Raw genomic sequence first — 461,373 nt, forward strand, 5'->3', positions numbered from 1 at the left:
CACCCCCGCCGGCAGCGACAACGCGCGCTGTTCGCAGACCGTCACCGTGCAGCCCTCCTCGGACTACGTGATCTCCGGCTGGATGCGCGGCAGTTACGTCTACCTCGGGGCGACCGGCACCGGAACCACCGACCCGTCCACGTGGACCGGCTCCGCACCGGACTGGACCCGCCTGACCACGAACTTCCGCACCGGGCCGAGCACCACCTCGGTCACCCTGTACACGCACGGCTGGTACGGCACCGGTGCCTACTACGCCGACGACCTCTCCCTGGTCGGCCCCGGCGGCACCACCCAAATCCCCGCCACCCCCACCGGATTGGCCGCCGGCGCGCCGACCGCGACCAGCGTCCCGCTGTCCTGGACCGCGGTACCCGGCGCGACGAGCTACAAGGTCTACCGCGACGGGGCGTTGGCGCAGACCGTCACCGGCACGAGCACCACGGTGACCGGACTGACCCAGGCCACGGCGTACAGCTTCCAGGTCAGCGCGGCCAACTCGGCCGGGGAGTCGGCCAAGTCGGCCCCCGTCACCGCGACCACCACCGGAGGAGGCACCCAGATTCCCGCCACCCCGACCGGCCTCGCGGCCGGCGCGCCGACCACGACCACCGTGCCGCTGTCGTGGACGGCGGTGTCCGGCGCGAGCGGCTACAACGTCTACCGCGACGGGGTGTTGGCGCAGTCCGTGACCGGCACCGGCGCGACCGTGACCGGACTGACCGCCGCCACCGCGTACGGCTTCCAGGTGAGCGCGACCAACGCGGCCGGCGAATCGGCCAAGTCGGCGGTGCTCACCGTCACCACCGCGACCGACGGCGGCGGTGGCCAACTGCCCCCGCACGCGCTGATCGGCTACCTGCACGCGAGCTTCGCCAACGGCGCGGGCTACACCAAGATGGCCGACGTACCCGCGAGTTGGGACGTGATCAACCTGGCCTTCGGCGAGCCGACGTCGGTCACCTCCGGCGACATCCGGTTCAACCGCTGCCCGGTGACCGAATGCCCCGGCGTGGAGAGCGACGCCGACTTCAAGGCCGCCATCCGGGCCAAGCAGGCGGCCGGCAAGAAGGTACTGATCTCGATCGGCGGCCAGAACGGCCAGGTGCAACTGTCCACGACGGCCGCGCGCGACAAGTTCGTCCAGTCCGTCGGCGCGATCATCGACACCTACGGACTCGACGGCCTGGACATCGACTTCGAGGGCCACTCGTTGTCCCTGAACACCGGCGACACCGACTTCAAGAACCCGACCACCCCGGTGATCGTCAACCTGATCTCGGCGGTCAAGACGCTCAAGGCCAAGTACGGCAGCCGGTTCGTGCTGACCATGGCGCCGGAGACGTTCTTCGTGCAACTGGGCTACCAGTACTACGGGGCCGGGCAGTGGGGCGGCCAGGACCCGCGCTGCGGCGCCTACCTGCCGGTGATCTACGCCCTGCGTGACGACCTGACCCTGCTGCACGTGCAGGACTACAACTCCGGCTCGATCATGGGCCTGGACAACCAGTACCACAGCATGGGCGGCGCCGACTTCCACATCGCGATGACGGACATGCTGCTCACCGGCTTCCCGGTCGCGGGCAAGACCGAGAACATGTTCCCGGCGCTGCGCCCGGAGCAGGTCGCGATCGGCATGCCGGCCTCGACCCAGGCGGGCAACGGCTGGGTGTCCACCACCGAGGTCAACAAGGCCCTGGACTGCCTGACCAAGGGCAGCAATTGCGGGAGCTACCAGACCCACGGTGTGCGTCCGAACCTGCGGGGCCTGATGACCTGGTCGATCAACTGGGACCGGTTCAACAACCTCGAGTTCTCGCGCAACTTCGACACGTACTTCCGCAGGTAGGCACCGCCCGGGAAGCCCCCCGGGCGGCCATCCCCGATACGACCCCCGCCGCCGGTACCCACGCGAGACCGGCGGCGGGCCGGTCCATGTTCGGCGACCCGCCCGATCCTGTCACGGGTGCAGCCAGTTCCCGTCCCGCAGGAGGGTGCGGCCCTTCAGCTCATTGGCTTCGCGCCAGGCCTGGAGGAGCCGCGGACGCAGGTGGAAGTAGTGGTACGGGGCGGCGGTTTCGCGCGGATCGAAGCCGCAGGCGGCGGCGAACGCGTCCGCCGTGGCGGCCGCCATGTCGGCGACCGCCACGGGTTCGGCGTCGGCCTCGATCATGATCACGTCGCGGGTCGGCCCGATGCCGAGCCGGGCCGTACCGCCTGCCAGCAGGTTGCGCGCGGTAGGGCTCGTGGAGACGGTCGCGATCAGGATCGTCTCCCCGTCCCAGCGAAACGACAGCGGTACCAGATACGGCGTTCCGGTCTTCGCGTCGGCGGTGGCCACCCAGGCGTCCACGTCGTGTTCGAGGCGGTGCAGGGTGTCCAGGCGGCGCTGTTCGGCGCTGCGGGCGGGCGGTCGCGGCGTGCTCATGGTGCGGGTGCCTCCGGATTCGGTACGTTCGGCGCGTCGTCGTCGGACACGCCCTAGTCTCGCGGACGGGCCGGGCGCCAGAAGCGGGGGCCGATCTCCAGGGCGAGCGCCGGCAGCAGCAGGCTGCGCACCAGGAGGGTGTCCAGGAGCACGCCGACCGCGACCAGCACGCCCTGTTGCAGCGCGTTGACCGTGGGAATCACGGTGAGCGCGGCGAACGTGGCCGCGAGCACCAGGCCGGCCGAGGTGATCACGCCGCCGGTGACGGCCAGTCCGGTCAGGATGCCCTCGCGGTGCCCGCGTTCGCGGACCTCCTCCTTGGCACGGGTCATCAGGAAGATCGTGTAGTCCACGCCGAGTGCCACCAAAAACAGGAAGCCGAACAGCAGCAATCCCCGGTCGATCCGCGGATATCCCAGCGCGTGGTAGAGCAGCCCGGCCGCGCCCACCGCCGACCCGAACGACAACACCACGGACAGCAGCAACACGATCGGCGCGACCACCGAGCGCAGCAGTACGATCAGCATTCCCAGGACGACCACCAGGATCAGCGGGATCAGCAGCCTCTCCTCCTCGCCCTGCGCGTCGGAGGTGTCGAGCGTGACCGCGGTCTGACCGGCGACCAGGGCGGACCGGGTCTCGGGCGACGAGTGGCGCATCGTGTGCCGGATGCGCTCGATGGTCTGTCGGGCGGCGTGCGTGTCGGGACTGTCCCGCAACACCGCGGCGATGTGCGTCCAGCCGCCCGAACTCGCCACCTGCGTGGCCGAGTCCACCCCCGGCACGCCGGGCAACGCGCGCAACGCCGCGGCGGCGCCGGCGTCGCGCACGTACACGTCGGCGGGTGCCGAGGAGCCGGCCGCGAAGTGTTCGGCGAGTCGCTCCTGCCCGATCACCGAGTCGACCTTCCTGGTGAACTGCTCGCCCTGGGTCTGCCCGCTGCTCAGGGTGAACGAGCCGCACGCGAGCGCCGCGAGGACCACGACGCTGCCGATCCAGACCGGCCGGGGCCGCCGGCCGACGCCGCGCGCGATCCGGTTCCAGGTGCCGTGCTCGCGCGCCGCGCTCGCGGCCGCGTGGCCGCCCGCGCCGTCATCCGCGTAGTCGCCCGTGTGACGCGGGATCAGCGGCCAGAACACCCACCGGCCCAGAATGACCAGGAACGCGGGCAGCAGCGAGGTCATCGCGCAGAACACGATCAGCACGCCGATCGCCACCACCGGCCCCAGGCCGCGGGTGGAGTTCATGCTGCCGAACACCAGACACAACGTGGCGACGCCGACCGTGGCGGCGGACGCGGCGATCGCCGGCATCGAACGGGTCACCGCCAGCGCCATCGCCTCGTGCCGGTCCTCGTGCCGACGCAACTCCTCGCGATAGCGCGCGATCAGCAGCAGGGCGTAGTCGGTGCCGACACCCAGGACCAGGACCACCAGGACGTACGAACTCTGCCCGTTGACGGTCAGACCGGCGTACTCGGCCAGCAGGTAGACCACGCCGGACGCGACCTGGCCGGCCAGTGCCACCGAGATCAGCGGGATCAGCCACAACACCGGACTGCGGTACGTGATCAGCAGCAGCAGCGCCACGATCGCCAGCGTGGTGGCCAGGAGCGCGGCGTCCATCCCGGAGTAGACGTCGATGAAGTCGGCGATGTTGCCCGCCTGACCGGCGATGCGCACGTCGAGTCCGGCGACGGCGTGGTCCTCGGTGAGCTTGCGGACACTTTTCACGGCGTCGCCGAGCACCGCGTTGTCGCTCTTGTCGGTCCTCAGCGGCACCGTCAGGTACGCGGCGCGGTGGTCCTGCGACACGACGGCCGGGGCGATGTCGGCGGCGGCGATCCGCCGCTCCAGCAGTTGCCGCCGGTCCTCGCCGACCCGGGCCAGGTCGGTGCCGCTCAGGCCCTCGTCGCGGGTGTAGACGACGACCGCCGTCATGACGTCCTTGGCGGTGAAGTACCTGTTCGCGACGTCGATCGCGTGGGTGGACTGGGAATCGGCCGGCAGCCACGTCTGCTGCTCGTTGTTCTGGACCGAACCGAGCTTGGCGGCCAAGGAGCCGCCGACGCCGATCAGCAGCAGCCAGAACACCAGCACCACCCACTTCGAGCGCCGCCCGGAGACGAACGAGGCGTAGCGCCGAAACGGGGACGGTGGTTGCGGTGGCGGCGTGCCGGCGCCGGCCGGTTCGGTCATGGAGGTCTGCGTGGTCATGGGTGCTCACCAAGGGTCGAGTGGGCCGCGCCTGCGTCGGTCGAACCGCTGACCCGACGGGGACGGCGAATGTGACACTCGACCGGGAGGTGTGGCCCTGCCCGATGCGTGGGCGGATCCGAGCCGGTCCGCGCGGCCCGCGGAGCCTCAGTCGACGCGGTGGCCGAACTCGGCGGCGAGCGTGTCGAGTTCGGGGGTGCCGAACTCGTCCGTCAGGGCCTCGAACGTGACCACCTTGTCGTCGCCGAAGCGGCGGATCTTGGCGGCGAACGTGTCCGGGCGCAGGAAGCGGGGCGGGTTCGACTTGCTGTGGAACTTGTCCGCGTACATCACCAGGCGCTCCTCGACCGACTCCGCGACGTAGTCGTCGACCGGGATCGGCAGCTGCTGGTTCACCACGTCGGCCCGGGTCACGCCGACGCCGGTGTGACAGGAGCAGAACCGGTGCAGCACCTCGGGCAGGCCCTCCTTGCGCAGGATCTCCGCGCCGAGCAGGCCGTGCCGTACGTAGTTGGCACCGTCGAGCCGACCGGTCTCGTCGTAGAGCCGGTACACGCCGATGTCGTGCAACAGGCACCCGGCCCGCACCAGGTCGTGGTCCACGCCCGCGCCGGCGGGGCCGGCCAGGAGCTGCTCCGCGACGCGCCAGACGATTCCGCAGTGGGTGTGCACCTTCTCGAAAACCGCTCGGGTGGGTGCGTACGCCTGGTGCAACGCGGTGATCTCGGCGACCGTCGGAAGTTGTGCCATCCGGGGAGCCTAGCCGAGCGGACGCCGGGTTTGTCCGCACGGGCGGCGAGTCCGCGTGGCGGTGGCGCTGGGGTCGCCCGCGCCCGGCCGCCGGCTCGGTCGGGGCCCGGACCGGAGTCGGTAAGGTCCGGGATCGGGTGGTGTGCGGGGGTGAACCGGCCTGTGTCGTGCGTGAGTTCGATCTCCAGTCGCCCCGACGGGTATCCTCGTGGTCGCCTGATGTTCGCCCGGTCGATCCTGCGGGGGCATCCCGGGATCGGGCACCGTGGAGGGGCGACGGCCGGCGACGTGCGCGCGCACGCTCGGGCGAGTCCGTCCGCGACCGACGGCCATCCCAGCGAACCAGGACACGCGATGACCCCGACCACGCTCGCAGGGCCCGCTCCCGCCGGGCGCACCGACCACCACGCGTTCATCGCGATCGAGGGACCGCCCGGCGCGGGTGCCGCCGCGCTCGCGGACACGCTCGGCGCGGCCCTGGGCTGCACCCCGATTGCCGGACGCGCCGCCTCGATCCGGCTGGACACCCGTCCCGGACACGGCCTGGGCCTGGCCGGCCTGCTGCGGGCCGACGCACTGGTCAAGCGCCACCGGCCGAGCGGGCCGGTGGTCGTACACACGTGGGCGGCCGGCGTCGCCGCCGACGGGGCGGCGATCTACCGGGCCGAGGGAACGCGGCTCAGCGCCCAGGTCGCGGAGTACCGGGCGGTGCTGGAGGAGCCCACCGTCACGGTGCACCTGACCGGCTCGGCCCGCACCCTCCGCGACCGCCTCTCCGGCCAGCGCGTCCTGTCCGCCGACGACCGCGGCTGGCTCACCCGCCGAGGCGCCCTCGAACGCGTGGCCGAGGCCCACCTGACCCTGGCCCACGAGGCCGACCCCCGACACGCGATCGTGATCGACATCGACGGCCACGACGCAAGCGCGGTAGCCGACGTGGTCATCACCACCCTCCAATCCCGCAAGATCACCACCCCCAACGCGGCATAGCCACCACCGGCCCGGTCGCCGCCACCCCGCCCCGCCGCCGTCCCGCCACCCCCGCCACCCCCGCTGCCCGTGCCGCCCTGCTGCGTGCGTTGGGATCGTGGCGGTTTTTCGGTGGGTTTGGGGTTCTCCGGTTGGGTGTTGGGGGTGCGTATCGTGACGGGGATGGGTGGTGGTGTCGTGGGGCTTCGGGAGATGAAGCGGGCTCGGCTGGTGGGGGCGATTTCGGATGCCGCCATCGGGCTGTTCGTGGCTCGGGGATTCGACGCGGTGTCGGTGGCCGAGGTCGCGGCCGCGGTGGAGGTGTCCAAGCCGACGCTCTTTCGGTATTTCCCGACCAAGGAAGACCTTGTGCTGCATCGGTTCGCCGATCATCAGGACGAGGCCGGGCGGGTGGTGGCGGGGCGTCCGGAGGGCGTTTCCCCGCTGACCGCGCTGCGCCGACACTTCGTCGCCGGGCTGGAGCGGTTCGATCCGGTGACCGGGCTCAGTGACGCGCCGGAGGTGTTGGCGTTTCATCGGCTGTTGTACGGGACGCCGAGTCTGGTGGCCCGGCTGCTCGCGTACACCGATCGGGCCGAACACGCGCTGGCCGACGCGCTGGGCGGGCCGGATCCGCTCGAGGCGCTGTTGGCGGCCGGGCAGATCGTCACCGTCCAGCGCATCCTGGCACGGGAGAACTGGCGCCGAATCGCCGAGGGGGAGCGGGCGGCGGTGTTGCTCCCGGAGGCCCGTGCGGCGGCCGAGGGGGCGTTCGATCGGCTGGCCGGGGGGCTGGGCCGGCTCGTGAATGTTACCGAGTAACGTATTTAACCGGGTTGCATTATCCTGGGTGCATGACGTCCCTCGATGCCGAACTCGTCAGCGAGCGCTCCCACCACGAGACCTGCCGCGCCGTGCTGGCCGCGATGGTCGAGGGCGCGGCCGAACACGTCGTCACCGGCGAGGACGTCTCGGCGTCCGGCGCCGACGCCGAGGCGCTGGGTTACACCTTGCGCAGCCGGGCCCGGGAGATGGCCGAACTCCCGGAGACGCCACTGTTCTTCGGTCGACTCGACTTCGCCGAGACCGGCGCGGCCGGCGAGCACCGGGGCGGCCGGTATCACATCGGTCGGCGCCGAATCGGCATCGATCCGACCGTCCCGCCCCTGGTCGTCGACTGGCGCGCGCCGATCTCCCGGGCCTTCTACCGCGCGAGTGCCCGCGACCCCCAGGGCGTCGCGGTCCGGCGCCGCTTCGGCTGGGCGCCGCGCAGCGCCGGCGCTGCCGAGGACCTGACCAGCTTCGAGGACGAACACCTGGATGCCGGCCCCGACCCGGACGACCGCGATCCCGCGAGTGCCCCCGGGGCGATCCTGGCCGGTGAGCTCAACCGCCCCCGCGTCGGGCCGATGCGCGACATCGTCGCCACCATCCAGCCCGAACAGGACGACCTGGTCCGCCGGGCCCTGAGCGCGTCCCTCTGCGTCCAGGGCGCACCCGGCACCGGCAAGACCGCCGTCGGCCTGCACCGTGCGGCCTACCTCCTGTACACCCACCCCCGGCGCATCCAACGCGGCGGCCTGCTGATCGTCGGACCCAACCGGGCCTTCCTGCACTACATCGCCGAGGTGCTGCCCGCTCTCGGCGAGACCGGGATCCGCCAGGCCACGATCGACGACGAGGTCGGCCGGCATGCGATCCGGGCCCGGGACGAACCGGCCGCCGAGGTGGTCAAGCACGACGCGCGCATGGCGACGGTGCTGCGCCGCGCGCTGTACGCCCGGATCACCGCGCCGACCGAGCCGGTGGTCATCCCGGACGGCTCCTACCGACGCCGTATCCCGCTGGACGAACTGGCCCGCATCGTCGACCGGGTGCGTGCCGAGGACGCCCCCTACGAGGTCGGCCGGGAGCGGGTCCGGGCCCGCGCGGTGCGGATGCTGCAACTCCAGGCCGAGCGCAACTCCGGGCCGCCGACGGGAGAATGGCTGCGCCGAATGGGCCGGGCCAGGGGGCTCGTCGCCTTCGTCGACGGTTCCTGGCCCAAGGCCGGGCCCGAACAGGTGCTGGCCGAACTGCTGGCCGACCCGGACGCCTTGGCGCAGGCCGCCGACGGCGTGCTGACCCCCGCCGAGCAGCGCGCCATCCACTGGCACAGGCCGCCCCGCTCGCCCAGGAGCGCCCGCTGGTCGGCCGCCGACCTGGTGCTGCTCGACGAGATCGCCGGACTGATCGAGCGGCCCGGTACCTACGGCCACGTCGTCGTCGACGAGGCCCAGGACCTGTCCCCGATGCAGTGCCGCGCCCTCGCCCGGCGAATCGGCTCCGGCTCGGTGACCGTGCTCGGCGACCTGGCCCAGGGCACCACCCCCTGGGCCGCGCGCACCTGGCCCGACCTGCTCGCCCACCTGGGTCGCCCCGACGCCGAGGTGGCCCCGCTGACCGTCGGCTTCCGCGTCCCGGCGGTGATCGTGGACCTGGCCAACCGACTCCTGGCCGCCTTGGACGTGGACGTGCCGGCGGCCCGATCGTTGCGCCGGGACGGTGAGTTGACCATCCGCGAGGTCGCCGACCCGGAGCCCGCCACGGTCGCGGCCGTACGCGCCGCACTCGCCCGCGAGGGCTCGATCGGGGTGATCGCCGCCGACACCGGAACCGAGTCGCTGCGCGCGGCCCTGACCGCCGCCGGCATCGCCACGACCACCGCCGACGCACCGGACCCGACCGGCGTCGTCCGGGTGACGGTGTTGCCCGCGACGCTGGCCAAGGGCCTGGAGTACGACCACGTCGTGGTGGTCGAGCCGGCCGCGATCGTGGCCGCCGAGGCACGCGGCGCGGGCCGCCTGTACGTCGTGCTGACCCGGGCGGTGTCCCGACTGGACATCGTGCACGCCCAACCGCTGCCCCGGGTGCTGCGGGCCGCCCTGGAGTGACGCACGCCGGCCGCCTGCTCGCCACCCGTTCGCGGTAGCCGGGCGGGCGGCGGGCGGGAGGCCGACCTACCGTGTGGGAGGGAACCGTCCCCGGACACGGCCGGTGATCGACCCGGGAGGCCACGATGTCGGGCGCGACGCACGAGGTGCCGGTGATGATCGCCGGCGACGCGATCGGACACGTCGGCGGCGGCGCCCGGACCTGGCGATATCGGCTCTGGCGGCATCTGCGCGCCCACGATGTGCGGCTCGACCTGGTCGGCTCCGACGACCCCCTCGACGACATCCGGACCGAGGTCGCCGAGTATCGGCCGGACTACCTGCTGGTCCTGCTCGGCGTCGACGAACTGCGCCGGCCGGCCATCGACCCGGGTCGCTTCGAGGCCGACCTGCGCGCCTCGATCGCCGACGCCCGCCGCGCCAATCCGAACCTGCGGATCGTGCTCGGCCACGTCCTGCCCACGCATCACGCGGGCCCCGACCCGGAGTTCGCCGCCCGCGCGGCCGGCTACAACACGCGCATCGACGCGATCGCCGCCGACCTGGACACCGCCGACTCGCCGATCGTGGTGGCCGGCACCGACGCCGAGTTCGACGCGGGCGACCACACCGCCGACGGCCTGCACCCCAACCCGGCGGGCGAGGTCCGTATCGCGGCGGCCTTCGCCGACGCCCTCGCCGACCGGTTCCACCTGGGCGCCCACTACCCGCGCCCCTTGCCCAAAGCGGCCGGCGGCGCCACGGCCCCGCGTCCCCACCGCGACCGGGCCGACTTCGACCCGGAGTAGCGCTCCACGAGGTCGCCTTCGCGGTGCGCTGCTCGCCCTCGCGCTCGCGGCGCTCGTGGTCGGCGTGGTGTTGCCGGCCGCGAACCCGGACGGCGGTCATCCGTACCGGGATTCGTTCGCCGGCGGGCCGGCGGACACCCCGGGCCCGGGCGCCCGGGTCGAGCGGCAACTGCACACGGTATGGCTGCTGTCCGGGTTTCCGGCGACCATGGCGGAACAGAACACCTGCCTGGGCCGGTTGCGGGCCGCCGGATGCGAACAGGTCGGCGCGGAACGGGGCTTCGTGGTGCCGCGCTGCGATCCACCGGGGTCCGGCGCCGGCGGTGGGCATCGGGGGTGTACGCGCCTACCGGGGCGGCACGAGGGTGAAGTAGCGGTCGAGTACGGCCCGGTCGCCGGTCGCGGTCAGGTGGTCCGCCGGGATGCGCTGCCACAGGAACAACATCAGGTCCGAGGCGGTACCGGCCAGTTCGACGTCGGCGGCGCCCGGGGCGTCGAGGTGCACCACATCCCCGTCGAAGCGCACGGACCACGCCTCGGGGCCGTCCGTACGCCGGAAGCGCAGGTGTTCCCCGGCTCCCGGTGCGGCCTCCCTCCACTCCCGTCGGGCCGGCGCCATCACCTCGAAATTCTGCCGGATGGCGTCGACGGCCACCTCGGCCGCGATCGGCGCGGCGGGCCCGAGGGCGTTCTCGGCGTCCCAGCGGTGCACCGCCGCCTCGATGGTCTGCATGCGCAGCCAGAAGTCGACGGTCTGCTCCTCGGACCAGGTCCAGACCGCGGTTTCGCCGGGGGTGTCCGCGAACGCCGCGACCAGCGCGCTCGCGCCGTCGGCGAACCAGTCGACCAGGCCGACCGGCAGCGGTCCCGGGGTGGGCCCCTCGCCGGGGACCGGCCAGCCGTCGCGCTCGTCGGGCAGGTGGTACACCGACGCGTCGGCGTGGTCCGGGATCGCGGTGAGCCGGTCCGCCACCACGGCCGTCACGAGGCGGTGCACGGCACCGAGGTGGCCGACCAGGTCGGTGACGGTCCACTCGGGACAGGACGGCACGCACGGGGCCTCCCCCGCACCGAGAACCCGACGCACGGCGACCTCGAAGGCCCGGACCTCATGCCGAAAACACGCGAGACGATCCATCCCGCCATTATCGATCGGCCCCCACGCGCGCCGGCCAATTTCCCCATTTCCGACCAACCCACAGCCCCCGACCAAACCACACGACACCTCCCGCGCCCGCCCCCGGCCGGACACCCCGCGCCGGGCACGCCCCGCCTCCGGGCGGCGTCGGTCCGTGCGCCCCGTCGCCAAGGCGCACCCCGTCGCCCGGGTGTGGCCCGGCGCCACGGCGGGGCCCGGTGTCGGGGTGTTGCGCTGTATGGGTGTGCGGTCTCGCGGGGGGTCCGGTTGTTGGCGAGGCTGGTGAGGTGGGTGGTCGGCGGCTGTTCGCGGGTCGTCGGAAGAAGTTCGGGGTGCCGCGTGTTGGCGCGGTGGCGGATCGGGAAACGGCCCGGTCCGGAGCCTCGTCCACCACCCCCACCCATCACCCCCCGAGCACGTCGAGGAGCAGCCATGAAGCAGGACAAGCACCCCGCCTACGGCCCGGTGGTCTTCCGGGACCGCTCGGCCGGATACGCCTTCCTGACCAAGTCCACCGCGGTCAGCGAGCAGACCATCGAGTGGGATGACGGGAACACCTATCCGGTCATCGACGTGGAGATCTCCTCGGAGAGCCATCCCTTCTACACCGGCAACGCCCGCCCGGTGGACCCCGAGGGCGAGATCGCCAAGTTCGAGCGCCGGTACGGCGATCGCTCCGCCGGTGGCGACGGCGGGAGCGGTACCGGGTGACCCGTTCCGGATGAGCGCCGGCCGGGACTGCGCGCCGACCGAAGGGGGTTCGCGGGCCCGACGTAGCGACTCCCGCTCACCGCACGTGAGTTGGTCGGCCGCGTCGGGACCGCGCGACTCCCGGGTTGGTCCTTGTCCGTGGCAACGAAACGGGAAGATCACCAATAGGCTTACCGCCAACGGGAACCCCTCATTTCTCTCCCGATGGACGGAGCCCCCATGACAGACGACGCGCAGGTGACCGACGTGCCCTCGGCCGACGGTGCGGACAGGTCCGACGACGGCTGGCGGCCGGTCGGCATCGACATCTCGACGCCCAGCATCGCCCGGGTCTACGACGCGGTGCTCGGCGGCAAGGACAACTATCCGGTCGACCGCGCGATAGCCGAGGCGTCGTTGGCGATCGTCGCGGAGATCGGCGACGTCGCCCGATACAACCGGGCGATACTCGGGCGCGCGGTGCGGTTCATGGCCGAACAGGGCATCCGCCAGTTCCTCGACCTCGGGTCCGGCCTGCCGACCGTGCAGAACACCCACCAGGTGGCCCAGGCGCACTCGCCCGAGGCCCGTGTGGTCTACGTGGACAAGGACCCGATCGTGCTGGCGCACGGCCGGGCCCTGCTCGCCGAGAACGAGTACACCACGGTGGTCACCGCCGACCTGCGCGAGCCGGCCGACATCCTGAACCACCCGGACGTGCGCGCGCTGATCGACTTCGACCAGCCGGTCGGCCTGATGCTGGTCGGCGTGGTGCACCACCTCAACGACGACGAGGGCCCGGAGCGCATCGTCGAGGAGTACAAGGCGGCGCTCCCGGCCGGCAGCTTCCTGTTCCTCACCCACTTCTGCGCCTCCAGCCCGGATGCGCTGGCTCTGGAGAAGGCGCTGCTCACCGACCTCGGTTCGGGCCGGTTCCGCACCCTGGAGGAGATCGCCGCCTACTTCGACGGCTTCGAGTCGATCGATCCGGGTGTGGTCTTCCTGCCGCAGTGGCGTCCCGAGGAGCCGGTCCAGGAGCCGCTGACGGTCGGTCAGCGACTGATGGCCGGCGGCATCGCCCGCAAGCCGACGTCCTGATCCCGTACGCCCCCGCCGAAGCCGGCCCGAAGCGGGGCGGCCCCGATCGGGGTCGACCGAGCACGTCGCGGCGCGCGTACGTCAGCGTGCCGCGGCGAGTTGTTCCTCGGCGCGGGCGATGATCTCCTGGAGATACAGCCCGCGACGTACATCGCACACGTGTTCGCCGCCGTCGCGAACCAGCGCCGCGAACTCGGCCCGCAGCACCGCGAAGGCGGATGCCCCGATCGCCTCGCCCAGGTCGAGCGCGACGGCCTCGGCCGAGCCGAACACCTCCAGGTCGTACCGGTGGCCGCCGCTCGCGGTGCAACACAGCACCAGCTGGGACACCGCGCCGCCGGCGTGCCGCAGTTGCAGTGCGGACCAGCCGGCACCGGGCGACTCGGCGCGTACGTCCACGATCTCGCCGAGCGCCACGCTCATCAGGTCGAAGGCGTGCGGACCGACGTCGAGAATCGCCCCGCGGGCCTGCCGCCACGGCGAGGCCGCGAACGGGCCGTCGAGGAACGCGCCCGTGACACACGCGAGGCGGCCGCCCCGCCAGGGGGTCTCGACGCTCTCCAGGTGGGCCAGGAACTCCCGGACGCGCGGCGCGTAGCGGGCGCTCAGCGTGACCATCGAGCCGACCCCCGCCTCGCCGATCACGTCGGCCAGTCGGCGTGCGGTGTCGAGGTCGGCCGCGATCGGCTTCTCCAGGAGCACCGCCTTGCCCGCCCGCGCCGCCCGCTCGGCCAACGCGGGCTGCGCCTCGGGGGCGATCGCGAAGACCACCGCCTCGCACCGGTCCAACAACTCGTCGAACTCCACGCACGCCGCGGCCCCGTGCGCTTGGGCCAGCGTCTCGGCCGCCTCGGGCCGGCGTGCCCACACCGCGGCGAGCCGGGTCTCCGGACCGTCCGCGAACACCGGCGCGTGCACCGAACTCGCCCACGGCCCGGCCCCGACCAGTCCCACCGCGACCTGCTCGACCATCGTCATCGCCTCCGATACGCACCCTGCCCACCCCGCCGGGCGAGCGTACCGGCGCGCGGCACGCCTCGCCGCGACCGGCGCGACGGTGGTGGAGTCGGTGTCGGCTCCGGGCCGGTCCGGCGGATCCCGGCGGCGCCGCGCCGCCCGACACCGCGCCGAATCCGCCGGACGGGGCCTACTCGCGCGGCCAGTCGGGTGAGCGGCCGAGCAGGCGCAGCACCCGGTCCAGGCCGACCCGCGGGGGGCCGGGGTCCTCGATCGCGGGCCGGAAGGCGGCGCCCGGGAGGGTACGGGCCGCGCCGCCGGGCACCGCCTCGGCGATCGGCAGCACCGCGGCCAACAGGTCGGTATCGAACTCGACCGTCACCCCGATGGACACCGCGACGTCCCAGGCGTGCACGACGTAGTCGACGAAGTGGAACCCCATCGCCACCCGGCCCGGGAACGACTGCCCGCGCCGGACCTCCGGCAGCCACCACTCCCGCTCCACCGCCCCGTCCTCGGCGAACGCGGCGGCGACCTCGGCGACCGACGCGGCGAACACCTTCCCGGGCTCGTCGCCCACCGGTCGGTCGGCCCAGGCGGCGACATCGGTTCGCACTCCCCGGGCCGCCGCCGCGAAGCCGTGGTTCTGACCGGTCATGTGGGCGAGCAGTCGGGCCAGATCCCACCCCGCGCAGGGGGTCGGCGCGGCGAGCCGATCGACCGTGACCTGCCCGACGACCCCCTCGGCGATCCGCAGTGCCCGCAGGTCGAACAAACGTATGTCGCTCATCCCGCGACCGTAACCCGCCGCCCCGGCTCCGGCATCCGATCACTCGCCGACTCCGGTCGGCCGGTCAGGCGTTCGTGCGGGTCACGCCGAACATGTAGCAGCCGTAGCCGATGTTGCGGCTGTGGATCAGGACCACCTCGGGGTCGGCGAACATCTCGGCCAGGACCGGTTCCGGCGCGTCGCCCTCGTACACGCGCGTGGCGGGGTGGATCCGGCCGTGCTCGTCGTAGGCGCGGAAGACCTGGGGGCGCGAGCGCCATTGGGCCGGATAGCCGGTGTCGGCCGGGCCGGCACAGGGTGCGGCGTGCGCGAAGACGGCGCCGATCTCGCGGTACGGGCTCGTCGGCAGCGGAGGCTCGTAGCCGAACAGGATCAACGCCTCGCCCGGCTCGGCCTCGCGCAGGCAACAGCGCAGCGGATGCCCGCTCTTCGCGACGTGGTTCTCGATCGGATTGCCCGAGACGTCGAGCCCGGTGGCGCGCACGTCGGCGAGGAAGTCGGCGGGAATCGGCTGGACGACGAAGGTCGGCGCGGGGTCCGTGGTGGTGGTCATGCCGCCAAGCCTGCGCCGCCGGCACGGGCGACGCCGGCGGCATTCGGACACCGCGTTTCGGCGGTCGTCGGGTCCACGGGCGGCGGGTCTACAGGCGGCGGGTTCACAGGCGCCGGGTTCACGGGCGGCGGCGGTCGCGGAAGCGGGCCAGGCCGTTCGCGACGCCCTCCGTCGGCACGGTCACCGCGAACCAGGAGGCCTCGACCGCCAAACCCTCGTCGATCGGCAGGCCGATTCCCCGGGTGACCGCCGCCAGGCACGCGTGTACCGCGCTTGCCGAGTGGCGGATGATCCGCTCGGCCAGGGCGTTCGCCTCGTCGAGCAGGTCGGCGGCCGGCACCACCCGGTTGACCAGGCCGAGTTGAGCGGCACGGGTCGCGCCGATCGGGTCGCCGGTCAGGATCATCTCCAAGCCGCGCTTGCGGCCGATGTGTCGGGGCAGCCGCTGCGAACCGCCGAACGGCGGCGGGAAACCGAGGCCGATCTCCGGCTTGGCGAAGGTGGCGTGCGCCGCCGCCAGGGCCAGTGGCGCGGCCTCGGCGACCTCGCAACCTCCGCCGTAGGCAAGGCCGTTGACCGCCGCGATGATCGGCTTGGGGAACTCCTCGATGCGCCGGGTCAGCCCCTGACCCCGGCGGACGATCTCGCGCAGCGCCCGATCTCCGCCGCCGGCGATGCTGCCCGCGAGGTCGGTGATGTCGGCGCCGGCGCTGAACGCCCGCTCGCCGGCGCCGGTCAGGACGACGGCCCGCTGCGTGTCGTCGGCCTCCACCGCGTCCAGGGCGGCGGCGAGCGCGTCGATGGTGGCGTAGTCGAGCGCGTTGAGCTTGCCCGGGCGGTCGATGGTCAACGTGGTGATCGCGCCGTCGCGGGCCACGCGCAGGGTCGGCTCGATGACGCCGGCGCTCATGGGCGGGGTGCTCCGATCGGGTTGGGTACGGGGATCACGCCGCGGTCCACCAGGTGTCGGGCCAGCGGCGTGGCCAGTCGGATCGCCTCCTCGACGCCGGCCGCGCCGAGCCGGGTGACCGGGTCGGCGGCCAGGCGGTCGGTGGCGTGTTCGAGGTCGCGGCGCAGGGTGCCGCCGCTTCGGGTGAGTCGGGAGTCGCGGTCGAGCAGGCCCTTGGCGACCAGGCGCCGCCGGGCCGTCTCCCATTGCGCGTCGGTCCAGCCCCGGGTGCTCTGCAGCAGTTCGCGCGGGACGTTGCCGGTGGCGGCGTGGGTGAGGCCGGCTTCGAGGCCGGTGAGGCCGGCGTGCGCGACCGCGATCACGTGGCCGTCGCCGCGGTGTTCGCGCAGCACGGTGCTCGCCAGCCACAACCGGCCGAGCACGCCGTCGGGACGCGGTACGCCCGACCACGCGGCGGCCAGCGCCCGACCCTCGTGGCCGCAGTCCTCGACGGCGGTCTCCAGGAGGTCGGTCAGCTGTTCCAGGTGCCGCGTGCCCACCGGCGGCAACACCCGGGACAGTGCCGTCTCCACCGCGCCGAGCCGGGTGTCCAGCACCTTCTCGGGCGTCGTGTACGCCCACGCGTCGGGCAGTGCGCGGGCCACGCGGGCGGGCGCGAACGCGAAGCACAGCGCGCTCGCCTCGGGGGCGCGGACCGGGCCGAGCGGGGCCAGGCGACCCGCGAAGTAGCCCATCCACCAGCCGATCAGGCCGAGCGCACGGGCCGCCTCCGCCGGTTCGGGTGCGAAGTAGGCGACCGCGTGCACGGGTTCGATCGCCTCCCAGAACCGCCGGGCAAGGGTGGGGGTGGGGGACAACGGCGGGGCCTTTCGTCGAATGCCGGAGGGCAGAGCCGGCAGGCAGAGGCAGCGGGCACGGGTCGGCCTGCACGGGTCGCATGACCCCGGGTCGCCCGCCGTGCCCACCAGCGTGCCCGTTGTCGCGTCACCGAGACAGTGCCAATCTGACCGAATGGACCAGGATTCCGAATGGTGGGTACGGATCGCCCTCGACGACTGGCGCTCCCGTGCCGGACCACGCCACCGGCGGATCACCGAGGCGCTGGCGGAGGCGATCGAGCGCGGCGTCGCCGGCACCGGCGCCCGGTTGCCCGCCGAACGCCCGCTCGCGGACGCCCTCGGGGTCGGCCGCGGCACCGTGGTGCGTGCCTACGAGACGCTGGCCGACGCGGGCCTGGTGTCCCGTCGCCAGGGCGCCGGCACCTTCGTCGAGCGCCGGCCCGGATGGAGCCGGCCCGCCGTCGCCGCGCCGGTCCGCCGCCTGGTGGCCGGCGACGAGGTGGTGGATCTGTCCCGGTCAGTGCCGGCCGGTACCGGCCACCTGCCGCCGGTGGACGACACGATCGCGCTGTCGGGTCGGAACGGTCACGGACGGCACCCCGGCGGCCTGCCCGAGTTGCGCGAGGCCCTGGCCGCGCACGTGACCGCGCACCTGGACCTGCCGACCACCGCCGAGCAGGTGATCGTGACCGCCGGCGCCCGGCACGCGCAGTCCCTGACGATCGCGGCGCTGGTCTCGCCCGGCCGCCCCGTGCTCACCGGCTGCCCGACCACGCCCGGCCTCGCGGCCTCCGTCACCACCGCCGGGGGCCGCCCGATCGGCATCGGCGTGGACTCGTTCGGCCTGGACGTGTCCGCCGTCGAACGAGCCGCCGCGCGCCTGCACGCACCGCTGATCCTGGTCGCCTCCGCCGCCCACGACCCGACCGGCGCCCCGCTGTCCGCGCCCCGCCGCCGAGCCCTGCTCGCGGTGGCCCGCACGAGGAACGCGATCCTGCTCGAAAACCTCTCCGAAGCCGCCCTGGACCTCCCCGAGCCGTCCGACGGCCTCCCCACACACCCCGACGGCCTCCCCACATCCCGCGACGACCGCCTCGCGCCCCTTGCCGCCGCCGATGACGCGGTGATCGCCGTCGGGTCGATGTCGAAGATGTTCTGGGCCGGGTTGGGGGTCGGGTGGCTTCGGGTGCCGGACGCGCTTCGGGGCTACCTCGCGCAGACCGCCGCGGCCGCCGCCGCGGCGCCGAGTGTGCCCGCGCAGGTGGTGGCCGCCCGGCTTTTGCGCGCCGCCGATGCCGGCTGGCAGGAGGGGCTGCGCCGGACCCTGGCCGAGCGCCGCGACCTGCTGCTCGCCCTGCTGGCCGAGCAGTTGCCCGCCTGGCGGGTGACCGCGCCGCGCGCCGGCCTGTCGATGTGGGCCGAGTTGCCGGTCGCCGACAGTACGACCTTCGTCCATCTGGCCGCGCGCTACGGCGTCCTGGTCGCCCCCGGCGCCGCCGCGTGTGTGGACGGTCGCCATCACCACGGCGTACGGCTGTCCTTCGCCGAGTCGGCCGACACCCTGCGAACCGCCGTCGACCGGCTGACCGCCGCGTGGGAGGAACACACCCGCCGACTGGCGGCCGGCCGCTGACCGCTCCGCGTCGTCCCGTCCGACTTCGCCGGCCGGCACCCCACGCGCCCTTTCGCCTGGTAGGAGGCCGATGGGGGAGTGATCCCCGACCCGATCGGAGTGGTGTGACGCGGGTCACAGAGCCTTTCGAAATATCCGGGGACTTCCTGTCCGTTTAACCGAGCGGATCAACAATCGGGGAATTCCTCCCCGGTTACCCATCGGGTATCGGAAGACAAGGGAAGGAGCCGGATCATGGGCAGCACGCTCACCGACCGCGTCACCGTCGTCGACGTCGTCGAGGATCGGGGTCCGAAGCTTCGTGCCGATGCCCGACGCAATCGCGAGCGGATCATCGCCGCGGCCCGCGAGATGTACGTCGAACACGGCGCCGAGGTGCCCTTCGACGAGGTCGCGCGGCGCGCGGGTGTCGGCAACGCGACCCTGTACCGCCACTTCGCCGACCGCGGCGAACTCGCCCACCGGGTGATCCTCTCCGTCCTGGAGCGCATCACCGAGCACGGCGAGCGCGCCGCGGCCGAGGAGCCGCAGGCCTTCACGGCCCTGCGACGCTTCGCGCACGCCGCGACGGAGGAGCGGATCGGGGCGCTGTGCACGCTGATGTCCGACACCGTGGACAAGGCGCACCCCGAGCTGATCGCGGCCCGGAACCGCATGGAGGACCTGGTCGAGTCGTTGATGGCACGCTCTCGCGCCGAGGGCCTGCTGCGCGGCGACATCGGCTCGGGTGACCTGCTGGTCGCGATCACCCAACTCACCCGACCGCTGCCCGGGATGGGCGGCTGCGGGGCGAACGACGCCTTCGCACACCGGCACCTCGACGTGCTGCTCGACGGCCTGCGCGTGGCGGATCCCACTCCGCTGTCCGGCGCCGTCGTGACGATCCGAGACCTGGAACACCTGAAGAAGGAGGGCGAGGCCCGGCCGACCCGGTCCTGACGTGCCCCAGCAACTCCCGCGTGTCCCCGACCGCCTCGTGTCCGCCCCGCGGCCGCGTACCCAACGCCCTTACCGCACGAACCGCTAACGAACGTCGCACCTGCCGCTCGCCTCCTCCGCGCGAGCGAGGGCGCGCACCGTCCATTCCGCGACGCCCACCGTCGCGTCACACCCCCCAAGAGTGAGTACCTCCATGTCTCAAACCGCTCCGGCCGTGTCCGCCGCCCCCGATTCCAGGCGCTGGAAAGCGCTCATCTTCATCGCCATCGCCCAGCTGATGGTCGTCCTCGACGGCACCATCGTGAACATCGCGCTGCCGTCCGCCCAGACCGATCTGGGCATCTCCGACGGCAACAAGCAATGGGTGATCACCGCGTACGCCCTCGCCTTCGGCGGTCTGCTGCTGTTCGGCGGCCGGATCGCCGACCTGTGGGGTCGGCGTCGCACCTTCATCGTCGGCCTGATCGGGTTCGCCGCGGCCTCCGCGCTGGGCGGCATAGCCCAGAACACCGGTCTGCTCCTCGGCGCCCGCGCGCTCCAGGGTGTCTTCGGCGCGCTGCTCGCCCCGTCCGCACTGTCCCTGCTCGCGGTGATGTTCACCGACGCCAAGGAACGTGCCAAGGCGTTCGGCATCTTCGGCGCGATCGCCGGTGGTGGCGGCGCGGTCGGCCTGATCCTGGGCGGCGTGCTCACCGAGTACATGAACTGGCGCTGGACGTTCTTCGTCAACATCCCGTTCGCCGTGATCGCCGCGACCGGTGCGGTCATGGTCGTCCGCGAGCCCGCCGGCGCCCGCAACCGTTCGCCGCTGGACATCCCCGGCGTGCTGCTGTCCTCGCTCGGACTGGGCACCCTGGTGTACGCCTTCACCCGGGCCGAAAGCCACGGCTGGGCCGCGGGCAGCACGATCGGCCTGTTCGTCGCCGCCGCGGTGCTGCTCCTGGCGTTCGTCGCGGTGGAGGCGCGGGTCAAGGCCCCGCTGCTGCCGCTGCGGGTGCTCGCCGAGCGCAACCGGGCCGGCATCTACCTCTCGCTCGGCCTCGCGATCATCGCGATGTTCGGCATGTTCCTGTTCCTCACCTACTACCTCCAGATCGTCAAGGGCTTCTCGCCGGTCAAGACCGGCCTGGCGTTCCTGCCGATGATCGCGGGCATGATCACCGGCTCCACCCAGATCGGCGCGCGGCTGATGACCCGGGTGCCGGCCCGATTCCTGATGGGTCCGGGCTTCCTGACGGCGGGCGTCGGCATGCTGATGCTGACGCAGATCGAGGTCGGCAGCTCCTACGCGGGGCTGATCCTGCCCGCGCAGATCCTGCTCGGCCTGGGCATGGGCACCGCGTTCATGCCGGCGATGAGCCTGGCCACCTACGGTGTGCAGCCTCGGGACGCGGGCGTCGCCTCGGCGATGGTCAACACCTCGCAGCAGGTCGGCGGCGCGATCGGCACGGCGCTGCTGAACACCATCGCGGCGAGCGCGACCACGTCCTACGTGGCCTCGCACGCGGTCGGCTCCGGCGGCCTGGACCAGCTGAAGATGCAGGCCATGGTGCACGGCTACGCCACCGCCATCTGGTGGGCGGTCGGAATCCTGGCGCTGGCGTCGACGATCGCGTTCACGTTCATCACCGTCGGGCACGGCGACAGCAAGCCGGTCGCGTCGGGCGGCAAGGACGGGGAAGCGGACGCGGACGTCGACGAACTCGCGGTGCCGGTGCTGGTGCACTGATCCCGCGCGGTACGTGAGCCGCGGTACGCAGCAGAGGGCCCCATCGCCGAATCGGCGGTGGGGCCCTCGTCGTTCATGGTCGGGGCGGTCGCCGTTCGGAGGTGGGCGTGGTCGCGGATGTGGCGGGTCGGTACAGCTCACGGCCCCCTGGGGGTGGGGGCAGGCCCACCCCCGTTCGGGCCGCCTTCCCCATGTTCCGGGGCGTCTCGGCTCCGTAGCGTTTCGGACATCGAATCCGATGCTCATTTCTTTGCGGGAGGCACCATGTTCGGGCGAGGCAAGCGAGGCGACCGGCGGGCGCGGACGGGACCCGTCGTACCTCCCCGCCCGGATCACGACACGTTCGGCGCGCCGTCGAACCCGTTGCACACCCCCCGCACCCACCACACCTCCGCCGTCCGGCTCGAAGGGGTCGCCAAGGCCTACGGGCGCGGTGCCGAAGCGGTGCACGCACTGCGCGGGGTCGACCTCGACATCCCCCGGGGCACCTTCACCGCGGTCATGGGCCCCTCCGGATCCGGCAAGAGCACCTTCCTGCACTGCGCCGCCGGCCTCGACAAGCCCGACGCGGGGCGGGTCCTGCTGGGGGCCGACGACCTCACCGCGATGAACGAGAACCAGCTCACCCGGCTGCGCCGGACCCGGCTCGGCTTCGTGTTCCAGGCGTTCAACCTGCTGCCCTCGCTGACCGTGGAGAAGAACGTCCTGCTCCCGCTGCGGCTCGCGGGGCAGCGGCCGGAACGCGGCCGGGCCGCCGAGGTGTTGGGCATGGTCGGACTGCACGAGCACGCCGGCCGCCGGCCCGCGCAGTTGTCCGGTGGTCAGCAGCAGCGGGTGGCGATCGCCCGTGCCCTGGTCACCCGGCCCGACGTGCTGTTCGCGGACGAGCCGACCGGCGCGCTGGACACCACCACCGCCGCCGAGGTGCTGGCGCTGCTGCGCCGGGCCGTCGACGACACCGGGGCCACCGTCGTGATGGTCACCCACGACCCGGTCGCCGCCTCCTACGCGGACCGGGTGGTCTTCCTGGCCGAGGGCAACCTCGCCGGCCACCTCCACGCGCCCACCCCCGAGGCGGTCGCGGCCCGGATGGTCGGCCTGTCCCAGCCCGCCCGCGCCCAGGGGCGGGCCGCCTGATGGGCCGCCCCAACGGGCTCGCCCGCACCTCCGTACGCTTTCGGCCCGCCTCGTTCGCCGGTTCGTTCGTCGCCCTGCTGTTCGCCGCCATGCTCGTCACGATGTGCGGGATCTTCCTGGAGAGCGGAATCCGCGCCCACGTGCCGGCCGGCCGCTACGCCGACACCCCCATCGTGGTCGCCGGGCCGAACAGCACGAGCAAGACCTTCGGCAGCGGCGAGGACAAGGAGAACGTGAAGGTCGCGCTGCCCGAGCGGGCCCGCGTCGACGCCGGGCTCGCCGCCCGGATCGCGGCCGTGCCCGGTGTCGCCACGGTCCTGCCCGACCTGACCTTCCCCGCCCAGACCCCCACCGCCGTACTCGACGCGCACCCCTGGTCCGCCGCGCGCCTGGCCGGCACCCCGCACGACGGTGCCGCGCCGCGGCCCGGCGAAGTCGTACTGACCACCGACGCCGCGCACCGGATCGGCGCGGGCGCGAGCGCCGGCGGCACGGTCCGGGTGACCACGCCCGCCGGCGAGGTCCCGCTGCGCGTGTCGGCCGTACTCCCCGGCTCCGGCGCCCGGCTCTACGTCGCCGACACCGAGGCCGCGCGCCTGGCGGGCAACCCCGACAAGGTGACCGCGTTCGGTGTACTGCTCAAGGACCACACCTCGACCGGCAAGGTCGCCGGCGAGTTGCGCAAGGCGCTGAAGGGCACCGGCGCCGAGGTCCGCACCGGCGACGGGCGCGGCGAGGTGGAACACCCCGGCCTGGGCACCACCAAGGAACTGCTCATCGCCGTCGGCGCGTCCTTCGGCGGCATCGTCGCCGCGGTCGCCGTGTTCGTCGTGGCCGGCTCCACCTCGCTGTCCGTGGCCCAGCGGCGCCGCGACTTCGCCCTGCTGCGCGCGGTCGGCGCCACCCCCTGGCAGATCCGCCGGATGATCGCCACCGAGACCGCGATGGTCTCCCTGCTCGCCGGCCTGATCGGCGTGTTCCCCGGGACGCTGCTCGCCCACTGGTGGTTCGACACCATGGTCGGCCGCGGCATGATCGAGGACGGCGTCACCCTCGCCGTCGGCCCGGTCCCGATGCTGGTCGCGGTCGGCGCGGGCCTGCTCTCCGCGCTGCTCGCCGGCCTGATGGCGGCGCGTGCCAGTGCGCGGACCAAGCCGACCGAGGCGCTGGGCGAGGCGGGCGTGGAGCGGGCCCGGGTCGGCTGGGTCCGGCTGGTCCTGGGCCTCGTCGCGCTGGCCGGCGGCGGGGTGCTCTCCGCCATCGCCATGAAGGCCACCGGCGACCAGGCCGTCGGCGCCGCGGGCGGCGTGATCATGCTGTTCATGCTCGGCGTCGGACTCCTCGGCCCGCTGCTCGCCCACCTGTTCGTCCACGCGAGCGGATTCCTGCTGCGCCTGTTCGGCGCCCCCGGGCGGCTCGCCTTCGACAACGCCCGCAGCAACTCGCGCCGACTCGCCTCGGCGATCACCCCGATCACCCTCACCGTCGCCTTCGCGACCACGCTGATGTTCATGTTCGCCGCGCAGGACCATCACAGCGAGAAGCAGTCCAAGGCCGCGCTGACCGCCGACCGGGTGATCGGCGGACCCGGATTCCCGGCCGGCACCACCACCGAGATCGCCCGCGTGCCCGGAGTCGCCGCGGTGACCTCCGTACTGACCACCAACGTGGTCATGGCCGGCTCCGACGATTTGCAGAAGTACGCGACCCAGGCCGTCGGCGGCACCGACACCGACCTGGCCCGCGTGCTCGACCTGGGTGTCCGCTCGGGCAGCACCGACGCACTGCGCCCCGGCGCCGCGCAGCCGCCCGGCGGCGCGGTGGCGATGGACCGGTTCACCGCCGACACGGTCAAGGCCCGGCTCGGCAAGCCGATCGAGATCCGCCTCGGCGACGGCACCCGGATCAAGCCGACCCTGGTCGCCACCTACGACCGCGGCCTCGGTACCGCCGCCGTCACCCTCCCGCGCGCCACCGTGGAACACCACGTCGACGCCGCCCTGGACACCCGCCTGCTGGTACGCCTCGCCGACCGGGCCGACCCGGCCGCCGTGGATGCCGCACTCGCCAAGGTCGCGCAGGCCCACCCCGACACCCGGGTCTCCGACCGGGCCGGCTACGCCGCGGAACGCAACCAGGACCTCGAGACCAACAAGTGGACCAACCAGGTGATGCTGGTCGTCCTCGCGGGCTTCGCGACCATCGCCGCGGTCAACACGATGATCGTGTCCACCGCCGCCCGGCGCCGCGAACTCGGCCTGATGCGGATGATCGGCAGCACCCGCTCCCAGGTCCGCGCGGTCGTCCGCGGCGAAGCCGCCCTGGTCGGGGTGATCGGGCTCGCCCTCGGCCTGACCATCGCGATGATCACCCTCGTCCCGTTCGGCAAGGGCGCGTTCGGCGAGAGCACCCCCTACGTCCCGATCCCGCCGCTCCTCGGGATCAGCGCCGCCGCGCTGCTCCTGGCGCCGCTGTCGGTCGCCCCGATCACCCGACGGCTCCTGCGCGTCGAACCCATCGACGCGGTGGGCGCGAAGGAATAGCCGGGAAACCACACACAGGCCGAGGGGAGCACCGCACCCGGTGCTCCCCTCGGCCGTGATCGGCGCCCCTCGTCACCTCTGCCGGACCACCCGGGATTGCCCCCGGGTGGTCAGCGGAAGACGCCGGTGTGGCCGAGCGAGTAGCGGCCCGGCTGCGGGTAGACGCACAGGCCGTGCGGGCCCACGCCGACCGGGATGCGGGCGAGCAGTTTGCCGTCGGTGGTGTCGATCGCGTACACCTCCGCGTTGTAGCGCCCGCTGAGCCACAACACCTTGCCGTCGGCGGACACCCCGCCCATGTCCGGGCTGCCGCCGCCGGGGAGTTTCCACTTGGCGGTCAGCGCGCCGGTGGCGAAGTCGAGCACCGAGATCGAGCCCTCGCCCCGGTTGGAGATGTACAGGCTCTTCGAATCGCGGCTGGGGTACAGGCCGTGCGCGCCCTTGCCGGTGCGCAGCCGGGTCGGGGTGCCGAAGGTGTCGCCGTCGAGCACCCACACGCCGTCGGCCATCATGTCGGCGATGTACCAGGTCTTGCCGTCGGGGGAGATCTTGACGTCCTGCGGCATCGAGCCCGACAGCGGGATCTTCTGCTTGGCCACCACCTTCATCTCGGCGGTGTCGACCTTGAGCAGTTCGCCGGAGAACTCGCAGGAGACGATGAAGTACTTGCCGTCGGGGGAGAAGTCCGCGTGGTTGACGCCCGCGCACTGGCTCGGCTCCGCCTTGACCACGGCCATCGTGTGCGCGTCGCGGAAGACCAACTGGCGGTCCATCGACGCCATCACGACCGCGTACTTGCCGTCCGGGGTGAAGTAGAGGTTGTACGGGTCGTCCACCGGCACCGGCGTGCCGGCCTTGCCGGTGGCCGGGTCGAGCGGGGTGAGCGTGTCGCCGAGGTCGTTGTTGACCCACAACGTCTTCAAGTCCCAGGACGGCACCACGTGTTGCGGTTGGTGGCCGACCTTGATCGTCTCGATCACCTTGTAGGTGGCCGGGTCGATCACACTCACCGTGTTCGACTCGGTGTTGGGGACGTACACCCGCGACGGGAATCCCTTGACCGCGTCGGCGAGCATGCCGGGGCGGTCGGCGGCGTACAGGTCGTGCGGATCCAGCGGCGGCGGCATGCCGGGCAGCAGGTTGGCGAGTTCGGGGGCCGGCTGCGCGGGGACCGGGGCGGCCTCCACCGGCGCGGCCGAGGTCTTGACCGGGGCGGGCTTCGCCGTGGTGTCCGTCGACGACGCGCAGGCGGCGGAGGCGACCAGACAGCAGCCGGCCAGGAACAGCGCGGTGCGGCCGGGGCGGCGGCGGGTGGGGGAGAGGTGAGTGGTCATCAGGTGACGAGCTCCGACATCGTGACCGCCCGCAGTCCGCGGGTGCGTAGGCCGTCGAGGATGGCGGGCATCGCGGCTACGGTGCCCGGGTGTCCGAAGTGCAGGCTGACCACCGAGCCGGGTCGCACCCCGTCGAGCACGGTGCGGGTGACGGCGGTGGGGCCGGGGTCGGTGAAATCCAGTGAGTCCAGGTTGTAGCCCAGGCAGTGGGCGTATCCGGCGCGCCGGGCCTGGGCGGTGACGACGGGGGTGCAGTCCTCGGCCCGGGAGGGCCGGAACCAGCGTCCGATCGAGCCGGTGAGCCGCCTGAGCCGGTCGGCGCAGTCGGTGATCTCGGCGTAGGCGCGTTCGGCGGACATCGCGGAGATGTCGCCGTGGTTCATCGTGTGGTTGCCCAGTTCGTGCCCACCGGCCAACACCCGCCCGGCCATGCGCGGTTGTTCGTCCAGCCACGACCCCACGGCCAGGACCGTCCCGCGTGCCCCGGCCGCCTCCAGGAGGCCGAGCAGCGAATCGGCGCTCTCCGCGCTGCCCTGACCGTGGAAGGTCAGCGCCACGCCGGGCCGATCGGCCGGGCCGGAGGCGACGTGGAACGGCAGGCCGGCGGGCAGTGGCGGTGGTTCGGCGATCGCGCCGGCGGTCGGGCCGGAAGGCCCGGTCGGGGTGGTGGTGCCGCCGGGCACGGCGGCGGGGGTGCGGGCCGCCGAGGGGTGGGAGTCGTCGCCGCAGCCGCTCACGGCCGCACCGAGCACGGCCGCTCCGGCGAGACGTCGAAGCACGCTTCGGCGATCCAGGGGCATCACCCTCGCGACCTTACGGGCCGAAACCGGGAACAAACGGTATGTACACGTTCGATTACGGTGCGTGTCGCGGGGTGAACGTGCGGTGGGTGGCGCGTGCGGCGGAGATGGAGTGGGGATGGAGTGGGGCGGCGCCCGGCCGGGGCGCTCCGTGCGGTGCCGCCGGCCGGGCCGCGTACCGGACCCGGACCCGAGGTGGACGGCCTCGGGCGGGTGGGGTCCGGCGGACGATCAGTCGTGCTGCTTGTGCAGCCGGACGCCGACACCCACGCCGTCGCCGGTCGGCACGCACACGTGGTTGTCGAACTTGCCGCGGTCGGCGTTCACCCGGTCGGTGCCCGTCCTGTTGCCGCTGTCGTAGGTCCGGTACCAGGTCTCGTCTTCATGGTCGGGTCCTCTTCCCTCGGTGCGGGCCGCACACCCCACGCGGCGGCGCCGCTGTCGCTCACGGAGGGCGGGCAGGCCCTCCGAGGCCGGGCCTACCCAGGTGAACGCCCGGGACGACTTCGGAGCGGGAATGCCACTCCGATGGCGTAACGGTTTCGTTGGGCGGTCGGGAACGGGGAGTTCGAGTGCGGGTTCGCGTTCGGGTTCGAGTGCGGGGGCGGATGCGCGCGAAGACACGCGCTAGGGTCCGGCGAATGCGCATGTATCTCTCGTCGTTTCGGCTCGGTGAACACCCGGACCGGCTGGTCGCGTTGCTGGGTGGGGTGGGTGGCGCCGGTGCGGGGGGCGTGCCGATCGCGGTGATCGCCAACGCGATCGACGACCGGCCGGCCGAGGTACGGGCCGCCTGCGTCGGCTCCGAGTTCGTGGCGCTGCGCGAGTTGGGGCTGCGCCCGACGGAGGTCGACCTGCGGACGTTCTTCGATCGACCGCACGGCGAAGTCGCCGCCGTGCTGGCTCGGTTCCCGGCCGTCTGGGTGCGCGGCGGCAATGTGTTCCTGCTGCGCGACGCGCTGGCCCGCAGTGGTGCGGACGGGGTCCTGGTAGACCGCCTGCGGCGGGACGCGGTGGTCTACGGCGGGTACAGCGCGGGCGCCTGTGTGCTCGCGCCCGACCTGCGCGGCCTGGAGCGGTGCGACGACGCGGACGCGGTGACCGAGGTGTACGGGCGGCCGGTGCGGTGGGACGGGCTGGGCGTGCTGGACCACGCGGTCGTCCCGCACGTGGACTCCCCGGACCACCCCGAGTCGGCGCTGCTCGCGGAGGTCGTGGCCGATTACCGGGCCCGCGGTGTACCGCATCGCACGTTGCGGGACGGGCAGGTGCTGCTGGTCGACGGGGAGCGGACGACCGTCGTGTGAGGCGGGAGGCGGGAGGTGGCGTCCGGCCGACGGCTTCACCAGCCTCGCGCCGCGACCCGTGCCCCTGCTACGCCCCGCCCGAGAGCGCCCCGTCGTACGCGCGCAGCACGTTCAGTGCGTCGATGGTGATCGCCGGGCGGGCCTCGGCACGGACCGTGGGCGACCACTCCGCCCAGCGCAGCGGCCAGCCGCCGTCCTCCTCCTGCGCGGCGGCCAGTGCGCGCAGGCCCCGGCGCAGTTCGGCGTCGGTGAACCACGCGCGGGCCGCGCTGTCGGGGTGCGGCGCGAAGTCGTGCGGCAGGTGGTACTCGCCGACGGCGTAGCCCGGGGCGAGCCGGGCCTGCTCCGGATGGGCCGGGTCGAGCAGCACCAACCGCTGCTCGCGCACCAGTTCGCCCAGTCGGCGCGCCTGCGTCCGGGCCCACCGCCGGTCCGGGACGCCGTCGAGGAAGGTCACCGCGGCCTCGACCTCGTACGGGTGGGTGGTCTGCACCTGCTCGACGGCGGTACGGCAGAACTCGGTCGCGGCCGGCAGCCACGGGTGTTCGACGCCGGCGCGCAGCAGGGGACCGACGATCCAGCCGGTCGGGATCAGCCCCGGGACCGGCGGATCCGGCACGATCAGCCACGGCGGGTGCGGGTAGTCGCGCAGTCCGGGCAGGGCCGGCGGCACCCCGCCCGCGTCGCCGGCCACGCCCGCCAACCAGTCGCACAGGCGGGCCGCGTCCGGGCCGTGCAGCGCGTCCGCCTCGGCCAGGACCGGCATGGCGGTGCGCAGCGTGGCCGGTTGCGGCTCGGGCCCGCGCACGTCGGGCTCCAGCCCGTACGCGTAGGCACCGTCGGGGGTGCGATATCCGGCCAGGGCGGCGAGCAGTCCGGCCCGATCGGGCTCGGCCCGCGTCGTGCGCCCGCCGCCGGCTCCCGGTCCGGCCGATCTGCCGGTGCCGAACAGGTAGGCGAATCGGCGCTGTTCCAGTACTCGGCCCGAGGCCCACAGGAAACGTTCGGCCCGGTCGATCGTGTCCTTCGTGATCCACTCCATGGTTCGACGCTAGGCGTCCGGATGCGTCGGGTATTGAACGAATCGGACATCGGCGTGCCGCCGGCCCGCTGCGTGGCCGGAGCGTGTCGGGACGTGGGCCCGGGAATGACGGTTGGTGGAATTTGCCCGTGCGGGGGTTGGCCCGCGCCCCGTCCGCCGGCCACGGTGGGCAGGTCGGACTCACCCATCTCGTTCGGGGGATTGCTCGTGTTCGCTCGATCTCGTACCCATCGTCTGCGTCGATTCGTGTTGACCGGGGCGGTCCTCGCCGCCGCGGCGGGGCTGGCGGGACCGGCCTCGGCGGCGCACGCGGCCGAGTCCGCCGACGCGGCCGCGGCGACCACGGGAGCGCACGGCACCTTCTCGGTACACCGCGACGGCCGCCCCGCGGTGGTCCCGTTCCGGACCGGGCGCGACGGCGAGGCGCTGGTGACGCTGACCGTGGCGGCGCCGGGTGTGGACTGGGGCAAGGCGGGCGCGGAGTCGGCGGTGGTACAGCTGTTCGTGGACGGCCGGCCCGCCGGTGACGTGGTGGTCTTCGGTGCCACGCCCACCGAGCGCGGCTTCGCGCTGGGCGCGCTGCGCAAGGGGCGACACGAGTTGAGCATCCGCTTCGCGGCCGACCGGTCCTCGCCGGCCGGGTCGGTGGTGCACATCTCCCGGCTGCGGACGCGGACGATCGCGACCGGGGACCGGGAGCACGCGGTCGCCGCGAACGCGCCGGTCCTGTACGGCCGGAACATCCCGGGCGCGCCGGGCGGCGCGACCGGCCCGTTCCAGAACGCGGTCACCGACACTCCGGTGCTGGCCTGGTACCAGGAGGCCCCGGCGGCGACCGCCGGGAACCGGGTGTTGACCTACACGATCGTGTGGAGCAACGAGGACGGCGGCACCTCGACGCCGGCGCTGATGGCCCGCTGGGGCCGGACCACCGACATCGAGTGGGCGTACCGGGTCGAGGTGGACCGGCGCGGCCGGGCGGTGCCGGGCACGGCCTTCTTCCAGTCGCCGAACCACGGCACGACGCCGTTCGCCGGACGCTACGAGGACGGCCATCCGCTGTTGCAGACCTGCACCTTGAACAACAACCTGTGCGACGTGGTGGACGACCCGATGCGGTTCGCGCCGGCGGCGGTGGAGCGGTTGGCGGACCCGACCCGGACCGCGCGCGAGGAGATGGTGGACCGGCACCCGTGGGTGTATCCGGTGATGGTCCGGGAGATGCGGCGCGAGGGCCGGGTGGTGGCCGACCCGCCGGCCGACACCACCACGCTGATCGCCGACCCGACGGACTACCTGTACGCGGTGATCCGCAAGACCACGTCGGAGCCGCCGGCGGGCGCGGCCGGGTGGAACGGGGTCGCGCTGGGCGTGCGGGTCAAGGGCGACCCGACGCTGTACCGCTCGGACCGCGGGCGGGTGGACTGGTCGCTGCAGCGCGACGATCCGGCGGCGACGACGGTACGGCTGCCGCACGGGACGCAGGCGTCGGACATCGTCGAGGTGGTGGTGATCCGTACCGTCGCGGGCGTCGACCCGGGCGGCACCATCACGGTGCACGGGATCAATCGGGCGTTCCTGCTCGGTCGGGACGATCGACCCGGGCGGGCAGTGCCGGTCCACCCGGAGTCGGTGACGCTGACCGCGGCGGCGCCGCAGGCGGTGTTGTACCGCCGGTGATCCCGATCCCCGGGGAGACCGGGCCGGCGGCGCCGTATCGCCGGGTCCCGGAACACCGGGTTCCGGCCGGGCTTGATGAGGTGTTCTCAAGCCGCGGCCGGACGCCGGTGCCGCGCTCCGCGAGGGGCGCGGCACCGGGAACCCCCGGGCGCGGGACGGGATTCGATCCCGTCCCGCGCCCGGCGCCTGCCCGGCGCGTCGGGCGGGTCGGTGCGTCGGCGGTCGAGTGTCGTCGAACGGAGCGAGAAGGAGATGTCCATGTCCGGATGGAAGACCGTCACGGCCGCGATCCTGGCCGGGGCGGCGGTCGTTGCCGCGCCGGGAGTGGCCGCCGCGGCGGACCGCCACGGAAACGCGCACAGGACCTTCGACCTGCAGGCGCACCGCGGCGGGCTGGGCCTGACCGTGGAGAGCACCCTCGCGTCCTTCGCCAAGGGCCTGGACCTGGGGGTCACCACCCTCGAACTGGACGTCCAGATCACCGAGGACGGCCGGGCCGTGGTCACCCACGACCGCAAGGTGGACGGCCGCAAGTGTGCCGACACCGGGCCGGTGCGGGCCGGTGACCCGGAGTTCCCCTACGTCGGGAAGTACGTCAACACGCTCACCCTCGCCCAGGTCCGCACCCTCGACTGCGGGTCGCGGCAGTTCCCGGGCTTCCCCGGCCAGACCACCTCGCCCGGCGCCCGAATGCCGCTGCTCGGCGAGGTGTTCGACCTGGTCGACCGGCGGCACGCGCACGGTGTGAAGCTCAACGTGGAGACCAAGGTCGAGGCGGGCGCGCCGAACGAGACGGCGCCGCGCGAGCAGTTCGTCCGGACCGTGGCCCGCGAGGTGCGCCGGGCGGGGCTGTTGCGCCAGGTCACCATTCAAAGCTTCGACTGGGGCTCGCTGATGAGGATGCGTCAGATCGAACCCCGGTTGCCGCTGGTCGCGTTGACCAACTACGACTTCCTCCAGGTCGGCAAGCCCGGCGCCTCGCCCTGGCTGGGCGGCCTGGACATCGACGACTTCGGCGGCGACCCGCTGCGGGCGATCGAGTCGTTCGGCGCGACCTCGTTCTCTCCGGTGCACGGCTTCCCGCAGGACGGCAGGGTCGGCGACCCGAACTACCGCCCCTATGTGACCCGGGCGATGGTCGACCAGGCGCACCGGCTGGGCATCAAGGTGGTGCCGTGGACGATCGACGACCCGGCCACCATGGCGAAGCTGATGGACGACGGCGTGGACGGCCTGATCACCGATTACCCGGACCGGTTGCGGGAGTTGCTGGCGGCGCGGGGCCTGCCGCTGCCGAAGCGCTACCCCGCGCGGGGCTGACGTCGGGGAAGCCCTGCTCGCCCGGGTGCGTGGCGGACACGCCCGCTCGGCGGACAGTGCCCGCTCGGCCGATACCGCGCGCTCGGCGGACACGGAACAGGGCCGGGCCCGTCGACGCGTGGTCGACGGGCCCGGCCCTGGAACTTCCCGGTTGTGCTCGGATCAGAGGTTGACGCCGTGCGCGCGCAGGTAGGTGACGGGGTTGATGCCGCTGCCGTAGTTCGGGGTGGTGCGGATCTCGAAGTGCAGGTGCGGGCCGGTCACGTTGCCGGTCGCGCCCGAGAGGCCGATCTGCTGGCCGGTGCTCACCGTCTGGCCGGCGCGGACGCCGATGCTGGACAGGTGGGCGTACTGCGAGTACTTGCCGTCCGCGTGCTTGATGACGACCTCGTTGCCGTAGGCACCACCGTTGCCGGCGCTGACCACGGTGCCCGAGGTGATGGCCTTGACCGAGGTGCCGGTGCCGACCACGAAGTCTTGGCCGGTGTGGCTGCCGCTGGACCACATGGAGCCACCGGTGCCGAACGCGGTACCCAGCGAGCCGTTCACCGGAGCGACGTAGCCCGAGGAGTTGACCGCGGTGCTGCCGGCCTTGGCCGAGGAGTCCTTGGCCACGACGGGGGCCTTCTCCTTGGTCACGGGCTTCGGCGCGACCTTGACCGACGCGGTGGGCTTGGTCTCGGTCTTGGTCTCGACCTTGGCCTCGGCCTTCGGCGCGGCCTCGGTCTTCGTGGTGGCCGCGGCCTTGCCCGAGAGCGAGAGCTTCTGGCCGACCAGGATCAGGTTCGGGTTGCCGCCGATGACGGACTTGTTGTCGGCGTACAGCTTGTGCCAGCCGCCGGCGACGTCCTTGGCCGCGGCGATCTTGGACAGGGTGTCGCCCTTGACCACGGAGTAGGTGGTGGTCGTGGCCTTGGTCTCGGCGGCCGGGACGACCTCGATCTTCGGGGCCTTCGGGGCCGGCGCGGACTCGGCCGGCTTCTCGGCGACCTTCGGGGCGACCTTGACGGTGCTCTTGGTCGAGCCCGACTTGGCGTTGGGGGAGACGGCCGGAGCGGCGCCGCCACGGGTCAGGCCCGCGGGGCCCGAGGTGTTCGGCCACGCGCCGGGGCCCTGTACGGCGAGGACCTTCTCCGCGATGGCGATCTGCTGGTCCTTGGTGGCCAGGTCCGCACGCGGGGCGTACTGCTGACCGCCGAACTCGTTCCAGGTGCTCTGGGTGAACTGCAGGCCGCCGTAGAAACCGTTGCCGGTGTTGATGTGCCAGTTGCCGGAGCTCTCGCCCATGGCGACCTTGTCCCAGACGGAGACCGGGGCGGCGGTGGCGGAGGTGGCGAAGCCGGTGATCAGCGGGGCGGCGACGATGGCGCCGGCCATGCCGAGGGTGAGCGCGAGACGCGCGTTCTTGGGCTTGCGGGCAGGGGTGATGAACGACTGCACGAAGATTTTTCCTTCTCCCACGCCTACGAAGTGAGCTGTCGGATTCGGGCTGGAGAGTCTCGCCCGGCCGGCGTCGACTCCTCGGGTATCGAGGAGGCGGGCACGGCTTCACCCCAAGCCGTCGTTATCGGATGTCCGCGACATGCGGACGCCCGGGACGGCATTCCACTTGGTTCCCCCGCTCCTGCCTTTCGGGTTTCGTAACCGTGGCCTCTCCGGCGGCAGGATTCGGCGAACCGGGAGACACATTCCGCCGAACACCGGACCGGTGCGGCGAAGCCCCAAGCTACGCATACACCCGACCCGGATCCAAACATCATGTTTCGCCGAAACCGAAGATTCGGGTCGGAAGGGTGGAATTTCGGGACCGAAAGTCCCGAAGCGTCCACGCATTGTGTCCGGGACCTTCAGCGGGGAGTGATATCGGAATCGCGTGGAGTGAGAATCGCGGAAACTCGGTTCACGGTGCGTGTGAGTTCCTGACCTTGGGTGCGGGGAATGTGACGTGCGCCACGGGATGTGGGAAAAACGGTGGTCCCGAACCTGTGGAAAACGGGTCGAAACCCCGTCCGACCTGCCCGTTCGTGGGGTGTGAGGGCGAGGGCGCGGGCGCTCGCGGTGTCGGCATTCGACGGGACGGCGCGGTTCGAACCGGGTGTCGTGGCGGAGACCCTCGGTTTGATTCGCCTTACATAAAGTGATTTCGCCACGATTTGGCGTCTTCGTGTCGACCGCGACCGGGCCGCCGGACGGTTTCGTGTCGGCTGCGTGTGCCGGGACGGGTGGATGTGGGTGTCTCGGGCCGGGTACGGCGTACGCGGCTCCCCCCGTGTGGAGTCGCATACGCCGAACTCGGCCCGAGACGGTCAGGGCGTGCGGGCGCCGCCGTGGGGTGTGGTGAGGAATTCGGCGAGGTGTACCGCGCGGACGCGCGACTTGCGCCGCCGCAGGCCGGTGCGGAGTTGGCGCAGGCAGCCCGGGTTGACCGCCACCACGACGTCGGCGCCACTGGCCTCGATCGCGTCCAGCTTGCGGTCGAGGATGCGGCGGGATTCGATCGGGCGCAGGAGGGAGTAGGTGCCGGCCGCGCCGCAGCAGTCGCTCGCGCCCGGGGTTTCCACGAAGTCGGCCACCGCGGACAGGGCCTCGCGCGGTTCGCGCCATACGCCGAGGCCGTTGCGCAGGTGGCAGGAGTCCTGGAGGGTGACCCTGACCCGGCGGCCGGCCACCCGGCGTTCGGGGAGGGCCGAGACGTCGACCACCTCGGACAGTTCGGCGACCCGGTCGCGGCCGATGACGTCGGCCAGGTGCGCGGCGCATCCGCCGGAGGTGGTGACGATCCGGCCGGGGAGCCGTTCGCCGAGGCGGCGGGCGAGGGCGCGGCCCTTGGTCAACTCGCCGTTGTGCGCGTGCAGCGCTCCGCAGCAGCCCTGGTCGTCGGGCACCTTCAGGCCGGGCAGCAGGGTGCGGGCCGCGCGGGAGACCCCGGGGAACATGGCGCGTTCGAAGCAGCCGAGCATGAGGGAGGCACCGGTGCCGGCGGGCGGCTCGGGTGGTCCGGGCTGTGTCGGCGGCTTCGGTGTCCCGGTCGGGGCCGGTCGGGTCGCCTTGTCGGGGCCGCGCCCGGACGGCAGGACGAAGCGGCCCCAGCCCATCGCGCGGACCACCGGCGGCAGGCTGACCACCATCGTCAACAGCCGGGCCAGTGGTGGCCGGTGTTTGCCGCGCCACTGGTGTTCGCGCCACTGTTCCAACAGGGAGCCGTACGGGACGCCCGCCGGGCAGACCGGTTCGCAGGCGCGGCAGCCCAGGCACGCCGAGGACTGTTCCAGCAGGGTCGGGTCGTCGGCGTCCAGGCGGCCGGTCTCCAGCGCGCGCATCAGGTTGATCCGGCCGCGCGGCGAGGACGCCTCGTCGCCGGTGGCGGCGTAGGTCGGACACGCCGGCAGGCAGAAGCCGCAGGAGATGCAGCGGGAGAGTTCCTCGGGGTCGAACACACCGGTCATGAGCCGAGCTTTCCGGGATTGAGGATGCGGGCGGGATCGAAGGCGGTCTTGATCCGGCTCAGCAATTGCAGCTGGTCGTCACCGAGTTGAGCGCGCAGGTGCGGCAACTTGGCTGCGCCGACGCCGTGTTCGCCGGTGATCGTGCCGCCGAGTTCGATCGCGGTGCGGAAGATGTCGTCGAAGGCGGCGTGCGCGCGTTCGATCGATTCGGTGTCGTTCGGGTCGGCCACCACGCAGGTGGGGTGGAGGTTGCCGTCGCCGGCGTGGCCGAAGGTGGCGATGGTGACGGTGTGCCTGTCCGCGATGGCGTCGATCCGGTCGACCATCTCGGCGATCCTGGGACGCGGCACGGTGGCGTCCTCCAGGATGGTCAGCGAGCCGAGGCGGGACAGCGCGGGCAGCGAACACCGGCGAGCGGTCAGCAGTGCCTCGGCGCCGGCCACGTCCTCGGCCAGGGTCCATTCCGTGGCGCCGGCCGCGTCGCACAGCTCGGCCATGCGGGTCAGGTCGCGGCGGACCGCGTCGGACGTACCGTCGTCGCCGAACAGGAGCAGCGCGCCGGCGTCCCGGCGCAGGCCGAGGGCGGCGAAGTCCTCGACCGCGTTGACGCAGCTCCGGTCCAGGAATTCCAGGGTGGCCGGGACGATGCCGGCGGAGAGGATGTCGGCGACCGCGCGGCCGGCGTGGGCCAGGTCGGGGAAGTAGGCGATCCCGGTGCCCGTGTCGGCGGGGGCGGGCAGCAGGGCCATGGTGATCTCGGTGATCACGGCGAGGGTGCCCTCGGAGCCGGTGAGCAGGCGGGTCAGGTCGTAGCCGGCCACGTCCTTCCAGAGCCGGCCGCCGGTGCGGATCACCTCGCCGGTGGGCAGTACCGCTTCCAGGCCGAGCACGTAATTGCGGGTCACGCCGTATTTGAGGCCGCGCAGTCCGCCCGCGCACGTGGCCACGTTGCCGCCGACGGTGGAGACCGTGCGGCTGCCGGGGTCGGGCGGGAAGAGCAGTCCGTGTGCGGTCGCGGCGTCGGCCAGGGCGGCGGTGGTCACGCCGGGTTCGACCACGGCGAGCAGTTCGTCGGGGCTGATCTCGCGGATGCGGTTCATCCGCGTGGTGACCAGGACGATGCCGCCGTTCAGGGCCACGGTGGCCGCGCACAGGTTGGAGCCGGCGCCCCGGGGGACGACCGGGACGCGGTGCTCGGTCGCCAGGCGCAGTACGGCGGCGACCTCGGCGGTGTCGGCCGGGAAGACCACGGCGTCCGGGAGCCGGTCGAACAGGGGGGTGGCGTCGCGGGCGTACGGCACCAGGTCGCCGGTGGTGTGGCGGACGTGTTCGGCGCCGACGATCGCGCTCAGGCGGTCGATCAGGTCCGTGGACAGGGGCATGTTCCGTACGTCTCCCTCGGGCGGGGGGCCGTCGTGATGGGTGGGTTCGCCGTTGGCTGTGGTCGCGTCGTTGGCGGGGGTCGGCAGGGCGGCCTGCGGCCCGCTTGTCCTCAAACGCCGGACGGGCTGAAAAGGGCTGCGGACCTGGCCGAGATGGGCTGCGGACCTGGTTGAGATGTGTTGCGGACTTGGGCGAGATGGGCTGCGGACCTGGTTGAGATGTGTTGCGGACTTGGGCGAGATGGGCTGCGGATCTGATTGGGATGTGTTGCGGACTTGGGCGAGATGGGCTGCGGATCTGATTGGGATGTGTTGCGGACTTGGGCGAGATGGGCTGCGGGTCTGGTTGGGATGGGCTGCGGGTTTGGTTGCTTTGGGCTGCGGGGCGGCCTGGTTGCGGGTTCGGCCTGGTGGGCTGGGGGCTACATGACTGCCAGTTGGCCGCCGTCTATGACCAGTTCGGTGCCGTGGATGAAGGCTGCGTCTTCCGAGGCCAGGAAGGCGTAGGCGGCGGCTACGTCTTCGGGGCGGCCGGCGCGGGACAGGGGGATTCGGGTGGTGATGTAGGTGGATTCGAAGTCGGGGTCTGTCATTGCGCCTGCGATCGAGGCGTTGAGTGGTGTACGGATGTATCCGGGGCACAGGGTGTTCACCCGGATCCCGTACCGGCCCAGTTCCACCGCCATCGTTTTGCCGAGCAGGAGGACACCTCCCTTGGAGGCGTTGTAGTGCGCGTAGTCCTCCTCGCCCGCGATCCCGTTCGTGGACGACATGTTGACGATCACCCCGCCGCCGCCGCGTTCGACCATGTGCCGGCCGACCGCCTGGCCGACCAGGAACATGCCGCGCAGGTTGACCGCGAGCATGCGGTCGAAATGCTCGGGGGTGATCTCCAGGAAGGGTTCGCGCCAGGCGATGCCGGCGTTGTTCGCGAGTACGTCGATGCCGCCGAGTTCGCGGACGGCGGCCTCGACGAGGGCGGTCGCGTCCGGTTCGTGGCCGACGTCGACGGCGAAGCCGGTGACCTCGCCGAGCGGGCGCAGTTCCGCGACGGCCTCGTCCACCTCGGCCGGATCCAGGCCGCCCACCAGGACGCGACACCCCTCCTCGAGGAAGCGCCGGGCGGCCGCGAGGCCGATACCGCTGCTGCCGCCGCTGACGAGTACCCGCTTGCCGATGAGCCCGCGCATCGCTTCTCCTCCGTGACCGGTCGACGAGCCGGGACGTTATCAGCGATGCGCGGTACGGTCTATCATTCCATCAGACGGAATGCCATCCCATTAATGCCTCGTTCCCTAGGGGGGCCCTTGACCGGCAACAGCGATTCGCCCGTGATCAGCGTGGATCGAGCACTGCGGATCCTGATGCGTATGGGCGAAATGCCCCGAGGCATCGCCCTGGAGGAACTTGCGAGCGACCTGGACATCCCGAAGAGCACCCTCCATCGGCTGCTCGGGGCGCTCAAGCACCGCGGATTCGCCGCCCAGCCCGAGGTGAACGGCCCCTACTTCATCGGGAGCCAGCTGCTTGCCACCGCGTTCCGCTTCCACGACGACATCGACCTGCGCTCGATGGTGCATCCGCTGCTCGCCGACCTGCGCCGGGTGACCGACGAAACGGTGCACGTGGCGATCCTGGACGCGGGTGAGGTGGTCTATCTGGACAAGGTCGAGGCGTCCGGCGCGATCAAGCTCTCGTCGGTGATCGGCGGGCGAAATCCGGCGCACAGCACGGGGGTCGGCAAAGCGCTGCTGGCCTGGACGTATCCCACCGACGAGGCGTTGCGGGCCTGGGCGACGCCCCGGTTGCCGCTGCGGCCGGCGACTCGACACACGCTCACCTCGGTGCCGAAGCTGGCCGCCGAGCTGGACGAGGTGCGCCGTCGTGGCTGGGCCACGGACCTGGAGGAGAACGAGTTGGGGCTGCGGTGTGTGGCGGTGCCGCTGTTCCTGGGGCGGTCGGCGCCGGCGGCGGCGATCAGCGTGACCGGGCTGAAGTCGCGGATGACGTCGGCGCGGATGACGGAGCTGGCCGAGGCGCTTCGCTCGCGCGTGGCCGAGTGGGCGGGCTCGGCGACCTAGACCGCACCCCGGGTTTGCCCCGGCCCCGGGTGCGCCCGCCGATACGCGGGCGCCCTGGTGTCGGGCAACTCTCCCGCTCGGTGCCGGCATTGGGCTGGGCCCGGGCGCGAGCGGGGGGCTCTTGACAGTTTTGGCGGGGCGTTGTTTTACTCGCTTCGCCACTTGGAATTGCGTTCCGCTAGACGGAATGCCGAACTACGGGGAGCGGCATGAGGTTGGCGACAGTCGACTGTGAGGGTCGGGCGGTGGCCGTGGTCGAGCGGGACGGCGGGTTGTACCGGCTCGACGGGCCCGGCGACGGGACGCTTGGGGCGCTGGTCGCGGCTGGGCCCGAAGCGGTGCGGGCGGTGGCCGATGCCGCCGTCGAGCCCGTTCGGGCGACCCGGCACCTGGCGCCGTTGCGGCCGGGGAAGATCGTTGCGATCGGACTGAACTACCTGGACCACATCCGCGAGGCCGGGGTGGAGCCGCCGAGCAACCCGCTGGTGTTCGCCAAGTTCCCGTCCAGCGTGATCGGCAGCGGCGATGCCGTCGTCGTCGACACCGAACTGACCAAGGACGTGGACTGGGAGGTCGAACTCGGCGTGGTGCTCGGCCGTCCGCTGCGCAACGCGGACAAGGACGAGGCGATGGCCGCGATCGCCGGCTACACCGTCGCCAACGACGTCTCCGCCCGCGACCTCCAGTTCGGCGACGGGCAGTGGGTGCGCGGGAAGAGTCTGGACACGTTCTGCCCGCTGGGTCCGGTCCTGGTCACCCCCGACGAGGTGGCCGACCCGCAGGCGCTCGCGCTGCGCACCCGGGTCAACGGACAACTCGTGCAGGACTCCTCGACCGCCGAAATGCTCTTCGGCATCGCCGAGTTGTTGTCGTACTGCTCGCGCGCCTTCACCCTCGAACCCGGCGACCTGGTGCTCACCGGCACCCCCTGGGGCTGCGGCGCGTTCATGGACCCGCCGCGCCGGCTGGCACCGGGCGACGTACTGGAGACCGAGATCGAGGGCATCGGCGTACTGGTCAACCCGGTCGTCGGCGCCGAGGCCAGACCGGGACGCCCGTGATCCTCGGCGGTTCCGTCCCCGGTGCGGGGGAGGGGCCGGTCCCGCTGCCGCCGCCGGCGGCCACACTCGGTGAAAGCCCGTGCTGGGACGCGCGCAGCGGCCGGCTCCTGTGGGTGGACATCCCGGCGGGCCGGGTCCACTACCTGGTCCCCGACACCGACCGGTACGGCTGGTACGACATCGGCCGCCCGGTGAGCGCGATCGTCCCGCGCGCGGTCGGCGGCTTCGGCCTCGCCGTGCGCGAGGGATTCGCTGTCCTGGAGCCGGACGGCACGGTCCGGATCGTCGCCCACGTGGAGGCCGACCGACCCGGCAACCGGATGAACGACGGGGCCTGCGACCGGGCCGGCCGCTTCTTCGCCGGCACCAAGGCGGAGGACGACACCCCCGGCGCCGGCGCGCTCTACCGGCTCGACCCGCCCGACACCGCCCATCCGAGCCAACTCCCGCGACTCGTACGGGTGTTCGCCGAGGTGACCAACTCCAACGGGATCGCCTGGAGCCCGGACGAGCGATCGGTCTACTACGTGGACACCGGCACCGGCCGGATCGACGTCTGCGCCTACGACCCGGCCGACGCCACCGTCTCGGACCGCCGACCCTTCACCGAGATCCCGCCGGAGGCGGGCCTGCCCGACGGCCTGACCGTCGACGCCGACGGCGGCGTGTGGGTCGCGCTGTGGGAGGGCGGGGCGCTGCGCCGCTACACACCCGACGGCCGGCTCGACCGCACCCTGCCCGTGCCGGTACGGCGGGTGACGAACTGCGCGTTCGGCGGCCCCGACCTGGACGTGCTCTACGTGACCACGGCCGCGACCGACGACCGGGAACCGCTGGGCGGCCGGTTGTTCGCGTTCCGACCCGGGATCCGCGGCCTGGCCGCGCACCCCTACCGGGGCTGACCACCCCTCGCGGTTGCCGACCACGCCGCGACCGCGGCCCACCACACCGCGACCCGCGGCCGACACCACCGCCGCGACCCCACGATCGACCCACACCCGCCCCACGGCGAGATGGAGAGTGCACGTGAAGGCCAACCAGTACACCGGCGACGGGGCGACCCAGGGGGCACGACGATGAGGGCGCTCGTGTTCACAGGGCCCGCCACCGTCGAGATGGACGACGTGGCCGAACCCGAACCGGCCGAGGACGAGGTACTGGTCCACGTCCGCAGCGCCGGCATCTGCGGCAGCGAACTGCACGGCGTACGCACCCCCGGCTTTCGGATCCCGCCGCTGGTGATGGGACACGAGTTCGCGGGCGTGACCGACGACGGAACCTCCGTCACCGTCAACCCGATCCTGTCCTGCGGCACCTGCGACCTGTGCCGGGGCGGCCTGCGCCAGGTCTGCCGCGACCGCCGGATCATCGGCGTACACCTGCCCGGCGGCTTCGCCGAGCGTGTCGCGGTACCGCGCTCCGCGCTGCACAAGCTCCCCGACGACATGTCGTGGGAGGCCGCCGCGGTGATCGAGCCCGCCGCCAACGCGGTACACGCCTGGCGGCTCGCCGACGTCGCGCCCGGCGCCCGGGTCGGCGTGATCGGCGCCGGCGCGATCGGCCTGGTCTGCGTCCTGGCCGCCGCCGGCGAGGAGACCGCGAGCATCGCGGTAGCCGACCGCTCACCCGAACGCCGCCGGATCGCCGCCAAGTTGGGCGCCACCACCGTGGCCGGCGAACTCACCGGCGAGTTCGACGTGGTCTTCGACGCGGTCGGCAGCAGCGACACCCACGAGCAGTCCGTGCGGCTGCTGCGTCCGGGCGGGGTGGCCATCTGGCTCGGCCTGGCCGGCGCCGAGGCCGGTTTCGACGCGACCGTGCTGGTCCGTACCGAAAAGCGGGTACTGGGCTCGTTCGCCTACACCAACGCGGAGTTCGAGCGCGCCGTCGACCTCGTCGGCGGCTGGGGCCTGGGCTGGACCGCGAGTTACCCCCTGGAGTCGGGCGCGGAGATCTTCACCGACCTCATGCGCGGTGGCAGCCACCCGGTCAAGGCGATCCTGCGCCCCTGACCCGCCCACCCGCGCGACCGGCCGCCTACTCGAGCGCCCGGCCCCACCCCGAAGCCCCACAGCGAGGTGACCGCACCATGGCAAGGATCGTGCTCATCGGAGCCGGCAGCATCACGTTCGCCAAGAACCTGCTCTCCGACCTGCTGACCTACCCCGAACTCGCCGACGACATGACCGTCGTCCTGCACGACATCGACGTCGAACGGCTCGACACCGCCGAGCAGATGACCCGATGGATGATCGACAAGCTCGGCGTCGGCGCCAAGGTGGAGGCCCACATCGGCCGCCGCCGCGCCCTGGCCGGCGCCGACTACGTGATCAACGAGATCGCGGTCGGCGGCGTCAAGGCCGCGCACATCGACTTCGAGATCCCCGCCCGCTACGGGCTGCGCCAGACCATCGGCGACACCCTCGGCATTGGTGGCATCTTCCGCGCGCTGCGCACCATCCCGGTCATGGTCGGCATCGGCAGGGACATGGCCGAACTGTGCCCCGACGCGATCCTGATCAACTACACCAACCCGATGTCGATGATCCCGCGCGCGGTCTACGAGGGCACCGGCCTGAAGAAGGTCGTCGGCGTGTGCCACTCGGTCCGCGACACCGAGGCCACGCTGGCGCGCCTGGTCGGCATCCCGAAGGAGGAGATCTCCTTCCGCACGGCCGGCGTCAACCACCAGGCGTTCGTCCTGCGCTTCGAACACCGCGGCGAGAACCTCTACCGGCGCCTGGACGAAGTGATCGAGGCGAACCCGGAAATGCGGCGCCGGGTACGGGTCGAGGTCTACCGCCGCTTCGGCTACTTCCCCACCGAGTCCAGCGAGCACGGCTCGGAGTACCTGCCCTGGTTCCTGCCGCACCAGGACCAGGTGGACCACTTCCGACTGCCGATCGGCACCTACCTGGACTGGCTCCAGGACAACCTGGACACCTACGAGGCGCTGGTCGCCGGGCTGCGCGCGGGCAACGGCGTGGAGATCGCGCCCGGCAACGAACTCGCGTCGCTGATCATCCACTCCACCGAGACCGGCACCCCGCGCGTGCTGCACGGCAACGTGGTCAACGACGGGCTGATCGGCAACCTGCCCTCCGACGCGTTCGTCGAAGTCCCGTGCCTGGTCGACAAGGCGGGCGTACAGCCCACCGCGATCGGCGCGCTGCCGCCGCAACTGGCCGCGCTCAACCGGAATTACCTCAACGTCGGCGACCTGACCCTGCACGCCGCCCTGGAGGGCCGCCGCGAGCACGTCTATCACGCCGCGATGCTCGACCCGAACGCGTCCGCGACCCTGACGCTGCAACAGATCCAGGATCTGGTCGACGAGTTGATCGTCGCGCACGGTGCCTCGCTGCCCGACGGCATCCGCAACTGATCCGCCCGACCCAGACAGGGAGCGAGTAGATGATCCCGCACTTCCCCCACGAAACCGTCGTGCCGGCGCACCTGAAGGACCTGCCGCTGGCGCGGTACACGCCGCGCTCGCGGCTCGTCGTCGGGGCGCACGAGGTCGAGCGGGCCTCGCTCCCGGTCGTCGACGCGCACATCCACCTCGGCCGCTGGCTCAGCGAGGACGGTGGCTGGGTGGTGCCCGACGTCGGCGCGCTGCTCGCGATGATGGACGAGTTGGGCATCCGCGGCATGGTCAACCTCGACGGCCGTTGGGGTGCCGAACTGGACGAGAACCTGGCACGCTACGACCACGCCCACCCCGGCCGGTTCGCCACCTTCTGCCACGTCGACTGGCGCGAGTTGGCCGGCCCCGGATTCGAGGAGCGGATCGCGGCCGGGATCCGCCGGGCCGCCGAGACCGGCGCGGTCGGGCTCAAGGTCTGGAAGGACCTCGGCCTGCAACTGCGGGATCACGCCGACACGTTGGTCATGGTCGACGACCCGCGCCTGGACACCCTGTGGGCCACCGCCGGCGAGGTCGGCCTGCCGATCTGGATCCACACCGCGGACCCGGTCGCCTTCTTCGACCCCATCGACGAGCACAACGAACGCCTCGAACTGCTCCTGGCCCGCCCGGACTGGTCGTTCGCCGACGAACGTTTCCCCAGCTTCGAACGACTGGTCCAGGCGCTGGAGAACACGGTCGCCCGGCACCCCGGCACCACCTTCGTCGGCGTGCACATGGGCTGCTACCCGGAAAACCTGCAATGGGTGGGCCGCATGCTGGACACCTACGCCAACTTCCACGTCGACATCGCGGCCCGCATCGCCGAACTCGGCCGCCAGCCCAGGGCCACGACCGAGTTGATCCTGCGCCACCCCGACCGGGTGCTCTTCGGCACCGACGAGATCCCGCCGGACCGCGCCTCCTACCAGCGGCACTTCCGCTTCCTGGAGACCGCCGACGAGGGTTTCCCGCACTCCGACCAGGACCCGCCCCTGATGGGCCGCTGGGCGATCAGCGGACTCGACCTGCCGCAGGACGTGCTGGCCAAGGTCTACGCCGACAACGCGCTGCGACTCGTCCCCAGGCTGGCCTCATGAGCATGACCCTCGGCCGGCGCAAGGGCCGCCCCGTCCGCTCGAAGACCGCCAACCGCGCGCGGTCGAAGGAGAATCGGGCCGCCGGCCTGTTCCTGCTCCCCGCGTTCATCGGCTTCGCCGTCTTCTACCTCTACCCCACCGGCCGCGGCATCTGGATCTCGCTCACCGACTGGAACCTGCTCTCCGACCCGAAGTACGTCGGCGCCGACAACTACGTCGAGGTGGCCACGGACCCGCTGTTCTGGAACGCCCTCAAGGTCACCGCCTACTTCGTCTTCATCACCCTCGGCGTACAGGTCGGCGTGGCCCTGCTGCTCGCCGCGATCATGGTCCGGCTCACCGGATCCGTCGTGGTCCGCGCCCTGCTCCTGGTGCCCTGGCTGGTGCCGAACGTGACCATCGGGCTGATCTGGCTGTGGATGCTCGACGCCAACCTCGGCTTCGTCAACCACCTGATGGGCAAGGCCGGGAGCGACACGCACGGCTTCTTCGCCTCGCCGGACGAGGCCCTGCTCAGCGTGTCCGCGGTCAACGTCTGGGCGGGCACCGGATACGTGGCGTTGCTCCTGTACGCCGGAATGTTGCAGATCCCGGGCGAGCTGTACGAATCCGCGTCCCTGGACGGCGCGGGCGAGATCCGGATGTTCTTCACCATTACCCTGCCGCTGCTCCGGCCGATCCTCGCCCTCGTGATGGTGGTCTCGGTGATCGGTTCGTTCCAGATCTTCGACACGATCGCGGTCACCACCAAGGGCGGCCCGGTCGACGCCACCCGCGTCGCCTACTACTACATCTACCAGGAGGCGTTCACCCACTTCCGCATGGGCTACGCCGCCGCGATGGCGCTGTGCCTGGTGGTCGTGCTGGGCGGACTGACCTACCTCCAGATGCGCCTGCTGCGCGCCTCCACGTCCGACCTGGCCTGAGAGGGGTTGCCCAATGTCCACATCCATCCAGGCCCGACCGAGCGCCCAGGCCGCATCCGCGAAGCCGGCGGCCGGCGAGACCGGGCACCGCTCGCCGCGCCGGAGGTTCGGCCTCGGACGCGCACTGGCCTGGCTGGTGCTCGGCGTCTCACTGCTGATCACCCTCTTCCCGTTCTATTGGATGTTGCGCACCGCGCTGACCGACGGCAACCACCTCTACTCCGACAGCACCTCGCTGTGGCCCGAACACTTCACCTTCGCCAACTTCAAGCGGGTGCTCGGTCTTGCGTCGGACGAGGAGAGCCGCGCGGCCGGCGGATCGGGCGCCGACCTGGACTTCCTGCTGTACACCCGCAACTCGATCATCTACACCACGGCGATCGTGGTCGGGCAGACCCTCTCCTGCGCGATGGCCGGCTACGCGCTCGCCCGACTGCGATTCCGGGGCCGTGAGTTCGCCTTCGCCGTGGTCGTGGGCGCGCTGATGGTGCCGCCGATCTTCACGCTGTTGCCCAACTTCGTGATGGTCAAGGACCTGGGCATGCTGAACAGCTTCGCCGGCATGGTCGCGCCGACGCTGCTGATGACCCCGTTCACGGTGTTCTTCCTGCGCCAGTTCTTCATGTCGATCCCGCGCGAGATCGAGGAGGCGGCGATGCTCGACGGCGCCGGCCACTGGCGGATCTTCTGGCGGGTGGTGCTGCCGATGAGCAAGGGCCCGATCCTGACCATCGCGCTGACCACCGCGGTGTGGGCCTGGAAGGACTACCTGTGGCCGCTGTTGGTCGGCAACGAGCCGGACAACCGGGTACTGACCACCGGCATCGGCGTGTTCCTCCAGCAGTCGCCCAACGCCCGTCCCGACTGGACCGGCCTGATGGCCGCGTCCACGCTCTCGGTCGTTCCGATGTTGATCCTGCTGGTGGTCTTCGGTCGACGGATCGTCAACGGCCTCAACTTCACCGGCCTCAAGTGAACCCCCCGAGTTCTTCCCCGAGGAGATCGCCATGTCCCGTTCCGGAATTCGCCGATCGCTGAGATCGCCCGCCGTCCGCACATCCGCAGTGGTCGCCAGTGTGGTGCTCGTCGCCGCCGGGTGCGGCTCCAGTGGCTCCTCGGGCGGTGGCGGTGGGGGCTCGGTCAAGCTGAAGTATTCGCTGTGGGACGACAACCAGCTTCCGCAGTACAAGAAGTGCGCGGAGGCCTTCCACGCCAAGAACCCGAAGATCACCGTCGAGGTCACCCAGACCGCGTGGGCGCAGTACTGGCAGAACCTGACCACGCAGGTCGTCTCCGGGACCGCGCCGGACGTGTTCACCGACTCCGTCCTGTACTTCCCGCAGTTCCAGAAGAACAACCAGATCCTGGACCTCACGCCCTACATCCAGCGCGACGCCGTGGACCTGCAGCAGTACCAGGCCAACCTGGCCGACGTGTGGACACGTGACGGAAAGCGCTACGGCCTGCCCAAGGACTGGGGCACCATGGGCGTGGCGTACAACAAGGAGATGGCGCAGCGCGCCCAACTCACCCCGCAGGCGCTGGACGCCTGGACCTGGAACCCGGTCGACGGCGGCGACTTCGGCCGCGCGGTGGCCGCGATGACCGTAGACGAGAACGGCCGCACGGGCCTGGAGCCGGGCTTCGACAAGAACAAGGTCAAGACCTACGGGCTGGCCATCGCCTACGAGGGCGGCGCCGTCGGCCAGGACTCCTGGGGCTCGTTCGCGGTCTCCAACGGCTTCCAGTACGTGGACAAGAACCCGTTCGGCACCAAGTACAACTACACCGACCCCAAACTCACGCAGACCCTCGACTGGTTCGCGGGGCTGATCAAGAAGGGGTACATGCCGGCGTACGACAAGCAGTCGACGGTCGGCGCCGACGGACTGCTCCAGTCCGGCAAGGCCGCGATGACCATCGCCGGTTCGTGGATGGCCAAGACCTACACCGCCGACGGCAAGGTCGCCTTCGCCGGCATGCCGACCGGTCCCACCGGGCGCAAGACGCCGATCAACGGCCTGTCCGACGCCGTGTACGCCAACGGCAAGCACAAGGAAGAGGCCTGGCAGTGGGTGAAGTTCCTGGCCTCCACCGAGTGTCAGGACATCGTCGCCGCCGAGGCCGTCGTCTTCCCGGCGATCACCACGTCCTCGGCCAAGGCCGAGGCCGCACAACTGGCCGCGGGCCGCGACATGCGGGTCTTCACCCAGCCGGTGGCAACCCCCGGCCAAACCTTCGTACTTCCGGTCACCGACCAGGGCGACCGGATCCTGGACATCGTGCAGAGCGCCGTCGACCGGGTCTGGCTCGGCCAGTCCGACGCCAAGTCCGCGCTCGGGCAGGCGAACAGCGATGTCAACGCCCTACTGAAGAAGTGAGCCACCGTCCCATCCGGAAGGCCATTCCAGAAGGAGTACGCATGCGCACGGATTCTCGTGCCCGCTCGTGGAGAGCGCGCACTGCCGCGGCGGGAACCGCCGCCGCCGCACTGCTCGGCGGGTCGCTGATCGCGACCGCGCCGGCCGCCCACGCCGACCCCGGCCCGGGCATCAACCAACAGGTCGGTGTACCGGCCTACTTCCACCCGGGCGTCCCGTCCGGCGGGACGGCCTGGGCCACCCTCGCCAGTGGCCCCGGCACCCCGGGGCTGACCGTCGTCAACATCGCCAACGGGCCGAACTTCGAGGAGAACGCGCCCAACGAGACGTTCAAGACCGCGATCCGACAGGTGCGCCAGGCGGGCGGCAAGGTGATCGCCTACGTGGACACCGGCTACTTCGGCACCAACACGATCGGCGCCCCGAAGACCACCCGGCTCGGCGACACGAGCATCGCGGCGTGGCGGATCCAGATCCAGCACGACGTGGACAAGTGGTACCGCCTCTACGGTCCCGAGATCGACGGCATCTTCTTCGACCAGGGCCAGAACAGCTGCGGCCCCAACGGGACGAACGCGTACGCCGACGAGTATCGGGCGCTGACCGCGTACACCAAGCGCAACCACCCGGGCGCGCTGGTGGTGGACAACCCCGGCATCGACATCCCGCAGTGCTACGAGAACGCGGCCGACATCCAGGTCACCTTCGAGGGCAGCTACGCCGACTACCAGGCGTTCACCCCGCCGCAGTGGGAACTCGACGCCGACCCGGCCAAGTTCTGGCACCTGATCTACGAGACCACCGAGGCGCAGATGCCGTCGGCGGTGGCGCAGAGCAAGCAGAAGAACGCCGGCACGGTCTATGTCACCCCGGACCAGCTCGACCCCAACCCGTGGGACAGCCTTCCGGGCTCCTCCTACTGGTCGAGCGAACTGGCCGCGGCCAAGGTCGCCCCGACCACCGCTCCGGCGACGCCGGCGCAGCCCACGGCCGGCACCACCTCGGCCACGTCGGTACAGCTGAGCTGGCCGAACGCGGGCCCGAGCACGGTGGCCGGCTACGACGTCTACCGCGACGGCGTCCGGATCGGTTCGGTGCCGCACCGCACCACCGGCACCTCGCAGTTCACCGCGACGGACCTGAACCCGTCCACGGCGTACGCGTTCACGGTTCGCGCCCGCAACGACGCGGGGGTGTTGTCGGCCGCGAGCCCGGCGCGCAACGTCACCACCTCGGCACCGGGCGCCAACGCGCCGGGCGTGCCCGGGTCCTTCACCGGTGCCACCGCCGGCCCCACCTCGGTGCAGCTGTCCTGGACCGCGTCGACGCCGGGTTCGGCCGCCGTCGAGGCGTACGACATCTACCAGGACAACGCCCGGATGGCGACGGTGCCGGCGAGCCAGACCTCGGCGCGGCTCGGTGACATGACCCCGGTACCACCCACACGTTCGACGTGGTCGCCCGCGATGCCACCGGTCGGGTGTCGGCGCACACCGCGCAGGTCTCGCTGACTCCGCCGCCGCCGGTGGGCGGGCCGATCGTGAACGTCTCGGCGACCCTGACCGCCGTCCAGGCCGAGTACAAGGCGACCTACCAACTGCCGTTCTCCACGCACCGGGTCTTCATCGACGCGGACAACAACCCGAACACCGGCTATGTCACGGGCCCGGTGTGGCCGGGTGTCGGGGCCGATTTCATGCTCGAGAACGGTTTCCTGTACAGGGCCATCAAGAACGGCGCGGACTGGACCGGGATGTGGCAGACCGTGTCGCTGACGCCGTCGCCGCTGGTCTCCAGCACCAACGACCAGTTCGTGTGGCGGATTCCGACCTCGGTGTTCGGCGCGCTGAACGGGGGCACGCAAAAACTGGCCTTCCAGGGCGGTGAGCCGAGCACCTGGGCGGCCGCCTACGTGACCATCGTCCAGCAGTAGTCCCATGAACGGGTATCCCGGCCGCCGTCCTCGGTCGGGATGCCCTCCACCGAACGGCGTGGCGATCGGGTTCCCACGCCGCGAACCGCCCGTCCCGCCCCCGCCCCGATTCGGGGGCGGGGCGGGCGTCGTGCGTCACAGGCCGATGGCGAACCGTCACAGGCCGATGGCGGACAGCGTCTCGAAGTCGTCGTCGGTGAGCCGGATCCGGGCCGCCTCGGTGTTCTCCTCCAGGTGGGCCACGCTGGAGGTGCCGGGGATCGGGAGCATCACCGGCGAGCGACGCAGCAGCCAGGCCAGCGCCAGTTGTGCGGGGGCCGCGCCCCGTTCCTTCGCGAGGGTGTCCAACGGGCCGCCCGGCCGCGCGAGTTGCCCGGTGGCGATGGGGAACCACGGGATGAAGGCGATGCCCTCCGCCGTGGCGTAGTCGAGTACGGCCTCGGCCTTGCGGTTGACCAGGTTGTACAGGTTCTGCACGGAGACGATCTCGACGATCTCGCGTGCCTCGCGCAGCTGCTCGACGGTGACCTCGGACAGGCCGATGTGCCGGATCTTGCCCTCCTCGCGCAGCCGGGCCAGCTCGCCCAGTTGGTCCGCGAGCGGGACCTGCGGGTCGATCCGGTGCAGCTGGTAGAGGTCGATCCGCTCCAGGCCCAGGTGACGCAGGCTCAGTTCGGTCTGCTGGCGCAGGTATTCGGGGCGGCCCAACTCGTGCCACTCGCCCGGGCCGGTGCGGGCGAAGCCGCCCTTGGTGGCGATCACCACGTCGTCGGCGTACGGGTGCAGGGCCTCGCGGATCAGTTGTTCGCTGACGAACGGGCCGTAGGAGTCGGCGGTGTCGATGAGGTTGACCCCCAGTTCGACGGCGCGTCGCAACACCCGGATCGCCTCCGGACGGTCCTTCGGCTCGCCCCAGACACCGGTCCCGGTGAGCTGCATGGCTCCGAATCCGAGCCGATGCACCGGCAGGTCGCCGCCGATCGGGAAGACACCGGACGCCTGGGCGGGGCCGGACGCGGACGAGACGGTCATGGGTTCTCCGAAGGGGTCGGGCGGCCCGACGGGCCGGACGGCGCGGACGAGGTCGAAGCCCATTCTGCCCCCACGGACCCCCCGGACGGCGATGACCTGCGCTCACGGCTGCCCGGTCGCGGCTTCGATGTCCATTCACGAGGTGACCAAGTCGGGGCACGCACTTGTACACAACGACACATTCGCCCCGGGCCGGCGCTGCCTAGTGTGTGGCACTCGTCGAGGTCCCGGATCCACGGATGGAGCGATTCATGGTCTGGCTGGTACAGGACTATCGCGAGGAGGACCTCGCGGCGGTGGTGCACCTGATCGACACCACGACCGGGCTCGGCCAGGAGTCGGTGTTCTCGTTGTCGGAGTGCATCCACGCGCTGGCCTCACGTCAGCCGGCGGTGGTCGCCCGGCGCGACGGCGCGGTGGTCGGCGCGGCGCTGGCCACGGTGTCCGAGGGACGGGCCTGGGTGATGCGGATCGCCATCTCGCCCGGCGCGCGCGGCCTGGGCTTGACCAGCACGCTGCTGCTCGCCCTGGAGCGCCGACTGGTCGAGGAGCGGGTGCGGCGGATCGCGTACGTGCTGCCGGAGGAGGACTCGCGCGAGTTGGGCCTGCGCAACGCCGGTTACGAACGACGGCCCGCGGTGGCCTACTTCGAGAAGGTCGAGCCCGTCGACGACCACGCCGCGGAGACCCTGGACCGGCTCGGCGGGCGCATGTTGCCGGGCGATCTGTGGTCGAAGGTGGCCGGCATGGAGGTGGAGAAGAACCTGATCGAGCGGCGTGTGGTGCTCCCGCTCGCCGATCCGGGGCGGGCGCTGCGACACGGGGTCGAACCGCCGCGCGCCATCGCGCTGTTCGGGCCGCCGGGGACCGGCAAGACCACGTTCGCCCGGGCCATCGCCTCCCGGCTCGGCTGGCCGTTCGTGGAACTGCTGCCCTCACGCCTGGCCGACGGCGGCAACCTCGCCGCGGCGCTGCGCGAGGCGTTCGGGCGGCTGGCCCGACTGGAGCGGATCGTGGTGTTCATCGACGAGGTCGAGGAGATCGCGCCGATCCGGCACGCCCGACCCGGCGCCGGACACGCGGTGACCAACGAACTGCTCAAGCTGATCCCGGCGTTTCGCGAACACGGTGATCGGCTCCTGGTCTGCGCGACCAACTCGGTGCGCTCGCTCGACCCGGCGTTCCTGCGGCCCGGCCGGTTCGACTACATCATCCCGGTGGGCACTCCGGACGCGGACGCCCGCCGGGCGATGTGGGCCCACCACGCCTCGGCCCGACCGGATGTGGACCTGGACGCACTGGTGGCGGCGAGTGACCTGCTCACCCCGGCCGACATCGGGCACGCGGCGCGGATCGCCGCCCAGGCGTCGTTCGAGCGCGACCTGTTCGACGGCGACGACACCGTCGGCGCGGACGGCCCGGGCGCGCAGACCCGCGACTACCTGGACGCACTCGCCCAGTCCCGCCCCACGGTGACCGCGAGCATGGTCGAACTCTTCGAGGAGGACATCACCACCCACGCGCGCGTGTGACCCCAGCGGCACCAACCCCCGCCGCCGCCCGCTCGTGGACACGAACGGGCGGCGGCGCGCCGTGTGCCGGCGCGTCGGAGAACGAGGGTCGTCGCGGACCACGCCCAGGATGGCTTGACGTGCTATCGGTGGTGGACGTACGTTCGCTTCCAGCGATTGAAACGTTTCATTTTTGACTGTCGGGAGCCCCATGCAGGACATCGAGGCGGTGCGGGCAGCCCTGCGCGCCCAGCGGATCGAGACGCCCTCGTGGGCCTACGGCAATTCCGGTACGCGCTTCAAGGTGTTCGCCCAGGAGGGCGTCCCGCGCGATCCGTACGAGAAGATCGCGGACGCGGCCCGGGTGCACGCCCTCACCGGAGTGGCGCCGCTCGTGTCCCTGCACATCCCCTGGGACCGGGTCGACGACTACGCGCACCTGGCCGCCCACGCCCGCGACTACGGGGTGCGGATCGGCGCGATCAACGCCAACGTGTTCCAGGACGACGCCTACCGCCTGGGCAGCGTGACCAACCCCGACGCCCGCGTGCGCCGCAAGGCCGTGCACCACCTGCTCGCCTGTGTGGACGTGCTGGACGCCACCGGATCGCGCGACCTCAAGCTCTGGTTCGCCGACGGTACCAACTACCCGGGCCAGGGCGACATCGCCACCCGGCAGGCGTACCTCGCCGAGGCGCTGGCCGAGGTGTACGCGCGCCTCTCCGCCGACCAGCGCATCCTGCTCGAATACAAGCTCTTCGAACCCGCCTTCTACATGACCGACGTCCCGGACTGGGGCACCGCCTACGCGCACTGCCTCGAACTCGGGCCCCAGGCCGTGGTCTGCGTGGACACCGGGCACCACGCGCCCGGCACCAACATCGAGTTCATCGTCGCGTTCCTGCTGAGTCGGGGCCGGCTCGGCGCGTTCGACTTCAACTCGCGCTTCTACGCCGACGACGACCTGATGGTGGGCGCCGCCGACCCGTTCCAGCTCTTCCGGATCATGCACGAAGTGGTGCGCGGCGGCGGCCTCGACCCGGCGGCGGGGGTGAACTTCATGCTCGACCAGTGCCACAACATCGAGCCGAAGATCCCCGCCCAGATCCGCTCGGTCGCCAACGTCCAGGAAGCCACCGCCAAGGCACTGCTCGTGGACGCCGAGGAGTTGGCCGCCGCCCAGCAGGCGGGCGACGTACTGGCCGCCAACGCGGTGCTGATGGACGCCTACGCCACCGATGTCCGGCCGCTGCTCCGGGAGTTGCGCGAGGAGCAGGGCCTCGCGCCCGACCCGGTGGCCGCCTACCACGCCTCCGGCTACGCGGAGCGCATCCGTGCCGAGCGCGTCGGCGGCACACAGGCCGGCTGGGGCGCCTGACCCCCTCGGAGCCCGCCGACCCGCCCGCTCGGCAGTCCGGTCCAGCCAGTCCCCGCCCACCCCGCCGTCACCCCCGCTCTGTCTCGACCCTGTCAGGCCCCGCCCCCGACCCCCCCCAGGCACGAGGAGACCCGCCGATGTCCGGCACCCCACCCGAGGTCGAGCACCTGCTCCGTCGCTCGCACGCGCTCGGCGCGGATCCGCGCAACACCAACTACGCCGGGGGCAACACCTCAGCCAAGGGCGTCGGCACCGATCCGGTCACCGGCGCCCCGGTGGACCTGCTCTGGGTCAAGGGCTCCGGCGGCGACCTGGGCACACTCACCGAGGACGGGCTCGCGGTGTTGCGCCTGGATCGGCTGCGCGCCTTGGCGGGGGTGTACCCGGGAGACGACCGCGAGGACGAGATGGTCGCCGCGTTCGACTTCTGCGGGCACGGCCGGGGCGGCGCCGCGCCGTCCATCGACACCGCGATGCACGGCCTGCTCGACGCCGCGCACGTGGACCACCTGCACCCCGACTCGGGCATCGCGCTCGCCACCTCCGCCGACGGCGAGAAGCTGACCGCCGAGTGCTTCGGCGACACCGTGCCCTGGGTGCCGTGGCGCCGTCCCGGCTTTCGGCTCGGCCTGGACATCGCGGCGATCCGGGCGGCGAACCCGCAGGCGATCGGGTGCGTCCTCGGCGGGCACGGGATCACCGCGTGGGGGCGCACCAGCGCCGAGTGCGAGCGCAATTCGCTGCACATCATCCGCACCGCCGAGGAGTTCATCGCGGCCCGATTCGACCCCGCCCGCCACCCGTTCGGGGAGCCGATCGCCGAACCGCTGCCCGAACCCGAACGCCGGGCCAGAGCCGCCGCGTTGGCCCCACTGCTGCGCGGCCTGGCCTCGACCGACGGCGCCCGGGTCGGGCATTTCACCGACGCGGCACCGGTGTTGGAGTTCCTGTCCCGCCGCGAGCACCCCCGCCTCGCCGCACTCGGCACCTCGTGCCCGGACCACTTCCTGCGCACCAAGGTCCGCCCGCTGGTCCTGGACCTGCCGGCCGACGCGCCGCTCGACGCGGTCGCGGCCCGTTTGCGCGAACTGCACGCCGACTATCGGGCCGACTACGCCGCCTACTACGCGCGCCACGCCGAATCCGACTCGCCGGCCATGCGCGGCGCCGACCCGGCGATCGTCCTGGTGCCCGGCGTGGGCATGTTCTCGTTCGGCGCGGACAAGCGCACCGCCCGGGTGGCGGGCGAGTTCTACCTCAACGCGATCAACGTGATGCGCGGCGCCGAGACCGTCTCCACCTACGCGCCGATCGACGAGCGGGAGAAGTTCCGGATCGAGTACTGGGCCCTCGAAGAGGCCAAGTTGGCCCGCCTGCCCCGGCCGCGCCCGCTGGCCGCCCGGGTGGCCCTGGTCACCGGCGCCGGTTCGGGCATCGGGCGGGCCATCGCGGAACGCCTGGTCGCGGAGGGCGCGTGCGTGGTGGTCGCGGACCGGGACGCGGCGAGCGCGACGGCGGTGGCCGCCTCCCTCGGCGGCGCGGACCGGGCCGTGCCGGTGACCGTGGACGTCACCTCCGAGGCGGGCGTGACGGCCGCGTTCGCCGCCGCCGCGCTGGCGTTCGGCGGCGTGGACCTGGTGGTCAACAACGCCGGACTGTCCATCTCCAAGCCGCTGTTGGAAACCACGGCACAGGACTGGGACGTGCAGCACGACGTGATGGCTCGCGGCTCGTTCCTGGTCGCGCGCGAGGCGGCCCGGACCATGATCGAGCAGGGCCTGGGCGGCGACATCGTCTACATCGTCTCCAAGAACGGCGTCTTCGCCGGCCCGAACAACATCGCCTACGGCGCCACCAAGGCCGATCAGGCCCACCAGGTCCGGCTGTTGGCGGCCGAACTCGGCCCGCACGGGATCCGGGTCAACGGCGTCAACCCCGACGGCGTGGTGCGCGGATCCGGCATCTTCGCGGCCGGATGGGGCGCGCAGCGGGCCGCCGTGTACGGGGTCGAGGAGGAGAAGTTGGGCGAGTACTACGCGCAACGCACCCTGCTCAAGCGGGAGGTGTTGCCCGAGCACGTGGCCAACGCGGTGTTCGCGCTGACCGCCGGCGACCTGGCGCACACCACGGGCCTGCACATCCCCGTCGACGCGGGCGTCGCCGCGGCGTTCCTGCGATGAACACACGCAACCGACGGGGGAGTTCCCCGGACGTCTTCGCCGCCGTCGATCTCGGCGCCTCCAGCGGCCGGGTGCTGGCCGGGCGGGTGGGCCCCGAGATGTTGAGCGTCACCGAGGCGCACCGGTTCGTCAACCGCCCGGTGCGCGTCGGCGGCACGCTGTACTGGGACGTCCTGGCCCTGTACGGCGGCGTCCTGGACGGCCTGCGCGCCGCCGGCCGTACCGCGGGCACCCCGACGAGCATCGGAATCGACGCGTGGGCGGTCGACTTCGCCCTGCTCGACGCGAGCGGCACACTCCTCGGCAACCCGGTGCACTACCGCGACGAGCGCACCACCGGCATCCCCGAACGGGTACACGCCCGCGTATCCGCCGCTCGGCTGTACACCGTCACCGGAATCCAACACGCGAGCTTCACCACCATCCACCAACTCGTCGCGGCCGCCGACACCCCGCAGTTCGGGCCGGCCCGGCGGGCGCTGCTGATTCCGGACCTGATCTCGTACTGGCTCACCGGCGAGGCCGGCACCGAGCTGACCAACGCCTCCACCACCGGACTCCTCGACCCGGACACCCGGCGCTGGTCCACCGGGATCATGGCCGAACTCGACCTCGACCCGGACCTGTTCGCCCCCCTGCGCGCACCCGGCGCGGCAGCCGGCATGCTCATCGACGACGTGACGGCGGAGACCGGACTGCCCGCCGGGGTCCGGGTCACCGCCGTCGGCTCGCACGACACCGCCTCGGCCGTGGTCGCCGTCCCCGCCCACGACGAGCGCTTCGCCTACATCTCCAGCGGGACCTGGTCCCTGGTCGGCGTCGAACTCGACGCGCCGGTGCGCACCGAGGAGAGCCGCCGGGCGAACTTCACCAACGAACTGGGCGTCGACGGCACGGTGCGCTACCTGCGCAACGTGATGGGCCTGTGGCTGCTCCAGGAATGTATGCGGCACTGGGACCGGCTCGGCCGGCCGCAGTCGCTGGACCGGCTGCTCGACGACGCGGCGCGGGTGCCGCCGCTGCGCTTCGTCGTCGACGCGGGCGATCCCGTCTTCCTGCCGCCCGGCGACATGCCCGAGCGCATCGCCGCGGCCTGCCGCCGGGCGGGCGAGCCGGTCCCGGCCACGCCGGGGGAGACGGTGCGCTGCATCCTGGACAGCCTCGCGCTCGCCTACCGCCGGGCGGTACGGGACGCGCAACGCCTGTCCGGGCGCGCCGTCGACGTGGTGCACGTGGTCGGCGGCGGCGCGCTGAACACGCTGCTGTGCCAGGCGACCGCCGACGCGTGCGGCCTGCCGGTGGTGGCCGGCCCGACCGAGGCCGCGGCGCTGGGCAACCTGCTCGTCCAGGCCCGGACCGCCGGGGCCGTACCGGGCTCGCTCGCGGATCTGCGCACACTGGTCCGGACCACTCAGCCGCTGCGCCGCCACGAACCCCGCCCCGACGCGGGCGAGTGGGCCCGAGCCGCCGATCGCCTGCCGAAGCGCGCCGGATCGCCGGCCTGACGCCCCTGCCGATCGCGGTTCGGGGATCCGCCCCGGCACCGCATAGGCTGCCGGGGTCGGACCCGCCGGCCCGACCCCGGACCGGCCTGGAGAAGCGGATCGATCCCGGATGACGACGTCGAGCATCAAAGAGGTGGCCCACCGGGCCGGAGTGTCGGTGGGTACGGTGTCCAACGTGCTCAACCACCCCGAGCGGGTGGCCGAGTCCACCCGCAACCGGGTGCTCGAGGCGGTGGAACTGCTCGGCTTCGTGCGCAACGACTCGGCTCGCTCGCTGCGTTCGGGCGTGGTCAACACGGTCGGCCTGATCGTCCTCGACGTGGCCAACCCGTTCTTCACCGACGTCGCGCGCGGCGTCGAGGACGTCTGCAACGAGTCCGGTTCGGTGGTCATCCTGTGCAACTCGGACGACTCCGGAACCAAGCAGGAGCGATACCTGCGCGTGCTCCAGGAACAGCGGGTGCGCGGCGTGCTGGTCACCCCCGCGCGTGACGCGGAGCTGCCGGTGTCCGATCTGCGTGCCCGAGGCCTGGCGGTGGTGCTGCTCGATCGCGGCGGCGACCGCGCGGACCTGTGCTCGGTGGCGGTGGACGACGTGCTGGGCGGCCGGTTGGCCGCCGAGCACCTGGTGGCGGCCGGCCACCGCGCGTTCGCGTTCGTGTCCGGTCCGCTGTCCATCCGCCAGTGCGAGGACCGCCGCCGCGGCATGCGCGCCGCGCTGCGCGACGCGGGCCTGCGGCTCGGTACCTCCACCCGCGACGTCACGGTCCCCGCGATGAACGCGAGATCCGGCGCCGAGGCGGCCCGGCGTCTGCTCGACGCGGGCACCGTGCCCTCGGCGATCTTCTGCGCCAACGACCTGCTGGCCCTGGGCCTGATGCGCGAGTTGCTGCGCGCCGGCGTGCGGATCCCGCGGGACGTCGCGGTGGTGGGCTACGACGACATCGAGTTCGCCGCGGCCTCGGCGGTCCCGCTGACCTCGGTGGGCCGGCCCACCTACCGCCTCGGCCGCACCGCCGCCGAACTCCTCCTCGAAGAGAGCGAACACCCCGACACCCACACCCACCGCCAGGTGGTCTTCCGCCCCGAGCTGGTGATCCGCGAATCCACGAGCGACGGCGGCGAGGCCCGGTAGGACCCCGCCGCCGCGGTCCGCCCGGCGCGCGTCGTGGGCGCGCCGGGCGGGGTTCGGTCAGTAGCTCGTCGTCACCGTGGTGCCGGCGAACGCCTGCTTTCCGTAGAGGGAGATGTAGTGGTAGCCCTCGTGCGGTGCGGTGATGGTCAGGGTCTCCGCGTTGCCCGTCCGGGTGGACTTGGCGGTGTAGGCCGTGGTCGTGGCCCAGTTGTCACTGTTGTAGTAGAGGTCGGCGTTGCCGGTGCCGCCGGCGGTGACGATGTTCAGGCGCGCGGTCCCCGCCGGGATGTAGACGTAGAACCAGGCGGTTCCGTTCGCGCCGGCCGAGACCGAGCCGCGGCTGCAGTTCTTGCCCAGGACTCGGGTGTCGGGGTCGGTGCACTCGGTGGTGCCTCCGCCGCCGGTGACCGTGACGTTGTGGCTGACGGTCGCGGTGGCGCCGCCGTTGTCGGTGACGGTCAGCTTCACCGTGTAGGTGCCGGCCGCGTACGTCTTGGTCGGGTTGGCCGCGGTCGAGGTGGTGCCGTCGCCGAAGTCCCAGGCGCGGGAGGCGATGGTGCCGTCCGAGTCGGTGGAGGTGTCGGTGAAGGCGACCGACGTACCGCTGACCGCGCTGGTGAACTCGGCCGTCGGCGGGCGGTTGGTGGGCGTGCCGCCGCCGCACTCGCCCGCGGCGCAGGCGGCCAGCCAGGTGTACCAGTCGCTGTCGTAGCGGGTGCCGATGGTGGAGGTCAGGAAGGTGCGCGCGCCGGCCCAGTCGCCGGTGCGGTAGTAGCCGAGCAGGCGGGTGATGTCCGCCGGGTGCTTTTGCAGCATGTAGCGCACGCCGAGGTAGCCCCAGCGGTAGATGCGGGTCGTGTCGTGGGAGTAGGTGGTGTCGAAGACGGTACTCAGCGCGTAGGTGTGCTTGCCCGCCTCGGTGATCGCGGCGTCGTAGGGCAGATTGCGGTAGGAGTAGGAGACGTACTCCGCGAAGCCCTCGATCCACCAGATGGTCGGGGTGGTCACGCCCGCGTCGAAGTCGCCGAACATGTCGAACCGGCCGTCGAGGTAGTGCGTGTACTCGTGGTTGAGGTTCCAGATCTCGAACGCGGGCCGGGTCCACTCGGCCTCGTAGGCGATGAACCGGGGCTGGTTGCCGGCCGCGCTCGGGTCGCCCTCCAGGTACATGCCGCCGTTGTTGGTGTCGATGCCGAAGATGGCGCCGGCGTAGGTCTGGTAGTCGGCGCTGGAGTGGAAGACCACCACCTCGATCGTGGTGTTGCGGTCGTTGGCCACCGCGCCGCTGTCCTTGACCACACCGTGGAAGTACGAGTCCTGGTTGCGCAGGCTCGTGCAGGCGGTGGCCAGGTTGGCCTGGCTGATCTCCTGGGCCCGGATGTGGATGCTCGGGCTACAGGTGTAGTCGATGGTCAGCACCGCGGCGATCAGCCGCGCCTGGAGGTCGCAGGTGTCGTAATAGGCGCACTGTGCCCTGTCGTAGTAGTCGGTGCCCTCGGCCAGCGCGACCCACATCGCGGCGGTCGGCCCGGTGATCGAGGTGGCGCTCAGGTGCGCGCGCACCATCGGGCGCACCCGGGACTGCAGGCTCGCGTACTGGAGGAAGCGGGCCAGTTCGCGGCCCGCGTTGACGGTCAGATAGGCCCGGTCGGTGCCGAGCAGGTCCCGGTGTGCCCGCGCGAAGGCGTCGACCGCGTCGACGGTGCTCGGGTCGGACTGCACGGCGGTGACGAACTCGGGTACCTGGTGGCCGCGGAAGAGCACGGTGAAGACGTTGTTGACCGAGGCCTTCATCCACCACGACGCGTCGTACGAGCTGTTGTAGCCCGCCAACAGCCGCTTGACCACGTAGAGATAGCGGGCGTTCTCCTGGGCGCTGTCGATCAGGGTGACCGCCTCGGCCAGCGTCTCGCCGTTGGCGTCGGTGACGTCCGAGGAGTGCGAGTTGGCGAAGAAGGCGTCCAGACCGGAGCGGATCGCGGTCTTCAGCGCGGGACCGTAAGTGCCCACCGTGGTGGGGTCGTACCACTGCACGTAGTAGCCCGCCCGCAGGAAGAGCACCACCTGCGGCGCGCCCGTGCCGGCGTTGCCCGGGTAGGAGCCGGCGAGGTCGCGCAGCGCGTAGGCGACCGTGGTCATCTGCTCTTCGCGGAAGATCGAGCGGGCGTTGGTCCCGGAGACGGTGAACAGTGTGTTCACGCACTCCGTCGTCGACGCCTTGATCTGCGTGACCAGCGCGGCGCCGGTACGGCTCGCGAAGTCGGCGACCGAGCAACCCGCCGCGACGGCACGCTGGTTCGCCGCGGCCATCGACGGCCGGGCCGGCCGGGCGGCCGACGCCGGATCGTCGTAGTCGCGCCGGGCGTTGTCGGACGCGTTCGCGGCCAGCGGCGGCCGGTCGGGGACCGGCAGCGGCGTGCCCCGGGTGTGTGGGGACCGGTCGGCCGAGGCGCTGGGGGGCGCGCCGGGCGGTGCGGCCACGGGGATCGGGGTCGCCGCCGCGCCGGGATCGGCGGGGGCGGCCGATCCGGGCTGGGTGAACAACCCGAAGCCCATGGCGAGCGATACGGCAACCACCGCGACGCGGCGGAGTCTTCCCTGTCGTGCGGGATCGGTTGATCGATTGGTTCGCAAAGACCGTCTCCTTGCGGAACAGAGGGCACGCGCCCGCGCGCCTCCGATGAGGGGTGGTGCAACGGCATGAGCGGTTTCGTCGCCGGCCCCGTTTCGGGGAGAGAGGCGGAGCCGGCGCGTGCGTGGTACTGCTCGCTGTCTCGCCGAAGAGCCAACGGTGGCAAGGCAGTTGGTGCCGCCGTGGACCGGAAGGGGAGCGTCCGGACCGCTGCGTGACATGTACCATGTCACAAATCACATTTTGCGTGAAGGGGTATCGAACACCGAGTGCGGCCAACGAAACGGCAGCGGGCCCGGGGGAGTTCGGGCGGGCCGATTTTGCCGGGACTTGCCGGCACCTCACTGCTACTGGTCTAGACCTTGATTATTGGTCCAGACCTTCATTACGCTCGCCCTACTGTGTGAGCCGGACAACCCGGCTCATTGTGGGGCACAGGTTCTCCGTCGGATCCCGAAATCCAGGAGCACCCATGGCCATCGGAACCGTGAGGCGCACCAAACGCACCAAGCCAGGCAAGAGATTCATCGCCATCTGTGCGAGCCTGCTCCTCCCGCTCGCCGCGATGGTCGGCCTGTCCGCCGCACCCGCGCAAGCCGCCGCAGGCGCCACCGCGACCTTCGCCAAAACCTCCGACTGGGGGGGCGGTTTCCAGGGGGAGTGGACGATCAAGAACACCGGTACCACCGCCGTCACGGCCTGGACCGTCGAGTGGGACTTCCCCGCCGGCACCTCCGTGGGCGCGTACTGGGACGCCTTGATCACCTCGTCCGGAACGCACTACACCGCCAAGAACCGTACCTACAACGGCTCGGTCGCGCCCGGGGCGAGCGTCAAGTTCGGCTTCGTCGGCTCCGGCCCCGGAAGTCCCAGTGGCTGCAAGATCAACGGCGGCCCCTGTGACGGCGTACCGCCGACCGACAACCCGCCGAGCGCGCCCGGCCAGCCGAGCGCGACCGCGACCACCTCGACCTCCATCTCGCTGAGCTGGGGCGCGGCCACCGACGACCACGGCGTCAAGAACTACGACGTCTACCGCGGCACTTCCGTGGTCGCCACGGTCACCGGCACCGCGTACACCGACACCGGTCTGAGCGCCGACACCGCGTACACGTACAAGATCGTGGCGCGGGACAGCATCGACCAGACCGGACCCGCGTCGCCGACGGCCACGCTGCGCACGGCCCCCGGCGGCGGTACCGACACACCCCCGACCGCCCCCGGCACACCGACGGCGAGCAGCGTGAACGACACGTCGCTCACCCTCAACTGGACGGCGGCCACCGACGACCACGGCGTCAAGAACTACGACGTCCTGCGCGGCGGCAGCAAGATCGCCACCGTCACCGGGACCACGTACAACGACACCGGCCTGACCGCGAACACCACCTACACGTACACCGTGGTGGCTCGCGACACCATCGACCAGACCGGTCCGGCCAGTGCGCCGCTCACCGTCAAGACCACCGGCGGCGGCACCCCGGGCGGCGAGTACTTCCGCGTGGGCTACTTCGTGCAGTGGGGCATCTACGGCCGCGCCTACACGATGAAGTCGCTGGACACCACCGGTGCCGCGGCCAAGCTCACGCACATCAACTACTCCTTCTCCAACATCGACCCGGTCAACCTGACCTGCCTCAACGGCGTCACCAAGGCCACCACCCCGGGTCCGCAGGACCCGAACCAGGGTGACGGCGCGGGCGACTCGTGGGCGGACTACGAAAAGGGCTTCAGCGCCGGGGAATCCGTCAACGGCACCACCGACACGTGGGACCAGCCGTTGGCCGGAAACTTCAACCAGCTCAAGCAACTCAAGGCGAAGTACCCGAAGTTGAAGGCGCTGATCTCGGTCGGCGGCTGGACGTACAGCCGGTACTTCTCCGACGTCGCCAAGACCGACGCGTCGCGGCAGAAGTTCGCCAAGTCCTGCGTGGACATGTACCTCAAGGGCAACCTGCCGGTGACCGGCGGACGCGGCGGCAACGGTGTCGCGGCCGGGATCTTCGACGGCTTCGACCTCGACTGGGAGTGGCCGGGCGCCGAGGGTCACGCGGGCAACCACATCTCCGCGGACGACAAGAACAACCTGACCCTGCTGATGGCCGAGTTCCGCAAGCAGATGGACGCGTACGGCCAGACCACGGGCAAGCACTACCTGCTCACCGCGTTCACCCCCGCCGACCCCGGCAAGCTGGACGTGGGCTGGGACATCACCACGCGCGACGGCACGCCCAGCGTGTTCGACTACATGGACTACGCCAACGTGCAGGGCTACGACTTCCACGGCTCCGGCAGCGACAACAGCTGGGAACCGAACCGCACCGGGGACCAGGGCAACCTGTACCAGGACGCGGGGGACCCGTACCCGACCAAGTTCAGCGTGGAGACCACCGTCAACTACTACCTGAACCAGGGCGTGGACCCGCGCAAGCTCGCCCTCGGCCTCGCCTTCTACGGACGCGGCTGGCAGGGAGTGACCGACGGCGGGGCGCACGGCGAATGGCAGGACGCCCACGGCGCCGCACCGGGCCAGTTCCCGGAGGAATCCGGCACCAGGGGCTACTCCAACCTGATGTCGTCGGTACCGAACCTGACCGTCTACCACGACGAGCAGTCGGTCTCGACCTACGGCTTCACCGGCAACAACGGCCAGTGGTGGACCTTCGACGACGCGTGGTCCATCGGGAAGAAGACGGCCTGGCTCCGTTCGAAGAATCTCCTGGGCGCGATGATCTGGGAGATGAGCGGGGACACCGGGGTGTTGATGACCGCGGTCGACAACGGGCTGAAGTAACGGCCCCCTGAACGGAAGGCCGGGAGGCGGTGAGTGGCCGCCTTCCGGCCTTCCTCGTCGTCCGCGCCTCGTCCCGGGCGACTCCTCCGGCAACCCCGCCGTCGCCCCGTCAGGCGCCGTGCGGGACGTCGGCGGTCGGGAGTTCGGGTGCGGTCCAGTCGGCGAGGATCCGCAGCGCCTCGGCCGTGGGGGAGGCCGGCTCGACGTTGTAGACGCACAACGTCTGCTCCGTATCGCCCGGGACCTGGAAGGACTCGTAGGCGAAGTGGAGGTCGCCGACGAGGGGATGGCGGTAGTGCTTGGCGCCGTGGGTGCGGCGCAGCACCCGGTGGTCGTTCCACCAGCCGCTGAACTCGGGGGATGCGAGCGTCAGTTCGCCCACCAGATCGGCGAGCCGGCGATCGTTGGGGTAGCGGCCCGCCTCGAACCGGAGCATGGCGACCGTCTCGGCGGCGAGGCGTTCCCAGTCGCCGACGCGCTCGCGTGCCTCGGGGTCGAGGAGGTAGTACCGGGCCAGGTTGCGCCGGGTGGCGGGCAGCGCGTCGAAGTCGGTGAGCACGGCCCTGGCGAGCCGGTTGCCGGCCAACACGTCGGTCCGCCGGCCCAGGATGAACGCCGGCACCCGGTCGAGGGTCTCCAGCATCAGATACAGGCCCGGGCGCACCCGCTGGGCGGCCCCGGCCGGTGCGCGCCGTACGTCGCGGGCGTCGGCACCCAGCAGGTCGGTGAAGTGTTCGCGCTCGGTGTCGTCGAGCCGCAGCACGCGGGCGATCGCCGCCACGACCTCGGTGGAGGGGTTGTGCGCGCGTCCCTGCTCCAGGCGCGTGTAGTACTCCGTACTGACGCCGGCCAGGCGGGCCACCTCGTCGCGGCGCAGGCCGGGTACGCGGCGGACCCGGCCGTCGGCGGGCAGCCCGGCCTCCGCGGCCGTGATTCCGGCGCGGCGTGAGCGCAGGAACCCGGAGATCTCCTTGGTGCGGTCCATGGGACCAGTGTGCGCGAGTCGGCGCTGCCGTATCCGCGCGGGGCCGGCCCTGTCGGTACCTGTTTCGGCAGGGCCATTTCCGGCGTCCGCACGGGCTCCTCGAGGTGGTGTGCTGGATGAGCGGTCGAGAGGAACCGGCCGCGACCCCGCTTCGCTCGCCCGTGGAGGGTACGCACCATGTCCATGAACACCATCTCCCGCCCGTTGGCCCGCCGCGTCGCCGTCGTCACCGGCGCCTCCAGCGGTATCGGTGCGGCCTCCGCCGAGAAACTGGCCGCGCTCGGTGCCCGGGTCGTCGTCCTGGCCCGGCGGGCCGATCGGCTGGCGGATCTGGTCGCCCGCATCGAGCGCGACGGCGGCAGCGCGCTGGCGATCGCCGCCGACGTGACCGACGCGGCGGCCCTGGCGGACGCCGCGGCCCGGGTGGCGGCCGAGTTCGGCGGCGCCGACCTGCTCCTGAACAACGCCGGCGTCATGCTTCCCGCCCCGATCGAGGAGTTGGCGGTCGACCAATGGAAGCAGCAGATCGATCTGAACGTCACCGGGCTGATGAACACGATCGGCGCGTTCACTCCGCAACTGGTCGAGGCCGCCGCCGAGCGCGGGGTCGCCGACCTGATCAACACCTCGTCGATCGCGGCGCAGAACATCTTTCCGAATTTCGCCGTCTACTCCGGGACCAAGGCGTACGTCACCCACCTGTCCCGGCACCTGCGGGCCGAATTGGGCGCGCGGAACGTGCGGGTCTCGGCCCTGGAACCGGGCATCGTCGGCACCGAGTTGCAGAGCCACGTCACCGACCCGGGAGCGCGGGAGTGGCTGGCGGGCGCCAAGGAGAGCATGGAGTGGCTCACGGCGGAGGACGTCGCGGAGACCGTCGGCTTCATCGCCGCGATGCCGCCGCGGGTGAACTTCCAGCAGGTCACCATCATGCCCACCGGGCAGGCGGCCTGACCTGTCGTGCCGCGGCGGTGACACACCGCCGCGGCACGAACGGGAGTACTAGCCGGCGACGATGTTCTCCGCCTGCGGGCCCTTCTGGCCCTGGGTGACGTCGAACGTCACCTTCTGGCCCTCCTGCAGCTCGCGGTAACCGCTGCCGGAGATGTTCGAGTAGTGGGCGAAGACGTCGGGGCCGCCACCGTCCTGCTCGATGAAGCCGAAGCCCTTCTCACTGTTGAACCACTTCACGGTGCCACTGGCCACGCCGAACTCCTCGTTCAGAAAATGGAACCGTGCCGCGCACGATGCGGGCCCGGAGGTGCTCACCGGACCCGAAGCGGCTGTGCACAGCAAAATCGCCCGTGATCGCGATCACGGGCGAACGAACTTCGGGCCACGACTACTTGGGAACCGAAGGTACCCGAGCCCGCCCTCCCGCGCCACGCACCCACCCGAACTCGCCCCCGACTACCGGGCGGCGGCCCCCGATGGCGGCGGTGTGGCGTCGCGCAGTGCCCGCTTGAGGATCTTGCCCGTCGGGCCCAGCGGGAGGGCCGACATCGGGTGGAAGACACGGGGATACTTGTGCCGGCCGAGGTGTTCGCGGGACCAGGCGATCAGGTCGTCGGGGGTGGGCGGCTCGGTGCCGGGCGCGGCGGGGCGCAGTACGACGGCCGCGTGGATCTCCTCGCCGAGCGCCTCGTGCGCCGCGCCGTAGACGGCGACCTGGGCGATCGCGGGGTGCCGGGCCAGGACCTCCTCGACCTCGCGCGGGTAGACGTTGTATCCGCCGCGGATGACCAGGTCCTTCTTCCGGTCCACGATGCTCAGGAAGCCCTCGTCGTCGACCGCGCCGAGGTCGCCGGTGCGGAACCAGCCGTCCACGATCGCGGCGGCGGTGGCGGCCGGGTCGTCGAGGTAGCCGGCGAACACGTTGTGGCCCCGGACCACCACCTCGCCGACCGCCCCGGCGGGCAGCAGTTCGATGCGCTCGTCCACCTCGGCGGCGGCGATCGCGACCTCCACCCCGCGGATCGCATGGCCGACCGTGCCGGGCCGGCGGCCGAGCAGGCGCTGGTTGAACGTGGCCGCCGGAGACGTCTCGGTCAGCCCGTACCCCTCGAAGACGCGCGTTTCGAACGCGGCCTCGAAGCGCTCCAGGCCGGCGACGGGCAGCGCGGCGCCGCCGGACACGGCCAACCGCAGCGTCGGCGCGGTCGCGCCGGAGGCCCGCGCCGCCTCGGTGAGCGCGTGGAACATCGTCGGTACGCCCATGAACACGCTCACCCCCTCCGCGGCCATCAGTTCGAGCGCGGCGGCGGCGTCGAAGCGGGGCATCAGCACCAGGGTCGCGCCGGCCCGCAGCGCGGCGTTCATCGCGCACGTCTGGCCGTAGCTGTGGAACAGCGGCAGGCAGCCCAACACCACGTCCCCGGGCCCCAGTTCGTGCAGGTCCTGGGCGCAGACCGTGGCGTTGAGCACGATGTTGAGGTGGGTCAGCCGGGCACCCTTGGGCCGGCCGGTGGTGCCGGAGGTGTACAGGATGGCCGCGATGTCGTCGGCCGTGGTCGGGTGTGCGGCGGTCAGCGGCGCGCCGGGGTGTTCGTGGTCGGCGGCCAGCATCGGTATCCCGGCCGCGTCGGCGGCGGCCCGCGCGGTCGGCCACAGCGCGCCGCCGCTGATCGTGAGTACCGACCCGCTGTGCCGCAGGACGAATTCGACCTCCTCGGCCACCAGCAGCCCGTGGACCGGCACGACAGTGGCGCCGGCCGCGATCACCGCGTGGTAGACGCGGGGGAACGCCGCGACGTTGGGCAGCATCACCGCGACCCGATTCCCGGGCCGCACCCCCCGTTCGCGCAGCGCCGCGGCGTAGCGCAGCACGTCGGCCCACAGGTCGCGGTAGGTGATCCGGCTGTCGCCCTCGACCACGGCGGTGCGGTCGGGGAAGCGCAGCGCGGTGTCGCTCAGCAGGGCGGACACGCCGAGGTGTTGGCGCACGAAGACTCCAAGGGCAGGCGGCGGGGTGGGCCGAAGGGCGGGCCGGGCGAGGCCGCCGCTCGGCTGGGCGCGGACGGACACGGGCATCGTGTCCGCTTTTTCGTTACGCGTATTGTTAAGTTGGCGCGATGGAATCGTCAATGCCCGCGCGTCGAGATCCGGCCGGCCTCGACGCGCGGAGCGGGCCGCCTACGCGTCCGCCGGCAGCGCGGACAGGTCCGCGTCGAACGCGCCGGCGGGCCGCTCGGCGACGGTGCCGTCCGGGGCCACGAGTCGGACCGGGACCGGGGATTCGACATGCACGCGGGTGCCCTCCACCGCGACGTGGACGAGGCCGTACGGGGTGGGGACCGCGCCCTCGGCCCAGTCCAGGTCGCCCAGGCGCGGGGCGATCCGGACCCTCGTGCAGCCGGGCTCGGCGGGGGTGATCCCGAGCGTGTACACCAGCAGGTCGCGGGTGGGCGTGGACGACCAGCCGTGGCAGTAGCTGCCGCCCTCCCAGGTCTCCCGCCACGCGGTGGGGCCGGAGGCGAGCAGGCGCCGCCAGTCGCGGCACAGGTCGGCGATCGTGTCCGCGGCGCCGAGCAGGGCCAGCGCGTCGTGCACCACGTAGCGGAAGAAGGGCTGTGCGCCGACCACCCGGCGCCGCGCGTCCCACGTCACGGCGGGCGGGGTGAAGCGGGCCACCTCGTGCCCGGTGGGCGCGCCGTCCGCGTCCGCGCCGTGCGCGGCGACCGGTGCCCGGGTGAACATCACGTCCCGCGCGAGCAGGAACGTGCGCACCCGATCCGCGCGTTCGGCGGGCACCAGGCCGGCGCAGACCGCCGCCGCGGTGGTGTGCTCGCTCATCGCGGGCCGCACCACGTCCTCCACCGCGTGATCCCGGTACCCACCCCGCTCCTCGTCCCAGAACACCTCGAAGCCGACCCGCACCGCGTCGTGCAACTCCCGAGCCCAGGCGGCCCGGTTGGCGTCGCCCAACCACTGCGCCATCTCCGCGAAGTCGCCCAGCGCCCGCGCCCAGAGCGCGTTCAGCGCCGCGCTGGTGCCCTCGACCTGCACCGGCGACCAGTCGATCAGCACCCAGCCGGTCACGTCGTGCACCAGGCCGTCGGCGCCGAGGAAGGCGGTGAACCAGTCGAGCACCGTTTCGGCGGCGGGCAACAGCCGGGCGATCAGCGCCCGATCGCCGGTGTAGCGGTGGAGGTTGTACACCGAACGCACCCAGTGCAGCGCCCAGTCGGGAATGCCGACCAACTCCGGATCACCACCGTCACCGGCGGCCACCATCGGCAACAGGCCGTCACCGCGCGGGTTCGCGGTGAGCACGGGTTGGTGCCGGGCCAGGCTCCAGTCCGGGTTGGTGACCAGGTCGACCGACTGGTGCACGACCGCGTCGCCGGTCCAGGCCCGCTGCTCTCGGCTGGGGCAGTCGATGTAGGCGTCGTGCGCGGTCAGGTCCACGGTGCGCAGGCCCACCCGGTGGATACGTTCCAACAGCGGGTCTGAGCAGGCGAAGTACGGTCCGGCCGGGCGCGGCCGCAGCCGTTCGAGCACGGCGGGCGCGAGCCGTACCGGTCCGGCGGCGTCCACCACGAGGACCAGGTAGCGGCCGCCGGCCGGGTCGCCGAGCCGGAACCGCTCGCCCGCGTCGTCCCCGCGCGCTGTGTAGGCGAAGCACGCGGCACCGGCGAGCGCGGCCGGGGTCGGCGACTCGGCGAGCGCGCCGAACACCACGGTCCCCGGGGCCGCTTCGAGGTCGAGGCGCACCGTGCCGCTGACCATGCGCCCCAGATCGGCGATCACCAGCCGGCGACCGGCGGGCAGCGCGAGGGTGGGCGAGGGGGCGCCGGCGGCCGGGTCGGGAACGGCGTCCGGGCGGGCCTCGGGTCGGATCGCGGTGAGCGCGCCGAGCAGCGCGGCCCGTACGTCGGCGAACGTCAACGGGCCCTCGGGGCGCGGCGCGACGGGCAGCGACGCGGAGTCGAACGCGGCCGGAGTGCGGGTGGCGCCGCCGAGCGCCGGCAGCGGATTGGGCAGCAGCGCGCCGTACGGTTCGGCCGGCGGCCGGGTGCTGCCGGTGCTGCCGACATGGGCGGCGGGCACCACCGTCGCGGTGTCCCAGAGCGCGTCGTCGAAATCCGGCCCGGTCCACGCCGGGTCCAGCCGGCGGGCGTCCAGGATCTCCGGGATCTGCGGGGACACCGTGGACTGCGGGGCACACGGCGTCCAGGCGTCGGCGACCCGGCAGCGCCAGGCGGCGTCGGTACCGATCCAACGCTCCGCGCCGAGGTCGAACTCGGCGACCAGCGCACCGCCGCCGAGGCTGTACGTGGTCGGCGAGGGCACCCACCACGCGGTGCGGTGGCCGTAGAACCGGGCCAGTACGGCGATCACGTTGCGCCCGGGGCGCAGCGCCGCCGCCGCGTCGCCGACGTCGAAGTACAGCCGCCGGCCGCCGTGCCGGATCGGACCGTGCGCGAGTTCGACGCCGTTGACGTAGAGCACGTGTCGCGAATCCGAGCTGATCCGGAACGGCGCGTGGTCGGGCACCTCGGCCAGTTCGAACGTGCGCCGGAACAGCACGCGGCAATCGAACCGCTCGGGATCGAGCGAGCCGTTCATCGGATTCTCCCGGGACGGCGCCCCCACCGCGGAGCGCTCCGTCCAGACCCAGTGGCCCCGCCATCGGCGGTTCGCGAACGTCTCTCGCATGGTGCGTGTCCTTCCGCTCGGCGGCACACACCATAACCACGTTTTTTACTGACCACTAGATAAAAATGCTAGCCTGCGTTCCGTGACCCCGAGAACACGCGAAGACGACGACGAGCCAAGGCGGTCCCCCCGCCCGACCCGGCAACCCCGCAGAGGCCCGGGTCGCAGCGAGCGCGGCGCCCGTCGGCGCGAGGAACTGGTCACCATCGCCAGTGAGTTGTTCGCCCGCAGCGGCTTCCGGGGTACGGGCCTCGCGGAGGTGGCGGCCCGCGCCGGAATCACCCAACCGGCGCTGCTCTACTACTTCGGCAGCAAGGAGGGCCTGCTCCAGGCGGTGATCGAGCACCGCGGCGCGCAGAGCATCGAGTTCGCGCGGGAGTCGGTGGCCATCGGTGGGCTGCGGGCGATCCGGGAGATGCCCGCCTCCGCGCACCGCAACGCGCGCGAACCGGGCCTCGCGCGCCTGCTCGCGGTGCTGATCATGGAGAACCTGGACCCGCAGGACCCCGCCCACGACTACTTCGTGCAGCGCTACCGGCGGCTGCGCGAGTTGATCGCGCGGATCATCACCGACGCCCAGGCGACCGGCGAGATCCGCGCCGAGGTGGACCCGGGCCTGAAGGCCGCCGAACTGCTCGCCACCATGGACGGCCTGCAGATGCAGTGGCTCCTCGACCCGGGCGAGGTCGACCTGGTCACCGCCATCGAGTCCTACGCCCTGACCCTGATCCGCGACCTGGCCGCCGACCCGGCGGCCTACGCGACCACCGTCACGGGCGAGACCGCCGGCCACGAGTGAGGTCGCGCCGGCGGGGCCGGGGGCACGACCGGCCCGGCCCCGCCGCGAGCCGTGTCGTTACGGGCACTTCACCCCGATCGCCTTGGCGGCCAGGTCCAATGGGCCGTTGGCCCGCGTGAGTTCGGTGTTCTCCTCGACCGTCGTGGACGCCCCCTCCGCGTCGCCGTTGTTGAACTGCTCGGTCATCGTGGCGACATACCCGGCCTGCCGCTTGTACAGGTCCCACCACGCCGTGACGTCGGCGTCGACACGACCGGGTCTGGGCAGCCCGTCGAGCTTGTCCATCAGCGCCCCGAGCGACAGGTCCAAGGCGCGGAAGCGCTGCTGCAGGGCGGCGACGTCGGTGGTCTCGGTGGAGGCGGCCACGTCGACGTCGTTGAGCTTGTCGGCGATGTTGTCGTACGACTCCGCGCAGGTGCGGTTGATGTCCTGGAGATACGACGCCCGGCTGACCGCGGTGCCCTTGTCGGAGAAGTCGAAGGGACCGACGCCCATGGCGATCAGCACGCTGACGACCGTCGCCACCGTGCCGACCAGGGTCAGGACCATCATCCACCTGCCGCCGCCCCCGCCTGCGCGGGGCGGTGGGGCCGACGGGTGGAGGGGCATCGGTGGATACGGCGCACCGGAGTTCGGCGGTCCGTACGGGCTGTGCGATGCCGGTGGTGTCCGGCGCACGTGGAAATCCATCTCGGTGGGTGTCTTCGTTCCGTCGTCCGTCTCCTCGGTGCCGGCTCAGCGGGTGATGGTGCTCTTGCCGAAGGTCAGCCCAAGGCCCGCGACCACCAGCCAGAACGGCATTGTCAGCGCGGGCATCCCGGGTACCGACATCACCGCCATGGCGACGGTCGGCGCACCCGCGGCAAGCACCGAGATCCAGCCGATCCACCGCGAGACGGTCCGCTCGCGCAGCGCCATCCAGGCGATCGCGAACGCGGCCACCAGCACACCCAGCCAGCCGATCCACGCCCCGAAGTCGTTGAGCACGTAGTACACATAGCGGGCGGTACGATCGAACTCCTCGTCCTCCGGGCCGCCTTCGCCATAGATGCCCATCGCGCCGCGCCACCCGTAGCCGAGGGTCAACGCCGCCGCCGAGGCACCCAGGCCCGCCGACACCACCCGCGCCGCCGTGCTCCCGGGCACCCGCGGCTCCACATGCCGCCGCCAGGCCGCGGCGAGCACGATCAGCAGGGCGACCACGACATACCCGACGGCGAAGCCGACCCGGGCCTTGACCACGCTCACGTCGTCGACCCGATCGAGCGTCATGCCGCCGTCGGCCTCGGCCACATGCACGTCCATCACGATCGTCGCGAACGCGCCCAGCACACCGGCCGCCACCGCGAGCAGCGGCCAGCGGGTTCGATGGCGCGCCGGGGCCTCCCCGACCTCGACGCGCCCGCCGACCGGGCTCACATCCGGATACCTCATGTCTCCCCCTCCACATGTCCGCCGCCCCGCGTCGCCGTCCCCCGGCGGCTGCACGTCCCCCGTCGGGTGGCGCGTACCGGACTCCCTGCCCGTGCGGCACCGCCAGACTGGCGGGCCCGGAGTCCCGGGCTCCAGGGACATCGACACCCTCTCTGCGGGATCCCCGCGGCGGGACGGGGTACGCCGCCACGGGGTAGGGCAGCATGGGCGCGGTGACGACCCAGCCCGTTCCGCCACCGCTCGGCGCGTGTCCGCCGGACCGGCCCCCGCCCGCGCGTGTGCCCGCCTGGATCCGCGCGCTGCTGCTGCGCATTCCCGAGTCCCGACTGATCGTGTTCGCGGGCGTGTCGGCTACCGTCGGCATCGCGACGACCGCGGCGTACGTACCCGCCTACCACTGGGTCGCGGAGCGCACCGAGCTGCGTCCGATGTCGTGGGGCGACGTGGTGCTCGGATCGGCGTGGCCGCTGATCGGCGCGCTGATCGTGCGCGGGCGACCGCGGAACCCGGTGGGCTGGCTGCTCCTGGTGCCCGCGACGCTGGGCCCGTATCTGCTGCTGTCGCTGTACGCGGTCGGCTCCGCGCGGATCAGCGCCGAGCCGCTGCCGGGCGCGAATTTCGCGGCGTGGGTCGGCGCGTGGGGATTCGCCCAGTACTTCGTGGTGGTGCCGCTGCTGCTGATGGTGTTCCCCGACGGATACCTCACCGGCCCCCGATGGCGGTTCCCGGCATACGGGATCTGCGTCGTGGCGGCGATCGCGCTGTTCGGCGCGATGTTTCGGGACGGGTCGATCGACGTCAGCGAGGACGTGCACAATCCGTGGGCCGTTCCCGGCGCGTGGTGGCTGGGATACCTCACCATCGTCGGCGCGTTCGCGACCCTGGGCCCGGGACTGCTGACCGGGGTGGCGTCGCTGGTGGTGCGGACGCGCCGGGCGGTCGGCGTACAGCGCGTCCAGCTCCAGTGGTTGCTGCTCGGCGGCCTGATGCTCGGCGCGAACATGCTGCTCGCGCTCGTGGTACCCGACCCCGGGCAGGACCTGTTCTTCGCCGTCGGGTTGCTCAGCCCGCCGGTCGGGATCGCCGTCGCGATGTTGCGGCACCGCCTGTTCGACGTGGTCCTCGTGCTCAACCGCACGATCGTCTACGTCGTGCTGACGGCGATCCTGGTCGGCGTCTACACGGCGCTGGTGCTGGGCGTGGGGCGCGTCGCGCCGACCTCCACGAGCGGGATCCTCGCGGTGGCGGTGGTCGCCCTGCTCGCCGCGACGGGGCGCAGCGCCGTGCAGGTGGCGGTGGACCGCTGGTTGTTCGGACACCGGCACGACCCGTACGCCGTGCCGGCGCGGGTCGGCCGGCAGGTGGCGCCGGCGTCGGAGCCCGACGAGGCGCTGCACCGTCTGGTGGACGCGCTGCGCCGCGCCCTGCGGCTGCCGTACGCGGCGTTCCACAGCCATCTCCCGCAACACGGCGCCGCGTTGCCGGTGGAGAGCGGCAGTCCGGTCGCCGGCTGGCGGGCCGTTCCGGCGACTTCGTTGGGCCGCGACATGGGTGAACTGCGCGTCGGCCTGCGGCCCGGCGGCGAACGCTGGACGCCCGAGGAGTACGCCGCGATCGAGGAGGTCGCCGCCCGGGCCGCGACGTTGGCGTACGCGGCGGGGCTGGTCACCGACGTGGCCCGCAGCCGCGCCCGGATCGTCGTCGCGCGCGAGGAGGAGCGCCGCCGGCTGCGGGCGGACCTGCACGACGGCGTGGGTCCGGCGCTCGCCGGCGCCGCGCACCAACTCGACGCGCTGGCCCGGCGGATCGCCGCCGCGGGACAGCCGGACCTGGCCGATCGGGCCCGAGGGGTGCGTGATCGGCTGCGCCAGACGGTGACCGACCTGCGCTCGGTGGTCCACGGGCTGCGTCCGCCCATCCTCGACCAACTCGGCCTCGCGGGAGCCCTGCGCGACGTGGTCGCCGGCTACGAGACACCGCACTGTACGGTCGAACTCGGTTCGGGACTCGACGAGTTGCCTGCCGCGGTGGAGGTCGCGGCCTACGCGATAGCCGCCGAGGCCGTCTCGAACGCGGTGCGGCACAGCGCCGCGAGCGAACTGCGCCTTTCGGCCGCGGTGGTGGACGCGAGGCTCCGGTTGGAGATACGCGACAATGGCCGCGGCCTGCCCGCGCACCCGGCCGCCGGGGTGGGCCTGCGCGGCATGGGGGAACGCGCGGACGAGGTCGGCGGCCGCATGGAGATCCTGCCCGCGCCGGGCGGCGGGGTCGTCGTACGGGCGAGCCTGCCCGGCGGGTCGGAGAGGTCGTAGTGGACACATCGGTAAGCGTGCTCGTCGTCGACGACCACCCGGTCTTCCGGGCCGGCATGGTCGCGGTGCTGGAGGACCTGGCCGACCTCGACGTCGTCGGTCAGGCCGGCGACGGGGCCGAGGCGCTGGCCGAGGTGGCGGCGCTGCGGCCGGACGTGGTGCTGATGGACCTGCGGATGCCGGGCGTCGGCGGATTGGAGGCGACGGCGCGGATCACCACGACCCATCCGGACACGGCGGTGATCGTGCTGACCATGGACGAGGACGAGGACACCGTCTTCGCGGCGCTGCGGGCCGGCGCGCGCGGCTACCTCCTCAAAGAGGCGGACGGGGACGACATCCGCCGCGCGATCCTGGGCGTGGCGCGCGGCGAGGCCGTCTTCGGCCCGCGTGTGGCCCGGCGGGTGTTGTCGTTCTTCGCCTCGGCACCCGCACACGCGCGCGGCGCGGTGCCGTTCCCGCAGCTGACCGACCGCGAGCGCGAGGTCCTCGACCTGCTCGCGCAGGGGTTGGACAACGCGTCGATCGCGCGGCGGTTGATCCTGTCGGAGAAGACCGTACGCAATCGGGTGAGCGACGTGCTGACCAAGCTGCGCGCCCGCAGCCGCGCGGAGGCGGTGGCCATCGCCCGGGACGCGGGGCTGGGCGGTTGAGGGCGGACAGCGCGCACGGGTCGGGCCGCCCCCTGGTGAGGGGGCGACCCGACCCGTGTCGGCACGCGGTGGGACACCGGGCGGCTCGCCCGACTACGCGCCGTCGTACGCCTTGCGGATCGCGGCGATGTCCAGGCGCTTCATGGTGTACATGGCGTTGGTGGCCCGGGTCGCCTTCGCGCCGTCCGGGTCGCCGATCATGTCGATCACCTCGGTCGGCACGACCTGCCAGGACAGGCCGAACCTGTCCTTGAGCCAGCCGCAGGGCCCCTCCTCGCCGCCGTCTGCGGTGAGCAGGCCCCAGTAGTGGTCGACCTCGTCCTGGTCGGCGCAGTGGATCTGGAACGAGACGGCCTCGTTGAACGTGAACTGGGGCCCGCCGTTGAGCGCGACGAACTTTTGTCCGTTGATCTCGAACTCGACCACGAGCACCTGGCCGGCCTGGTCCGGGTTGGCCTCGTTGTAGTAGCCGACGCGGCCCTGCTTGCCGTCCTTGAACACGGACAGGTAGAAGTTCGCGGCCTCCTCGGCCTGGCCGTCGAACCACAGGCAGGTGGTGAATCCCTGGGCGGGCATGGAAACCTCCGGTATTCCGCAGTGGACGCTCTCACCAGTACCGACTTGCCCCGGCGCACAAACTCATCGGTGTCGGGCCAAGGATTTCCCGCTCGGGTCCGAGGGCGCCCGATCAGCCCTTGCGCGCGGCGTCCAGCACGTCGCGGATGCCGTCGGCGGAGGTCACCCGGCGGGCGTACTCCGGCTGACGCAGCGCGCCGCCCATGTACGGGTTCGGGTTGCGGTGCGTGGCGGGGCTCTCCAGGATCGCGCCCGCCGCGAAGTGCACCTCGCGCGCGCCGGTGGCGGCCAGTACGCGGTCGATGTTGCGCGCGGTGATGCCGCCGCCGGGCATCACCACGATCCGGCCGGCCGCCTGGGTGATCAGGCGGGCGATCAGCGGCGCGCCCTCGAGCACGCTGCTGTCCTGCCCCGAGGTCAGCACCCGGTCGACGCCCAGCTCGATCAGCTCCTCCAGGGCCGCGTGCGGGTCGCGGGTCATGTCGAAGGCGCGGTGGAAGGTGACCGACAGGTCGCCGGCCGCGGCCAGCAACGCCTCGATCACCGGACGGTCCAGGTCGCCCTCGGGGGTCAGCGCGCCGATCACCACACCCTGCGCACCGGCCGCCCGGATCGCCTCCACGTCCCGACGCATCGCGGCGGCCTCGTACTCGTCGTAGACGAAGTCGCCTCCGCGCGGACGCACGATGACGTGGACCCGGATCGCCTCGACGGCGGCCAGGGTGGTCTCGATCAGGCCCAGGCTCGGCGTGATGCCGCCCTCGAACAGGTCCGCACACAGCTCGACGCGGTGCGCACCCACACGCTCCGCGGCGAGCGCCCCCGGCACGTCGTCGATGCAGATCTCGAAGGTGGGCGCGGGGGTGGGGCCGGCGTTGACGGTCATGACGCGAACTCCTGATGGTGCGAAGGGTTGTTCGAAGGGGGTGGCGGCGGGGATCGGTGCCGCACCGGGTGGGACGTGCGGTGCCTGGCGGGGTGGGACGTGCGGTGCCGGGCCGGCCGGGACGTGCGGTGCTGCCTCGGGTGGGACGGCCCGTGTTACCCCAGGTGGGACGTCACGCGGACCTCGCCGACCGGCAGGCCGCCGCCCAGGACCGGTACGGTCGTCCATTCGGAGGCCGCCGAGACGTCCACGCCGAGCCTGTGCAGCGCGGCCAGGGCGAGTGCGGTGGTGGCCCGGGGGCTGCCGTCGATCACCTTGACCGCGACCGCGTGTCCGGCGGTGGTCGCCGCCACGAACACGCCCTCCGCGCCGCCCTTGACCAGCACGCCCGGAAGCAGCCGCATCACCTCGGTGTTGGCCTGCCCGTCCCCGCCCACGTACGCCGGGTGCTCGCGCATCGCCTTGGCCACCACGCGCTCGGGCCCGGTGGTGGCGGTGGCCAACGCGCGTACGCCCCGGGCGAGTCCGGTCAGGGTCATCGCGAACACCGGTGCGCCGCAGCCGTCCACGGCGGTGTGCGCGACCGACTCGCCGGCCAGTTCCTCGATGCCCTCACGGACCAGCACCTGCAGCGGATGCCCCGGGTCGAGGTAGCCCTCGGTCGGCCACCCCGACGCGACGCAGGCCGCCAGCATCGCGGCGTGTTTGCCCGAGCAGTTCATCCGCTCGCGGGTGTTCTCCTCGCCGCGCGCGATCATCTCCTGATACGTGTCCTCGTCCTCCGGACGGCTGGGCGGACATCCCAGCGCGTCGAAGGTCAGCCCCGAACGGGTCAGGATGTCCTCGACCGCGTCCACGTGGAAGTCCTGCCCGGTGTGGCTGCCCGCCGCGATCGCCACGTGCGCCCCGGACAGCGGCGCGCCCGCCCGCAGGCAGGCCAGCGCCTGGAACGGCTTGGCCGAGGAGCGCGGTACCACGGGCTCGTTCGGAACGCCCAGTTCGAGCGCCGGCCGGCCGTCCGGCGCGAGTGCGACCAGGCTGCCGAAGTGCCGGCTCTCCACGAACCCGGACCGCACCACCTCGGCGAGTTCGGCGTAGCGGGTGGTCGATTCGTGGGGCACGGTGTCCTCCGGTCGCATGGGGTCCTCCGGGATGGGCCGATCGGTACGGCCGCCGAACAGGGAATTCGTCACAGGGGTCGGCGCGTCGCCGTCACAGTGGCTGGTCCGCCGCCGCCTTGGCCCGGACCAGTGTGCGCAGCCGGCGTCGGCCGACCGAGCGGAAGCCCTGCCGGGCCTCCAGGGTGCGGGCCAGCTTGGACAGCGACGCGTTGAGCACGATGTAGACCAGCGCGATGATGATGTAGGTCTGGATCAGCAGCCGGTTGTAGGTGGCCAATACCCGGCCGCTGTACAGCAGTTCGGAGTAGCTCACGATGAAGCCGAGCGAGGTGTCCTTGAGCAGCCCGACGGACTGGCTGACCAGCGACGGCAACAACCGGCGGACCGCCTGCGGCAGCACGATCAGCCGCATCGTCTGACCGTCGGTCAGCCCGACGGCGAGCCCCGCCTCGCGCTGCCCACGATCCAGGGACAGGATGCCCGCCCGGAAGATCTCCGCGAACACCGCCGACGCGGACACCGAGAGCGGCAGTACCAACTTCCAGAACAGCGGCAAATCCACGCCGTAGTGCGGCAGTCCGAACAGCACCAGGTAGACCAGGAGCAGCACCGGAACCGTGCGCATCACCTCGATGTACACGGTGGCCGACCAGCGCAGCGCCCGCTGCCGGGACAACCGGCCCAGGGCGAGCACGATGCCGCCGACCACGGACAGCGCGGTGGCCACGGCGGCGGCCCGGACGGTGGCCCACAACCCTTCCAGCAGATACCGCCACATCGGCCAGGTGGTGTACGGCCGCCACTTGTCCGCGTCCAACTGGCCGTGATCGGCGAACCGCTTCACGGCCACGGCCAGCAGCGCGGCCACCGCGACGCCGACCACGATCGTGGCGATCCGCATCCGGCGCCGCGCGATCGGGCCGGGCTCGTCGAACAACACTCGGGACGCGCTCATCGAACGATCGCCACCTTCCGCTCGATCATGCCCGTGACGATCCCCGCCGTGGCGCAGATGAGCATGTAGCCGATGCCCGCGCCGACGAACACGGGGATGGGTTGTGCCTCCATGAGGTTGACCCGGTTGGCGGCGGAGGTCAGTTCGACCACGCCGACGGCGGCGGCGAGCGAGGTGTTCATGGTCAGCGCGATGAAGATGTTGCCGATCGGCTGCACCACGCCGCGCAGCGCCTGCGGCAGGATCACCAGGCGCAACGACTGACCGAACGTCAGCCCCAGGGCCCGCGCCGCCTCGGCCTGGCCGATCGAGACGGTGTTGATCCCCGAGCGCACCGCCTCGGCGATGTAGGCCGCCTCGTAGAGCGCGATCACGATCACCGCCGTGGTGAACAGCGGGAAGATCACCCCGACTTCGGGCAGGCCGAAGACGAACAGCACGAGCAGGACCAGAAGCGGGGTGTTCTGGAAGGTCTCCACGTACACGGTGCCCACGCCGCGCAGGGCGGCGACGGGGGACACCCGCATGGCGGCCACCACGACGCCGATCAGCAGCGCGCCGAGGAACGAGAGCGCGGTGAGTTCGAGGGTGGTGACGATGCCGTCGGTGAAGGCGGAGAGATGTCGCAGCACGACATCCATCGGCGAGGACCTTTCGCGAGGGGGTGGGCGGGGGCGAATCCGGGCGAAGCGGCGAGCGGAGGGCTCGGCGGGGGTGTGCGGCCGGCCCGGGCCCAGGGCTCCGGCGCGAGGGCCGCGAGGGCGGGGAGGGCTGCGAGGGCCACGAGGTTCGGGAGGGCACGTGGCGCCCTCCCGAACCGGGGGGCTCAGGAGCCGGGGACGCCGCCGATCGCGGGCGGCGTCGGCGGGTTGCCCTCGACGACCGTGCCGAGCGTCTGCTTCCAGACCGTCTGCCACGAGCCGTCCTGGCCGATCTTGCGCAGCCAGTCGTTGACGAACGTCTTGAACGCGGCGTCGTCCTTCTTGAGGCCGATGCCGTACGGGTCGGAGGTGAACGGCTCGCCCACGACGGTGGTGTCCGGGTTCTGCTTCACATCGGCCACCAGCAACGCCTGGTCCTGCACATACGCGTCGCCTCGGCCCTGACGCAGCGCCGTCACGCACTCGGGGTCGCTGCCGAAGGTGACCACCTTCGCGTCCGGCGCGACCTGCTTGATCGCGGCGATCGCGGGCGTGTTGGCGCCGGCGATCACGGTCTTGCCGTTCAGGTCGGCGGGCGTCTTGATCCCGCTCGCGCCCTTCTTGGTCAGGATGGCCTGGCCGGAGGAGTAGTACGGGCCCGCGAAGGCGACCTGCTCGGCGCGCTTCGGGGTGATCGTGTACGTCTGGAAGACCACGTCGACGGTGCCGTTCTGCAGCAGCGCCTCACGGGTCTCGGTGGCCGAACTGACGATCTTCACCTCGGGCTTGCCGATGATGTACTTGGCCAGCAACCGGCCCATCTCGGCGTCGAACCCGTCGGTCTTGCCGGATATCGGGTTGAGCTGCGACCACAGGGGCGCGTCCTGGGAGCCGCCGACGATCAGGTAGCCGCGCTCCTTGATCTTGGCCATCGTGGAGCCGGGCAGGATCGCGGCGTCGGGCGCGCCCTCGGCCTTCTTGGCGACGTCCTCGCCGGCCGGCTTGCCGCCGGGCACGGCGTCGGACGAGGAGTCGCTGGAACAGGCGGCCAGCACGCTCAGGGACAACGCGGCCAAAACGGCCGGAACGGCGGTACGCAGCCGACGCGATGACGCGCCGGAGCGCGGGCGACGCAGGGGGAAGCCGGACATCGGGGCCTTCCTTTGCAGCTAGGCAGGGGTACAGAGGGGACGGGACGGACGGGCCCGAAGGAGCGCGGGCATCAGTGGCTGAGCACCTTCGACAGGAAGTCGCGGGCGCGATCGGTGGTGGGGGCGGTGAAGAAGGTGTCGGGCGTGCCGACCTCGACGATCTGACCGTCCGCCATGAACACGACGCGGTCGGCGGCCCGGCGGGCGAAGCCCATCTCGTGCGTGACCACGACCATGGTCATGCCCTCGCGGGCCAGGTCGACCATGACGTCCAGGACCTCGTTGACCATCTCCGGGTCGAGCGCGCTGGTCGGTTCGTCGAACAACATCACCTTGGGCTGCATGGCCAGGGCCCGGGCGATGGCGGCCCGCTGCTGCTGACCGCCGGAGAGCTGGGCCGGGTAATGGTCGGCCTTGTCGGCGATGCCGACCCGGTCCAGCAACTCCCGGGCCCGGCGCTCCGCGTCGGCGGCCGACAGGCCCTTGACCCGGGTCGGGCCGAGGGTGACGTTCTGTAGCACGGTCTTGTGGGCGAACAGGTTGAACGACTGGAAGACCATGCCCACTTCGGTGCGCAGCCGGGCCAAGGCCCGACCCTCGGCGGGCAGTTCCTCGCCGTCCAGCAGGACCACGCCCGAGTCGACGTTCTCCAGCCGGTTCAGGCAGCGGCACAGCGTCGACTTGCCGGCGCCCGAGGGGCCGATCAGTACGACGACTTCGCCGGCCGCGACGGTCAGGTCCACGTCGGTCAGCACGCGGACCGCGCCGAACGACTTGTTGATGGCCCGCGCCTCGACCATGGGCGTCACTACGGCGGAAGAAGGCGACGCGGGCTTCATCAACGCTCCATCTTTGTTCGGAATCGAAGTTTCAGGTGACAGTAGAAGCGAAATTCGAATAAAGTCAATGCCTTGCTGGTTATTACGGGGTGTGCTATTCCTGTCACTGCCGTACCGCAGCAGGTGTGCCTCGAACGGGAGTGGGACGTTGGGTGGAAGCGCGGGTGACCTGGTGCGACTGGTGGCCAAGGGGCACGGTCGATCCCGGGCGGAACTCGCCCGGTTGAGCGGCATGGCACCGTCGAGCGTGTCGCTGCGCGTCGAGGAGTTGATAGAGGCCGGCCTGCTCCGCGAGGACGGCGAGGGCGCCTCGCGAGGCGGGCGCCGGCCCCGACAGCTGCGCCTGCACGAGAACGCGGGCGTCGTGGTCGCCGTCGACGTCGGCACCCACCACGTGCGCATGGCGGTGCTCGATCTGGCCGGCCGGGTGCTCCTGGAGCACGAACTCCCGGGTGAGATCGCCGAAGGCCCCGAGCGGGTGATCGAACGGCTCCTGGACAACCTGCGCATGACGCTGCGTCAGGCCGAGGTGGCGCACCTGCCGCTGCTCGGCGTCGGCATCGGCATGCCCGGACCCGTGGACCCCGGCGATGCCAAGGTGGTCGCCCCGTCCCGGATGCCCGGCTGGAACGACTTCCCGATCGGCCGCCGGATGAGCGAACTGCTCGGCGTACGCGTGGTGGTGGAGAACGACGCCAATCTGATGGCGGTCGGCGAACACCGCTACGGCTGGCCCGACCGGGACAACCTGATGGCGGTCAAAGCCGGCACCGGCATCGGCTGCGGCATCATCGTCTCCGGCCGACTGCATCGCGGACGCGGCGCCGCCGGCGACATAAGCCACGTCCCCGTGCACGTGCCCGAACCGGTCACCTGCTCGTGCGGCCACTCCGACTGCCTGGAGGCGCACGCCAGCGGCGCGGCACTGCGCCGCATACTGCGCGGGCAGGGGATCGACGTCACTTCCTCGCGCCACCTGGTCGAACTGGTCAACGACGGCGTGCCGGAGGCGACCACGCTGGTCCGCAACGCGGGCCGGCTGGCCGGGCAGGTGCTCGTCCCGCTGGTGAACTTCTTCAACCCCGACGTGCTCGTCCTGGGCGGCGGCCTGTCCGCCGCCGAGCCGTTCGTGGCCGCCGTACGCGGGGCGATCTACGAGCGCTGCCTCCCGCTGGCCACCCGTGACCTGGAGATCGCCACGGCGGTCACCGGCCGGGACGCGTGCATGCTCGGCGCCGGCAGTCTGGTCCTGGACGAGGTACTCGCGAGCGAGTGGGTGGACGACACGCTGGCCGCGCGCTGACCCGGGAATGGATCTTCTCAACCTCTGCATATAGAGCTACTGTGGCGTCCGTCAAATCCACGCCATATAGAGACGGTGTCGAGGAGGTCCGCGTCATGGGCTACCAGGTGAGTACCGTCGATCCGGCGCGCACCGCGCTGATCGTCGTCGACGTCCAGCACGACTTCATCTCTCCCGGCGCGCCGCTCGAATCGCCCGCCGGGCGCGCCATGTTGCCCACCCTCGCCGGCCTGCTCGACCTCTGTCGCAAGGCGGGGATCATGGTCGTCTACACCGCGCACGTGCACCGCGCCGACGGCTCCGACCGGGGGCGCTACGGCGACCTGTACCCGCCGATCGCGTCGGGCGAGGCGCTGGTCGACGGCACGCCCGGGAGCGAGATCCACCCCGATGTGGCGCCGGCCGAGGGCGAGGTGGTGGTCAAGAAGCACCGCTACAGCGGATTCCACGGCACCGACCTGGACATGCTGCTGCGCGGTCGGGGCATCACCACGGTCGCGGTGACCGGCGTGACCACCGAGGACTGCGTGCACGCCACCGCCCGGGACGCGATGTTCCGCGACTACTGGACGCTGGTGATCGCCGACGCCTGCGCCACCTACGACCACCCCGACCTGGGCTGGGGCGCGATGTCGGCCGAGGAGGTGCACCGCGCGGCGCTGGTGGTGCTGGCGCAGTCCACGGCCGACGTGGTCACCTCGGAGCAGTTCGCCGGACGGGTGCGCGAGGCGGGCGCCTAGGTCCGTTCGGAGAGGAACCCGCCGGGGTCGGGTCACCCTCGTCGGCGGCAGCCGCCCGGCCGTGATCGGCGGCGTGACGTTGTCCCCGGTCCTGTCGACCGCCGCCGGCGTCGGGCGCGGCGCCGGCACGGGCGACGGCTCCACGCCGTTCGCCGGCGCCGTGGTGAGCGGCCCGCTGCGGCCGGCCGCGCGGGAGGAGCGGGAGTTGCCGTTCTCGTTCCCGGTGCCCCGGCCGGCGCCGTTCACCACCATCGCGGGGCAACGTCTGGCGAACCCTGGGCCAGGAGGTCGCGTTCCACGCCGCGCTACGCCGACAGGTGCGCGGAGGTGGCGTTTTCCTTCCGCTCCACCCCGAACGCCACCTCCGTCTCGGTGCGGGTGGGCCCGCGCGGCGAAACGTTCGGCCTCGGCGACCGGCGCGGGGGGGCTTTCTCGTTGCCCCGAAGCCGCCGATTTATCGCGTTTGGTACGCATGCGCGGCCGGGTGGCTCTACGGTCTGAGCGGGAGCTGGTGCGCGAAAGTCGATCAGGGGACCGACGATCGCATGCCGGGGTGGGGCGGAAGACGGCCATGGGCCGGGGGTCGGGGTGCCGGACGGTTGTGCGGCAGAGGGAGCGGGCGATGGGTCGACACGTTGCGTGCCGGCGCCGGTTCCCGGTCCGCGTCCCCGCTCGGTGGTGTACGCGACGTCCCCCTCGGTGTCCGAAGTTCTTCGAACCCTCGGTCGATAGCGGCCCGGTTCGATCATGGTTCGACAGGAGACGAGAACCCGGGATCCGAATGTCGCATAAAAGAATCATCCGATTACGGGTAGTGCTGAGACTCTCGGGACGGGGTACCTATCGACGTGCTTGGCGGGCATCCCAGGCGCGTCGGCACAGACTGGGGGCGGACATGATCAGGGTTCTCTTGGTGCACGACACGGAGTTGATGAGATCGGCGCTGACCGCGCTGCTCGATCGGGAGGAGGACATCGACGTCGTCGCCGAGAGTTGGGAGAGCGCTCCCGACCGGGCTCGAGCCCAACGTCCGCACGTATGCGTGGTGGACGTGGACTGTCCCGGCGCCTCCCGTTTACCGAGTCGACCCGTCGATCGGGACTGCGCGCTGTTGGTACTGGCCACCACCGCGCGGCCGGGCAGCCTGCGCCGGGCGGCGGAGGCCAGGGCGCTGGGCTTCGTGGACAAGGACGCCCAACCGTCGCAACTGCCGCGCGCGATAAGACTCATGGCCACCGGCCGCCGCTACGTGGACGGTACGCTCGCGCTCGACCTGCTGCGTGCCGCGACCGCGCCGTTGACCCCTCGCGAACTGGGTGTGCTCTCGCTCGCCGCGAAGGGCGCCTCGGCCCCGGAGATCGCCCGCAGTCTGCGGCTGAGCATCGGGACGGTACGGAACTACATGTGCGCGATCACCCGCAAGACCGGTGCCCGCAACCGGATCGACGCGATCCGCATCTCGCGCGACGCCGGGTGGGTCTAGCAACCTGCCCGTCCGGCGGATCCGGCGGGGCCACGCCTCCTGGCCCCGCACTCCGCCGCCGCACTCGGGGCCCGTACGGCCGGTCGGACGCCTTCCGCGGTTCAGATGCGTTCCGCGTGCCAGTGGCCGACCAGGTCGCGGTACAGCGGTGACCGGTCCAGGAGTTCCCGATGTGTCCCGCACACGGCGTGCACCCCGTCCAGCACCAGGATCCGGTCCGCCCGCTGCGCCGAACTGATCCGGTGGGCCACCACGATGAGTGTCCCGGGCCGTTCGGCGAAGGCCCGTTCGGCCCGATCCTCCGCCGCCGGATCGAGATGGCAGGTGGCCTCGTCCAGCATCACCAGGGGCGCGGGTGACAGGTGCGCCCGGCCGAGCGCGATCAACTGGCGCTCGCCCTGGGACAGGGCGGCGGGGTCCACCGGCGCGTCGAAGCCGCCCAGTCGGTGGACCAGGGGCAGCAGACCGACCTCGGCCGCGGTCGCGGTCAGCGCGGCGGGCGACGCGCCGTCCGGGCACAGGTACAGCAGGTTCTCCCGGACGCTGCCGCTGAACACGTACGCCTGCTGCGGGATGAGCACCCGTCGGCGGGAGGGTTCGCCGGCGATCGGCGCGACCGGTCGCCCCGCCACCCGGATCGCGCCCCGGTCGGGTTCGAGCAGGCCGGCGACCAGCGCGGTCAGCGTCGACTTGCCGATCCCGCTGGGGCCGACCACCACGAGGTGCTCGCCGGGTTCGACGGTCAGATCCAGATCGCGCAGGACCGGTTGGGCGTTGGGGCCGTACGCGAAGGTCAGCCCGCGTATCTCGACCCCGGCGGGGGCGCCGCGCTCGGCCGAGGGGCCGCCGTGCTCGGCAACCGACGGACCGGGCAGGGTACTTCGCGACTGGGACGTCAGTCGATCGAGCACCACCAGCAGCCGCGTCCCCGCCGCGCCGAGCGCGTTCATCAGGGTGTGCAGGGCCGGCAGCAGGGCCTGGGTCAGGTAGGTCAGCGCGCCCAGCAGGGCGCCGGCGGTCAGTCCCCTCCGCACCAACCAGGGCGCGCTGACCAGGAGCAGCAACACCGGCAACTGCCCGGCCACGCCCAGCGCGACGGTACGCGCCGCGGCCCACCGGGCCAGCACGCGCGCCGCGCGGGCCTCGGCCTCGATCAGGGCGTGCGTCCGAGCCGCGACCGACTGCCCCGCCCCCGCCGCCAGTACGTCGCGCAGACCCTCGGCGACCGCGCCGAGCTGCGTCGACAACGCCTCGTCGGCATCGAGGAACACCCGCTGCCGGGCCGCCATCGGCGCCAGCGTGGCCAGGAACAACGCCAGGCCGAGCACCAGCGGCGGCAGCACCACGATCAGCAACTCCGGAGCCAGCGCGCCGAGTCCGAGCAGCACGCCGAGCATGGTGAAGACGAACGAGCGGGCCACCAGGACCAGTCCGGCGAAGCTGTCCCGGGCGAGTTCGGTCTGATTGGTCAACCGCGACACCACCGCGCCGTCCGCCGCGCGCGACGGGGCCTCGATCGCCTCGGTCAGGGCCCGGTCGGCCACCCGGCGGATCAGCCCGTCGCGCAACGGCTCGACCAGGTCGGCCAGTCCGCGAAACACCCCGCCGGTGGCCGCCCCGCCGCAGATCACCGCCAGTGCCGCGACCGCCAGCCAGGCGAGGCCGACGCCGGTGCGGCCGGCCAGGAAACCGGAGTCGAGCGCCATCGCCACGCCGTAGCCGCCGAGGAAGGTCTGCGCCGATTCCAGAAGGGACCACGCGCCGAGCCGGACCAGCACTCGCTTGCGCCGGGCCAGGAAACGCCGACCCAGGGCGGGCACCCCGGAACGCTCCTCGGTCATCTGCCCTCCCGGGCCGAATCCCCGGCCGGGCCATACTTCGACGTCCCGGACGAGCCCCGGGGCGAACCGGGCCCCGGCGTCTCGTGGCCCGCTTCGGCGGCGACGAACACCGCCCGGTAGTCCGCCTCTTCCCACAACCGTTCGTGGGTGCCGACCGCGCGCACCCGGCCCGCCTCCAGCCACGCGACCAGATCGGCCCGAGCCGCCGAGGACACCCGGTGGGCGATCAGCAGCCGGGTACCCGCGCGGACATCGTGGACCAGGGCCCGATCCACCCGCAGTTCGGTGACGCTGTCCAGGCTGGAGGTCGCGTCGTCCAGTATGAGCAAGCGGCCCGCGTGCGCGAACGCTCGCGCCAGGCCCAGGCGTTGCAGTTCGCCGCCGGACAGCGGCGCGGTCGCACGCGGTGCTGCGTACCCGCCGGGCAGCAGTCGGATGAAGGTGTCCGCGCCGGCCGCCGCGGCGGCGGCCTCGATCGCGGCGGGCTGCGGTCGGTAGGGCCCGAAGGCGATGCCGTCGGCGATCGTCTCGCCGAACAGGGCGGGTCGTTCGAAGGCGTAGCCGACCTCGCGGCGCAACCGCGCCGGATCGATCTCGGTCAGCGGCACGCCGTCGAGCAGCACCACGCCCGCGTCCACGTCGCACAACCGCCCGGCGACCGCGGCGAGCGTCGACTTACCCGCGCCGGAGCGGCCGACCACGGCCATCGTGGCGCCGCCGGGAACGACCAGATCCACGCCGCGCAACACCGGCTCGCCGCCCCGGAACACGGTGACCCCGCACAGTTCGAGCCGACCCGGACCGTACGCCGGCAACGCCCGGTCGCCGTGCCGCATCGGCGGGATCGCCAGCAGTTCGGCGGTGCGCCGCGCGGCCGAACGGCTGCGCACCAGCGCGTCGAGGCCGCCGACCGCCACGCCGAGACCGGCCGCGAGCGCGGTGTAGCGCGAGGCGGCGAGCAGTTCGCCCACGGTCAGGTGCCCGCCGGCCAGCCGTACGCCGCCGACCGCGAGCACCGCCGTGCTCAACAGCGGGACCAGGATGCCCGCACCCGCCATGGCCCGCCCGTACACCTGCCACATCCGCCGCCCCTGCGCGTTCAGTCGCGGCAACGGGTCCAGGATCCGGCCGAGTTCGCGGGTCGCACCGCCGGCCGCGGCGATGCTCCGGGCGCCGCCCAGCGCCTCCACCAGTCGGGTGGCGATCTCGCCCTGCACCCGCTGGTAGCCGGAGACGCTCTCCGAGGAACCGCGGGCGAAGGCGCGCAACAGCCAGATCAGCAGCGGTACACCGGCCAGGAACACCGCGAGCAGCCACGGGTCGATCACGCCCAGCGCGACCAGACCGCCGATCGGGACGAACAGCGAGGCCAGGCCGGCGGCCGCGGTGGTCGGCGCGGTACTCGCCTCCGCCACGTTGCCGGTCAGCCGGGTGACCAGATCGCCCGGCGCGTGTTCACCGGCCCGGTGCGGGGCGAGCGAGAGCAGGTGGTCCACGCCGAGTCGGCGCAACCAGGCGGCACTTCGGGCGGTGACGACCCCGCCGAGCAGGGCCTCCAGGGCGGTGCAGACGATCTCGGCGACGATCAGCACCGCGCACAGGACGACCGCGCCGTGCAGACCGTCGGCGTCGTCGAGCAGCAGGTCGAGGGTGTGGCCCAGGACGGCCGGGAGCACGATCGCCACGCCGGCGGCGACCGCGCTGCACAGGAACACGGCCGCGGTGCGGCCCGGGCTATGGCGCACGGCGCCGGCCAGCAGATGGGCGGTTCCGGGGGGCGCGGCCGATGCGCGATCGGGGGTGCGGTCCGTGGCGGCCATGCCGGCGCGGTTCCTCGCTTTCGTCGCGGGGGTACTGCACGAATAGCGGTCCCGGGCGGAATGCCGCCGCCCGGGACCGCCGTCGACTCGTCCTGACTACTCAGGGGTGCTCAGAGGCGTGCTCGGAGCCTCCCGAGGAGGGGCAGGGGTCAGCGGCACTGAAGCAGGCTCAGGCTGCTGTTGCCGCAGAGCAGGAGGCTCACGTTGCTGCCGCCGCCGTGGCCGCCGCCGCCGAGCTCGGTCTCCTCCGCCGCCATCGTCTGCAGGTCGAGAAGTGCCATGGTGATCATTCCTCTCGGTAGTGGAACAGGATGGTGCCGCGGCCCGCCCGAAGGGTGGGCCGGTTCTGCCTCGGTCCGCGAATGAACGGGACCGGCTTCAGGGCCGCCGAGGCGGCGGGAGGAAGGGCAGGTGCACGGGATGGTCGTGCAGGGAGCTGCCCAGTGCGAGCAGGCAACCGGCGGTGCCGGTGCCCAGGTCCATGGAGAGCCGCATCATCTGGTCTCCGGCGAAAGCGAGTTCGCCCCGGTAGGGAATCGCGCCCCAGGACAGCGTGTCGGTCAGCCGGCGCAGGTCGGCGGCACGTGTGTCGGGTTCGTCGGCGGGGGTGCGGCTCAGGTGCAGGATCATCCCCGCGGTGCCCCGGAACAGGCCGGGGTGGGCGTAGAACCGGGCCCGGGCGGCACGGGCGATCTCCAGCCGGGCGGCGGCGAATTGCTCGTCGGGCCGGTGCGCGAGGTAGTCGTCGAGGACCATGGCGATGCCGACACTGCCGGCGCCGACGTAGGGCATCGTACGGCGGCCCTCGCTCACGTGCAGGGCGCCGCCGATGGCGACCACACAGCGGGCCAGGTCGCTGCGCAGCGCGTCCGCGGCGGCATCCAACAGGCCCGGGTCACGCAGCCGTTCGTACAGGCGCAGGAAGAGGAGGGCGCCGCCGGTGGCGCCGTACAGGAGGCCGGCTCGGGTCGACGGGGGACCGGTGCGGATGCGGTCGGCGACCTGCTCGGCCCAGGCCAACGTCCGGTCGTGCAGGGCGTTCTCGCCGGTGGTACGGGCGAGGTCGTCCAGCGCGAGGCCGAGCCCGGCCAGTCCGCTGTGCAGGTCCACGCCGAGGCCGTGCCGGTTCTGACCGAGGATCAGGTCGACCAGGTCCAGGGCGCGGTCGCGGTGTCCCAGGCGCTCCATCACCCACGCCACGCCGGACAGGCCGTCGTAGAAGCCGGGCGGGTTGCCGGCGGGCGGGTTCTTGGTCGCGCGCAACAGCCATTCCTCGCCCGCCGGGTGGCGTTCGGCGCCGGTCTCGGCCAGCGCGTACAGCACGCCGGCGGCCCCGGAGCCGAGGCACGCGCCGCCGCCCGGGACGGCGAACTGGGCGATGTCGCCTGGGTAGCAGCGGTCCTCGCGGTCGGGGTGGCGGACAGGGTGATCGCCCGGGCCATCGAGTCGCGGCTGCGCGGCCAGTCGGTGAGGGATACGGGGAGGTAGCCGGCGGAAGGGTCGGCGGAAGGGGCGGCGGTGGGCGGGTGCGAACGGCGCGACTGGGCGGACCGGTTCGGCTCGGGGCTCGGGGCGTTGGCGCGGGCGTGTTCGGGCTTGGGGACGTCGGCCCGGGCGTGCTCGGGGGGCGTACCGGATTCGTGCTCGGGCGCCGGGTCGTACCCGCGCAGGATCTCCTCGACCGCCGGGTCCAGCCAGCCGGCCGGGATCGGGAACTCCGCGAGCGCGACGCGGGCCAGGTGCCGGGCCTTGTTCCGGTCCACCACGAACAGGCTGGTGAGCGGCAGGAACAGGGCGATCCGCAGGCAGGCGAGCGCGTAGCGGTCGATGTCGAAGCCGCGCCGGTCGGCGGGTGCCACGAAGCCGGGGCTGGCGACCACCTGACGTCGCGTGTCGTCGTCGATCGCGGCGGCCTCGAAGTCGAGGAGCGTCACCGACTGTTCGTCCTCGGGGATCATGATGTTGAACAGGTGCAGGTCGTTGAAGACCACGCCCCGCGCGTGGATCGCCTCGACGGCGTCGGCCACGAGGCCGTAGATCCGCATGGCCCACACGGTGTAGTCGGCCAGGGACTCCGGTGTGGGGTCCGTCTCGATCAGCGGGTGGCGGAGCGCGAAGAGGGTGTTCAGCGGGCGGCCCTCGACGAACTCCAGGACCAGGAAACGGTGATCACCGAGGGTGAACCAGTCGCGCACCTCGGGCGTGCAGGCCAGTCCGCTCAACCGGCGCAGCGCGTCGCGCTCGCGTTCGAGGCGGGTGACCGCGTCCGCGCCGTCGGCGCCCAGTCCGGCGTGCGGGCGGGCCTCCTTGAGCACGACCTGCTCGTCGGTGCGCGGATCCCGACCCAGGTAGACCCCGCCGCCGTTGGAGAAGTGCAGCGCGCGCTCGATCCGGTACGGGAGTTCGCCGACCGTGGTCGCGGTGCGGGCGGCCAGATGGGGTTCCAGGAACGCGGGCAGGTCCAGCCACGGCGGTACCTGGAACGTGGGTTCGCGCCGATCCGGGACGAGCGTGCCGGTGTCGTCCTCGATCGCCGGACACAACTCGCCGCGCGCGTCATGGCAGTTGCGCTCGGTGAAGCTGCCGTAGCGCAGGAACACCGGCCCCTCGCCCCAGCGCAGGTCGCTCAGGATGTACGGCCCCGGCTCACCGGCCAGCAGGGCGGACAGCTCCTCCGCGACCACCCGACACTGCTCGTCGTCGGCGGGGTAGACGGTGACGAACTTGCCGCTGGCGGCGCGGTCGGCGTACTTGCCGTTGCGGTTGTGCAGCAGATACGGGCTCGGCATGCACTTGAACGCGATGCCGCGCGGGACGCAGTAGTCCCAGACGACGGTCAACACCCGCTCGGCGTTGGCGTGTACGGCGGAGACGTGGATCTTCCAGCCCTGCTCCGGCAGTTCGCACGGCTCGGGCCGGAACGCGAGCCAGTCACCGGAGGTGTTGCGCAGCCAGCCTTCGGGGAGTTCGCGACTCAGCGTGGCGTAGTGCGTGGCCAGGTCGGCGTCGTCCGCGCGGAGTCGATACGGCGCGTCGTAGAACAGCCGATCGGCGTCGCAGAAGACCGCGTATCCCTGATTCATCGCACTCCCATTCCGGAAGACCTGGTGCCAACCGGAACACTGCCGGCCTCCCGAGATCGCCGAAAGTCGCATTCGTCATCAATGCGGAGTGAGGAATTCATGGCCGAGGGTGTGATGAACTCACAGACAAAACGGGCGAGTCGCTGGCCGAGTGGGGGTGATGTGCAAGCGGCTGGGCGAGGCCGGGCAAGCACCCCCGGGGCTGCTACCGGCGAGTAGGCGCCCGGGAGGGGGATGCCGTGACGCGGTGAGGGAGGGGCCGCGAGGGCGATGGTGCCGCGGTGCGGGTGTCGGCGGCGGCGGTTGCGTCTCGCTCGGGTGGCGCCGGTGCGGGGCCGGTCGCAGTCGCCGGGTGGGTGCGGCGGCGCCGGCGTTTGGGGCTGCGTGGCCTGGGGTGCGTGGTGAGACGCGCGCTTTGCTTGGCAGATAGCCGGGCGGCAGCGCGGGACGGCGGGCCGGCGATGCGGTTGGGCCCGCCGGGGGGCTTTCCCGAGTGGGTCGGGCGTCCCGGCGGGGGTTGCGCCTTGGTCGGGTGGTGCCTGTGCCGGGACCGGTGCCGGTGTGGTGCCGGTGCGGGGCCGGTCGGAGTTGTCGGGTGGGTGCGGCGGCGCCGGCGTTTGGGGCTCTGTGGCCTGGGGCGTGTGGTGGGGCGTGGGCTTTGCTTGGCGGAAGGCCGGGCGGCGGCGGTGGTGTCTTGGCCGGGGGCATTCGGGCGGCCCGTTCGCGGGGAACGGGCCGTGTGGGGTGGGGGGTTCAGTGGCCGGTGGGGGTGAATCTGACCGGGGTGCCCGGGGTTGCCTGGGCGGCGGCGGCCAGGTGGTCTTCGGGGACGACGCCGATCACCGGGTAGCCGCCGGTGACCGGGTGGTCGGCCAGGAAGAGCACCGGGCGGCCGTCTGGGGGCACCTGTACCGCGCCCAGCACCATGCCCTCGCTGGGGAGTTCGTCGGTGCGTGCCCAGGTCAGGGCGGGGCCGTCGGTGCGGAGTCCGATGCGGTTGCTTGCCGAGGCCACGGTGTAGTGGGCGGCGCCGAGGGAGTTTCGGGCGGCGGCGGTGAACCAGTCCTGCCGGGGGCCGAGCACCAGGGGGAGCACCAGTTCGGTGGGCGGACCCGATCGGCGGTGGACGTCCGCGCCCGGCGGGGTGGGTCCGGTGGGCTCGCCCAGCGGGAGCAGGTCGCCATCGGCGAGTGGGGGCGGCCCGAGTCCGGACAGGAGGTCGGTGGATCGGCTGCCCAGGACCGGTTCGACCGCCACGCCGCCGGCGAGTGCCACGTAGGTGCGCAGGCCGGCGGTGGCCGGGCCGATCTCGAGGACGGCGCCGGCCGGTACGCGGATCGCCGCCCCCCAGGCGACGGGGCGACCGGCGACGCGGACCGGGCAGGGTGCACCGACCACCGCGGCCACGGTGGTTCGGCGCACCCGCACGGCGGTGCCGGTCAGAGTGGTCTCCAGGGTTGCCGCCTCGGGGGGATTGCCGACCAGGCGATTGGCGAGGCGGTGGGCCGGCTGATCGAGTGCGCCCGAGCGGGGTACGCCCAGGTGGGCGAAGCCGATGCGGCCCAGGTCCTGGACGGTGGTGAGCGCGCCGGCCCGAATCACCTCGACCGTGCGCGATGCGTCACTCGCGTGGGTGACCCGAGACCCCTCCGCCCCCGAATCGCGCCGCACCGCCTCACCCCGACCGGCCTCCCGCCGGCGATCCTCGCCCCGCTCCGCCTTGACCCGACCCGGCTCGCTCCGCTCCGCCCGAACCCGCCTGGCCTCGGCTCCGCCCACGCCGCCGCGTCCCGCGCTCACGGCCCCACCGCCACGAAGCGGACCCGGACCCCGGGAGCGAACAGGGCGGCCGGTTCGCGGTCGGCGTCCCACAGGACCGCGTCGGTGCTGCCGACCAGTTGCCAGCCGCCGGGCGACGAGCGCGGATACACACCCGCGTACTCGCCGGCGAACCCCACCGAGCCGACCGGGACCGCGGTGCGCGGGGTGGCCCGGCGAGCCAGGTGATATCGCTCGGGCAGGCCGGTCAGATAGCCGAAACCGGGCGCGAAGCCGCAGAACGCCACCCGGAAAGTGATCGCTCCGACGATCTCGGGGACACGCTCGACCGGCTCCCGCCACAGTTCGGCGATCTCGGCCAGGTCGGGCCCGTCGTAGCGGACCGCGATCTCGATGTGTTCGCCCGCCTCCGGCGACAGCGGCGGGATGCGCCAGCCCGTGACGTCCGCGGCCAGCGCGGCGGGGTCGGCGAGCCCGTCGAGCAGGACGGTGCGGGCCGCCGGGACGATCTCCCGGACGGCCGGCAGCGTACCCGCCGCCCGCCGGCGCAGCAGTTCGGCGTGCAGCGCCTCGGCCCGGTCGGCCGTGTCCACCTCCAGGAGCAGTGCGTGTCGGCCCACCGGCAAGGTCCTCACGCGAACGGCTCCAGGGACACATCGGCGGCCAGCAGCGCGCGGCGAACCCGCAGCGCCAACTCGGCCGCGCCCGGGGTGTCGCCGTGCAGGCACAGCGACCGGGCCGAGACGGCGACCCGCTCTCCAGTGATGGCGACGACGGCGCCCTCACGCGCCATCGTCAACGAGCGGGACACGACCCGGTCGCCGTCGTGAACGACGGCACCGGGCTCCGCGCGCGGCACCAGGGTGCCCCGCGCGGTGTATGCGCGATCCGCGAACGCCTCGGGTACACAAGGAAGTTCGGCGGATTCGGCGGCTTCGAGCAGGCGCGAGCCCGGCAGTCCCAGGACCGGCAAAGCGCCGCCGGCCAGGAGGACGCCGGCCACCACCGCGCCGGCTTGGTCGGCATCCCACACGGTGCGGTTGTACAGCGCGCCGTGCGGCTTGACATAGGACACGCGCGAACCGGCGGCGCGCGCGAAGACCTCCAACGCGCCGATCTGGTACGCGACTTCGGCGGCCAGTTCGGCGGCCGGCACGTCCATCGCCCGGCGCCCGAAGCCGGCCAGGTCGCGGTAGGAGACCTGCGCGCCGATCCGCACGCCGCGCTCGGCGGCCAGCTCGCACACCCGGCGCATGGTGACCGGATCCCCGGCGTGGAAGCCGCATGCGACGTTGGCGCTGGTGACCACCGAGAGCAGCGCCGCGTCGTCGGTGAGCTGCCACCGCCCGAAGCCCTCACCGAGATCGGCGTTGAGGTCGATCACGACGGAGTCCGAGCCCGAGTTGGAGCCCGAGTTGGAGCCCGAGCGGGAGCCCGAGTCCGAGCCCGAGTTGGAGCTCGAATCCGAGCCCTCGCCCGTCGCGGCCACATCGGCGTTCACGTTCATGCGCCGTCCATTCGCATCGCGGCGCAGATCATCTCGCACGCGTCGTCGAGATACCGGTCCAGAACCACCCTCGCGCCGTCGAAGTCGCCGCCCGCGAGCAGGTCCACGATCTCCCGGTTGCGCCGCAGAAACGGTTCGTGCAGCGCTCTGGCCGAGGGCATGGCCAGGAAGGCCAGGCGCAGTTCGGCGATCAGGCGGGTCATGTACTCGTCGAGCCGCGGACTGCCCGCGAGCGCCACCAGGGCCCGGTGGAAACGCAGGTCGGCGGTGCCCACCTCGGCCCAGTCGCCCACCTCGGCCGCCGCCTCGCCGCCCGCGACCGCGGCGTGCAGGGCCGCGATCCGCTCCGGCGCCGCCGTACAGACCGCCCGCAGGCCGGTGCCCTCGAGGGCGCGCCGGACGGCGTAGATGTCGGTCACGTCGTCGGGGTCGAGCATCCGGACGAAGACGCCCCGATTCATCTCGTGCACCACCAGGCGATTGTCGACCAGCGTGCGGAACGCCTCGCGCAGCGTGTTGCGGGAGACGCCGAGGGCGGCGCCCAGGGCCTGTTCGGAGAGTCGGGTGCCGGGTGGCAGGGCGCCCTCGGCGATCCGATCCCGCAACACCTCCGCGACGCGCTGCGCGGTGCCGGCGCGACCGAGGAGGTCGCGGTCGGCGGCCAGACGGCTGAGTGTATCGTCGCCGGAAGTCCGGGCAAGGTCGACATCTTGGGTCATACGGTGGAGTCCCCCAGAGTGCGACGAGCGGTGCGGGAGGAGTACACCAATTTCCCGCGCCGTTCACAAGGTCTTGTGGGATTGTTCAACAATAGCCTAGCCTCCTCGGCACCTCCTCGTCCCCCTGTTCGAGGACCCGAGCGTGGAAGGCTGCGCAATGATTGTGCTCCTCGGCGTCCTACTGGTGATCGTAGGGTTCGCCACCCGACGCAACCCCCTGTTGGTGGTCGGTGTCTCCGGTGTGGCCACCGGCCTGCTGGGCGACCTGTCGCCGCGTGAAGTGCTGGCCGCCTTCGGCAACGGCTTCGCGTCCAGTCGCGGCGTGACGATCTTCGCGATCACCCTGCCCGTCATCGGGCTCCTGGAACGCAACGGCCTCCAGGAACAGGCCCGTACGCTGATCGCGCGCTTCGGCAAGCTGACCACCGGCCGCTTCCTGGTGCTGTACCTGGGACTGCGCCAAATCACCGCCGCCGTGGGCCTGGTCAGCCTGGGCGGCCCGGCCCAGACGGTGCGCCCGCTCGTGGTGCCCATGGCCGAGGGCGCCGCCGAGCGCAGCCACGGCCCGCTGCCCGAGAAGACGCGCGAGAAGATCCGCTCGCACTCGGCGGGCGCGGACAACGTCGGCCTGTTCTTCGGTGAGGACTGCTTCCTGGCGGTCGGCTCCATCCTGCTGATCACGGGCTTCGTGAACACCACGTACCACCAGCACATCGAGCCGCTGCACGTGGCGCTGTGGGCGATCCCCACCGCCGTCTTCGCGTTCCTCATCCACGGCGCCCGACTGCTGCGCCTGGACCGCACGTTGGCCCGCGACTTCGCCGCGGCGCCGGCCGGTGCGGGGGCCGTCCCCGCCATGGCGTCCGCCGTCGACTCCGCCGCCGAGGAGAAGCTCAAGTGATCAAGGTCGAATGGTTCTTCTGGCTGGTAGGCGCCGTCTTCCTGGTGATGGCCGCGCAGATGTTGGTGGATCGCAGCAATCCCAAGCGCTTCGGCAGCGCCGCGTTCTGGGGCCTGCTCGGTGCGGGCTTCATCTACAGCACCCGGGTCGTGGAGAAGACCTCCCCGGCCGAACCGCTGGGCGTGGCCGTGCTGGTGATGGTGTGTCTGGCCGGCTTCGGCTTCACCGGCAAGGGCACCGTGCCCACCACCAGCCGTGAGCAGCGGGTCGCCATCGCGTCCCGGCTCGGCAGCCGCATCTTCATCCCGGCACTGACCATCCCGGTGGTGGCGATGGTGTGCGCGGTGTTCGTGAAGAAGTGGCACATCGGCACCGAACCGGTGCTGCAGAAGGGCAGCGAGACCATCCTCGGGCTCGGCGTCGGCGCGATCGTCGCGCTCGTGGTGGGCATGCTGGTGGTCCGGGAGAAGCGGATCAGCGTCCCCGTGCACGAGGGCCGGTCGATGCTGGAGGCGATGGGCTGGGCGCTGCTGCTGCCCCAACTGCTGGCCACACTCGGCTCGATCTTCCAGGTGTCGGGGGTGGGCAAGCAGGTCGGCGTGATCACCTCGAAGGTGCTGCCGGACGGCAAGATCTACGTCGCGGTGATCGTGTACTGCCTGGGCATGTTCCTGTTCACCATGATCATGGGCAACGCCTTCGCGGCCTTCCCGGTGATGACCGCGGCGATCGGCTGGCCGGTGCTCGTGGTCGAGGGCGGCGGCGACCCGGCCGTGGTGCTCGCGCTCGGTATGCTCGCCGGCTTCTGCGGCACGCTGTGCACCCCCATGGCCGCCAACTTCAACATCGTGCCCGCGGCGTTGCTCGGGCTGAAGGACCAATACGGGCCGATCAAGGCGCAGTTGCCGACGGCGGGTGCGCTGCTTGTGGTCAACATCGGCATCATGTCGGCCTTCGCGTTCTGATCTCGCGTTCCGGCTTCGCTTACGTCCTCGCGTTCCGGCTTCGCCTTCCGTCCTCGCGTTCCGATCGAGGGCTCCCGTTACTCGCTTTGCTCCGCCGCTCCAGGAGGCATCACCGATGACCCGCGTACTCCTCACCGGATTCGACACTTTCGCCGGCGAGGCGAGCAATCCCTCGTGGGAGGCGGTCCGACTGGTGGCGGCGGAACCCGGGGGGACGGACCTGGAGGTGACGGCGGTGCGGTTGTCCTGTGTATATGGGATCGCGCTCGACGAACTGCGGTCCGCCGTGGAGCGGGTCGACCCGGACCTGGTGGTGTGCGTGGGTCAGGCCGGGGGCCGGCCTGACGTCACCGTGGAGCGGATCGCGATCAACGTCGACGACGCCCGCATCCCGGACAACGCCGGCCGGCAACCGATCGACGTGCCCATCGTCGAGGCCGGGCCCGCCGCCTACTTCGCCGGCCTGCCGGTCAAGGCGTGCGTCGCGGCGGCGCGCGCGGCGGGCGTACCGGCGTCGGTGTCCTCGACGGCGGGCACGTTCGTCTGCAACCACGTCTTCTACGGCCTGATGCACCTGATCGCCACCGAACGCCCCACCACCCGGGGCGGCTTCGTACACGTCCCCTTCGCCTCCGAGCAGGTGGCCGACCGCGCTGTCGCCTCGCTCCCGCTGCCCGCCATCGCCGACGCGCTGCGGGCGATCGTGACCACCGCCGCCACCCGTACCACCGACATCAGCGCCGAGGGCGGAAGCACCCACTGACGCCTCCGGATGCGAGCCGTCGCGGCGTCATCCCACACACGGGGGTGGGATGACGCCGCGACGGCTCGGGCCCGGCCACGCACCCGGGTCACCCGTTCGGGTAGGCGGGAGCGGAAATGTGTGACCGGTTCGTCGGGGCGGTGTGGGCGGGGAAAACCGAGAATCCCGTGCTCACGGAGCGTGGCCAGGCGACTCCGTTTCGGGTGATTTCGGCATGCGCGGCGGTGTCCGCCCGGCTTTCCTGGAAGTCGCGAGCCCGGCTGTCCCAGCGGTAGGTCGCTACCGCGCCCGCGCTCGCCGGAGGTCCCATCATGCGTTCGATCCACAGGCTCCTCGGTCCGCCGCTGCTCGGCGCGAGTCTCGCCCTGGCCGCCCCGGCGCTCGCCTACGCCGCCCCCGCCGCGCCCCAGGGCAACCCGGCGGACTGCGCAAAGGCGGTCGCCGCCGCCGCGAAGGCGCAATTGGCGTACGACGCGGCCGTCGCCGACTACGCCAAGGACGCCGCCGCGGCCGCCGGCCGACCCGACAAGTCCCGACAGGAGCAACTCGAACGCGCCAAGAACGAAATGACGACCTCCGCCTCGACGGCCGCCAAACAATGCCCGGACGTCAAGGCCGCTGACGACAAGGGCGCGGATGCCAAGGCCGCCGACGCCAAGGGTGAGTCGGCACACGGCAACGCCCCCGGCCACGAGGACGCCCACGCCGCCGCCCCCTCGGGCAGCATGCACACCGGCACGGGCGGTACGTCCGACGGATCCGGCGACACCGATACCGACACCGACGTCGCCCTCGGCGCCGGCCTGTTCGCCGCCGGCGCGGGCCTGATCGTGCTGCACCGCCGCCGCAACACAGGCAACCTTTGACCGCCCAGCACCAGGCGCCCGCGCCGCCGACCGCCATCGGCGACGCGGGCACTCGGACAGCGGCGAACGCGGAGGGGGCGACAGGTGCGGCAGCAGATCGGCGAGCTGGTGGGCGCATCGGTCGGCGGGGGCGGGGCCGGGCGGCGGCGTGGCACGCGTTTGCACGGGTGGGGCTGCGCCCGCCGATGGCACGTCACCCGCTTGCGTCACCGCAGGAGCTATCAAGGGCGTGGCTGCGGCCGTGGCTGCGACCCTTGCTCGGGTCGACAGAAGGTTGCCATCGATGGTGCTTCGCGCGCCCCGTCGCCGAGTGCCCGCGCCACCGGCGCTACTTTGCCCATTCGACTCGGCTGGAGTGCGCCGCCGACAGCGCCCTACCACCCGGGTCGCTGGGTCGGTGCCACGGAGAGTGTGCAGCCCACCTTGTGGGGCCTGCACCAGGGACGGTGCGTTACGCGTGCATCGTGGCGGGGCGGCATGCCGGCAGGGGTGCGTCACCCACCTACGTGGCCAAGCCTCCGTCATCACCGACGGCGTGGCACGTGTCTGCGGCGGGGAGTCCTGCACGGCTGATGGCGCGGCACCCACCTCAATCGGCGGCGGCCGACGCACCCCGCCGACCGTGCGTCGCCCACTCGCGCGGCGCGTGACGGCTTGCATCACCAGAAACCCCGGGTCGGTGTCGACCCACCTCGATCGCGGTGGCGGGAGGTTTTGTGGAGCCAGAGGTCGTGGCCGAGGAGCGTGTGGCGAAGCGGAGGATCGGGCCGGTCGGTGTGGGGGTGGCGGCGATGTGTCTGGGTGTCGCGTTGCTCGTCAACGGCACCGGGACTCCGGGGCCGCCACCGCAGCCCGGTGTCGCGGACGTGTACCCGGACGAGGCCCGACCCGCGCCGCACGATCCGCCGCCGCTCGCCCCGTTGCCCGCCGCCGCGCCGACCCGCGTGCGGATCCCGGCCATCGGCGTGGACGCCCCGCTGACCGGCCTGGACCTGGAAGGCGGCGGCAGGCTCGCGGCCCCACCCACCGACGAGTCCAACCTCGCAGGCTGGTACCGAAAAGGCACGCCGCCCGGCGCCGGCGGCACCGCGATCGTGGCCGGACATGTGGACACCGACCAGGGCCCGGCCGTCTTCTACCACCTCGGTGCGCTTCATCGCGGCAACACAGTCGAGGTCGATCGCGCCGACGGCGACACCGCGGTCTTCACGATCGACGCCATCGAGGTCTACCGCGCCGAGCACTTCCCCGACCGACGGGTCTACGGCGCCTCCAAGGCGGCGGAACTCCGCCTGATCACATGCGGCGGCGGCTTCGACCAAACCGCACAGCGCTACCTGGGCAACGTCGTCGCCTTTGCCCACCTCACCGCTCACCACACGTAACCACCAACGCGGCCTTCCAGCCTCCAGCCGCACAACACCGCCCCGAGGCCACCCGCAGCGGCGGCCTCGACCATTTGCCGGCACCCGCACGCCGCTCACGGTGCATCGCGGGACTACCCGGGGAGGGGCAGAGGATCACCCGTCGACGAGACGGCGCCCCGATGACCACCAGTGGCGGCGGGCGCGACCCGTCCACAACGCTGCTCGGCCAACGTGACAGCCTTCGCCCACAATCACCAACCGCGCCGAGCACAGCTGCCAGCGGGGGTGTGGAAGTCCCACCGGCGCAGCGACACCGCCCCGACAATCACCGGCCGGCGTGTGCGGTCACCGGTGGCAGGTGCGGGCTGCTCCCGTTGGCGGTGAAGCGCTCTGATATCCGCCGTCGACGGCGACCCGAACCTGGCCGATAGCACTGCCTACCGAGGCTTCCGCGTGTGGTTACGGGTGGCAGGTGCGGGGTTGGTCCGAGTCGATGGTGGGCCGCCGCCAGCGTTCGGGGCTCCAAGACGGGGGCTTCCGGCGAGGCGGCCGCGTTGCTTACCGAAAACCGGCTGGCAGCGGGGGCTGGGAGGGAGGTTGGGTCGAGTCGTCCGAGGGGCCTTTCCGAGTGGGTCGGGAGTTTCCGGCGGGCGTTGGGCTTGTGGTGGCGGAGTGCTGGCGCGGAGCCGGGGCGCGAAATCGGATTGCGATCGGTGGTTGTGGCCTTTGGGTTTCGGTGACCTGCGGTTTTGTGGGATCAGAGAGGAGAGATGGGCGTCGTGTACCGGTTTCGTCCGCTCCGACCCCCTCAATGCCGGAGCGGAGACAGAAATCGCCCGATCGGGTCGGCTTCGGGTCCTGCGACCCTTCAGATGCCGTCGGGGAGGCCAAAAGTGCCCACCAAGCGCCGAAACCGGATCCCGAGGCGTTCGAAACGGCTTCTTTTCCCGCTGACCTGCGGTTTTCTCTCGCATCGAGGCTGCGGTGCGTAACGCCGTCCGGTTTCCTGAACTCTCGCCACCCAGCCGCCGACCGTCTCTCGAAACGCCCTGCCCGACCCACTCGGAAAGGCCCCTCGGGCGACTCGACCGGGCTCCTCACCCGCTCCCCCGTTGCCGGCCGGTTTTCGCCGAGCAAGGCGCCTGTCTCGTCGGGGCCCTTGAGTCTTGGAGCCCCGAACGCCGGCGGCGGCCCATCATCGACTCGGACGGGCCCCGGACCGGCCACCCGCAACCGAAGGCGAACGCGCGCCGCAAGCGCCCGGCCCGCTCGGAAAGGCTCCCCGGACGACTCGACCCGAGCACCCTCCCCGCCCCCGTTGCCAGCCGGTTTCGGTGAGCAACGCGGCCATCTTGCCGGAAGCCCGGGTCTTGGAGCCCCGAACGCTGGCGGCGGCCCATCATCGACTCGGACGGGCCCCGGACCGGCCACCCGCAACCGAAGGCGAACGCGCGCCGCAAGCGCCCGGCCCGCTCGGAAAGGCTCCCCGGACGACTCGACCCGAGCACCCTCCCTGCCCCCGTTGCCAGCCGGTTTTCGCCGAGCAAGGCGCCTGTCTCGTCGGGGCCCTGGGTGCAACGTGCGGTGCACGCGCCCGGCCCGCTCGGGTCGGTTGCCTGCTTGTCGGCCGGGGCTGGGAGGACTTGTGGAGACATACGGCTCGGCCGGCGTTCGAGGCCGACCGGGTTGCCGGTGGCGAATGTGCGTTCGAGGCCAATTGGACCGACTGATGCGACGACGCCCCGACGGCGGGCGGGCCGTCGGGGCGTCGTGACGCGAGATCGTCCAGGTGCGGGAGGTCAGTGGGCCGCCGCAGTACGGACGCGGGCGCGCTCAGCCGACGCCGGTTCGGCCGATGCCGGCTGGGCTTCGCCGCCCGTTTGGCTCGCAGCGGCGCCCTCGGCTCCTGCGGCCACAGCCCCCGCCCCCGCGGCCTCGGCTCCCGAGTCCTTGCCCTCGGCCTCTGTCTCCGGGTCCGTGCCCTCCGTCTCCGCCCCAATACCCGCGGCCGCCGGGCTTCCCGCCGGGTTGCGGAGCAGGAGCAGCGCGAGTGCGGCGGCGGTCAGGATTCCGGCTGCGGCGGTCCAGAAGCCGGCCGACATTGCGGTGGTGAAGGCCTCGCGGGCAGCGGTCGCCAAGTGGTGGTCGCCTGTGGTGTCGGCCACGGCGAGTGCGTCCGAGATCGACTGCTTGGCCTGTTCGGGGGCCTCTTCGGGCATGGCGCCGGTGTAGGTGCCGGACAGGATGCTGCCGAGGACGGCCACCCCGAGCGCCGCGCCCGCCTGCTGCACCGTGTCGTTGAGCGCTGAGCCGACGCCGGCGTGCTCGGCCGGTACCGCGCCCATCAGAGCCGCCGTCGCCGCGGGCATCGCCAGCCCGCTGCCGATCCCGATCAGCACGGTCGCGGCGGAGAGCAGTCCGAAGCCGGCGTCCGACGGCAGGCTCGCCACGGTGCCGAAGCCGACCGCGATGACCACCAGGCCGACCGCCGTCATGGGCCGGTTGCCGATCCTGTTGCCGAGCGTGGCGCCGATGCCGTTGAAGAGCAGCGAGGCGATGGCCAGCGGGGCGAAGGCCAGGCCGGTCTTGCTCGGCGAGTAGCCCAGGACGAACTGGAGGTACTGGGTCAGGATCAGCATCAGCCCGCCGTTGGCGAACGTCAGCAGGACGAGCGAGAAACTGGCACCGCTGAACACCCGGTTCCGGAACAGCGCGAGCGGAACCATCGGGTGCGCGGTACGGATCTCCCAGAAGCCGAACGCCACCAGCGAGACGACCGCGACCACGAGCGAGATCTGCGTACCGGGGTGCGACAGACCGCCGTTGGCCGACTCGATGATCGTCCACACCAGCGCGGTCATGCCGACCATCGACAGCACCATGCCCAGCGGGTCGGACCTGCGCCACGGCCCCTTCGACTCCGGCATCAGCACGAGCGCGGCGATGATCGCGACGATCGCGATCGGCACGTTGATCAGGAACACCGCGCCCCACCAGAAGTGCGCGATCAGCACGCCGCCGACCACCGGCCCGCCGACCAGACCCACCATGGCCACCGCACTCCACGCGGTGATCGCCTTCCGCCGCTCCTCGTCGTCGAACACGGTGATCAGGATCGACAGCGTGCTCGGCATGATCAACGCCCCGCCGACACCCATCAGCACCCGACCGGCGATCAACTGCTCAGGGTTGGCGGCGAACGTCGCGGCCAGCGAGGCGCCGCCGAAGATCGCCAACCCGACGATCATGATCCGCCTTCGACCGAACCGGTCGGACAGGCTGCCTGCGGTCAGCAACAGGCCGGCGAACACCAGTACGTACGACTCGATGATCCATTGGATCTCCTGGGCGTCCGCCCCCAGGTCGGTCGCGATCGGCGGGACCGAAACGGTCAGCACCATGTTGTCCACGACCAGCACCAGCGTGCTCAGGCACAACACGATCAGGATCAGCCAGCGGCGCGGATTGTGGCGGTTCTCCATGGTGGACCCCTCGAGTTCTCGGCTTCGCGTGGTCGGGTCTTCACGTCTTCTTGGCGCGGAGGATGGTGCGTGACGCGTACGCCGTGCCCTCGCTGCGAACACTGTACGCATCACGGAACGGTGTGCGCAACTGGTGAACGATGTCCCCATGCACTCCTGGATCAGGCGTACGCAGAATGCGAACGCTGTGCGCTACGGTGGCCCAAAACAGTGATCAAGCGATACGCGCGGTTCACGCGGTACGGACAGAGAGGGGCGCCATGGCAGCCGACGACAAGCCGTTCGAATCCGTATGGACACGCCCGCGTCGCCAACGCGAGCAGCTGAGCCGGGAGCAGATCGTTGCCGAGGCGGTGCGGCTGCTCGACATCGAGGGGCTGGAGGCGCTGAGCATGCGGCGCCTGGGTACCCGCCTGGGCGCCGGGGCCACCTCGCTGTACCGGCACGTGGCCAACAAGGACGAGCTGATCGAGCTGGTCGTCGACGAGGTCTACGGCGAGTTGACCGTGCCGGAGCCGGGCGATCCGGCGAACTGGCGGGCCACAATCGAAAGTTGCGCGTACAGCGTGCGTGCGATGGTGCTGCGCCACCCCTGGGTGGCCGTGGTGCTCGGCCAGGTGGGTCTGGCCTACCTGGGGCCGAACGTGATCCGGCTGTCCGAGCGCATGCTCGCCGTGGTCGAGGGTGCGGGCTTCGCCGTCGAGGAGAGCGATCGGGTGATGAGTACGGTCCTGGCCTATGTGATCGGGATGGCCACCAGCGAGGCGGCCTACCTGTCCATGCTCGCGCGCAGCGGTCGGACCGAACAGGAGCTGATGGAGAGCCTGCAACCCAGTGCCGAGGAGGCGATGCGCGACCATCCCCGGGTCCGGGAGAGTCAGTCGGCGATGCGCGGCAGGGATCCCGAGCAACTGCGTGAGGCGAACTTCGACTATGGCCTCCAGCGGATGCTGGACGGCCTGGCGGTCCGCCTCGAACATCTCGCAACCGGCTGACTCCACGGGGGAGTTCGCGGCGGCTGTGAACCCGCCGTGCCGGAGGTGCCGGTGAGCGGAGGGTGGGGCTCGGGTTTCGGCGGCTATCCTGGCCGCTCCGGCCTCCGGTCGAGCGGGTCGGGAATCGAGCTCCTGGTCGCTCGGCCGGTCTGGGGAACCCCTTGTCGTCGTTACAGTCGTCGGCGGACATCAAGTCCGAGCAGATCGCGGCGGAGATCCGCGACGCGATCCGGCTCGGCACACTCCGGCGCGGGACGCTGTACTCCGCACGGGAGTTGGGCGAGCGGTTCGGTGCCTCCCGGACGCCGGTACGGGAGGCCCTGCTCAAACTGGCGGACCTGGGACTGGTCCGGATCGAACGCAATCGCGGCGCGCGCGTGCTCGGCCCGGACGGGCGCGGCGTGGTCGAACTGTGCAGTCTGCGCGTGTTGTTGGAGCCGCCGGCGTGCCGCAGCGCCGCGGCGGTGATGACCACCCGCGATGACGAGGAACTGGCCGCCCAACTGGCGATCATGGCCGCGCACCCCGACGCCGGCCCCGAGTACTTCGCCGCCGACGAGAAGCTGCACGACGTGATCCTGCGGGCCGGCGGGAACCGGCGACTGGCCAAGTTCGTCGGTGAGTTGCGTCAGACGCTGGCCCTGGACGGGCGACTCAGCGTACCGAGATACCAGTCGGTGGAGACCGCGCTCCGGGAACACACCGACATCGTCGAGGCGCTGCGCCGGCGCGACGGGGTGGCCGCCGAGAGCGCGATGCGCAAACACGTCGTGCGCTCGGGGGAGTTGCTGGTGTCCAACACCGGCGAGGACAGCTGGGGCCTGGTCGCGGAGTGGCGCCGCTGGGTGGGGATCGCGGAGACGACGGGCGAGCGCCCGCTTTCCTGATCGGAGGTGTGCAACCGGGTGTGCCGTTGGGGGATGCCGCTGGGCGGCACACCTCCGGCCGGGTTCCGGCCTCGACCCGATTCCCCAGACCTGGTTGCGCGGACAACCGTGCGCCACCCCGACCGGCGCCGTGCGACTGCTCGCCGGTAACCAGGACGGGGGCGATCGGACTGGCACCTGGATCACCCCGCCCGTCGTCGCGGCTGCCAACTCATGTGCTTCCGCGCCGAGTTACTAGCCGCGACCGCGACCCCGAACGCACGGTCCGGCTCGCCGATCGGATCGGGCACCCGCCGCGAACCGGGCCCTGCCGGCGGCGGGGTCGACGTCCGACAAGGGACGTCGACCCCACCCCCCCCACCAACCCCCCCGGGGTCAGTCCCCCCAGTGCGAAGACTTGACGTCGACGAAGATCGGGTTGCTGTAGAACCAGATGTCGCGCCACGGGTCGCCGTCGTTGTTCGGGTGCTGGATCGGGCCCGCCGGGTCGACGCGTGCGCCGAACGGGCCGACGCCGTGCCGGTTGCCGTCGCTGCCTCGGAGTCGGACGTAGTACGGCTTGTTCCGGCGCGGCAGTTGCACCTTCAGGGTGTAGGTGCCGGTACGGCCGGCCACGTCGATGCGCTTGGTCACCCGGGCGTCGGGGGCCTGCCAGGCGTCGGCGTCGCGGGACTTGCCGGTGACCGTGCCGGTGATCACGTCGACGTGCGCCAGGGTCGGCACCACACCGTGGTAGTTGGGCCGGCTCGCGGTGGTGACCCGGATGTAGAGCGTGGCGCCCCGGTTCGCCGACAGCGGCAATCGGCCGCCCAGGGTGACCGGTTCGCTGCGGCCGTTGTCCGCGACCATCCACACGTCGAGGCCGTCGAGCAACTGGCCGTGGTCGACCCACACGCGCCCGGCACGCAGGCCGTTCATCACGTCGCGGTAGCCGAACCGCTCCACGCCCACGTGGGTGCGGCTGAACTGCCCGGGCCAGAAGTCGCTGCCGGGCTGCGGGACACCGGTGTCCTTGGGCAGCGGCTTGGAGCCGAGGTCGTCGAAGCCCCTGCCGGGCGGGTAGTCGCCGTCGGCGTAGGTGTCGAACATGGTGCGGTGGTTGTCCGAGTTCGAGGTGACCGACCACAGCCGGCCCTCGGACAGCAGCGCGTCCCACATGCCGCCGACCGTCGCGGTCATCCAGTCGAAGCCGCCGAACGTGCGGTAGCTCTCGATCGGGTAGCGCGGCCAGCTCTGCGGCGACGGCGCGTTCTGGTATTCGCCGCGCTGGAAGGTGCCCGGACCCGACTGGCCCTCGCGATACTTCACCCACGCCGGGTCGGCGTTGGCCTGCGAGCCGGGAGCGCCCTCGAAGCCGAGGAAGATCGACGGGTCGGCGTCGTGCCAGGCGCGCAGCTCGTGCGGGGAGACGATGCCGAGCCGGCTGGGGTGGTTGGCCAGCACCAGGACGTCTTCGACGAAGCCCTCGCGGCGGCGCTGTCCGAGCCAGCGGATCGCCTCCACCGCCTTGGCCTCGTTGGCGGGGGTCTTCGGGTCGCCCACCGCGCCCACGTCGAACTTGTTCAGCTTGGCGTCGAACGTCAGCTCGAACTGCCGGAGCAGTTCCACCTCGTTGCGGCCCGGCGCGACCATGATGGTGGCGTGCTCGGCGGCGGGGACGTACCACTCCAGGCCCTGGAAGATCAGCACCCGCGGGTTTTCCTGACGGGCCTTGAGGATCTCCGCGTGTTCGCGCTCCGCGCCACCGGCGTTGGCGTGGCCGAAGTTGGCGTGCTCGGTGTAGACGATCCAGTCCAGGCCGAACTGCCGCCCCTGCGCCGCCGACTGGGCGAAGCCGTACTTGGCGTCGTGGCTGTAGACGGTGTGCACGTGGTGGTCGCCCACGAGGTAGACGTACTTGCTCGGCGGGCCGTCCTGGCCCGGGCGCGAACTCGCCTGCACCGCGTCGTCGGACTCGGCCGCCGCCGCCACGCCCGCGCCGGTCATACCGAGCGCCGAGGCACCCAGGAATCCGGCCCCGAACAGCCCGGCTCGACCGATCAGCCCTCGGCGCGACACGCCCTGCGCGTCGAGCCGGTCCTCGGCCACCTCCGGGTCGGCCCACTCGGGCAACTGCGGTAGGGGCCGATCGGCCGGAAGCGAGTGGTCCTCGGTCGCCATGTGGGTTCCTTGCGCTCGGGGGGAGGGGCGAATACCGGCCAGACGTTATGAGGCAAAGGTGGCGGGCGGGCGACGTGCAGACCTTGATCACATGACGGGCGGGATGATCTTTCGGGACGCGCGGGAGCGGAGGAGCCATTCGACCACGATCAGGTTGGGCACCCAGCACAGAAAGGGAACGAACGTGTACGCACGGTCGAAGTCGCCGGTCAGCGGGACCAGCAGGATCAGCCACAGCCGCAGCGTCACCGCCGCGTAGGTGAACGCGAAGGCCCGGTGCATCCAGCGGCGATGCAGGGTCGGATCGCCGCGCCGGATCGCCCGCAACCCGAAGCCGGCGCAGCCCACCCACAACACCGCGAGCATGCCGAAGCCGGCGGTGCCCACCGCGCCCGCGTGGTTCATCGGCGCGAGCACCAGGCCGGCGACCCCGCCCACGGCGATGCACAGCAGCACGAGCCGGCCGCAGGCCCGGTGCAGGCGGGGTGCGCGCAGCCGTATTCGGCTCGCGAGCTGGGCGGGGGACAGCAGCAGGGCGAGGCCGGCGGCCACGATGTGCGTGTAGAAGAAGGCCTGCTGCCACTTCGGCCGGTACGCGTAGTTGCTCGCTATGTCGGCGTCGTCGCGGGCGAGGGCGACCAGGGACTCGGTCAGGTAGGGCAGCGGGGCGAACACGGCGATCGCCAGAGCGCTCAGCGCGAGCCACCAGACGCCTACCGTGCGGCGTCGGGTGGAGTCGGGTCGGTGCGCGGTGGTGGTGGTCGTGGTCATGTCGGGGCGTCCTTTCGCGGCATGTCACCACGCTAGGAAGCGAAGGGGTGCGCCCTCGCCCCCCGGAACGGGGAAACCCCTCCCTCGTGCGAGGGAGATGGTTCTCCGCCGCGCGGGGGTGGACCGGGGCGGGGCTCGCCGGTGCAGGATGGGGCATGCGCACTTCCGACGTCTGGCTGACGCCTGCGTTCGTGGCGGGCGCGGTCGCGGTGACCGTGCTCGCCCCCGCCGACCCGCCCTACCGGGGGCTGGACGCGGTCGGTCTGAGCCTCGCCGTCGGGTCCACGCTGTGTCTGTTCCCGCGCCGGGTCGCGCCGATGTGGGTGGTGGTCGCCACGTCGCTGCTCGTGGTGGTCAATGCGGCGGCCGGCTATTCCACCACGGTGACCCAGTGGCCGGCGTGGATCTCGCTGTTCACCCTGTTCTCGTTGCGCGGGACCGGCGCCCGGGTGGTCGGCGCGGCCGTGATGGTCGCCGCGGTGGGCGGCTACTTCGCGGTCGACCGGGCGCCGGTGGGGCCCACCGACGTGTTCGGCGTGGCGGTGTGCTTCCTGCTCGCGATGGTCGCGGGCGACGCCGCGCGCAGCCGGCGGGCCGCGGCGCTCGCCGAGCACGCCCGGGTCCGGGCCGAGGAGCGCACCGAGCTGGCCCGCGAACTGCACGACTCGATCGGGCACGCGGTCAACGTGATGGTGATGCAGGCCGGGGTCGGACGCCGGGTGTTCGTCGACGACCCGACCTTCGCCCGGGAGGCGCTGGGCAACATCGAGAGCGTCGGCCGCGACGCGCTGGGGGAGTTGGACCGGCTGGTCCGGGTGATGCACACCGACCGGCCGACCACCGACCTGTCCGCGCTGGTCGACCGGGTCCGGGCCGCGGGCCGCGAACTGCGGCTGACCACGGAGGAGATACAGGTGGGTGCCACGGTCGCGCAGGCGCTGCACCGGATCGTCCAGGAAGCGCTGACCAATGCGCTGCGGCACACCGACAGCGGCCGGATCGACGTCGAATTGGCCCAGGTCGACGACACCGTGGTGCTCGAAGTGGTCAACGAGGGGCGCCAGTTGCGGGTGGGTCGGCCCGGGCGCGGGCTGGCCAACATGCGCGAGCGGGCCCGGTCGGTCGGCGGTGAGGTGGAGGCCGGCCCGGTCGCGGCGGGCTTTCGGGTACGGGCGACGCTGCCGGCGCAGGTGCGTTCGTGATCCGGGTGCTGCTGGCCGATGACGACGCGCTGGTCCGGAGCGGATTGAAGGCGCTGCTGCGGGCCGAGCCCGGGATCACTGTGGTGGGGGAGGCGGCCGATGGTGCCGAGGCGGTGCGTGCCGCGCTGGAACTTCGCCCCGACGTGGTGGTGATGGACATCCGGATGCCGGTCCGCGACGGCGTTTCCGCCACTCGGGACCTGATGGCGGTGCCGGACCGGCCGCGTGTCCTGGTGCTCACCACGTTCGACCTTGACGAGGTGGTCGACGACGCGATCGCGGCCGGCGCCGACGGCTTCCTGCTCAAGCGGGCCACGCCGGAGGAGCTGATCGCCGGGATCCACGCGGTCGCGGCCGGCGACGCGGTGGTCTCGCCGGCGGTCGCCCGCCGCCTCTTCGCCTCGCACGCCGCCCGAATCGGCCCCGACCACATGCGCGCGGGCCGCCTCACCGACCGCGAGGCCGACGTGCTGCGCGCGATGGCCCGCGGCCTGTCCAACACCGAAATCGCCCGCACACTGCACCTGTCGGTGGAAACGGTCAAAACCCACGTCAAACACATCCTGGCCAAACTCGAAGTCCGCGACCGCACCCAAGCCGTCGTCTGGTCCTACCGCACAGGCTTCGCCTACCGAAACGCCCCACCGCCCAGAGACTGAACGGCACGAGCGGCGGGCGCGCGTCGGGCGCCCCCGTCGAGCGCCGCGCTTGCGGCGGCGGGCCGGCCGGTGCGGGCTCTGTCCGAGTCGCCGGCGGGCCGCCTCCGGCGTTCGGAGCTCCAGGACTCCGGCTTCCGGCGAGGCAGGTGCGGGGTCGGGCCGAGCCCGCCGGAGAGCCTTCCCGACTGAGCCGAGCGCTTCCGGCGGGCTTTGCGCTTCTGGCTGGAGGTGACCGGTGCGGGGCCGGCCCGGGTCGGTGGTGGGCCGCCGCCGGCGTTCGGGGCTCTGAGACCCGGGCTTCCGGCGAGAGGGGAGCATTGGTCGGCGAAAACCGGCCGGCGGCGGGGAGTTGGAGAGCGCCCGGGTCGAGTTGCCCGAGGGGCCTTTCCGAATGGGTCGGGCGGTTTCGGCGGGCGTTGCGCTTGTGGTTGCGGGTGGCCGGTGCGGGGTTTGTCCGAGTCGGTGGTGGGCCGCCGCCGGCGTTCGGGGCTCCGAGACTGGGGAGTCTCGACGAGGCGGGGGCGTTGGTCGGCGAAAACCGGCTGGCAGCGGGGGGCGGGGAGGGCGGTCGGGTCGAGTCCGCCGGAGGGCCTTCCCGAGTGGGTCGGGCGTTCCCGGCGGGCGCTGCGCCTTGGGTTGCGTGAGCTGGGGCGGGGTTGGTCCGCGTCGGTGGTGGGCCGCCGTCGGCGAAAAAGCGGCCTGCAGCGGCGGGTCGGGAGGGGGCTCGGGTCGAGGCTGCCGGGCTTGCGTTCCTGAGTGGGTCGGCGCGCTTCGAGGGCGTTGGGGGAGGAGGTTGGGGCTCGAAGCCGGATCGCGATGGGCGATTTCGGGCTATGAGCTTCGGTGACCTGCGGTTTTGTGAGGTCGGGGTGAAAAGGCGGGGGTCGAGTGCCGGTGTCGTGTGTTCTGGCCTCTTCGGCGTGAGTGGGGAGGCCGAAACTGCCCGGTCGGGGTCGCCTTCGGGCGTTGCGACCTCGCTGAGGTCGTCGTCGGGAGACCGAGAGTGCCCACTAGAAGCCGAAACCGGATCCCGAGGCGCCCGGAACCGCCGTCCACTCGCGCCGACCTGGGGTTTTCTCTCACACCGAGACCACGACACCCCACGCCGTCCGGTTTCGTGAACTCTCGCCCCTCACACGTCCACCGCACCTCGAAATGCCCTGAGCCCGACCCACTCGGGAACGCAAGCCCGGCAGCCTCGACCCGAGCCCCCTCCCGACCCGCCGCTGCAGGCCGCTTTTTCGCCGACGGCGGCCCACCACCGACGCGGACCAACCCCGCCCCAGCTCACGCAACCCAAGGCGCAGCGCCCGCCGGGAACGCCCGACCCACTCGGGAAGGCCCTCCGGCGGACTCGACCCGACCGCCCTCCCCGCCCCCCGCTGCCAGCCGGTTTTCGCCGACCAACGCCCCCGCCTCGTCGAGACTCCCCAGTCTCGGAGCCCCGCACGCCGGCGGCGGCCCACCACCGACTCGGACAAACCCCGCACCAGCCACCCGCAACCACAAGCGCAACGCCCGCCGAAACCGCCCGACCCACACGGAAAGGCTCCCCAGCGAACTCGACCCAAGCACCCTCCCGCTGCCGGCCGGGTTTCGCCGAGCAGCGCACTCGTCTCGTCGAGGGCTTCGCGTCTTGGAGTTCCGAGCGTTGGCGGCGGCCCACTACCGACTTGGGCGGGCCTCGGACCGGCTACCTCGCAGCCATGGGCGCAACGCTCGCCGGAGCGTTCGGCCCAGTCGGGAGCATTCCTGGTGGACTCGACCCGACCGCCCTCCCGTTTCCCGCTGCCGGCCGGGCTCGCCGAGCAGCGCGCTCGTCTAGTCAAGGGCTTCGAGTCCTGGAGTTCTGAGCGTTGGCGGCGGCCCACCATCGACTCGGACGAGACTCGGATTGGGTGCCGGCCGCCAAGGGCGCAGCGCCCGCCGGAAGCCGGTCGATCCACTCGGGAAGGTTCCCTGGCGGACTTGACCCCGCGCCTCATCCTCGCCCGCCGCTGCCGGCCGGGTTTTGCCGAGCAATGCATCTGCACCCATCTCGCCGGAAGCCCCGGATCTTGGAGCCCTGAACGTCGGTGGCGGGCGGTCCACCATCGACTCGGGCCGGCGCCGGGGCGGCCGCTCCGCAGGCGAAAGCGCACGCGCGCCGGAAACGCCCCGATCCATCGGGAAGGCCCCGGCCCGGTCCGCGACCGCAAGGGCCCCGCCCGCCGCCCGGGACGGGTCCCGGGCGGCGGGCGGGGGTGGGAGCTATGCCGTGGTTGGGCCTGTGGGGATTTCGGGGGTCAGGTGGGGTGGGACCCTTGTGTAGGAGTGGAATTCCATTGTGTAGCTTGCTCGGCCGGAGGTTCGGCTGCGTAGGTCGCCTACGTAGCCGAACATTTCGGCGAGTGGGACCAGTGCGGTGATCACCTTTGCGCCGGAGCGGTCCGTCAGGGCCTCGACCTGGCCGCGTCTGGCGTTGAGGTTGCCGATGACGTCGCCCAAGTGGTCCTCGGGTGTGGTCACCTCCACCGCCATCACCGGTTCGAGCAGGGTGGGGCGGGCCAGTCGGGCGGCCTCCTTGAAGGCCAGCGAGCCGGCGATTCGGAAGGCCGTTTCGGATGAGTCGATCTCGTGGAACGCGCCGTCGAGCAGGGTCACCCGCAGACCCGTGAGCGGGTAGCCCGCGAGGACCCCGAGTTCCATCGCCGCTCGGCAGCCCGCGTCCACCGACGGGATGAACTCCTTCGGGATGCGGCCGCCCACGACCTTGTCGACGAACTCGTAGCCGTCTCCCTCCAGTGGTTCGATGGCGATGCGGACCTTGGCGAACTGGCCCTTGCCGCCGTTTTGTTTGCGGTAGGTGTAGTCGTGTCCGGGCACCGGCGCGCTCACCGTCTCGCGGTAGGCGACTCGCGGTCGACCCACCGAGGCGGCCACGTCGAACTCCAGTCGCATACGGTCGACCAGCACCTCCAAGTGCAGTTCGCCCATGCCGGAGACGATGGTCTGCCCGCTCTCGCGGTCGGTCTTGACCCGGAAGGACGGGTCCTCCTCGGCCAGTCGTTGGATCGCGACGCCCAGCCGCTCCTGGTCGGCCCGGGACGCGGGTTCGATGGCCACCTCGATCACCGGGACCGGGAAGTCCATCGACTCCAGCACCACCGGGTGCGCCGGATCGCACAGGGTTTCGCCGGTGGTGGTCCGGCGCAACCCCATCACCGCGACGATGTCGCCCGCGCCCACGGCGGCGATCTCCTCTCGCTTGTCGGCGTGCATGCGGTAGATCTTGCCCACACGTTCGGTGCGGCCCTTGATCGAGTTCTGCACCTGGTCGCCGGCGGTCAGGCTGCCCGAGTACAGCCGCAGGAACGTCAGCCTGCCCAGATGCGGATCACTCGCGATCTTGAACGCCAGTGCCGCGAGCGGCTGTTCGGGCGACGGTGTGCGTACGACGGCCGTCTCCGGCGCGCCGACCGCGTGCCCCTGGATCGCACCCACATCCAGAGGCGACGGCAGATAGCGCGCCACGGCGTCGAGCAGCGGCTGAACTCCCTTGTTTCGGAAGGCGGTTCCGCAAAGAACGGGCGTGACGGTGGGGCCGTCGCCGCGACCGGAGGCGATGGTGATCCGCCGGATCGCGGCGTGCAGTTGTGCCTCGGTGGGTTCGCTGCCCGCCAGGTACGCCTCCATCATCGCGTCGTCGTGCTCGGCGACCGTCTCGAGGAGCCGGTCGCGCCATCGGAGGGCGTCCGCGAGGTACGCGGCCGGGATGTCGACGTCGTCGTACGCCTCGCCGAGTCCGGTGTCCGCCGACCAGACCAGTGCGCGCATCCGGACCAGGTCGACCACCCCGCGAAAGTCCGCTTCGGCGCCGATCGGCACCTGTACGACCATGGCCACCGCGCCCAGTCGTTCGCCGATCATCTCGACGCAGCGATGGAACTCGGCTCCGGTGCGGTCGAGTTTGTTGACGAAGCAGATTCGGGGTACGCGATAGCGGTCGGCCTGGCGCCACACCGTCTCGGACTGCGGCTCGACGCCCGCGACGCCGTCGAACACGGTGACCGCGCCGTCGAGGACGCGCAGGCAACGTTCGACCTCGACGGTGAAGTCGACGTGTCCCGGCGTGTCGATGAGGTTGATCCGGTGTGCGACGCCGTCGAGCGTCCAGTCGCAGGAGATCGCGGCGGAGGTGATGGTGATGCCGCGATCGCGCTCCTGGGGCATCCAGTCGGTGGTCGCGGCGCCGTCGTGTACCTCGCCGATCTTGTACGAGACACCTGTGTAGAACAGGATCCGCTCGGTGGTGGTGGTCTTGCCCGCGTCGATGTGGGCCATGATCCCGATGTTGCGGACGGTGGCGAGGTCGAGGTGGCGTGCGGTTCTGGTCATGACGGCCTGAAGCCCTCTCTCATACAAAGGGATGGGACGGGTGGTGCCGAATCCGGGCAGCACACGGCGATCCGTCGACACCGCACGGGTGTTCGCACACCACGCACAGGGACAGCGGAGAGCACCGGTGGGTACACCAGGGATGGATGGCGAACGGCCGCCGGGACCGGTCGAGTTGCGACCGGGCACACCCCATCGACCCATGGGCGCACCGCGCGCAGGGTTTCGACGGCACCCGGCCCGCCGAGGAAGGGCGGCATGAAGGCGCGCCGAACCGCTGCGGCGCGAGGGCGCGGCATGGGCGGATCGGTGGGGGATCGGCGTGCGACGGGCGGAGCCGAACGGATCGGACTCGGCGCGCGTCGGCGGCCTTTGGGTCGGCTCGGGGGCGGCGGCGATACGGCCGCGCGTCGTCGGGTGGGTCGACGGTCGCCGACCCACCTACCTACGGCCGGGACCGTTTCCGGTCACGACACAACGACACACCGGCAACGCAACGGTGACGCGATGGCGACGCGACGACACGACGACGTACCGACGCGGCAGCACGAGAGCGCAGCCGTGCACCAACGCGACAGTGCGTCGAAGCGACGGTGCGGCACCTCGTCCATGCGTCGAACACGACGGTGCCCAACGGCGCAGGCGCGGCTCAGCCGCGAGGCGACCCGGAGCGATCGGGCCAACGGCCCTTCCACGGCTCCCGGTTCGACGTCGGATGGGCGCTCCGCGGTCGGGTGCCGAACGCGTGGCGCCGCGCACCGATTCGCTTGAACGTGACATCCATGCGCCCACCGTAGATCACGAACTCGCTCGCGGTCACCCGGATTTCCCGCACCCGGATCAGACCAGGTCGCGCATCCGCCGGATCGGGCTCGCACCCAACACCACCGGAGTCAGCAGCGCGATACCGAACATCGTGCCCAGCGCGCCCCGATTGCCCAGCCAGGTGGCGGCCAGCCCGGCGGTCAGCGCCCCGAACGGGATCGCACCCCAGGACACGAAGCGGACGGTTGCCATCACCCGAGGCAGCAACTCCGGCGGGGTCACGGTCTGCCGGTGGGTGCGGGTGACGATGCTCATCATCACGACGGCGGCGCCGAACGCGGCGTTGGCCGCGGCGAAGACGAGCAGCCCGAGCCCGCCCCCGGCGAACGGTACGCAGCCGACCGCGACGGGCGTCAGGAGCGCGGCCCCGAGCAGCGTCCGGGCGCTGCCGAAGCGGACGACCAGGCGCGTGGTCAACGCGGCGCCGATCAGGCTGCCGACGCCCTCGCTCGCGATCAGTACGCCCACCAGCGCGGTCGGCGCGTGCAACGTGCGCACGAGCAGGGCCGGGACGAGCGCCATCAACGCCCCGCAGACGAAGTTCACGGCCGTCACCGCCGCGACGCACGGCCGGATCGCCGGATGCCGGCGCACGTAGCGCAGGCCCTCGGCCATCCGCGCCCGCAACGAGGGCCCGCCGTCCGAGGGCGCCTGCCGGGCCGGGCGGGGCAGCGTGCGCAGCAGGACCGCGGAAAGCAGGTAGCTGACCGCGTCCACCAGCAAACCGCTCGCCGCGCCGCACAGTTGCACCAGTACACCGGCCAGTGAAGGGCCGCCGAGCTGCGTGGCGGCGACCGAGCCGGAGGCGAGGCTGTTGCGGGACGTCAGCTCCTCCTTGCCCACGATCGACGGCAGCAGCGTCGAGTTGCCCACGTCGAACACCACGCTCGCCAGGCCGACCACGAACGCGACCACCACCAGCTGCCACAGGCCCAGCACGTCCAGTGCCCAGGCGATCGGGACGGAGGCGATCGCGACCGCGCGCACCACGTCCATCGCGACCTGGGTCCCGCGCAGCGGCAGGCGCTGCACGATCACCCCGGCGGGCAGCCCGATCAGGATCCAGGCGGTGTACTGCGCGGCGGTGATCAGACTGACCTGGAGACTCGTCGCGTGCAGGCCGCGAAGCGCGATCAGCGGGAGGGCGACGGCGGTCACCGCGTCACCGGCATGACTGATCGTCAGCGCGGCCCAGTAGCGCCAGAACGCACCGCCCCCACCGCCCGGCCCACTCCCGCGACCCGAACCGACCGCCGCCACGCCGCTCACCGCGCCCGAGCCGCCGGCCCGCCTGTCGCCCGGCCCGCCACCTGCCCCGCCGCCCACCCCACCCGAACCCGAGCCCGCCCCCGCGCCGATCGCCGCACCCGCCAGCGCAGCGCCATCCGCCCCGGCGGCAACCACCGAGCCCGCCGTCGCCCCCATCGCCCCCGCCGAACCCGTCGCCTCCACGCCGCCCGACATCCGCACCCCCGTCCCCCGCAGCCACCAAGTGAGTAACCAATCGAAACTCACTATAGTGAGCGCATCGACGCAGGCAAGACGAGGTGACATGCGATATACCGATCTGGCGGACGCCGACTGCGCCATCACCCAGGCGCTCGGCGTCGTCGGCGACTGGTGGACCCTGCTGCTCGTGCGCGATGTGGCAGCGGGCGTACATCAGTTCGGCGCGCTCCACGAACAGGTCGGGATCAGCCGCAAGGTGCTGGCCCAGCGGCTCAAGGCCCTGGTCGAACACGGTGTGTTGGAGAAGCGGCTCTACCACCCGCACCCGCCGCGGTACGAATACCACCTCACCGACGCCGGGCGCGGCCTGCTCCCGGTCCTGGTCGCCCTGCAGAACTGGGGTACGCAGTTCGTGCTCGGCGACGGCACGCTCACCGCCACCGGCGAGGCCGATTCCGCCGAGGCCCGCCGGGCGCACGCCCTGGTCGGCACCAAACTGCCCGCGCTCACCCTGCGCCCCGCCGCCCAGGCCGGCGCCGCGACCGCCACCGCCGAGCGCGTCGACCCGATCGCCGACACTCCGTGGACGGTCCTGTACTGCTTCCCCGGCGCCTACGCCCCCGGCGTCCAGGGGCATCCCCCCGGCTGGGACCAAATCCCCGGCGCCCCCGGCTGCACCCTGGAATCCGCCACCTACCGCGACCGCCTCACCGAATTCACCGCCCGCGGCGCCACCGTGCTCGGCGTGAGCACCCAACGCCCCGACCAATTGGCCGCGTTCGCCGCGCACGCGAACATCCCGTTCCCACTCCTGTCCGACGCCGACCTCGAACTGGCCGCCGCACTACGCCTGCCCACCTTCCGAGCCGCGGGCGTCGACCGCCTCAAGCGGCTCACCCTGCTCCTCGACGACACCCGCACCGTGCGCGGCGTCCTGTACCCGCTCCCCGACCCGGCCGGCTCGGTCGCCGACGCCCTGGCCCTGATCGACACCCGAACCCGCCCCGCCTCCGCCACCGGGTAGGAGGCGCCGACTCCACCCCAGGGCCGATCCGCAATCGCCGCCGACACCTGCGGCCTAGTGCCCACGCAGGACGTATCGGCCGAACGATGCTCCTAGTCTCGCGGCATGCGACCACGATCTTCGCGAGCGCCCGCATGAGGGCGAACTCGCCGCGCAGGCAACGGTTCTGGCACCCACCGCGCGGACGCACACGCGGATCGAAAGCGCTCGCGATGGTCCTCGCCGCCGTGAGCGTCGCCGCCGCCGCGCCTTCGGCACGCCCCGCCCGGGCCGACCTCGCCGCCGCCCCGACCTCCCGCCCGATCGCCTGGCAACCGTGCGCCCAGGACCCCACCGCCGACTGCGGCACGCTCACCCTGCCCGTCGACTGGACCCGACCGCACGGCGCGACCTTCGAGATGGCCGTGGCCCGACGCAAGGCGACCGACCCCGCCCGCCGCATCGGCTCCCTCGTGCTGAACTACGGCGGCCCCGGCTCGCTCGGCGTCGACGACGTGGTCGGCACCTACAAGAACTTTTTCTCGGCGGAGATCGACGCCCGGTTCGACCGGGTCGGCTTCGATCCGCGTGGCTGGGGCCGCAGCGCCCCGCTCGACTGCCCGCAGGCCGGCCCCCGGCCCACCGTCGACCCCACCACCGCGGCCGGCTTCGCCGCGTTCGCCGCCGACAACCGCCGGTTGGCGGACGGTTGCCGGGTCGCCACCGGCCCGCTGTACGACCACCTCGACACACTCGCCGTGGTCCGCGACATCGACGCGCTGCGGGCCGCGCTCGGCGACGCGCGACTGAGCTTCTGGGGTGTGTCCTACGGCACGCTGATGGCACAGCAGTACGCCGAACTCTTCCCGCACCGCTTCCGCGCACTGGTGGCCGACAGCAACATGGACCACTCGATCGACGGCGCCGAATTCCTGGAATCCGAGGCCGCGAACGCCGAGGACTCCTTCACCGAATTCGTGAAGTGGTGCGCGGGCAGCGCCGATTGCTCCCTGCACGGCCGCGACGTCGAGGTCCTGTTCGAACGGCTCTACGCCCGCGCCCGGGCCGGCACCCTGTACGTGCCCGGCGACCCGACACACGGCCTCGGGCCGGACAACCTGCTGTCGGGCGTGCAGTTCCTGATGTCCTACCTGAAACACGATCCCGCCGAGACGCTCACCGCGGCCCGGAACCGGGTCGCCGACCTGCTCGCCGGCATGGACGCCGCCCCACCGCTGCCCGCGCCGCCCCCGCCGTACGTCCCCGATCTCGACGCCCGCACCTCGCAGGCCGTGCTCTGCTCCGACTGGAGCCTGGACATCCCCGACCCCGGCGCGCTCGCCGCCGTGGACCGCCGGTCGAAGGCGGTCGCGCCGCACATGCGCCGCAACATCCAGGCCTGGAACGCGATGACGTACTGCCTGGGCCGGCCCACCCCCGTGACCAACCCGCCGCGCCCCTACCGGGTGGCCGGCGCCGCACCGATCCTGCTGGTCAACAACCGGCACGACCCGCAGACACCGCTGTCCTGGGCCGTGCACGCGGCGCGGCGGATCCGCGGCGCGACCCTGGTCACCGCGGCCGGCTGGGGGCACATGAGCTACGACAAGAACCGCTGCGCGGCGGCACTCACCGACCGCTACCTGATCGACCCGCGCACACCCGTGCCGACCACCCACTGCGCACCCGATTGACCGGGGACGAGGCGAAGGTGAGCGCTCCGACTACAGTCCCATCCGACTCACCCGCGCGGACAGCTCCGCCGCCGAGGCGCGGACCGCCGTCACGTAGTGCGGCACCTGCTCGTCGGGGATGCGGTGGGACAGCGCGGCGATGCTGACCGCCGCGACGATCGTGCCGTCCTCGCGGTGTACCGGGGCGCCGATGCCGAGCAGGTCCGGGTCGAACTCGCCGCGGGCCACCGCGTAGCCCCGGGCCCGGATGCCGGCCAGGCGTACCCGCAGTTCGTCCGGGTGGGTGATGGTCGCGTCGGTGAAGCGCGGGAGCGGGCGGGCCAGTACCCGTTCGATGTCGGCGTCGGGCGCCCACGCCAGCAGCGTCAGCGCGGCGGCGCCGGCGTTGACGGGGAACACCTGGCCGCGCTCGTAGGACAGGCGCAACGTATGCAGCGCCTCCTCGCGCTCCAGACACACCACCGAATCGCCGGTGCGCCGGGTCAGCAACACCGGCTGGCCGACCGCGAGCGCCAGTTCGCGCATCACCGGGCGGGCCAGCTCCGACAGCCCGACCCCCTTGCGGGCCAGCCGGGCCAGATCGAGCACCCGCGGCCCGAGCCGAAAGCCGACACCGCCGTCGTTCTCCTCCAGGAACCCGCTGGTGGTCAGGCTCTGCAGATAGCGGTACGCGGTGGACCGGGCCACCCCCAGATGCCCGGCGACCTGCGACGCGGTCAGCGCGAGCCGGTCGTCGCGGAACAGCAGCAGGATGTCGAGGGCGCGGTCGGCCGTGGAGTTGCGCCCACGATGGCCCGACCCGTGGTCGGCGTCCCGGGGGGTGGTTCCTGGCATCCGGGAACGCTATCAGGGGCCGCCGACACGGGCCGGGGACGGCCGCCCGTACCCGATGCGGGCAGCACGGCGCGTGCTCATTCCGGTCCGGACAGCAGCAATTCCGCCCAGATCGTCTTGCCGTCGGTGGTGTAGCGGGTGCCCCAGCGCTGGGTGAACTGGGCGACCAGGAACAACCCGCGCCCGCCCTCGTCGGTGGTCCGCGCGTGCCGCAACCGAGGTGTGGTGCTGGTCGCGTCGGACACCTCGCAGATCAGCGTGGCGTCGCGGATCAGCCGCACCCGGATCGGCCCGGAGGCGTAGCGGATGGCGTTGGTGACCAGTTCGCTGACCACCAGTTCGGTGGTGAAGGCGATCTCGTCCAGCCCCCATTCGGCGAGCTGCCGGCCCGCCAGGGTGCGTGCCTCGGCGACGAAGGCGGGGTCGGCCGGGAGGTCCCAGGACACCACCTTCGAGGAGTCCAGTTTGCGGGTACGGGCGATCAGCAGCGCCACGTCGTCCTGCGGCGGGTTCTGCGGCAGGATGCCCAGCACCGACCGGCACAACTCGTCCAACGGCCGGTCGGGATCGGCCAGCGAGGCGCGCAGCCGGTCCATCCCCGACTCGACGTCGCGATCGCGCCCCTCGACCAGGCCGTCGGTGTAGAGCACGAGCAGGCTGCCCTCGGGCAGTTCCAGTTCGGCCGCCTCGAACGGCAGTCCGCCCAGCCCGAGCGGCGGCCCGGCGGGCAGGTCCGGGAACTCCACCGTGCCGTCGGGGTGGACCAGCGCGGGCGGCGGATGCCCGGCACGGGCCATCGTGCACAGCCGGCTCACCGGGTCGTAGACCGCGTACAGGCAGCTCGCGCCCAGCGCGGTGGTGTCCACGCCGCCCTCGCCGGTGCCCTCCTCGTCGACGAACCGGATGACCAAATCGTCCAGGTGGGCGAGCAGTTCGTCGGGGGACATGTCCAGGTCGGCCAGGGTGTGTACGGACGCGCGCAGCCGGCCCATCGTCGCCGCCGCGTGCGTGCCGTGCCCGGCCACGTCGCCGACCACGAGCGCGACGCGCGCGCCGGACAGCGGGATCACGTCGAACCAGTCGCCGCCCACCCCGGCCCGGTCGTCGGCGGGCAGATAGCGGCTGGCCACCTCGACCGCGGTCTGCCGGGGCAGCCCGTGCGGGAGCAGGCTGCGCTGCAGGGCCAGCGCGGCGGCGTGCTCATGGGTGAAGCGCCGCGCGTTGTCGATGCACACCGCGGCGCGGGAGACGAACTCCTCGGCCAGGATCAGGTCGTCGCTCTCGAACGGGTCGGGGGTGTCGCGGCGGAAGAAGTGCGTCACGCCGAGGATGGTGCCGCGGGCCCGAATCGGGACGACCATCATCGAGTGCAGGCCCACCCGGCGGGTGCGGTCGGTGGAGACGCGGTCCTCGGCGAGCCACGGCAGCAGGTCCGGATCCAAAAGCGGTTCGAGGACGGCCTTGCCGTCGACGAGGCAGCGGGCGCCGGGGGAGTTGCGGGCCACGGGGGCGCGTTCGCCGATCCGGGCGATCGATTCGACGAGGTCGTCGTCCGCGCCGCCGTGCCGGCCCTCGCGCACCGAGCGCTGGCCGACCCGGATCAGGTCGGGGTTGGCCCGGCGGACCGGGCCCGGTTCGGGCTCGACGCCGCCGAGCACCGGTTCGAGCAGGTCCACCGCGACGAAGTCGGCCAGGTCGGGGACGGCGACGTCGGCCAGTTCCTGGGCGGTGCGCGCCACGTCGAGGGTGGTGCCGATCCGGGCGCCGATGTCGCTCAGCAGGGCCAGCCGTTGCCTGGCCCGCCACCGGTCGGTGACGTCGATGACCAGGTAGCAGACCCCGGCCGGGCGTCCTTCGCCGTCCTCCAGGCGGAAGAAGGAGGTCGAATAGGCGTGCACGTGCTCCGGATCGCCGGCGGTGCGGCCCTGGTACTCGTGGTCGATCAGCGGCACCCCGGTGGTCAGGACCTCGCGCATCTGCGCCTCGATGTGGTCCGCCGGCAGCCCGGGCAGCACCTCGCTGAGCCGCCGGCCCAGGCGTTTGTCGCGCGGGATGCCGCCCCGCACCTCCAATTGGTCGTTGATCCACACGCAGCGCAGGTCGCGGTCGACCACCGCCATGCCGATGGGCGCCCGGTTGAGCAGATGGTCGAGGAGTGCCCGGTCCGCGCCCCAGGGCACGGCGGACGAGGGATCGCCGGCGTCGTCGGCACCGGCGGTGTGCGGTGTGCCCATCAAGCCCTCCTGTCCTCCTCATTCCATGGTCGCGCGTTTGCCGCTCAGCGCAGATCGGCGGGTCCCGGGCCCGCGGCGGGTGCGCCGTTCGGGGCGGACCCCATGCCCGGGATCGGCCGCAGCCGGCGGGTGAGCAGTACGGCCACGTCGTCGGCCCGCTCGGTCAGCCGGCCCGCGTCGCGCAACATGCGGTCGGCCAGGTCGGAGAGGTTGGTGTCGGCGGCGTGTGAGAGGGAGGCGCGCATGCGGTCGATGCCCCGATCCAGGTCCACGCCCACCTCCTCGACGAGGCCGTCGGTGTACAGCGCCAGGACCGAACCGGGCTCCAGGGCCATTCGGGTCACCGGGTATTCGGCGGCCCGGTCCACCCCGAGCAGCGGGCCGCCGGGCAGTTCGACCACGCGGGTACGGCCGTCGGCACCGCGCAGCAGCGGCGGTGGATGACCCGCCCGGACGGCCTCGGCCCGCCCGCTCTCCGGGTCGAGTTCGATGTAGCAGCAGCTGGCGAACAGGCCGGGGTCCAGATCGGCGAGCAGTCGATTGGTACAGCTCACCACCTCGTCGGGCCGCTGCCCCCCGGTGGCGAACGCCCGTACCGCGCTCCGCAGTTGGCCCATGGTGCCGGCCGCGGCCACGCTGTGCCCCTCGACGTCGCCGATCACCAGGGCGACGGCCCGCCCGGTGTCGATCACGTCGTACCAGTCGCCGCCGATCTCCATGCCCTGGGTGCCGGGCAGGTAGCGGGCCACCACCTCCAGGTTCGGCAGTGTCGGCAGCCGGTGCGGGAGCAGCGCGTGTTGCAGGCCGCGGGCGAGGGCGAATTCCGCGTCGTAGAGCCGGGCCCGTTCCAGGGCCTGGGCGATCAGGCCGCTCAGCGCGGTGAGTACCGAGCGCTCCTCGGGGGTGAACGCGTGCCGCCGGTCGAAGCCGAGGATGCAGCTGCCCACCGCCCGGTCGGAGGCGATCAGCGGCAGGAAGGCCCACGCGGACATCTCGTCCAGCGGGATCCCGGGGTACGCGGCGCTCAGCTCCTCCGCCGATTCGATGAAGATCGGCACGCCCCGGGTCAGCGCCTCCACACCGGGCAGCGCCGCGTCCAGCGCGACACCCTCGAAGTGGTCCAGGAACCCCTCGGGATAGCCGCTCTCCAGGGCCAGGAAGAAACGTTTGTCACGGACCACGTAGATGGCCAGCTCCCGGCCGCCGAAGGCGGGCAGGATCTGGTCGGCGACGACCTCGCACACCTCGCCGACGGACACCGCCTCGGTGAGCGCGCCGGCCATCTGGAGTACGTGGTAGATCGCGCCGAGCCGGGGCGGGGCGGCCTCGGTCTCCGGCGCGCCGGTCGGCCGGGCGGCCGCGGTGGCGTCCGCCGCGTCGCTCGCGCCGGGCGGCGGGGCGACCGGGACCACCTTGCCGGTCAGGCCGTACGGGTCGGGGTAGAGCGAGAACGCCAACCAGCGGTCGCGCGGGGTGCGGGCCAGGAACGAGCCGGGTTGTTGGGAGAGCATCGCGGCCCGGTAGCGGTCCTCGTACGCGGGATCGGCGAGCCAGGGCAGCGCGTCCCAGGGGGCGCGGCCGAGTACGTCCTCCAGGCGCACTCCGAGCAGGTCGGCCAGGTTGCGGCTGGCGTAGGTGACCCGGCCCTCGCCGTCGAGCGAGAAGACGCCGTCGCGCAGCCGCTCCACGGCCTCCGCGGCGGCTGCTCCGGTGCCGAGGTCCAGGACGGCGCCGACCAGGTGCCGCGCCCGGCCGCCGGTCTCGTCCTCGGGGATGCGGCCCCACACCTCCAGCGGTCGGCGCGTGCCGTCGGGGCCGGCCACCTGGAGGCGCCAGGCCAGCACCCGACCGGTCTCCACCGCCCGGTGCGCGGCCTCGCGGAACTCGCGCCCGCCGCCGGAGACCACCCGGGCGGCCAGCGTGGCCGCGCGGCGGTCGAAGTCGGCCGGGGCGACGCCGAACAACTCGCACAGTTCCTCGTCGGCGTCGAAGTCGCCGGTGGTCACGTTCCAGTCGAACAGGCCCACCCGGATCAGCGGGAAGGTGTCGGTGGGCAGCAGGGTCACCGTCGGCGGACCGTCGTAGGCGATGTCCGTGCCGGGTCCGCTGCGGGCCTCCAGGGCGTTGCCGAGCCGCTTGGCCGCCGCGCGCAGTCGGCGTCTTCGAGCGGCCGGCAGCCCGCGTCCGGGGGAGGCGGGCCACATCAGTGTGACCACGCCGAACGTCTCGCCGCCGCCGTTGCCGCCGTTGCCGCGGACCGGGGCCGAGGCGGACGCGTAGGCGTACGGCATGCCGAGCGCCAACTGCGGGAAGCGCCGCATGGTGTCGCCGTCGTCGGCGAGGAAGACGGTGCGGCCGGTGCGGTACGCCTCCGGCGCGGGCAGCGCGCCGTTGACCGGGACCCGGCTCCACGGGCCGAGCAGGGACACGGCCAGGCCCGCGACCTTGGCGAGAACCAGCGAGCGACGATCGGGCGAGCGCAGGTAGACCACCCCGGCGTAGGCCCCGGTGGCCCGGACCGCCGCGTCGAGGCAGTTGGAGCAGTCGGCCAGGATCCCGTCGACGTGGTCGTCACGATCGGCGCCGCTCCGGTGCACCGGGAGGGGGAGGGGACCGGTATCGGCCCCGGGACCGCTTCCGCTCATCGGCGCCTCCCTCGTCCCACGAATCCCGACAACACCCGACCCCGACCTCGTCGGATCCGGTGCATCGACCACTCCGCCGATCGCGCGCGCATAGTCTCGGAGTACGCCTGCCCGAGATCGATGTCAAACGGGCAAACACCCAACAAAGCAACCAAACCCCCAACCCCCAAGCGTCCAAGCCCCCGCCCCGCCCCGGCGCACGACCCGGCCCCGGCCTCGACCCGGTGCGCGGCCCGGCCCCCGCCCTCGACCCGATGCGCGGCCCGGCCCCGCCCCGGTGCGCGTCCAGGCCCCCGCCCTCGACCCGGTGCGCGGCCCGGCCCCGGCCTCGATTCGGTACGTGACCCGGCCCCCGACCCGGTGCCCGGTCATGACCTGGTGCGCGACACGGTCTCCAGCCTCGATTCGGTACGTGACCCGGCCCCCGACCGGCCTCGATCCGGTACGCGTCCCGGTCCCCGACCCGGTGCCCGGCCACGACCCGGTGCGCGGCCTGGTGCCCGGCCACGACCCGGTGCGCGACCCCGACCTGGCATCCGACCCGACCCTCGGCCCCGACCCGGCACCCGACCCCGATCCGGTACGCGCCCCGATCCCCGGCCCTGATCCGGGACGCGGCCCCGACCTGGCACCCGACCCGGCCCCCGGCCCCCGGCCCCGGCCTCGGCCCGGCTCTTGCTTGGCCTGTGTCCGGCTCCTGTCCAGGCATGTCCGGCCCCCGGGTGGCCCCATTCGGTCTCGTCCGACCCCCGCTCAACCCCCGCTTGGCTCTGGCTGTGCCCGGCCCTGTCCGCCTCGGCTCGGCTTCTTGTTCGGTCTCTGACCGGTTCCTGCCGGTCCCGGCCCGGCGCCTGTTCGGGCCGGCCCGATCCCCGATCAATCCTCACTTGGCCGCGCCCGGTGTCCGTTCGCGTTCGCCGGCCGGGTCCGTTCGGTCTCTGGGTGGCGTTGGGTTGTACGGGTGAAAACGGGGTGGGCCGTCGCGTGTTGGCGAGGGGTGGGTGGACGGGGGCGGCATCGTCGGAATGTCCCATTTTCAGGTGATGCGACCAACGTCGCTCGCCCTCATCGTGGAGCGCCCATCGTGATGCCATCCCTACGCAGTTCGACCACCCGTCTCCGGCGGCCGACCGTCGCGGCGATCGCGCTGGGCGCCGCCGTTCTCGCCGGCGCCGGCCCGGTGTCCGCGCTGCCGCTGGCGCCGGGTGACAACGGTGACGTCAAGGTGCACATGAGCACCACCTCGCCGACGAACCAGCGGGACGAGCCCAAGGTCTGCCAGTTCAATCTGGCGGCGTTCAACTTCGATTCGGTGCAGCAGGTCACCTACACGATCGCCGCGCAGCCGGCCAGGGTCGACGGCCCCATGCTCGGGGGTTCCATCACCCTCACCGACGGCACCGGGCACACCGGGACCCTCACCCTGCCCGACGGGCAGTACAAACTCGTGTGGACCTTCGCGGGCGAGAACGGGGCGGGCAAGCAGAAGGTCTTCAAGGTCGACTGCCCTCCGGGGACGACCGGCGGCGTCGCCACGGCCGGCAGCACCGGGGGACGTCCGGCCGGCAGCGTCAACGCCGGTGGCGGCGGCGGTGCCTCGACGTTCGACGCGGGCGAGGTGACCGTCGGCGCGGTGGTGGCCGGTGCCGCGCTCGCCGGCTTCGGGATCCACCTCGTCCGTCGTCGCCGGGCCACGGGCGATGGCACGTCCTGACACACGGCCGGCGCAGCGTACCCGTCGCTCCGGCCCGCTGGCGGCCGGAGCGACCGCGCTGGCGCTGATCGCCGGGCTGTGGCTGGTTCACCACGGTGTGGGAGACGGCAGCGTCGAACGGCCGCCGGCTCCCGTCGCGGACGTGGCCGCCGTCCCGCACGCCCGGGCGCCCGCCGACGGGCCGCGCCGCGTGGACGCCGCACCGCTGCCGACGTCGGTGCCGGTCAGGATGCGGATCCCGGCGATCGGCGTGAACGCGCCGATGGGTACCCTCGGCACCGGCCCGGACCGCCGGCTGGCCACCCCGCCGGTGGGCAACAGGAACCTGGTCGGCTGGTATCGCGACGGGGTCGCGCCGGGGGCTCGCGGCAACGCCGTCACGGTCGGCCACGCGGACACCCGCTCCGGCCCGGCCGTGTTCTTCAAACTCGGCCTGCTGCGCGTCGGCGACCGGATCGAGGTGCAGCGCCGGGACCGCAGGACGGCGGTGTTCAGCATCGACGCGGTCCGGTCCTTCCCGAAGGACGCTTTCCCGGACGACATCGTCTACGGCGCCACCGACGCCGCCGAACTACGCGTGATCACCTGCGGCGGCCACTACGACAAACACACCGGCTATGCCGCGAATGTGGTTGTTTTTGCCCACCTGACCGCCACTCGCTAGGCCCCGCCAACCCCCGATCGTCCTCCACACACCGACCCGTGACTGCGTGAGGTGAGCCCGCTCGGGCCGTGGGTCCTGATGGGCTCAGGCGGCTGTCTCGCGGAACCAGGACAGGGTTTCGGCGATTGCCGTTGGGTGGGGGGTCGGGGGAGGGGGCCGAAGGTGTCGGTGAAGCGGCCGGCGTCGACGGTGAAGGGGCGGTCGCGTTGGTACCAGGTTTCGCCCAGGGCGCGGACCATCGGGTTCACCAGGCCGAGTAGGCGTTGGGCGGTGTGGCTCACCGCTGCCGACTTGCCGGGCCGGCCCAGTTCGGTGAACAGCAGGTCGAGGAACTGTTTGCCCGTCAGCGGTTCGGCCGCGGGCACGTGCCAGGCCCGGCCGTCGGCCCGGGCGTCCTCGCCGAGCACCGCCAAGCCCTTGGCGACTCGGGCAGGTAGCTCAGCGAGTGCGGCTGGTCCGGCGACCCCACCCAGCGCACCACCTTGCCCCGTACCGCGGCGCCGAACACCGTGTCGCCCACCGTGCTGTTCACCCCGCGCGGCCCGAAGTAGTCGGAGGCCCGCCCGATCGCCACCCGCAGTTCGCCGGCCTCGTGCGCGGCCGGCAACGACCGCGCCATCGCGGCCCGCACCCGCCCCTTGGGGTTCGTTGCGGCGTAGGGCATGTCCTCTGCTATCGCGGTGCCCACCGGACCGTACATGTACAGGTTGTCGGCGAACACCAGCTTGGCCCCGGCCGCCGCCGCGCCCCGGCGGATCGCGTCGGTCAGCGGTGGGAACTCACTCACCCAGGCCGGGTAGGCCGGCGCCGCGCAGTGGTACACCACCGCGGCCCCGGCGCAGGCGGCGGTCGCGCCGTCGGGCGTGGTGACGTCGCCGCGCACCACCTCGACACCCTCGGGCACGGTGAGCCCGCCACTGCGGTTGACGGCCCGGATCCGCCGGCCGCGAGCGTGCAGTTCGTCGACGAGTGTGGCGCCGACGGCGCCGCCGGCGCCGAGGACCACGTGCAGTTCGGACGCGGTGGACATGCGGACTCCCGAGGGTGATTTTGATTACAGCGTTATGTAACAGCGTTGCGTTACAGTTGTCAACATGGGACGGCCACGTACGCGCGATTGGGATGAACTGCGCCGCGCACTGATCGACGCCGCCGGTCGACTGCTCGCTGCCGAGGGTCCACAGGCGCTCAGCACCCGGCGGGTCGCCCACGAGGTGGGCACTTCGACGACCGCCGTCTACAACCTCTTCCAGGACAAGGCGGGCCTGCTGCGGGCGATGTTCCTGGACGGCTTCGCGGCTCTGGAGGAGCGGTTCGCCCGGGTGCCGGTCGACGGCGACCCCGAGGCCGACCTGCTGGCCCTGGGCCACGCCTACCGCGCCGCGGCTCGGGCCAATCCGCACCGCTACGACCTGATGTTCGGCCGACCGATCGCCGAATTCCGTCCCGACGAGGCGGATCTGGCCCGGATCGGCGGCACCCACGACACGCTGCTGCGCGCCGTCGCCCGCTGTGTGGACGCCGGCCGGTTCGGGCCCGCCGACCCGGCGGACGTAGCCGCCCACATGAGCGCCCTCGTACACGGGCTGGCCAGTCTGGAACTGCGCGGCGCGCTGGGCGACGAGGAGTGCGCCGACCGCCGCTGGCGCCTGGCCCTGGAGGCCGCGTGTCGCGGCCACCACCCCGAGCCGGCCGGATAGGAGGGTCGACCCCGGGGCGGTTGCGTCCCACGTCTCGTTCCCGACGACCTCGGGTCGCACGGCGAAACCGAAGCCGAATAATCCGCTCGCCGTTGTCGGTGGGCTTGCCTACGCTCGTCCCATTACCACGCGACCTCACCTCGGGGGAACCCTCATGAGCATGCCGAATTACACCCAGGACCCGCTGGTGCGCCTCGACCGCCACCAAATCGAGTTCACCACCTACCCCGGCGACCACCACGCACTCGGTTTCGTCGCCACGCGCGCCAGGTGCTCGTGCGGTACCTGGGAGTCCAACCGCCCATGGGCACGCGCCGATCACCAGCGCGCGTTCGGTCGGCACATGGGCGACGTCCAAGTCATCGCGCACACCGTGCCCAGGGAGTACGAGCGCCTGGCCGTGGTGCCGTTGCGCTGCGTCGACGCCGAGCACGCCGCCGCCGTGGTCCGCGAGTGGCCGAAGCCACAGGACGCCGAACACGGCCTGTTCCGACGCGAGGAAACCCTCTACATCGCCTACCGGGACAGCGAGTTCCCCTGCTCCGTCGCGGTCTGGGCACACCTGCGCGGACACGTGAGCGACGTCTACGCCGGACGCATGTTGCGCGACGTGGCCTGAGCCGGCTTCCCACCGCGTTCCGTGACCGGCGGATAGGCTGCCCGACATGCGTTGACGCCTGCCCGTGCCCCGGGCACCTCCCGTGACTCCTTCGGACCCGCGTGTAACCGCATCTCACGAAGGAGACAACCGACATGACCACGTCGACACCCCTCGACGTCCCCGACACGTTCGCCGCGGCGCACGGCGGGACCGCCGCCGGTCGCGCCTGGATCGCCGCGCTGCCGACCCTGGCCGCCGATGTCATGGACCGCTGGTCCCTGCGTCCGGACGGCCCCGTCGCCCACGGCATGGCCGCCGTCGTGCTCCCGGTGACCCGCGCCGACGGTACGCCCGCCGTACTGCGGCTCCAGCAGGTCGCCGAGGACAACGCCGGCGTCGTGCCCGGCCTGCGGGCCTGGCGGGGCGAGGGCATCGTGCGCCTGCTCGACCACGACCCGGACACCGACGCCCAACTCCTCGAACGCCTCGACGCGACACGCACGTTGGCGGCGCTGCCCGACGACGCCGTCGCCATGCAGATCCTGGCCGAGTTGATGGCCCGCCTGGTCGCGGTGCCGGCGCCTCCCGGGATGCGCCGACTGGCCGACATCGCCGCGGCCATGCTCGACGAGACACCTCGCGCGGTGGCGGCGCTGGCCGACCCGGCCGAACGCCGACTCGTGCGCACCTGCGCGTCGGCCGTGGCCGAACTCGTCGACGAACCCGGCGATCGCCTGCTGCACTGGGACCTGCACTACGACAACGTCCTGGCCGGCGAGCGCGAGCCGTGGCTGGCCATCGACCCCGAACCGCTGGCCGGCGACCCCGGCTTCGACCTGTGGCCCGCGCTGGACAGCCGCCGGTCCGAGGCCCCGGCGACGGGTGACGAGGCCCGCGCGGTGTACCGCCGCTTCGACCGACTCACCGAGGTGGTCGGCCTGGACCGACAACGCGCCGTCGGCTGGACCCTCGGCCGGATCCTGCAGAACGCGCTGTGGGACGTCGAGGACGGCAACACCACCCTCGACCCCGCCCAGGTCGCGCTCGCCGAGACCCTGCTGCGCCGCTAGGACACCCCCTGCTCCCGTGCGCGGAACGGCCCGTCCAGGGCCGCCCATTGCAGCAGCATGATGGTCTTGGCGTCCGCGATCCGGCCGTCCCGGATCATCGCCAACGCCTCGGTGAACGGTAGTTCCAGGGTGTCGATGTCCTCACCCTCGGCGGCGATCCCGCCGCCGAGGCCGGCGGCCGTGCCGGGGCCGTACGGGGCGGCGAAGAAGTGCACCCGCTCGGTGACCGAACCCGGGCTCATGTAGACGTCGAAGACGTGTTCGGGCGTACCGACGACGTGTCCGGTCTCCTCGGCCGCCTCGCGGCGGATGGCCTCCTCGGGGGCGTCGCCGTCGAGGAGGCCGGCGGCGGTCTCGATCAGGAAGCCGTCCGGGTGCTCGTTGACGTAGGCGGGCAGCCGGAACTGGCGGGTCAGCAGCACCGTGCGCTGCTCCGCGTCGTAGAGCAGGATCGTGGCGCCGTCGCCCCGGTCGTAGTTCTCGCGCTGCTCGCGGCTCCAGTGGCCGTCGGCATGTCGGTAGTCGAAGGTGGTCTTGCGCAGCACATACCAGTCGCAGGACAACACCTCCACGTCGTGGATCCGCACCCTCGGGTTGCGGGTGAGGTCGCGGCCGTAGTGGTCGAGGCCGGTGCGACCGCGCCGGTCGGGGGTGTCGATGCCGTCGGTCATCGGGTGACCTTTCGTCTCGTGGAGGGGGACGGGCGTGGCGTCGCGGGTCCGGGAGCGGCGGGTCCGGGTGGGTCGGGTCGGGGCGGAGTGTCAGGATGCCGGCCGGGCTTCGCGAGGACTGCGGTGGCATTCGGGGGCAGGGGGTCGAGCGGACCACTCGTCGAGGCCGCCGTCGGCGACCACGACCGGTGGTCGCGGGAGTTGATCGCGGCACTGGCCGAACTGCCCACCCCGCGTCGGCGGTTGCGATCCGGAGATCATGGTCGTGCAGGGGGCGCGGGTGCTGGAGTGGATCGATGGGTTGGGCGGGGTGTAGGGGACGGCGAAGAAAGTTTTGTCGGTCGTGTCGATCCGGCCGCCTCTCGTTCGTCGTCTTGGTGTGCGGCGGGCAAAACGGCTGCCGGGCGGGACACCAGCGGACAAGAAACAGGAGTCGGACCATGAAATACATGTTGCTGATCCACAGCGGTGCGGTCGACGCGGAGGGTGGGGCCCCCGAGTGTGGCGTCGAGGAGTGGATGGCCTACGACAAGGAGGTCAAGGACGCGGGCATCTTCGTGTCCGGGGAGTCGTTGGCGGACCTGGTCACCGCGACCACCGTGCGGGTCGGCGAGGCCGGTGAGCGGACCGTGACCGACGGGCCGTTCGCGGAGTCCCGGGAGGTGCTGGGCGGGTTCTACGTGATCGACGTGCCGAATCTGGACGTCGCGCTGGACTGGGCCGCGCGCTGTCCCGGGGCGCGGGGCAGCGGCGCGATGGTGGTCCGGCCGATCGCCGACTTCTCGGTCTGAGCGCGATGGACGAGCGAGCCGCCGGCCCCGACGAACCCGGGAGAGCGGGCGTGGACGCCTCGGTGGAATCGGTGTTCCGCGAGGAACGGGGCCGGTTGCTTGCCTCCCTCGCGCGCCGCTTCGGGGATCTGGACCTGGCCGAGGAGGTCGCCTCGGAGGCGATCGAGGCCGCGTTGGTGCACTGGCCGGTCGACGGCGTACCGTCTCGCCCCGGCGCCTGGTTGTTGACCACCGCCCGGCGGCGGGCGGTGGACCGGCTGCGTCGGGACCGCACGTACGCCGCGCGGGTGGCCGTGTTGCAGGTGGAGGCGGACCGGGCCGATCCGGCGCCCGCGGCCGACGCCGACGGCGAGTTGCCCGACGAACGCCTCCAGCTGTTCTTCACCTGCGCGCATCCCGCCCTGCCCGCCGAGGACCGCGGGGCGCTCACGCTGCGCTGCCTGGCCGGGCTGACCACCCCCGAGGTGGCCCGCGCCTATCTGGTGCCGACCGCGACCATGGCCCAGCGGATCGTCCGGGCGAAGAAGAAGATCCGCGAGGCCCGCATCCCGTTCCGGGTGCCCGGCGTCGACGAGTTGCCGGGCCGGTTGCCGGGTGTGCTCCAGGTGCTCTACTCGATCTTCACCGAGGGGTACGCGGCCAGCTCGGGGCCGACGTTGCAGCGGTCGGACCTCGCCGAGGAGGCGATCCGGCTGGCCCGGATACTGCGCCGGCTGCTGCCCGCCGAACGGGAGCCGGCCGGGCTGCTCGGGCTGATGTTGCTGATCCACGCGCGCCGCGCGGCGCGGATCGACGCGGCGGGGGCGCTGGTGTTGTTGGCCGATCAGGACCGGGGGCGGTGGGACCGGGCGATGATCGAGGAGGGCCGGGAGCTGGTCCGGGTGGCGCTGACGGGTGGGCCGCCCGGGCGGTACGGGGTGCAGGCCGCGATCGCCGCGCTGCACGACGAGGCGGCGGATGTGACCACGACCGACTGGCCCCAGGTGGTGGCGCTGTACGACGTGTTGCTCGCGCTCACCCCGTCGCCGATCGTGGCACTGAACCGGGCGGTGGCCGTGGCGATGCGGGACGGGCCGGAAGCGGGGCTGGTGCTGCTGGACGCGCTGGCGGACGAGCCGAGGTTGCGCGGACATCATCCGTATCCGGCGGCGCGGGCGGAGTTGTTGTACCGGTGCGGGCGGTTCGCCGAGGCGGCGGTGGCCTATCGGGCGGCGTTGGAGCAGGTGGGTACGGATCCGGAACGAGCGCATTTGATGCGGGGGTTGGCGGCGGCCTCGGCGGCGGGGGCCGGGGCCGGGTCGGGCTCGGATCCCGGAGCGGGTTCCGCGTCGGGCTCGGGCTCGGGGTCGGGCTCCGCTTCGGAGGCCGGTCCGCGGGACGGGTGAGGTTCGTCGGCGCGGCTCGGGCGGGTGCCGGTGGGGCCGGCGGGATGATGGCGGCGCGGCCGGACTCGGCCGTCCCGGGCGGGTATCGCCCCGGGGGGTCGTGGCGAGGGGTGCGGACGTGGAGGATCGGGCCGAGCGGCTTGCGCGGGTGGCACGGGGCTGGGACGAGGCCGCGGAGGGGTACGAGGCCTACTTCGTGCCCCGATTCGCGCCGTGGGTACGGGCGGCGGTGACCGCGGTCGGGTCGTTGCCGGACGGGCCGATCCTGGTGCCGTGTTGCGGCACGTTTCCCGAACTCGAACTGCTGACCGAGGACTTCGGCGACCGGGAGATCGTCGGTATCGACCTCTCCCCGGGCATGGTGCGCCTGGCTCGGGAGCGGGTGGCCGGCCGGCCCGGGGTCACGGTCGTCGAAGGCGACGCCTCGACCCTGGACGCGCGGTGGTCGGGCCGGTGTGCGGCGATCGTGTCGGTGTTCGGGCTCCAGCAGTTGCCCGAGCCGGACCACGCGCTCGAATCGTGGGTCGGGGCGCTGCGTCCGGGCGGCCGGCTCGCGGTGGTCTTCTGGCCGGACGGGATCGAGGAGACCGACCCGTTCGCGCTGCTCGCCGAGGTGATCCGGACCCGGGGGCCGGCGTCCGACCGCTCCTGGGAGGAGCGCCTCTTGGCCGCGATCACCGGGCGGGGCGCGACGATCGAGCGGGACGCGGACCTGGTGTACCCGATGTCCCACCCGGACGCGGCGACCTTCTTCGACGCGTTCACCCGCTCCGGTCCGCTGCGCGCGCTGACCCTGGCCGTGGGCGAGGCGTTCATGGCCGAGCTGCGGGCGGAGTTCCTGCGCCGGGCCGCGGCGGGGGAGTGGCATCACGAGCCGCGAGCGCGGATGTTGGTGGCGCGCCGCTGAGCGGGCTTCGGGTCGGTGGAGCGACGGCGTTGCCGTCGAGGACCGTTACTGCCTGAAGGGTGTCGTCGTCGGGGCCGATCGGGGCGGGTTCGGGTGCGCGGCTCGGGTCAGGCTTCGGGTGCCTCGGGGTGGTGCGGGTGGCTGCGGCGGCGGTACTGCTGGACGCCCTTGCGGTCGCGGACGGCGACCCCTCGGGCGCGGAGATCGTCCAGGGCCTGCTCCGCCGCGCCGGGGTGTTTGTCGGCCAAGGCGCGCTTGCGGGTACGCAGCAGGGCGTGCGCGGCTTCGTCGAGGTCGGGGGTGCCGTCGACCCAGGGGGTGAAGTCCGCCTCACGCGGGTCGGTCGTACCGCGCCAGGGGTAGGCGAAGCGGTCGAAGGCGGCACGCAGGTGTTCGGCGGACAGGTCGCCGGCGCGGACCCGGATCAGTTCGGTCTCGGCGGCGTCGAGGGCGACCAGGTCCCGGCCGTCGGTGAACACGGCGTCGATCCGATCCCGACGCACCTGGAGGCCGGCGCCGTCCACGTGGATCGCGATGTGTCCGGCGGCCACCGTCACGACCGGGCTCTCCCGGTGCGCGACGGCCGCCATCCAGGCGCCGATTCCGGCGCCGAGCAGGGTCAGGGTCGGTACCGCCCACACCGTCGGCAGGCGCGCGGCCAGACGCAGCGGGGCGGGGGCCGAGCCGATCAGGTCCGACAGGGCGCGGACCAGCGGGCCCACCCCGAACCCCGCACCGAAACCGAGCAGGGCGGTGCCGACGCCGATCAGCCACAGCCACACCTGGGGCATCCGGATCGTGACGGCTTGTTTGTCGACCGCTGTCGCGTCCATGGTCCTACTTCGCCTCACTCTCTCGAGGGTTGCCTGTCGTGTCGGGATTCGGCCCCGGGGCCAGGTAGCGGGCCACGGTGCGGCGCAGGGCCGGTGTCGCGTCGCGGTCGGGGTGGGCGCCCAGGTAGACCGCGTCGACCAGGTTCCGGATCCAGGTCGCCGTCTCGACCGGGTCGAGCGCGGCGTCGATGGTGCCGTCGGCGATGCCCCGGGTGATCAGGCCGACCAGGCCCTCCTGGACCACGGCTTCGGTGCGGGCGACCACCTCGACCAGTTCGGGATCCCGGTCGACCTGGCGCAACAGTTCGACGAGGATCCCGGCCGCGTGCGGGTCCCGGGCGTCGGCGGCGAGGTCGGTGACCAGGTCGACGATCGCCCGCGCGGGGTGGGCGGTGCCGGCGTGGCGGTCCATCAGGCTGCGTGAGAGGGGCAGGTCGCGTTCGAAGACGGCCCGGAAGACGGCGCGTTTGTCGGGGAAGTAGTAGAAGACGCTCGCCGCGCTCATGCCGGCGGCCCGGGCGATGTCGGCCACGGTGGTCGCCTCGAACCCCTGTTCCGCGAAGCGCGCGGCGGCGGCGACGGCGATCGTTTCGCGGCGTTGGGCGACGCGTTCGGGGTCCGTGGTGCGGGCCACGGGATCGCCACCTTTCCATGACTGATCGGTCAGTCAGAGAATAGCACCGGGCTCGGGCTCGGGCTCGGATTCGGCGAGGTAGTCCTCGTAGACGCCGATCTTGTAGCCGATCAGGTCCATGCACTGGTGCAGTTGGGCGATCTGGCCGGCGATTCGGGTCTTGTGCTCGCGGAGGATGGCCAGGCGTTCGCGTTCGGTGCCCTCACCGGCGCGGGCCAGTTCGGTGTAATGGCGGATGGCCGGGATGGGCATGCCGGAGCCGCGCAGGACGATGCACATGTTCAGCCAGGCGATGTCGTGTTCGGCGTACCGGCGGCGTCCGCCCGGGCCGCGCCGGACCGGGTTGGCCAATATGCCCTCGCGTTCGTAGAAGCGCAGGGTGTCGATGGTCAGGCCGGTACGGGCGGCGACCTCGCCGATGCTCAGATCGCCTGCGGTGTCCCGCGCGTCGTTGCCGACGGGCTCGGCGGGCAGGTCGTCCGTGGGCTCGTTTCCGGGGTTCTTCGTCACGTGCGACAGGATGAGGCTTGACCTGGAGTCGGGTCCAGCTCATAGATTGCCGGGCACCGATCCAAGGAACAAGGAGCACGACCATGCGCTACCGCCCGCTCGGCCGCACCGGGATGCATGTCAGCGTGCAGGCGCTCGGCACGATGATGTTCGGCGCGGTGGGCAACCCCGATCACGACGACTGCGTCCGGATCGTGCACGCCGCGTTGGACCAGGGCATCAACTTCGTGGACACGGCCGACATGTACTCGGCCGGCGAAAGCGAGGAGATCGTCGGCAAGGCGCTGCGCGGTCGCCGGGACGACGTGGTGCTGGCCACCAAGGGGCACTTTCCGATGGGGGAAGGGGTCAATCGCGGCGGCAACTCGCGGCGTTGGATCCTGACCGCGGTCGAGGACAGCCTCCGTCGGCTCGGGACCGATCGCATCGACCTCTACCAGATCCACCGCCCCGACGACTCGACCGACATCGAGGAGACCCTGGCCGTCCTGACCGATCTGGTCCGGCAGGGCAAGATCCGGGCGTTCGGCTGCTCGACGTTCCCGGCCGAGGACGTGGTCGAGGCGCACCACGTGGCGGAGCGGCGTGGCCTGTACCGCTTCCGGACCGAGCAGCCGCCGTATTCGATCCTGGCCCGGGGCATCGAGGCGTCGCTGCTCCCGGTGTGCGAGCGCTTGGGCATGGGCGTACTGACCTGGGGCCCGCTCGCCTCGGGGTTCCTCACCGGCCGCTATCGCAAGGACGCGCCGATCGACCTGACCTCGGGTCGGGCCCGGCTCAATCCCGGGCGGTTCGATCCGACCCTGCCGGTGAACGCCACCAAGCTCGACATCGTCGAGCGACTGGTCGGCCTGGCCGAGGAGATCGGCTGCACGCTGCCGGAGTTGGCGGTCGCGTTCCCGACCGCGCACCCGGCGGTCACCTCGGTCGTCATCGGGCCGCGCACCATGGAGCAGGCGATGGCGGCGATCAAGGGCGCCTCGCTGGTCCTGGACGACGTGACGCTGGACCGGATCGACGAGATCGTGCCGCCGGGGACGAACGTGTACCACCCGGACGGCGCGTGGACCCATCCGGCGGTGGCCCGCAGCGTGCTGCGGCGGCGGGCGGTGGGGGAGCGGGCGGCGGGATGACGGAGCGCCGGTCCGGGCCGACCGTGTCGGCCCGGTTGCGGTGCGGGTCGGTGTGCGATCCGCCGGCCTCGTTCGTGGGTTTCGGTGCCGAAGCCGTCCTCTTCGGTGGCGAAGCCGCTCTCTGCGGGAACTTCCCGGTCGTCCCGCCCGACTGACTCCCCGGGTCCGCCTTCGCGGACCGCATGACGGTACTTCCGGGGAGCGAATCTGTGCGGGCGAGCAAGGTGTGCGGCGTGGCCGCGGTGGTGGCGTTGTTCGCGGCGGGGTGTGGCGGTGACTCCGACAAGACGGCCGAGGCGGGGTCGGGGGCGTCCGCCTCGGCGACACGGTCGGGCGACGCCGGGTCGGCCGGCTTCCCGGTGAAGGTGACCGACTGCGCCGGGGCCGAGACGACCTTCACCGCGGCGCCGAAGAAGGTGGTCACCAGCAACGCGTCGAGCCTGGAGATGTTGTTCTGGCTCGGCGCGGGGGATCGTGTGGTGGGTACCGGATTCCCGCCGGGCAGGGGCACCATGCCTGCGCCGTTCGCCGCGCAGGCCGAACGGGTCAAGGTGCTCGGCGACATGGTCATCCCGAAGGAGCAACTGCTCGCCTCGGGCGCCGACTTGTACATCGACACGTTCGCCGACATGAGCGGCATGGGGGCGATGGGCTCCGGGCCGTCGCCGAAGGAGTTCGCGGCGGCCGGGATCAAGCACATCTACCTCAAGTCCACCGCGTGTGCGAGCAAACGACCGGGTGCGCAGGAGGATCTGGCCGAGGTCGAGGCCGACATCAGGCAACTCGGCGCGGTCACCGGCACCTCGGCCCGGGCGGAGGAGTTGGTCGCGGGCATGCGGCAGACCGTCGGCACGGTTCGCGGCGCGCTCGCCGGCGTGCCGCGGGACCGACGGCCGACGTACTTCTTCTTCGACTTCGACGCCGGCACCAAGCAGCCGATCGCGGTCTGCGGCAAGCAGGTCGCCAACGCGGTGATCACCCAGGCGGGCGCGCGCAACGTGTTCGCCGACTGCGTCGGTGACTTCAAGCCGGTGTCCTGGGAGGACGTGGTCGGGAAGAACCCGGACTGGATCCAGCTCGGCGTGCGGGACAAGGGCAGCGCGGAGGCCAACACGAAGGCGTTCGACGAGGCGGAACGTTTCCTGCGCACGTTCGACGCGACGAAGGGGCTGCCGGCGGTCAGGGACGGGAAGTTCGTCCGGGTCGGGTCGGAGCGCACGACGATCGCCGGAGTGCGGAACGCGGATACGGTGCGGGAGATCGCGGGCCGGATTCATCCGGATCTGGTCAAGCCGGAGGCGGGGTCCGGGGCCGGGGCTTCGGCCTCCGCTTCCGCGCCGGCTGCGGGGTAGGCGCGGGTGCGCTCGAGGTCCGAGTCGGGCAGTCGTCGTCGTGCGGGTGAGGGTGTCGTTTCGGCGGGGCCCTCCGACTCGACCGGCTCCGGAGGTGCGGGTGGTTCGGCCGGCCCGACGCGTACCACCCGTACGGCGTGGGTCGTCGCGGTGCTGGCGGTGTTGCTGGTTGTCGCGTTGACGTCGGCGGTGTCGTTCGGGTCGGTGGACATCCCGATCGCGGAGGTGTGGTCGGTGGTCGGGCGGCGGTTGCGGGGCAAGCCGCCGGAGGCCGGTACGCGGGACCTGATCGTGTGGCAACTGCGGCTGCCGCGCGCCCTGTTGGCCGCCGTGGTGGGCGCGGGGCTGGGCCTGGTCGGCACCGCCGTGCAGGCCCTGGTGCGTAATCCGTTGGCCGATCCGTACCTGCTCGGCATCTCCTCCGGCGCCTCGCTGGGCGCGATCGCGGTGATCGTGCTGGGGGCGGGCACGGGCGGTGTGCTCGGCTGGGGCCTGTCCGCCTCGGCCTTCGCCGGTGCGCTGGCGGCCTTCGCGCTGGTGTGGGCGCTGGCCCGGCGCGGCGGCGGATTCTCCCCGCTGCGCCTGGTGTTGGCCGGGATCGGGGTGGGCCAGTTCCTGTCCGGGTTCACCAGCTTTCTGGTCCTGCAGGCGGGCGACGAACAGCAGACACGCGGCGTGCTGTTCTGGCTGATGGGCAGTCTGAGCGGAGCCCAGTGGGAGCAGTTGGCGCTGCCGACGGCCGCCGTCGGTCTCGGCCTGCTGGTGCTCCAGGCCCGTGCCCGTGCGCTGAACGCGCTCCTGATGGGCGACGAGACGGCCGCCGGGCTGGGTGTGGACGTGGCCCGGCTGCGGCGCGAACTGTTCGCGGTGACGAGTGTGTTGACCGGGGTGCTGGTCTCGGTGTCGGGGGCGATCGGCTTCGTCGGGCTGATGGTCCCGCATGTGTGCCGGTTGCTGATCGGCGGCGATCATCGTCGATTGTTGCCGGTGTCCGCGCTGTTCGGCGCCGTGTTGCTGGTTGCGGTCGACACCCTGGCCCGAACCGCGGTGAGCACTCAGGAGTTGCCGATCGGCGTGGTCACGGCCGTGATCGGTGCACCGGTGCTGCTGCTCCTGCTCGATCGACGGTTGGAGACCCGATGAGTGGTGAGGCGCCGGCGGCCGACGACGACGCGATGCGGATCACCGTCGAGGATCTGCGGGTCGTGCTGGCCGGGCGGGACATCCTGGCCGGTGTCGAACTGATCGCCGCCGCCGGGGAGATCACCGGCCTGGTCGGGCCCAACGGCAGTGGCAAGTCCACCCTGCTGCGCACGGTCTACCGCCATCTGAAGCCGCAGGGCGGCCGAGTCCTGCTGGGCGAGCGCGACCTGCGGTCGATGACCCCCGCCGCGGCGGCCCGGCACGTGGCGGCGCTGCCGCAGGAGCGGGAGAGCGACTTCGAGTTCACGGTGCGCGAGGTGGTCGCGATGGGACGCACCCCGTACCAGAAGGCATTCGCGGGCGACAGCGCCGCCGACCGTGCGGCGGTACTGATCGCGCTGGTGCAAACCGGCGTGGAGGAGCACCAGGGCCGCCGCTTCGCCACGCTGTCCGGCGGCGAACGCCAACGGGTGCTGTTGGCCCGGGCGTTGGCCCAGGAGCCGGATGTCCTGGTCCTGGACGAGCCGACCAACCACCTGGACGTACGCCATCAGGTCGAACTCCTCACCCTCCTCCGGGCCCAGGACCGCACGACACTGATCGCCCTGCACGACCTCAACGCGGCGTCCTCGGTCTGCGACCGCCTGCACGTGCTCCACGAGGGCCGGGTCCGCGCGTCGGGCACCCCGAGGGAGGTGCTGACCCCGGCCCTGCTGGCCGAGGTCTTCGGTATCAGGGCGGCCGTCCTGGATCACCCCTTGACGGGAGACCTCCTGATCGCCGTCGACCACTGGACCACGGCCCCGACGGCGGTGACGGCGGTCGCATCATCGAATCGGCGCGAAACCGGCGGGAGGGGTGGCGAGCGGGGGCGGCCGGGAATCAGGTGAGGGTCGGGATCGCGCCGCTGTCGGTGTGGGCGAGGGTGATGCCCGGGAGGGAACGGGACCAGCGATCGGTGCACTTGGTGAGGTCGGCGGCGGTGGGCGGGGTGGCGCCGAGGCCGATGGCGTAGCGGGTACCGGTGTCGAAGGGGCGGGGCCAGGCGTGGGCGTCCCGGACGCCGGCCTCCTCGAGGAATTTGAGCAACGAGCGTACGCGGCCGCGGAGTCGGCCGGTGGTCGCGGCGAACTCGTCGGGGGAGGAGGGAGGTACGGTCACGACGAGCCAGGCGGCGTGGCGGCGATGCAGCGGGGGAGGTTCGGTTGCCTCGGGCCAGGGGTCGGTGCCGTCGGACTCCGCGGCGGTCAGGATCTCCCAGGCGCGGTACAGCTCGTCGGTCAGGAGGTCGAGGCCGCCGGGGGCCACCTGTTCGGTGCAGGAGCGCACCGGGTGACTGGGTGTCAGGATCGACATCGGTGCTTCGGCGCCGGCGGTGCCGGCCGGTTCCGGGCGGGCGCCGCGGGGGGAGAGGGTCACCGGGGTGTGCCAGTCCCATGCGGCCCAGGTGGCGAAGAAGTCTCGGAGCAGTTCGTCCGAAGTGGCGTCGGGCGCGGCGTCGATGGTGGTGCGGGCGGCGAGTATCGACCAGGCCACGCCCGGGAGCCCGCCGAAGGGGGCCGAGTCCAGGCCGCGTGCGTGCGCCCAGGCTTTGACCTGCCGGGCCAGTACGGCGAACCTCGCGTGTGCCGCGCCGACCGCGCTCAGGATCGCGTCGGCGTCGGTGACCGCGCTCAGGGCGATGGCGGCCGGTTCGGCGAGTTCGGCACGGCGGTCCACCGCGTCGGCGGGCGGGATTCGTCCGGTGCCGACCAATACGAGGTCGGTGGTCATGTCGCCGAAGCTCAGGCGCAGTCCGGGCACCCGGGCGCCGACCACGGGACGGACGCTGCCGGCCTCGGGCAGGGCGGTGGTGACCCGGGCCGCCACCTCGCCGAGGTCGACCGTGCCGGGCAGGGCCAGGACGAGGTCCAGGTCTGCGTCGGGCGCGGCGCAGCCCATCCGCCGGGAGCCGACCACGGACACGACGCCCTCGTCCAACGTCCCCGCGATGCGGCGAGCGATCCGCCGTGCGCGCGCGTCCCGTTCCGGGTCGGTGGGCAGGGGCGGCCCGTGGGTGGCGGTGCTGTCGTCCGGGTGTTCCGGTAGCCATCTCAGGCTGCCCGTGCCCAGGGTCAGCACGGCCCTCGGTCGCATGGGCTCGTCGCCTCGGCGGGAGAGCAGGACCAGGGTGTCGACCCGGGCGGACGTCGGGCTCAGCCGGGCCGAGCACGTGGCCGCCGTTTGTTGGGGGTTGTCGCTGCGGCCCAGGGTCAGGTGTGGGGTGTAGGGCCTGCCGGGCGCGTGGCAGTTGGGGAAGTGGCGGGCGAAGGTTCGGTGCAGCTGCGCCCACGCGCCCTCGTCGGCCGCCGCCGGGTCCAGCCAGATGGTGGCGTCCTCGCGGTGGCCGAAGGTGTGTACACCGGACAACTCCGCCACGAAAGGCGCGATGTGCGCCGCCGCGGCGGTGAGCAGCGGGGCGGCGCGGGTGAAGGCGGCCTCCGGGACGAAGCCGAAGAGGACGTTGACGTGCGGCGGCCAGCGGTCCACCTGCGGGTCGTGGGCGCGGCGGAGGGCTTGGAGATCCGGCCACAGGTGCTTCGGGGGCAGCCAGGCCAGTGCGGTGCGTGCCGTCGGGGCCGCGTCGAGGACGGCGGTACGGGTGTCGGCGCCGGTCACCAGGTCGGCCTGGACGCCGAAGTGGTCGGAGATGTACAGGCCGTCGGGCTCGGGCTCGTCGCCGCGGAGCACCGCCGTCTCGGTGCGCCAGGTGCCGGTGCGGAGCAGGACGCGGTCCAGGCGTGCGGCGCGGCCGGTGCGGGAGCCGATGGCCGCGAGCGGGTTGACACCCGGGTCGAAGGTCGGCGTGTGGTCGTCGGGGCCGTGTACCTGCGTCCACGCGTCGGTCAGCCCGAGCGCGGCGGCGGGGCCGGTCGGGCCCGCGCTGCCGTCGTTGAAGTCGCCGACCACGACCAGGTCGTCCGGTACGCTCGCGAACCCGTCGGCGAGCGCGGCGAGTTCGACGCGGCGGCGGCCGGGCCCGTCCTGGGCGTGGTCGCTGGTCAGGTGGGTGACGGCGACGACCAGCGGCGTGGCGCCGGTGTCCACGGTGATCGCCGCCACGGCCTTGAACGGGCCCAGTACGTGCCGCCCGGCCTCGCGCACCGGCAGTCGGCTGAGCAGTACGAGTCCGCTGTCGGCGACGTCCCGGCCGGCGGGATCGGTGTCCATCGTGTACGCCGCGCGCAGCCACGGTTCGGCGGTGAGCAGCGCGATCAGGTCGGGTTCGACCTCCTGGAGCGCGATCACGTCCGCGTCGGCCGCCGCCAGCGCGGTGAGCAGGCGTGGTCGGCGGCGGGCGGTGTCGATGCGGTCGGCGTCGTAGCGGTCCCAGAGGGTGTTCCACGTCAGCACGCGGATTCGGGCCCGGGCACCGGAGTCGCCGGTTCGGGCGGTGGCGGACGCGGGGGCGGATGGTGTCGTGGGCGCGGGAGCGGGCAGCCAGCGTCCCGTGGCCGGGTCGAAGGCGTACGGTTCGCGTGCGGTGAAGAAGGGTGCGCGCAGCCGGCGCGGATCGTGTGCGCGGCCGACGGTGCAGGTGTCGATGCGGTCCACGCGTTCGGCCCGGTCCCACACCACCTCGCCGTCCGCCTCGATGCGCAACACCCGATGCCACGGGATGTCCCCGCCCGGGACGAACGCGGGCAGCGCGATGCGTTTCGGCTCGGCGCCGCGCCTGCTGACCGCCAGGACGAAGCGGGCCGGGTCGAATCGGGGATCCCAGCGCACCCGGTGGTAGATCTCCTCGCTGGTACGCATTACGCCTCCTCCGCATCCAGGGAGCCGGCGACGTCGTCGACGGTGCCGCCCGCACCGATGTACCGGGTCCGGCTCGCCTGTCCGGGGTAGGGCGGGGCGAACCGGCGTCCCTGCGCGGCGAGTACGGCCGGCGGGATCGGGTGTTCGCGCGTGGCGTTGCGAGCGGTCAGCTCGTCCTCGCCGACCAGCACGATCGTGTGTGTGGTCAGCGCGTTGCGGCGGTGCGCGATGGCGGACACCGCGGCCCGTTGTGGGCCGGTGAGCGAGGTGGCGTCCCAGACCACCGTACCGCCGGCGGCGAGCGCGGCGTCGAGGCGATCCAGGCCCTCGCGCAACACGTCGCCGTTGGCCCGCTGGTCGGCCCGGGCGCCGCGGGCCTCGCGCAGGTCGTCGAGGGCGATGTGGGCGGCGACGTCGGGGAGTCGGCGGGCGTAGGTGCTCTTGCCGCTGCCCGAGCGGCCGATCAGGTGTATCAGCCGGGGGAAGTCCCCGGACCAGTGCCGGCGGGTCGCCTCGGGCGGCATGGTCCAGCCCTTGGCGTGGGCGTCGCGCAGCTCGGCCCAGCAGCGGTCGGCCACGTCCGGCGGCAGGTCGGCGAAAGCGGCACGGGCCCGGGTACGCAGCGGCGCCAGAGGAGCCTCGTCGGTGAGGCCGGCGTCGGCGGCGAGCAGGGCCGACCACTCCACCCGCTCGGATTCCGCGGCGGCGTCCGAGCGGGTGGTGTCGGGGCCGGTGCGTGCGGTGGCCACGGCGCCGGCGACCGCGTGCAGTACGCCCAGGTCGGCGGCGGCCGCCAACCTGGCCAACCCGCGCGGGCGTTCGTCGTCCGGGAACGGGCGGCGCAGCAGGGCCTGGAGGCCGACCAGGTCGGCGATCCGGCGGGCCGCGGGCATGCCGAGCACCGATGCCGCCTCGGCGGCGAGCGCGGCGCGGGGTTCGGTGTGCAGGGCGGCGGCGAGTACGCCGGTCAGTCGGGCGTCGCCGGAGCGGCCCAGGCCGTCGATCCGGGCGCACGCGTCGGCCACCAACTCGACGGTCGCGGCATCGGGTTCGTCCCGTCCCAGCAGGCGGAGCAGGGCGGGCAGGTCGGGCGTGGCGCCGGAACGGACGTCCCAGAGCGCGGCGTTGGGGCCGAGGCCGTTGGGGGTCACGGCGGCGTGCATCCAGTGCGTATCGGTCTGCACGTGGCCGCGACGCACCCACTTGGCCACCCGGTGGCCGAACTCCGCGCGGGGGAAGCCCTCGACGGAGCGTACGACGAAGCCCTCCTGCCGCGCGGGGTCGAGCCGGATCGCGCGCAACGCGCGTTCGTCGAACACGCCGCGCCACAACACCGGCGGGGTGGGTACGCCCAGGCGGCGCAGGAAGCGCGTGCTCTCGTCCCAGCCGAGGCAGTCGTCGCCGGCCCAGACCGAGAAGCCGTAGAACCAACTCGCCAGCGTGTCGTAGCCGATCGAGTGGCGCGCGAACATGTTCTCGCCGCACACCCGCCACCCGGCCGGGATCCGTGCGCCGATCCGGCCCTGGAGTCCCTTGACCCAGGTGCGGGAGGGGTGGTGCTGCGAGTCGAGCGAGCGCGCGTGCAGCCCGTCGGCGTAGAGCGTGGTGTTCTCGCCGTCCAGCTTCTCGGTGACCACGACCTCGAGGCCGCGGAGCGCGGACAGGTCGCCCGAGCGGATGTCGTCGGCGCCGGCGCCCGGGGACCAGGGGACATGGGGGGTGCGGGGATAGTGCGTACGCATGTCCCCTCCGCTCTCGATTCCCCGCGCCCGATCCGGCCCCGAGCCTCGCGCGAGCCTCGGTCACTGTAGGAGGCGGGGCGGGGTGGGGCCATCGAATTTCGGCCGGATGCGGGCGTGGGGCGTGTGGTGCGTGGCGCCGGGTCGTGGGGCGGGGCCGTGGTGGGTGAGCGCGCGAAGGCGGGTGCTTCGCGCGCTGCCGGGCGCTGGTGTTGGCGGCTTTCGGCGGACGGCCGACGGCCGACGGCTTACGGCTTTCCGAGCGATGTGAGGAGCTTTTCGGATTCGGAGATCGCGGCGGCCGCGGTCTTGCCCCGGTGCTGGGACATGACCGCGCCGATGATCAGGTGCTTGCGGCCGTTGAGTTGGCGTTCGGCGGCGAAGACCAGGTTGGCGCCGGCGGGGGTGGTGAAGCCGGTTTTGCCGGCGACCACGCCGTCGCGGCCCAGGAGGGAGTTCCCGTTGGGCTTGGTGGCTCGGGCGGAGTCCGTGTAGGAGGGGACGCCGGCGATCGAGGCGAATCCCGGGTCGCGCATGGCCGCGCCGAACAGCTTGACCTGGTCGGCGGCGGTGCTCACGGTGGCCGGATCGAAGCCGCTGGGGTCGGTGTACGTGGTGTCCGTCATGCCCAACTCTCGTGCGGTGCGGTTCATTCGGGCCACGAACGCCGCATCGCCGCCGTCGACCCAGCGGGCGATCTCGTGGGCGATGTTGTTCGCCGACACCACCATCAGCGCCTCCAGGGCCCGGCGCTGGGTGAAGGACTCGCCCGCCGTGATCGGGGTCGTGCTCTCCGAGCGACGCAGCCGGTCGGCGGACCGGGCGGCCTCCTCGGCGGAGATGGTGAAGGACGGCCCCGAACTGCCGGCCGCGAGCGGCTTGACCTTGAGGAAGACGTAGGCCGTCATCACCTTGGCCACGCTCGCGGTCGGCGTCGGCTTGGCGGTGCCGGAGGTGAGCGGGGTGCGTACGCCGTCCACGGACAGCGCCGCCTGGCCGTCCTTGGGCCAATCGGGCTGGATCGTGAGGTCGCCGCCGGTGGCGGCGACGGTCGCGGTCACCGGCGCGGTACGCGTGGCCGGTCCGGCATCGTCCGCACAACCGGCGACCAGCGCGAGCAGTGCCCCGACGACCAGCGCGACGGGGCCGCGCAACAACCGTCGGCGGCCGGCGTGGGCGGCGCGGCGCTCGGCGCAGACGCGGAGGCCGGCGCCGGCGTCGGCGCCCGCGACGAGCGCGAGGGCGGTGGGCACGTGGGTCCCGGCCTGCGTTGGTTTCGGGGTGGCCGCCTGCGGTGTGGCGACGTCGTGAGGCTTCATGGGGTAGACCATGGCGACCTCGGATGACCGCGTTCGGCCGGGAACAAGACCGTTGTGTCACAACCCGCTCGATCGGCCGGTGGAGCGGGGTTCGGGGCGGGGGGCTGCTCGATACTGGCCCCATGGTTCGTGTGCTCTTGATCGAAGACGACCCCGCCGTGGCCGAGGGGTTGGCCCTCGGGCTGCGCCGGCAGGGCTACACCGCCCAGGTGCGGCACAGCGGCGAGGAGGGGCTGACCGGGGTGGCCGAATTCGATCCGGACCTCGTCGTGCTGGACGTGATGCTGCCCGGCATCGACGGCTTCGAGGTGTGCCGGCGGATTCGGCAGGCCGGCACACTGCCGGTGATCATGTTGACCGCGCGCGACGAGGACATGGACATCGTGGTGGGTCTGGAAGCCGGCGCCGACGACTATGTGGTCAAGCCGGTGCAGTCCCGGGTCCTGGAGGCGCGGATCCGCGCGGTACTGCGGCGCGCCGATTCGGCCACGCCCGCCGGTCGACGGGAGGTGTACGGCGACCTGACCCTGGACCGCACCGCGCTGACCGTGTCCAAGGCCGGCCGGTCCGTCCCCCTCGCCCCCTCCGAGCTGCGACTGCTGCTGGCGCTGTCCGCCGCCCCCGGCCGGGTGTTCAGCCGGGGCCAACTGCTCGAAGCGGTCTGGGAACACCCGTTCCTGGGTGACAGCCGACTGGTGGACGCGTGCGTCAAACGGCTGCGGATCAAGATCGAGGACGCGGAGCGGCCCGCCCGATACATCCAGACCGTGCGCGGCTTCGGATATCGGTTCGGCCCGCTGTGAGCGGATCAGATGCCGCGCCGCGCGGGCTGCGTGCCATGCCGCGTGCGGTACTGCGCGGGCTGCGCGGCCTGCGGGTGCGGCTGGCGGCGGCCTGTCTGCTGGTGGCCATGTTCGCCGCGCTGACGACGGCCGCGCTGACCTACCGCGAGGCGCGCGGCGCGATGTTGCAGCGGGCCCAGGACTCGACGGTGCACGCGGTACGCGACCGGGTACAGACCGTCGCGCCGTCGACGCCGTTCCCGCCCGACCAGGCCGCGCTGGAGCGGATCGCCGCGCTCGTGGACCCCCGCACCCGCAACGACCACTGGGCGGTGGCGGTGGTATTCCGGGACCTGTGGGCGACGACCAATCGCGACTTCGAGCCGAGCCGGATTCCCACCGAACTGCGGGACACCGTCACCGGGCGCACCGCGACCGCCTTCCAACGGGTGCACCGCAATGGACGCGTACTGCTCGCGGTCGGTGTGCCGATCGCGTTCAGCGGTCCGGGCCGGACCACCGCCTCCGGGGTGGAGGTCTACGTGATGACCCCCATGCAGACCCAGGTACAGGAGGAGGCCGCCCTGGTCCGCGCCGCGCGCAACGGCGCCATCCCCGCGGTGCTGGCCGCGCTGGTCCTGGCGCTGATCGTCGCGGGCGGCGTGCTGCGCCCGGTCCGGGCCCTGCAGCGGGCCACCCGGCGGCTGGCCCGGGGCCGCCTGGACACCCGGCTCCAGGTCAAGGGCGGGGACGAACTCGCGGAGCTGGCCCAGGACTTCAATCACACCGCGGCGGCGTTGGAGGAACACGACGCGCGGCTGCGCAGACTGGAGGCGCGGGCCCGGGCGTTCGCCGCCGACGTCTCGCACGAACTGCGCACCCCGTTGGCCGCGATGACCGCGGTGACCGACGTACTGGACGAGGACGCCGCGGCCGAACACCTGGACCCCGACACGGCCGCGGCGCTGCGGCTGATCTCCTCCGAGACCGGCAAGCTCACCCGGCTGGTCGACGACCTGATGGAGATCTCCCGCTTCGACGCGCGCGCCGCCGCGCTGCACGTGGACGAGTTGGACATGGCGGAGGCGGTCCGCCGCTGCCTGGCCGCGCGGGGATGGCGGGACGCGGTGGTGACCCGGCTGCCGGAGGGGATCCGAGCGGAGGTCGACCCGCGGCGGCTGGACGTGGTGGTGGCCAACCTGGTCGGCAACGCGTTGCGCCACGGTGCGCCGCCGGTGGAGGTGGCGCTGGCGGCCGAGCGGCGCGCCGACGGCGACTGGGTCGTACTCACCGTCGCCGACCGGGGCCCCGGACTCGCCGCGGAGACCCTGGATCGGGTCTTCGAGCGTTTCTTCAAGGCCGATGCGGCGCGCTCCCGTTCGTCCGGCAGTGGCCTGGGCATGGCGATCACGCTGGAGAACGTCCGGCTGCACGACGGACTCATCCGGGCGGCGAACCGGCCCGACGGAGGAGCGGAGTTCACGGTGGAACTGCCTCGCCATGCCCGCGTCGGCGCCGAAGGCCGGGAGGACGGATGAGTGTGCGGCGGATGCGGACGGGGAGCGGTCGCGGGGTCGGCCGGCTGCGGCTGCCGTTTTTGGCGGCGGTGTTGCTCGCGGTCGGGGCCGGCTGCGGGATTCCGGCCACCGGCGCGATCGAGGCGGGTCAGCCCGCCGACGGCATCATTCCGCCCGCCGACGCGAGCCATCCGAGTGGGGTGTACGTGTACATGGTCGACGCCCACCGGGTCGTTCCCGAGCTGCGCACCTCGTCCGGCGGCGACAGTCCGCAGGCCGCGATCGACCTGCTGCTCGCGGGGCCGACCCGTGAGGAGGCGCTGGTGGGTGTGAGTACGGCGATCCCGGCGGCGGCCGGCCCCGCGCGGGTGACGGTGGTCGAGGGCGGCACGCTCCGGGTCGAGTTGGCCGGCGCGAGTCCGCTCGGCGAGACGGCGCTGGAGCAGGTGATCTGTACCGCCGCGACGGCCGGCAGCCGCAACCTCCCCGGGGGCGGCTCGGGCGTGGTCTCGGTGGTCACCCCCGTCCAGCGCGCCGAGAACCGGGCGTGCCCGACGTCCCTCGTCGGGAGCTCCGGCGGCTCCGGGAGCGCACTCCCGCCTCGTCGGCCCGGCTCGGGGCCGGAGACCGCCGAGGAGGTGGCCCCCGGTCGCCTTCCGCCTGTCCCGCCGGCCGGCTGATCGAAGGGGCCGCGGCGGGCGGCGGGGATATCCGATGCTGAATCAACGCGCGTAGCTACTGTTGGGCTCGGAAAAAATAGGAGTAGGCTCCGAAATAGGAGCCCACTCTTGAAAGAGTGTCCGCTCTCATCGCGAGTCGAGCGTCGACGAGGGGGACACCGCATGGGCGCGACGGGAATGGTGGGCGCGGCGGGTACGGCGGCGGGGGCGGTCGAGGTCGGGCGGCGCAGGTGGTGGGCGTTGGCCGCGACGAGTCTGGCCATGTTGGCGGTCGGGCTGGATGGCACCGTGCTGAGTGTGGCCCTGCCGAGGTTGGCGGGGGATCTGGAGGCAACGGCCTCGGATCTGCAGTGGTTCTCGTCCTCGTACCTGCTGTTCCTGGCGGCGGCGATGTTGCCGATGGGCCTGCTCGGCGACCGTCTGGGACACAAGCGGGTGCTGGTCGCCTCGCTGTCGCTGTTCGCGCTGTCGTCGGCGGGGTGTGCGTACGCCACGACGCCCGGGTGGTTCATCGCGGCGCGGTCGGTCCTCGGGGTGGCCGGCGCGGGGATCGTGGTGATGGCGTTGTCGGCGTTGACGGTGTTGTTCCCGGTGGAGGAGCGGCCGAGGGCCGTGGGGGTGTGGTCGGCGGCGAACTTCCTTGCCCTGCCGCTGGGTCCGCTGCTCGGCGGGTGGATGCTGACGCATCTGTGGTGGGGATGGGTGTTCCTGATCAACGTGCCGGTCGCGTTGGTGGGCGTGATGGTGGTGTCGGTGTTGGTTCCGGGGGCGGGGTCGCGGGCGCGGCCGGCGTCCGAGGCCGCTGTGGGGGGCCGGTCGCGGCCGGATTCGGTCGGGGTGTTGTTGTCCACCGGTGGATTGGCGTGTGTGACGCTCGGGTTGATTCGGGCGGGGGAGTACGGCTGGGACGACGCGTGGGCCTGGGGCTCGATCGGCGGCGGCCTGGTGCTGCTCGCCGCGTTCGGGCGGTATGAGCATCGGCTCGGATGCCGGCCCGGCGCGCAACCCCTACTGGATCTGCGGGTGTTCGCGTCGAGGTCGTACACGTGGGGTGTGGTGCTGATCGGTATCGCGGTGTTCGCGAACATCGGGGTCTTGTTCACGATGCCGCAGTACTTCCAGGCGGTGCGGGGCACGGACGCGATGGGTTCGGGGGCGCGGTTGTTGCCGATCATCGGAGGGCTGGTGATCGGTGCGGTACCGGCGGATCGGGTGGCCCGGGTACTGGGGGCCAAGGTCGCGGTGGCGGTCGGGTTCGTGCTGATGGCGGCGGGGCTGCTGATGGGTGGGGCGACGGGCGCGGGGTCGAGCACGTGGTTCGTCGCGTCGTGGATGGGGCTGAGCGGGGCGGGGATGGGGTTGGCGATGGCGACGTCGACTTCCGCGGCGCTGTCGGAGGTGTCGGAGGGGCGCAGCGGGGTGGAGGCCGCGGTGTTGCAGGCGGCGAACAAGGTGGGTGCGCCGTTCGGTTCGGCGATCTTGGGCAGTGTGTCGTTGACCGGGTATCGGGATCGGCTGCGGGTGCCGGATCTGTCCGCCGCCGACCTGTACACCGCACGCTCCGGGGTGTTCGGCGGCGCCGAGGTCGCCGGCAGGGTCGGCTCGGCGCCGATGTCGGCCTCGGTGCGGGGGGCGTTCGTGCACGGGATGGATCTGGCCCTGCTCGTGTCGGGCGGCGTCGCGGTGCTCGGGTTGATCGTCGCGCTCGTGTTCATGCCGGGGGCGGGGCAGGGCCGGCGGGGGCGCCGCGGCGTGGGTGATCGGCTGTCGGGATCCCGACCGGTGGGTGTGGATGGGTGATCGGCGACCCCGGATCGGGTAGGGGGCGCTCGGACCCGGGGTAAGGGCCGGGTCAGGGGTTCCCCCGGTCGTGGTCGGGTTCATACGCTGGCCGAGCCAACCGGTTGACCGCCGGGTCGTCGTGCCCAGCGACGGCCCGGCAAGCTCCGACCGGAGCGCGGGGGGTCGCGTCGGTCACCGGAGGGGATCCGGGAGCGCCGTAGCGCCGGGTCATCGTACGCACCGGATCATCGTCCGCGAACTCCCGTCGAGTCGGCGGGGGTTCACGGGTGTGCGGTCCTGGGGCCAGCGCCGAGGGGAGCCGCGCCATGCATGTGTCGCACCGGGACGGGTTCGAGGGGTTTGCCGGGGACGAGGGGCCGGCGGGGGGTGGGGTGTTCGGCGAGGCCGAGGGCCATGCCGGGGACGAGGGGTTCGCCGAGGTCGCGGCGGGGCTGGTCGCCCGGTACTGGGGAGGGGCCGCCGCCGCGCCGACGGGGGATCTGGATCGGTTGTGGGAAATGGGCGCCGGGCACGGCTGGTTCGACCTCGGGCGCGAGGACGATCTCGCCGCCTCGATCACGCTGGCCCGGGTGCTCGGTCGGGCCGCGTGTCCGTTGCCGGTGACGGCGGGATTCGTCGCGGCACGGTTGTTCGCCGAACATGTCGGGCTGGCCACGGCGATCGGGGACGGCGGCATTCGGGTGGCGACGGCGTTGCCGGGTGATCCGGGGATGCCGGGGGCCGGTTGCCTGGTCGAGGCGGGCGACGTGGTCGGCCACGTTCTGCACCTGCCGCCCGGCGGGGGGCCGATGGGGCTGTATCGGATCGAGGCGGTCGACCCGGTCGAGGACGTGGCGGCGCCGGGGTGGACCCGGGCCCGCCTCGGCTCGGCGCTGGCCTGCCTCGAACTCTCCGCCGCCGACGCCGATCGCGCGGTGACGGTGCTGCGGCTCGGCTGGGCCGCCCGGGCGCTCGGCGCCGCGGAACGGGCGGCGGGGTCGGCGCTCGCGCACGCCAGGGTGCGTACGCGGGCCGGCGAGCCGGTGGGCGCGTTCGCCGCGATGCGGCAGCGGGCCGATCGGATGGAACTGGAGGCGGGCGATCTGCTGATCGCCGATGCGGTGCGGCGCTATGCGGAGGGGGCGGACGATTGGGCGATCGCGGCCGAACTGGCCGTCGCGCAGATCCGGCGGGTCGCGCCGCGTGTGCGGTTCGGCGCGCACCATGAGCCTGCCGTGGCCGGCTGCTCCGACGAACACGAGACGCCGTGGTTGTTCCATCGCGTACGGGCCGACCTGGCCTGCCTGCGCGCATTCGCGGCACCCGGCGGGGACGCGGCGGATCGGCTGCTGGAGGAGGCCCCGGACGCCGCCGCGCACGGGACCGGTGTGCGCCCGTCCGCCCTGCCCGACCCGTGGCTGGGCCCTGACGGCGAGGCCGTGCGAGAGGCGTGCCGAAAGGTGGCGGCGAGGCGGTGGGGAGCGACGACGCCGGATTCGGCGTCGGGGTCGGAGGGGTCGCCGGACGCCGAGCCGGAGCCGGAGCCGGAGCCGGAATCGGAGCGGGAGGATGGCCGTTTCCTCGCTGCCTCGGTGGGTGGTGACGGCGTCGATGATCCCGTGGTCGTGGCCGAGGCCGCCGGGCTCGGGTGGTTTGCGCTCGGGTGGTCGGGCGAGGGCAGCGGAACCGCCGCCGAGCGGTTCGCGCTTCGGCAGGAGGTCTGCCGGCACCGGTTGCCGATCCTGGACGCGCTGACCACCGCGACCGTGTTCGGCCCGGCGATCGCGCGGTACGGCTCGACGGAGCAGCGGGCGCGGCTGTTGCCCGCGTTGCGGGAGGGCACGATGCGGATCGCGTTGGGATACCGGTGGTCCGAGGCCGACTTCGATCCGGCCGCGGTGCGGGCGAGTGCGGTCCGTACCGGTGCCGGTGAGCGGGACGACTGGATCCTCACGGGTGCGCGGATCTGGACGGCCGACGCGCATCGCGCCGATCGGATGTGGCTGGTGGCCCGTACCGACGCCGATGTCGAGTCGGCGCGTGCCGGGCTCACCGTTTTCCTGGTGCCCACCGACGCGCCGGGCGTGGTGCTGCGACCGCATCGTACACCGGCGGGCGAGAGCGGATGCATTGTGCTGCTCGACGAGGTCCGGGTGTCGGACTCGGCCAGGATCGGTGCCGTGGGCGGTGGTTGGGCGCCGGTCGCCGAGACGTTCGCCGCCGAGCCGATCCTGCTCGGCGACGTGGCGGCCACGTTGCATCGTCGCCTGACGGACGTGATCGCACTGCTGCGTGCGGGTGCCGGGCCGCGGCCCGCGGCGGGAGCCCGTGGCTCGGCGGCCCGAGCCGCGTTGGCCGAACTGGCCGTGCGGACCCAGGCCGTGCGGCTCCTGGCCACCGCTGCGGCGGTACCCGCGCCGGGCGGCCCGGCGGAGCATCCGCGTCCGCACGCCTCGGCGGCTCGGGTGCTCGGTGCCGAACTGGCCGCCGACTTCGGCCCGATCGGCCTCGAACTCCTCGGGCCCGCGGCGGTCCTGGGCACCGGCGCCCCGGGCGCACCGGGAGCCGGAGGCTTCGAGCCGGAACTGTGGCCCGCCCCGTCCCACACCCCCGCGGGCGACACCGACGACCTGCGTCACGACCTGCACCACGACCGACCGGCCCACTCCTTCGGCCTACCGGCCCGCCTCTGACGTCGCGCGCGCCACGTCGTCGATCGGTTCGTTGCCCACGGCTCGGGCCGGGCCGGCGCGGTGGGCGGGCCGGACGACCCGCGCCGCCGGTGTCGGGTTCGGCGACCTCGACGACTGCCGACGATCAGACCCGGTGGAGGCCCGTCCGGAGGTGGGACGGGAGTTCTCGACGGTTTTTGATGTCGAGCTTTCGGTAGACCCTGGTGAGGTGTTGTTCGACGGTGCTGACCGTGATGAACAGTTCCTCCGAGATGCCCCGGTTGCTGTACCCGCAGGCGGCGAGTGCCGCCACGCGCTTCTCCGATTCGCTGAGGTTGGTGTCGCCGGTGGTGGGCGCGGCGGTCGAGGCGGTGAGCAGGTCGGCGTAGGCGTGCGCGACGGCGCGGTAGCGCGGACGGGCGCCGCAGTCGCGGGTGAGGTGCCAGACGCGGCTCTGGAGCGTCGCGGCGCGGGCCGGTTCGGCGCGGGCGCGGTACGACTCGGCCAGGGCCTCGAGGGTGCGGGCCAGTTCCAGGGGGTCCTCGGAGCGGCGCAGCGCCTCGACCGCCTGGGTGAGCAGTTCCGGGCGCTCGGCGACGTCCACCGTCATCGCCCGCAGCCGCAACGCCGTGCCGCGGACCCGGCCGCCCCCCGGACCGCACAGCCGCAACTGCTCGACCACCAATCGCCGGGCCCGCTCGGTCTCGTCCAGGCGCAGCAGCGCCTCGGCGACGTCGGTCCGCCACGGGATCAGGAACGGCTGGTCGACCCGCCAGGCGTGGGCCAGCCAGGCCACGTGCAGGAAGTCGGCGAGCGCCGCGCGGGCCCGGTCGGTGGCCAGGTGGAAGCGGCCCCGGGCGCGGAGGTAGGCGAGGCCGTGCAGGCTGGAGTACAGCGCCTTGGTGACCGGCCGGTTCACCTGACGGGCCGCGGCCTCGTAGTCGCCCATCGCGGTGTAGACCGAGACCAGCCCGGCCAGCGGGCCCCCGAGGTACAGGCTGCCGGTGTGTTCGGGCATCGCCTCCATCGCCTGGCGCGCGTAGCCTTCCGCGTCCGGCAACCGCCCCTGACCCAGCGCCGCTTCGGCACACGCGGAGGCGAACACCGCGGCCCAACCGGGGGCCGCACGCCGGATCGATTCGGCAAGGAAGTCCCGGCAGTGCGCCTCCGCGACGCTCGGCCGGTCGCGGGCGATCAACAACCGTGCGGCGGTGACGATCGGGAACAGCGTCACGTCCGTCAGCCCCGACACGCGCAGGAGCCGTTCGGCCGCCTCCAGTCGCTCGGCCGGATCGGCCGCCGGCGCGCGTGGACGGGGATCGTCGGACCACGGGAACGGCACGTCCGACTCGACGTGTTCGACCCACTCGGCTCGGGGGTCGGTACGCTTGCGGAGCCGGTCGAACACCTCGCGCGCCGCGTCGAGCCGGCCGTGGGCGCGCAGTTGCCGGCCCAGCGAGGCCATGCTCGACTCCGGCAGGTCGCCGACCGCGAGCGCGGCCAACGGCTCGCCCAGGCAATGCTGTTCGGCGGCGCTCGGATCAAGCCGCCAGGAGACCTCGGCCAGTCGTACCTGGACCTCGGCCCGAACCGCGGGGTCCCGGCACTGTTCGGCGGCCAACTCCAGGTAGGCGACGGCGCGTCGGGCCCGGTCCCGGGACAGCACCTCCTCGGCGGCCTCGCGCAACACGCCCACCGCCCACGGGTCCGACGCATTGCGCGCGGCGAGCAGGTGCCGGGCCGTCCGCGCCGCCGGGGCGCCCTCGTGCCGCAGGATCGTGGCCGCCCGGCGGTGCAGCGCGCCCTGCTCGGTCGCATCCAGGCAGTCCAGCAGCGCGGTCCGGGCCGCCCGGCGCAGGCGGTCGTCCTCGATCAGGCCGGCGGCGGCCAGTGCACCCAGACCCTGTGCGGTGGCCACCTGGGTGGTGCCGGCGAGCGCGCCCGACACCTCGGCGGAGGCGGGGGCGCCCAGGATCGCCAGCGCCTTGGCCACCCGCCACATGGCGCCGCCGCCGCGCCGCAGGCAGGCGCGTACCGCCTGGCTGAACGGGCCGTCGGGCGCGGGCCGCAGCACGGTCGTGGCGAGGCGGTCGGTCGCCGACCGCAACTCCTCGACCAGCGCACGAAGCAACAGCGGGTTTCCGCCGGTGATCTCGTGGAACTCGTGGGCCTGCTCGCGACCCGGCGGGTCGCCGCCCACGGCCGGCAACTCGGCCACGCCGGCCGGGCTGAGTGGCGCGAGTCGGATGCGGCGCAGTGTCGGTTGGCGCAGGAACTCCGTGTCCAAGTGCGGGTCTTGCGACGCCGGGCCGAGGGAGCGGGCGAACACCACCAGGATCCGGGCCCGGGAGGAGTGGCGGCCCAGGTGCAGCAGGCACTGGACGGACGCGGAGTCGGCGTGCTGGAGGTCGTCCACGCACACCACCACCGGGCGACGATGCGCGACGTCGTGCAGCGCGGTGGTGAGACGGCGGGCCGCGCGCGGCGCGTCGCCGTCGTCGAGCATCTCGGCCAGGGGCGCGGCGAGTTCGGCGGGCAGGGCCGGAGCGTCCAGGAACTGGCGGAGCAGGCCCAGCGGTTGCCCGCTCGTGGTGCGGGATCCGGTCGCGGTCAGCAGCAACGCGCCGATGTCGCCGACCCGTTCGCCGACCCAGGACAACGTCTCGGTCTTGCCGCAACCGACCCCCGCCTCGACCAGGACGATGCCGCCCTGTGCCTCGGCACACTCCTGGAGTGCGGTGCGTAACCTGCCGAACTCCGGACCTCGTTCGATGAACTCCATGGCCTCCGCGCGCCCCCAAATGTCGGCCTGCACACGTTCTCCCACCGGTGCATGAAACCCCGGTCACATGGAACAAGTCAACCATCGGTAACCGGCCACTGACCCGTAGTGACTGTAGGGGAGATCATCCATGGCGGGAAGGTCTGTGCCCGGAATGCCCGCGACGCTCCGCCGAGTTGTGGTGGGCGACGGCCGGCGGGATCTAGAGCGGAAGGCCCGCCTCCAGGCGGGCGAGGGCGTCGTCGAGGGTGGCGATCGGATCCAGGTCCGGTTCGTCCGCCCAGCGCACCATGGTGTCCAGCATGATGCCGAACGCGGCGCCCGTGAGCGTCCGGATCGCCGGATCGTCGGCGCCACGCCCGGCTCGCTCCGCGAGCAGCGCCGTGACCGTGCGCATGACCTCGACGAAGTTGGCGAAGCTCAGTCCGCGCAGTGTCGGCACCGACAACATCAGCACGGTTCGCCGCCGTGCCTCGGCCAATTCGTCGGCGGTCAGCGCGGCCATTGTCTCGCGCAGCGCCGCCCGCAGCGTCGGAATCGGCGGCAGTTCCGCCGGCCGGCTGCGCAACGACTCCAGGAACACCGGGTCGTAGGCGTCGGAGAGGACCAGATCCTCCTTGGTGGCGAAGTAGCGGAAGACCGTACTCGGCGCCACCTCCGCCGCCTCGGCGATCTGCTCGACCGTGGTCGCGTCGTACCCCCGCTCGTCGAACAACCGCAGCGCCGCGCCCTGGATGGCCGCGCGCGTCCGGGCCTTCTTGCGCTCCCGGATCCCGACCGTCGGCGCTGCGGGGGAGGACGACGTCATCGGACACCTCATGCTCGGATACTCGGCGTCCTGCCAGCGTACTGTCCGCGCCCCGGCCGGGCGTCGGGGCCGGGCGGCGTCGCCGGTCAGTCGCGGGTGGGGGCCGGGGCGGGGGCCACCGCGACGCAGAACTCGTTGCCCTCGGGATCGGCCATCACCACATGATGACCCGCGTCTTCGGTCAGCACCCGGCCGCCCGCCTCCACCAACCGCGCGGATTTCGCCAGGACGCGCGCCCACCGCTCCGCCGGGTCGGCGTGCCACGGGACCCGGATGTCCAGGTGCAGCCGATTCTTCACGGTCTTCGGCTCCGGAACGGCCAGGATGCTCAGCCGGGGCCCGACCCCGTCGGGGTCGCACAACCAGGCCGCGTCCGTGATCACGCCGCCGACGATCTCCTCGTCGGGCGCGACGTGGGCCATCCACTCCAGGCGCGTCTCGAAGGGGGCGGGCGGCGGCTCGTCGATGTAACCGAGCGCGGTCTTCCAGAAGCCGGCCAGGAGCAGGGCATCGGCACAGTCGAGCGTGAGATCGATACGGACAGCCATGCCCGGACGCTACCCGGCGCCCCCGACAACCGACGACCGCCACGACCACCCGTTCGGGTGGCAGCGCCTAGGGTGTGCTGTGTGGCGGGTGGCGTCGCGCGGGTGGGTCGGGTGGAGGAGCGACGCGATGGATGTCGGCCGGCGGGTGGTGTTGGCGGCTGCGCTCGGTGCGCTGACGGCGGGGTGTTCGGAAGCGGGGAAGAGCGCCACGCCGACGACGGCTCCGCCGGCGCCTGCCGCCGGCCGGCCCGCGCCGCCCGGCGATACGCCCCGGCCGACCGCGACCGCGCCGGCCGCCGCCGGTCCGACGCGCGCGGAGATCGTCGCCCGGTACGGGAAGCAGACGCCCACCGGCTGGGGCCTCGAGGTGCCCGGGTCGTTGTCCCGGCTGCCGGGCAACGCCAAGGTGGTCGCGCTGACGTTCGACGCCTGTGGCGGCAAGGGCGGCAGCGAATACGACCGGGCCCTGATCGACTTTCTGCACGAACGCTCCGTGCCCGCGACGCTGTTCGTCAACTCCCGGTGGATCGACGAGAATCCGGCCGTACTGCGGCAACTGGCCGCCGATCCGCTGTTCGAGATCGCCAACCATGGCACCCGGCACCTGCCGCTGTCCGTGTCCGGGCGCTCCGCGTACGGGATCCCCGGGACCCGGGACGCGGGCGAGGTCTACGACGAGGTCTCCGGGAACCGGGCCAGGCTCGCCGAACTCCTCGGCCACCCACCGAAGTTCTTCCGCTCCGGCACCGCGTATTGCGACGACGTGGCGGCGAGGATCGTCACCGATCTCGGTGAGCGGTTCGCGAGCTTCCACGTGAACGCCGACGGCGGGGCCACCTTCACCCCCGAACAGGTGCGCAGGGCCATGCGCGACGTACGCCCGGGTTCGGTCGTGATCGGCCACTTCAACCACCCACGCGGTGGTACGGCGGCCGGGATCCGTCTGGCCGTGCCCGAACTCCTCCAGCAGGGCTACGGGTTCGTCCGGCTCTCGGACGCTCCGCAGTCCTGAGCCGGGACCGACTCCGCGAGCCGTGGCGGTGTCGCGTCGATGATCTCCTCGGCTTGGTCTCGGCCGGTTCCGGCATCGGCGGCCGGGTGTCGTGGTCGACCGGCGGTCCGGGCTCGAACGGATTCGGTGATGGCGGCGGATCAGTACCGTTCCAGAGCCGGGGGCGGCGGCGCGGGAGTGCCGCCGATGCCGAGGGTGCGTTCGTAGGCGGACTTCCAGGCGCCGGTGGTGAAGGCGTCCTGGAGCGCGTCGTTGATCGCGCCACGCAGGGACGGGTCGGACAACGGCACGGCGATGCCGTACTTCTCGGCGGTGACGGCGACGCCGACGATGCGGAGTTGGCCGGGGTGGCTCGTCACGTAGCTTTGCAGTCGGACCTGGTCGGTGGTGACGGCGTCGACCCGGCGGGCGAGCAGGGCGTCCACGCACTGGTTGTAGGAGTCCAGGGCGAGTGCGCCGGCCTGGGGGAAGTCGTGGCGCAGTTTCTCGTATGTGGTGCTGCCGAGGACCGAGCACACGTTGGCGTGGGACAGCGAGGAGTCGAAACCGGTGAGGGTGCGATCGTCGGTCCGGGCCAGGACGCCCTGGCCGCCCGACAGGTACGGGCCGGCGAAGCCGATGTGCTTGCGGCGCTCGTCGGTGATGGTGAAGAGGTCCACGTAATAGTCCACCTGGCCCTGGAGCACGGCGTTCACGCGGGCGGCGGGGGCCACCGTTCGAAATTGGATGCGGTCCGGGCCGAAGCCCAGGTAGGCGGCGACGATCTTGGCCATTTCGATGTCGAACCCCGAATAGGTCCCGGTGGCTTGGTCCCGGGAGCCGATCTGCGGCACGTCCCCGGCGACGCCGACGACGAGCCGGCCGCGTGCGGTGGCGGCCCGGAACACCGGCGAGTCGGGGAGGGACACCCCGGAACGGACCGGCGGGACCTGGGGGGTCGGGCCGGCGTTGTTTTGCGCACCGGGGGAGGAACGGCCGCCGGGAGCCGGTCGGTCGGTCTCCGAACCGGTCGCCGCACCCCCCGGGGTCTCGCCGCCCGGTGTTCCGCCGCCTCCGGAGCCACGATCGTGCAGCGCCAGAATCAAACCGACGACGAGCGCGAGGACCACCACGACGGCAATGCCGGTCTTGGTCGCCGTACGCCGGATCCACGGCGGGACGGGAGCCTCCGGCGACCCACCCGGGACAGGCGCCTCGCCCGAGTCGGCGGCCGAGTTCCCCGAGTCCTCGGAACCGGCAACGACCGCGGCCTTCGACCCCCCAGCCGCCGCGGCGACCCCTACAGGCACAGGCGGCGATCCGGCCGACACCCCCGCCTCTTCCGGACCCGCCCCCTCGCCCCCGGATCGAACTCGGCCCGCCCCACCCGGAGTCCGCTGCCCGGAAGCCCCACCGGCGCCCCGAACCCCCACTGCCTCACCCGCGACCGGGACTTTCGGCGCCCGGCCGGTGGTCGGCGGCCCGGACGCCGTTCCCGTGGTTCGGGTGCCGGGCTTCTCGCCTGTTGTCCGCGGCTCCGCGGCCTCGTCGGTGTCCGGTACGTTTCTCGCCCCGTCCGTCGTGGGCAGCCCGCGCGCCTTTCCCGGGGCGCGCGGGTCCGGCGCCGGCCGGTCACCGGGAGACCCTCCCAGGTTCAGGACGGCGGCCAACATCGCGCCCGCGTCCGCATACCGGTCGGTGACCTGCTTCGCCATCGCCTTGGTCACCAACTCGGCCAGATCCCGGGACAGTTCCGGCTGGACGGCGGTCACCGACGGCACAGGTGCGTGGAGATGTCCGTACAGGATGGCGGCTGCGTTCGCGCCCGCGTAGGGCAATCGGCCCGTGAGCAGTTCGTACAGCACGCAGCCGACCGCGTAGACGTCGCTGTACGGGCCGGCCTCGCCGCCGCGGATGACCTCGGGGGCCATGTACGCGACCGTGCCGAGCAGGGTGCCGGTGGCGGTCAGTCGACTGGTGTCGGCGCCGGTGATTCGGGCGATGCCGAAGTCGGTGACCTTGAGCCCGCCGTCGGCGCGCACCATCACGTTGGCCGGTTTGATGTCGCGGTGCACCACGCCGTGCCTATGCGCGTGGTCGAGTGCGGCGAGCACGGCCCGTACCGTCGGCAGTGCCTCCTCGGCCGGCAACGAGCCGCGATGCACGAGCAGCTGGCCGAGGGTGTGGCCTTCGATGAGCTCCATCACCAGGTAGACGACCGGTTCGCCCGCGACGTCGACCTCGTCCTGGTCGTGCACGATCACGATGCCCGGATGGTTCAGCCCGGCCGCCGCCCGGGCCTCGGTGAGAAACCGCCGCCTGACGACGGGGTCGTGGGCGAGTTCGGGGGCGAGCAGCTTGACCGCGACGGACCGACCGAGCCGGGTGTCCCGGGCCCGGTACACCCGGGCCATCCCGCCTCGGCCCAGCAGGGGACCCAGGACGTAGCGCCCGACCTCCATCGCCTCTCCCCCGTCACGCACCCCAGCCGGAATGTCGCAGCGGCACCATGGTGTCACCCGAACCGGCAGCCCACACTCGACTTGCCCCAGGGCGTGGGCCTTGGGGAGCCGCCGGCCCGGACTAGCCGTTGGGCCCCGGCCGGTGCCAGCGGTAGATGTACTCCGGGCGGCCGGCGCCGCCGTAGCGGGGTTCGCGGGTGACCAGGCGGCGGGCGGACAGATGGTCCAGGTAGCGGCGCGCGGTCGGGCGGGAGATGCCGAGTGCGGTGGCGACGTCGGCGGCGGAGGTGGCTGCGCCGGTGCCGAGTTGGGCCACGATCGCTTCGAAGGTGGCAGCGGCCAGGCCCTTGGGAAGCGGGGGTGACTCGGAGGTGCCGCGCAGGGCGGCGAAGGCGCCGTCGACCGCGTGTTGTCCACCCGCCGCCGCCGGGGCGTCGACCTCGCCGATGCGGCGGCGGTACTCCGCGTAGCCGTCCAGGCGTTCGCGGAACGCGGCGAACGAGAACGGCTTGAGCAGATACTGCACCACGCCCAGGGACACCGCCGAGCGCACCAGCCGCAGATCACGCGCCGAGGTGACCGCGACCACGTCGGCCTCGTGGCCCTGCGCGCGCATGCTCCGGCACAGGTCGAGCCCGTGCAGGTCCGGCAGGTACAGGTCGAGCAGGACCAGGTCGACCCGGCGCGTGGACAACAACCGCAGCGCCTCGGTGCCGCTGCCGGTGACGCCGGCGATCTCGTAACCCGGGACGCGGCCGGTGAACACCGCGTGTGCGTCGGCGAGTACGGGGTCGTCCTCGACCACCAGGGTGCGGATCACGCGTCCTCCTCCGATCGCGGTCGGGGCACGGCGGCGGGCAGCCGGACGGTGAACACCGCGCCGCCGCCCGGGCCGCGGGCCACCTCCACGCTGCCCGCGTGCCGGGCCACCGTGGCACGGACCAGGGCCAGGCCGAGCCCGCGTCCCTGCGACCCGTACGCCTCCTTGGTGCTCCAGCCGCGCTCGAACACCCGGGCGGTGAGCGGTTCGTCGATCCCGGGTCCGCTGTCCGCCACCCGAAGCAGCAACGCGCCCTCGGCGTCCGGGTCGACGCCCACCGTGACCTGCACCGTGCGCGGCGGCGGCGCGGACACCGCGGCGTCGATCGCGTTGTCGACCAGGTTGCCGAGCACGGTGACCAGATCGCGCGGATCGAAGCGGGCGGCCAGCGCGTCCAACGGGTCGGCATCCGGGCCGTCGGTGCTCGGCCCACCCGTCACGGTCAACTGCACCCCGCGCTCGGCGGCCTGTGCGTGCTTCCCGAACAGCAGTGCGGCCAGCGCCGGTTCGGACACCGCGTTGGTGAGTTCGTCGGCCAGATCCTGGGCGGCGGCCAGTTCCCCGGTGGCGAACCGGATCGCCTCCTCGCCGCGCCCCAGTTCGACCAGCGCGACGACCGTGTGCAGCCGGTTGCCCGCCTCGTGGGCGGACGCCCGCAGCGCGTCGGCGAAGCCGCGTACCTGATCCAACTCGCCGACCAGCGCCCGAAGTTCGGTGTGGTCCCGGAAGGTGGCCACCATCCGCCCGTCGCGCCCGGTCGGACTGACGTTGACCGCGAGCGCACGGGTGCCGCACAGGTGGATCTGGTCCGCCACGGTGCGACCCGCGGCGAGGGTGGCGGCCAGCGACTCGTCCAGGTCGAGCGCGCCCACGTGCCGGCCCTCGAAGTCGGCCGGCAGCGCGAGCAGGCGGACCGCCTCGTCGTTGGCCAGCACCAGCCGACCCTCCGCGTCCACCACCGCCAGCCCCTCGCGCACCGCGTGCAACACCGCGTCGTGGTGCTCGTACACCCGCCGCAGCTCGACCGGCCCGAGACCGAGCGTCTGCCGGCGCAGCCGATGGTGCACCGCCATGCTCGCCGCGCAGGCCAGGGCCAGCGCGCCGGCCGCGACGGTGAGCACGAGCGGGATCTCCGCGCCGACCAGCGCGTCGACGCGGCGATTGGTCACGCCGACCGAGACCAGCGCCACCGGTCGCCCGTCGGGGCCGAGGACCGGGACCACCGCCCGCACCGACGGGCCCAGGGTGCCGGTGTACGTCTCCGTGGTGGTCCGCCCGTGCACGGCGCCGTCGATGTGGCCGAGGAAGGTCTTGCCGATCCGGGTCGGGTCCGGATGGGTGTACCGGATGCCCGCGACGCTCATCACCACCACGAAGTCGACCTTGTTCTCCCTGCGGACGGTCTCGGCCATCGGCTGGAGGCGGGCGGTCGGGTCCGCCGAGCCGGCCGCCTCGGCGAGACCGGGGGATCGGGCCAGGGTGCGCGCCACGTCGAGCGCGCGCTCCCGGGCGGTCTGCGCACCCGACCGATGCACGGCGTGCAGCGCCACGCCGGACCCGGCCGCGACGAGGAGCAGGACGAGGGCGAGCTGCCACAGCAGGACTTGCCGCGCGATGCTCTGGTTGGCCATGCCGGAGATTATCGACGGACGTCCCGGGTCCGGGGCAAGACGTCCATTACCGAGGTTTCATCCACTTCGGCGGCATTCGGCGGAATTCTCGCCATGCGCGTAATGCGCGTAAGCCCCGGCCGGCGCCGCGACCGCGCCACGCTACGACGCGTATCGCGCCGACACGCCGATGAGTCCGATCAGTCCGACGAATCCGAGGGTCACAACCCCGACCGGGCGCGAACCCGACCGCCGGCGGCGCAACCCGTTCCCGACCCGGAGGCCCCCGATGCCCCAGGCCACCCCGACCGACCACGACGCCGGCACGCCCGGCACGCCCCCGACCCCGCCGCCCGCGCGCCGCCCCTGGTACACCCTGCTCTACGTCTGGGTGCTCCTCGGCATCCTCGCCGGTGTCGGAGTCGGCGCCGCCTGGCCCGGTACCGGCGAGTCGCTGCGCCCGCTGGGCGACACGTTCGTCAACGCGATCAGGATGGTGATCACGCCGATCATCTTCGTCACCGTGGTCACCGGCATCGCGGGCGTGGACAGCCTGCGCGGCGCCGGCCGGATCGGCTGGAAGTCGCTCGTGTACTTCGAGGCGCTGACCACGATCGCGCTGCTCCTGGGGCTCGTGGTGATGAACGTGCTGCGCCCCGGCGACGGCGTACACGCCGACGTGGGCTCGGTGAAGGTCTCCGCGACCGCGCAGGAGTACATCGACAAGGGAGAGGCGCAGTCCTGGTGGCACTTCCTCACCGACCTGGTGCCGAGCAGCGTGGTGGGTGCCTTCGCCGAGGGCGACGTGCTCCGGGTGCTCTTCTTCGCGGTCCTGTTCGGCGTCGCGATCAAGCTGGTCGGCCCGGCGGCGACGGGCGTGGCAGTCGGGGTGGAGAAGACCGGCCACGTGTTGTTCGCGGTGCTGCGCGTGGTGATGTACGCGGCGCCGGTGGGCGCGTTCGGCGCGATGGCGTTCACCGTCGGCAGGTATGGCCTCGACACGCTGACCAGCCTGGGCAAGCTGGTGGCGATCTTCTACGGCACCAGCCTGTTCTTCGTGGTGGTGGTGCTCGGCGCGGTGCTGGCGGCGATCCGGCTGAACATCCTGCGGCTGCTGCGCTATATGAAGGACGAGTTGCTGATCGTGCTCGGCACCTCCTCCAGCGAGTCGGTGCTGCCGAGGGTGATCACCAAGATGGAGAACCTCGGCGTGCCGCGCCGGGTGGCCGGGTTGACGGTGCCCGGCGGCTACTCCTTCAACCTGGACGGGACCTGCATCTATCTGACCCTGGCCGCGCTCTACGTCGCCCAGGCGACCGACACACCGCTGTCCCTGGGGCAACAACTGAGCCTGATCGCCGTGCTGTTGCTGACCTCCAAGGGCGCGGCGGGGGTGACCGGTTCGGGGTTCGTCGTGCTGGCCGCGACGCTGTCCACGGTCGGGCACGTTCCGGTGGCGGGGATCATGCTGGTGTTCGGCATCGACCGGTTCATGAGCGAGTGCCGGGCGTTGACCAACGTGTGCGGGAACAGCGTGGCCTCGCTGGTGGTGGCCTCGTGGGAGGGCGTATTGGATCGGGAGCGGGCCCGGATGGTGCTCGCGGGGGCCACCCCGATCGAGCCGACCACGCCACCGGAGCCGGCGTCGACACCGGAGCCGGCCGCGTCGCCCCCGGCCCTGGTGTCGACGACGAAGCCGACTCCGGCCTGAGCGCCGGCGCCGCCGCACCGTGCGTCGTGGCGGTCGACCCCCGGGTTCCCCTCGGTGACGTGGTGCGACCCTAGACTGAGGTTCTTTCGCGGGACCCGGGCGCCGCGCGGCGGTGAGGACCCGATGGCCGCGCACGTGGACGGGAGTACGACTGTGGCCTCAGCGGTCCACGACTTCGAGGACCCGCCGGCCGAGGTGCTGGCCGAGGCAGCCGCGGCCTTCGGATTGCTGGCCTCGCCCGCGCGCCTGCACATCGTGTGGGCGCTGGCCGCCGGCGAGAGCGATGTCACCGCGCTGGCCGAGCGGGTCGGCGGCGCGCTGCCCGCCGTCAGCCAGCACCTGGCCAAGCTCAAACTGGCCGGCCTGGTGCGCTCCCGGCGCGAGGGTCGGCGCGTGGTGTACCTGGTCGACCACCCGGACGTGGTGACCATGGTGCGCTGGTTGATCGAGCGACTCGCCGAACGCACCGAGTCCGGGGCGGTGCCGGGACGGTCCCGTGGCCTGGGCGCCTGAGACCGTACCCGGATCCGGCACGGCGGGCCCGTCCGCCGACCTCGGCGACCGGGTCGGCGGGGTACCCGGCCCCCGGCGGCGTGAGGTCACCGCACCGGAGCTTGCCCGGGCCGCCGCCGACGCGCCCACGCTGGAGGTGCTGCGCCTGCTCGGCAGCGGCCCGCGCGGGTTGACCGAGGCGCAGGCCGACGCCCGACTGGTCCGGTACGGCGAGAACACCGTCGCCGGCCGACGTCCCCCCGGTCCGCTCCGCCGCTTCGCCCGCAGCGCCCGCGACCCGTTCACCGCCGTCCTGCTCGGCCTCGGCCTGGTGTCCGCCGCCGTCACCGCCTGGACCACGGCCTGCGTGATCGTCGTCCTGGTGGTGGTCAGTTGTGTCCTGCGCGTGACCGGTGAGCACCGGGCGGAGCGGGCCACCGCCGCACTGCGCGAACTCGTCGCCGGCACCGCGACCGTTCGCCGCCGGGAACATCCGGGCGGGCCGGCACGCGCGGACCCGGCGCCGCGCGAGGTGCCGGTGGAGCAGTTGGTCCCGGGCGACGTGATCCGGCTCGGTCCCGGCGACCTGGTCCCGGCCGATCTGCGGCTGCTGCGCGCGAGCGGCCTGACGGTGTATCAGTCGGCACTCACCGGGGCCTCCGCGCCGGTGGCCAAACATCCGGTGGACGTGCCGCGGGGCGGGCCCGGCGCCGACGAGCCGTTCGAGCGGCCCCACCTGTGTTTCCAGGGCGGCAGCGTGGCGGCCGGCAGCGGCACCGCGGTGGTCTACGCGACGGGCGCCGACACCCGATTCGCCGGCACCCGCGTTCCCCGGGCCGGCGGCACCCGAGTCGGTGTCACCCGAGCCCGCGTTCCCCGAGTCGGTGTCACCCGCACCCGACTCGCCCCGCCCCGCCGGGAGACCGCGTTCGACCGGTCGGTGCACGGGATTTCCTGGACGCTGATCCGCTTCATGCTGGTCACACCGGCGCTCGTACTGCTCGTCGACGCGGTGGTGCGCGGGCGGGGCCTGGCGACGCTGCCGTTCGCGGTGGCCGTGGCGGTCGGGCTGACCCCCGAGATGTTGCCGGTGATCGTGACCACCACACTCGCCCGCGGCTCGCGTCTGCTCGCCCGCGAGCACGAGGTGATCGTCAAGCGGCTGCCCGCGCTGCACGACCTCGGCGCGATGGACGTGCTGTGTACCGACAAGACCGGCACCCTCACCCGGGACCGGCCGATGGTGGACTGCCACGTCGACCCGGCCGGCCGGGTCGACCCCGACGTGTTGCACTGGGCCGCGCTGAACAGCTGGTGGACGCTGCAATTGGCCGATCCGCCGGTGCCGGACGCGCTGGACGAGGCGGTCCTGACCGGGTACGAGGAGGCCGGCGCGCGGGAGGCGGAGGCCGCCGAGCGCGGGCCGGACGCGCCGTGGACCGGGCTCGTCGCGTTGCCGGACCACCCGACCGTTCCGGACCACCCCGCCGACCACGACGGCCTCGCCGCGTCACCGTTCGACCCCGTCCGCCGCACCTCGTGTGCGGTGGTCCGGCGCCCGGGACGTCCGGGCCCGCTGATCGTGGTGGTCAAGGGCGCGGTGGACGACGTACTCGACCGCTGCGCGCGGGTCCGGCTCGACGGCCGGGACCGGCCCCTGGACGCCGCCGGCCGAGCGGCCGCGGAGCGCTCGGCCGCGGATCTGGCCGCCGACGGCCTGCGACTGCTCGCGGTCGCGCTGGCCGAGCGGCCCGCCGACACCGACCCCGAGGCCGCCCTCGACGCGAGCGCCCTGACGCTGATCGGCTTCGTCGGCCTGCGCGACGCGCTCGCCGACACCGCCGCCGACGCGCTCGCGGTCCTTGCCGATCGCGGCGTCGCGGTCAAGGTGCTCACGGGCGACCTGCCCGGCACCGCCGCCCGGGTCTGCCGCGACCTGGGCCTGCACCCCGGCGAGGTGGTCACCGCCGAGCGGATCGACGCGCTCGACGACGCCGAACTGGGCCGGCTCGCCGCCGCGCACACCGTGTTCGCCCGCTGTACGCCCGCGCACAAGGCCCGCATCGTCGGCGCGCTGCGGGCCGCCGGCCACACCACCGGATTCCTCGGCGACGGCGTCAACGACCTGCCCGCGCTGCACGCCTGCGACGTGGGAATCTGCCCCCGGGACGCGGTCGACGTGACGCGCGAGGCGGCAGACGTGGTGCTGGTGTCCAAGGACCTCGGCGCCATCGACGAGGCGATCGTGGCCGGTCGGCGCGGCACCGGCACGATCGCCGGCTATCTGCGGATCACCCTGTCCTGCAACCTCGGCAACGTGATCGCCATGCTGATGGCCGGACTGCTGCTGCCGTTCCTGCCGATGCTCCCCGCGCAGGTCCTTGTGCAGAACCTGTGCTTCGACGCCGCCCAGGCCGCGTTTGTGTTCGACCGCCCGGCCGCCGCCACGCTGCGCCGCCCCGGCGCGCTGCACCCGCGCGACCTGCTGCGCTTCATCGCCGGCTTCGGCCTGCTCAACGCGGTCGCCGACCTCGCCACCTTCACCGTTCTGGTGCTGATGGTGCGGCACGGCGGCGAGGTGGACCAGGAGGCGTTCCACGCGGGCTGGTTCACCGAGAACCTGCTCACCCAGGCCCTGGTGATCCTGCTCCTGTGCACCGGACGCGGCGTCGCCGTGCGCCGGGCGTCGAGGCCGATCCTGATCGCCTCCGCCGGACTGGCCGTGATCGGCGTGTTGTTGCCGCTGACCCCGGTGGCCCCGGCACTGGGCATGGCATCGCTGCCGATCGGCTACTACCCGGTGCTCGCCGGAGTGCTCGCGCTGTACGCGGGGGCGTTGACGCCGGTGCGCCGGTGCTACGACCGGCGGCGGGCGGAGCGCGGCTGACTCTCGACGATACGGAAGTTTTACACTTGCGCAAGCTGGCAAGTATGGTGTCCGCATCGGGCCACCCGACGTCGGGCGCGGCGGCGGGTCCGCGACGTGGAAGTAGGCGAGTGGCGATGTTGCGCAACGGGTTGGAGCCCGGACACCTGCTGGTCCTGGCGATCGTGGTGATCGTGCTCTTCGGCTCCCGGAAACTGCCGGACACCGCACGGGCGTTGGGCCGGTCCATGCGCATCCTCAAGAGCGAGACAAAGGCGATGCGCGAGGACGACACGGCACAGACGGCGCCGACGTCGGCCCGCGCGGTACGAAGCGCACCCGGCGCCGCCGACACGGCCCGCGCGACTCCCGAGCGCGAGCCGGCCAACCCGAACGTACGCTGAGGGCGCCGACTCCCACGTCCGAGCGGCGGCGGACACCCGGACGCCACCCGTGCCGCGTCGCACGACACCGCACGGGTGGCCGGTGCCGCGGAGGGCGTCGACCCGCCCGCTACAGCGAGCAGGTGTTGACGACGTCCGTACCCGCAGCCGGCTTCGGCACGGTCCGACTCGGCGGCGGGGGCGTGCCCCGCGTGGTCCAGGCGGACAAGGCGTCGAAGGCGGTCGCGAAGCACGGTGCCATCGGGCGGACCAGGTCCTCGTGCCCCCGGTACAGACCGTCGGCGTGGGTGCCGTCGGTGACCCGGTAGTAGCGATGCATCCGGCCACGCCCGGAATCGTCGATCATCCTCGTGTAGACGTCCCCGCTGCGGGTGATCGGCAACAGCGCGTCCAACGTGCCCTGAAGGGTGATCAGCGGGCGCTTGACGTTCCCGGTCAGGGACAGTCGGGCCACCGTCCTGTGCACGGAGGCGGGGCGGTCGGCATAGACGTAGTCGGTGTCGCAACCCTTGATGGTGTTCGCCGGGCAGAACGGCGTGCCGGCCTCCTTGGGGCCGTCGTAGCCGGGGTCGATCTCCTCGCGCATCGTGCGCTGGAGCGAGTCCCACAGGTTCTGGTAGTGGAACTCCCAGGTCGACTCGGAACCCTTCGGATAGCCCGCGGCCAGCATTTCCTCGTAGGCGCCCGGCACGTGGTCGCGGTAGCGGGGGTAGGCGCGCAGCGCCGCCGGCGCGGTGTCCAGGACGTTGGGCGAGTCGGGCGTGAGCAACAGGCCGTGCAACTCCACGCCGCCGGTGAACAGGCCCGGATTGTTTTCCAGTTGCCAGCGGACCAGATAGCCGCCCGCCGAGGCGCCGGCCATGTACGTGGTGGTGGGCCGCCTTCCGTAGTGCCGCGCGGCGACCTTCTCGGCGGCCACCGTCAACTCGGCCACCCGCTCGTGCCATTCCGCGATGGCGTCGCCGGGGCGGACGCCGTCCTGGTAGATCTTCGAACCGGTGTTGCCCTTGTCGGTGGCCGCGTAGGCGAAGCCCCGCGCGAGCGCCCGGTCGGAGATCATCGGGTCGTTGGCGTACTGCCTGCGCAGGCCGGGCGGGCCGGCCACGACCAGTCCGCCGTTCCACTTCTCCGGCAGCCGGATGACGAACTGGCTGTCGTGGTTCCAGTTGTGGTTGGTGTTGGAGGTGGAGGTGTCGGGAAAGTAGCCGTCGAGTTGCACCCCCTTGACGGCGGATGGGGCGACCGTGCCGGGCGCCTCTAGGCCGAGCCAGTCGATCGGTTCGGTGTGTCCGGTCAGCTTGGTGCCGGTCGTGGTCAGGTCGGCCAGACAGGCGCCGATGACGTGTTCCGCGCCGGGCACGCGTGCCGTACAGGACGACCGGGCGGGCCGGTCCGACCCGGGTGCCGCGCTCGCCGCGGTCGAGCCGAGCGTGGCGGCCAACAGCAGCGCGGCGCCGACGGCCAGTGGACGGATGGTGTGCAGCAGCAAGGGACTGCCTTTCGTGGGGTGGAGGGGACGCCGGATCCGGCACCGCCGGGATCGCAGGGATCCGGCATCGCCGAGACTAGGAACGGCGGAGCGCCTCGGCACAGATGCCGAGTGGCCGGTTACCGGGTGGCCCGCCTACGCCGCGCACGGCCGAACGGCACATGACCTTCGGCCAAGGTCGGCCTCCGGACCCGCCACGCCCCCTGCGCCCGCCCACCTGCGGGTATCGTTCGCCGCACCGCTCTCGGACAGGAGGTACCGGATGCCCATGTCGTCGACATCGGTCCGGACCGCCGGGGCTGCCCGTCCCATGCCGTGGTTGCCGCCCGCGGTGCACGCGGCCGTGCTGCTCGGCGGCTTGTACGGCGGCCTGGTCACCGACGGGCCGGTCCGGCCGCTGCGCCTGACCGGGTTCGCCGCGTGCCTGCTGGTATTGATCGCCCTGGATCGGATCGAACAGCGCCGGTATCCGCCGCGCACCCCGCCGCGCCCGGCCGCGCTGCTCCTGGCGGCCCGTCTGGTGTTGTTCGCCGCGGCCGTCGGCCTGGATCGCTCCGGGGTGTCCCGGGCGCTGTTCGTGCTCGTCCCGATCACCGCGTTCCTCGCGTTCGGCCGCCGGGTCGGCGTGGCGCTGACCGTGGCCTGCACGGGGGCGATCCTGCTCGGGAACGTGTTGTGGGTGCCCCGCTGGTACCTGCGTACCGACGTGGTCACGGACCTGCTGATGTCCGGCCTGGGTCTGGCGCTCGCGGTGGCGATGGCCGCGATCGCGGTGGGGGAGCAGGCCGGGCGGGCGCGGTTGGCCGAAACGCTCGACGAACTCCGGGATTCACACGCCCGGTTGGCCGACTACGCGGCCCGGGTCGAGCGGCTGTCCACCGCCCGCGAGCGCAACCGGCTGGCCCGCGAGTTCCACGACGGGCTGGGCCACCATCTCACCGCGATCGCCATCCAGTTGGAGAAGGCGTCGGCGTTTCGTGACCTGGACGTCCGGATCGCCGAGCGGGCGATCGCCGACGCGCGCTGGTCGGCAGGCCGGGCACTGGATGAAGTCCGGATGTCGGTGCGGGCGTTGCGCGACGAGGACGCACCCTTCTCGCTGTCCTCGGCGCTCGCCGACCTGGTCCGGCACGTCGACGGCGGGTCCGCCCGGGTCACCCTCGATGTGTCCGGGGAGGAACGTGGTTACCACATCGAATCGCTCACCGCGCTGTATCGCGCCGCCCAGGAGGGGCTGACCAATGCGCACCGGCATGCCGAGGCCCACCTGGTCAGCGTCTGCGCGCGGTACGGCGAGGAGGAGGCGCGCCTGGTGGTCGCCGACGACGGACGCGGGTTCGCGGTCGGACGGGAGGAGGACGGCGGGTTCGGGCTGCGCGGCATGCGCGAGCGGGTGGACCGGCTCGGCGGGCGGGTCGAGGTCGAGGCGGGACCGGGACGCGGGACCAGGATCACCGTGACGGTGCCGCGCGAACCGGTCGGCGCCGAGGCGGTACCCCGATGAGCGGGCCCGGGGCGGACCCCGTACGGGTGTTGGTGGTCGAGGATCAGGAACTGGTCCGGGAGGGGATCGCGTCGCTGCTCGGCATCCAGCCCGGGATCATCGTGATCGGCGCGGTCTCCGACGGCCGACAGGCGGTGGCGGTCGCGGTGGCCGAACACCCGGACGTGATCCTGATGGACGTCCGGATGCCCGTCCTCGACGGCGTCGCCGCGGTCGCGCGGATCCGCGAACGCGCGCCGCTGTGTCGGGTGATCATGCTGACCACGTTCGACGACGACGAGTACGTGACGGACGCGCTGCGCGCCGGCGCGGTGGGCTACCTGTTGAAGAACCTGCCCTCGGCGCAACTGGCCGCCGCGGTACGGCTGGCCCGGGCGGGGGTCGCCCAGCTCGACGCCTCGATCACCCGCCGGCTGGCGGCCAACCTGACCCGCGCGGAACCGCGACCGCTGTCGGAACCGCGACCGACGTCCCGACCGCAATCGCAGCAACCGCAACCACAACCACAACCGGAGCCGAAGACGGCCGATGCCGTGGTCTCACCGCCCGACACGCGACCGGCCCCCGGCCCCGCCCCCGGCGTGCTCACCGAGCGCGAGACCGAGGTGTTGCGGCTGATCGCCACCGGATCGACCAACCGCGAGATCGCCTCTCGGCTCTACCTCAGCGAGGGCACGGTCAAGAACCACATCTCCCGGATCCTGTCCCGCCTCGGCCTGCGCGACCGCACCCACGCGGCCATCTACGCCCACGACCACGGCCTGCTGTGACGGAGGCGGGCGTCAGTCGTCTCCGGGCCTTCGTGGCTTCGGCAGGAACAGCACCGAGTTGACGTAGCGGCGACTGAACGGGGCCAACGACCTGCGCAACAAACCGCGTTCGGCCACATGCGCGGTCCGGGACTGATGCCCGGACAGGTCGAACCCGGCCAGCGGCAGCCACTGCCGCCCCGGCAATACCCAACCCGCGTAGCCGAGTTCGGCGAGCAGGTCGAGCACGGGCGCCGGCGACCCGATGCGCGTCTCCACCTCGATGAACAGCGCCGGGTGATCGCGGCGCAGTACCTTCTCCGCCCCGCGCAGTACCGCCGATTCGCTGCCGTCCACGTCGATCTTGACGAAGACCACCTCGGTCAGCCCCAGATCGTCGAGCCGCACGCAAGGCACCTCCAGCGCCCGGTCGTGGATCTCCCGGCGGACCAGCGAGGACACGCCCCGATCGCCCCGATCGCCCGGCGGCAGCCACAACGCCACGGTCTCCGCGGCCCGATCGCCCGCGGCGGCGGCCACCACCCGCACGTTGGCGGGGGCGCCCTCGGCGAGCAGCCGGGCCAGGTGCGGCACCGGTTCGACGGTCACCACCCGGTCCGCGCGCCGCGCCAGCCGCCGCGACCACGGGCCGTACCAGCCGCCCACGTCCACGGCCGTGCCGCCGGCCGGGACGAAGTCGGCGAGCCGGCGCAACTCCGGTTCGAAGCGCGGATACAGCACGTCGACGGCGGTGGTGACCAGCTTCGGCGGCACCCGGGGACCGAGCCGGGCGGCGAGCGTCACGGCGCGCTCCGGCGAGTGATCCGCGCGTGCTCGTCGTCGGAGACCGGGACGCCGGAGGACGGCAGCAACTGCGGGATGCCCTCCAGGATCGGATAGCGCCGGCGCAACCTCGGGTTGTACAGCGCGTCCTCGAGGATCAGCAGGGTCAACGGCCCCTTGTCCAACGGGCAGGCCAGGATCCGCAGCAGCGGACTGTCGGGTTCCATCGGGCGACTCCTCTTCCGGGACGGGCACTCGGTCGTGCCGGGGCAGCACGAGCAGGACGGCGCCGACGAGCACCGCGCCGGCCACGCGCAGGGCCAGTCGTAGCGGATCGTGCGGCGGCGCCTCGGCGAAGGCGACACTTCCGAGCACGGCGGTGAACAGCGCGGACACCGTGGTGCACACCGGCACGATCAACGACGCCCGACACCGTTGCAACGCGGTCTGGGACGACACGAGGCCGGCCACGCCGGTGCCGACGAGCAGGTACGGGTAGGGCGAGCGGAGCAGTTCCGACACCGGACCGCCGGGGTCGTGTGCACCCACCCGGCCCGAGACGCCCTTGATCGCCAGCGAACTCACCCCGTACAGCAGGCCCAACGCCACGCCGTACTCGACGCCGGTGGCGGGCGGGCGACCCGGATCCCGGCCTCGGCGCCCCGCCGCCGCGTACAGCCACGCCGACCCGACCAGGGCCGGCAGGCACACGGCCAGGAGCCGGCCGACCGGGGCGTGGTCGCCGACGGTGTCCGAGGAGCGGAGCGAGCCGACCACCATCGCCAGTGCGACGAGGACGGCGAGCACCCCCGCGCGCTCCCGGGCGGAGGGCCGTTCACCCAGCACCACCGAGGACAATCCGAGCAGCAGCACCAGGCCGGCGACCAGGATGCCCTGCGCGGCGGCGAGCGGCAGGGCCCGGTAGACGGCGAGTTGGGCGGCGAATCCGGCGCCGAGGGCGAGCGCGCCGACCAGCCACGACGGACTGCGCAGGAGCAGCCCGATCGTGTGCAGCGGACGGCCGACGGTGAGCGCGGGCAGCCCGGTCAACGCCCGCTTCTCCAGCACGAATCCGCCGCTGTAGAGCACGTTGGCGAGCAGCGCCGCGGCCACGCCCCACCACACGGCTACCGCCGCCGCGCGTGCACGAGCAGGATCGAGGCGAGCGAGGGGGCGGCGCAGGCGATCCGGTCCAGCGGGCGCAGCGGGCGGGGCACCCCGTGGAAGGGCGCGCCGCCGACCCGGACCACCTCGAAGCCGGCCGCGACCAGGAACTCCCGGAGCGCCCGGGCGGTGTACAGCCGCAGGTGGCCCACCACCTCGGTGCCCGGGCGGCCGTGGATGCCGCGCAAACTGACCTCGGAGAAGACCGGCTGGACACCCGCGAGCAGCAGCGCCCGGTTGTACCAGGCGGCCAGATTCGGGGTGGACACCATCAGGTGGCCGCGCGGTTTCAGCACCCGGCGCAACTCGTCGAGTGCGACGTCGGGGTCGACCAGGTGCTCCAACACCTCGGCGAACACCACCGCGTCCACCGCGCCGTCCAGCAACGGCAGCCCGCCGTCGGTGAGTTCGCCGCGCACCACGTGGCCCATGCGCGTCGCGGCCCGGCGCAGCGCGTCCTGGGACCAGTCGAGGCCGACCAGCGTATGGCGGGCCAACAAAGGCCCGGCGATCGCCGCCGCCGAGCCGTCGCCGCAGCCGATGTCCACGATCAGCGCCGGTTCGGGGCCGAGCGCGCGGGCCAGCATGGCGGCCTGCCGGCGGCCGCGTTCCGGGCCCGAGGCGACCGGGACGGCGGGGTTCTCGTAGAACGCGCGCAGGCCGGCGGGGCGGGTGGCGGTCATTTCGAACCACCGCCGGGCGACGGCGGGTTCGGTGCGGCGGCGACGGCGGCCAGGTATGCCTCCAGGAGGCCGTACAACTGCCGGGCGGCCGCGTCGTCGAGCAGCGCTCGGGACCAGCGCAGGCCGACGTGCAGGCGGTCGGCGGTGCCGGTCGTGGTCAGGGTCAGGCCCCTGGGCATCCGGGTGGGTGCGGACACCCACACCGCGCTCGCCCGGCCCGCGTCGCCGAAGTCCAGCGGGTAGGGGATGCGGCCGAGGTTGCTCAGCAGGGTGGTCGAGGTCCACGGCCCGACCGCACGGCCCAGGCCCCGCGTGCACGCGGCCCGGACGCCGACGGGAAGTACCGGCGCGGTCAGCAGGGCGGCGCCGCGACCGAGCGGGGGTCGGCGTGCGGCGCGGAGTTCGCGGGTGCGGCGGGCGGTGCGGCGCAGCAGGTCGGCGATGCGGTCGGGACTCGGGTACCACGTGTGCTTGCCGTCGTGTTCCGGGGCGTACTCGCGCGGGCCGAAGCAGACGTCGACCAGGCGGGTGCCGTTGCCGATCGGCATGTCGGGGCCGCGCGGGCGGTCGTCCACGGGCATGGTGATCCGGATCGGCCGGGGCTGTGCGTCGTGCAGCCGGTTCCAATGCGCGATGGTCAGGCACGTGGCGACCAGGAGGCGGTCGTTGACGGTGTGGTCGGCGCCGGACGGGCGCGCGTGCAGCGGGAGTTCGCCGAGCAGGACGCCGTTGCCGAGGCGCCGGTTCGGGTCGGCCGAGGGAGCGGGTGCGACCCGGGCGGAGCGGGACAGCGGGCTTCCGGGGTCGAGGCCGGGTCCGCCGGTCGGCGCGCCGGCGGCGGCCCGATCCGTGGTGGGCGGCGCGGCGGGCGGGTCGTCGCCGGCGCCGGTGTAGAGTTCCGCCGCCGTTGCCAGCACGCGCAGGAAGGCGGGGCCGTCCAGGGCGGTGTGGTGGATCGTGCACAGCAGGACGCACCCGGCGGCCGTCGGCGAGGAGCGGATCACCTCGATCCGGATGGGCGGTGCCAGGGCCAGCGGCGGCGCCTCGGCCAGCGCCACCGCCCGGGCCCGGGCCGGCGCGTCGGGCCCGGGCGGCGGGAAGCGGATCGGCTCCACGTCCGGGGCGTCGGCGAGTTCCCACGCGTAGCGGCGCGCGTACCAGGGCGCGGGTGCCTCACGGACGAGTGCGCGGGCGTGCGTGCGCAGCGCGGCGCGGAACGCGGCACGCAGCCGGGCCGGATCCGGCTGCCCGGGCAGCCGGATCTCCATGTGCACCGAGATCGCTTCGCCCGGCCGTACACACTGCCGGGACACCTCGTCGACGACCGGGAACGGGATCCGGGCCGGGGCCGGTCCGGCCGGGTGCTCGGGCCGAGCCGGGCGCACCGCGCTCATGGTTGGTCGGTCTCCTCGGCGGGGGACTGGTCGGGGTGGGTCGCCCCGGGGTCGGTCTTCTGGTGCCGGGGTTTCGTGTCATCGCCCTCCCCGGGTTCGGCCCGCCGCGAGTCCGCTGCCACGGTGGGCAGTTCCGCCGTATCGGCCTCCCGATCGGGAGGAGGTCCGCTGGTGTCTTCACCGGTGTCCCCGCCGGTGGGCGTCGGGCCGGTGCCCCGGCGCGAGGAATCGACGGCGGGCTCCCACCGGGTCCGGGTCCGGTCACCGCCGGTATTGCGCCCCGGCGGCGGCGCCCCGGCCTTGGTCGCGGAGCCGGCCCCGGCACGGCCCGACGGGGGCTCGGCCGGCTCCTGCTCCGGCGGCGCGAAGAGCGCGGAACTCCCGTGCCCGCTCCCGGAGTCGCGAGCGGCCTCGCCTCCTGGCCCGCCGGCCTCCCGAGCGCCCCCGCCCCTCCCGCCGTCCCGACCCGCTCCGCCCATCGTCACCAGCGCCGCGATCAGTGCGATCAGCGCCAGGATCTGCGCAGCCGGGCCGAACGCGCCTTCGCCCGCGCCGACGGGCTCCCCCGCTCCGGTCGCCGCCGCGATGCCCGCTCCGGACATCGCCACCAACGCGACCGGAATCAGCAGGTGTTGCCATCGATACGCCACCACCGCCAGCGCGGGCACCATCAGCGCCAACGGCCCCGCGACCAGCGCGATCACCGCCGTCAGCGCGACCACGCCCAGGATCGGGCCGGGCGCCGGCGGCTCGATCCTCGACTCGCCCTCTCCGGCCGGGAGTTCGCCGCGTCGCCGAACGAACGCCAGGGCGAGCAGGGCGGCCAGGGCCACCGCGCCACCGATCAGTCCGCCCCGGTAGATGCCGCCCGGCTCGTAGTCGACCCGCACGGTGCCTGCCGCGCCCGCCGGCACCAGCCAGCCCTGCTGCCAGCCGTCGATGCGGACCGGGCGCAGCTTCTTGCCGCCGAGTGTGGCCTTCCAGCCGGAGTTGCGGTTCTCGTACATCTGGAGATAGGTGGCCTCGCCCGCCCCCACGCGTATCGTCCGGTGGTCGCCGCTCCAGTCGACGGCGGTGGCGACGCGCGCCGACCGCCGATCGGTGGGCGGCAGTTGCCCGCCCGTCAGCGTCACGTCGGTGATCTCGACGGGACCCCGGTTGTCCGCCTCGACCGTATGCGTGCCCCGGGACAGGGACAGCGTGGCCCCCGGAGCGTCGCCGTCACACAACCGCACGCGCACACTCCGACGTTCCGTCAGGTCGCGCACCGTGCCCGACACGCTCGTCGGGTGCGGCACGTTGTCCACCGTCAGCGTCGGGCCCTCGCCGCAGGGCAGTTGGAAGGTCTGCCCCGGGTCGGCCGGCCGCTGCCGCAGATCGGCCACGGCCGGGATGTGGATCTCGCTCAGTCCCACGGGCAGTTGCAGCCGCTGGTCGGCGAGCGGGTTGTGCAGGGTCAGCGGCGCGACCTTGTCGATGGTGATGGTCAACCGGTCGGTGAAGATCGAGGGGAACCGGGCCGTGCCGTTCTCGTCCACCGAGGCGGTGGCCGAGCCGAACGGCGTGGAGATCCGGATGCGTTCGGGTCGCGCCGACAACCCGCCGGCCGCGCCGAGCACGACCTGGTCCACGGATCTGGGCTGCCCCCAGTTCAGGTGCAGCACGGGCCGATCGCCCGCGATCCACGCGGTGGTCAGGTCCCCGTCCACGAGATTGCGCGCGTCGAGTCGACTGCCGGTGTATCCGGTCGACTCGGCGGTCACGGTGATGCCCGGCGGCCGGCCCGGTACCGCGTTCTGCACGAGCCGGTCCAACTCGGCGCCGGTGACCCCGGCGGCGCGCACGTCGACGGTGAACGAGCCGTCGGCGGCGGTGTCGAACCGGCGGTGCAGCCCGTTCTCGGCGTTCACCGGGGACAACCCGCCGGGATCCTCGTCGCGGTGCAGCGAGTAGACCCGGGTCGAGGCGTCGGCGCCGGCCGCGTCGGTGGGCAGACGCAGTACCCGCGAGACCTGTACCCCGGGGACGGACACCTCGGCGAACCCGGCGCCGGACAGGCCCGAACGCGGCGACTGTGCCCCCAGGATGGTGATCCTCAACCAGGTCGCCCGGCCCGCCGGTGCCCGTACGTTCTGTACGGTGCCGTCCGGTTGCAGCGAACTCTCCCGCGAACCCCGCTCGGTCTCCACCCGGACCCGGGTCGGCGCGGCGCGCGTGGCGTCGCCCGCCAGTGGCGTCAGGCGCAGCGTGTCGGGCAGTTCGATCGGCCCGGTGAAGGCCAGCCGCAACCACTGGCCGACCGGCCCGTCCGCGCTGCCCTCGGTCCAGGCGGTGTTCGGATCGCCGTCGAAGGCGTTCACCGGGTCGAACCGGGGCAGGTGGAAGAGCCAGTTGCCGCTGCTGGACGCGGTCACCGCCTTCGCGCCGGCGAACACCGCCGTGGTCTGGTGCGCGATGCCGGTCGTCGGCAGGATCTGCTTCGGCTTGTCGCCGGCGGCCTGCGCGCTGTCGGACGGATTCCGCTCGGTCGCGGTATAGGTGTACGACGTGTTGTTGTTCACCAGACCGAACCGGGTGTCCGCGCGCCGCAGTCCGTCCGCGACCACCCGCACCCCCGGCCGGTCGATACCGGGGTGGTCGTCGCCGGCGAGCACGGCGGGTCGGTCGCGCATGCCGGGGTCGGCGGACAGTTGCAGCAGCGCCTCGGAACCGCCGCTGAGGATCGCGGTGTCCGCGACGGCGCGGGTGCCGACCCGGCCGGGTCGCGGGGTGTCGGGGGGCGGCGCGTAGATCTCCACCGCCTGCCGGCGGCTGAACAGGCCCTGGACCTGGATCGGGGTGTTCTCGGGGATGCGCCCGCCGGTGATCTCCGGACCGAACGCGGCGACCCGGTGGTATCCGGAGGCGACCAGGGTGCGTTCGACCACGCTCGGCGGGACGTAGCCGATCTGGTCCGGATCGAGGTCGTTGCGCACCACCACGTTGTAGAGCCCGGCACGAATCAGGAAGTCGCGCAGACCCGGCACTTCGCCGCCGGTGAGCAGCGCCTGCTCGATCGCGTCCGTCGCCCGGCGCAGTCCCGGCGTGCCGAACGGGACGAAGTCCCGCTGCGCCCACGGGGAGTCGGCGAGCGGATCGAGCGGGTCGTCGATGGGCGACCCCCACGTGTACAGCCCGTGCGCGGTGGCGGGCACCACCAGGGCTCGACTGTCGGCGGAGTTGTGCTTCAGCCAGTCGGCGGTCCGGTGCCAGTGGCGTGGCAACTCCTCGAAGGCGCCCGGCTGAAGGATCGTGCCGTTGAGGTACGGCCAGGCCAGGCCGGGCAGCACGAGCAGCGCGGCGATCAGCGGCGCGTAGGGACGACCGGAGCGCAGCCCGTGTCGGGCCGGTGGGGCGGTGCCCCGGGAGGCGGTGCTCGTCGTGCCGACCAGGTGGGCCAGGCCGAGCACCAGGGCCAGGGCCAGTCCGGGTTGGAACTTGTAGATGTTGCGGAACGGCCGGATCGGGCCGTCGAGCAGGTCGCGGATCGTGCCGTGGAACGGCGCACCGAACGAACCGGCATACCCGGCAAGCGCGATCGCCGCCACGACCAGCACGGTCAGCGTCAACCAGCGCCGCTCGGGCAGGTCGCGGCGGGCCAGCCCGGCCAGGCCGAGGGCGGCGGCGAACGCGGAGCACACGATGGTGACCACGGCCGCGACCACCGTCCGGCCGGCGGGCAACCAGGGCTCTCCGAAGTCGAGATAGGCGACCCAGTTGCCCGCGCCGCGCAGCAGTTCGGTCGCCGACATGGTCGTCGTGGTGGTGTCGGCCTGTTCCACGTACGGCAGGAAGTTCTCGCCGTAGACCCCCAGCAGGATCAGCGGGACCACCCACCAGGCGGTGGCGAGCAGCACCCCGAGAGTCCACCAGGCGATCAGCCGCCACTTGCGCGGCCCGGCCGGCCGGCTGAGCAGGTACAGCCCCACCGGGAGCAGTGCGGCCAGGGTGGAGGCCGCGTTGACCCCGCCCATGAACGGGATCAACACCGCGGATCGGGCCGCCGTACGCCGAGGGCTCGACCGGTCGGACAGCAGCGGCAGCAGGACCCAGGGCAGGACCGCGCCGGGCAGTACGCCGGCCGAGGTGGAGCCGATCACGATGGTGAACGTCGGCCACAACGCGTAGGTCGCCGCGCCGAGCAGTCGGCTGCGCGCGGTGCCGATCCGCAGCGCCTCGGCCAGCCGCAGCGCACCCCAGAAGGCGGCGGTGACGATCAGCGACAGCCACAACCGCTCGGCGAGCCACACCGGCAGCCGGACCAGGTCGGCGAGCGCGTAGTAGGGCAGGATCGGGAAGGCGTAGCCGATGTACTGGTCGGCGAGGCCGCCGAAGCCGGCCCGGTCGTGCCACAGGCTGCCCAGGTCGCCGATGAAGTCCCACGGGTCGCCGGCCACGCCGAGTTTGGTCTCGAACGTGGTCTTGCCGGGGGACTCGGCCACGAACGCGACCAGGACGACCATCCAGAACGCCGGAACCCACAACCGATGCCGCACCCGCTCGGCCGGTGGTTCGGCCGCCGGCGTCGCGGCGGGCGGTCGACCGGGCCGGGCCGGAGGAAGGGACAGGGTCGTCTCAGCCACGGGTGCCTCCTGCGGGGCGCGCGCGATACCCGGCGGCGGGGAAGCCGGCGGCGGGACCCACGCATGCGTCGGGCGATGGCCGCGCCGTCACGGGCACCGCCGAAGAATGAGGAGCAGGTTCCACGTGATCACCTCGCGCAGGCCGGGGATCCGGGTGACCGTGCCGGCGAGGAAGGGCCAGTAGCGGGAGCGGGCGCTGACCACCACCACATCGGGCCGGGCCCGCACGTACCGCAGGGTGGGACCGACATGTACCGCGAACAGGTTCTCGCCCAGGACGTGCTTGGCGGCGCGGCCGGTGCGGCGCGCGTAGCGGGAGCGGGCGCGCTCGGCGCCCGCGTAGTGCCAGGGCGCCCACTCGTGGCCGCCCCACGGGGAGTACCAGTTCGTGAAGGACACGTAGATCAACCCGCCCGGGCGGGTGACCCGCACCAACTCGCTCAGGAACGTGCGCGGATCCGCGACGTGTTCGAGCACGTTGGACGAGAAGCACACGTCGGCCACCGCGTCCGCGAGCGGCAGCAGATAGCCGTCGGCCAGCACCGCGCCCTCGGGCGGAGTGCCGCGTGCGGCCAACTCCCGGGGATCGGGCTCGAAGAGGTACGCGCACGCGCCGCGCCGACGAAACTCGCGGGTGAAGTGCCCGCTGCCGCCGCCGACATCGACCACCACCCGCCCGCGCAGCCGCACGTGCCGCTCGACCTGGTCGGCGGCGTCCCGGGCGAGCAGCCCGTAGCAGCCGTCCGGGTCGCTCTGTTCGTGCCGGAAGGCGCGGAACAGCGCGAGGGACCGGCGCAGCGACGGGTCCTTCACACGATCACCACCGGCTGCTCCGTCCGGTCCCCGGCGCGGCCGCCTCGGCGGTCACCGCCCGGAACTGCCGGACGGTGGTGCTCCATCGGTAGCGGGCGGCGCGCAGTCTCGCGGCGCGGGCCATCGCCTCGCGGCGCCTCGGGGCCAGCGACAGCGCGCACCACGCGGCGGCGAACGAGCTCTCGCCGCGCGCCAGTACGCCGGTGACGCCGTCCTCGATGGAGTCGCGGAGCCCGGGGATGTCGAAGCCGACGGCCGGCGTACCGCGCGCCGCGGCCTCGGTGACCACCAGACCCCAGCCCTCGACCTGCGACGGGTGCAGCAACAGCCAGGCCGCGCACAGCAGTCGGTGCTTCTCCGCCTCGGACACCCGGCCGGTGAAGCGCACCCCCGGCCCGGCGACGGCGCGCAGCCGATCCCGTTCGGGACCGTCGCCGACGATCACCAGTCGGCCGCCGGTCACCGGCCGGACCTGCTCCCACAGACGCAGCAGCAGGTCGACGCGTTTGTAGTCGACCAGCCGGCCCACGGCCACGAACAGCGGCTCCGGCGAGGTGGGCGCCGGCGGGGCGGGCTCCTCGACGCCGTTGTGCACCACCCGGATGTGCTCCGGCGGTACGCCGATCTCCCGCAGCGCCGCGGCGGTCGAGCCGGACACCGCGACGATCAGGTTGCCCCGGTGGGTGTCGGCCAGTCCCCAGCGCTCCAGGCGCCGGCCGATCCGGGCGGCGGGGCCCGGGAAGCGCATGCCCCACTGGTCGGTGTGCACGTGGTTGACCAGGCACACGGTGGGGCCGCGATGCCACAGCGGGGTCAGGTACGGCATGCCGTTGCACACCTCGACCAGCAGGTCGCAGCCGCCGATCCGGCGATCGAGGGTCCGCCGGGCGCGCAGGTAGTGGTCGGTGTCGCCGCCCGCCGACACCACCCGGTAGTCCCGCTCGGCGGCGGGCCCGCCGCACAGCAGGGTCACCCGGTGGCCGTACGCGGTGAGCCCGTCGGCCAGCCGGTCGACCAGCAGTTCGGAGCCGCCGGCGGCGGGATTGGCCAGGTCGCGGCGGGCCAGGAAGACGATGCGACGAGGGTGCGGGGAACGGTCGCACGAGCGGATGGGCGGGACGGGTCGGCGTGGCGATACGGGCGTCGGCGCACGCAACACGGGCACGTGCCGGGGCATGTGAGCTCCAACTCGGTCTCGGTCTCGTTCTCGGTCCTGGAGCGAGCGAGCGTTCGGTGCGCGGGTCGGGCCGGATCCGGGGCAGGGATGGGCTGAACGGTTGCCGCGACGGGGACGGCGGTGCCGGTACTGCGGGACGGGCGGGATGTGCGGGGTGAGTTCGTAGTTTTCGCCACCGCGTGACCGGTCGGCTACTCACCGAGGTGACAACTTTGGTCCCGGATGAGGCCGGCGAACCGTCAATGTGGTGTCGGTTCCGCGTGCCGTTCGGGCAGCGGGCGGGTGTCGCCCCCGGGGTCGCGGTCGTCGCCCGGGTCGTCGCCCGGGGCGCCGCCGGAGGCACGGCGCGGGCCTCGGACCAGGAATACCACCCCGAGTGCCGCCGGCACGGCCCCGAGGCCGGCCGCCGAGAGCGGTACGATCCGCCCGATGGCGATCAGCTTGCGGTCGTCCCGCTTCGCCGAGTCGACCTGGTGACGCCGGGTTTGCGGGGTGAAGGCGATCCGCTCGCTGTTCAGCAGGACCACCGAGGCGGTCGTCGCGCCGGGCGCGCGCAGGGTCTTGCGCGGGGCGATCTTCGCGTCGATCACCCGGCCCGTGCGCTGATCCACGACCAATTCGACGCCCGCGTTGGCGTACCACTCCTCGGCGAGCACCTGCGGCTGCGCGTCCAGGCCGACCAGTGCGCCCGGGACCTGGCGTACGCCGATCCGGGTGTCCGGCACCGTGCCGGTGAAGCGATAGCCGCGATGCCCCAGGACCTTGGTGGTGCCGCCGTAGTCCAGCGGGATCGCCGCCCCCAACGTCTCGTCCCACCAGCGGTATTGGCGCTTCTCCAGGTCGAACGGGAACTTCAGGAACGCCTCGCCCTCGATCCGCGGCGTCTCGCCGCAGCAGTGCACGGGCGCGTTGGTGCGGCGGTCGCTCACCCAGCGGGCCACCGTCCACTGGTAGGACCGGCGCGGGTCCCCCCAGGCCAGCGTCTCGGGGGTGTCGATGGTCGTCGACACGTCCCACACCGCGCGGCCGCTGCGTTTCGCCTCCGCCACGTCGCCGAGCACGCGGCGGGTCACGGTGATCGTCTTTCCGTCCACCGGCTTCAGCGTGGTGGTGTCGAAGTAGCTTCCGCTCCCGGCGAAGACCACGGTGTCGTCGATGTCGACGGGGGTGCGCTCGGCCCGCGGTTCGACGTACCAGGCCAGCATCGCGGCCAGCACGAGCAGGAACACTCCCGCGCCGAGCAGGAGCAGGGACGGGATCGAGGGGCGGGACGGGGTGGGGCGGGGCGAAGTGGGGCGGCGCATCCGGCACTCCTGACGGCGTTCGGCCTCGGGCACGTGCACGTCTGTCTCGGGTCGGGCGCGGCTCCGGCATGGGTTCCGACGCAGGTCGGGCTCGGGTCCGTCCCAGGCCGGGAACCGTAGGCGCACCCTTGACGGAGTGTCAATACACCTCGCACACTGTGCTGATACCGAGCCGGTGCATGGGAATGGGCGGGGTGCCCTCCGATCGAGAGGCTCGTCGAAGCATGCACAGACTGCTCGCCGCCGGGTCGACCGTGATCCTCGCCGCCGCACTCGCCGTGGGTGCCGGGCTCGGGATCGTCGCCGCGTTGAACGCCACTCCCGAGCAACCCAATGCGCCGCTCGTCTCGTTCCGTACCGACCCGACGCCGACGCCGACCGCGCAGCCCTGATGCCGAGCCCGCATGCCGGGAGACGGGTCCGGCTCGGCCGCGGCCGGCGGTCCCCGAAGACGGCGCCGGCCGGCCGGCGCGAGGGAGGGGCGAGGTGATCGTGCGCACTGCCTGGCGGGACGTACCCCGGCCGCAATTGCGGCGATTCGCCGATCTGGCCATGGCCGAGGTGCCCGAACTCGCGCAGGGAATCCTGCGCGACATCCGGATCGAATACCCCGGGGTGCCGCTGGTGCCGGACGAATCGGGGGAGCCGATGGCGCTGGTCGCCATCCGGCGCGCCCTCGTCGACTTCGTCGAGCACCTCGCCGCGACCGGGAATCGGCGGCACGAACGTTTGGAGATCTTCGAGCTGTTCGGCCGCGCCGAGGTGCTTCAGGGGCGCAGCCTCGACTCGTTGCAGGCGATGTACCGGCTCGGCGTGCGACTGGCCTGGCGGCGGCTGGCCGAGATCGGCCAGCGGGTGGAGATCCCACCGCCCGCGATGTACGAACTCGCCGAGGCGGGATTCGAGTTCCTCGACGGCCTGGTCGCGCAGTCCGTACACGGCTACGCCGAGGCCGCGGCCCGCCAGGTCGGCGAACGGCTGTGGGCGCAGAAGCGGTTGATCAAACTGCTGCTCACCGAATACGGCACCGAACCCGCGAGCGCGCTGGCCGAACACGCCGCCCGCATCGGCTGGCCGGTGCCCGAACAGGTCGCCGTGGGCGTGTTGTTGCGGCCCGCGCCCGACGCGGTGGCACCGGCGGTGGGGCGGGACGTGCTCCTGGACATGGAGTGCGAGCGCCCCCGGATGATCCTGCCCGACCCGGACACCGCCGGGCGCCCCGAACTGGTGCGGCGCGCGATGGCGGGCTGGTCGGGCGCGATCGGCCCGTCGGTGCCGATCGCCGACGCCGCGAAGTCGCTGCACTGGGCCTGTACGGCGCTGCGCCTGGTGGAGCGCGGACACCTGCCCGAGGGGCGGCTGATCCGATGTACGGAGCACACCGAGGCGCTGGTGCTGCTGCCGCCCGAGGAATTGATCGAGGACCTGGCCCGCCGCTGCCTGGCCCCCCTGGACACCTGCTCCCCGGCGCATGCCCGCCGGCTGGAGGAGACCCTGCTGGCGTGGCTGGAAACCCGGGGCGGCGCACCGGAGATCGCGGCCCGATTGGGCGTGCATGCCCAGACGGTCCGCTACCGGCTGCGCCAGATCCGGGATCTGCTCGGCGACGAGATGAACGAGCCGGACCGCCGCTTCGAACTGGAACTGGTGCTGCGCGCCCGGCGGTTGCGGGAGGAGGGGGACTGATCGGGCTCAGGGGGCCGGCGTCGGCGCGTACGACCCGCTCCGCGGGAGCGTCGGCTCGGGCCGGGCGGGGGAGTCGGCGAAGAGCCCGGTGTGGGTGGCCATCAGGAGCATGAAGACGCCGGTGACGGTCGACGCGAGCACGGCCAGGACTCGGCCCACGGGGTTGTGGAGGTTGTAGACGTAGCGGCCTCCCCCGAGGCGACTGCGTCGGAATACCGGCTCGTATCCGTCGTCGTTCGGCATGTCCGACAGCGTAGATGGGCGCTGCCGTGCCCTCGATGCCGCCCGGGGAACTACCGTGCCGGGATGCGGATCGTGGGTGGTGGGGTGGAGGCGGTGACCGAGGTCGGGTATCGCCGGGCGCGGGTCGGGGGCGGGAGCGAGGCGGCGCGGTTGCCGGTGGGGCGGTTGCGGGTGGATCGGCTGCCGGCGGGATGTGACGCGGTGTTGGTCGCCGGTGACCTCCAGGGGGTCGCGCCCTCGCCCTGGGGTGGGCCGCCGGTGTTGTTGGGTGTCGCGCTCGCCGACTTCCTGACGGTGTGGGCGCAGGAGGGGTCGGTGCCGGTGCCGGAGCGGGTGGGTGTGGTGTTGGCGGGCGACCTGTACGCGGCGCCGGCGGCGGATCGGCGCGGCGCGACCGGGGCGGTCCGGGACGTGTGGTGGGCGTTCGCGGCGGCCGGCTGCCCGTTCGTGGTCGGCGTGGCCGGCAACCACGACGAGGTGTCGACGGCGGACCTGGCCGAGGCGGGCCCGCACGTCGCGCTGCTCGACGGCACACACGTCGACGTGGGCGGGGTCCGCTTCGCCGGCGTGGGCCGGATCATCGGCGATCCGAAGCGGCCGGGCCGCCGGGCCGAGGAGGCGCAGACCGCCCTCATCGACCGCGTCCTCGGCGCCGGCCCCGACGTGCTGATCCTGCACGAGGGCCCCTGCGGCCCCGCGCCCAGCCAACCGGGCCGCGCCGAGCCGGCCGCCCGCATCCGGGCCGCCCCGCCGGCCCTGACCGTCTGCGGCCACGTCCACTGGCCGGTCCCGGTCGCCACCGCCCCCGGCGGTCACACCCTCAACACCGACGCCCGCGCGATCCTGCTGACCGTCTGACCCCGACACGGTCCTGCGGGCCGTCGGGGATGGGCCGATCCCGCCGGTGCTTGCCCGCGACCGCGCGGCGGTGCGACGCTGCGAGCGACGAGAGGACGGCATCGATGGTGGATCTCGCGGCCATGCTGGACGATCTGCGCGCGGAGGGCGCCGAGTCGGACCGGCTCGTCGCTTCGCTGTCGGCGGCCGACTGGGCGCTGCCGACCCCCGCGCCCGGGTGGACCATCGCGCACCAGATCGCCCATCTGGCCTGGACCGACGACCAGGTCCGGCTCGCCGCGACCGACCCCACCGCCTTCGCGGGCGCACTCGCGGTGGCCGCCGCCGATCCCGACGGCTTCGTCGACCGAGGCGCGGAAGCCGGCGCGACGGCACCGCCCAGGGACCTCCTGGCCCGATGGCGGGACGGCCGGCACGCGGTCCCGGAACTGCTGTCGGCGCTCCCGGCGGGGGCCCGACTGCCGTGGTACGGGCCGCCGATGAGCGCCGCGTCGATGGCCGGCGCCCGGATCATGGAGACCTGGGCGCACACCCAGGACATCGCCGACACGCTGGGCGTGCTCCGTACCCCCACCACCCGCCTCCGCCACATCGCCCGACTCGGCGTCCGGGCCCGGGACTACGCCTACACCGTGCACGGACTGCGGCCACCCGAGGGGGAGTTCCGGGTGGAACTGATCGACCCTGACGAGCCGGGCGGCACCTGGACCCACGGCCCGGAGGGCGCCGCAGAGCGGGTGACCGGCCCCCTGCTCGACTTCTGCCTCCTGGTCACCCGCCGCCGGCATCCCGCCGACCTCGCGGTGCGCGCCGAGGGCGCCGAGGCGACCCGTTGGCTGACGATCACCCAGGCCTACGCCGGACCGCCCGGAGCGGGCCGTACGCCCGGCCGATCCGACTGATTCGCACGCGCCTTCGCCCCCGTATCCAGGCGTCCGCCCGATCCGAATTGGTCCAGACCTATTGACAGTTCCGCCGTCGCGGCGGTCAACTCGTCCTGCACACAGGCACCCCGGCACCTCCGGGTGCGCCCGGACGGCCTGCGCACGTCCCGCACCGAGGGAGCCTGACGTCCCATCAGGCGACGCGGTGTCGATCCGGGTTCACCTTCCACGCACACCCACGCCCGCAGGCAACCGCCCGGGCCGGTACGGGAGGCACACCACCATGGCACCACCACGTCCCCCCAACACTGCAGCCGATACCTCGACTTCGCGCCGACCCCGGCCCGGACCGCGCCGCTGGGCCGCGCTCCTCGCCGCGGCCGCCACGACGGCCGCGGCGAGCCTGCTCGTCCTCGCCCCGTCCGCGCCCGCCGCCGGCACCGCCGAACTCGTGGTGAACGGCGGCTTCGAGACCGGCCTGTCCGGCTGGACCTGTTCCGGCGGCAGCGGTCGCGCCACCACCACCCCCGTACACACCGGAACCGGCGCCCTCCAGGCCACCCCGGCCGGCGGCGACAACGCCCGCTGCAGCCAGACCGTGGCCGTGCAACCCGACTCCGACTACACCCAATCCGCCTGGGTCCAGGGCGCCTACGTCTACCTCGGCGCGAGCGGCACCGGCACCACCGACGTGTCCACCTGGACCTCCGCGGCCACCACCTGGCAAAAACTCACCACCACCTTCCACACCGGCGCGCGCACCACGAGCGTCACGATCCACCTCAACGGCTGGTACGGGCAGCCCGCCTACTACGCCGACGACGTCTCGCTCGTCGGCCCGGGCGGATCCACCACGATCCCGGGCGTACCCACCGGCCTGACCGTCGCCGGCACCACCGCACGCAGCGCCTCGCTGTCCTGGACCGCGGTGCCCGGCGCGACCTCGTACGACGTCTTCCGCGCCGACACCAAGGTGGCCACGGTCGCCGGAACCTCCGCCGAGATCCCGGGACTCACCCCGCAGACGAGCTACACCTTCTCCGTCGCGGCGACCAACAGCGCCGGATCGTCCGCGCGTTCCGCCCCCGTCACCGCCACCACCGCGCCGGACGGCCCCACCGGGCAGGACCCCACCGGACTGCCCAAGCGGGTGATGACCGGCTACTGGCACAACTTCGTCAACGGCTCCACGAACCTGCGCCTGCGGGACGTGCCCACGTCCTACAACCTGGTCGCGGTGGCCTTCGCCGAGGCCGACCGCACCCGCTGGGGCGCGATCACGTTCGGCGTGGACCCGGGCCTGTCCACCGCGCTCGGCGGCTACACCAACGCCGACCTCAAGGCGGACATCGTCGCGATGCATGCCCGAGGACAGAAGGTCATCCTGTCCGTCGGCGGCGAGTTGGGCGCGGTCTGGGTCGGCGACAACGCCTCCGCCGACATGTTCGCGAGCACCGCCACGGCGCTGCTGCGCGAATACGGCTTCGACGGCGTGGACATCGACCTGGAGAACGGGGTCAGTCCCACCTACATGGCCACGGCGCTGCGCGCCATCCGGGCCCAGGTCGGCACCTCGCTGATCATCACGATGGCCCCGCAGACCCTGGACATGCAGACCACCCAGACCGCCTACTTCCAACTCGCCCTGAGCATCAAGGACATCCTGACCATCGTCCACATGCAGTACTACAACTCCGGCACCATGTTCGGCTGCGACCAGAAGTTGTACGCCCAGGGCGGCGTCGACTTCCTCACCGCGCAGGCGTGCATCCAACTCCAGGGCGGCCTGCGCCCGGACCAGGTCGCCCTCGGCGTACCGGCCACCGGACGCGCGGCCGGCAGCGGATACGTCTCGCCCGGCGTGGTGAACAACGCGCTGGACTGCCTGGAGTCGGGCACCGGTTGCGGCGGCTACCGGCCCGCGACCACCTGGCGCGGCATCCGGGGCGCGATGACGTGGTCCGTCAACTGGGACGCGACCGCCGGGTACGCGCTGGCCAACACCATCTCGGCCCACCTGCGCACGATGCCCTGATCGTCGGGCACGGATGACGGATGACGGATGACGGGCGAGGGGCGCTACACCGGGCGGATGTCCGCCCACAGCGCCACCGAGCCGGGTTCGAGCGGCGCCGCGTGGTCGGCGGCGCCGCTCGTCCACCACCGGCCCCGCCCCGGTCGCAGCGCCGGGCCGGGGCCGGTGTTCGTTCCGCGCCCGGACAGCAGGTACAGCACACCGGCGTGCCCGGCGGGCAGCGGCACGGGAGCGTCGACGCGCCGGACGTCGGCGGTCCATCGGCCGCGCCGGGTCATGATGTTGAGCACCAGGACCGGGCCGCCGTCGCCGAGCAGGCGGGCGCGGAGCGCGTGATCGCCGGAGAAGGCGAACGGCACGGCGGGATGGTCGAGCCGATGATCGAGTGCCGCCGCGCCGGCCGTACCGGCGCCGTCCGCGATCAGGTGCACGCCCTCGCCCGCCAGGAGGGTGATGGTGCGGTCGACCCCCGGGAACGGCGAGAACGGCCCGTCGGCGGCGATCGTCGCGATGCTCGCCCGCCAGCCGAAGTCCGCCGAGCCGCCGTCCGGGCCCGCCGATCCCTCGCACGCGATCTCCCGCGTGTCACCGCCCCCGTTGCGCCACGGGCCGACGGGCAGCGTCTCGACGTCGAAGAGGTGCGTCAGCGTCACGTGCGGGCCTGCTTCCAGGGGAATCGGGGCGGTGGGCTCGGGGCGACCGGGCCCGCCATCATGCCGGCCGCCGCGCGGGCATGTACGGGCATGTCCGCGCCGTGATCCCGACGCCGTCGCTTCACCCGTGCTTGGCGACGGTGAGCAGGACCGCCGAGTCCTCCAGGGCGTCCAAGCTGTGCCGGGACTGCGGTACGACCAGGAAGTCGCCCGTCCGCCCCTCCCACGACGTCTCGCCGTCGATCAGAAGCACCCGCCCCCGCAACACGAGCAGGGTCGCCTCGCCGGGATTCTCGTGCTCGGACAGTGAGGTCCCCGCGTTCAGCGCGATCAGCGTCTGCCGCAACACATGTTCGTGGCCCCCGTACACGGTGTGCGCGCTGCGCCCCGTAGAGGCGGTGGCGGCCAGCTTGAGCAGTTCGCGGACCTGGGCTTCCAACGAGAGCTTTTCCATAGCCACAGTGTGCACACGAGCGCTCACAAAACCCCGGACGACCGCACCCGCGTCACACCGGAAGCCGCGCCGCCGCACCGGGCCGCACCCGGCCAGGCTCAGCCGCGGCACCGTCCATCGCGCGAAATGTCGGTAAATATTGGGGTTTGAGCGGGTTAGTCACAGACCGGAGGGCTATCAACCAGGGGACTGCGATTCTCGGAAAGAGGGTGGTGGACGTGTCCACGTCGACATCGACATCGACAGCGCCATCGATTGAAGAGCACCCCGACATAGTCACCATGCGGCTTCGTTCCGAACGCGCCACCACCGGCGCGGTCGCGCAGGCCGCGGAAGCGTTGGGCGTGCTGTGCGGTGTGTACCTGGCGGCCTCCCCCTGGATCGTCGGGTTCAACGGCTTCACGACCTTGACCACGAACAACCTGATCACCGGCGTGGCGCTTGCGCTGCTGATGATGGGCGCCTTCGGGTCCGCCTACGAGCGCACGCACGCGATGAGCTGGGCCGCGTTCGCCATCGGTGTGTGGACGATCATCGCCCCCTGGGCCGTGAGCGGCTCCTTCGACACCACGCGCACCATCACCAACAACGTGATCGTCGGTGGGGTGGCGTGCCTGATGGCGCTGGTTCTCGCGCTCAAGGGTGTCATCGGGATTCGCCGTTTGTGAGTGATCCCGTCTGTGAGTGATCCGAGTCCGAGACCGGGCCGCCGGCGGGTCCCGCCGGCGCACGGTTCGCCCCGGCGACCATCGCCCGGGCGTGCCCGCACCGGCAGGTCCCGCCCCGCAGCTCCGGCTGGGAGGTGGATGTGGTGAGCGGACCTTCGCTTTCGGGCCGGGAACGGCGCACGCTCGCGCGCATGGAGGAATCCCTGGCGCACGACGAGCGGTTGATCGAACTGCTGCGCGTCTTCGACGACCCGCCCTCCGTACCGGCTCCGCGCCGCCGTCGGAAAGGCATCGGTATGCGCATCGGCACGCCGAATCGGCCGACGATCCTGAAGTGGGCGGCGCTGCTGCTGTCCGGCACCTCGATCGGGTTGTTGATCGCCGCGATTCTCACGGGTGGGCCCGTGGGAGTCCTGGTGGCGGTGGCCGTGTCGATGGCGGCGTTGCTCCTGATCGGAGTCTTCGCCTACCTGAGACGGCACGCGGAGGCCCCGGCGGGCGTCCACGCGATACGGCGCGGCCGGCGTGCCCGTACGCACGGGTGGCTGCGGGCGCATGGCGCCGATCGTGTCGACGGCACCGGTGGTACGGACGGCCCGGAGCGTCGCGGCAGCGACGGCACGCGCCGCGAACCTTGACGGCTGCGGCGCCGATGCGTGCGGCGGTGTGACCCGGCGGGCGCGACCCCGGGGGGTTCGGTGCGCTCCCGTCGGTTCGGCGTGCCCGGTTTCGCGAGCGCGGTTCGCCCTGCGATCCGCGCTCTGTCGAGCTGTTCGGGCGCCACCTTGTCACATCCGGGTGGGGTGGGCCATGCGTCGGGGTCGAGCCGCGCGGCGCCCTGGGGCGTCCCCATATACGCCGCCGTATACGTGGGTCGTATGCTCGTGTACGGTGGCGTATATGGGGACGGCGCACGGCGTCCCGACGCCGGAAAGGTGGCAGCGGCCATGAGACTTCCCCGCACGGCATATACCGAACAGCCTTGGCGGCTGCACGAGTTCGCCCACGGCTTCCGCGTCGAGGACGTGTGGTCCTACCGCACTCCGGGCGCCGGGCCGGACGACTTTCCCGTGATGCTCGCGGCGATGCGGGCGAGCAAGGCGTACGCCCGGCAGGCGCCGCCGACGCGGTTCCTGCTCGCGGTGCGACGGAAGCTCGGCGCCCTGCTCGGCTGGGACCGGCCCGGGGCGGGGCTCGGAGAGCGCGTGGCGTCGCTGCGCGATCGCCTGCCGGACGAACTCCGCGACACCGTCGACCCCGCCGACTCCGGCGGCATGCCGCTCACTCCCGTGTACGAGCTCGACCGCGAGTTCGTCGGCGAACTGGGGAACAAGACCGCGCACGCGCTCATGCACCTGGGCTGGATGCCCACCGGGGACGGCGGCCACGAGCTGCGGATGGCGGTCCTGGTCAAGCCCAACGGCCGGTTCGGCCGGCTGTACATGGCCGGCATCGCACCGTTTCGCCACCGGATCGTCTACCCGGCGCTGACCCGCCAGTGGGAGGGCATCTGGCGGGACCGCGCGCAACTGCTCGCCGCGGCCGAGGCGAAGGGAGCCGGCGCGGCCGCCGGGCCCGCCACGCCCACCGGCCACACCGCTGCCGGGGCGCCCGTCACCTCATGACCCGGATCGGATCGCCGGTGAGGTAGGCGGCGATGTCCTCCACCGCATCGCGGTAGAAGGTCTCGTAGAGCTCGCGCGTGACGTAGCCGATGTGCGGGGTGAGCACGACGTTGTCCAGCGTGCGCAGCGGATGGTCGGCCGGCAGCGGTTCGACGTCGTACACGTCCAGCGCCGCAGCGGCGATGGCCCTGCGGCGCAGGACGTCCAGGAGGGCGGACTCCTCGACGATGGGGCCGCGCGAGGTGTTGACCAGGATCGCGGACGGCTTCATGCGGGCCAGTTGGGCGGCGCCGACCAGGCCCCGGGTGCGGGAGCCGAGGACGAGGTGGATGGACAGTACGTCGGACCGGGCGAACAACGTCTCCTCGGTCACCGCCCTCACGCCGTGCGCCGCGGCCCGCTCCGGGGTCAGGTGCGGGCTCCAGGCCACACACTCCATGCCGAACGCATGGCCGATCCGGGCCACTTCGCTGCCGAGCCGGCCCAGGCCCAGCACGCCGAGCACCTTGCCGCGCAGACCGACACCGAGCCCGACCTGCCAGCCGCCGGCCCGCATCGAGCGCTCCTCGGCCGGCAGGTTGCGGGCGGCGGCCAGGATCAACGCCCAGGTCAGCTCGGCGGTCGGATGGGCGACATAGCCCGTTCCGCAGACCACCACACCACGCGCACGCGCCGCCGCCACATCGATCGCCGCGTTCACCGGCCCGGTACTCACCAGCAGCCGCAGCCCGGTCAACCGGGCCAACACCTCCGCCGGGAACCGGGTGCGCTCGCGCATCGCGACGATCACCTCGAACCCGGCGAGCGCGGCGACCACCGCATCGCCATCGGCGAACGGCTCGGTGAACACGTGCAACTCGGCGTCGAGCGAGCCCCAGTCGGCCAGCCCCGAAGCCACGCCCTGATAGTCGTCGATGATGGCGATCCTCATGATCCCCGAGGCTAGTACCACCCCGATCCCCCGACCCGCCGACGCGCCCCGGCCGAATCCGCCGGCCGGCCCGTGCGGGTCCGAGGGTCAGTCCGGGAGGCGGCCGATTCCGCCCACGGACAGGTGGCCCTCGGGGGTGAGCGGGCGAGTCACCGGCTCGTCCGGGTGCCACAGGGGGAGCAGGACCACGCCGGGGTCGACGAGTTCGAGGCCGTCGAAGTAGCTCTCGATCTCCTTCAGGGGGCGGAAACGGCCGCTGCCCAACTGGGTCAGGAAGATCTTCTCCAGCGCGCGGCCCTCCGGCGTGGAGTCGCAGAAGTGCGTGATGAAGATGTAGCTGCCCGGCGGGAGTGCGTCGCGGTAGGCGCGGACCACGCCCGCCGGGTCCTCGTCGTCGGCGAGATGGTGCAGGACGGCCACCAGGAGCAGGCCGACCGGGCGGGTGAAGTCGATGAGTTCGCGCAGCTCGGGACGCGCCAGCACGTCGGCCGGATCGCGCAGGTCGGCGGTCACCACGCGGGTGCGGGAGTTGTCCGCGAGCAGCGCCCGCCCGTGCGCGAGCACGATCGGATCGTTGTCCACGTAGACGACGGCCGCGTCGGGGTTCACCTCCTGGGCGACCTCGTGCGTGTTCTGCACGGTCGGCAGGCCCGATCCCAGGTCGACGAACTGGTCGATGCCCCGGGCCGCCAGGTAGCGCACGCCCCGGGCCAGGATGTGCCGGTTGTGCCAGGCGCCTTCGTTGGACAGGTTCGCAAGCGCCTCGTCGGCGATCCTGCGGTCGACCGCGAAGTTGTTCTTGCCACCGAGAATGGCGTCGTAGACCCGCGCGACGCTGGGTATGGTGACGTCGATCCCGGTCGGCGCCCAGTCCTCGGGCGACTCCCCCTCCGGCAGGGCGTCGTAGCCCCACTCGTCCTGCTCCCGCTCGACCACGGTCTCTCCTCGTCGGTGTTGCGCATACTCACCCATGGCGTGGTACGGGCCTGTGGAGCCTATCCGAATCCCCGCCTTCGACCCGGCAACTTCCTTCACATGCCCGGGAATTGGAGCCCGGTGAGGTGGGTGCTCAGGGGCGGGTCGGTGTGCCGGTCAGCAGGGCCCGGGCCCGGTCGAAGGCGCTGTCACGATCGTTGGCGAATTCGTCGTCGGTGAACACCGGGGTGCGGATGTCGGGTGGGATGCCCGGGCCCTCGAAGGAGCGGCCGGTGCGGGTGAGAAATCGTTCGTTGGAGAGGCTGAACTGCCAGCCGTTGGGGAGCAGGCGGCCCAGCAGATCGGAGAAGATTCCCTGGGTGTTGTCGCCGATGCGGGTCGTCGTGGTGGGTCGACCGATCAGGGCCTGGGCGAAGGTCTCACCGGCGCTGACCGTGGAGCCGGCGGTGAGCAGGGCGACCGGCCCGGTGTAGCGCGGTACGTGTACGGCCGGCTCGACCCGGAACGGTTGCGGGCGGGTGAACGCGCGCGCATCGTCGGGGTCGTTGCGGGCCTGCTTGATGTAGGCGAGATACGGCCGGTCGGTGAGCCGGGCGGCGATTTGGAGGCCCAACGGGTCGGCGCCACCGCTGTTGACCCGGTCATCCACGATCAGGCCGCGCCAGGCGGTCGGGCCGGACACCCGCGCGGAGGTGATGATGTCGTCCAGGGCGCAGGCCAGTTCGGCCGCGTCCGCCGGGTAGCCGCCGGCGCCGGTCGTGTAGCCGTCGAAGCGGGTGATGCGCAGATAGCCGAGCCCACCGGGCAGGTCCGCGTATCCGATCGCGCCGTTGGCGAACATCCGCAACGGGACTCCGCCGAGGTCGCGGCGCTCGACCAACGCCTGCACCTTGGCGTCCAGTTCCGAACTCGGCCCCAGGGTGTCGGGCCGAAGCCAATGCGCGACGCGGTTGATCGTCGCGGTCTCGGCGCGCAGGCCGACGTGCGCGTCGTGGAGGGGTTCGATCATCGCGGCCAGGATGTCGAAGAGTTGGTTCTCGGTGGTGGCCGCCGTGATCTTGGGGCGCTGCTCGGCGCGCATCGCCTCCCAGTCGACACCCCGCGTGCCGAAGAACGCGTAGTTTTCCCGGAACGTTTCCCAGAACACGTCGAACGTGGTCAGCGGATCGGCCGCCGTCGGCACCCGGCAGGTCGCGGGCGGCGCACCGAGTCGGCGCAGCGCGTGGGTGCCCAACGAGCCCTCGAAACGCAGCGACGCGGCGCCGCCGTGTCGGACGGCCGGTCGGACCAGGTAGACGCCTCCGTCCATGTCCGCGAAGTGGATCGTGCCGTCCGGATCGGCCCCGCCGACCCGATGGGCGGGCGCGGATCTCAGGCAGCCGGCCTTCGTCGTCTCGTAGGGCTGGAGTTCGCCGCCGGCGATCCCGAGTACGAGTCCGTAGCCGTCCACGCGCCAGAAGCCGTCAAGGGAACGACGGTTGGCGTCGGCCGTCGCCTCGCGGTCGCCGGGGCCGGGTGGCCCGGACGACCCGGTGAGCGCGCCGGCCGGGGTGCCGGTCACCGTGAGAAGCACGCCTGCCAGCGCGAGCACGGCACTTACGGAAACTCGTCTGCCGAGCGTGCCGTTGCCACGGCGGGCTCGGAGACGGAACGGGAGGCCGGGATGGGGGAGTCGAACCGGGTGATCGCTGTGTGAGGTCATGCGATCACACTGTCAGCGGCGAGGGTTTATCGACAGCCCCCGAAAGTTGCGGATCGCTCCTCGAAAGACGTCGAAGTCCGACAATTTCCGCGGCATCCACGCGCCGACGGCCACCGCCCGGAACGGGGAGCGGTGGCCGTCGGTGTGTTGTGTCGCGAGCGCGGGCGGGTCAGTCCATCCGGACGATGGCCGCGACCGGGCCGCCGCCCGAGGGGCCCTGGTGCACGGCGGCGACCGAGACGAACACGGCCGGGTCGCCGGTGACGGCCGCGGTCACGCCGCCGACGGTGGCCTTGATCTGGCGGTGCCAGTGCACGTCCGAGTCGTCCAGCATGATGTTGCGCCGGCCGCGCACGCTGCCGCTCGGGTCGGCCTCGCACTTGAGGAACACGTTGACCAGGCGGTCGCCGAGGTCGGAGGTGTGCGGACGCTCCGGCAGGTCGATCCCGGCCGAGCGGATCGCCGACCAGATGCCGTCCGCGTCGAGCGCGTCCTTCATCACGCCGTGACCGACCCGGAACGGGCCGCCGACGCCGCGCACGTTGCCGACCACCACGATCTGCGCGCAGTCGAGTTCCACGCCGGAGGAGCAGGACGCCACCGACGAGTACAGCGACAGGTCGCGGTGGATCTGCTCGGCCGTGGGCAGCTCGATCTCGCCCAGCGCGACGGCGATGCCCAGCGCGGTGGTCGAGTTGGAGACGTCCATGGACTTGAGGGTGTCCTCGGTCCACACGTCGAACCCGCGCGACTTGGCGTCATTGATCGTGTCCAGGACCAGGAGCGGGGTCTTGGTCTGTACGTAGTGCACGTCGGCCGGGTCGGTGATGCCCGCGACGGCCATCGCCGCACGCACGCCGGCGGCGACCTTCTCCACCATCGGCACCCGGCCGATGTCCTCGGGCAGGATCGTCTCGCTCATCGCCACGCCGACCGACACGCGCGGCTCGTCGGTGGGCTCGTACCGGTTCTCCGGCGCGTAGGCGAAGACGGTCGCGTGGGGGGAGATCACGCCGTCGGTGCCGCCGGACCAGACCAGCGGTACCTTGCCGGCCTCCTCGACCGAACGCTTGCCCTTGGCGACCAGCACCTCGCGGAAGGCGCGGTCGGCCAGGATGCGGGTGTAGTCGTTGACCCCGCCGTTGCCCTCGGTCTTGCCGATGACGGCGAGCACGTCGTCCGCGGCGAACACGCCGTCGTCGATCAGCTTGGCCAATCCGGACGCGTCGGTGACGCTCTCGATGGCGACCTTGTGAACCTCGATCGGCCTGGGCACTCGTTCCACCTCGTTCATTGGAGTTCGCTGAATTACCGATACTGACCGATATTGCGACCGTTGCGACCGTTGCGGCTGGTTGCACCGCTTCGGCCGCGTCGGACGCCGTGGCCGATCCGGACGCGTCGACGGGGTCGCCCGCCCGCGTCGTACGCCCGCGCGTCGGGGCGCGCGGGCCGGCCGGACGCTACCCGGCGTCCGCTGCCGCCGCCGCCACCGCCGGTGCCGCTGCCGCGACCGCCGCCGCGTTCGCCTCCACCACCGTGCCCGCCTCGCCGGCGACCGCGGCGGTGATCCGGTCCAGGGACGTGATCACCGAGCGCCGGCCGCCCGCCTCGACGAAGCGCACCGCCGCCTCGACCTTGGGCCCCATGCTGCCGCCGGCGAACTGCCCGGCCGCGGCGTGCTCGCGCAGCTCTTGCGGAGAGACCCGGCCCAGCTCGCGCTGGTTCGCGGTGCCGTAGTCGAGCATCGCGTTGGGTACGTCGGTGGCGATCACCAGCACGTCCGCGCCGACCGACGCGGCGAGCAGGGCCGCGGTGAGGTCCTTGTCCAGGACCGCCTCCACGCCGCGCTCGGCGCCGTCCGCGTCGCGCACCACCGGGATGCCGCCGCCACCGGCCGCGACCGTGGTGAAGCCCGCCGCGACCAGGGTGCGGATGGCCGGCGCGTCGACCACCTCCAGTGGATCCGGCGACGGGACCACCCGACGCCAACCCTTGGCGCCCCGGTCCTCCCAGTGCTGGCCGAGCGCGATGAAGCGCTCCGCCTCGGCCCGCGGCAGATGCCGGCCGACCGGCTTGGTGGGGCGCTCGAACGCCGGGTCGGCGGCGTCCACCAGGGTCCGGGTGACCACGGCCGCCACCCGGGCCGGCTGCCCGCGGCGGCGCAGCGCGGCCTCCAGGGCGGAGACGACGGTGAAGCCGAGGGTGCCCTGCGTCTGCGCACCGCACCAGTCCAGCGTCACCGGGGGCACGACGTGCGCGGTCAACTCGTTCTTGACCAGCAGGTTGCCCACCTGGGGACCGTTGCCGTGGGTGAGTACGACGTCGACGCCGGAGACGATCAGGTCGGCCACCGCCTCCATCGCCACCGCGACGGCCGCCCGCTGGGCGTCGGGGGTGGCGCTCCCGTCCGGCCCCGTCATGGCGTTGCCGCCGAGGGCGATGAGCACTCTCCCGGTGCCGTTCGCGCTCCGGGTGCCGTTCGCGGTGCGGGGAGTTGTCATGTGTCGAACTCTCCTGTCCTGTCGTACGCGGGAGTCCCGATGCACCCGTCACGGTTCGGCCCGTGGGGCCGTCGTCCGTCCGGGAATTGGGACTCTAGGTGGGGAACCGGGTCGATGGCTTGAGAGTCATTTGACTACAAACACCGATCGATCTGGCAGAAATTGCCGAGTGGCGCGCGCCCGGGTTCGGGGGTCCACGCCGGGCGCGCGCCGGTTTCAGCAGCCGAGGCGGGCGTAGCGCTCCAGCCGGGCCGCGCGGCGTTCCTCGGTCGGCCGGCGCAGCAGGCCGACCAGTTCGTACTCCAGGACCTGTGCGAGCCGGGCCAGGAACGCCATCGGCTCGTCGGCCGCGTCGGGCCGCTCCGCGACGATCCGGTCCACCACGCCGTCGCGCAGCAGGTCGAGCGAGCGGATGCCCTGCGCCGCGGCGATCTCGGCGCCGCGGGTGGGCGTGCGGTAGCGCAGCGCCGAGGCGCCCTCGGGCGGGAGCGGCGACAACCAGCCGTGCTGGGCGCACAGCACCCGGTCGGCGGGCAGCAGGGCGAGCGCTCCGCCGCCCGCGCCCTGGCCGAGCAGCAGGCACAGCGTCGGCGTGGGCAGGGTGACCAGTTCGGCCAGACAGCGGGCGATCTCACCGGCGAGGCCGCCCTCCTCGGCCTCCGGGCTGAGCGCCGCGCCGCCGGTGTCCACGACGCTGACCAGCGGCAGGTCGAGTTCGGCGGCCAGGCGCATGCCGCGGCGGGCCACCCGCAGGCCGGCCGGGCCGAACGGGCCGTGGCTGGACTGGCGGGCGCGGTCCTGGGCGAGCACCACGCAGGGCGCGCCGCCGAACCTGGCCAGGGCGAGCAGCAGGCCGGGGTCGCTCTCCCCCTGGCCGGTGCCGTGCAGGGGCACCACGGCGCTCGCGGCGTGCCGCAACAGGGCCCGCGCGCCGGGGCGTTCGGGGCGCCGGGAGAGTTCGACCGAGGTCCACGCGGGTACGTCCGCCAGGTCCTCGACGGGCAGCGGGGCCACGTCGGGCAGGTTCTCGCGCGGCGCGGTGACGATGTCCAGGACCCGGGCGGCCACGTCGCCGAGCCGGTCGGGCTCGACGACGGCGTCCACCAGGCCGTGCGCGTACAGGTTCTCCGCGACCTGGACGCCCTCGGGGAACGGCCGGCCGTACAGCGCCTCGTAGACGCGCGGGCCGAGGAAGCCGATCAGCGCGCCGGGTTCGGCGGCGGTGACGTGGCCGAGCGAACCCCAGGAGGCGAGTACGCCGCCGGTGGTCGGGCCGCGCAGGTAGACGAGGTAGGGCAGTCCGGCGCTCTTGTGCGCGGCGACGGCGGCGCTGATCCGGACCATCTGGAGGAAGGCGACCGTGCCCTCCTGCATCCGGGTGCCGCCGGAGGTCGGCGAGGCGACCAGGGGCAGGCCCTCGGCGGTGGCGCGTTCGATCGCGGCGACCAGGCGCGAGGACGAGGCCACCCCGATCGACCCGGCCAGGAAGCCGAACTCGCAGGCCACCACGGCCACCCGGCGGCCCCGGATCCGGCCCTCGCCGGTGACCACGGACTCGTCCACGCCGCTCTTGGCCTCGGCGGCGCGCAACTCGTCGCGGTAGCCGGGGTCCAGGCGCTCGGGGCGGTGCGGCGGAGCGTCCCAGCTCGTCCAGGTGTCGGGGTCCAGGACGAGGCGGATGAGGTCGTGCGCGCCGACGCGGGGGCGGCGGGGCGGCGGGGCGGGATCGGGGGTCACCGCCTCCGCCCCCACCGGTTCGGCCCTCACGCGCGCCGCGCGGCGTGCAGGGCGCGGGCGTCCTCGGCGTCGAGCCAGGCCTGCACGCTGTCCGTGTGCTGACCGAGCGTCGGCGGCGCGTCGTGGCGCCGGCGCCCGTCGTCGCTCGTACCGTCCACGCCGTCGAGGCGGATCGGCGGTCCGGGCAGCGTGATCGGGCCGAGCGTGCTGTGCATGACGTCGAGCAGCAGGCCCTGCGACTTCGTCTGATCCCAGTCGTAGACCCGGTCGATGGTGCGTACCTCGCCGGCCGGAATGCCGGCGGCGGCCAGTTCCGGCAGCAGGTCGTCCACCTCGCGCGCGGCGAACGCGGCGTTGATCGCCTTCGCGAGCTCCGCCCGGTTGACCACGCGGTCGGCGTTGACCGCGAACCGGGGGTCGTCCACCGCGAGGCCGACCATGGGGGCGAACTTGGCCCACAACTTCTCGCTGCCCACCGCGACCTGGATGATCGCGTCCTTGCAGCGGTAGGAGCCGTAGGGCTGGAGCGAGGGGTGCAGATTGCCCTGCGCGCGACCGACCTGGCCGGCGACGGTGTAGTTGGTGCCCTGGAAGGCGTGTACGCCGACGATCGCGGACAGCAGCGAGGTGCGTACGACCCGGCCCAGGCCGGTGCGCTCGCGCTCGTGCAGCGCGGCGACCACGCCGTAGGCGCCGTACATCCCGGCCAGCAGGTCGCCGATCGGTACGCCGATGCGGGTGGGGTCGTCGGGGCCGGGGCCGGTCAGGCTCATCAGGCCCGCCTCGCCCTGGGCGATCTGGTCGTAGCCGGGCCGGCCGCCCTGCGGACCGTCGTGGCCGAAGCCGGTGATGGACAGCACCACCAGGCGCGGGTTGAGCCGGGTCAGCTCCTCCATCGGGAAGCCGAGCCGGTCGAGCACGCCGGTGCGGAAGTTCTCCACGAGCACGTCGCTGTGCCGGATCAGCCGGGCGAGGGTGGCCCGGCCCTCGTCGGTCTTCAGGTCGAGGACTATCGACTCCTTGTTGCGGTTGCAGGAGAGGAAGTAGGTCGACTCGCGGGCGTCCTCGGCGCCGACGAACGGCGGACCCCAGCCCCGGGTGTCGTCGCCGCCGTCGGGGTTCTCCACCTTGATCACCCGGGCGCCCATGTCGCCGAGCATCATCGCGGCGTGCGGGCCGGCGAGGGCGCGGGAGAGGTCGAGCACGACGAGATCGCAGAGCGGTCCGCTCACGTCGAACACCCCTTTCTGCATGTGCATGTGTGTGCGACGGTGCGCAGTCCGGCGTCGAATGCGTCCAAGCTAGGCGGCGACGCGGCGTTGCTCGCCGTCAGTTACTGCCCAAGGAATCGCGCTCACTTGGCAATACTTGGTGTTGGAAGCCCGGGGCGTAGTGGGCGTCGTCGGGGGCGAACACCCGTCGCGCGAAATCCTCGAAGCGGGTCGGCGCCCGGCCGAGCAGCATCGCCAGGGTGCGCGGATTGCCGGTCAGGCCGTGCCGGTCGTAGAACGCGAACATCGCGGTCAGCGTGTCCAGCGCGTAGCCGGACAGACCGCCGGCGCGGGCGTTCTCGCACCACTCGCGCGGGTCGATCCGGCGCGCGGTGACGGGGCGGTCGAGTACGGCGGCCAGGTGCGCGGCCATCGAACGGGGCGTCAGCGCCTCCGGGCCGGCCAGTTCGTACACCGCGTTCTCGTGGCCGCCCTCGCACAACACGACGGCCGCGGCCTGGGCCACGTCGCGCAGGTCGACGGCGGCGAACGGGGCGTCCACCCGATACGGCACCACGTAGTCGCCGATCCGCACGATCGTGTCGCGGGCGTCGAGGATGTTCTGCTGGTACGGCCCGGGCTGGAGCACGGTCACCGCGAGGCCCGACTCGAACAGCGCCTCCTCGACGCGCGCCTTGGCCTCGTGATGCGGCATCGCCCGCAGTTGGGGCCGCAGCACGGAATGGAACACGAACCGGCCCACCCCGGCCCGCTCGGCGGCGGCGATCACGGCGCGCCCGATGGCCGGCTCGTCCGGGTGCACGTTCGGAGCGATGTGATAGACCGCCTCGCACCCGGCCAGCGCCTCGGCGAGGTCGGACGGCTCGGTGACGTCGCCCACCACCGCCTCGCTTGCCCCGGCCGCGACCGCCACCGCGACCTGCTCGGGCCGCCGCACCAACGCCCGCACCCGCACCCCACGCTCGGCCAACGCCCAGGTCAACGCCCGCCCGGTCTTCCCCGCCGCCCCGGTGATAACGATCATGCCCCCACGCTAGGCAGCGGCGACCCGGGGTTCACGGTGCGCCCTCGCCAACCCGGACCCGGTGAATCGGGCACATAGTGCCGAAGCCGGGGCGGGTGAGGGTGGGGGCGGCGGCTCGACGCATCCGGGGCCGGCGGGTCCATCCGCTTGTCTGCGGGCGTCCGCCGGCCGGTCCGGGACCGCCGACACCGGAGGGACTTCGCCCTACGTCGGGTTGGGGCCCCGGGTGGTGAGGAGGTCGCGGGCGGTGAGGGCGGCGCGTAGGGGGCCCTGGCGGTCGGGGGCGTCGGGGCTTACGTGGAGCAGGGATTCGATCAGGGCGAGGCGCTGGTGGACCGATTGGCGGCGGAGGAACAGGACGCCGGCGGTCTCGGTCTTGGAGCAGCCGCAGCGCAGGTACGCCTCGAGGGTGTCCACCAGGCCGGTGCCGCGGGTGGCGTCGGCGGCCAGCAGCGGGCCGAGTTGGTCCTCGACCAGGTCGGCCAGTTCCTCCGGGGGCAGCCCGTCCAGGAGGCGTTCGAGGGCCCAGTCGTCGGCGAGTACGGTTTCGGCGACGCCGGTGGGCCGGATCGGGTGCACCCGGCGGGCCAGGCGCAGTGTGTCCCGCGCGGCGCGCAGGCTGTGTCCGACCCGGGCCACGTCCCGCACGAGCGGGCCGAGGGCGGCGGTCGGCTCGGGGCCGGCGGCTGTGGGCAGGCCGAGGCGGTCGGCGAGTTCGGCGATGTGGGTGGGGCGGTCCAGGGCGATCAGGGCGTACGCGCCGCCGGGGCCGTCGCTGACCAGGCCGCGGCCGCCGCACGCGCGCAGGCCCTCGTACAGGGTGGTCACCGCCTGCACCGGGTCTGGCCGGCTCAGGGCGACGGTCGCCCACACGGCGGTGCCGGCCGGGACGAGGCCGCACACCGTCAGCCGCGCGGCCACCTCGCGCGGGGGCAGCGCGTCGCCGAGCAGCCCTTCGACGAGCTCCCGCCGCTCACGTCCCACCCAGCCACCACGGTCGGCGAGCCGCAACAGGGCGGGCGCGAACACCTGGGCAGCATGCTCGGCCACCTCCCGAGCGATCGCCGCTCCCGCGGTCGACCAGGGGCCGTCGGCGGGGGCGACATGGGGCGCGGCCACACCTGGCGTGGCCGGTCTGCGCGCGGTCTCGGTTGCGCCGGGCGTGGTGTCGGCCGCCAGGGGGTCGGCCGCGCCCGGCATGTGGGTGGCGTCGGTCGTGCGGGCGGTGCCCGGTGGCTGGGTTGCGGGTGTCGTGGTGTTGGCCGCGCTTGCCGCGCCGGGCATGTGGGTGGCGTTGGTCGTGCGGGCCGTGCCTGCTGTCCTGGTTGCGCCCGTCGTGGTGTTGGCTCTGTTGTGGTTGGCCGCGCTTGCCGCGCCCGGCATGTGGGTGGCGTCGGTCGTGCCGGCGGTGCCCGGTGGCTGGGTTGCGGGTGTCGTGGTGTTGGCCGCGCTTGCCGCGCCGGGCATGTGGGTGGCGTTGGTCGTGCGGGCCGTGCCTGCTGTCCTGGTTGCGCCCGTCGTGGTGTTGGCTCTGTTGTGGTTGGCCGCGCTTGCCGCGCCCGGCATGTGGGTGGCGTCGGTCGTGCCGGCGGTGCCTGGTGGCTGGGTTGCGGGTGTCGTGGTGTTGGCCGCCTGGGGGTTGGCCGCGCCTGCCGCGCCCGGAGATGGGTTGGTGTCCCAGGCGCCGGACGTGCCCGCTGTCCTGGTTCCCCCGGTCGCGGCGCCGGCCGCGTTGACGCCTGCCGCGCCCGGCGATGGGTTGGCGTCCGACCTCCTCGGGGTGCCCGCTGTTCGCGTGGTGTCGGTCGCGCTCGGCGTGGTCGGCGGGTGGTTGGCGTTTGTTGTGTTTTTTGCCGTTGTTGCGTCGGGCGCGCTTGGCTTGGTTGCGCCCAGTAGTAGCCGCCCCCACAGCGCGCCCCTGAGTTCGACGCCGGCTTCGGCTGTCGGGGACCTTACGACCGAGGTCGGGTCGTCCGTGCCCGCGTACGCGGTGAGCGTTCCGTCCAGGGCTGCCAGGACTACCGGGCGGCCGGTGAGCGTGGACAGTGTGGTGGTGAGTTCCTCGACGCCGGCGCCTTTCGCCAGCACGCCGGACAGGGTTCGCACGATTCGGTTGACGTGGCGCAGCCGTGTCACCGCCGAGTCGAGGATGGCCGCGTTGACCGCCTCGGCGATCTCGACGAACGGGACGACGCCGCGCAGGACGACCAGCGGCAGACCCGCGTCCGCCGCCGCGCGAACCACGTCGTCCGGGACCTCGCGGAACGTACGCCCGACCTCCAGGGCCACCCCCGCCACGCCCGCCGCCGCCAACTCCGTGACATAGCGTCGCCGCTCGCCCGCGTCCCGTCCGGCCAGACCCAGACCCGTCGTGAGCAGCAGTTCGTCGCCGCGCAGCAGCGGGGCGATCTCGTAGATCTCGCTGGAGTGCACCCAGCGCACCGGGCGATCCAGGTCCGCGTGCGGATCCGGTACCGCCGGGTCGGCTCCGCGCATCAGTGGATGGTCGAGGACCGCGCGCAGGGACAGCGTCATGGACACTCCGTCCGGAAGATCCGTCAGTATGGCGGTCACGGTGTCCGTTGTCACGACCCGCCCGGCCGAGGAACCTTCGGTGATCACCCCACCGTAGCTCCCACCGCAGCCCCCACCGCATTCCCCACAGCAGTGCTCCGCTCCGTCCCACCGGAGGTCTCCGTGGCAACCCTCGACCAATCCGCGCAGCCCGCCCGCCCCGAGCGCGCGGTCGACCACACCCAGTCCCTCGAACCGGTACCCGACGACGCCCGCGACTCGACGCCCGCGCACCAGTTCTGGATCTGGGCCGGCGCCAACATCGCGCCGATCAACTGGGTCCTGGGCGCCCTCGGCATCGTGCTCGGCCTGGGACTGGTCGACACCGTACTGGTCCTGATCGTCGGCAACCTGATCGGGATGGGCGTCTTCGGCCTGTTCGTACTGATGGGCCAGCGCACCGGCGTGACCCAGATGGTGCTGGCGCGGGCCGCGTTCGGTCGGCGCGGCGCGTACCTGCCCGCCGCCGTCCAGGGCGTGATCTCCGCCGGGTGGTGCGCCATCAACACCTGGATCGTGCTCGACCTCGTGATGGCCCTCCTCGACAGCGTCGGCTACGAGGGCGGCAACGGCACCAAGGTCGTGGTCGTCCTGGTGGTGATGGCCGTCCAGATCGCGATCGCCGCGTCCGGCTTCGCCGCCATCGCCGGCTTCGAGCGCTGGACCGTACCCGCCACCCTGGTCGTACTCGCCGCGATGACCGCGGTGGCCTGGACCCGGCTCGACATCGACTGGGGCCACGCGAGCACGTTGAGCGGCGGCGACCGCTGGTCGGCGATGAGCACGGTGATGACCGCGATCGGCGTCGGCTGGGGCATCACCTGGTTCGCCTACGCCTCCGACTACTCCCGCTTCGTCCCGCGCACCACCTCCCGCCGCAAGCTGTACGCGGCCAGCGTGCTGGGCCAGTTCGTCCCCGTGGTCTGGCTCGGAGTGCTCGGCGCGTCACTGGCCACGGTGAACGCGAAGGCCGACCCGGGCCGGCTGATCGTCGACTCGTTCGGCCCGCTCGCCATCCCCGTGCTGCTGCTCGTACTGCACGGGCCGATCGCCACCAACATCCTCAACCTGTACAGCTGTTCGCTCTGTGCGCAGACCCTCGACATCAAGGTCTCGCGGCGCGTGTTGTCCTGCCTGGTGGGCGCGTTCGCCACCGTGTTCACGCTGTTCCTGATCTTCCGGGCGAGCCTGGCACACACCCTGGACACCTGGCTCGCGGGCATGGTCACCTGGGTCGCGCCGTGGGCTGCGGTGATGCTGGTGCACTTCTACGTGTTCGCCCGACAGCGCGTGGACGTCGCCGCGCTCTACGCCGCGCCGCGTCGCGGCCTGCTCGCCGACGTGCGCTGGTCGGCGATCGTCGCGCTGCTGTGCGGCATGGTCGCCACCTGGTGCTTCGAGTACGGCGTCCCCGAGGCGCTGCGCGGCCCGGGCGCCCGGGCGATCGGCAACGTGGACCTGTCGTGGCTGGCCGGCGCGTTGGTCGCGGGCGGCCTGTACCTCCTGCTCGGCCGCCGCGAGCGCGTTACCCGCTGACCAGCCTTTCCCGCCGACCCCTGGAGCCCTCCGCCATGCCGGACGACAACACCCTCACCGTGACCGACTGCCGCCTCCCGGGCCGCCACGAACCCGTGGACGTCGCGGTCGAGGCGGGCGTGATCACCGCCATCACCCCCACCTCGGCCGGCACCGCGCACGCCGGCCCGCACCTCGACGCCGCCGGCGCCCTCCTCACCCCGCCCTACGTCGAACCGCACATCCACCTCGACACGGCCCTGACCGCCGGCCAACCCCGCTGGAACACCTCCGGCACGCTGTGGGAGGGCATCGAGCGCTGGAGCGAGCGCAAGGCGACGCTGACCCGCGAGGACGTACTGGCCCGCGCCGAACAGGTGTTGCGCTGGCAGGTCGCCCACGGCGTACTGCACGTACGCAGCCACTGCGACGTCACCGACCCCGAACTCACCGCGCTGCACGCGCTGATCGAACTGCGCGAGCGGGTGCGCGACGTGCTCGACCTCCAAGTGGTGGCCTTTCCCCAGGAGGGCATCGTCTCCTTCCCCGACGGCGAACGCCTGATGGCCCGCGCCGCCGAGGCGGGTGCCGATGTGCTGGGCGCCATCCCGCACTTCGAGGACACCCGCGAGGACGGCGTCGAATCGTTGCGCATCCTCTTCGAACTGGCCGAGCGCCACGGCCGATCCATCGACGTGCACTGCGACGAGATCGACGACGAACAGTCCCGCTTCGTCGAGGTGGTCGCCACGTTGGCGCACCGGACGGGCCTGGGCTCTCGGGTGACGGCCAGCCACACCACCGCGATGGGTTCGTACAACGGCGCCTACAGCCGCAAACTCCGCCGCATCGTGGCCCGTTCGGGCATCCACCTGGTCTGCAACCCGATGGTGAACCTGACCCTCCAGGGCCGCTTCGACGACTACCCGAAGCGACGCGGCCTGACCCAGGTCAAGGAGATGCTGGCGGCCGGCGTCAACGTCGCGTTCGGCCACGACGACGTGATGGACCCGTGGTTCCCGCTCGGCACGGCCAACCCGATCCAGGTGGCCCACGCGGGGGTGTTGGCCGCGCAACTGTCCGGCCAGACCGAGATGGACGAGGCCTTCGCGATGGTCACGGAACGGGCGGCGCGCGTGCTGGATCTGGGCGAGCGGTACGGGATCGCGGTCGGCCGCCCGGCCAACTTCCTGCTGCTGCCCGCCGATTCCCCGTTCGACGTACTGCGCCGGCAGGTACGACCGAGCCACGTGATCTCGCGGGGGCGGCTGGTGGCCGAAACCGCCGCCGCACCGACGCGCCTGACGTGGCCGGGACGGGAGGCGGAGGAGGTGGATTTCCGGCGGCGATGAGGCGTGGCCGAGGGGAATTGCCCCATGGCAACCCCATGTCCATGATCACCCAATGCGTTGATTCAACCGCGACACGTGAGTTTCGGCCACTAGCATGACGACGGGATTGCCGGCCGAAATGAGCCGAAAATGCACTCGGGCACGGTAATTCCCACTGTGACGCAGAACGTTCTTGCCGGGGCGGGACGTTCGCCGGGACACTGAAACCGTGCGCGGAGGAACGAAGAATGATGGAAGACATCGAGTCGGCCACGCCTGCCCTGTGCCGTCTGCAACTCGGCGCGGAACTGCGCCGGTTGCGCCGTGAAGCCGGTCTGAAGTCGAGTCAGGTGGCGAAGCGACTCCTGTGGAGCCCGTCGAAGGTGACCCGACTGGAGTACGGGGACAACGTCGTCGTCGAACCGGACGACACGGCGATGCTGTGTGGCCTCTACAAGGCCGACGCCGAGACGAGGTCGTTGCTGATCGACTATGCCACGGTGACCAGGACCAAGCAGGACCGATGGGCGTCGACCGGGGCGCACCCCTCGGTTGGGCCGACCGTCCATGCCTTCCTCGGGCTGGAGGCCTCGGCGACCGTAGTGCGTGACTACGAATCGGACTACGTGCCCGGTTTGCTGCAAACGGAAGCCTACGCAAGGGCGATTCATCGGACCGAGTTGAGGAATTACAGCTCGGAAGAGATCGAGATGCGCGTCGCCGCCCGGATGGCCCGACAGGCAGCTCTGTACCGAGCGGAAGGGCCCCTGGAACTCTTCGTCATCCTCAGCGAGTCGGTATTGCGTCGCCGTGGAGGGGATTCGACGGTGACGGTTGAGCAGCTCAAACACATTGCCGAGATCTCGACCATGCGGAACGTCCACGTGCAGGTGGTGCCGTTCAGCCTGGGGATTCACATCGGTATGAGCGGCCCATTCACCATCATCCGGTTCGCCAGGGCATCGCTTGCGAAGCCGATCGTCTACTTGGAGAGCATGGCCGCAAGTTGGGTCGTCGCCCGGGACAGCACCATCGACACCTACGAGCACAACTTCCGCGAGCTCCAAGTTCTTGCTCCGGGCCCCCAAGAAGCCCGGAACATGATCCACGAGGCGATCAAGGAGATCTGATTCATGACCACGAGCGAATGGTTCAAGTCCAGTTACAGCAACCCGGACGTCAACTGCGTCGAGGGCGCCCGTTCTCCCGGCCACGCCATCGCCATACGCGACTCCCAGGAACCCACCAAGGGCACCTGCCTCTTCCGCGAAGCCACTTGGACCCCTTTCCTGACCGCCCTGAAGACCACCGAGCCGCCGGCCCACACCTGAGAGCAGGGGTCGGGGGTGCGGCGGGGGTCGCGTCTGGGTGGGGAAGTACCCGACCGCCGGTGGTTACCCTGCGGCGTTTTCGGTGGGGTTGTTGCACCTGCCGTAGCGGCATGTGGTGTCGTCGAGGCACCACAGTACGAAAGGCTCGGTCCGATGTACCCCTCCATCACGCCTCCCCGCCGGGTCAGGATCGGTGACGCCGCCGCGTTCGCCGGGACGACCCCGCGTGCCGTCCGCCACTACCACGGGATCGGCCTGCTGCCGGAGCCGGAACGAGGCGCAGACGGCCGCCGCCGCTACGGCTACGACGACATGATCCGCCTGCTGTGGATCCGCAGGATGGCGGCGGTCGGTGTCGGCCTGGACGACATGCGGACCGCCTTCGACGAAGCCCGGGACGAGGCCCGGGACATCCAGGAGATCCTGAGCAGCCTGGAGGAGACCCTGGCGGCGCGGGAGGCCGAAATCAAACGTCAGCGCGCGGCCGTCCAGCGCCTGCGAGCGCTGGGCAGCCCGCTGGGGCTGCTCTCCGAATTGGTCACGGACCGGCTCGGCCACCTGCCCCCGGGCGCACTGCGCCCCACCGACCTGAACACCCTGCTGGTCACGGAGCGAGTCTTCGGCCCGTTGGGCGCCGCCATCCAGGCCGGCGTGTTTATCGTGCTTGCCACCCACCCCGATCTGAGGGCCGAGGACGACCGTCTCGACGCCGCCGAGGCCGCCCTCGACGACGGCGTCGACCCCCACGACCCACGCGTCGAAGAACTCGCCGCCCAGCGATGCGCGCAACAAGTCGCCCTGGAACAGGCCATGGAGGCAGCCGGGCTCGACGCGGCGGAAGAAAAGCGCTTCGAGATCTACGACGCCGACCTGACAGGAGAGGAGGACACAGGGATGAGCCCCTTCCAAGCGATCACCAAAATGCCCTACGACTTCTCTCCCGCCCGGATGCGCTGCATGGAACTCACGGCACAACTCCTCGCCGACACCCACTCCGCAGACCACTGATCGCCCGCGCCCGGAACCGAAGCACCCCGGCAGCCGGTCACGTCCATAAGACGCCTGTCCGGCCTGAACCAAGAGCGACGACACCACTGGCCTACGGGGGGATTCCGAACTGACCGCTCACACCCCAGCGAGACGCGCGCTGAGCTCGGCGAAATCCGCGTGGCAGCGGCAGGGGCACGGTCGGTTCGCCGAGGGGCCTTCCGGAGTGGGTCGGGTGCGCGCGGCGGGGTTGCGTCTTGATCGGGGGCGCCGGTGCGGGTGGGGTCAGAGTTGCAGGGCCGGCCGCCCCCGGCGTTCGGGGCCCGGAGACCCGGGCGTTCCGGCGAGACGCGCGCGTTGGTCGGCGAAAACCGGCTGGCAGCGCTGGGTAGAGGGGCGAGCCGGGTCGAGTCCCCTGGCCGACCTTCCCGAGTGGGTCGAGTGCTCTCGGCGCGCGCCGCGCTTGTGGTTGCGGGTGGCCGGTGCGGGGCCGGTCCGAGTCGGTGATGGGCCGCCGCCAGCGTTCGGGGCTCCAAGACCCGAAGCCCCCGACGAGATCGGCGCGTTGCTCACCGAAAACCGGCTGGCAGCGGGGGGCAGGGGGGCGGGTCGGGTCGTGTTCCCCGGCCGGCCTTTTCGAGGCGGCCGGGTGTTTCCGGCGGGCGTTGCGCTCGCGGTTGCGGGTGGCCGGTGCGGGGCCGGTCCGAGTCGATGGTGGGCCGCCGCCAGCGTTCGGGGCTCCAAGACTCGGGAGTTCCGGCGAGATGGGCGCGTTGGTCGGCGAAAACCGGCTGGCAGCGGGGGGCAGGGGGGCGGGTCGGGTCGTGTTCCCCGGCCGGCCTTTTCGAGGCGGCCGGGTGTTTCCGGCGGGCGTTGCGCTCGCGGTTGCGGGTGGCCGGTGCGGGGCTGGTCCGAGTCGATGGTGGGCCGCCGCCAGCGTTCGGGGCTCCAAGACTCGGGAGTTCCGGCGAGATGGGCGCGTTGGTCGGCGAAAACCGGCTGGCAGCGGGGGGCAGGGGGGCGGGTCGGGTCGTGTTCCCCGGCCGGCCTTTTCGAGGCGGCCGGGTGTTTCCGGCGGGCGGTGCGCTCGCGGTTGCGGGTGGCCGGTGCGGGGCCGGTCCGAGTCGATGGTGGGCCGCCGCCAGCGTTCGGGGCTCCAAGACCTGGGAGTTCCGGCGAGACGCACGCTTTGCTCAGCGAAAACCGGCTGGCAGCGGCGGGCAGGGGAGCGGTCGAGTCGGTCTGCCGGGAAGCCTTCCCGAGGGGGCCGGGCGTTTTTGGCGGGCGGTGGGCGAGTGAGTGACGAAGGTTCACGAACCCGGATCGCGTGGGGTGTTGTTGCCTCAATGTGTAAGAAAACCGCAGGTCGGCGCGAAGGGGAAGCTGTTTCGGGTGCCTCGGGATCCGGTTTCGGTCCCGCCGGCGCCCGCCTGGCAGTTTCGGTCGTCCTCAACGGTCTGCGGGAGGCCGAAGCGCACGCAACCGACTCGACCGGGCAGTTTCGGCCGCTCTGACCGGCGTCGAGAAGACGAGGCACACGAAACCGGCACTCGGCACCCGATCTTCCGTACCGACCACGCGAAACCGCAGGTCACCAGACCTCAAGGCTGTGCACCACCCATCGCGATCCGGTTTCGAACCCCAACTCCTGCCGAAACACTCGGAATCCACTCGAGAACGCGCCTCGGGAGACCAACCCGACCCCTCCTCCGCTGCCAGCCGGTTTTCGCTGAGCAAAGCGTGCGTCTCGCCGGAGCTCCCGGGTCTCGGAGCCCCGAACGCTGGCGGCGGCCCATCACCGACTCGGACCAACCCCGCACCAGCCACCCGCAACCCAAAGCGCGGCGCGCGCCGAAACGCCCGGCCCACTCGGGAAGGCACCCCGGCGGACTCGACTGCACCGCCCTCCCTGCCCGCCGCTGCCAGCCGGTTTTCGCCGACCAACGCGCCCATCTCGCCGGAACTCCCGGGGCTTGGAGCCCCGAACGCTGGCGGCGGCCCACCATCGACTCGGACCGGCCCCGCACCGGCCACCCGCAACCGCGAGCGCAACGCCCGCCGGAAACACCCGGCCGCCTCGAAAAGGCCGGCCGGGGAACACGACCCGACCCGCCCCCCTGCCCCCCCGCTGCCAGCCGGTTTTCGGTGAGCAACGCGCCCATCTCGCCGGAGCTCCCGGGGCTTGGAGCCCCGAACGCTGGCGGCGGCCCATCACCGACTCGGACCAGCCCCGCACCGGCCACCCGCAATCACAAGCGCGGCGCGCGCCGAGAGCACCCGACCCACTCGACAAGGCCGGCCGGGGAACACGACCCGACCCGCCCCCCTGCTCCCCGCTGCCAGCCGGTTTTCGGTGAGCAACGCGCCGATCTCGCCGGAGCTCCCGGGTCTTGGAGCCCCGAACGCTGGCGGCGGCCCATCACCGACTCGGACCAACCCCGCACCAGCCACCCGCAACCCAAGGCGCAACGCCCGCCGAGAACGCCCGGCCCACTCGGGAAGGCACCTCGGCGGACTCGACCCGACACCCGGTGCCAGCCTGTTTCGCCGACCAACGCGCGCGTCTCGCCGGAACTCCCGGGCCTCGGAGTCCCGAACGCCGGCGGCGGCCGAGCCACCGACTCTGACCGGCCCCATACCGGCCCCGTCCGGCCGAGGTGCAACGCCCACCGCAGGCACCCCGGCCCACTCGGTGCGGTGGCCCGGCCCGCCCCCGCCGCTCTTGGCGGCCTTGGCCTGTCGGTCGGGGTGCGGTCGGGTGCCCCGTTGGCCGACCGTGACGTCCACCGCCGACGCGCTGCGGAGGAGCGCTGTGTCCTTACCGGTTGCGGTGGTTGCGCGGTGCGGTGTGGCCATGTGTGGGGCCGGCCTTACGAACCACCGGGTCGCCCGCGGCGTTGCTGCCGTGTTTCTTTGGGCTATCGGGTGAGTTGGGCTTGGAAGATGGCGGGGTTGAAGTATGCCTTGGCCTCGCGGATCAAGCCGGTGGTGTCGTCGAGGTCGTAGATGTTGATGCCGGACCAGTTGACGGGTTTGCCGTCCGAGGTGACGGCGGCGCCGTACCAGGTGACGGCGACGTGGTTGCCGACGGTGTGGGCTTGGGTGGGGGTCAGGCCCAGGAAGGGGTGGAAGTTGGGTATGACGGAGGCGATGAAGGCGTGGATGGCGGGGCGTCCGGTGATCGGCGGAGTGCCGATGGGGTCGTGGAAGACGCCGTCTTCGGCGAAGGCGGCGGCCCAGGTGTCGGCGTCGCCGTCCTGGGAGGCGCGGAAGAACCGGAGGACGGCTGGGGGCATTGCCGGGAAGGTCATGAGGAATCCTTGTTGGTTGTTGGTTTTTGGTTGTGGCTTGCGGGTTGTAGGTCGTGTGGCGATGGGCGCGCGGGCGATGGGCGCGCGGGCGGTGGTGTCGGGGTCCTCACCGCGTTGCCGTTGTCGGTTGGGGAGCCGGCGGCTTTGCCGGTGCGCGGTTTCTGCCAGGGCGGTGTGAGGCGATGTGGATGGCCAGCACGATGGCGGCGGCGAGGGCGGCGAGGGTGCAGACGCCTGGCCAGCCCAGTCGGGTGTAGGTGTGGACGCCCAGCCAACTGCCCGCGCTGCCGCCGAGGAACGAGCAGGTCATGTACGCGGTGTTGAGCCGGCTGCGTGCCTCTGGGCGCAGCGCGAAGATGCGGGCCTGGTTGGCGACTTGGCCGCATTGGATGGCGACGTCCAGCAGGAGCAGGCCGACCGCCAGGGCGGTGAGTCCGATGATGCCGGCGAGGGTTCCGAGGGTCAGGATCGAAGCGGCGGCGAGGGTGGCCAGGGCGCAGGCCAGGTTTACCCGGGCGGGGCCGTGGTGGTCGACCAGGCGTCCGGCGGCCGGGGCGTAGAACATGCCGGCCGCGCCGATCAGGGCCAGTAGTCCGACCGTCTGGGTGTCCAGGTCGTAGCGGGGGCCGGTGATCAGCAGCGCGAGTGCGGTCCAGACGGCGCTGAAGGCGCCGAAGAGGATGGCCTGGTAGAGCGCGGAGCGGCGCAGAGCGGGCTCGGTGCGCAGCATGCGCAGGGTGTCCGCGAGCAGCGTCGGGTAGCGCTCGTGTCCGGACGCGGTGGTGGCCGGGAGGGCGCGGGCGAGGACGACTGCCAGGAGCGCGGTGAGTGCGGCGGCGATCAGGTACGGCGCGCGCCAGCCCAGGTGTTCGCCGGCGATGCCGCCGAAGGTGCGGGCCAGCAGGATTCCGCCGATCAGGCCGCCTTGCAGGGTGCCGATGATGCGGCCCCGGTGCTCGGGGGCGACCAGGCCCGCGGCCATCGGCAGCAGCACCTGGGGGACGACGGTGGCGATGCCGACCGCGGTGCCCGCGGCGAGGAGTACGCCGAACGCGGGGGCGAGGCCCGCGACGAGCAGCGCGCACGCGGTCACCGCGAGCAAGGTGGTGATCAGCGGCCGGCGCGGCAGCCGGTCGCCGAGGGGGACCAGCAAGAAGATCCCGAGCGCGTAGCCGAGCTGGGTCAGTGTCGCCACCGCCGCCGCCGCGCCGGGGGTGAGGTCGAGGCCGTCCGCGACGAGCGGGCCGAGGGCCTGCGGGAAGTACACGTTGGCCACCGAGACGCCGCACGCCAGAGCCATCAGCAGGGACACTCGCCGGCGCGGCTCGCCGGCTGGTGAGGACCGATCGGTCGGGGACATCACATTCCTCCAATCGAACGAACCAGATAGTTCGAAAGCTGGTAAGAGAGCCTGGCACGCCGTCGCGCGCTCGTCAAACGAACCGGTTCCTTACAATCGCTCCATGGCCTACGACTCTGCGGCAACCAAGGAACGCATCCTCGCGGCGGCGACCGCCGAATTCGCCGCGTACGGCGTCGCCGGCGCCCGGGTGGATCGCATCGCAGCCCAGGCCGAGGCCAACAAGCGGGCCATCTACGAGTACTTCGGCGACAAGCAGCAGCTCTTCGCAGCCGTCCTCGAACGGCTCATGGCCGACCTCGCCCGAGACGTCCCGCCCGGCGACGACGACCTGCCCGCCTACGCGGAACGCCTCTTCGACCACCACCGCGCCCACCCCGAGGCCCTGCGCCTGCTCATGTGGGAAGCCCTCGAACTCGGCGACCGGCCCGTCCCCGCCGAGGACGTCCGCACCCGTCACTACCAGGACAAGGCCCGGGCCGCCGCTACCGCACACCCCGACGACGACCCGCGCAGCCGCCTCTTCTTCACCCTCGGCCTCGTGGCCTGGACGCTGACCATGCCGCACCTGCGGCGCATGATCCTCGGCCCCGACACGACCCTCGACCAGCTCCGCCCCGCCATCGCCCACGCGGTCGAGGCGCTGCCCACCGAACGCACGCCGGACGAACCGGCGTAGGGCTGCTCACGAATCCCGGCGGGCCGCCTCGCGATGCCGGGTGGTGCGGTGCGGTGCGGTGTGATGCGCCGCCTGAATCCCGGGTCGTCCCGCCCGAGTGGGGGGCGCTGGATGGGTGTACGCCAACGCCAACGCCAACGCCCCGGCCCCGACCGTCGAGACGGTCGGGGCCGGGGCGGGTTGCGGTTGTGGCCGGGCGGGGCCGTGCCGCGCCTCCCGATCGCGGAGAGAGGCGCGGCTGTTCGGGTTGCTCCTTCGGCATCGGCGGAGGGGCCGGGGCGGGCCAAGCGTGGATCCCAGCGACTCAAGTCCCAGCGGCTCAAGTCCCAGCCCCAGCCCCCGCCCCAGCCCCCGCAGCCCTCGACGCGCCGCTTACAGCAGGTCCACCGCCGCGTACGCCTGCCCACCCGACAGCAGCGCGTACCCCGGGCCGCGGTCGAAGAACGGCTCGACCTCCGGCCGTGCCGTGCGGATCGACTCCCGCAGCGCCTCCGTCGCCGCCTCGTCGACCGCCAACTCGTCGCCCTCGCCCGTCAGGACCACGCCGTAGTCGTCCGCCGCCGCCGCGCGGGAGACCTTGCCCCACCGGACGTCGCGCAGGACCGACTCGGTCTTGCGGTTGAGCGGGTCGCCCCACCCGCCGCCGCCGGTGGTGCGGATCCGGATCACCTCGCCGGCCTTGACCGGCTCGTCGTCGACCAGGCCCTCCATCTCGCGCTCGTTCGGGCCGCCCGGGTCGATCACGACCTGGAAGGGCCGGCCGGCCTTGCCGCCCTTGACGCCCCAGCAGGACAGGATCGAGCGGTCGGCGATCGACATGAACGACGCGTCGAGCAACATCCGGATGTGCTTCTCGTAGCCGAGGCCGCCGCGGAACTCGCCCGGGCCGCCCGAGTCGGCCGCCAGGCCCAGGCGTTCGACCAGGAACGGGAAGCGCGACTCGGTGAACTCGGTCGGCAGGTTGCGCGAGTCCGGCACGACGTGGATCGTGTCCTCGCCGTCCGCGTAGTAGCGCCCGCCCGAGCCGCCGCCGAGCACCTCGCGCATCAGGTACGAACGGCCGTCCGCGTCGTGCCCGTAGACGCCGGTGTAGCGGATCGTCTCCTGGTCGGCCGGCATCCGGCCGTCGACCGCCTTGGCCAGCACGCCGGAGAGCACGCCGAGCAGGCGCAGGATGACGAAGGTGCGTGCGTTGGTCGGCGCCGGGAAGATCGGCGTGAGCAGCGTGCCCTTCTCCGGGAACTTCATCTCGATCAGCGGCACCACGCCCTCGTTGACGTCGAGTTCGGCCATCCGCTCGGGGGTGTCCGCGAGGTTGCGCAGGATCGGGGCGAGCCACTTCTTGAGGAAGTTGCCGTCCGCGTAGTCGCCGCAGTGGTTGATCGGGCCCTTGGCCTGCTTCGACGTTCCCGTGAAGTCGATCAGGATCTTGTCGGGCGTCTTCGTCAGGGTGATCCGCTGCGTGTGCAGCATCGGCTCGTCCACGCCGTCGTGTTCGGCGTAGTCCTCCCAGACGTACTCGCCGTCGGGGATCTTGGACAGGATCTCGCGACGGTAGGTCTCGGTGGTCTTGTCCAGGATCGCGTCGAAGCACGCCTCGACCGTCTCGCGGCCGTAGCGCTCGAAGAGTTCGCCGAGCCGGCGCGAACCCATCAGGCACGCCGAGCACTCGGCGTCCAGGTCGGCGGCGAGCGAGTCGGGCATGCGCGAGTTGCGGGTCATGATGCGCAGCGCGGCCTGGTTCGGCACGCCCTGGTCCCACAGCTTGATCGGCGGGACCATCAGGCCCTCTTCGTACACCGTGGTCGCGCCCGAGGGCATCGACCCGGGGCAGCAGCCGCCGATGTCGTCGTGGTGCCCGAACGCCTGGACGAACGCGACCACTTGGCCGTCCGCGAAGACCGGGACGGTGACGCACAGGTCGGGCAGGTGGCCGATGCCGCCCTCCGACTCGTAGACGTCGTTGTGGAAGAACACATCGCCCGGACGCATCGTCTCCAGCGGGAAGTCCCGGGCGATGGGGTGCACCAGCGCGGAGTACGAACGACCCGTGAGCTTGCGCAACTTGCGGTCGTGGATGCCCGCCCGGAAGTCGTGCGCGTCGCGGATCATCGGCGAGCGCGAGGTGCGCCCGATCGCGGTCTCGACCTCCATCTCGACCGAGGCGAGGGTGCCTTCGACGATCTCCAGGAGCACGGGGTCGACGCCGTGCAGCGCGTCCTGCGGGGTGGTGGCGGTGGTGCCGGCGCTCATGTTCAGGCTCCCTTCGAAGCGGTCGAGGTGGTGTCGGTGTCGCGGGTGACCACGACGTTGCCGTAGGCGTCCACGCGGGCGGCGAAGCCCGGGTGGATCGGGATGGTGGAGCCGAACTCCTCGATGATCGCCGGACCGACGACCAGGTCGCCCGGGGCGAGTTCGGGCCGCGCGTACACGGCGGTGTCCACGTAGCCGTCGCGGTCGGCGAAGCAGACCGCGCGGGTGCCGGTGCGGGCACGCTCGACATCGCCCTCGCGGCCCGGGAGTTCGCGCAGTTCGGGGCGGCGGATCGGGCCGACGCCGGTGACGCGCAGGTTGACCCACTCCACGGGCTGGCTCGTGTCGCCGCGGAAGTTGTACCCGTAGAGCTGCTCGTGCGCGGTGTGGAAGGACTCGGCGACGGTGTCGGCGAGTTCGGCGGTGAACGGGCCGTCCGGCACCGGCACCCGGACCTCGAACGCCTGGCCGAAGTAGCGCAGGTCCGCGGTGCGCACGTAGCGGTGGTCCTCGGCCGCGAAGCCCTCCTTGTCGAGGGCGTCGCCCGCCTTGCCCGCCAGCTCGTCGAAGATGCCCGCCACCTTGGGGTGATCGAGCTCGGGGTGGCTGCCGACCGCGGTCTGCACGTAGTCGCAGCGCACGTCGACGGTGAGCAGGCCGAACGCGGAGACGTTGCCCGGGTCGCGCGGCACGATGACGCCGGCGAGGCCGAGGATGTCGATGAGGCGGCACAGCAGCAGCGAGCCGGAGCCGCCGAAGGTGGCCATGGTGAAGTCGCGGACGTCCAGGCCGCGCTTGACGGTGATCTGGCGCAGTGCGTTGGCCTGGTTCCAGGCCGAGATCTCCAGGATGCCGTTGGCCAACTGCTCGATGCCCATGCCCAGTTCGGCGGCCATCTTGGTCAGGCCCTCGCGGGCGGCGTCCACGTCCAGCGGGATCTCGCCGCCGAGCAGGTGCGGGGGGATGCGGCCGAGCAGGACGTGCGCGTCGGTGATGGTCGGCTCGGTGCCGCCCTTGCCGTAGCACAGCGGGCCCGGGTCGGCGCCGGCCGAGCGGGGGCCGACCTTGAGCGTGCCCTCGGGGGAGATCCAGGCGATCGAGCCGCCGCCGGCGCCGACGGTGACCACGTCGATCATCGGGATCTTGGACGGGAAACGCCCGACCGTGCCCTCGGTGGTCAGCGTCGGCTCGCCGCCGAGCACCACCGACACGTCGGTGGAGGTGCCGCCGCCGTCGCAGGTCAGGACCTTGTCGAAGCCGGCCTTCTCGGCGATCAGCGCGGCGCCCAGGGCGCCGGCGGCCGGGCCGGAGAGCACGGTGGTGATCGGCTGGTGCACGACCTCCTCGGCGGAGAGCACGCCGCCGTTGGACTTCATGATCGCGAACGGCACGCGGCGGGGCGCCTCGCCGGCGGTGGTGAACGCGTCCAGGCGCTGCCGGATGCCGCCGACGTAGCGGGCCACGCGCGGCTTGACCGCGGCGTCGACGAGGGTGGTCATCGAGCGCTCGTACTCGCGGTACTCGCGCAGCACCTCGGAGCTGATCGACACGATCGCCTCGGGGTGCTCCTCGCGCAGGATCTCGCGCATGCGCTCCTCGTGCGCCGAGTTGGCGTAGGAGTGCAGGAAGCAGACGCCGATGGTGAGGATGCCCTGCTCGCGCAGCCGACGGGCGGCGCCGCGGGCGCCCTCCTCGTCGAAGGGGCGGACCTCGTTGCCCTTGTGGTCGAACCGGCCGCCCACGGTGTGCACGAGGTCGACGGGGACGATCCGGTCCGGCTTGACCCAGAAGTAGGAGTTGCCGTAGCCGTCCGGGACCGCCTGGCGGGCGATCTCCAGGATGTACTCGTAGCCCTCGGTGGTGATGAACCCGAGGCGGTCGATCTTGTCTTCCAGGAGCTGGTTGGTGGCCACCGTGGTGCCGTGCGCGACGGCGGTGACGTCGGCGCCGGTGCATCCGAGCAGGCCCAGCACCTTGTCGATGCCGTTCATGAAGCCGTCGGCGGGGTCGCTCGGCGTGGACGGCGTCTTGGTGGTGACCAGCTCGCCGGACTCCTCGTCCAGCGCGACCACGTCGGTGAAGGTACCGCCGGTGTCGATGCCGATCCGGATCCGTCGGCGGGGTCCCGCCGCTGCGGCAGGCGTCATCAGCGCGCTCCAATCGGAGGGGAGGTGATTCGATCACATTCGTGGAGGGCTGTTCGCCCGGCTGCTGAGAGCGATTCAACTCGCCGGGCGATCCTGCGGAATCGGCAACATCTGCCAAGCAGCTCGGCAACAGTTGGGAAATCGTTCCCGGTCGTTCCCGTTTGCCGAAGCGTGCGCAACCCCGACGAATCCTTTCGGTAGCCGCACGACCACGCGAGACTGGCCGGATCGTGCTCGGCGGTGCCCCAGGGCGGGGCCGGGGCGCCCGGCACGGAGGAGGCGCGATGAGCGACTGGACGAGCCGGCCGACCGTGCGGGGGACCTTCGGGGTCGTATCCACCACCCACTGGCTCGCGTCGCAGTCGGCGATGGCGGTCCTCGAGGACGGCGGCAACGCGTTCGACGCGGCGGTGGCGGCCGGCTTCGTGCTCCAGGTCGTACAGCCGCACCTGAACGGGCCGGCCGGGGAGGTGCCGATCATCCTCGCTCCGGTGGGCGGCGCGGTCCGGGTGTTGTGCGGCCAGGGGCCCGCGCCGCAGGGGGCCACCATCGAGCACTACCGCTCGCTCGGCCTCGACCTCGTGCCCGGGACCGGGCCGCTGGCCGCCGCCGTGCCGGGCTCCTTCGACGCGTGGCTGACGCTCCTGCGCGACCACGGGACGAAGCCGCTCGCCGAGGTGCTGACGTACGCGATCGGCTACGCCGAGTCGGGACACCCCGTCTCGCCGCTGCTCGCCGCGACCGTGGCGCGGATGCGCGAGCAGTTCGAGACCGAGTGGACGACCTCGGCCGAGGTGTACCTGCCCGCGCCCGAGACCGGGACACTCTTTCGCAATCCCGCCCTGGCCCGCACGTGGCGCACGCTGCTGCGCGCGTGCGCGGGCGGTACGCGCGAGGCGGAGATCGAGGCGGCCCGGCGGATCTGGCGCGAGGGCTTCATCGGCGAGGCCGTCGCCGACTTCGCCGCGAAGCCCGCGATGGACACCTCGGGACGGCGCCACGCGTCCACCCTCGTGGGCGACGACCTCGTCCGCTATGCGGCCTCCTACGAGGAGCCGGCCGGCCACGACTGGCGGGGCTGGACCGTGTACAAGCCCGGCGCGTGGAGCCAGGGCCCGGTCTTCCTCCAGCAACTCGCCCTGCTGTCCGACGAGTTCGGGTACGACGACCCCGAGTACGTGCACATCCTGGTCGAGGGCACCAAGCTCGCCATGGCCGACCGGGAGGCCTGGTACGGCGACGCCGCGCCGGTGCCGCTCGACGACCTGCTGTCGGGCGGGTACAACGCCGGCCGGCGAGCGATGATCGACGCGCGGGCGTCCCACGAGCTGCGCCCCGGCACCCCCGGCGGCCGGATCCCGCTCCTGCCCGGCCTGCCGGTCGCCCAGGGCGAGGCGCCGGCCGCGTCGATCCGGCCGCCCGGCACCGGCGAGCCGACCGTCCGCGCCGACGGGGTCACCCGGGGCGACACCTGCCACCTCGACGTCGCCGACCGCTGGGGCAACCTGGTCTCCGCGACGCCCAGCGGCGGCTGGCTCCAGTCCAGCCCGGCCATCCCCGGACTCGGCTTCCCGCTCGGCACCCGGCTCCAGATGGCCTGGCTGGAGCCCGACCTGCCCAACTCGCTCACCCCGGGCCGCCGCCCCCGGACCACGCTGTCCCCGTCGATCGCCGCGCGCGACGGCGTGCCGGTGCTGGCCTTCGGCACCCCGGGCGGCGACCAACAGGACCAGTGGTCCCTGCACTTCTTCCTTGCCGTGGCGCTGGGCGGCCTCGACCTCCAGGCCGCGATCGACGCCCCCAACTGGCACACCGCGAGCTTCCCCGGCTCGTTCCACCCCCGCACGATGAGCCCCGGCAGCCTCACGGTCGAATCCCGCCTCGGCGACCGGGCGATCACCGCGCTGCGCGAGCGGGGCCACCTGGTCACGGTCGACGAACCGTGGTCCCAGGGCCGCCTGTGCGCGGTCGCGCGGGACCCCCACACGGGCGTCCTGTCGGCCGCGGCGGATTCACGCGGTGTACAGGGCTACGCCGTCGGGCGCTGACCGGGCGCTGACCGGGGGTGACCGGAGACCGATCACGGCCCGCCGTCAGCGCGCGGCCGCGCGTTCCAGCCGGATCGTCAGCAGTGTGGGCACCAGGGCCACCCAGAACAGGATCTGCGGGATCAGCCGGTCGGACCACGGGCTCAGCGCGATGACCACGGCGGTGGTGGTGATCCACGCGGATTGCACCACCACCAGGCGGGCCCAGCCGACCCGACGCACCAGCGACCACATGCTGAGTCGGACGCCCGCGCGCAGCCGGCGATAGCGGCGCCAGGCGCCGAAGGCCCAGGCCAGGGCCATCAGGGTCAGCGCCCAGACGCGGGTGCCGAGCGGGGCGGGCAACGACGTGGCGTCGTCGCCGGTGGGGAAGACCCGGGCCGCGAGCGCGGCCAGGACCAGGCAGACCAGGGCGATCCAGCGGGTGCCGCGCAACATGCGGAACACGGCCGCGTCGATCTGCTTGCGGAAGCGTTCCGAGGACGGGTCGGCGACCAGCGCCGTGGCGGCGGCGTCGGCGGAGGCGGTGAGCTTGGCGCCGGCGCCGATCAGCGGTGCGCGGGTGGCGTCGTACTCGGCCCGGTCGGCGAGTTCGGCCAATGCCCAGGCGTTCTGCGGGTCCAGGCGCAACACTTCGCGAACGGCCTGGGCGCGTACGTCGTTGCGGCCGACCAGCAGGGACGCCTTCCACAGCGCGCGGTGGGCGTTGACCGCCTCCGGGCCGAACCGCACCGCCGTGGAGGCCGCGTCGAACGCCTCCGGCCAGCGCTCCTGCCACGCGGTCAACGCCTCGGACAGCGCGGCGTATCCGTTCCACAGCTCGGGGGCGAGCCCGATCGCGGCCCGGGCGGTGGCCTCCGCCTCCTCGCGCCGCGTCGACCGGCGCAGCGCGTACGCCCGCACGATCAGCGCCTCGTAGTCGTCCGGCGCGAGGGCCAACGCCGCTGCGGTGGCGGTCAGTACCTCCTCGTCCCGCCCCAACCCCTGGTGTACGTAGGCCAGTTGCACCCACGCGCGGACATCGTCCGGGTCCTCGGCCAGCCGCCGGGCGAGCAGTTCGCCCGCCTCCTCGTCACGGTCGAGCGTCAGCAGCGCCCTGGCCTGTTCGACGAGTGGGTGCTCGGTCACAGCTTGCCGCTCTTTCGCAGGTAGGTGAGCAGGTCGTCGTAGGTGCCGCCGTCGTTGGCGAACATCGCGACGTTGCGTGCCGTGGCGAACCAGGCCTCGGTGGACGGCCGGATCGCCTTCGCCGCCGCAAGCAGGTCGGCCATGCCGATCATCCGGACCGAGCCGGTCCGCGCGGAGTCGAGCAGGGCGGACTCGGCGGCGCTCTCGCAGACGTGCGCGAGGTCGGCGCCGGAGAAGCCGTCGGTGATCTTGACCAGCTTGCCCAGGTCGACCGAGGCGATCGGGCGCCCGCTCAGGTGGTAGCGCAGGATCGCCTGGCGCGCCGGGCGGTCGGGCGGCAGCACGAGCAGGGTGCGGTCGAGCCGGCCGGGGCGGCGCAGCGCGAGGTCGACGTCCCAGGGCACGTTGGTCGCGGCGAGCACGAACACGCCCTCGTTGACGTCGCCGACGCCGTCCAGTTCGGTGAGGAGTTGGTTGACGGTGTTGCGCAGGCCGCCGTGCTGGGTACGGCTGCGCTTGGCGCCGAGCGCGTCCAACTCGTCGAGGAAGACCACGCACGGCGCTTTGCGGCGGGCGGTGGCGAACACCTCGTGCATGTTGCGCTCGGAGTTGCCGATCCACATGTCCAGGACGTCGCTGATGGACACCGAGATGAAGTTGGCGCCCAGTTCGCCGGCGACGGCGCGGGCGATGAACGTCTTCCCGCAACCGGGCGGCCCGTACAGGAGCAGGCCGCCGCGCAGGCTCTTGCCGTAGAGGCGGCGCAGGTCCGGGTTGCGCATCGGGGCCAGGAACGCGGCCTCCAGGCGGTCCTTGACCTCCTGCATGCCGCCGACGTCGGCGAGCCGCAGCCCCTCGGGGGCCTCGACGTCCCACGCGCTCGCGCCGCCGGGGTCGCCGGAGCCGTCGGCGGCGAGCGGCGCCTCGGGGGTGCCCGGAGTCCGCGGCGCGACGAAGCGCGGCGGGACGACGCCCTCGACCTCCTCCTCGGCGGCGACCCAGTCGAAACCGGCCGGGCGGGGCGGCTGCTGCTGCGGGGGCGCGGCCGAGGTCGTGCCGGGGGTCTCCACCGCGGCCGGTGTCGCGCCGCCCATCGCCCGCGCCATCAGCGCCCGTGCCTCCGGGTCGGCCGGCTCCTGGCTGAGCGCGACCGCCACCTCGCCGACGGCGGCGTCCAAGCGCCCGGCGTCGAGCAGCAGTTGGGCCAGGTGCAGGCGCAGCGGCAGATCACGGGGCGCCGCGTCGAGCGCCGAACGCAGGCTCCGAATCAGCGGGGAATCCTGCACCGCCCCGGATTCGGGCGACGGGGAGAGCTCGTCGGACATGCGCCCAGATTACGATCTCGGACCCCGTCCACCACGACCGGGTTCAGGTCGCGGCCTTCTCGGTGGGACACGGGACCGGAGTGCTTTCGTCCACCCGGCGCAGCCGGCGCAGGGCCGTGAACAGGCGCACGCCGAACAGCACGAGGAAGGCCGCCAGGATCGCGGTCAGGAAGCTCAACGAGCCGGCCATACCGTCGTTGACCTGCGGATCCGTCGCGGTCTCGGCCAGTACGCCGATCAGCGCGGCGCACACGATCAGGGCGACGTGGTTGGAGGCCCAGAACACCACGGGCGTCATCCGGCGCGGGTCGTGGTCGGCGAGCGCACCGGACCGCAGCCGAAGTACCAACCACACCGACAGCGGCGCCGTGCTCGCCATCGCCGCGCAAACCGGCCAGGGGATCCATCCGGCAAGCGCGAACACGACCAGCGCCGCATACGCCGTGATCTGACACAGCGTGAAGATCACGATGACCCGGCGCGGCCCGAGCAGGACCGGCAGGGTGCGTTTGCCGACCCGGGTGTCGGACTCGATGTCGGCGAGGTTCATCACCATCATCCGCGCCGCCTGCAACAGCGCGGTCGGGGCCAGGATCAGCAGGATCAGCCCGGGCACGCCGCCCGCGAGCAGCGATACCGCCACGATCGGCCAGATCCCGTTCAGGCCGACGGCCACGGTCACCTCGCCCAGGCCGCGATAGTTCAGTCGCAGCGGCGGCGCGGTGTAGAACCACGCGAGCGTGATGCCGGCGGCGGCCGTCAGGCGGGTGGGCAGCGTGGGCATCGCGACGGCGACGAATACGGCGCCGGTGAGCAGTACGAAGGCGGTGGACAGCGAGACGATCGGCCGGATCAGGCCGTCGACCAGGGCACGGCTGCCGCCGGTCCAGGGGGTGTGGTAGCGGTTGGCGCGGTCCGCGTCGAGATCGAAGTATTCGTTGCAGTAGTGCGTCATCAGATGGGTGACCCACGCGAACCCCTGGGCCAGCGCGTACCAACCGAGGTCGATCCGATGCCCCTCGTGCACCGCCACCGCCCCGCCGAGCGCGACGGGCAGCATGTTGTAGAGCAGGAACCGCAACCGGGCCAACCGAACGAAGCCGACCCACTCGGTGCGCTCCACGACTCCCCCTCGACCCGGTGCGGACGGCCGGCCGAGGTCCGGCCGCGGCCGGGCGCCCGTCGGATCCGTGGCGCACCGCGCTCGGGGAATCCGTCCGTTTGCTGAACTCAACTCCTGTTGCCCCGAGTTGACCCTGGGGCAATCCCGCGGGCAGGCAAAAGGCCGGCGGTCGGGGGAACGCGGCGGCCGAGCGGTCGCCGCGTTCCGTGGGGTCAAGTGGCGGGTGCGGCGTCCTTCTCCGCGCGTGGGAAGAAGGGGAGTTCGATGTGGACGCGGTCGGCGGCGGCGAGAATCTCGCGTGCGTCGTCCACCGGCGGATGGATGGCCTGGTTGATCCGCGACTTGATGGCCGCGCCGTCGGCGCCTGAAGCCATCACCCGGCGATCCCAGCCCCGGGTGAACACCGCTCCGGCGGCGCCCAGGTCCAGGCAGGTGACGTACGGACCGGGGGTGAAGTCGCGCAGCGGCATGCCGAGCAGGTCGGCCGCCGCGTTGTACCCGGCGACCTTGCCGAGCGGAGTGGCGTGTTGGCATGCCTGCATCACCGTGTGCTCGGCGTCGAACGCCGCCGCGGCCATGTCCCCGGCGACGAACACCTCGGGCAGCGCGCGCAGTCGGTGGTCCACCGGCACTCGGCCGAGGTGGTCGAGTCGGGCGGGGATCTGCCGCGTCAGTTCGCCGGCCCGCATCCCCACGCACCAGACCACCGCGTCCGCGTCGACCCGGGTCCCGTCGGACAGGACGGCGTGGCCCGCACCGACCCCGGTGACCGTCGTCCCGAGGCGGCGTTCGATGCCCAGCTTGTCCAGCGCCGCCTCGATCTCCGCGCGCGGACCGGGTCCGAGCGCGTCGCCGACCACCTCCGAGCGATCGACCAGCAACACCCGTCCCCGGGCGGCCAGCGCGGTCGCGGCCTCCAAACCGACGAACCCGGCGCCGACGACCACGGCGGAGTGGTCCGCGCGCCCGCGCAGATGGTCGGTGAGCCGCCGGGCGCCGGTCAGCGTGTCGATGTCGAAAAGCCGTTCGGCGCCGGGCAGATCCGTGGGCGCGACGAGTTTGCTGCCCGCCGCCAGGATCAGTCGGTCGTAGGCGACCTTCTCGCCGTCGGCCACCACCACACGGCGCGCGGTGTCGATCACGTCGACCGAGGCCCGCAGCTGCCGGACGCCGATCGGGTCGAGGATGCGGCCGAGTTCGACCTTGGCCAGATCCGGCTCCGGCTCGTACAGTCGCGGCCGCAGCACCAGATGCTCGTTCGGCGCGATGAGGGTGATCCGCAGATCCGCGTCCCGGCGGGCCAGCGCCGCTCCCGCCGCGCTCCATACGCCCGCGAAACCGCCTCCGATGATCACGACGTGTGCCATCGTGTCGTCCTCCCCTTCAGGCTTCTCCCCTCGATCGAGAGGGGATTCGGCAGGGAGACAAGACGGCGGAATCAGATGTGACCGATGCCGGCGAGCTTTTCGGGATTGGCCAGTCGCCGGAACGTGGTGATCCGTCCGTCGGCGATGTCCACGGTGTCCAGCCAGACCGGTTCGCCGGCACGGTAGGTGGCCAGCGCCGGGTACCCGTTCACCTCGATGATCCGGAACGCGTCGGGGAGCCGGACCGCGGTCGACCTGATCGCCAGCAGGGCGATCGTCTCGGCGCCGTGCACCGGCCTGCGCGCGGCCGTCGCCTTGCCGCCGCCGTCGCCGATGTAGACGGCGTCGGGGTGCAGCAACCCGACCAGGCCGGCCATGTCCCCCGCGTCTGCCGCGCCCTCGAACGCCCGCAGGACACGTTCGGTCTCGGCCCTGCTCGCCCGGGGCCGCTCCCGAACCGCCGCGACCCGCGCCCGCGCGCGGGAGGCGAGTTTGCGGGCGGCGGCGGGCGTGCCGCCGAGCACCTCGGCGATCCGGCCGAACGGGAAGTCGAAGACGTCGTGCAGGACGAGTGCGACGCGTTCGGCCGGGGACAGCGTCTCCATGACCACCAGCATCGCGGTGCCCACCGATTCGTCGATCAGCACCCGGACGGAGGCGTCCGGCCCGGTGGGCAGCGGTTCGGGCAGCCAGGGCCCGACGTAGCACTCGCGTCGGACCCGCGCCGATTTCAGCACGTTGTACGAGGTACGGGCGGCCGTGGTGACCAACCAGGCCCGCAGGTTTCGTACTTCGGACAGGTCCGCGCCGGCGCAGCGCAACCAGACCTCCTGAGTGACGTCCTCGGCGTCGGCGACTGTGCCGAGGATCCGGTAGGCCGCCCCGAACACCGCCGGACGATGTGCCGCCCAGTCGGCTTCGGTCGGTGTGCCGGTCGGGTCCATCCGGTCTGTCCGTCCCTTCGACTCCGCCCGGTCCCCCCGTTCGTCGGGATCGGCGTCGATCTTCGATCCTAGGCAAGCGCGTCCTCGGTCACCGCCCGGGGCCGCTCGCCGGTTCGGCGGGTGGTGAGGGTGAGGGCCAGCGCGACCGTGGTGAGGGCGACGCCGAAGCCGACGGCGCCGGCGACGCCCACATGGTCGGTGAGCAGGCCGCCGAACAGCGCGCCGAGGGCGATCGACGTGTTGTAGCCGAGGGTGTTGATGGACATGGCCGCTTCGAAGGTGTCCGGTGCGGCGGCCAGCGTCAGGTTGATCTGGCACAGGTTCACCGCACCGAAGCAGAGGCCCCACAGGGCCAGGGCGATGATCGCGCCGGTGCGCGAGCGACCGATGGTCAGCAGGAGTACGAGGGCCGCCACGATCCCGGCGAGGGCGACGACGAAAGTGCCGTGCAGGCGTTTGCCGACGGTGTACCCGGCGACGAAGTTGCCTGTCGCGCCGCCTATTCCGTACACGATCAGCAGCGCGGTGACGAAGCCCGGCGTGGCCGACGACTTCTCCTCCAGGAACGGCCGGACGAAGGTGTACGCCCCGAAGTGCCCGAGGACGTACAGCACGACGGTGATCATCACCAGCCGCAGCGGAACGTTCTTGACCGCCAGGCCGAAGACCTCCCGGGCAGGCACCGCGTTCTGCGACGGCAGCGACGGGACGGTGACCGCGACGGCGAGGAAGACGACCGCGCTCAGGCCGCTCCAGATCAGGAACGTGGTCCGCCAACCGGTCAGGTCCTCCAGGAAGGTGCCCAGGGGGATGCCGACCACGGTGGCGATGGAGATGCCGGACAGCGCCACGGCCGCCGCGCGGTTCGCGTGGTGTTCGGGGACCAGGCGCATCGCCATGCTCACGCCTATGGCCCAGAAGACGCCGTTGGCGAAGCCCATGACGAGCCGAGCGGCCAGTACGAGCGGGTAGTTGGGCGCGATCGCGGTGATCAGGTTGCCCAGCGCCAATACCGCGAGCAGCACGGTGAGCAGCGTGCGCCGGTTGACGCGGCGGGTCCAGGCGACGATGAACGGGACGCCGAGTCCGGCCGAGACGCCGTACAGGGTGACCATCAGCCCGGCGACGCCCACCGAGATGTCCAGGCTGGAGCCGATCGGGGTGAGCAGGCCGACGGGCATGAGTTCGGTGGTGACGAAGGTGAACAGGCTCGCGGTGATGACCGCGACGCCCAGCCACGACCGCAGGGCCGAGTGGGGGTGTGCGTTCGTTGACATTTCTGCTTTCCGGTGAGGCGAAGGCCGCCGATGGGGTCGCCGATTTGTGTCCAGGCGTGGCGGCCTAGATACTTTCCATGGAAAGCAGATTACTTTCCATGGAAAGGATCGTCAAGCATGGCCCAGGACCCCGCCCCCACCCCGCCCGCCGGCGCCGATGTCGATGCCGACGCCCTCGATCGCATCGTCGGCCAGTGGCGACGCGAGCGGCCGGACCTCGACCCGAGCCCGATGCATGTGATCGGCCGGATCTCGCGCCTGCACTGGGCGTTGGAGGAGCGGCTGCTCCGGGTCTTCGGCCGATACGACATGGGACGGGGCGAGTTCGACGTCCTGGCCACGCTGCGCCGCTCCGGTGCGCCGTTCGAGCTGAACGCCGGTGAGCTGAGCGGGTCGACGATGGTCACCTCGGGTGCGGTGACCAAGCGCGTCGACCGCTTGGAACGCGCCGGACTGGTGACCCGCCGCGCCGCCGAAGGCGATGCCCGAGGCCGGTTGATCCGACTCACGGACCAGGGCCGGGAGTTGATCGACGACCTGGTCGGCGAACACCTCGACAACGAGTCCCACCTCCTCGCCGGCCTGACCCCCGACGAACAGGCCACACTCACCCACCTGCTCCGCAAACTGGGCCGCACCCTGCCCGACTAGCCGTTCTGTGCACGGGGGTTGGTGGCGATAGAGCTCTGGTTGGTCCCCGTTGACATCCGCGGAGTCGGGTGGCGAGGGTTCAGGCTGTGAGCGCAGCCGGGGGCGTGTTGCGAAGCCCGGCCGCGGCTCGGGTCAGTGCGGCGAGGGCCGATGAGTGATGGCCGGCCGGCCAAGCGAGCACGGTCGTGATGTCGGGGGCGTCGACGACGGGCACCGCGACATGGTCGGGCCACTGCCAGGCGCGGCTGGAGGCGGGGATGACGAGCAGGGTCTTGCCGAGCGCGACGAGCTGAGCGAGTTGTGACTGGGTGTGCACCTCCGGCCCGGGGCCGTCGGGATAGGAGCCGTCGAGCCGGGGCCATCGGGCGATGGGGAGGTCCGGCACGTTGCCGACGTCCGCGAGGGTGAGCCGGGGACGTGCGGCAAGCGGGTGTCCGGACGGCAGGAGGGCGACTTGGCCTTCGGTGCAGAGGTCTTCGGTATCGAACCCGGCCAGGTCGTCGACCGGCCGGTGCATGAGAGCCACATCCGCGCGCCCGGTGCGCAGGAATTGTGCCTGCTCACCGACCTCACACAGGACAACTTCGAGCGGTGCCGAATCGCTGTCGGCTGCCGACGCGGCAAGGAGTCGTCGCAGCAGCTCGTGTGATGCGCCGGCTTTCGTCACCAGTAGCAGCGGCCGCTGGGGATCCGCTGCCCGTCGGGTCCGGCGCGCGGCAGCCGTGACCGCATCGAGGGCTACCCGGGCCTCACGTAGCAGCACACCGCCGGCGTCGGTGAGGGCCACCCCCCGTCGGTCCCGGTCCAGGAGTTGGACGCCGAGCCGGCGTTCCAACTGCCGGATGGCGCGCGACAGCGGGGGCTGCGCGATCCCGAGCCGCTGGGCCGCGCGCCCGAAGTGCAGTTCCTCGGCGACTGCAACGAAGTACCGCAGCTCACGGCTCTCCAGGTCGTCCACGCACCTACACCATCCACCTTGTGATACCCGCCGGGTATCACAGCGTACTTGATCGATATTGGACGATACGGAAGTCCCGCGCTGAGCATGGGCAGCATGAACAACACCAAGACAGCCCTGGTCACCGGCGCCAACAAGGGAATCGGCTTCGCCATCGCTCAGGGCCTCGGAACCCTCGGCTTCACTGTCGCCGTGGGGGCGCGTGACGACACCCGCCGCAAGGAGGCCGTGGAGCGGTTGCGTGCCGCAGGCATCGAGACATTCGGAGTCGCCCTCGACGTCACCTCCGACGACAGCGTCGCCGCCGCGGCGGCGAGCATCGAGAAGGAAGCCGGGCGACTCGACGTCCTCGTCAACAACGCGGGAATCTCCGGCCGCTTCGAAAACGGGGCGCAGGACCCCACGACCCTCGACCTCGACGTCCTACGCACGGTCCTGGAAACGAACGTGTTCGGGGTCGTGCGGGTGACGAACGCGATGCTCTCGCTGCTCAGCCGCGCCGCATCGCCCCGGATCGTCAACATGTCCAGCAACATGGGCTCGCTGACGCTGCAGACCGGCCCCGTCATGGCCGCCTACGCACCCTCCAAGTCGATGCTCAACAGCGTCACAGCACAGTACGCCCGCCGTTTTGCCGACACGAACATCATCGTGAACGTGGCATGCCCCGGGTATGTCGCAACCGACTTCACCGGATTCGCCGGGGAACGCACACCGGAGCAGGGCGCCGCGATCGCCCTTCACCTCGCCACCCTGCCCGACGACGGCCCCCGAGGCGGCTTCTTCGACGACCAAGGAGCCATCGCATGGTAACCATGCGCGCGAGAGCGCCGAGGTGGCAGTGGGCGCACCACGCACTCGCCACGGCGCCGTGATGGATCGGCCCGTCGGACTATCCGTTGCGTGCTTCCAGCCCGGTTGCCGACGTGTGTTGGGTGGCCGCCCACGAGGCCAGGAGTGCCAGATTGTCGGCGGTCTGCGTGCCCGCGGGTGCGGTGTAGACGTTGAGGTACAGGCCGGGTTCGGCGGGCAGTTCCAGGGACTCGACGTCCAGGTCGAGCCGGCCCACGATCGGATGGTGCATCCGCTTGCGTCCGGATCGGTGCAGCCGCACGTCCTGGGATGCCCACCGCTGCCGGAACAGCTCACTGCACGTCGACAGTTCGCCGACCAGGGCGATCAGCTTCTCGTCGTGCGGATCGCGGCCGGCTTCCATGCGCAGCTTCGCGGCCACGGCGCCGGCGATGTGGTCGTAGTCGACGAAGAAATCCCGGGCCGCCTCGGGGTTCAGATAGACGAACCGCGCTGTGTTCGCGGGCCGTCGCAGGTCCGCCAGGACCGGTGAGTACAGCGCGCGAGCGAGCTGATTCATCGCGAGCACGTCGTAACATCCGTTGCCGATCCAGGCCGGCGCGGCGGAGATCGCGTCGAGCACCTGATGCAGGGTCGAGCGCACCGTCGCGCCGGCCCTGGGTCGACGTGGGCCGCCGGTCGACCCGGATCGGCGCGCGAGGTGGAACAGGTGGTCGCGTTCGGCCTCGTCGAGTTGCAGGGCGGAGGCCAACGCGTCGAGCACGCCATCGGAGACGCCGGCGAGGCTGCCGCGCTCCATGCGCACGTAGTAGTCGACCGATACCCCCGCCAGTAGCGCCACCTCCTCGCGACGCAGACCTTTGACCCGGCGATTTCCGCCGTAAGCGGGCAGGCCCGCCTGCTCCTATCAACACCGTGTCGATCCCGACGTGCCCATCGAAGAGGTGGCCGGCACGGTAAGCGAGCTGATAACCGAGGGTAAGGTAAAGCACTTCGGTCTTTCGGAGGCCGCCGCGACGACGATCAGCCGCGCCCACGCCGTGCAGCCTGTGACGGCGCTGCAAAGTGAATACTCGCTCTGGACACGAGAGCCCGAGACCGAGACTATTCCGACCCTGGAGAAGCTGGGCATTGGTCTGGTGCCCTACAGTCCGCTCGGGAAGGGCTATCTGACCGGCAAAATCAATGCCGACACGTCGCCGGCCGGCGACGGTCTGCGGCGCTCCCTTCGGCCGCTGACCCGCTCGAATTCCGCACCGTCCTCCGGGATCGAGGTCGGACGGCCGAGGGCTTCTCGTCCCGACCGGCACCTGCTCCGACCTCGCCCTCGCCCTCGCCCCTCGTCACAGGAGTGCGGCGACGGCTCTCGGGGCTTCGCGCATGGCGTTGTGGACTGTGGGGAGGTCGTGGACCTGCCAGGTCGGGTCGGCTTGGAGGCGGGTGCGGAGGTGGGTGAAGGGGGTGCCGTCCTCCCAGCCGGAGCAGTAGACGAAGTCGCGGCGGGGGACCCGGTCGACGGCGCCGGTGAGGCGGATCGCCTGGGTGAACGAGGCGAAGGGGTGGGGGCGGCGGCGGGGGTCGCCGCCGGCGGGGGGAAGTACGGCGTAGCCGTTGGTTGCGGCGCCCGCCAGGAACTTTTGGCGATAGCCGTCGGTGGTGGAGGACCAGCACGATTCGCCGTCGCGCGGGACGTAGGCGTCGAGGTGTACGAGGCGCGTGACCCGGCCTCCCGCGCGGTCGGCGGCGGCCGAGATCACCATGCCGCCGTAGCTGTGGCCGACCAGGGTCACGTCGGTGGAGTGGGCCCGATCGAGGAGGCGCAGTACGTCGTCCGCGTGCGTGTCCAGGTTGGCGGTGGCCACCGTCGCGGCGTCGTCGTCGGGTCGCAACCCGGTCAGGGTGAGGGCGTGGACGGTGTGCCCGGCACGCTCCAGGAGCGGTACCACCGGGTCGAACGACCACGCGCCGTGCCAGGCGCCGGGTACGAGTACGAATGTCGTCATGGGCTTTCCTTTCTTCGACTCTTCGACCGCGGCGGCATCGCGGGATACGCCGTCGGCGGCTGGGGACCATTCCAGGTCACCACGGCGGGGCCTGGCCGACCACCGATAAGCTGCCGGATCATGCCCGATACCCGCCAACCGCGTGGAAGCGCCGGTGTGACGTCGGAAGTGTGGCCCTCCGGCGGGCGCCACCTCTGGCCGTCCGGCGGAGCGAGCGCGCCGCAGTCGCACTCGCGCGGACACCTGGTGTACGCGGCCGGCGGCGTCCTGACGGTGCACACCGACCGGGGCACGTCGATCGTCCCGGCCGACCGGATCGCCTGGACCCCCGCCGATTGCCTCCACCGGCACCGGGCCCACGGCGACACCGACATGCGCATCGTCTTCCTCGCCCCGTCCCTGGCCCGGCGCATCCCGGACCGGCCCGCCGTGTTCCTGGCCTCCGGCCTCGCGCGCGAGGTCCTGCTCGCGCTGACCGGGCCGCCGCGCGGCGACGGCGGTTCCGCCGCACAGGCGTACAGCCGCGGCGCCCGTTCCCGCCTGCTTCGTGTGCTCGTCGACGAACTGCGGGAGACGCGCGAGCAGCCACTGCACCTGCCGGAGCCGCAGGACGATCGCCTGCGATCCCTCGCGCGCATCCTGTCCCAGACCCCGGCGGACAACTCCACCCTGGCCGAACTCGGACGCGCGGTCGGCGCCGGCTCGCGCACCCTCAGCCGCCTGCTGCGCGACGAACTCGGCATGACCTTCCACGAGTTGCGCACCCAACTCCGCATCCACCACGCGCTCGTACTCCTCGCCGACGGCCACGACACCACCCGAACCGCCCACGCGTGCGGATGGGCCAACCCGAGCAGCTTCATCACCGCCTTCACCCACATCATCGGCACCACCCCGGGCCGCTACCGCACCGGCGGTGCGGGCCGACGGGATCGATGAGGAAGGGGCGGCATGTGGATCCGCATCGACGCCGACAACCTCCCCGGCCGCACCTGCCCGCCCGCCCGTCCGCCGTACGTCGAGCGCGGAATTCGCCGCACCGATCGGCCGGAACGCGCGGGAACATCGTGTCGGACCGGCGGTGCGGATAGGTTTCTGCGGAGTCCACGGAGGGAAGTGCATGTCGGTGCCGGGCTCGCCCGAAAATCCCCTGATCCAGGCGCTGCGGCAAGCGGTGGCGGCGGCGCCCGATCGGCCCGGATACCGGCTGCATCTTGCGGAAGCCCTATCGCCGCCGGCGCGGCGGTCGACGCCGTCATGGAGATCACCGAGGCGCTGAAACTGGATCCGGATTCGGCCGCCGCCCGTGAGCTGATGGCCGTGGCGGTCGGTCGGGCCGCCGGCTCCGCGCCGGCCGAGGCCGCGGGGCCCGCCGCCGAACCGTCCGGGACCCCGGCCGACGCCGGGACGGGGTCCTTCGACTGGTCGGCCGCCGAGAACGATCTGGGCGATACTCCGCAGCCCGAGCGCTTCCGGGTCGCCAACCACGACGCGCAGGGCCCCGCCGACACGTTCGAGACAGAGCGCCCCACCGTCACGCTCGCCGACGTGGGCGGCCTCCAACACGTCAAGGACCGCCTCCACAGCGCGTTCCTCGCCCCCATGCGCAACCCCGAACTACGCCGCCTGTACGGCAAGTCGCTGCGCGGCGGCCTCCTGCTGTACGGCCCGCCGGGTTGCGGCAAGACGTTCATCGCGCGGGCGGTGGCCGGCGAACTCGGCGCGTCGTTCGTCTCGGTCGGCATCTCGGACGTGCTGGAAATGTGGATCGGCAACTCCGAACGGAACATGCACGAGATCTTCGTGGCCGCACGCCGCCAAGCCCCCTGCGTGCTGTTCTTCGACGAGATCGACGCCCTGGGCCGACGCCGGAGCCAACTGAACAGCAGCGCCATGCGCACCACCGTCAACCAGTTCCTCCAGGAACTGGATTCCGTCGACGCCGGGAACGAGGGCGTGTTCGTCCTCGGCGCCACCAACAGCCCGTGGGACGTCGACCCCGCGCTGCGCCGCCCCGGCCGCTTCGATCGCACCCTGCTGGTCCTGCCACCGGACGCGCCCGCGCGCGAGCAGATCCTGCGCTTCCACCTGCAGGACCGTCCGATCTGCGAGATCGACGTACCCGCGCTCGCCGGGCGCACCGATGGCTATTCGGGAGCGGACCTGGCGCACCTGTGCGAGTCGGCCGCCGAGAAGGCGCTCGTCGACTCGATCCGCACCGGTGGGGTGCGGCTCATCGGCATGCCCGATTTCGCCGCCGCCCCGGGCGAGTTGCGGCCCTCGGTCTCCTCCTGGTTCGAGGCGGCCAAGTCGGTGGCGCTGTTCGCGAACGAAGGCGGCGCATACGACGATCTGGTTGCCTACCTCCGCGAGAAGAAGCTGCTCTGATGCCGGGCGGCGGGACGAAGGACGCACGGGGCAAGGACGTCGAACGGGCGCGAAACCTGATCGACATCCGCAGGTACCCCGAAGCCGAGGCCGCACTGCGCCGCGTCCTCGCAGCCGATCCCGACCACTTCGGCGGCCTGTCACATCTCGCGTGGTTGTTGTATCTCGACGACCGCATGAAAGAGGCCGCCGAGGTCGCCTCCCTCCTGGTCACCCGTTACCCCAACGCCAGGGAAGGCCATCGGCGCCTCGCGTGGATTCACCTTCGCCGGCGACGACTGGTCGAAGCCGAGTCGCACGCCCGCCGCACCGTCGAAGTCACCCCCGACGCCGCCGACTCATGGACGTTGTTGGGCCGGGTTTTGGCCAGGCTTCCGGGCCGCACGGGCGAAGCGCTCGCGGCCGCCGACGAGGCCATTCGGCTGGATCCGCACAGCGGCATCGGGTATGAGGTCCGCGCTCGCACTCACAGCCGGAGCAAGCGCTGGTCGGACGCGGAGGTCGCGTTGGCCGAGGCCCTCGCCCGCGCCCCGCACAGCACCGACAACCTGGCGGACATGGCGTTGGTCAAGATGCGGCTGGGGAAGGTCGAGGAGGCGCGTGGCCTGCTGACGAACTGCCTGCGTTTGGATCCGTCGCCGAGGGCCGTCCGCGGTGTGATCAGAGACATCGAGACCAACGGCTTCTGCGAGCAGTTGGCCGATGTCCACGCACTGGCGTGCCGCGCCGTCGGGCGTCCCCACCTCAACGAACCGGGAGCGGCCGGCGAAGATGCCCGACTCCTCACCGAGCAGGCATGGTTGGCCCGGACCCTGTGGCGGGAGGCGAAGCGGTCGGAACACACCTGGCCCAGGGCGGCGGCCGAGCAGGCCCGCGTGTTGGTCACCGCGATCCTGGCCGCCGACCCGACGCACCGCGTGGGCCGCGAAGCGGCGATGGCCATCGCCGCCGAGGACGAGGACCACGTCGCCGCATACGATCTGGCGACCGGCCTGCTCGCCGACGGGTACGACGACATCCCCCACATGTACCTCGTTGCCATCGACGCCGGTGTGAAACTCGCCCGGGCCGCCGATGCCCTGGACCTCGCGCGGGCCGCCGCGTCCCGGTTTCCGGACCACCTCGAACTCGCCTGTTGGCATTGGCGCATGCTGCTCGCCACAGGGCACCGCACGGAGGCGGTGCCGGCGGCCGAGCGCGCGGCTCTGCTCGCGATCGAGAGCCCCCACCGCCCGCTTCTCGAACACGCCCGCAAGGAAACCGAGTCGGGCTCGGAAGATGAGGCGATGCGGGTCCTGGACGCGGTCCTGACGCTGACCTCGGGCGCCTACGTCGGTCGGTTGCACCGCGCGGGACTGCTCATTCGGGCCTTCAACTTCGTGGACGCCGAGACGTTGTTGACCTCGACGGGTGCGCCGTCGGACGACGGGCCGACATGCGCGATGCTTGCCACGACTCGTCTCGCGCAGGGCAGGTGGACACGGGCACTCGCCGACCTGGAGAGGGCATTCGCCGCGCCTGCACGGGACTTGACAGTGCCTCGGCTGATTCGGGACCACCTGCTGGCTTGGGGAGTGCCGCACGCGCTTCGCGGGGTCTACCTCGAAGCGCTGACCCTGTTGGGCGAGGAGGATTCCTCGGCCGCGATGGCTGCGGCGGACAGGGCGAACCTCTTCTATGGACTCGTGGGTCTGTTGATGATCGCGGCGACAGCGGACAACCCGGAGGCACTGCGGTGGGCCCGAGCCGTCGCGGCGGATGCGCGCGCGCTCGACCCGAAGCACGCGGCCGGTTCCACGATCGAGGCGATTGTCGCCGACCCGGAATCCGCGGACGCGCGCACGTTCGTGGAGACGGTACGCACGCGCTTGGCCGCCGCCGCGACCGGGTGAGTTGGGACCGGCGACGCCCCCCGGGGGGGTCGCCGGTCAGCGCATTCAGGGAGTCGGCCGTTCGTTCTTGAGGGCGGTCAGGAACGGGGCCCAAGTGGCTTCACGGAAGAGGAAGGTGCCCTGGGCGGGGGCCTTGGAGTCGCGTATCGAGATTGCGTCGTCGGGGGCTAGGGACCCTTCGATGCAATCGTTGTCCGGAATGCTGTAGCTGGACTTGAACCACTTTCTCGTAGCCACGGATCACATCTCCCTGATTGCCTCGTGGATCATCTCGCGCGCTTCCTGTGGGCCCGGGGCGAGCGCTTGGAGATCGCTGAAAGCGCGCTCATAACCGTCGATCACGGTTGCTTGGCCGACGACCCAGCTCGCGGCCATGTTTTCCAAGTAGACGATCGGCCTCAATGTAGAATTTTTGGCAAATCGGATCAGGGTGAACGGCCCGCTCATGCCCGCGTGGATCCCCAGGCTGAACGGCAGCACCTGCACCTGCACGTTGTCGAGAGTCGAGACCTCGGCGATGTGCTCGAGTTGCTTACGTGCCACGGCCGACCCTCCTGCGTGGCGAAGCAGTACGGACTCGCTCAGGATGACGCGGAGGTCCAAGGGAGCTTCCGCTCGGTGCAGCACCTCTTTTCGGGCCATCCGAGTCGCGACTCGTGCCTCGATCTCCTCGGTGCTGAACATCCCCGGCACCGCCTTGTGGGTGGCCCGAGCGTATGCCTCGGTTTGCAGCAAACCCGGCACGTAGTCGGACGCGTAGCAGCGGAGTGCGACTGCCGAGGCTTCCAGTCCGATGAAGGCGTGGAGGGTCGGGCGGACGAGGGCGTCATCCCCGCCGGATGCCCACCGGTCCTCTTTCGTCTTGGTTACCACGGCATAGTCCCTCAGCAGCGTCCGCGTTGCCGGATCCGCCCGGTACAACTCGCACAACATGACCGCATCTTCCGGCTCGACCACCACGTTGTCCCCGTACTCTAGCCGCGTCACCTTCGACGGGCTCCACAGGAGCCTTTTCGCCACCTGGCTCGACTTCAGATCGGCTCGGTGTCGCAACCGGCGCAACTCTGCGCCCAGTTGCAGGCGGCACAGGGCGGGTGTGGCCGACTCGATATCCTCGATCATCTTTCGTTCCTCCGCACACGATTTCAGTGTCTCGGCGAACGTCCCACCCCGGCAAGAACGTTCTGCGTCCCAGCGAAAAACACCGTGCGCGAGTGCAATTAGGAGCATTCTCGCTCGGTGATTCCGACGCCATGCTAGTGGCCGAAACTCACCGAATGTCGCCGAATCAGCGCATCGGGTGATCATGGGATTCGTGTGCGTGGAGCCCCGGAACTACCAGGGCACCACCTCGCCATTCAGGTCCAGGAACTGGAGGCCGGGGGCGCCCGCTTGTGCCTCCAGGACGTCGACCACCGACGGGATGCTCTCCTCGGGGGCCAAGGGGGCGTCGAAGCCGCCCAGCCTGGTCCGGTTGTGGCCCGGGTCGATGAGGAGCTTGGTGTGGGCGTCGTCGGCGTGGCGGGTCGTGTAACTGCGCATCAGCTGGTTGAGGGCGGCCTTGCTGGCCTTGTACAGCTCGTAACCGCCCTCGGTGTTGCGCGAGATGCTGCCCTGGTCGGAGGACATGACCGCGACCGTGCCGCCCGGCGCGACGAGTTCGCGCAGTGCTTCGAGGGCGCGCATCGGGCTGAACGCGTTGGTGACCATCACCTCGGTGAACATCTCCGTCGGGACCTGGTCGATCGGCAGATTGCCCCGATCGATCGCGGCGTTGACGAAGAGCAGGTCGAGTCGCGTGCCCGCCAGGTGCTTACGCAGCGACGCCAGATCCTCGGCGCTGGTCATCTCCAACGACTCGACCGTCAGCCTGCCGCCCGAGCGGCGGGCCATCGCGCGCAGTTCGTCGCCGTCCGCGCGCACGGTCGCCGTGACCTGCCAGTCGCGTCGAACCAGTTCGTCGGCGAGGACGAGGCCCAGGCCTCGGGAGGCGCCGATGACGAGGGCCCGGCGCGGGGACGTGGTGGTGCTGGACACATTTGCTCCTTCGTGGGGTCGATGGCCTCAATCTAGACGCGACGTCGTGTCTAGACAAGACGTTGCGTCAAGACTGGATCGTGGCGGTGCCGACCGGTACGGTGTCCCCATGTCCGCCGCCAGCTCTCCGCCCCCCAGGGCGCACTCCGGGAATCGGCGCGACGAGGCCGCGCGTCTGGCCGTGCTCCACGCCGCAGACGACCTGCTCGTCGAGCACGGCTTCGGTGCGCTGACCATCGAGTCCATCGCCCGCCGGGCCGGTGTCGCCAAGCAGACGATCTACCGATGGTGGCCCTCGAAGGTCGAAATCCTGCTGGACGTCCTCATCGAGGACAGCGAGAAGCGCTTTCCGGTGCCGACGGAGGAGCAGCCGACGGCCGACAGCATCCGGCGCTATCTGCGGGCCTTCGCGCGCTTCGTCACACGCGATCCGGCGGGCCGAGTCCTGCTCGCGCTCCTTGCCGAGGCCCAGCACCACTCCGCCACGGCCGCCTCGCTGCACGAGCGCTATCTCGACCCCCGCCGCGCCGCCGAACGCGACCTGCTCGCCCGCGCCACCGCCGCCGGCGAGATCGCCCCCGACCTGGCCCCCGACGCCACGATGGACGCCCTCGTCGGCCCGATCGTGTACCGCGCGATGACCGGCTCGACCATCCCGCGCGCCCTGGTCGACACCCTCGTCACGAACCTGCTCAAGCCCCGACCGCGCTGACCACGGATCCCCGAGCGCAACACGCGACCGCCACCTCCCGCTGCGGCCCGGTCGAGAAGACGCCTGTGCGGACATCGACTGTGATTCGGCTCACGCCACCTCGGAGAGTGAGTGGAGTTCGCTCCGAGGACCTGAAGGCCCGAGGGTGCGTCGCAGGGTTGTGCGCGGGCGATGCGGCCTTGATCCGGGCGGCAGTCGCGCGGCGCAGGCATCGCCACGCTGCGTGATCGCCTCGATATCCAACCCTTGACATCATTCCCGGGGCACCGATTCACTCTGCCGTGTTGCGGAATGCCATTTCCTGCGCCCCGCAAGATCGATTGATCCGCAGCACGTCGAGTACGTCGCCGAATGGAGAATTCCGGTTTCCCGGATTCGGCGATCCGCCCATACGCAAAGGGGATATACGCATGCCCGTCACCAGGCTCGCCGCACGATCCATGCTCGCCGTCGCGGTCGTTGCCGCGATGGGTCTGGGCGCACCGCAGGCCCAGGCCGACGAGACCGGCGAGGGTGCTGCCGTCGAGATCTCCGCAGGGGCCGATGCCGCAACGCGATCCGTCGCGGCGGCCGATCCGGCTGCGGTCAAGGCCGCCGCCGTGGTATGCGGCAACGGCTACATCCTGGAGAACGCGTTCCGTTTACCAGACGCATCCAATCGCCTCGGTACGCTGTTCACGTATCGGATTCCAAGCCCGGACAATATCCCCGACAACGACCCCACGTGTGCCATTTTCGACAACAACACGAGCGGGTCGAAGTGGATGAAACTCAAACTGTGCTCGAACTGGATCGCCGACGGGTGTGCGGAGGACTCCGGTAATTTCTCCAGCTACGCCGGGCCCGTCTATCGCGCCCGAGGCGGCTGCGGAAAGGTATACGCGATCATGCGCACCTCCGCAGGCGGCACGGTCCTCATCGATGCGATCCGCAACGCGACCAACTGCGACTGAACCGGCTTCTCCACGAGGCATCCGCATGTCCGCCGGTCGATGCGACCCCGAACTCCACCCGCGTCCACGACGGTTCACGCCGTCTGTACGCGGGTGGTCGTGCGCGTCGATCGGCGCGTGCTCCCCATGTGAGAGGCCCCCATGCGAAGTACCAGAAAACGAAGGCAGGTCCGCACGCCGCATCGTCGAACCGCCCTGGGTGCGGCGACGCTTGTGGCGTTGACGTCCTTCGCGGGCAGCGCGGGCGCCGGCGAACGCCGCGATTCGACCCCGGCGGCCCCGGTGGTCTCGCGGGATCGGGCGTGGACGACCACCGGTGACGCGGACGGGTTCCACGTCATGGTCGCCGACGCCAGGGACGGGTACGGGTGGCGTACCGCGGCCAGTCTGTCCGAACCGGGCTTCGATTCCGACACGTGGATCGGTAATGCCTGTGTGACCGGGTCGGGGGAGCGGGCGGTGGTGGTCTACGCGCCGCGCACGTTCACGAACAAGCCCCGACTGATGGCCCGGGGCGGGTTCACGGCGGTCGTCGACCTGGCTTCCGGGCAGGTCACCAAGCTCGACCTGCAGGCGTCGCTGTCGTACTACAACCCCGGCTGCGGAGTCGACGAGAGCGCGGTCCTGACGCAGTCCCCGGGCGAGGACAAGACCTCCACCCGGCTCGTGCGCGTCGACGCCGTCACCGGTGCCCTGGCTCCCGCGGTCGAGACCAAGGGGCAGGTCACCTCGGCCGTGCCGGTCAAGGACGGCGGCATTGTCGCCGCCGACGGCGGGGCCCTCGTGCGGATCGAGGCCAACGGCGCGAGCACCCGGCTCGCGACGACCCGCGGCGTCCCCTTCCGGCTCACCGCCGACAAGGACGGCGGCGTGGTCTTCCTCGACAAGCTCACCGCCCCGACCGGGGCCAAGACCACCGCCGCCGCGCCCGAACGCGCGGCGGCCGAGCGCGTCACCGCCGGCCAGATCCGCGAACCCGACGCGAAGAAGACCAAACCGACCGAGCTGGCGGCCGGGCCGCTCACCGAGACCGGCCTGACCCGCGACGCCGCCGGAACGGTCTACGTCACCGGCCCCGCCAAGCAGACCACCGGGAAACTTCCCGACATCGCACGGCTGTTACCGGGCTCCCCGAAGGACGCCAAGGTGGGTACCCGCGGCGAGAGCGTCCTGACCCGCACCGCGTGGGCGGACGGCAAGGACACCCGCGTCGAGCCGGACGCGGCCGTCGCCGCCCGCCCGGTGAGCATCGACCTCACCATCCGCGCCACCGGCCGCACCGCCTCCGCCGTCGTCGACCCGGCAGCCAAGCCCGCCCCCCATATCGGCCAGGGCAGGGATCGTTCCCCCAGACTCCCCGCGCCCAAGGATCCGCAGGCCGCCCCGCCGGGCAGCACGCAGACCCTCACCGACCCCCGCCCACCGGGGAGCTCGACGCAGATCGTCGAGGCGGAACGCACCTGCGCCGTGCCCCGCAACGACCCGCGCAACCAGGCCATGCAGCCCAAGCCCCGCCAGGTGGAATGGGCCGTCGACCAGGCCATCGTCGGCAACCTCGACAACAAGGTCAGCCGACCCGCCAACTGGAAGAACCTGGGCATGCCCGCCTACCGACCGCAGGCGATGTTCCCGCTCCAGGCCCTGTCCGGCGGCGGCAGCCGCGTCCCCGCCCAGGTGATGCTCGGCGTCACCGCGCAGGAATCCAACATGTGGCAGGCCTCGCGCACCACCGTCCCCGGCGTCACCGGCAACCCGCTGATCGGCAACTACTACGGGATCAACTACTACGACGGGATCCCCGGCAACGACTGGGACATCGACTGGTCCAAGGCCGACTGCGGCTACGGCATCACCCAGGTCACCGACCACATGCGCCTCGCCGGCCGCGAGGACGGCAAACTCCCCGCCTGGGACTACCAGCAACAACGCGCCGTCGCCCTCGACTACACCGCCAACATCGCCGCGGGCCTGCAAATCCTCGTCGAGAAGTGGAACGTCACCCACGACAACGGCCTGATCGTCAACAACGGCAACTCCGCGAAGATCGAGAACTGGTACTTCGCCCTGTGGGCCTACAACTCCGGCTTCTACCCCAACCCCGGTGACGGCGGCCCCTGGGGCGTGGGCTGGGCCAACAACCCCGCCAACCCCGAATGGGACGCCGGACGCCTGCCGTTCCTCGAGAAGGCCGACGGCAGCGACAACTACCCCGACGCCGCCCACCCCCAGGACTGGCCCTACCAGGAAAAGGTCATCGGCTGGGCCGGCCACCCCCTCGAAGGACTCGAATCACCCGGCAAGATGGTCGCCGGCTACCGCCAGGCGTGGTGGAACGGCCGCGACGGCGACGCCACCACCGTCGGCAACGCCAAGTACTACCGCGCCCAGGCAAAACCCCCGGAGGGCCTCTTCTGCGCCCCCGAGAACGCCTGCGACGCCACCAAGATCACCGACGGCGCCTCCAACGACCCCGGCGTGGGCCCGTGTACCCGCGCCGACCACAAGTGCTGGTGGAACGAACCCGTCACCTACAAACTCGACTGCGACTACTCCTGCGGCAACGACCTCGTCCGGTTCAACACCACCTATCCGGAAGAAGCCGACGGCACCGCCTACCCGCCCAACTGCGCCCTCGGAGGACTCCCCGCCGGAGCCCTGGTCATCGACGACCTTGCCGACAACGTGCCGTCGATCCGTCCCAACTGTGGACACCCGTGGACCAACGCGGGCACCTTCACCATGACCTTCGGGAACGACCCGGGCGCCACCTCGTTTCCCGCCAAGGTCGACACCCACCAACTCGGAGGCGGATTCGGGGGTCACTTCTACTTCGCGCACACGCGGGTCGACGATGCCAAGGGCCAACTGCTCAAGGTGACGGGCGCCTGGAAACTCGATCCCGGAGTCTGGCAGGCGAACAAGAAGCCGGGAGGGGAGGTCGAAGTCAAGGTCCACCTGCCCGATCACGGCGCCCAGACGACCGCGACGTACGAGGTTCGCACCGACGACGGACCCCAATTCGTGACGGTCGACCAGAGGACGGCTGGGTCGGGCAGTGGAAATCGGTGGGTCGACATCGGCAGGTTCCGATTCGGCTCGGCCGTACCGGAGGTTCGACTCGCCGGCATCTCTCCCCTGGGTACGGGGGACAAGGACATCGCCTTCGACGCGATAGCCGTCGTCCCGGGCGAGTTCTCGCACATGCCCGACATCGTGGTCCCGGACGCGGACCCCGATGCCCCGGATCGCGAGGCGGTCGAGGTTCCCCAACCCGTGAACGGCACTCCGTCGGCCAAAGCGGCGGATCGCGACTGCGGTGCTCCCGACCCGGCCACCGGGATACGCACCTGCATCCGTAGCGGCCCCCTGACCTCGGCGATGCCCACCACCTCGGCCATACCGGGCGCGGGGCTCGTCCCGTGGTGCTCCACCTATCTCGACGATCGGGTGACGCGGTTCGAAGGGTGTCTGCATTCGACGGTGACCGCCGTCTTCGTGGACCAGAACGAGGAACAGGTGGGCGCGGCTCCGTTCGCGATCCAGCAGGAGTTCAGACTGAACAAGGACCTGGCCGAATTCGACCAGGCATTGCTCATCGTGCCGATCGAGCCGATACCTCCCGTGTTCGGGCAGATCAATCTCTCCACCTTTACCGCCCGTTGCCCGGGGAACTGCGGTACGTCCGGGACCGCCTGGAACGCGTCGCGAACCTGGCTTGCCGGCGATGGACACGCGCTCATCGGAAACATACGGAATACGTGGACCAATACCCAGGCAGGGCCGGGCATCCAGGAGACGATGCAGCTCGATTGGCAGCTCATGTTCACCACGCCGAAATCCCCAAAACCGGCGTCCACCACCTGGAACAAGCCCGATCTCAGGGTTCGGTGCGACAAGTTTATCGGGGGTCGACCACCGGGCTGCGTATTTCCGGAGTACACCCCGTCCTACCTCATCAACACGGCACGGGAACCGATCGCCGCCGCGATGTATTGGGTGGCCCAGAAACGGCTGCCGGGGCACTACGGCGACAAGGATGCGAAATCACCGCTCACCCGTGTCGACGATGCCACACGCAAGGCGAATCGCGGCGTTTTGTGCGAGCTTGCGGTTGCCGAATGGGTGAAGCATCCGCGGACGACAGGTTCCAGCTGTGACGAGTACGCGTTCGCCGTCACCAAACAGAGTGGGCGTACACAGTCCGGAGTGACGAGCGGTAAACAGTGTGCGCAATTCTTCGCCGAGCAACAGCCCGACAAGTCCTGGAAACTCGACTACGACACCCGGGTGAGTCCGATGCCGACGTGGAACGAACCATGTGCCCGAGGGAGCATCCCGCTGGCCCAGAACAGCGGGGCCGCCAATCGGATCGGCATCCTCTTCTTCGCGAACAACCGCGTTCTCGTCGGTGACGACTGGTATGCGCAGACGCCCGGTTTCGAGAATTGCGACCCCATGACGGTCTGCCACGTCAGTACGCGAGGTTAGCCGTACGACCGATCGCGGGTCGGACTCGGGGGCGGGTGCGAAAGTCATCGCGCCCGCCCCGGATCGGCACTCCTAGGTCGGAATCAGACGAGCGCTCCAAACCGGGTGGCGCATGAGATCAGCCTCTCGGATGCCCGCTCCGAAATGCTGCTCGACGAATGTCAGAATCATTGCCAACGGGTCGTCGAAGCCGTCGTCGACGGCGGGGAGAAAGGTGCGAAATCGTTCGGGATCCGATCCGCCCACTCCTCGGAGCAGTGGATCGCGAAGAGTGTCGAGAACCGTGATGACCACCCCGTCCTCCGCATAGGCGAGGGCGGTCGAGCCGTCGAGGTTGTGAAAAATCGTCAGGGCGACGGTCCCCGAGGAGACCCGCTTGATCAGTTCCGCGTCCGCGACGCACTGCCAGGACGTCTCCTCCCAGGCCCAGGCCCAGTCCCCATAGACCCCCGCCCGCACTACATAGCCATCCTCTTCGTAGCTCAGGTCACCAAGTTCCTCTCGGTAGCTCGGGTATCCGTCCGGATTGAGATCGGCATCCTGACCGCGAAGGGCCACAGTCGTCGGATCGGCACCCATGCGGTGTAAAAGTGTCTCGACTCCCATCTCGCGTCCAAAGGCGAGACTCAACCCCAGAAGATCGCCTCGCAGCAGCCACGAGAAACCCTCGCCCGCCATGCCTTCACGTCTCCGCATCATGCAGATCGATTCGAGCTTTTGACGGATCGAGTCTCGCAGACCCCGGCGGAGTCGGTCATCGACGTATTGCGGCGCGGGAATGAGCGAAGCGTCGTGCCGACTGCCTTCACCCCGGCGCGTCCATCGGGCGCACCACCCGGGCAAGTAGCCTGTGTGGTAACGGCCTTGGGGGCGCTTGGCGAAGCGGGTGCGGTGACCCCCTGGTAGGGTCCGCCGAGGCTGCCACGACGTGATGCGACGGAGAAGGTCATGAAGCTGCTCCCGCTGTTCATTCGACGGCCGATCGAGGCGGTGTACGAGCGCCGGCTGGCCTCCACCCTGGTCGGGCTGCCGCGTCCGCAGAATGTCGGGATCATGCTCGACGGCAATCGGCGCTGGGCGCGCAAGGCGGGACACTCCGACGTCCGCGAGGGCTACCGGGCCGGTGGTGCGAAGGTGACCGAGTTCCTGGGCTGGTGCAGCGCCGCCGGGATCGAGCACGTGACCCTGTTCATGCTCTCCGACGACAACCTCGGCCGGCCCGCCGAGGAACTGGGCCCGCTGATCGAGATCATTGAGGAGACCGTCCGGGACATCACCGCCGTAGGCCGCTCCTGGGAGGTCCAGGTGATCGGCTCGCTGGACATGCTGCCCGGTGCCGGCGCCCGGGTGCTCAAGGAGGCCACCGCCGCGACGGCCGGACGCGGCGGGCTCAGGGTCGACGTCGCGGTCGGGTACGGCGGCCGGCGGGAGATCGTCGACGCGGTCAAGAGCGCGTTCGAGCAGCACATGGCGGCCGGCGGCGACCCGGCCGAACTGGTCGAGCGGTTCGAGATCGAGGACATCTCGCGGCATCTGTACTCGCCGACCGCCGCCCACACCGACTTCATCATCCGCACATCCGGCGAGCAGCGGTTGTCCGGCTTCCTGCTCTGGCAGTCCGCATACGCCGAGATGCACTGGGTGGACTGCTACTGGCCGGCCTTCCGGCACGTGGACTTCCTGCGCGCACTGCGTTCGTACGCCACGCGCGAGCGCCGCTTCGGCAAATAGCGGCCGAGCCGGTCAGTCCTCGTCCCGATCCCGGCCGCCGAAGCACCAACCGTGCGCCTCGATGCTCGCGTACAGATCGGCCCGCGCGTACGGGCTCCGCCCGAGCAGCGCCTCGGCCGCGTCGTGGTCCGGGAGTTCGGCCAGGATCGCGGTGCCCAGCCACCGCGCACCGTCCTCGGACAGCAGCGGCCCGCACACGATCAGCGACCCGGCGTGCTCGCCGTCGAGCAGATGGCGGCGCTGTTCGGCGTGCAGCGCGTCCCGGGCCGCGGTGCTGCCGGGCCGAGCGTGGGCGAGGATCAAAAAGCGCGGGCCGGCCGGAGAACTCCCCTCGAAGTCCCACATCTTCCGGCCCAGCGTGTTGCCCCACCGGCGGATCAACACCTCCGGCTCGTACACACCCGCCCGGTGGTTCGGCTCGTCGTAGGCGAACTCCCGTACGGCGTCGGCATTCGGCAGATCGACGATGTGCACACTGCCGGTCACGGTCTCCCCGTCGGCGGCGAACGTCGGCCCCCGGGCGATCATGCCCTCGGCGTAGCCGTCCATGAACGCCCAGTGCGCTTCCAGGAGTTCGTCCCGCAGCGGCCGCGTTCCCGGCCGGTCGCGACAGTAGAACAGGTACTCCATGTCGGATCCCCCCGTACGGCGGTGTGTCGCCTGCATGCTACGCGCGACGGGCCGACGGGGGAGCACCCCGCCGGCCCGTCGCGCCCGGCCCGTCGCCGGTGTACTACCCGTGCGGGTACGTCGTCTTCGCCGGGCGCACCAAATCGTCCGCGTAGTTGGCGATCAGGTCCAGATTGCGGTCCGCCAGGTGGTCGAACACCTGCGGCACGCTCGAACCCGGGGTCAGCGACGCCAACGCGCGCTCCGGGTCGAGCCGGGCCGAGACCCAGCCCTCGTGGGAGGATCCGCGCGCGATCACCTCGGCGCCCGGCGTGACGATCATCGAGTTGCCGAAGTACAGCACGCCCGCCGGGTCGCTGCCGGTGGCGTTGGCGCCGACGACGTAGACGTGGTTGTCGTACGCCCGTGCGCGGTTGGTGAGTTCCCACAGGTCGGCGGAGCGCAGCAGCGCCGACGGCCGGCAGATCACCTCGGCGCCCTGCACGGCCTGGATCCGGCTCAGCTCCGGATAGTCGCCGTCGAAGCAGATGATCATGCCGATCCGACCGAGGTCGGTCTCCACCACGCTGACGTGCTCGCCCGGCGTGACCCACCCACCGCGCGAGCGCAGTTCGGGGCCGAAGGGGTGGGTCTTGCGGTACACGCCGAGCACCTGCCCGTCGGGACCGGCCAGCACCGACGAGTTGTACACCTCGCCGCGCCCGGCGCCGCGCTCGTACGTGCCCCACACCAGGTGCACGCCCAACTCCCGGGCCCGCTCCCGGAACGGCTCGGTGAGTCGGCCGGGGATGGCGTCCACCAGGTCCCACAACTCCTCGGCGGGCAGCGCCGGGGTGAAGCCGGTGGTCACACTCTCCGGCAGTACCACCAACTCCGCGCCGGTCGACTCGACGCAGCGGGTCACCCACTGCAACGCGTGGGTGATGTTCGCCTCGACCACCGCCGCCGTGAGCGGCCCCGGGCGAGGCACGACCTGAACGGCCGCCGCCGTGAACGCACGCATGGTTGTCGCTCCCTTCCCGAAACGAACCGGATCAGCGCCGACGCGCGATCACGCCGCCGACGATCGCGCCGAGCAGCGCCACCGCCGCGCCGAACAGCGCGCCCTTGGCGAAGTCGTCGCCGGAGAAGGCGGACGCCGGGGCCGCGTACGTACCCGCCGGAGCCGCGACCGCGCCGCCATCCGCCGTCGCCACCACGGAGGTTCCGTTGACCGCCGCCGGTACGCCGCCCTTCGGCGCGGCCGTCAGCGGCGTCTGCCCGGTCAGGATCTTGTCCACCGACTTGAAGAACTCGCCGGCCGTCTTCTTGGCCACCCCGGTCAGCATGCGCTGCCCGACACCGCCGATCACGCCGCCGACCACGGCCTCCGCGTCGTACTCCAACCGCGTCCGGCCGCCGTCGATGTCCTCCAGCGTCACCTTCACCTCGGCGCTGACCGTACCCGGACCGCCCGAGCCGGACGCCTTGAGCATGAACGAGCCCGGCGGCACCTGGTCGGTCAGCTGCACGTTGCCCAGGTAGGTGCCCTTGATCGAGGCGACGCCCATCGTCACCGTCATCCGGTACGCGTCGGGACCGGTCTCCTCCAGCTTCTCGCAGCCGGGGATCGTGCGGGTGAGCACGGCAGGGTCGTTCAGCGCCGCCCAGACCTTGTCGGCAGGGGCGTTCAGGATCGCGTTTCCTTGGACCTTCATGCTGGGTCGTGCTCCTTAACGGTGGGTGCCGGCGGCATGGTCGGCGCCCCGGCGCAGCGCCGGGATCTCGCCGGCGGCGAACCGCTTGCGCAGGTGGAAGAGTTCGGACGGCTGGATCGGCATCCGCGTGATCGGGAAGCCCTCGGCGTCCTCGATCGCGGACGCGAACACCGCCGCCGCGGGGATCACGCCCGCCTCGCCCGCGCCCTTGATGCCGAGCGGGTTGAGCGGGGAGGGCGTCTCCAGGTGGTCGATCTCGATCTTGGGGACCTCGCTGGCGTACGGCATCAGGAAGTCCATGAACGACGCGTTCACCAACTGCCCGTGCTCGTCGTACTCCATACGTTCGTACAGCGCGCCGCCGACGCCCTGGGCGACGCCGCCGTGCACCTGCCCCTCGACGATCATCGGGTTGATCAGGTGCCCGCAGTCGTGCACGACGCAGTAGCGCAGGATGCGGATCTCGGCGGTGTCCGGATCGGTCTCCACGATCACCGCGTGCATCCCGTTGGCGAACGTCGCGGTCGGCGGCGAGTAGTAGTCGCGCCCCTCCAGGCCCGGTTCGTCGTCCTCGGCGACCGGCGGCTTGGAGAAGTCGGCCTTGCCGGTCAGCTGGGTGGCCGCCTTGGACGCCTCGTCGAACGCGTAGCGCAGCGGGTTGGACAACACCGCCACGGTGCCCAGCGCGACCGACGCGCCGGGGCTGCCCTTGACCCGCACGTGGCCGTCCACGATCTCCAGGTCGCGCGGGTCGGCCTCCAGGGCCTCGCCGGCGATCCGCAGCGCCTTGGCCTTGACGTTGCGCGCGGCCAGCGCGATGGCGTTGCCGCTCATCACCGCCGCGCGCGAGGCGAACGTGCCCACCGCGTACGGGAATCGGCGCGTGTCGCCGGTGGTGACGGTGACATCCTCGATCGGCACGCCCAACTCGTCGGCGACGATCTGCGCGAACACCGTCTGGTGGCCCTGCCCCTGACTGGTCAGCCCGGTGGCGACGACGACCTTGCCGGTGGTCTCGACCTGGACGTGGCCGCCCTCGTACGGGCCGACGCCGGTGCCCTCGACGTAGCACGCCACGCCGATGCCCACCCGGCGGCCCTCGGCGCGCGCCTGCGCCCGGTACGCCTCGAACTCGTCCCAGCCGACCAGCTTCTTCAACGCGTCCAGCGAGCCGGGGAAGTCGCCCGAGTCGTAGATCAGCGGCCGGCCGTCCTGGAACAACAGCCCGTGATCGTAGGGCATTTCGTCGGGCTGGATGAAGTTGACCGCGCGCACCTCGGTGCGGTCCTTGCCCAGGTGGTCGGCGATCGCGTCCATCGCCCGCTCCATCGCGAACACGCCCTGCGGGCGGCCCGCGCCGCGATACGGGGTGACGATCACCGTGTTGGTGTACAGGCTGCGGAAGTCGACCCGGTACGCGCCGGGCTTGTACGGGCCGAGCAGCTGCGTCGAGGTGATGATCGGGACGATGATCCCGTACGGGGTGTACGCGCCGTTGTCGTGCAGGATCTCCACGTCCAGGCCGAGCAGTCGGCCGTCGTCGTCGAACCCGACCCGTACGGTCTGGAGTTGGCCGCGCTCGTGTGCGGCGGAGATGAAGTGCTCGCGGCGGTCCTCGGTCCACTTGACCTCGTGGTCGAGCAGCCGGGCCGCCCACGGGATCAGGATCTCCTCGGGCCACGGGTGCACGATCTTGACCCCGAAGCCGCCGCCCACGTCGGGGGTGACGCACTCGACGCGGTCCAGCGGCAGGTCCAACTTGGCGGCCACGGCGGCGCGCACACCCGTGGAGGTCTGGGTCGAGGTGTACACGCGCAGGCTCTCGTCGGCCGCGTCCCAGCGGGCGTAGACGCCCCGGCCCTCCATCGGCATACAGGCGCTGCGCTCGATGTCCAGTTTCAGTTCGAGCCGGTTGGGCGCGGCGGCGATCGCGGCCGGCGCGTCGCCGACCTCCTGGACCAGGTGCGCGGCGCAGTTGCCCGGCACGTCGTCGTGCACGAGGCGGTCCGCACGGAACGCGTTCTCGATGCCGACCACCGGCGGCAGCGCCTCGTACTCGACGGTGATCCGCTCGCAGGCGTCCTCGGCGAGGTAGCGGTCGGTGGCCACCACCATCACCACGGCCTCGCCGACGTGGTTGACGAACTCCTTGGCCAGCGGGTACGCGGTGCGCCCGTGGGTGAGCGCGGGGTGCGGGATCAGCAGCGGCAGCGGTTCGGCGACCCGGCCGGCCAGGTCCTCGTAGGTGTAGATCGCGATCAGGCCGTCGACGTCGAGCGCGCCGGTGACGTCGATCCCGGTGATCCGGGCCCGCGCGTGCGGGCTGCGCACGAACGCGGCCTCGTAGGCGCCCTCGCCCAGGTCGTCGAGGTAGCGGCCGTTGCCGACCAACAGGCGCAGGTCCTCGGTGCGTTGCACCGGTGCGCCGAACATCTTGGTGGTCATCGGGCGTCCCCCTCGGCGTGCGCGCAGCCCTTGCGTTCTTCGGTGATCTCGGCGGCGCGCAGCACGGACTTGACGATGTTCTGGTAGCCGGTACAGCGGCACAGGTTGCCCGAGACCGCCTCGCGGGCCTCCTCCTCGGTGGGCGTCGGGTTCTCCTCCAGGAAGGCGGAGACGACGGTGAGGAAGCCGGGGGTGCAGAAGCCGCACTGGAGGCCGTGGCACTCGCGGAAGGCCTGCTGGACGGGGTGCATGGTGCCGTCGGGCTCGGCGAGGCCCTCGACGGTGGTGATCTCGTGGCCCTGGGCGCTGACCGCGAACATCAGACAGGCGCGCATCGGCTTGCCGTCGACGCGCACGGTACACGCGCCGCACACGCCGTGTTCGCAGCCGACGTGGGTGCCGGTCAGGCCCAGGTCGTGGCGCAGGCAGTCGGAGAGCAGTCGGCGCGGGGTGACGGTGGTGGTGTGCGGTACGCCGTTCACGCTCAGCCGGATGTCGAGCCGCTGCTCGGTGGGGATCTGCGTCTCGGTCATCGGGCGCTCCGCTCGGTGCTGGTGGTGCCGGTGTTGCCGTTCGGGTCGACCAGGGCCGCGCGCTCGGTGGCGGTGCGCAGTGCCCGGACGGTGAGTACGCCCGCCAGTTGGGCGCGGTATTCGGCGGTGGCGTGGATGTCGCCCTCGGGCTCCAGGCTCCCGGCGGCCAGCGTCGCCGCGTCCTGCCACACGGCGGTGTCGGCGGTACGGCCGATCAGCGCGTCGGTGAGGTCGAGCACGAGCGGGACGGGAGAGAGCGAGAGGTACGCGGCGCGGGCCGAGACGATGCGCAGGTCGTCGTCGACGGTGACCGCCGCCGCGACCCCGCACATCGCGTAGTCGCCGTGCCGGCGGGCGATCTCGACGAACTCGGTGCCGGTACGGCCCGGCAGGCGGGGGAAGTAGGCGGCGACGGCGAGTTCGCCCTCCTCGATGGACGCCTCCAGCGGGCCGACGAAGAAGTCCTCGGCGGCCACCGTGCGGGTTCCGCCCTTGCGGGCCAGCGTCATCGAGCCGCCGAGCAGGGCGAGTACGGCGGTCATCTCGCCGGAGGGGTCGGCGTGCGCGAGGCTGCCCACGGTGGTGCCGCGGTTGCGGATGACCGGGTGGGCGACCAGGCGCAGGCCCTGGCGCAGCAGTGGGACCACCGCGTGTGCGGCCTCGTCCGCCTCGACCTCGGCGTGCCGGGCGAGCGCGCCCACCGCGACGCCGCCGGGGTCGGTGCGGACGTAGGCCAACTCGCCGAGCCCGTTGATGTCCACCAGGTGGGCCGGGGCGGCGAGTCTCATGTTGAGCATCGGGATCAGGCTTTGGCCGCCGGCGAGGACCTTTCCGTCGTGGCCGACCTCGGCGAGGGCGTCGAGGGCCTCGGCCAGGTCGGTCGGTGCGTGATATCGGAATGCCGGCGGCTTCACGTGTCGTCCCCTCCAGGTGGTGCGTGCGGTGGTGCGGGTGGGTGGGTCAGCTTTGCGGCGGCGGGGGCGCGGCACTGCTGCCGGCCAACGGCTTGCCGCCGGGCGGGTGTTCCCCCACGGTGCCCAGGGACAGCGCGGTGCCGCCCTCGAGTTCGACGTCGGCGGGGGCCTTGGGGTCGCGCATGTGCGCGGGGGCCAGGGCGTGCAGGGCGTGGTAGACCACCAGGGTGACGATGGTGCCGAGCGCGATGCCCTCGATGACGAAGTCGTCGTTGAACTTGATCGCGACGCCGCCGATGCCGATGACCACGCCGGCCGCGACCGGGACGAGGTTGATCGGGTTGGCGAAGTCGACCTTGTTCTCGATCCAGATCTTGGCGCCGAGCAGGCCGATCATGCCGTAGAGCACGACGGTGATGCCGCCGAGCACGCCGCCGGGGGTGGCCGCGATCAGCGCGCCGAACTTCGGACACAGACCGAACAGCACGGCGACGACGGCGGCCACGTAGTAGGCGGCCGTGGAGTAGACCCGGGTGGCGGCCATCACGCCGATGTTCTCGGCGTAGGTGGTGGTCGGCGAACCGCCCACGGCGCTGGCCATCATGGTGCCGACACCGTCGGCGGTGATCGCCTTGCCCAGGCTGCCGTCCAGGTCGGCGCCGGTCATCTCGGAGACCGCCTTGACGTGGCCGGCGTTCTCCGCGATCAGCGCGATCACCGCGGGCAGCGCGACCAGGATCGCCGAGGTCTTGAAGTCCGGGGCGTGCGTGGAGGGGAAGCCGAACCAGTCGGCCGAGGTGACGCCGGAGAAGTCGACCCGGTCGTGGGCGAACTCCTTGCCGTCGTGCTGTCCGGGCTGGATCGAGGTGATCTGCCCGAACCCCTTGTCGAACAACCACGACAGCGCGTAGCCGAAGACGAGCCCGAGGAAGATCGCGATGCGCGACCAGAAGCCGCGCAGCAGCACGGTCATCGCGATCACCGCGGTCATCGTCAGGATCGCGATCCACTGGTCCTGCGGCCAGTACGTCTTGGCCACCACGGGGCCAGGTTGAAGCCGATCAGCAACACCACGGCGCCGGTGACCACCGGCGGCAGCGCCTTGTTCACCATGTCGGCGCCGAGCAGGTGGATCAGCACGCCCGCGAGCGCCAGTACGGCGCCGGCGACCAGGATCGCGCCGGTGACCGTCGCGCTGGAGCCGCCGGAGGCGCGGATCGTGGTGACCGCGCCGACGAACGCGGCGCTGGTGCCCAGGTAGCTGGGGATCTTCCCCTGCACGACGAGCAGGAAGACCACGGTGGCCAGACCCGACATCATGATCGCCAGGTTCGGGTCCAAGCCCATGATCACCGGGAAGACGAATGTCGCGCCGAACATCGCGACGATGTGCTGTGCTCCCAGACCGATGGTCCGACCCCACGAGAGCCGTTCGTCGGGGCGTACGACCTCACCCGGAGGTGGGGTGCTGCCGTCCCCGTAGAGCTTCCATCCCAAGCCGAGTGCCATGTTCAGCCGCCTTCCAGGCGTAGGGGGGTGCGAGGGCGATTCGTTGTCGCACGACCCGGCACGGTGAGCGCGATCCGGTGGAGTCCGCCGGTCTCGCCACGAGGTTGGGGGAAGGTTATGGACGGGTCCGTTCCCGGGGCTTGGGTGATAGGTGACAGAGCTCGCCGGGTGGTGTTGTGGAATTCACCCAAGGTTTGTTGCCGTCGCGTGTCGGCGTATGGATGAACGACCAAGGCTCTCTCCGTACGTGCGCGCCGCGCTACAGCCCGCGCATGCGGCGCACCTGAAGCGCCAGCATGATGTTGAGCCGTAGATGCGAGTCGGTGGTGAACGCGCCGAGCAGTCGTTCCAGCTTGCCGATCCGATAGCGCAGCGTGTTGTAGTGGAAATGCAGGATCCGGGCCGTCTCGGCCACGTTCAGGTTGGTGTCGAGAAGCACCTCCAGGGTGGTGCGCAGATCGGTGGTCTCCTCGTCCTCGCGACTCGCGAGTTCGCCGAGGGTCTCCCGCATGAAGCTGGTCAATTCGGCGGAGTCGGGGACCAGGCTGAGCAGCCGGTACACGCCCAGGCTGTCGAAGTCGGCGATGCCGCCCGGGCCGTGCATCTGGCGGCCCACCTTGGCCGCGCGGCGGGCCTGTTCGTACGCCTCGGGGAGCAGCGCCGGATCGGTGACCACGCGGCTGACCCCGGTGGAGAACGACCGGCGTCCGCCGCCGCCGTCGCCGGAGACCTGGGTGACCATCTGGCGGACCGTCTCGCCGGGCGCGGTGCGCTGGGAGGCGCCCATCACGACCACCACCTCCTGGCTGTAGCCGACCACCGCCGCGCGCGCGTCGCGTTCGCGCACGACCATGCCCCAGGCGGTGGCGAACCGCTCGTGGGCGGGCCGTAGATCGTCGGAGTCGGGGTCGGGGCTCTCGCCCGGCTCCAGCTGGGCGACCACCACGATCAGCGGGCGGTCGATGGCCCAGCCGAGCGAGGCGCAGTGCCGCACGGTATGCGCGGGATCGCCCGCCCGCCCGGCCAGCAGGTCGCGCATGAAGTCGCCCTGGTACTTGCTCTCCACGGCGGCGACCGCGAGGTCCTTGGTGATCACGAGGGCGGCGGTGGCCGCGGCCCGTTCCAGCACCTGGATGTCGCTCTCGTCCAGGGTACGACCGGCGGAGATCAGGACCACCCGACCATGGTCGAGCGCGCCGGCCAGGATCGGGACGAGCGCCACGCCGGTACCGGGATCCTCCAGGGCGCCGGCGCCGTGCTTGAAGCGCTCGACGCGGAAGCGGCCGGAGGCGTCGAACAGCGCGCGGCGCGTGGCGGGGGCGGCCTGCCGCGCCGCCTCGTCCTCGTTCCGGGAGTCGGAGGACGCCAGGAGTCGGCCGTCGGGCGTGGTGACCATGACGGTGCCGCCGAGCAGGCGGCTGAGCTCGTCGGTGATCGCTTCGAGGGCGCCGCCGGCGAGTACGACGCTGACCAGCGCGCGGTGCGCCTCCTCGGAGCGGGCCAGTACCGCGGCCTGCCGGTTGAGGATGTCGGTGAGCACCTGGTTCAGGATGTCGTCGAAGGCGACGTCGTCGGGCAGCCGGATGATCGGCAGGCCGACCCGGTCGGCGGCGGCCAGCATGTCGGCGGGCAGCTCGTCCAGGTAGCGGCCGAGCTTGATGCCGACCGCGGCCAGCCGGCGCGATTCGAGCGCGGTGACCAGGTCGCACAGCGACTGCGGGGTCTCGCGCAGGGGGTAACCGGTGGTCAGGAGGAGTTCGTGCGGCTTGGTCCACGGCAGGATGTCCGGGACCTCCATCACGTTGAGTCGCTGCACGACGCGGTCCAGGCCGCGCTCGCCGGCCATCAGTTCGGCGCCCGACAGGCTGGAGAGGCTGAGCACGTCGCGGACCGGGACGCCGCGAACGAGCGTGCCGGTACTCGCGGTTCGCACCCCGCCGGGGCCTCCGCCAGGGCTTGGCAGATTACGCGAATTAAGTGCGCCAAGGTTGGCAACTTGCTCCATTCGAGGACCATAGCCATTGGATTACGTTCACAACAGACATAGAGCCGGTCCGATTCAAATCGGTTCGGAAGTAGCGCCCCACAGGTGCACTCGTGCCTCCGGCGTCACGGGCACACCGTGTCCACGGGTGACTTCGTACCGTTTCCGACGTATACGGGACCCACTTCGTACCGCATGACATCGCACCGCACCGCACCGCACCGCATCGCACCGGGAGGCACGACCGTGGCAGACCGGGGAGAGGTGAACCGCGCGGCATCGGTGGGCGTGCCGGCCGCGCCCGGCGTCGTGCCGACGGTGGGCGCGGTGTCCGTGCCCGGGTCCGCGTCGACGGTGCTGCGGGCGGTGTTGGCGGGGCCCGAGCGGGCCGCTCGGGTGCTCGGGGTGTTTGCGGCCGCGGTGTACCTGGCCGATGCCGACTCCGGCGAAGTCGTGACGGTGTGTACGCATGACGCCGTGCGCCTGCCGAACGCCGTCGTGCTGGCCGCGCGGACGGAGCGGTCGCCGTTTCCGGCCCTGGCCGGTTCCACCGACGCGCGCATCGGCGGTGGTGCGGTCCGCCTCGGGCCGCTGCGGGTGGACGTGGTGCGGTGGTGGACGCCGCCGCGGCCGCCCGCCCCCGGTGACGTGCGTACCCGCGCCCACGGCGCGACGACCCTGCGCGCCGCGCTGGACACCGCCGCCACCGGGCTGCCCGCCGGTGCCCGCGCCGATCCGGCCGAGCTGAGCCGGTACGCGTACACCGACCCCGAGCGGGCCGCCGGCGCCGCGCTGCGCCTGATCGGGCTCGGCCCGGGGTTGACCCCCAGCGGTGACGACGTGCTCTGCGGATTCCTGCTCGCGCTGCGCCACCTCGACCCCAGAGCGGCCGGCGCCAGGCACGCGCACACCCTCGGCGCCCGCGTCGCCGCACACGCCCCGGGCCGCACCACCGACCTGTCCGCCGCGCTGCTCGGCCACGCCGCCCGCGGCGACGGCTGTACGCAACTGATCGACCTGATCGGCGCGATGGGCCGGGATACCGGCGTACTTCCGTGCCTGCGACGTCTGCTGACGGTGGGTCACACCTCCGGCGCGGACCTCGCCCTCGGCGTGCTCGCCGGCGCCGAGGCGATGTGCACGGGCGCCGCGCCGGCCGAACTCCCGTACCGGAAACTCCCGCAGTCTCCCGTATTCGAACTCCCGTACCCGAAACTCCCGTACCCCGAAGGAAGGAGCGCCCGTGAGCAGCGCGCTTGAGCTGCGCCGCGGAACATACCGAGACTCGGTCAGCCTGATGCAGGTGAGCCGATCGGTATCCGCGGTGGATGGGGTGACCAAGGCGCTCGTCGCCATGGCGACGGAACTCAACGTCGGCCTCTTGGCGGGCATGGGCTTCGAAACCCCCGACGGCGCCGGACCCAACGACCTGATCGTGGCGATCCGGGCCGAGGACGAGGACGCGCTGAACCGTGCCAAGGCGGTCCTGGAGACGTCCCTGGAGCTGTCCACCGGCGGTGGCGGCGGGATCGGCTCGGCCGGCGGGGTGCCGCCGCGCACGATCCGCACCGCCGCCGCCTCCGGCGCCGACGCCACCCTCGCCCTGATCTCGGTCCCCGGACCGCACGCCTTCGCCGAGGCCGTCGACGCCCTGGAGGCCGGCCTGGACGTGCTGATCTTCAGCGACAACGTGCCGGTCGAGCAGGAGATCCGGCTCAAGGACATGGGCCGCGAGCGCGGCCTGCTCGTGATGGGCCCGGACTGCGGCACCGCGCTGGTCGGCGGCGTCGGCCTGGGCTTCGCCAACACCGTGCGCGGCGGCCCGATCGGCATCGTGGCCGCCTCCGGCACCGGCTCGCAGGAACTCATGTGCCTGCTGCACGCGGCCGGCAGCGGGGTCAGCCACTGCCTCGGCGTGGGCGGGCGCGACCTGAGCGAGGCCGTCGGCGCCCGCTCCACGCTCCAGGCGCTGGCCATGCTGGACGCCGACCCGAACACCGAGCTGATCGTGGTGGTGTCCAAGCCGCCCGCCGACGCGGTGGCCGCCGAGGTCGAGCGTTATGCCGCGACCCTGGGCACGCCGGTGCAGTTGGCCTTCCTCGGGCAGGGCCGGGACGACCTGACGGCCGCCGCCACCAAGGCGCTCGCCGCGATCGGCCACGCCGGCGTCGAGGACCGGGTGTGGCTGCCCGAGTCGCCGCGCACGCCGCGTACCGGCGCGCTGCGCGGGCTGTTCTGCGGCGGCACGTTGTGCGACGAGGCGATGATCATCGCCGCCGACCGGCTCGGAACGGTCGCGTCCAACATCCCGCTGCGGCCCGAGTGGGCGCTGCCGGCCGATCTGCGTGCGGCCGGCCACCTGATGATCGACTTCGGCGACGACGGCCTGACCGCGGGTCGCCCGCACCCGATGATCGACCCGAGCCTGCGCCTGGAACGCCTCGCCGAGGAACTGGCCGACCCGACCGCCGCGGTACTGCTCCTGGACGTCGTACTCGGCCACGGCGCCCACGCCGACCCGGCCGCCGACCTGGCCGCGGTGTTGCGCACGGCCGGCCCCGACGCGCCCGTCGTACTGATCTCGCTGTGCGGAACCGACCTGGATCCGCAGGACCTGGAGGCCCAGGCCCGCACGCTGGCCGACGCCGGAGCCGAGGTCCACCTGTCCAATGCCGAGGCCGCCCGGCGCGCCGTGGCGATCGTAGAAGGGCTCGACGCGTGAGCGCTCCCAACCGTCTTCTCACCCAGGACCCGTCGGTGGTCGCGGTCGGCGCCGAACTGCTCGCCGACGCGCTGGCCGCGCAGGCCGTTCCGGTCACGGCGGTCGACTGGCGTCCGCCGCTGCCCGGCACCTCCGACGCGCTGGCCCGCGTGCTCGCGGACGCGCGCCGCGACGCGGCCAACAAGGTCGCGATCGAGCGGGTGTTGGCGTCGACACCGCACCTGGTCGACGTCAAGCCGGCGAGCGAGGCACTGGGCCTGACGGCGGGTCAGTTCCGGCACGCGGGGCCGCCGATCGACTGGGCGCGGGCGTCCGGGCCGATGCGTGGCGCGCTGATCGGCGCGGTGCTCTTCGAGGGCCTGGCCGACACCCCGGAGGCCGCCGAGAAGTTCCTCGCCGAGGGGCACGCCGAGCTGGACTCCTGTCACCACCACCACGCGGTGGGGCCGATGGCGGGCGTGGTCAGCCCGTCGATGTGGATGTTCGAGCTGGAGGACACCACGCACGGCACCCGCGCCTGGTGCTCGCTCAACGAGGGCCTGGGCAAGGTGCTGCGCTACGGCGCGTACGGGCCCGAGGTGATCGAGCGGTTGCAGTGGATGTCGGCGGTGCTCGGCCCGCTGCTGCGCACCGCGGTACGCGCCGGCGAGCCGATCGACATCCGCGCGATCATCGCGCAGATGCTCCAGATGGGCGACGAGGGCCACAACCGCAACCGCGCGGGCACGCTCATGCTGCTGCGCGAACTGCTGCCCAGCATGGTCGACAGCGGCGCGCCGACGTCGGACATCGCCGAGGCGGCCCGCTTCGTCGGCGGCAACGACCACTTCTTCCTGAACCTGGACATGCCGGCGTGCAAGCTGGCCATGGACGCGGGCCGGGACGTCCCCGGCTCCTCGCTCGTGGTGGCGATGGCCCGCAACGGCACCGACTTCGGCATCCAGGTCTCCGGCACCGGCGACCGCTGGTACACCGGCCCGGCCGAGGTGCCGGACGGCCTGTACCTGGGCGCCTACGGCCCCGACGACGCCAACCCGGACATCGGCGACTCGGCGATCACCGAGACGGCCGGCATCGGCGGCTTCGCGATGGCGGCGGCACCGGCGATCGTGCGCTTCATCGGCGGCGAGGTCGACGACGCACTCGCCGCGACGCGGCGGATGTACGAGATCACGCTGGCGGAGAACCCGGCCTACCAGATCCCGGTCCTCGACTTCCGAGGCACCCCCACCGGCATCGACGTCACCAAGGTCGTGCGGACGGGCATCCTCCCGCAGATCAACACCGGCATCGCCGGCAAGGTGGCCGGCACCGGCCAGGTAGGCGCCGGCCTGGTCACCCCTCCGGCAGCCTGCTTCACCGCAGCCATCGAAGCCTTGGCAGCGTCGGCCCCACCGTCGGCCTGACCGAGTCGAAGGGGCCCGCAGCGCGAACTCCCGCGCACGGGCCCCTTTCCGCACGCGCCTTCGCCGAACCGGTCGGAAACGCCGGTCTGGAGACCGGAGCTGCCCAGCGGAGGTCGAAACCGGATCCCGAGGCACCCCTGAAGCGGCTCCCATTCGAGCTGACCTGCGCTTTTCTCTCAGGCCGACGGCTGCGGCGCCCAACGTGATCCGGGTTCGCGGACCTTCGCCATCCACCCGCCCACTACATGCCCGTCCCACAACAGCGGGTCAGGCCTGCTACGCGATGCGCTTCGGATGGGGCGGCTGATCGCGCGCCGGGCGCCGCGTACGCTGTGAGTCCCGAAACGCGAGGATTCGACACCGTGCCGCACAGCCCCGAAGAGCAGATCATCCGCATCGCCGCGACCGCCGGCGAGCCCTTCGGGGTTGCCCTGGGCGGCAGTCGGGGGCTGGCGCGGCACGGGCTCGTGGATCGGGACGGCGACACCGTCGATTTCGCCCTCGCCACACGTGACGGCAAGCGGCTTGCCGCCGCCCGCGCCGCGATCGTGGCCGCGTTGGGCGAGGCCGGGTTCGGTGTGGGGGTCGACGGCAAGGCGGCCACGAAGACCCGGGTGCGGCTGAACGTGCGGGCGGTGGGCGCCAAGCGGGCGATCCCGATGAGCCTGTACGCAGGGCCGCGTCGGCACGAGCCGGTCGTGGTGGGCGACGTGCCCGTGCTGCACCCGGACGACCTCGCCGCCGCGAAGGTGGTCACCCTCGGGTCGCGGGCCGAACTGCGGGACGCCTTCGACGTGTTCGCGCTCTCCGGCGGCTACGACACCGGGCGGCTGCTCGAACTGGCCCTGGCCTACGACCCCGAACTGCGGGCCGAGGACTTCCTGACCGGGTTCAAGCACGTCACCGAGCGCGAGGACGCGGAGTTCCGCCGACTGGGGTACACCGTCGCGCGGGCCGACGAGGTGCGCGCGTACTTCCAGGACTGGTTCGCCGAACTGTCCGCCCGGGGCAGCCGCCCGATCGCCGCCGCGCTCGACCCGGAGGTCTCGGCCAAACTCGCGCAACTGGCGCAACTGGCGCGACCCGTACAGCCCGCGCAACCCGCGGAGCCGGCGGCGGCCGAAGGGGACCAGGACGCGTGAGCCGCTTCAGGACCGCCGGCCCCCGGGCGTGACCAACCCCGTCTCGTACGCCAACACCACCGCCTGTGCCCGGCTGGACAGGTTCAGCTTGGCCAGCGCCCGGTTGAAGTGGGTCTTGACGGTGGACTCCGTGACCACGAGCGTGCCGGCGATCTCGGTGTTGGCCAGGCCCTTGCCGACCAGGCGCAGCACCTCCAACTCCCGTCCGGTCAGCGCGTCCAGGGCCGGCGGGACGTCGTCGTTCGGCGCGGTGGGCGCGGCGGCGACGTACGTCTCGATCAGTCGCCGGGTGACGCTGGGCGCGAAGAGCATGTCGCCGGCCATCACCGCGTCGATCGCGGCGAGCAGCCGTTGCGGGCCGATCTCCTTGAGCAGGAACCCGGAGGCGCCGGCGCGCAGTGCGGCGTAGACGTACTCGTCCAGGTCGAAGGTGGTCAACATGACGATGCGGGGCGGGTTGCCCTCGGCGGCGGCGAGGATGCGTTCCGTGGCGACCACGCCGCTCACCTCGGGCATCCGGATGTCCATCAGGATCAGTTCGGGTCGCAGCTTCGCCGCCATGTCCACGGCCTCGGCCCCGTCGGACGCCTCGCCCACCACGTCGATACCCGGGGCCGCGCGTAACAGGGCGGCCAGTCCCGCCCGGATCAGGACCTGGTCGTCCACCACAAGTACCTTGGTCACCCCGTCGTTCCTTCCGTCACGTCGGTCCGAGGCGACCTAGATATCGCCCGTACCCCCGACCTTGCCACCCGACGTGCCGGGCTCGGCCGGGATGGGCAGGACGAGGCCGACCTCGAACCCTCCTTCCCGGCGCGGTCCGGCGGAGAACGTCCCGCCGTACAGCCTGGCGCGCTCGGACATGCCGATCAGGCCGTGTCCGGACGCGCCCCCGATTCTGCCCGAATTCCGGGTCTGTGGGGTCGCGTCGGGGTCGGGTTCTCCACCGTCGTCGCACACCGCTATGCGCAGGCGGGTGGGTTCGTACTCCACCGTCAGTTCCACGCGCGCGGTGCGGGCGTGTTTGAGCACATTGGTCAGTGCCTCCTGGACGATGCGGTAGGCGCACAACTCGACGCCGGGCGACAGCGGACGGGCGACGCCGACCCTGCGAATGGCCACCGCCACCCCCGCCGCCCGGATCCGGCGCACCACGTCGTCCAGGCGGGCCAGACCGGGCGCCGGGTCCATGGTGTGGTCGTCGGCGGGCCGGTCGGGGCCGCTCACGCGCGCCTCGTCCATGTCCGCGGGGTCGGCGCGCAGCAGCAGCAACATCCGGCGCATCTCGTCCAGCGCCTCGCGGGTGGTCTCCCCGATGGTGTGCAGCGCCGCCTGGGCGGTGGACGGATCGGAGGTGATCACGTATTCGGCCAGCCCCGCCTGTACCGAGATCACCGAGACGTGGTGGGCGACCACGTCGTGCAGTTCGCGGGCGATGCGCACCCGCTCGTCGGTGACCGCGCGCCGGGCCCGGGCCTCCTGCTCACGGGCCAGTTTGGCGGTCAGCAGCGCCAACTGCGCGTTGCGCTCGCCCAGTCGGCGGGCGGCCGTCCCGAACCAGCAGACGACCGGCGGAACGGTCAGGATCTGTCCGACGACGGTGGCCATCGAGCCGCCGTCGGCGGCGAGGCCGGCGTAGATCCAGGTGGCGCCCACGGCGGCGATCGCCGCCACCGCGATCCGCACGGGCCGATGCGAGGCGACCGTGTACAGCGCGAGCAGCGAACCCAGGGAGTTCACCACCGGCCAGTAACCCAGCGCGATGAACCAGATCTGAAGCGTCAGCATTCCGAGGAGCACGGCGACGGGGGCGCGCCTGCGGACCAGAAGGGGAAGGTTGATCAGGACGATCAGCACGAAACCGAACGTGTCCGTGTGCCGCCAATTCCCGGTCGGGTCCTCGCGCGCCAGCAGCAGGCTGACGACCATATCGGCCACCGCCAGCGTCACGTCCACGGCTCGCGGAGGGACACCGGCGGGCAGTCTCTTCCACACCGTTCGGGCCCGCATCGGCGCAGCGTAGCCCGCAGTTGATGCCGCGTCATCAAACCGGCGGTCCAGGTGCGCCTACCGCGCTGGTTGTAGGCCCGTTGCGGGCCCGTAGGGGGATCGACGGCGGGATCCGCGTCGGCATGGTCCGATTCGGGCAGGTAAGGATGACAGGGATCGGGCCACTCTTTGGCATATGTTGCCGTCGAGAGTACGGCCGGTACAGCGTGTACTGAACACCGATCGTTCGGGCGGGGCGCCGCCGAGTGCCCCCGCCCGGACGTTACGGGTGTGGCGAAAGGTGTGGGCGTGGCGCAGGCGTGGTGGGGCGGCGAGGACGTCGACGGGCCGGAAGCGGTGGCCGCGCGCCTGGACGGTGTGGACTACCTGGCCGGGGACGGCGTCGGTACCGCCGCGTACCTCGCGCTGCGGATGGGCCGGCCGCTGCTGGTCGAGGGCGAACCCGGTGTGGGCAAGACCGCACTCGCCCAGGCCCTCGCGCAGGCGTTCGCCGTACCGCTGTTCCGGCTCCAGTGCTACGAGGGACTGGACGCCTCGCAGGCGCTCTACGACTGGGACTTCCCGCGCCAGATGTTGCACCTGCGGGCGGCCGGCGCGGCGGGGGAGAGCGACGCCGCGACGCTGGAGGCGGGGCTGTACGACCGGCGCTATCTGATCTCACGGCCCGTGCTGGCCGCGATCGAGGCGTCGCCCGCCGTGCTGCTCGTGGACGAGGTGGACCGGGCCGACGACGAGTTCGACGCGTTCCTCCTGGAGGTACTGTCCGATTTCGCGGTGACCGTGCCCGAGTTGGGGCGGATCGCCGCGACGGTGCCGCCGCTGGTGGTGCTCACCTCCAACCGCACCCGCGAACTGCACGACGCGCTCAAGCGGCGCTGCCTCTACCACTGGCTGGACCACCCCGACCACGCCCGCGAGGTGGCCATCGTGCGCCGCCGGCTGCCCGAGGTGAGCACGCGGCTGGCCGAGGACGTGGTGCGCGCGGTGGGCCGGCTGCGCGCGGCCGACCTGGTCAAGCCGCCCGGCGTCGCGGAGACCCTGGACTGGGCGGGCGCGCTGCTCGTGCTGGGTGTGCGCGAACTGGACCCGGAGGCCGCCGCCCGCACCCTGGGCGCGGTGCTCAAGCACCGCGAGGACCTGGAGAGCGTACGGGCGGCCGGGTTCGACCGGCTGCTCGCGGTGGGCGGCTGAGATGAACGCGCGCAGCCCCCTGGACGCCGCCACGCTGCGCGCCGCGGCGAACGCGCCGACCCGCCGGGACGGGGTGGAGGTCCTGGTCGGGTTCGCCCGCACGGTGCGCGCCGCCGGGGTCGCGGCCGACCCCGAGCGGGTACGGGTGTTCCTGGCCGCCGCCGCCGAACTGGGCGCCGATCGGCGCGAGGGCACCTACTGGGCCGGGCGGCTCGCGCTGTGCTCGGCGCCGCAGGAGGTGGCCCGCTACGACGCCGCGTTCGCCGCGTACTTCGGCGCCGAACAGCCGGTACCGGGCCGCCGCCGACCGCGCGTGGACGTCGAGCGCGCGGTGGGTGTGCCGGACACCGCGTCCGCCCCGCCGCAGGGGGACGAGCGGGACGGGGAGGCGCGGGTGGCCGCCGCGGACCGGACCGAGATCCTGCGCCGGCGCGACATCGCCTCGCTCGACCCGGCCGCGCGCGCCGAACTGCGCCGACTGCTCGCGCTGCTGCGCCCTGCCGCGCCCAGTCGCCGCACCCGGCGCCACCGCCCGGCCCGACACGGCCGGATCGACCGCACCCGCACCGTCCGGGCGGCGCTGCGCACCGGCGAGTTGGACCGGCTGCACCGGGCCGAGCGCACGGTCCGACCGCGCCGCCTGGTGCTGCTTCTGGACGTCAGCGGCTCGATGGCGCCGTACGCGGACGCGCTGCTGCGGTTCGGCCACGCCGCGGTGCGTCGGCGTCCGGGTACCGAGGTGTTCACCGTCGGTACCCGGCTGACCCGGATCAGTCGCGAGCTGGGCCACACCGACCCGGATCGGGCCTTGGCCGCCGCGTCCGGCGTGGTGCCGGATTTCAGCGGCGGCACCCGGCTCGGCGACCAGCTGCACGCCTTCCTGACCCATTGGGGCCGGCGCGGCGTGGCCCGGGGCGCCGTCGTGGTGATCGCCTCCGACGGCTGGGAACGCGGCGATCCGGAGCCGCTGGCGGTGGCCATGGCCCGACTGCATCGGCTCGCGCATCGGGTGATCTGGGTCAATCCGCACCGGGCCCGGGACGGGTATCAACCCCTTGCGGCGGGTATGGCCGCGGCCCTCCCGTACGTTGACGACTTTGTCGCCGGGCACAGCCTGGCCGCCCTGGAGGAACTGTGTGCACTGCTGGTCGACGAGCGAGGGGCCCGGTGATCGGCCGTGCGTGAACTGCTTGACCACCTCGAGGCGTGGTACCGGACCGGGCGTACCTTCGCCCTGGCCACGGTGGTGTCCACGCTGCGCAGCGCGCCGCGCGACGCCGGTGCGGTGATGGCCGTCTCCGCGGACGGCGTGGCGCTCGGCAGCGTGTCGGGCGGGTGCGTCGAGGGCGCGGTGTACGAACTGGCCATGGAGGTCGTCGAGGACGGCCGACCGCGCACCGCGGCCTACGGGATCAGCGACGACGACGCGTTGATGGTGGGCCTGACCTGCGGCGGCACGCTGGAGGTGTACGTCGAGCCGGTCGACCCGATCCGCTTCCCGGAATTCCCCGAGCTGATCACCGCACTGCGCGAGGGCCGCCCGATCGCGGTAGCGACGGTGGTCTCCACGCCCACGCCCGAGCGGCTCGGAACGCGGGTGCTGGTCGGCCCGGACGAGGGCGACGGGGACGACCCGCGGACGGACTCCATCCGCGCGATGCTCGACGCCGATCGCACCGCGCTGGCGAGCTCGGACGGCGACGGATTGGTCCCGGTCCAGGCGCTGGGGGTGCGCCAGGACGAGGTGGTCTTCGTCCGCTCCCACGTGCCGCGCCCGCGGCTGCTGGTGTTCGGCTCCAACGACTACGCGGTGGCCGTGGCCCGGGCGGGCGCGTTCGCCGGGTTCCGGGTGACCGTGTGCGACGCCCGGCCGGTATTCGCCACCGCGGACCGCTTCCCCGGCGTGGACGAGCTGGTGGTGGACTGGCCGGACCGCTACCTGGCGGACACCCGGGTCGACGCGCGCACGGCGATCTGCGTGCTCACCCACGACCCGAAGTTCGATGTGCCGGTCCTGGTACGGGCGTTGCGGATGCCGGTCGGCTACGTGGGCGCGATGGGCAGCCGCCGCGCACACGAGGACCGACTGCTCCGGCTGCGAGAGGCGGGCGTGACGGACGCGGAACTGGAGCGCCTGCACTCCCCCATCGGCCTCGACCTGGGCGCCCGCACCCCCCAGGAGACCGCCATCGCGGTACTGGCCGAAATCATCCAATCCCACCACGGCGGCACCACCCGCCCCCTGTCCCTCACCAGCGGCCGCATCCACCGCTGACCACGCGCATCCCGTGGGTTCAGTCACCGGCGGGACAGGTCGGTGAGTCCGGCCCGAAGGTTGCCGAACCGGTCGACCGGGGCGGCCAGGGCGAGCACCGCGATCGCGAGGCGCGACCCTCGTTCGGGTTCGAGCACGAAGGCCGAGCCGGCCGGCGACTCGATCGGTCTTCCCCGCAGGTTCGTCGGGTTCGTCGAAGCCCAGTCGACCAGCGCGGCGCGGTCCATGGGCTCGAACACCCAGGACTGCAAGACCGTGAGCATCCCGGCCGTGAGCAGAAAGGCGATCGGCAGGGACATCGCGCGCACGCGGTGTCGGTATCCGGAGGCGACCGGCGGGACCACTCCTCGGAGTTCGGCGGGAATCGGGCCCCTCGAACCTCGCAGCCGGGCACATGCCGGCGCGTCCGGCGCACGACGGACCGCGGCACGTCTGTCCCACGACGGAAACCGGGTCGGGGCTACGACCTGCGGATGACTCCCGAGCGGGTCCGGAGACAGAGGCCGCGCCCGCGCCCGCGCGCGTAGCGTCGGGACGTGAATTGCACGACCACATTCGGACTGGACGAGTACGCGTTCGGCGCGTTGCGTGCGGGCGCCGGCGGCTTCCTGCTCAAGGACACCCGCCCGGCCGAACTGCTTGCCGCGATCAGGGTGATCGCCACCGGCGAGGCGCTGTTGGCGCCGCCGGGGACGCGCTGATCGAGGAGTTCGTCAGCCGCCCCGCCGTACGGCGGCAATCGCTCGCGGGCCTGGAGAGTGTCACCGACCGCGAGCGCGAGGTGTCGTACCTGATCGCCACCGGCCTTTCCAACGCCGAGATCGCCGCGCAGTTGTTCCTCGCCGTCGGCACGGTGGCTCGGTGCGGCCGACGTGCGGTGCGCGGTCGCCCGATTGGCGTTGACGCCGACGTCAGCGTCTAGCGTCGGGGTCCATGCGGGACGACGGCGACGGGGGAGTGGGCGCGATGGCCGAGGCGAGTGCTGTGGACACGCACGACGGGCGTGAGGTGGTCGGGGCGGACCTGGCGTTCTTCGACGCGTTGGTCCGGGCGGACGGGGACGCCCTGGACCGTTTGCTCGCCGCCGACTTCGTGCTGGTGGACGTCATGGCCGGGTCGGTGATCCCGAAGGCCGACCTGGTTCCGCTGATCGCGTCGCGGCGGCTGGAGTTCGAGGCGATCGGGGCGGACGGGGAGGAGCCGACCGTGCGGTTCTTCGACACGACGGCGATCGTGATCGGGCGTACCCGGATGTCCGGCCGCTTCGAGGGGGAGGCGTTCACATCGCGCAGCCGCTACACCCACGTCTTCGTCACCGATCCGGCCGGGCATGCCGGCGGATGGACGCTGGTCAACGCGCAGGGCACCCGGCTGGAGTGACCGCGGGATCGGAGAATCCGCCGGCGGTCGGTGGGGGGCGCCGATCACAATGTGATTCATGAGTGAGTGGGGAATCGCGCTGCTCGCGGCCGGGTCGGCGCTCGCCGGTGGCCTGATCACCGGCTGGTTCGCCCGCGGTGCCGGGATGCGGCAGGCCGACGCGGCCCGGCACGCGGGCGACCGGCAGGCCGACGCCCTCTTGGAGACCGTCCGCACCACGCTCGACGAACAACGCGCGGAGCGACTGATGGACGCCCGCCGCCAGACCTATCTGCGCTTCCTCGAAGCGGCCGAGACGGTCATCCTGACCCGCCGCACCGGCAGCGGCGGCCACGACGACCTGCCGGCGCTGCAACGGGCCTACGGCGCGGTCCAGTTGGAGGGGCCGACCGAAGTGACCGACGCGGCCCGCGCGTTCGTCGCCGAGCTGCGCCGAAACGGTCCTCTCGACGATCTGGAGCAACTACGCGTGGCCCTGCTCTCCGCCGCGCAGGCCGCCCTGATTCGGCGCTGAACCCGCCGCCGGGGCGGCCGGGTCGAAGACAGCCCGGTCACGTGCGGGCGGCGAACCAGGCCAGGATACGAGGCGCCGACTCGATCCCGGACGGAATGTGCCCGATGTCGCCGAGATCGCTCACCCGGACGTCGGCGCCGTGCGCGGTCAGCGTACGGGCGCAACTCTCGGTGTTGGCGAACGGCACCTCCCGGTCGCCCCGGGCCGCGAAGAGGACGACGGGCACGCGCGGGCGCCACGCACACGTCGTGTCGTTCTCGCGCATCGCGGCGAGGAAGCGGCCTGCGGCCTCGTTGCGGCCGGCCAGGAACTCCGCCTGGAACAGCGCCTCTCGACGGTCGGGTAGTCCGGCCAGGATCTGCGCCTCGGTGTGCCACCCGTCGAACAGGCGCAGCACGGTGTCCACTTGGTCGGGCAGAAAGACCTCCTCGGGGTGGCGGTACAGGGGGCGGGCCGCGTTCCAGCCCAGCACCAGATAGCCGACCGCGAGGTTGACCGCGCGCGCGTCGCCGGGAGTACCCATGGCGGCCGGCAGCATCACGCCCTCCAGGTCGTAGGGCCCGCTCGCCGGGGCCAGTCCGCCCAGGGTCAGTCGTGGATCGGCGCCCGCGTCCAGGGTCTCGGCCAGCGCCATCGCGGCGTGCCCGCCCTGGGAGAACCCGGTGACCAGGACCCGCCCGTCGAGCCGGACACCCTCGCGTCGGGCCGGTTCGCGCGCCGCGCGCAGCAGGTCGACGGACGCCGACGCCTCGGAGGCGGCGTGATCGTACGGGTGCCGGCCCGGGCCCAGACCGAGGCCGAGGTAGTCCGGCGCCACGGTGAAGTAGCCCGCGCCCGCGTAGAAGAGCGGGAATGCCCGGTTGTCGTCGGCCCGTTCGCCGGACGGCGCGCCGGCCTTCTCGACCGTGGTCCCGTGCTCGAAGGCGAGCACCCGCTGGGTCCGGGACCCGCCCCGGGGCACCGCGACCAGGCCACTGGCCACGGTCGGCCGTCCGGCCGCGTCGATCGTGCGGTAGACCACGACATAGGTGACCACGCCGTATTCGGCCGGCGGCGCGTCCAGGTCGTAGGGCGACAACTGCTCGCGGACCCGGTCCCGATCGAGGACGTCCACGCGGCGTACCGAGACGACGCTGCCGCGCCCGTGCGCGGGAGCCCGGGCGGCGTCGGCCCGGCTCTCGGCGTCGGCCCGGCTCTCGGCGGGCGCCCGGTCGGCCCGGCCGGCCGCATGCGCCGGCGCGGCGCCGTTCGTGAGCAGCGGCAGGAGCAGCAGTGCCGCGCCGGCCGGCACGGCGACGGCCCGCCGGCCCCATCGGCGTCGGCGGGTCGTCGGCGTCCTTGCGGCGGTGTCGTCACCGACACGAACTCGCTTATTGGGCAAGGCATGTGGTGTCGCACTTCGAGTGGATCGCATACCCGGAAACTAGCCGGCCGAGCCACTCCCGAGCACTCCGGTCACCACCCGCCTTCGGAGTGGGCCCGGACCCACCCCGAACCGGAGGCCACCACCAAACGCGCAGCTCACGGACTCGTCGTCGGCGCCAACAGCCGCTGCCCGCCGCGTTGTCGCACCCGGCGGAAGAAGGAGAGGACACCCGCGCTGCCCGTGCCCCACGCCGGGCTCGACGCGGTGCGGGAGTTGTCCGGCAGCAGGGGGCGGCGCGCGGTGCCGCCGCTGCGGGCCAGGATCAGGCCGATCACGTCCTCGGCGGCCCGCCACAGTTCGTCGTCGCCGGTCGCGACGGCGGCGTCCACGAGCAGTTCGCCGATGCCGGACAGGCCGCAACACTGGGACACCAGGCTCATCCGCGGCGCGAGGGAGTGGCACAACCGGGCGCAGCGCAGGCCCGGTTCGAGCAGCTTCGGGTCCCCATCCGCGACCCCGGCGGCGATCAGCGTCGTACCGATGCCGGCCATGCCGCGGCACCAGGACCCGAAGTTGCGGGCGGCGCCGGGGAGGGCGGCCGAGGCGAGCAGGTCGGGGGTGCGCGCGGCGAGGTCGGCCAGACCCTCCCGGGCGGCGGCGTGCACGGCCGGCGCCGCGTGGGGGTCGGTGCGCCGGTAGGCGTCGAGGAAGTACACGATGCCGGCCCGGCCGTGCGCGAACCCGTGGGCGTAGGCCGCACGGGAGGAGGCCGGGGGCAGCCCGAGTTCGTCGGGTCCAGGCTCGCCGTGGCGGGCCACGAGCAGGCCGGCGCAGTGCGCGGCGGCGGCCAGGTGTACGCCCGCCCGCTCCGGGTCGCCCGCCGCCCGAGCCGCGGCGGCCAGGAGCAGGTGTCCGGTGCCGCCGCCGGCCGCGCCGCCGATCTGGTCGCCGGTGTCGTCGTAGGGCCTCGCCGCGGGCGGCGTGTCCGGGGCCGGCGCACCGCCCGGCAGGTCGGCGGCGGCCCAGAGGAAGAGGTCGACGCCGGTGCGGCCGGTGTACAACGTGTCGGACAGTTCGCCCAGTTCCGGGTGGGCCGCGGTGCGGTGGGCGAGGTGCGCGACGGCGCCGGCGACGTCCGGGCGGTCGGTGTGGTGCAGCAGTTCGAGGCCGACGCCGGCGGCGCCCACGTACAGGGTCAGCGTCGAGCCGGGACGCGGGCCCGAGGCGGCGGGCCAGTCGGCGACACCGCGCACACAGGCGGCGACGGTGTGGCCGATCACGTCGTCCAGGAGCGCGGCGGTGACCCGGGGCGGCGCCGGCAGTCGGCGGCCGGGCGCCGGTTCGGGCCGCCCGGCCCGCAACCGCCGCGCGCAGGCGGACCGTTCGGCCGGATCGGGGCTGAGCAGCGCGGCCACCATGGCCCGGACCGGCCGATGGGCGACCCCGGGCAGCGCGGCGGCCAGGCAGGCGAGCGTACGCTGACGGTTCACCGCCGGATCGGGGTCGACGATCACCGGGTCGAGGCCGGTCAGCGCGTAGTGCAGCGTGGCGCCCAGCGCGTACAGGTCGTCGACCGGGACCGGCGAGCCGCCGTCCGGATCGGGCGCCGGGGTGTAGCCGGGAGTGCCGCCGGCCGGGCGGCGGGTGTCCAGCGCGCTGATCCCGAAGTCGACGATCCGGGCGTTGCCGTCGGCGTCCAGCACCACGTTGGCCGGCTTGAGGTCGCACACCACCACGCCGCGCTCGTGGATGCCGTCGAGCACCGCGAGCAGTCGGCGGGCCAACTCGGAGATCCGTCGGCCGGAGCGGGCGTCGCCCGGGTAGGGGCCGTGGCCGAGCACATCGCGGCGCAGATCGCCGGGGCCACAATCGGTGGTGACCAGGTACTCGTCCTCGCCGTGCCGCAGGTGGTCGATCACCCGGGGCACGCCGTCGAGGCCGGACAGCGCGCCCAGCACCGCGCGTTCGTGCCGCAGCCGGTCCCTGGCGTCCAGGCCGCCGCCGTCCTCCCCGGCGTACGCCCGGGCCTGTTTGATCACCACGCGGTCGCCGGTCGCGTTGTCGAGGGCGCGGTAGACGTCGCCGTGCGGGGAGCGGGCGATGCCACCGGTGAGCCGGTACCGGCCGCCGATCAGCCGGGCGGTGCGGCCGGGCGTGGGCGCGGCGGCGCCGAACGGGTCCGCGGCCCAAGGGGGTTGCCGATAGCGCACGGTGGCCCGGCCCGGAAAGCGCTGCCCATCGGGGCCGGTCATCACCAGCGCCGCGTCATCGCCGCCGCTCGCCCGGAAGGGCCCGTACCGGTAGTAGACGGGAGCGTCGGGCCGGACCCGGCGGTCGCCGAGCACCCGCGGCCCGCCGCGACCGGCCAGCGCCTCGGCGAGTTCCCGGCCGAGCGCGGCCACGTCCCGCTCGCGCGGGTAGACGGTGATCGCCTTGCCGACGAGGGCGGGATCGCGGACGCCGGCGTTGATCTCCTCCAGCACGGCGGTGCCGGCCGCGAACTTGGCCAGGCAGGTGTACCGCAGCAGCACCGGGACCAGCAGGTCCAGCGTCTCGGTGAAGTCCTCGGGGCGGGTCGAGACGTGCAACTTCCACCCGTGGTCCATCGGAGGCATGCGCGGATCGAACAGGTGGAGCCAGACCGAGTCCGCACGGTGACGTCGATCGTGGCCGGCGATCAGCGTGTCCAGACGCCGACTCAGGTCCTGTACGGATCCGTCGGGGACCGCCCGCACCTTGCCCACGTCCGCTCCTTGCTGTTCCGCGTCGGGTGGTTCCGAACACACCGCCCGCCGAGCGACCGCGCGTCCGCTCGGGGAGCGTCGTCCACTGGCGCTGTGCGCGGTACGGGGCCGCGCGCCCCGCGCGGATGCGTGATCCGTGCGGGGCGGCCGGATCGATGGGCTCCGGGCCGGATCCGGTGTTCGGCGGGTGACGGGCCGGTCAGGCCCAGTCGCACCCCACGCGGGTGGTGGCGGTCACCCACGGGTCGGCCAGACACGACTCGATCCGGCGTTCCGGGTTGGTCTCGTCCTCGAACTCGACCAGTTCCTCCTCGACCTCGACGTCGAGCGGTCCGGCGTCGCGGATCTCTACCTTCACGGGGCTCATTTCGATCCTTCCTGCGGCAGTGGCGGGCAGATCAGTACACGAACCTTCGCGGTGGTCGGCCGATCCCGGTCGCCGCCACACACCTGTGTCCTCCGGTGCTGGTGGGGCGGGTGGGCCGCCGTTCCGCGCCAATAGTCTCCACGCTGCGCAACAAAAGGAGAACGTCACGAATCAGACGACTTATGGCGCGATTTCGCGTGCGTGAACGGGATTCGACGACCCCGATTCGGGACACGGGCGCGCGCCGCCGGCAGACCCGCCTTCGACCCCGACGCGATCACCGCGTCGGCGGGCCCGTGCCCGCCCCGCCGGCTCCCGGAGTGGGGGCGCCGGCCACCGGCTGGTTGTCGTGTGCGCACAATGGCGGCATGACGACGCCGAACATCCCACCGTCGCCCGACGAGTTGCTCCGGCACCTGATCGCGACCCGCATCGCGGGCCCGATCGCCACCCCACGGGAGGTCAACCTCCGGCACTACGCCGAACTGGTCCGCGGAAACCTGCGTTTTTGGCTCGGCCTGGACCTGGGCGACCGCTGGAAGACCGAGGAGGACGTGCTCGCCGTGATGGTCGAGCGCGCGGGCGTGGACCCGAACCCCGAACACCGCGCCGGCCAGGACACCATCGACCCCGAGTTGACCCTGGCCGCCCTCGACCGGATGGCCGCCGTACTGCGCGACGCCGCGGCCCGCCGACTGCGCGTGCTCGTCGCCACCGGCCACCCCGGCGGCCTGCTCGACGTACACCGCGCCATCGCCGAGTCGTTGAGCGCGGCCGGCGCCACCGTCATCGACATCCCGCGCCACCTGCGCACCACCGAGGGGGACGACGAAACCTGGGGCGACGTGCGCCAGTTCGGCGGTGTCGCGGTCCTGGAACGCGGGGCCACCCTGTGGCACACGCACGCCCCGCAACCGATGAGCGCGATCCTGGACGCGCTCGCGGAGAGCGGCCGACCCCGCCCCGACCTCGTGGTCGCCGACCACGGCTGGGCGGGCCGCGCCGGGCAACACGGCATCCCCACCGTCGCGTTCGCCGACAGCAACGACCCGGCGCTGTTCCTCGGCGAGGCCGAGGGCACGGTCACGGTGACCGTCCCGCTCGACGACCACATCGTCGACGCCCGCGACTACGCCCCGATGACCGCCTACCTCCTGGCCGCCGCCGGCTTGTCCGCCCAGGCCCGCTGACCACACCGATCCGCCGACCAACCGGCCCGGGACACGATCGTGTCCCGGGCCGTCGTCGCACCCGCGCCGTCACCGCCCGCGCGCCGCCGCCGCGTGCCCGATCCGACCGGTCGCGCCGCACGGTGACAACCTCGGCGCGTACGCCGCCACCGCCGCGCCGGACGCCGCCAGGAGCGGACGGCAACGGGTTTTCCGCGGCGGCCACTTCGCGTTGCTCGTGGTCTTCGTGTTGGTGCTGTCGGGAGCCGACGCGGTTCGGCTGCCCTGTGCCGGGCTCACCCTGCACGGCTGCTTCCACGCCGCGGGGTGCCGATGGCCGCGGCCGCCGAGGTGGTCTCGGCCGAACTTCGGGGCAGCGGGCCGGTGTTGGTGCAGACCGGACAGGCCCTCGCCCGCTTCGTCTGCCCGATCGCCTTCGGCGCCGCCCCGCACTCACCTCCGCCGCGGTCACGCTCCTGGCCGTGATCGTTGTCGCGGCCGGTCCCGTCTCGGCGACTACGGGGCGGATCTGTACGGCGCTGTCGGAGGCGCCGAGGTGGCGTATCCGAGCTGATGGGCCGTGGGGCTCATGGCGCTGCCGAGGGTGGGGCGGGTCAGGAACGGGGGCGGCGGGCCGGGGTGGGGCGCTCCTGCTCCTTGGCCTCCTTGGCCTCCCTGGCCTGGTTCTTCTCCTTGATTCGGACCGCTTCCTTGCGGACGTCGGCTTGGACGGCGCGCTCGTGGAGCAGCCACTCCGGGCCCTCCTCCTTCAGCGCGTCGATCTGCTCGGTGGTCAGCGCCTCGGTGATCCCGCCGCGCGCGAGCCCGGCGATGGACACGCCCAGCTTCGCCGCGACCACGGGACGGGGGTGCGGGCCGTTGGCGCGCAGCTCGCGCAGCCACTGCGGCGGGTCGGCCTGAAGTGCGTTCAGTTCGTCGCGGGAGACGACACCTTCCCGGAACTCGGCGGGGGTGGCCTCGAGGTATACGCCCAGCTTCTTCGCCGCGGTCGCGGGCTTCATCGTCTGGGTGGTCTTGTGCGACGTCATGGGGTCAAGAGTAGCGACCGTGTGCGGTGCCGCCGATCATGGCCGGTAACCTGACGTGGTGACAGGCGCGGAAACACCCTCTTCGTTCCGGCTCGCCTACGTTCCGGGGGTGACCCCCGCCAAATGGGTGCGGATCTGGAACGAGCGGTTGCCCGACGTGTCCCTGACGTTGCTCGCGGTGACCGCCGCCGATGCGGGCGAGGCGCTGCGGGGCGGTGGCGCGGACGCGGGTCTGGTGCGGTTGCCGATGGATCGGACCGGGCTGAACACGATCCCCATGTACACCGAGACCACCGTGGTCGTGATCCCCAAGGACCACGACGTGACGGCGGTTGACGAGGTCTCCGTCGACGACCTGGCCGACTTCGTGCTGCTGCACCCGCTGGACGACCCGCTCGACTGGACCGGCGGCCCGCCCGGCGTCCCGGCCAAGGAGCGGCCGGCAACCACGGCGGACGCGATCGAGCTGGTGGCGGCCGGGGTGGGGCTGCTGATCGTCCCGCAGTCGCTGGCCCGACTGCACCACCGCAAGGACCTGACGTATCGACCGCTGACCGGGGCGGGCGAGACGACCGACGATGCGGCCGACGTGCCGCAGTCGCGGGTCGCGCTGGCCTGGCCGGAGGGGGAGCCCTCCGAGCTGATGGAGGAATTCATCGGCATCATCCGGGGACGGACGGTCAACAGCTCGCGCGGACGTACACCCACCCCACCGCAGCCCAAGTCGGCGAAGGCGGCGGCCAAACGCCCCGACACACGCCACAAGCCGAGCGGCACCGGCGCAACCGGCCGGGGCTCACGCGGCGGCCCAGGCTCCGGCAAATCCGGCAAACGCGGAAAACCCCGCGGCCGCTGACCGGGGCGGGCGTCCGTGGTCGAACCGCGCAACGCACCCGCCGCATCCGCGCACGCACCTCACGCACGCGCTCCACGCACCCGCACACGCGCCTCACCTGCGCACGCGCCACGCGTCTCGCCCGCGTACGCGCTGCACGCGTCTCACTGCGCACGCGCCACGCGTCTCGCCTGCGTACGCGCTGCACGCGTCTCGCCCGCGCACGCGCCACGCGTCTCACCTGCGCACGCGCTGCAGGCGTCTCGCCCGCGCACGCGCTGCACGCGTCTCGCCCCCGCGCACGCGCGCTTCGCCCGCTTTGCCTGCGCACAGGCCCCGCCCCGGTCCCCGCGCCCGCTTCGCCCCCGCACCGGCCCCGCTCCCGCCCCCGCCCCCGCACCGGCCCCGCTCCGGGCGCACAGGCTCCGCTTCCGCGTTCGTTTGTCTTACCAGCGCACGTGCCTTGTGCGCAGTATGCGGTGGGTCAGGCGGACGGCGGGTGGGAATACGTGTCGGATTGCGGGCTCTCGGTCGGCGGGTACCCCTTCGAGGAGCCAGGACAGGAACTGCGCGCCCTCGACCAGGTAGAGCGGTGATCGCTGGGCCACGTCGAAGTGGGCCCACTCGCGCGGCGTGATCAGCGTCGAGACCAGCGGGAGCAGGGTCGCGTCCTCGAAGTCGAGGTGCGCGGTGAGCGCGGTGTCCAACCGCGTCACATATTCGAACGTGCGGCTCGCCGGCCCGCGTCCGCTCAGGCAGTCGTCGATGGTGGCCACCAGTTCGTCCAGCCGGTGGTGCTCCTCCGCCATCGCCGCCGTCAGCCGGTGCAGTGGAGACCCCCGGTCGGACATCTCGCGCAGCACCGGCCACAGGGTGGCGTCCTCGGCCCGGTGATGGAGGGTGAGGTAGTGCCGGAACCGGTTCCACCCGGGGCCGGCCACCGGCACGCAGGTCCGCGCCCATTCGACCAGGTCGGCCAGGTCCCGGCGCAGCGCGTGGTGGACCGCGTGGATCAGGAGCGGATCGGGGCGCGGCCCGTCGGCGGTACGGCCGTGATGCGAACGGGACGGGACGGTCGAGGGCATGCCGGATCTCCTCGGGGCGGCGGTGTGGGCGGCGAGGTGTGCGGAGGCGGCCTGCGGGAGGGGCCGCCCCGGGCCGGTCAGGAGTGTTCGTGGTGGTGTTCGGGCCCCTCGGTCAGTTCCCGGAACTCCTCGGGGGTGGCCTTCGCGATCGGCTCGGCGAAATACCAGTGCGACATCCGTACCCGCAACTTCTGCGAGCGGGTGACCCGGCGGGCCACGCCGTTCTCGTCCACGGCCGGGACCAGGGCGTACGGCCTGGGCTGTTCGTGCGCGGTGAGGCGGTGCCGCAGTGCGGGGTCGAGCGGTTCGTGGATCTCGACGTACTCGCCGTGCGGGAGCTTCTTGATCACACCGGTCTCGCGGCCGTGCAGCACCTTGTCCCGGTCCCGGCGCTGGAGGCCCTTGCAGATGCGTACGGTGACCAGATAGGCGAGGACCGGGGCGATCAGGAAGGCGAAGCGGCCGACCCACGTGATGGTGTTGATCGACAGGTGGAAGCGGGTGGCGATTACGTCGTTGCCGCCGCAGACCCACAACACGCCGTAGGCGACGATCCAGCCGACGCCCAGCCCGGTGCGGACCGGCATGTTGCGCGGCCGGTCCAGGATGTGGTGCTCGCGCTTGTCGCCGGTGATCCAGCTCTCCACCCACGGGTACGCGGCGATGAGGGTGAACAGTACGCCCGGGACGATCAGGGTCGGGATCAGCACGTTGAAGCTGAGCGTGTGGCCCCAGACGTTCCACTCCCAGTTGGGCATGATGCGCAGGGCGCCTTCGAGGAATCCGATGTACCAGTCGGGTTGCGAACCGGCGGTGATCTGGCCGGGGTTGTAGGGGCCGTAGGACCAGATCGGGTTGATCTGCACCAGGCCGCCCAGGAGCGCGGTGACGCCGAAGACGAGGAAGAAGAAGCCGCCCGCCTTGGCCGCGTAGACCGGCATGAACGGCGCGCCGACCACGTTCTTCTCGGTCCGGCCCGGGCCGACGAACTGGGTGTGCTTTTGGTACCAGACCAGGGTCAGGTGCACCGTGACCAGGCCGACCATGATCGCCGGGATCAGCAGGACGTGGATCGTGAACAGGCGCGGCACGATGTCGTCGCCCGGGAACTCCCCGCCGAACAGGAAGAATTGCAGGTAGGTACCGACGAGCGGGATGGCCAGACAGACCCCCTCGGCGATGCGCAGGCCGGTGCCGGAGAGCAGGTCGTCGGGGAGTGAATAGCCGGCGAAGCCGTTGACCATGGCCAGTACCAGCAACAGGAAGCCGAACAGCCAGTTGAGGTCCCGGGGTTTGCGGAACGCGCCGGTGAAGAAGATCCGGAACATGTGCACGAACAGCGCGGCGATGAAGATCAGCGCGGCCCAGTGGTGGACCTGACGGATCATCAGGCCACCGCGTGTGTCGAAGCTGATGTCGAGGGTCGAGGCGTACGCCTGGGACATGTGCACGCCCTGTAGCGGTACGTACGAGCCGTCGTAGACGACCTGGGTCATGCTCGGCTGGAAGAACAGCGTGAGGAAGACGCCGGTCAGCAGCAGGACGATGAAGCTGTACAGGGCGATCTCGCCGAGCATGAACGTCCAGTGGTCCGGAAAGACCTTGCGCAGGTGTCTCTTGGTCGCGCCGTAGATGCCCAGTCGGCTGTCGATGGCGTCGGCGAACCGCACGCCCGCGCCGTCCGGGACGGGGAGTCGGGTGTTCTCCCCGCCCTTGGCCGGGCCGGCGTGCCGCGCGGCGCCGTTGCCTCCCGGTCTGTCGCTCCCCGCGCCATTGCCGCCCGCGCCGTTGCCTGCTGCGCTTATGCCCCCTGTGCTCATGCCCCCTGCGCTCATGCGCGACGTCCCTCTCGCCTCGATCCGCGGTGCGGGGCGCGGCGGCCGGCGCGAGCCGGGTGGATGTCCCGGAGCGGTCCGGGCCGCGCGTCCCTGGCTATATGACGGGGCTCGGGGCGAGATTGTGACCCGTCGGGCGGGATTCAACGGTTGCGCAATCGAGAAACGGGGGTGTGGAACTCAGCCGAAGGAGAGGTTGGAGCACGGGTCGTCGTCGGCGGAGCGGACCTTGTCGACGACCGATGCCGGTGGGGGCGCGGGCGTCGAGGTGGAGGGCTCGGTGGGCTCGGTGGGCTTGGTTGTCGGGGGTGGCTCGGAGGCGAAGGTGCGGCCGAGTGTGATGGTGAGGCCGGTTGCCGAGGTCGGGCGTAGTTCGGCGCCCGGGAACAGGGGGACGAGGGCGTCGGCCCGGTCGCGTTCGCCTCGGCCGTACTCGATCACGGTCGCGACGTGGGTGCGGGAGGCGGCGGTTGCCGTGGTGGTGACGGTGAATCCGTTGGCTCTGAGGGTGTCCGCGGCGCGGGCGGCCAGGCCGGTTGTGGAGGTGCCGTTGTATACGGCGACGCTGATTCCGGTGCCGGGCACGGGTACGGGTGCGGCGTTCGTCGGCGGCGAACCGGGGCTCGGCTCCGGGGACTTGCCGCCCGCGTCCTCGCCGTCGACGGTGCGGTCGGCGCGCAGCGCGCTCCACAGGATGTCGGCTTGCGGGCGGACGATCGCGACCCGTTCGCCCTGGTAGCGCCACGGCACCGTGACGAACTTGGTGTTGTGCAGGTCGATGTCGCGCAGGGACATCGCGAACGAGGTCAGCTTCGGTACCGACCCGAGGCCGGGGTCGACGGTCAGCGCCTTGGTGGCCGCGTCGGCGAGCGGGACCAGGGTGGTGGGATCGAGGCCCTTGCCCTTGACCCGGGTGATCAGCGCGGCGACGAACGCCTGTTGGCGGCGGATGCGGCCGATGTCGGAGCCGTCGCCGAGGCCGTGCCGGATGCGCACGTAGTCGAGCGCCTTGCGGCCGGAGACGGTCTGGCGGCCCTTGGCGAACAGCAGTTCGCCGCGAGCGTGCAGGTTGGGGTTCAGGTCGCCCGCGTATACGTCGGTGGGTACGCAGACGTCCACGCCGCCGACCGCCGAGGTCATGGCGGCGAAGCCGGCGAAGTCGATCACCACGGTGTGGTCGACGCGCAGGCCGGTCAGCTTCTCGACGGTGTTCTGCGTACAGGCGGGGTTGCCCCGGGTGGTGTCGCCCACGGAGAAGGCCGCGTTGAACATGGTGTTGGCCTTGGGCCCGGTCCAGGAGCCGTCGGGCAGACGGCACGGGGGTATCTCCACGAGCGCGTCGCGCGGGATCGAGACGGCGACCGCGTGTCTGCGGTCGGCGTACACGTGCAGGAGGAACGCGGTGTCCGAGCGGCCGACGTCGCCCTGTCCGCCGCCGTACGCGTCGTTGCCGCCGGCGCGCGAGTCGGAGCCGATCACCAGCACGTTCCGGCCGCCGGTCTCCTCGGGGCGGTCGGGGGAGACGCCGTCGGCGGAGAAGGTCCGGATGTTGCCGTTGAGCCGGAGGTAGATCCACCCGGCGCCGGCCATCAGGAGGATGGCCAGGGAGAGGGCGATGCTGAGGATCCGGCGGCGCCTGCGTGGTCGGCGGGTGCGGGGTGTCGCCTTGGATATCGCGGGCTGCGACCCCGACTCGGGCCTTGCGCCCGACCTGTGACTTCCCGACATCGTGCGCCCTCGTCCCGGTGGTTCGTTCGAGGCGAAGGGATCGGCCCCGATCTTTGCTTCTATAGTTGCGCAATATAGCAACTGTTGTGTGGGAGGGGTCGGCGCGCTCCGGGCGTACGGGCCGAGCCGACGGCAGGCCGCGTCACACATCGTGCGCAGCGGTCCCGTTTTCGCGTCGTGCCCGCTTCGCGTCGTGCCCGCTTCGCGGCAGGCTGCAACTGTGTTTTCCAGGGGCTGGGTTGCTTTCGCTGTTCGGGCAACTTTCCCGCAGGGAGGGATGATTGTGCTGTGTCGGATCTACCGTTCCCGCAACTCGCGTTCTACGCTGCCGGAATGAGGCATGTGGCGCCTGGGGCGCGTGAGACCAGAACGGCGGAGCGGATATCGACCCCGACCGCCGACGAACCCATCCGGATGATCGTGGCGCGCAACGTGCGGATGCTCGCCCGGCGCGACGGCTACACCGACGGGGCCATCGGCGAGGCGCTGGGCCACGGCCGCTCCTGGGCATGGCGGCGGTTCACCGGCGAACTGCCCTTCGACCTCAACGACGTGGAGCGCCTGGCCGAGCTGTTCCAGGTCGACCCGGCACACCTGCTCGCCCCCGCTCACACGTGGGCGCCCGACCCGTCCCGGAGGGCGGTCTCATGAGCACCGAACGTCGCCCCGGCAGCCGCCGCAACCGCGTCGACAGCAAGCACCGCATCGAGCGGGCCACCGCCCGCCGCGCCACGCGCCACAACGACGGGGCGTCCGTGCCCGCGATGTCCTCGGAGGTGATCGAGGCCGCGCTGTACCGGGCCGCCGAAGGCGACTTCGCGGCACAGGCGACCACGTACATCCTCACCGAGGAGGGCTCCTTCGTCCGCCGCCCCGACCTGTACGCCGTGTGTCTGGACTGGTCCGACGACGGCCGCTACGCCTCGGTGCGGTGGGAGACGCTGCGCGAGGTGGTCACCGCGCCCGACGGGCCTTACCACGACGGGGCGTTGCGCACCATCCTGCTCCTGTGCTGCTCGTTGCACGACGACGGCCCGGCCCCGCTGTCCCGTTTGGCCTCGCTCGACACCACCAACGCCCGCATCGTCTCCCGGGGCGTACACATCGCCACCGGCGCCCTCCCGTTGCGCCAGGCCCTCGGCAACACCCCCTGACCGGTCGCGGCGGCCGCCCGAGGGCAGGCCGCCGCCGCCCTCCCAGCGGGGGAGGCCGGAGGGCGGCGGTTGCGCGATCGGCTGCGCCCGGGGCTTCGTCTCCGGCCCGCAAACGTTCGAGACGCCGATCACCCAGGCCCGGATCCGGCCGGTCGACGTCCCGAGACGATCGCCGCACCGATCCGACGATCCCTCGCCGGAACCGCCACCGACATGCTCCGGGGATGGTCGCAAGTCGCCTGACGCGACACGAGCCGCGAGCCGCGAGCCCGTGCGCGTGCACGACCGGGCTCGACTCGATCAACCGCGACGCCGCCGACCCCGAGGTCGTCGAACTCGTCCACGTGTCGGCCGAGGTGACGGCCCGTCCGGCGACCGACGCGGGCCGGGGTCGACGGCCGCCGTGGCATCGGTCCCCGGTCGCGGGCGAGTCCGTTCGGCATCCGCGTCCGGTGTCACCGCGACGTGGAGTCGCGTTCGGGGGTTGGTGCCCCGGCTCCGCCGGCGGCGGGGGCATGGGCCGCCTTCGGCACGGTGAGCAGGGCCAGTACGCCCGCCGCCAGCCCGAGTGCCCCGCAGAGGAGGAACGCCCGGTCCAGGCCCGATGCGAAGGCCTCGCGGATCGTGTCCACCACCGCGTCCCGCCCGCCGGCCGGAGCCGTCGCCACGAGCTGTTGCGCCCGGCCGCCGCCCAGGGCCTCGGCGGTCGCGTGCGGGTCGGCGGCGAGGGTGGTCCCACCGCCGCGCAGCGCGTGCTCGGCGCCGTCCCGGAAGACCACGCCCACCACCGCGATGCCGAGCGCGAATCCCAGCTGCCGGAAGGTGTTGAGCGCCCCACCGGCCATCCCGGCCCGGCTCGGCGGCACCGCCGTGAGCGCCGCACCGGCCATCTGCGGCATCGCCAGGCCGACCCCGATCCCGGCCACGAGCAACCCCGGAAGCAGCGCGGTCCAGTCCGAATCGGCGTTCACCAGGGTCAGCGCGAACGCGCCGAGCCCGATGCAGAGCGCGCCGATCCCCAGTGGCCACCGGGGCCCCGTACCGTGTGGAAGCCGGCTCGCCACGGCCGAGGCCACGAACGAGACGGCCGCCAGCGGCAGCAGCGCCAGCCCCGCCCGGACCGGTCCGTACCCGAGCACCGACTGAAGCCACACGGACAGCGCCGGGAACGCCGCGAACGCGGAGAACTGCACGAGCAGACCGGACAGCATGATCCCGCTGAACGACGCGCGCCGGAACAGCGCCAGGTCGATCATCGGCTCGGCGACCCGGGCCTCGACCACCACGAACAGCCCGAACGCCACGCCGGCGGCGGCGAACACGCCCAGCGTCGGGCCATCCGTCCACCCCTCGGCACCGGCCCGCACGAAGCCGTAGGTGAGCAGTGCCGCGCCGAGGGTGAAGGTGACCATGCCGGCCGGGTCCGGCCGTGCCGCACGGTTGCCGTGCGATTCGGTGAGCAGGCTCAGGCACATCGCCACGGTCAGCACGCCGATGGGCACGTTGACCAGGAAGATCGCCTCCCAGCCCAGGTGTTGGGTGAGCAGGCCGCCCATGATCGGCCCCACCGCCGCGGCGGCTCCCGAGATCGACCCCCACACGCCGAAGGCGACGCCGCGATCGCGGCCCTGGTAGGCGTGTCCGAGCAGGGCGATCGTGGTGGCGAACATGGCCGCGCCGCCCACACCCTGTAGGGCTCGGGCCGCGATCAGCGTCCCGGTGTCGGGCGCCATCGCGCACAGCAGCGACGCGGCGGTGAACACCACGGTGCCCGAGACGAACACCCGCCTGCGGCCGATCCGGTCGGCCAGCGATCCGGCGCCGAGCATCAGCGCGGCCAACGCGAGGGAGTAGGCGTCCAGGACCCACTGGAGGTCGGTGTAGGAGGAACCCAGATCGGCGCCCATGTCGGGCAGCGCGACGATGACGATCGTGACGTCGACAAGCAACATGAACGATCCGAGACAGACCGCGAGCAGCGGTCCCCACTTGCGCACGAGGACTCCCGGGACGAGACGCGTGATGAACGCGTGACGGAACGAAGGCGAGGAGGCATGACGGCACAGCCGGCCGCGACCGACGCGACCCCGCCAGGCCCCGCGTTCGCGTCCCCCGCCGCTGACGGAAACCCTCGCCGCTCTGCGGGATCGCGTCGAGAACACGCGGCGGATGCGGCGGAATCCCGACACGACTACGCTCCCAGTGGTGGGATCCATCGAATTCGACGCCGTCGACCTGGCGATCGTGCACGCGCTGGACATCGACGGCCGGATGCCCTTCGCGCGCATCGCCGAGGTGCTGGGCGTGTCCGACGCGACCGTGGTGCGCCGCTACCGGCGGATGCGGGCGAGCGGTGCCATCCGGGTGGTGGCGATCGGCGACACGCGGCGCACCGGGCAGGCCGCATGGGTGTTGCGGGTGCGCTGCGTTCCGGACGCGGTGGAGGCGGTGGCGGAGGGCCTGGGCCGCCGGTCGGACGTGGCCTGGGTACAGCTGTTGTCGGCCGGCGCCGAGGTGATGTGCGTGACCCGACCGCGCGGCCCGCAGGCCCGCGGCGACCAACTGCTGCGCAACATCGGGCGCGCGGCCGGGGTCGGCGAGTTGGAGGCGCACTGCATCCTGCGCGTGGTGGTCGGCGGCCCACCGGGGTGGCGGGCGCAGAACATCGGCCTGGACGCCGACCAGGTCGCCGCGCTGACCCGTTTCGCGCCGGTGGTCGACCCGGACGCGCCGCTGCCGCCCTGGTCGGACGACGACCGGGCGCTGTTCGCGGCGCTGTCCCGGGACGGGCGCATGTCGTTCGCGGACCTGGCCCGAACCTGCGGCACCTCGGAGTCGGCGGTCCGCCGCCGGCTGGAAGTGCTGCGCGCCACGGGCGTGTTGTACTTCGAGGTGGAGACCGACCCGGAGTATCTGGGCTACGCCATGCCGGCCTTCCTGTGGATGTCGGTGCGCCCCTCGGCGCTGGACGCGGTCGCGGAGGCGGTGGCGGCCGACGCGCGGGCGGTCTTCGCCGCCGTGTCCACCGGGCGGGCGAACTTCCTGGTGAACGTGCTGTGTCGGGACACCGCCGACCTGTACGACTTCATCGCCCACACGCTCGGCTCGGTCGAGGGCATCACGAACGTGGAGACCACGCCGATCGTCGAGACGTTCAAACGCGAGGGCCCGATGCCGCAACCGCGCCGCCGACGCTGAAAAGTACGTCCGCCGCGACCCGCCTCCGGCGCCGAACCGGTGTGACTCAGCGGGGGGACTCCGTGGACGCCGACGTGGACGTGGTCGGAGGGCCGAAGGTGTCGGCGGTGCCGGGCGTACCGCCGCCGGCGGTTCGGGTGGACGTGGCGGCGCCCTCCAGGTCGACGGCGGTGTCGGTCGTCGAGGTCGGCGATCCCGACGCCGAGGTGGGCGCGGACGTGGTCGGGGCGGCGGCGGTGGACGCGCCGTCGGAGGGGAGCAGCGTCGGCTGGAGGGAGGCGGTGTCGGTCAGCCGGATCGCCGCCAGCAACGCGCGCAGGCGGTTCGTCTCGATCCCGGGTTCGGACTCGGCGAACGCGCCGTCGGCCCGCGAGATGCGATCGGGGCGCACGTCGTGCGCGCCCGGTGTGGCGCCGACGCCGACCACGAACGAGGCCGGGTCGCCGCCCTCCGCGTTCGGCGGATCGGTCGTGCCGAAGCGCAGCGCGTACAGCGAGGACTTGTCCGGCGCCATCGGCGCGATCACCGCGACCACGCGCTCCCCGTTCGGCAGCGCCCCCGGGGCCAGGGTCAGCGGGACGCGCACCGGTACGCGGGCACCGGGAAGCACACTCTCCGCGATGTGCCGCACCCGTTCGGCGTCGGCGGCCGGGCCGGTGAGCGAGACCACGGCCCACGCGTCCCGGGCCCACTGCCAGGCCAGTTCGAGCCGGCCGTCGACCGGGGTGGGGCCGATCAGCCACACGGCCGGACGCTCCCGAACCGACGGCGCGCCGGCGCCGGCCGCGCTCGCCGTCGCCGGGAACCGCCCCGCCGCGTACATCGTCACCGTCGCGCGCGTGGCCGCCAACTCCGGCGCGGCCCCGGGCTTCTCCGGCCCCAGGGTCACCCGCTGGCGATAGCGGCCCGTCTCGTAGGACACCGGCGTGTACCCGCCCGCCGAGCCGACCCGGAAGACCCGCTCGCGCACGTCGAAGCCGCCCCCGACGGCCGGCCCGAAGCGCCCGTCGCGCGACGGCGCCGCGAGCACCACCGTCACCAGCGCGATCATCGCCACCGCGACCGCGCCGCCGACCACCGCCAGCGCCCGGCGGGCCCGCACCGTGCGGCGCCCGTCGCGGATCGCGCGCGCCACGTACACGCCCGGTTCGTCGGGCCCGACCGGAGGCGTCTCGCGCAACGCGGCCAGCAGTCGGGCGCCCTCGTATTCCTCGGTGTCCATCGCCCGTCTACTCCCCTTCCCATCGGGCCACGACGGGCCCGTCCAGCAGTGCGCGCAGGCGCGCGAGGCCCAACGCGGTCTGGCTCTTCACCGTGCCCTGCGAGCAGTTCAGGACCTCGGCCACCTCGGCGACCGGCAGATCGCACAGGAACCGCAACACCAGCACGACCCGCTGCCTGGGCGGCACCCGGGACAGCGCGATCCGCACCGCGTCGCGCGTCTCCACGTCGGGGCCGGGCGGCGCGGCGGGCAGCGGGAGGTCCTGCGACGCCCCGATCAGCCGTACCCGGGCCCAGGCCAGCCGGCGCTCGTTGAGGAACGCGCGCACCAGCATGCGGTGCACGTAGCGGTCCAGGTCGTCCGCCGCACTGGCGCGCCGCCAGTGCACGTACAGGCGCGTGATGGTGTTCTGCACGATGTCGTCCGCCCGGTCCGGGTCGCCGCACAGCAGGCGGGCGACGCGGCGCAGCGCGGGCAGCCGGGCGGACACGTACTCCGTGTACGCGTGCTCGTCGCTCGCCCGCACCCGAGTGCCCTCCCTCGCCCGATCGCCGATGCCGGTGCCTCCGGGGGACCGTAGCGACTCCGGGTCGGCCGCGAGTCCCCCGGTCCGATGCGCCGCCACCCGCTCAGCCGGCACCGGCCGCACCCCCGTCCCGGGCGTCCACAACCCGGCCGTTCCCACCGCGGACGTCCCACACCCACACGCCGCCGGTCTGCCGGCTCGGCCCGAGCAGCAGTTCGAGGGTCGACCACAGCGCGCTCTCCCGATAGTGCGGGCCGAGCACCACCGCGTCCGCGTGCCAGAAGGCGAGGTCGGCGCGGGCCTGAGCGCGGTCCCGGTCGGTCACCTCCGGAACCTTGCCGCTGTCGCGCACCTCGCGCAGCAGGTTCGAGGTCGGCCGGGTGACCGCGCCGTAGCCGCCGAGCCGGTCCGGTCCGAACGGGCCGACGAAGTAGCCCTCGGCGAGCGGGAAGCCGAAGTCGGCGTCGACCTGCCAGCTCAGCGCCCGGGCGTCGGACGGGTCCGGCAGCGGCACCGTCACGATGGCCCGGCCCGACCCCGCGTAGTGGCGCCAGGTGCCGTCGGTGAAGAACGCGGGCGTCGCCTCGCGGGGCTCGGTGGTCAGCGGTTGCGGCAGCAGCGGCACCAGTGCCTGGAGCGCGGCCACGCACCACAGCAGCCGGATCCGGCGATCGCGGGTACGGGTGGCGGCCTGCGCGCCGAGCGCGAGCAGCATGCCGAAGGCGGGCACGCAGACCATGGTGAAGCGGCTCTCCAACACCGATTCGTACAGCGGGAGTTGCCCGAACCAGCGCCACGGCCCGTCGATTCCGGTGGGCTCGCCGTTCAGGATGATCTCCGGGCCCAGGGAGAACAGCGCGGCGCCGACGAGCACGACCGCGAGCGCCCTGGCGAGCGCCGTGCGCCACAGCGCGACGACGAGGGCGAGGGCGAGCAGGAGCAGCGGCCAGCCGAAGAACGCGTTCTCCTCGGTTCGGTTCAGCGACAGGCGCGAGGAGACGTCGATGTCGCCGGCGAGGGAGCGGTCGGCGTACGCGGTCAGCGCGGCGAGGTCGTTGCCCGCCGGGCCGTGCAGCAGATTGGTGTAGCTCTGCGGGCCGTTGAACTGCCACCACAAAGGATAGGCGACCAGCACCAGACACAGCGCCGCGCCGATCGGGACCCCCCGGGCCAGCGGACGCAGCGCCGCGCGCGCCGCGACGGGAGCGGCGCAGGCGTAGCCGACGGCGAACAGCGCGATCCCGGTGGAGGCGAGCAGCAGCGCCTCCTCGCCGAGGAAGATCTGATAGGCCGTCAACAGGCCGAGCAGGACGCCGTCGCGGATCGGCCGCAGGCCGCCGGCCACCCGCAGCAGTCGGTCGATGATCAGCGGGATCACGAACAACACGGCCAGGTTCGGGTGCGCGTTGGCGTGCGAGATCATCGGCGGGGCGAACGCGCAGAACGCGCCGCCGAGGGCCGCGGCCGGGCGCGAGACGTCCAGGTGACGCGAGATCAGGTAGTACCACGCGGCGGCGGTCGCGGCGAGCCCGAAGGTCAGCACGATCGCCCAGGTCGCCGACGGCCCGAACAGCCAGGTGATCGGCGCGAGCGGGATGGACAGCCCCGGCATCGAGGTGTTGGCCATCAGGTTGACGCCGTCGGGATGGTTTTGCAGCGTCGTGGTCAGCGGGTTCTCCGCGTGCGCGACGGCGTGCGCGGTGACCGCGAAGAACCACTCCCACTGGCGCTGGTCCTGGCCGCTGTCCACCAGGTAGCGCCCGGCGGGCCCGCCCCACCACAGACCGCGGTACAGCAGCAGCGAAGCGGCGAGGTAGACGCCGCACACCAGGGCGTCCAGGGCGCGCCCCGAGCGGGGCAGCGCGATCGCGCGGATCGGCGCGACGGACTCGCGCACCGCGGTCACGCGGCCCGCCCCGGGGGGAGCGGCATCCGCAGCGGTTCCGCGCCGGGAGTGCGGCCGGCGGCCGGCGCCGGGCCGTGCCGCAGCCGTACCCGGGCCAGGTCGGTGAGCACTTCCAGGCAGTGTCCGGGGCGCAGTTTGGAGCCGTCCTGGTGGGTCCAGGCCACCGGGACCTCGACGAAGCTCCAGCCGAACGCGAGGAAGAGCCGGAGCACTTCGATGTCGAAGGCCCACCCGTCCACGCTCGCGCGCGCGAACGCGGCCCGGGCGCGATCGCCCCGGAACAGCTTGAACCCGCACTGCGTGTCCACCGTCCCGGGCAGCGCGACGGCCCGGATCAGCCGGCTCCCGACATCCGACAACACCCGGCGCACCGGCGGCCGGGCCACCGCGAACGCCGGCCCGCGCGAACCGATCGCCGCGTCGAACCCGGCGTCGAGCGCGGCCTGGAGCCGGGCCAACTCGTCGATCGGGGTGGCGAGATCCGCGTCGCACAGCAGCACCCGGTCACCGCGCGTGGCCGCGATCCCGACCCGTACGGCATGCCCTTTGCCCCGATTGACCGGATGTCGCACCAGCCGCACCCGCGGCTCGTCACGGGCGACCGCCGCGGCGACCGTGTACGTATCGTCGGTGGATCCGTCGTCGGAGACGACCAGTTCCCAATCGCCTCCGACCTCCCGGAGATGATCGACCACCGCCGCCAGAGTCCCCGGCAGCCGCCGTGACTCGTTGAACACGGGTATCACGACCGAGAGCCCGATCCCACAACCAGTTCGCTTCACACCACGATGACCACCCGACTCCGGTATCGCGTTGTGTGACGTGGACCACATTCCCCACCGCATCTCGCCCGGCCGCCCGACGCCGCGCCGTCAGCCGGTGGTCGAGCGCCGTCGATACCGCACACAGCCGCACGACTTGCCGTTGGGCACGAGTTCACCGACATCGAACTCGTCCCCGCCGCAGCTGCTTCCGTGGTCCGCGGGCAGATGCCCGCAGTTCGCGCAGGCGTCCGGATCCGGCTTGACCAGCGCGATGAAAATGCCGAACAGCACGAGCGGCGTGACACCGATGGCCAGGACGATCCAACCGTTGTGCATCGCGGCCCCTTCCGACGGTGGGCATCGCACGTACGACGGAGCCGGCGCGGCCTCGGTACACGTCGGTACACGTCCACCGGGCCGCACCGGCCCGAGGCCGGCTACCAACTACCGGTCGCGCCACCACCACCGCTGGATCCGCCACCGAACCCGCCGTCGGCATCGGCCGCGGCCGGACCGGCGGCGAGGGCCAACATCGCGGTGATCCCGGCCACGGTCAGGGCCGTGACCTTGCACGCCCGGCCGAGACGCTTGCGAAGGGTCTTTGCAGTCACGAGAGAACTCCGCTCACTAGGGTCGGATCACGGTCGGAGACCGGATCCAAAGGAGGGTTCCTTTCCGTCGTGCAGCCGTGCAGCCGTGCAGAAAGAGCATCGCAGCGCGCGCGGGTGAAAAGCACCAGGGAACCCCCGCCTATACGCACCCGTGACCCACGCCCCACCCCCGGGTGCGCGTGACGCGCGTCACCCTCCGGGAGCGCACGGGCGGCTGCCGGACAGTCGAAGGGTGTGGAGACAAGCATGAGATCCCGGATCAGAGCCGGAGACCCCTACGCCTTCGAGGAGTTGTTCGCCGAGCACTCGAAGTCCGTCTACAACCACGCCTTTCGGATGACCGGCGACTGGGCCGCGGCCGAGGACGTGGTGGCGCTGACCTTCCTGGAGGCCTGGCGCCTGCGCACCGACGTGACCGCCGCAGGCGGTTCGCTGCGGCCGTGCGATGAGTTTCGGCCGGGCGCTGCGGTCTCCACCCCGTGACACCGGAACCGGGCGACGGGGCCTTGCGAGACCGACCCGGCCCGGCAGCCGTCACCCCGGGACCCCGGAACAGGCACGAGGAGCACCACCCCATGCGGATCGTGATCCGCGAGTTCATCGGCCTCGACGGTGTCGTCCGGGCGCCGGGCGGGCCCGAGGAGGATGTCGACGGCGGCTTTGCTCACGGCGGTTGGACGCACTCGTCTCGACCGTGGTCGGCGACGCGGGTGTGCACGTGTGCGCCTACCGGTCGGTCGCCAAGGGTTGGCCGGCTTCCTCCGTGTCGGGCCGGCCCGGAGGTTGGTGTGCTCGGGCTACCGCGTCGTGTAGTAGACGTATCCGCCGAGGCCGCCGAGGACGATCAGGTTGTACATGAAGATCTTGATCCGCCCGGCGGCCGAGACCGGCCCGCGCTGGGGGGTGTAGGTGGGGCCGCCGCCTCCTCCGCCGTGCCCTCCGGTGCCGTTGCAGTTCGGGCACGGCTGCATCTGCGTGGTGCGACCGCCGCCGCCACAACCCCCACAGCCCATCCCGTCCTGCACCAGCGTGTTCTGGCCGGATCCGCCACACCCGGAGCACATGGTCTCCATCGGCATCCAGCCGTTGCCGCCGCAACTTCCGCAGTACCCCACCCTGCCTCCTCGCGAAGATCCCCCGCGCCGAGCTTGCATGAGGAGTGCTCGGGGGTCAACGCAATCCCGATGAACTTTCGTACCGCGCCCGGGGCCGGCCGGAGGAGGAAGGACCCCTACGTGTGCGACCTCCGGACTAGGGGACCGCTAGCCGCACCGGATGACGCCGGTGCGGGCGGAGTGACCGTAGCGTCCGGGTGTGCAAAGAATCTACGCCTGGCTGCGCGTCCATCCGCTCGTGGTGGATGTGATGTACATGGTGCCGCTGCCGCTGCTGAGCGTCAGTCAGCAGAACGCGGAAGACGCGCCGACCGGTCACGCCTGGACCTGGATGTGGGTCGTCGTCGCGGTGTTCAGCCTGGGCGCGGTGCTGCGCCGGGTCCACCCCCGGGCCGCCTTCCTGGTGGTCACGCTGGGCGGTGTGGGGCAACTGTGCTTCACCGAGGCGATCTCCGCGGCGAGCTTCGCGGTCCCGATGGTGTTGTACACGACGGCGAAGTGGGGCAGTCGGCGGCGCGCGCGGATCGCGCTCGTCGCCGTGTTCGTCGGACCGGGACTCTACTTCGCGCGATGGGGCACCAGCCTCGAACTCGATCTGCGCAACGGCCTGTTCGGCTACTGCTTCCTGGTGACCAGCCTCGGTATCGCCTGGGTTCTGGGCGACTCGATGCGCACCCGTCGGGCCTACTACGCCGAACTCGAGGAACGCGCGGCGCGCCTGGAGTTCGAGCGCGACCAGCAGGCACGAATCGCGGCGGCGGCCGAACGCTCCCGGATCGCCCGCGAGTTGCACGACGTGGTGGCACACAACGTGTCGGTGATCGTGGTCCAGGCCGACGGCGCCGGACGGGCCATCGGCACCGCCCCGGACAAGGCCCGTGAGGCACTGGACACCATCGCCAAGACCGGCCGTGAGGCACTGGTGGAGATGCGCCGACTGCTCGGCGTACTGCGCGCGGAGAGCGAGACCGAGGGCACGACCCCGCAACCGAGCCTGGGCCATCTGGACGACCTGGTCGCCCAGGTCGGCCGCGCGGGGATGTCGGTGAGCCTGACCGTCGAGGGGGTACCGATCGATCCCTCCCTGACCGTCGCCCTGACCGCCTACCGCATCATCCAGGAGGCGCTGACCAACACCCGCAAACACGCCGGTCCACAGGCCACCGCGAACGTGCTGGTCAGATACCTGGACCAGGCGGTGGAGTTGCGCATCGGCGACGACGGTCGCGGCGCGCAGGCACCGGGCGACGGAATGGGCCACGGGCTGATCGGCATGCGCGAACGGGTCGCGATGCTCGACGGGCGGCTCGACATCGGCCCGGATCCCGCCGGCGGATGGACGGTGTACGCCCTGCTGCCCTATGGCACGGCCGGGAACGGGAGGCAGCCTGTGGCGGCGGCGTCGACGCCCGCGCGGCGGCCGGGGCTCGGGGGGCCCGGGCGGTGTCGGGTGCCTCGAAGTGTCGAGGTGTCGGAGTGATCCCTCGGCCATACGCGATCCATATGTGTCGGCTGGGATGCTGCCTGGATGCGAGTGCTTCTGGTCGAGGACGAGCAGCCGCTGGCCGGCTACATCGCCGCCGGACTGCGCAAACACGGATTTGCCGTCGATGTCGCGGGGGACGGGCAAAGCGCCCTGGATAAAGGAGAGTTCACTCCCTACGACGTGGTCGTGTTGGATCGGGATCTGCCGATCGTGCACGGGGACACCGTCTGTCGGCGGCTCGCCGAGTCGGGCACCTCGCGGATCTTGATGCTCACCGCGTCCGGTGCCGTTCGGGACCGGGTCGACGGGCTCACCCTCGGCGCGGACGACTACCTGGGCAAGCCGTTCGCGTTCGCCGAACTGGTGGCCCGTGTACAGGCGTTGTCCCGCCGCAGCGCGCCCGCGCGGCCACCGGTGCTGCGTGCCGCCGACGTGACGCTCGATTCCTCTCGGCGCTGCGCCGAACGCGGCGGCAGAGCCCTGCACTTGACGCCCAAGGAATTCGGCGTGCTCGAACAGCTGCTCGCCGGTGCCGGGGACGTGGTCAGCGCCGAGACGCTGTTGGAGAAGGTCTGGGACGAACACGCCGACCCGTTCACCAACGCGGTCCGGATCGCCGTCGGCACGCTGCGTCGCAAGCTCGGCGATCCGGCCCTGATCGAGACCGTGACGGGCGCCGGATACCGGATCGCGGCCCGGCCGGCGTGCGACTGACCGCGCGCGGCCGGCTCACCGCGCTGTACACCGCGCTGGTCCTGGCCGCGGGGGTGGTGCTCACCGCGCTGACGTACCTGCTGGTGCGGCGGAGCCTGCGGCACCGGATCCGGATCGAGGTCCTGGGCGGCCCCGGGACCGACGCCGAACCGCCCCCGAACATGGGGGAGATGACCGCCCTCGCCGAGCGCATGCGGGCCACCACGTTGTCCGACCTGCTCACCCGGGCCGGGATCGCGCTCGCCGTGGTGACCGTACTGGGCGCCGTCCTGGGGTGGTTGGTCGCCGGGCGGGTATTGCGGCCGATCCGGGCCATCGCGGCCACCGCACAGCGCCTGTCCGCCGAGAACCTGTCCGAGCGGGTGCCGGTGGGCACACCACCGGACGAACTCGCCGACCTCGCGGCCACGATCAACGGCATGCTGGACCGGATCCGCACCGGGGTCGCCCAACGCGACCGGGTCCTGTCCGGACAACGGCTGTTCACGGCCAACGCCGCACACGAACTGCGCACCCCGCTCACCACGATCCGCACCGCGATCGACGTGACCTTGGACGGCGAGCCCGACCGGGCCGAACTGCTCGCGATGGCCGACGACATCCGGGCCGCGATCGACCACAGCCGGCGTACGCTCGACGGCCTGCTCGCACTGGCCCGCAGCGAAAGCGATCCCGGCCGACACCGCCTCGTCGACCTGGCCGAGATCGCGACCGGGGTCCTGAACGGCACCGCCGACGCGGCGAGCGCCCGGCGGCTCGCCCTGCGTGTCGAGACCCGCCCCGCGCGGATGTACGGCGAACCGGTCCTGCTGGAGCGGCTGATCGGCAATCTGGTCGACAACGCCGTCCGGTACAACCACGTCGACGGCCGCGTCACGCTCCGCACCGACCGGATCGGCGACCACGTATTCCTCCGGGTGACCAACACCGGCCCGCCGATCCCGCCGCAGGACGCAATGGGCCTGCTGGAGCCGTTCGTTCGGGGCCGCGACACCCGCCGATCCGCCGACGGCGGTGCCGGTCTGGGCCTGTCCATCGTCCGCGCGATCAGCACCGTCCACCACGGCCGGCTCACCCTCACCGCCCGGGACGGCGGCGGGTTGCACATCACCATCCGCTTCCCGGCCGCGCGGGAACCCTACGCCGACGAACCGCCGCCGTCGCCGCCGTCCGCCGCCGAATCCGGACCTGCCCCCGCCCCCGATTCGGCTCCGGCTCCATCCACAATGCCCGCGACCATCGCATCGAAGACCCGGGCCGCCCGCTCGTCCAGTTCGTCGAGCGGAATGCCCGTGTCCCGAGCGTAGATCTCCCGGAAGACGATGTAGCCGATCTGCGCCGCCCCGGTCATCACGTGCGCCGCGATCGGGTCCGCGTCGGCCGGCAAGTCCCCGCGGGCCTGGTCGCGTTCGAGGCTGCGCCGGGTGCGGTCGAACCTGGGCAGCGCGGACAGTTCCTCGTCCCCGTCCAGCGCGAGCAGCGCCTCCAGCTTGACCAGGTCCGGCGAATTCAGCCGGCGCTCGAACATGGCGCGGCGGCGTTCGGCGAAGGGGCGGTCCCAGTGGCCGTCCTGTCCGGCGGTCTCCCGCTCCACGAGATCCGCGGCGGCGGCCCGGAGCAGGGCCTGGCGCGAGCCGAAGTATTGGTAGATCTGACCGTGATTGACCCCGGCCTCGGCGGCGATCTCGCGCAGGTTGACCCCCGCGAGCACGCCGTCGCGCTCCAGCAGTCGACGGGCGGCGGCCAGCAGGTCCGCCTCGGTCTCCTGCCGGGAACGCCGCCGCCGGCGCGGCTGCCTGGCCTCGGTCACGGATGCCTCCTGGGTGCCGCTTTCCCGGTCGTCGGGACTCTTGTCACGGCGTCGGCCCTATATTAACGTTCCGATAGCAACGTTTCGTTAATAACGAAACGCTATTAGGCGATCGGCCGACGACGACCAGCCAACGACGACCAGCCGACGAGAACGCCTGTCGACGACAACATTTGGGGTGAGCCATGGCGACACCGCCGCTGACCGGCATCCGGGTCCTGGACATGTCGACGGTGCTGGCCGCACCCGTGACCGCGACGTTCCTGGGCGACTTCGGCGCAGACGTGGTCAAGATCGAGGAACCGCGACACGGCGACTTCACCCGAGGCGGCCGCGCCGGCGAGCGCTCCCCGTACTGGGCCCAGGAGGCCCGCAACAAGAAGTCCGTCACCCTCGACCTGCGCACCGAACGCGGCCAACACATCGCCCGCGACCTGGTCCGCCACTTCGACGTGGTGATCACCAACTACCGGCCGCCGACGCTGACCGCGTGGGGCCTGGATCCCGACTCGCTGCGGGCGATCAATCCGCGCGCGATCCTGGTCTACGTCACCGGCTACGGACTGACCGGCCCCTACCGCGACCGGGGCGCCTTCGATCGCATCGCCAGCGCGTACGCCGGGCTGACCCACGTCACCGGCGAGCCCGACCGCGACCCGGTGCGCAGCGGCTACTCGGTGATCGACTACATGGCCGCCTACCTCGGCGCGTTCGCCGTGGTCACCGCGCTCTACCACCGCGACACCACCACCGACGGCGAAGGGCAGGTTGTCGACCTGGCGCTGTACGAGGCGGGCTTTCGCGCCTCGGAGGACGCACTGGTCGGCCACGCCACCGACGGCAGGGTCCGCGAACGCACCGGCAACGTCAATCCGCAGATCGTGCCCGCGAGCGACTTCACCACCGCCGACGGACGGCGGGTGTCGATCCACGCCGGCACCGATTCGCTGTTCCGGCGACTGGGCGCGCTGATCGGCCGCCCCGAACTGGCCACGGATCCGCGCTTCGCGACCCGGGTCGAACGCGCTCGGCACGCCGACGAGTTGTACCGGATCCTCGACGCGTGGGCGGCCGAGCACCAGGCCGCGGCGCTCGCGGACCTGCTCAACGACGCGGGGATCCCCGCCGCGCCGTTGATGAGCATCGCCGACATCGCGGCCGACCCGCACTACCGCGAGCGCGGCACCATCGTCACCGTCGAGGATTCCGAGTACGGCGAACTGCCCATGCCGGCACCGATTCCGCACCTGTCCGCGACGCCCGGGAGCATCCGCAGCACCGGTCCCGCGCTGGGCGCGCACAACGCGGAGATCTACCGCGACCTGCTCGGTCTCGACGGGGCCGAACTGGCCGCGCTCGCCGCCGACGGCGTGATCTGACACCGATTCGTGTTTCCCGTCCCCGAATCGAGAGGGATCGCGCACCATGGCACACCACACCGCCGCGTCCGTGGGCGCGCGGCTCGACCGGATACCGCTGTCCGGATTCCATCGCCGACTCGTGCTCGCGCTGGCCGGGATGATCCTGTTCGAATGGGTCGAGGCGTACTCGTTCGCGTTCGTCGCCCCGGTTTTGCGCGACCAGTGGCACATCTCGCTGCGCACCGTCGGTGTCATCGCCGGTGTCACCTCGCTCGGCGCGTTCGCGGGCGGAGTGGCGGCCGGCTATCTCGCCGACCGGATCGGCCGCCGTCGCACCATGCTCGGCTTCAGCGTCACCTATTGCGTGTTCGCCGTACTGTGCGCCTTCGTGCAGGGCCCCGGGCAACTCGTGATCGCCCGCACCCTTGCCCAGTTCGGGACCCAGGGCATGGCGGTGTGCGCGATCGTCGTGCTCACCGAATTCGTGCCGGCCCGGGCTCGGGGCCGATTGCAGACTCGGAAGGTCGTGATCGGTGCCATGGGCATTCCGATCGCCGCCTGGACCAGCTACTTCGTGGTCCCGCACTGGAGTTGGGGTTGGCGACTGGTGTTCGGCATCGGCGCGGTGGGCGTGGTGTTCGCCGTACTGGTGTGGCGCTGGGTGCCGGAAAGCCCACGTTGGCTGGTCACCCAGGGGCGGACGGCGGAGGCGGAGGCGATCGTGGCGGCGATCGAGCGTGCGTCGGGTGTGGGGGCGGGGGCGGGGATGGAGGGCGGAGCCGGACGGGCTCCGGGACTTCCGGACGGTGGGGAGGGGTCGCGCCCCGAGGCCGTTGGTGAGGCCGATGCCGCCGACGACGCCGTTGGTGATGCCCACGCCGTCGTTGCCGCCGACGCCGGTTCCCCGGCGCCGCCGGCCGTCTCGTCGGCGGGACAGAGGCGGACGCGCGTAGCGGAGCTGTGGACCGGCCCGCATCGCCGGACCTTCCTGGTCACCACCGCCATGTGGGTGACCGGATTGGCCGCCTACTCGGCCTTCAACACCTGGACCCCCACCCTCCTGGAGGAGAACGGCCTCGAACTGTCCGACACCCTCCTCGTCTCGGCCGTCCTGGCCACCGCCGCCCCGCTCGGCTCACTGCTCGCCGCGCCGTTGATCGACCGCTGGGAACGCACGACGTCCCTGCTGGTCCTGTGCCTGATCAGCGCCGGCCTGCTGTTGCTGTTCGGCGTCACCCACGCGCGCGCGGCGATCCTGGTGCTCGGCTGCCTGGTCACCCTGCTGTTCCACGCTTCGACGCCGTTCCTCCAGATCTACTCGGCCGAGGTCTTCCCCACGTCGATCCGAGCCCTGGGTTCCGGAACGGCCAACGCGCTCTCCCGAATCGTCAACTTCGGCGGACCGATGCTGATCGCCGCCATCTATGCCGGCCTCGGCTACGCGGCGGTCTTCGCCTGGATCGCCCTGCTGGCCGGCAGCGGCGGCGTGATAGCCCACCGCTTCGGGCCCCGAACCACCGGCCGCCCCCTGGAGGCATTGGGCCGGACGGCCTCCGACACGCCCGCCGAGCCGACCGGCAGCCCACAGGCGACACCGCCGTCTTCGACGATGTGAGCGACGCGCACCCGACACGAAGCCCTCGCCCTCGCCCTCGCCCTCGCCCTCGCACAGAGAGTTCCCCGGATGACCGACCTCGCCCTGCTCCCCGCCCACGAACTCGCCCGGCTGATCCGGGTCCGCGAGTTGTCGCCGACCGAATTGATGCGGCACACCCTCGACCGCGTCGAACGGCTGAACCCCGCCCTCGGCGCCGTGGTCTCCCCGGACCCGGAACGTGCCCTCGCCGAGGCCGCGGCGCAGACCCGTCGGGTGGCGGCCGGCGCGGACCTCGGACCCCTGGGCGGACTCCCGCTCGCAGTCAAGGACTTGGAGGACGCGGCGGGCTTTCCCACCAGCCGGGGTACCCGGGCCTTCCACGGCCGCCCGCCGGCGTCCGCGGACAGCGTGCACACCGCGCGACTGCGCGCGGCCGGCGCGATCGTGATCGGCAAGACCAACACGCCTCCGCTGGGCGCCGCGGTACACACCACCAACGGCGCGTTCGGCACCACCCGCAACCCCTGGGCCCCCGACCGCTCGCCCGGCGGCTCCAGCGGCGGCTCGGCCGCGGCGGTGGCAGCCGGGCTGGTCCCGCTCGCCACGGCGGGGGACGGCGGCGGCTCGACCCGGATCCCGGCCGCGCTGTGCGGCCTGTTCGGGCTCAAGACCAGCCGGGGCCGGATCCCTCATGGGCCACAGGGCGCGATCGACTGGACCCACCACAGCTGCCCCACCCCGATGACCCGCACGGTCCACGACGCCGCCCTGCATCTGGACCTCACCGCCGGATACCACCGCGCCGACCCCTGGTCACTCGAACCGCCCGGCATCTCCTATGTCGCCGAACTCGCCCGCTCGCTCCCGGCATTGCGCATCGTCATGGACGCGAGCCTGGGCGTCGCCGAACCTACGGCCGACGTGCGTGACGCGTTGGTCCGGGTCGCCGGGGTGCTGCGCGACCTCGGACACCACGTTGTCGAGGACGCCGCGACGACCACCCTTCCGCACGCCGATACGTTCGACCGGCATATCCGCACCCGGCAGCGCGTACTCGCCCATCAGCGACTGGTGTCCGTCCTGGACGACTTCGAGCGCCGCCCGGAGGACTTCGAACCCGGCTTCGCGAGCCTCCTGGCCGACGCGGGTTCGCTCGGTCCTCGGGACACTCGCGAATACTGGCTGTATCGCGGCCGATTGCACGTGTGGGCCGATGACGTGTTCGACGGCCACGACCTGCTCCTGACGCCCACCACGCCCGTGACCGCATGGCCCGCCGAGGGCCCGGACATCGCCCGCGCGGTCCGGGAACGCACCATCCCCATCGCGTACACGGCCGTCTTCAACGACACCGGCCACCCCGCGATCAGCGTGCCCGCCGGGCTCGACGCGCACGGCCTGCCGATCGGTGTGCAACTGGTCGCCCCACGGGGGCGGGACGACCTGGCACTGCGGGTGGCGGCGGCGTACGAGCAGGCGGCCGACGGCCTGATTCCGGACCTGGCGGGTGCGGTCGTCAACAGGTAGGCGGGGGAGGGGTGAGGCGCGTGAGGTGGGTGGGGGTACCTCGGGGTGACCAACGTCGGTTGTGCGCAAGGGTGTCGGGCGAATCGGGTGTGCCCGGGGGATGAATTGTCATCCGAAGTCCGCCGAAGTCTGGACGGCCGGCGCAGTCGTCCGGTGGGATGGCTTCCGCTCCCGCGTTGCCGACCGGTCGTGGGGAGCCCTGAGTTCGGAGCTCGGCCGTACCACCTGCATCCCCTGCCCACGGCACTCCACACCGGGAGCGTCGGCACCCTGGAGGTATTCGATGCGTCGACTGTCCACGGCACTTGCCGCCACCGCGATGACGATCGGCGTCGGAGTCGGCGTGGCCACGCCGGTCCAGGCCGCTCCGGCGGACAAGCCGCAAGTGCTCTCCAGTTGGACCCAGACCAGCGCCGCCAGCTACAACGCCTGGTGGTCCGCCCGGCAGAACCAGGGCAACTGGGCCGCCTACAACTTCGACTGGTCCACCGACTACTGCAGCAGCTCGCCCGACAACCCGCTCGGCTTCCCGTTCCAGAACTCCTGTGCCCGGCACGACTTCGGCTACCGCAACTACAAGGCGGCGGGTACCTTCGCCGCCAACAAGCCTCGCCTGGACAGCGCGCTGTACGAGGACCTGAAGCGGGTCTGCGCCCCGTACGGCGCGGTGGCCCGGGCGACCTGCAACAGCACGGCCTGGACCTACTACCAGGCGGTCAAGCTCCTCGGCTGAGCCGAAGTCCCCGGACCGGCGGCGGCAGCGTCGTCGGCCCGGGGTACGGTCAGCGCTCGCCGATGCCCCCCAGTACCGGCTTGACGTCCACGATCGGGGTGCCGTCGAGCGCTTCGAGGTCGCGGACGCCCATCCGCAGGCCATCGATCGTGATGATGCGTACGCGGTGCAGACCGATCGGGTTGGGCCGGTCCGGCGAGCGGGTGTCGAACACCCCCCGCACAGGCGTGCGGGCGTCGCCGCGCGGGTGCACGGACAACACGTCCCGGTCCGCTCGGTCGAGCCAGGTCAGCACCAGGACGTCGGCGCCGACCGCCAGATCCCGGAGCCCGTCGGCCACGTCCGGCTCGAACACGATCCAGGCCTCCGGCGAACCCTCGTCCCCCTGCCTGGGCGCGGACGCCCGATCCACCAGCGGGGATCGGACCCGGCCGATCGGCCGCAGCACATACCCGCCCTCGTCCCGACCGCTCTCCGGCCCCTGCCGCGTGTCGTCGTTCACCGTTGTGCACCCTTCGTCTTCGATCCCACCCGCCGTCGCCGGCTTGACCGATGCGCGACGGCGGATGTGACGAAGACCGTCGGCGGGACGCGGGACGCGGGACGCGGGGCAGGGTCAGTCGGCGACGTCGAAGAACACCGAGCGCACCTCGAGGTCGTCCCGGGTGGGCTTGCCATGCGGCTTCAGACGCCACTCGGCGCCGGTGCAGTCGGCCCCCCGGTAGACGGTGACCCAGTCGTCGGTCTCGTTGTGCGGGCCGAAGCCGGGCGGCACGTCGTCCGAACCGACGCCGTACAGGTCGATGCACAGGCCGCTGCGCGGGTCGTGCAGGGTGACCTGATGTTCCTGCCCGGACGCGTCGACGTACTTGTAGTGGAACCGTCCCTCGGCGGCCACGGAGGTTCCGGGCAGAGACAGGACCAGCGCGAGGGCGGCCACGGCAGCGCCGGCGGCATTACGAAGCTTCAAGGCAAATCCCTTCCAAAAGGTTACTTGGTCGACTTTAAAGGGACTTCCCAAGAAAGAAGCGGACATTTCAACGAAACGCTGCGTGAAGTCCGGCAGCCCCGCGCGGTGCACACCTTCCGTGGCGTGTGGGCGTGTGATGCGGGCTGGAGGCTGTTGAGGTTTGCGCTTGTGGTTGCGGGGGCGCCGGCGCGGGGTGAGCCGCCGCCGGCACTCGGGGCTCCAACCCCCGAAACCCCCGACGAGACGGGCACATTGCTCGGCAGAACCCGGCTGGCAACGGGGGAGCGGGAGGGCGACCCGGCGGGCGTCGCGCTTGTGGTTGCGGGTGGCCGGTGCGGGGCCGGTCCGAGTCGATGGTGGGCCGCCGCCAGCGTTCGGGGCTCCGAGACTTGGCGGTTCCGACGAGGCGGGCGTGTTGCTCGGCGAAAACCGGCTGGCAGCGGGGGCGGGGAGGGCGGTCGAGTCGGGTCCTCCGCGGGGCCTTCCCCAGTGGGCCGTGCGCTTCCGGCGGGCGTCGCGCTGTTGGTTGCGGGTGGCCGGTGCGGGGCCGGTCCGAGTCGATGATGGGCCGCCGCCAGCGTTCGGGGCTCCAAGACTTGGCAGCTCCGACGAGGCGGGCACGTTGCTCGGCGAAAACCGGCTGGCAACGGGGGGAGGGCGCTTGGGTCGAGTCCTCCGGGGAGCCTTCCCGAGTAGGTCGGGCGTCTCCGGCGGGCGTCGCGCTGTTGGTTGCGGGTGGCTGGTGCGGGGCCGGTCCGAGTCGGTGGTGGGCCGCCGCCAGCGTTCGGGGCTCCGAGACTTGGCGGTCCCGGCGAGGCGGGCGTGTTGCTCGGCGAAAACCGGCTGGCAGCGGGGGCGGGGAGGGCGCTTGGGTCGGGTCCTCCGCGGGGCCTTCCCCAGTGGGCCGTGCGCTTCCGGCGGGCGTCGCGCTGTTGGTTGCGGGTGGCCGGTGCGGGGCCGGTCCGAGTCGATGATGGGCCGCCGCCAGCGTTCGGGGCTCCGAGACTTGGGGGTTCCGGCGAAGGGGGTGTGTTGCTTGGCGAAAACCGGCTGGCAGCGGCGGGCCGGAGTGGGGGCTCGGGTCGAGTCCGCCGGGCTCGCGTTCCCCAGTGGGCTGGCTGTCCTCGGCGGGGGTTGGGAGAGGAGTTGGGGCTCGAAACCGGATCGCGAGGGGTGTTCTTACCTCGGTGTGGGAGAAAACCGCTGGTCAGTGCGGGCACGCGGCTGTTTCAGGTGCCTCGGGATCCGGTTTCGGCCCCGACTGGGCACTTTCGGTCTTTTCGCCGGCGTTGAGGGCGTCGGAGCGCGCGAAACCGGCACTCGACGCCCGACGTTCCACCCAGACGGCACAAGACCGCAGGTCACCGAAGCCCGAAGCTCACAACCACCCGTTGCGATCCGGTTTCGAGCCCCAACCTCCTCCCCCACGCCCTCGGAGTACCCCGACCCACTCGTGAACGCAAGCCCGGCAGACACGACTTGAGCCCCCTCCCGGCCCGCCGCAGCCGGCCGCTTTTTCACCGAGCAACGCACCGTCCTCGCCGAAACCCCCAAGGCTCGGAGCCCCGAATGCCGGCGGCGGCCCACTACGCGTGCCGGACAAACCCCGCACCGGGCGCCGCGCAACCACAAGCGCAACGCCCGCCGGAGATGTCCGGCCTACTCGGGAAGGCTCCTCGAAGGACTCGACGCGGCCGCCCTCCCCGGCCCCCGTTGCCAGCCGGTTTTCGCCGATCAACGCGCCCGCCTCGTCGGGAGCTTCGAGTCTTGGAGCCCCGAACGCTGGCGGCGGCCCATCACCGACTCGGACAAACCCCGCACCGGCCGGCGCGCAGCCAAAGGCGCAACGCCAGTCGGGAACGCCCGGCCTACTCGGGAAGGCTCCCCGGAGGACTCGACCCGGCCGCCCTCCCTGCCCCCCGTTGCCAGCCGGTTTTCGCCGACTAACGCGCCCGCCTCGTCGGAGCTGCCAAGTCTCGGAGCCCCGAACGCTGGCGGCGGCCCATCACCGACTCGGACGAGCCCCGCACCGGCCACCCGCAACCAACAGCGCGACGCCCGCCGGAAGCGCCCGGCCCATTCGGGAAGGCTCCTCGGAGGACTCGACGCGGCCGCCCTCCCTGCCCCCCGTTGCCAGCCGGTTTTCGCCGAGCAACGCGCCCGCCTCGTCGGAGCTGCCAAGTCTTGGAGCCCCGAACGCTGGCGGCGGCCCATCACCGACTCGGACCGGCCCCGCACCGGCCATCCGCATCCACAAGCGCGGCGCCCGCCGGAGACGCGCCGGCCCATTCGGGAAGGCCCCGCGGAGGACCCGACTCGACCGCCCTCCCCGCCCCCGCTGCCGGCCGGTTTTCGCCGAGCAACGCGCCCGCCTCGTCGGAGCCCCCAAGTCTCGGAGCCCCGGACGCCGGGCGCGGCTTACCCCACGTGCCGGGCCTGCCCCGCATCGGCGTCCTGTGGCCGGAAGTGGGGGCCTCAGCGGTCGGTGTTCTGGTGGGGCTGGGGGCGGTAGCGGGCCAGGAACATGTCCACGCCGCCGGTGATCAGGCGGGCCGTCAGGTCCGCGTCGGGGGCGGCGCCCGTGGAGCCGTACGCGATGTGTGGCATCAGTACCAGGCCGGACAGCTGGATTGCGGCCAAGGGCACGTCGTCGATGGCGAGTTCGCCGCGTTCGACCAATCTGGTGAGCGCGGTGCGGACCACCACGTGGAAGCGGTCCGGGCCCAACTCCTGCCAGGTGCGGCCCAGTTCGGGTAGGCGGGGCATCGAGCCCAGTACCACGTTGTGCAGCGCGAGCACCTCCGGGGTGGCGTGGCCGGCCACCCACGCCTCACAGATGGCGATCAGGTCGGCCCGTACGTCGGTGGAGGAGCCCAGGCGTTCCTCGATCAGGTGCATGGAGTCGAACAGCGCCCGATCGAGCATGTCGCCGACGATCGCGATGAACAGTGCCTCCTTGCTGCCGAAGTGGTTGTAGACGGTCACCTTCGCGACGCCGGCCTCGGCGGCGATGGTGTCCATGCCCACCCCGTAGCCGTCGCGCAGGAAGGCGTCGGTCGCCGCCTTCAGGATCGCCGCGCGCTTGCGTGCCGCGCGGTCACCCGAGGGGATGCGCTTGGGGGTCTGCTCGGCTGCCCACACGGTCGACTCCTCTGCTTGTCGTTGCGATCATGCGTTGCCGCGCGTGCGTTCGGCACGGCGCATGAGCGCTGGATCGTTACTCAGTCTAATCAATACTGAACCGTACGGATCGGTTTGGATCAACTGAACTGCACTGTTGAGTTCATGTGAACTGGACTGTATGGTTTGGTTTATCGAGCGGCGTCGCACACCTGAAAGAGGGCGGCAGATGAACCACGACACGGCTACGAACCCGAAGGTGGCACCGGCGGCGCCCGCCACCCCGGCATCCACGGCAACCGCCGCCCCGGCAACCACCGTCGCCGCCCGAACCGGCGCCGCCTTCGCGCTGCTGGCCGCCGTACAGGCCGTCCTCAACACCTCGGTCACCATCACCTCGGCCGCCGGCCCCGACATCGCCGCCGACCTCGGCCTCGGTGCCTCCGGCCTGGTCTGGACCGGCGCCGCCTACACCCTCGCCTTCAGCGGCCTGCTCCTGCTCGGCGGCCGGATGGCCGACCGGTACGGCCGCCGCAACGCCTTCCGGGCCGGCATCGCCCTGTTCGCCGCCGCCTCGCTGGCCGGCGCGCTCGTCCCCGGCGGAAGTTGGCTGATCACCATCCGGCTGCTCCAGGGCGCCGGTGCCGCGGTGGCCGCACCCGCCGCGATGGCCCTGGTCGGCGACGTGTTCCCGGTCGAGGCCGCCCGACGACGTGCGATGGCCGCGTGGGGCGGACTCTCCGGCGTCGGCGCCGCGTTGGGCATGCAACTCGCCGGCGCCACCGCCACCTGGGCCTCGTGGCGATGGTCCTTCGTCGCCCTCGCCCTGGTCGGCTTCATGGTCGCGGCCCTGGCCGGGCGATACCTGCCGGCGGGCCCGACGCCGACGCGCGGTCGGGTGGACGTACTCGGCGCGGCCCTCGTCACCGGCGGTGTCGCGCTGCTCAGCCTGGGCCTGGTGGCCGTCGGCACACACGGCTGGCTCACCTCCGCCGTACTGCTGCCGATCGGCGCCGGATTCGGGCTCCTGCTCGGCTTCGGCGTGGCCGAGAACCGGGTCGCCGCGCCGCTGATGCCGCTGCGCTTCCTGGCCTCGGGCCGTCGGGTCGGCGCGCTGGCCACCGGCATGCTCGCACCGATCGCCGGATCGTCGGCGGCGTTCCTGATGTCGCTCTACTTCCAGCGCGTGCTCGGCTGGTCCGCGCTGCGCTCGGCGCTGGGCTTCGTCCCGTACACCCTCGCGCTGATCGCGGTCAGCGCCACCAGTGTGCCGATCGTGGCCCGGCTCGGCGCCCGGCGGACCGCGTTCCTCGGACTGGTCACGATGGCGCTCGCGTTCCTGCTGTTCGGCCGGATCGACGCGGAATCCGCCTACGTCGGCGCGCCGTTGGTGGGCATGCTCGTCCTTCCCGTCGGGATCGGACTGACCGCCGCCGCAGCGGTGGTCGGCGCGACGCGGGGCGTGTCGGCCGGGGACGCCGCACTGGCCGGCGGCGCCTTCAACACCTCGATGCTGATGGGCCCGACCATCGGCATGGCCCTGTTCGCCTCGCTCGCCGACGCCCACACCGGCACCGGCCCGTCCCCGGAGCAGGCCGCCACCGACGGCTACGTCTTCGCCTTCCACGCCGCGGCAGCGCTGTTCGCGGTCGCCGCGGCGGCCGTGGCGGTCCTGCGGGGGATCCGGCCGGCGCGGGCCTGATCGGGCTCGCCCACCGCCCGACCACTCGTCACCCGGCCGACCGGCTGACCGGCTGACCAACCGACAGGCCACCGACCGGCCGATCGGCCACCGACCAACGGACCGACCGACCAACCACCCCCACCCATCAAGGAGTTCACCGATCATGATCAGCATCGACACGACCGCCGCCACCCCCACCCCCACCACCGCTTCCGCTCCCGCCACCACCTGGGTCGCAGGCTTCCGCTCCGCCGTGCTCGGCCCGTACGAGGACATCCGGATCCAGCCGTCCCGCGCCTTCCGCGACCAGACACTCCGGCAGATCCTGCACATGGACGGCGGCGGCACGACATTGCGGGTGTTGCTGAGCAACGAATACGGCAGAGAGCCCCTGGTGATCGGAGCGGCGCGGGTCGGCTCGGCCGGCGCGGACGGCGTCGTGGATCCGGCCGCGGAGGCCGTACTGCGGTTCGACGGGGCGGCCGAGGTGACCATCCCGGTCGGCGTCCGGATCCAGAGCGACCCGGTCGAGTTCGCCACCGAACCCGGCACCGACCTGGCGCTGACCCTGTACTTCCCGAAGGACACCGGCCTGGCGACCTACGCACACACCCCTTCCCAGAACGCCTACCTGGTGGCCGGCAACGCCGTGGGGCGAGCCGCGTTCGACGACGCGGAGGAGGTCGACGGGCGGTACTACGTGGCCGGGGTCGACGTCCTGGCGCCCGAGGGCACCGCGATCGCGGTGGCGTTCGGGGACTCCTGGTTCGGTGGCGGTGGCACCACCGTCGGGGCCAACCTGCGCTTCCCGAACCAGCTGAATCGGCGACTGGCCCGGGGCTGGGTGGTCAATCAGGGTCTCGGCGGCAACCGGCTGCTCACCGACGAGGTCGGGCTGCACGGGCTCGCGCGGTTCGAACGCGATGTGCTGTCCGTGCCGGGCGTCACCCACGTGCTCTTCCACTTCGGCCTCAACGACCTGGGCCTGCCGGGCATGTCCGGCAAGCCGCCGGCCCGCGCGGCGGACCTCATCGAGGGCTTCATCGCGCTGGCGGCGCAAGCTCGCGCGGCCGGGCTGACCTCCATCGGCGCCACGATGGGCCCGTACGGCGGCACCATCTACCCCGGCGTTGACAGCGCCCAGGGTCGCGTGGAACGCCGTCGGGTGAACGAGTGGATCCGTACCTCGGACGTCTTCGACGCGGTCGTCGACGTGGCCGCCGCGGTCCAGGACCCGAACGCCCCGGACTTCATCCGGGCCGACCTCGACAGCGGCGACCACCTGCACCTCAACGACGCGGGCGTGCGCGCGATGGCCGACGCCTACGACCTGGCATACGTACGGCTGTGACGGCCGCGCACCGAAGCGCGTCCGCCGTCGAACCCCCGTCACCCGTCACCCGCCACCCTCGGCCCGTCACCCGCCGCCCGGTCCCCGGACCGCGACCGGCGGGTGACGCCGTTCCAGGGTGGTGTCGGAGTCGTCGGATAGCGTGCTGCGATGACGGATTTCGTGTTGGTCGCGGGGGCGTGGTTGGGGTCCTCCGCGTGGGACGAGGTGGTGCCGGAGCTGCGGGCCGCGGGGCACGGGGCGTATCCGTTGACCCTCTCCGGGCTGGCCGAGAAGCGGGGCGTCCCGGCCGGGCAGCGTACACACGTGCGGGACATCGTGGCCGAGGTCGAGGATCGCGACCTGCGCGATGTGGTCCTGGTCGGACACAGCTACTCGGGCATCCCGGTGGGGCAGGCCGCCGAGCGGATCGGTGACCGGCTGCGCAGGATGGTTCTGGTCGATTCGAACGTCGCCGTCCACGGCGAGTCGTTCGCGTCCGGATCCTGGTCCGGCGAGGCGGCGATCACCGCCGCGATCGTCGCCAACGGCGGCTTCTGGGCGGTGCCGGAGGCGGCGGAGTTCGCGGGACAGGGCCTCACCGACGAGCAGATCGCCCGGCTCGTGGCCGACGCGACGCCGCATCCCGGCGACACCCTGATCGAACGGGCCGAGTTGGCGGGGTCGTTGGGCGACCTCCCGACGACCTACCTCAAGTGCCTCCTCGACGGCCCGGAACCGAATGACGCCGTGGCGAAGCTGCTGACGAGCGAACGGTGGCGGCTGGTCGAGATGGACACGGGCCACTGGCCGATGTACTCCCAGCCGCACGAACTGGCCCACATCCTCCTGGCGGAGGCCGGTCGATAGCCGGAAGGAGTTCCCGTGTCCGTTCGACACACGCGTCATCCGACGCCGGCGATCACCCAGTACGCGAGCCCGGGCCTGATCGGCGCGATCGTCTACGCCGGCCATCCGCCGGGCGACGACGACGCCTGGGCGGTGAGCGGGGCGCCGGATCGGGCCGCCTACGGATACTGGGCCGGGCGGTGGTGCGGGATGGCCTGTCTGCGGATGGCACTGTTCGCGCGGGACGGCCATGCGCCGCCGTTGTACGAGCTGATGGTCGGCTGCACGGCGCACGGCGGGTATGTGCGTCGGGAGGACGGCGGGGTCGACGGCCTCTACTACCGGCCGTTCGTCGAGTACGTGCGGGAGGCGCACGGGTTGCGGGCGGAGGTGTCACCGAGCTGGGGCCGGACCGGCTCGCCGACGAACTCGACCGGGGCCGCCTGGTGATGGCCTCCGTGCATCGGGAGATTCGCCGCCCCGAGCGACCGGCACCGGGACGTGGCGGACACCTCGTCCTGGTCACCGGTCGGCGGGACGACGCGGTCACCTTCCACAATCCGTCCGGACACACCCCGGAGGCGGTGTCCGCCGCGCTCGCGCCGCACCGCTTCGACGAGTTCGCCGCCCGGCGCGGCATCGTGCTGCACGTGTGAGGCGCGCGGCCGGGACCATGGTCCGGCAACTACGCTGGGGACAAACGTGCGTTACGTTCGTGACGTTCCGTTCGGTAAGGAGCATCGACCGTGATCCTGAGTGCGCTGACGTTCTCGCTCACACCGAAGCCGTGGGACACGATGTCGTGGGTGGAGGTGCCCGACGGACTCGAGTTCGTGCGCTACGAGATCACCACGATCCCCGCGCCCAGGCGTCCCGAGGTGGAGGCCACCCCGGACGAGGAGAACCGCTGGGCGCTGGCCGCGCGCGACTTCGAGAAGGAGTTGCTGGACGCCCAGTCCGACGTGCGTCGGGAGCACGGCATACGCACGAAGCCGCGCTTCATGGCCGACACCGCCACGGTGCGCCTGTGGCGCTACTCGTGGTTCCCCAACCGCCGAGCCCGCTCCCGCCGCTCGTGGGAGCGCTGCGTGGCCCGCATGCGCGCGGCCGAGGAACGCTACCGCCCGACCCGCGAGGAAATCGAGGCTCGGGTGGCGGCGACCAAGGCCCGGGAGAATTAGCGGATCACCCTGCGCTGTCGCCGGAACCCCAAGCGGGTGTGGTCGTTGAGTCGGTCATGACGCACATCAAACGGATTGTTGCCGGACTGGCGGGCGTGGTGGTGGTGCTGGGCGCGGTGTCGGCGCCTTCGGCCGGGGCGGCCGACGGATACGACCGCTGTCCCGTCGGGTTCTACTGCATGTTCTCGGGCCTCGACGGCACCGGCGACATGATCCGGCTGAGCGGCAGCACACCGGATCTCGCGGCGCTCGGCATGGACGACCGCGCCAAGTCGGACTGGAACCGCACCCCGTCGACCATCCACCTGTGGTCCGACGCGCACTATGGCGGGTGCACGGCCGTCACCTCGTCCGGTCCGACCGGCAAGGGCAACTTCTTCCCGAGCTTCCGCGACTTCTTCAGCTCGGTACAGTTCGACGGCCCGGGCGGCCCGGGCTGCGGTACGTCTCCCGACGGGGTCCCGGGCGACGAGGCGTGACCGAGCCGCTCCCGTCACCGCGCCCGCCCGACCGTCACGGAGGGACGGTGGCCCCGCCGGTGAGGGGGAGCAGTTCGGGGCGGCCGGTGGCGTGGGCGGTGTACGCGTGCACGTCGGCCCAGCATGGGATGTGCTCGTCGAAGCCGCGTCCGCACGCGCAGTTCTGCGCACCGCGGGTCGCGAAGGCACAGATGAGCGTGGTGCGGTAGCAGGCCATCGCCGCCTCGCACCACTCCCACGGCACCGGCTCGCCGGGCTCGGCAAGGGAGACCGGATAGGTGCCGAGGTTGTAGCCGATGTTCGCGACGATCGGTTGCAGCGGGAGGAGGGTGTGGAACACACCCCGGTCGGTCACCGTGACGCCGCCCTCGGGGTCGACGAGTCCCAGTGACAGCGGGCCCGCCTCGGTGATGAACTCCGCGAATACAGCGGGCATTTCGTCGACGAGTGGATCGGGAGCGAGCGGTCCCGACCCGCTGCGATGCCCGGCGACGGGCCACGTGTGCGTGGCGGCGTCGTGCCTGCCCAGGTGGGGTCGGTACGCCGATCAGGTGGGCGAATCGCCGGTGGGGGTTGGCGAGGTCCCGGGCGATCGACGTACCCGGGACACTCCACGTGACGCGGCATCGGCCGTCCGCCGCCGCACGGGACGCCAGTCGCAGGTCGGCGAGGTCGACGCCCTTGGCGTAGCGGCGCATGACGTCGAACGCCGCGCTGAGGTCGACCACTTCGGTAGGCGCGAGAACATGGGTGTCGCTCGAACGCGGCTCAGCGCTGGACATGGGTGGCGGCCCCTTGCGTCGAGATGGGTCGGGGGGAAGTGGCGGTGGTCCGGGCGGTGATGGATGCACTCGCGTTCCGGTGCCCGGGTGAGGAGCGGAGGAAGGCGACGCGGCTGAGCTTTCGGGGAGGGTGGGAGGCGCTGCCGTCGACACGGATCACCGTGTACTGATCGGCGAATGCCGGTACCAGTCGCAACCCCCGACCGGCCTCCTCCTCGTCCTCGTAGTCGCCGTCGGTCTCGTCGTCGGCCTTCGACCTCAACCGCGGCAATTCGTCAGGTGCTTCGTCTCCGACGTCGATGATCAGCCGGTCCTCGCGAAGCTCCCAGGCGAGGGTCACCGACCCGTGGCCGACATGCCGGAGCACATTGGTCACCAGCTCCGACACGACCAGCAGGACCCCGTCGGTGACATCCGGATCCAGTCCCGCCCCGAGGCAGACCTTGGCTATGTGCCGACGGGCCCGCCGGGGTGCGTGGATCGAGAGCGGCAATGCGACGAGACGGTCCGGAGGCGCTTCGGGCGTGGGATCCGGCATTTGGCGCCCAGCCGGGCGCGTTCGTCCTCTTCGAGATGCCATTCGGAGAGGCGGACATGGGCTTTACGGAATCGGCCTGTTCCCGGACGTGCGAGCACGCTACGGGGTCGCCGTCAGTCGACCCTGCTCGCCTGCCGCGCCTCGGCCGCCGGTACCCGCGTCACGTCGGGGCGCCCTGCTCGACGGCCCAGTACCCGTTCGACGACCACGGCGGAGAGGCAGAGAAGCGCCGCGAGCACGGAGAAGGCGGGGAAGATCACGCTGTCGCTCCAGACGGTCGCGCCGATGCCCACGAGGAGTGTGGGCGTGATGAGCGCGCCGTACGCGAGCAGGTAGAACATGGACATGACCGCCCCACGCCGCTCGGCGGGGATGTGTGCGGTCAGGTGGCGCAGGGAGCCGCCGAAGGCCAGTCCGTAGGCGCCGCCTTGGAGCGCGACGGTGACGATGATGACGACGGCGTTGCCGGTGGCGAAGCCGCCCACCCCGACCGGCATGAGCACGGCGAGTGCCACGTCGCCGCCGAGTGCGACCGTGCGGGCCGGGAGGCGCGCGCTGACGACCTGGGCGAGGGCGGCGGTCAGGGTCACGGCCGCGATGACGACGCCGCCGAAGAACGGACCGTCGACGTGCGCGGCGTGGGATGCGATCGAGGGTTCCAGCGAGAAGCAGACCCCGAGTACGGACCAGGCGGCACCGGCACCGATCACGGCGAAGACGAAGCGCCCGCGGATCTCCTTGGGCACCTGCGGACGCGGAATCTCCAGCGGCGCGGCGCCGGCCGAGGGGTGCGGCTCACGCATCGCCACCAGGAGGATGAACAGGACGACGGCGATGAGCGCGTCGGCAAGATACGGCAGGAGCAGGGGGTGGAAGTCGATCTGGGCGAGGGTCGCGGTGCCGAGCGCGGCGACGGCGATGCCGACGTTGAACGCGATGGCGGTGAGCGTCCCGGTCCGCGCCGCCCGCTCCGGGTCGACGTCCAGCAGGGCGGCTCCGCCGACGACGACGATGGCGCCGATGCCCACCCCGTTGAGCATCCGCGCCACGATGAGATACCCGGGTCCTGCGGCGAAGACGAAGACGGCGAGTCCGGCGAGCAGTAGGAGGACGGCGACCAGGAGCACGGGCCGACGTCCGTACCGGTCGGACAGAGCCCCCGAGACGAGGATCGCGACGACCGCCACGGTTCCGTACGCGGCGAAGACGACGGTGGTCATAAAGGGCGGATAGCCCCACTTCTCGGCGTACAGGGAGTAGAGCGGTGACGGGATGGCGGAAGTCGCCTGTCCGAGCGTGAGGAGGACGAGGAGGGTTGCATAACTCCACGGCTGGGGCCGGCGGTCAGGGGACGGTGCCCGCACGAGGACTCCTGGTAAGTTAGATGAGGATCGTACTTCGGAGAGGCTAGGGAGAAGTACGATGATCGTCAAACTTGGAGTTGTCCGATGCCGTCCTGGGAGACCCCACCGGACCGGTTGCCGCCCGTCGCGGGCATCCGGAAGCTGCTGCGCGCCCTCGCGGACCCGGTACGCCTGGAAATGGTCCGTCGTCTGGCGACGCATCCCGCTGCCGAGGCTCCGTGCTCGGACCTCTACGAGGACCTGAGCAAATCCACCGCGACCCACCACTTCAAGATCCTGGTGGAGGCGGGCATTCTCCACCCGGTCATGGTGGGTCCCTCTCGCGGCCACCGCCTGCGGCGTACCGCCCTTCAGGAAGCTGTACCGGGCCTGCTGGACGCGCTGATGGGGGCCCTGGCGCGCGAGAGTTGACGGGCTCGGGGGGTCGGGGTCGGGGAACGGGTCCTGGGGGATCGGTGCGGGAGGCGACGGCGCCGGGGCCCGGCGAGGGGGATCCCCATGACACGGTCGGTTGTGCTGCGGCAGCCTGACGCCCTGTCTCGTCGTTCGGCGGACGAACCCTCCCGGAAGGAACCGTTCTTCATGCCGTTGCGCGCCCGCTTCGCTGCCGCCTTCATATCGCCCCTCCTCGTGATGACCGCCGCGTGCGGGGGGTCGGATGACGAGAAGGATGGTGCGAAGGCGCCGGAAACGGGCAGCACCGCAGGCGTGACCACCGGTGCCCCGGGCGGAAGTTCCGTGAGTGGCGGTGCGGTTGCCGCCGGCACCAAGGGTTACAAGCTCGTCGTCCCGGAGTCGATCGACGCCTACACGAAGTCGAGCACCGGCACCACGCCCGGCGCGACGGAGGCCGAGGACCTCGGGGTGAAGAACGCCCAAACGGTGTCCGGCGTCTACAACGCGCCCGACCCCGACCCCGACAATCGGGCGACGCTGGGCGGCGCCCGGCTGACCTTCTACGGCTTCCACGGCGAGATCGCCGACCCCGCCAAGACCCTCGACCGCTACTTGGCCACCGTCGGCGACAAAGGCATGAAGGGCAAGGGCAAGGCGCCGGGGACCGACATTCGGCCCGTCGAAGGCGCCAAGACCGTCAAGCCCGCCGGCTTCGAGGGCGCGCTGATGAAGTGCCAGGTCATGCAGTACACCGGCGCCAAGGGCGACGGGACCGCGAAGCCCGGTGCGGATTTCCGCTTCCCGGTCTGCGCCTGGGCCGACTACGCAACTCTCGGCGGCGTCGACGTCGCCGTCCTGACGGAAATGACGACGGGCGGCGAGGGCGTCTCCCAGGACGAGGCAGCCACGTTGACCGCCAAGCTCTACGACCTGGCCCGCCAAAAGACCTGACCCACAGCGCGGTTCGGGCCCATGGCGCAGGCGAGGTATCGGCCCGGTGACCTCTTCGGCTCGGCGCAACGGCGGGGGCGGGGCGCGCGTTCGGCCACGAGGGGCACCCCGCCCATATGGCCTAAGCGGCTTCCGTTTCGTCCATGTTCAGTGTCCGGTCGACCGGCGGCGCGGCGGGAGTACAGCCCTTGCCGGCCCGGGCGAGAACGAGGTTCACCGGGTCGGCCCCATCCACCTGGATCTTCACCGGATACGGCTTGCCCTCGGCGAGCACGTGCACGGTCCGGGTGGTCTCGTCCCCCTGCCGCGCGGTCAACGCGATGACCCGCTTCCCGCCGATCTCCGAGATCTCGCCCATGGTGTAGGCGAGTTTCGCATCCCCGAAGACGGAACCCATGCCGTCGAGCTGGTCATCAGGGTCGGCCGTGGTCGTCACGTACTTGTCGGCGAGTCGGGCGGCCCCCTCGTCGATCTCGGCCTGAGTATTCTCGGACCGGCCCCCGATCGCGCGCCAGAACGCGACGTCGCCCTTCCGGTACGCCTTGCCCCCGACCACGATCACCTCGGCGGGGTGACCCAGGATGCTCTCGGTGCCCTGTAGGTCGCGACCCACGTGCACGCAGACGTCGTAGTCGGACCGGATCGAGTCGGCCACGGCATCGCCGGTGACCTTGAAGTCCTCGGCCTGCCACAGCGCTTGCGCCTCGTTGACGAGGGCCCGGGGATCCTTGCCGACATTTGAGGACTTGCCACCGTCTCCGTCGCCATTGCACGAGGTGACCGAGACAAGCCCGAAGGCGACGGCGGACAGAGCCACCACGACACGACCGATACGCACGGGAGTTCCTTTTTCCTGCCACGAGAAGACGAACACAACCAACACGTCAGTATCGCGGGCATGCCTCCCGCGCCGACCGCCACCCCTCCCGCCCGGGGTGCGCGTGGGTTCAGGGACTGTGTTCCTGCTGAGGTTCGCGCTCGGGGTTGCGACGATGGCCGCTCCGGGGGCGGTCCGAGTCGGTGGTGGGCCGCCGCCGGCGTTCGGGGCTCCGAGACTGGAACTTCCGGCGAGACGCATGCGCCGGCAGCTGGGCGGGTGGGAGGTCCGGCCGTGTTCTCTGCGGCGCCTTCCCGAGGGGGTCGGGTGTTTCCGGCGGGCGTTGTGCTTGTGCTTGCGGGTGGCCGGTGCGGGGTTCGTCCGAGTCGGTGATGGGCCGCCGCCAGCGTTCGGGGCTCCGAGACATCGGCCTCCCGACGAGACCGGCGCATTGCTCAGCGAAAACCGGCTGGCAACGGGGGGCAGGGAGGGCAGCCGGGTCGAGTCCTCCGGGCAGCCTCCGGAGTGGGCCGGGCGTTCCCGACTGGCGTTGCACCTTTGGCTGCGAGTGGCTGGTCCGGGGTTTGTCCGAGTCGGTGATGGGCCGCCGCCAGCGTTCGGGGCTCCGAGACATCGGCCTCCCGACGAGGCCGGCGTGTTGGTCGGCGAAAACCGGCTGGCAGCGGGGGGCAGGGAGGGCAGCCGGGTCGAGTCCTCCGGGGAGGCTTCCCGAGTGGGTCGGGGCGTTTCGGGGGCGTTTGGAGGGGAGTTGGGGTTCGAAACCGGATCGCGATGGGTGGTTGTGGGCTTCGGGCTTCGGTGACCTGCGGATTTGTGGCCTCGGGGTGGAAAGCCGGGCGTCGAGTGCCGGTTTCGTGCGCTCGGGCCTCCTCAACACCGGTGTTGAAGACCGAAACTGCCCGATCGGGGCCGGCTTCGGACGCTGCGACCCCCCGAGACCGTCAAGAGACCAAAAATACCCAGCGGGAGCCGAAACCGGATCCCGAGGCACCCGAAATAGCCGCCGCCAGCGCTGACCTGCGGTTTTCTCTCACGCCGAGACTACGGCGCCCCGCGCGATCCGGGTTCGTGAACCTTAATCACCCACATGCCACTGCCTGCCGAAAGCACCCGCCCCACTCGGAAAGGCTGCCCGGAGGACTCGACCCGGCTGCCCTCCCTGCCCCCCGTTGCCAGCCGGTTTTCGCTGAGCAATGCGCCGGTCTCGTCGGGAGGCCGATGTCTCGGAGCCCCGAACGCTGGCGGCGGCCCATCACCGACTCGGACAGACCCCGCACCGGCCGGCGCGCGGCCAAAGGTGCAACGCCAGTCGGGAACGCCCGGCCCACTCCGGAGGCTGCCCGGAGGACTCGACCCGGCCGCCCTCCCTGCCCCCCGTTGCCAGCCGGTTTTCGCTGAGCAATGCGCCGGTCTCGTCGGGAGGCCGATGTCTCGGAGCCCCGAACGCTGGCGGCGGCCCATCACCGACTCGGACAGACCCCGCACCGGCCGGCGCGCGGCCAAAGGTGCAACGCCAGTCGGGAACGCCCGGCCCACTCCGGAGGCTGCCCGGAGGACTCGACCCGGCCGCCCTCCCTGCCCCCCGCTGCCAGCCGGTTTTCGCTGAGCAATGCGCCGGTCTCGTCGGGAGGCCGAAGTCTCGGAGCCCCGAACGCTGGCGGCGGCCCATCACCGACTCGGACGAACCCCGCACCGGCCACCCGCAACCACAGACGCAACGCCGGCCGGAAGCACCCGACCCATTCGGGAAGGTCGCCCGAGGACCCGACTCGGCCGACCTGCCTCTCCGCTGCTGACGGCCGGCCGCGTTTCGCCGAGCAACGCACGCGACTTGCCGAAGGATCCGAGTCTCGGAGCCCGCACTCCGGCGGCGGCCACCCCTCTCGACCCGGACCAGCCCCGCGCCGATTGCCCGCGCCCGCCGGCGCGAATCTCGGCAGGTGTCACTGAGTGACTCGGGTGAGTGGTCCCGGGGGATGTGCGGTGGCACTTTGGGCGGGTGATGTCGAGCTATCAGTTGGCGGTTGCGCAGGTTTTGGCGGAGGCGGACGATACCGGGGCTTGGCGGTTGTGGCCCGGGGATCCCTGGTGCATGGTGGCGCCGCCGAAGCACATTCGGCGGCGGCAGGGTTGGAAGTTGCACCTGTCGGCGACGGCCCGGTCCGCGCCGCGGGTGTTGGAGAACGCGGCGCGGGTGTTGGTTGCGCACGGGTGTGCGTTCAAGTTCGCCGTGACGCCGAAGGCTGCCGCCGAGATGAACGCGGTGCGGGCGGTGCGGGCGATGTCCGGCAAGTTCATCACCGCGTATCCAGCCGATGACGAGCAACTGGTCCGGCTCGCCGCCGAGTTGCATGCGGTGACCGAGGGGCTGCCGGGGCCGGCCATTCTCTCCGATCGGCGGTATCAGCCGGGCAGCCTGGTCCACTACCGGTTCGGCTGCTTCGCCCATCCCCGGGAGTTGAACGACGAGGGCTTCTACGAGGGCCGCCTCCAGGCACCCGACGGCACGTTCGTACCGGACCGACGCGAGCCCTGGTTCGCGCCGCCCGCCTGGGCCGTCGACCCGCTGGCCGAGCCCGCGCCGCCGGCCGGGTCCGCTCCACCCGGCGGCGAGCGCAAGCGCGGTGCCCCCGTCCTGCTCGCGGACCGCTACCGGGTCCGGGCGGCGATCAACCACTCCAATCGGGGCGGCGTGTACCGGGCTCGGGACGAGCGCACCGGCGAGGACGTGCTGATCAAGGAGGCCCGCCCGCACGTGGCTTCCGGGCCGGACGGCCGTGACGCCCGGAACTGGCTTCGGCACGAGGCCGAGGTGCTCGAACGGCTCGCGCCCGGCGGTCCCGGCGGGATCGTGCCGGCGGTGCGCGAGGTATTCGAGCAGGGTGGGCACGTCTTCCTCGTCGAGGACCTGATCGACGGCGACACGCTCCAGCGGTGGACCACGGACCGGTTGGAGCGCCGGCACGGCGACGACGGCCGGATCCCGATCCCGGCCGCATGGGAACTGGCCCGCGAACTCGTCCGGTTGGTGGCACAGGTCCACGATGCGGCGCTGGTGCTACGGGACTTCAAGCCGAGCAACGTGATGATCACGCCGCAGGGGCGGCCCGTGCTCGTGGACTTGGAGGGCGCGGTGCCGCTCGACGGACGGGCGCCCGTGATCGGTACTCGTGGATTCAGTGCGCCCGAATACCTCGCCGTGAGCGGATCCGCGCCGCCGGCGCCCGGTACTTCGGCCGACTGCTTCAGCCTGGGCGCGACCCTGCTGCACGCCACGGCCGGGATCAGCCCGGTCCTCGCCGCGGAAGACGCGCCGGCGCGGTCGGCCGGCGAGCGGATCGCGGCGATCGTCGGCGCCGCGGCCCCCGGGATTCCGGCCCTTGACGCGTTGGCGCCGCTGGTCGTCGGGCTCACCGCCGACATCCCGGAGCGGTGGACGCTCGCGCAGGCCGCCGACTTCCTGCGGGCGGCGCCGGACCCCGACCCGGCCCGCCGACCCCCGAAGCCGCGGCCCGAGCGGCCTGCCCCGCCGCCCGCCCCGCATCGGCTCCTCGCGGACGGACTGGCCCACCTCGTCGAGACGATGAACCCGGATGCCGCCTACCTGTGGCCCGCCCCGCGCTCGCTGCCCGACGGCGACCCGTGCAACGTGCAACTGGGCGCGGCCGGCGTGCTTGCCGTCCTGGACCGGGCCGTCCGGTGCGGCCATCGGGACGCGGAACCGGCGCTGCGCACCGCCGCCGACTGGCTCGACCGCCGCTTGGCCCGGCCGGAACGGGTCTTGCCGGGGCTGTACTTCGGGCGCTCGGGGTCGGCCTGGGCGCTGTACGAGGCGGCCCGGACCCTGGCGGACGAACCGCTGGCGGCCCGCGCCGCGGCGTACGCCCTGGCCATCCCGCTGACCGGCCGGAACCCGGACGTGTGCCACGGTCTGGCGGGCGCCGGCACCGCCCAGTTGCACCTGTGGCACGCCACCGGGGACGTCCGGTTCGCCGAGCGGGCCGGGGAGTGCGCGGACGGGGTGTTGCGACTGTTGGCGGCGGCCGACGGCGGCGTGGACTGGCCGGTGGACGGCGACGTCCGCGCCGAGCTGGCCGGTTCGTCCCTGTACGGCTTCGGCCACGGCGTGGCGGGGAACGCCGCCTTCCTGCTGTCGGCGGCGCGCGACCTGGATCGGTCCGACCTGCTCGACATCGCGATCGGCGGCGGACACGCGCTGGCCGCGGTCGCGGATCGGCGCGGAGACGTCGCGCTGTGGCCGAAGGGCCCGGGGCGTACCGAGCGGCCGGGGCTGAACTTCTGGTGCAACGGCACATCCGGCGTGGGGACGTTCCTGGTCCGGTTGTGGCGGGTCACCCGCGAGGACCGCTGGCTCGACCTGGCCGAGGGTGCCGCGCGCGCGGTGTACGAGGAGCGGTGGCGGATGGGCCCCGGCTCGTGTCACGGCGTGGCCGGCAACGCCGAACTGCTGCTCGACCTGCACGAGGCCACCGGCGACGACCGCCACCACGCCCGGGCGCGCGAACTCGGCGACTGCATAGCGTTGCGCGCCGCCCGCAGGCACGGCCGGCTGCTCGTCCCGGACGACACGCTGCGCGACATGTACGCGTCGTACGGCGTCGGGATGGCCGGTGTGCTGGATTTCCTGCTCCGCCTGACGCACGGCGGACCACGCTCGTGGCTGGTCGACCGGCCGGCCACCGTACCGATTCCCGGAAAGGGGAGATGAAGGATGGAGAACTTCGTTCTGGAGCTTCAGGAACTGCCCGCCACCGACGACCACCAGGACCTCGAACCCATGCGGTGTTGCGACACCTGCGGCCGCAGTTCCTGGGTCGTCGACGTCGAGGACGTCGACTGAACCGCTGAACCGCTGAACCGCTGAACCGCTGAACCACGAGTAAGCCGCCGGGTTCCGTGCGGGTTGGCATTCCCACCCGCACGGGACCCGGTTCGCCGCGAACAGGCAGGTATGCGCCGCGTGTTCAGCTCGGGCCGGCGGTTGCGCGGGTCGAGGTGCCGGTGGAGTCGGCATCGGCTTCGGCGTCGGTGTCGGCGTTGGCGTCCGTGCCGGTCGGCGACGTCGTGGTCGGCCGGTCCCGCACCGAGACCAACACCAGCACGATCGACAGCGCCGAGCCCACGGTCAGTACCGGCCACACTCCGTGTCCGAACCGGATGAACAACCACCCGCCCACGACCGGCCCGACCGCCGCGCCCAGGCTCCAGGCGAAGTGGAAGCCGGCGATGTAGTGGCTCTTGAGCCGCGCCGGCCCGGCCACCACCGGATAGGCCGTGGTCGCCGGACCGCCCAGGATCTCGCCGACGGACCAGATCAGCGTGCCGAGCAGGATCACGGCCGGGCCGAGCGGCAGGCCGTACATGCCCACGCCGACGCCCACCAGGACCAGCGCCCAGGCCATGGTCAGCCGCTGCGACCACGCCTGCGCGTACTTGGTCATCAACAATTCGAACGCGATGACGATGAAGCCGTTCAGCGACACGGCCAGGGTGTACCAGAAGATCGCCACGCCGCTGTCCTTGACGTCGAGCGGCAGCGTCGACAGGTACTGCACGTAGACGACCCCGAAGAAGAAGATCGCGGTCAGGTACAGCATGTAGCGGCGGTCACGGATCATGGCCCGATACCCACCGCGCCCGACCCGTTCGCCCTCCTCGCCCTCCTCGCCCTCCTCACCCTCCCCGCCGGCCCCGGAGTTCGCCTCGCGGCCCGCCGCGCCCGGCTCGGCGGAGCGGGGCGGCAGCGTCACCCATGCGAGGGTCGCGTAGCACAGCGCGACCGCCGCCTCGACCCAGAAGACCAGGGCGTAGCTGTGGCCGGCCAGGTTGTACAGCGCGAACCCGAACAGCGGCGCGACGGTGACCCCGAGGTTCAGCCCGAACCGGTACATCGCGAAGATCATCACCTGGCGGTTCGCCGGGGTGAGGTCGGAGAGCAGGGTGGCCGACGCCGGGCGGTACAGCTGCCCGGCCATGCTGACCAGCGCCACCGCGACCAGGATCAGCCCGAACGACGGCAGGTACAGGATGGCCGCCAGCGGCACGCTCGCGCCGACCATGCTCACCACGCTCGCGTTGCGCGCGCCGAGCCGGATCGACAGTGCGCCGCCGAGGAGCACGCCCACGATCGCGCCGCCGCCGTACACGCCCAGCGCGAACGCCGCCTGCCCGTCCGAGTAGTCCCGCGAGGTCAGGAACAACACCAGGAAAATGTTCAGGAAGGCCCCGAGGCGGTTGATGAACGCCCCGGTGAGCAGCGTCTTCGCCGGGAGCGAAGCCTGCCGGAAGGTGGCCACCACGGCCACCTCGTCGTTGTCGTGGCCCTTCTCGCGGGCGACCTCGACCACGTCGGTCAGCCGACGACGACGCGGATGGCGGCGCGCACACGTTGCTCCAGGGCGTCGAGCCCGTCGGGCGTCGGGGCGTCGATGAAGAACGTGACGGACCGGTCGTCGGAGTCGGCGAGCGGGGTCAGCGACGCGCCACGCTCGCGCAGCACCAGTACGGCGCGCAGCGTCGGTTCCTCGCCCGGCGCGCCGGGCTTGATGTCGGGCCACACGCCGCTGGCGCCGATCCATTCCGGCCGCACGTCCGGCCAGTCGAGGACGACATCCTCCAACGTGCCGGGCCGGTGCTCCAGGTAGACCTGCCGCGTGTAGCGGTGCGGCTGCGGGTAGTTCGCCGGTTCGCCGAGCGCGACGCGCAGGATCTCCGGCTCCAGCGGTCGCCCGGTGGCCAGTTGATACAGCGTCAGCAGTCCGTCGCCGGGGGTGCGCGCCGCCACCTCGATCAGGCGCGGGCGACCGTCGTCGCCGACCCGCCACTCGGAGTGCGCGATGCCGTGCTCGAACGCGAGCGCCGCCACCAGTTGCCGATTGGCCGTCACAAGCGCCTCGCGCACGTCCTCGCGCACGCTCGGCACGCTGTGCGCCATCTCCACGAAGGTGTGCGCGTGGCTGTCGGTGGTGACCTTGTCGGTCACCGACGCGAAGACCACCTCGCCGTCCTGGATCAGGCTCTCCACGGAGAACTCCGGGCCCGACACCTTCTCCTCGACGAGGACCACCTCGTGATCGGGGTACGTCGCCAGTTTCGCGCGCAATCCCGCCACGTCCGCCACCGTCTCGACGCCCGAGCTGGACGCGCGGGAGGCGGGTTTGACCACGGCGGGGAAACGCACCGCGCCGAGGTCGACCCGCTCGCGCTCACCGGCTGGAATGGTCAGCGACGCCGGGCCCAGGTCCGGGGCGTACCAGCGCTGGAGGTACTTGCTGCGGCAGGCGCGGCTGGCGCGCAGCCCGGGCGAGCGTACGCCGAGCCCGTCGGCGAGCAGGCCGGTCGGCTCGGCGAGGTAGTCGCCCACCGCGTAGGCGCCGACGATCGTGTACGCCTCGCGCCAGGCCGAGGTGCGCGCGATCGCGCCCGCGACGAACGCGCCCTGCACGGTGAAGTCGCCGGTGACGTAGGCGATCTCGGTGATCTGCGCGGCGGGGTTGGAGGTGTCGGCCATGGCCTCCGTCGCTTGCGCGCGGTAGGACTCCGCGGTGATGACCAGGATCTTGAGCCCACGCCCGGAGAGTTCGGTCAGGTAGAGCGGATTGCGGCGGATCACGGGAAAGGAGCCGGTCAGGATGAACGCCTGGGGCCGGTCGGCCGAATCCCGCGACTCGAACGGTGCCTGGGTCATGGTTCCGTGTCCTCCTGGATCGGGCGGTTCCGGTGGTCCGGGTGGTTCCGGTGGATCGGGTGGTTCGGGTACTCGGGGTGGTTCGGGTGCTCCGAATGGTTCGGGTACTCGGAGTACTCCGGGTGCTCCGGGTGCTCCGGGTGGTTAGGGTGCTCCGGGTGGTTAGGGTGCTCCGGGTGCTCCGGGTGCTCCGGGTGCTCCGGGTGCTCCGGGTGCTCCGGGTGCTCCGGGTGCTCCGGGTGGTTAGGGTGCTCGGGCGGTCCGGGTCGACTTGCGCCGCTTGGGCCGTGACGACGACCGGTGTTCAGCCCGTCCGGTGCCGCTCGGCGAAGCGCCAGTCGACGCCGTTCGCGCGTAGGAACTCCAGCCACCGGCGGGCATCCTCGGCACCCTGGGCGGCCTGGCGCAGGCCCGCCGGCACCCGCCCGGCGAGGATTTCGGTGATCCCGTACGCCAGCGGCAGGGACACACACCGCGCCATCGCGCTCTCCTCGGCGTCGCCGACCGTGTCCAGCACGTATTCGCCGTGCCAGCCCGCGCCGTTCGTGCCCTCGATGTCGAGCGCGACGGCGAGTACGACCCGGTCCCGGTCGGCGTCGGTGGTCGGATACCGGGCGGCGAGTTCGTCGGCGAGCGCGGCGATGCGGTCGCCGTCGCCGGTGCGCACGGTGGCGAACACGTCCTCCCACGCCCGCAGCCAGCCGTCCAGGCGAAGCGTGCCCCGGACGAACACGCGCGCCCGCCAGTCGGCCGGGAACGCGTACTGGGTGAGGTAGGGCAGGCTGTCGCGGTTGGGGTAGGCCTCGAACGTCTCGCCGTCGAGCACGAGCGGACGCGTCGCCGTCCACGGGAGGTCGACCACCTGCTCGGCGCCGCCGTCGAGGTAGCGGGCCGGCGCGCGCAGCGCGTTCAACACCCCGCGCGGCGCCCAGCTGAACCGGTAGCGGAACTCGTTGGACTCGGCCGGGACTCCGCCGCAGTACGAGGTGAACTCGACCGTCGCCGGGCCGTCGCCGACGACCTCGCGGCCCCTGGCCACCAGCAGGTCGGCGAACAGGTGGTCGATGCCCGGGTCCAGGCCCGCCTCGGTCAGCACGACCAGACCGGCCTTCGTCGCGGCCGCCGCCTCGGACACGATCTCATCGGACACGTAACTGCTGCACGCGAAGTGGGCGCTGCGCTCGATACACAGCCGCAGCAGCGCCGGGTGTTCGCTCGCGGGCAACATCGACACGACGATGTCGCCGGGACGCAACTCCCCGGCCAGTCGGTCGAGATCGTAGGTGTGCGCGGCGGCGCGACCGGTCAGGCCCAGCCGAGCCAGGCACCGCTCGGCCTTGGCGTCGGTACGGCCCCAGACCAGCAGCCGCTCGGCCCGGTCGGCCACCACACGCAGTCCGCTGCCGGTGGACAGGCCGGTGCCGATCCAGTGCACGGTTCCGCCGGCGGGTGTCGCCTCAGACATGGACGTTCTCCGTTTCCAGGCCGTTCGCCTCGCATGCCTCGCGGAAGACCCGCAGGCAGCGCTGCCAGGGTTGCCCCGGTTCTCCCAGGGTCAGTAGATGGGGTGTCAGTTCGGCGGAGAAGGCGGTACTGGCCTCGCCGGGAAGCAGCGACGGCAGGTTGTCGATGGCGATCACGCCCAGCGGGTCGCCGACATCGGCCACCATACGGACCGGCTCGCGCCAATCGGTGATGTCGTCGTAGACGGGCAACACATTGTTCCCGGAGGTGACATCGCAGGTGACGTCCGCGATCAGGGACAGTCGCCGGGGCCGGGACCGGAGCGACGCGAGGGTGACGAACGGCGGGGTCGGCGTGTTCACCAGCACGGCGTTGACGAGGATGTCGTGATCGAGCAGCGCCGCGTGATCCAGGGACCGGGTCTCGGCGACGTCCCAGCAGGTCGGCTCGATGCCGGCGACCGCCAGCGCGTCGCGCGCGCCGCGCCCGCACCGGCCCAGCGCCCCGACGACCAGTACGCTCGGCTGCGCGCCGCTCGACGTCTCGCGCAACACCCGGTCGAGGTCCGCCTTCGGGCGTGGTCGCAACGGCGGATCCAGCCGGCCCCGATGGCGGAGCACCGCGAGCGCCGCGCCCACGTATCCGGCCCAATAGCCGAAGGCGGCCAACCGCCGCCCGTCCGCGTCGGTGAGGTATTCCAGGTCGAGCAGCGCACCGGCGCCCGCCGTGAAGCGCCGCAGCAGCGCCTCGGCGTCACGCTGGCCCTTGTACGCGTGGCCGAAGAACACATGCCGATGCCGCAAAGTCGGCGGCTCGTCCGGCAGTTCCTTCAGGCCCACGACGAACTCCGCAGCCGGGGCGGCCCGCCAGCTCCCGGCCTCGGCGGCCACGCAGCCGGCGTCCAGGTAGTCCCCGATCGGGAACACCCGCTGCGGCGAGTGCTCGACGGTGACCGTGAAGCCGTGCGCGACAAGCCGCGCGGCGTCGACCGGCACGATCGGCGCGCGCCGCTCGCTCTCGCGCGTCTCGTGCCGCAGCGTGATCCCGATGTCGGTCGTGCGCGGGCGGGGATCGGCCATGTGCTGTCCTCCGGGTGCGGGTTGCCTGTTCGTGGTCGAGCGGGGTCGGGGTCGGCTCAGATGACCAGGTCGGCCAGGTCGTCGGTCCCGCCCGGGGACGAAGGGCCGCCGGATCCGGTGTCGGGTTCGGTCGGTGGATCGCCGGCGGATATGCGCTTGAGCAGCGGCTGTTCGAGGAAGTACGCGAAGGAGGCGTAGCCGCGCCAGACCCTGCGCCACTGCTCGGCCACCGCCGCCTCGCCCGCGGTGCGCCGCACCCGGTCCAGGAATCCGACGATGATGTCGGCGGCCTGTTTGGCGTGGCCGGCGGAGAAGTTGTCGATGGTCAGGTGGGCCTGTTCGTAGCAGTCGTCGATGCCGTGCCGGCGCAACTTCTGGATCTCGTGCAGCCGCATCTCGCCGGAGCCGAACATCTCGATCGCCAGGTTGTAGCCCAGGATCTCGTTGTGGAATCGATCGGGGAACAGGCACATGCACAACTGCTGGATCGCGAAGCCGTAGAGGTCGTCGGGGAGTTCGTTTTGCTCGATGAACGCCTCGTCGCGGATGTGCGGAAGTTCGATGCCCGCGCTGGCCAATACCCGGTGGGTCAGCGTGATGTGGTTCTTGCGCAGGTCGCCGTTGCCCATCTCGTCGGCGTAGATCCTGAACAGCATGGCGTCGGTCTCGCGCTCGTCGTGCCCGAGATTGCCGAGGCGGTGCAGCCACGCGCCGTCGATGAGGTAGGTGAGGTAGTAGGTGGACTGCCGGAACAACACCTCGTCGCGGTCCGGGATCTCCCGCAGCGGTTCGTAGGGGTCGACCAGCTTCTCCCAGTAGACCCGCTCGGCCCGCTCGTACAGTGCCCGCGGGCTGTAGTCGAACCAGGTCGCGTCGGTGTACCGGCCGCCGGCGCCGTGGACGAACAGGATCTCCGCGTCCCGGAAGCACCGTTCGGCCCGCTCGGCGGCGATCGGCAGCGTGTTGGCGAAATTCTCGATGTTGACCAGGCGGTGGAACAGCTCGCGGTGGTCGAGGGGTTCGGCCTCGGCGATGACCACGTCGGCCGGGTCGCTGCGCATGATCGCGGTGCGTCGGCGCTCGGCCGCGGCGTCGCCGGCGGTCTCGGCGGAGATCTCGACGGCCGGCCGTTCGCCCGCCTGTACGCGCACCGCCCAGGCCCGGAACGTGGCCGCCTCGTGCTCGTCGAAGATCCCGAACATCGGCCCGCCGAAGCGCATCGCGTCCAGGAGTCGGCAGTCGCCGTTGCCCGGCCCGCGCAGGTATGCGGACTCGCGCAGGTCGGTCAGGAATTCCGCGAGGTCGATCCGGGCGGCGCCGAAGACGTCGGTCAACGCCTTGCCGCCGACCCGGGTGCCGCCGTGTTGGCGGCCGGCGAGCGGGGCGTGGCGCGCGATGATCGCGGCGACCCGCGACTCCAGGGTGCGGCCGGCGTGCCAGGCCGCGTGCTCGGCGAGCATCGCGACGTGCTCCCGCTCCAGCTCCAGGGTCAGCCGCACGGCCGTGTACAGCCGGCGGCGCGCGGCCGGTCCGGCCAGGGCCAGGTGTTCGGCCAGCACTTCGCGCAGGGCCGGCTCCGGCAGCAGCGGTGCCTTCTCGGTGAGCAGGTCGTCCACGCCGAGCGCGAGGAAGGCGTAGTGCACGCCCGAGACCTCGGGCAGGAAGTTGGCCGGCAGCCGAGACAGGGCCAGGTAGAAGGCGGCGTGCAGGGCGGTGAGCGGGCGGATGCGGGCCCGATCCGCGAAGTCGGCCGCGGCGAACTCGGGCAGGAGCACACCCGCGTCCTCCAGCGCGCGCCGGCGCGACCGGGCCTGGCCGCGTTCCGGGTTGCCGCCGCCGCGCAGCGTCAGATGGTGCGCGAAGAGGCGGTTGACCACGACGGACGGCTGGGTCGCGGGCTGGGAGAGCGTGTCCAGCCAGCAGCCGGCCGCCAGCGCCAGCGGCGCACGCCCGCGCAGGGCTTCCGCGTACGCCTCCGGACCCGTTCGGGTCAGCGCCGCCAGGGCCTCGGCGGACTCGGCCCGGGCGGACCGCACTTCGGCGGCGATCGCCTCGGCGAGCATGCCGGCCTCGGCGTCGAGCGCGGCCTCGGCGCCGAACGCGGCTTCGGCCGAGGCATCGTCGACGCCGTCCCTCGCATCCGCCCCCCGGCCGCCCGCATCGCCCAGGAACGCATCCAGCACATACCGGGCGACCAGAAGCGTCGACTCGGACTCCTGGTCGCGCAGCAGCACGCGGAACAGCTCGACCGGCTCCGCGCGCACCGCCGCCCGGGCCTCGTTCCGGGCGGCGCGGCCGAAGACGAAGGGCCGGTGCGGCAGCGCGTCGACGGTGTCGGGCAGGACGAAGGGCACGAAGGCGCGGTCGGGGCCCGGCGCTCGCGGTGCGGTGGTCATCCTGAGCCTCCAGCTCGGGCGTTCGGTGGTGTCTCGGCCGCGTTCATACGCCGGCCCGGCGCAGCAGCACCCCGATCCGTTGCCCGGGGACGCCGGCGGCCAACAGGTAGTGCCGGCCCGGTTGTACGTGTCCGGCCTCGGCCCGGTCGACCAGGTTGATCAGCGGGTCGGCGGCGAAGCAGTGGCCCACCCGGGTGATGTTGTCCAGATGGAGCTGGGCCGGGGTGAAACCGGCCTGCCGTTCCTTCATCACGATCACGGGCTTGAAGATGTTCGCGTGCATCAGGCCCGCGATGTCACCCGGCTTCATGCCCAGGGGGGTGAGCAGGCGCTCGTTCACGGTGCGGGCCAGGTCCGCGCTGATCTCGTTGGAGTGCGCCAGCCTCCTGCGGTCCTCGGCGCTAGCGCAGGCGAGGATCTCGTAGCCGCCCTCGATCTCGCCGTCGGCCGTCACCAGGCAACTCGCCGCCCCGTCGCTGAACAGTGCGTAGCTCGCCATGCGGTCGTCCTCGTGCGCGGCGCTGTCGGTGGTGACCACCAGTACCCGTCGGTGCCGGCCGGCGCGGACGAACGCGGTCGCGGTGTCGATCGCGGCCAGCAGGTTGACGCAGCGGTTCATGTTCTGCCCGTAGAAGGGCACGTCGCCCAGGCCGGCTTCGGCGAGGAACGTCTCCATGAACGCGCCGTGCCCTTCCGAGGGTCCGGGCACGCGGGTGGAGCACAGTACGACGGCGTCGGCGTCGCTCGCGCCGGCGCGCAGCGTGGCCGCGGCGCTCTCCGCGGCCAGCTCCGCGAGGCCCCGCTCGGTCCGGCGTACGCTGCCCCAGCCCCACAGGTCGGGCGCCGGCGCCATTTTGAACTCCGCGGCGCGCGCGGGCAGATTGCCGATGCTCGTGTGCGCGACCTCGAACTCGCCCAGGACATAGCGGGGTTGATGCAGATAGGCGGTCACTTCGCTCACGCGTCCTCCTCCGCCGCACCGGTCGGCGCGGACATCAGCGTGTTCGCCTCGGCGTAGGGCACGGCCTCGGCGACGAAGCCGAACGTCCCGTGTTCGTGCACCTCGCGCGCGGCGCGCAGGAAACCGCCCAGCGCGGCCCGGGCGAACGCCGAGCCCAGGCTGATCCGCCGGGCGCCCAGCTTCTCCAACTCCGGGACGGACAGCGCCGGTCCCACTCCCGCGAGCACGTTGACAGGCCGGTCGAGCACCGAGCACACGGTGCGGATGGCCTCGACGTCGGGCAGGCACGGCGCGTACAACACGTCGGCGCCCGCCGCCTCGTACGCCCGCAGCCGGGCGAGGGTGTCCGCGAAGTCGCGGCGGCCGTGCAGGAAGTTCTCCGCCCGTGCGGTCAGCGTGAACGGGAACGGCAGCGCCCGGGCCGCCGCCACGGCGGCCGCCACCCGCTCCACGGCCGGCTCGATCGCCAGGATCGGGTCGTCCGGATCGCCGGTGGCGTCCTCGATGGAGGCGCCCACCAGGCCCGCCTCGGCGGCGAGGCGGATCGTCTCGGCGATCTCCTCGCCCGAATCGCCGTAGCAGCTCTCCAGGTCGGCGCTGACCGGGTTCGGCGTCGCCGCCACGATCGCGCGCGCGTTGTCCAGCGCCCGACCACGGTCCAGCAGGTTCACGCCGTCGGAGTGGCCCAGTGCGAAGGCCAGTCCCGCGCTCGTGGTCGCCAGCGCGGTGAAGCCGAGCCCCGTCAACAGGCGGGCGCTGCCCGCGTCCCACGCGTTCGCCACCACGAACGCTCCCGCGCTCTCGTGCGCCTCCTTGAAGGCGAGGCCCCTGCGGTACTGGTCAGCCGGGTCGAGCAGCATTGCCGTTCCTTCCGATGCGTTCACGCGCCGGCGTGTCGACGCGCTCGTGTCCTGGTGTGCGGGTGGAGTCTCAGATCACTTCGACGTGCTGGTCGGCCCGAACCGCGTTCAGCAGCAGGTCGATCACCGCCGAGGGCCCCTTGTCGCGGAAGTGGAAGTGGCCGCCGTCGACCCAGTGGCACTCGGGTGGGTGCACACACTCCTCTTCCCACAACGCGACCTTGTCGGGGGACAGGTAGGGGTCGTCGCGCCCGGCGATCACCGTGACGCCCACCGGCAGCGGGGCTGCGGCCGTGTACTCGTATCCGGCGGCCATCCGGAAGTCGGCGATCACGCCGGGCAGCAGCAGATCCAGAACCTCGTCCTGGGCCAGCACCTCCGGGGGCAGCCCCTCGAAGAACTCCAGTGCCTCGGCGAATTCGCGGCCCTCCAGGGCGGCAAGCCGACACACCCGCTCCGAGGGCGCGAGCGAGGGGGCCGAGACCCCGGAGACGAACAACCGGCGCAGCGTGGGTACATCGCGCAACCGACGCGCGGTCTCGAACGCGACGAGGCTGCCCAGGCTGTGCCCGAACAGGTACACCGGCCGGGTGGCGTCGGCGCCCGGCGTGCCGGCCCGAGCCCGGATCGCCGAGGCCGCGCCGTCCGCGAATTGCGCCAGCGTCGGTCGGGCCTCGCGGGCCCGGTGGGCGCGGCCGGGCGGGCACACGGCGACCAGTTCGGCCTCGTCGCCCAACTCCGCCTGCCAGGTCAGGAACGACCGCGCGTCGCCGCCGGCGTGCGCGAAGCAGTACACGAGCGGGATGTGTGCGGCGGCATGGTCGCGCGAGACGAACCAGCCGTCGCCGGTCACGGACACACTCACGCGATCACCTCCGCCGACGTGGACCCGCCGGGCGTCGCGGGCGCGCGCAGCGAGAACGAGTGGGTGCGGTTCAGCGCCGGATCGCCCGGCCGCACGTGCAGTTCGCCGAGGTCCGGCCGCAACACCACCGCCGCCACGGTGCGTTCCCGGCGGATGTCGCCGTTGCCCTCGACCCGGATCGGCGCCCGCGACAGCAGCGCGAAGTGTGCCTCGACGCCTGCGTCGGGCGGCAACTCGCCCACCCGGGTCCGGCAGGCGTCCAGCCGCTGCCGGGAGAAGTTGCGGGCGAAGACGTTGAGTTCGTCGGAGGCGAGGAAGTCCGGGTGCAGGAAGTGGTTGGTGTGCATGCTCGTCGAGGACACGTTCACCCGCTGCTCGTCGTCCAGGATCTCCACCCACGCCGTCTTGCGGGCATCGCACAACACCAGGTTGCGCGAACTCGCGAGCTTGAGCGTGCGCAGGATCCGCACCGCCTCGTCCACGTCGGCGGCGCTGTCCAACAGATGACGGATGGCCAGGTACGGCGGCAGTCCCGGCCGCCATCGGCCGCCGAGCACGAGATTGAGCCCGACCGCCAGGCCGTCGCTGTTGATCCCCAGATAGCCCAGGAGGCCACCGAAGCCGAGCACCAGGACCCGGCGGGGCGAGCCGGTCCGCGCGATGTCCAGGACACAGATCTGGTCGTCCAGGTCGCCGTTGAGATCGACCGTCTGCGCCAGCACCGGACCGGCCGCGCCGGCGACGGCGTACGTCGTACAGTCGCCCATGGTCGGGATGCGCTGGTATCCCATCACCTCGCGCCGGATCTGCAGCAGCAGCGCCTCGTCGGCATCCAGCCCCGCGCCCTCGGCGAGCCCGCGCAACTCCTCGGCCAGCAGCGGCGTCCGGGCCTCGATCTCGACCCGGTACGCGTCCAGCACGGGCCGCAGCGTCGCCCACGACACCCGGTTCGTCCCGACCCGGTTGAGCCGGGCCATTCCGTCGTCGAGGAAGGCCCGCAGGCTCTCGGCGCGCTCGGCGCCGTGCCGCCGCCCGCACGCGAAGGCGTCGCCCCGGGCCCGCACCACCGGCACCGCGAGGGTGTCGGCGGTCATGCCTGCCCCGTCGGCCTGGTCACCTTGGGCCCGGCGAGCAACTGCTCGCGCACCGAGGGCCATTCGCCGCGCAGCACGCTGTAGTAGATCGCGTCGCGCCGCCGTCCGCCGGGCATCGGGTTGAAGCTGCGCAGCACCCCCTCCTCGGTGGCGCCGATGTTGCGCAGTCCCGCGCGCGCCTGGAGGTTGAGCACGTCGGTCTTGAACTCCACCCGTTCGGCGTTCAGTTGTTCGAACGCGTGCTCCAGCATGAGGAACTTCGCCCAGCGGTTGACGCCCTTGCCCCGGAACTCGGCGCCCAGCCACGACCAGCCGATCTCCAGCCGCCCGTCCGGTTCGGCGATGCTGCAAAAGCTCATGCTGCCCGCCGTGCGGTCCACCGATTTGTCGATCACGTTGTAGACGACCCGGCGACCGGCGGCCTGATCGGCCAGCGCCGCGTCGAAGAACGCGTCGAACTCGGCGTCGGTGGCGATGACCAGCACGAAGTAGCGCCAGATCTCGGGGTCCATCGCCTGTTTGCGGAACGCCTCGCGGTCCTCGGGGACGATCGGGCGCAGCAGGACGTGCTCGTTCTCCAGTGTCGTCGAAGCGGTCTGCACCCACGTCATCTCAAGCCGCCTTTCCGGCGTGGCGCGACAGCGCCTCGGTCACGTCGCGCAGCGTGCTCATGGCCGCGACGTCGGGTTCGGTGAAACAGGACAGGTCCACCCCGGCATCGTCGCAGGCGGCCATCAGGAACAAGACCTTGTTCAGCGAAGTCAATCCGTACGTGCCGACCATGTCCTGGTCCGGGTCGATGTCCTGGGGGGCGACGTCGGACTCCAACACCCGGGCCAGGTTCGTCCTGGCCACGGTCTCAATCTCGGACTGCATGGATGCCTCCCTCGGTGTCGTGGATCCGGGAACGGTAGGCGTCGAGAATGCGCCCACGCCTGGGCTTGAGCTGGGAGGTGAGCAGTCCGTTCCCGACACTGAACCGGGGATCGGCCACCACCACCGCGCGGATCTGCTCGTCGGGGCCGAACGCGGCGTTGGTGTGGGCCAGTTGCTCGGCGACGGCGCGCTCCAGGTCGGGCCCGCTCGCATCCGCCGCCGGGGAGACCACGGCGACCAGCCGGGTCTGCGTCGGGCAGAACACCACACACTCCTCGATCGCGGGACCGGCCTTCATCCGCTCCTCCAGCGGCCGCACGACGATCTTGCGGCCGTTGTCCAACACGATCACGTCGTCGGCGCGCCCGTGCACGTACAGGAATCCGTCCTCGTCCAGCCGGCCGATGTCGTTGGTGCGCACGGTGCCGTCGGGGGCGAACACCCGCTCGGACACCCCGGGCGGCGCCTGCTCGTAGCCCGTGCACACCGGGTGCTCGGCGCGTACGTGGATCACCCCTTCGGCGTCCAGGATCACCTGTTTCCCCGGCAGGACACGCCCGACACTGCCCCGCCGATGCGCGCCGGGGTGGTTCTTGGTGACGATGCACGTCTCGTTGAGGCCGTAGCCCTCGAAGATCGGCAGTCCCGCGTCCTCGAAGAAGGCCAGCGTGCCGGTGGAGGCCGGCGCCGAACCGGTCCACAGATAGCGGATGCGGTCGCCGAACAACCGCCGCGCGCCGTCGCGGCGCGCCGTCGCCTCGCCCGTGTCCGCGCCGCGCATCCGCGCCTCGATGTGCTTGCGGGCCGTCTCGAAGAACCCCGGCACACCCATCACCACCGTCGGCCGGATCGCGCGCAGCGCCGGGAACGCGGCCTCGTAGGTGCAGATCGTGACGTCGTGGCCCCAACGCAGCGCCGAATACGTCCAGTAGCGCTGCTGGAGCACCGACAGCGGCAGGAACACGAGCAGGTTGTCCTCGCCGCCGTGCGCGAACATCTCCTGGACCGAGCGCAGATCGTCGTCGATGCTGCCGACGGACGCGGTGAGCGTCTTGGGTTCGCCCGTGCTGCCCGAGGTGAGCTTCAGCGACAACACGTCGTCGGGCGTATAGACGACCGGTGCCAACACCCGACCGTCGTCCGGTAGGGCCGCCGCGACCTCGATCTCGGCGAGCGCCCTGCTGCCGGGGGCCTGGGGTGGCCCGTCGGTGAACAGCACGCCCAGCCGGTAGCGTTCGCGCAGCCCGGTGTCGGTGTCGAACTTGGCCGGGTCGAAGCCCACCGTCACCGCGCCCAGGCGGATCGCCGCGAGATCGAGCAGCACCCAGGCGAGGCCGTTCGGGGCCAGGATGCCGATCCGGTCGCCCCGCTCGATGCCCAGGTCGCGCAACCACAGCGCGAGGCGCCCGGCGCGCGTGTGCAGGTCGGTCAGTTCCATCGTCCGGGTCCCGCCGAGCCGGAAGAAGGAGATGTGCCCGCCGGGGGAGGGGGCTTGGGCGGCGATGTGGTTGATCACCGAATCGCTCACGGCGTGTTCGCCCCCGCCCCGGCGCGCTCGGCCAGACCGCGTTCGACGTGCGCGGCCATCGTGCGGATCGTGTCCACCTCCGGCAGGCGGTCCAGCGTGATGGTCAGACCGAACCGTTTGCGCACCCCGGCGAGGATGCGCGCGGCCACCAGCGAGTCGCCGCCCAGGTCGTAGAGAGGGCGGGTGACGTCCAGGTCGACGTCCGCGACGCGCAGCGGTTTGGCCCACAACCCCGCGACCACCAGCTCCAGTTCCGAATCGGCGGCCGTGGGCCCGGCCGTCGCCGGTGCGACCGCCTCGGCGGCGGCCGCGAGCCCGGCACGGTCCACCTTGCCGTTGCGGGTCAACGGCAGCGCGGCGTGCCAGTACACGGCGGCCGGGATCATGTACTGCGGCAGATGTTCGCGCAGCGCGGCGCGAACCGCCTCCACGTCCGGGCGTTCGTCGCCGGCCGGGACCAGATGGGCGACCAGCCGATCGCCGCGCGCGCCCGACTGCCGGGAGACCACCGCGCGTTCCACGGCGGGCAACGCGACCAGTCGGGTCTCCACCTCTCCGGCCTCGATGCGGTAGCCGTTCACCTTGATCTGGAAGTCGCCCCGGCCGAGGATGTCGATCTCGCCGTCCGGCAGGTAGCGACCCAAGTCTCCCGTCCGGTACCGGCGTTCGCCCCGTTCGGGGTCGAGGACGAAGCGCTCGGCGGTCAACTCCGGGTCGCCCCAGTAGCCTCGCGCCAGGCCCACCCCGGCGGCCCAGATCTCGCCAGTGACCCCGTCGGGCACATCGCACCCGAACTCGTCCAGCACGTACGCCCGGTTGTTCGCGTTGGGCCGACCGTAGGGGATGCTGCGCGAGCCGTCCTCGTCCGCGCCGATCGGGTGCGACACGTTCCAGATCGTGGTCTCCGTCGGCCCGCCCAGCGAAACGAGTCGCGCGTCCGGCACGAGCTTGCGCAGGTCCTGTGGCAGCGTCGGCGGAATACGGTCGCCGCTCATCATCACCAGGCGCAGCGTGTCCAGCGCGTCCGTGCCCTCCGCCGCCTGATCGCGCAGCAGCGACACGATCGCCGGCACCGAGTTCCACACGCTCACGCGCGCCTCGCCGCACAACGACAACCAGTGCGCGGGATCGGCCGCTCGGTCCGCGTCCGGCAACACCACGGCCGCCCCGGAGCACAGGGCGCCGAAGACGTCGTAGACGGACAGGTCGAAATTGAAGGCGCTGATCCCGAAGAAGCGGTCCGCCGGCCCGATGCCGAAGCGCGCGTTGCAGTCGGCGACCACGTTGGCCACGCTCCCGCGAGCGACCATGACCCCCTTGGGCTCGCCGGTGGTCCCCGACGTGTACAACACGTACGCCAGATGGTCGTCGTTCGCGGCGCCGGGCACCGGACGCGGATCGGGCACCGGTCCCGGCGGCAGCGGCCGGCCGGCGTCGAGCACCAGGACCTCGCGTCCCGTCTCGGCGCCCGCCTCCGCGGCGTTGGTCAACACCACCCGTGCCCGGCCGTTGTCCAGCATGTACGCGCGCCGCGCGGGCGGGAGCGCGGCGTCGACGGGCAGGTACGCGGCCCCGGCGAGCAGCGTCGCGAGAATGCCGACGACCTGCTCGGGCCCACGACCCATCACCAGCCCGACCAACTCGTCCGGGCCCACGTCGTGGGCGCGCAACCAGGCGGCGGCGTGCGCCGCGTGCCCGTACACCTGCGCGTAGCTCAGCGAGGCGCCCGAGGTCAGTACGGCCGGCGCGTCGGGCGCACGCTCCACGTGCGACAGGAACGCGTCGATCAGCATGCCCGGCGCGGGCGGCGGCGCCGCCGTCGCGTTGGCCGCCCGGCGGCGCTCGCGCTGCGCCTCCGGCAGCAGGTCGAATGTCCGCGCCGACCACGATTCCTCGACGAGCAGCGCCTCCAGGAGGTGCTGGTAGCCCGCGACCAGATCCGGCACCAGACCGTCCGGGAACAGTTCGTCGACGCTGTCGAACTGCACGACCACGCCGCCGTGTTGCTCGAACGTGGAGACATCGAGCCACACCTGCGGGGTCTGACTGGAGGTGTACACCTCCGGTCCGAACAGCTCCAGGGCCGAGCCGTCGACGTCCGCGTGCGCGTAGCCGAGCGCGCTGTTGAACGTGTACGGCATCGGCCCGCGCGCCGCGCCGTCGCCGCGTCGGGCGGCCTCGCGCAACACCTCGATGCCGGTGAAGTGCCGGTTGTCCAACCCTCGGCGCAGCCCGGCCTGCAACGCCCGGGCCCGCTCGACGAAGGGCAGGCGCCGGTCCACCTCGACCTCGACGAGCATCGTCTCGCAGAAATTGCCGACCGCCTCGAAGATGCGCGGGTGGATCGGCGGACGGTTCGCCACCGTGGTGTTGATCGTGAACCGCGAACCGGCGCCCCAGGCCGCGAGGGTGTCGGCGTACACCGCGAACAGCACGGCGGAGGGGGTGAGTCCGGCCGCCGCCGCCCGGGCCCTGAGCGCGGTCCACCGCGGCTCGGTCAGCCGGGCGAAGCGCGCCGAGAAGCGTGGCGCCACGATCGAGGAGGGACTGGTACGCAGGGGCAGGTCGGGGGCGGGCGCGAGGTCGTCGAGCCGGTCCATCCAGTACGCGCGGGCCCGCTTCGCCGGGGCCCGGGTACGCGCGGCCTCGATCGCGGCCACGTAGGCCTCGAAGGACGCCTCCTCCGCCGGGGCTTCGGCGGTGTCCCCGGTCGAGTCGCCGCTCGCGTCGTAGGCCCGGCGCCAGTCGCGGAAGAACAGGAACATGCCGATCGCGTCCATGACCAGGCCGTCGTGGTCGACGTGCAGCACCATCCGGTCGTCCGCCAACACGGTGACGTCGACCGCCACGAGCGGCGCGCGGTCGGCCGGCAGCACCCGGTGCGAGCGCGACGCGCGTTCGGTGCGCAGGTGTTCGTGCCGCGTCGCCTCGGACGCGTCGCGCAGGTCCATGCGCCCGACGCGCACCTCGACCTCGGCCTCCCGCACCTGTCGGCCGTCGGGGGTGAAGCGGGTGCGCAACGCGTCGTGGCGTGCCACCACCGCCCGCAGCGCGGCCTCCAGGCGGTCGAGGTCCCAGGCGCCCTCGATCTCGTGGTAGACGTGACTGGCCACGTTGCCCATCTCGACGTGCTCGCCCCGACCGACCAGATAGCTGCGTTGCAGGTCGGTCATCGCGAAGCCGTCCGGGGGATCCAGATGGGCGACGAGGGCCGCCTTGTGCTCCTTGATCAGGCGCAGCAGCTCGGGATCCATGCGTTCCCGGGGACCCTGCAGGCGCAGATCGGCTCCGGCGGCCGAGATGGTCAGCCCCCTGGCCTCGATCTCGTGGAGAACCCCGAGGTGGTTCACGCCGGCACCCCCGCGCGTGCGGCGACCTCGTCCGGGTCCAGGCCCTCGGCGATCAGCGCGCTCAGTTCGGTGACCGTGCGGGCGCCGAGCAGTTCCTCGATCGGGACGTCGGCGTCGACCTGCTCGGTGAGTCGGTACTGCAGGGCGATCGCCTGGAGCGACGCCATGCCCAGCTGGATCAGCGAGCGGTCGTGCACGGGCTCGTCGGCGGGCAGTCGCAGGAGATCGCGCACCAGCGCGCTGAACCACGGGAGCAGCGGCGGTTCCGGTCGGTCGGCGGCCGGGGCCGAGGGTCGCGCGTCGGCCGTTCCGGGGACGGCGAAGAACTCCCGGCCGGCCAGGTCGACGACGGTCCCGGCGGGCACCAGGTCGATCCGGGCGGGCCAGCGGGTGGGCGCGGGGATGCCGAGCGCGGCCGAGAGGCGGTCCGCGAACCGGGGCATCACCGGGGCGCCGCACGTGGCGAGCAGCCGGGCGGCGGCCAGTTCGAGGGCGATCGCCGTGCGCGCCTCGTCCTTGAAGTCCGCCACGTCGGCGGCGGGAGCCTGGAGACGGACGAAGGCGGTGACGTCCGTGACGATGCCGTCGAGCAGTTCGGCCGCGCGGTTGAGCGAGAAGCCGTCCTGCCCCAGGGCCCCGGTCAGCGCCGAGCGGCGCGCCTCCAGGCGGGCCAGGAAGGCCGCGTGTTCGGGCCGCCACACACCGGCGTCGGGCGCCACGCCCGCATACCGTTCGGCGACGCGCTCGCCCAGGTCGTTCAGCCACGTCTGCCAGGTGCCGACCAGGGTGTCGCGGACGAAGCTCTCGTACGCGTCGGGGGAGAAGCTGGTGCGCCGGCCCTCGGGGCGGGTCAGCGCGAGGTAGAAGCGGATCGAGTCGACCGTGCGCGGGTTCAGCACGTCCTTGCCCCAGATCGCGTGGCCGCGGCTGGTGGAGAACTTGCTGTCCTCCAGCAGGTAGAACTCGTTGATGTTGTAGTCGATGTCCGGCTGCCAGCGCGGATGCGCGACCCGGTACAGCGCCGGGATGAACATGGGGTGGAAGAAGCTGCCGTCCGAGCCCAGGAAGTGCACGATCTTCCAGTCGGGCGAGGGGGCGTCCGCGTCCCAGTCGCGGCCCAGGCCGCGCCCGAGTTCCCCGATGCCGTAGAGGATGCTGAAGGCGTAGTCCAGCCAGGACCAGATCACCTGGCCCGGCACATCGGTCTCGGCGGGGGTGATGCCCCACTCGGCCACGTGCGTGACCGGGATGTGCAACTGCTCGCGGCGCGAGAGGCGTTCGGCCAGTTCCTTGACCGCCGCCGGAACCCGGCCGAGCCGGTGGTGGTCGGTGACGACCTTCCCGAACTCGTGCAGCGGGAAGGTGTAGCGCACCAGCGCCCGCTCGTGCGGAGGCGCGTCGCACGCCGCCGAGCGCGGCTCGATCAGGTCGGTGCACACGTTGGGTTCCAGGCACGTCTCGCAGATGTTGCCACCGCTGTCGCCGTCGCACGTGGGGCAGCGGCCGGAGACTCCCGACTCGTACAGGTATTCGCCGGTGTCGGCGGCGAACAGCGCGGCACTCTCGCGCGGCGCCACGGTTCCCGACGCGGTCAGCCGGGAGAAGAACGCCCGCAGCGCGGCCGGATAGGCGTCGTCGCGGCTGGTCGCGGTGTACTGGTGGACGTCGATGTCCATCAGCTTCAGCGTGGCGAGGATCTCGGCGCTGTAGTGCGCGGCCGTCTGAGCCGGGGTGCGACCCTCCCGACGGGCGGCGGCCACCACGTAGTTCTGGTAGTCGTCGCTGCCGGTGATGTGCCAGGCGTCGGCGCCGAGCATGCGCTGATGGCGGACGAACACGTCGGCGCCGAAGAACGGCCCCGACAGGTGCCCCAGATGCAGGTCCCCGTTGGGCGTGGGCGCGGAGGAGAAGACGAACACGGGACGCGTGCCGAACCCGCGGTGCCCGGTGTCGTGGGCGGCGTTCATCGCCCGGTCGCCGTCGCGCCAGTACAGGCTGACGAACAGCAGGTCGGTGTCCCCCGTGTTCTCCACGGAGTGGGTCTCGAACGGTTCGAACTGCACCACGGTGGACGCGGACACCGGATGGCGTTCGGCGTCCACGGTCAACTCCCCGGTGCCGGAGACGAACACCCATGTCTCCGTCTCGTCGTGCTGGTGCGCCTCCGAGCGCGCGCCGGGGGCGACACCGACCCAGGTCGCGCCGACACCCAGCCGCGTCGCGGAACCCGCCTCCACGGCGGCCACGGCGACGCCGTCGGCGGCGTGGGGGGCGTCGGGGCGGTAGGTGCTGATCTTCACGACGGCTCCTTCACTTCGGTCACGCGTGCGGAGGAATCGAGGACAGGTCCAGCAGATCCGCGGCCTCCGCCGCGATCGCCGGGGCGAGCCGATATCCGGACCCGTTGGCGGCGCCCGCGAAGACGACGCGTCCGTCGCCCAACGCCCGCACCTGCGGTTCGCCGGTGGGGCTGTACGCGTCGCAGAACACCCGTCCCGAGACGCGGTGTTCGGCCAGCGCGGGGGCGTGCCGGCGCAGACTCGCGCGCGCCTGGTCGACGTCGTCGGCGGACAGGCCGCCGGCCAGGTCGTCGGGATCGACGTCCCAGGTCGTACAGGTGTAGCTGAACAGCCAATGTCCCGAGGCGTGCAGCGGCAGCAGGAACGCGTCCTCGTCGTGGAAGACGACGGCCCGGTCGGTGCGGGCCGGGACCCGCTCGACATGCAGGGCGACGATCTTCTTGACGCGGGCGCCCAACGGGGCCAGCAGCGCGCGCCAGGCGGGTTCGGCGAGCCAGGGTCCCGGGGCCAGTACGACCCGATCCGCGGTCACCGTCTCGCCGGTGCCGAGGGTGAGTTCGACCCCGTCCGGGCCCGGGTCCGCGGAGCCGACGGCGCGCATCGTGTCCACGTGCACACCCTCGCGCAGGGTCACCCGGGGCCGTAGTTCCCGGGCGAGGCCGTGGACCAGCGCGTAGACGTCGGCGTACTGGGCGCCGCGACAGTCCCAGACCCGCGCGGAATCGGGAAGTCGCAGATCGGTAGGGCCGGTTCGACCATCGGGAGAGTCGACGGGGGTCAACTCGGCGCTGTCGAGGTAGATCTCGCGCACGCGCGCGGCGTTCGCGGGGGAGGCGACCACCGACATCGGAACCGCGTGAATCGGCAGCCTGGGCGCGGAGTCCTTGAGTTCGGCGTAGTACCGCTGGCTGTACGCCGTCATGCGCCGAACCCGCTCCGTCGCGCCGCGCGGACAGTGCAACCCGGCCGACCGGCGGCTCGCTCCGGTACCGACGGTGTCCCGGTCCAGCAGCAGGACGGACGCCTGCGGCGCGCGGGCGACGATCTCCCGGGCGACCAGGCAGCCGACGATTCCGGCGCCGACGACCGCCACATCGGTGTGTTCCCGGCTCACAGAGCGTCCAGATCGTCGACGGGCGGTTTGGCGGACCACTCCACGAACGACGGCAATTGTTCGTCGGAGCCCACCCCGAGAAGCCGGTCGAGGATGCGCCGGCTGCGCCAGGCGGTCAGGCTCAGATTGGGATCCGCCAGTCCGCGCTGACCGCGTGCCGCGTTCTGCATGAAAATGAGGCGGTCGCGGGGGCCGTCCCATTGCACGGCGAAATCCCGGTCGATGCGATACTCGTCGCCCTCGCGCTCCAGGCGGCTTTCGATCGGCGCGAGGAATTCGGTCGACGCCGGACGAAAACCGGTGGCCCACACGATGGTGTCCACATCCACGTACTCGACCACACCCGGCCGGTCGTTGTGGCCCATCTCGATGGTCCACCCGCCGGACTCGTTCCCGCTCACCTCGGTGACCGCACGATTGGGCAGCAGCGCCAGCAGATCCTGCGTGCCCTCGATGAAGCGGTGCTCGTAGCAGCGCTGGTAGATCTCCCGCAACGTCGACTCGGAGATGCCGTCGCTGCTCAGCACATGACGCCTGTTGAGCGACTCGCGAACCGCCCGGTCCACCCCGGCGAAATACTCCGAATAGCTCGGCGTGTAGTACTCGTTGGTGAAGGGCGAGTCGTCGATGGGGAAGTAGTTCCCGCGCCGCGAGATCCAGGTCACGCGCCGGGGTAATTTCCTCGGCGCCCGTGATATCAGATCCAGAAACGCCTCGGCTCCGGACTGGCCGCCCCCGACCACGGCGACCCGCTTGCCGGCGAGTCCGGGGCGTGTTCCGTCGATGAAGTCGCTGACGTGGAACTGGGTGTCGCCGAGTTTGTCCCGGGCATGCTCGGGAACCCATGACGTGGTACCGACACCGACGCAGATGTTCTCCGCCGTCACGGTGCGCCGGCCGGTGTGCACGACGAACGCGGCACGCGCGTCGTCGAACTCCACGGCATCCACTTTCTCGCCGAAGACGATGTTCTCGTTGCGTCGGCTCGCCCACTCCAGATAGTTCCGGAATTCCCGGCGGGGAACCGCGTCGTATTGGGCGTTGATGAAGTGGTAGATCTTGCCCTGCTCGTGCAGATACGAGAGGAAGGAGAACCCGTTGGTCGGGTCGGAGAGGATGACGAGATCCTTGAGCAGCGACACCTGTAAGGACGCGCCGGGTATCTGCTGATTGTCGTGCCAGCCGAACCGCTCCTTCTGGTCGAGAAAGAGGTTCGGCGTCTCCGCGCGCCCGTGCAGCAGTGACGCCAGGCTCAGGTTGGCAGGACCGACCCCGATGCCGACACAGCGGTACTGCGCCGACTGGGGTTCGATGTTTCCCGAAACACGGTTTTCGACTGGTTTCCGCACGGCTCGACGACACTCCCAGCACTCGCGCAGGACTGGTCATCCGGCGAAATCCCCGTTGGACGCGCGTAACACGCGTGGCGACCGGGGGACAGCACCGGGCGTCGGGAACGGCACGCACGGAGCTTCACGACGGATGCTTCTCGGAGGGTGGACGCCGGACACCGCGGTGGTCGAACGATGGTCCGCGGCGCGCGTCGGGCGGGAACAAGTGGTCGGGTGGTGCGCGCACGAGATTCCCTGCCCGCCTGTTCTCGAATTTCGAGAATCGGCGGTCGGGACGCGGAGACCGGGCCCCGGCCCGTCCGGTCGAGTCGATGCCGATGTCGACCGGTGGAGGGGGCGTCGGCTTCGCGGGGAAGCTTCGGAATGGCTAGGACTCAGCTATTCATTTCTATTCAACCGAAGGTTCGGGTCAGCAAATTTTCCCGTGCGACTTCGCGCGGACTGATGACCGGGATTGACTGTATAGCAGGCCGGTCGGATTGGCTAGTGTGCCGCGGTGGGCCCGACGGAAGATCCATTGCCTGTCGATCAAGGAAAACGCGAAGATCGTATTCCGTTTCCCCAATCTGTGACAACTGCCGAGATGGCATTGATCGGGTCGTCTGCCCTGGATATCGGCAGGCGCATGTGCAGGTCGGGTCATGGGCGGGCGAATGTGATCATCGCCGCCCGACAAGATCGATGCGCGCATTTCGGCGACGGCATATCGTCGCGGTTCCCGAGGAAGAGGAACCTCCGATTTCCGGATCGTCCGGATGCCGGCACGGCCGGGGCGGACCTCGAAGTGCGGTCCGGGCACTCGTCGAGCCGGCGCTGCCGCCGTCGCGCTCGGTGTGCGTGGATCAGGTGCGTGCGACCGCCGTGGCGGTGTGCCGCGCGGCGTGCTCCGGGCGTGGCCTGCTCATCACGCGGGCGAGGTATCGGCCCAGGGACAACAGCGCCCAGAGCGGTATCCCGAGGAGCGTGAGGGCGAGGAACAGGCCGCCGATGAGGAACATGAATCGGAAGTATGCCGGACGAGATGGGGCACGTCACCCTCTTCGGGCCGACCAGCCGGGTTCCGCCCGGGGCCGAGGCCGTCCCGGGCCCCGACGGATCGTCCGGAGGAGCGATTTCCGGCCTGCCGGCAGGTCCCGCCCGCCGGCCGCCGGGCCCGTCGCCGCCGACCGGGAACCGGGTCCGGGCGCACTCGGACAAGTGTCCGGAATTCGGCTGCCGTCCCCAGGAATTCCCGCCAATGATGAGATCTGTCGGCGGGTATCCGGGCCTTCCCGCCCGTGATCGACACGCCGACCCACCCCTCACCGAAAGCACACGGAAGGGAGATTGCGATGGAATTGCGCGGCGGTACGGAACTCCGCATCGAATCGGCCGACGAGGACGAATCGTTCGACATTCTCGTGGGTGACCTGGAGTTCGAACTCGTGGACGACCGGCTCCGTCCTCCGACGAGCTGTACCCACTACGGGTACTGCCCGGCCTGAGAGGCTGAGCCCGCACGTCGGATGCCGTGCCCGAGGGTGCGGCATCCGGCGTGTTCCGGCGCATCGGACGCCCGGGTTCCTACCGGCCGGCGGGAGCCCAGCCGGAGTCCGGCCCGAGCCCAGCCAGCCGGACCCCAGCCCAGCCCAGCCCGAGTCCCGCCCGGGCCCGAGTCCCGCCCGGGCCCGAGTCCCGCCCGGGCCCGAGTCCCGCCCGGGCCCGAGTCCCGCCCGGGCCCGAGTCCCGCCCGGGCCCGAGTCCCGCCCGGGCCCCGCCCCGTCACGGAAGGACGATTCGTCTTGGCCACCACGATGCCGGTTCCCGTGCTCGACCGGCTGATCCGGCAGGTACGGGAGGGCGGCGCCCAGGAGGTGTTCCCGCCCGTCGTCACCGACGGACCGGCCGAAACCCTGGCGCCCGACGGCGCGTTGGGCGGTGTGCGGGACGCCGAACAGGTGGCCGCGCTGCTCGCCGAGGACCGGTTCGCCCCGTTCCGGCGCGCGATGGAGCGACTCGACGCCTGGAGCGTCCGCGCCGCCGCCGGCATCGACGCCGACCTCCTGGCACCCGGCGTGCTCGACCCGGTCGCCTCCGCACTGTTCGCCCCCACACTGGGCGCGATCTTCACCGCGTGCCACCACTCCCCGGCGCGGGTGGCCGAGCGCCTGGCGGATCTGCGCGTCACCCAACTCCTCGGCGCACTCGACCTGTTCCTCGTTCGCATGGCCACCGACCTGGACGCGGCGCACCGACCCCGGGACCCGCGCCTCGCCGGCCCCGTCGTCGAACTGCGCGCACACGGCGCGGAAACCCACAACGGCGGACTGCGGGTGCTACGACTGGCGTTCGCGGGCGGCGGCGCGCTCGCGTACAAACCGCGCCCGGCGAACGGGGAAGCCCTGTTCCTGGCCGACGGCACGACCGGAGACGACCGGCAACCCGCACAATCGGGCGGCCTGTTCGAGCGGATCAACGCACTGCCGGAAGCCGCCGGACCGGTACGACTGCCGACACTGGCCACCTGGACCGGCAGCGGTCCCGGCGCGCGCGGCTACAGCTGGCACGAGTGGATCGAACCACCGGCCGAACGGGGCCCCGTCCGTGTCGACGGCTCGACCACGATGACCGGCACGGTCCTCACCCCCGAACAGGCGCGCCGCTTCTGGCATCGGGTCGGCAACCTCGCGGCGACCTGTACCGCGTTCGGCGTCTCCGACCTGATCGGCGGCAACGTCCTGGCCGGGGCGCGCCCGCATCGGGCGCACGACGAGCCCATGCTGTACCCGGTGGACCTGGAGTGCTACTTCACCGGATCGACCGGACTGCGCGCCACCGGCCTCCTGGGTCCGGCCCCGTCCCCCACCGAGGAGGCCGCCGACGACGACTTCGAATACCCGCCCGGCCTGGAGGACACCGCCGACTGGCGGGCCCTCGAGGGCGGCGCGCTGGTCTGGCGACGCGCGGCCGACGGGACGCTCCGACTGCTGCCCATGGACCGCCCGCCGACCCGCACGGTGGTTCCCTCCGCCGTCGCGGACACCGAGGGCGGATTCGGCCGCGCACCCCACCTCCTGTCGATGCTGCGCGGCATGTTCGACGCCTGGACGCTGCTGTGCCGGCACCGCGAGGCGGTGCGGCGCGAAGTGGAACCGCGAGCGCGCGAGGCGTACATCCGCATCGTGCCGCGCCCGACCGCCGACTACGCGCGGGCCATCGACGCCCGACTGCGCGGCACCACCGCGGAACGCCATCCGGACGGCGAACCCTTCAGCGTCGACGAGAAGGCGCAGCTGAGCCGCTGGGACGTGCCCTACTACTTCTGCGCGGCGGTCCCGCCCGAGGGCGACCCGGCCGGCCCCGGCGCACCGCTCCTCGCCCTGGCCCCGGCGCCGGAACCCTTCCTGGCCAAGCCCGTTCCGTTCGCGGAGAGCCCCGAGGCGGAGGTTCCCGAATTCCCCTCGGCCGGACTGCACCGCTACGCCGACCCCACCCTGGCCGCGCTCGGCCCGGCCCTGCGCGACGCGGTGGTCGGAGTGATCGAGCAACTGCCGGACTCCCGAACCCTGGTGGACCCCGCACTGGGCGTGGCGCTGCGCTGGTCCGAGGGCGGCACCGACGGCCGGGTCGACTTCGACTGGCCGAGGGCGGGCCGGCGGATCGGCTACGAATGGGCCGGCGGCACACTGCGCATCCACCTGGCGAAGCTCGACACCCCGGGGGAGGCGTCGTGAGCGGCACGGCGACCGGAACGACCGGGCTGCCGGACCCCGTCGGCGTGTCGTCCGACGACCGGAGCGGAGCCGACTGGCGGGACGTCTGCGCCCGCGCCTGGGACCGCGAGCCGGCGCGCGTAGCGCATGTCGTGCCCCCGATCGACGCGGTCACGGCGTTCCGCACCGCGACCGCGATGAGCGGCCCGTTCCGCGCCGGAGCGCGCCCCCGATCGGTGTCGGCCGTGCGCTTCTTCACCGTCGACGGCCGACTGGCCGCCCCCGGCGCCCTGTTGCCCACCGAGGACGACGACGACCTCGATCGTTACGCGGACCGGCTCGACGACGAACTCGACGGCAAGGGCTGGCTGCTGACGATCCGGCACCCCTTCGTGCTGGACTTCCCCCGCTGGGCGCGGGCCCGGGACACGCTGGCCGGGCTGTGGTCCAGGATCGGGTGGCCCGCCCTCCCGCTCACCTCGGAACTGTGTTTCGGCCACGACTTCCGCACCCCACCACCCGCGCCCGGGACGGACGTGCTGACCTGGGTGCTCGCCGGCACCCACCGGCGCGACGCCGGCGCGGGCGAAGTGCTGTACCACCCGGCGGCGGCCGTGGAGCCGGACGGAGGCGAGGAGTTCACCGATCGGGCCGCCATCCTACGGATCACCGTGCCCACCGATCCGACCACCGCGCTTCCGGCCGTGCGCGGCGTGCTCCAGGATCTGGTTCGCCGGGATCCGGTGGCCGCCCAACCGATGCCGTACCTGCCCTACCCGCCGCCGGAGAACGCGGACGGTTCGACGCCGCCGATCGCCGAGTTCGCCGAGGTCGCGCAGGTGCTCGGCCGGGTCGCGGGCGACCCGGACGGGGAGTTGACCCGCACGGTGCGCCGCCGCTGGGCCGCCCGCCGCACGGCGGCCGGCCTCGAACCGGTGCCCGAACCCCGCTCCGCCGGCGCCGCCGGCCCCGGTGGCGCACCGGCCATCGACGCCCGCTCCCGAATCCGGCTCGTCGCCGAGGTCCTGCGCGTACCCGAGGGCCCCTCGGCCGAAGTATGGGCCGTCAACGGCCTGTTGCTGCCGGTACGGGGCGCACTGGCACCGCGTGTCCTGGCCGCCCTCGACCGGCGGCGCACGAGCGACCTCGCCGAGGTGTGCGCCGACGTGGGGGTGACCGGGCACACCACCCGCGAGGAGGGCGTCCTGACCCTGCTGCGCGTGCTGTACCGGGTGCGCGCCATCGAAGCGGTGGCCGAGGCGAACTCGACGGAAACGACGGCGGGGGAACGACCATGACCGACCGCACCGGTGGTGTCGACGTCATCGACGGCCTCGACTGGGACCTGATCGCCGACCGCTACTGGGACCGCCGTCCGGTCCTGATCCGCCTCCCGGGCGGCCCGTCGGCCCACCCCTTCCGCCCGGACGACGTGTTCCGCTCCGCCGTGGCCGCCACCGTCGCCAACGCCGCCGGGGAAATCCCCAAACACGTGCGTTTCGCCGTCGACCGCGACCTCAAGTCCCGCCCCGACGGCTGGCTGCCGCTCGCCGAGGACGACTCGCTCGACGGCTACGCCACACGCCTGGCCGAACGCCTCGACGGCCGCCGGTACTCGCTGACCGTGCAGGCGTTCCACGCCTTCCACCACCCGCTGTGGCGCCGCGAACGGACCTTCTACGACGGTGCCTTCCGCCGCTTCGGACTGCCGCTGAGCAGCGCCATCACCACCATGTTCCACGGCAACTACGAGCACACCCAGATCGGCGCGCACAAGGACCGGTTCGCGTCGTTCATGTTCGCCCTCCAGGGCCGCAAGGTGATGCGCTTCTGGCCGGAGCAGCCGTGGACGGAGGCGGTCACCTCGGTGCTGGACTACGAGCGCCACCTGCCGGGTTCGTTCGCCGTCGAGGTGCACGCGGGCGAGATGTTGTACTGGCCGTCGAGCCACTACCACGTCGGGGAAAGCGCGCTCGACGACACACCCGCGACCAGTGTCAACGTCGGCCTGCCGCGCGAGTTCACCCGCGCCGCGTTCGAGGTGGCGGAGTATCTGACCGATCCCACCCCCGAGTCCATGCTCAGCGAGGAGATGGAGACGGCCGGACTGCCGCCGCTGGCGGGTCCGGCCTGGGCGCCGCCCGAGGACGCCGAAGGGTCGTCGCCGGTGGGCCGGTTGCCCGCCGCGCTCGACCAGGCGGTGGACTTCTTCCGCTCCGGCGCGAACGAGGAGGCGGCCCGCGAGTGGGTGGCGACGTTGTCGCTGCGCCGCTGGACGGCCGGCGGCTTCTTCCCCGCGCCGCCGCCCGCGCCGCACCGGTCGCTGATCGACGCGGTCGCCGTCGGGCTGCCCGCCGACGAGCCGGTGCGGTGGCAGGACATCGGCGCGGTACGGATCGTCGCCGCCTGCGGGCACACCACGCGCACCCGCCTGTCCGCCGAAGCCCTGGCCCGCCTGCTCGCCGCCCTGCGCACACCCGATCGCGCCCTGCGGGTCGGCTCACTGCTCGACGAACTGCCGCCGCCCGCGCGGGAGGACGGCAGACGCCTCCTGGAGGACCTGGCCGGCTTCCACGCGCTGTCCGTCACGGGGGATTGAGCCCACGGCTCGACCCGCCCTTCCCACCGACCCGGTCGGCCTCCGTCCCCGCCTCCGCCAAGGCGGGCAACCGCACCTCGACGACCGTCCCCCCGCCGGGCGCCGGGCCGATCGTGATCGTGCCGTGGTGCATCTCCACGATCGCCGCGACGATGGACAACCCCAGACCACTGCCGCCCTGGGTGCGACTGCGGCTCTTGTCGGCCCGGTGGAAACGGTCGAAGACGTGCGGCAGATCCGCGGCCGGGATCCCCGGGCCCCGGTCGCGGACGGTCAGCACCGCCTCGCCGCCGAAGGCCCGCAGTTCGACCTCGGCCGGGGTATGCACGGGCGTATGCATCCGGACGTTGCCGAGCAGGTTGGCCACCAACTGCCGCAGCCGGTCCTCGTCGCCGAGCACGCTCACCCGGTCCTCGGCCGGTCGGCCGGCGCAGGTCAGCGGGCGGTCGGGCTCGACCGCGGCGGCGTCGCGGCAGGAGTCGGCGACCACCCGGGTCAGGTCGACCGGCTCCAGGTCGGTGTCCTGTTCCTCGTCCAGGCGCGCGAGCAGGAGCAACGCCTCGACCAAGCCGTTCATCCGGCGTATCTCGGCGCGCATCCGGCTCACCGCGTCGTCCACCGCGGCCCGATCGGGCAGTGCGCCGCGCTGGTACAACTCGGCGTATCCGCCGATGGACTGCAGCGGATTGCGCAATTCGTGCGAGGCGTCGGCGACGAATCGGCGCAACCGCTCCCGGGAGGCATCCCGGGCGGCCAGCGCGGCCTGGATCCCGTCGAGCATGCGGTCGAGCGCGATGGCCAGTCGCCCGACCTCGGTGCGCGGGCCGATCAGCGGATCGCGGACCCGCTGTGCGTAGTCGCCGGCGGCGATCGTGTCCGCGACCCGGGCGGCGCGTTCCAACGGCCGCAACTCCCGGCGCACGAACAGCGCGGCGAGCAGGGCCAGCGTCGGCAGCGCGATGCCGACGGTGGCCAGCACGACGTAGAGCGCGTGGTCGGCGGCCGCCTCGGTCTCGCGCACGCTCAGCGCGATCAGGGCGGTGCGTCCGTCGGTCAACTCCTGGACCCGCACCCGGAAACTCTCCCGCGAACCCGGTTGAGCCGACCCGGTGGTGAACGTGGCGCCGCTCGCGGGCAGCGGACCGGTCAACCGCGGTCCAGGGCCCTGGGGTTGCCGGTGCACGACGGCGAGCGCGACGTACAGGCCGCCCGGGTACTCCAGCCAGACGCCCGGATCCAGGCTCATCGGCGCGTTGCTGCGCTCGCGGGTGTCCAGCGCGCGCAACGCGGCGGCGGTGGTGTCCAGTTGCTCGTCCAGGCGGTCGAACAGCGAGTCGCGGAGCACCCCCACGGTCACCGCGGCGCAGGTGTTCAGCACGACCGTGCACACCACGATGATCACCACCACCAGGCGGCGGTGCAGCGGTTGGGTGCGGATCCCGGCGCGCAGCCTCAGCACGGCGGCGTGCGCAGGCAGTAGCCGACGCCGCGCCGGGTGTGGATCAGCGGTGGACTCTGCCCGTCGTCGATCTTGCGGCGCAGGTAGCTGATGTAGGTGGCCACCACGGTGTCGTCGCCGTTGAAGTCGTAGGACCAGACGTGTTCCAGGAGCCGGGCCCGGGTCAGCACCCGGTCGGGGTGCAGCATCAGGTAGCGCAACAGGCGGAATTCGGTGGGGGACAGGTCGATGTGCCGGCCGGCGCGGCGCACCTGGTGGGCGGCGGAGTCGAGTTCGAGGTCGGCCACGCGCAGCACGTCGCCGCCGGGTTCGGCCCGGCGGGTGCGGCGCAGGACCGCCTCGATGCGCGCGGTGACCTCGTCCAGTCCGAAGGGTTTGGTGATGTAGTCGTCACCGCCGGCGGTCAGCCCACGCACCACGTCCTTGCGGGTGTCACGTGCGGTGAGGAAGACCACGGCCACGGGCAGGCCGTCGGCACGCAGGCGGCGCAACACCTCGAAGCCGTCGCCGTCGGGCAGCATGATGTCGAGCAGGACCAGTTCCGGCAGGAAGTCCCGGGCCACGGTGAGCGCTTGCCGTCCGGTGCCGGCGGTGCGCACGTCGTAGCCGACGAAGCGCAGGAACCGGGTGACGGTGTCCACGATCGCGGGCTCGTCGTCGACGACCAGGAGGCGACCGCGTTCGGTCGACGGCGCGGACGAACCGGCCGATGGCTCCGCAGCGTTCATCTGGTTCCTTCTCGATGCGCGTTTCGCCGGATGGGCGGACGGGTGGGCGGGGTCGGCGAGCGGGCCGACGGGGCGGATGCCGTCCCGACATTACGGCGGCCGGCCGGGGACGCGGGCGGGCCCCGGTCCGCTATCAGCGTGGCCCACGAACCGGCGTGCATTCCATGGGAGTCGTGTGTGAATGGGGCCATTCGCGGCCCGGTACGCGGGGGTCGCGAGGCGGTCGGCTCCTAGCGTGGACCGGGTCGGGCCGACCCGACCCCCATCCCCGTGCCGTATCCGTCCGGGAGTTCGTGATGTCCTCGCTGTTGTATCGCCTCGGCCGCTTCGCCTATCGCCGCCGCCGGCTCGTCATCGCCGCCTGGGTACTGATCCTGGCGGCCTCGGCGGTGGCCGCGCTCACCCTGATGAAACCCTTCGCGTCGCGCAACGACATCCCGGGCACGGAGTCGCAGCGCTCCCTCGACGTATTGCGGGACCGCTTCCCGAGCGCCGACGGCGCCGAGGGCCGGATCGTCTTCCGCACGCCGAACGGCGACCGCATCGACGCCGGCCCGGCCCGCGCCGCGGTCCTGGCGGCGACCGAACAGGCCGCGGCCGTACGCGGGGTGGCCGCCGCCGAGGCCCCCTACGCGGCCGGTGCGGTCTCCGCCGACCACGGCACCGCGGTCACCGCGCTGACCTTCGCGGCGAAGCGGCCGGAGGACGTGCCGGCGTCGGTGCGCGACGCGGTGGCGGAGGTCGCCGAGCGGGCGCGGGGCGCGGGGTTGACGGTGGAACTGGGCGGCGAGGCGTTCGTCGAGGAGACCGCGCCGTTCGGTGTCGCCGAGTTGGCCGGGCTGTTCGTCACGCTGGGCGTGTTGGTGTTCGTCTTCCGCTCGTTGCGCGCCGCCGTGGTGCCGCTGGTGACCGCGCTCGTCGGGGTCGCGGTGGGGGTGCTGTTGGTGCTCGCGGGCGGGCATTTCGCGACCATGGACACCAGTTCGCTGACCCTGGCGTTGATGCTGGGACTGGCGGTGGGGGTCGACTACGCGCTGTTCATCGTCTCCCGGCACCGTGATCAGGTCCGGGCGGGGATGGAGCCGGCGGAGTCGGTGGGGCGCGCGGTGGGTACGGCCGGGACGGCGGTGGTCTTCGCCGGTGCCACCGTGGTGATCGCGCTGGCCGCGCTCGCCGTGGTGCGCATCCCGTTCCTGACCGTGATGGGGGTGGCGGCGGCGGTCACCGTCGTGGTGTCGGTACTGGTCGCGCTGACCCTGCTGCCGGCGCTGCTCGGGGTGCTGGGCGCGCGGGTGGCGTCCAGTGCGATCCCGGCGCTGCGGCGGGCGGCGGATCGGGCCGACGGGGCCGGCCGGGCCGGGAGGCGGGCGGCGCCGGGCGCGCGATGGGTGGGCGTGGTGACCCGCTCGCGGTGGGTGGTGCTGCCGCTGGGCGTGGCCGGCCTGGCGCTGTGCGCGCTGCCCGCCCTCGACCTGCGACTGGGACTGCCGAAGGACCGCAGCGACACCACCGCCGTGCGGGCGCAGCGGCTGATCGACGCGGGCTTCGGACCCGGGTACACGGCCGCGCTGGTGGTGGTCGTCCAGGGTTCGCCGGCGAGCGCGATGCCGGCGGCCGAGATGCTCGCCGCGAAGGTGGCCACGCTCGCCGACGTCGCCTCGGTGGCGAAGCCGGTACCGGACGCGAGCGGCGGGACGGTGATGGTCGGCGTGGTGCCGGCCGCGGGGCCCGACTCGACCCGCACCCGGGACCTGCTCGACGACATCCGACACGCGCGCGACCCGATCGCCGGCGGCACCCGGACCCGGATCGACGTGACCGGCAATACGGCGGTGGATCTGGACGTGGCGGGCAGGCTCGCCGCCGCACTGCCCGTGTACTGCCTGGTGGTGATGGGCCTGGCCGTGCTGCTGCTCACGGTGGTGTTCCGGTCGGTGGTGGTACCGGTGAAGGCGGCGCTGGGCTTCCTGCTGTCGGTGCTCGGCGCGCTCGGCGCGGTGGTCGCGGTCTTCCAGTGGGGCTGGGCGTCCGCGCTCGTGGGCTTGGCCGGCACCGGGCCGATCGTGAGCTTCCTGCCGATCCTGCTGATCGGCATCCTGTTCGGCCTGGCCATGGACTACGAGGTGTTCCTGGTCTCGCGGATGCGCGAGGAGTACACCCGCGGCCGGCCCGCGCTCGACGCGCTGCGCGTGGGCTACGGGCACAGCGCCAAGGTGGTCGCCGCCGCCGCGTTGATCATGGTGTCGGTGTTCGGGTCGTTCGTGTTGTCCGCCAACGTGGTGGTCAAGGGGATGGGGTTCGCGCTGGCCGCCGGCGTGTCGTTCGACGCGTTCGTGGTCCGGATGACGCTGGTGCCGGCCGTACTGGCGGTGCTCGGCGCTCGGGCCTGGTGGTTGCCCCGGGCCCTCGGCCGTTTCCTGCCGGACGTGGACCTGGAAGGCGCCGGACTGGCGCGCCGACTCGACGGCCCCGGCGGCGGGGCCGGGGCGGTACCGACCGAGCGGGCGCACACGTCCTGAACGAGACCCGACGACCCCCGTGGTACGGGCCGGGGTTCCCCATCCGGGTGCGCTGTGGGGGTACCCGAGGCGGGTGGTACGCCCGAGGGGTCGTCCCGACGCCGGATGGGAACACATGATGGGAACACACGTTCGAATTCGGGTTCGATCGGGGCTACCATGATCGGCATGACCGAGCCACCGGACGTCGACGCGCTGGAGGCGTCGTTCTCCGGTGGCCGAGCGACCCTGGGGCAACGCGTCGACGCCACCCGCGCACAGGTGGCCCGCACCGCCGAGCCGCCGCGCCGCGCTCAACCCGGACCGCCGCCACCGGCGGAGGGCACGTGGGTGTGGGTCCGGCAGCCGGAGGACCGCGGCGTACTGCTGTGTCGTGTGGTGCGCTGGGAGCGCACGGCGTCCGGCGCCTGGGCGCTGCGCGTCGACCTGCCGATCTGGGCCGGATTCCGGGTCCCGGGCGGGTACGAGGTCGACGGGTCGCACCACCTGCAGATCGCGCCGACGCATGCGCTGATCGAGATCCCGGGCCAGGACTACAGCCGCATCCCGCGCCTGTAGCGCGGATCGGTGTCGCGGTGAGCGCGCCGTGCGCCCGTAGCGCGGATCCGCGTCGCGGTGATCGCGCCGTGCGTCGGCGGTCGGTGCCGAGGGCCGGGATGCCCGCCGCACCGACCGCCGTGGGGCGATCCGGTCAGCCCGTGAGCACGCTCGGGTCGATCCCGGCCAGCCGCTCCGGGTCGGTGAGGATGTCCAGCGAGGTGATCCGCCCGTCCTCGATCGTGAACGCCATCACCGACAGCGGCGTGCCGTCGGAGGCCAGCGAGACCACGCCCGGTGTGCCGTTGATCAGCGCCGGAAGCGCGATCTCGGCGAAGCGGGCGAAGGTGATCGCCTGCGACGCGACCTCGGCCGCACCGCGCCGGACCAGGCTCGGCCGCAGCGTGCCGCCGTCGGAGCGGGCCACCACCTCGGGGTGGAGCACGGCGACCAGGGCCTCGAAGTCGCCGCCGCGCGAGGCGGCGAGGAACGCGTCGACCACCGCGCGCCGCCGACCCGGGTCGGGCTCCGGCGCGGGCGAGACGCCCTGGACCCGGCGCCGGGCCCGACTGGCGAGCTGCCGGGTGGAGGCGAGCGTACGGTCCAGGACCGGGGCGATCTCGTCGAAGGGCACGCCGAACATGTCGTGCAGGACGAAGGCCAGCCGCTCGTCGGGGGCCAACGTGTCCAGCACCACGAGAAGCGCGATGCCGACCGAGTCGGCCAGCAGGATCTCCTGCTCGGGATCCAGGCCGTCGGGACCGCTGACGATCGGATCGGGCAGCCGCACGAACCCGTCGTCGTCCTGCAGCGGATCCTCCCGGCGCGCCGTCCGCGACCGCAACATGTCCAGGCACACCCGGCCGACCACCGTGGTCAGCCAGCCGCCCAGGTTCCGCACCTCGGAGATGTCGGACCGACTCAACCGCAACCAGGCGTCCTGCACCGCGTCGTCGGCCTCGCCGAGCGAGCCCAGCATCCGGTAGGCCACCGCGCGCAGATGCGGCCGGCTCTCCTCGAACCGCAGCGCCAGGAAATCTTCTTCGCTCACCTGTCACATCTCCATCGCCCGTTTCGTCAGTGCAGTGAAGGACGATAACCGGCCGGTACACCAACGAACCGACCGCCCACGATCGAGAGAGAAGAAGACATCATGAGCGCTCGGATGAAGAACCCCGCCATGGTCCTGCCCGACGCGATGAAGGGCATCCAGGCCATCTACAAGGCGATGTACTCCGGCGGCGTGTCGCAGGAGATCCTGGAACTGGTCCACCTGCGCGCCAGCCAGATCAACGGGTGCAGCGCCTGTGTGTTCGCCGGCGTCACCAGCGCCAAGAAGGCGGGCGCCACCGACGAGCGGCTGCACGCCGTCGCGGCCTGGCGCGAGGCCCCGTTCTTCTCCGACGCCGAGCGCGCCGCACTGGCCCTGACCGAGGCCTCCACCCGGCTCGCCGACCACAGCGGCCAGGCCATACCGGACGCGTTGTGGGACGAGGTCGCCGACCACTTCGACGAGCGGCAGCTGTCCGCGATCATCCTGATGATCTCGATCACCAACTTCTTCAACCGGATCAACACCACGATCGAGGAGCCGGCCGGCGCCTCCTGGGGCTGAGCCGCCGCGCGGGGCGGTACCCGGGATCCCGCGACGGTCCCGGGACCGACACCACGCGCGGAGGGCGTGCGTGGTGTCGGCCGAACGGGGGCCGAAGGCGTGCGGTGGACACACCTTCGGCGGTCGCATCTTCGGCGGGTGGCCCGGGACATGCGGTGCCCGGGACATGCGGTGCCCGGGGCGCGCGGGGTTCAGGAGCGGACGGGCAGGAACGCGTCGAGGATCGGGAGCAGCAACCCGGTGCGCCCGGGCACGCCCATGTGCGTGGTGTCCGGCAGGACCGCGAGCCGCGACGAGGGAATCAACTCGTGCATGAACGCGGCGTGTTCCACCCGGATGAAGTCGGTGTCACCGATCACCAGCAGGGTGGGCGCGGCGATCGCGCGCAACTCGTCGTCGGTCCACTCGGTGAAGCCGTGCGCGACGGGCTGGAGCTTGGCCAGGGTGGCCTCGAAGGCGGTCGGGTCGGGGGCGACCCGGGCGTACGCCTCGACCATCGCCTTGAAGTCGGCCTCGGTCGGCAGGCGCGGCGAGGTCTGCTCGGGGGCGGAGATCTCCGGGAAGTAGCCGTCGTGCCGGCAGTGCGTGGCCAACAGGGCCAGCCGGTTCACCCGTTCCGGCGCGCGCACCGCGGCACGCAGCGCCGTCAGGCCGCCGAGGCTGTAGCCGAGCAGGTCGGCCCGATCGACGCCGAGATGGTCGAGCAGCGCGATCACGTCGTCGGCGAACACCTCCAGCGACATCTCGCGGTCGCTGTCGGCGGTGTGCCCGTGCCCCTGCAACTCGACGCCGATCACCCGACGGTTCGCGGCGAGCGCGGGCAACAGCGCGCCGAAGGACAGGTCGATGGTCTGCGCCCCACCGTGGAGCAGAACCAACGGGGGTACGGCTCCCTCGACGCCGTGCTCCTCGTAGTACATGTCGATCCCGTTGACCGGCGCATAGCCGGCGGTACGTGCACTGATCGTCATCCCACTGCTCTCCTGGCCCTCGTCCGAGTGAATACGCGACGTCACACTCATTGGACCGCCCGGGCCGGCAAAACTCATCGCGGGCGCGCGGACGCGGGCCGCTCCGGCCGAGGTGTCGGGTTTTGAGGCGGACTTGGGGGTGTTCTCAGGTTGTCTTCATCCGCGGGATCGAGAGTCTCGGGTATGACGGAAGACAATGCGGGGAGTGCGGAGTCCACCGGGATCGAGACGCGGGCGCCGGGCCGGCGGCGGGTGCGGCGGACCTTGTCGGTGCCGGTGGTGGCGGCCGTGGTTGCCGGCCTGATCGGCGGGTTGTCCGGGGTGGTCGTGGTGCGCCACTTCGAAAACTCCGACCACTCGCCGCCGGCGGCGGTCGGCGGGGCGCCGGTACGGAACGCGTCGGCCGGCGGAGGCGCGGGTTCGGTGTCGGCGGTGGCGGCGGCCGTCCGGTCGAGCGTGGTCGAGTTGCGGGTGACCTCGCGGCGCGGCTCGGTGACGGGTTCGGGGCTGGTCCTGGACACCGCCGGCCGGATCCTGACCAACGATCACGTGGTGGCCGGGGTGGGTTCCGGCGGCCTGACCGTGGTCTTCGCCGACGGTCGCACCGCCGCCGGCAGCGTGTCGGCGAGCGACGCCGCCCACGATCTCGCGGTGGTCCGGGTGAGCGGCGTCGGCGGGCTCACCCCGGCCGTGCTCGGCGATTCGGCGTCGCTGCAAGTGGGGGACGAGGTGGTCGCGTTCGGGTCGCCCCTCGGCCTGGGCGGCACGGTCACCTCCGGTGTGGTCGGCGCGCTGAACCGGCCCATCACGACATCCGGGGAGAGTGCGGTCGTGCCCGACGACGCGAGCGGCGCGCGTACCTCGCCCATCGCGGCGACCGACGCGAACACGGTGACCTACCCGGCGATCCAGACCGACGTCGCGTTCGGCTCGGGTAGTTCGGGCGGCCCGCTCGTCGACCTGTCCGGCCGCGTCGTGGGCATCGACTCGGCCATCTACGACACCACTTCCCAGGACGGCAACGACCTGCCCTGGGGCGGGAGCGGCGGCGGAAGCGGGAGCGCCGAGGCCGACGCCGGCAGCGTCGGCATCACCTTCGCGATCCCGATCGACGTGGCCAAGGCCTTCCTGAACACCCTGGGCTCCGACGCCTGACCCCGCCCCGGTCGATCGTGCCTACCCGCGCGGGTCGGGCACCGGGTGCCGGACCCGGATGTTCGGCTCGACGTACACCGCGTGTTCGTTCGCGCTGCCGCAGTGCACCGACACCAGCGCGCCGGCCACCTGCACGTCGCCGTCGATGTCGGTCACGACCCGGCGGCCTGCCGCAACCACCGGGCGGCGGGTATGTGCCGATGAGGGGGCAGGGGGAACCCGCTCCGAGCGGGCCGCGTCCATTCGCCGGATGTGCCGACGGAAGGGGAGTCCGGGCGATGGGTGGACGGCGGGGCGCCGTGGGGACGGCGTGGATGCGCAGGGCGGTGGTAGCGGTGGTGGCGGCCGTCGCGGCGACGGTGACGGCGACGGCGTGCAGCGATTCGGGTGGGCGCGGGTATCGGCGGCCCGCTCCGGACCGGGCGCCCTCCGCGCTGCCGTGGACCGGGGAGGGGGCTCGGCTGACCCTGGCGACGGTACGCACCCGGGTCGCGGTGTTCCGGCTGCGGGTGCCGACCGATCGCTGGGTGCAGGGCGATTCGGCGGCGGTGTCCGGCTCGTTCTGCCCGGGTGCGCGGGTCGTGGTCAATCGGGGCACGGCCGGCCCGGACCTGGTGATCCAGTCCTTCGGCACGACCTGCGACCCGCGCACCATGCCGGGGTGGGAGGGTCTGAGCCCGAGGGACCTCTACCGCACCGAGTCCGACATCCCGACGGACCGCCCGGTCGAAACCGTGACCACGCCGCTCGGCCGAGCCGTGATGTTCGCCGGCACGGGCGGCGGACCGACGGCCGTCGTCTTCCTGGCCTCCCCACTCCTGCCCGACCACCCGACCCTGGTCATCCGTACCGGGGGCCAACCCCGACTCTTCGCCACGACCCAACTCGCCGACCTCCTCCGCAGCGGCCTGCTCCCGGCCGAGTAGACCCGAACCGCTACGTCCACCCGCCCGCCACGGCCCGCCCGCCGTCCCGGTCGATCACCCGGACGGGCCAACCCCGCCCCGCCCGTCTCGACGGCCGACCGCGCGCCGATGACCTCGCACTCCGTGTCCCCACACGCGGATCGGGACCGCCCGACCCGGCTCGCGGCGGGCCCGGCCCGGATGCGCGCGCGACCGCCCCCGGATTGCATGGTGAAGCCGATGAATCCCAGCACACGGGAGCGGAAATGCATGTGATGCGAGCGGTCGAAGGTCCGGACAACGTCGTGTGGCACGCGATGGAGGGCGAGGACACCGCGCTGTGCGGCGAGACCCTTCCGAACTTTCGTGAAGTGCACGGCAGTCGCCGGCGGGAGACGTTCTGTGTGGCGTGCATGATCGAGATCGAACAGATCGCGGCGCCGGGCGCGACACCGACCTCCCGACACTGAACCCCTTACCGGTCCGTCCCACCGGTCTCGGTCTTTCCCACCCCGCGGCCCCGACCTCACCCGCCCGCTCCTTCGGGCGAACGAGGTCGGGGCCGTCGCGCGTCGTGCGATCAGTCCCACACCCGCAGGCGCAGCCGCACGGTGGTGCCGGTTTCGGCCGAGCGAATCTGGACCAGGTCGCAGATCTGGTTGGCTATCCACAGCCCGCGGCCGCCGTCCTGATCGGCGGTGGGCCGGTGTCGGCCGGCGAGCGGGTCGGTGATCCGGCCGGCGTCGTGGACGTCGCAGAGCAGGTGGGCCCCCTCGGTCCACAGCACGATCGTGCCGGCCGCACCGCCGTGCACGACGCTGTTGCCGGTGATCTCACCGATCGCGAGCAGCGCGTGGTCGACCCGGGTCCGGGTCGCGTCGGGCAACATCCGGCGGACCAGCGTCCGTACACCCGCCAGTTCGCCCGCCCGGAAGGCCAGGCGTTCGGCGTGCCTCGGAGCGGCCGGCAGCGGCGGGCCGCGCAGAGTCGCCGCGTACGCGTCGGCGTCCGGGGGCGAGTGCCGCCCATCGGTGGCGCCGGCCGGCGACAGGGGGTGGGTGCGATGCGCCTCGGCGATCACCTCGGGGTGCAGGCCGGAGACGTCGTACGGACACAGCAGCCGCCATGGTTCGTCGGCGAAGGCCAGGTCGAGCAACACCTCGTTGTGACCGCACTCGACCAGTTCGGCGGCGTCGCGGCCGACCCAGATCGGCTCGCCGATGCCGCGCCGACCCCGCGGGCCCTGCTCCGCGGTCCACTCCCGCCAGATCGGGATGATCCGCGCCGGATTGCGGCCGACCCGCTCCATGTCGATCCAGGTCACCGGGTCGGCGTCGGCGCCCAGTTCCTTGCGCAGCGCGTCGGCGCGCGGTTCGATCACCGCGACGGCGACCGCCTCGTCCGCGCGCAACCCCGCACGCACGAAGGCCGCCGTGCGCTCGACGAAGTCGTCCAATCCCGCGTACAGCAGCGCCTCGTGGCGAAACCTCGGGGCCGCGTCCATTCGGTCGTCACCTTCTCCACCGCCGGGCGGGGAGTCGTTCCCGACCGGCCGGTTCCAGTGAACCTACCCGATGACCGCAAATGCGCCGAAGCCCCCCCGGGCGACCGCGCAGCCGGGCGCCACCGCACGTGACCGGCCGGTTACCCCGAACGGGCGGTCGGAGGAGTCGGGGCGCGGCCGGCCGGACAGAGGCGAACAATGAGCTTCCGCACCGCTCCCGGCGCGCACGGCACGGCCCTCGTGTACGGGCCCGGGGACCTCGCCCGCTGTCTGGACCTCTACGCCGACCCGCGCTGCCCGTTCTGCCGACGCATGGAGGTGGGGCTCGGGCCGGTGTTTCGGCGACTGGCGGACGAGGGCCGGTTCGTACTGCGGTACCACTTCGCCACCTTTCTCGACGGGCGGCTCGGCGGCGAGGGTTCGCATCGGGCGGTGAACGCCCTGCGCGGCGCGGCGGACGTCGGCCAGGGAGCGTTCCTGGACTACCTGCACGTGCTGTACACACGGCAGCCGGACGAGTCGACGGACACCTTCGCCGACCCGGACTTCCTGCTGGACGCCGCCGGCGAGGTGCCGGCGCTGCGCGGCGCCGACTTCGACCACGTCGTGCGCGGGTTCACCCATCGGGCCTGGGTGGACCGGGTACAGGCGGACTTCGCCGATTCCGGGGTGACCGGTACCCCGACCGTGCTGCGCGACGGCACCCCGCTGACCGTCCTGGACGCCTCGGGCAAGGCACTGCGTCCGAAGGTGTTCCTGGCCCAACTGCACTGACCGCGCCCGGCCTTCGACCGGCCCTCGTGGGCGCGGCCTCCGTAGAGGGCGCGCCCACGAGGTTTCGGTGGTGCGGGAGGTCAGACGCCGATCGGGACCTTCGGGGCCGGGGCCTCCGTCGCCGTCTCCGCGCGGGCACGCGGGATCAGCGCGGCGGTGACCGAGCCGACGCCGGCGAGGGCGACGCCGACCCACAGCGCCGGGACGAGGCCGTCGACGAAGCTCCGGGGCGAGGCGAAGCCGCCGTTGGAGCTGAAGACCGAGGCGAGCACCGCCACGCCGAGGACGCCGCCGAGTTCGCGCAGCGCGTTGTTGGCGCCGGAGGCGACACCCTGCTGATCCGTACGGACCACGGACATCAGCAGGCCCGCGGTGGGGATGAAGTACAGCGACATCCCCAGCCCGCTCAGGATCAGGGCCGGAATCTGCTCCGCGTAGGTGACGTCGGTCGACGCGGTGAGCGCGAACCAGGCCAGACCCGCCGCGCTCAGGGCGAGGCCCGCGACGACCAGCGGCCGGCCGCCGATCCGGGCGGACAGCGGGCCGGCGAGCGGGGCGATGACCACGGGCATCATCGTCCACGGCAGGATTCGCAGACCCGCGTCGAGCGGCGAGTAGCCCTGGACGCCCTGGAGGTACTGGGTGAGCAGGAAGATCGAGCCGAAGACGCCGGCGAACATGAGCAGCCCGGAGAAGGTCAGAGCGGTGAAGGCGCGGTTGCGGAACATCGCCATGGGCAGCATGGGCTGCGCGGCGCGGCGCTCGTAGCCGACGAAGGCGGCGATCAGGGCGGCGCCGACGGCGATCGGGGCGATGACGCCGACACTGGACCAGCCGTGGCCCTCACCGCGGACCAGTCCGAAGACGAGGCCGAGCAGGCCGAGGCTGACGAGGACGGTGCCGACGAGGTCGAGGCGGCTGTTGGGGCCGTGGCTCTCGTCCACCTTGCGCAGCGTGAGCGGGACCAGGATCAGGCCGAGCGGGACGTTCAGCCAGAAGATCCACTGCCAGGAGCCGTGTTCGACGACGGCGCCGCCGACCAGCGGGCCCAGGGCCACCGCGAGCCCGTTGATGCCGCCCCACAGGCCCAGGGCCATCGGGCGCTTCTCGGGGGCGACCGCGCGGGTCAGGATGGTCAGGCTGAGTGGGAGGATCGCGGCGGCCCCGGCGCCCTGGAGGGCGCGGGCGACGATCAGCGTCTCGGAGTTCGGGGCGATCGCGGCGATCGCGGAGGCGACGGTGAAGATCCCGATGCCGGTCGCGAAGATCCGGCGGCGGCCGAACCGGTCGCCCAGCGCGGCGCCCAGCATGAGCAGCACCGCGAAGCTGAGGGTGTAGGCGTTCACGGTCCATTCGAGCTCGGATATCCCGGCGTCGAGGTCCTCGCGGATGGACGGCAGCGCGGTGGTGACGACGAGGTTGTCGAGCGAGGCCATGAAGAGGGCGAAGCTCGAGGCGAGGAAGGTCCACAGGACGGTGCGCGATCCGTTCGCGGGTCGCGCCTGCTGCTGGCTCATGGGATCCCTTGGGTCGAGGTCCGGATGTAGTGATCGATGACTAACTTTGACGCGCCGGATTAGTTATTGATGACTAACTATTGCGGGCAGGGCTCTGCCCTCCGGCGGCCGGGTGGGCGGGGAAGGGCCCGCGAGTGACGCGGGCCGAATTCAGTCGGAGGGAGTGGGCGCGGGCGACTCGCCGAGCCGCTCGGAGTCCTCGCACGGGTCGCAGCGGAGCTGCTTGCCCTCCGCGGAGAGGATGTCGTCGAAGTACCGTCCGCGGGGCAGGTCGAGCGAGGCGATGACGTTGCAGAGCATGCCGCGCGCGAAGAAGTTGGTGAGTTCTTCGCCGCCGATCCCGGTGACCTCGCGCGCGAACGTGTCCAGCCGGATCCAGAACCCGCGGATGTCGGACCGCAGTTCGGCGTCCTCGGCCGCGGCGTAGGCCTGCAACTGGATGCGCAGCAGATCGGTGTCGGTGTCGAGGAAGTCGTGGTAGGCGTGCGCCATCGCATGCATCGCCGGGTAGCCGGTGAGGCCTTCGGTGGCGCGGCGGAAGCGCTCCTCGACCCGGTCGAAGGCGTACTCCACGGTGGCGAGGAAGAGCGCCTTCTTGTCGTCGAACAGGCGGAACAGGTACGGCTGCGAGACGCCGACGCGCCTCGCGATCGCCGCGGTGGAGGTGCCGTTCAGGCCGCCCTTGGCGAACTCGGTGACGGCGGCACGGATCACCGCGGCACGACGCTCGTCGGCGCTCATCCGAACGGTGCCGGCCGTGCGGCTGGTAGGGGCTGCCATGCAAAGTAAGTTATTACTCAATAACCACACCGTCAAGCCCCACCCCCGTCTCTTGGAGGGTGGGGGCAAGGCCGGTGGTGCGTCAGAGCGCGGGGCGGGCGTCGGCGAGCTCGCGAAGGGACTTCTTCAGGACCTTGTCGAGGGTGCCCAGGGGGAAGGCGTCGACGAAGTACACCGCGCGAGGCACCTTGTAGTCGGACAAGCGCTCGCGGCAGGCGGCCAGGATCCGCTTTTCCAGGGTGCCCTCCTCCGGGGCGTCCGGCTTGCGGATCACGAAGGCCACCACGACCTCGCTGAGGAAGTCGTGGTGTTTGCCGACCACGGCGACCGATCCGACGCCGGGGATCGCGCCGATCACGTCCTCGACCTCGCGGGCCGAGACGTTTTCGCCGCCGACCTTGAGCAGGTCCTTGTCCCGCTCGCGGTAGAACACGTTGCCGCCGGCGCCCAGCAGGACCATGTCGCCGGTGCGGAACCAGTCGCCGACGAACGCGGCCTCGGTGGCCTGCGGATCGCCGTGGTACTCCAGGAACAGCTGTACGCCGCGTTGTCCGCGCAGCCACAGCTCGCCCACCTCGCCCTCGGCGCACTCCCGGCCGGTCTCGGGGTCGACCACGGCGCAGGAGTACCCGGGTGCGGGGCGGCCCATCGAGCGGGCGGGCAGGTGCTCGGTGGGTTTGCCGGTGATCGCGTGGGTGACCGTCTCGGTCATCCCGAACGCGGCGTACACGCGCAGTCCGAGCATCGTGTCCAGGGCCGGGGCGACCTGGCCGAACACGCCCACTCGCAGGGCGGTTTCCGGGCGGTTCGGGGCGGCGAGTACGCCGAAGCAGAACGGCATCAGCGACATGTGGGTGATCCCGTGTCGGGTGACCACGTCCCAGAACCGGCTGGTGGACCACTTGGGCGTCAGGACGGCGGTCGCGCCCGCGCCGAGCACCGAGAAGAACGACCAGCTCTGCGCGTTGACATGGAAGAAGGGCAGGTGGATCAGGTAGCGGTCGTCGGGGCCCAGGTCGATGCTGCGCGGACCCGAGCGGCTCGCCCAGATCGCGTTGGCGTGCGTGTGTACGACGGCCTTGGGGCGGCTGGTGGTGCCGGAGGTGAACATGATCCCGAACGGGAGCAGCGGTTCGATCGGCCGTCCGGTCCAGGTCGCGGCGTCGTCGTACAGGTCGGCGAAGGGGAGCGGGTCCGGGGCGGTGCCGTCGATGACCGCTACCCATTCCAACGCGGCGCCGGACTGTGCCAGCGGGGCGGCCAGGTGGGGTTGGGTGACGGCGGCGACGCAGTCGGCGCGCTCGACGAAGTAGGCGATCTCGGCGGGGGTGGCCCGGGTGTTCGTGGTCACCGCCACCGCGCCGACGGTTGCGCAGGCCAGCCAGGCCAGCACCATTTCGGGGCAGTTCTCGCTGTGGACCAGGACCTTGGCGCCGCGACCGATGCCGCGCCCGGTCAGGCCGGCGGCCAATCGTTCGGTGTCGCGCAGCAGTTCGGCGTAGGTCCAGGTGCGTCCGGTGCCCTCGGCCGGTTCCCAGACCAGGGCCGGATGTTCGGGGCGGTGCTCGGCCCAGTGCCGGAGCAGCCAGGGGATGTCCTGTCCGTGCACCTGGAATCCGTCGATCGTGCCGCCCGCCATGGGAATCCCCTCGTGCTCGTCGTCCGCGCGATCCGCGTCGGCACGGGAACGATAGGCAAGGGTTTTTGACGACGTCAAGGATATTGCGAAAACAGGTTCTCGTACGGATCGTGTGCGGCCGCTTCGTTCGGGCGGATGTACCGACTCTCCTTCGCCCCGACGCGGATCCGCGAAGTCGTCCACTGGGCCGCGTCACGCCGCCGGCGTTCGGGGCGTGCGCGCCGTCGCGTGCGCCACGATCGGCGGCCGATCCGTCGCGGCACCCGGCGCCGGCGACCACACCGCGCGGATCCGGGACCCGGACGTCGGGCGCCTCTGGGCCGCATCCTGACTCCCGGCGCCGTCCCGTAGCGTCGATGGGCGCGGGGGCCGCAGTGGGTGGGGCCGGTGGGTGCCGCCGGACGGCGGTGGCGGCGGCGATACTCTACATAGGTGTAGAAAGCACATGGATGCAGAAGGCTCGAGGCTCGGATGTGGAACGGTGGCGCGGCACCATTTCGCCACCACTTCGCCGCCGCCTCGGCACCGGTTCGGCACGACCCGCGGCACGACTTCCGGAGGCGATATGACGGTCCGTCCAAATCCCGGCAAACCGTCGGCGCGTGGGGTGCGGCGCGGGCCGGGGGAGCTGGAGTCGGAGGTGCTGGCGCTGCTGTGGGTCGCGCGCGGACCGCGGACCGCGGCCTGGGTCCAGACCGAACTGGCCGGTGACCTCGCCTACACCACGGTGGTGACCATCCTGTCCCGCCTGCACGACAAGGGACTGCTCGCCCGGGCCCGCGCCGGACGGGCGTACGCCTACACCCCCGTCACCGACGAGGCCGGCATCGTGGCCCGCCGCATGCGCGCGCTCCTCGACCACGAGGCCGACCGCCAGGCGGTGCTGGCCAGCTTCGTCTCCGAGCTCTCGGCCGCCGACGAGTCGATCCTGCGCGCGCTGCTCGGTGCCGCCGGACCGGCCGAGAGCCGGGGTTGAGCATGCCGCTCGCGCTCTACCTGCCGCTGCTGCTGCCGCTCACCGCGTTTCCGGTGGCCCGACTGGCCGGCGACCACCTGCACCCGCGCACCGCCACCCGCCTGCTCACCGTCGTGTCGGTGGTCCTGTCCGTGTGCAGCACCCTGTGCCTGGCGCTGCTGGTCGTGGTCGGCACCGCCCAACTGCCCGGCAATCCGCTGCCCGACGGCTGGTCGGACGCGGAGGTACGCGACGCGATCCCGCACGTCAGCCTGTTCGGGATCCTGGCCATTCCCACCTTCCTGGCCATCGTGATCGCCGTCGCCGTCACCCACCGACGCGACCGGGTCGAGCATCGTCTCGCGCTGGACGCCGTCGCGGGAGCGCCCGCCGGCGGCGAACTGACGGTGCTGCCCGACCCGACGCCCTACGCCTACGCCCTGCGCGGGCCGCCCGACCGCATCGTGGTCTCCACCGGCATGCTGCTCCCGCTCGACGACGAGGAACGCCGCGCGCTGATCGCCCACGAACGGGCCCACCTGAAAGGCCGCCACCACCTCGCGCTCGCCGCCACCCGACTCGCGGCCTGCGCCCATCCGTTGCTGCGCCCGATCCACACCACCGTCGCCTACACGGTCGAACGCTGGGCCGACGAGGACGCCGCCGAAGCCCTCGGCGACCGGCGCACGATAGCCCGCGCGGTGGGCAAGGCGGCGCTGGCCGCGAAGGGCCGCCCGCCGTTCGGCGCACCCGCGTTCGCCGCGCCGGGGCCGGTACCGCGTCGGGTCGCCGCCCTGCTCGGTCCACCGCTGCCGACCGCGTGGCCCACTCCCCGCTCCCGGGCGGGCGTCGCGGCCCTGGTCGCCGCGACGGGCACCACGGTGTCCGTACTGGCCTCGCTCAACGCCGCGGTCGCACTGGTCCTGCTGCTGATCGCCGCGACGCCGCTGTAGGTCCGCAACCGCGCGCTACTCGTGGGCCACGCGCTCGCGGGTGGCCGCGGAGGCGCGGTACATCCGGCGCCGCTGCCCGTCGACCGTCCGGTGCTCGGACACGAGCGTGCCGTCGCCCTCCATGCGGCGCAACATCGCGTACAACCGCTCGGCGGTGACCTCGAACCCCTGCCGCCGCAATTCGTCGAGCAGCCGCGGGCCGCAAAACTCCCGCTCGACCGCGACGCGAACGATCTGCCGCCACATGGCGCCCCGCTGAGCCCTACCCATCGCGCCCGAGCCCCCTTCCGTCACCACAACTTCTACAACGATGTAGAAACCATACAGCTCGTCTCCCGATCCCCACCGCACCGGTCGCCGAATGCACGGCCGCTTCGGGCCGAGACACGCGGGGTGGGAAAGGTGAGTCGGAGCGGGGCGGGTAACGGAGAATGTCGGGGTGCTTCCAGATGACGATTACCTGTTGAAGATCGGCCGACTGACCTATTCCGTGACGCTCGTCGAGGGGCTTGTGCTGTCCGAACTTTCCCGCCTGACCGGCCTGCCGCCCGGCTTGCGGGCGCGCAAGTTGGCCGGGCGTTCGGCCGGGGCGATCGGCAAGGCGCTCCAGGATCCGGGCAACATCGGCCACGTCACCGAACCCGCCGTGCGCGAGTGGTTGCGGGTGGCGGGCGAGGAACTCGCGGCGGTGGCCCGGCTGAGCCAAGCGCTGCTGCACGCGCGCCCCGCCGAGGCCGGCGAGGAACCGCGCCTGCATCGGTGGCCGGTCGAGGCGGGGGAGAGCTTCGACATCACCCACGAGTGGCTGGACACCGCGCAGTCGACCGTCGACGACGCGATCCGCCAGGTCGACCGCTCCCGCGTACCGAGTCGGGTCTGACCCGACGACCGCTCCCCGACTTCCCGGCCGGCGGACCCGGCCCCGAGCCACCCGCCGGCCCTTGAGCGCGACCCCACGCCACCACCCACGCGGCGCCCCGGGGCCCGTTTCCGATCGCCGCCCCGACTCGCGCGATGCGCGGCGCGGGTGGGGCCGGGTGCCTTCGGCTCGGGGGCGCGGGGGTGGCGGGGGTGGAGGCCGGCGCGGCTTTGCGGTGGCCGACGGCCGCAGGTTACGCCGCCCCGGGGCCCGCTTCCGATCGCCGTCCCGACATGCGCGGCGCGGGGGGCCGGGTGCCTCCGGCCCGGGTGTGGGGGTGTGGCGCCGGTTCAGGCCGCCACCGGTGCCGCCGATCCCGCCAGCCGTTCGGTCGCGCGAGCGATACGCGCCGACGCGAGCCCGTCCCCGTACGGGCTGTCCGTCTCGGCCAACCGAGCCAGCCGCTTCCCGGAGTCGGCCAGCCACGACCGCGCCGTGTCGCCCAACTCCGGACCGGGCCGGACCAGCACCGCGAAGCCCGCGTCGATCGCCTCCGGACGCTCGGTGGAGCGACGCACCACCAGCAGCGGCCGGCCCAGCACCGTGCACTCCTCCTGGATGCCGCCCGAGTCGGAGACCAGCAGCGCGGCATGCCGGGCCAGCGCCAGGAACTCGCCGTAGCCCACCGGCTCGACGGCGGTGATCCGGCCGAGCAGCGCGGCCAGGCCGAACCGGTCGACGGCGGCGCGGGTACGCGGATGCATCGGGAACAGCACCGGCGTGCCGGCCCGGGCGATGGCGTCGAGCTCGGTCAGCACGGCCCGCAGCGCCTCGGCGGTGTCGGTGTTCTCGGGGCGGTGCACGGTGGCCAGGACGTAGCCGTCGGGCCGCAGACCGTACCCGGCCAGCAGCGCGGCCCGCGCGGCCCGCGCGGGAAGTCGGCGCCGGACCACCTCGACCACGGTGTTGCCGGTGATCTCGATGCGGCTCTCGTCGACCGACTCGGCGCGCAGGTTGGCCGCGTTGGTGGCGGTGGCGGCGCACAGGACGTCGGCGACGTGGTCGACCATGACCCGGTTGTGCTCCTCGGGCATCGCCCGGTCGAAGCTGCGCAGCCCGGCCTCGACGTGGACGAGCGGGATGTCGCGGGCGTTGGCCGCCAGCGCGCCGGCGAGGGTGGCGTTGGTGTCGCCCTGGACGATCACCGCGACCGGCCGCCGCTCGGCGAAGGCGTCGTCGAGCTGGTCCAGCGAGTGGGCGATCTGCCCGGCGCGCGGACGCCCGCCGACACCGGTCAGCAGTTCGGGGCGGGGCAGGTCCAGATCGCGCAGGAAACGCCCGGACATCGCCTCGTCCCAGTGCTGGCCGGTGTGCACCAGCCGGGCGGCGGGGCCGAGTTCGTGGATCAGCGGGGCGAGCTTGACCAGTTCGGGGCGGGTGCCGAGGACGACGGCGACACTGGCGGCGGGCAGGCGGGGCACGTTCACGTACGAATCTCCGAGCCGGGGAGCGGGGGTGGCGAGGGGGTCGGGGTCAGGCTTCGAGCGCGGTGGGTACGCCCGCGAGTTCGACCTCGGCATTGCGCCGGGTCTTGGCCCAACCGTTGCGGCCGCGCGCGAGCCGGATCGCGGCCCGGGTGGCGACCACGAACAGGTGGTAGGTGTACAGCCACATCAGGACGCCCCACCCCAGTCCGGTGAGCCATCCGCGGTCGGCGTGCACCTGTTTGCGATAGGCCAGACCCCACGCCACCATCGGTACCGCGGCAAGGACGAACGCGGCGGCCATCACCGGCCCGAAGCGGAACTGGAAGTCGGCCGTCTCGTCGGGGAACACGATCAGCCCCACCCCGGTGATCGCCAGCGACAGCGGCGTGAGCAGCACGAGCAGGACACACACCAGCGGCTGGAGGAAGGTGTAGAGCACCTCGGCCTTGCCCGACCAGCGGTAGTGCGGGGACGCCAGCACCCGCCGCGTGTAGCGCAGGCACTGGAGGTTGCCCTGGGCCCAGCGGGTGCGCTGGGCCAGGAAGCGGCGGGAGGAGGGCAGTCCCTCCTGGGAGACCTGCGCCTCGGCGACGTGGGTGAGCCGCCAGCCGGCCAGACGCAGTTCGAGGCCGGATTCGTAGTCCTCGAGCAGCGCGCGCTCGGGCCACGGCCGACCGTCGTCGCCGGCGAGCGAGTCGAGGGCGCTGAGCCGGACGAACTGACCGTTGCCGCCCAGTCCGACACTGCCGGTACGCCGGCGCAGCAGTTGCATGCCGGTGTTGTTGGCGCGGAACTCGATGTCCTGCATGCGGACCAGGAGCCGGGCCCGGGCGTTGGCGAACCGGCCGCGCTCGGGCAGCGGACGCGGGTCGTCGACGTTGCGCATGCGTACGCCGATCTGTACGGCGCCGGTGTCGGGGCGGCCCATCGCCTTGTCGGTGCAGACCATCGCGAGGGCGCCGGGGTCGAGCCGGCCGTCGGCGTCGATCACGCCGACGATCATCCGCGCGGGATCCGCGTCGGCGGGGAGCCGGGCGCGGATCTCGCGGTAGGCGGCGTTGAGCGCGGCGCCCTTGCCGATGCGGGCGTCCGGGCGCCGGCGGCGGACCAGGTGCACCCGCTCGTCGTGTTCGGCGGCGGCCAGGACCAGTTCGGCGGTGCGGTCGTCGCTGTGGTCGTCGACGATCCACAGGTGCGCGTGCGGGGCGGCGCGACGCAGGCCGGCGAGGGTCTGCGCGACCACGGCCTCCTCGTCGCGGCAGGGGACGACCAGGTGCCATTCGAAGGCGGTCGGGTCGCCGGGATCGGCCGGCCGGTTGTGCCGGAAGGCGTGCCGGGTGCCGGCCCAATAGACGAGGAAGCGGCCGAACACCAACAGCATGTAGACGAGCAGGCCGAGGGACAGCGCGGTGGCCGCCCAGAGAATGCCGGTCTGGTGGGCCAGGACGTACTCACGCACAGCGCCGGGGATGAAACTACCTCCAGTTCGAATCCAAGGCACATGTGCTCACGTGGTTGTCATTCGGTGCACAAAACGCCTCACGCACCATCGAATCTAAGGCAAATTCGGACAATTTCCAACCCGAAAGCCACGTGGCGCGCCTCACCTCGACCGATCCACGGGCGCCGGCACCCGCCCGACACGCGTGCCGACGCCCTCCAACGCCCCCCGACACACCAACCCTCGCCGCGCGCCCGGAGACAGGGGAACGGCCGCCCGACGGGTTAGTTTCGTCCCATGAGACGACCCGTCGGGTCCGGTTCACATCCCCTGGTTCGGCGTGATGCGGCGGCGCCTCCGCGTCTCGGCCCGACCGGGGCACGGGCGGAGTGGGCGGAGCCCGGGGAGCGACGGCGGATCCTCGGATGGACCCTCGCCTGCGCGTGCTCGATCGCCGTGTATCTGTATGTGCGACACCTCAGCCACCCGTCCATGGTCGACCTCGTCGTCTACCGCGCCGAGGGGCTGGCGGTGCGCGAGGGGCTCGACCTGTACGGCCCGCTGAACACCCCGCACGGCCTCGCCGCCACCTATCCGCCGTTCGCCGCGCTGCTGTTCGTGCCGTTCACCTACCTGCCGCTGCGGGTGCTGCTCGGGGTCGGCGTCGCGGTGAACCTGCTGCTCGTCGCGGTCGTGGTGCGTTTGTCGATGCGGCTGGTGGATCCCGGGGGGCGGCTGGGGCCGGCGGTGGTGCCGGCGGCCACGACGTTCGCCATCTGGTTCGAGCCGGTGTTCACGACCATGCGGTACGGGCAGGTCAATCTCGCCGTGGCGGCCATGGTCCTGTGGGACTTCACCCGGCCGCGCGGGGCTGCGCTGCGCGGGGTGGTGCTCGGAATCGCGACCGGGATCAAGGTCACCCCGGCGGTGTTCGTCGTGTACCTCCTGCTCACCGGTCGGCGTCGCGAGGCGGGCACGGCGCTGGCGACGGCGGCGGCGACCGTGGCCTTGTCGGCGATGGTGCTGCCGGCGGCCACCCGACGATTCTGGACCGACCTGGTCTTCGATCCGGATCGGGTCGGGCGGCTGGAGAACGCCGCGAACCAGTCGATCCGCGGCCTGCTCACCCGGCTCGCCGGCACCCGCGACCTCGACCTCGGCTGGACCGCGGGAATCGTCGTGCCGAGCCTGATCGGCCTGTGCTGCACGCTGATCGCGTACCGGCGGCGCGGGGACGCTTGGGGCCTGCCCGCGTGCGCGGTGACCGGGTTGCTGGCCAGTCCGATCTCGTGGACCCACCACTGGGTGTGGTGCGTACCCATCGCCCTGCTGCTGTGGACCACCCTGCACGGCCCGCACACCCGGGCGCACACCGCGCTGTTCGCCGGTCTCCTGGTCTTCCCGAGCTTCCTGGTCTGGTCGGTGCCGCACCTGCCCGGCCAGGAGTGGCACATGACGGATCTCGAACTGCTCCGCTCGTCCTGCTACGTGGCGTACGGCCTGGCCTTCGCACTGGTGGCGGCCCGCCCGAGCCGGGTACGACCGACGCGCGCACCGCGCCCCGCGGCCGAGTCGACTGCCCGGATCCGGCAATGACCCGCACGTGGGACAAGCCCTATGTGTTGCGCCTGGACTGCAATCGCGCCGCCTCGACCACGCTCGACGACTCGTCATGGTTGCCGGAGCGGGTGTCGGCGGCTGGGGGCGCATTAGGGTGGCGTCATGGTGAAGCGTGGGCCGTATGGGAAGGGTGAGGCCAAGCGGCGGGAGATTCTTCGGGTTGCGTTGGAGGTCTTTGCCGAGGAGGGGTATCGGGGGACCTCGCTGCGCAAGGTGGCGGCGCGGTGTGATCTGAGTCTGCCGGGGTTGATGCACTACTTCGCGTCCAAGGAAGACCTGTTGACGCAGGTGCTTCGGGCTCGGGACGAGGAGAACGGGCGGCTCTGGAACGAGTACGAGGGGCCCGATCCGCATCTGGAGATCGTGCGTGCGGGGGCGCGGGCGGCCGGGTTGATCGAGTTGTTCGTGTCGATGGCGGCGGCCGGCAGCGATCCGGAGCATCCGGCGCACGTGTTCTTCGCCGAGCGTTATCCGCGGGTGCGCGGGCAGATCCGGGAGTTCTTGGCCCGGCAGGCGCGCAACGGCGTGATCGAGAGCACGATTCCGCCGGAGCGGCTGGCGGCGCTGGTGCTCGCGGTGGCCGACGGCATCCAGTTGCAGTGGCTCAACGACCGTTCGGTGGACATGGAGCAGGCGCTCGAGGACCTGTTGGAACTGATCGCGCCGCCACGCCCCGAATAGCCCGCGCGTCTGGGGCAGGGGTGGGCGGAGAGCCCACGGGGAAGGGGCCCGCCGCCCACCCGACTCGCCGCCCTCAGCCGACGGGGGCGGCCACGCGGTCGGCGAGTTCCGCGAGTTGGTCGTGGGGGATGATGCCGCCGGCGAAGTCGGCGATCACCTCCAGCGGGACGCCCTGCGCGGCGCGCAGCAACATCGGGTCGTCCGCCAGGCGTGCCGCGATCGCGTGCTCGGTCGCGGCCAGGCATTCCAGGAGCAGCGGGCCGCCGACGGGGTGGGCCAGCCATTCGCCGAGCGTGCTGCGCAGGTCCAGGCCGGTGCGCGAGGAGTCCTCGACGTCGACCTCGACGGTCAGGCGCACGTCCCGTGAGGACGCCGCGGCCTCGATCCGGTAGGTGCCGCCCTCCACCCGCCAACCGTCCTCGCGCACGCTGTAGTAGGCGAGGTCGGTCCGGGCGAAGGACACCACCACCTCGCGGCTCTCGCCCGCCTCCAGCCGCACCGAGGCGAAGCCGCGCAACTCGCGGACCGGACGCTCCACTCGGGACCCCGCCGGCGCGGCCGAGTAGATCTGTACGACCTCGCGCCCGGCCCGGTCGCCGATGTTGGTCACGGTGACCCGGACGGTGAACTCGGCACCCTCGGCGGTGCTCTCCACGCGCAGGTCGCCGTAGTCGAACGTGGTGTAGGACAGGCCGTGCCCGAACGGGAAGGCGACCTCGCGGCGGGCGGCGTCGTAACCCCGGTAGCCGACGAAGATGCCCTCGGCGTAGCGCACATGGCCCTCGGAGCCGGGGAAGGACAGGAAGCTCGGCGCGTCCTCCAGGCGCAGCGGCACGGTCTCGGCGAGCTTGCCGGAGGGGTTGACCGCGCCGAACAGCACCCGGGCGAGGGCGCCGCCGCCGGCCTGTCCGAGCAGGAAGCCCTCGACCAGCGCGGGCACCCGGTCGTGCCAGGGGGCCGTGCGCACCACGCCGCCGTTGGACAGCACCACCACCACCTGCGGATTGACCGTCAAAACCCGGTCGAGCAACGCGAGTTGGTCTGCGGGCAGGTCGATGTGCTCGCGGTCGAAGCCCTCCGATTCGTCCTGGCGGGCCAGGCCGAGGAAGAGTACGACGGTGTCGCTCGCGGCGGCCACGCGCACCGCCTCGTCGGCCAACACGGCCGGATCGGCGTCGGGTTCGGGACCGTCCGGCAGCGGGTATCCGGCGGCGAACTCGACCCGGGCGCCGTCGGCCAGCGCGCGCAGCCGGTCCAGCGGTACGTCCACCCGGGTCGGCGTCACCTGGGAGCTGCCGCCGCCCTGGAAGCGCGGGGTGCGGGCCAGTTCGCCGAGCACCGCGATACGGCCCGCGGTCGGGTCCAGGGGCAGCAGGCCGCCGTCGTTGCGCAGCAACACCACGCAGTTGTCGGCGGCTTCGCCGGCGAGGCGGTGGTGGTCGTCGTAGGGCGCGGTCGAGCCGTCGCCGGCCGGCCGGGCACCCCGGTGGGCGAAGCGGATCAGCCGGGCGACCGAGCGGTCCAGTACGGCCTCGTCCAACTCGCCGGAGTCGACCGCGGCGACCACCTCGCGGTCGGTGCGGCCGCCGGTCGGGGGCATTTCCAGGTCGAGGCCGGCGCGCAGCGCGGCGACCCGGTCGCGGACCGCTCCCCAGTCGGACATCACCAGGCCCTCGTAGCCCCACTCGGCGCGCAGGATGTCGGTGAGCAGCCGGGTGTTCTCGGACAGGGTCACGCCGTTGACGCCGTTGTACGCGCACATCACCGCCCACGGATCGTCGTCGCGGACGATGCGTTCGAAGGCGCGCAGGTAGATCTCGCGCAGCGGGCGCTCGTCGATGTCCGCGCTGACCCGCATACGTTCGGTTTCCTGGTTGTTGGCCGCGTAGTGCTTCAGGGTGGCTCCGACACCGGCGTCCTGGAGGCCGCGCACCATCGCGCCGCCGAGCGCGGCGGAGTGGACGGGATCCTCGGAGAAGTACTCGAAGTTGCGTCCGCACAGCGGCGATCGTTTGATGTTGATGCCGGGTCCCAGCAGTACCCCGATGCCGTGCGCGGCGGCCTCGACGGCGATCGCGCCGGCGACGCGGTGGGCGAGTTCGACGTCCCAGCTGCTGCCCAGGGCGACGGCGGGCGGGTAGCACGTCGCGGGGGCGGCGGGGCGCAGGTCGAGCTGTCCGTTCTGCGGGTCCTCGCTCTGGAGCCGCAGTCCGTGCGGGCCGTCGGACATGGTGACCGACGGGATGCCGGCCGCGTCGAGCCCCTTGGTGGTCATCTGTCCCGCACCGCTGGTCAGCGCGGCCTTGTCGGCGAGGGTGAGGTCGTGCTCCACCAGGCGACTCCGATCGATGGCTCCGTGGGCGGGCCGGGGAGGGCACCGCCCGGTTCGAAAACCATAAGGTGATCGGTTTTCATGGTCAAGGGTGCCCGAAAAGGGCGTCGGAATCCGCGTCCGACAAACGGCGACGACGCAACCGGGACCGGTCCCGTCGTCGGGACCGGTCCCGGGAACCGCCCTTCTCGGTGGCGCCGTTCCTCGGCATCGGCCGGTGGCGCTATTCCTCGGTGACGCGGACCGCGCCGGAGGGGCACAGGTCGGCCGCCTGGCGGGCGGCGCGGTGGGCGCGGGGTTCGGGGTGCGGCGTCAGTACGGTGACGAGGCCGTCGTCGTCCTGGTCGAAGAGTTCGGGTGCGGTCAACGCGCACAGGCCCGCGCCGACGCAGACATTCCGGTCGCCGCTCACCCGCAGCGCGACCCGTTCCGGGGCGGTCACCAGGTCACCGGGAGTTCGTTGACGCCCTGGATCGAGGCACCCGGCCGCAGTTTCAGGTCCTCGACCGGGACGGCGAGCCGCAGCGTCGGCACCCGGTCGAACAACGCGGCGATGACCACTTCGAGTTCGAGGCGGGCCAGGTTCTGGCCGAGGCACTGATGGATGCCGTAGCCGAAGGCGAGATGGTGGCGCGCCGAGCGCCGGATGTCGAAGGTGTCCGGATCCTCGAAGACCGAACCGTCCCGGTTGACGATGGAGTTGGCCACGATCACGCCGTCGCCCGCGCGGATCAGTTGTCCGTCGATCTCGATGTCGGCGACGGCCACGCGCCCGCCCGCGATGTCGGCGATGGCGAGGTAGCGCAACAACTCCTCGACCGCGCCCGGGATCAGGGTGGGATCGGCGCGCAGGGCGGCGTGTTGCTCGGGATGTTCGAGGAGGGTGATCACGCCGAGCGAGGTCATCGACGCGGTGGTCTCATGGCCGGCCACGAGCAACAGGACGGCCGTGTCCACCAGTTCGTCGCGGTCGAGCGCGCCCTTCGCCACGTACTCGGTCACCATGTGGGACAGCAGGCCCGGACCGGGGTCTTGTTCGAATCGGGCGATCAGTCCGCCGAGGTAGTCCTCCAGCAGGTCGCGCGCGGCCACCGCCTCCGGCCCGTCCACGGCCTGGAGTATGCGCCTGCTCGCGTCCTGGAACAGGTCGTGATCGGCGTACGGGACGCCGAGCAACTCGCAGATCACCATGGAGGGAACGGGTAAGGACAGCCGGGTGACCAGGTCGGCCGGCGGACCGTCGGCGATCAGGTCGTCGATCGCGGCATGCACGATCCGCTCCACGTCCGGGCGCATGTCCTTGATCCGCCGGACGGTGAACTCGCTGATGGTCATCCGCCGGCGCGGTCCGTGTTCGGGCGGGTCCAAGGCGAGGAAGCCCGGCTTGCGGTTGCGCAGCGCGTACAGCCGGGGTGAGGTCAGGGGGAAGTCGGGGTTCGCGCGATTCGAGGACAGCCGGGGGTCGGCCAATAGGGCGCGGGCCGCCTCGTACCGGGTCACCACCCACGCCGGGCGGCCGTCGTACAGGGTCACTCGACGCAGCGAACTCGACGCGTCGCGCAGCGCGTTGTAGGAGTCCGGCAGTCGGTAGGGACAGGTGCGGTCGCTCGGGAAGGCGGGGGCCTCGTCGGGGCCGGCCCCGGCCGGGAAGGTCGAGGATTCGTCGGTGGGGAAGGTCGCAGCGGTCTCGGTCATCGATCCCCTCGCAGCCTTGATCCGATAGAGAACGAGTGGTTCTCTGCTTGGAGGCTAGGCTCATCCCACAGAGAACACAACGATCTCTCGATAACTTTGAGGAGTCGACCTGTCACCGAATGTCGGTCCGGTGGTCGGGGTGACCGTCGACCACCGCAAGGGACCACGACGCCGCGGCGAGGAACTGGAGAACGCCATCCTGGCGGCGACGCTGGCCGAACTGATGGACGTCGGCTACGCCGGACTGACCATGGAGCGGGTGGCCGCCCGCGCTCGCACGGGCAAGGCCGCGCTCTATCGGCGCTGGTCCAGTCGTGCGGAACTGGCCATGGACGCCTGCAAGTTGATCGGGGCGGGCGAGAGCGAAGCGCCCGACACCGGGGCGCTGCGCTCGGACATGATCGCGCTGTTGCGGGAGATGGCGGCCAAGATGGCCGGTCCGCTCGGCGGCATCCTGCGCGGACTGCTCGCCGAGACCACGCACGACCCCGAACTCGCGCGCCTGCTTCGGGAACGCATGCATACGGTCGGCCCGGAGCGGACCCGGCGCGTGCTCGAACGCGCCGTCGAGCGGGGCGAGATCGACCCCGGGGTGCCGACCTCGCGCCGCGCGGCCGTGGCCACCGACCTGCTGCGCAACGAATTCCTGCTGTTCGGGGCGCCGATCGCGGACGAGGTCGTGATCGACATCGTGGACGAGGTCTATCTGCCCCTGGTGCGGATGCGTTCGGTTCCGGCGATCGGGCCCGAGTCGGGGGAGTGAGGGCGGGCGACCGGCGCATCGTGTTCGTCGCCCCCGGGCGGCCCGGGACCGGCGGCGTCCGCGTCTACACCGTCTCCACCGACGGCGCGGCGCTCCCGGGCGTTGCCCTGAGCCTGCTCACCTCGTTCGCCGGGTGGGGAACCCGCGGGATCCGAACGGGACTCGTCCCGGCCCGAACACGCGCGCCCCGGACCCGGAACGGCCATTACCCGCAGGGAATTGTCGGCCCCGCACGCGGAGCGGAGGATTGTCGTCATGGCCGCCGCGCCGGCGGACCGCAAACTCCCACCACCCCCCAGAGGTTCGCCATGTCCGAATTCAAGTCGACGGCCGAGGTCATCGCGCAGTTCAACGACGCGTTCACGAAGCACGACCCGACGCTGATCGAGGGTCTGGTCGGCGAGGGTTGTGTGATGGTCACGGTCCAGCCCGCCCCGGACGGGACCCGTTACGAGGGGCTGGAGGCGTGCGAGACCTTCTGGAAGGAGTTGGCGGCCGACCCGAACGTCGCCTTCCAACCGGAGGAGGTCTACGTCTTCGACGACCGCGCGGTGATCAAGTGGCGGGTGACGTTCACCCCGGGCGAGGTGAACGAGGTGTTCGGCGAGTCGCACGCCGGGTCCACCACCGTGGCGGGCGTCAACCTCATGCAGGTGCGCGACGGGCGCATCGTCGAGGGGCTGGGGTACAGCAAGACGCCGTGACCTCGGGGCCGCGTGCGTCGGGACCCGGTGACCCCGTGGTCGTCGCGACGCGGCCCGTGGCGGGCCCGGCACGGGGCGGGTCCGCCACGGGAGGCCGTCGACCCCGGGCGAACGGGGTCGACGGCGTGCGACGCCCGCCCGGCACAATTCCGGTATGACTCCCACCGCGCCGCACTATCTGACCCCGGCCGAGACGGCCGAGCGCTCCGGCTTCAGCCTGGACACCCTGCGCTACTACGAACGCATCGGCCTGCTCTCCGACGTGGGCCGCGCACCCAGCGGGCATCGCCGGTTCACCGAGCAGGACCTGCAATGGCTCGGCATCCTGCGCTGCCTGCGGGACACCGGGATGCCGATCGCGGACATGCGCCGCTACGCCGAACTGGCCCGCACCGGCGACCGGGAGTCGCTGACCGAGCGCATCGCCCTCCTGGAACGGCACGACGCCTCGGTGGAGGAGCAGATCGCGCTGCTGCGGGCGCAGCAGGGACACCTGCGGGGCAAGATCGACTACTACCGGTCGGTGCTGCCGGACTGAGCCCGCGCCGGTGGGCCCGGCCGGGTCGTGTGTGCTTCCGGCGGACGACGGATGACCGTGCGGCGTTCGATGGTGGAACGTTCCGTGTCGACAGCGCCGAAACCGGGCGCGACGATGTGCTCTCCCGATATGGATGTACGGGCACGGGCACGGGTACCGGAGCACTCCGGCCCGTCCGGACGCCGGGACAGGAGAGGGTCACCAACCATGACCGACACCGCCACCGACTCCGACAACTTCGACAACTTCGACGGTGACCGGTTGCCGCCGACCGTCGCCGCCGACCACCAGACGACGCTCCTGGAGTACCGCCGCGCCCGCGGCCGACAGCATGTCCGCGATTGGTACGCCGGTCTGCGGATCAAGAAGTTTCCCGAGGACCTGCGCGTGTTCGAGCACGTGCTGTGGTCCTCGCGGACCCAGGTGGTGGTGGAGCTGGGCACCCATCTGGGTGGCTCGACCCTGTGGTTCCGCGACCGACTGCGCACCCTGGTCGGCTACGGCCGCGTCCCCGAGGCGATCCGGGTGATCTCGGTCGACCTGGACCAGTCGCGCGCGGCGGCGCTGCTCGGCAGCGCCGATCCGCACTTCGCGCGCGACATCACCCTCGTCGCGGGCGACGTCACCGACCCGGGGCTCGCCGAACGGGTCGAGCGACTGATCCCGTCGGGCGCGCGCTGCCTGGTCGTCGAGGACACCCTGCACGAGTACGCCACGACCGCCGCCGCGCTGCGCAACTTCGCCCATCTGGTGCCCGACGGCGGCTACTTCGTCGTCGAGGACGGCATCGTGGACGACCCCGACCTGTGCCCGCCCGACATGCCGGGCGGTGTGGTTCCGGCGATCACCGATTGGCTGGCCGGCGACCAGGGCAGCGCCTTCGCCACCCGCCGCGACCTGGAGCTCTACGGCGTCACCAGCCACCCGCACGGCTGGCTGCAACGGGTCCGGTGCCGCCCGGCACCGTAACGGCGGGCCGAGCCGGGCTCAGTGGGTGTAGAGGTACACCAGGCCGCCGGGGCCGTCGGAGCAGAAGAAGCTCGGCCCCCAGAGGTTGTAGCCCGCCACGCCGGCCGCGTGACACTGGGCCGTCGTGTAGTAGACACCACTCACGTGGAATTCGCCGGCGGCGGAGGCACTGGTCGCGGCGGCGAGCGGAACAAGCGTTGCGACGGTGGCGGCGGCGAGCAGTCCGATGCGCTTCTTCACGTGCCAACTCCTTTTCATCGGGGCGACATTCGATTTCGGCGGATGTCGTCGGAGGTGGTGCGATGCCGCTCGGATGCTACCGGCGGAGTATTGAAGAGGTCTAGGCCAATGTCCGGATAGGTCTATGCCAATTCCCCGCCACGGGCCGGTCGTGCGGGAAAAGCGTTTGCGGGGGTCGGGTGTTGTTCGGTAGAAAGTGCGGCCGGACGCCCATCGGCGGATTGCCGCGGGGGACGTGACGACGAGAGGAGGGACACGCGATGTACGCAGTCATCACCGCGCCCGTGTCCTCCCGGGGGACCGACCGAGTCTGACCCCGGAACGGACGGGCGCTCTTCACTGGAGTGTGCCTTGACCGTGGAACAGCAGGATCCGATCATGCGTCCGATCACCGGACGCGACGAACTCGCCCTCTTCACCCGACTGCCCTACGTCCTCAACACCGAACTGTCGCACGACCTCGCCGCCGGCCGCCGCCGACCGGAATGGACGTGGGTCGCCCTGCGCGATGACCGACTCCTGGCCCGAGCCGCGTGGTGGAGCCGTCCGGGGGACCGGGTGCCGCGCTACCTGGACATCCTCGACGTCGACGACGGCGTCGACGGCGTCCCGGCGGCGGAGCGCCCGGAGTTCGCGGCGCGCCTGGTGCGCACCGCGTTGGCCGACATCCTGCCCGCCGGGACCCGCCCGCCGGAGTACACCCGCTTCGTCCCGCCCGACTGGCGCGAGGACCCGCTCGTCGGCCCGGCCGTCCGGGCTCGCATGACGGCACTGGAGGGCCTCGGTGCCCGGCTGTTCGTGGAGCGGCTGCGGTTGGAATGGCGCCCCGGGACGCCGATCCCGCAGCCGCGCGGCCGGCTGACGTTCCGTCCGGTGCACGATGCCGAGGAACTGGTGACGCTGATGACCGACGTCCTGACGGGAACGTTGGACGCGCACGGGCGGGACGAACTGACCCGAATGACGGCCCGTGAAGCGGCGGTTGCCCAGTACGACGACGAACTGACCCGCTACGCGAGCCCGAAGGAGTGGTGGCGCATCGCGACGCTGCCGGACGGGGAGCCGCTGGGATTCGTCATCCCGGCGCACAACGGCTACAACCCGGTGATCGCCTACATCGCGGTACTGCCCGCGCATCGCGGCAAGGGCTACGTCGACGACATCCTGGCCGAAGGCACCCGCGTGCTGGCCGCCCAGGACGTGCCCCGGATCCGCGCGGCGACCGATCTCGGCAACGTCCCGATGGCGAACGCGTTTCGGCGGGCGGGGTATGTCGACTTCGAGCGTGAGATCAACATGACCTGGCGCTGACGGGCCGGCGGGTGGGCGGGGACGGCGCATGTGCCGTCCCCGCCCACCCGCCGGGATCCGGCTCAGTGCGCGCTGTCCAGCCGAGTGCGCTGATCCGGCGTCAGTTCCAGGTCCACGGCCGCCAGGTTCTCCGCCAACTGCGCGACGGAGGAGGCGCCGGCGAGCGGGACGATCGGGAACGTGTGCCCGATCTGCCAGGCGAGCACGACCTGGTTCACCGTCGCCCCGATCTCCCGCGCGACCTCCCGCAACACCGCCAGCCTGGCGGGCGTGCCCGGGTGGTCGTAGTCCGGCGGCAGCGGCTTGTCGGGCCGCGCGTACGCACCGCCGAGGAGCGGCGAATAGGCGACCAGGGTCAGATCCGGCTCGGCGCGCAGGTAGCTCAGCAGCTCCGGGCCGGCGTGACCGAGGCTGCCCTCGGGGAAGAGCGCGTCGGGTATGTCGTATCGGGGGCGCAGGTGGCTGTGCTGATATTGGAGCACCTCGTACCCCGGCACCCCCGCCGCCGCGGCGAGCGAACGGGCCCGCTCCACGCGCCACACGGCGTGATTGCTCGCGCCCAGCATGCCGACCGTGCCCTCGGTCACCAACTCCCCGAAGGCCTCCACGGTTTCGCGCGGCGGCACGGTCCGGTCCTCGATGTGCGCGTAGAGCAGATCGAGGCGCTCCACCCCCAGCCGCTCCCGGCTCCGCTCCGCCGCCTCGCGAATCGCCTTCGCGGACAGGCCCTCGGGGTTGTCGATGTAGCCGGTGCCCGCCGCCAGCGGCGCCGCGCCCAGCTTGGTGGCGATCACGATCTCGTCCCCGACGCCGCGGCTGCGCCGCCACCGTCCGAGCAACGCCTCGCTCTGCCCGCCGAGTTGCCCGTCGATCCAGAAGGCGTAGTTGTCGGAGGTGTCGATGAACGTGCCCCCGGCCTCGACGAAATGATCCAACACCGCGTAGGAGGTCTTCTCGTCGGTCACCGACCCGAACAACATCGCCCCCAGCGCGAGCACGCTCACCTCCCGACGCGTGCCCGGATCGACCCCGATGGTGCGGTACTTCATGGTGACCCCCAACGACGCGGCCCGCGATGTCCCGGGCCCGAGGGCACGAGTCAACAACCTGGAGCGCGCTCCAGGTCAACCTGTCGGCGCAGGCCCGGGGGAATGGTGAACCGCAGTTCAGGGCGTTCCCAACCAATCTTCGGAGGCGACGGGGCGATCGTGCCCACGCGCGTCGCGCCCAGCCGCCGATAGAAGGCCTCCGCCGGGGGATGGGCGACCACGCGCACGGCGGTGAGACCGGCTCGGCCGGCCTCGCCGATCATGTGCTCGATCAGGATTCGGCCGACGCCCGATCCCTGTGCCTCGTCCGCCACGAAGGCCAGATCCAGCTCCGGCGGATCCAGGACGAGGGCGTAGAAGCCGAGCGGCTCGTCGCCCGCGTCGACGGCCGCGAAGACCCGATGCCGGGCGATGTAGTCGGCCGTGACCCGGTACCCGGCGATGATCGAGGCGTAGTGCCCGCGGTAGGCGCCGGACCCGCCCACCAGCGACGTGAGCCGGTCCGCGTCCGAGGCGACGGCCCGCCTGATGGTGATCGACTGCATCCGTCGAAGTCTAGAGGGCACAAAATCGCTGCCCGCGAGGCGGTCGAGTCGGGGCCCGCGTCGGTGGGGACCGACCGGGACCGACCCGAGCGCCTCGCGGGTGGTGCGTCAGTCGACCCGGAAGCCGTGTTGGCCGGCCAGGCGGGTCAAGGATCGTTGGCCGGGGATCCCATTGGCGTCCTGGCCGGAGTAGCCGAGGCGGCGTTGGTAGGCGGCGTAGGCGTGGATCGTCGCGGTCCCGAAGGAGCCGTCGACGTAGGCGGACGCGAGCAGGCCCTCGGCCTGGAGCGCCTGCTCGACCAGGAGGACGTCGGTGCGGTGCGCCGCCGAGCCCTGGGGAGCGGGTGGGTCGAGGCGCGCGGAGTCGAGGATGTTGGCCAGGCTGACGGTCGGGACCCCGCTGCCCCCGGGCGTCCCGCGCGGATCGTGCGGATCGGCCGTGGGTGGGCAGCCGTCCGGGAAGCGCGGCGCCAGGTAACCGCTCACCCGCGCGTCGGTGCGCCGAAACGTGTGCGAGTAGACGCCGTTGCCCTGGCCGCCGTCGCCGCCGCTCGGGATCGTGTTGCCGCCCTTGGTGTACACGTGGACGTCGTCGAAGCGGACCACGATCTCGGTGTGCGCGCCGTTGCCGAAGTCGACCCAGGCACCCCAACTCGGGTATTCCGACCACTGGTCGTGTGCGCGGGCCCAGTTCGCGAACGCGGTGACGTTGTCGACCTTGGGCACGATGTCCGCGAGGCCGACGTCGTTGTACATGCACCAGTCGAAGATGACGCACCACGGCACGCCGTCCTCGCCGAACTCCCGTCCCCACTTGGTCTGGTTGTCGTAACCGTCGCGGGCGTTCCAGCTCTCGTAAACGCCTTCCGGTACGGCTTGGAGATGTGCGATCAGGTCGTCCCATGTAGCCATGGGCGGCCCCCATTTCACGCCGGGTGGAACGTATTCTCGATGGCCGGGGTGGGAGGTCCCGTTCCGGTGGACCCGAGCACACCCCGGGCGCGTTTCGCGGCCGCGGCACGAAACGCGCACTGACGTCGATCGGGGCATACCCACTGACCTGCGACGTGTACCACGAGTATATGTTCGATGGCGGAGTGTAGTCATATGGTCGTATCATCGGACCAGAACCTCGGGAGCGACCGGGAGAGTTGCTACCGCGCGGCGGAGTCCTCGATCAACTTCAGGGCCAGTGCGCGCAGTTCGGCGTCCGCCTTCTCCGGGCTGCCGGTGTCGTACGGCGGGTCCGGGTCGTATTCGACCGCCAACTGCGCGGCCTGGGCCACCCGGTCGTTCGTCAACCGGGAGGTGAGGTGCAGGGCCATGTCGATGCCGGCCGACACACCCGCCGCCGTGATGATCTTCCCGGCCTCGACGAACCGACCGGGAGTGTAGACGGCGCCGAATGTCGCCAGTTGCCCGCGCGAGGCCCAGTAGGTCGTGGCGGGCAGGCCGCGCAGCAGACCGGCGGCGCCCAGGATCAGGGATCCGGTACAGACCGACGTGGTCCACGTGGTGGTGCGGTGCATACGGCGGATCCAGTCGAGGGTCTCGGCGTCCCGGCTCGCCGTCACCATGCCGGGGCCGCCGCCCGGCACGAGCAGGACGTCGACGCCGCGCACCTCGCGCAACGAACGTTCGGCGATCAGCGCCACCTGCCCGGTGTCGGTGAGAATCCGCCCGGCCCGGCGCGCGACCATGCTCACCCGGGCGCCCGGAACCCGACACAGGACCTCGTACGGCCCGATCGCATCCAGCGCCGTGACCCCTTGGTAGAGCAACACGGCAACCCGCACCCGTCCCGAGGCGGGGTCGTCGTGGTCGGCGGCCCGCGGCTTCCACTCCTCCGCCGCCCCGGCCGTCCCCGACGACCCGGCGGCGAGCAGCCCCGCGCCCACGGCCGCGACGACCGCACCCTTCAGAACCCCACGACGACCCTCGCCCCGCTCGTCGATCACCATCAGGACACCTCTTACTCGGCACGTGCTCGGCGTTCCCCCCTCGCCCCACCAGTCGGCGGGCGAGCCGGGGAAGTTCCCGCGGCGAGTAAATTTCGACGCCAAGTCCCTTGCCATGAAGGGCTGTTCGCGACCGTGATCAGCCATGCGACCGGCTCGACCGACCGGCGGCTCGCCATGCCGTCCCGAATACCCCCAGAAATCTGGGATTTCGCCGCACCGTGCACAGTGGCGAGGATGGCGACAGTGCGGTGCACGCGAGCGCGACCGCGCGGTCCGGGCGGCGACCGGACCGGGCGTGTCGCCCGCGCGCGGGCACGGGGGTTGCCGAAGCGGCGACCTGGGGGCGGAAGTGGCGCGCGCGCCGACGAGGTCGGCGTCGTATCGAACGCGCAGGGGCCGTGCGATCCGACGGATCGACGTCTTCGGGGCGCGCGCCCTTTCGATCCGGGACACACATGCGCCGGACCGAACGCCGCGGCCCCGACTCTCCGTTTCCGAAGAGCCGGGGCCGCCGCACATGTTTGTTCGCTCAGCCCGCCGCAGCCGCCGAGCCCGGCTCCGCCCAGTGCGCCCCGATCGCCTCGATGATCCGCGGCCGCAACTCCCTTGCCTCGATCACCGCGTCCACCGAACCGACCTCCACCGCACGGCGGATGTCGTGGACCCGGTCGAACTCCGCGGCCACCTCGCCCAGCTTCTCGGTACGGACCGACGAGCGCAGTTCGTCCAACTCGGCCGTCAGCGTGGCCCGCTCCGCGCCGGAGGCCGCCGCCGCGCGCGACTCCAGGTCGCGCACCCTCGGGTCGGCCGCGGTGCGTGCGTTGACGTCGCCGGCGAAGACCACCGCCGCCGCGGGCGCCCCGCCGAGGACCGACGCGAACGAGCCCTCGATGGCCAGCACGGTCATGTTCGGGTTCAGCGCCTTGGAGAACACCACGAACGCGCCGCCGTGGTAGCGCGAGATGACGCAGAACACGATCGGCCCGCGGAAGTTCACGATCGCCCGGCCGATCTCCGCGCCGTACTCCAGTTGCAACTTCCGCATCGACTCGGGCGAGCCGTCGAATCCGGACAGGTTGGCCAGCACCACCAGCGGCCGGTTGCCGGACGCCGCGTTGATCGCCCGCGCGGCCTTCTTCGACGACTGCGGGAACAGCGTGCCCGCCGTGTAGGTGGCCGGCCCGTCCGTGGGCGGGAAGCCGCGCCGCGGCACCGCCCGGGACTCGATGCCGAGCAGGCACACCGGCATGCCGCCCAGGTGCACGTCCTGGACCGCCGCCGTGTCCGCGTCGGCCATGCCCGCCCAGCGCTCCAGGACCGGGTGGTCCTGGTCGGACAGCGCGCGCATCACGGTGCGGATGTCGAACGGCTTCTTGCGGTCGGGGTTGGCCTCGGCGGAGAAGATCTCGCCGACCGTGGTGAAGTCGCTGCCCTCCACCACGTGCGGGAAGGTCGACACGTCGCGGTCCGTCGGGTCGGTGGTGCCGGTGCGACGCGGCGCGAGTTCGCCCGGGGCGACGTAGGTGTGGTCGTAGTGCGACATCAGCACGTCACGCGCCGCGTTCAGGTCCGGCGCCCAGTACTGCGCCTGCCCGTTCGGGCCCATCACCCGGTCGTAGCCGCCGATGCCGAAGTTGTCCTCGGCGGAGACGCCGCCGGAGAAGTCGAGGGCGTGCTTGCCGGTGAGCACCATGGCCGAGTCGGGGGTCATCACGAGGATGCCCTTGGTGTGCATGAGCATGGTGGCCTCGGCGTTCCAGTACGGCTGCGCGCCGACGTTGATGCCCGCGACCACGATGTTGATCTCGCCGCCGTCCTGGGTGAACGTGACGATCCGCTTGAGCGCGGCGGCCACCCAGTCCATGTTCTCCGTGCCCGACTCCATCGAGATCCGGGCGCCGGAGGACAGCGCGTACCACTCGACCGGCACCCGCATCCGCTCGGCCAGGTCCAGCGCCGCGATCACCCGACGGCACTCCGGCTCGGACAGCGCCCCGAGCGACTTCGTCGGGTCGCCCAGCAGGACCACGCGGGTGACACCCTCGGGGTGCCGCGCGGTGGCGGTACGGACCACACCCGCCACGATCGCGGCGGAGTTGCCGCCCTTGGGCCGGTCGACCGGCACGAGGGCGTGCTCCTCGTTCAGGTCGTACTCGACGAAGTCGCCAAGGCGTTCGGTGAGTTCGTACGGGTAGACGGTGTTGCGGCTGCTCGCGCGCAGCACCTTCAACCGGTAGGCGTCCAGCGGCTCGACCGGCTCGTCCGACGGCTCGCCGATGGTCAGTTCGGTACCGCCGGCGGCGTCGAAGGGGATCCGTACCGCGATCTTGGTCAGCTCGCCGGTCTGCGGGTCGCGCTGGCGGGCGATGAACAGGATCTCCTCCAGGCCCGCACCCGCGGTGGTCGGCCGCACGCGCCCGGCGATCATCTCCATCTCGGCGTGCGTGAGTCCGCTCGGCGGCCACACGTAGACCACGACCCGGTTGGTGTTGAAGCGCTTCGCCGAAGGGCGCCGCGACTGGGCGCGGCGGATCGAGTCGAGGCACGTGGCGAGGATGTCCTCGGCGGTCGGCAGTGCGACCAATCGGCCTTCGTGGTCGCGCAGTTCGGTGAGGTCGCGGACCTGGGCGAAGGCGACGAGGCGGTCGTCGGCGGGGTTCTCCCGGGCCACGCACTGGAAGAGGTAGACCTCCTCGTCCGAGGACGGCAGCCGGGTGAGGTCGAACTTGCTCAGCCGCTCCAACTGCATGCGCTGCGCGATGTACGGGTGCAGACCCCGGATCAACCGCTCCTCGACCATCCCCGTGTCGGACGGGCGGAACGTGAAGTGGTGGTGCATCACCGCGCCGCCACGACCGGCCACCGTGGTGGTCAGTCGGCGGACCCGAGGCGGCAGCGGCTGTGCGGCGACCACCTCGTGCAGCGCGGCGGCCGTCGCGTCCGCGCTCTCCGGCTGGTTCTCCCAGGACAGGTAGATGTCCGCGTCGATCGGGTTGCCGTCGGCGGCCAGTTCGGCGAGGCCGCGCAGCGCGCCGCCCAGGGCCTCGAAGCCGACCGCGGCGGAGACCAGCGAGGAGCCGGCCCGCTCGGCGACCACGAACGTGCAGCCCGCGATCTCGCGGGTACGGACGTCGGTGAGGCCCTTGTTGCCGTAGTAGCGCCGGGTCAGCACCTCCAGCATGGTCGCGTTGTCGAGGTTGTCGCGGACCAGCCGCTGGCCGAGCAGCCGGACCAGGGGCTCGGTGCTGCGCACCATCTCGGCGACCCGCTCGGCGCGGTCCGGAGTGTCGGGGTGCGCGTCCAGGTGACGCAGGTGCTTGCGCACGCCGGCGTACACGCGGGCGCGGTTGCGGCGCAGCAGCGGCCGGCCGAACCAGTCGTAGACCACACCGCGCGCGAGGTCGGCGAGTACGGGGAAGCGGACCTGGGTGGCGGCGATCAGCCGCTCCAGGGCCAGACCCGCGGGCTCGTGCAGCGTCGCGTCCGGCGGCGCCTCGCGCAGCCAGGAGCGCAACAGGGTGGCGATGACGGCGGCGTCGGCGGAGGCGCGCTGCTGGGCGAGGAAGATCCGGAACACCGCGGCTTCGAGCTCGGCCGAGGGCTCCGGCTCGGTGACGCCGTAGTGGGCCAGGGCCTTGGCCAGCTTGGCCCGGAACGCGGGGGGCAGTCCGGCGCGTTCCACGTCCAGGCTCTGCAGGTAGCTGTGGAAGTACTCGCGGGCGCTGTGCAGATGGCCGTCGCCGCCGACGTCCTCGCCCGCGGGCCGATTGCGGCTCAGTTCGGCCAGGTCGGTGAACATCTCGACGAGTTCCAACTCGCGCACCAGCGGCCGGTGGCCGGCCTCGGCGGCGGCGGTGCGGGCGGCGAGGTAGTCGTCGAGCACGCGGCGCTCGTCGTGCGGGTCGACGTCGAAGCCCAGCAGCAGGCTGCGCAGGTCCTCCTGGCCGCGCCGGGTGCGCGCCCGCACGGGGACGGTCTCGGGCGCGGCGGGCAGGTCCAGCTCGACGGACGCGCCGCCGCTCGCGTCCTCGGCCTCGGCGTCGTCGTCGGCGAGCGGTTCCAGGCGCAGCAGCGGGGCGCCGGTCTCCACCTGGCTGCCCACGGAGACCGAGCATTCCTTCAGGCGCGCGCGGAACGGTGCGCGCAGCACCGTTTCCATCTTCATGCTCTCCAGCACCAGGACCGGTGCGCCGGCCTCGACCTCGTCGCCGATCGCCAGGGGGGTGGCGACGACCAGGGCGGGGGCGGGGGAGCGTACGACGCCGCCCTCGTCGCGGCCGACGCGGTGGGTGACGCCGTCGACCTCGACGAGGTGGGTCGGCCCGTGGGTGGCGGTGAGCAGGCGGTAGCGGGTGCCGTTGACCACGATCTGGCCGGTGTGCCGGTCGAACCGGTCGAGCTCGACATCGGCGGTACGCACCACCTCACCCGCCTCGATGCCGACGCGGAAGCGGTGTGCGCCGACGCGGGCGACGCGGACGCGGTAGCCGACGCCGCGCAGCTTCAGGTCGAGGGGGCGACCGCTCTCGTGCTGGACCTGCGGCCGGCCGCCGAAGGCGGTGGACAACAGCCGCTGTCGCTCGGCGCGCTCCTCCTCCTCGTAGGCCTCGATCGCGGCGGCGGCGAGGGCGACGGCGGAGTGGCGGTGCGAGACGAGGCGGCCCTCGCCGCGTACGCGGTCGATCCAGCCGGTGTCGGCGCTGCCGTCGATCACCTCGGGCTGGTCCAGCAGGTCGAGCACGAAGCTCTTGTTGGTGGCGCCGCCCTCGATGATCACCGTGGTCTGCGCCATCGCCCGCCGCAACCGGCCCAACGCCTCCTCACGGTCGTGACCGTACGCGATGATCTTGGCGATCATCGAGTCGAAATCGGCGGGGATCGTGTCGCCCTCGCTGACGCCGGTGTCCACGCGGATACCGGGTCCGGCGGGCAGGTCCAGGCGGGCGATCCGGCCGGGGGAGGGGGCGAAGTCGCGGTCGGGGTCCTCGGCGTTCAGGCGTGCCTCGACGGCGTGGCCGCGCTCGATCGGCGGGGAGCCTTCGAGCCGGGCGCCGCCGGCGATTCGCAACTGGGCCTTGACCAGGTCGAATCCGGTGGTGGACTCGGTGATCGGGTGCTCGACCTGGAGGCGGGTGTTGACCTCCAGGAACGCGAACAGTCGGTCGCCGGGGTGGTAGAGGAACTCGACGGTGGCGGCGCCGCGGTAGCCGACGGCGAGTGCCAGACGCTCGGCGGACGTCTTGAGTTCGGCGACCTGGTCCGGGGCCAGGACGGGGGAGGCGGACTCCTCGACGACCTTCTGGTTGCGTCGCTGGATCGAGCAGTCGCGCACGCCCAGCGCCCACGCGGTGCCCTGCCCGTCGGCGATCACCTGGACCTCGACGTGCCGGGCACCGGTGACCAGACGCTCCAGGAACACCACGCCGCTGCCGAACGCGCGCGCGGCCTCCTGGCTGGTGCGCTCGTACGCGTCGACCAACTCGGCATCGCCCGTGATCACACGGATGCCGCGCCCGCCACCGCCGGCGGTCGCCTTGAGCATCAGGGGGTAGCCGATCTCGGCCGCGGCCGCGAGCGCCGCGTCCAGGGTCTCCACCGCACCGCGGCTCCACGGCGCGACGGGGACGCCGACCTCCTCCGCGATCAGCTTCGAGCCGATCTTGTCGCCGAGCCTGCGCATGGCCTCCACGCTCGGGCCGACGAAGGCGATGCCCGACTCCCGGCACAACTCGGCGAACGCCGGATCCTCCGCGACGAAACCCCACCCCACCCACGCCGCGTCGGCGCCGGTGGCCACCAACGCCCGCTCCAGGGCCTTCAGGTCCAGATACGGACGCGCCGACGCCGGCCCCAGGTCGTACGACAGATCCGCCTCACGCACGAAGGTGGCCGTACGGTCGACGTCGGTGTACAGGGCGACGGTCTCGATCCGGGTGCCGGTCTCCGCGGCCAGCTCCCGGACGGCGTGGATGAGCCGCATCGCGGCCTCCCCACGATTGACGATGGCGACACGACTGAACACCCGACCGAACCTCCTGCAAACCAACGATTGTGCTCGCCGCGACGTTGCGGCGACCCCCGACAGTGTTCACCATTCCGTGAACCGGTCGGCAACGCCATGTCGCGGGCAGTGCACACTGAGCGGCGCCAGTTGTAGGAAACATCCAAAAGGGCCGAACGTCCGCGACCCGACCGGGACGGATCCGACGGGCGAAAAATGCCGATTCCTGAGCTTTGGTCCATGGCTTGAAGTACACGGTCGATGTGGACTTCGATACATGCGCCGGGCAAGGAGCGCACCCGGTCTCGCCGTCGTCCCGTCGGACGGGACTGGTCCACGGCGCCGACAGGAGCGTCGGGGGCCGCGACCGGCGTCGTCGACGCACGGACGCGAGGGATGTGCGAGCGGGCGGCGAAACGGGCTCGCATTTCAGGCTTATCACCGCTTTTCGCTCACGGGCATCCCGTGGCATGCCCGTGGCTTCTCATGCCGGGGCTATGGGTTTGCGATGGTCGGGCCATCGGTTCGCGATCGGTGGGCTTCGGTAGACAGCGCCCATGAGTGACTACGCGGGATCGAAGATGCGCCCGTCGCGGCGTTCCGTGATGGGGCTGGTCGCGGCGGCTTCGTTGGCCGGCGGGGGTGTACTGGCCGATGGCGGGTCGGCTGCGGGGGCCGTCGCCGGCTCCGGGGCGACCGGGGTCGGCCGGGTGCCGGACCAGTTGCGGCCGGGCGGGGCGTACGACCGGCTCGTCGCGGATCTGGCGGCGCGGGATCGATTCGCCGGGACGGTGCTGCTCGCGCATCGTGGGCGGCCGGTGCTGATCCGCTCACACGGGATGGCCGACCGGGAGCGGGAAATCGCGAACGGGCACGACACCGTCTTCAACATCGCCTCCGTGGGCAAGTTCTTCGCCGGTCTGGCCGTCACCCAGCTCTTCGCCCGCCGGCTGATCCGCCTCGACGGCACCATCGGGACCTGGCTGGACGGCTTCCCCCCGGGCGTGGCCGACACCGTCACCGTGCACCAACTGCTCACCCACACCTCGGGGTTGGGCGACCACCGGGCGGACCCGGCGTGGCGGGAGGCGGTGCGCGGATGGCGCACGCCGGCCGAGTTCGAGACGGGCACGCTGGACTTCATCCGCCGGCAGCGACCGCTGTTCCCGCCCGGGACGCGGCTGGAGTACAGCAACTCCGGCTTCCGGGTGCTCGGCGCGATCGTGGCGCGGATCTCCGGTGGCACCTACGCGGACTACGTACGCGAGCACATCCTCGGCCCCGCCGGGATGACGCGCACGGAATTCGCCCCGCTGTCGCGTTGGCAGACCGACCCCGCCTACGCGCACGCGTACGGGGAGCCGCAGGCGGACGGGCGGCGTCCCGACCTGACCGCCGCGATGCGCGGCGCGGAGATCGGGGGCGGCGACGGCGGGGTCTTCTCCACCGCCCCCGACCTGCTGCGGTTCGCGGTGGCGCTGCGCGAGGGACGGCTCGTGGGGGAGGCGCACACCGAGATGATGCTGAGCGGGAAGTATCCGTTCGGCCCGGGCGGCATGGCCTCCTACGGCTCGCTGATCTCGATCGTCAACGGCCGTCGGCGGATCGGTCACGGCGGGGGCGACCCCGGGATCACCGCGAACGTGTACAGCTACCCCGACGCGGACTGGGTGGCGCTGTTCGTCGCCAACCAGTCCCTCGTCGACCTGCGCCCGCTGATCGAACTGCCCGACCGGCTGATCCTCGACGACGGGCGGTGACGAGAGGTGACGGACGGTAATGGACGATAATGGGCGCTGACGGGCGCTTCGGGGCTTTTTCCTGTGGCTTACTTGTCGGCGACGAGGGTTCCCGGGGCGCCCCGGCTGTCCGTGGGGGTCTCGTGGATCCGGACCTGGACCGCCTCGGCCGGGGTCTCGTACGCCTCGACCACGGCGTCGGCGAGCCGGCGGACCGCCCTGCTGGACGGTGATGACGGGCACGACGGCCTCCGTCGTCGCGCCGCCGCCCGGTGTTTGCGGGCCGCTGTGCGGCGTGGGTGGAAGACGGTGCGGGTGGTGGACGGGATCTCGGCCCTGCTCGCGTGGAAGACCGTCCAGGTCGGCGGCCCGCCGCCGATCGCGGCCGGGCCCGCGTGTTCGGTGGCGAGCGGCGTGCGGGTAGGTGGCTGAACGCTCCAGGCGCCGGATCTGTCGGGGATCGTGGGCTGCGCGATGTGCGGTCGCTCGGCGGCCCGCGAGGTGCAACTCCTCGGCCGCCGCCACGAAGTACCGGATCCGGCGTGGTCACACGGATGCCGCAGGGGCGGGCATGATCGCCGTCCGGTAGGGAACTCTCCGCACCCGTCCGCACGCGGAAGCGTGGGACGTCCGCGGCGTGGAGCGCGTCCCGGCCGTCGTCTCCGGAGGCACATCATGGACACCCGTCGCCGGCTGACCGAGGCGTTCGACACCGTGTCCGCGTGGGCCGACGCCCATCGGGAGCCTGCGCCCGAGCCGGCCGGCGAGCGCGCCGCCGGCCGGTTCGAGGCGCACCTGGCCGCGCTGGCCGAGCATCTGCGCGGCGGCCGGCCGCTTCCGTACTCCGCGTACGCCGGGCATCCGGTCAGGCCGCCGCACCCGGCCGCGGTGGCCGGCCGGCTCGCCGTCTCGCTGGTCGGGCCGGAGGACCGGGTCTTCGACGGCGATCCGAGCACGGTCGCGCTGGAGGAGGAGGTGATCGCCGACCTCGCCGCGATGCTCGGGCTGCCCGGCGCCCACGGGCACCTCACCTCCGGCGGGGCCGTGGCCAACCTGGAGGCGCTGTGGGCGGCCCGCGAGGCGCACCCCGACCTCGGCATCGCGCACGGCGCCGACATGTACTTCGCACACGCGCACATGTGCGCCGTGCTGCGCACCCCCGCGTACCCGGTGCCGACCGACGCGGCCGGGCGGATGGACCCCGACGCGCTGGCGCGGGAACTGCGTCGGGAACGGGTCGGCACCGTCGTGGTCAGCGCCGGCACCGCCACGCTGGGCGCGGTCGACCCGATCGCCGACATCCTGCCGCTGTGCCGCGAGCGCGGGGTGCGGGTGCACGCGGACGCCGCCTATGGCGGTTTCTTCACGCTGCTCGTGGACGCGGACGAGTTGCGCGCGACGCCCGCGGCCCGGCATCTGCGTGCGCTCGCCGAGTGCGACTCGGTGGTGGTCGATCCGCACCGGATCGGCCTGTACCCCTCCGGCTGCGGTGCGGTGCTGTTCCGTGAGCCGGTGGACGGGGCCGGCGGGTGGCGGGATCCCCTGGCGGGCGACTTCTCCTCCGACGTGCCGCGTCCGGGTGAACTCGGCTTGGACCGCGCCCGCCCCGGCACCCTCGCCGCGGCCCTGTGGTTGACCCTGCGGGCCCTCCCGCTCACCCCCGAGGGGGTCGGCTCGGGGCTCGCGGCGAGCCTGCGCGGCACCCGGCAATGGTGCGAACTGATCGAAGCCGAAGCGGAGTTGATGCTCTTCCAGCAACCCGAGCTGGACATCCTGACCTATCTGGCGCTCACCGGCGAGCAGCACCCCCGGATGTCCCGGGTGGAGGCTTCCAGCAGGCATATTCTGCGGGCCGGCACCGCCGATGCCGAACACCTCGCGCACCCGAGCCACCTGAGCACGCTCTCGGTACGGGTCCTGGACTTCCTGCGCCGCCACCCCCGCGCGGTCGCCGACCGCAACCGCACGCTGGTGTTGCGCAGTGCCCTCCTCGACTCGGCCGCGGAGTCGCGTGTGGACGACCTGCATGCCCGGATCACCGCGCTGGCCGCCGCCGCGCCGCGCCGCGCGAGCGGCCCCGACGAGGCGGAGCCGGTGGCGGCGCTGCCGTAGCGGGCGGCGGTACCGCCGTCGGGCCACGCACGGACCCTCCCCGCCGGGCCGGGCCGGCCACCGGGACTCGCACCGGGCGCGGGGCCGGCCGGTGCGATCCGGGTGAGGTGTCGGCGCGGGTGTGATCCCGGCGGGGAGGGCGACTTCGGGCGTCAGGGACGCGGTGGGCGGGGCAGGAGCAGGGCCAGAGGGACGACGAGCAGGATGAGGAAGCCGTCGACCGCGAACGCGGTGTGATAACCGTCCAGGACGGCGGCCGGGTCGGTCGCGGAGTCCGGGGCGGCGACGGTCACCAGTACGGCCAGGCCGAGTGCGCCGCCGAGCTGGCGGGCGGTGTTGAGCAGCCCGGACGCGGCGCCCGCGTCGCGGGCCTCGATGCCGGCGGTCGCGGCGACGGTGACCGGCAGCAACATCAGGCCCACCCCGGCGCCGGCCACGACCGAGCCGATCACGAAGCGCACCGGGAAGCCGCCGTCGGCCGGGAGCCGGACCAGGAACAGCACACCCACCGCCGCCGTCACCGCGCCGCCGGCCAACAGCGCGCGCGGACCCAGCACGGCGATCAGGCGATGCGCGGCCATCCCGGCGCCGAGCATGGTCACCGTCAGCGGCACCATCGCCCCACCTGCGCGCAGCGCCCCGTAGCCGAGGATGCCCTGGAGGTAGAGGGACATGAAGTAGAGCGTGGCGGTCATCGCGGAGCCCAGCACGAGCATCATCAGGTTGCCGAAGCGCAGCGCCGGAAGCCGCCACATCTTCAGCGGCACCAGGGGGCGGGCCGCGGTGCGTTCGATCAGGACGAACGCGACCGTGCACAGCGCGGCGCCGGCGAATGTGCCCAGGACGCCGGGCGAGGTCCACGCGTGGGTGGTGGTCCGGGAGACGGCGTAGCCGAACAGGCCGGTGGCTCCGGTGACGGCGAGCGCGCCGCCGACATCGATCCGGCGCCGCTCGCCGGGATCGGCCGCCGGGGTGGACGCGAGGCCGAGGCCGGCGGTGAACAGCAGCGCGACGCCGACGGGGGCGTTGACCAGGAAGACCCAGCGCCAGCCGAACTGCTGGGTCAGCACTCCGCCCAGGACCAGTCCGGCCGCGGCGGCGACACCTCCGGTCAGGCTCCACAGGGTCAGCGCCCGGCCGCGGCGGATCGGGTCGTGTGCGTAGCCGGCGGCGATCAGGCTCAGACCGTTCGAGGCGAGCGCGGCGGCGCCGAGCCCCTGGGCGACCCGGGCCACCAGGAGGGTGGTGGTGTCGTGGGCCACGCCGCCGAGCACGCCGGCGGCGGTGAAGATCAGCAGGCCGGTCTGGAACACGCTCTTGCGGCCGAAGAGGTCGCCCGCGCGGGCGGCGACCACGAGCAGGCCGCCGAGGGTGATCAGGTAGGCGTTGACCACCCACTGCTGCCCGGTGTCGCTCAGGTCGAGCGAGGCCCGCAGGTCCGGCAGGGCCACGGTGACGATGGTCGAGTCGAGCACGACCATGAACTGCGCCACGCAGGCGACCAGGGCGATCACGTCGCGCCGGGCCGGGCGGGTCGGGCGCGGGGCGGGTTTCGCGAGCGGGGGCGCGGCGTCCGGTCGGCCGGGACTGTTCGCCATGGGGACTCCTGGGAGGTGGTGGATAGCATGGAGGCAGCTGGAAACGCCGTTCACCGTGAACGATGTTCACAGTGAACGTTGTTCACGTTAGGATCGGATCACGAGTGCTGTCAACGGCACGGAAGCGGGAGTTCTCGATGTTGCGACGGCCGGATGTGGTCAAGGGCGCGCTCGACCTGCTCGACGCCGAGGGGCTGGACGGCCTGACCATGCGCAAACTCGGCACCGCGTTGAACGTGCAGGCGGGCGCGATGTACCGGCACTTCCCGAGCAAGGAGGCGCTGCTCGACGCGATGGCGGAGCAACTGCTCGAAGGTGTCGCGGCGCCGCTCCCGGAGGTGTCCTGGGACGAGCAACTGCGGGTGCTCGGCGACCGGTTGCGCGGCGCGCTGCTCTCCCGCCGGGACGGCGCGCGCGTGGTCGCGGGCACCTACGTGCCGGACGCCAACACCAACGCCGCCGGCCGGCTCGCGGTGGAGGTGCTGTGCCGCGCGGGCCTCGCCCCGGAACAGGCCGGCTGGATCACGTTCGCGATGTTCTACTACGTCCTCGGCCACACCATCGAGGAGCAGGCCCAGTCCCGCCTGGCCGAATCCGACGACTGGGCCACCCGCCGGGCCGCCGCCGGCCCGGACGAGTCCGCCACGTTCGAAAAGGCCATGTCGGCCCTGATCACCGCCGACCCCGGCGCCCGATTCGCCTACGGCCTGGACGTCTTCCTGGACGGCCTCGCCCAACGCCTGCCCTGACTCTCCGGACCGGTCGGCCGGAGTCGCGGCCCCCGGGTGCTCATTGCGGGCCGCCGGTTCCGGGGCCTGCCTCGATTGTCATGCGGATGCGGTGGCCGTCGGCGAAGCGTTCGTCGACGGCGAGCCGGCCGCCGGTGCGGATCGTGCCCAGGGCCTCGGTCACGTAGCGGCCGCGGCCGCGCTCGCGGTGTGCTCGTCGGCGCAGGGGCAGGACCAGTAAGGCGCATACCCGAATGGCGATGGCCGCGTGTGTCGACACGTCCACGGCGTTCCCCTCTCCCTCGGCGGGCCCGAACGGCCCCTCGGGGGATGAGAGTCGCGGACGCGGGCGAACGTTAACCCGGGTTCCCCGATCTTCCCGCCGCACCGGCCCGGGCTCGGCCGGGCACGCTCGCCGCGTGCCCGGCGCGGGCGCGAGTGTGCGTCGGCTACCCGGGTGGCGCACGGCATGGGATACGCGGTCCGACGAGCGCGCTTCGGCGGGCTCAGCGGCCGCCGACCCCGCTCGCGCACTCGTGGTCGGCGGCGGGGACGTCCGGGATCGCGCCGAGGCCGATCGTGGTGAGCAACTCCGGTCCGAAGGTGATGATCTCGGTGATCAGGCCGTTGTCGATGCGCAGTACGTCGAGGGCCGTCGCGGTGAACGCGCCCACGCCCGGCCGGCGGACGTAGTGCCCCACCGCGGGCCGGCGGTTCATCGCCAGCGGCAGCGCCTCGCGCTCGCCGTGCCCGGGGGCATCCGCCGGGATGGGCCTGCGCATCTCCACGATGGCGGGCCGGCCGGTGTACACGAGCCGGGCCGGGGGGATCGCCTGGCGGGCGTCCGCGTGCAGCAGGGCCGCCAGTGCCGCCGGGTCGGCCCGGCGGGACGCGGTGATGTAGCGCTCCAGGCAGGCGCGTTCGGCGTCATCGGGCTCGGCCGGCCGGTCGCGGTTCGTCGGGTGGCGGTCGGGCAGTTCCTCGCGCAGGGTTCGTCGGGCCCGTTGCAGGGCGCTCTTGACGCCCGCGACGTTCATGCCCAGCGTGTCGGCGGTGTCCGCGGCCGGCCAGTGCACGACGTCGCGCAGGATGAGCGCGGCGCGTTGGCGGGGCGGCAGGTGCTGGAGTACGGCCACGAAGGTCGGGTCGAGCGTGTCGCGGCCGACGGCCGCCCCGTCCTCGGGTGTGTCCGGGAGGGGCTGGAGCCAGGGGACCTCGGCGAGGGCCGAACGCACCGGCTCGCCCGCGCCGTTCGTGGCGATCGCGATCTCCCGTCGACACCGCGCCGGGGCGGCCGCCGTGTCCAGGCACGCGTTGGTGGCGATCCGGTACAGCCACGACCGGAACGGCGCGTGCCCGGTGAACCCCCGGCGCGCCCGCCAGGCCCGCAGCAGGGTCCGGTCGAGGACTTCCTCGGCGTCGGTGAACGAGCCGAGCATGAGATAGCAGTGCACGCGCAGATCCTTGCGGTGGTGCTCCGCCAGTCGTACGAACGCCCCCTCGTCCTCGGCCCGAACCGCGGCCAGGACCCCCCGCGCTACATCGTCGGACGTACTCACATCAACCTCACAGCCTCCGCCGACCCCCCTCGGAGCGCCGAACGGTCCAGTCGCGAGCCCGATTTCCCGGCACGCGGCCCCCGCCCCCGGCATCCGGGACGCACGGCCTGCGCCCGGGAGCCGGCGGGCCGGCGGGACCGCCGAAGCCGTCGGGACCGCCCGGTCGGGCGGTCGTCCCGGCGGGGCGGCGGTCTGCGCCGCGCCTGCCGGCAGACCGGCACCCGGCGGCGCCGACGGTTCGCTGCGGACGGAACTCCCCCGTGTGAGCTCCGGTCGGGCACACCGGGGGACGGCGGCCCCCAGGTACCGACCGCCCACCGGTGTATGCGGACGACGGTAGGCAACCGACGCGTGCCCGAGCGTCAAACGCTCGGTGGGGATTTGGGGGGTACCAGGGGTGGAGAGGCCGGAGGCGACGGTCAACCAGCGTGGTAGGCAAGTCGGGGTGTTCCGGGACGTATCCGTCATGCTTTCGGCGCGTCGTTACCCCGGTCGCCTCGTTCAGCCGCGCCAGTCGGGGCCCTTCGGCGGGAGCGGCACGCTCGCGAACACCCGGAATCCGCCGCCCGGACGCGGGCCGACCTCCAGCGTCCCACCGTGCAGCGCCACCCGCTCCCGCATGCCCGTCAGGCCGTAGCCGCCGACCACACCGGTCGCGGGGATGTCGCCCGCGCCGTCGTCGACCACCTCGATCCGGACACGATCGGGCAGATGCCGCACCTCGACGCTGGTGCGCGCGTTGCCCGCGTGTTTGCGGGTGTTGGTCAGCGCCTCCTGGACGATCCGATACAGCGTCAGACCCGTGGCCGGGGGCAGTGGTTCACGCTCGCCGTATTCGCGGTACTCCACCGGGAGACCGGCCGCGCGGGACTCGGTGATCAGTGCGTCGATGTCGTCCATCCCGGGCTGGGGTTCGGAGGGCGCCTGCTCGGGACCGTCGTCGCTGCGCAGTACGCCGAGCAGTTGGCGCATCTCGCGCAGCGCGGCGCGACCGGACGACTCCAGCGTGAACAGCGCCTCCCGGGCGGTGTCGGGATCGCGCTCAAGGGTGGCCCGGGCACCACCGGACATCAGGTACATCGTGGTGATGTGGTGCGCGACGATGTCGTGCAACTCCCGGGCGATTCGGCGACGTTCCTCGGTGACGGCGCGATCGGCGAGCAACTGCCGGTTGAGCGCGACCTGGCCCTGCCACTTGGCGGTGCCGAGCCCGACGCCGATGATCAGGAGGGTGGTCAGCAGGTCGGCGCCGACCATCTGGGCGAAGGTCTCGAAGTCGTACGCGTCGCGCAGCGCCTGGACCGAGAACGCCCCGCAGCCGCCGATCCACAGATCACGGGTGCCGCCGAAGCGGGCCACCGTGTACAGCGCGACCAACAGGGCGCCGCCGAAGGAGTGGGTGGTCGAGGTGGTCAGTACGACCAGGCACATCTGGACGACGACGACCCCGGCGAGCACCCGCATCGGGTGCCGGCGCCGCGCCGGCAGGATCGCGGCGGCCAGCAGGGCCAGCACGATGCCGACCGGCACCCGCTTGGGCTCCATGCCTTCGTCGGGGACGAGATAGGCGAGGGCGTCGATGGTGCCCGCGACCAGCGCGACGATCAGGTTGACGCGGTGCCGCAGGAGGAAGACGATCGCCCGGTTGGCCCGAAGACGGTGCCACGCGGTGACGCCGGCCTTCCGCACGACGATGCGGCGCGTCGGTACGCGCGAATCGAGCCTCGGGCCACCCTCCATCGCGTTCATCGCATCCATCGCGTTCATCGCATCCATCGGGTTCATCGCGTCCATCGCGGGTGGCGGGGCGGCGGGTGGCGGCGCGGGTGCCGCCAGGCCGTGATCGGACCCCATGCTCGGGTCTCCTTCGATCGCGAGTGGATGGTGAGCGGTGGATGGGAACGGGGTCGGAGTTCGAGGACGCGAGTATGGAGCCTCCGTTCCATTTCACCGCCTTCGACAGCCTTGTCAGGCCGTTCGGCAGACGATCTCGGTCCGGGACCGGGGTCCCGGACCGACGCCTGCCCGGGACTGAGGTCCGGGGTGGGTCTCATCCCTGGGGTGGACGGGGGTCGATCGTCTCGATCGGCCCGGTACCGGGGCGGCACTCACGCCCTCCCCGGCGTCGTTTCGGCGCCCGCCGAAGCATCCGCGGGCCACGATGACCGCATGACGTGGCGAAACCACTCCCTGCTGACCGATCCCGCCTACACCATGCCGGTCGTCCCCGCCGCGCCACCCGCGGGTGTCGCGTGGCTGCGTGCCTCCGTCGCCCGGTTCAGCGACGGCGCCGTGCACGAGCGGCGGCGTGCCCTGGTGGTCGCCGACCTGGACCGGATCGATCCGCATCACCTCGGGGAGCGGGCCGCGCGGGGCGGCCGCGGACCGGTCGAGGTGTTGGCCGAGGCGCTCGGCCTGCCCGGTGAACTCGCCGCGGGCATCGCCGCCGACGTCGCGGTGGTGGCGACGGCCTACCAGCCGCACACCGCGATCACCGCCGAGGCGGACCGAGCCGTGGTGCGTTTGGTCCGGGTGTGCGGCGGCGTCGCCGACGAGGCCACCGCCAACCGCATCGGCCTGCTCGTCCAGGCATGCGACGCGACCAAGGCCCTGACCGCGCACCTGGCCGCCGGCCGCACCGACCCCCCGGTCCCACACACCCGCCGAGTGGCCCCGAACGGAACCACGATCAAGATCGACCTCACCGAATCCCCCTTCGGCCTCGGCCCCCACGCCTGCCCAGCCCAAACCCACGCCCATTCCCTCGCATCAGCCCCACTCAAAGCACCCACCCCACAACCCACCCGGACCAACCCCACCTAACCCCCAACAAAGCCCGTCACCCACGACCACGGCCGCCCCTGCGCCACCACCACGGCACCACCCAAGGCGCGTCAGCGCCCCCGACCCGGCCCGCCCACGCGATCGACGCGCGAAGCGCGGAGAGCGGCGGAGCCGCAAAGTTCGGGCCGGATGGCCCGGAGCGAAGCGGAGGGACAGCCGGCCCCGAGCGAGGCGCCGCTTTTCTGCGGAGGAGCGAAGCGGGGGAGCAGAAAAGCGGCGCCTCGCGAGCCGGCGCGAAGCGCCCAACAAAAAGCCGCCGCCGCCAACACGACCCCGGCGCGCCGACCCCACCCCGCGATTCAGGCCCGCGCGCCCCAACTCACGCGCCCAAGCCCGCCCCAGCCCGCGCGGTCCCATGCCGCTCGCCGAAGCCCGTGCCCTGAGCCGCGTGCCCAAGCCCATGCGCCAAGCCCGCGTCCCGGCCCGCGCGTCCCATGCCGTAAGCCCAAGCCCGTGCCTCCGCCGCGCGCCCAAGCCACGTGCCCACGCCCGCGTCCCGGCCCGCGCGTCCCATGCCGCGCGCCCAAGCCCGTGAGCCAAACCTCGCGTCCCGGCTCGCGCCTCCTAAGCCGTGTGCTCGTGCCCGAGCCGTGTGCCCCGACCGTGCGCCAAACCCGCGTCCCGGCCCGCGCGTCCCATGCCGCGCGCCCAAGCCCGTGCCCTGAGCCGCACGCCCAAGCCCGTGAGCCAAACCCCGAGCCCCAGTCCGCGCGTCCCAACTCGCGCCCAAACCCGCTCCAGCCCGCGCGTCCCATACCGCGCGCCCAAGCCCGTGAGCCAAACCCCGAGCCCCACGCCGCCCGCCCAAGCCGCGCGCTCAAGCCCGTGCGCCAACCCACACGCCCCAGCCCGCGCGCCCCAACCGCCGCCCCCAGCCCGCCCCCAGCCCCCGCGGCCTCAAGCCCGCACCGCCCTCCCCGGCAGTGCCTCCAGGCACAGCGCCCCGTCCCGCACCACCGGCACGCCGCCGACCAGCACATGTGCGAAGCCCAGCGAAGGGCGTGTGCTGTGTTCGTACGTTGCCCGGTCGGTGACCGTGTCCGCGTCGAAGACGATCAGGTCGGCGTCGCAGCCCGGTTGCACCCGGCCCTTGCGGCGCATCGCCGGCACGCTGTCCTGGAGGATCCGCGCGGGCCCGAAGCTGCTTCGGGAGACCGCTTCCAGGAGCGTGAGCGCGCCGAGTTCGCGGACGTAGCGCCGCAGCACCTTCGCGAACGTGCCCGCGGTGCGCGGGTGCGTGACCGCCGTCGGGGGCAACGGCCAGGCCAGCGGGGCGGGCTCGCCGTTCATCCAGGTCAGCGGCATCGCGTCGGAGCCGACCACGGTCGAGGGGTGGAGCAGGGCCCGGTCGATCAGGCCCTGTTCGAACGGGTCGGCCTCGTCGAGGAAGTGCGCGATGGCCAGGCCCGACGGGTCCTTGGCGCGCACCTCGCGCAGCCGTTCCGCGTTCGCCATGCGCTCGCCGGTGGCGGCGTAGACGATGCCGTCGGGGGTGATGCCGGTGGCGCCGAGCAGCTCGGGCGCGAGGAAGGCGGCGCCGATGGCGGTCATGCCCGCGCCGTACGGGTAGGCCTCGGTGGAGATCCGGCCGCCCTCGGCGCGGGTGTCGTCCATCAGCTGCATGACCCTGTCGCTGTGCAGCCGCGAGGTCGAGGTGATGTGGCAGAAGTGCGCGTGTACGCCGGTCTCCGCCGCGGCGCGGGCGATCTCCTGCGCGCCGTCGATCGGGACGTCCGGGGACTGCTCGACCAGGTTCCGGGCGTGCGTGTAGGTGGGGCGGCCCGATTCGGCGGCCAGGCGGGAGACGGCCAGGTACTCCTCCGGCCTGACCCGCGGCGCGTAGCCGACGACGACGCCGATCCCGAGGGCGCCGGCGGCCAGGTCGAGGCGCAGGAGTTCGAGCATCTCGTCGACCTGGGTCCCGGTGGCCTCGGCCTGCCAGGCGGGATTGCCGAGCAGGCCGAGGGCGATGTGCATGCCGCCGCCGTGCGGGAGGCCGCCGACGGCCGCCATCCGGGCCTGACACCACGACGCGGAGAAGCCGTAGTTGAGCGGTCGGCCCTCGGCGGCGGCCTGGCGATAGCCCTCGTCGACGGGCGAGAGGCCGGCTTCGAGGTCGAGCGCGGTGGTGACGCCGTCCATGGCCTGGAGCCGGTGGCCGGCCACGTCGTGCGAGTGGCTGTGCATGTCGATGAAGCCGGGCGCGACCACGAGGCCGCGCACGTCGATCGTGCGCCGGCCGACCAGCGGGCGCGCGGACACGGCGGTGATGGTGCCGCCGGTCACCCCCACGTCGGCGAGTGCGTCGTGCCCGGTCTCGGGGTCGAGTACCCGACCACCGCGCAGCACGAGGTCGTGGATCTGGGACGGTGGCCCGGCGGTTCGCGTCATGGCCACACGCTAGGAAGCCACCGGGTGCGGGGCGTTGTCCACCACGCCGAAATCTCCCGCACGGCTTCGTGTCGGAGCACAAGACGGGCCGGGTGGGTGGACCGTCGGGCTTGGGGCCCGTCCGGTCGGATGAGACCGTCGAATCGAACGCGACGGTCGCGTGTTCCATTCGGTTGTTCGATTCAGTGATTGCTTGATTCAGTGCGTGCTGTAACGTCTACGCGTGCATACCTACGAGGAGGACGGGCCGGCCGTCGTGGTGGACGCCGCCGCGCTGGCCCGGGTGGGGACCGCGCTCGCGGACGAGAGCCGGCGCCGGTTGTTGCTGGCGCTGTTGGCGGCGCCCGCGTACCCGTCGGAACTGGCCGAGCGGCTGGGGCTGACCCGGGGGAACGTGTCCAACCACCTTTCGCGCCTGCGGGACTGCGGGCTGGTCCGCGCGGTCGCGGTGGGCCGCCGGGTGCGGTACGAGCCGGCCGACCCCAAACTCGCCCACGCCCTCGCCGACCTCGCCGCCCTCCTGCCTCCGGCGGGCCGCGACGGGGGAGAGGCCAACCGGAATCGTGCGATCGGCGATGCCGACGACGCGGCGATACCCGCGGGGGTGCTCCGTGGGTGAGATCCGCGCCGGGAGTGCGCGCCGGGACTCCTCCGGTCGGGATGCTCCCCGCCGGGCCTCCTCCCGCCCGGGGTCGTTCCCGGTCGGCGCCCCCTCCGCACAGGTTCCGGGCTTGCTCGGCGCGGATCTCGTCGTCGGTCGGCCCGCCTGCCCGATTGTTCAGTTCGTCCCGCGGATCGCCCTACGCGCCGCCCCGAGTTCAGCCGAGGAGACGCCGATGCCGGTTCCGGTCGGGAAGGTTCCGTTGCCCGTGTTCGTCGAAGGTCTCGACGACGGACGGTCGTTGGTCGCGGCTGTCGGGTGCCCGCGGTCGCGGGGCGGGTGGGCCGCGTGACGGCGGTGGCGGTCCAGGTGCGGCGGAGGTTGCGAACCTGGGCCGGGGCGATCATGGCGGCCTCCGGTGGGCTGTTGCTCGCGCTCGCGTTTCCGCCGGTCGGGTGGTGGCCCACCGCGGCCGTCGGGCCGGCGCTGTTGTTGGCCGCCATTCGCCATCGGCGGGCCAAGGTGGCGTTCCGGCTCGGGACGCTGTTCGGGCTGACGTTCTTCGTTCCGCTGCTGTGGTGGCTGACCAACCTGGGCGTGCTGCCGTGGCTGGCGCTGAGCGTGGCCCAGGCGTTGTTGCTCGGGCTGCTGTGCTGCGCCGTGCCGGCCTTCGCCCGGCTGCCCGGATGGCCGCTGTGGGCGGCCTGCTGGTGGGTGACCACGGAGGCGGTGCGCTCGCGGGTCCCGCTCGGCGGCTTTCCGTGGGGGCGGCTCGGCTTCAGTCAGGCCGACGCGCCGACCCTGGGCTGGGCGTCCGTGGCCGGCGCCCCCGGCGTGAGTGCCGTCGTCGCGCTGACCGCCGCCTTCCTGGCCGCGCTGCTCACCGCGCCCCGCGCGCACCGCGTCCGGTTCGGCGCGGGCCTCGTGGTGGCCGGCACGCTCGCGTCCGGCGGGGTGTTCCTGCTGCCGAGTACGCACGGCGAGCACACCGCGAAGGTGGCCGTCGTCCAGGGCAACGTGCCGCGCGCCCGCAACATGGAGGAGCAGGCCCGGGTCCAGCAGGTCGCGGAGAACCACATCGCCGCCACCCGCGAGCTGGCCCGCGACATCAAGCTCGGCAAGGCCCCCCAGCCCGACCTGGTCCTGTGGCCCGAGAACGCCACCGACCGCGACCCGCGCACCGACGTCGGCCTGCGCGAGGGCATCTCGCTCGCCGCCCGCGAGGTCGGCGCGCCGATCGTGGTGGGCGCCATCCTCGACGCCTCCCACGACCGGATCCGCAACACCAGCCTGCTGTGGTTCCCCGACACCGGCCCGGGCCGCTACTACGCGAAGCAGCAACTGGTGCCGTTCGGCGAGTACATCCCGCTGCGCGACCTGATCGGTGGTCTGGGCGACCTCCAACTGATCCCGCGCGACTTCGTCGCCGGCTCCGGACCGGTGCGCCTGGACGTCGGCCCGATCCACCTGGCCTCCTCGATCTGCTACGAGGTCGCCTACGACGGCCAGGTCCGCGGCGCGGTCCGCACCGGCGCCAACCTCCTCGCCGTACCCACCAACAACGCCACCTACATGCGCAACGGCAGCCTCGCCGAGCCGAAGCAGCAGTTGGCCATGTCCCGGCTGCGCGCCGTCGAACACGGCCGGTCCGTACTGGTCGCCTCCACCACCGGGATCAGCGCGGTCATCGCTCCCGACGGCACGATCGTGAAGTCCACCGAGCCGTGGACGCGCAAGGTGCTGAACGCGACCGTGCCGCTGCGCAGCGAGACCACCCTGGCCACCCGCCTGGGCGAACTGCCCGAGGGCGGGCTGGTGTTGATCGCCGTGGCGGCGATGGCCGAGGGCATCCGCCGCACCCGGCGCGACCGGCGCGACGCGACTCCCGCGGCGGCGACCGCCGGCGACGCCGCTCCGGCGGCGGGCGTCGGCGCCGATTCGGCGAGCGCCCCCGCGACGGTGCCCGCGAGCGACACCGCGTCGGTCCCCTCCGCCGCCGCCCCGGAAGGTGCGGCCGGGGAGCGCTGAACCGCCGACGGCGCGGGGCGGGCGGCCTCGGTACGAAGGAGTACCGAGAGACCACCCGCTCCGCGCCGCGTCCCGCGTCCGCTACGGCGTGCAGTTCAGCGTGCCCGCCCGCAGTGCGTGGCCGCCGTCGTTGTCGTCGTCGGCCCAGACGACCGGCTTGCGGCCGGACACGCAGGCCGTCTGCGGGGCGATGGCGAAGCCCTCGTTGTTGTGGTTCGACAACCCTGTGGGGCGGTTGTACCGGGCGGTTATCGCGAACCGGCCCTGGGCGTCGATGCCGAGGGTGGTGCTGCGGCCCTGGCAGGTGTTGTCGCAGACCGCCCACAGCCGACCGGTCGCCGGCTCGAACTGCAGCTCCATCACCGCCGGGAAGCCGCTCGCGAAGCCGGCGACGCGGTGGTATCCGCCGCCGGTCCGGTCGAGCGCGTAGGCGTACACCGTGCCGTTGGCCTCCAGGCCGACGAAGAACAACCCGCTGCCGTGGTCGGGGTAGGCGGCCGGATCGTAGGCCACGCCCGTGTGTTCGTCCCGGAAGCCGTGTCCGGTGAGGAAGGTGTCGGGGATCCAGGTGATGCCCTCCAGGCCGCTGTTGGCCTCCACCGCGGGCAGGTCGGCGGTCAGGTTCCACTCGGCGGTCGCGTTCAGTGCGCCGGCCGTCGAGGAGGTGTCGAAGCGGACGATCCTCGGCAGGCTGACGTTGCCGTCGTCGTTGTCGCGTTCGGTGGCGACGAACAGCCCGTCGGGGGTGAAGGTCACACCCTCCGCGTCGGGATCGCCGGTGCCGTTGCGGTAGTTCAGCGCCTTGCCCGAGGCCCAGCCGCCGGTCGGATCCGGGCGCCACTTGCCGCCGGTGTCCGGCACGAGGCGGTACAGCGTGCCCGGTCCGTTCTTCACCGCCCACAACACGCCGGCGTCCTGGAAGGAGAGGCCGCTGAGGTTGGTGCCGAACACGTTCGAGCCGTCGGCGACGGTGACGGTGCTGCCGCCGGGCCAAGTGGCCCACGAGGTGGGGCACGCGTTCGGCGCGCCCTTGGTCGGCGCGGCGGTGGTGGTGAACGAGCCGGTGCCGTCGGCGCAGCGGCCGTATGTCGTGGTGGCGTGCGTGGTCCACTTGTACGAGTCGACGAGGGTGGTGCCGCCGGGCCCGAACAGCCGGGCCGAGTCGGAACCGCCGAGACCGAAGGACGACTCGACGTCGAGTGCCAGGTAGCCGCCGGCGGGCAGCGAGGTACCGGCGGCGATCGGGTAGGCATGCGCGTCGTCGTTGTCCTTGACGACCCACCCGGACAGGTCCGCCGCGGCCGAGCCGGTGTTGACCAACTCGACCCAGTCGCCCGGGGTTCCGTCACTCGACTCGACCTCGTTGATCCGCACGGCGGCCTGCCCGGCGGCCGGTGTCTGCGGCTGTGTCCGCGCGTGTGCGGACGCCGGCGCGCCCGAGAGTCCGAGGGCGATGAACGACAGTGCGGCGACGACGAGTTGCACTCTTCCAGGCAAACGCTTTCGCACGATGGCCAGTCCTTTGCTCGGGGATCGGCGGCGAGCGGCGCACTCGCCCTCGGATCGAAGCATGGGGCACACCGACGGCGCCACGCTGAACACCTCACGAACGCCGTGCGAAGCACACCGGGCGGGCGTCCGGTGCGGCGGGGTCCGGGGCGGGTCCGCGTGCGCCCGGCCCGTCCGTCACAAAACGGTGGCCTGGTTCGTCATAACGGTGATGGAGCGGGACCGCCCGGGCGTGGGGATGCACCCGGGCGGGCACGTCCCGGTCCGTTCCGATGGCCGACCACACCCGCCCGCCCCGGCGCCCGTCCGGGCGTCGACCCCGAGGAATCGATCATGCAGCTCACGACGCATCTCGCGACGCATCTCGCGACGCATCTCGCGACGAATCGACCACGATGACCGCGCCGCCGATACCGCGCGTCTCCGCGTATTGGGCGCCGTGGGAGCACGCGTTGCACACGTTCCTGGCGCGGGTCCACGGCGATCGCCGGTTGGCCGCCCGATTCCTGCCGGCCGCGACGACCGACCCGCCCGTGTCCGCCGTGGAGGCGATCACCGCCCACCTGCCCGTCACCCTCGAACGCCGCCTGGCCGCCCGGGCCGTGCGGCACGCGGTGGCGCTGTACGCGGCGCACCAGGGCTCCCTCACCGGCGGCCTGCACCGCCCGGACGGCACCTCGATCGGCGCCGCCTGCCGGGACCTGGCCCGACTGATCGCACCCGACCACACCCTGGTGCAACGCCGCGAACGCACCCGCTTCGACGGCGCGGTCGAGGCCGAGACCCTGGACGAACTGTCCACCCGCCTGCACCCGTTGATGGCCGACCTGGGCCGCCGCCGGATCGCCTTGGACCACGTGCGCCTGGCCAAGGACCTCCTGTGGTGGGAAACCCCGGTCGGCCGCCGCTACACCCGAAACCGCTGGGAGGAGGACTTCCACGACCTGACCCCCCAACTACCGCACCACGACGGCTGATTGATGTCACGCCACCCCGGCCCGCCGACTCGTGGGCCGGCCGGTCGACTTCCGGGTCCGGTGTCCGGGAGGCCGCCGGCATGATCGGGGCATGACTGTGATCGAGATCGTGCAGGGTGACATCACGCGCCAGGACACGGACGCCATCGTGACCGCCGCGAACGAGTCGTTGCTGGGCGGCGGCGGCGTGGACGGGGCGATCCACCGTGCGGCGGGTCGACGGCTCGCGGCGGCGGGGGCCGAGATCGGGCCGTGCGATCCGGGCGACGCGATGGCGACGCCGGCCTTCGACCTGGATCCGCCGGTGCGTCACGTGATCCACACCGTGGGGCCGGTCTGGGAGGGGGGTGACTTCGGCGAGGCCGAGGTGTTGGGGTCCTGCTATCGGCGTTGCCTGGAGGTTGCGGATGAACTGGGGGTGCGGAGCCTGGCGTTTCCGGCGATCGCCACCGGCGTGTACGGATTTCCGGCCGAGGAGGCCGCGCGGATCGCGGTGGCGACGATCGTGGGGACGTCCAGCGCTGTCGAGCGGGTACGCCTGGTGGCGTTCGATCGGGAAGGGCGGGACGCGCTGGAGGAAGCGCTCGCCTCGGTCGGCGAAGGGTCCGCGGTCACCTCGTGAGGACTGCCCCGCGGGCGGGCGGCAGCTTGGCGAGGTGCCTCCCGTCGGCATGGGCGCCGGCACGGGCCCCGGGTCTCACCTCGATACCGTCGCTCGGTACGTCTCGTTGCCGGCCAGCAGGTTGCGGTGTGTGTCCTCGGCGACGATCGTGCCCTCGTCCAGCAACAGGACACGGTCCGCGGCGTCCAGGAACGCCGGGCTGCTGGTGATCACCACGGTGGTCCGGCCCCGGCGCAGGGCGGCGACGTTGCGGGCGATCAGTTGCTCCGTGACCGCGTCGACGGCGGTCGTCGGGTCGGGCAGGACCAGGATCTCGGCGTCGGCCGCCAACGCGCGGGCCAGGGACAGCCGTTGCCGCTGGCCGCCGGAAAGGTTGGCGCCGCGGTCGCGGACGGCGTGGTCGAGTCCGTCACGATGCAGGGCGACGACATCGGTGAGCAGGGACGCCTCGACGGCCTCCGCGAGCAGTCGCCCGCCGCCCGACGGGTCGATGTTGCCGCGGAGGGTGCCCGCGAAGATCTCCGCGTTGGCGGGGTTCACCAGCATGTGCGCGCGGATCGTGTCGACCGACAGATCGGCGACTGGCGTGCCGCCGAGGCGCACGGTGCCCCGATAGGCGTCGTGGGGGACCCGCGCGGCCAGGAGCGCCACGAGGTCGGCCGCCGCACCCGCTCGGCGCGCGACGACGGCCACGAACTCGCCGGACCGCACCCGGAAGGACACCTCGCGCAGTGATCCGAACCCGACCGACTCGACGTCGAGGCCGCCCCCGGCGACCGGGGGCTCCGCCGCCGGCGGCGGCACGACCGGCGGCGCGGCGAGCACCAGCGCCATACGCTCGGCCGACGCGCGCGCGATCATCACGTACTTGGGCATGTTCGAGCACAGTCGCAGCGGCTCCATGATGAACTGCGCCAATCCGACGGCCATCACCAGCGTGCCGATGCCGATCCGACCCTCGAACGCCAGCCAACCCGCCGTCAGGGTCACGGCGGTGGCCAGAACGGCGTTCAGGGCCTGCGCCGTGCCCGCGTACGCGCCGTTGACCCTCGCGACCGCGATCGCCTGGCGCCGGGCCGCCGAGCTGACCCCCCGATACGAGGCGAACGCCGCGTGGTTGCCGCCGAAACCGTGCAGCGGGCGCAACCCGGTGATCAGGTCGGCGACCTTCGCGCCGGCCCGAGCGACCAGGGCCTGCTGCTCGCGGGTGCCGGCGTCGATCCGCTTGGCCAGCACGCTCGTCACCGCAAGGATCGCGGCGGTCCCGACGATCACCAACAGGCCGAGCGGAACACTGGCCAGGCCCAGGGCGATCGCCGCGACGAGCACCGCGACCAGCGAGCCGATGAGCACCGGGATCACCTCGATGAGGTCGGCGGTCTGATCGGCGTCGTCGGTGGCGATCGTCAGCACCTCGCCCGACTTGAGCTCGCCGCCTCCGGCCACGGGTCGAAGTCCGCGGGCCGCCACCCGCACACGCCAGTGATGCGCTTCGGTGGTGTTGGCCTTCTGCAATACGCGCATGCCGAACCGCCACGACAGCGAGACGGTCGCGCTGATCACGGCCAGCGCGACGATCGCCAGGGCGAGCGGTGTGAGGCCGCGATCGCGCAGCGCGTGTTCGACGATCAGACCCAGCGCGATGGGGAAGGCGGTTTCGCCGGCCTGGTACATGCCCATGAGGACGGTGCCTCGAGCCATGGCACCGATATTGCGGCGCAGGGTGGCCCGGACGATGTCGGGCCCGCTGAGGGGCCGCGGGCTTTCGGGAGTCGTCATCGAGTGGCGGCGCATCTCTTCCGGCGAACGTGGGCGTATGCGGGCGGGACCGATGGCGGACGGCGGACGGCGGTCACCGCGCGGGGCCTTGCGCCGCGTCGCTGCCTTCGCGCCAGGCCTGCCACAGCCGTGCGTAGCGGCCGTCGAGGGCGATCAACTCCTCGTGGGAGCCCTCTTCCACGACGCGCCCCGCCTCCAGGACGGCGATGCGATCGGCCGTGGCCGCCTGGGTCAGCCGGTGGGCCACCAGGAGCGTGGTCCGGCCCGCGCACGCCGCCAGGACGGCGCGTTCCAACTCGGCGGCGTGGGCGCTGCCGGCCTCCGCGGTGGATTCGTCCAGCACCACGACCGGGGTTCGGCGCAGCGTCAGCCTGGCCAGCGCGATACGGGCGACCTCCGTGACGTCCGGCCGCCGGCCGCCTTCGCCGACGTCGGTGCGCAGGCCCTCGGGGAGTGCGTACACCCACGTGTCGGCGCCGACGGTACGCAGCGCGTCGAGCAGTTCGGCGTCGCCGGCGTCCGGCGCGGCCAGGCGCAGGTCGTCGGCGAGCGGTCCGGAGAACACGTGCGTCTCCTGGGTGAGGATGCCGACGAGGGAGCGTGCTCCGGCCTCGTCCAGGTCGGCGAGGTCGGTCGAGCCGATGTGCACCGATCCGGCCTGTGGGGTGCCGATGCCCGCGATCAACGCGGCCAGGGTCGACTTGCCCGCGCCGCTCGCCCCGACCAGGGCGAGCGAACCACCGGCCGGGATCGTCAGGTCGACGTCGCGCAACACCGGCCGGTCGCCGTCGGGATAGGCGAACGTCAGCCCTCGGACGATCACCGGCCGGGGTGCGCCGTCGGCGACGGGGACGGCGGGGTCGCCGACGAGTCGGTCCGGGGTGGCCTCGCCCAGTACACCGACCAGCCGGGTCAGGCTCGCCCCCGACTTCTGTGCCTCGTCGAAGGTGAACATGATGGATCCGAGCGGCACGAACAGTTGGTGGAACAGCAGCGGGGCGGCGGCCACTTCGCCCAGGCTCGCCGCGTCCGCCTCCAGGAGGGCGTAGCCGACCAGGACGATCAGGGTCAGGCCGATGAACTCGGCGCGGTTCTCCCGGCCGACGAATCGGCCGAAGAGCCGGAACACGTCGATGCCCAGGTCGCGCACGCGTCGCGAACCGCTGTCGACCTGCTCACGAAAGGCCGCCTCCAGGCGGAACGCCCGGACCGTGTCGATCCCGTGCAGGCCGCTGATCAGCGCCTGCGCACGCTCCGCCTGGGCGCTCCGCTGCCGCCGGTACAGCGGCGCGGAACGCGGGAGGTACCAGCGCAGCGCGAGCGCGTACGCCGGAAGGGCGCCGGCGCCCGCGAGGCCGAGCCGCCAGTCGAGCCCGAACATGCCGGCGGTGGCGATGACGACCAGCACGCCGGCGGAGAACACGGTGGGGACGGCCACGCGGATGCCCTTGGACAGCACGGCCACGTCGTCGCCGACCCTGGAGAGCACGTCGCCGCGGCCGACCTGTTCGACCCGGGTACCGGGCATGCCCAGTACCGCGCGTACCGCGCCCTCGCGCAGTCGGGCGAGCAGGTCCGCGCCCAACCGTCCGATCAGGTGGGTGGACACCGCGGTGGCCGCCGCGCCGAGCAGCGCGGCGGCCACCAGCCAGGCCCCGATCACGACCAGGGTCGAGCGCGGTTCGCCCGCGACGACGGCGTCGACCACACGGCCCAGGAGCAGTACCGGGATCACCTGGAGAGCCGCCGCGGCCACCATGGTGAACACGCCGGCCGCGGTCGGCCACGGCCGGTGCCGAAGGTGCGCCACCACCCACCGGGTCGCCTCGCGCCCGGAGGCGGTGTGCAGCGCGGGCGCGGGGGGAGTCGCCATGACGGTCAGCCGATCGACTTGGCGGTCTCGTCGATGGCGTAGGGCAGGGACAGCAGGGTGGCCTGCGACATGGCCGCGCCGATCGCCGGGCCCTCGCTGTCGAGCAGGTACGACACCGTGCCGTTCTTGACGGCGGGCAGGTTGGTGAACAGCGGGTGGTTCTTCAGCGCGTTGATGTCGGCCTGGTCGTTGATCACGAAGACGCGGTCGACGTTGATCAGGTCGATGCGCTCGGGCGACAGCGGTACATAGAATTTGCCGTCGGCGAGCCGGTCGATCTCCGGCACACCCTGGAAGCCCATCCCGGTGAGCAGTTGGCCGCGCACGTCGGTGGTGGTGAACGGCGCGAGCTGGTCCTTGTACCAGGAGACCGCGACGGCCCTTTGCCTGGTGAACTCCGGGCGGGTGGTGCGGAGCGTGTCCAGTTTGGTCCGGATGTCCTGTACCAGCCGGGCGCCTTCGTCGGGCTTGCCGAGGGTTTTGGCGATGTGCAGCGCGTTGTCCTGCCAGGGTGCGCTGAACGGCTCCTTCTCGCCCTTGGTGCGACCCACCGTCGGGGCGAGCTTGGCGAGCTTGTCGTACGCGGCCTGGTCGATCTCGGAGTAGACGGCGATGATCAGGTCCGGGCGCAACTGGGCGATCTTCTCGTAGTTGGGGCCGGAGTCCCCGTTCTTCATCACGACTTCGGGGCGGGCGCCGCCCCACTTGTCCTTCGTCCAGGGCCACTGGGTGTTGATGTCGGGGGTGGTTCCGGGCGGGTTCGGATACTGGTCGACCATGCCGACCGGCTTGTAGCCGAGGGCCAGGACCGCCTGGTCGTCGGTGTAGCCGACGGTGACGATGCGCTGCGGCGCCTTGCGTATCGTCGTCGACCCGAACGCGTGCTCCACGGTGGTCGGGAAGGCCCCCGCGGCGGCCGGCGGCGGGGTGTTGCCGGCGGCGGCGCCGTCGGCCTTCCCGTCGGCCCTGTCGGAGCCGCATCCGGCGAGGAGGCCGATGCCGAGGGCCGCGGCGGAGGCCGTCGCGGCCAGGCGCCGCCAGGGCTTCGTACGTGTGGTTCCGGGGAGGTGCATGAGGGTTCCTTGGTCGCAGACGTACGCATCACCCGACTTAGGGCAGGCTTACCTTACTTGATCGGGATCAGGAGGAGTCGGCGGAGTGACGATCCTCATGCGCGGCGACGTCGGTCCGCTTTCCCGCCCGGACATGGGCCCGGCCGATCGGCACGACGAGCGGTCGGTCGCCGACCGGGTCGTCGATCACCGTCGCGGTCAACCCGAAGGCCTCGCGCAGCAGTTCGGCGCTGATCACGTCGCGGGGGTGCCCCTGGGCCAGGATCGAGCCCGCCCGCATCACGACGAGGTTGTCGCTGTACCGCGCCGCCAGGTTGAGATCGTGCAGCACCATGACCACCGTGCGGCCCGCCTCGTGCAGGTCGTCCACCAGGTCGAGGACGTCGATCGCGTGCGCCAGGTCGAGGTAGGTGGTCGGCTCGTCCAGGAGCAAAAGGTCGGTTCCCTGGGCCAGGGTCATCGAGATCCATACGCGCCGGCGCTGCCCGCCGGACAGCGAGTCGACCGCGCGGTCGGCCAGGTCGGCCACGCCGGTCATGGCCAGTGCGCGCTCGACCACCGAGGCATCGTCGGACGACCACTGGCGCAGCCAACTCTGGTGCGGATGGCGGCCCTTGGCGACCAGATCCGCCACCGTCAGCCCCTCCGGCGCCACCGGCGCCTGGGGCAGCAGGCCGAGCTTCTTCGCCACGTCGCGGGTCCTGAGCGTGGCGATGTCCTCGCCGTCCAGCACGACCGCGCCCCGCGTCGGCTCGAGCAGCCGCGAAAGGGTGCGCAGCAGCGTCGACTTGCCGCAGCCGTTGGGCCCGATGATGGTGGTGACCAGGCCCGACGGGATCACCACGTCGAGGCCGTCGATGACCGTCGCGCCGCCGTAGCCGACGGTGATCCCGTGGGCCGTCAGGCGCGGGATCCGGTCGACCCCGGACGCCGTCCCGGCCTTGCTCCCGGTTTCCTTCCCGGCTTCGCTCCCGGTCTCGGTCATGCGCTGCGCGGCCACGAACACCCCTCGGATCGCCTGTCCATTACGCCCGCTGCCGGAGGTTGGCCCGCACCAGCAGGTATACGAGGAAGGGGCCGCCGATGGCGGCGGTGACCACGCCCACGGGCAGCGCGACCGGCAGCGCGGTGCGCGCGACCAGATCCGCGCCGATGAGCAGCAGCGCCCCCACCACCCCCGAGGCTGCCAACGGGGGCGTCGGGGTCCCGACCAGTCGCATCGCCACCTGGGGCGCCATCAGCGCGACGAACGGAACGGGCCCCGCCGCGCTCACCGCGGCACCCGCGAGCAGGACCGCGCACAGCAGAAGTACCGCGCGTACGGCGACATATCGCACGCCCAGGCCGGCGGCGACCTCGTCGCCCAGGTGCATCGGCTTGAACTGGAAGGCGATCGCCATCACGACGAGCATCAGCACGAGCGTGCACCAGAAGGCCACCCGCACCTCGTCCCAGGAGCGGTTGTCGAGCGAGCCGACCAGCCACGCCTGGGCCCTGGCCACGTCGCGGATGTCGGCGGTGGCCAGCAGCCAGGTCGTGACCGCCTGCGTCACCGCGTTCGCCGAGATGCCGATGAGGATGAGCCGCAGGCCGTCGATGCCCCGGCGCCAGGCCAGGGCGTAGACGAGCAGACCGGTTCCGAGGCCGCCCGCGAGCGCCGCGGTGGACAGTCCCACGGAGCCGGCGATCGCCGCGGACGCTCCGCCCGACACGGTCACCAGGAACACCGCGACCGCGCTCGCGCCGCCGGTGATGCCGAGAACGTCCGGACTGGCCAGCGGATTTCGGGCGAGCGACTGGGTGAGCGCCCCGGAGACCCCCAGTGCGATGCCCACGATCAGGCCCGCCAGGGCCCTCGGCATGCGCAGGTCCATGACGACGAACTCGTCGACCGCGTCGCCCCGGCCGAGGATCGTCGCGATCACCCGGTCCAGTCCGAGCCGGAAGTCGCCGACGGCGATGGACACGCAGAACAGCAGGAAGGTCGCCGCGATCAGCGCCAGCGTCACCACGACGACGCGCGGTCGCCAGACGAACGACACGTGCCCGAACCGCACCCCGGGGCGGGTCGAGGAGCGGATCAGGGGGCCGACTTCCGCGCCGCTCACAGGCCCTTGATCCTTCCGCGCCACACCAGCACCGCGAAGGACGGGGCGCCGAGCAGGGCCACCAGCACACCCGCGTCCAACTCGCCCGGCCGCACCACGACGCGTCCCACGATGTCGCACAGCAACAGGACGAGCGCGCCGAGCAGGCCCGCGTAGGGCACCAGCAGGCGATAGTCCGGGCCGGTCAGGTATCGGGCCACGTGGGCCACCATGAGACCCAGGAAGGCGATCGGGCCGCATGCCGCCGTCGCCGCTCCCGCGAGGACGGTGACGGCGACGATGCCGGTGACGCGGGTCCGCACGATGTTCACCCCCAGGCCCCGAGCCACGTCGTCGCCCAGGCCGAGCAGGTTGAGCGCGGGCAACGTGGCGAGCGCGGCGACCAGTCCGAGTGCGACGAGCCCGGCCACCGGCCCGATCACGTCGAACCCGACGCCGGCCACCGAGCCCGCGTTCCAAAAGCGCAGCGCGTCCATGGCCGCCTTGTCCGACAACGACACCGCGGTCGTCATCGCGGCGAGGAAGACCGTGACCCCCTGGCCGGCCAACGCCAGGGTCAGCGGGTTTCCCGCTCCCCGCCCGATGCTCGCCAGCCCGAACACCACGGCGCCGGCGACACCGGCCCCGGCGACGGCGAACCACACGTACTGCGTCGGCTCGGCGAACCCGAACACGGCGATGGCCGTCGCGACGGCGAACGACGCGCCGGCGTTGACCCCCACCAACCCCGTGTCCGCGATCGGATTGCGCGTGTATCCCTGGATCAACGCGCCGCCGACGCCCAGCGCGATGCCCGCCACGATCGCGAGCACCGTACGCGGGAGGCGCACGGTCTGCACGATGAGCCGGACCTCGTTGCGCCGCTGGTCCGGGTCCGGCGCCGCGAACAGACCGTGCCACACCTCGGACGGACTCAGCGCCCGCGCGCCGACGGCCAGGGACGCCACCACCGCGAGCGCGAGCGCGGCGATCAGCACGCACAGTCCGACCAGGCGCCGCCGACGTACGTCCGCGGTGGCGGGGGCGGGGCCCGCGGGCGCGGTTTGGCGGAGGATGATGTCCGTCATGCCGGACACCCTCCGGAAACCCACCATGCGTCAGGAACACCCCGTGCCATGCCACTCCCGTCGTGCTGCGGCTCACCACCGGGCATGCGGCAACACCCGGGGATGGGCGCATCGATAGAGCGGCACGCCGAAGACTTAGGTTAGCCTAAGCTGACTTCGCCTTTGTTGTCGAGCACCTCGGGCGCACCCCGACCCGGGTGGAGCGCTACCCGATGTGTGGGCGGCGGATCGTCGCCGGCCGGGGGTGGCGGGGAACGGGAGGGGGATCGGGGGTGGGGTCTATCGCGAAGACGCTGCGGCCGGAGGTGGCTTCGCCGATGCCTCCGCGTTTGATCACGCGGTAGTGGACCTCGGCGCTGCTGCCCTCGCAGGCGCGTACCCGGTCCAGGGGGATCTGCGCCGAGCCGTCGCCCCGGGCCCGTTCGACGGTGAAGCGGGTCTCGAACGGCTCGACGCCGGACGGTCGTGGGGTCCAGGTGACGACGACGGTGTCGCCGCTGTCGACCGGGACGTCGTCGTACGGCACGGTGACGGTTGCGCCACGCGCGTCGAGTCGGTCCAGGCTGATGTGTCCGTTGGTTGCCTCGGTGACGTCGGCGAAATCGAGCAACGGCGGGTATTCGCTGACGCATTCGACGACGGCGCCGCTGGGTGCCTCCAGGGTTCTGCCGTCCGGTTTGATCAGTCGGTAGGTCACCTGCACGGCCGCGCCCGCACTCCAGCAGACCTTGGCGTGCGGCAGGGGAACGTAGACGGCGCCGACCCCCGCGACGGCGGTGTGTACCTCGAACGCCCCGACGAGGGTGGGGGATCGTGGCGCCCACGTCACCACGAGACCGTCGCCGGGCCGGCACACCGCCGCCGGGGCGGTGATCCGTACGGTCAGGTCCCGCCGCCCGTGTCGATCGAGGTCGACGCGATCGTCGACGGCGTCGCACACCTGCGGCGGCGCCAACAGCTCGCAAACGGACATGGTGGACGTCCCTTCCACGAACGAAGATCACTCGTCGGCCACTTCGCAGCGTAACCAGGAAAACATCCGGCAACACCTCATTGCCGGGACGAAGATGCCAGGTCGAGATCTTGCGTCGGTCGAGGCTTCGCCGGGTCGTCCGAGTGCCGGGGTCGGCACGGCGGTTGCCTCGTTCGCGCCGGGAGCGGATCGCCTCGCCCCGATTCGTGACCGCTGCCTCGATCGTGCGGCGGGTACGGCTCCCACGCGTCGTGGAGATGTGCCGGCGCCCCCGTCGCGGCGCAGTCGTGGCGTTCGGTCGCGGCTTCAGGATTCGCCCTACGATGTGCGCATGAGTTCGGGCGAACGACACGCAGGTGCCTCGATGACGCGGGAGTCGGCCACCGGTGAACGCCTGGAGGTCGCCGCTTCGGTACTGGCCCTGCTCGCGGACCGTACCCGGCTCGCCCTGCTCGACCGACTCGGCCGGGGCGAGGCCGACGTCACGACGCTGACCCGGGACTGCGCCGCGCCGCGCCCCTCCGTCAGCCAGCACCTCGCGAAACTGCGACTGGCCGGCCTCGTTGCCGCCCGCAAGGACGGGCGCCGCGTCGTGTATTCGCTGCGCCACGGCCATCTGCGTCGACTGGTGGACGAGGCGCTCCAGGTGGCCGACCACACGATCGGCGAACTGCCGCCGCACGATTGACGCTTGCGGGGCCTGGGGTCTCCGGCGGGTTTCGTGATGATCAACGCGTGCATGCGTGCGCACATGATGAGTACGCTGGTCTCGCCCCTCGACGGTGCCGAACGGGACGAGGCCGATGCCGATGCTTGCCGTATTACGAAATCGCACCTATCGCCGTCTGTTCACCGCGCAGGTCGTCGCGCTCGTGGGTACCGGACTGGCCACGGTCGCACTGAGCCTGCTCGCCTACGACATCGCGGGGGCGGACGCCTCCGTCGTGCTGGGCACGGCGCTCGCGATCAAGATGGTCGCGTACGTCGTCGTCTCGCCCGTCGCCGGCGCGCTCGCGCATCGGGTCTCCCGGCGGGGACTGCTGGTCGCGATGGACCTCGTCCGTGCCCTCGTCGCGCTCGCGCTGCCGTTCGTCACCCAGGTGTGGCAGATCTACGCGCTGATCCTGCTGCTCCAGGGCGCGTCGGCGATCTTCACGCCCACATTCCAGGCCGGCATCCCCGAACTCCTGCCCGAGGAGGGCGAGTACACGGCCGCCCTGTCGATGTCCCGGCTCGCCTACGACCTGGAAAGCCTGTTCAGCCCGGCGTTGGCCGCTTTGTTACTCGAACTGGTCTCGTATCACTGGCTGTTCGCCGGGACGACGGTGGGCTTCGTCGCCTCGGCCACCCTGGTCGTCTCGGTCGTGTTGCCTCGGCCCGCGCCGGCGGAGCGGGCCCGGGACGTGCGCGGTCGATATGCGCAAGCGGGCCTCGGGTTCCGGTTGTTCCGCGATACGCCGGGGCTGCGGGCGCTGTTGGCCCTTGATCTGGCGGTCGCGGCGGCGAGCGCGGTCGTCTTCGTGAACACGGTCGTTCTGGTTCGGGAGCACTTCGGGCGGAGCGCGGGTGCGGTCTCGTTGGCGCTGGGTGCCTATGGCGGGGGTTCGATGGTGGCGGCCCTGCTGCTGCCGCGCCTGCTGCGCCGCTTTGCGGATCGGGGCGTGATGTCGGTCGCGGCCGGTGCGCTTCCGATGCTCTTGGCCGCCGTCGCGGGGCTTACGGCGGTGGCGCCGAACGCTCGGTCCTGGGTGCTGCTCCTGGTCGTGTGGGCGGCGATCGGCGCGGCGTGTTCGCTGGTGCTCACGCCGGCCGGGCGGGTGATTCGGCGGTCGGCGGGGGCGGCGGACCTGCCCGCCGCGTTCGCCGCTCAGTTCTCCCTGTCCCACGGGTGCTGGCTGGTGACCTATCCGCTCGCCGGATGGTTGGCCGCGGGCGCGGGCATGCCGGTCACCGCGACGGTGCTGGGCGGCATCGCCCTGGCGGGAGCGGTCGGTGCGGCGGCGTGTCGGCCCCGTCGAGGGGGCGCCGAACTCTTGCATGTGCACCGCGACCTGCCCGCCGACCACCCACACCTGGTCGACGCCGTGCCCTCGGCCGGCGGATGGCGGCATCGACACGCCTATGTGATCGACCGGCACCACGGCCACCGGCCCGACGCGCTGTCGGAGCGTGCCTGAACTGGGCTCGGTCATCGATGTGCTGCTCCTGGGTCTAGTCTGGATACCGGCGTAGGGTATGGGCGACGCGAGGCGGAGGGTGGGTACGTGACGGCGCGCACTGCGGGATCGGTGGCACGCGGGCCGCGTGGTATCGCCCGTGTCCTCGTGCGTGGCCTGCTCCTGCTGCTGCTGACGCTCGGTGTCATGGGCATGCATACGCTCGGCCATCCGGCGTCGGCGGCTGCGCCTGGATCGGCCCCTGGATCGGCCCCGGTCGTGGCGGCCGATCCTGCCGCCGGCATGGCCGCGGATGCGGCCGGTGCGGGTCGCGGCGCGATGGAGCCGATGGCGCCCGACCGTCATGGCGGTTGCCCGGATCGCGACTGCTCCGCCGACGGCGGCCCGCACCACGATTCCGACCCGACCACGATCTGCCTGGCCGTGCTGCTCGCGGGCCTCGGCGTCGTGGTGGCCGCCCTGGCCGTACTCGCCCTGCGTCGTGCCCGGACCCGGCGCCGACGTCGGCCGCGAGCCCGACTGGCGGCTTTCGTACTGGGGTTGCCGCCACCGAGGACACCCGACCTCACCCTCCTGCGAGTGCTGCGCAGATAGGCCGACGCCCCGTCCCGGGCCACGGCCGGGGACTTCGCGCCCTGTTTCGCATCGCCGAGCCCGCCGTACGGGCGGGCCGCACATTCCTAGGAGAAGCACGACCATGAAGCGATTCACCCGTACCCGTACCCGCGCCCTTGCCCTGACCGCCGCCCTGTTGTCCGGTGCGCTCGTCCTCGCCGCGTGCGGCAGCGATGACGAGGACAAGTCCTCGGCGAAGGCTTCCACTTCCGCGTCCGCTCCCGCCTCGGCCTCGGCTCCGGCTCCGGCGGGTGCGTTCAACGACGCGGACGTGATGTTCGCGCAGATGATGATTCCGCACCACGAGCAGGCCGTGGAGATGGCCAAGGAGGCGCCGGCCAAGGCGGCCGACCCCGAGGTGAAGCAGCTCGCCGCGACGATCGAGGCGGCGCAGGCCCCGGAGATCCGGCTGATGAAAGGTTGGCTCACCACCTGGGGCAAGCCGACCTCGGCTCCGGGTGGCATGAGCCATGGCGGCGGCATGATGTCCGAGGCGGACATGATCGCGTTCAAGGCGTCCACCGGTGCCGACTTCGACCGGCGGTTCCTCGCCATGATGATCGAACACCACAACGGCGCAATCGCCATGGCGGAGACGGAACTCGCCCGGGGCGTCGATCCCGCCGCGCGCAAGTTGGCCGAGCAGATCAGGAGTTCGCAGGCAACCGAGGTGCGGCAGATGCGGCAACTGCTCGCCGGCAAGGGCGGCACCACTCCCGGTTCGCCGTCGATGCCGGGGATGAACCACTAGCCGGCTCCGAACGCCGCCGTCCCTCCGCCGCCGATATCCTCTGCGGCGAGGGGCGGCGGCCCATGCCACGACGTTCCCGACGACCTCGGACCGGGCCGCCGCCGTGCGCCCGTAACGCCGCCCCCGCTCAGTTCGGGGTCGGGGTCGTGGTGGCGTCGCTGTCGTCGACCCGGCGGACCTCCGGGGCGGGCCACTCCTCGAGGGAGTAGCAGACGGCGAAGTCGTCCACATCCATCCAGCCCACCGCATGGCGGGGGTCGTCCTCGGCGTCGGCGATCAGGATCGCCGCCGTGCCGTCGCGCGGATGGGTGCCGTGCGCGTGTCGGACGCCGAGGACCAGGACCAGGCGCGGCGAGAAGTCGGCGTTCGGCTCGAATTCGTCGCGTAGTCGCCAGGTTTGGCCCGGCGCGGCGATCAGCCACGGTGAGAGGTCGGCGATCCGGTCGCAGGCCACCCGAGTGGCCGCTGCTCGGTCGAGGTGGTCGTCGGTGATCAGGGCGTCGATCCAGGCGTTGACGAGAGCTCCGGCGCCGAAGGCTCCGAGGAGATGGTCGATGCGCTTGTCGTTGGGGTTCATTGTCAGAACCCACGAGTGTGGACGGGGTATTGGTTCTCGTCGGACCGGTTGGAGGTGGGATCGGGATTCTGATGGGTGGTACGGGTGGTGTGCATGAGGCTCGGCGCTCCCTGTGGGTCGGTCGACGGCGGGTGGACGGCCGGGCGGACGATCGTGGACGTCCTCCGTGGGTGTGAACCGGAATGGACGCCCGGGTATGCCGGGGTGGAGCGACATGATGGAGCGGATGCCGTCCGCGCTTGGTTTGCGCGCGGTCCGGGTGCGACCGGCGCGCGACCCGCGCGCGGGTGCGGCGACGTACGGCCCGATCACGAGCGGTTTGTGACAGCCGGCCGAGGATGGCCGGCCGGCGCGGTCACAGCGGCCACCCATGGTCGTGCATGGGGCGCCCATGAGTACGCGATACGCGGTGATTTGCTGATTTACCTGACGAACCGCCCATGGTGGTGTCAAGCTTGAGGGTCCGAGTGGAGGCATGCCGACGACGTGGCGGGGGATCCGATGGGTGAGTGGTCGCAGGGAGTGGAAGTCGGTGTCGGTGGGATCCCGCCGGTGCCGAGCGAGGACGGTGCCGGCGTGGGTGCCGGTGCGCGGTCCGCCGAGCGGGCGTGATCCCGGAGCCGCAGGGGGCCGAGGCCCTCCCCTCGACTCCCGCCCGAGACGCCGCCTCCGGCACCGGCTCGACCCCGGCGAGCCGCGCCGCGCGGTCGGCCGCCAACGGGGCCGGTCGCCCCGACGACGCACCCACGCCGGCCCGGCGACGACTGCTCCAGGTGCTCACCCTGGCCGAGGCGGGCCTCGAACGCCTCGACCGCCGAGGCCCCCACCGGGAGTCGGCGGCCCGTCCCGACGCCGGCCGCGGCGCCGGCGGGCAGTTCGTCGTGGAGACCGCCCGCCTCGTGCTGATCGCCGACCGGATCCCGCACGCCGCACCGGAGATCCGATCCGCGCTCCACCGCATCGCGACTCTGCTGGCCCCGCTCGCCCGCACCCCGGAACGCATCGCGCTGCTCGTCCGACACCCGCGTACCGCCGTGCCGTTCGCCATCACGCATCTCGCCGTGGAGCAACTCGGCGCCTCCGACCCCCACTTCACGGCGACCCTGCGTCGGGCCTTCGCGACCGGCCACGTCGACGCCGTCGAACGGCCGCCGCATCGCCGCCTGGAGGCGGCCTGGCTGCGGGCTCAGTGCGGCGGCGAACCGGTCGACCACACCGCACACCGCCAGGGTTCGATCCTGGCCGCACACCCGCACCCGCTGCACATGAGCCTCGCCGACCTGCACGCGCTCACGCACACCCTGTTCCATCTCACCGACTTCGGTCGCCGCGAACTCCCCGACGAAGTCGACCCGACCGAGCTGCGCAGCGTCCTCGACGCCTGCCTGCTCTGGCACCTCTTCGAGGAAAACACGGACCTGGTGGCGGAGTTGCTGACCGCCGCACTGCTCCTGCCGGGTCCGGTGTCGCGCACCGCGCTGCTGTGTCGGGACGCACTCGACGCGCTGTGGACCGAGGTGGGCTTCCTGCCCGGGCCCGGCCCCGGCCGGCAGCCGAAGCTTTTCGGCACGATCACCGGCACGGAACGCGAGACCTACGCCTTCCGGCACGACTTCCACACGATGTACGCCGCCGGCCTGATGCACGCGGTGGCCCTCGGCCGCGCGCCGCACGACGTGTGGGCGCGGCCCGGGACGCCGGCCGACCCGGGGCGGGTCGGCGTGTACTCGGACCGATGGCCGCTGTGGATTCGCCTCGTCACGCGCGACGGGCCGGGCCTGCCCGTCGCGCCGGCCGCCGAGGCGGCGATCATCCGGGCCGGGCGCGACGGCGCGTACGCCGAGATGGAGAACGCCCTCCTGTCGGCTCCCGCGCACGGCGTGTCCCCGCTCACCGTCGCCCACGCCCGCGACCTGCTCGACCGCCACCTCACGAGCGAGCGACCCGACATCGACGCGCGGAGATGACGCCCCCGCGTCCGCGCCGCCCTCGCCTACCGCACGCCGGCCAGTACCACGAGCGTTTCCGACGTCAGCCGATCGCCCCGAGTGTCCGTCACCTCGTAGTGGATCCGCGCCGAACGCACGGGGACGCGGGTGACCACTTCGCGCGGGATGTCGAGGAGGGGCAGTTGCCCCGGCGGCGGGATGGGCACCGAACATCCGGAGACGCGGGCGACCACTTCGCGCGGGATGTCGAGGAGAGGCGGGTGCCCCGGCTGCTTGCCCTCGCCCATGACGTGGGTCAGGGTGAACGCCGTGTCGGCGACAGGATCCGCGCCCTCGAAGTCCCGGCAGCCGAGGTAGTGCAGCGTGATCGTATGGCCCGGCGGGGGAGCGTAGGGGATCTCCACCGTGACGACGGTGGCCTCGGGCCACAGCGTGATCGCCTCGACGCAGCACTGTGTGGCCGACGCCACCATGACCATGGTCGGCAGGTCGAGGGTGGGCTTGGGCAACTTCCGCTTGGGATCCGGGTGTTGCAGCCACCACTCGCTCATGCCGACCTCCACGCCGCGACCTGGCGGGCCCGCTCCACATCGGGCCCGCGCCAGTCTGGCACAGCCGCTACCGCACGACCGGCCCCGCGTCCGTCGGTGATTCCGCCGTGGTGGTGGCGTCGTGCGCGCGCGCCAGGGCATCGACCGGCAGCGGCTTCACCGGCGGACGCGCGGTGAAGGCGCCGATCGTCTCCCTCGGCACGCCGGTTTCCCGGTGCAGGAGTTCGAGCAGGGCCGGGCCGCACATCCGGCCCTGGCAGGGGCCCATGCCGGCGCGGGTGAGCAGCTTGACCGCGTCGGCGGTGCCCAGGCCCGGGTTGTCCGCCAGCGTGCGGCGGACTCCGCCGAAGGTGATCTCCTCACAGCGGCACAGCACGGTGTCGTCGTCGGCGAGCGCGTGCAGCCCGGCCCGGTGGGGTGCGCACGTGTGGTCCAGGAACGCCGCCATCCGCCCGGTGGCGGCCAACTCGGCCTCGACGGGGCGCAGTTCCCGGTCGTGCACGGCGGATTCGAGCAGGCCCAGGCTGCGGCCGATGTCGAGGCCGGCGCGGCGTCCGGTGGCCACGGCGTGTTCGGCGCCGGCCACGCCGGTGAGTTCGCCGGCCGCCCAGATGTGCGGCAGCGACGTGCGCATCGCGTCGTCGTGGTCGAGCACCCAGCCGCCGGCCGGGCCGTTCCAGTGCGCCGCGCAGCCCGCCTGGCGGGCCAGCTCGGTGGAGGGAACGAAGCCGTATCCGGTGCCCACGGTGTCGCAGCCGACGGTACGGGCGCTGCCCGGGACCGGGCGCCAGTCCTGGTCGACGCGAGCCAACACGGCGGCGGCGACGTGCTGTTCGCCCTCGGCTCGCAGCAGCAGTGTGCGGGTGTGCACCGGTACGCCCGCCCGACGCAGTGTGCGCAGGGCGGCCAGGCCCTCGGCGACCTTGGCCCGGTTCCCGGGCAGTGCGGCGACGGCGCGGATCAGGTCGGCGGGGGCGGGCAGGTGCTGGGCGAAGGCGACTTCGGCCACGTCCGCGCCCGCGCGCACCAGCTGCGCGGCGGCGATCAGCAGCAGCGGGTGTGCGCCGGCCAGCACGATCCGCCGACCGGCGAGCGTGCGGTGGCCCTTGAGCAGGGCCTGGATGCCGCCGACGGTGAGAAAGCCCGGGAGGGTCCAGCCCGGGAGCGGCACCGGCAGGTCGTAGGCGCCGGCGGTGAGCAACAGGGCCCGGGGCAGCAGGACTTCGACGCCCTGGGGGCCGTGCACCGCGACCCGGGGCCCGGCCGGGACGGGTGTGCCGGGCGGCGCGGCCCAGCCGTCGGGTGCGGTGCGGGTGGCGAATACGCCCCAGGCGGTGGTGTGGTGGGCGAAGTCGATGCCCGGATGCGCGGCGGCGCGGGTGAGCAGCGCGCGACCGGCCGCGTACGCGGGGGCGGAGAGCGGGTCCGGGCCCGGGTTGGCCGGGTCGGGGCGGCGCCAGATCTGGCCTCCGGGGCGCGGCTGTTCGTCGACGACCAGGACCCGGGCGCCGTGCGTGGCGGCGGTGACGGCGGCGGCCAGCCCGGCGGGTCCGGCGCCGACGACGAGCAGGTCGGGGGTGGTGGTGTTCATCGGGCTTCCTCGCCGGTGGTGTCCACGCTCATGCCGGCGCGTACGGGTTCCTGGCAGGAGCGGATCAGGGGCGCGCCGTCGACGGTGACGGTGCACTCGAAGCAGACGCCCATCCCGCAGTAGGCCGCGCGCGGCCGGCCGGCGCGGTCGTGCCGGGTGACGGGTTCGTCGATCGCGATCAGCGCGGCGGCGAGCGAGCGACCGCCCGGCACCTCGCGCGGGACGCCGTCGAGGGTGATGGTCACCTGCCCCGGCCGGCCGGAGGGGGAGTGGTCAGACAAAGTTCAACGCTCCGAACCGTGCGGGGGAGTAGTCGTCCAGGGGCAGGGCGGTACTTCCGGTCAGGATCTGTTCGGCGAGCAGGCGGCTGTAGGTGGGGCCGAGGGTGAAGCCGGATCCGCCGGTGGCGACGTACAGGTCGGGGCGGCGCGGAACGGCGCCGAGCAGCGGGAGTTGGTCGGGGGCGAGCGAGGTGGCGCCGGACCACACGCGCAACACGGGCAACCGCTGCACGGCCGGCACCACGCGGGCGGCGTCGGCGCCGGCGAAGACCGAGTCCAGGCGCAGTTCGGGGCGGGCGTCCAGGTCCAGGGTGCCGGCGTGTTGGACGAACTTGGCGGCCCGGCCGCCGCCGATCAGGATGTTGCCCTCCGCGCTCTGCTTGAGCGAGAGCCGTCGGCCGGCGTGTTGCACCAGGTGCGGGACCAGTGGCCGGGTGGCGGCGGTGACGGTCATGGTCAGCGCGACGGGGACCACGGGCAGTCGGATGTCGGCCATCGCGGCGACCTCGGCGGTCCACACGCCGGCGGCGACGACCACGGCGCGCGCGCTCAGGCGCGGTCCCGCGGCGGTGTCGGCGAGCCAGTGCCGGCCGTCGTGGCGCAGCGCGGTCAGTCGTACGCCGGTCTCGATGCGGGCGCCGAGCCGCCGCGCGGCGCGGGCGTAGGCGTGGGTGACGAGCCGGGGGTCGGCCTTGCCCTCGCCGGGACACCACGCGGCGCCGACGACCCGCTCGGACAGATACGGCGCCAACGCGTGCGTGGCACGGGCGTCCAGGAGTTCGACGTCGAGGCCGTGGCTGTGCTCCAAGTGCGTCTTGTGCGCGAGCAGGGCCAGGTCCTCGGGCGTCTCGGCGAGCATCAGACCGCCGCCGCGGCGCACGCCGCACGGTTCGCCGAGTTCGTCCTCCAGACCGGCCCACGAGTTCATCGCGTCCAGGTGCAGCGGCAGTGCCTCGGCGGCACGGGCGGCGACGGCGTGGCCGTGTTGGATCATCCGGTATTCGAGTTGGAAGTGCAGGCTGCCGGCGTTCTGGCCGGAGGCGTGCCGGTTCAGCTGGTCCTTTTCGATCAGATGCACGCCGGCACCGCCGCGGGCGAGATGGTAGGCCACCGCGCAGCCGAGCAACCCGCCGCCGATGACCAGGACTTCGGTACGTTCCATCAGGAGACGAGTCCCAACTCGGCGAGGGTGGCGTGGACTTGCTCGGCCTCGGCGGCGGTGAGCGGCAGCAGTGGTCGGCGCGGGTGTCCGGCGGGCACGCCGCGCAGGGTCAGGGCGTGCTTGAGGATGGCGGGAGCGCTGGCGAAGCGCGGCCCGTAGTCGGGGGTGAACCAGGCCCGCATCAGCACCCGGTCGCGGGCACCGACGGCCAGCGCCGCGGCCTCGTCGCCGGCGGCGAGGTGGGTGAAGAACGCGGGGTGGTCGCGGCCGAGCACGGCTCCGGCGCCCATCAGGCCGTCGCCGCCGATGCCGCGCATCAGGGCGGCGCCGACCGCGTCCGTGGGAATGCCGAAGTAGCGCACCCGCTCGTGCAGGGCGACCAGGCCGCGGACGAAGCCGCCGAAGTCGCCGGTGGAGTTCTTGATCGCTACCACGGTGGGCAGGTCGGCGATCGCGGTCAGGGTTTCGGTGTCCAGGTCGACGCCGGTGCCGCGCGGCCAGTTGTACACGCACAGCGGGATGTCGACGGCGGTGGAGACCTCCTCGTAGAAGGCGATCGTCTCGCGCGCGTTGGGCACCACGTACGGCGGCGGGGTGAGCAGGATGCCGTCGAGGCCGGCGGCCCTGGCGGCGCGGGCGTGGCCGATCGCGGCGGCGGCGGTGTAGGCGTTGCAGCCGCCGAGCAGGGTGTATCGGCCGCGGACCCGGCGGGCTGCGTGGGTGAACAGGGTGGCGCGTTCGGTGGCGGTGAGCGTGTACCACTCGCCGGTGGTGCCGGCGATGACCACGCCGTCCAGGCCCTCGGCGGCGAACCATTCCAGTTGTTCGTCCCAGGCGGCCAGGTCGAGGTCGCCCTGGGAGGTGAAGGGGGTGGTCACGGCCGGTATGTAGCCGTGCCAGTCGACGGTGGTGCGGTCCATGCCCTCGATCCTTTCGGGGACACAAACCCGGGATCCGACCCACGCGGGCCGTTCGGCGCCGGTGGGCCTGGTACGTGCGGCACGCTCCGGCCGTACGGCGCGGTCGGCCGGCGCGTCCGGGGTGTGGGGGAGCGACCACACCCCGGACGCGCAAGCCGACCGCGCCGCGCGCCGTGGCGACGCGAGGCCCGCACGTCGCGGGGCGTCGAGGTGACCCGCGCCTACGGCGACGGGTGTACCCGCGGGCCGTACGGCGCGGGCAACCCCCGTGCCGTACCACCTCGGGAGCACCCGAAGTCGCGATGGCCCGAGAGCCCCGCCGCGCTACGGCAACGGGCGTACCCGCGACCGCCGGCCCGCCGGGACCGCCCGCCGCGCTACGGCGTGGGAAGTACCCTCGCCCCGGTGCCCCGGGCGCACCCGTGCCTCACGGCATCGGAGGCGTGACCGCGACCAGTAGCCGTGCCGGGGCGTCGGAGTTGTTGACGAACCGGTGCGGCAGACGCGAATCGAACGTGATCGCGTCGCCCTCGTGCAGGTGGTGGACGCGACCGTCCACCTCGACGTCGAGTTCTCCGGCGAGTACCGTGGCGCATTCCGTGGAGGGATGGCTGTACGGCTCGTCGGAGGAGGCCTGGCCCGGCTCGATGTCCGCTTCCAGCACTTCCAGATCGCCCGTTCCGGGGGTGAGCCTGGAGTAGGTGATGTGCTGACGGGCGGCACCGAGCCGCATGCGCCGCTCACGCGTGGTGACAGCCACGCGCGGTACGTCGGGGTCGTCGAACAGGGTGGCGATGGAGGTGTCGAAAACGCGGGCGAGCTTGCGCAAGGTGCTCAGACTCGGTTCCGCGGCGCCGTTCTCCAACTGGCTGAGCATGCCCGCCGAAATACCGGCTGCGGCGGCCAACTGACGCAAGGTCAGATCGTGCGCCTGCCGTAGTTCGCGCAGTCGGTCACCCAGCATGGTCCGATCCCGTTCGCTTCGCTGCCGAGTACCCTCGACTCGTGGATCCTGGCTTGTGCTATCGACTTGTTCAACGTGATTGAACGCTTCGGGGCGAAGATAAGCACGGTGCCGACCCCCCGTCAAGATCGATTGGCTCGGTGTGGGGGTGAAGCACGCCCTCCCGACGTACCGCGGGGGAAGTACGCGTCGGGAAAAGCGGGTTCGCCGCTCCCCGCTCGCCGCCGTCGGCATTTGTCCCCGACAACGCCTGTGAGCAGTCATCGAGCGGATGTCGAGCAGTCATCAAAGCGTTATCAAAGCGGAGAATGCTCGCTCCATGTGGATCCTTGATCACCAAACATAAATTTTTGGTCCCACATGTCGAGATGTGGAAAAAAGTCATTGACCGCCACCTCGACCCGCGCCTACTTTCGAGCCCACCGTTCAGCCAGATCAAACACTCGGTTCCGTCATCGGCCGATCGGGTGCCTTGAGAAAGGTGCGCCATGCAGGGCAATCAAGCCATCGGGGACAACAGCGGCAGCACGACCGCGGGCAGGTCGGCAGGCAGCAGATCCGCCCGCCGCCGGGCCGTGCGACGCGCCGCCGCGCCCGTCGCGGTCACCGTGGCCGCCGCCATGATGCTCGCCGCGTGCGGCGGCGCGAAGAAGAACACCGACGACAAGGGCGGAGGCGGCGGAGGCACCCTCGTGGTCGACACCTCCTTCAGCCTCAAGACCGCCGACCCGGGCCGCACCTTCGAGCCCACCGGCATCATGGTCACCCGGCCCGTCTACGACACGCTGCTCACCTTCGCCAACGGCGATGTGACCAAGCCCGTGCCGCTGCTCGCCTCCTCCTACGAGGCCTCGCCCGACGCGAAGACCTTCACCTTCCCGCTGCGCTCGGAGGCCAAATTCTCCGACGGCACCCCGGTCACCGCGAAGGATGTCGTCTTCTCCTTCAACCGGGTCAAGAACCTCAAGGGCAACCCGGCCTTCCTGCTCGACGGCGTGACCGCCACCGCCAAGGACGAGCACACGGTGGTGCTCACCACCGCGGCCGCCGACCCCGCGCTGCCCTTCCGCATCGCGACCCCGGCACTCGGCGTGGTCAACTCCAAGACCGTGGCCGCGCACGGCGGTTCCGACGCGGCCGGCGCCGACCAGGGCGACAAGGCCGAGCAGTTCCTCAACGGCGACTCGCAGGGCAGCGGTCCGTACAAGATCACCAAGTACGACGTGTCCACCGAGGTCATCCTCACCCGCAACGAGAACTACTGGGGCGCCAAGCCCAAGTACGCCAAGGTCGTGGTGCGCAACGTGCCCGCGAACACCCAGCAGTTGAACGTGCTCAGCGGCGAGAGCCAGATCTCCCTCGACATGTCGCCCGACCAGGCGGTCAAGGTCAAGGGCCAGGCCCAGGTGCTGCAACAGCCCACGCCCACCACCGCGTTCCTGTTCACCAACGACAACCCCGCGATCTCGCCGACGACCTCCAACAAGGACTTCCAGGAGGCCGTGCGCTACGGCCTCGACTACAAGAGCCTGTTGGACGTGGCCGGCGCCGGATCCGCCCAGGCGGCCGGCATCGTGCCCAGCTTCTTCACCGGCGCGCTCGACCCGGGCAAGGCCATCCAGCGCGATGTCCCGCGCGCCAAGGCCGCGTTGGCCAAGGCCGGGCTGAACAACCCGAGCGTCGACCTGTACTACGCGTCCGACGTGACGATCAACGGCATCAACTTCGGCGACCTCGCCGCCCGGGTGCAGGCCAACCTCAAGGAGGTCGGCATCAACGTCAACCTCAAGCCGGCCCCCACCCAGACCGCGCTCGACTCGTACCGCAACGGCTCCGAGGCGATGGGCCTCTGGTGGTGGCAGGCCGACTACCCGGACGCCAGCGACTACCTCGCCTTCACCCCCGGCGAGCTGGTCAGCCTGCGCGCCGGCTGGAAGGCCGAGGCCAACCCCGAGGTGTCCGGCCTGGCGCAGAAGGCCAAGACGGCCACCTCCGACGCGGAACGCGTCACGGCCTACAAGCAGCTGCAGGAGTCGATGAACAAGACCGGCCCCTTCATGCCTCTGCTCCAGCCCGCCCAGGTGATCGCCGCGAACAACTCGGTCAAGAACCTGCGCTACAACCCGATCTGGTACATCGATGTCGACAAGCTCGGCTGACCCCACCGCCCGACCCGGCACCTCCCCGGCGGCCGCATCCCCCAGCGGGGGTGCGGCCCCCGGGCCCCGGGCCGCGCGCGGCTCCCACCCCTTCGCCAGGTTCGTCCTGGTGCGCCTGTCCATCGGCCTGCTGCTGTGCGTCGGCATCACGGTCCTGGCCTTCGTGCTGACCCACTCGGTGCCCGGCGACCCCGTCGCCGCGAACCTCGGCGACCGGGCCCAGAACGACCCGGCCGCGGTCGCCGCGTTCAAGGAGAAGAACGGGCTCAACGACTCGCTGCCCTCGCAGTACTTCACCTACCTGGGCAACCTGCTGCACGGCGACATGGGCACCTCCCAGCAGACCCACCGCGCGGTCTGGGACGACCTGGGCGACAAGATCCCCGCCAGTCTCGAACTCGCCCTGTTCGCCATCGTGTTGGCCCTGGTGATCGGCGTCGGCTTGGGTATCGTCGCCGCCGTCACCCGCAACGGGTGGCCGGACCGGGTGATCCGCGTGGTCAGCCTCGCGGGCGTGTCCATGCCGGTCTTCTGGCTCGCCCAGGTCGCCTTCTACCTCTTCTCGTTCAAGCTCGGCTGGATCCAGGCCGGCGGTCGGCTCTCGCCCGGCGCGATTCCCCCGGACGAGATCACCGGCCTCTACACGCTCGACTCGCTCCTGGTCGGCGACACCGGCACCTTCGGTGAGGCCTTCTCCCGGATGATCCTGCCCGCCTGCGTCCTGGCCGCCTTCAACATCGGCGTGCTCACCCGCTTCACCCGCGCCGCCGTGCTCGAAGCCCTCGGCAACGACTACGTGCGCGCCGCCCGGGCGAAGGGACTTCCCGAGAGCACGGTCATCCGTCGGCATGTGCTGCGCCCCGCGCTCACCTCGATCCTGACCGTCGCCGGCCTCACCTTCGGCGGCATGCTCGCCGGCACCGTGCTCGTCGAGAACGTGCTGTCCTGGCCGGGGCTGGGCCAGTACGCCTACAAGAGCGCGCTCAACCTGGACCTGCCGTCCATCATGGGCGTCTGCCTGTTCGTCGCGGTCGTCTACGTCGTGATCAACCTCCTCGTGGACCTGCTCTACGGGGTCATCGACCCGAGGATTCGCCTCTCGTGAACGCCACGCGCCTGTTCCTCGGCGATCGGCTCGGAGCCGACCGCACCCTCAGCCCGGACGACGACGCCCCCCGGCGCAAGCCCCGGCGCGCCGGGAAGTCGCCCTGGCGCAGCCCGTTGGCCGTCACCGGCCTCGTCATCATCGGCGTCTTCCTGATCGCCGCCGTGTTCGCCTCGCTGATCTCCCCCGAGGACCCCCTCGCGCAGAAGTGGCCGAAATACCAATCCCCGTCCGGGGACCACTGGTTCGGCACCGACCAACTCGGCCGCGACATCCTGTCCCGGGTCATCCACGGCACCCGGATCTCGCTGCCGCTGGCACTGCTCCTGGTGGTCCTGGCGATGGTCATCGGTACCGTCCTGGGCGCGGTCGCCGGATACTTCGGCGGCTGGATCGACATGGTCGTCATGCGCTGCGCCGACCTCGTGCTCGCCTTCCCGGCGATCATCCTGGCCATGGCCGTGGTCGCCGCGCTCGGGCCGAACCTGACGAACGCCGTCCTCGCCGTGGTGATCGTCAGCTGGCCGACCTACGCCCGCGTGGTGCGCGGCCTGGTACTGACGCTGCGGCAATCGGACTTCGTCCAGGCCGACCGACTCCTGGGCGCCTCCGGATGGCGGGTACTCGCCGTGGACCTGCGGCCCAACCTGGCCGGGCCGGTCGCCGTGCTCGCCGCGCTCGACCTGGGCAACGCGGTGCTGCTGCTGTCCGGACTGTCCTTCCTCGGTCTGGGCGCGCAACCGCCCGCCGCCGAGTGGGGCGCCATGGTCAACGCCGGATCGGCGAACTTCGACGCGTGGTGGGTCGCGGTCTTCCCCGGCGCGGCCATCCTGCTCTCGGTGCTCGCCTTCAACTTCCTGGGCGACACCCTGCGCGACGCGCTCGACCCGCGTACGGCCCGGGCGATCCGAAAGTGACTCCGAAAGTGACGGAGATGAACGAGAACCCCGCTTCGACGCCCGACGCTTCGACGCCCGACGCTTCGGCACACGAGAAGTCGATACCCGGCGCGGAACCCGTGTTGGCGATTCGCGATCTGGTCGTCGAACTGCCCGGCCCCGACGGGAGTCCGCTGCGCGCCATCGACGGCGTCGACCTGACCGTCGGGCGCGGCGAGATCGTCGGCCTCGCCGGTGAGAGCGGCTCCGGCAAGACGATGACCGCGCTCGCCCTGCTCGGCCTGCTGCCGCAGGGCGGCACCGCCGCCGGACAGATGCTCGTCGAGGGCGACGACGTACTGAAGATGACCCCGCGTCAGGTCCGCGACCTGCGCGGCAACCGGGTCGCGATGGTCTTCCAGGACCCGATGACCTCGCTGCACCCGATGCTCAGCGTCGGCAAGCAGCTCACGGAACACCTGCGCCACCACAAGAAGTTGGACAAGCGCGCGGCCAACGCGCGCGCGGTGGAACTGCTCACCACGGTGCGCATCCCCGACCCCGAACGGGCGCTCGGCCGCTACCCGCACCAGTTCTCCGGCGGCATGCGCCAGCGCATCGCGATCGCCATCGCGCTCGCCTGCGACCCGGCGCTGCTGCTCGCCGACGAGCCCACCACGGCCCTGGACGTCACCGTCCAGGCGGGCATCCTGCGCCTGCTGGACCGACTGCGCCGGGAGAACGGCCTGTCCGTGCTGATCATCACGCACGACCTCGGCGTGATGTCCGCCCTCGCCGACCGGGTCAGCGTGATGTACGCGGGCCGCATCGTGGAGAGCGGGCCGCGCGCCGACGTGCTGCGCGAACCCCGACACCCGTACACCCGGGGCCTGTTGGACGCGCTGCCGCACCCGGACGGGGGCAACGCCGCGCTGGTGCCGATCGTCGGCTCGCCGCCCAAGCTCGGCCAGGCGCCCAGCGGTTGCGCGTTCCACCCGCGCTGCCCGCACGCCGTGGCCGCGTGCGCCGAGGAGCGGCCGAACCTGCTCGCGCTGACCCCCACCCACGCCGGGGCCTGCCCGATCGACCCCCTGGCCGTCACCGCCTCGAAGGTGGGTACCCCATGACCGCGCTCTCCGCCACGTCCAACCTCACCGTCACCAGCAAGGACGTCGGCCTGCGGCTGCACGATCTGTCCGTGACCTACCGCTCGCCGGGCCGCCCCCTGGTGCGCGCGGTGGCGGGGGTGAGTCTGGCGGTGGCCCCGGGGCAGGTGGTCGGTCTGGTCGGCGAATCCGGCTGCGGCAAGTCGACCCTCGGCAAGGCCGCGGTCGGGCTGCTCAAGCCCGCCGGCGGCCGGGTCACGTTCAACGGCCGGGCGGTCGGCACACTGGGCCTGCGCCCTCGGCCGAGCGACCAGCGCGGCCTGCAGATGGTCTTCCAGGACCCCTACGCCTCGCTCAACCCGCGCCGCCGGGTCGGTGAACAGATCTCCGACGCCGTGGTGTTGGCCGGCGGCACCCGCGAACGCGGCCGCGAGACGGCCCGCGAACTGCTCGATCGCGTCGGCTTGGCCGCCGAGTTCGTCGACCGCTTCCCGCACGAGTTCTCCGGTGGGCAGCGGCAACGCATCGCCATCGCCCGGGTGTTGGCCGCGGAACCGTCGTGCATCGTCGCCGACGAGCCGATCGCCGCCCTGGACGCCTCCGCGCAGGCGTCGGTGGCCAACCTGTTGCTCGACCTGGCCCGCGAACGCAACGTCGGCCTGCTGTTCATCTCGCACGACCTGTCCATCGTGCGGCAGATCGCCGACACCGTCGCGGTGATGTACCTGGGCACCGTGGTCGAGAGCGGTCCCACCGCACAGGTGTGGGACGACCCGCGCCACCCGTACAGCAAGGCGCTGATCTCCGCGGTGCCGCGCGCCGACGGCAGCGGCGAGTTGCCCGTCGACCTCCCCGGCGACGTCCCCGACCCCGCCTTCCCGCCCACAGGCTGCCGGTTCCACCCGCGCTGCCCGATCGCCACCGACGCCTGCGAGGTCGACGAACCCGCACTGGTGGAATTCCTTCCGGAGCGCAGGGCCGCCTGTTCGGTCCTCGCTCCCGCTCTCACGAAAGTCGGGTGACCGCACCCATGTGGTTGACCAACTGTCACGTCGTCGACGTCGTCACCGGCGAGGTCCTGCGCGATCGCAGTGTGCACATCGACAACGGCGTCATCGTCGAGGTGGCCGCCGCCGCGCCGGCGGACGCGGACGTCCACGACCTGGGCGGGCGGCACCTGCTGCCCGGGCTGATCACGTGCCACTCGCACATGTCGATCGTCTTCCCCTTCTCCGAGACGCGCGAGGACGAACCGGCCGAGTTGACCGCGTTCCGCGCCGCACAGCGGGCCGCCGACGCGCTGCACGCCGGGGTCACCACGATGCGGTGCGTGCACGAGCAGAACCGGATCGACTTCGTGCTGCGCGAGGCGCGCGCCCGGGGCTGGATCCGCGCGCCGCGCGTGTTCGGCGCCGGTCGTGCGCTGTCCACGCCGGGCGGCCACGGCGAGGGCTCGGACTGCGTCTACGTCAAGGGCGCGGACGCCTTCTACCACGCCGCCGTGGGCGAACTCGAGGCCGGCGCCGACCACATCAAGATCTTCATCAACTCCGGCCTGGCCCGCGAAGGCGAGGACTTCGAACACGCCGAGATGACCGACGCGGAGATCGCCGCCACGGTCAAGGCCGCCGACGAGCACGGCGCCTACGTGGTCGCGCACGCCGGCGAGTCCGCCGCGATCCGCCAGGCCGTCGAATTGGGCGTGCGCTCGTTCGAGCACATCTACGCCCTCGACGCGGAGACCGCCCGCCTGCTCGCCGAGCGCGAAGCGTTCGTCACCCCGACGCTGTGCGTGACCAACTCGCTGGGCTGGATGCGGGACAACCACTTCGACGAGGGCTCCGTCGTCAACGCCAAGAACGCCATCGCGCCGCACCAGGAGAGCTTCCGGCGCGCGGTCGAGGCGGGCGTACAGGTGGTCAACGGCACCGACGTGCCGCCCGGCGACCGGGTCGACGGGGTCTCCGCCGTCGTGCACGAGATGTACCTGATGGCCAAGGGCGGCCTGGACAACCTGCGCGTGCTCCAGGCGGCCACCGTCACCGCGGCCCGGCTGATCCGGGCCGAGGACCGGCTCGGCCGGATCGCCCCCGGCTACGCGGCCGACCTGATCGCCGTCGACGGCGACCCGCTGAGCGACCTCGGCGCGATGGGCCGGATGTCCTTCGTGATGCTGGAGGGCGAGGTCGTCCGCGAGGACGTACCGGTCTGACCTCCCGCGTGCCGCCCCGCCCGCCCTCTCCGATAGGACCCGCATGACCACCCCTTCCACCTCCCGCGACGCCTACCGCCCCGCCGGGTCGGCCGAGGACCGCGCCGCCGTGTGGAGCGCCCTGCTCGACATCTACGCCGGCTTCACGGCCGGCGACCGGGAGCGGATCGACCGCCGGATCCACCCCGAGGCCACCATCTGGGACTCGGCCGCCCCGAACTGCTCTTCGGCCGCGCCGACCTGGACCGCATCCGGGCCGAACGCCCGGTCGGCCCCGACGCCCCGGTGGTCACCGGGATCCACGCGAGCGACGAGGTGATCGACATCTGGGACGACACCGCCCTCGCCCGCTACAACCTGCGCGTCGACTTCGCGCCCGCCGCCGACGGCACGGTCCCGCCCTCCGAGCACATCCGCAACACCGCCGTGGCCCGCCGCTTCCCCCAGGGCTGGCTCGTCGTCCACAACCACGAGGACGTCCTCGCGTAGCGAACACCCGGCGGGCGGATCGGACCCCGCCCGTCCCGGGGCGTCGGCGCCGGTCCGCGCGGCGGGGGACGTGGCAGGGCTTGCCAACGTGTGCGATCGCTCGATCCGCGCGGACACGAGGAGCATGCCTCGGCGTGCGCCGACGCCGCTTCGGTCACCCGCCGGCATGAGCCGTTCGCGGTCCGGTGAGAATTCGGGTGGTCGGGAATGGGCGTGTCCGGTGTCGGATCGGCGCGGCAACGGCCATCCTGGGGTCGGCGGATCCGGTCGGTGCGGAGGAGACATCGGGTGGGCGATCGGGGCGAGGACACACGGGACGCGGCGACCGAAGGCGGCAATCCCGGAAACGGGTTCGCCGACGGGGACGGCCATCGGGCGCGGCCCGGACGCGACTTCGGCGGTGTCGCCCTCGCACCCGCGCCGACGCGCCTGATCCCTCGACAGATCCCGCCCTCGCATCGCGACTTCGTCAACCGCGACGCCGAACTGCGCGCCCTCGAAGAGGTCCTGGCCACCGGACTGCGCGGCCCGGGCCCCGGCGTGGTCGCCCTCACCGGTCTGGGCGGCGTCGGCAAGACCGCGCTCGCCGCCCACTGGGCCGCAGGCGCCGCCGGCCGATTTCCCGACGGACAGCTCTATGTCGACCTCGGACAGAGCCGGTTCGAGGGCACGATCGACGTCGGCAGCGTGCTCGGCGCGTTCCTGCGCGACCTGGGCGTCGACGAGGCGTACATCCCGCCCACCCTGGCCGGGCGCGCCGCCACGTTCCGCTCCGCGACCGCCGATCGCCGACTGCTCGTGTTCCTCGACAACGCCCGGCACGCCGCGGAGGTCCGCGCCCTGCTGCCCGCCTCCGGCATGGTCATCGCCACCAGCCGGACCCGCATCGACGGGCTGATCCTGGACGGCGCCCGCGCGGTGGTCCTGGACCCGCTGAGCGTCCCGGCCGGGACGTTGCTGATCCGCCGTTGGCTGGGCGACGGCCGCGCGGCGGACGGCGAACTGGCCGAACTGGTCCGGCTGTGCGGGGGGCTCCCGCTGGCGCTGCGCGCGGTGGGCGCGCGCCTGATCCGGCGCCGGCGGCTGAGCGTGGACCGCGTGCTGACCGAACTCGCCGACGCGGAGCACGGGTTGGACGCCCTGGCCAACCACGAGGGGGTGCACGTGGAACGGGTCTTCGACGCCGTCTACGACAGCTTCTCGCCGGCGGCCCAACGGCTGTATCGCCTGCTCGCCGCCCACCCCGGCCCCACCTTCACCCCGGCCCTCGCCGCGGCGGCGACCGGCGAGCCCGACGCCGCCGCACACCTGGACGAACTCGTCGACGCCCACCTGGTCGAGGAGATCGACCCCGAGGGCACCGGCGAGGAGCGCCACCGCTTCCACGACCTGGCCCGCCTGCACGCCCGGCGGCACGCCCTGCGCGATCCGGAGCCGGAGCGGGAGGCGGCGCTGCGCCGCATCGTGGCGTATCACCTGGTCGCCGCCGACGCCGCCGACCGTCTCGTGCTCGGCTCCCGGCTCAGGCTCGGCGGCGGTACGACCACGGCATCGGCCGGTACGCCCGTCGCTCCGCGGTTCGCCGGGCGCGCCGAGGCGCTGGACTGGCTGGACGCCGAACGCGCCGACCTGCTCGCCGTGCTGCGGGCGGCGGCGAGCCGGGGATGGCACGACGCGGTGTGGCGCCTGTGCGAGTCGTTGTGGGCGCTGTACCACAGCCGCAAGCACTACGCCGACTGGATCGAGAGCCACCAACTGGGCATCGTGGCCGCGCAATGGGAGCGCCGACCCGACGCCGAGGTCCGTATGCGCAACCAACTCGCCCGCGCGTTCCACGAGTTGCGTGACCACGAGCGGGCCGAGACGGAACTGCGGCGGGCCGAGGAGCTGTTGCCGATCGTGTCCGACCCGCGCCTGAGCGGGGTGGTGTGGGAGACCCAGGGCCTGCTGTACCTCGCCCGGTCGAGTCCCGAGGACGCGGTGCGTGCGTTCACCCGGGCCCGGGAGGCCAATGCCGGCGACGCGCACGGCATCGTGGTGCAGAGCTACAACCTCGGCCAGGCGCTGCTGGCCGCCGGTCGGCCCGACGAGGCACTGCGGGTGCTGGACGAGGCGCTGGCCACGGCCGAGGCGGCCGGCGACGAGGCGATGCGGCCGAGGATCGCCATCGTGCGCGGCCGGGTCCTGCACGCGCTGGGTGCCACGGACCGGGCCGTCGCGAGCCTGACCGAGGCGGTGCGGGCGGCCGCGAGGCTGGGGCAACACGTCAAGGAGGCCCAGGCGTTGGAGGCGTTGGTCGAGGTGGCGGTACACGTGGGCGATGTCGACCTGGAGCACCACGGTCGGGCCCGTCTGGGCGTGCTGTACCGCGAACTGGGCGTGCCCGCGCCGGAGGCGGGAAACGATCGGGCCTGAGCGCCGGGTCGGGCCGGAGCGGCGACCGCACCGGATCCGGGCTTCGAACCGCCGTGCCCCGAACCGCCGCGCCCCGAACCGCCGCCGCAGCGATGCCGATCAGCCCCGGCGCGGCCCCGGTCCCGGCCCCCGGGAGTCCGTGGTGAACGCGACCGCCACCTCCCGCTCGCCCGTGCGAATCCGGATGCCGTCGCCCAGCGTCGCGGGACGGCCGCCGGCCATCGCCCACAGGTGCAGCGCGCAGCCGAGCACCACGGGGTCCAGCTCCGGCCGGTTCGTTCCCCACGTGCGCACGGCGGACGCCTCCAGCAGGATCCCGCCGCGCAGGCGCACCAGATGCCGGCCCTCGTCCAGTGCGGCCACCGCCACACTCAGCCCCGGCAGTTCGCCCGCCGTCTCGGCCGCCCACGCGGGCGCGGCCGGTTCCGCGAACGGGTCCGTGCGTACCACCACCTCCGCGCCGGCCCGGTGCCGCAGGTCCACCTCGTCGGCGGTCACCGCGTAGAAGCCCCGCGCCTCCTCGTGCCCGGGCAGCACCGGGAACCGCCGGACCGTCACCGTCGCCACCGCCGCTCGCGCCGAAGCGGTCGCCTCGTCCATCACCACCGAACCCGTCACATCCCACCGGGTGGGGCCGGGGCCGAACTCCGGGCGCGGATCGGCGACGGGCCGTACGACCGGCTCCTCGGCGGAGGCCGGCAGGCCGAGCTGCGCGTAGAGCAAATCCCGCAGCAGGCGCGGCGATTCGTCGACCGCCCCCAACGAGCGCGCGGTGATCGGGAGCAGCGCCCCCGGCTTGTGCTCCTCGGCGGTCCGCAGCAGCTGCGCGTACAGATCCCCGTCGGGATCCAGCCGGGGCGCCTCCCGGGCGAACGCGGCCGTGGGCGAGGCCGGATCGACCTCCCCCTCCCCGGTCGCCGCGAGCAGCGTCACCCGGTCCAGGCCCGCGCCGTAGAACGAGACCGAACCGTGGTCGCCGACCACCCAGTCGGCGGCGATCAGCGCGGCCTGCCAGCCCCGTTCCGGCGGCACGATCAGCAACCCGGCGTCCAGCGCGTCGGCCAGGAGCCGGTCCCGCACGTTGAACGGCCCGTGATAGTTCCACACGTTCGGATGCAGCACCACCGCCACCACGAACTCGTCCGCCGGCAACTCGCCGATCAGCCGCAGCGGCAGGTCCGGATGCCGACCCAGCAGCGAATGTTCGCTCCAGGTCGAGCTGACCACGACCAGCCGCCGGCCGTGCAACGCGCCGAACGGCTGCCGGTAGCGGCGCCGCCGGGACAGGCTGAGCACGATTCGGGAGAAGCACGGATCGCCGATCACCACCGAGACCGGCAGTGCCTCGGGGCACGTGCGGGCGAGCAAGTCCCACTGCTCCTCGTGGGACAACCCGATCGCGGCCGGGAACACCCGCCCGTCGTGGGTCAACTCCCGCCGGGACAAACCCGCCGGCGACTCGCCGTCCCCCGTCGAGGCCGGCACCAGGCGGTTGTACCCGGCCCCGTGCGGCATCACCACCAGCGGCGCGTCCACGTGCCGCATGTCCGCGTGGACCGCCGCCGCCACCGCGAGATCGAAGCGGCGACTCGTCGCCTCGGCCCAGGACAACACCCGCACACCGAGCGAACCCAGGTATTCCGGCAGTCCGTCGGCGAACGCCGAGCCGGGGTTGATGGTGAACGACACCTGGATGCCGTGCTCGGGACGCAGCAGGGGAAGCACATCGAGCAGACGCGTGGCCGAGGTGAGCGTGCGGACGACGGCGAGCACTTCGAAGTCGGTCCGCAGGGTGCCCCAGCGGGAACCCTCGGGGCTATCGGATACCAGCAAAGGTCACTCCGGGCGACGACGCGCGTGAAGACGGGTGATCACGATGCTAACCAAGTCCGCCGCGCCCCCGGCTCACCGGACCCCGCCACGCCGAGCCGGCCCGCCCCGGCGGCCGGGTATCGGTGGCTCCGAGCCGGGTTCGGTCGCGGGGGCCTCGCCGGAAGGCGCGGGTGCCCTTCGGCACGCGAGCGAGGTGAACCTCCGGCGGAGCGGCCGGATTTCCTGCGCGGGGGAGCGCCGGACGGCCCGGCGCGTCGGCGGCACTCGTGGCGCCGTCGGGCGCCCGGTGACGCGCAGGAGTCCGGCGGGAACGACCTTTCCCAAACAGGGATCTCTCAGGCAATGCGCCGTGTACCGTTGCTTCCCGATCGACTGCGTACGGCGTGTCATCGAGCAATGACACTGGGTGATCAGGGGGTTGGGGACGTGAAGACTTCGGGTGCGCGCCGGGTCACATGGGCCGGCGGATTCGCCGCGGTGGCGCTGATCGTGGCCGGACTGCCGCTGTCCGGTTCGGCGTTCGGCGATCAGGACGGCTCGCCGCCGCCGACCGCGCGGTCCCGGACGGGAGGCGAAACACCCGATCCGGCACCACCGCCGCCGGGCTCGGCCCGGATCCGGGCCGCCGGCGCCGGTTCCGGGTCCGTGTCCGGGCCGGGCTGGGCGTCGGGCGGAGCCACCCGGCTGCTCGCCGACGGGTACGTGATCCGGTTCCTCGACCGCAGGGCCGCCGAGTGGTTGGGCCCCTATGTCCGGGCGTCGGCGGCCGAGTTGGCCCGGATCACCGGCCTGTCGATCTCCGTCGATCCCGAACCGGCGGGCTACGCCTATCCCCGGAGCAGGGGCGAGATCGTGGTCGGCGCGCTGGCCGGCCCGTGCGTGGTGCCCGCCGACGGCGGCGCGTGGCGGGCGGTCACGGACGGTTCGGGTACTCCGGGCTGGAGTTGCGGGTTCCACGCGCGCGGCGTGCCGGACACGGTGACCGGCGGGCACGCGTATATCGACACGTCCTTCTTCACCGCCGAGGGCAAGCCGATCGCCCGCCTCGGCGAGGCCGGGATGCGCAACCACATCAGCCACGAACTGGGTCACACCCTGGGCCTGGGACACGCGGACGACGCGCCCGGGGGCTGCGTCCGGGGCGCCGACTCGGGCGAGGCGCCGGTGATGTGCACGGTGTCCAACGGCTACCAGGACTCCCGGGCCGGCCAGTACGTCCAGCAGTTCGACGTCCAGGGCCTGCGGGCGCTCGCCGAGGCCGGCGGCGCGCCGGTGCCGCCGCAGGGGAGGGTGACCGGGCTCGGCGGCCGATGCCTCGGCGTGGCGGGCGGGCGGCCCGCGAACGGCACGCCGATCCGGCTCCGCGACTGCGACGGGGGTGTGGGGCAGTCCTGGATCGTGGAGAAGGACGGCACGCTGCGCGCGATGGGGAAATGCCTTGACGACCTGGGCAACGGTGCCGCCGACGGCAACGGGATCGACCTGTTCGACTGCAACGGCACGGCCGCCCAGAAGTGGGCGGTCGACGCGCGCGGACGCCTGGTCCACCTCGCGAGCGGCAAGGCCCTGGACCTCGCCGCCGCCGGCTCCACCGACGACGGGGCGGTGGTCCTGAACACCCCGGGACGGGGCCGGGGGCAACTCTGGACCGTGCCGAAGTAGCCGCCGCCGGGCGCGTTGCTCACGTGTGACCTGGATCTCCGGGGGATCCCGATGAGTTCGCGGTGGCCCTGCGGTCCTATCCTCGACGACATCGGAACGATCGCGTGAGGGATACGGACATGAGTGACAAGCCGAAGGGCCCGGCGACCTATTTCCCCTCGATCGAGAAGAAGTACGGTCGGCCCATCGAGGAGTGGCTGGACCTGGTCCGCTCCTCGCCGCTGACCAAGCACATGGAACTGGTGTCCTGGCTCAAGACCGAGCACGGCCTGGGCCACGGCCACGCCAACGCACTGGTCGCCCACGTGCGCGCCGAGCAGCCGGCCGCCGGGTAGGCGTCGATCCTCGCGACGGGGGTCAGGCGCTCCCCGGCGGCGGCGGCGTGGTGGGGCGGGCGCGCAGGTGGGCCCGCTCGCCCTGGGTGCCGAACAGGCTGAGGAATTCCACCGGTCGGGCGTCGACCGCGTCGAACCAGTGCGGCACGCGGGTGTCGAACTCGGCCGCCTCGCCGGGCGCGAGGACCAGATCCCGCTCGCCCAGGATCAGCCGCAACCGCCCGTTGAGCACGTACAGCCACTCGTAGCCCTCGTGGGTCCGCGGGTCGGGCTCCCCGCGCAGGCCGCCGGCGGCGATGACCAGTTTGTACGCCTGGATGCCGCCCGCCCGACGGGTCAGCGGCACCATGGTCATGCCGAAGCGGGTGATCGGACGCAGATGGATGCGCGGGTCGCCGGTCGGCGGGGCGTCGACGAGTTCGTCGAGGGTGACCCCGTGTGCCCGGGCCAGGGGCAGCAGCAGTTCGAGGTTGGGGCGGCGGGAGCCGGATTCCAGGCGGGACAGCGTGCTCACCGAGATGCCGGTGGCCGCCGCCAGGTCACCCAGGGTGATCTGACGGTCGCGCCGCAATGCCCGCAGGCGTGGGCCGACGGCGGTGAGGATTGAGTCGAGATCGTCGTCCATACCGTCGAGTTTGCCATATCGGCAAGTAACGTTGCCAGGATCGAAGATGCGTCGCAAGGTCGTGGGCGGAGGTGGTCACGATGACCGATCGGCTGATGGACGGCTATGACGTGGTGGTGATCGGTGGCGGTGCCGCCGGACTGAACGGGGCGCTGATGCTGGCCCGGGCGCGCCGCTCGGTGGTGGTGATCGACGCGGGCGCGCCCCGCAACGCCCCGGCCGATGGGGTGCACGGATTGCTGGCCCGGGAGGGCATGCCGCCGGCCGAACTGGTCGAGCGGGGCCGAGCGGAGGTGCGCGGATACGGGGGCCACGTGGTGACCGGCGAGGTGGACGCGGTGGCCCGGGAGGCCGACGGGTTCACGGTGGCGCTGGCCGACGGGCGTACCGTGCGGGCCCGGCGGCTCCTGGTGACCACCGGGCTGGTGGACGAGCTGCCCGAGGTCGCCGGGCTGCGCGAGCGGTGGGGGCGGGACGTGCTGCACTGTCCGTACTGCCACGGCTGGGAGGTGCGCGACGGGGCGATCGGCGTGCTGGCGAGCGGGCCGCTGTCGATGCACCAGGTGTTGCTGTTCCGGCAGTGGAGCGACGACATCACCTTCTTCTCGCACACCACGGCGCCGCCGACGGAGGAGGAGGCCGAGCAGTTGGCGGCCCGGGGGATCCGGGTGGTGGCCGGCGAGGTGGCGTCGGTGGAGGTCGTCGACGACCGACTGGCGGGTGTGCGGCTCGCGGACGGGACGCTGATCGAGCGCGACGCGCTGGCGGTGGCCACGCGCATGGTGGCGCGCGCCGACTTCCTGGCCGGCCTCGGCCTGCGGGTGACCGCGCATCCCTCGGGGGCGGGCGAGTACGTCCCCGCCGACCCGACCGGACGCAGCGAGGTGCCCGGGGTCTGGGTCGCGGGCAACGTCACCGACCTGATGGCCCAGGTCGGCGCCGCGGCGGCCGGGGGCGCGGCGGCGGGTGCGCAGATCAACGCCGACCTGGTCGCCGAGGACACCCGGCGCGCGGTGGCGGCGTACCGGGACGTGTTCTCGGCCGCGAGCGAGGCGCGCGTGTGCGAAGAGGTGCTGGGGGAGCGGCGGCACGGCCTGTGAGGGCCGGCGGCGTCGGTTCCCGCCCCTGACGAACCAGACATCGGCCCGGCGTGTGCCGGTCAGGCGTGTCGAGTCCGGCTCGCGCCGGTCCGGGGCGTGAGTCCGGCGCGTGCCGGTCAGGGGCGTCGGTCCGGTGATTCCCGAGGTGTCGGGTCGGTGCCCCAACTGGCCAGCAGGCGCAGGTTCTCCGCAGCGATCGGGTCGACCGGGACGTGATGGATCGTCAGACACTGTTCGGGGTCGTCGGGCAGACGCAGTGTCTCGAACGGCAAGGTCAGCTCGCCGACCACGGGGTGGTGCAGACGCCGGCTGCCGTGGCTCTGCTCCCGGACGTCGTGCCGGGCCCACAACCGGCGGAACTCCACGCTCCCGGACGAGAGTTCCGCCACCAGCGCGGTCAGCCGAGGGTCGTCGGGATAGCAGCCGGCGTCCAGGCGCAGGGTGCCGACGACGTCCACCGCCTTCGACTCCCAGTCCACGAACAGGCGGCGGTACCCGGGATTCAGGAAGACCAGCCGACCCCAGTTGCGCTCCCGGTCCGAAAGCCCGTCCCAGTCGCCGAACAGGGCTGCCGCCGGGCGATTCCAGGCGAGGATGTCCAGGCGCCGACCGGTGACGTACGCGGGCATCGTGTCCATGGCGGTCAGCAGTGCCCGCAGGCCCGGACGCACCTGTTGGCGCTGCGACGCGGTGTAGCGCCGGTGCGGCTGGTGCCGGCACTTGGACAGGTGGGTCAGGTGGGCGTGCTCGGTGTCGGTCAGCCGCAGCGCCCGGGCGATGGCGTCGATCACCTCGGTCGACACGTTGTGGCCCTTGCCCTGTTCGAGCCGGGTCAGGTAGGCGACCGACACGCCGGCCAACCGGGCCAACTCCTCGCGGCGCAGCCCCGGTACGCGCCGGTGCCGCCCGGACACCGGCAGCCCGACGTCCGCCGGGCCCAGCCGGGCGCGCCGGGTGCGCAGGAACTCGCCGATCCCGTCGCGCGGATCGATCGACCGCGCGCCGCCGGGGCGCGCGGCCTCGTCCGTACCGATGCGATCGTCGACGCCCTTCGTGCCGTTCATGTCGTTCATTGTCCACGGCCGGGCGGGCGAGCGCGGGCGCCGAGACTGACCCTGGCAGGAGTAGGAACGGCGGTCCTGAGCAGAACGGAGGTCTGGAAGCGCGGGCCCGAGGCGGGCAGGGTCGGGTGCAGGTACATGCACACGACCGCTGCGCCTACCGCTTCCCGCTTCCGCTTCCGGTGAAGGAGCCCCATGCACTCCCCGCTGCTCGATCCCTATCGCGGCCCGAACCTGCACCTGCCCAACCGGGCGGCGATGGCGCCGATGACCCGCTCGCGCGCCGACGACGTCACCGGGGTTCCGACGCCGATCATGGCCGCCTACTACGCTCAGCGCGCCGCCGCCGGCCTGATCGTCAGCGAGGGCATCTGGCCGCATCGTCTCGGCAAGGGCGGCCCCGGCGTGCCCGGCCTGACCGACCCGGCGCAGGTGGCCGGCTGGCGGGAGGTGACGCGCGCGGTACACGCCGAGGGCGGGCGCATCTTCGCCCAGCTGTGGCACGTCGGCCGGGTCAGCCACCCCGATCTCCTCGACGGGGCGCGGCCGGTCGCCCCCTCCGCCGTGGCGATCACATCCGGCGCCGTCCACACCGCCGACGGCCCCAAGCCCTATGTGCGCCCGCGCGAGTTGTCGACCGCCGAGGTCGCCGCGTCGGTCGAGGCGCATGCCGAGGCCGCGCGCAACGCCGTCGCCGCCGGCTTCGACGGGGTCGAGGTCAGTGCCGCGTACGGCTATCTGCTCGCCCAGTTCCTCGCCGACAGCGCCAACCGGCGTACCGACGGCTACGCCGACCATGTGCGCTTCCCGATCGAGGTCGTCGAGGCGGTCGCGGCCGCGATCGGGCCGGAACGCACGGCGCTGCGGATCTCCCCGGACCACACGCAGCTCGACATCGTCGAGGCCGATCCGGCGACGCGCTACCGCCGACTGGTCGGCGCGCTGGACGGCACGGGGCTGGCGTACCTGCACGTGGTTCAGTCGGGGGCCTACCCGGCGCTGGCCGACCTGCGGCCGCGCTGGGGCGGCACGCTGATGGCGACCTACGACGGGCCCGAACCGGGCGGCCACGAACGGGCGGAGCACGCGGTGCGCACCGGGCTCGCCGACGTGTACGCCTTCGGCCGACTGTTCCTGGCCAACCCCGACCTGCCCCGACGCCTCGCCGCCGGCGCCGGGTTCAACCGGCCGCTGAAGACCGGCCGCTACGGCGGCGGCGCCGAGGGCTATCTGGACTACCCGCGCCTGGACGGGTGACCGGGGTCGGACCCGGCCCGGGGCGACGGCGATTCCCGGAGTCGGGCACGGGGGAGGATTCCGGGCATGACCGACTCCGGGCAATACCTCGACGGTGCGTTCGAGCAGTTCGACGCCATGGTGGACCTGTTGCGCGACCTGGTCACCTGCGAATCCCCCTCCGAGGACCGGCGGGCGCTCGACCGCTGCGCCGATGCGGTCGCGGCGGCCGGGGAGCACCTGCTCGGGCGGCCGCCGGAGCGGGTGCTCCGCGAGGGCATCACCCACCTCGTCTGGCGCCCGGGCGGGAAAGGGCCGCTCCTGCTCGGGCACTACGACACGGTGTGGCCGATCGGCACGCTCGACGAGCTGCCCTTCTCGGTGCGGGACGGCATCGCCCGCGGGCCCGGCGTATTCGACATGAAGGCCGGGATCGTCCAGATGATGTACGCCGCGGCGCTGTCCGGCGCGGCCGATCGCATCGGCCTGCTGCTCACCGGCGACGAGGAGACCGGTTCGCCTACCTCCCGCACCCTGGTGGAGGAACTGGCCGCCGAGTCCGGGGCGGTACTGGTGGGCGAGCCGAGCGGGGACGGCGGGGCGGCCAAGACCGCCCGCAAGGGGGTCGCGCGTTTCCGGGTGGCGGTACGCGGGCGCGCGGCGCATGCCGGCCTGGAACCCGAACTGGGGGTGAACGCGACGGTGGAACTCGCCCACCAGGTCCTCACGATGGCCGGCGCGTCCCGGCCGGACCTCGGCACCACGGTCACCCCGACCGTCGCGGCGGCGGGATCCACCACCAACACCGTGCCCGACGCGGCGACGCTGTCCGTGGACGTACGCGCCTGGACGCGGGGCGAACTCGACCGCGTGGCGCGGTACATGCGCGAGTCGAGCCCGGTGCTGCCCGGGGCCGAGTTGGTGGTGACCGGCGGGGTGAACCGGTATCCCCTGGAGGAGGCCGTGTCCGCCGACCTGTTGTGCCTGGTCCGCTCGGTGGCCCGGGACCTGGGCATGCCGGAGCCCGACGCCGTCCGCTCCGGCGGCGGCTCCGACGGCAACTTCACCGGCGCGCTCGGGATCCCCACCCTCGACGGCATGGGCGCGGTCGGCGGACACCCGCACGCCCGGGACGAGTTCGTGGACCTGGGCCACCTGCCCGGCCGAACCGCGCTGCTGGCGGCGGTGCTCGCTCGGCTGTGCGCGAACCGGCCGAGCCCGGCGGCGAGTTCGCGCACGGCGGCCGACCGGTAGGGCCGGGCGGTGATTCGCGAACCGGGTCACGAGCCCCGAGCCCGCCGGCCGACGACCGGGCCGTCAGCGCGAGGCGCCGGTCCGTTCGGAGGCGTCGAGGTAGGTGTGCAGCGCCCGGCGGGTGTGGGTGAGCGCGTCGATGCGCTGGTCCAGTCCGTCCAGGCGGGCGCGCAGGAAGTCGGTCAGTTCGCCGCAGGGGGCGAACTCGGGGGCCGTGCCGATCGCACAGGGCAGCAGATACGCGATGTCCTCGGTGGAGAGCCCGGCTTCGAGCAGGCTGCGGATCTGGGTGACGGTGAGCACGGCGTCGGCGTCGTATTCGCGATAGCCGTTGGCGCCGCGCGCGGGTGCCAGCAGGCCCTGGGCCTCGTAGTAGCGCAGTTGGTGGGTGTGTACCCCGGTCCGTCGACTCAGTTCCCCGATCAGCACGTGTGCGCTCCTGGTTGACCTTCATACCGGTATGAACGTCGATGATCCTGCCACAGGCATCGCGTCACACGAAGGAGCCACGATGGGAAGGCACGACGTCGACCGCACACCCGTGACGGTCATCGGTCTGGGGCACATGGGTCGGGCACTGGCCGACACCCTCCTGCGCGAGGGATACCCCACCACGGTGTGGAACCGTTCGCCGGCCAAGGCCGACGACCTCGTCGCGCGGGGCGCGCGGCTCGCCCCGTCGGTCGCCGACGCCGTCTCGGCCGGCGCGCTCGTGCTCGTCTGCGTCACGGACTACGCCGCCGTGCGCGAACTGCTCGACCCGCCGGCCGCGACGTTGTCCGGCCGGACCCTGGTCAACCTGACCACGGGCACCTCGCGGGAGGCCCGGGAGACCGCCGCGTGGGCCGCCGGGCATGGCGCGAACTACCTCGACGGCGCGATCCTGGGCGCGCCGACCGCGATCGGTACGCCCGAGGGGGTGATCCTGTACAGCGGCCCGCCGGCCGCCTTCGAGCGGCACGAGGCGGCGCTGCGGAGCCTGGGCGGCGGAACCGCGTATCTCGGCGCGGACCAGGGCCTGTCCGCGCTCTACGACGCGTCCATGCTCGGTCTGATGTGGGGCATCCTGAACGGTTTCCTCCAAGGGGCCGCGCTGCTCGACACCGCCGGGGTGAGCGCGGGCACGTTCGCGCCGGTCGCCCGGCAGGGGTTGGCGACGGTGGCCGAGTGGCTGGCGGGCTATGCCACGCAGATCGACGAGGGCAGGTATCCGGTACTCGACGCCAGTATCGACACGCACCTCGCGTCGATGGAGCACCTGGTGCACGAGAGCGAATCGCTGGGCGTGGACGCCGCGTTCCCGAGGCTGGTCCGGGCCGTGGCCGAGCGGGCGGTGGCCGACGGGCACGGCGGCAGCGGCTACGCCGCCCTGATCGAACAGCTCCGGGCGCCGGCCGGGACCCGCCCGTGATCGGCGAGCGGGCCCGGCGCGAGGGGAATACGCGGCGCCCGATCGGGAATTGGGCCCTGACATGACCACCTCATCGTTCGACCCGCATTCGCTGCTCGCGCAGAGCCGCCTCGGCGTCCTCGCGACCATCAAGGCGGACGGCCGCCCCCAGCTGTCCCCCGTGATGCCCTTCTACGATCGAGCCGCCGGCGTACTGCACGTCTCGATGACCGAGGGCCGGGCCAAGACCGCCAACCTGCGCCGCGACCCGCGCGCGACCCTCGAGGTCACCAGCTCGGACGGCGGCTCCTGGGCCACCGCCGAGGGCGTCGCGACGCTGATCGGACCGGGCACCGACCCGGACGGTCCCGAGGTCGACGCGCTGGTGGACTACTACCGCGCGGCGGCCGGGGAGCATCCGGACTGGGCGGAGTACCGGTCGGTCATGGTGTCCGACCGTCGGGTGCTGATGACGATGACGGTCGATCACGTCTACGGGGCCAGAATCCGCTGACCCGCCGGGCTCGTCGGCCGGTCCGTGTGCGGCGCGGCCGGGACCGTCACCTCCCCGGCCGCGCCGCGACGCCCGGCCGACCCCCGCCCGTTCGGCGCAATCCGGTGACGGCCGCGGCCACACCTTGTCGTCGATCGCCCGAACGTTGTGTGCCTTGGCCCGTTTCCGGCCCGCCGCTCGGAGCCGTGGGCGGTGGAGGGGGTTCGTCCCGCACTTTCGGGTCAGGGCAGGCGGGGGGACTTGCGGCAAGGCCCCCGTGCGGGCCCACAATGCCGACTCACGGTGATCGGGTACCGGCTGATCGTGACCGTGGCGGTGCCGGGCCGGCCGGGTCCGAGGGCGGGGTGGGAGAGGGAGTTGCGATGCAAGTGTTGTTGTCGACGATCGGGTCGCGGGGCGATGTGCAACCGATCGTCGCGTTGGCACTGGAGTTGCGCGACCTCGGGGAGGACGTGCGGGTGTGCGCGCCGCCGGACTTCCGGGCCTGGCTCGAAGGACTCGGGATCGAGTTCGTGCCGATCGGTCCGGAACCGGCCGGCACCGGGAAGGCCGACCCGGCGGCGGGTCCGCCCACGCCCGAGCAGCGGCGGCTGATCGAGGGCACGGTCGCGACCCAGTTCGAGACCATCCCGGCGGCGGCCGCGGGCTGCGACGTCATCGTGGCGGCCACGGCCCTGCAGATCGCGGCGCGTTCGGTGGCCGAGTCGATGGGAATCCGCTACGTCTACGCGAGTTATTGTCCGATCGCCCTGCCGTCCACCCGGCATGCGCCGCCCCCGATGCCGGGATGGCCGCCGAGCGAGACCGACGCCGACCACGCCGCGCTGTGGGCCGAGGACGCACGGCGCCTGAACGACCTCTGGGGGCCGGCCCTCGACGCGCATCGCGCCGGCCTCGGATTGGGCCCGGTCGACGATGTGCGCGGCCATATGTTCACCGAACAGCCGTGGTTGGCCGCCGATCCGACGCCGGCGCCCTGGCCCGGGCCGGCGGACTCCGAGGTCGTGCAGACCGGCGCCTGGATCCTGCCCGACGAACGCCCGCTCGCCGCCGAGGTGGAGGCCTTCCTCGACGCCGGCGAACCGCCCGTGTACTTCGGCTTCGGCAGCGTCCGTGCGCCGCACGACCTCGGCAAGAGCATGATCGAGGCGGCCCGGGCGCTCGGGCGCCGGGCGATCGTGCTCCGCGGCTGGGCCGAACTCGCGCTCCCGGACCGGGAATCCGATTGCCTGTCGATCGGCGAGGTGAACCAGCGGGCGCTGTTTCGCCGGGTGGCGGCCGTCGTGCACCACGGCGGGGCCGGCACCACCACCGCGGCCGGTCGGGCGGGCGCGCCGCAGGTGATCGTCCCGCAGCACTACGACCAGCACTACTTCGCCCGGCGGGTGGTCGAACTCGGCATCGGATGCGCGCACGCGTCCGGGACGCCGACCACCGACTCGCTGGTCGCGGCACTCGACGGGGCCCTCCGGCCCGAGCCGGCGAAGCGCGCCGCGGCGGTCGCCGGCGAGGTACGGGCCGACGGTGCGCATGTCGCGGCGCTGCGATTGCTCGCGCAGGAGCGCCGGGGGCCGTGTTGACACCGCCGCCGGATGCGTCCGCCCGCGTCGGCGGCCGGCCCGCGTCGGCTAATCGACGCCCGGGTAGCGCACCCCGATGTGCTCGCGGACGGTGTCCAGCGTGCGCATCACGGCCAGCGTGCCCGCCAGTGGCACCAGCGGGGACTCGGTCTCGCCCGCACGCAGGCAGCGCATGACCTCGATCGCCTCGTGCCGCATCGTGCCGCGCTCGGGATCGTCGGTGACATCCGCGAGCAGCACGGTCCGCGGCTCCTCGCCCCGGCGGTGCACGACGAACCGGTCCGGGTAGAAGAAGCCGTCGGCGAACTCGATCCGGCCCAAAGTGCCGGCGACGGTCGCGGGCGCATCGGTGTCGGCCGTCATGGAGCAGCTCAGGGTGGCCACGGCACCGCTGTTCCAGCCCAGGACGATGCCGGTGTTCGCGTCCACCCCCTCGGGGGTCCGGTGGGCCCAGGCCCGGACCGTATCGGGCTCGCCGAGCAGCAGCTGGGCGAAGGAGACCGGGTAGACGCCCAGGTCGAGCAGCGCGCCGCCACCCTGCGCCGGGTCGCGCAGCCGGTGCTCGGGCGGGAGGTCCCAGGCGGAGCCGAACGCGGCGGACACGCTGCGCACCTCGCCGATCACCCCCTCCCGGACCAGTTCACGCATCCGGCGGATCAGCGGGTGGCAGTAGGTCCACATGGCTTCCATCAGGAACAACCCGCGTTCCCGGGCCAGTTCGACCAGTTCGTGGGCCTCGCGCGAGTTCAGCGTGAACGCCTTCTCGCACAGCACCGCCCGCCCGGCCGCCAGACACAGCCCCGCCGCCTCACGATGCGCCGAGTGCGGGGTGGCGACATAGACGATGTCGACGTCGTCGTCGGCGGCCAACTCGGCCCAACTGCCGTACGCCCGGGGGATTTCGTGCCGCTCGGCAAAGGCCTTCGCACTCGCCGTGCTGCGCGACCCGACGGCGATCACCTCGGTGTCCGGCAGGCTGCGCAGCGCCTCGGTGAACTCGGCGGCGATACCGCCGGTCGCCAGGATGCCCCAGCGAATGGTTCGTACGGCAGCGCTCATCGTCGCACCTCACCCTTGGTTCCCGCAGCCCCGTCCCCGCCAGGATAGGCAGCCCCTCGGCGCCGCACTCCGATGGGGGAGGGGCGGCGGCGGTCGCGGCGGTGCGGGCTCGAACCGCCGGGCGGGAGTCGTTCGTCGCGCGTCACCCCGGCCGGCCGATGCGCCTCCGGGGCACGCCCGGCGCGCGGTGCGGTCGAGCTGACGAGGGCGCGTGTCGTGGGGGTGTCCGGTGCCGGTCGATCGGCGGGGCCGGGCAGCGAATCGTTTGGTCGAGCGCCCGTTCGAGGCGCCCGATGCGGCTCCGCGCCTCGCTCTCACACCGGTGCGCTCTGCCGGGGTGTCACCCCACCGCACCAGCATTGGCGGACGCTCCGCCGAGCCATCCCACCCCCACGATCGGAAGGCGCCGTCGTGACCGCGAAACCCGCCGGAGAAGATCCCACCCCGCCGGCCGAAGCCCGCTCGAAACCCGGGCCGAACGCCATCCCGCACCAGAGCGCCGCCACACCCGAGGTGCCCGCCGAGACCTCGCCCGAGGTCCCCGCCGAAGTCCCGATCGAAGAGCCCGCCGAAGTCCTGACCCAAGCCCCGACCCAAGCCCCGACCCAAGCCCCGACCCAAGCCCCGACCCAAGCCCCGACCGAAGTCCCGACCCAAGCCCCGACCGAAGTCCCGACCCAAGCCTCGACCGAAGTCCCGGCCGCCGACGAACGCCCGGACCAGGAACTGGCGTTCGCGCCCCCGGGCCGGGACACCGCCGTCGCGCTGACGAAGATCACCACCCGCGCCATGGCCGCCCGCCTGCCGCATCTGCTGGTGCGCGCCATGCGCCTGGCCTGGAAGGCCGATCCGCGGGCCCTGATCGCGCTGATGGTATGTCAGGTCCTGGCCGGCGTACTCGAAGCCGGCGGACTGCTCGCCACGACCGGAACGATCACCGCGCTGATCTCGTCGGGTGACGTCACCGACCGGTTGCGTGACGCGCTGCCCTCGATCCTCCTGCTGAGCGCGGCGGTCGGGGTGCGCGCGGTGCTCGGCATCGCCGTGGTGGCGCTGTCCGCACGCGTGACACCGCGGCTGACCCGCGAGTCCGAATGGCTGCTGCTCCAGGCCGCCTCCCGGGCCGAGTTGGCCGCCTACAACCACCCCGGCTATCAGGACCGGTGGGACGCCGCCGACCGGGGCCTGCAGTCGATGCGCGGTCTGATGCCGCAGTCCCAGGACGTCCTCGCCGCCTGCGCCTCGCTGATCGCCGCCGCGTCCGTCCTCACCCTCCTGCACCCGGTGCTGCTGCCCCTGCTGCTCCTGGGCGCGCTGCCGCGCGGGGTGGCGGCGGTGCGCGGGGCGCGGGTCGAATACCTGACCACATTGCACACCCAGGACGAGCGGCGGCTGCTCAACATGCTGCGTTGGCACATCTCCGATCAGCGCTGGGCCGACCAGCTCCGGGCCGGCACCATGGCGCCGTTCCTGCTCGGCCGCTACGCCGTCGCGGCCGATCGGGTCCAGCGGGTCACCCAGTCCGGCGCCTGGACCACCGCCAAGATCGGCCTGGTCGGCGCCGCCGTCGGCGGGTTGGCGGCAAGCCTGGTGTGGGCAGCGCTGGCGTACCTGCTGTCCACCGACCGCATGTCGGTGGCCGCCGCCGGCACCGCGGTCATCGCGCTGCGCACGGTCGGTACGGCCCTGGGCGGCCTGGTGGTCTCCGGCAGTCGGCTCTACAGCGTCGGCCTGTACCTCGACGACTGGGCCCGCTTCCTCGACGAGGCCGGCGGTCACGCGATGACGCGCGGCGACCTCGTCCCGAAGCCGCCCGTCGTGGTCCGCGCCGAGAACGTCACCTACCGCTACCCCGGCAAGGCCGCACCCGCCGTCGCCGGCATCAACTTGGAGCTGCGCAAGGGCACCATCCTGGCCCTGGTGGGGGAGAACGGCTCCGGCAAGTCGACCCTGTCCCGCCTGCTGTGCGGCCTGTACCTGGCCCACGAGGGCCGGGTCACCTGGAACGGTGACGACGTGGGCGACCTCGACCCGCACGCGGCCTGGTCCCACGTCGGCTACGTCCCCCAGGAGATCGCCCGCTGGCCGCTGTCCGCCCGACTGAACATCAACCTCGGCCAACCCCGCGAGGACGACGACGAGGCGATCGAGCGCGCGGCCGGCGCCTCGGGCGCGGACGACGTGATCGCCGGACTCCCCCGCGGCCTCGGCACGCTCCT

General features: G+C 72.3%; 380 protein-coding genes, 6 pseudogenes and 1 riboswitch (2 of these 387 cut by a window edge). Of the genes and pseudogenes, 189 read left to right on the forward strand and 197 right to left on the reverse strand.

Going from position 1 to position 461,373, the window contains the following annotated elements:
- On the forward strand, positions 1-1,849 hold the 3' portion of the coding sequence (locus tag B4N89_RS33765) for a glycoside hydrolase family 18 protein (protein ID WP_201261052.1). The gene continues 269 nt to the left of window position 1, outside the view; 1,849 of the gene's 2,118 nt are visible here — the last part of the coding sequence; its start codon lies off the left edge, out of view; the stop codon is at positions 1,847-1,849.
- Positions 1,850-1,960: 111 nt separating this feature from the next.
- On the opposite strand, the gene B4N89_RS33770 is transcribed toward B4N89_RS33765, so the two are convergent.
- The 3 genes from B4N89_RS33770 to B4N89_RS33780 form a co-directional block, all read right to left on the reverse strand.
- Positions 1,961-2,428, reverse strand: coding sequence for a pyridoxamine 5'-phosphate oxidase family protein (locus B4N89_RS33770; RefSeq protein ID WP_078980264.1), 468 nt, complete (start codon positions 2,426-2,428; stop codon positions 1,961-1,963).
- Positions 2,429-2,481: 53 nt separating this feature from the next.
- Entirely contained in the window at positions 2,482-4,644 is a 2,163-nt protein-coding gene (locus tag B4N89_RS33775) for an MMPL family transporter (RefSeq protein WP_078980265.1), read from the reverse strand.
- A 147-nt stretch (positions 4,645-4,791) separates the two neighbouring features.
- The gene (locus B4N89_RS33780; RefSeq protein WP_078980266.1) at positions 4,792-5,394 is read right to left on the reverse strand and encodes an HDIG domain-containing metalloprotein; all 603 of its coding nucleotides are present in this window, start codon (positions 5,392-5,394) and stop codon (positions 4,792-4,794) included.
- Positions 5,395-5,748: 354 nt separating this feature from the next.
- Here B4N89_RS33780 and B4N89_RS33785 point away from each other — a divergent pair, with 354 nt between their 5' ends.
- The 4 genes from B4N89_RS33785 (at position 5,749) to B4N89_RS33800 (ending at position 10,084) form a co-directional block, all read left to right on the forward strand.
- Positions 5,749-6,384, forward strand: a complete 636-nt coding sequence (locus B4N89_RS33785) for a hypothetical protein (protein WP_143658176.1) — start codon at positions 5,749-5,751, stop codon at positions 6,382-6,384.
- A gap of 162 nt (positions 6,385-6,546) precedes the next feature.
- Complete coding sequence (locus B4N89_RS33790; protein WP_078980268.1) at positions 6,547-7,185, forward strand: TetR family transcriptional regulator; 639 nt, start codon at positions 6,547-6,549, stop codon at positions 7,183-7,185.
- A gap of 32 nt (positions 7,186-7,217) precedes the next feature.
- Entirely contained in the window at positions 7,218-9,296 is a 2,079-nt protein-coding gene (locus B4N89_RS33795; RefSeq protein ID WP_078980269.1) for a HelD family protein, read from the forward strand.
- Between the two features lie 125 nt (positions 9,297-9,421).
- Positions 9,422-10,084 carry an SGNH/GDSL hydrolase family protein gene (locus tag B4N89_RS33800; RefSeq protein ID WP_078980270.1) on the forward strand — a complete coding sequence of 221 codons (663 nt, stop codon included), beginning with the start codon at positions 9,422-9,424 and terminating at the stop codon, positions 10,082-10,084.
- A 346-nt stretch (positions 10,085-10,430) separates the two neighbouring features.
- Here the strand turns inward: B4N89_RS33800 and B4N89_RS33805 are convergent, their stop codons facing one another.
- On the reverse strand, positions 10,431-11,222 hold the full coding sequence (locus B4N89_RS33805; protein ID WP_078980271.1) for a maleylpyruvate isomerase family mycothiol-dependent enzyme: 792 nt from the start codon (positions 11,220-11,222) through the stop codon (positions 10,431-10,433).
- A 432-nt stretch (positions 11,223-11,654) separates the two neighbouring features.
- Between B4N89_RS33805 and B4N89_RS33810 the strand changes: the two genes are divergently transcribed.
- Both B4N89_RS33810 and B4N89_RS33815 read left to right on the forward strand, forming a co-directional pair.
- Positions 11,655-11,933, forward strand: a complete 279-nt coding sequence (locus B4N89_RS33810; RefSeq protein WP_078980272.1) for a type B 50S ribosomal protein L31 — start codon at positions 11,655-11,657, stop codon at positions 11,931-11,933.
- Positions 11,934-12,152: 219 nt separating this feature from the next.
- Positions 12,153-13,010, forward strand: a complete 858-nt coding sequence (locus tag B4N89_RS33815; RefSeq protein WP_078980273.1) for an SAM-dependent methyltransferase — start codon at positions 12,153-12,155, stop codon at positions 13,008-13,010.
- A gap of 81 nt (positions 13,011-13,091) precedes the next feature.
- Here the strand turns inward: B4N89_RS33815 and B4N89_RS33820 are convergent, their stop codons facing one another.
- From B4N89_RS33820 to B4N89_RS33840, 5 genes are all read right to left on the reverse strand, one after another.
- Positions 13,092-13,988 (reverse strand): Gfo/Idh/MocA family protein, encoded by an 897-nt coding sequence (locus B4N89_RS33820; RefSeq protein ID WP_201261053.1) that lies wholly within the window; start codon positions 13,986-13,988, stop codon positions 13,092-13,094.
- Positions 13,989-14,157: 169 nt separating this feature from the next.
- Positions 14,158-14,757 carry a TIGR03086 family metal-binding protein gene (locus tag B4N89_RS33825; protein WP_078980275.1) on the reverse strand — a complete coding sequence of 200 codons (600 nt, stop codon included), beginning with the start codon at positions 14,755-14,757 and terminating at the stop codon, positions 14,158-14,160.
- Between the two features lie 64 nt (positions 14,758-14,821).
- Positions 14,822-15,310 carry a DUF1203 domain-containing protein gene (locus tag B4N89_RS33830; RefSeq protein ID WP_078980276.1) on the reverse strand — a complete coding sequence of 163 codons (489 nt, stop codon included), beginning with the start codon at positions 15,308-15,310 and terminating at the stop codon, positions 14,822-14,824.
- Between the two features lie 118 nt (positions 15,311-15,428).
- A complete protein-coding gene (locus B4N89_RS33835) occupies positions 15,429-16,220 on the reverse strand; it encodes an enoyl-CoA hydratase-related protein (protein ID WP_078980278.1) in 792 nt (263 codons plus the stop codon).
- Positions 16,217-17,077 (reverse strand): SCO6745 family protein, encoded by an 861-nt coding sequence (locus B4N89_RS33840; protein WP_078980280.1) that lies wholly within the window; start codon positions 17,075-17,077, stop codon positions 16,217-16,219. Before B4N89_RS33840 ends, B4N89_RS33835 begins: the two co-directional genes overlap by 4 nt.
- Before the next feature lie 154 nt (positions 17,078-17,231).
- On the opposite strand from B4N89_RS33840, the gene B4N89_RS33845 reads away from it, so the two are divergent.
- From B4N89_RS33845 to B4N89_RS33865, 5 genes are all read left to right on the forward strand, one after another.
- Positions 17,232-18,692: a PLP-dependent aminotransferase family protein gene (locus tag B4N89_RS33845; RefSeq protein WP_161500912.1), complete on the forward strand. Its 1,461-nt coding sequence runs from the start codon at positions 17,232-17,234 to the stop codon at positions 18,690-18,692.
- 234 nt (positions 18,693-18,926) lie between these two features.
- Positions 18,927-19,631, forward strand: a complete 705-nt coding sequence (locus B4N89_RS33850) for a TetR/AcrR family transcriptional regulator (RefSeq protein WP_078980283.1) — start codon at positions 18,927-18,929, stop codon at positions 19,629-19,631.
- A 193-nt stretch (positions 19,632-19,824) separates the two neighbouring features.
- Entirely contained in the window at positions 19,825-21,360 is a 1,536-nt protein-coding gene (locus B4N89_RS33855) for an MFS transporter (RefSeq protein ID WP_078980284.1), read from the forward strand.
- Between the two features lie 264 nt (positions 21,361-21,624).
- A complete protein-coding gene (locus tag B4N89_RS33860) occupies positions 21,625-22,497 on the forward strand; it encodes an ABC transporter ATP-binding protein (protein ID WP_078980286.1) in 873 nt (290 codons plus the stop codon).
- The gene (locus tag B4N89_RS33865; protein WP_078980288.1) at positions 22,497-25,040 is read left to right on the forward strand and encodes an FtsX-like permease family protein; all 2,544 of its coding nucleotides are present in this window, start codon (positions 22,497-22,499) and stop codon (positions 25,038-25,040) included. Before B4N89_RS33860 ends, B4N89_RS33865 begins: the two co-directional genes overlap by 1 nt.
- A gap of 110 nt (positions 25,041-25,150) precedes the next feature.
- Here B4N89_RS33865 and B4N89_RS33870 read toward each other — a convergent pair whose 3' ends face one another.
- The 3 genes from B4N89_RS33870 to B4N89_RS33880 form a co-directional block, all read right to left on the reverse strand.
- Positions 25,151-26,374: a beta-propeller fold lactonase family protein gene (locus tag B4N89_RS33870; RefSeq protein ID WP_101897413.1), complete on the reverse strand. Its 1,224-nt coding sequence runs from the start codon at positions 26,372-26,374 to the stop codon at positions 25,151-25,153.
- Positions 26,374-27,174: a polysaccharide deacetylase family protein gene (locus tag B4N89_RS33875; RefSeq protein WP_078980290.1), complete on the reverse strand. Its 801-nt coding sequence runs from the start codon at positions 27,172-27,174 to the stop codon at positions 26,374-26,376. The genes B4N89_RS33870 and B4N89_RS33875 overlap by 1 nt, the downstream gene beginning before the upstream one ends.
- 231 nt (positions 27,175-27,405) lie before the next feature.
- Positions 27,406-27,600 (reverse strand): hypothetical protein, encoded by a 195-nt coding sequence (locus B4N89_RS33880; protein ID WP_078980292.1) that lies wholly within the window; start codon positions 27,598-27,600, stop codon positions 27,406-27,408.
- 215 nt (positions 27,601-27,815) lie between these two features.
- Between B4N89_RS33880 and B4N89_RS33885 the strand changes: the two genes are divergently transcribed.
- Positions 27,816-28,481 (forward strand): Type 1 glutamine amidotransferase-like domain-containing protein, encoded by a 666-nt coding sequence (locus tag B4N89_RS33885; RefSeq protein ID WP_078980293.1) that lies wholly within the window; start codon positions 27,816-27,818, stop codon positions 28,479-28,481.
- Positions 28,482-28,548: 67 nt separating this feature from the next.
- Here B4N89_RS33885 and B4N89_RS33890 read toward each other — a convergent pair whose 3' ends face one another.
- The gene (locus tag B4N89_RS33890) at positions 28,549-29,523 is read right to left on the reverse strand and encodes a hypothetical protein (protein ID WP_078980295.1); all 975 of its coding nucleotides are present in this window, start codon (positions 29,521-29,523) and stop codon (positions 28,549-28,551) included.
- 207 nt (positions 29,524-29,730) lie between these two features.
- On the opposite strand from B4N89_RS33890, the gene B4N89_RS33895 reads away from it, so the two are divergent.
- Together B4N89_RS33895 and B4N89_RS33900 are read left to right on the forward strand one after the other, a co-directional pair.
- Positions 29,731-31,203 carry a hypothetical protein gene (locus B4N89_RS33895; RefSeq protein WP_078980709.1) on the forward strand — a complete coding sequence of 491 codons (1,473 nt, stop codon included), beginning with the start codon at positions 29,731-29,733 and terminating at the stop codon, positions 31,201-31,203.
- A gap of 258 nt (positions 31,204-31,461) precedes the next feature.
- The gene (locus tag B4N89_RS33900; RefSeq protein ID WP_078980710.1) at positions 31,462-32,523 is read left to right on the forward strand and encodes a glycerophosphodiester phosphodiesterase family protein; all 1,062 of its coding nucleotides are present in this window, start codon (positions 31,462-31,464) and stop codon (positions 32,521-32,523) included.
- A gap of 162 nt (positions 32,524-32,685) precedes the next feature.
- Here the strand turns inward: B4N89_RS33900 and B4N89_RS33905 are convergent, their stop codons facing one another.
- The 4 genes from B4N89_RS33905 to B4N89_RS33920 all read right to left on the reverse strand — a co-directional run bounded on the left by B4N89_RS33905 (position 32,686) and on the right by B4N89_RS33920 (position 38,541).
- Positions 32,686-33,900, reverse strand: coding sequence for a transglycosylase family protein (locus tag B4N89_RS33905; protein ID WP_078980711.1), 1,215 nt, complete (start codon positions 33,898-33,900; stop codon positions 32,686-32,688).
- A 68-nt stretch (positions 33,901-33,968) separates the two neighbouring features.
- Positions 33,969-34,176: riboswitch (cyclic di-AMP (ydaO/yuaA leader) on the reverse strand.
- Positions 34,177-34,829: 653 nt separating this feature from the next.
- Positions 34,830-35,969 carry a (Fe-S)-binding protein gene (locus B4N89_RS33910; protein ID WP_078980301.1) on the reverse strand — a complete coding sequence of 380 codons (1,140 nt, stop codon included), beginning with the start codon at positions 35,967-35,969 and terminating at the stop codon, positions 34,830-34,832.
- The gene (locus tag B4N89_RS33915; protein WP_078980302.1) at positions 35,966-37,351 is read right to left on the reverse strand and encodes an FAD-binding oxidoreductase; all 1,386 of its coding nucleotides are present in this window, start codon (positions 37,349-37,351) and stop codon (positions 35,966-35,968) included. Before B4N89_RS33915 ends, B4N89_RS33910 begins: the two co-directional genes overlap by 4 nt.
- Before the next feature lie 422 nt (positions 37,352-37,773).
- Positions 37,774-38,541: an SDR family NAD(P)-dependent oxidoreductase gene (locus B4N89_RS33920; RefSeq protein ID WP_078980303.1), complete on the reverse strand. Its 768-nt coding sequence runs from the start codon at positions 38,539-38,541 to the stop codon at positions 37,774-37,776.
- Between the two features lie 117 nt (positions 38,542-38,658).
- Between B4N89_RS33920 and B4N89_RS33925 the strand changes: the two genes are divergently transcribed.
- The 11 genes from B4N89_RS33925 to B4N89_RS33975 all read left to right on the forward strand — a co-directional run bounded on the left by B4N89_RS33925 (position 38,659) and on the right by B4N89_RS33975 (position 50,239).
- A complete protein-coding gene (locus B4N89_RS33925) occupies positions 38,659-39,432 on the forward strand; it encodes an IclR family transcriptional regulator (RefSeq protein WP_161500913.1) in 774 nt (257 codons plus the stop codon).
- A 209-nt stretch (positions 39,433-39,641) separates the two neighbouring features.
- A complete protein-coding gene (locus tag B4N89_RS33930; RefSeq protein WP_078980305.1) occupies positions 39,642-40,493 on the forward strand; it encodes a fumarylacetoacetate hydrolase family protein in 852 nt (283 codons plus the stop codon).
- Complete coding sequence (locus B4N89_RS33935; RefSeq protein WP_201261054.1) at positions 40,490-41,395, forward strand: SMP-30/gluconolactonase/LRE family protein; 906 nt, start codon at positions 40,490-40,492, stop codon at positions 41,393-41,395. Before B4N89_RS33930 ends, B4N89_RS33935 begins: the two co-directional genes overlap by 4 nt.
- Positions 41,396-41,581: 186 nt before the next feature.
- The gene (locus tag B4N89_RS33940; protein WP_161500914.1) at positions 41,582-42,505 is read left to right on the forward strand and encodes a zinc-dependent alcohol dehydrogenase; all 924 of its coding nucleotides are present in this window, start codon (positions 41,582-41,584) and stop codon (positions 42,503-42,505) included.
- 77 nt (positions 42,506-42,582) lie between these two features.
- Complete coding sequence (gene melA, locus B4N89_RS33945) at positions 42,583-43,878, forward strand: alpha-galactosidase (RefSeq protein ID WP_078980307.1); 1,296 nt, start codon at positions 42,583-42,585, stop codon at positions 43,876-43,878.
- A 29-nt stretch (positions 43,879-43,907) separates the two neighbouring features.
- Positions 43,908-44,999 (forward strand): amidohydrolase family protein, encoded by a 1,092-nt coding sequence (locus B4N89_RS33950; protein WP_078980308.1) that lies wholly within the window; start codon positions 43,908-43,910, stop codon positions 44,997-44,999.
- Complete coding sequence (locus B4N89_RS33955; RefSeq protein WP_078980309.1) at positions 44,996-45,925, forward strand: carbohydrate ABC transporter permease; 930 nt, start codon at positions 44,996-44,998, stop codon at positions 45,923-45,925. The genes B4N89_RS33950 and B4N89_RS33955 overlap by 4 nt, the downstream gene beginning before the upstream one ends.
- A 13-nt stretch (positions 45,926-45,938) precedes the next feature.
- Positions 45,939-46,901 carry a carbohydrate ABC transporter permease gene (locus B4N89_RS33960; RefSeq protein ID WP_078980310.1) on the forward strand — a complete coding sequence of 321 codons (963 nt, stop codon included), beginning with the start codon at positions 45,939-45,941 and terminating at the stop codon, positions 46,899-46,901.
- Positions 46,902-46,932: 31 nt separating this feature from the next.
- Positions 46,933-48,306 carry an ABC transporter substrate-binding protein gene (locus tag B4N89_RS33965; protein ID WP_078980311.1) on the forward strand — a complete coding sequence of 458 codons (1,374 nt, stop codon included), beginning with the start codon at positions 46,933-46,935 and terminating at the stop codon, positions 48,304-48,306.
- Between the two features lie 41 nt (positions 48,307-48,347).
- On the forward strand, positions 48,348-49,817 hold the full coding sequence (locus tag B4N89_RS33970; protein WP_078980312.1) for a spherulation-specific family 4 protein: 1,470 nt from the start codon (positions 48,348-48,350) through the stop codon (positions 49,815-49,817).
- Complete coding sequence (locus tag B4N89_RS33975; protein ID WP_143658177.1) at positions 49,787-50,239, forward strand: hypothetical protein; 453 nt, start codon at positions 49,787-49,789, stop codon at positions 50,237-50,239. Before B4N89_RS33970 ends, B4N89_RS33975 begins: the two co-directional genes overlap by 31 nt.
- 156 nt (positions 50,240-50,395) lie before the next feature.
- Here the strand turns inward: B4N89_RS33975 and B4N89_RS33980 are convergent, their stop codons facing one another.
- Positions 50,396-51,271 (reverse strand): aldo/keto reductase, encoded by an 876-nt coding sequence (locus B4N89_RS33980; protein WP_078980713.1) that lies wholly within the window; start codon positions 51,269-51,271, stop codon positions 50,396-50,398.
- A gap of 251 nt (positions 51,272-51,522) precedes the next feature.
- On the opposite strand from B4N89_RS33980, the gene B4N89_RS33985 reads away from it, so the two are divergent.
- From B4N89_RS33985 to B4N89_RS34005, 5 genes are all read left to right on the forward strand, one after another.
- Positions 51,523-52,803, forward strand: a complete 1,281-nt coding sequence (locus B4N89_RS33985; RefSeq protein ID WP_078980714.1) for an ATP-binding protein — start codon at positions 51,523-51,525, stop codon at positions 52,801-52,803.
- A gap of 190 nt (positions 52,804-52,993) precedes the next feature.
- A complete protein-coding gene (gene rhaI / locus B4N89_RS33990; protein ID WP_078980314.1) occupies positions 52,994-54,160 on the forward strand; it encodes an L-rhamnose isomerase in 1,167 nt (388 codons plus the stop codon).
- A gap of 137 nt (positions 54,161-54,297) precedes the next feature.
- On the forward strand, positions 54,298-56,340 hold the full coding sequence (locus B4N89_RS33995) for a bifunctional rhamnulose-1-phosphate aldolase/short-chain dehydrogenase (protein ID WP_078980315.1): 2,043 nt from the start codon (positions 54,298-54,300) through the stop codon (positions 56,338-56,340).
- Positions 56,337-57,845: a rhamnulokinase gene (locus B4N89_RS34000; protein ID WP_078980316.1), complete on the forward strand. Its 1,509-nt coding sequence runs from the start codon at positions 56,337-56,339 to the stop codon at positions 57,843-57,845. Before B4N89_RS33995 ends, B4N89_RS34000 begins: the two co-directional genes overlap by 4 nt.
- A 109-nt stretch (positions 57,846-57,954) precedes the next feature.
- Entirely contained in the window at positions 57,955-58,980 is a 1,026-nt protein-coding gene (locus tag B4N89_RS34005) for a LacI family DNA-binding transcriptional regulator (RefSeq protein WP_078980317.1), read from the forward strand.
- A gap of 57 nt (positions 58,981-59,037) precedes the next feature.
- Here B4N89_RS34005 and B4N89_RS34010 read toward each other — a convergent pair whose 3' ends face one another.
- Positions 59,038-61,536 (reverse strand): collagenase, encoded by a 2,499-nt coding sequence (locus B4N89_RS34010; RefSeq protein WP_078980318.1) that lies wholly within the window; start codon positions 61,534-61,536, stop codon positions 59,038-59,040.
- 548 nt (positions 61,537-62,084) lie between these two features.
- On the opposite strand from B4N89_RS34010, the gene B4N89_RS34015 reads away from it, so the two are divergent.
- A complete protein-coding gene (locus B4N89_RS34015) occupies positions 62,085-64,406 on the forward strand; it encodes a glycoside hydrolase family 18 chitinase (RefSeq protein WP_078980319.1) in 2,322 nt (773 codons plus the stop codon).
- Positions 64,407-64,515: 109 nt separating this feature from the next.
- On the opposite strand, the gene B4N89_RS34020 is transcribed toward B4N89_RS34015, so the two are convergent.
- A complete protein-coding gene (locus B4N89_RS34020) occupies positions 64,516-65,391 on the reverse strand; it encodes a helix-turn-helix transcriptional regulator (protein WP_078980320.1) in 876 nt (291 codons plus the stop codon).
- 177 nt (positions 65,392-65,568) lie between these two features.
- Here B4N89_RS34020 and B4N89_RS34025 point away from each other — a divergent pair, with 177 nt between their 5' ends.
- On the forward strand, positions 65,569-66,345 hold the full coding sequence (locus tag B4N89_RS34025; RefSeq protein WP_078980321.1) for an SDR family oxidoreductase: 777 nt from the start codon (positions 65,569-65,571) through the stop codon (positions 66,343-66,345).
- Between the two features lie 48 nt (positions 66,346-66,393).
- Here the strand turns inward: B4N89_RS34025 and B4N89_RS34030 are convergent, their stop codons facing one another.
- The 3 genes from B4N89_RS34030 to B4N89_RS34040 form a co-directional block, all read right to left on the reverse strand.
- Positions 66,394-66,597: a cold-shock protein gene (locus B4N89_RS34030; RefSeq protein WP_078980715.1), complete on the reverse strand. Its 204-nt coding sequence runs from the start codon at positions 66,595-66,597 to the stop codon at positions 66,394-66,396.
- Between the two features lie 204 nt (positions 66,598-66,801).
- Entirely contained in the window at positions 66,802-68,334 is a 1,533-nt protein-coding gene (locus tag B4N89_RS34035; RefSeq protein WP_235619070.1) for a long-chain-fatty-acid--CoA ligase, read from the reverse strand.
- A gap of 189 nt (positions 68,335-68,523) precedes the next feature.
- Complete coding sequence (locus tag B4N89_RS34040; protein ID WP_101897415.1) at positions 68,524-71,049, reverse strand: alpha-L-rhamnosidase C-terminal domain-containing protein; 2,526 nt, start codon at positions 71,047-71,049, stop codon at positions 68,524-68,526.
- Between the two features lie 82 nt (positions 71,050-71,131).
- Between B4N89_RS34040 and B4N89_RS34045 the strand changes: the two genes are divergently transcribed.
- Positions 71,132-71,848, forward strand: a complete 717-nt coding sequence (locus B4N89_RS34045) for a TetR/AcrR family transcriptional regulator (RefSeq protein ID WP_078980323.1) — start codon at positions 71,132-71,134, stop codon at positions 71,846-71,848.
- Positions 71,849-71,905: 57 nt separating this feature from the next.
- Here B4N89_RS34045 and B4N89_RS34050 read toward each other — a convergent pair whose 3' ends face one another.
- Positions 71,906-72,400: a hypothetical protein gene (locus B4N89_RS34050; RefSeq protein ID WP_078980324.1), complete on the reverse strand. Its 495-nt coding sequence runs from the start codon at positions 72,398-72,400 to the stop codon at positions 71,906-71,908.
- Between the two features lie 183 nt (positions 72,401-72,583).
- Positions 72,584-73,282: a hypothetical protein gene (locus B4N89_RS34055; protein ID WP_235619071.1), complete on the reverse strand. Its 699-nt coding sequence runs from the start codon at positions 73,280-73,282 to the stop codon at positions 72,584-72,586.
- A 212-nt stretch (positions 73,283-73,494) separates the two neighbouring features.
- Here B4N89_RS34055 and B4N89_RS34060 point away from each other — a divergent pair, with 212 nt between their 5' ends.
- Together B4N89_RS34060 and B4N89_RS34065 are read left to right on the forward strand one after the other, a co-directional pair.
- Positions 73,495-75,594: a sensor histidine kinase gene (locus tag B4N89_RS34060; protein WP_235619072.1), complete on the forward strand. Its 2,100-nt coding sequence runs from the start codon at positions 73,495-73,497 to the stop codon at positions 75,592-75,594.
- On the forward strand, positions 75,594-76,247 hold the full coding sequence (locus B4N89_RS34065) for a response regulator (RefSeq protein WP_201261055.1): 654 nt from the start codon (positions 75,594-75,596) through the stop codon (positions 76,245-76,247). Before B4N89_RS34060 ends, B4N89_RS34065 begins: the two co-directional genes overlap by 1 nt.
- Before the next feature lie 93 nt (positions 76,248-76,340).
- On the opposite strand, the gene B4N89_RS34070 is transcribed toward B4N89_RS34065, so the two are convergent.
- The 7 genes from B4N89_RS34070 to B4N89_RS34100 form a co-directional block, all read right to left on the reverse strand.
- A complete protein-coding gene (locus B4N89_RS34070) occupies positions 76,341-76,823 on the reverse strand; it encodes a VOC family protein (RefSeq protein ID WP_078980328.1) in 483 nt (160 codons plus the stop codon).
- A 112-nt stretch (positions 76,824-76,935) separates the two neighbouring features.
- The gene (locus tag B4N89_RS34075; RefSeq protein ID WP_078980717.1) at positions 76,936-77,709 is read right to left on the reverse strand and encodes a copper homeostasis protein CutC; all 774 of its coding nucleotides are present in this window, start codon (positions 77,707-77,709) and stop codon (positions 76,936-76,938) included.
- Between the two features lie 155 nt (positions 77,710-77,864).
- On the reverse strand, positions 77,865-78,848 hold the full coding sequence (locus B4N89_RS34080) for an asparaginase (protein ID WP_078980718.1): 984 nt from the start codon (positions 78,846-78,848) through the stop codon (positions 77,865-77,867).
- 73 nt (positions 78,849-78,921) lie between these two features.
- On the reverse strand, positions 78,922-79,785 hold the full coding sequence (locus B4N89_RS34085; RefSeq protein ID WP_078980329.1) for an amino acid ABC transporter permease: 864 nt from the start codon (positions 79,783-79,785) through the stop codon (positions 78,922-78,924).
- Positions 79,782-80,426: an amino acid ABC transporter permease gene (locus B4N89_RS34090; RefSeq protein ID WP_078980330.1), complete on the reverse strand. Its 645-nt coding sequence runs from the start codon at positions 80,424-80,426 to the stop codon at positions 79,782-79,784. The genes B4N89_RS34085 and B4N89_RS34090 overlap by 4 nt, the downstream gene beginning before the upstream one ends.
- 185 nt (positions 80,427-80,611) lie before the next feature.
- Positions 80,612-81,577: a glutamate ABC transporter substrate-binding protein gene (locus tag B4N89_RS34095; protein WP_078980331.1), complete on the reverse strand. Its 966-nt coding sequence runs from the start codon at positions 81,575-81,577 to the stop codon at positions 80,612-80,614.
- Between the two features lie 71 nt (positions 81,578-81,648).
- Positions 81,649-82,416, reverse strand: a complete 768-nt coding sequence (locus B4N89_RS34100) for an amino acid ABC transporter ATP-binding protein (RefSeq protein ID WP_078980332.1) — start codon at positions 82,414-82,416, stop codon at positions 81,649-81,651.
- Between the two features lie 148 nt (positions 82,417-82,564).
- Here B4N89_RS34100 and B4N89_RS34105 point away from each other — a divergent pair, with 148 nt between their 5' ends.
- The 4 genes and pseudogenes from B4N89_RS34105 (at position 82,565) to B4N89_RS50165 (ending at position 85,942) form a co-directional block, all read left to right on the forward strand.
- Positions 82,565-83,719: an ROK family transcriptional regulator gene (locus B4N89_RS34105; RefSeq protein ID WP_235619073.1), complete on the forward strand. Its 1,155-nt coding sequence runs from the start codon at positions 82,565-82,567 to the stop codon at positions 83,717-83,719.
- Positions 83,720-83,760: 41 nt separating this feature from the next.
- Positions 83,761-84,459, forward strand: coding sequence for a cysteine hydrolase family protein (locus B4N89_RS34110; protein WP_235619074.1), 699 nt, complete (start codon positions 83,761-83,763; stop codon positions 84,457-84,459).
- A 28-nt stretch (positions 84,460-84,487) separates the two neighbouring features.
- Positions 84,488-84,697 (forward strand): annotated as a pseudogene (locus B4N89_RS53445) (sporulation protein); the annotation flags it as partial.
- Between the two features lie 657 nt (positions 84,698-85,354).
- A complete protein-coding gene (locus tag B4N89_RS50165) occupies positions 85,355-85,942 on the forward strand; it encodes a response regulator transcription factor (RefSeq protein ID WP_078980335.1) in 588 nt (195 codons plus the stop codon).
- Positions 85,943-86,043: 101 nt separating this feature from the next.
- Here B4N89_RS50165 and B4N89_RS34120 read toward each other — a convergent pair whose 3' ends face one another.
- The 8 genes and pseudogenes from B4N89_RS34120 to B4N89_RS34155 form a co-directional block, all read right to left on the reverse strand.
- Complete coding sequence (locus B4N89_RS34120; RefSeq protein ID WP_078980336.1) at positions 86,044-87,783, reverse strand: ABC transporter ATP-binding protein; 1,740 nt, start codon at positions 87,781-87,783, stop codon at positions 86,044-86,046.
- On the reverse strand, positions 87,780-89,603 hold the full coding sequence (locus B4N89_RS34125) for an ABC transporter ATP-binding protein (RefSeq protein ID WP_078980337.1): 1,824 nt from the start codon (positions 89,601-89,603) through the stop codon (positions 87,780-87,782). Before B4N89_RS34125 ends, B4N89_RS34120 begins: the two co-directional genes overlap by 4 nt.
- A gap of 149 nt (positions 89,604-89,752) precedes the next feature.
- Positions 89,753-89,884, reverse strand: a complete 132-nt coding sequence (locus tag B4N89_RS34130) for a SapB/AmfS family lanthipeptide (protein ID WP_078980719.1) — start codon at positions 89,882-89,884, stop codon at positions 89,753-89,755.
- 97 nt (positions 89,885-89,981) lie between these two features.
- Positions 89,982-92,686 (reverse strand): annotated as a pseudogene (gene lanKC, locus B4N89_RS34135) (class III lanthionine synthetase LanKC).
- Positions 92,687-93,439: 753 nt separating this feature from the next.
- The gene (locus tag B4N89_RS34140; protein WP_101897449.1) at positions 93,440-94,288 is read right to left on the reverse strand and encodes a biotin-dependent carboxyltransferase family protein; all 849 of its coding nucleotides are present in this window, start codon (positions 94,286-94,288) and stop codon (positions 93,440-93,442) included.
- A 194-nt stretch (positions 94,289-94,482) separates the two neighbouring features.
- Positions 94,483-95,100, reverse strand: coding sequence for a 5-oxoprolinase subunit B family protein (locus tag B4N89_RS34145; RefSeq protein WP_078980338.1), 618 nt, complete (start codon positions 95,098-95,100; stop codon positions 94,483-94,485).
- Positions 95,097-95,849, reverse strand: a complete 753-nt coding sequence (locus B4N89_RS34150) for a LamB/YcsF family protein (protein WP_078980721.1) — start codon at positions 95,847-95,849, stop codon at positions 95,097-95,099. The genes B4N89_RS34145 and B4N89_RS34150 overlap by 4 nt, the downstream gene beginning before the upstream one ends.
- A gap of 119 nt (positions 95,850-95,968) precedes the next feature.
- Positions 95,969-96,691, reverse strand: a complete 723-nt coding sequence (locus B4N89_RS34155) for a GntR family transcriptional regulator (RefSeq protein WP_078980339.1) — start codon at positions 96,689-96,691, stop codon at positions 95,969-95,971.
- A gap of 157 nt (positions 96,692-96,848) precedes the next feature.
- Here B4N89_RS34155 and B4N89_RS34160 point away from each other — a divergent pair, with 157 nt between their 5' ends.
- The 5 genes from B4N89_RS34160 to B4N89_RS34180 all read left to right on the forward strand — a co-directional run bounded on the left by B4N89_RS34160 (position 96,849) and on the right by B4N89_RS34180 (position 101,571).
- A complete protein-coding gene (locus B4N89_RS34160; protein ID WP_078980340.1) occupies positions 96,849-97,592 on the forward strand; it encodes a DUF969 domain-containing protein in 744 nt (247 codons plus the stop codon).
- A complete protein-coding gene (locus tag B4N89_RS34165) occupies positions 97,589-98,557 on the forward strand; it encodes a DUF979 domain-containing protein (RefSeq protein WP_078980341.1) in 969 nt (322 codons plus the stop codon). The genes B4N89_RS34160 and B4N89_RS34165 overlap by 4 nt, the downstream gene beginning before the upstream one ends.
- Before the next feature lie 115 nt (positions 98,558-98,672).
- Positions 98,673-99,320, forward strand: coding sequence for a pyroglutamyl-peptidase I (gene pcp, locus B4N89_RS34170; protein WP_078980342.1), 648 nt, complete (start codon positions 98,673-98,675; stop codon positions 99,318-99,320).
- 311 nt (positions 99,321-99,631) lie between these two features.
- Complete coding sequence (locus B4N89_RS50170) at positions 99,632-100,186, forward strand: hypothetical protein (RefSeq protein WP_078980343.1); 555 nt, start codon at positions 99,632-99,634, stop codon at positions 100,184-100,186.
- A gap of 731 nt (positions 100,187-100,917) precedes the next feature.
- Positions 100,918-101,571 carry a class F sortase gene (locus tag B4N89_RS34180; protein ID WP_235619077.1) on the forward strand — a complete coding sequence of 218 codons (654 nt, stop codon included), beginning with the start codon at positions 100,918-100,920 and terminating at the stop codon, positions 101,569-101,571.
- A gap of 1,781 nt (positions 101,572-103,352) precedes the next feature.
- Here the strand turns inward: B4N89_RS34180 and B4N89_RS34185 are convergent.
- Positions 103,353-105,035 (reverse strand): MFS transporter, encoded by a 1,683-nt coding sequence (locus B4N89_RS34185; protein WP_078980344.1) that lies wholly within the window; start codon positions 105,033-105,035, stop codon positions 103,353-103,355.
- Between the two features lie 260 nt (positions 105,036-105,295).
- On the opposite strand from B4N89_RS34185, the gene B4N89_RS34190 reads away from it, so the two are divergent.
- The gene (locus B4N89_RS34190) at positions 105,296-106,030 is read left to right on the forward strand and encodes a TetR/AcrR family transcriptional regulator (protein WP_078980345.1); all 735 of its coding nucleotides are present in this window, start codon (positions 105,296-105,298) and stop codon (positions 106,028-106,030) included.
- A gap of 161 nt (positions 106,031-106,191) precedes the next feature.
- A complete protein-coding gene (locus tag B4N89_RS34195; protein WP_078980346.1) occupies positions 106,192-106,917 on the forward strand; it encodes a GntR family transcriptional regulator in 726 nt (241 codons plus the stop codon).
- Positions 106,918-107,292: 375 nt separating this feature from the next.
- Here B4N89_RS34195 and B4N89_RS34200 read toward each other — a convergent pair whose 3' ends face one another.
- On the reverse strand, positions 107,293-109,077 hold the full coding sequence (locus B4N89_RS34200) for a PHP domain-containing protein (RefSeq protein ID WP_078980347.1): 1,785 nt from the start codon (positions 109,075-109,077) through the stop codon (positions 107,293-107,295).
- An 87-nt stretch (positions 109,078-109,164) separates the two neighbouring features.
- A complete protein-coding gene (locus tag B4N89_RS34205) occupies positions 109,165-109,848 on the reverse strand; it encodes a DUF2306 domain-containing protein (RefSeq protein WP_078980348.1) in 684 nt (227 codons plus the stop codon).
- Between the two features lie 155 nt (positions 109,849-110,003).
- On the opposite strand from B4N89_RS34205, the gene B4N89_RS34210 reads away from it, so the two are divergent.
- Positions 110,004-111,050 carry a sensor histidine kinase gene (locus B4N89_RS34210; RefSeq protein WP_078980349.1) on the forward strand — a complete coding sequence of 349 codons (1,047 nt, stop codon included), beginning with the start codon at positions 110,004-110,006 and terminating at the stop codon, positions 111,048-111,050.
- Positions 111,047-111,709 (forward strand): response regulator, encoded by a 663-nt coding sequence (locus B4N89_RS34215; RefSeq protein ID WP_078980350.1) that lies wholly within the window; start codon positions 111,047-111,049, stop codon positions 111,707-111,709. The genes B4N89_RS34210 and B4N89_RS34215 overlap by 4 nt, the downstream gene beginning before the upstream one ends.
- 2,250 nt (positions 111,710-113,959) lie before the next feature.
- On the opposite strand, the gene fusA is transcribed toward B4N89_RS34215, so the two are convergent.
- Positions 113,960-116,086: an elongation factor G gene (gene fusA / locus B4N89_RS34220; RefSeq protein ID WP_078980351.1), complete on the reverse strand. Its 2,127-nt coding sequence runs from the start codon at positions 116,084-116,086 to the stop codon at positions 113,960-113,962.
- Between the two features lie 840 nt (positions 116,087-116,926).
- Positions 116,927-118,375 carry an MFS transporter gene (locus B4N89_RS34230; protein ID WP_268812559.1) on the reverse strand — a complete coding sequence of 483 codons (1,449 nt, stop codon included), beginning with the start codon at positions 118,373-118,375 and terminating at the stop codon, positions 116,927-116,929.
- Between the two features lie 88 nt (positions 118,376-118,463).
- On the opposite strand from B4N89_RS34230, the gene B4N89_RS34235 reads away from it, so the two are divergent.
- Together B4N89_RS34235 and B4N89_RS34240 are read left to right on the forward strand one after the other, a co-directional pair.
- Positions 118,464-119,384 carry a winged helix-turn-helix transcriptional regulator gene (locus B4N89_RS34235; RefSeq protein WP_078980353.1) on the forward strand — a complete coding sequence of 307 codons (921 nt, stop codon included), beginning with the start codon at positions 118,464-118,466 and terminating at the stop codon, positions 119,382-119,384.
- Positions 119,385-119,611: 227 nt separating this feature from the next.
- Positions 119,612-121,057 (forward strand): alpha/beta hydrolase, encoded by a 1,446-nt coding sequence (locus tag B4N89_RS34240; RefSeq protein ID WP_143658178.1) that lies wholly within the window; start codon positions 119,612-119,614, stop codon positions 121,055-121,057.
- A 30-nt stretch (positions 121,058-121,087) separates the two neighbouring features.
- Here the strand turns inward: B4N89_RS34240 and B4N89_RS34245 are convergent, their stop codons facing one another.
- The 3 genes from B4N89_RS34245 to B4N89_RS34255 form a co-directional block, all read right to left on the reverse strand.
- Positions 121,088-121,891 carry an IclR family transcriptional regulator gene (locus B4N89_RS34245; protein ID WP_078980355.1) on the reverse strand — a complete coding sequence of 268 codons (804 nt, stop codon included), beginning with the start codon at positions 121,889-121,891 and terminating at the stop codon, positions 121,088-121,090.
- Positions 121,892-121,968: 77 nt separating this feature from the next.
- Positions 121,969-124,125 carry a SpoIIE family protein phosphatase gene (locus tag B4N89_RS34250; protein WP_078980356.1) on the reverse strand — a complete coding sequence of 719 codons (2,157 nt, stop codon included), beginning with the start codon at positions 124,123-124,125 and terminating at the stop codon, positions 121,969-121,971.
- 44 nt (positions 124,126-124,169) lie between these two features.
- Positions 124,170-126,770, reverse strand: coding sequence for a SpoIIE family protein phosphatase (locus tag B4N89_RS34255; RefSeq protein WP_078980357.1), 2,601 nt, complete (start codon positions 126,768-126,770; stop codon positions 124,170-124,172).
- A 1,087-nt stretch (positions 126,771-127,857) separates the two neighbouring features.
- Here B4N89_RS34255 and B4N89_RS34260 point away from each other — a divergent pair.
- Together B4N89_RS34260 and B4N89_RS34265 are read left to right on the forward strand one after the other, a co-directional pair.
- A complete protein-coding gene (locus B4N89_RS34260; protein WP_078980358.1) occupies positions 127,858-128,484 on the forward strand; it encodes a hypothetical protein in 627 nt (208 codons plus the stop codon).
- Positions 128,471-129,148 (forward strand): class F sortase, encoded by a 678-nt coding sequence (locus tag B4N89_RS34265; protein ID WP_078980359.1) that lies wholly within the window; start codon positions 128,471-128,473, stop codon positions 129,146-129,148. Before B4N89_RS34260 ends, B4N89_RS34265 begins: the two co-directional genes overlap by 14 nt.
- Before the next feature lie 343 nt (positions 129,149-129,491).
- Here the strand turns inward: B4N89_RS34265 and B4N89_RS34270 are convergent, their stop codons facing one another.
- Entirely contained in the window at positions 129,492-130,178 is a 687-nt protein-coding gene (locus B4N89_RS34270) for an NAD-dependent epimerase/dehydratase family protein (protein WP_201261056.1), read from the reverse strand.
- Between the two features lie 64 nt (positions 130,179-130,242).
- On the opposite strand from B4N89_RS34270, the gene B4N89_RS34275 reads away from it, so the two are divergent.
- The 3 genes from B4N89_RS34275 to B4N89_RS34285 all read left to right on the forward strand — a co-directional run bounded on the left by B4N89_RS34275 (position 130,243) and on the right by B4N89_RS34285 (position 132,519).
- Positions 130,243-130,848, forward strand: coding sequence for a TetR/AcrR family transcriptional regulator (locus B4N89_RS34275; protein WP_078980360.1), 606 nt, complete (start codon positions 130,243-130,245; stop codon positions 130,846-130,848).
- A 154-nt stretch (positions 130,849-131,002) separates the two neighbouring features.
- On the forward strand, positions 131,003-131,467 hold the full coding sequence (locus tag B4N89_RS34280) for a hypothetical protein (RefSeq protein ID WP_078980361.1): 465 nt from the start codon (positions 131,003-131,005) through the stop codon (positions 131,465-131,467).
- 134 nt (positions 131,468-131,601) lie between these two features.
- Complete coding sequence (locus B4N89_RS34285; protein WP_078980362.1) at positions 131,602-132,519, forward strand: aminoglycoside phosphotransferase family protein; 918 nt, start codon at positions 131,602-131,604, stop codon at positions 132,517-132,519.
- Here the strand turns inward: B4N89_RS34285 and B4N89_RS34290 are convergent.
- The gene (locus tag B4N89_RS34290; protein WP_078980363.1) at positions 132,516-133,190 is read right to left on the reverse strand and encodes an NUDIX domain-containing protein; all 675 of its coding nucleotides are present in this window, start codon (positions 133,188-133,190) and stop codon (positions 132,516-132,518) included. The two genes, B4N89_RS34285 and B4N89_RS34290, sit on opposite strands and share 4 nt — an antisense overlap.
- A 440-nt stretch (positions 133,191-133,630) precedes the next feature.
- Between B4N89_RS34290 and B4N89_RS34295 the strand changes: the two genes are divergently transcribed.
- From B4N89_RS34295 to B4N89_RS34305, 3 genes are all read left to right on the forward strand, one after another.
- A complete protein-coding gene (locus B4N89_RS34295; RefSeq protein ID WP_078980364.1) occupies positions 133,631-133,981 on the forward strand; it encodes a YciI family protein in 351 nt (116 codons plus the stop codon).
- A 5-nt stretch (positions 133,982-133,986) separates the two neighbouring features.
- On the forward strand, positions 133,987-135,366 hold the full coding sequence (locus tag B4N89_RS34300; RefSeq protein ID WP_078980365.1) for an RNA polymerase sigma factor: 1,380 nt from the start codon (positions 133,987-133,989) through the stop codon (positions 135,364-135,366).
- Positions 135,367-135,484: 118 nt separating this feature from the next.
- Positions 135,485-136,273, forward strand: a complete 789-nt coding sequence (locus tag B4N89_RS34305) for a class I SAM-dependent methyltransferase (RefSeq protein ID WP_078980366.1) — start codon at positions 135,485-135,487, stop codon at positions 136,271-136,273.
- 107 nt (positions 136,274-136,380) lie between these two features.
- Here the strand turns inward: B4N89_RS34305 and B4N89_RS34310 are convergent, their stop codons facing one another.
- From B4N89_RS34310 to B4N89_RS34320, 3 genes are read right to left on the reverse strand one after another with little or no spacing between them, the layout of a single operon-like run.
- A complete protein-coding gene (locus B4N89_RS34310) occupies positions 136,381-137,106 on the reverse strand; it encodes a YqeB family protein (protein WP_235619078.1) in 726 nt (241 codons plus the stop codon).
- A gap of 4 nt (positions 137,107-137,110) precedes the next feature.
- Positions 137,111-137,740, reverse strand: a complete 630-nt coding sequence (locus B4N89_RS34315; protein WP_078980367.1) for a TetR/AcrR family transcriptional regulator — start codon at positions 137,738-137,740, stop codon at positions 137,111-137,113.
- A gap of 33 nt (positions 137,741-137,773) precedes the next feature.
- Positions 137,774-138,250: a MerR family transcriptional regulator gene (locus B4N89_RS34320; RefSeq protein WP_321170735.1), complete on the reverse strand. Its 477-nt coding sequence runs from the start codon at positions 138,248-138,250 to the stop codon at positions 137,774-137,776.
- A gap of 83 nt (positions 138,251-138,333) precedes the next feature.
- Between B4N89_RS34320 and B4N89_RS34325 the strand changes: the two genes are divergently transcribed.
- From B4N89_RS34325 to B4N89_RS34340, 4 genes are all read left to right on the forward strand, one after another.
- Entirely contained in the window at positions 138,334-139,383 is a 1,050-nt protein-coding gene (locus B4N89_RS34325; protein ID WP_078980368.1) for an aldo/keto reductase, read from the forward strand.
- Positions 139,384-139,607: 224 nt separating this feature from the next.
- Positions 139,608-140,735: an ABC transporter substrate-binding protein gene (locus B4N89_RS34330; RefSeq protein ID WP_235619124.1), complete on the forward strand. Its 1,128-nt coding sequence runs from the start codon at positions 139,608-139,610 to the stop codon at positions 140,733-140,735.
- 150 nt (positions 140,736-140,885) lie between these two features.
- Positions 140,886-141,878, forward strand: coding sequence for a FecCD family ABC transporter permease (locus tag B4N89_RS34335; RefSeq protein ID WP_078980369.1), 993 nt, complete (start codon positions 140,886-140,888; stop codon positions 141,876-141,878).
- A 32-nt stretch (positions 141,879-141,910) separates the two neighbouring features.
- Positions 141,911-142,768, forward strand: a complete 858-nt coding sequence (locus B4N89_RS34340) for an ABC transporter ATP-binding protein (RefSeq protein WP_078980727.1) — start codon at positions 141,911-141,913, stop codon at positions 142,766-142,768.
- On the opposite strand, the gene B4N89_RS34345 is transcribed toward B4N89_RS34340, so the two are convergent.
- From B4N89_RS34345 to B4N89_RS34355, 3 genes are all read right to left on the reverse strand, one after another.
- Entirely contained in the window at positions 142,761-145,676 is a 2,916-nt protein-coding gene (locus tag B4N89_RS34345; RefSeq protein ID WP_078980370.1) for a poly(A) polymerase, read from the reverse strand. The two genes, B4N89_RS34340 and B4N89_RS34345, sit on opposite strands and share 8 nt — an antisense overlap.
- Entirely contained in the window at positions 145,676-147,418 is a 1,743-nt protein-coding gene (locus B4N89_RS34350; RefSeq protein ID WP_078980371.1) for an RNA ligase family protein, read from the reverse strand. The genes B4N89_RS34345 and B4N89_RS34350 overlap by 1 nt, the downstream gene beginning before the upstream one ends.
- 245 nt (positions 147,419-147,663) lie before the next feature.
- On the reverse strand, positions 147,664-148,734 hold the full coding sequence (locus tag B4N89_RS34355; protein WP_161500915.1) for a D-alanyl-D-alanine carboxypeptidase family protein: 1,071 nt from the start codon (positions 148,732-148,734) through the stop codon (positions 147,664-147,666).
- Between the two features lie 122 nt (positions 148,735-148,856).
- On the opposite strand from B4N89_RS34355, the gene B4N89_RS34360 reads away from it, so the two are divergent.
- The 5 genes from B4N89_RS34360 to B4N89_RS34380 all read left to right on the forward strand — a co-directional run bounded on the left by B4N89_RS34360 (position 148,857) and on the right by B4N89_RS34380 (position 156,188).
- Positions 148,857-149,537 carry a response regulator transcription factor gene (locus B4N89_RS34360; RefSeq protein ID WP_078980373.1) on the forward strand — a complete coding sequence of 227 codons (681 nt, stop codon included), beginning with the start codon at positions 148,857-148,859 and terminating at the stop codon, positions 149,535-149,537.
- Positions 149,538-149,572: 35 nt separating this feature from the next.
- Positions 149,573-151,054 (forward strand): ATP-binding protein, encoded by a 1,482-nt coding sequence (locus B4N89_RS34365; protein ID WP_078980374.1) that lies wholly within the window; start codon positions 149,573-149,575, stop codon positions 151,052-151,054.
- The gene (locus tag B4N89_RS34370; protein WP_143658180.1) at positions 151,051-151,713 is read left to right on the forward strand and encodes a GerMN domain-containing protein; all 663 of its coding nucleotides are present in this window, start codon (positions 151,051-151,053) and stop codon (positions 151,711-151,713) included. The genes B4N89_RS34365 and B4N89_RS34370 overlap by 4 nt, the downstream gene beginning before the upstream one ends.
- 162 nt (positions 151,714-151,875) lie before the next feature.
- A complete protein-coding gene (locus B4N89_RS34375) occupies positions 151,876-153,513 on the forward strand; it encodes an MFS transporter (RefSeq protein WP_201261058.1) in 1,638 nt (545 codons plus the stop codon).
- A gap of 308 nt (positions 153,514-153,821) precedes the next feature.
- Positions 153,822-156,188, forward strand: coding sequence for an acyl-CoA dehydrogenase family protein (locus B4N89_RS34380; RefSeq protein ID WP_143658181.1), 2,367 nt, complete (start codon positions 153,822-153,824; stop codon positions 156,186-156,188).
- Between the two features lie 124 nt (positions 156,189-156,312).
- Here the strand turns inward: B4N89_RS34380 and B4N89_RS34385 are convergent, their stop codons facing one another.
- The 3 genes from B4N89_RS34385 to B4N89_RS34395 form a co-directional block, all read right to left on the reverse strand.
- Positions 156,313-158,982 (reverse strand): AAA family ATPase, encoded by a 2,670-nt coding sequence (locus B4N89_RS34385; RefSeq protein ID WP_143658182.1) that lies wholly within the window; start codon positions 158,980-158,982, stop codon positions 156,313-156,315.
- A gap of 169 nt (positions 158,983-159,151) precedes the next feature.
- Complete coding sequence (locus B4N89_RS34390; protein WP_078980379.1) at positions 159,152-159,757, reverse strand: TetR family transcriptional regulator; 606 nt, start codon at positions 159,755-159,757, stop codon at positions 159,152-159,154.
- 86 nt (positions 159,758-159,843) lie between these two features.
- Complete coding sequence (locus tag B4N89_RS34395; RefSeq protein WP_078980380.1) at positions 159,844-160,305, reverse strand: VOC family protein; 462 nt, start codon at positions 160,303-160,305, stop codon at positions 159,844-159,846.
- Positions 160,306-160,432: 127 nt separating this feature from the next.
- Here B4N89_RS34395 and B4N89_RS34400 point away from each other — a divergent pair, with 127 nt between their 5' ends.
- Positions 160,433-161,317 (forward strand): polysaccharide deacetylase family protein, encoded by an 885-nt coding sequence (locus B4N89_RS34400; RefSeq protein WP_078980381.1) that lies wholly within the window; start codon positions 160,433-160,435, stop codon positions 161,315-161,317.
- A gap of 140 nt (positions 161,318-161,457) precedes the next feature.
- Here the strand turns inward: B4N89_RS34400 and B4N89_RS34405 are convergent, their stop codons facing one another.
- The 3 genes from B4N89_RS34405 to B4N89_RS34415 all read right to left on the reverse strand — a co-directional run bounded on the left by B4N89_RS34405 (position 161,458) and on the right by B4N89_RS34415 (position 166,209).
- Complete coding sequence (locus B4N89_RS34405; protein ID WP_078980382.1) at positions 161,458-163,758, reverse strand: protein kinase domain-containing protein; 2,301 nt, start codon at positions 163,756-163,758, stop codon at positions 161,458-161,460.
- A gap of 121 nt (positions 163,759-163,879) precedes the next feature.
- Positions 163,880-164,578, reverse strand: a complete 699-nt coding sequence (locus tag B4N89_RS34410) for a response regulator (RefSeq protein ID WP_078980383.1) — start codon at positions 164,576-164,578, stop codon at positions 163,880-163,882.
- The gene (locus tag B4N89_RS34415) at positions 164,575-166,209 is read right to left on the reverse strand and encodes a sensor histidine kinase (protein WP_078980384.1); all 1,635 of its coding nucleotides are present in this window, start codon (positions 166,207-166,209) and stop codon (positions 164,575-164,577) included. The genes B4N89_RS34410 and B4N89_RS34415 overlap by 4 nt, the downstream gene beginning before the upstream one ends.
- A gap of 268 nt (positions 166,210-166,477) precedes the next feature.
- Between B4N89_RS34415 and dctA the strand changes: the two genes are divergently transcribed.
- The 4 genes from dctA to tatA all read left to right on the forward strand — a co-directional run bounded on the left by dctA (position 166,478) and on the right by tatA (position 171,661).
- Positions 166,478-167,899, forward strand: a complete 1,422-nt coding sequence (gene dctA, locus B4N89_RS34420; RefSeq protein ID WP_078980385.1) for a C4-dicarboxylate transporter DctA — start codon at positions 166,478-166,480, stop codon at positions 167,897-167,899.
- A gap of 123 nt (positions 167,900-168,022) precedes the next feature.
- A complete protein-coding gene (locus B4N89_RS34425) occupies positions 168,023-168,412 on the forward strand; it encodes an ArsR/SmtB family transcription factor (RefSeq protein WP_078980386.1) in 390 nt (129 codons plus the stop codon).
- Complete coding sequence (locus B4N89_RS34430; RefSeq protein ID WP_078980387.1) at positions 168,396-171,278, forward strand: HAD-IC family P-type ATPase; 2,883 nt, start codon at positions 168,396-168,398, stop codon at positions 171,276-171,278. Before B4N89_RS34425 ends, B4N89_RS34430 begins: the two co-directional genes overlap by 17 nt.
- A 116-nt stretch (positions 171,279-171,394) precedes the next feature.
- Positions 171,395-171,661 (forward strand): Sec-independent protein translocase subunit TatA, encoded by a 267-nt coding sequence (tatA, locus tag B4N89_RS34435; RefSeq protein ID WP_078980728.1) that lies wholly within the window; start codon positions 171,395-171,397, stop codon positions 171,659-171,661.
- Positions 171,662-171,770: 109 nt separating this feature from the next.
- Here the strand turns inward: tatA and B4N89_RS34440 are convergent, their stop codons facing one another.
- Positions 171,771-173,150: a tannase/feruloyl esterase family alpha/beta hydrolase gene (locus tag B4N89_RS34440; protein WP_235619080.1), complete on the reverse strand. Its 1,380-nt coding sequence runs from the start codon at positions 173,148-173,150 to the stop codon at positions 171,771-171,773.
- A 262-nt stretch (positions 173,151-173,412) separates the two neighbouring features.
- Between B4N89_RS34440 and B4N89_RS52755 the strand changes: the two genes are divergently transcribed.
- A complete protein-coding gene (locus B4N89_RS52755; RefSeq protein ID WP_201261059.1) occupies positions 173,413-174,654 on the forward strand; it encodes a sensor histidine kinase in 1,242 nt (413 codons plus the stop codon).
- Positions 174,651-175,424 carry a response regulator gene (locus B4N89_RS34450; RefSeq protein WP_078980388.1) on the forward strand — a complete coding sequence of 258 codons (774 nt, stop codon included), beginning with the start codon at positions 174,651-174,653 and terminating at the stop codon, positions 175,422-175,424. Before B4N89_RS52755 ends, B4N89_RS34450 begins: the two co-directional genes overlap by 4 nt.
- Before the next feature lie 12 nt (positions 175,425-175,436).
- Here B4N89_RS34450 and B4N89_RS48155 read toward each other — a convergent pair whose 3' ends face one another.
- The 8 genes from B4N89_RS48155 to B4N89_RS34485 form a co-directional block, all read right to left on the reverse strand.
- On the reverse strand, positions 175,437-176,207 hold the full coding sequence (locus B4N89_RS48155; RefSeq protein WP_101897452.1) for an FkbM family methyltransferase: 771 nt from the start codon (positions 176,205-176,207) through the stop codon (positions 175,437-175,439).
- Positions 176,204-176,413, reverse strand: coding sequence for a Trm112 family protein (locus tag B4N89_RS48160; RefSeq protein ID WP_101897453.1), 210 nt, complete (start codon positions 176,411-176,413; stop codon positions 176,204-176,206). The genes B4N89_RS48155 and B4N89_RS48160 overlap by 4 nt, the downstream gene beginning before the upstream one ends.
- A gap of 900 nt (positions 176,414-177,313) precedes the next feature.
- Positions 177,314-178,033 carry a class I SAM-dependent methyltransferase gene (locus B4N89_RS34460; protein ID WP_078980389.1) on the reverse strand — a complete coding sequence of 240 codons (720 nt, stop codon included), beginning with the start codon at positions 178,031-178,033 and terminating at the stop codon, positions 177,314-177,316.
- Entirely contained in the window at positions 178,030-179,427 is a 1,398-nt protein-coding gene (locus B4N89_RS34465; protein ID WP_078980390.1) for a condensation protein, read from the reverse strand. The genes B4N89_RS34460 and B4N89_RS34465 overlap by 4 nt, the downstream gene beginning before the upstream one ends.
- Positions 179,424-184,049, reverse strand: a complete 4,626-nt coding sequence (locus tag B4N89_RS34470; protein WP_414646442.1) for an alpha-(1->3)-arabinofuranosyltransferase domain-containing protein — start codon at positions 184,047-184,049, stop codon at positions 179,424-179,426. The genes B4N89_RS34465 and B4N89_RS34470 overlap by 4 nt, the downstream gene beginning before the upstream one ends.
- Positions 184,050-184,136: 87 nt before the next feature.
- Positions 184,137-184,862 (reverse strand): class I SAM-dependent methyltransferase, encoded by a 726-nt coding sequence (locus B4N89_RS34475; protein WP_078980392.1) that lies wholly within the window; start codon positions 184,860-184,862, stop codon positions 184,137-184,139.
- Positions 184,863-184,866: 4 nt separating this feature from the next.
- On the reverse strand, positions 184,867-186,039 hold the full coding sequence (locus B4N89_RS34480; protein ID WP_078980393.1) for a glycosyltransferase family 4 protein: 1,173 nt from the start codon (positions 186,037-186,039) through the stop codon (positions 184,867-184,869).
- Positions 186,040-186,278: 239 nt separating this feature from the next.
- A complete protein-coding gene (locus B4N89_RS34485; protein WP_078980732.1) occupies positions 186,279-187,343 on the reverse strand; it encodes a DUF3068 domain-containing protein in 1,065 nt (354 codons plus the stop codon).
- A 224-nt stretch (positions 187,344-187,567) separates the two neighbouring features.
- Between B4N89_RS34485 and B4N89_RS50870 the strand changes: the two genes are divergently transcribed.
- Together B4N89_RS50870 and B4N89_RS34490 are read left to right on the forward strand one after the other, a co-directional pair.
- Positions 187,568-187,735: a hypothetical protein gene (locus B4N89_RS50870; protein ID WP_201261060.1), complete on the forward strand. Its 168-nt coding sequence runs from the start codon at positions 187,568-187,570 to the stop codon at positions 187,733-187,735.
- Positions 187,736-187,829: 94 nt separating this feature from the next.
- The gene (locus tag B4N89_RS34490) at positions 187,830-189,029 is read left to right on the forward strand and encodes a helix-turn-helix domain-containing protein (protein WP_078980394.1); all 1,200 of its coding nucleotides are present in this window, start codon (positions 187,830-187,832) and stop codon (positions 189,027-189,029) included.
- Between the two features lie 6 nt (positions 189,030-189,035).
- Here B4N89_RS34490 and B4N89_RS34495 read toward each other — a convergent pair whose 3' ends face one another.
- Positions 189,036-189,272: a hypothetical protein gene (locus B4N89_RS34495; protein ID WP_078980395.1), complete on the reverse strand. Its 237-nt coding sequence runs from the start codon at positions 189,270-189,272 to the stop codon at positions 189,036-189,038.
- A 63-nt stretch (positions 189,273-189,335) separates the two neighbouring features.
- On the opposite strand from B4N89_RS34495, the gene B4N89_RS34500 reads away from it, so the two are divergent.
- The 3 genes from B4N89_RS34500 to B4N89_RS34510 all read left to right on the forward strand — a co-directional run bounded on the left by B4N89_RS34500 (position 189,336) and on the right by B4N89_RS34510 (position 193,049).
- Positions 189,336-190,130: a metallophosphoesterase family protein gene (locus tag B4N89_RS34500; RefSeq protein WP_078980396.1), complete on the forward strand. Its 795-nt coding sequence runs from the start codon at positions 189,336-189,338 to the stop codon at positions 190,128-190,130.
- A 104-nt stretch (positions 190,131-190,234) separates the two neighbouring features.
- The gene (locus tag B4N89_RS34505) at positions 190,235-191,032 is read left to right on the forward strand and encodes a TIGR03084 family metal-binding protein (protein WP_078980397.1); all 798 of its coding nucleotides are present in this window, start codon (positions 190,235-190,237) and stop codon (positions 191,030-191,032) included.
- 265 nt (positions 191,033-191,297) lie between these two features.
- Entirely contained in the window at positions 191,298-193,049 is a 1,752-nt protein-coding gene (locus tag B4N89_RS34510) for a chitinase (RefSeq protein ID WP_078980398.1), read from the forward strand.
- Positions 193,050-193,093: 44 nt separating this feature from the next.
- On the opposite strand, the gene B4N89_RS34515 is transcribed toward B4N89_RS34510, so the two are convergent.
- On the reverse strand, positions 193,094-193,702 hold the full coding sequence (locus tag B4N89_RS34515) for a HutD family protein (RefSeq protein WP_078980399.1): 609 nt from the start codon (positions 193,700-193,702) through the stop codon (positions 193,094-193,096).
- A 121-nt stretch (positions 193,703-193,823) separates the two neighbouring features.
- On the reverse strand, positions 193,824-194,156 hold the full coding sequence (locus B4N89_RS34520) for a LuxR family transcriptional regulator (RefSeq protein ID WP_078980400.1): 333 nt from the start codon (positions 194,154-194,156) through the stop codon (positions 193,824-193,826).
- A gap of 212 nt (positions 194,157-194,368) precedes the next feature.
- Between B4N89_RS34520 and B4N89_RS34525 the strand changes: the two genes are divergently transcribed.
- From B4N89_RS34525 to B4N89_RS34535, 3 genes are all read left to right on the forward strand, one after another.
- Positions 194,369-194,824, forward strand: coding sequence for an SPW repeat protein (locus B4N89_RS34525; protein ID WP_414646443.1), 456 nt, complete (start codon positions 194,369-194,371; stop codon positions 194,822-194,824).
- Positions 194,825-195,015: 191 nt separating this feature from the next.
- Positions 195,016-195,462: a hypothetical protein gene (locus tag B4N89_RS34530; RefSeq protein WP_078980401.1), complete on the forward strand. Its 447-nt coding sequence runs from the start codon at positions 195,016-195,018 to the stop codon at positions 195,460-195,462.
- 309 nt (positions 195,463-195,771) lie between these two features.
- On the forward strand, positions 195,772-196,449 hold the full coding sequence (locus B4N89_RS34535; protein WP_078980402.1) for a DUF2867 domain-containing protein: 678 nt from the start codon (positions 195,772-195,774) through the stop codon (positions 196,447-196,449).
- On the opposite strand, the gene B4N89_RS34540 is transcribed toward B4N89_RS34535, so the two are convergent.
- From B4N89_RS34540 to B4N89_RS34580, 9 genes are all read right to left on the reverse strand, one after another.
- The gene (locus B4N89_RS34540) at positions 196,439-197,380 is read right to left on the reverse strand and encodes a D-2-hydroxyacid dehydrogenase family protein (RefSeq protein WP_078980403.1); all 942 of its coding nucleotides are present in this window, start codon (positions 197,378-197,380) and stop codon (positions 196,439-196,441) included. The genes B4N89_RS34535 and B4N89_RS34540 overlap by 11 nt on opposite strands.
- Before the next feature lie 87 nt (positions 197,381-197,467).
- Positions 197,468-198,316 (reverse strand): SAM-dependent methyltransferase, encoded by an 849-nt coding sequence (locus B4N89_RS34545; RefSeq protein WP_235619081.1) that lies wholly within the window; start codon positions 198,314-198,316, stop codon positions 197,468-197,470.
- 133 nt (positions 198,317-198,449) lie between these two features.
- A complete protein-coding gene (locus tag B4N89_RS34550) occupies positions 198,450-199,907 on the reverse strand; it encodes a S41 family peptidase (protein WP_235619082.1) in 1,458 nt (485 codons plus the stop codon).
- Between the two features lie 280 nt (positions 199,908-200,187).
- The gene (locus tag B4N89_RS34555) at positions 200,188-201,294 is read right to left on the reverse strand and encodes a ring-opening amidohydrolase (RefSeq protein ID WP_078980734.1); all 1,107 of its coding nucleotides are present in this window, start codon (positions 201,292-201,294) and stop codon (positions 200,188-200,190) included.
- A 187-nt stretch (positions 201,295-201,481) separates the two neighbouring features.
- A complete protein-coding gene (locus B4N89_RS34560; protein ID WP_078980406.1) occupies positions 201,482-202,522 on the reverse strand; it encodes a carbamate kinase in 1,041 nt (346 codons plus the stop codon).
- A gap of 216 nt (positions 202,523-202,738) precedes the next feature.
- On the reverse strand, positions 202,739-204,259 hold the full coding sequence (locus B4N89_RS34565) for a carboxyl transferase domain-containing protein (protein ID WP_078980735.1): 1,521 nt from the start codon (positions 204,257-204,259) through the stop codon (positions 202,739-202,741).
- A gap of 26 nt (positions 204,260-204,285) precedes the next feature.
- Positions 204,286-205,512 carry a CaiB/BaiF CoA transferase family protein gene (locus B4N89_RS34570; RefSeq protein ID WP_078980736.1) on the reverse strand — a complete coding sequence of 409 codons (1,227 nt, stop codon included), beginning with the start codon at positions 205,510-205,512 and terminating at the stop codon, positions 204,286-204,288.
- 76 nt (positions 205,513-205,588) lie between these two features.
- Positions 205,589-206,515 (reverse strand): SDR family oxidoreductase, encoded by a 927-nt coding sequence (locus B4N89_RS34575; RefSeq protein ID WP_078980407.1) that lies wholly within the window; start codon positions 206,513-206,515, stop codon positions 205,589-205,591.
- 204 nt (positions 206,516-206,719) lie between these two features.
- Complete coding sequence (locus tag B4N89_RS34580) at positions 206,720-209,050, reverse strand: PucR family transcriptional regulator ligand-binding domain-containing protein (protein WP_143658183.1); 2,331 nt, start codon at positions 209,048-209,050, stop codon at positions 206,720-206,722.
- Between the two features lie 162 nt (positions 209,051-209,212).
- Here B4N89_RS34580 and B4N89_RS34585 point away from each other — a divergent pair, with 162 nt between their 5' ends.
- The 5 genes from B4N89_RS34585 to B4N89_RS34605 all read left to right on the forward strand — a co-directional run bounded on the left by B4N89_RS34585 (position 209,213) and on the right by B4N89_RS34605 (position 214,274).
- Entirely contained in the window at positions 209,213-210,625 is a 1,413-nt protein-coding gene (locus B4N89_RS34585; protein ID WP_078980737.1) for a purine-cytosine permease family protein, read from the forward strand.
- A 35-nt stretch (positions 210,626-210,660) separates the two neighbouring features.
- Positions 210,661-211,956 carry a cytosine deaminase gene (gene codA / locus B4N89_RS34590; protein WP_078980409.1) on the forward strand — a complete coding sequence of 432 codons (1,296 nt, stop codon included), beginning with the start codon at positions 210,661-210,663 and terminating at the stop codon, positions 211,954-211,956.
- A gap of 227 nt (positions 211,957-212,183) precedes the next feature.
- Positions 212,184-213,065, forward strand: coding sequence for a helix-turn-helix domain-containing protein (locus B4N89_RS34595; protein WP_078980410.1), 882 nt, complete (start codon positions 212,184-212,186; stop codon positions 213,063-213,065).
- A gap of 3 nt (positions 213,066-213,068) precedes the next feature.
- Positions 213,069-213,266: a DUF397 domain-containing protein gene (locus tag B4N89_RS34600; protein WP_078980411.1), complete on the forward strand. Its 198-nt coding sequence runs from the start codon at positions 213,069-213,071 to the stop codon at positions 213,264-213,266.
- A 153-nt stretch (positions 213,267-213,419) separates the two neighbouring features.
- Positions 213,420-214,274 carry a MerR family transcriptional regulator gene (locus tag B4N89_RS34605; protein WP_078980412.1) on the forward strand — a complete coding sequence of 285 codons (855 nt, stop codon included), beginning with the start codon at positions 213,420-213,422 and terminating at the stop codon, positions 214,272-214,274.
- 2,897 nt (positions 214,275-217,171) lie between these two features.
- Here B4N89_RS34605 and B4N89_RS34615 read toward each other — a convergent pair.
- On the reverse strand, positions 217,172-217,564 hold the full coding sequence (locus tag B4N89_RS34615; protein ID WP_078980414.1) for a nuclear transport factor 2 family protein: 393 nt from the start codon (positions 217,562-217,564) through the stop codon (positions 217,172-217,174).
- A 106-nt stretch (positions 217,565-217,670) separates the two neighbouring features.
- Entirely contained in the window at positions 217,671-218,864 is a 1,194-nt protein-coding gene (locus B4N89_RS34620) for an MFS transporter (RefSeq protein WP_078980738.1), read from the reverse strand.
- Between the two features lie 163 nt (positions 218,865-219,027).
- Between B4N89_RS34620 and B4N89_RS34625 the strand changes: the two genes are divergently transcribed.
- On the forward strand, positions 219,028-219,603 hold the full coding sequence (locus B4N89_RS34625; protein WP_078980415.1) for a TetR family transcriptional regulator: 576 nt from the start codon (positions 219,028-219,030) through the stop codon (positions 219,601-219,603).
- Positions 219,604-219,975: 372 nt separating this feature from the next.
- Here the strand turns inward: B4N89_RS34625 and B4N89_RS34630 are convergent, their stop codons facing one another.
- Both B4N89_RS34630 and B4N89_RS34635 read right to left on the reverse strand, forming a co-directional pair.
- Positions 219,976-221,856, reverse strand: coding sequence for a hydantoinase B/oxoprolinase family protein (locus B4N89_RS34630; protein ID WP_078980416.1), 1,881 nt, complete (start codon positions 221,854-221,856; stop codon positions 219,976-219,978).
- Between the two features lie 2 nt (positions 221,857-221,858).
- Positions 221,859-224,003, reverse strand: a complete 2,145-nt coding sequence (locus tag B4N89_RS34635) for a hydantoinase/oxoprolinase family protein (RefSeq protein ID WP_078980417.1) — start codon at positions 224,001-224,003, stop codon at positions 221,859-221,861.
- 284 nt (positions 224,004-224,287) lie between these two features.
- Between B4N89_RS34635 and B4N89_RS34640 the strand changes: the two genes are divergently transcribed.
- Positions 224,288-226,051 (forward strand): gamma-glutamyltransferase family protein, encoded by a 1,764-nt coding sequence (locus B4N89_RS34640; protein ID WP_078980418.1) that lies wholly within the window; start codon positions 224,288-224,290, stop codon positions 226,049-226,051.
- A 45-nt stretch (positions 226,052-226,096) separates the two neighbouring features.
- Here the strand turns inward: B4N89_RS34640 and B4N89_RS34645 are convergent, their stop codons facing one another.
- The 6 genes from B4N89_RS34645 to B4N89_RS34670 form a co-directional block, all read right to left on the reverse strand.
- Positions 226,097-227,179, reverse strand: a complete 1,083-nt coding sequence (locus tag B4N89_RS34645) for a translation initiation factor IF-2 (protein WP_078980419.1) — start codon at positions 227,177-227,179, stop codon at positions 226,097-226,099.
- Entirely contained in the window at positions 227,176-228,504 is a 1,329-nt protein-coding gene (locus B4N89_RS34650; RefSeq protein ID WP_078980420.1) for an ATP-binding protein, read from the reverse strand. The genes B4N89_RS34645 and B4N89_RS34650 overlap by 4 nt, the downstream gene beginning before the upstream one ends.
- Before the next feature lie 43 nt (positions 228,505-228,547).
- Entirely contained in the window at positions 228,548-229,627 is a 1,080-nt protein-coding gene (locus B4N89_RS34655) for a prenyltransferase (protein WP_078980421.1), read from the reverse strand.
- 212 nt (positions 229,628-229,839) lie between these two features.
- The gene (locus B4N89_RS34660) at positions 229,840-230,994 is read right to left on the reverse strand and encodes an NAD(P)/FAD-dependent oxidoreductase (protein WP_078980422.1); all 1,155 of its coding nucleotides are present in this window, start codon (positions 230,992-230,994) and stop codon (positions 229,840-229,842) included.
- Positions 230,995-231,065: 71 nt separating this feature from the next.
- Positions 231,066-231,938, reverse strand: a complete 873-nt coding sequence (gene sigJ / locus B4N89_RS34665; protein ID WP_078980423.1) for an RNA polymerase sigma factor SigJ — start codon at positions 231,936-231,938, stop codon at positions 231,066-231,068.
- 68 nt (positions 231,939-232,006) lie between these two features.
- A complete protein-coding gene (locus B4N89_RS34670) occupies positions 232,007-233,215 on the reverse strand; it encodes an MFS transporter (RefSeq protein ID WP_078980424.1) in 1,209 nt (402 codons plus the stop codon).
- 117 nt (positions 233,216-233,332) lie between these two features.
- Here B4N89_RS34670 and B4N89_RS34675 point away from each other — a divergent pair, with 117 nt between their 5' ends.
- Positions 233,333-233,866 carry a MarR family winged helix-turn-helix transcriptional regulator gene (locus B4N89_RS34675; RefSeq protein WP_078980425.1) on the forward strand — a complete coding sequence of 178 codons (534 nt, stop codon included), beginning with the start codon at positions 233,333-233,335 and terminating at the stop codon, positions 233,864-233,866.
- A 79-nt stretch (positions 233,867-233,945) separates the two neighbouring features.
- Here B4N89_RS34675 and B4N89_RS34680 read toward each other — a convergent pair whose 3' ends face one another.
- Complete coding sequence (locus tag B4N89_RS34680) at positions 233,946-234,824, reverse strand: LysR family transcriptional regulator (RefSeq protein ID WP_078980426.1); 879 nt, start codon at positions 234,822-234,824, stop codon at positions 233,946-233,948.
- A 96-nt stretch (positions 234,825-234,920) separates the two neighbouring features.
- Between B4N89_RS34680 and B4N89_RS34685 the strand changes: the two genes are divergently transcribed.
- Positions 234,921-235,637 carry an SDR family oxidoreductase gene (locus tag B4N89_RS34685; protein WP_078980739.1) on the forward strand — a complete coding sequence of 239 codons (717 nt, stop codon included), beginning with the start codon at positions 234,921-234,923 and terminating at the stop codon, positions 235,635-235,637.
- A gap of 79 nt (positions 235,638-235,716) precedes the next feature.
- Here the strand turns inward: B4N89_RS34685 and B4N89_RS34690 are convergent, their stop codons facing one another.
- Positions 235,717-236,529, reverse strand: coding sequence for a helix-turn-helix transcriptional regulator (locus B4N89_RS34690; protein ID WP_078980427.1), 813 nt, complete (start codon positions 236,527-236,529; stop codon positions 235,717-235,719).
- Positions 236,530-236,554: 25 nt separating this feature from the next.
- On the opposite strand from B4N89_RS34690, the pseudogene B4N89_RS53450 reads away from it, so the two are divergent.
- Positions 236,555-236,860: pseudogene (locus B4N89_RS53450) on the forward strand (aldo/keto reductase); the annotation flags it as partial.
- A gap of 120 nt (positions 236,861-236,980) precedes the next feature.
- On the opposite strand, the gene B4N89_RS34700 reads toward B4N89_RS53450, so the two are convergent.
- On the reverse strand, positions 236,981-237,640 hold the full coding sequence (locus B4N89_RS34700) for an alpha/beta fold hydrolase (protein ID WP_078980740.1): 660 nt from the start codon (positions 237,638-237,640) through the stop codon (positions 236,981-236,983).
- Positions 237,641-237,796: 156 nt separating this feature from the next.
- On the opposite strand from B4N89_RS34700, the gene B4N89_RS34705 reads away from it, so the two are divergent.
- The 3 genes from B4N89_RS34705 (at position 237,797) to B4N89_RS34715 (ending at position 241,920) form a co-directional block, all read left to right on the forward strand.
- Entirely contained in the window at positions 237,797-238,579 is a 783-nt protein-coding gene (locus tag B4N89_RS34705; RefSeq protein WP_235619084.1) for an AraC family transcriptional regulator, read from the forward strand.
- A 318-nt stretch (positions 238,580-238,897) separates the two neighbouring features.
- Positions 238,898-240,028 (forward strand): ATP-binding protein, encoded by a 1,131-nt coding sequence (locus B4N89_RS34710; protein WP_321170737.1) that lies wholly within the window; start codon positions 238,898-238,900, stop codon positions 240,026-240,028.
- Positions 240,028-241,920 carry a CHAT domain-containing protein gene (locus B4N89_RS34715; protein WP_078980428.1) on the forward strand — a complete coding sequence of 631 codons (1,893 nt, stop codon included), beginning with the start codon at positions 240,028-240,030 and terminating at the stop codon, positions 241,918-241,920. Before B4N89_RS34710 ends, B4N89_RS34715 begins: the two co-directional genes overlap by 1 nt.
- A gap of 45 nt (positions 241,921-241,965) precedes the next feature.
- Here the strand turns inward: B4N89_RS34715 and B4N89_RS34720 are convergent, their stop codons facing one another.
- The 3 genes from B4N89_RS34720 to B4N89_RS34730 all read right to left on the reverse strand — a co-directional run bounded on the left by B4N89_RS34720 (position 241,966) and on the right by B4N89_RS34730 (position 243,957).
- Positions 241,966-242,157 carry a DUF397 domain-containing protein gene (locus B4N89_RS34720; RefSeq protein ID WP_078980429.1) on the reverse strand — a complete coding sequence of 64 codons (192 nt, stop codon included), beginning with the start codon at positions 242,155-242,157 and terminating at the stop codon, positions 241,966-241,968.
- Positions 242,158-242,160: 3 nt separating this feature from the next.
- Positions 242,161-243,042, reverse strand: coding sequence for a helix-turn-helix domain-containing protein (locus tag B4N89_RS34725; protein WP_078980430.1), 882 nt, complete (start codon positions 243,040-243,042; stop codon positions 242,161-242,163).
- Positions 243,043-243,255: 213 nt separating this feature from the next.
- A complete protein-coding gene (locus tag B4N89_RS34730) occupies positions 243,256-243,957 on the reverse strand; it encodes an SDR family NAD(P)-dependent oxidoreductase (RefSeq protein WP_078980431.1) in 702 nt (233 codons plus the stop codon).
- 109 nt (positions 243,958-244,066) lie between these two features.
- Between B4N89_RS34730 and B4N89_RS34735 the strand changes: the two genes are divergently transcribed.
- The 3 genes from B4N89_RS34735 (at position 244,067) to B4N89_RS52760 (ending at position 250,110) form a co-directional block, all read left to right on the forward strand.
- Positions 244,067-244,669, forward strand: coding sequence for a TetR/AcrR family transcriptional regulator (locus B4N89_RS34735; protein ID WP_078980432.1), 603 nt, complete (start codon positions 244,067-244,069; stop codon positions 244,667-244,669).
- Between the two features lie 410 nt (positions 244,670-245,079).
- Positions 245,080-245,622, forward strand: coding sequence for a hypothetical protein (locus B4N89_RS34740; RefSeq protein WP_078980433.1), 543 nt, complete (start codon positions 245,080-245,082; stop codon positions 245,620-245,622).
- A gap of 219 nt (positions 245,623-245,841) precedes the next feature.
- A complete protein-coding gene (locus B4N89_RS52760) occupies positions 245,842-250,110 on the forward strand; it encodes a hypothetical protein (protein ID WP_143658184.1) in 4,269 nt (1,422 codons plus the stop codon).
- Between the two features lie 72 nt (positions 250,111-250,182).
- On the opposite strand, the gene B4N89_RS34750 is transcribed toward B4N89_RS52760, so the two are convergent.
- Entirely contained in the window at positions 250,183-250,788 is a 606-nt protein-coding gene (locus B4N89_RS34750) for a DUF6461 domain-containing protein (protein ID WP_078980435.1), read from the reverse strand.
- 270 nt (positions 250,789-251,058) lie between these two features.
- Here B4N89_RS34750 and B4N89_RS34755 point away from each other — a divergent pair, with 270 nt between their 5' ends.
- Positions 251,059-251,841: an isoprenyl transferase gene (locus B4N89_RS34755; RefSeq protein ID WP_078980436.1), complete on the forward strand. Its 783-nt coding sequence runs from the start codon at positions 251,059-251,061 to the stop codon at positions 251,839-251,841.
- Positions 251,842-251,853: 12 nt separating this feature from the next.
- On the opposite strand, the gene B4N89_RS34760 is transcribed toward B4N89_RS34755, so the two are convergent.
- The 8 genes and pseudogenes from B4N89_RS34760 to B4N89_RS34795 all read right to left on the reverse strand — a co-directional run bounded on the left by B4N89_RS34760 (position 251,854) and on the right by B4N89_RS34795 (position 261,502).
- Complete coding sequence (locus tag B4N89_RS34760) at positions 251,854-252,471, reverse strand: YciI family protein (protein WP_078980437.1); 618 nt, start codon at positions 252,469-252,471, stop codon at positions 251,854-251,856.
- Between the two features lie 103 nt (positions 252,472-252,574).
- Entirely contained in the window at positions 252,575-253,474 is a 900-nt protein-coding gene (locus tag B4N89_RS34765) for a carbon-nitrogen hydrolase family protein (RefSeq protein ID WP_078980438.1), read from the reverse strand.
- Positions 253,475-253,505: 31 nt separating this feature from the next.
- Entirely contained in the window at positions 253,506-254,168 is a 663-nt protein-coding gene (locus B4N89_RS34770) for an SRPBCC family protein (RefSeq protein ID WP_078980439.1), read from the reverse strand.
- Between the two features lie 15 nt (positions 254,169-254,183).
- Positions 254,184-256,613 (reverse strand): aerobic carbon-monoxide dehydrogenase large subunit, encoded by a 2,430-nt coding sequence (gene cutA, locus B4N89_RS34775; RefSeq protein WP_078980440.1) that lies wholly within the window; start codon positions 256,611-256,613, stop codon positions 254,184-254,186.
- Positions 256,610-257,146 (reverse strand): (2Fe-2S)-binding protein, encoded by a 537-nt coding sequence (locus tag B4N89_RS34780; protein WP_078980441.1) that lies wholly within the window; start codon positions 257,144-257,146, stop codon positions 256,610-256,612. Before B4N89_RS34780 ends, cutA begins: the two co-directional genes overlap by 4 nt.
- A complete protein-coding gene (locus B4N89_RS34785; protein ID WP_078980442.1) occupies positions 257,143-258,060 on the reverse strand; it encodes an FAD binding domain-containing protein in 918 nt (305 codons plus the stop codon). Before B4N89_RS34785 ends, B4N89_RS34780 begins: the two co-directional genes overlap by 4 nt.
- A gap of 46 nt (positions 258,061-258,106) precedes the next feature.
- Positions 258,107-259,569 (reverse strand): annotated as a pseudogene (locus B4N89_RS34790) (uracil-xanthine permease family protein).
- Between the two features lie 259 nt (positions 259,570-259,828).
- Positions 259,829-261,502 (reverse strand): PucR family transcriptional regulator, encoded by a 1,674-nt coding sequence (locus B4N89_RS34795; RefSeq protein ID WP_078980443.1) that lies wholly within the window; start codon positions 261,500-261,502, stop codon positions 259,829-259,831.
- A gap of 297 nt (positions 261,503-261,799) precedes the next feature.
- On the opposite strand from B4N89_RS34795, the gene B4N89_RS34800 reads away from it, so the two are divergent.
- The 4 genes from B4N89_RS34800 to B4N89_RS34815 all read left to right on the forward strand — a co-directional run bounded on the left by B4N89_RS34800 (position 261,800) and on the right by B4N89_RS34815 (position 266,823).
- Complete coding sequence (locus B4N89_RS34800) at positions 261,800-262,813, forward strand: DUF2877 domain-containing protein (protein WP_143658185.1); 1,014 nt, start codon at positions 261,800-261,802, stop codon at positions 262,811-262,813.
- Positions 262,797-264,275 (forward strand): FdrA family protein, encoded by a 1,479-nt coding sequence (locus tag B4N89_RS34805; protein WP_078980445.1) that lies wholly within the window; start codon positions 262,797-262,799, stop codon positions 264,273-264,275. The genes B4N89_RS34800 and B4N89_RS34805 overlap by 17 nt, the downstream gene beginning before the upstream one ends.
- On the forward strand, positions 264,272-265,681 hold the full coding sequence (locus tag B4N89_RS34810; RefSeq protein WP_078980446.1) for a DUF1116 domain-containing protein: 1,410 nt from the start codon (positions 264,272-264,274) through the stop codon (positions 265,679-265,681). The genes B4N89_RS34805 and B4N89_RS34810 overlap by 4 nt, the downstream gene beginning before the upstream one ends.
- A gap of 362 nt (positions 265,682-266,043) precedes the next feature.
- Entirely contained in the window at positions 266,044-266,823 is a 780-nt protein-coding gene (locus B4N89_RS34815) for a nucleotidyl transferase AbiEii/AbiGii toxin family protein (RefSeq protein ID WP_078980447.1), read from the forward strand.
- Positions 266,824-266,829: 6 nt separating this feature from the next.
- Here the strand turns inward: B4N89_RS34815 and B4N89_RS34820 are convergent, their stop codons facing one another.
- Together B4N89_RS34820 and B4N89_RS34825 are read right to left on the reverse strand one after the other, a co-directional pair.
- Positions 266,830-267,507, reverse strand: a complete 678-nt coding sequence (locus B4N89_RS34820) for a response regulator (RefSeq protein WP_078980448.1) — start codon at positions 267,505-267,507, stop codon at positions 266,830-266,832.
- A gap of 36 nt (positions 267,508-267,543) precedes the next feature.
- On the reverse strand, positions 267,544-268,833 hold the full coding sequence (locus B4N89_RS34825; protein ID WP_201261063.1) for a sensor histidine kinase: 1,290 nt from the start codon (positions 268,831-268,833) through the stop codon (positions 267,544-267,546).
- A 270-nt stretch (positions 268,834-269,103) separates the two neighbouring features.
- On the opposite strand from B4N89_RS34825, the gene B4N89_RS34830 reads away from it, so the two are divergent.
- From B4N89_RS34830 to B4N89_RS34840, 3 genes are read left to right on the forward strand one after another with little or no spacing between them, the layout of a single operon-like run.
- On the forward strand, positions 269,104-270,024 hold the full coding sequence (locus tag B4N89_RS34830) for an AAA family ATPase (protein ID WP_414646444.1): 921 nt from the start codon (positions 269,104-269,106) through the stop codon (positions 270,022-270,024).
- Position 270,025: 1 nt separating this feature from the next.
- Positions 270,026-271,195 carry a vWA domain-containing protein gene (locus tag B4N89_RS34835; RefSeq protein WP_078980450.1) on the forward strand — a complete coding sequence of 390 codons (1,170 nt, stop codon included), beginning with the start codon at positions 270,026-270,028 and terminating at the stop codon, positions 271,193-271,195.
- 6 nt (positions 271,196-271,201) lie between these two features.
- The gene (locus B4N89_RS34840; RefSeq protein ID WP_078980451.1) at positions 271,202-272,299 is read left to right on the forward strand and encodes an XdhC family protein; all 1,098 of its coding nucleotides are present in this window, start codon (positions 271,202-271,204) and stop codon (positions 272,297-272,299) included.
- Positions 272,300-272,322: 23 nt separating this feature from the next.
- Here B4N89_RS34840 and B4N89_RS34845 read toward each other — a convergent pair whose 3' ends face one another.
- Positions 272,323-272,607: a hypothetical protein gene (locus tag B4N89_RS34845; protein ID WP_143658186.1), complete on the reverse strand. Its 285-nt coding sequence runs from the start codon at positions 272,605-272,607 to the stop codon at positions 272,323-272,325.
- Positions 272,608-272,835: 228 nt separating this feature from the next.
- Between B4N89_RS34845 and B4N89_RS53455 the strand changes: the two genes are divergently transcribed.
- The 4 genes from B4N89_RS53455 (at position 272,836) to B4N89_RS34860 (ending at position 274,193) form a co-directional block, all read left to right on the forward strand.
- Positions 272,836-273,000, forward strand: a complete 165-nt coding sequence (locus B4N89_RS53455; protein ID WP_414646445.1) for a hypothetical protein — start codon at positions 272,836-272,838, stop codon at positions 272,998-273,000.
- Positions 273,001-273,080: 80 nt separating this feature from the next.
- Complete coding sequence (locus B4N89_RS53460) at positions 273,081-273,221, forward strand: hypothetical protein (protein WP_414646446.1); 141 nt, start codon at positions 273,081-273,083, stop codon at positions 273,219-273,221.
- A gap of 11 nt (positions 273,222-273,232) precedes the next feature.
- Positions 273,233-273,679, forward strand: a complete 447-nt coding sequence (locus tag B4N89_RS34855; protein ID WP_078980453.1) for a nuclear transport factor 2 family protein — start codon at positions 273,233-273,235, stop codon at positions 273,677-273,679.
- Positions 273,680-273,737: 58 nt separating this feature from the next.
- Positions 273,738-274,193 (forward strand): hypothetical protein, encoded by a 456-nt coding sequence (locus B4N89_RS34860; RefSeq protein ID WP_078980454.1) that lies wholly within the window; start codon positions 273,738-273,740, stop codon positions 274,191-274,193.
- Between the two features lie 37 nt (positions 274,194-274,230).
- Here B4N89_RS34860 and B4N89_RS34865 read toward each other — a convergent pair whose 3' ends face one another.
- The 3 genes from B4N89_RS34865 to B4N89_RS50875 all read right to left on the reverse strand — a co-directional run bounded on the left by B4N89_RS34865 (position 274,231) and on the right by B4N89_RS50875 (position 278,670).
- On the reverse strand, positions 274,231-275,574 hold the full coding sequence (locus tag B4N89_RS34865) for a lipase family protein (protein ID WP_143658187.1): 1,344 nt from the start codon (positions 275,572-275,574) through the stop codon (positions 274,231-274,233).
- A gap of 140 nt (positions 275,575-275,714) precedes the next feature.
- On the reverse strand, positions 275,715-278,303 hold the full coding sequence (lanL, locus tag B4N89_RS34870; RefSeq protein ID WP_078980456.1) for a class IV lanthionine synthetase LanL: 2,589 nt from the start codon (positions 278,301-278,303) through the stop codon (positions 275,715-275,717).
- 199 nt (positions 278,304-278,502) lie between these two features.
- Positions 278,503-278,670 (reverse strand): SflA family class IV lanthipeptide, encoded by a 168-nt coding sequence (locus B4N89_RS50875; protein ID WP_201261064.1) that lies wholly within the window; start codon positions 278,668-278,670, stop codon positions 278,503-278,505.
- Positions 278,671-279,038: 368 nt separating this feature from the next.
- Between B4N89_RS50875 and B4N89_RS34875 the strand changes: the two genes are divergently transcribed.
- Together B4N89_RS34875 and B4N89_RS50175 are read left to right on the forward strand one after the other, a co-directional pair.
- A complete protein-coding gene (locus B4N89_RS34875) occupies positions 279,039-279,860 on the forward strand; it encodes a phosphatase (protein WP_078980457.1) in 822 nt (273 codons plus the stop codon).
- Positions 279,861-280,172: 312 nt separating this feature from the next.
- Entirely contained in the window at positions 280,173-280,325 is a 153-nt protein-coding gene (locus B4N89_RS50175; protein ID WP_161500916.1) for a hypothetical protein, read from the forward strand.
- Between the two features lie 128 nt (positions 280,326-280,453).
- On the opposite strand, the gene B4N89_RS34880 is transcribed toward B4N89_RS50175, so the two are convergent.
- The gene (locus B4N89_RS34880; RefSeq protein WP_078980458.1) at positions 280,454-280,888 is read right to left on the reverse strand and encodes a DUF5997 family protein; all 435 of its coding nucleotides are present in this window, start codon (positions 280,886-280,888) and stop codon (positions 280,454-280,456) included.
- A gap of 58 nt (positions 280,889-280,946) precedes the next feature.
- Between B4N89_RS34880 and B4N89_RS34885 the strand changes: the two genes are divergently transcribed.
- Positions 280,947-281,744, forward strand: a complete 798-nt coding sequence (locus B4N89_RS34885) for a LysR family substrate-binding domain-containing protein (RefSeq protein ID WP_078980743.1) — start codon at positions 280,947-280,949, stop codon at positions 281,742-281,744.
- 425 nt (positions 281,745-282,169) lie between these two features.
- On the opposite strand, the gene B4N89_RS34890 is transcribed toward B4N89_RS34885, so the two are convergent.
- From B4N89_RS34890 to B4N89_RS34900, 3 genes are all read right to left on the reverse strand, one after another.
- Entirely contained in the window at positions 282,170-282,808 is a 639-nt protein-coding gene (locus tag B4N89_RS34890) for a hemerythrin domain-containing protein (RefSeq protein WP_078980459.1), read from the reverse strand.
- A 77-nt stretch (positions 282,809-282,885) separates the two neighbouring features.
- Positions 282,886-284,628: a cytochrome b gene (locus B4N89_RS34895; RefSeq protein WP_078980460.1), complete on the reverse strand. Its 1,743-nt coding sequence runs from the start codon at positions 284,626-284,628 to the stop codon at positions 282,886-282,888.
- A gap of 195 nt (positions 284,629-284,823) precedes the next feature.
- The gene (locus B4N89_RS34900; RefSeq protein ID WP_078980461.1) at positions 284,824-286,371 is read right to left on the reverse strand and encodes an LCP family protein; all 1,548 of its coding nucleotides are present in this window, start codon (positions 286,369-286,371) and stop codon (positions 284,824-284,826) included.
- A 333-nt stretch (positions 286,372-286,704) separates the two neighbouring features.
- Between B4N89_RS34900 and B4N89_RS34905 the strand changes: the two genes are divergently transcribed.
- Together B4N89_RS34905 and B4N89_RS34910 are read left to right on the forward strand one after the other, a co-directional pair.
- Positions 286,705-287,022, forward strand: coding sequence for a helix-turn-helix domain-containing protein (locus B4N89_RS34905; RefSeq protein WP_107504196.1), 318 nt, complete (start codon positions 286,705-286,707; stop codon positions 287,020-287,022).
- On the forward strand, positions 287,019-287,525 hold the full coding sequence (locus B4N89_RS34910) for a hypothetical protein (protein ID WP_143658188.1): 507 nt from the start codon (positions 287,019-287,021) through the stop codon (positions 287,523-287,525). The genes B4N89_RS34905 and B4N89_RS34910 overlap by 4 nt, the downstream gene beginning before the upstream one ends.
- A 455-nt stretch (positions 287,526-287,980) precedes the next feature.
- Here B4N89_RS34910 and B4N89_RS34915 read toward each other — a convergent pair whose 3' ends face one another.
- Entirely contained in the window at positions 287,981-289,522 is a 1,542-nt protein-coding gene (locus B4N89_RS34915) for an MFS transporter (RefSeq protein ID WP_078980464.1), read from the reverse strand.
- A 208-nt stretch (positions 289,523-289,730) separates the two neighbouring features.
- Between B4N89_RS34915 and B4N89_RS34920 the strand changes: the two genes are divergently transcribed.
- Positions 289,731-290,723, forward strand: a complete 993-nt coding sequence (locus tag B4N89_RS34920; protein ID WP_161500917.1) for an Lrp/AsnC family transcriptional regulator — start codon at positions 289,731-289,733, stop codon at positions 290,721-290,723.
- Positions 290,724-290,769: 46 nt separating this feature from the next.
- On the opposite strand, the gene B4N89_RS34925 is transcribed toward B4N89_RS34920, so the two are convergent.
- The 6 genes from B4N89_RS34925 to B4N89_RS50180 all read right to left on the reverse strand — a co-directional run bounded on the left by B4N89_RS34925 (position 290,770) and on the right by B4N89_RS50180 (position 295,752).
- Positions 290,770-291,945 (reverse strand): hypothetical protein, encoded by a 1,176-nt coding sequence (locus B4N89_RS34925; protein WP_078980466.1) that lies wholly within the window; start codon positions 291,943-291,945, stop codon positions 290,770-290,772.
- A gap of 7 nt (positions 291,946-291,952) precedes the next feature.
- Positions 291,953-292,471, reverse strand: coding sequence for a SigE family RNA polymerase sigma factor (locus B4N89_RS34930; RefSeq protein ID WP_235619085.1), 519 nt, complete (start codon positions 292,469-292,471; stop codon positions 291,953-291,955).
- Between the two features lie 103 nt (positions 292,472-292,574).
- Entirely contained in the window at positions 292,575-294,377 is a 1,803-nt protein-coding gene (locus tag B4N89_RS34935) for a glycosyl transferase (protein ID WP_235619086.1), read from the reverse strand.
- Positions 294,374-295,072: a glycosyltransferase gene (locus tag B4N89_RS51880; RefSeq protein ID WP_235619087.1), complete on the reverse strand. Its 699-nt coding sequence runs from the start codon at positions 295,070-295,072 to the stop codon at positions 294,374-294,376. Before B4N89_RS51880 ends, B4N89_RS34935 begins: the two co-directional genes overlap by 4 nt.
- A gap of 177 nt (positions 295,073-295,249) precedes the next feature.
- Positions 295,250-295,477, reverse strand: coding sequence for a hypothetical protein (locus tag B4N89_RS34940; RefSeq protein WP_078980468.1), 228 nt, complete (start codon positions 295,475-295,477; stop codon positions 295,250-295,252).
- A 101-nt stretch (positions 295,478-295,578) separates the two neighbouring features.
- Positions 295,579-295,752, reverse strand: a complete 174-nt coding sequence (locus B4N89_RS50180; protein WP_161500918.1) for a hypothetical protein — start codon at positions 295,750-295,752, stop codon at positions 295,579-295,581.
- Between the two features lie 246 nt (positions 295,753-295,998).
- Here B4N89_RS50180 and B4N89_RS34945 point away from each other — a divergent pair, with 246 nt between their 5' ends.
- Complete coding sequence (locus tag B4N89_RS34945; RefSeq protein WP_078980469.1) at positions 295,999-296,235, forward strand: RNA polymerase sigma factor; 237 nt, start codon at positions 295,999-296,001, stop codon at positions 296,233-296,235.
- 92 nt (positions 296,236-296,327) lie between these two features.
- Positions 296,328-296,435 (forward strand): annotated as a pseudogene (locus B4N89_RS51885) (dihydrofolate reductase); the annotation flags it as partial.
- 114 nt (positions 296,436-296,549) lie between these two features.
- On the opposite strand, the gene B4N89_RS34955 reads toward B4N89_RS51885, so the two are convergent.
- Positions 296,550-296,867, reverse strand: coding sequence for a hypothetical protein (locus B4N89_RS34955; RefSeq protein WP_143658189.1), 318 nt, complete (start codon positions 296,865-296,867; stop codon positions 296,550-296,552).
- Positions 296,868-297,066: 199 nt separating this feature from the next.
- On the opposite strand from B4N89_RS34955, the gene B4N89_RS34960 reads away from it, so the two are divergent.
- The 3 genes and pseudogenes from B4N89_RS34960 to B4N89_RS34970 all read left to right on the forward strand — a co-directional run.
- On the forward strand, positions 297,067-298,347 hold the full coding sequence (locus B4N89_RS34960; RefSeq protein ID WP_078980471.1) for a sensor histidine kinase: 1,281 nt from the start codon (positions 297,067-297,069) through the stop codon (positions 298,345-298,347).
- A gap of 48 nt (positions 298,348-298,395) precedes the next feature.
- Positions 298,396-299,067 carry a response regulator transcription factor gene (locus B4N89_RS34965; protein WP_078980472.1) on the forward strand — a complete coding sequence of 224 codons (672 nt, stop codon included), beginning with the start codon at positions 298,396-298,398 and terminating at the stop codon, positions 299,065-299,067.
- 191 nt (positions 299,068-299,258) lie between these two features.
- A pseudogene (locus B4N89_RS34970) lies at positions 299,259-300,185 on the forward strand (sensor histidine kinase); the annotation flags it as partial.
- A 20-nt stretch (positions 300,186-300,205) separates the two neighbouring features.
- Here the strand turns inward: B4N89_RS34970 and B4N89_RS51890 are convergent.
- Positions 300,206-300,877 (reverse strand): TetR/AcrR family transcriptional regulator, encoded by a 672-nt coding sequence (locus B4N89_RS51890; protein WP_078980473.1) that lies wholly within the window; start codon positions 300,875-300,877, stop codon positions 300,206-300,208.
- A gap of 185 nt (positions 300,878-301,062) precedes the next feature.
- Here B4N89_RS51890 and B4N89_RS34980 point away from each other — a divergent pair, with 185 nt between their 5' ends.
- From B4N89_RS34980 to B4N89_RS34995, 4 genes are all read left to right on the forward strand, one after another.
- Entirely contained in the window at positions 301,063-302,256 is a 1,194-nt protein-coding gene (locus B4N89_RS34980) for a CaiB/BaiF CoA transferase family protein (protein ID WP_078980474.1), read from the forward strand.
- Positions 302,257-302,302: 46 nt separating this feature from the next.
- Entirely contained in the window at positions 302,303-303,853 is a 1,551-nt protein-coding gene (locus tag B4N89_RS34985) for an MFS transporter (RefSeq protein ID WP_078980475.1), read from the forward strand.
- 69 nt (positions 303,854-303,922) lie between these two features.
- Positions 303,923-305,362, forward strand: coding sequence for an amidase (locus B4N89_RS34990; RefSeq protein ID WP_078980476.1), 1,440 nt, complete (start codon positions 303,923-303,925; stop codon positions 305,360-305,362).
- 283 nt (positions 305,363-305,645) lie between these two features.
- Positions 305,646-306,095 (forward strand): phospholipase, encoded by a 450-nt coding sequence (locus tag B4N89_RS34995; RefSeq protein ID WP_078980477.1) that lies wholly within the window; start codon positions 305,646-305,648, stop codon positions 306,093-306,095.
- Between the two features lie 49 nt (positions 306,096-306,144).
- Here the strand turns inward: B4N89_RS34995 and tsaA are convergent, their stop codons facing one another.
- The 3 genes from tsaA to B4N89_RS35010 form a co-directional block, all read right to left on the reverse strand.
- The gene (tsaA, locus tag B4N89_RS35000; RefSeq protein ID WP_078980478.1) at positions 306,145-306,597 is read right to left on the reverse strand and encodes a tRNA (N6-threonylcarbamoyladenosine(37)-N6)-methyltransferase TrmO; all 453 of its coding nucleotides are present in this window, start codon (positions 306,595-306,597) and stop codon (positions 306,145-306,147) included.
- A 114-nt stretch (positions 306,598-306,711) separates the two neighbouring features.
- Positions 306,712-307,065, reverse strand: coding sequence for a hypothetical protein (locus B4N89_RS35005; protein ID WP_078980479.1), 354 nt, complete (start codon positions 307,063-307,065; stop codon positions 306,712-306,714).
- A gap of 2,475 nt (positions 307,066-309,540) precedes the next feature.
- Positions 309,541-310,206: a TetR/AcrR family transcriptional regulator gene (locus tag B4N89_RS35010; protein WP_101897418.1), complete on the reverse strand. Its 666-nt coding sequence runs from the start codon at positions 310,204-310,206 to the stop codon at positions 309,541-309,543.
- A 208-nt stretch (positions 310,207-310,414) separates the two neighbouring features.
- On the opposite strand from B4N89_RS35010, the gene B4N89_RS35015 reads away from it, so the two are divergent.
- From B4N89_RS35015 to B4N89_RS35040, 7 genes are all read left to right on the forward strand, one after another.
- Positions 310,415-311,887: an MFS transporter gene (locus tag B4N89_RS35015; protein ID WP_078980480.1), complete on the forward strand. Its 1,473-nt coding sequence runs from the start codon at positions 310,415-310,417 to the stop codon at positions 311,885-311,887.
- Between the two features lie 145 nt (positions 311,888-312,032).
- Positions 312,033-313,220, forward strand: coding sequence for a GDSL-type esterase/lipase family protein (locus tag B4N89_RS35020; protein WP_078980481.1), 1,188 nt, complete (start codon positions 312,033-312,035; stop codon positions 313,218-313,220).
- A 150-nt stretch (positions 313,221-313,370) separates the two neighbouring features.
- Entirely contained in the window at positions 313,371-314,069 is a 699-nt protein-coding gene (locus B4N89_RS35025) for an alpha/beta fold hydrolase (protein WP_078980482.1), read from the forward strand.
- 15 nt (positions 314,070-314,084) lie between these two features.
- Positions 314,085-314,498: a hypothetical protein gene (locus B4N89_RS35030; protein WP_235619088.1), complete on the forward strand. Its 414-nt coding sequence runs from the start codon at positions 314,085-314,087 to the stop codon at positions 314,496-314,498.
- Between the two features lie 8 nt (positions 314,499-314,506).
- Positions 314,507-314,704 carry a hypothetical protein gene (locus B4N89_RS51900; protein ID WP_235619089.1) on the forward strand — a complete coding sequence of 66 codons (198 nt, stop codon included), beginning with the start codon at positions 314,507-314,509 and terminating at the stop codon, positions 314,702-314,704.
- A 90-nt stretch (positions 314,705-314,794) separates the two neighbouring features.
- On the forward strand, positions 314,795-315,229 hold the full coding sequence (locus B4N89_RS35035) for a hypothetical protein (RefSeq protein ID WP_078980483.1): 435 nt from the start codon (positions 314,795-314,797) through the stop codon (positions 315,227-315,229).
- A 56-nt stretch (positions 315,230-315,285) separates the two neighbouring features.
- Positions 315,286-315,708, forward strand: a complete 423-nt coding sequence (locus tag B4N89_RS35040) for a peptidase inhibitor family I36 protein (RefSeq protein ID WP_078980484.1) — start codon at positions 315,286-315,288, stop codon at positions 315,706-315,708.
- A gap of 34 nt (positions 315,709-315,742) precedes the next feature.
- On the opposite strand, the gene B4N89_RS35045 is transcribed toward B4N89_RS35040, so the two are convergent.
- From B4N89_RS35045 to B4N89_RS35055, 3 genes are all read right to left on the reverse strand, one after another.
- Positions 315,743-316,144, reverse strand: a complete 402-nt coding sequence (locus B4N89_RS35045) for a hypothetical protein (RefSeq protein WP_078980485.1) — start codon at positions 316,142-316,144, stop codon at positions 315,743-315,745.
- A 332-nt stretch (positions 316,145-316,476) separates the two neighbouring features.
- The gene (locus B4N89_RS35050; RefSeq protein WP_161500919.1) at positions 316,477-316,983 is read right to left on the reverse strand and encodes an ATP-binding protein; all 507 of its coding nucleotides are present in this window, start codon (positions 316,981-316,983) and stop codon (positions 316,477-316,479) included.
- A gap of 158 nt (positions 316,984-317,141) precedes the next feature.
- Positions 317,142-318,392 (reverse strand): MFS transporter, encoded by a 1,251-nt coding sequence (locus tag B4N89_RS35055; RefSeq protein ID WP_078980487.1) that lies wholly within the window; start codon positions 318,390-318,392, stop codon positions 317,142-317,144.
- Positions 318,393-318,476: 84 nt separating this feature from the next.
- Between B4N89_RS35055 and B4N89_RS35060 the strand changes: the two genes are divergently transcribed.
- Both B4N89_RS35060 and B4N89_RS35065 read left to right on the forward strand, forming a co-directional pair.
- Positions 318,477-318,803: an ArsR/SmtB family transcription factor gene (locus tag B4N89_RS35060; protein WP_078980488.1), complete on the forward strand. Its 327-nt coding sequence runs from the start codon at positions 318,477-318,479 to the stop codon at positions 318,801-318,803.
- Between the two features lie 327 nt (positions 318,804-319,130).
- On the forward strand, positions 319,131-319,739 hold the full coding sequence (locus B4N89_RS35065) for a hypothetical protein (protein WP_143658190.1): 609 nt from the start codon (positions 319,131-319,133) through the stop codon (positions 319,737-319,739).
- Positions 319,740-319,860: 121 nt separating this feature from the next.
- Here the strand turns inward: B4N89_RS35065 and B4N89_RS35070 are convergent, their stop codons facing one another.
- Positions 319,861-320,577: a hypothetical protein gene (locus B4N89_RS35070; RefSeq protein WP_143658191.1), complete on the reverse strand. Its 717-nt coding sequence runs from the start codon at positions 320,575-320,577 to the stop codon at positions 319,861-319,863.
- Between the two features lie 2,092 nt (positions 320,578-322,669).
- Here B4N89_RS35070 and lanL (B4N89_RS35075) point away from each other — a divergent pair.
- On the forward strand, positions 322,670-325,306 hold the full coding sequence (gene lanL, locus B4N89_RS35075) for a class IV lanthionine synthetase LanL (RefSeq protein ID WP_235619090.1): 2,637 nt from the start codon (positions 322,670-322,672) through the stop codon (positions 325,304-325,306).
- Between the two features lie 3 nt (positions 325,307-325,309).
- Positions 325,310-325,438: a hypothetical protein gene (locus tag B4N89_RS52765; protein WP_268812563.1), complete on the forward strand. Its 129-nt coding sequence runs from the start codon at positions 325,310-325,312 to the stop codon at positions 325,436-325,438.
- Positions 325,439-325,562: 124 nt separating this feature from the next.
- Here the strand turns inward: B4N89_RS52765 and B4N89_RS35080 are convergent, their stop codons facing one another.
- The 17 genes from B4N89_RS35080 to B4N89_RS50185 form a co-directional block, all read right to left on the reverse strand.
- Positions 325,563-326,945: an MFS transporter gene (locus B4N89_RS35080; protein ID WP_078980492.1), complete on the reverse strand. Its 1,383-nt coding sequence runs from the start codon at positions 326,943-326,945 to the stop codon at positions 325,563-325,565.
- A 5-nt stretch (positions 326,946-326,950) separates the two neighbouring features.
- Positions 326,951-328,285, reverse strand: coding sequence for an ATP-grasp domain-containing protein (locus B4N89_RS35085; protein WP_078980493.1), 1,335 nt, complete (start codon positions 328,283-328,285; stop codon positions 326,951-326,953).
- 304 nt (positions 328,286-328,589) lie between these two features.
- Positions 328,590-329,750: a saccharopine dehydrogenase family protein gene (locus B4N89_RS35095; RefSeq protein ID WP_078980495.1), complete on the reverse strand. Its 1,161-nt coding sequence runs from the start codon at positions 329,748-329,750 to the stop codon at positions 328,590-328,592.
- Positions 329,743-330,828, reverse strand: a complete 1,086-nt coding sequence (locus B4N89_RS35100) for a saccharopine dehydrogenase (protein WP_078980496.1) — start codon at positions 330,826-330,828, stop codon at positions 329,743-329,745. Before B4N89_RS35100 ends, B4N89_RS35095 begins: the two co-directional genes overlap by 8 nt.
- A 56-nt stretch (positions 330,829-330,884) precedes the next feature.
- Positions 330,885-333,224 carry an iron-containing redox enzyme family protein gene (locus tag B4N89_RS35105; RefSeq protein WP_078980497.1) on the reverse strand — a complete coding sequence of 780 codons (2,340 nt, stop codon included), beginning with the start codon at positions 333,222-333,224 and terminating at the stop codon, positions 330,885-330,887.
- 43 nt (positions 333,225-333,267) lie between these two features.
- Entirely contained in the window at positions 333,268-334,185 is a 918-nt protein-coding gene (locus B4N89_RS35110; RefSeq protein ID WP_078980498.1) for a 3-oxoacyl-ACP synthase, read from the reverse strand.
- On the reverse strand, positions 334,182-335,045 hold the full coding sequence (locus B4N89_RS35115; protein WP_078980499.1) for an isocitrate lyase/PEP mutase family protein: 864 nt from the start codon (positions 335,043-335,045) through the stop codon (positions 334,182-334,184). Before B4N89_RS35115 ends, B4N89_RS35110 begins: the two co-directional genes overlap by 4 nt.
- Positions 335,046-335,115: 70 nt before the next feature.
- Positions 335,116-335,910, reverse strand: coding sequence for a thioesterase II family protein (locus B4N89_RS35120; RefSeq protein ID WP_235619091.1), 795 nt, complete (start codon positions 335,908-335,910; stop codon positions 335,116-335,118).
- Complete coding sequence (locus B4N89_RS35125) at positions 335,907-337,004, reverse strand: C45 family autoproteolytic acyltransferase/hydolase (RefSeq protein ID WP_078980500.1); 1,098 nt, start codon at positions 337,002-337,004, stop codon at positions 335,907-335,909. Before B4N89_RS35125 ends, B4N89_RS35120 begins: the two co-directional genes overlap by 4 nt.
- Entirely contained in the window at positions 337,001-337,615 is a 615-nt protein-coding gene (locus B4N89_RS35130) for a GNAT family N-acetyltransferase (protein WP_078980501.1), read from the reverse strand. The genes B4N89_RS35125 and B4N89_RS35130 overlap by 4 nt, the downstream gene beginning before the upstream one ends.
- A gap of 1 nt (position 337,616) precedes the next feature.
- On the reverse strand, positions 337,617-337,880 hold the full coding sequence (locus B4N89_RS35135; RefSeq protein ID WP_078980502.1) for a hypothetical protein: 264 nt from the start codon (positions 337,878-337,880) through the stop codon (positions 337,617-337,619).
- Positions 337,864-339,408 (reverse strand): AMP-binding protein, encoded by a 1,545-nt coding sequence (locus tag B4N89_RS35140; protein ID WP_078980503.1) that lies wholly within the window; start codon positions 339,406-339,408, stop codon positions 337,864-337,866. The genes B4N89_RS35135 and B4N89_RS35140 overlap by 17 nt, the downstream gene beginning before the upstream one ends.
- Positions 339,405-342,758, reverse strand: a complete 3,354-nt coding sequence (locus B4N89_RS35145; RefSeq protein ID WP_078980504.1) for a non-ribosomal peptide synthetase — start codon at positions 342,756-342,758, stop codon at positions 339,405-339,407. Before B4N89_RS35145 ends, B4N89_RS35140 begins: the two co-directional genes overlap by 4 nt.
- A complete protein-coding gene (locus B4N89_RS35150; RefSeq protein ID WP_078980505.1) occupies positions 342,755-345,058 on the reverse strand; it encodes a class I tRNA ligase family protein in 2,304 nt (767 codons plus the stop codon). Before B4N89_RS35150 ends, B4N89_RS35145 begins: the two co-directional genes overlap by 4 nt.
- A 19-nt stretch (positions 345,059-345,077) precedes the next feature.
- Complete coding sequence (locus B4N89_RS35155) at positions 345,078-346,172, reverse strand: NAD(P)/FAD-dependent oxidoreductase (RefSeq protein WP_235619092.1); 1,095 nt, start codon at positions 346,170-346,172, stop codon at positions 345,078-345,080.
- Entirely contained in the window at positions 346,169-347,521 is a 1,353-nt protein-coding gene (locus B4N89_RS35160) for a lysine N(6)-hydroxylase/L-ornithine N(5)-oxygenase family protein (protein WP_078980506.1), read from the reverse strand. Before B4N89_RS35160 ends, B4N89_RS35155 begins: the two co-directional genes overlap by 4 nt.
- 845 nt (positions 347,522-348,366) lie before the next feature.
- Positions 348,367-348,522, reverse strand: a complete 156-nt coding sequence (locus B4N89_RS50185) for a hypothetical protein (protein WP_161500920.1) — start codon at positions 348,520-348,522, stop codon at positions 348,367-348,369.
- Positions 348,523-348,855: 333 nt separating this feature from the next.
- Here B4N89_RS50185 and B4N89_RS50190 point away from each other — a divergent pair, with 333 nt between their 5' ends.
- From B4N89_RS50190 to B4N89_RS35175, 4 genes are all read left to right on the forward strand, one after another.
- Positions 348,856-349,008: a hypothetical protein gene (locus B4N89_RS50190; RefSeq protein WP_161500921.1), complete on the forward strand. Its 153-nt coding sequence runs from the start codon at positions 348,856-348,858 to the stop codon at positions 349,006-349,008.
- A gap of 297 nt (positions 349,009-349,305) precedes the next feature.
- Entirely contained in the window at positions 349,306-351,237 is a 1,932-nt protein-coding gene (locus B4N89_RS35165) for a DUF4135 domain-containing protein (RefSeq protein WP_078980507.1), read from the forward strand.
- Positions 351,234-352,514 carry a hypothetical protein gene (locus B4N89_RS50195; protein WP_078980508.1) on the forward strand — a complete coding sequence of 427 codons (1,281 nt, stop codon included), beginning with the start codon at positions 351,234-351,236 and terminating at the stop codon, positions 352,512-352,514. Before B4N89_RS35165 ends, B4N89_RS50195 begins: the two co-directional genes overlap by 4 nt.
- Complete coding sequence (locus B4N89_RS35175; RefSeq protein WP_078980509.1) at positions 352,511-353,815, forward strand: hypothetical protein; 1,305 nt, start codon at positions 352,511-352,513, stop codon at positions 353,813-353,815. The genes B4N89_RS50195 and B4N89_RS35175 overlap by 4 nt, the downstream gene beginning before the upstream one ends.
- Here B4N89_RS35175 and B4N89_RS35180 read toward each other — a convergent pair.
- Positions 353,802-355,274 (reverse strand): sensor histidine kinase, encoded by a 1,473-nt coding sequence (locus tag B4N89_RS35180; RefSeq protein WP_235619093.1) that lies wholly within the window; start codon positions 355,272-355,274, stop codon positions 353,802-353,804. The genes B4N89_RS35175 and B4N89_RS35180 overlap by 14 nt on opposite strands.
- Entirely contained in the window at positions 355,268-356,002 is a 735-nt protein-coding gene (locus B4N89_RS35185; protein WP_078980510.1) for a response regulator transcription factor, read from the reverse strand. The genes B4N89_RS35180 and B4N89_RS35185 overlap by 7 nt, the downstream gene beginning before the upstream one ends.
- A gap of 296 nt (positions 356,003-356,298) precedes the next feature.
- Between B4N89_RS35185 and B4N89_RS35190 the strand changes: the two genes are divergently transcribed.
- Both B4N89_RS35190 and B4N89_RS35195 read left to right on the forward strand, forming a co-directional pair.
- Complete coding sequence (locus B4N89_RS35190) at positions 356,299-358,521, forward strand: MMPL family transporter (RefSeq protein WP_078980511.1); 2,223 nt, start codon at positions 356,299-356,301, stop codon at positions 358,519-358,521.
- A 168-nt stretch (positions 358,522-358,689) separates the two neighbouring features.
- A complete protein-coding gene (locus B4N89_RS35195) occupies positions 358,690-359,079 on the forward strand; it encodes a hypothetical protein (RefSeq protein WP_143658192.1) in 390 nt (129 codons plus the stop codon).
- A 133-nt stretch (positions 359,080-359,212) separates the two neighbouring features.
- On the opposite strand, the gene B4N89_RS35200 is transcribed toward B4N89_RS35195, so the two are convergent.
- A complete protein-coding gene (locus B4N89_RS35200; RefSeq protein ID WP_078980513.1) occupies positions 359,213-360,109 on the reverse strand; it encodes a sigma-70 family RNA polymerase sigma factor in 897 nt (298 codons plus the stop codon).
- A gap of 102 nt (positions 360,110-360,211) precedes the next feature.
- Here B4N89_RS35200 and B4N89_RS35205 point away from each other — a divergent pair, with 102 nt between their 5' ends.
- Positions 360,212-360,673 (forward strand): carboxymuconolactone decarboxylase family protein, encoded by a 462-nt coding sequence (locus B4N89_RS35205; RefSeq protein WP_078980514.1) that lies wholly within the window; start codon positions 360,212-360,214, stop codon positions 360,671-360,673.
- Between the two features lie 191 nt (positions 360,674-360,864).
- On the opposite strand, the gene B4N89_RS35210 is transcribed toward B4N89_RS35205, so the two are convergent.
- Positions 360,865-361,644, reverse strand: coding sequence for an alpha/beta fold hydrolase (locus B4N89_RS35210; RefSeq protein WP_078980515.1), 780 nt, complete (start codon positions 361,642-361,644; stop codon positions 360,865-360,867).
- 183 nt (positions 361,645-361,827) lie between these two features.
- Here B4N89_RS35210 and B4N89_RS35215 point away from each other — a divergent pair, with 183 nt between their 5' ends.
- Positions 361,828-362,799 (forward strand): S1C family serine protease, encoded by a 972-nt coding sequence (locus tag B4N89_RS35215; RefSeq protein ID WP_078980516.1) that lies wholly within the window; start codon positions 361,828-361,830, stop codon positions 362,797-362,799.
- A 21-nt stretch (positions 362,800-362,820) separates the two neighbouring features.
- Here the strand turns inward: B4N89_RS35215 and B4N89_RS52770 are convergent, their stop codons facing one another.
- Positions 362,821-362,955, reverse strand: coding sequence for a hypothetical protein (locus B4N89_RS52770; protein WP_268812564.1), 135 nt, complete (start codon positions 362,953-362,955; stop codon positions 362,821-362,823).
- A 158-nt stretch (positions 362,956-363,113) separates the two neighbouring features.
- Between B4N89_RS52770 and B4N89_RS35220 the strand changes: the two genes are divergently transcribed.
- Complete coding sequence (locus B4N89_RS35220) at positions 363,114-363,725, forward strand: hypothetical protein (RefSeq protein WP_143658193.1); 612 nt, start codon at positions 363,114-363,116, stop codon at positions 363,723-363,725.
- A gap of 245 nt (positions 363,726-363,970) precedes the next feature.
- Positions 363,971-364,174 (forward strand): hypothetical protein, encoded by a 204-nt coding sequence (locus B4N89_RS35225; RefSeq protein ID WP_078980518.1) that lies wholly within the window; start codon positions 363,971-363,973, stop codon positions 364,172-364,174.
- 110 nt (positions 364,175-364,284) lie between these two features.
- Here B4N89_RS35225 and B4N89_RS35230 read toward each other — a convergent pair whose 3' ends face one another.
- Positions 364,285-365,208 carry an anti-sigma factor RsbA family regulatory protein gene (locus tag B4N89_RS35230; RefSeq protein WP_078980519.1) on the reverse strand — a complete coding sequence of 308 codons (924 nt, stop codon included), beginning with the start codon at positions 365,206-365,208 and terminating at the stop codon, positions 364,285-364,287.
- A 198-nt stretch (positions 365,209-365,406) separates the two neighbouring features.
- Here B4N89_RS35230 and B4N89_RS35235 point away from each other — a divergent pair, with 198 nt between their 5' ends.
- Positions 365,407-365,982 carry a DsbA family protein gene (locus tag B4N89_RS35235; RefSeq protein WP_078980520.1) on the forward strand — a complete coding sequence of 192 codons (576 nt, stop codon included), beginning with the start codon at positions 365,407-365,409 and terminating at the stop codon, positions 365,980-365,982.
- An 80-nt stretch (positions 365,983-366,062) separates the two neighbouring features.
- On the opposite strand, the gene B4N89_RS35240 is transcribed toward B4N89_RS35235, so the two are convergent.
- The 3 genes from B4N89_RS35240 to B4N89_RS35250 all read right to left on the reverse strand — a co-directional run bounded on the left by B4N89_RS35240 (position 366,063) and on the right by B4N89_RS35250 (position 369,918).
- Positions 366,063-367,499 carry an MFS transporter gene (locus B4N89_RS35240; protein ID WP_078980521.1) on the reverse strand — a complete coding sequence of 479 codons (1,437 nt, stop codon included), beginning with the start codon at positions 367,497-367,499 and terminating at the stop codon, positions 366,063-366,065.
- Between the two features lie 150 nt (positions 367,500-367,649).
- Positions 367,650-368,279: a TetR/AcrR family transcriptional regulator gene (locus B4N89_RS35245; protein ID WP_101897420.1), complete on the reverse strand. Its 630-nt coding sequence runs from the start codon at positions 368,277-368,279 to the stop codon at positions 367,650-367,652.
- Positions 368,280-368,361: 82 nt separating this feature from the next.
- Positions 368,362-369,918 carry a class I adenylate-forming enzyme family protein gene (locus tag B4N89_RS35250; protein ID WP_101897421.1) on the reverse strand — a complete coding sequence of 519 codons (1,557 nt, stop codon included), beginning with the start codon at positions 369,916-369,918 and terminating at the stop codon, positions 368,362-368,364.
- 565 nt (positions 369,919-370,483) lie between these two features.
- On the opposite strand from B4N89_RS35250, the gene B4N89_RS35255 reads away from it, so the two are divergent.
- Both B4N89_RS35255 and B4N89_RS35260 read left to right on the forward strand, forming a co-directional pair.
- Positions 370,484-370,894: a BlaI/MecI/CopY family transcriptional regulator gene (locus tag B4N89_RS35255; protein WP_078980524.1), complete on the forward strand. Its 411-nt coding sequence runs from the start codon at positions 370,484-370,486 to the stop codon at positions 370,892-370,894.
- Positions 370,895-370,896: 2 nt separating this feature from the next.
- Complete coding sequence (locus B4N89_RS35260; protein WP_078980525.1) at positions 370,897-371,826, forward strand: M56 family metallopeptidase; 930 nt, start codon at positions 370,897-370,899, stop codon at positions 371,824-371,826.
- Between the two features lie 15 nt (positions 371,827-371,841).
- Here the strand turns inward: B4N89_RS35260 and B4N89_RS35265 are convergent, their stop codons facing one another.
- Entirely contained in the window at positions 371,842-372,096 is a 255-nt protein-coding gene (locus B4N89_RS35265) for a helix-turn-helix transcriptional regulator (protein ID WP_143658194.1), read from the reverse strand.
- A 169-nt stretch (positions 372,097-372,265) separates the two neighbouring features.
- Here B4N89_RS35265 and B4N89_RS35270 point away from each other — a divergent pair, with 169 nt between their 5' ends.
- Complete coding sequence (locus B4N89_RS35270; RefSeq protein WP_143658195.1) at positions 372,266-372,706, forward strand: hypothetical protein; 441 nt, start codon at positions 372,266-372,268, stop codon at positions 372,704-372,706.
- A 329-nt stretch (positions 372,707-373,035) separates the two neighbouring features.
- On the opposite strand, the gene wecB is transcribed toward B4N89_RS35270, so the two are convergent.
- Positions 373,036-374,172 carry a non-hydrolyzing UDP-N-acetylglucosamine 2-epimerase gene (wecB, locus tag B4N89_RS35275; protein WP_235619094.1) on the reverse strand — a complete coding sequence of 379 codons (1,137 nt, stop codon included), beginning with the start codon at positions 374,170-374,172 and terminating at the stop codon, positions 373,036-373,038.
- A gap of 46 nt (positions 374,173-374,218) precedes the next feature.
- The gene (locus tag B4N89_RS35280) at positions 374,219-375,631 is read right to left on the reverse strand and encodes a glycosyltransferase (RefSeq protein WP_235619095.1); all 1,413 of its coding nucleotides are present in this window, start codon (positions 375,629-375,631) and stop codon (positions 374,219-374,221) included.
- Between the two features lie 474 nt (positions 375,632-376,105).
- Here B4N89_RS35280 and B4N89_RS35285 point away from each other — a divergent pair, with 474 nt between their 5' ends.
- Entirely contained in the window at positions 376,106-377,209 is a 1,104-nt protein-coding gene (locus B4N89_RS35285) for a glycosyltransferase 87 family protein (protein WP_161500922.1), read from the forward strand.
- 126 nt (positions 377,210-377,335) lie between these two features.
- A complete protein-coding gene (locus B4N89_RS35290; RefSeq protein WP_078980530.1) occupies positions 377,336-377,914 on the forward strand; it encodes a TetR/AcrR family transcriptional regulator in 579 nt (192 codons plus the stop codon).
- Positions 377,915-377,987: 73 nt separating this feature from the next.
- On the opposite strand, the gene B4N89_RS35295 is transcribed toward B4N89_RS35290, so the two are convergent.
- The 3 genes from B4N89_RS35295 to B4N89_RS35305 all read right to left on the reverse strand — a co-directional run bounded on the left by B4N89_RS35295 (position 377,988) and on the right by B4N89_RS35305 (position 381,941).
- Complete coding sequence (locus tag B4N89_RS35295; protein ID WP_414646447.1) at positions 377,988-380,246, reverse strand: beta-glucosidase; 2,259 nt, start codon at positions 380,244-380,246, stop codon at positions 377,988-377,990.
- 223 nt (positions 380,247-380,469) lie between these two features.
- Positions 380,470-380,664 carry a ferredoxin gene (locus tag B4N89_RS35300; protein ID WP_078980750.1) on the reverse strand — a complete coding sequence of 65 codons (195 nt, stop codon included), beginning with the start codon at positions 380,662-380,664 and terminating at the stop codon, positions 380,470-380,472.
- Positions 380,665-380,684: 20 nt separating this feature from the next.
- Positions 380,685-381,941 carry a cytochrome P450 gene (locus B4N89_RS35305; RefSeq protein ID WP_078980531.1) on the reverse strand — a complete coding sequence of 419 codons (1,257 nt, stop codon included), beginning with the start codon at positions 381,939-381,941 and terminating at the stop codon, positions 380,685-380,687.
- Between the two features lie 139 nt (positions 381,942-382,080).
- Between B4N89_RS35305 and B4N89_RS35310 the strand changes: the two genes are divergently transcribed.
- From B4N89_RS35310 to B4N89_RS35325, 4 genes are all read left to right on the forward strand, one after another.
- Complete coding sequence (locus tag B4N89_RS35310; protein WP_101897455.1) at positions 382,081-382,704, forward strand: TetR/AcrR family transcriptional regulator; 624 nt, start codon at positions 382,081-382,083, stop codon at positions 382,702-382,704.
- A gap of 308 nt (positions 382,705-383,012) precedes the next feature.
- On the forward strand, positions 383,013-383,408 hold the full coding sequence (locus B4N89_RS35315; RefSeq protein WP_078980533.1) for a nuclear transport factor 2 family protein: 396 nt from the start codon (positions 383,013-383,015) through the stop codon (positions 383,406-383,408).
- Between the two features lie 154 nt (positions 383,409-383,562).
- A complete protein-coding gene (locus B4N89_RS35320; protein WP_078980534.1) occupies positions 383,563-383,946 on the forward strand; it encodes a MerR family transcriptional regulator in 384 nt (127 codons plus the stop codon).
- Between the two features lie 207 nt (positions 383,947-384,153).
- A complete protein-coding gene (locus tag B4N89_RS35325; RefSeq protein ID WP_161500923.1) occupies positions 384,154-384,915 on the forward strand; it encodes a CmcI family methyltransferase in 762 nt (253 codons plus the stop codon).
- A gap of 18 nt (positions 384,916-384,933) precedes the next feature.
- On the opposite strand, the gene B4N89_RS35330 is transcribed toward B4N89_RS35325, so the two are convergent.
- Positions 384,934-385,155 (reverse strand): hypothetical protein, encoded by a 222-nt coding sequence (locus B4N89_RS35330; protein WP_078980536.1) that lies wholly within the window; start codon positions 385,153-385,155, stop codon positions 384,934-384,936.
- 378 nt (positions 385,156-385,533) lie between these two features.
- On the opposite strand from B4N89_RS35330, the gene B4N89_RS35335 reads away from it, so the two are divergent.
- Complete coding sequence (locus B4N89_RS35335; RefSeq protein WP_078980751.1) at positions 385,534-386,466, forward strand: GNAT family N-acetyltransferase; 933 nt, start codon at positions 385,534-385,536, stop codon at positions 386,464-386,466.
- A gap of 62 nt (positions 386,467-386,528) precedes the next feature.
- Here the strand turns inward: B4N89_RS35335 and B4N89_RS35340 are convergent, their stop codons facing one another.
- From B4N89_RS35340 to B4N89_RS35360, 5 genes are all read right to left on the reverse strand, one after another.
- A complete protein-coding gene (locus B4N89_RS35340; protein WP_078980537.1) occupies positions 386,529-387,515 on the reverse strand; it encodes an aldo/keto reductase in 987 nt (328 codons plus the stop codon).
- A gap of 50 nt (positions 387,516-387,565) precedes the next feature.
- Positions 387,566-388,060, reverse strand: a complete 495-nt coding sequence (locus tag B4N89_RS35345) for a GNAT family N-acetyltransferase (protein ID WP_078980538.1) — start codon at positions 388,058-388,060, stop codon at positions 387,566-387,568.
- Positions 388,061-388,168: 108 nt separating this feature from the next.
- The gene (locus tag B4N89_RS35350; protein ID WP_078980539.1) at positions 388,169-388,972 is read right to left on the reverse strand and encodes a peptidoglycan-binding domain-containing protein; all 804 of its coding nucleotides are present in this window, start codon (positions 388,970-388,972) and stop codon (positions 388,169-388,171) included.
- 242 nt (positions 388,973-389,214) lie between these two features.
- Positions 389,215-390,021 carry a DJ-1/PfpI family protein gene (locus tag B4N89_RS35355; protein ID WP_201261066.1) on the reverse strand — a complete coding sequence of 269 codons (807 nt, stop codon included), beginning with the start codon at positions 390,019-390,021 and terminating at the stop codon, positions 389,215-389,217.
- 529 nt (positions 390,022-390,550) lie between these two features.
- Positions 390,551-396,043: a carboxyl transferase domain-containing protein gene (locus B4N89_RS35360; protein ID WP_078980540.1), complete on the reverse strand. Its 5,493-nt coding sequence runs from the start codon at positions 396,041-396,043 to the stop codon at positions 390,551-390,553.
- Positions 396,044-396,579: 536 nt separating this feature from the next.
- On the opposite strand from B4N89_RS35360, the gene B4N89_RS35365 reads away from it, so the two are divergent.
- Both B4N89_RS35365 and B4N89_RS35370 read left to right on the forward strand, forming a co-directional pair.
- On the forward strand, positions 396,580-397,782 hold the full coding sequence (locus tag B4N89_RS35365) for a serine hydrolase domain-containing protein (RefSeq protein WP_078980541.1): 1,203 nt from the start codon (positions 396,580-396,582) through the stop codon (positions 397,780-397,782).
- Positions 397,783-398,436: 654 nt separating this feature from the next.
- Positions 398,437-399,873 carry a pyridoxal phosphate-dependent decarboxylase family protein gene (locus B4N89_RS35370; protein ID WP_161500924.1) on the forward strand — a complete coding sequence of 479 codons (1,437 nt, stop codon included), beginning with the start codon at positions 398,437-398,439 and terminating at the stop codon, positions 399,871-399,873.
- A 152-nt stretch (positions 399,874-400,025) separates the two neighbouring features.
- Here the strand turns inward: B4N89_RS35370 and B4N89_RS35375 are convergent, their stop codons facing one another.
- The gene (locus tag B4N89_RS35375) at positions 400,026-401,471 is read right to left on the reverse strand and encodes an MFS transporter (RefSeq protein WP_078980543.1); all 1,446 of its coding nucleotides are present in this window, start codon (positions 401,469-401,471) and stop codon (positions 400,026-400,028) included.
- A gap of 137 nt (positions 401,472-401,608) precedes the next feature.
- Between B4N89_RS35375 and B4N89_RS35380 the strand changes: the two genes are divergently transcribed.
- Positions 401,609-402,220 carry a TetR/AcrR family transcriptional regulator C-terminal domain-containing protein gene (locus tag B4N89_RS35380; RefSeq protein ID WP_161500925.1) on the forward strand — a complete coding sequence of 204 codons (612 nt, stop codon included), beginning with the start codon at positions 401,609-401,611 and terminating at the stop codon, positions 402,218-402,220.
- 40 nt (positions 402,221-402,260) lie between these two features.
- Here B4N89_RS35380 and B4N89_RS35385 read toward each other — a convergent pair whose 3' ends face one another.
- The 3 genes from B4N89_RS35385 to B4N89_RS35395 all read right to left on the reverse strand — a co-directional run bounded on the left by B4N89_RS35385 (position 402,261) and on the right by B4N89_RS35395 (position 405,612).
- Positions 402,261-402,485, reverse strand: coding sequence for a hypothetical protein (locus B4N89_RS35385; protein ID WP_078980545.1), 225 nt, complete (start codon positions 402,483-402,485; stop codon positions 402,261-402,263).
- A gap of 220 nt (positions 402,486-402,705) precedes the next feature.
- Positions 402,706-403,758, reverse strand: coding sequence for an RNA polymerase subunit sigma-70 (locus B4N89_RS35390; protein ID WP_235619096.1), 1,053 nt, complete (start codon positions 403,756-403,758; stop codon positions 402,706-402,708).
- Between the two features lie 501 nt (positions 403,759-404,259).
- Entirely contained in the window at positions 404,260-405,612 is a 1,353-nt protein-coding gene (locus B4N89_RS35395) for a sensor histidine kinase (RefSeq protein WP_078980547.1), read from the reverse strand.
- Between the two features lie 315 nt (positions 405,613-405,927).
- Between B4N89_RS35395 and B4N89_RS35400 the strand changes: the two genes are divergently transcribed.
- A complete protein-coding gene (locus B4N89_RS35400; protein ID WP_078980548.1) occupies positions 405,928-406,581 on the forward strand; it encodes a hypothetical protein in 654 nt (217 codons plus the stop codon).
- 918 nt (positions 406,582-407,499) lie between these two features.
- On the opposite strand, the gene B4N89_RS35405 is transcribed toward B4N89_RS35400, so the two are convergent.
- On the reverse strand, positions 407,500-408,993 hold the full coding sequence (locus B4N89_RS35405) for an amidohydrolase family protein (protein ID WP_078980549.1): 1,494 nt from the start codon (positions 408,991-408,993) through the stop codon (positions 407,500-407,502).
- Between the two features lie 223 nt (positions 408,994-409,216).
- Between B4N89_RS35405 and B4N89_RS35410 the strand changes: the two genes are divergently transcribed.
- A complete protein-coding gene (locus tag B4N89_RS35410) occupies positions 409,217-409,612 on the forward strand; it encodes a helix-turn-helix domain-containing protein (protein ID WP_235619097.1) in 396 nt (131 codons plus the stop codon).
- Positions 409,613-409,942: 330 nt separating this feature from the next.
- On the forward strand, positions 409,943-411,622 hold the full coding sequence (lnt, locus tag B4N89_RS35420) for an apolipoprotein N-acyltransferase (protein WP_235619098.1): 1,680 nt from the start codon (positions 409,943-409,945) through the stop codon (positions 411,620-411,622).
- Positions 411,623-411,703: 81 nt separating this feature from the next.
- Here lnt and B4N89_RS35425 read toward each other — a convergent pair whose 3' ends face one another.
- Entirely contained in the window at positions 411,704-413,107 is a 1,404-nt protein-coding gene (locus tag B4N89_RS35425; protein ID WP_235619099.1) for a lamin tail domain-containing protein, read from the reverse strand.
- A 419-nt stretch (positions 413,108-413,526) separates the two neighbouring features.
- On the opposite strand from B4N89_RS35425, the gene casB reads away from it, so the two are divergent.
- Both casB and B4N89_RS35435 read left to right on the forward strand, forming a co-directional pair.
- Positions 413,527-414,108 (forward strand): type I-E CRISPR-associated protein Cse2/CasB, encoded by a 582-nt coding sequence (gene casB, locus B4N89_RS35430; RefSeq protein ID WP_161500926.1) that lies wholly within the window; start codon positions 413,527-413,529, stop codon positions 414,106-414,108.
- 91 nt (positions 414,109-414,199) lie between these two features.
- On the forward strand, positions 414,200-414,730 hold the full coding sequence (locus tag B4N89_RS35435) for an O-acetyl-ADP-ribose deacetylase (RefSeq protein ID WP_078980553.1): 531 nt from the start codon (positions 414,200-414,202) through the stop codon (positions 414,728-414,730).
- Between the two features lie 75 nt (positions 414,731-414,805).
- On the opposite strand, the gene B4N89_RS35440 is transcribed toward B4N89_RS35435, so the two are convergent.
- From B4N89_RS35440 to B4N89_RS35470, 7 genes are all read right to left on the reverse strand, one after another.
- Positions 414,806-416,509: an ABC transporter ATP-binding protein gene (locus tag B4N89_RS35440; protein ID WP_078980755.1), complete on the reverse strand. Its 1,704-nt coding sequence runs from the start codon at positions 416,507-416,509 to the stop codon at positions 414,806-414,808.
- 73 nt (positions 416,510-416,582) lie between these two features.
- Positions 416,583-418,382, reverse strand: a complete 1,800-nt coding sequence (locus B4N89_RS35445) for an ABC transporter ATP-binding protein (protein WP_078980554.1) — start codon at positions 418,380-418,382, stop codon at positions 416,583-416,585.
- A 5-nt stretch (positions 418,383-418,387) separates the two neighbouring features.
- On the reverse strand, positions 418,388-419,455 hold the full coding sequence (locus B4N89_RS35450) for an iron-siderophore ABC transporter substrate-binding protein (protein ID WP_078980555.1): 1,068 nt from the start codon (positions 419,453-419,455) through the stop codon (positions 418,388-418,390).
- Positions 419,456-419,522: 67 nt separating this feature from the next.
- A complete protein-coding gene (locus tag B4N89_RS35455) occupies positions 419,523-420,440 on the reverse strand; it encodes an ABC transporter ATP-binding protein (protein ID WP_235619128.1) in 918 nt (305 codons plus the stop codon).
- A 40-nt stretch (positions 420,441-420,480) separates the two neighbouring features.
- On the reverse strand, positions 420,481-421,563 hold the full coding sequence (locus B4N89_RS35460; RefSeq protein ID WP_078980556.1) for a FecCD family ABC transporter permease: 1,083 nt from the start codon (positions 421,561-421,563) through the stop codon (positions 420,481-420,483).
- Positions 421,560-422,630, reverse strand: a complete 1,071-nt coding sequence (locus B4N89_RS35465; RefSeq protein ID WP_078980757.1) for a FecCD family ABC transporter permease — start codon at positions 422,628-422,630, stop codon at positions 421,560-421,562. Before B4N89_RS35465 ends, B4N89_RS35460 begins: the two co-directional genes overlap by 4 nt.
- A 205-nt stretch (positions 422,631-422,835) precedes the next feature.
- The gene (locus B4N89_RS35470) at positions 422,836-423,603 is read right to left on the reverse strand and encodes a hypothetical protein (protein ID WP_078980557.1); all 768 of its coding nucleotides are present in this window, start codon (positions 423,601-423,603) and stop codon (positions 422,836-422,838) included.
- A 331-nt stretch (positions 423,604-423,934) separates the two neighbouring features.
- On the opposite strand from B4N89_RS35470, the gene B4N89_RS35475 reads away from it, so the two are divergent.
- The 4 genes from B4N89_RS35475 (at position 423,935) to B4N89_RS35490 (ending at position 427,146) form a co-directional block, all read left to right on the forward strand.
- The gene (locus B4N89_RS35475; protein ID WP_078980558.1) at positions 423,935-424,291 is read left to right on the forward strand and encodes an ArsR/SmtB family transcription factor; all 357 of its coding nucleotides are present in this window, start codon (positions 423,935-423,937) and stop codon (positions 424,289-424,291) included.
- Positions 424,292-424,412: 121 nt separating this feature from the next.
- A complete protein-coding gene (locus B4N89_RS35480) occupies positions 424,413-425,780 on the forward strand; it encodes an MFS transporter (RefSeq protein WP_078980758.1) in 1,368 nt (455 codons plus the stop codon).
- 147 nt (positions 425,781-425,927) lie between these two features.
- Positions 425,928-426,374 (forward strand): DUF6153 family protein, encoded by a 447-nt coding sequence (locus tag B4N89_RS35485; protein WP_143658196.1) that lies wholly within the window; start codon positions 425,928-425,930, stop codon positions 426,372-426,374.
- 103 nt (positions 426,375-426,477) lie between these two features.
- Entirely contained in the window at positions 426,478-427,146 is a 669-nt protein-coding gene (locus B4N89_RS35490) for a DUF305 domain-containing protein (protein ID WP_078980560.1), read from the forward strand.
- A 127-nt stretch (positions 427,147-427,273) separates the two neighbouring features.
- On the opposite strand, the gene B4N89_RS35495 is transcribed toward B4N89_RS35490, so the two are convergent.
- Positions 427,274-427,723 (reverse strand): hypothetical protein, encoded by a 450-nt coding sequence (locus B4N89_RS35495; protein WP_078980561.1) that lies wholly within the window; start codon positions 427,721-427,723, stop codon positions 427,274-427,276.
- Between the two features lie 608 nt (positions 427,724-428,331).
- Between B4N89_RS35495 and B4N89_RS35500 the strand changes: the two genes are divergently transcribed.
- Entirely contained in the window at positions 428,332-429,690 is a 1,359-nt protein-coding gene (locus B4N89_RS35500; RefSeq protein ID WP_078980562.1) for a DUF6895 family protein, read from the forward strand.
- Between the two features lie 26 nt (positions 429,691-429,716).
- Here B4N89_RS35500 and B4N89_RS35505 read toward each other — a convergent pair whose 3' ends face one another.
- The 6 genes from B4N89_RS35505 to B4N89_RS35530 form a co-directional block, all read right to left on the reverse strand.
- The gene (locus B4N89_RS35505) at positions 429,717-430,223 is read right to left on the reverse strand and encodes a hypothetical protein (protein ID WP_143658197.1); all 507 of its coding nucleotides are present in this window, start codon (positions 430,221-430,223) and stop codon (positions 429,717-429,719) included.
- A 67-nt stretch (positions 430,224-430,290) separates the two neighbouring features.
- On the reverse strand, positions 430,291-431,814 hold the full coding sequence (locus B4N89_RS35510; protein ID WP_078980564.1) for an NAD(P)/FAD-dependent oxidoreductase: 1,524 nt from the start codon (positions 431,812-431,814) through the stop codon (positions 430,291-430,293).
- A complete protein-coding gene (locus B4N89_RS35515) occupies positions 431,811-432,095 on the reverse strand; it encodes a (2Fe-2S)-binding protein (protein WP_078980565.1) in 285 nt (94 codons plus the stop codon). The genes B4N89_RS35510 and B4N89_RS35515 overlap by 4 nt, the downstream gene beginning before the upstream one ends.
- Positions 432,088-433,257: an NAD(P)/FAD-dependent oxidoreductase gene (locus B4N89_RS35520; protein ID WP_078980566.1), complete on the reverse strand. Its 1,170-nt coding sequence runs from the start codon at positions 433,255-433,257 to the stop codon at positions 432,088-432,090. The genes B4N89_RS35515 and B4N89_RS35520 overlap by 8 nt, the downstream gene beginning before the upstream one ends.
- Positions 433,257-434,177: a dihydrodipicolinate synthase family protein gene (locus B4N89_RS35525; RefSeq protein WP_078980567.1), complete on the reverse strand. Its 921-nt coding sequence runs from the start codon at positions 434,175-434,177 to the stop codon at positions 433,257-433,259. Before B4N89_RS35525 ends, B4N89_RS35520 begins: the two co-directional genes overlap by 1 nt.
- A 427-nt stretch (positions 434,178-434,604) precedes the next feature.
- Complete coding sequence (locus B4N89_RS35530) at positions 434,605-435,141, reverse strand: helix-turn-helix domain-containing protein (protein ID WP_078980568.1); 537 nt, start codon at positions 435,139-435,141, stop codon at positions 434,605-434,607.
- A gap of 488 nt (positions 435,142-435,629) precedes the next feature.
- Between B4N89_RS35530 and B4N89_RS35535 the strand changes: the two genes are divergently transcribed.
- From B4N89_RS35535 to B4N89_RS35575, 9 genes are all read left to right on the forward strand, one after another.
- The gene (locus B4N89_RS35535) at positions 435,630-437,300 is read left to right on the forward strand and encodes an ABC transporter substrate-binding protein (protein WP_235619100.1); all 1,671 of its coding nucleotides are present in this window, start codon (positions 435,630-435,632) and stop codon (positions 437,298-437,300) included.
- Between the two features lie 109 nt (positions 437,301-437,409).
- Positions 437,410-438,405 (forward strand): ABC transporter permease, encoded by a 996-nt coding sequence (locus tag B4N89_RS35540; RefSeq protein WP_235619101.1) that lies wholly within the window; start codon positions 437,410-437,412, stop codon positions 438,403-438,405.
- Positions 438,402-439,322: an ABC transporter permease gene (locus B4N89_RS35545; protein WP_078980570.1), complete on the forward strand. Its 921-nt coding sequence runs from the start codon at positions 438,402-438,404 to the stop codon at positions 439,320-439,322. Before B4N89_RS35540 ends, B4N89_RS35545 begins: the two co-directional genes overlap by 4 nt.
- 17 nt (positions 439,323-439,339) lie before the next feature.
- Complete coding sequence (locus B4N89_RS35550; protein ID WP_235619102.1) at positions 439,340-440,410, forward strand: ABC transporter ATP-binding protein; 1,071 nt, start codon at positions 439,340-439,342, stop codon at positions 440,408-440,410.
- A complete protein-coding gene (locus tag B4N89_RS35555; RefSeq protein WP_078980571.1) occupies positions 440,407-441,411 on the forward strand; it encodes an ABC transporter ATP-binding protein in 1,005 nt (334 codons plus the stop codon). The genes B4N89_RS35550 and B4N89_RS35555 overlap by 4 nt, the downstream gene beginning before the upstream one ends.
- Positions 441,408-442,601 (forward strand): amidohydrolase family protein, encoded by a 1,194-nt coding sequence (locus tag B4N89_RS35560; RefSeq protein WP_078980572.1) that lies wholly within the window; start codon positions 441,408-441,410, stop codon positions 442,599-442,601. The genes B4N89_RS35555 and B4N89_RS35560 overlap by 4 nt, the downstream gene beginning before the upstream one ends.
- Before the next feature lie 43 nt (positions 442,602-442,644).
- Positions 442,645-442,920 (forward strand): hypothetical protein, encoded by a 276-nt coding sequence (locus B4N89_RS51905; RefSeq protein ID WP_078980573.1) that lies wholly within the window; start codon positions 442,645-442,647, stop codon positions 442,918-442,920.
- Positions 442,917-443,090 carry a hypothetical protein gene (locus B4N89_RS51910; protein WP_235619103.1) on the forward strand — a complete coding sequence of 58 codons (174 nt, stop codon included), beginning with the start codon at positions 442,917-442,919 and terminating at the stop codon, positions 443,088-443,090. Before B4N89_RS51905 ends, B4N89_RS51910 begins: the two co-directional genes overlap by 4 nt.
- Positions 443,091-443,378: 288 nt before the next feature.
- Entirely contained in the window at positions 443,379-445,505 is a 2,127-nt protein-coding gene (locus tag B4N89_RS35575; RefSeq protein ID WP_078980575.1) for a tetratricopeptide repeat protein, read from the forward strand.
- A 99-nt stretch (positions 445,506-445,604) separates the two neighbouring features.
- Here the strand turns inward: B4N89_RS35575 and B4N89_RS35580 are convergent, their stop codons facing one another.
- Positions 445,605-447,338, reverse strand: coding sequence for a hypothetical protein (locus B4N89_RS35580; RefSeq protein WP_078980576.1), 1,734 nt, complete (start codon positions 447,336-447,338; stop codon positions 445,605-445,607).
- A gap of 426 nt (positions 447,339-447,764) precedes the next feature.
- On the opposite strand from B4N89_RS35580, the gene B4N89_RS35585 reads away from it, so the two are divergent.
- Together B4N89_RS35585 and B4N89_RS35590 are read left to right on the forward strand one after the other, a co-directional pair.
- Entirely contained in the window at positions 447,765-449,000 is a 1,236-nt protein-coding gene (locus B4N89_RS35585; protein WP_235619104.1) for a ricin-type beta-trefoil lectin domain protein, read from the forward strand.
- A gap of 119 nt (positions 449,001-449,119) precedes the next feature.
- On the forward strand, positions 449,120-449,335 hold the full coding sequence (locus B4N89_RS35590) for a DUF4287 domain-containing protein (protein ID WP_078980578.1): 216 nt from the start codon (positions 449,120-449,122) through the stop codon (positions 449,333-449,335).
- Between the two features lie 22 nt (positions 449,336-449,357).
- On the opposite strand, the gene B4N89_RS35595 is transcribed toward B4N89_RS35590, so the two are convergent.
- Positions 449,358-449,960 carry a helix-turn-helix domain-containing protein gene (locus tag B4N89_RS35595; protein WP_078980579.1) on the reverse strand — a complete coding sequence of 201 codons (603 nt, stop codon included), beginning with the start codon at positions 449,958-449,960 and terminating at the stop codon, positions 449,358-449,360.
- Positions 449,961-450,040: 80 nt separating this feature from the next.
- Between B4N89_RS35595 and B4N89_RS35600 the strand changes: the two genes are divergently transcribed.
- Complete coding sequence (locus B4N89_RS35600; RefSeq protein ID WP_078980761.1) at positions 450,041-451,060, forward strand: NAD(P)/FAD-dependent oxidoreductase; 1,020 nt, start codon at positions 450,041-450,043, stop codon at positions 451,058-451,060.
- 116 nt (positions 451,061-451,176) lie between these two features.
- Here B4N89_RS35600 and B4N89_RS35605 read toward each other — a convergent pair whose 3' ends face one another.
- On the reverse strand, positions 451,177-452,124 hold the full coding sequence (locus B4N89_RS35605; RefSeq protein ID WP_078980762.1) for a helix-turn-helix transcriptional regulator: 948 nt from the start codon (positions 452,122-452,124) through the stop codon (positions 451,177-451,179).
- 192 nt (positions 452,125-452,316) lie between these two features.
- On the opposite strand from B4N89_RS35605, the gene B4N89_RS35610 reads away from it, so the two are divergent.
- On the forward strand, positions 452,317-453,378 hold the full coding sequence (locus B4N89_RS35610) for an alkene reductase (protein WP_078980580.1): 1,062 nt from the start codon (positions 452,317-452,319) through the stop codon (positions 453,376-453,378).
- Positions 453,379-453,444: 66 nt separating this feature from the next.
- Positions 453,445-454,611 (forward strand): M20 family metallopeptidase, encoded by a 1,167-nt coding sequence (locus tag B4N89_RS35615; protein WP_201261067.1) that lies wholly within the window; start codon positions 453,445-453,447, stop codon positions 454,609-454,611.
- Between the two features lie 63 nt (positions 454,612-454,674).
- Here the strand turns inward: B4N89_RS35615 and B4N89_RS35620 are convergent, their stop codons facing one another.
- A complete protein-coding gene (locus tag B4N89_RS35620; RefSeq protein WP_078980581.1) occupies positions 454,675-455,040 on the reverse strand; it encodes a MerR family transcriptional regulator in 366 nt (121 codons plus the stop codon).
- Between the two features lie 82 nt (positions 455,041-455,122).
- On the opposite strand from B4N89_RS35620, the gene B4N89_RS35625 reads away from it, so the two are divergent.
- The 3 genes from B4N89_RS35625 to B4N89_RS35635 all read left to right on the forward strand — a co-directional run bounded on the left by B4N89_RS35625 (position 455,123) and on the right by B4N89_RS35635 (position 458,095).
- Positions 455,123-456,022 carry an NAD(P)-dependent oxidoreductase gene (locus tag B4N89_RS35625; RefSeq protein WP_078980582.1) on the forward strand — a complete coding sequence of 300 codons (900 nt, stop codon included), beginning with the start codon at positions 455,123-455,125 and terminating at the stop codon, positions 456,020-456,022.
- A 61-nt stretch (positions 456,023-456,083) separates the two neighbouring features.
- Complete coding sequence (locus tag B4N89_RS35630) at positions 456,084-456,515, forward strand: PPOX class F420-dependent oxidoreductase (RefSeq protein ID WP_078980583.1); 432 nt, start codon at positions 456,084-456,086, stop codon at positions 456,513-456,515.
- A gap of 362 nt (positions 456,516-456,877) precedes the next feature.
- Positions 456,878-458,095: a glycosyltransferase gene (locus B4N89_RS35635; RefSeq protein WP_078980584.1), complete on the forward strand. Its 1,218-nt coding sequence runs from the start codon at positions 456,878-456,880 to the stop codon at positions 458,093-458,095.
- A gap of 48 nt (positions 458,096-458,143) precedes the next feature.
- Here the strand turns inward: B4N89_RS35635 and B4N89_RS35640 are convergent, their stop codons facing one another.
- Positions 458,144-459,154: a Gfo/Idh/MocA family protein gene (locus tag B4N89_RS35640; protein ID WP_078980585.1), complete on the reverse strand. Its 1,011-nt coding sequence runs from the start codon at positions 459,152-459,154 to the stop codon at positions 458,144-458,146.
- 411 nt (positions 459,155-459,565) lie between these two features.
- Between B4N89_RS35640 and B4N89_RS35645 the strand changes: the two genes are divergently transcribed.
- Positions 459,566-461,373: the 5' portion of an ATP-binding cassette domain-containing protein gene (locus B4N89_RS35645; protein WP_235619105.1), read on the forward strand. Its footprint extends 364 nt past the window's final position; only the first 1,808 of its 2,172 coding nucleotides appear in the window; it begins with the start codon at positions 459,566-459,568; its stop codon lies off the right edge, out of view.

It is taken from the genome of Embleya scabrispora (genome assembly GCF_002024165.1).
Classification (GTDB): Bacteria; Actinomycetota; Actinomycetes; order Streptomycetales; family Streptomycetaceae; genus Embleya; species Embleya scabrispora_A.

Bases quoted from the DNA above. Each gene is read 5' to 3' on its own strand.
- B4N89_RS33805 (WP_078980271.1), bottom strand. From the start codon at position 11,222: ATGGATCGTCTCGCGTGTTTTCGGCATGAGGTCCGGGCCTTCGAGGTC.
- B4N89_RS34325 (WP_078980368.1), top strand. From the start codon at position 138,334: ATGCGCTACCGCCCGCTCGGCCGCACCGGGATGCATGTCAGCGTGCAG.
- rhaI (WP_078980314.1), top strand. From the start codon at position 52,994: ATGCAGGACATCGAGGCGGTGCGGGCAGCCCTGCGCGCCCAGCGGATC.
- B4N89_RS35490 (WP_078980560.1), top strand. From the start codon at position 426,478: ATGAAGCGATTCACCCGTACCCGTACCCGCGCCCTTGCCCTGACCGCC.
- B4N89_RS33930 (WP_078980305.1), top strand. From the start codon at position 39,642: ATGAGGTTGGCGACAGTCGACTGTGAGGGTCGGGCGGTGGCCGTGGTC.
- B4N89_RS34155 (WP_078980339.1), bottom strand. From the start codon at position 96,691: ATGACCCAAGATGTCGACCTTGCCCGGACTTCCGGCGACGATACACTC.
- B4N89_RS35435 (WP_078980553.1), top strand. From the start codon at position 414,200: ATGACTGTGATCGAGATCGTGCAGGGTGACATCACGCGCCAGGACACG.
- B4N89_RS33845 (WP_161500912.1), top strand. From the start codon at position 17,232: ATGGACCAGGATTCCGAATGGTGGGTACGGATCGCCCTCGACGACTGG.
- B4N89_RS34355 (WP_161500915.1), bottom strand. From the start codon at position 148,734: ATGAAGCCTCACGACGTCGCCACACCGCAGGCGGCCACCCCGAAACCA.
- B4N89_RS34825 (WP_201261063.1), bottom strand. From the start codon at position 268,833: ATGCGGGCCCGAACGGTGTGGAAGAGACTGCCCGCCGGTGTCCCTCCG.
- B4N89_RS51905 (WP_078980573.1), top strand. From the start codon at position 442,645: ATGACCACCCCTTCCACCTCCCGCGACGCCTACCGCCCCGCCGGGTCG.
- B4N89_RS34510 (WP_078980398.1), top strand. From the start codon at position 191,298: ATGGCACCACCACGTCCCCCCAACACTGCAGCCGATACCTCGACTTCG.
- B4N89_RS35325 (WP_161500923.1), top strand. From the start codon at position 384,154: ATGACCGACACCGCCACCGACTCCGACAACTTCGACAACTTCGACGGT.
- B4N89_RS35445 (WP_078980554.1), bottom strand. From the start codon at position 418,382: ATGGCGACTCCCCCCGCGCCCGCGCTGCACACCGCCTCCGGGCGCGAG.
- B4N89_RS34925 (WP_078980466.1), bottom strand. From the start codon at position 291,945: ATGGACACCGAGGAATACGAGGGCGCCCGACTGCTGGCCGCGTTGCGC.
- B4N89_RS34090 (WP_078980330.1), bottom strand. From the start codon at position 80,426: ATGGATGTCGTGCTGCGACATCTCTCCGCCTTCACCGACGGCATCGTC.
- B4N89_RS34570 (WP_078980736.1), bottom strand. From the start codon at position 205,512: ATGCAGAAAGGGGTGTTCGACGTGAGCGGACCGCTCTGCGATCTCGTC.
- B4N89_RS35320 (WP_078980534.1), top strand. From the start codon at position 383,563: ATGACTCCCACCGCGCCGCACTATCTGACCCCGGCCGAGACGGCCGAG.
- B4N89_RS52765 (WP_268812563.1), top strand. From the start codon at position 325,310: ATGGAGAACTTCGTTCTGGAGCTTCAGGAACTGCCCGCCACCGACGAC.
- B4N89_RS34100 (WP_078980332.1), bottom strand. From the start codon at position 82,416: ATGAAGCCCGCGTCGCCTTCTTCCGCCGTAGTGACGCCCATGGTCGAG.
- B4N89_RS50870 (WP_201261060.1), top strand. From the start codon at position 187,568: ATGCACAGACTGCTCGCCGCCGGGTCGACCGTGATCCTCGCCGCCGCA.
- B4N89_RS34230 (WP_268812559.1), bottom strand. From the start codon at position 118,375: ATGTCGGGCGGCGTGGAGGCGACGGGTTCGGCGGGGGCGATGGGGGCG.
- B4N89_RS34715 (WP_078980428.1), top strand. From the start codon at position 240,028: ATGCCGGGCGGCGGGACGAAGGACGCACGGGGCAAGGACGTCGAACGG.
- B4N89_RS34295 (WP_078980364.1), top strand. From the start codon at position 133,631: ATGAAATACATGTTGCTGATCCACAGCGGTGCGGTCGACGCGGAGGGT.
- B4N89_RS50165 (WP_078980335.1), top strand. From the start codon at position 85,355: ATGATCAGGGTTCTCTTGGTGCACGACACGGAGTTGATGAGATCGGCG.
- B4N89_RS35495 (WP_078980561.1), bottom strand. From the start codon at position 427,723: ATGAACCCCAACGACAAGCGCATCGACCATCTCCTCGGAGCCTTCGGC.
- B4N89_RS35265 (WP_143658194.1), bottom strand. From the start codon at position 372,096: ATGGGTAGGGCTCAGCGGGGCGCCATGTGGCGGCAGATCGTTCGCGTC.
- B4N89_RS34605 (WP_078980412.1), top strand. From the start codon at position 213,420: ATGTACCCCTCCATCACGCCTCCCCGCCGGGTCAGGATCGGTGACGCC.
- tatA (WP_078980728.1), top strand. From the start codon at position 171,395: ATGTTGCGCAACGGGTTGGAGCCCGGACACCTGCTGGTCCTGGCGATC.
- B4N89_RS34765 (WP_078980438.1), bottom strand. From the start codon at position 253,474: ATGCGTGCGTTCACGGCGGCGGCCGTTCAGGTCGTGCCTCGCCCGGGG.
- B4N89_RS34235 (WP_078980353.1), top strand. From the start codon at position 118,464: ATGCGATATACCGATCTGGCGGACGCCGACTGCGCCATCACCCAGGCG.
- B4N89_RS33995 (WP_078980315.1), top strand. From the start codon at position 54,298: ATGTCCGGCACCCCACCCGAGGTCGAGCACCTGCTCCGTCGCTCGCAC.
- B4N89_RS34005 (WP_078980317.1), top strand. From the start codon at position 57,955: ATGACGACGTCGAGCATCAAAGAGGTGGCCCACCGGGCCGGAGTGTCG.
- B4N89_RS34895 (WP_078980460.1), bottom strand. From the start codon at position 284,628: ATGAGCACAGGGGGCATAAGCGCAGCAGGCAACGGCGCGGGCGGCAAT.
- B4N89_RS35235 (WP_078980520.1), top strand. From the start codon at position 365,407: ATGAGCTTCCGCACCGCTCCCGGCGCGCACGGCACGGCCCTCGTGTAC.
- B4N89_RS34630 (WP_078980416.1), bottom strand. From the start codon at position 221,856: ATGAGCGCCGGCACCACCGCCACCACCCCGCAGGACGCGCTGCACGGC.
- B4N89_RS33980 (WP_078980713.1), bottom strand. From the start codon at position 51,271: ATGACCGTCTCGTCCGCGTCCGGCCCCGCCCAGGCGTCCGGTGTCTTC.
- B4N89_RS33905 (WP_078980711.1), bottom strand. From the start codon at position 33,900: ATGGCCGGCGCCATCGTCGCCGCCCCGCTGATCACCGGCTTCGCCACC.
- B4N89_RS34185 (WP_078980344.1), bottom strand. From the start codon at position 105,035: ATGGAGAACCGCCACAATCCGCGCCGCTGGCTGATCCTGATCGTGTTG.
- B4N89_RS35550 (WP_235619102.1), top strand. From the start codon at position 439,340: ATGAACGAGAACCCCGCTTCGACGCCCGACGCTTCGACGCCCGACGCT.
- B4N89_RS35350 (WP_078980539.1), bottom strand. From the start codon at position 388,972: ATGGCTACATGGGACGACCTGATCGCACATCTCCAAGCCGTACCGGAA.
- B4N89_RS34595 (WP_078980410.1), top strand. From the start codon at position 212,184: ATGATGGAAGACATCGAGTCGGCCACGCCTGCCCTGTGCCGTCTGCAA.
- B4N89_RS34000 (WP_078980316.1), top strand. From the start codon at position 56,337: ATGAACACACGCAACCGACGGGGGAGTTCCCCGGACGTCTTCGCCGCC.
- B4N89_RS35240 (WP_078980521.1), bottom strand. From the start codon at position 367,499: ATGAGCCAGCAGCAGGCGCGACCCGCGAACGGATCGCGCACCGTCCTG.
- B4N89_RS34860 (WP_078980454.1), top strand. From the start codon at position 273,738: ATGAGTGAGTGGGGAATCGCGCTGCTCGCGGCCGGGTCGGCGCTCGCC.
- B4N89_RS34675 (WP_078980425.1), top strand. From the start codon at position 233,333: ATGGCCCAGGACCCCGCCCCCACCCCGCCCGCCGGCGCCGATGTCGAT.
- codA (WP_078980409.1), top strand. From the start codon at position 210,661: ATGCCGGACGACAACACCCTCACCGTGACCGACTGCCGCCTCCCGGGC.
- B4N89_RS50875 (WP_201261064.1), bottom strand. From the start codon at position 278,670: ATGAGCCCCGTGAAGGTAGAGATCCGCGACGCCGGACCGCTCGACGTC.
- B4N89_RS35105 (WP_078980497.1), bottom strand. From the start codon at position 333,224: ATGACCACCGCACCGCGAGCGCCGGGCCCCGACCGCGCCTTCGTGCCC.
- B4N89_RS34020 (WP_078980320.1), bottom strand. From the start codon at position 65,391: ATGGACCGCACCAAGGAGATCTCCGGGTTCCTGCGCTCACGCCGCGCC.
- B4N89_RS33825 (WP_078980275.1), bottom strand. From the start codon at position 14,757: ATGAGCGACATACGTTTGTTCGACCTGCGGGCACTGCGGATCGCCGAG.
- B4N89_RS34965 (WP_078980472.1), top strand. From the start codon at position 298,396: ATGCGAGTGCTTCTGGTCGAGGACGAGCAGCCGCTGGCCGGCTACATC.
- B4N89_RS35635 (WP_078980584.1), top strand. From the start codon at position 456,878: ATGCAAGTGTTGTTGTCGACGATCGGGTCGCGGGGCGATGTGCAACCG.
- B4N89_RS34760 (WP_078980437.1), bottom strand. From the start codon at position 252,471: ATGGAGTACCTGTTCTACTGTCGCGACCGGCCGGGAACGCGGCCGCTG.
- fusA (WP_078980351.1), bottom strand. From the start codon at position 116,086: ATGACCAGAACCGCACGCCACCTCGACCTCGCCACCGTCCGCAACATC.
- B4N89_RS33790 (WP_078980268.1), top strand. From the start codon at position 6,547: ATGGGTGGTGGTGTCGTGGGGCTTCGGGAGATGAAGCGGGCTCGGCTG.
- B4N89_RS34480 (WP_078980393.1), bottom strand. From the start codon at position 186,039: ATGCCCCGGCACGTGCCCGTGTTGCGTGCGCCGACGCCCGTATCGCCA.
- B4N89_RS34485 (WP_078980732.1), bottom strand. From the start codon at position 187,343: ATGCGCCGCCCCACTTCGCCCCGCCCCACCCCGTCCCGCCCCTCGATC.
- B4N89_RS35480 (WP_078980758.1), top strand. From the start codon at position 424,413: ATGCTTGCCGTATTACGAAATCGCACCTATCGCCGTCTGTTCACCGCG.
- B4N89_RS34125 (WP_078980337.1), bottom strand. From the start codon at position 89,603: ATGGCCGCCACGGACCGCACCCCCGATCGCGCATCGGCCGCGCCCCCC.
- B4N89_RS34010 (WP_078980318.1), bottom strand. From the start codon at position 61,536: ATGGGCTTCGGGTTGTTCACCCAGCCCGGATCGGCCGCCCCCGCCGAT.
- B4N89_RS35100 (WP_078980496.1), bottom strand. From the start codon at position 330,828: ATGGCCGATCCCCGCCCGCGCACGACCGACATCGGGATCACGCTGCGG.
- B4N89_RS35040 (WP_078980484.1), top strand. From the start codon at position 315,286: ATGACGCACATCAAACGGATTGTTGCCGGACTGGCGGGCGTGGTGGTG.
- B4N89_RS34735 (WP_078980432.1), top strand. From the start codon at position 244,067: ATGTCCGCCGCCAGCTCTCCGCCCCCCAGGGCGCACTCCGGGAATCGG.
- B4N89_RS35630 (WP_078980583.1), top strand. From the start codon at position 456,084: ATGACCACCTCATCGTTCGACCCGCATTCGCTGCTCGCGCAGAGCCGC.
- B4N89_RS34095 (WP_078980331.1), bottom strand. From the start codon at position 81,577: ATGTCCGGCTTCCCCCTGCGTCGCCCGCGCTCCGGCGCGTCATCGCGT.
- B4N89_RS33850 (WP_078980283.1), top strand. From the start codon at position 18,927: ATGGGCAGCACGCTCACCGACCGCGTCACCGTCGTCGACGTCGTCGAG.
- B4N89_RS35520 (WP_078980566.1), bottom strand. From the start codon at position 433,257: ATGGAACGTACCGAAGTCCTGGTCATCGGCGGCGGGTTGCTCGGCTGC.
- B4N89_RS34890 (WP_078980459.1), bottom strand. From the start codon at position 282,808: ATGCCCTCGACCGTCCCGTCCCGTTCGCATCACGGCCGTACCGCCGAC.
- B4N89_RS34160 (WP_078980340.1), top strand. From the start codon at position 96,849: ATGATTGTGCTCCTCGGCGTCCTACTGGTGATCGTAGGGTTCGCCACC.
- B4N89_RS34300 (WP_078980365.1), top strand. From the start codon at position 133,987: ATGGACGAGCGAGCCGCCGGCCCCGACGAACCCGGGAGAGCGGGCGTG.
- B4N89_RS35135 (WP_078980502.1), bottom strand. From the start codon at position 337,880: ATGCAGTCCGAGATTGAGACCGTGGCCAGGACGAACCTGGCCCGGGTG.
- B4N89_RS33890 (WP_078980295.1), bottom strand. From the start codon at position 29,523: ATGGAGTGGATCACGAAGGACACGATCGACCGGGCCGAACGTTTCCTG.
- B4N89_RS34280 (WP_078980361.1), top strand. From the start codon at position 131,003: ATGAGCATGCCGAATTACACCCAGGACCCGCTGGTGCGCCTCGACCGC.
- B4N89_RS35020 (WP_078980481.1), top strand. From the start codon at position 312,033: ATGATCAGCATCGACACGACCGCCGCCACCCCCACCCCCACCACCGCT.
- B4N89_RS35450 (WP_078980555.1), bottom strand. From the start codon at position 419,455: ATGCACCTCCCCGGAACCACACGTACGAAGCCCTGGCGGCGCCTGGCC.
- B4N89_RS35455 (WP_235619128.1), bottom strand. From the start codon at position 420,440: ATGACCGAGACCGGGAGCGAAGCCGGGAAGGAAACCGGGAGCAAGGCC.
- B4N89_RS33910 (WP_078980301.1), bottom strand. From the start codon at position 35,969: ATGACCGGTGTGTTCGACCCCGAGGAACTCTCCCGCTGCATCTCCTGC.
- B4N89_RS34770 (WP_078980439.1), bottom strand. From the start codon at position 254,168: ATGAAGGTCCAAGGAAACGCGATCCTGAACGCCCCTGCCGACAAGGTC.
- B4N89_RS34855 (WP_078980453.1), top strand. From the start codon at position 273,233: ATGCGGGACGACGGCGACGGGGGAGTGGGCGCGATGGCCGAGGCGAGT.
- B4N89_RS35345 (WP_078980538.1), bottom strand. From the start codon at position 388,060: ATGCAGTCGATCACCATCAGGCGGGCCGTCGCCTCGGACGCGGACCGG.
- B4N89_RS33970 (WP_078980312.1), top strand. From the start codon at position 48,348: ATGCGCACGGATTCTCGTGCCCGCTCGTGGAGAGCGCGCACTGCCGCG.
- B4N89_RS34200 (WP_078980347.1), bottom strand. From the start codon at position 109,077: ATGGCGACCGAGGACCACTCGCTTCCGGCCGATCGGCCCCTACCGCAG.
- B4N89_RS35505 (WP_143658197.1), bottom strand. From the start codon at position 430,223: ATGAGCGAGTGGTGGCTGCAACACCCGGATCCCAAGCGGAAGTTGCCC.
- B4N89_RS33950 (WP_078980308.1), top strand. From the start codon at position 43,908: ATGATCCCGCACTTCCCCCACGAAACCGTCGTGCCGGCGCACCTGAAG.
- B4N89_RS35130 (WP_078980501.1), bottom strand. From the start codon at position 337,615: ATGACGTGGGTGCAGACCGCTTCGACGACACTGGAGAACGAGCACGTC.
- B4N89_RS35615 (WP_201261067.1), top strand. From the start codon at position 453,445: ATGACCGACTCCGGGCAATACCTCGACGGTGCGTTCGAGCAGTTCGAC.
- B4N89_RS33810 (WP_078980272.1), top strand. From the start codon at position 11,655: ATGAAGCAGGACAAGCACCCCGCCTACGGCCCGGTGGTCTTCCGGGAC.
- B4N89_RS34405 (WP_078980382.1), bottom strand. From the start codon at position 163,758: ATGGAGGTCGGGCGCTACGTCCTGGGTCCCCTGCTGGGCCGAGGCGGG.
- B4N89_RS34615 (WP_078980414.1), bottom strand. From the start codon at position 217,564: ATGACCTTCCCGGCAATGCCCCCAGCCGTCCTCCGGTTCTTCCGCGCC.
- B4N89_RS35510 (WP_078980564.1), bottom strand. From the start codon at position 431,814: ATGAACACCACCACCCCCGACCTGCTCGTCGTCGGCGCCGGACCCGCC.
- B4N89_RS35190 (WP_078980511.1), top strand. From the start codon at position 356,299: ATGTCCTCGCTGTTGTATCGCCTCGGCCGCTTCGCCTATCGCCGCCGC.
- B4N89_RS34560 (WP_078980406.1), bottom strand. From the start codon at position 202,522: ATGACAACTCCCCGCACCGCGAACGGCACCCGGAGCGCGAACGGCACC.
- B4N89_RS33815 (WP_078980273.1), top strand. From the start codon at position 12,153: ATGACAGACGACGCGCAGGTGACCGACGTGCCCTCGGCCGACGGTGCG.
- B4N89_RS34650 (WP_078980420.1), bottom strand. From the start codon at position 228,504: ATGTCCGACGAGCTCTCCCCGTCGCCCGAATCCGGGGCGGTGCAGGAT.
- B4N89_RS34635 (WP_078980417.1), bottom strand. From the start codon at position 224,003: ATGACGCCTGCCGCAGCGGCGGGACCCCGCCGACGGATCCGGATCGGC.
- B4N89_RS35340 (WP_078980537.1), bottom strand. From the start codon at position 387,515: ATGAAGTACCGCACCATCGGGGTCGATCCGGGCACGCGTCGGGAGGTG.
- B4N89_RS34995 (WP_078980477.1), top strand. From the start codon at position 305,646: ATGCGTCGACTGTCCACGGCACTTGCCGCCACCGCGATGACGATCGGC.
- B4N89_RS34075 (WP_078980717.1), bottom strand. From the start codon at position 77,709: ATGACCGTCAACGCCGGCCCCACCCCCGCGCCCACCTTCGAGATCTGC.
- B4N89_RS35465 (WP_078980757.1), bottom strand. From the start codon at position 422,630: ATGACGGACATCATCCTCCGCCAAACCGCGCCCGCGGGCCCCGCCCCC.
- B4N89_RS33795 (WP_078980269.1), top strand. From the start codon at position 7,218: ATGACGTCCCTCGATGCCGAACTCGTCAGCGAGCGCTCCCACCACGAG.
- B4N89_RS34600 (WP_078980411.1), top strand. From the start codon at position 213,069: ATGACCACGAGCGAATGGTTCAAGTCCAGTTACAGCAACCCGGACGTC.
- B4N89_RS34425 (WP_078980386.1), top strand. From the start codon at position 168,023: ATGGCCGCGCACGTGGACGGGAGTACGACTGTGGCCTCAGCGGTCCAC.
- B4N89_RS34070 (WP_078980328.1), bottom strand. From the start codon at position 76,823: ATGCCCGCCCAGGGATTCACCACCTGCCTGTGGTTCGACGGCCAGGCC.
- B4N89_RS34700 (WP_078980740.1), bottom strand. From the start codon at position 237,640: ATGACGACATTCGTACTCGTACCCGGCGCCTGGCACGGCGCGTGGTCG.
- B4N89_RS35185 (WP_078980510.1), bottom strand. From the start codon at position 356,002: ATGAACGCTGCGGAGCCATCGGCCGGTTCGTCCGCGCCGTCGACCGAA.
- B4N89_RS35440 (WP_078980755.1), bottom strand. From the start codon at position 416,509: ATGACGACTCCCGAAAGCCCGCGGCCCCTCAGCGGGCCCGACATCGTC.
- B4N89_RS35470 (WP_078980557.1), bottom strand. From the start codon at position 423,603: ATGTCCGTTTGCGAGCTGTTGGCGCCGCCGCAGGTGTGCGACGCCGTC.
- B4N89_RS35595 (WP_078980579.1), bottom strand. From the start codon at position 449,960: ATGGACGACGATCTCGACTCAATCCTCACCGCCGTCGGCCCACGCCTG.
- B4N89_RS34270 (WP_201261056.1), bottom strand. From the start codon at position 130,178: ATGTCCACCGCGTCCGAACTGCACGTGGTCCTCGGCGCCGGCGGCGCC.
- B4N89_RS33775 (WP_078980265.1), bottom strand. From the start codon at position 4,644: ATGACCACGCAGACCTCCATGACCGAACCGGCCGGCGCCGGCACGCCG.
- B4N89_RS34905 (WP_107504196.1), top strand. From the start codon at position 286,705: ATGAGGCATGTGGCGCCTGGGGCGCGTGAGACCAGAACGGCGGAGCGG.
- B4N89_RS33885 (WP_078980293.1), top strand. From the start codon at position 27,816: ATGCGCATGTATCTCTCGTCGTTTCGGCTCGGTGAACACCCGGACCGG.
- B4N89_RS34580 (WP_143658183.1), bottom strand. From the start codon at position 209,050: ATGACGCTGTCCCTGCGCGCGGTCCTCGACCATCCACTGATGCGCGGA.
- B4N89_RS34755 (WP_078980436.1), top strand. From the start codon at position 251,059: ATGAAGCTGCTCCCGCTGTTCATTCGACGGCCGATCGAGGCGGTGTAC.
- B4N89_RS35335 (WP_078980751.1), top strand. From the start codon at position 385,534: ATGCGTCCGATCACCGGACGCGACGAACTCGCCCTCTTCACCCGACTG.
- B4N89_RS33870 (WP_101897413.1), bottom strand. From the start codon at position 26,374: ATGACCACTCACCTCTCCCCCACCCGCCGCCGCCCCGGCCGCACCGCG.
- B4N89_RS35600 (WP_078980761.1), top strand. From the start codon at position 450,041: ATGACCGATCGGCTGATGGACGGCTATGACGTGGTGGTGATCGGTGGC.
- B4N89_RS34780 (WP_078980441.1), bottom strand. From the start codon at position 257,146: ATGACCGAGACGCAGATCCCCACCGAGCAGCGGCTCGACATCCGGCTG.
- B4N89_RS35210 (WP_078980515.1), bottom strand. From the start codon at position 361,644: ATGACGATCAGTGCACGTACCGCCGGCTATGCGCCGGTCAACGGGATC.
- B4N89_RS35355 (WP_201261066.1), bottom strand. From the start codon at position 390,021: ATGGTGATCGACGAGCGGGGCGAGGGTCGTCGTGGGGTTCTGAAGGGT.
- B4N89_RS34015 (WP_078980319.1), top strand. From the start codon at position 62,085: ATGGCCATCGGAACCGTGAGGCGCACCAAACGCACCAAGCCAGGCAAG.
- B4N89_RS34245 (WP_078980355.1), bottom strand. From the start codon at position 121,891: ATGCCAGGAACCACCCCCCGGGACGCCGACCACGGGTCGGGCCATCGT.
- B4N89_RS35285 (WP_161500922.1), top strand. From the start codon at position 376,106: ATGGTCGACCTCGTCGTCTACCGCGCCGAGGGGCTGGCGGTGCGCGAG.
- B4N89_RS35260 (WP_078980525.1), top strand. From the start codon at position 370,897: ATGCCGCTCGCGCTCTACCTGCCGCTGCTGCTGCCGCTCACCGCGTTT.
- B4N89_RS34530 (WP_078980401.1), top strand. From the start codon at position 195,016: ATGGAGGAATCCCTGGCGCACGACGAGCGGTTGATCGAACTGCTGCGC.
- melA (WP_078980307.1), top strand. From the start codon at position 42,583: ATGGCAAGGATCGTGCTCATCGGAGCCGGCAGCATCACGTTCGCCAAG.
- B4N89_RS35205 (WP_078980514.1), top strand. From the start codon at position 360,212: ATGAGCGCTCGGATGAAGAACCCCGCCATGGTCCTGCCCGACGCGATG.
- B4N89_RS34575 (WP_078980407.1), bottom strand. From the start codon at position 206,515: ATGATCGTTATCACCGGGGCGGCGGGGAAGACCGGGCGGGCGTTGACC.
- B4N89_RS35555 (WP_078980571.1), top strand. From the start codon at position 440,407: ATGACCGCGCTCTCCGCCACGTCCAACCTCACCGTCACCAGCAAGGAC.
- B4N89_RS34050 (WP_078980324.1), bottom strand. From the start codon at position 72,400: ATGATGGTCCTGACCCTGGTCGGCACGGTGGCGACGGTCGTCAGCGTG.
- B4N89_RS35375 (WP_078980543.1), bottom strand. From the start codon at position 401,471: ATGGCGAACAGTCCCGGCCGACCGGACGCCGCGCCCCCGCTCGCGAAA.
- B4N89_RS33875 (WP_078980290.1), bottom strand. From the start codon at position 27,174: ATGCCCCTGGATCGCCGAAGCGTGCTTCGACGTCTCGCCGGAGCGGCC.
- B4N89_RS33785 (WP_143658176.1), top strand. From the start codon at position 5,749: ATGACCCCGACCACGCTCGCAGGGCCCGCTCCCGCCGGGCGCACCGAC.
- B4N89_RS33855 (WP_078980284.1), top strand. From the start codon at position 19,825: ATGTCTCAAACCGCTCCGGCCGTGTCCGCCGCCCCCGATTCCAGGCGC.
- B4N89_RS35125 (WP_078980500.1), bottom strand. From the start codon at position 337,004: ATGACCGCCGACACCCTCGCGGTGCCGGTGGTGCGGGCCCGGGGCGAC.
- B4N89_RS34900 (WP_078980461.1), bottom strand. From the start codon at position 286,371: ATGTCGGGAAGTCACAGGTCGGGCGCAAGGCCCGAGTCGGGGTCGCAG.
- B4N89_RS34260 (WP_078980358.1), top strand. From the start codon at position 127,858: ATGCCATCCCTACGCAGTTCGACCACCCGTCTCCGGCGGCCGACCGTC.
- B4N89_RS33865 (WP_078980288.1), top strand. From the start codon at position 22,497: ATGGGCCGCCCCAACGGGCTCGCCCGCACCTCCGTACGCTTTCGGCCC.
- B4N89_RS35245 (WP_101897420.1), bottom strand. From the start codon at position 368,279: ATGGCAGCCCCTACCAGCCGCACGGCCGGCACCGTTCGGATGAGCGCC.
- B4N89_RS33800 (WP_078980270.1), top strand. From the start codon at position 9,422: ATGTCGGGCGCGACGCACGAGGTGCCGGTGATGATCGCCGGCGACGCG.
- B4N89_RS34390 (WP_078980379.1), bottom strand. From the start codon at position 159,757: ATGACGTCGTCCTCCCCCGCAGCGCCGACGGTCGGGATCCGGGAGCGC.
- B4N89_RS34945 (WP_078980469.1), top strand. From the start codon at position 295,999: ATGAGATCCCGGATCAGAGCCGGAGACCCCTACGCCTTCGAGGAGTTG.
- B4N89_RS35640 (WP_078980585.1), bottom strand. From the start codon at position 459,154: ATGAGCGCTGCCGTACGAACCATTCGCTGGGGCATCCTGGCGACCGGC.
- B4N89_RS34130 (WP_078980719.1), bottom strand. From the start codon at position 89,884: ATGGCACTTCTCGACCTGCAGACGATGGCGGCGGAGGAGACCGAGCTC.
- B4N89_RS34040 (WP_101897415.1), bottom strand. From the start codon at position 71,049: ATGCGAGAGACGTTCGCGAACCGCCGATGGCGGGGCCACTGGGTCTGG.
- B4N89_RS33770 (WP_078980264.1), bottom strand. From the start codon at position 2,428: ATGAGCACGCCGCGACCGCCCGCCCGCAGCGCCGAACAGCGCCGCCTG.
- B4N89_RS34495 (WP_078980395.1), bottom strand. From the start codon at position 189,272: ATGCCGAACGACGACGGATACGAGCCGGTATTCCGACGCAGTCGCCTC.
- B4N89_RS35060 (WP_078980488.1), top strand. From the start codon at position 318,477: ATGCCGTCCTGGGAGACCCCACCGGACCGGTTGCCGCCCGTCGCGGGC.
- B4N89_RS34205 (WP_078980348.1), bottom strand. From the start codon at position 109,848: ATGACCACGACCACCACCACCGCGCACCGACCCGACTCCACCCGACGC.
- B4N89_RS34190 (WP_078980345.1), top strand. From the start codon at position 105,296: ATGGCAGCCGACGACAAGCCGTTCGAATCCGTATGGACACGCCCGCGT.
- B4N89_RS35605 (WP_078980762.1), bottom strand. From the start codon at position 452,124: ATGAACGGCACGAAGGGCGTCGACGATCGCATCGGTACGGACGAGGCC.
- B4N89_RS34685 (WP_078980739.1), top strand. From the start codon at position 234,921: ATGAACAACACCAAGACAGCCCTGGTCACCGGCGCCAACAAGGGAATC.
- B4N89_RS34345 (WP_078980370.1), bottom strand. From the start codon at position 145,676: ATGCGTACCAGCGAGGAGATCTACCACCGGGTGCGCTGGGATCCCCGA.
- B4N89_RS34880 (WP_078980458.1), bottom strand. From the start codon at position 280,888: ATGACGTCGCACAAGACCACCCAGACGATGAAGCCCGCGACCGCGGCG.
- B4N89_RS33830 (WP_078980276.1), bottom strand. From the start codon at position 15,310: ATGACCACCACCACGGACCCCGCGCCGACCTTCGTCGTCCAGCCGATT.
- B4N89_RS33960 (WP_078980310.1), top strand. From the start codon at position 45,939: ATGTCCACATCCATCCAGGCCCGACCGAGCGCCCAGGCCGCATCCGCG.
- B4N89_RS34500 (WP_078980396.1), top strand. From the start codon at position 189,336: ATGCGGATCGTGGGTGGTGGGGTGGAGGCGGTGACCGAGGTCGGGTAT.
- B4N89_RS33780 (WP_078980266.1), bottom strand. From the start codon at position 5,394: ATGGCACAACTTCCGACGGTCGCCGAGATCACCGCGTTGCACCAGGCG.
- B4N89_RS33955 (WP_078980309.1), top strand. From the start codon at position 44,996: ATGAGCATGACCCTCGGCCGGCGCAAGGGCCGCCCCGTCCGCTCGAAG.
- B4N89_RS48160 (WP_101897453.1), bottom strand. From the start codon at position 176,413: ATGGAACCCGACAGTCCGCTGCTGCGGATCCTGGCCTGCCCGTTGGAC.
- B4N89_RS34625 (WP_078980415.1), top strand. From the start codon at position 219,028: ATGGCCTACGACTCTGCGGCAACCAAGGAACGCATCCTCGCGGCGGCG.
- B4N89_RS34340 (WP_078980727.1), top strand. From the start codon at position 141,911: ATGCGGATCACCGTCGAGGATCTGCGGGTCGTGCTGGCCGGGCGGGAC.
- B4N89_RS33900 (WP_078980710.1), top strand. From the start codon at position 31,462: ATGTCCGGATGGAAGACCGTCACGGCCGCGATCCTGGCCGGGGCGGCG.
- B4N89_RS34835 (WP_078980450.1), top strand. From the start codon at position 270,026: ATGAACGCGCGCAGCCCCCTGGACGCCGCCACGCTGCGCGCCGCGGCG.
- B4N89_RS35045 (WP_078980485.1), bottom strand. From the start codon at position 316,144: ATGCCCGCTGTATTCGCGGAGTTCATCACCGAGGCGGGCCCGCTGTCA.
- B4N89_RS34365 (WP_078980374.1), top strand. From the start codon at position 149,573: ATGCCGCGTGCGGTACTGCGCGGGCTGCGCGGCCTGCGGGTGCGGCTG.
- B4N89_RS35195 (WP_143658192.1), top strand. From the start codon at position 358,690: ATGACCGAGCCACCGGACGTCGACGCGCTGGAGGCGTCGTTCTCCGGT.
- B4N89_RS34520 (WP_078980400.1), bottom strand. From the start codon at position 194,156: ATGGAAAAGCTCTCGTTGGAAGCCCAGGTCCGCGAACTGCTCAAGCTG.
- B4N89_RS35220 (WP_143658193.1), top strand. From the start codon at position 363,114: ATGCGCAGGGCGGTGGTAGCGGTGGTGGCGGCCGTCGCGGCGACGGTG.
- B4N89_RS34290 (WP_078980363.1), bottom strand. From the start codon at position 133,190: ATGACCGACGGCATCGACACCCCCGACCGGCGCGGTCGCACCGGCCTC.
- B4N89_RS35095 (WP_078980495.1), bottom strand. From the start codon at position 329,750: ATGTCTGAGGCGACACCCGCCGGCGGAACCGTGCACTGGATCGGCACC.
- B4N89_RS35535 (WP_235619100.1), top strand. From the start codon at position 435,630: ATGCAGGGCAATCAAGCCATCGGGGACAACAGCGGCAGCACGACCGCG.
- pcp (WP_078980342.1), top strand. From the start codon at position 98,673: ATGACCCGCGTACTCCTCACCGGATTCGACACTTTCGCCGGCGAGGCG.
- B4N89_RS35625 (WP_078980582.1), top strand. From the start codon at position 455,123: ATGGGAAGGCACGACGTCGACCGCACACCCGTGACGGTCATCGGTCTG.
- B4N89_RS34620 (WP_078980738.1), bottom strand. From the start codon at position 218,864: ATGGCTCTGGCGTGCGGCGTCTCGGTGGCCAACGTGTACTTCCCGCAG.
- B4N89_RS34505 (WP_078980397.1), top strand. From the start codon at position 190,235: ATGGTGGATCTCGCGGCCATGCTGGACGATCTGCGCGCGGAGGGCGCC.
- B4N89_RS35255 (WP_078980524.1), top strand. From the start codon at position 370,484: ATGACGGTCCGTCCAAATCCCGGCAAACCGTCGGCGCGTGGGGTGCGG.
- B4N89_RS34990 (WP_078980476.1), top strand. From the start codon at position 303,923: ATGACCGACCTCGCCCTGCTCCCCGCCCACGAACTCGCCCGGCTGATC.
- B4N89_RS35365 (WP_078980541.1), top strand. From the start codon at position 396,580: ATGAGTGACTACGCGGGATCGAAGATGCGCCCGTCGCGGCGTTCCGTG.
- B4N89_RS35380 (WP_161500925.1), top strand. From the start codon at position 401,609: ATGTTGCGACGGCCGGATGTGGTCAAGGGCGCGCTCGACCTGCTCGAC.
- B4N89_RS52755 (WP_201261059.1), top strand. From the start codon at position 173,413: ATGCCCATGTCGTCGACATCGGTCCGGACCGCCGGGGCTGCCCGTCCC.
- B4N89_RS34375 (WP_201261058.1), top strand. From the start codon at position 151,876: ATGGGCGCGACGGGAATGGTGGGCGCGGCGGGTACGGCGGCGGGGGCG.
- B4N89_RS35370 (WP_161500924.1), top strand. From the start codon at position 398,437: ATGGACACCCGTCGCCGGCTGACCGAGGCGTTCGACACCGTGTCCGCG.
- B4N89_RS33965 (WP_078980311.1), top strand. From the start codon at position 46,933: ATGTCCCGTTCCGGAATTCGCCGATCGCTGAGATCGCCCGCCGTCCGC.
- B4N89_RS35015 (WP_078980480.1), top strand. From the start codon at position 310,415: ATGAACCACGACACGGCTACGAACCCGAAGGTGGCACCGGCGGCGCCC.
- B4N89_RS34740 (WP_078980433.1), top strand. From the start codon at position 245,080: ATGCCCGTCACCAGGCTCGCCGCACGATCCATGCTCGCCGTCGCGGTC.
- B4N89_RS34380 (WP_143658181.1), top strand. From the start codon at position 153,822: ATGCATGTGTCGCACCGGGACGGGTTCGAGGGGTTTGCCGGGGACGAG.
- B4N89_RS34725 (WP_078980430.1), bottom strand. From the start codon at position 243,042: ATGATCGAGGATATCGAGTCGGCCACACCCGCCCTGTGCCGCCTGCAA.
- sigJ (WP_078980423.1), bottom strand. From the start codon at position 231,938: ATGGACCCGACCGGCACACCGACCGAAGCCGACTGGGCGGCACATCGT.
- B4N89_RS33820 (WP_201261053.1), bottom strand. From the start codon at position 13,988: ATGACGATGGTCGAGCAGGTCGCGGTGGGACTGGTCGGGGCCGGGCCG.
- B4N89_RS35225 (WP_078980518.1), top strand. From the start codon at position 363,971: ATGCATGTGATGCGAGCGGTCGAAGGTCCGGACAACGTCGTGTGGCAC.
- B4N89_RS50175 (WP_161500916.1), top strand. From the start codon at position 280,173: ATGGCCGCGGCCGCCGAGGTGGTCTCGGCCGAACTTCGGGGCAGCGGG.
- B4N89_RS33920 (WP_078980303.1), bottom strand. From the start codon at position 38,541: ATGCGCGGGCTCATCGGCAAGCGGGTACTCGTCAGCGGCGGCAGCAGC.
- B4N89_RS34415 (WP_078980384.1), bottom strand. From the start codon at position 166,209: ATGGCCAACCAGAGCATCGCGCGGCAAGTCCTGCTGTGGCAGCTCGCC.
- B4N89_RS34640 (WP_078980418.1), top strand. From the start codon at position 224,288: ATGAGCGACTGGACGAGCCGGCCGACCGTGCGGGGGACCTTCGGGGTC.
- B4N89_RS50190 (WP_161500921.1), top strand. From the start codon at position 348,856: ATGGAATTGCGCGGCGGTACGGAACTCCGCATCGAATCGGCCGACGAG.
- B4N89_RS33835 (WP_078980278.1), bottom strand. From the start codon at position 16,220: ATGAGCGCCGGCGTCATCGAGCCGACCCTGCGCGTGGCCCGCGACGGC.
- B4N89_RS35610 (WP_078980580.1), top strand. From the start codon at position 452,317: ATGCACTCCCCGCTGCTCGATCCCTATCGCGGCCCGAACCTGCACCTG.
- B4N89_RS34985 (WP_078980475.1), top strand. From the start codon at position 302,303: ATGGCACACCACACCGCCGCGTCCGTGGGCGCGCGGCTCGACCGGATA.
- cutA (WP_078980440.1), bottom strand. From the start codon at position 256,613: ATGACCACCAAGATGTTCGGCGCACCGGTGCAACGCACCGAGGACCTG.
- B4N89_RS35315 (WP_078980533.1), top strand. From the start codon at position 383,013: ATGTCCGAATTCAAGTCGACGGCCGAGGTCATCGCGCAGTTCAACGAC.
- B4N89_RS34265 (WP_078980359.1), top strand. From the start codon at position 128,471: ATGGCACGTCCTGACACACGGCCGGCGCAGCGTACCCGTCGCTCCGGC.
- B4N89_RS33985 (WP_078980714.1), top strand. From the start codon at position 51,523: ATGGTCTGGCTGGTACAGGACTATCGCGAGGAGGACCTCGCGGCGGTG.
- B4N89_RS34395 (WP_078980380.1), bottom strand. From the start codon at position 160,305: ATGGCTGTCCGTATCGATCTCACGCTCGACTGTGCCGATGCCCTGCTC.
- B4N89_RS34535 (WP_078980402.1), top strand. From the start codon at position 195,772: ATGAGACTTCCCCGCACGGCATATACCGAACAGCCTTGGCGGCTGCAC.
- B4N89_RS35525 (WP_078980567.1), bottom strand. From the start codon at position 434,177: ATGGACCGCACCACCGTCGACTGGCACGGCTACATACCGGCCGTGACC.
- B4N89_RS34750 (WP_078980435.1), bottom strand. From the start codon at position 250,788: ATGGCGGGCGAGGGTTTCTCGTGGCTGCTGCGAGGCGATCTTCTGGGG.
- B4N89_RS35250 (WP_101897421.1), bottom strand. From the start codon at position 369,918: ATGGCGGGCGGCACGATCGACGGATTCCAGGTGCACGGACAGGACATC.
- B4N89_RS35475 (WP_078980558.1), top strand. From the start codon at position 423,935: ATGAGTTCGGGCGAACGACACGCAGGTGCCTCGATGACGCGGGAGTCG.
- B4N89_RS35230 (WP_078980519.1), bottom strand. From the start codon at position 365,208: ATGGACGCGGCCCCGAGGTTTCGCCACGAGGCGCTGCTGTACGCGGGA.
- B4N89_RS33915 (WP_078980302.1), bottom strand. From the start codon at position 37,351: ATGCCCCTGTCCACGGACCTGATCGACCGCCTGAGCGCGATCGTCGGC.
- B4N89_RS34450 (WP_078980388.1), top strand. From the start codon at position 174,651: ATGAGCGGGCCCGGGGCGGACCCCGTACGGGTGTTGGTGGTCGAGGAT.
- B4N89_RS35290 (WP_078980530.1), top strand. From the start codon at position 377,336: ATGGTGAAGCGTGGGCCGTATGGGAAGGGTGAGGCCAAGCGGCGGGAG.
- B4N89_RS35405 (WP_078980549.1), bottom strand. From the start codon at position 408,993: ATGACGCGAACCGCCGGGCCACCGTCCCAGATCCACGACCTCGTGCTG.
- B4N89_RS35085 (WP_078980493.1), bottom strand. From the start codon at position 328,285: ATGACCCAGGCACCGTTCGAGTCGCGGGATTCGGCCGACCGGCCCCAG.
- casB (WP_161500926.1), top strand. From the start codon at position 413,527: ATGACCGCGCCGCCGATACCGCGCGTCTCCGCGTATTGGGCGCCGTGG.
- B4N89_RS34660 (WP_078980422.1), bottom strand. From the start codon at position 230,994: ATGGCACACGTCGTGATCATCGGAGGCGGTTTCGCGGGCGTATGGAGC.
- B4N89_RS34255 (WP_078980357.1), bottom strand. From the start codon at position 126,770: ATGAGCGGAAGCGGTCCCGGGGCCGATACCGGTCCCCTCCCCCTCCCG.
- B4N89_RS34540 (WP_078980403.1), bottom strand. From the start codon at position 197,380: ATGAGGATCGCCATCATCGACGACTATCAGGGCGTGGCTTCGGGGCTG.
- B4N89_RS34910 (WP_143658188.1), top strand. From the start codon at position 287,019: ATGAGCACCGAACGTCGCCCCGGCAGCCGCCGCAACCGCGTCGACAGC.
- B4N89_RS35115 (WP_078980499.1), bottom strand. From the start codon at position 335,045: ATGCTGCTCGACCCGGCTGACCAGTACCGCAGGGGCCTCGCCTTCAAG.
- B4N89_RS34025 (WP_078980321.1), top strand. From the start codon at position 65,569: ATGTCCATGAACACCATCTCCCGCCCGTTGGCCCGCCGCGTCGCCGTC.
- B4N89_RS35215 (WP_078980516.1), top strand. From the start codon at position 361,828: ATGACGGAAGACAATGCGGGGAGTGCGGAGTCCACCGGGATCGAGACG.
- B4N89_RS35400 (WP_078980548.1), top strand. From the start codon at position 405,928: ATGACGTGGCGAAACCACTCCCTGCTGACCGATCCCGCCTACACCATG.
- B4N89_RS34670 (WP_078980424.1), bottom strand. From the start codon at position 233,215: ATGTCAACGAACGCACACCCCCACTCGGCCCTGCGGTCGTGGCTGGGC.
- B4N89_RS34285 (WP_078980362.1), top strand. From the start codon at position 131,602: ATGACCACGTCGACACCCCTCGACGTCCCCGACACGTTCGCCGCGGCG.
- B4N89_RS34875 (WP_078980457.1), top strand. From the start codon at position 279,039: ATGACGACGCCGAACATCCCACCGTCGCCCGACGAGTTGCTCCGGCAC.
- B4N89_RS34400 (WP_078980381.1), top strand. From the start codon at position 160,433: ATGGATGTCGGCCGGCGGGTGGTGTTGGCGGCTGCGCTCGGTGCGCTG.
- B4N89_RS34460 (WP_078980389.1), bottom strand. From the start codon at position 178,033: ATGACCGCCACCCGCCCCGCCGGCCTGCGCGCGTTCTACGAGAACCCC.
- B4N89_RS34055 (WP_235619071.1), bottom strand. From the start codon at position 73,282: ATGAGGTATCCGGATGTGAGCCCGGTCGGCGGGCGCGTCGAGGTCGGG.
- dctA (WP_078980385.1), top strand. From the start codon at position 166,478: ATGCCCCAGGCCACCCCGACCGACCACGACGCCGGCACGCCCGGCACG.
- B4N89_RS35175 (WP_078980509.1), top strand. From the start codon at position 352,511: ATGACCGACCGCACCGGTGGTGTCGACGTCATCGACGGCCTCGACTGG.
- B4N89_RS34370 (WP_143658180.1), top strand. From the start codon at position 151,051: ATGAGTGTGCGGCGGATGCGGACGGGGAGCGGTCGCGGGGTCGGCCGG.
- B4N89_RS35590 (WP_078980578.1), top strand. From the start codon at position 449,120: ATGAGTGACAAGCCGAAGGGCCCGGCGACCTATTTCCCCTCGATCGAG.
- B4N89_RS35530 (WP_078980568.1), bottom strand. From the start codon at position 435,141: ATGCTGGGTGACCGACTGCGCGAACTACGGCAGGCGCACGATCTGACC.
- B4N89_RS34350 (WP_078980371.1), bottom strand. From the start codon at position 147,418: ATGCGTACGCACTATCCCCGCACCCCCCATGTCCCCTGGTCCCCGGGC.
- B4N89_RS34980 (WP_078980474.1), top strand. From the start codon at position 301,063: ATGGCGACACCGCCGCTGACCGGCATCCGGGTCCTGGACATGTCGACG.
- B4N89_RS34210 (WP_078980349.1), top strand. From the start codon at position 110,004: ATGCGCACTTCCGACGTCTGGCTGACGCCTGCGTTCGTGGCGGGCGCG.
- B4N89_RS50185 (WP_161500920.1), bottom strand. From the start codon at position 348,522: ATGTTCCTCATCGGCGGCCTGTTCCTCGCCCTCACGCTCCTCGGGATA.
- B4N89_RS35305 (WP_078980531.1), bottom strand. From the start codon at position 381,941: ATGACCGAGACCGCTGCGACCTTCCCCACCGACGAATCCTCGACCTTC.
- B4N89_RS34250 (WP_078980356.1), bottom strand. From the start codon at position 124,125: ATGGGCACACCGCACACCGCCGGTGCCGACGACGCCGGCGATCCCTCG.
- B4N89_RS34310 (WP_235619078.1), bottom strand. From the start codon at position 137,106: ATGGACGCGACAGCGGTCGACAAACAAGCCGTCACGATCCGGATGCCC.
- B4N89_RS33860 (WP_078980286.1), top strand. From the start codon at position 21,625: ATGTTCGGGCGAGGCAAGCGAGGCGACCGGCGGGCGCGGACGGGACCC.
- B4N89_RS34465 (WP_078980390.1), bottom strand. From the start codon at position 179,427: ATGAGCGCGGTGCGCCCGGCTCGGCCCGAGCACCCGGCCGGACCGGCC.
- B4N89_RS34080 (WP_078980718.1), bottom strand. From the start codon at position 78,848: ATGCGACCGGAGGACACCGTGCCCCACGAATCGACCACCCGCTACGCC.
- B4N89_RS50170 (WP_078980343.1), top strand. From the start codon at position 99,632: ATGCGTTCGATCCACAGGCTCCTCGGTCCGCCGCTGCTCGGCGCGAGT.
- B4N89_RS34275 (WP_078980360.1), top strand. From the start codon at position 130,243: ATGGGACGGCCACGTACGCGCGATTGGGATGAACTGCGCCGCGCACTG.
- B4N89_RS34710 (WP_321170737.1), top strand. From the start codon at position 238,898: ATGGAGATCACCGAGGCGCTGAAACTGGATCCGGATTCGGCCGCCGCC.
- B4N89_RS34085 (WP_078980329.1), bottom strand. From the start codon at position 79,785: ATGAGCGCGTCCCGAGTGTTGTTCGACGAGCCCGGCCCGATCGCGCGG.
- B4N89_RS35395 (WP_078980547.1), bottom strand. From the start codon at position 405,612: ATGGGGTCCGATCACGGCCTGGCGGCACCCGCGCCGCCACCCGCCGCC.
- B4N89_RS34120 (WP_078980336.1), bottom strand. From the start codon at position 87,783: ATGACCGAGGAGCGTTCCGGGGTGCCCGCCCTGGGTCGGCGTTTCCTG.
- B4N89_RS35025 (WP_078980482.1), top strand. From the start codon at position 313,371: ATGACGGATTTCGTGTTGGTCGCGGGGGCGTGGTTGGGGTCCTCCGCG.
- lanL (WP_235619090.1), top strand. From the start codon at position 322,670: ATGGTGGCGCCGCCGAAGCACATTCGGCGGCGGCAGGGTTGGAAGTTG.
- B4N89_RS34360 (WP_078980373.1), top strand. From the start codon at position 148,857: ATGGTTCGTGTGCTCTTGATCGAAGACGACCCCGCCGTGGCCGAGGGG.
- B4N89_RS34940 (WP_078980468.1), bottom strand. From the start codon at position 295,477: ATGCACAACGGTTGGATCGTCCTGGCCATCGGTGTCACGCCGCTCGTG.